The organism is Bacillus sp. FSL E2-8900 (assembly GCF_037966225.1).
Lineage (GTDB): Bacteria > Bacillota > Bacilli > Bacillales > Bacillaceae_G > Bacillus_A > Bacillus_A cereus.
Genome location: NZ_CP150193.1, coordinates 2,338,880 through 2,800,252, shown reverse-complemented (window position 1 = coordinate 2,800,252; position 461,373 = coordinate 2,338,880). Strand labels below are relative to the sequence as shown.

Genomic DNA, 461,373 nt, shown 5'->3' with positions numbered 1-461,373 from the left:
GAATGGAAATGGAACAAATGCCAAACGAAAGGGAGGAAGAAGTAAATGGATTTTGAGAGATATGTAACGAATGAACTAAAAAGAAAAGCAGAGAATCTAGACCCGTCTCCAAATCTAGATAATCAAGTGCAAAACTCTTTTTATAAATACCAACAGTCGAAAATGAAAAGGAAGATTTCTATGAAGAAAAAATTATTGCTTGGATTTGTAGCTACGGCAATTTTAATACCGACCGGTACTTTTGCAGGTACAACATTAATGGATAAAATTGTAGGGACACCAGAAAAAGCAAGACAAGATATGGGAATGACTGAGGATGGTTATAATGGCGTAATGGAACGTATAGAAATTGCTAAAAGTATATTTACAGAAAAGGACTTTGATAAGTATGTAACTTTATTACAGGAATCGTACTATTTTTATAAAAAAGTAAGTGTCGTAGAGAATGGTGAGAGACAATATACAGCAACCAATCGTCTAAATGCTGATGAAGAAATGAGAGATAGAGAGGTAATGGAACAATTACATACATATGAAGAAAGAATAGATCAACATTTTACCTATACATTTGAACAAGCTGAACAAATAACTGGTTTTCCAATCAAGCATCCAACATATATTCCGGTTGGACATCAATTAGTATTGGAAGAGGTAAAAGCTGAAGCAACACTAGGAAAACCTATGCCACTTATTACGATGAGATATGAAAATCAAAATGTAAAAAAACAGCCACATACTTCAGAGGCGGAATTAGGTTTTACAATTCATCAATTAGAAATTGTTGAAGGAGAATATAAAGATTACTTTATTGATAGACCATTTGATAAACCATCTGAAAGAGGACCTAATTTTACTGGAGATATAAAGAAATATAAATTAAATGGCTATGACGTTACATTCGGTGAGTATAAAGAATCGAATGTAAGGGCTATGAAAATAGTTGTGCCAGCAAAAGAAGGAAGAAATGCATATCAAGTGTATATAAATGATAGTATGTTGTCAAAAAAAGAGCTTGAGAACGTTTTACTTTCGATGATTGAATAGTTAATGAAAATAAAGAAAAATGAAAGTAACTAGTTACTTTCATTTTTCTTTTATGATAATATGTTAGTAATCACTTACTTACATATTGAATGGAGGAATAAAGATGGGTAAATTAACAGCGCGAGAAAAAGTTATGGAAGCTGCTACGTTATTGTTTGGTGAAAAAGGATATACAGCGACAACAATTCGTGAAGTAGCAGAAAAAGCAGGGGTAAGCGAGTTAACGATATTTCGTAATTTTAAAAATAAGGAAAATCTTTTTAGGGAGAGCATTATTTTACGGACGACACCAGTTGCATTGTTAGAGGAAATAGAAGAGCAATTTACTGGTGATTTACATAAGGACCTTACGAAAGTAGCAGAAACATATATTCAAACCAATTTACCAAAGCTAAATTATATTTGGGCTGCGTTAATAGAATCAAGACAAAATAGTGAAATGAAAACATTGCTACACGAGTTGAATTCACATTTAGTGAATCACTTAGAAAAATATTTAAAGCAACTTGGTGAGAAGGGACACATTTTCACCTGTAATTACAGTTTGATAGCAAATATGTTTTATGGACAACTGTTTTTATACATTATGAATGTAAGTATATCGGAAGAAGAGATTCAGTTAGAAGAGTATATAGAGACATGTGTAAATTTATTTATGAATGGGATTTTAAATAAATAAAAGGAATAAGGGTGGCAGAAATGAGGAATATATTTGCATTAATAGCTTTAATTGCGGGTTTTTTTATGGCAATTTTAGATTCAAATATTGTGAATATCGCATTACCAGAAATGACAAAGACATTTTATACTTCAATTGATACAATTTCTTGGGTTGCTAATAGTTATAATGTTGCCTTTGTATCGTGTTTATTAATTGCAGCACGTCTGGCGGATCAGTTTGGTCGTAAGAAGCTGTATATTATTGGTTTATTGGGATTTTCTGTTAGTTCGTTTATGTGTGGTATAGCCACTTCTTTTCATACATTAGTGGCTTTTAGGATAATACAAGGAATTTCCGCCGCAGTTATCGTACCAGTTGCTATGCCACTAGGCCTTAATTTAGTACCGAGAGAGAAACAAGGTATGATAGGAGGTATCATGGGAGCTTTTGGGGGATTAGCAGCGGCAATTGGCCCTTCACTTGGAGGTGTTTTAACTGACAAATTAAATTGGAGTTGGGTGTTTTTTATTAATATACCAGTTGGTATTTTATCTTTCATCTTCGTGATTCTTTGTATTAAGGAATCTTATGATCATGCTGCAAGCTCTAAAATAGATTGGGCAGGTATGATTACTTCTGCATCTGCACTATGCTTACTTGTATATGCACTCATACAAGTAAATACAAATCATTTAAGCACGATAAGCTTAATACTTCTTTTTATGCTCTCACTCGTAGGTTTTATATTATTTTTTATCATTGAAAAGAAAAGTAAAAATCCAATGTTGCCATTAAAGTTATTCACAAATAAAGAGTTTTCAATCTCAAATTTTTCTTTATTTTTTGTTGGAATGGGATTAATGAACTTTTTGTTTATACTTACTTTTTATTTTGTCCAAGTAGGAGGTATGTCTGAATTACAGTCAGGTTTAATAATTAGCACGCTAGCGATTGTTTCAATGCTTGTTACAGCAATAGTAACACCAATTGCAGCAAAGCGGGGAAGTTCATTAATAGGTAGTATGGGGCTACTAACATTTATTTTATCATCATATTTATTTAGTCAAATAGACTCAAACTTTACTACATGGGATTATATTTGGCGATTAATAATCGTTGGGATTGGAACTGGTTGCACATTAGCGCCATATACAACAATAGCAGTTTTAAGTGTGCCGATTGAAAAGTCAGGTGTTGCTGCAAGTATATGTAATGTTTCTAGAACAGTTGGAAGTATTGTTGGAGTAGCGATACTGGTGATGTTTCTAAATCATCAGTTGTTAGTTGAAAAAGAGAAAGTAAATAGGGAAGTAGTGACTGCAATTAAAAAAAGTGATTTGTCAAATTTAGAAAGGGAACAAGTATTGCAAGCCATAAATAAAAAACAACAGATATTATTACAAACTGATGGGGAGAGCAAGATTTACAAGCAACTAAAGGAGAAATATAAGCATGGAATTATTCGTAGTTATAATGAAGTATTTCTAATGGGGAGTATTATCTTTTTTATCGCTTTTGCTTTTAATATAGGAAGAGTCATTATAAGTAAAAAGAGAAGTAAAAGAGCAATATCTTATAATCCGTAATGTTATTATGTAAACAAAAGAGTCTTTATACTAAACTGCTAAATAAACAATATAAAATGAATGTTTACTTAGCAGTTTGGAAAAAATTTTAAACAGTTAAAAAAGCGGAATACTTTGCGGAAAGTTAAAAATATTTTTTGGATCATATTTCGCTTTTACTTCCATTAATCGTTCAAAGTTGCAACTGAAGTATGCATCTGGCCAATTTTTAATGGAAAGGTCAGGTGTATTAACGTAGACACCCTTTGTAAAGGGGAGCATTGCCAAGCGGAAATCTTCAACCCATCGAATACTTCCACCAGCACCTTCTGATTGCCCCCAAGTAGCAAATATTGACATGTTTGATAGTGCTTTTCGGTAAAAATAAGCAGTCGCCTCATTTGGCACCTCGGCAACAGCACCGCCTAATCGGTGGAAAAATACGGAGGTGGTGGAAAAGGGTAAGTTAAATCGTAATTTCTATTTGATTACCTTCCGGATCGCCTATTACACTTTCATAATAGCCATCTCCAGTAAAACGTGGTCCATTCAATAAAGGATAACCAGCATCTTTTATCACCTTTGTCAGTTCATTCACACGTTCTTCACTACCGACAGAAAAAGCCGTATGAGCATAGCCAGTTATGTTTAAATTAGGCTTATTTTCAATCCCTTTTTTACGCATAAGTTCAAGTCTTGCTCCAGATTCGAACGTAATAAAATAAGATTCAAATTGTTTCGTTTTATTATGATATAAAGAGTTTGCTTTACCATTAAAGTATTTCATATAAAAATCACGCATACATTCTAAGTCATTTACCCAAATTGCAATATGTTCAATTTTCATAGGTTTCACCAGTCCTATCTGTATCAATTAGGCTTCCACTGTATTAAATTTGCATTTGCATTGCAACAATTTTGCTTCGCTATTAAAGCTAGTTGTTAATTTTTGATTATGTACGTACATACAATATGTAATTAAGTGAATGACCATCATAGTAATTACAGAAAAGGGTGAATGAAGCATATGAATCAATTTGAGCAAATGATGTACGTTGGTGTCATCATGTCTATTGTACTATCCGTAATGATTTTAGGGTCCTTATATTATAATCCTCGACTTTCGTTAACTGATTATCCGAAAGATATTCAAAAAGTAGTTTTTCCAAAATCGATTCATGAAAAAAAGCAAACCATTTATTTTAATATTGTATATAATACTATTCTTTTCGGTACTCCTTTCCTTTCTACATATATACTACATAAGCATGAAAAGTTAATGTATATGGATGCCTATTTACACACTTTTGGTATTTTAATGATTTTCAATTTAGTAGATTTACTTATAATTGATTGGCTAATTTTTTGCTGGATTACTCCAAGGTTTGTTGTGATTCCTAGTACGGAAGGTATGAAAGGATATAAAGATTATAAGTTTCATTTAAGAGGGGCTATTGTCGCTACTCAAATTTTAGCAATCGTAAGTTTATTTTTGGCGGGAATTGCCACAACTATTTAGTGTGAAGAAGGGCATGGAGCTTTTATAAAAGATAAGGAGATTTATAATATATAGAATTAGAAATGAGAATTTGATAGTATTGGAGTAAGGAGTTTTAATAACAGTATATTAAACAATATTAATATACTGTTGCAAATGTTTTGATATTATGTAAAATTATACAATTTTACGGAGGCATTTGATAAAATTCAAAAAAATTTAATGGAGGCTAATATGAAAAAAGTAATTGGCGCAGCAACAGCAACTGTTTTTGGATTGGGAGCGTTTACCACAACTGCTACCGCAGAAACAATCGTAACAGCAGATGTACTTAACGTACGTGAAAAACCGACTACAGAATCAAAAGTGGTCGAAAAAGTAAAGAATGGGCAAGAATTAAAAGTCATAAATACCGAAGATGGCTGGTCAAAAATTGAGTTGAATGGTAAAGAAGTGTTTGTAAGTTCGGAGTTTACAAAAGATGTATATCATGTAACGGCGAATTTGTTAAATGTACGTACTGAAGCAAACACAGATTCAGAAATTCTTGGCAGACTAAAAAAAGATGATGTAATTGAATCAACGCATCAAGTAAAAGACGGATGGTTGCAATTTGAGTATAAAGGAAAAACTGCTTATGCAAACGTTTCTTTCCTATCAAGTACAGCACCAACTGAAAAGAAAACTGAAGAGAAAACGAAGCAAGTAGCGAAAGTACAAAAATCAGTTAAAGAAAAGAAAGAAGTAAAGACGCAGAAAGTAGCAAAAGCGAAAGAAACAACGAAAGCACAAGAAATAGTAAAGCCTAAAGAAGAGGCAAAAGTAGTAAAAGTTAAAGAAGAAGGGAAAGCGCAAGAAATAGTAAAACCTAAAGAAGAAGGGAAAGCGCAAGAAATAGTAAAACCTAAAGAAGAGGCAAAAGTCAAAGAAGAAGTAAAAGTTAAAGAAGAAGAAAAAGCGCAAGAAATAGTAAAGCCTAAAGAAGAGGCAAAAATCAAAGAAGAAGTAAAAGTTAAAGAAGAAGAGAAAGTGCAAGAAATAGCAAAGGCTAAAGAAGAAGAAAAAGCAAAAGCTAAAGAAGAAGAGAAAGCAAGAGAAATAGTAAAAGCTAAAGAAGAAGAGAAAGCAAGAGAAATAGCAAAAGCTAAAGAAGAAGAGAAAGCAAGAGAAATAGCAAAAGCTAAAGAAGAAGAGAAAGCAAGAGAAATAGCAAAAGCTAAAGAAGAAGAGAAAGCAAGAGAAATAGCAAAAGCTAAAGAAGAAGAGAAAGCAAGAGAAATAGCAAAAGCTAAAGAAGAAGAGAAAGCAAGAGAAATAGCAAAGGCTAAAGAAGAAGAGAGAGCGAAAGAAGCATCTAAAAACAACATACAGTCTGCTAAACGTGAATTAACGGTAGTAGCGACAGCGTATACTGCTGATCCAAGTGAAAATGGTACATATGGTGGACGCGTTTTAACTGCGATGGGGCATGATTTAACGGCAAATCCGAATATGAGAATTATCGCAGTTGACCCGAAAGTAATCCCATTAGGATCTAAAGTATGGGTAGAAGGCTATGGAGAAGCGATCGCTGGTGATACTGGAAGTGCAATTAAAGGTAATCGTATTGATGTTTTAATGGGTTCAAAAAGTAAAGCTATAAATTGGGGAAGACAAACTGTTAAAGTGAAAATTTTATAATAACAATAATTATCCAAATAGAAGTCAGTTCTCTTTATTGAGGCTGGCTTTTATTTTTTTAGTAGAAGGATAATAGGATTTTTAAATGACTTATTAATAAACCTGTAATAAAACATAAAAATTGTCTCATGTTTAGAAAAACTATTAAGAATGAGGTAAGGAAGTAGAACAGAAGGTTATTGAGAAGTAGAGAAGAATAGTATGTTGAAAACGAAGGGTTAACGTATAATGAAATATATAAATCGGATCAAATCGTTTACTAAACACTTTCACTCATAATAGTGTAATTAAGTTCAAAGGATAGGTGTATTTCATGAAAGAAGTAAGAGAATATATTGAAACAAAGAAACAAGGTGTATTGGAGTTGCAAATAAAAGAAACGGAAGAAAAGCTAGGTGCTGCTTTCCCAAATCAATATAGGGATCTTATTAAATTAGTTAATAATGCTGAAATAGGGGAATGGATACTATATCCGATTAAAGATAATAGAAATGTAACGAAAACTTGGGATGATATTGTTAGACAAAATATTGACATGAGAGATGAGTCTATACCAGAAAATCTTATCATAATTGGTGACGATGGTTCAGGGGATAAATTGTGCTTTAAAATAAATAATGGAAAAATGGATGATAAAATATATATTTGGTATCACGCGGATGACGAAATGGAAGAAATATCTCCGAGTTTAAAAGAATTTATTATGGAAACTATTCAGGAAGACGATGTTTTTTAGTCTTAATTATTATCATTTTGTGAATCATTCTTATAAAAGGCGAGGATAGAATATGACAATAGAATTATATGGCGCACATTGTAATGAGCGGAAAGGGTATAGAGTAATTGAAGGAAGAGGTTCATATAATCATTACTTTGGCGGTCAAGATTGTAATTTGCCAGTATGTAAGTTATGCGGTGAGAAGATGCATCAAATTCTCTGTTTTGATTTAAAAGATGGGAGACTTGCTGAACTTAAAAGTAATGAACTAAATATTTTACCATTCGTTTCATGCTTGAACTGCGCGATGGTGTGGGAACCGCAATATTTTCAGTTAAGTGATGGAGGTAAAACAGTTCAAATCATAAAGCAGCAAAATACAGAAGAATGGATAATGGAAGAGGAAGATAAGTTACCAGTTTCATTACCAAAAACAACGGTAAAGCTTATAAATATGAAAAATGAAGATATACCTACAGATGAAGATAGTTACTGGGAAGCTTTTGACTTGTTCGGTTCTGAATATGTATGTAGATTATTAGGGGCACCATTATATGCGGATCTTCCAGAGCATTTGGCGTGTCCAACTTGTTCTAAAGAGATGAAGTATGTTGCTACAATTACACAAGATATCGAGGAACGTGAACTTATTTCAGTAGTTGATTTCCAGTTTGGGGAAATGAATATATACTATTATTTATGTAAAGATTGTTCAATTATAAAAACGGAAACACAAAGTACATAACAAGACTAACATATTATATTAGTCTTGTTTTTGTATCGCAACATCATTAAGAATCGCATCAAATATATCTTTTTGCGTAAAGTTATCTGTAAAAATAGTTTCTCTGGCAACCTTAATAGTATCGTGCGGATTATACCATTTTTGTAGGGAATCCTCACCAAATTCATGTCGTTTGTCTCTTGTGTTATGTCGTCTAATAGTTTCCTCTAATGATAAATCAAAGTAATATGCAAATGCATTTTCATCAAAATAACGAATTAATTCTTTTAACATCTCACCATACCTATGACTGTTCAATATACCTTCTAAAATAACAAATTCACATTTTCCTTTTCCGTACTTCGTAATTTCAAATAGTAAATCATGTGATAAATTACCCATTGTGTCGTGTACTCTAAGCATATCTCTACGTACAACATCCTGTGATACTAAAAGTGTTCCTTGTCCGAAATGTTCTTGTAGTTGTTTTGCAATCGTTGTTTTACCACTTGAGGAGTTTCCTCTAAGAATGATTAAAGTGGATGTAAGTATAGGATTAGACATAATGTATTTCCCCCCAACAGCATTAATTATATAGAAAATTTTAACAAATAAAGTGAGGAAAGTGTATAATTAATATGATGGATATTTAAGGAGGGGGTAAGATGGGAGATATATTAAAAAATGCACAACCTATATGGAAACGGACTTGGTTTCGTTATCTAGGGGCATTTTTTATTGTTCAGTTACTGTTTATTTTGTGTGAAATCACTGCGTGGGCGCCAAACTTTAGGCCAGGCGGAGAGTTTTTTAATAGAATATTAAATTCTCAATTTTTCACTGAATGGTTCACACTCTATACAATCCCGCAACTTAACGTATTTACAGCATTTTTTGCGATTACATTACTACCATATGCATTAGTAGGTGCAATGAAAGATGTAACAGCAAGAAAAAATATAAAGAAATAATAGAGGTATAATATGCTTTTTCAAAAAGAAGGTTTATTGATTAGATACGTAATGGAAGATGATGCATCTATCATTTCTAAATGGTTAACGGACCCAGCAGTCCTGCGGTATTACGAAGGACGAGATAATCCGCAATCTGTAGAAAAGGTGCTTGATCATTTTATACATAGTCCAAACAGTAATGAAAAAAGATGTTTAATAGAATTTGATACCATTCCGATTGGTTACATACAAATGTACCCAGTGGATTCAGAGTGGAAAGCGTTATATGGCTATAAAGAATCACAAAATGTATGGGGTATGGACCAATTTATCGGTGAACCAGCCTATTGGGGAAAGGGAATTGGAACAAAACTCGTTCAGGCAGCAATTACATATATTATGGGTGAAATGGGAGCAGAAGCAATTGCAATGGATCCGAAAGTAAATAATGAACGAGCATTAAAGTGTTATGAAAAAAGTGGATTTAAAAAAGTAAAGATTTTAAAGGAACATGAGTTGCATGAGGGGAAATTAGAAGATTGTTGGATGATGGAATATAAACAATAATAATGGCTTATACAAATAAAGGGGGATGTGTGAAATGAAAAAAGCATTAATCGTAATTGATGTGCAAGCGGGTATGTATACAGCTGGAATGCCAGTACATAATGGGGGAAAGTTTTTACAAACATTGCAAGAGCTTATTAGGGAATGTCGTTCAAATGATATTCCAGTTATTTATATCCAACATAACGGTCCTAAAGACCATCCGTTAGAAAAAGGTACGGATGGATGGCGAATCCATGCGGCCATCGCTCCGCAAGAAGGAGATAATATAGTTGAAAAGACGACTCCAGATTCATTCCATAATACAAACTTAAGCGAAGTGTTACAAGAGAAAGGAATTGAACACGTTATTCTTTCGGGAATGCAAACAGAGTATTGTGTAGATACGACAACGCGCAGAGCATGTAGTGAAGGGTATAAAGTAACGTTAGTGAGTGATGCGCATAGTACATTTAATACAGAAGTGTTACGTGCTGAAGATATTGTGAAACATCATAACGCAGTATTGGGAGCGTTTGCGGATGTTGTTGCAGTAAAAGACTTAAAAGTGGCTGCCTCTAAATAAGAGGCAGTTTTTTATTAGAAAAAATAGCGTCAAATATTGTTAGTAATTCGGTATTTTGAAATAATCACTTATATAATTTCACGTACCATAATGAAAAAATACAAAAAAGGAGCACCACATAATTAAAAAGGGCGCTCCTGCATTAAAACGTTACTTTTTCTTATCTTTATCCAATATATTTTGTTCTTCAGCAAACTCTGTACCATATGCAAAGCGGCGATTAATACGAATGTTATCATTGTTGTGCCTTGTATGAGAGTTAGAGAAGCGATGAACGATTACTTCAGATAAAGTGAAGACGATGGCAGAAAGGATACTGCCCCATGCAATTTGCATATAGTTGTCTAATAAAATATTACCGAAAATCCATACGCTTAAATATGTTAATAAGAAATCCGACATAATGGCACCAGTATTGCCAATTCGATTTAAAATAATTTTATCAACGAACATGTAGGATACGATTGTAACAAAGAGACTGAATGAAATAATTTGAACAAACGTTGCAGGGAAAAATAAAGCAAGCCCAATGCTAAATGCGATAATGCACGATATAAACTTGATAAGCACTACTGTGAAATCATTCAAAATTTACACCTCCGATTTATACATAGTTTTTCAATAAATTCTGGAGTTCATACATTGTAACGGATTTATTTACATAAAACTTTTTCATGTTCGGAATTTAGTCTAAATATTATAAAAACAATGAAAAAATGTTATAGTAAAATGAGAGTGTATGACATTTTTAGGTAAGGGGGAATCCAAGATGTGGATTACTTCAGAAGTAGAAATTCCAGATGAGTTAATTGATCACCTTGAGCAAGGAAAGTTAGTGTTATTTGTTGGAGCGGGAGTTTCTATGAAAGGGAAATCAAACTTACCGAATTTTGATGATTTAGTTGATGAAATTGCAAAAACGTTATATGTCGAAAAACGTGAAATAACAGAGCCACATGATTATTATCTTGGCAAAATTGCGAAAACAAAAGATGTACATCAAGTCGCAAGAGATCTCGTTCATATAGAGAAATCAAAACCGAATCCATTGCATTATGCAATTCCAAGGTTATTTCCTTTAGATACAGATATCCGCATTGTAACAACAAATTTTGATCAACATTTTACAACTGCAATTAAAGAAATAAATAGAGATATCAATGTTTATTACGCTCCAGCTTTACCGACTGGGAGAGCTTTTAAAGGTCTTGCTTACATACATGGTAATGTAGAACAGGAGAAAGAGGCTTTAATTTTAACAGATGGTGATTTTGGAAGGGCTTACTTAACGGAAGGGTGGGCGAGAAGGTTTTTAGTTGATCTATTCTCAAATTACACCGTTTTATTCGTTGGATATAGTCATAATGACCCAGTAATGAAATATTTAGCAACTGGTTTACCACCAAGTACAAGACGATTTGCTTTTGTCGCACAAGGAGAAAATACATACCACTGGGAACATTTAGGGATAAGACCAATTGTGTATCCGAATAAGGTGAATAATCATCAATCCCTTGTAAAAGCGGTAAAACGCTGGGCTGAATTAATGGGTGATAATTATATTACGAAAAGAATGCGTATTCGGGATATTGTAACGGTTCCCCCGTCAGTAGAACAGGAACAATTATCATACATAAAGCAATCGATTAAAAAAATTGAAACAGTACGTTACTTTGTGGAATTTGCTCATGATTATGAATGGGTCGAATGGTTAGAAGCAGAAGGTAAATTACAAAATTTGTTTATGCTTACGCCAAACTATAATGAAGTAGATGAATTACTTGCAGAATGGTTAGTGGAACAATTTCTTTTTAGTCATCAGAAAGAATTATTTCAATTAATTTATAAAAACTATTCTAAAATATCACCGTTATTATGGAAAACAATTTGTAACTACTTAAACGAAACGAAGAGTAAGATGGACCCGTTGTTGTTTGCAAGGTGGACACTCCTTTTATTAGAAACAGCTGAAAAAGATAGTAGCTCTATAGAAAAGATTTCTAAGTTACTGCAAAAATGTTCTTTTCCTGAGCATAAAGAAATTGCCTTATTGTTACTAACTTTTATTTTAGACGGAAAACTGAAGTTGAAACGTGTAAGAAAATGGGGAAATGATACGCAAGAATCAATAGAACTCGAGGAATCGAGTCGCTTACCAGTATCTACATTTTCTCATGTGGAGCAAATTTGGAACGAAAAGATGAGGCCATATATCGCTTATTATGCTGTTCCAATTATGATGATTGGATTAGAAAAATTGAGAATGTTGTCGTTAAGACAAACGGCACTGAAAAAAAGAAATAAGGAAAATGTAGAGAAAGAGTTTCATCAAAATGACCTTGCATTTTTAATACGAATTGTAAAAGAGTGTCTAACTTATTTATGCGAAAACAATGAGAAAAAAGCGGATTATTATATTACAGAAATGATAGAAGCAAATAGTGTACTTCAAAAGCGAATTGCAATTGATGCGATGAATAAAAATATTTTTGTTCGTGTAGATGACAAAATGAAATGGTTGTTACATGAAGGACTTCTTTTAGATTTCACTTATAAACACGAAGTTTTTCAACTTTTAAAAAGGCATTATGCACATTGTTTAGAAAAAACAAAAGAAGAAGTCACTCGAACTGTAATAAAGCATCTTACAGAAGAGAGGGTATTTGATGCATGTCTCGTATTAGACTTATTATTCAAGTGTGATTCGAATAGCCCATCTACGGCAAATGGGTATGAGTTAATGAAGCAAAAGCATCCTCATTTTCATTCTGAACGATACAGTGTACAAAAGAAAGAGGATACAGCAGAAAGCATTACTTGTAATGTAACTGCTGACGGATTATTGCAGCTGAAAGATGTTGAAATTATGAAGCAAGTTCAGCAATTTTCGCAAGATGGTGTTTTTGAACAACGCCATTTTTTAGAGATGTTATCAAAAGCATGTAAATTAAACACAGAGTGGAGTATTTCATTTGCATACCAATTAGTAGGAGTGCAAGAAATAAGTAATGAAGTATGGTTTGTTTGTATTAGAGAATGGCGAAATAATCGAGGATTGACGAATGAGCAAATCCAAAAAATTATTCCGCTATTGCAGAAATTTGTTAGAAATACTGCTTTTCATTGGTTAATTAGTAGTTTTCTATATGAAATTAGTAATCGACTAGAAGAGTTAGAAGAGAATAGTATACGTGTTGTAAAACGATTTGCTTTTTCAGTGTTTCCTCAAGTTATGAAGAGTGATACAGACTTTAAGCTTGGGAAACAAGATTTTTATAATGAATCAATTCAGCATCCAGTTGGAAAAATGACGGCTGTATTATTAAAGTTGTTATCATATGATCATTTATACGATCGTAATGTATATGAATATTTATTTTTATTTGAAGAACAAGTAAGAGTTAATTCGGAACGAACAAACTTTATGTTTGCTCGTTTAATAGCAGATATTACATTCCTATATCATATTGAAAAACAATGGTGCCGAAAATATTTGTTACCATATTTAGATTTAAAAAAACAAAATGAGATTACGGAATATGCATGGGCCGGCTTATGTTACACGCAAATAAATCTACCTTTATTTACAGAAATGAAGCGATTTATTAAGTATGCGATAGAACATTTGGAAGTATTACATCCGCATACGAGAGAAGCTTTCTTGAAATGGCTTAGCTTTGTATTTATTAAATGTGTACTATATTGGGAGCAAAAAACAGATTGGTTATACCCGTTACTCATACTAGAAAATGAAGAAAATAAAATTAAGTTTATGCAGTTTTTATGCTATTACGTCAAAACATTAAGTGTAAAAGAACAACAAAAATTTTGGACAGCTTGGCTCAGTGTATTTTTGCGAGAACGACCAAAAATGGGTGAGATAACTGCAAGAGAATATGTAATGCTTTTACGTATTATTTTATACATGGATGAAATATTAGAAAAAGGATTATGTATTATGTCTCGTGCATTTTCAAGTGTACATGGTAAATGTGCAGGTGAGGAAATGAAGCAGTTATTGATTGAAATGCTTCATAAAAAAGAAAGTATGAAAGCGCATAAAGAAATATTTGCAAATGTGTTTTTTATTTTACTACAAACATGTCACGAAGCCGTTTTATTTGAAAAAGAAATCATAAAAATAAAAGAATTATTAGTTCAGTATGAAGTAGAGGAATATGTTTTACATTTACTAGAAAATGAAATAATTCGCATAGGAATTGTAATGGGTGATTTACAAAAAGAATTATAGGACGAAAGTGGAATTTAAAAAAATATATAAAAAGTTGTTGACAGTGTTTTGAAAAGCGTTCTATAATACGAATCATACTTATTCAATTTCAAAAACATTTGAATAAACAAAGTGCAATGAAGAGATCACAGTAGTGGTTAGTCTTACTGTAACAGAGAGCTGGTGGTTGGTGTGAACCAGTACAGGGATAATCATGAATTACAGTCTTGGAGCATCTTTTTCGTAATAAAGATAGTTTGTCTTTATGAGGAAAAAGCGGTCAATTGATCGTTAACAGTGAAGAGAGGTAGACGGAAAGTTAGTCTACAACTAGGGTGGTACCGCGATAAATATCGTCCCTACTGATTTATTCAGTAGGGACTTTTTGTATTTTAGTGGTTCAACTTGAAAATTAAATAGTCATGCATTGAAAGGAAAAGCAGTAGTTGTTGTTTCCCTGTAACAGAGAGCTGGTGGTTGGTGCAAACCAGTACATAAACAAGAGCGAATTACAGTCCTGGAGCATCTTTTTCGTAGTAAAGATAGTATTGTCTTTATGAAGGGAAAGACGGTCAGATGATCGTTAACAATGAAGAGAGGTAGACGAAAGAAGTCTACAACTAGGGTGGTACCGCGATAAATATCGTCCCTACTGATTGGATCAGTAGGGCTTTTTTGTACAAAAAAGTGGGTTTTTAACTAGTAGTTCATGTCTTTGTAAGAATTATCAGTTTAAAATAAGAAGAGGTATCGATTCCACTATGAATTTGTATAATTAGTCAGTTCAGAAAATAGAGAATTTTTTATTCTCTTACTATACTTTTAAAACATTAGAGGAGGATTTCCAAATGGCAAATCATGAATTAGATCAATTACGTAAACAGGTAGATGAAATTAACTTACAACTATTACACCTTTTAAACAAACGTGGTGAAATTGTTCAAAAAATTGGAGAGCAAAAGCAAGTACAAGGTACGAAACGCTTTGATCCAGTACGTGAGCGTGAAGTACTTGATATGATTGCAGAGCATAACGAAGGACCATTCGAAACATCAACAGTTCAACATATTTTCAAAACGATTTTCAAAGCAAGCTTAGAGTTACAAGAAGATGATAACCGTAAAGCGTTACTAGTATCACGTAAAAAGAAACAAGAAAATACAATCGTTGATGTAAAAGGTGAATTGATTGGAAACGGAACACAAACGTTCATCATGGGACCTTGTGCAGTAGAAAGTTTAGAACAAGTTCGTCAAGTAGGGCAAGCGATGAAAGACCAAGGCTTAAAATTAATGCGCGGTGGTGCATTCAAACCGAGAACTTCTCCATATGATTTCCAAGGTTTGGGAGTAGAAGGACTTCAAATTTTACGTCAAGTAGCAGACGAGTTTGACTTAGCAATTATTAGTGAAATTTTAAATCCGAACGATGTTGAAATGGCATTAGACTACGTTGATGTAATTCAAGTTGGTGCACGTAACATGCAAAACTTCGATTTATTACGAGCTGTAGGTAAAGTTAACAAACCAGTATTATTAAAACGTGGATTAGCAGCAACAATTGATGAGTTCATTAACGCAGCGGAATACATCATTGCGCAAGGTAACGATCAAATTATTCTTTGTGAGCGCGGTATCCGCACATACGAAAGAGCAACACGTAACACATTAGACATTTCTGCAGTACCAATTTTAAAGAAAGAAACACATTTACCAGTTATCGTTGATGTAACACATTCAACTGGACGCAGAGATTTATTATTACCAACAGCGAAAGCGGCACTTGCAATTGGCGCAGATGCAGTAATGGCTGAAGTTCATCCAGATCCAGCAGTTGCATTATCAGATTCTGCACAACAAATGGACATTCCAGAATTCCATAGATTCATGGATGAGTTAAAAGGTTTCAAAAATAAATTATCTTAATTCCATATCATATATGCATTGAAGAGGAAACAGTAGTGCTTATCTCACTGTTAAAGAGAGCTGATGGTCGGTGTGAATCAGTACAAAGGTAAGCATGAATTACAGCCTTGGAGCATCTTTCCCGACAACTTTTGGAGGGTAAGACGGTCGAACGATCGTTAAAGAAGAAGAGAGGTAGACGAAAGAAGTCTACAACTAGGGTGGTACCGCGATAAACATCGTCCCTACTGAGCGCTCAGTAGGGACTTTTTTGTACAAAAAAATAGTAAAGGGGCAAGAGAAATGAGATACATTACAGCTGGAGAATCACATGGACCGCAGTTAACAGTTATTTTAGAAGGTGTACCAGCAGGTTTGACACTTACGGCGGAACATATTAATAAAGAATTATTAAGAAGACAAAAAGGTCATGGGCGCGGAAGACGTATGCAAATTGAAACAGATACAGTTGAAATTGTAAGTGGTGTTCGTCACGGGATGACACTTGGATCACCGATTACGTTAATTGTAAAAAATGATGATTTCAAACATTGGACGAAAGTAATGGGTGCAGAGCCAATTTCGGAAAAAGAAAGTAAAGACATGAAACGTACAATTACAAAACCACGTCCCGGACATGCAGATTTAAATGGAGCAATTAAATATGGTCATCGTGATATAAGAAACGTATTAGAGCGGTCATCTGCAAGAGAAACGACAGTTCGTGTAGCTGCTGGTGCAGTTGCAAAACAAATTTTAAGCGAATTAGGCGTGGAAATTGCAGGACATGTTCTTGAAATTGGTGGAGTAAAAGCAAAACATATTTCAAACTTATCAATTGAAGAAATTCAAACAATTACTGAAAACTCACTAGTTCGATGTTTAGATAAAGAAGTAGAGCAAGAAATGATGAATGCGATTGACAACGCAAAAAGTAGTGGAGATTCAATCGGTGGTATTGTGGAAGTCATTGCAGAAGGTATGCCGATTGGCGTCGGTAGTTACGTCCATTACGATCGTAAATTAGATGCAAAACTTGCTGGTGCAATTATGAGTATAAATGCATTTAAAGGTGCTGAAATCGGCGTAGGTTTTGAAGCGGCACGACAACCAGGAAGCAAAGTGCATGATGAAATTCTGTGGGATGAAGAAAAAGGATACACGAGAAGAACGAATAATGCCGGCGGTTTAGAAGGCGGTATGACAACAGGTATGCCAATTATCGTAAGAGGCGTGATGAAGCCAATTCCTACTTTATACAAACCGTTAGCAAGCGTTGATATTGATACGAAAGAAGCATTCCAAGCGAGTATTGAAAGATCTGATAGTTGCGCAGTACCAGCGGCGGGTGTAGTAGCTGAATCTGTTGTGGCATGGGAACTTGCAGATGCACTAGTCGAACAATTCGGAAAAGATCGTATGGAATTATTAAAACAAAACATTATGCAACACAATAACTACGCAAAAGAATTTTAATAAAAAGGTGGGTTTAACGTGCAAGTAAAAGATCAACTATCATCATTACAACCATATAAACCAGGTAAATCACCAGAACAAATGAAAGAAGTGTACGGAGATCATTCGTTTGTGAAATTAGCATCGAATGAAAATCCATTCGGCTGTTCGCCACGTGTTTTAGATGAGTTGCAAAAATCGTGGTTGGAACATGCTTTATATCCTGACGGAGGTGCTACAACGCTCCGTCAAACAATCGCAGATAAGTTACATGTGAAAATGGAACAAGTACTTTGTGGTAGTGGTTTAGATGAAATCATTCAAATAATAAGCCGCGCCGTATTACGAGCGGGAGATAACATTGTAACAGCAGGTGAAACATTCCCACAGTATCGTCATCATGCCATTATAGAAGATTGCGAAGTGAAGGAAGTTGCGTTAAATAACGGTGTATACGACTTAGAAGAAATTTCTTCAGTAGTAGATAACGATACAAAAATTGTATGGATTTGTAACCCGAACAATCCAACAGGCACATATGTGAATGACCGAAAATTGACTCAATTCATTGAAGGTATTAGTGAAAATACGTTAATTGTCATTGATGAAGCGTACTATGAATACGTAACAGCAAAAGATTTCCCAGAGACATTACCGCTTTTAGAAAAACATAAAAATATTCTTGTACTTAGAACATTTTCTAAAGCGTACGGATTAGCTTCTTTCCGCGTTGGATATGCGGTTGGACAGGAAGAGTTAATCGAAAAATTAAATGTCGTTCGTTTGCCATTTAACGTATCTTCATTAGCGCAAAAAGCAGCGACGATTGCTTTTGGTGATGACGAGTTTATTGAAGAAATAGTTCGCGTGAATACAGAAGGATTACAACAATACGAGAGCTTTTGTAGGGAAAATGATATTCCATTTTATCCATCGCAAACAAATTTCATCTTCTTGCCAGTTGAGAATGCTGGAGAGATTTATGAAGCTTGTGCACATGCAGGATTTATTATTCGTCCGTTCCCGAATGGTATCCGTATTACAGTCGGAACAAGGGAGCAAAATGAAGGGGTGATTTCAGTGTTACAACAACACTTTGAAAATAAAAAAAGAAAGTCTCGAGATGAGGAAAATGCGTAAAAAGGTAGTATTAATTGGAACTGGTTTAATCGGAGGCTCTCTCGCATTAGCAATTAAGAAAGAGCACGATATAACGATAACAGGTTATGATATATTTCAAGAACAAGTAGAGCGTGCAAAAGAATTACACGTAGTAGATGAAATAGCAGTTGATTTACAGCATGCATGTGAAGAGGCACATTTAATTGTTTTTGCTTCTCCAGTTGAAGAAACAAAGAAGCTATTACACAAACTTGCGTCATTCCGTTTACGAGAAGATGTTATAGTGACTGATGTTGGTAGTACAAAAGGCACGATTATGAATGAAGCAGAAACTTTATTTTCAAAGGAAGTATCTTTCATTGGTGGACATCCAATGGCAGGTTCTCATAAAACGGGAGTTGAAAGTGCAAAAGCGCATTTATTTGAAAATGCATTTTACATTTTAACACCGATGCATCATGTGCCAAATGAACATGTGGAAGAGTTAAAAGATTGGTTAAAAGGAACGGGATCACATTTCCTTGTTTTAAATACAGAAGAACATGATTATGTAACAGGAATCGTTAGTCATTTCCCGCACCTTATCGCAGCAGGTTTAGTGAAGCAAGTAGAGAAACATGCAGGAGATAATCCGCTCATTCATCAGCTAGCTGCTGGAGGGTTTAAAGACATTACACGTATCGCATCTAGTAGTCCGAAAATGTGGAGTGATATTGTAAAGCAAAATCGTGAGCATTTAATGGTATTATTAAAAGAGTGGATCTCTGAAATGGAAGATTTATATAAAACAGTTTCTACCGGAGATGCATGCGAGATTCAAAACTATTTTGCAGATGCGAAAGAATACCGTGATTCTTTACCAGTAAGAAAGAGAGGGGCAATTCCTGCCTATCACGACTTATACGTCGATGTATTAGATAAGGTGGGGGCATTGGCTCATATTACGAGTATTTTGGCGCGCGAGGAAATTAGTATTACGAACTTGCAAATATTAGAAGCGCGTGAAGGACTGCTTGGGGTATTACGTATTAGCTTCCAAAGGGAAGAAGATCGTATGAAAGCAAAACTAGCGCTTGGAGAAGAAGAATACCAAACTTATGAAACAATTTAAATGAGAAGGTGAAAAACGTGAAAGAAAGAACAATACAACCTGTTAATAACGGATTGAATGGCAATATTACAATCCCAGGTGATAAATCCATTTCACACCGTGCTGTTATGTTCGGTTCTATTGCAGAAGGGAAAACAACAATTAAAGGTTTCTTGCCCGGTGCAGACTGTTTAAGTACGATTTCATGTTTTAAAGAAATGGGAGTAGAAATTACGCAAAACGGTGATGAGGTTACTGTAGTTGGTAAAGGATTAGAAGGTTTACAAGAACCAAAAGCTGTATTAGATGTTGGTAATTCTGGTACAACAATCCGATTAATGTCAGGTATATTAGCTAACACACCATTTTTCTCTTGCGTACAAGGTGATGAATCTATCGCAAAAAGACCGATGAAGCGTGTAACAAACCCATTAAAACAAATGGGCGCAAACATAGACGGCCGAGAAGAAGGAACATTTACACCGTTAACAATACGTGGCGGAGATTTAAAAGCAATTGAATATATTTCTCCTGTTGCAAGTGCACAAGTAAAGTCAGCTATTTTACTTGCAGGTCTTCGTGCAGAAGGTGTAACAGCTGTTACAGAACCACATATTTCACGCGACCATACGGAAAGAATGCTCGAAGCATTTGGTGTTAAAGTAACTCGCGAAGGGAAAACAGTGAAGCTGTCAGGTGGACAAAAATTAACAGCAACAGACATTCAAGTGCCCGGTGACGTATCATCAGCAGCATTTTTCTTAGTAGCAGGTGCAATCATCCCAAATAGTAAACTAGTATTACAAAATGTAGGAATGAATCCAACCCGTACAGGTATTATTGATGTTTTAGAAAAAATGGGTGCTACGTTCACTGTAGACCTAATTAACGAAGGGGCATCAGAACCAGCTGCAAATATTACAATCGAAACATCTTCATTAAAAGGAATTGAAATTGGCGGAGATATTATCCCTAGATTAATCGATGAGATTCCTGTAATCGCATTAGCGGCAACGCAAGCAGAAGGAATTACAGTAATTAAAGATGCACACGAATTAAAAGTAAAAGAAACAAACCGTATTGATACAGTAGTTGCTGAGTTAACGAAACTAGGAGCTCGAATAGAAGCAACTGATGACGGTATGATCATTTACGGAAAATCAGCTCTAAAAGGCAATACAGTAAATAGTTATGGTGATCACCGTATCGGAATGATGCTTGCAATTGCTGGCTGCCTAGCAGAAGGAAAAACAATTATTGAAGATGCAGAAGCAGTAGGTGTATCATATCCTACATTCTTTGACGAACTTCAAAAGTTAGCTAAATAAAAAGGGTGGAAAGCAGATACGTGATGTATCTGCTTTTTTGTTAAAACGTCCTTGTAATTTCACTTACCGAACTATAATAGTGAGAATTATGATACAATTCAAAAAGGGAATGGAGGAGAATTATATGAATGTCATACAATTAAAAGAAGATAAATTCAGAGAAGCATTACGTTTATCAGAATACGCTTTTCAATATAAAGTAGATGAGGAACGATTACAGCAGCAACTTACAAAAATGAAGGAAAGTCATGAAATATACGGCATTATGGAAGGGAAAGACTTAGCTGCAAAACTACACCTCATCCCGTTTCATATTTACATAGGTAAAGAAAAATTTAAAATGGGTGGCGTTGCAGGAGTAGCGACGTATCCAGAGTACAGAAGAAGTGGGTATGTAAAAGAGCTACTTCAACATTCACTTCAAAGAATGAAAAAAGATGGCTATACAGTCTCTATGTTACACCCATTTGCTGTTTCATTTTACCGTAAATACGGCTGGGAACTTTGTGCGAATCTACTCAAATGTCATATAAGTAAGAGCGATTTAGTGATGAAAAAACAAGTAAATGGTACTGTGAAACGTTTTAATAAAGAAAATCATCCAAAAGAAGTCGAGAAGCTCTATGAAGCATTTGCAGAACGTTTTTCATGTATGTTAGTTCGAGAGAAGAACTGGTGGTTACAAGCGGTTTATGATGATTTAACATTAGCGATTTACTATGATGAAAATAAAAAGGCAGCAGGTTACATGTTATACAAAATAGAAAACTATAAAATGACAGTAGAAGAATTTGTAACACTGCATAATGAAGCACGAAATGGTCTATGGAATTTTATTTGCCAGCATGATTCTATGATTAAAGAGCTTGAAATGAAAGTAAGTGAAAACGAACAGTTGTTATATACATTGCAAGAACCACGTGTGAAAACAGAAATAAAACCATATTTTATGGGAAGAATTGTAGATGTAGAGCAGTTCTTAAAACAGTATGAGTTAAACTGGAACAATGTACAACAAGAAGTCATTTTACATATTACAGATTCATTTGCACCGTGGAATAATGTATCGGTGAGACTTGCAAATTATGAAATAGCAATTATAGAAGAACCAATGGATAAAGGGATCAAGCTAGATATAAATGCACTATCCACAATACTGCTTGGATACAAACGCCCATTAGAACTAAATGAATTAGAATTAATTAGCGGAAGCGAAGAGGAAATACGGGCATTTGAGAATGTAGTACCAGTGCGCAAGCCGTTTATTTATGATTTCTTTTAATTTGCATATAAGATGGAGTTGTTTCGAACAAAATTTTGGGATAGCTCCATCTCATCGTATTAATTTTTGTCGGTAAGTTGATATATCCTGAAAATCGCTGATATAATTTTATTCACATACAAGAGAATAGAATCGCAACTATACGTTGTCACGCACTTGACTTTTATTCCCTGTAATTTATAATTAAAAACGGAATGAATTTTCATTCCTGAAAATAGAGGTGGAAAAAATGGCTAAAAACAAACAAGAGGATATTTTTGATGCTGCGATGCAACTTTTTGCAGAGCGTGGTTACGATGGTACGACAATTCCAATGATCGCTGAAAAGGCAAAAGTCGGTGCGGGTACTATTTATCGCTATTTTGAAAATAAAGAGGCACTTGTTAACTCATTATTTTCAAAAAGTATGTTAGAGCTTTCTGAAATAATAAAAACGGATTTTCCTGTTGAAGCAAATATTCGTGAACAGTTTAGTCATACGTACAACCGTTTATTTGAATTTGCGAGAAACAATGTAGATGCTTTTTTATTTACAAATTCTCACTGTGATAGTTATTTTCTTGATGAACAGAGTAAGAAAATATTTGATGATTTTATAGGCTTCTTTATGAATATTATTGAAGATGGAATCGCAAAAGGTTTTCTTCGTCCATTGCCTCCAGTTGCTTTAATTATTATTGTATATCAACCGCTAGAAAAATTAACGAAAGTAATTGCAACAGGGCAATTAGAATACTCGAAAGAGTTAGTAAAAGAATTAGAAGAAAGCTCTTGGAACGCTATTAGAATCATTTGATTCTATAGCTTTATAAGGACAGGAATGAATATTCATTCCTAAATAGATTTAAAAAAATGAGAGTAGGAAAGGATATTTGTGTAACTAAGGGAATGAACATTCATTCCGGAAAGGCTAGTTTAATAGAATTTATAAAATAACGTAATAGAATAATAGGAATGAACGTTCATTCCGTTACTAACGTGAAACTTTCAAAACGGGAGATGATTCAAATGAGCAAGTTAAAAAGTTGGAGAAGTTTATCTTTTCTATTATGGATAGTTATTACTATTACAATGGTCGTAACGATGCCTAATATGGATAAATTAGTGAAGGAAAAAGGGAAAATTACAATCCCTAATACAAAGCAAAGCAGTATTGCTGACAAGATGATGAAAGAGATGGATAAAGAAGGAGTTGAAAAGTATGAAATTATAGCCGTTTTTAATAGTGGCAATAAGGCAGCTTTAACAGATGAACAAAAGAAGGAAATAACAAAAACAATCAACGCCCTGCAAAATGAAAAAGAGCAATTAGGAATTAAGGAAGTTGTTTCACATTTAGACAATAAAGACTTGGAGAAACAATTAGTTTCTAAAGATAATACGACTATTTTAACGCAAATATCGATAGATAAAAAACACGGTGAAATATCAAAGGTTTCAAATAATCTTCATGAAAAAGTGCAAACGAAAGAGGTAAAAACGTATTTAACAGGAAGTGACTTAATAGCGGGTGATTTTCTTAAATCTTCTCAAGAGGGAGTGAAAAAGACAGAAGTTATTTCAATCATTTTCATTCTTGTAGTATTAATCCTCGTATTCCGTTCACCAGTTGTTCCAATTGTTTCTCTTCTTACAGTTGGTATATCGTATTTAGTTTCAATGGGGATTATTGCTCAGCTTGTAGATCAATTTAATTTTCCATTTTCAAACTTTACACAAGTGTTCGTAGTCGTCGTCCTGTTTGGGGTAGGAACAGATTATAATATTTTATTATATACGAGGTTTAAAGAAGAATTAAGTAAACAAGAAAATGCATTTTTAGCTACAAAAGAAACATTTAAATCAGCAGGTAAAACTGTATTATATAGCGGAATTGCGGTGCTAATTGGTTTTGCATCACTTGCGTTGGCAAGTTTTAAATTATATCAATCTACTTCAGCGGTAGCAATTGGTGTCGCAGTTTTATTACTAGTATTAACTACGTTAAATCCGTTTTTTATGGTGCTTTTAGGAAAAGGGATGTTTTATCCCGTTAAAACATTTAAAGGTCATGAAGACAGTCGTCTATGGGGATTCTTTGCGAAAAACTCAGTAGTGAGACCATTTGTAGCTTTAATTATTGTATTCGTGATATCAATTCCTTTCATATTAAAGTATTCTAATACACTTAATTACAACGATTTATTTGAAGTAGACAATAAATATGAGTCGAAAATGGGTATTAACGTAATAGAGGATCATTTTCCGCCTGGTTTCTCTTCACCGAGTACATTAGTCATTCAATCTGATAAAAAGCTGGATGAAGGAACTTCTCTACAAATTGTAGACGAATTAACTGATAAAATTTCGAAAGTTAAAGGTGTGTCAGAAGTATATGCACCAACACGTCCAACTGGTGAGAAGATAAAAGAATTATATTTAAATAAGCAAGCGGGAGAATTGAATACAGGATTAGGAGATGCCGATGGTGGCATAAAGGAAATTAATGATGGATTAACAGATGCGAAAAATAAAATGGGAAGTAATGATTCAAATAGTCTTGCGAATGTTCAAAAATTAATTGATGGAACGAACGAGGCGAAAAACGGGGTATCAGCATTAGGAACAGCTTTACATCAATTATCAAATGGCATAAACGACGGTGCACAAGGAGCACAGCAAATTGAGAGTGGTTTAGCTTCAGTAAACGAAAATATAAATGTTCTATCTAATGCAACGTCGCAGCTGCATGCTGGTTATGCACAGTTAGAAAAAGGTTTAAACTCTTACGATCAATACTTCGGAAGTATTTCTCAAGCGATTGATGGTGCGAAAAAGGGATATGAACAAATTGAAATGTTAATGACCAATTTCGTTCAAACGAAACCAGAATTAGCGAATGATCCAAACATACAACAAACGATAGGAATTGCTAAAGAGGCTCAAAAGAAATTAAGCGTACTTTCAAATGAATTAAATCAATTAGCAACACAGCACAAAACGGCGATGAGTTCATTTAAAGAAGCGAATCAATCGTTACTGAAAGTGGATAACGGCTTAAAAGAAATGAGCAATGGAGTTAATAAGTTACAAAAGGGAGCAGCCGATCTTAAAAATGGATTAAATGAAGGTTCTTCAGGTTCAAAACAAATTGCAAATAAATCAGTTGAGTTACAATCTGGATTAACGAAAATAAACGATGGGCAAGGACAACTTTTAACGGGCCTTAAAGACCTGCAAGAAAAGATGGGGCAATTACAATCCGGTTTATCTAAAAGTACAGAAGGGCTTGGAAAAGTAAGTAATGGCCTGCATGACGCACAAAAATATTTAGGGGAGCTCAATGAATCGAAGAGCTCTGAGAAGTTTTATATTCCAAAAGAAGTGCTAGAGGGAGAGGATTTCCAAAAAGCATTGAACACGTACATGTCACAGGATAGAAAAATTGCTAAAATGACTATCATTTTAGATGTAAATCCGTATTCAAAAGAAGCGATGCCAATTATTCAAGAAATCAATAAAACAATCGATGGCACTGTAAAGGGAACGGAATTACATGATGCGAAAACAGCAATTGGCGGAACAACAGCTAGAAACGTTGATTTAAAAGAAGTAACAGGGCAAGATTTCTTACGTACAGCTACAATTATGTTAATTGGAATTGCGATTGTATTAATCGTAATTACACGCTCATTACTAAACACAATATTTATTATTGGCTCATTACTATTAGCGTACTTCGCATCACTCGGTATAAGCGAACAAATTAGTGCACATGTATTACATGTAGATTCATTAAGCTGGAATGTTCCATTCTTTAGCTTCATTATGATTGTCGCTTTAGGAGTGGATTATAGTATTTTCGTAATGATGCGCTATAACGAGATAGAAGGGGATTCGGTAACGAAAATTGTAACTGCATCTCGTCATATAGGAGGAGTTGTATTATCAGCGGCGCTAATTTTAGGCGGGACATTTGCAGCATTAATTCCATCAGGTGTATTAACACTTATACAAGTTGCATCAGTAGTTGGCGTTGCACTTCTTCTATTAGCTTTAATTGTGATGCCGATATTATTACCGGCGTTAATAGGGTTAACGAGTAAAATGAAGAGTTACAAAGAGAAAATAATAAATACGAAATAAGAAGAGACTGTAGGGAATGATTTCTCTACAGTTTTTTCGGTATATAATATTTCAGATGAAAATGAATCCGATATATTACAGAATGAGCAGTGAAAGGTTATATGAGAAAGAGGTCGATGATATACATACAATAGCTAGGGGAATGGACAAAAACTATCCGATTTCATTGTAGAAAGGTAATCAACCGTTGCTATTCATCCAGCTTCTACTATATAATAGCTATAGTCTACAATAATTGAGTCGTAATATGCGATTTTTTAAGACAATCGGTGAGAAAACGCTGAAATAAGCGGTATTAGTAGGAGGACACAAATGATTACAGTAAGTAACGTTAGTTTGCGTTTCGCGGATCGCAAATTATTTGAAGATGTTAACATAAAATTCACGCCAGGTAACTGCTACGGTTTAATCGGAGCAAACGGTGCTGGTAAATCTACATTCCTAAAGATTTTATCTGGAGAAATTGAACCATCAACAGGTGACATACATATTACGCCAGGTGAGCGTCTAGCAGTATTAAAACAGAACCACTTCGAATATGAAGAGTTCCCAGTATTAGAAACAGTAATTATGGGTCACACGCAACTTTACAAAGTAATGCAAGAGAAAAATGCTATTTACATGAAAGAAGACTTTAGTGATGAAGATGGAATGCGCGCTGCTGAACTTGAAGGTGAGTTCGCTGAGCTTAACGGTTGGGAAGCTGAGTCAGAAGCTGCAATTCTTCTTAAAGGTTTAGGTATTGGTGAAGACCTTCATGATAAGAAATTGTCAGAATTAACTGGGGCAGAGAAAGTAAAAGTATTACTTGCTCAAGCTTTATTCGGTCAACCTGACATTCTATTATTAGATGAGCCTACCAACCACTTGGACTTAAAAGCGATTCAATGGTTAGAAAACTTCTTAATGAACTTTGAAAACACAGTTATCGTAGTATCCCATGACCGTCACTTCTTAAATAAAGTATGTACGCACATGGCTGACCTTGATTTCGGTAAAATTCAACTTTATGTTGGTAACTATGACTTCTGGTATGAGTCAAGCCAATTAGCTTTAAAATTAACACAAGATGCTAATAAGAAAAAAGAAGAGAAAGTAAAAGAGTTACAAAACTTCATTGCACGCTTTAGTTCAAACGCTTCTAAAGCGAAACAAGCAACTTCTCGTAAAAAATTATTAGACAAAATTACATTAGATGATATTAGACCGTCATCACGTCGTTACCCATTCGTTGGCTTCACACCTGAGCGTGAAGTAGGAAATGACTTATTAACTGTTGAAGGTCTGTCTAAAACAATTGATGGTGAAAAAGTGTTAGATAATGTGTACTTCACTTTAAATAAAGGTGATAAAGTTGCATTTATCGGCCGTAACGATATTGCGATGACAACATTATTTAAAATTCTTATGGGTGAAATGGAGCCGGATAGCGGTTCATTCAAATGGGGTGTTACAACCTCTCAATCTTACTTCCCAAGAGATAACTCTAAGTACTTTGAGAACAGTGATTACAACTTAGTTGAATGGTTACGTCAATTCTCTCCACAAGATGAGTCTGAAAGCTTCTTACGTGGTTTCTTAGGCCGTATGTTATTCTCAGGTGAAGAAGTTAAGAAGAACGTTTCTGTATTATCTGGAGGCGAAAAAGTTCGTTGTATGTTATCTAAAATGATGTTAAGTGGTGCGAACGTAATCACACTTGACGATCCAACGAACCACTTAGACCTTGAGTCAATCACAGCATTAAACAACGGTTTAATTGCATTCAAAGGTACAATCTTATTCACATCTCATGACCATCAGTTCGTGCAAACAATTGCAAACCGCATTATCGAAGTAACACCAAACGGTGTAATCGATAAAGAGGCTACTTATGATGAGTTCTTAGAAAATGAGGAACTTCAAAAACAAGTAGATGCAATGTACAAAGGTCAATAATATATAATGAAAAAACTCGCTCTTTTTAGAGCGAGTTTTTTGTCGAGAAAACGTAACATCGCTGGTCGGTCAAATGAATAATTATTCAAATATAATATTAATGAACAGGAGAATTTTTTCATGTATGAAGGGATGTAATGACTTTAAGATTTAAAGAGTTAGTTGAAGAAGGGAAATGTAAGTGGAGTAATATAATCAAATCGTATTATTTTGTCATGTGAAATATGTACCAAATTTGGAGATAGAATAGTTTGCGAATGAGTTTATAAAGGTATATAGTATGGGGTGTCATAATTAGTGGATGAATCTTGGGAGAAAACAGGAAATGTTACAAATTTATTTTGTTAAATAGAAACCAAGGTCAAAATGTCTAGAAAGAAATAGTTGAATAAATACTAGCTTCAAATTATAATTACTAATATTCTTCATATAGTTAAATAAAGATAATCTATTTGAAGAAGAAAATTTGAATAGAGAGACAGACTTATAAAAAAATAAGCCTTGGATGATCAAAAGAGGTGGAGAAATGAAACAGTTCTTATTAAAGAGCAAAAGTGTGTTAAGCAATCATTTTGGATTCTTTCTGTTTGCCGTTATTTTATTGTGGCTCAAAACATATGCAGCTTATGTAACGGAATTCAATTTAGGAATTTCAAACACAATTCAAAAATTCTTGCTGTTTTTTAACCCGCTTAGTTCAGCAGTTCTATTTTTAGGACTTGCATTATTTGCAAAAGGGAAACGATCTTATATTTGGTTAATTATCATTAATTTGTTATTGTCGATTCTTTTATACGCAAACGTAGTATACTATCGCTTTTTCAGTGACTTTATTACGTTCCCGACATTAACACAAACGAATAACTTTGGAGATTTAGGTGGTAGTATTCTTGCGTTGCTACATCTTTATGATCCATTATACTTCTTAGACACGATTATATTAATTGTGTTAGTCGCAACAAAATTTGCAAATCCAAAACCAATTCGTGTTGCGAAGCATAAATTATCTCTAGTATTTGTAGCAGGTATTTTATTATTCAGTGTTAACTTAGGTCTTGCAGAGTCTGACCGTCCTGAATTATTAACAAGAACGTTTGACCGTAATTATATTGTGAAATATTTAGGTGCATACAACTACACAATTTATGATGGAATTCAAAGTGCGAAAGCATCGACAGAACGAGCATTAGCTGATGGCGATAATATGACAGAAGTACGAAATTATTTAACATCAACTTATGCAAGTCCAAACCCTGAGTATTTCGGTAAAGGAAAGGGAATGAACGTAATTTACATTCATTTAGAGTCATTCCAAAACTTCTTAATTGATTACAAATTAAATGGTCAAGAAGTTACACCGTTCTTAAACTCATTTACAAAAGATGCGAATACACTTTATTTTGATAACTTCTTCCATCAAACAGGACAAGGGAAAACATCTGATGCGGAGTTTATGTTAGAGAATTCAATGTTTGGTTTACCGCAAGGTTCTGTCTTTACAACGAAATCTCATAATACGTATCAATCAGCACCAGCTATTTTAGGACAACAAGGATACACATCAGCAGTATTCCACGGTAACTACAAAACATTCTGGAACCGTGACGATATTTATAAATCATTTGGTTTTAATAAATTCTTTGATGCGTCATACTACGATATGAATGAAAAAGATGTAGTAAACTACGGATTAAAAGATAAACCGTTCTTTAATGAATCTATTCCGTTATTACAAACGTTGAAACAACCGTTCTATACGAAGTTTATTACGTTATCGAACCATTTCCCTTATCCAATCGATAAGGCAGAAGCAACGATTGAACCAGCAACAACAGGTGATTCATCAGTAGATACGTACTTCCAAACAGCACGCTATTTAGATGAATCTGTAAAAGGCTTCATCGATTACTTGAAACAATCTGGTTTATATGATAACTCAATTATTGTTATGTACGGAGACCATTACGGTATTTCAGATAATCATAACGCAGCAATGTCAAAAGTAATGGGTAAAGAAATGAACTCATTTGAAAATGCACAGTTACAACGTGTACCATTAATCGTTCGTGTACCAGGAGTGAAAGGTGGCGTACAACATCAATACGGTGGTGAAATTGACGTTCTCCCAACGCTATTACACTTACTAGGTACAGATACAAAAAACTATGTTCAATTCGGTTCTGATTTATTATCACCAGATCATAAACAAGTCGTTGCGTTCCGTAACGGTAACTACGTAAGCCCAACAGTTACTGCACTAAACGGCAAATACTATGATACAACTACTGGAAAACCTGTAGAATTTACAGATGAAATAAAGAAAAATGAACAAATGGTTCAAAACTCACTAAAATACTCTGACCAAGTCGTAAATGGTGACTTATTACGATTCTACACACCGGAAGGATTCACTCCAGTAGATCGTTCGAAGTATAACTATAACAACCGCGATAAAAACAAAACGAAGGTAAAAACGACTCCGGAAGGGGAAGCTAAATAAATAATAAAAGGCGCTATTCATATGAATAGCGCCTTTTATTTGTAAATATACCATCATTATGAGACAGAACCAGCTGTTGCTTTTTGTTTTGCCTTTCCGAAGAAAACTACACCGACGATGATAATAATGATAAATGCCCATTTAACGAAAGGGTTACTTTCGAAAAATCCAGCGAACCATTTCTCATCTACAATCATTTTCGCGGCAGTATAAGCTAAAACGGCTGCTCCGATCGTAATAATGACAGGAAAACGATCCACCCATTTTAAAATCAATGTACTGCCCCATACGACTACTGGAATAGACACTAATAATCCGATGATTACTAAAGAAAAGTTACCATGGGCAGCTCCTGCAACAGCTAGTACATTATCAATGCCCATTAACGCATCAGCAATAATAATGGTTTTAATAGCAGACCAAAATCCTTCTTCGGCTTTAATATCATGATTTTTGCCCTCAGCGATCAGCTTGTAAGCGATCCAAATAAGAAGTACACCACCAATTAGGAGTAATCCAGGTATTTTTAATAACCAAACGACAACTAAGGTAGCGAGAGCTCTAATAGCGATTGCTCCAATGGTTCCCCAAATGATAACTTTCTTTTGTTGGTCTTTCGGTAATCTTCTTGCTGCTAATCCAATTACAATGGCGTTATCTCCGGCTAACACTAAATCGATTACAATAATGGCAAGCAAGGCAGACAAATATTCAGATGAAAGAAAATCCATATACATATCACTCCTTAAGAGTAATATGTGCTAAAGTGTTGATAATATAAAAAATAGGATTGAATTTGTATATTCAATCCATAATTTCTTACTGTATTTTGATATATGTTTTAATTTCGTATAAGTCGCTTTTGTATTCTTTTTTGTTTATCGTTTCGCTTTCTTAATTTTCGATTCATCTTTTTAATGCGGTTTTCTTTTCTATTATCCCAGTTATCACTTCGGATTTTACTAATAGACTTATCTGTCTTAGCACGAAAACGTCTTACTTTTTTCACGAAGGAAAGGGGTATTTTGCCGATAACACCTTGTTTTTCTAACGAATCCTCTTTACCTAGACACCAATCAGGATGAGATAATAAATAGTCGAAATCAAATATTATCCCGTATTCCTTATCCATATATGTATACCATTCATCTAAAGTACACTTATTTTTTGTATGTAAATATGTTGATCCATCAGTCATAGCACAGCACCAATAGTCAAAATAGCTCCATAGTACCCATTCTTTCGGTACATCTAGTGTTAAAATTACCATTTTTGAATTTGTTCTACCCCAAGCCTTATGATTTCGATTTGGGTAATTATTTGCTTCCCAGACCCAAATAGGGTAGTTACCTTCGTAATGAGGCAATCTTGTTTTAGCGACGCGCACCATCCAGTCATATGAATATACATCGTCCGGATCGATGAATTCTTTATTACCTTCTAAATAACCAAGTTTCTTAAATTGTTTCCATGCTTCTTCAGTTTGTACTGTATATACGATCATATGGCACCTACTTATTTAAACTAAATTATAGTATAACATGTGATTTTGAATTTTTATTGATATTAGAGAAGGGGGAGTTTGAGTCGAATATACGAGGAGTAATTCCCAAAATGATAAAAAGACTTGATTCCCAGCTAAAGGAAATCAAGTCTTTTCATTACATACGATTATCATGCCAGAAGTTTAATGGGAAGTGTTCGTTCTCATTATATGCTTCTAATTCATATCCTTTTTCTTTCAGTCCTTTAATAATTCCAGGTACTGCTTTTACTGATTGTGGATGAATATCATGCATAAGGATAACTTCTGTTGGATTTGTAGAATGAGCTAGAACGTTTTCTACAATTTTAGCAGATGCAGCATCAACTTGCATTTTGTTATATTTCCAGTCTAAAGAATCAATTGTCCAATCCCAAACTTTTAAGCCATTTTCTACAACTTTGTTGCGAAGAGCTTCGTTTAATCCTGGCATAGAGCCGTAAGATGGACGAGTTAATACTGGTGATTTACCTAAAACACCAGCGATTAAGCCTTGGTCTTCCTTCATTTCATCTACGTAATGACCTTCAGTGTAAAGTTTCTTGTAGTTATGAGTCATACTGTGCATCCCAACGTAGTGGCCCTCAGCATCTTCGCGTTTTACAAGATCAGGGAAAGCTTTTACGTTTGAACCAATTAGGAAGAATGTTGCTTTTGCATTTTCTTTCTTTAACATATCTAAAAGCTCAGCTGTGTATTTTCCAGGACCGTCATCAAATGTTAAATAAGCGACTTTTCTAACTTGCCCGTTATAATGTTTTGGAGCTTCTTTCGGAGCAAGAGATGTTTGAATCTCACTTACAAGTTGAACAGATTTTGCTTCATCCTCTGTACTAGCTAGAGCAGTATGTACTGATCCAAAAGCTACTTCGTATGTGAATAATACCCCCGCACAAACTAACATAGCCCTTTTTACTAAAGTTGTCATTCGAATTCCATTGTGCATAATTTTCCTTCTCTCTATAAAAGTTCTACTCTACTATATTAGCAATTATAGGTAGGGAAATGCAAAAAAACTTTTTTACAAGTGTAAAAAAGTTTACTCAAAAGTATGCAAGATTTTATATCAATTGCAGTTTTGAAAAATAGGATGAATTTAAACTTTATTATTTAAACTTTCAATCACCAAATCATACTTTCGTATCACTTCGTTTTCGTTCCAATTATTGATTCGAATATTTTTGATTTTTATTAAAATATTGGTAAAGAAACAATTACATGAAAAAAGGAGTGGGAATATGAATAATTATATTTGCACTACATGTGGAGTATAGTATCCCGAAAATGAAGAAGCACCTTCTCGCTGTAAAATTTGTAATGAGGAAAGACAGTATGTTAATCCAATTGGGCAGTCATGGATAACATTAGAAACAATGCAAAATAGCAATTTATACTAAAGTCCTATTGTTTATTAACTAATAGTTCTTTCAACTTAGGAAGCTTACCCTAATGAGGGATGTTAAAGGGAATATAGTAATAAAGCTTTGGAAAATAAAAAGGAGGAGATTTGCATGAAGAATTGGGTTCAATTTAGAATTGCAAGACCAACAGATAGATTTGAAAAAGTGATAAGTTTTTATGAAACAGGATTAGGATTAAAACGTATAGGGGAATTTCACAATCATGAAGGATATGACGGGGTTATGTTTGGGTTACCAGATGAAGAGTATCATTTGGAGTTTACTACACATGTTAATGGAAGTCCATGTCCGGCACCGACAAAAGATAATTTACTAGTTTTTTATATGCCTAATAAAGATGAAATTGAAAAGATAGTAAATCGATTACGTAATATGGGTTATCATGAGGTGGAACCAGAAAACCCATATTGGATAGAGAAAGGAACCACAATAGAGGATCCAGATGGTTGGAGAATTGTGCTTATGAATGCATCTGAATGAAACTATTTTCATATGAAATAGAGTGTAACAAAATGATTTACACATAAATCCCTACAGTGTTTGTAGGGATTTTTATATAAGAAAATCTTATTGAGAGAGTTATTAAAATGTAGAAAGATTTTGGCTAAGAATAAATGTAATAAACATAATTTATGAAGGAGGTATAAAAGTATGATAGTAAACCATTTTAAAGAGTTTTCTAAACATGTTGGAAATACACATCTCATTAAAAGTTCTTTCGTAGTTTATATCTTATTCTACGGAAAATTGATACCATCAAAAAACTGTATGTTTAACATGTATAGTTTTTTGATGGTATAGCTGTGCAATGTTTAAAAATTTCACATACCGTATTTTAAAAATAAATATAGGAAAACCAAAAAGTAATGTAGAATATATCGTACATACATATATACAGTCAACATAAAAGATAAAGAGGTGGGTATATGTTACTTGAGGAAGTAATGCGGCAACTAGAGGAATATGGAACAGAACAAAATCGAAAAACGTATAAAAACCACGGAGCGAAAGAGCCGTTATTTGGAGTTAGTTTTGCGAATTTAAAATTGTTAAAAAAGAAGATAAAAAAAGATCACGATTTAGCAGTTGAATTGTGGGAAACGAAAAATATGGACGCAATGACATTAGCAACTTATATTTTAGACCCGAAAAAAATAACGACAGAACAGCTTAATAGTTGGATTCAGGATGTTGATTATTACTGTTTAATGGATGTTCTTATGACATCTATATGTACTTCGCCAATTGCAATAGAAAGAATGGAAGAGTGGACAAAGTCTAATGATGAATGGATTGGAAGAGCTGGCTGGTCTTTATTAGCAAATATAGCGATTAAAAATAAAACGTTACATGATGATTTCTTCTCTCCGTACTTAGAAGAGATTAAAGAAAATATACATAATGAAAAAAATAGAAAAAAAGAAGCGATGAATAGTGCTTTAATCGCAATAGGAATTCGTAATGAAGACTTAGAGCGACAAGCGATTGAAATTGCAAGTGAAATTGGAAAAATAGAGGTTGATCATGGTGCAACATCATGTAAAACACCAGATGCAGAAAGCTATATAAAAAAAGCGAGAGAAAGAGCTGAAAAAAAGAAAGTGAAATAAGAAAAGAGGATCGGTTATGAAACCAATTGAAGCAGCACAAAACATAATTACATTACAATTTCCGAATTGTGATGTAGCTTTACTCGGCGGAAGCGTTGCACGAGGAGAAGCGACGAAAACATCTGACCTTGACATTGTAATAGTCGATCAAAGTTTAACTTCTTGCTATAGAGAATCTTTCTATAGTAATGGATGGCCTGTTGAGGTGTTTGTTCATAATTTCGAAACATATAAAACCTTTTTCAAAATGGATTGTGATCGAGGGAGACCGTCGTTACCACAATTAGTTTCAGAAGGGATTGCCTTAAAAGGGGAACAGGAAATTGTTGAGAAATTAAAAAAAGAAGCGAATGATTTACTACATAAAGGACCGGCTAAATGGACCGAAGAAACGATTAAGCAGAAGCGATATTTTATTACGGATACTTTAGATGACTTTATTGGTGCAACAAAAAGAGAAGAAGAATTGTTTATCGCTAATTTATTAGCCGATTTAGTACATGAATATGTATTAAGAGTAAATGGTAAGTGGCTTGGGAGTTCAAAATGGTTTATTAGAGTGCTAAAAAGATATGATGAGCAATATGCAAACAAATTTGTAGCCGCTTTTGATCATTTTTATAAAACGGGAGGGAAAAATGAATTAATTCATTTTATAGAAAAGACGTTAGAACAGTATGGTGGAAGAGTGTTCGAAGGATTTTCTATTGGTAAATAAAGAGAGGAGAAAAAAATGAATGTACCATATGTTCAATTAAGAGAATTGACACTAGATGATGTAGAAGATCGCTATCAATGGTCATTAGATAGAGATGTAACAAAGCATTTAGTTGTACCAGATCAATATCCTCCGTTCACTCGTGGAGATACGAGAAACTGGATTGAAGCTTGTATAAGCCGAAAAAATGGTTATGAACAAAGGGCAATCGTTACTGAGACAGGTATACATATTGGATGGGTAGACCTTAAAAATTTTGATAAAACAAATAAAAATGCTGAACTAGGAATTGCGATTGGAAATAAAGACTATTGGGGTAAAGGATTTGGAATGGCAGCTCTAAACAGCATGTTACAAATAGGTTTTTCTCAGTTTGAATTGGAGAAAATTTGGTTACGTGTAGATGAAGATAATACAAAAGCTAAAAAGAGTTATGAAAGTGCCGGATTTGTATGCGAAGGGTTAATGAGAAATGATCGATTGAGACAGGGAAAGTTCATTCATCGCTATCGTTACAGTATATTAAAAGAAGAGTATGAATCAAAAAATAATAACCTATAAAAATATTATGTAAATTAAAAAGGGGAAAATAAAATGATTCGATTACTTACAAAAGCGGATGCAAAAAAATATTGGGAGTTGCGTTTACAAGCACTACAAGTAAATCCAGAAGCATTTATAACGACTTATGAAGAAGCAGTACGTCAAGAAAACCCTCTTGAACGAGTTGCTAGTAATCTTTCATCCAACAGTAGTTTTACATTTGGTGCTTTTAATAATGAAAATCGTTTAGTTGGGGTTGTTACTTTATTAACAGAAGAAAAAGACGCATATAAGCATAAAGGACATATCGTTGCAATGTATGTAGATACTGAAAATCGAAGAAGTGGTCTTGCACGTGATTTAATACGTAAAGCAATTGAAAGGGCAAAAGAGATGAAGCTAGAGCAATTGAATTTAGGGGTTGTGTCAACGAACGAACCAGCCAAACGATTATATGAATCAATGGGATTTAAAACATACGGAATTGAAAAAAGGGCTATAAAAATGAATGGTGTGTATAGTGATGATGAGCATATGGTGTTGTTCTTTTAAGAGAGGAAGTTTTGTATGAAAGATCTCCATTTAGAAAGAAAAATGGACCCTCAAGTAGCGATTTTGTATGCGATGGTTGCTGATACGTTTAATAGATTGCAAAGGTTAGTCGAAGGTACTGAAGAGAACGAACTATCCTATAAAGGGTCTGAAAATAATGAAAATAGTATTGGGCAGTTACTTCAGCATTTAGCAGTTGTTGATTTACATTGGGTGTATCGTTTCAAGGGAGAAGATGTTCCGCCAGCATTTGAAAATAAATATGGTCCTATGTTAAATGAAGTAGGAGAATTACCAAGTTTAAGAAAAAACACATTGCAAGAGTTAATGCAAGATTATGAAGCAGTGCAAAAATTGTTTTATGAAGAATGTATGAAACTAACAGAAACTGATTTAACGCGGGAAGTTTTGTATGAAAAAGGGGAAACCGCGACAATAAGATGGGGAATATGGCATATAGCAGATCATAATCGGTATCATCAAGCCCATATAAGTCGATTGAAGAAATTATACAGAGAATATAAACTACATATTCTTTAATTTTTTAATGAACGAACGCCCCTAAATAATAATTAAAGGAGGCGTTTGTTTTTATTCGTTCGCTTTTCTTCCCAAGCTATCATTAAATTTTTATGATAATCTTTTGGTTTCTCAATAGAAAACCAGTAAATTGAATGTGCAATAGTTGGTAACCATCTTTTATAGCGGATGCGTATATTTTCATGGTGAGTATAGTGGGGCGAGATTAAAGTAGATTTTGACCCTTGAAAATTTTGACATGTAATGGCCTCGATTTCATACCAATGCACTTTATTCCCATGTAAATCTACTACAATTCCTTCATCATCACTAAAGTGAAATGTAAGTTTGAATGTAGATTTTTCATCGCGTATACTAAAATATATGTCATAGAGATAAAAAATTAAATACAAGGGGTTTTACAATGAAAGCAATTGTTATAGGGATACTGGCATCATTTTTCTTTGCCTTTACTTTTGTTTTAAACAGGGCAATGGACTTAGAAGGTGGAAGCTGGATTTGGAGTGCATCATTACGGTATTATTTTATGGTTCCAATGCTATTACTTATTGTTATGTATAGAGGGAACTTAAAGCAACTCTTTCAATATATGAAAAACAATCCGAAAGAATGGTTAGTGTGGAGTATCGTTGGATTTGGTCTCTTTTATGCACCGCTTAGTTTTGCTGGAGCGTTCGGACCAGGTTGGCTCGTTGCATCAACATGGCAAATTACAATCGTTGCAGGGATTTTGTTAACACCATTTTTTGCGGTGGATCCACTACATAAAAAACTTCCGATGAAGGAATTAGTAATGTCGGCCATTATTTTATTCGGTGTCGTTCTCATGCAAGTAGAACATGCTTCTTCATTAGGTATTCGTGAAACCGTTTTATGTGTAGTTCCTGTACTTATTGCAGCATTTGCGTATCCTCTTGGAAATAGAAAAATGATGCAAGTTTGTAAAGGGGAATTAGATGTATTTCAGCGAGTACTCGGTATGACATTAGCAAGTTTACCATTTTGGTTTTTATTATCTGGTTACGAAGTATCAACAGGCGGATTACCGTCAAGTAGCCAAGTTTTTCAATGTTTTATTGTAGCAGTTAGCTCTGGGTTAATCGCGACAGTATTATTTTTCTTTGCAACAGATCTTGTGAAAGATGATCCGCAAAAATTAGCAACAGTGGAAGCGACGCAGTCTGGTGAAGTTTTATTTGCGCTAGTAGGAGAGTTGATCTGGTTATCTGCACCAATTCCATCATCATTATCTTGGATTGGTATGAGTCTCGTTATTATTGGAATGATACTTCATAGTTATGTGGCTGTCGTTGTAAAAAAAGAAGAAAAAATAACGGCGTAATGAGATTAGCTCTTTTTATTAAGAGCTAGTCTTTTTTCATAGAAAGGAATGAAAGTATGAATTTACAGTGTGTTAAACAAATTGAGAAAGATTCAATATTAAATGTGCTACAATATGCCGTCGGTCCAAATGAAATAAGCTTAAAGAAGGCAGTAATATTTTATCAAAGTAATAAAGGGACTTTGTACAAATATGAAGAAAAAGCTTGTCTAGGTATTGAAATAATCGGAGAAACTAAAGCACGCATATGTCATATAGCAGTGGCTCCAGATTATCGTCAAAAAGGAATTGCACTGCAAATGATTAAAGAAGTGGTAAGGATATATCAATTGACTTATATAGAAGCGGAGACAGACGATGGGGCGGTAGAATTTTATAAAAGAATTGGTTTTCAAGTTAAAAGTTTAGGAGAAAAATATCCAGGGATAGAAAGATTTCATTGTTACATGGAAAAATAGTATAAAAATATGCATATGGAGTATAGTTTGAAAAAATAGGATTTACATTTTTCTTCATTTCAAAAAACTCTCGCTCATCATTATCTACGATTTTAATAGAGTTTTGAGGCTTCAGTATAATAATATACATATTTTTGTAGTAATGAATATGATTAAGTTAAAAATTAAGAAAAATATGATAATATATTTATATAAAAGTTTAAATTTACGTGGCTAGTGGGGGAACCAATATGAAAATGAATGAAATAGTAGCAAGTACACAATTTCCAAATACAATCGAAACAATAACAAAAGATTTAAAAGCATTAGGAGTCGAAAAAGGAATGACAATTATCGTTCATTCATCACTAAGTTCTATCGGGTGGATATCTGGTGGTGCCGTTGCTGTAGTAGAAGCATTAATGAAAGTTGTTACGGAAGAAGGAACGATAATAATGCCAACGCAATCTTCGGATTTGTCCGATCCGAAACATTGGTCAAGACCACCTGTACCGGAAGACTGGTGGCAAATTATCCGAGATAACGTCCCAGCATTTGATTCACGTATAACCCCAACAAGGGGAATGGGTGAAATAGTTGAATGTTTTCGTACATATCCGAATGTAGTACGTAGTAATCATCCGTTAGGAAGTTTTGCTGCATGGGGAAAACATGCAGTAGAAATAACAATGAACCATTCGTTATCAATGAGCTTTGGAGAAGAATCTCCATTAAGAAAAATATATGATTTAGACGGGTACGTATTATTAATTGGTGTTGGATATGATTCCAATACGTCTGTTCATTTATCCGAGGTGCGTTCTGGTGCATGTGAGTTAATACAAGTAGGAGCACCTATTATAGAAAACGGTGAAAGAGTGTGGAAAGAGTTTGTTGAAATGGATTACGAATCTGAGAAGTTTGTAGAAATTGGTGTGGAGTTTGAGCGAAAAGGAACTGTAAAAAATGGGAAGATAGGGAATGCAACGTGTCGTCTAATGAAACAGCGTGATATAGTTGACTTTGGAACAGAATGGTTTCGTAAGAAAAATTAGTAAGGGATGGTTACAATGAAGGGGAAAAAGGTATTAATTACGAGCGGTGGTTGTCTAGAAAAATGGGATCAAGTACGCGGGCATACGAATATGGCCAAAGGTACAATCGGAAGGATAATCGCAGAAGAACTTCTAGCTAAAGGGGCACATGTTATATATTTACACGGTTATTTTGCGGAGAAACCGAGTGATATACATAGAGGGTTAGAATTACATCCATTTGAAGGAATCGTTGATTTACAAGATAAAATGAAAAGTATCATATCACATGAAAAGGTTGATGCAGTCATTATGGCAGCAGCTGGATCAGATTGGATTGTAGAGAAAATTTGTGATCAAGATGGTAATGTTCTTAATATGAACGGAAAAATTTCAAGTGATATAGCACCGATTATTCACTTTCAAAAGGCTCCAAAGGTATTAAAACAAATAAAAGAATGGGACCCAGAAACAGTACTTGTTGGTTTTAAACTTGAAAGTGATTTAAATGAAGAAGAACTGTTTGAAAGAGCAAAAAATAGAATGAAAGAAGCAAGGGCGAATGTAATGATTGCGAATTCACCACATTCTTTATATTCGCGCGGGGCTGTGCATTATGTAATTGGACAGGATGGTAAAGGGAAGTTGTGTAATGGGAAAGATGAAACAGCGAAAGAAATTGTCAAAAGCTTAGAGGTATTATGTAATCGTGTCACTGCTTTTTAAAATTAAGTTTTTAGATGAGAATGAATCCGCATAGTATAAGTAAGCGAAACTTTAATTGGTGGGAATTTTACTTTTACACGAATGTGAAGCGTATACCAATCAAGAGCTATACACAGAATAATTGGTGAGGAGTGGATTCTATGGAACATTTATTAAAGCAAGCTATTAAACTTAGAAATGAAAAGAAATATGCGCAGTCTAAAGAGATGCTTATAGGATTAACAAACTTTACAAAGGATGCAGAAGTACTGTATCAGTGTGCGTGGATACATGATGTAATGGGGCTAGAAACAGAAGCAGTTCCGTATTATGAGCAGGCAATCGCAAATGGACTTGATGGCGAATCGCTTTGCGGTGCTTATATTGGTTTAGGAAGTACATATCGTTGTATAGGGGAATATGAAAAGGCAATTACAGTATTAGAAGCTGGGGTGAAAAAATTCCCAGAGAACGCTCCAATGAAAGTATTTTTATCATTAGCAAAATATAACGTAAACGATCACGAATCAGCGATGAAATTATTACTTGAAACTGTCGTGAAAGTAGAGGAAGTAAAAGAATTTGAACGTGCCATTTCATTTTATAAAGACCATTTAAATGAGGTTTTTAAATAAAGGAGTGAACGTATGAAGGTTACACTATCACGAAGGCGAAAAGGTACTTGGATTGGACTCGTCTCTTTAATTATGCTATCAAACTATTTATTGTATGCCCTTCCAATTGTACCAGTTGCGCCGAAAGAAGTTGTGCTTGGGTCATTATTAGATTGCATGTTTGTCATTCCAATCATCACGTATTTCTTCATTATTCGAAAAAGATACTCGTTAACATATATAGTTCCTGTTGTAATAGCTGGTTATATTTTTGCAAGATTTATTATTCCAAGTGACTATTTACAAGCTTTTTCATTCATCTCTTATATTATTGTTGCGGCTGAAATTGCATTTGTAGGTTTAGAATTATTCCTTCTCTATAAAATTGTTAGAGTGCTTCCTAAAATAATAAAAAAATATAAAGAATATAGAAGAGAAAATTATTCCTTTTCTTATGCAATTGATGCAGCGTTTGACGCTACTATGAAAAGAGGTAAGTTAATAGATGTCATTCTAACAGAGTGTAAGTTAATCTATTATGCGTTTTTATCGTGGCGTGAAAAAGTACCAACAGGTAAATCTGTATACTCATATCATAAAAAGACTGGTGCTATAGGTGTGTATATCATGATTATTCACGCAACAGCAATTGAAAGCATTGGTTTTCATTATTTACTACATCAGTGGAATCCAGTAATAGCATGGATTTTACTTATTTTAAATGTATACGCGATGATTTATTTTATAGCTGAAATACAAGCGATGCGCAAAAATCCACTTGTCGTAACAGAAGAACAAGTAATCATTCAAATCGGATTAGGAAAGAAAATTGTTATGCCATTTACACAAATTGATAATATTGCGTTCTACAAGGGTGAATTGCTAACGGCAAAAGAAGGGAGACAGGTATTGGATGCAACTGTTATGGAGTTCATAAAAGAACCTGCTACTTTTGAAATAACATTAAAAGAGCCAGTGAAAGCGCAGTTGTTATACGGCTTTTCTAAAACAGTAAGTCGTGTTTACTTAAATGTTGATGAAGAACGAAAATTTTATGGTGCGGTTAAGGAAAAGTTAAAACATGAGTAATAGTACTGTTAGTTGCATAAAAACAAATGAGCTTCCGTTAGAAGTGAAAAAATATGAAACATGGATAGTGAAAAACTCTTTCTAAATAAGAAGGAGTTTTTATTATGTACTTGTATAAATCATTATATAAAAAACTATATACTTCTTTATTACTACATAAATGGATATAATTGAGGATAGAACTAGCATAAGGGGAAACAAAATAATGAATAAGTTACTTACATCGAAAATTGAAATTATAGAAAGAAAAATCCGGTATAACTCAACAATAGTAGATCACAATTGCTTATTACTTGAAAAGCAATCACAAAGTATCGTTTTATTTCACGAGGTGCAGTATTCATTTACAATGACTGCAAATGATACTAAGTTAATAATCCCAAAAGGGAGTTATACAATCGCATATTACTGGAAAGATCGTCCGTACAATTTATACGTATGGAGAGATATAAAAGGAAAGTATGTAGGTTCCTATTTTAATATCGTAAAAAACACACAAATAAAAGATGAAGTGGTTTCCTTTGAAGATTTAATCATCGATATTATGGTACTTCCAAATGGAGAATACTTCATATTGGATGAGGATGAATTACCAGAACCATTAGGAAATTTCGAAGGTGGTTATGTGAAGAAAGCTCTTTATGGATTAAAAGAAATCATTCAAAAAGAGCTGCCACCAATAGTTTTGGAGACAGCCAGGGTGCAGAGGAAATAAAATTTAATTACATAAATATTTTGAATGGGAATGAGTAGTCTCAAGTTATATGATCTAACTTTTTTAATAAATCTAAGGTTAGTAGCATATCTCTTGAGATTACTCTTTTTTTGTAGAAATTTCGTCGCTTAGTTATTAAATCGATTTTAAATTTATGAAATAATATTGACTGAATCAAGTTCAGTCGTTTATGATTGAATCAGATTCAGTCGTGGTGAAAACATTGTAGGAGATGACGTATGAAAAGAATATCAAAAGAACCAGATGTAAGACGCCAAGAGTTAATGGATATTGGTTTTGAACTATATATGAAAAATGGTATGAAAGGATTTGGCATAAAAGATGTTGTGAATCATGCAGGTGTAGCAACGGGCTTATTTTATTATTACTTCAAGTCTAAAGAGAATTTTGTTGATGAAGTTTTAAATGACTTTATTGTGAAAAATATGGAGTTAATTGAAGAAATACTTATTTCAAATGAACGGTCTGTCATGCAAAAGATGAAAGATTCACTAGATATATTTTGGACATTTATTGAAAAGTTAGCACCCTATAAAAATGTGAGTTCGTTTCAGACGGAACAACATTTTCAACTGGAACAGAAATTATTCGCACGTATGCAACCGTTAATTAGACAAGTAATTGAAGAGGGAGTGAAAACAGGGATTTTTTATACTGATAACTCATTATTAGCTTCTGGGTTTATTTTATACGGTCTTAGCAGTATTGCTCATTCAGAAGTAAAGTTGAACCTAGATACAAAACAAGAAATGGTTAATTTAGTATTAACTACACTACGATACAATCAAAAGGAAGGAGAGAGTATATGAAGATTATTATCGATGGAAATAATATCTCACAAGAGCAACTTATAAAATGGAAAAGAGAACGGATAAAAAAAGTATTATATATATTAGGACATAAAGAGTCTGAAATAAATGATACAGACGTCATGATAAAACAGCTAACGGAAATAAAGTTGCGATATACATACAATGAAATGTACGAAAAGTTGAAATCAAAACTTAGATTAAGTGCAATAGGTATGCGTATCTGTACTCTTTTATCTGGCGATAGACGAAAATTTTCAAAAACTAGTATTTATTTAGACGGGATTACAGCAGAAGAAGCCATACATGGAATTGATAGTTTGATGCTTGAACAATCACGTGAAAATAACAAAGTGAATTTATCTGCTTGTCCTGATCACTATGTACTAAGGCCCTTTGGGGAAAATGAATTAGAGGTTATCGAAACTACTGGTAATTCTCCGTTTCCAGTTCAATTTTTCATTGTTTTTGGTGACGAAACTGGATTGAAAACACCAAGAGATAAATCTTATCAATATCAATCGACAGGTGTTGCACGTATGAAAGATGGTACTACTATTGGTGGAGTTCGACATCAATTTAAAGATACTGATACAGGGATAGAAGTAAGTCTAGTTGTTGAGTTCCCAGCCCTTTGTCCTAATAGTCTAATTAAATCCCATCAAATGCATTTAGCGTGTGAGTTTTCTTATTGGTTACAGTGGATTAAAGATCAGAAAAAATAGTAAGTAAACGATATCGTTAAAATAAACAAAAGTAAAATGTTCAAACAAATCATATGTATGTTTTAATAAAACCTAGTTGACTTATCGGAAATATTTGTATAATATGTACTTAATTCCATAACGTATTGCTGATTGGAGAAACCGAAGGCATTTTATCTATTGATAAAATGCCTTTGGTTTTTTTATTGCATAAATACTGAATCTGTTCATTTATATGAATCATTTCAAGGAGGCGAAGAAGTGACTGTTTCAATTGATGGAGTATCAAAATATTTTTCGAAACAAACTGCTACGGTTCAAGTATTAGAGAATATTAATTTTCAATTAGAAAAAGGGGATTTCGTTACAGTAATTGGTCCGAGTGGTTGCGGAAAAAGTACATTACTAAAAATCATTGCAGGTTTAGACAGCGATTTTGAAGGTGAGATCACTATTGATAGGGAGCGTATAACAAAACCGAGTAAGAAGCAAGGATTTATATTTCAAGAGCATCGATTGTTTCCATGGCTTACAGTGGAAGAAAATATTGCAGCTGATTTGTCGTTAAAAGATAAGTATGTGAAAGATAAGGTGAGAGAATGGGTTGAAATCGTTCGGTTAGATGGCTTTGAAAAATCGTATCCGAAAGAAATTTCAGGCGGGATGTCACAACGTGTTGCGATAGCGAGAGCGTTATTAAGAGATCCAAATGTATTATTACTTGATGAACCTTTTGGAGCGCTGGATGCTTTTACTCGAAGTCATTTACAAGAAGTATTGCTAAATATTTGGGAGCAGAAGAAAACAACAATGATATTCGTTACACATGATATAGACGAAGCGATATATCTTTCAAACCGAATCATCATTATGAGTGCAAAACCAGGGAAAATACATAAAGTGATTGAAAATAATTTGCCTTATCCGCGAAATAAAACTTCTCAATCGTTCCAACAACTTCGAACGAAAGTATTACAGCAGTTTGAATATGGAGGGTTGATTCAAACAAGTATATAGGAAAAGGGTGATTTTATATGTATAAAAAATTTAAAATTCTTTCTTTTGCTTTAGCTATATCAGTATGTTTATTAGGATGTGAAAAAAGTACAGCAAGTAGTAAGAAAGAAGATGTAACAATACAAATTGGTATACAGCAAGGGTTAAGCCCGCTATTACTAGCAAAGAAAAAGGGGTGGTTTGAAGAGGAGTTTAAAAAAGAAGGAGTTAAAGTGAAATGGACAGAGTTCCAAAGTGGACCTCCTTATTTTGAAGCAATCGCATCAAACCGATTAGACTTTGGTGAAGTAGGGAATTCTCCAGTCATTTCAGCGCAAGCAGCAGGTATTGGATTTACCGAAATCGCCAATACAAGTTATGCAAGAAAAGGAACTGGAATTCTCGTTCAAAAAGATAGCAAAATTGCGAGTGTAAAAGAGTTAAAAGGTAAAAAAATTGCAGTAGCAAAAGGAAGTAGTGCCTTTAATTTATTGTATCGAGTACTTGATAAAGAAGGGATTGATGCAAAAGAGGTAAATGTCATTCAATTACAACCAGATGAAGCGCAGCCTGCATTCGAATCAGGATCAGTAGATGCATGGGCGATTTGGGACCCTTTCATATCATTACATACGTTAAATAAAGGTGCGAAGGTGATTGCAGACGGTGAAACATTAAATGTCTCTTCGCCAGAATTTTTAATTACGAGAACAAAATTTGCGAAAGAACATCCAGAATTAGTTGAGAAATTCCTCGAAGTTTATGAGAAAGCACGTGTATGGCAAGATGCTAACTTAGATGAAGCAATAAAAGTATATACTTCTGTAAAAAAGATAGATGCGGAGATCGTAAAAGAAGTGTTTAATCACGACAAACCAATTTTAGTTCCGGTAACGAAGGAAATAATAGCAGAACAACAAAAGACAGCGGATTTTCAATATAAGCTCGGTTCTATAAAGAAAGAAATTAAGGCGGAAAAAGTTGTAGATAATTCTTTCGTAGAAAAAGCATTGAAAGCGAAGTGAAAAGAGGTTTTGTAAAGTGGAAAATACGAAAGCTGTTATGAAACCAGCGAGTATAACGATTGAGAAAAACAGCGTTAAGAATGTGCGAAAGTTAAATGTAAAAGTTTTAGTAAGGGCGATTACTATACCGGTTATTATATTAATAATTTGGCAGTTAGCTGGCGTATTCGGTCTTGTTTCTAAAACAGTTTTACCAACACCATTAGATATTTTTCTAGCTTTCCAAGAGCTTATTAAAACAGGAGAGTTATTCGGCCATTTAAGTATTAGTGTATTCAGGGCTGCGACTGGTTTCTTTATTGGTGGGGGCTTAGGAATCATTTTAGGAACGATTGTTGGATTTTCAACGAGAAGTGAGCAATATTTAGATCCATCTGTGCAAATGTTAAGAACTGTACCTCATCTAGCTGTTGCGCCACTTTTCGTATTATGGTTCGGTTTTGGTGAAACATCGAAAGTGTTATTAATTGCAGATGGTGCATTTTTTCCTTTATACGTGAACGCATTTTTAGGTATTAGAGGTGTGGATTCAAAGTTATTTGATGTTGCGAGAGTGTTAGAGTTTAGTAAAAGAAAACTAATTACGAAACTCATCTTACCATCTGCATTGCCTAACCTTTTACTAGGAGCAAGGTTATCGTTAGGTGTTGCATGGGTGAGTTTAGTAGTAGCAGAACTTATGGGATCTACAGAAGGTATTGGTTATATGATTATGGATGCAAGGCAATTTTCAAATACAGATATCGTATTTGTCGGCATAATTATCTTTGCATTTGTTGGGAAGTTTTCTGACTCTCTAGTACGTTTACTAGAAATGAAGTTTTTAAGATGGCGAGATAATTTTAAAGGTGAGACTGGGAATTAACATATAAATTATTAGGGGTAATTTATATAGAATGTGTTAGTATACGTTTCAAAATAAATAAGGGGTGTGTAAAGGTATGGAATTATTATGGTTTATTCCGGCTTATGGAGATGGTCGATATTTAGGAACGACAAAACGAGGAAGAGCAGCTGAATATGGTTATTATAAGCAAGTTGCTGCGGCAGCTGATTATTTAGGATATACGGGTGTTTTACTTCCAACTGGTCAAGGATGTGAAGACCCTTGGGTGTTAGCTTCAGCTCTTGCTGCTGAAACAGAAAAACTAAAATTTTTAGTAGCAGTGAGGCCAGGACTAATGTCACCTACAGTTGCAGCGAGGATGGCATCTACATTTGATAGAATTTCAGATGGGAGATTGCTTATTAATGTAGTAGCTGGAGGAGATCCAGTTGAACTACAAGGAGATGGATTATATCTTGATCATGATGAAAGATATGAAGCAGCGGATGAATTTTTAAAAGTTTGGAAATCGACATTGCAAGGTAAAACGATCTCTTTAGAAGGAAAACATATTAAAGTTACAGATAGTAAAGTTGTATTCCCACCAGTTCAAACGCCATATCCTCCTATATATTTCGGAGGATCATCAGCTGCTGGAAAAGAAGTAGCAGCTGAACATAGTGATGTATATTTAACGTGGGGAGAGCCGCCAGAGCAAGTGAAAGAGAAAATAGAAGAAGTAAGAAAACTTGCAGAAGAGAAGGGGCGTACAGTACGATTTGGCATTAGATTACACGTAATTGTAAGAGAGACAGAAGAAGAAGCATGGGAAGAGGCCGAACGTTTAATTCAATATGTGGATAATGAAACAATTGAGCTTGCTCAAAAGACATTTGCAAGATATGATTCGGTTGGTCAAAAACGGATGACACATTTAAATAAAGGTACGAGAGAGTCGTTAGAGATAAGCCCTAATTTATGGGCTGGAATCGGACTTGTAAGAGGTGGGGCAGGTACTGCACTTGTAGGCGATCCGCATACAGTAGCAGAAAGGATAAAAGAATATGAATCGTTAGGAATTGATACGTTTGTTTTATCAGGATATCCGCATTTAGAAGAAGCGTATGAAGTGGCAGAATTGTTATTCCCATTATTGAAAGACAAGAAGAAAGAAGAAAATAAAATTGTTGGTGAAATGATTGCTGATGCATATGCATTAAAAAGATAGTGAGAAATAAAGTTTCACTTATTTATTGCTTCATTTTGTTTACTGCCTGTTAATACGGGATAAAAAATCCGCAAGTTATTCGCTTGCGGGTTTTCATCGTAAATTATTAGAAAATATGGTAAAATTAAAGGGTAACTTAAGGTGCGGTTGGTTGTTCAATTATCACTTCTCCGAGTAGGAGGGGGGTGATAATACGTGAGTGAAATAGCGTTGCTACTGCAAGGTGGACTGTTTCTCGTTGCATTGTTAACGTTCGTCGTCGTTTTAATAGACAAGCTCAAAAAATAACAACCCACCTATGCCTATAGAATGTGGGTTGTTTTGTTTGTAAGAAACAAATAGGATAAATGAACAATCCAATCTGCTAAGTTACGTGGACTAGTGTGTAGCCGCACACTAGTCTTTTTTATTTATATACAATTTATAATTGGTTTATGTGATTGTATTGTTCTTTTCATACTCATTATAACACAGTGTCTTTTCATCAAGAAAGGAGACCGTATGTTCTGGTCACTATTATATAGTAGGTGCTTTTTCTTTAAACAGCCCATCCATATACTGTTTTAAACTTTGGACATAAAATTTCTGTGTATTCACATTATTTACACCGACAATGGGTGATGGAAGGTCAAATCTTTTTTCTGATAAATGAACGACAACATCAAAGATGTCAAACAAGCGAATGAAGCAAAACAGACCGTCTTTATCGCTAAGTAAAATAAAGTAATGATTTTCACTACTTGTATTTAGCGTATTCCATAAAGAACTTTTGCTTAAATCACGTACAATGCTTTTTTCTTTTAGTTCCACGAAATCTGCATTTGAGAGAATGGTAGAAATATCAATTGCATCTTGATCTTCAAAGTAGCCATCAACTGCTTGTACAGCGAATGTATAAGCCATTTTTAATATACTCATTTTATATTTACGGTTATCTAATAGTAATTCACGTTGAATAGAACTCGCTACTTTCGTTACACGTTCCTCTTTCCAAATTTCATTATGTAAGGAAATATCGTGCTTTTTACATAGTTTCATAATTAATGCATTAGAATAAAGAATTTCGTCGCTTACTTCGACAACATCAGTCTCAGCAGCCGCAAGTTCCTCACCGTGCTCATTCGTATAGAGTGGGGAATCAATTTGTCTTTTCATTTGTTCAATCTTAAATTGACTCAATTTATGCCTAATTAAAGGACGATCAATATTTGTTGTCATTTGTTCATGACAAGTATCACAAATTGAGTTTGTGAAATAATATCCACATAATATTTCTGGAATGACATATTGTTCACTAAGTTCTTTCGTATCTTTTCTGCAAATGATGCATTGTGTCATTTTTATCACCTTTACCTGCAAATTTGTATGTAATCTCATTGTAGTGTATTTATCGGTATTTTGGAATATTGTAAAGGAAAATATTATGTGAAATTCATACTTATTTTGGTACAATGAAGAGAAGTGCTAGTTTAAAGGAGGCCATTTTTTTGAAATCAAAAGTGCACTTTTGGACATTAGAAGTGCTAATGGTTGTAGGAATCATATTTATTTGCACAAAAATATCATTTTTATTTCAACCGATTGGTATCTTCATATCAACATTATTTTTCCCAATCTTAATCGCGCTTTTTTTATACTTCATATTTAATCCTGTATTAATCTTTTTGGAGAATAAAAAAGTACCTAGAAATTTAGCGATATTGCTGTTATATCTTTTTATCATAACATTAACTGCGGTTGGCGTTGGAGTAGTTGTTCCTACGATTTCACAACAGCTAATGGACTTAGTAAAAAATATGCCAGGCTACATAAAAGAGGGAAAAGTATACATACAAGAATTATCACATCATAGGTTGTTTGAATGGTTATCTACACAAAACTACGTTTCCATTGAAACAATTGAAAAAAATGCGATTGAATACTTAAAAGATATACCAAATACAATTACGTCGAGTGCAACGGCTTTATTTGGTATTATCACGAACGTTGCATTAGTTGTATTTACTGTACCGTTCATTTTATTTTACATGTTTAAAGATGGACATGCCTTTCCAGGAAAAGCGGTAAGTTTATTACCAGAGTCTTACCGTGAAGAGGGGCTTCGTATCATTAAGGAAACGAACGAAACATTATCTGCATATATTCAAGGGCAAGCGCTCGTTTGTATATTTGTAGGTGCGTTTACTTTTATCGGTTATTTAATTATCGATTTACCGTACGCTTTCGTTTTAGGAATTATCGCAGCATTTACAAACATCATTCCTAACTTAGGTCCATTTATCGGGGCAGCACCAGCTGTTATTGTAGGACTGTTCGTATCTCCGATGCAAGCCTTATACGTAATTATTATCGTAACAATTGTACAACAGTTTGAAAGTAATATTATTTCACCACGTATTATGAGCTCGAAATTAAACATCCACCCATTAACAATTATTATCCTAATTTTAGGGGTAGGAAACTTTGCTGGAATCATCGGAATGATTTTAGCAGTACCAGTTTATGCAGTAACAAAAACAGTTGTTTCGAACTTAGTGAGATTGTTTAAGACGAAGAGAAGTAACCGAAAATAGTAAAAACTGAGGAAGATACACCGCTTTTTAAGTGGTGTATCTTTTGTTTATAAATAAATAATTAAAAGTGGGTTGATTTGATTTTATTATATATTTTTTATACATCAAATCCAGTGATAAACTTGTGTGATATAAGCTCTATAAAACTATGTGGAATCCCTCTGAACTATCCAAATCATTTCCTTACAGCGTGCTATCAACATCATAATCGACTCCTTTTAATTCTATATAGTTAAACGATTAAAGGTGAGTGTAGTACTTGCTTCTACGATCTCGAATTTCATCAATAACTTGTTTATATTGTCTTTCTTGTTTTAATTCATTTTGAGATATTGTTTCTTTTTGAATCGTAATCGTTAAAAAGAAAAGGTGAAACTTCATATGTGAATTCCTCCTTTCGAATTGGAATTACAGATGACTACAGTAATGACTTTGTCTTTCTTTTACAGAATTCATAGCCTGATTAATTTGTCGTTCATGAAGCATTTCAGACTCAGAAAGTTTATTTCTTTGAATGGTAATGGTTAAAAAGAATACTTTAAATTTCATAAAATAATTGCCCCTTTATAAATGATTTAGAAAAAACGAGTGTAATAAGAAATTATAGGTGACTACAGTAATGACTTTGTCTTTCTTTTACAGAATCCATAGCCTGATTAATTTGTCGCTCATGAAGCATTTCAGACTCGGAAAATTTATTTTTTTGAATGGTAATGGTTAAAAAGAATACTTTAAATTTCATAAAATAATTACCCCTTTATAAGTGATTTAGAAAAGACGAGTGTAATAAGAAGATTGACGCTCTTTTACTTCGTCCATAATGTTTTGAATGTGTTGTTCACGTAAAATCTCTTTCTGTGAGAGCTTACGTTTTTGAATAGTGATTGTTAAAAAGAATGCTTTAAATTTCATGAATATATTACCCCTTTAAAATATATTTTTAATACATTTGAGTGTAGTATGAACTTTTAATGTCAGTTATTTTATCAGTCAGTTGTTTTAACTGTTGTTTACGATTGATTTCAGTTTCAGATAAAGTATTTTTTTGAAGTGCAGTCGTAAAAAAGAAAATATGAAAAGTCATAAATGAATTCCTCCTTTCGAAAAGGAATTACAGGTGATCACAGTAAAGTGCTTGGCGCTCCTTAACATCATTCATAGCTTTTTCAATTTGCTCATTATGAAGAATTTCATCTTTGGAAATTGTATTTCTTTGAATCGTAATACTTAAAAACAATACGCTAATAGTCATTGAATGTTGCTCCTTTCTTAGAAAAATAATGTAAGAGACTAAAAAATCGCGCAAAAAAACCACAGGAAGATACAGTTCTCCTATGGCTGGGCGTGAAAAAGCCACAGGAAAGTATACGACCTCCTGTGGCGAATTTATGAATTAAATGAAATAAAGTACGATTTTCAATTCTCCATTAGGGTGGTCGAATTCATATTTAATTGTCCAGAAAACACAGGTGCAGTTAACGCTAAAGTTAATGCATGTAATTGTAATTTCATCATTTCCTTCGACCTCCTTTTAGAATTTTTTTCTTACGTTAGTAAGTATATACAATTAATGGATAATTGTAAACATAAAAAATGAAAATTTTTAATTTTGATTAAAATGCGTATATTTAAAAAGGGATTTGAAAGTAAATATTGTAATTAACGAAATATTGATAAAAATGGGGGATGCTAAATGAAATATATGCATCATAACATGATCGTTATGCTAACAATTTTTTTATTCATTGCGGCTTGTTCTAACGGAGAAAGAATAAAAGATATATATGATGTTAGGTCAGATGATTTTAAGAAATATACTGGGACATACGTTGGTAATAATTCAGATGTGGTTGCAATTGTTAATCATTTACCCGGTGGTGGAACAGTTCAAAGTATAAGTTTAGAAAATGAAAATATAAAAGTGAACTATGGTGCAAAAGAAAGTGGGGCTCTTACAGAAGAAATGATTGAGACGTATTGGTTTGATGAGAAGGATACGATGAAGAAGAATTTTTTCTTTAATGCTATATATTTAGTGATTTTAGTGCCAAATGCAAAAAGTTATGAGTTTCAGGTAGATAATAAAAAATTTAAGATAACGAGGGAAGAAATGTTATCAATTTTGCATAGTATATTCGATGATTTTCCAAAAGAAAAAGATATATGGGATAAAAATAAAGTTATAAAGTTCTTTAACGGCAATGAAGAAAAAATTAAAATGCTTGTGGAAGATAAAGATTTTCGGAAATCTTTATTTGCTAAATATCCAGTGAGCCAGTTGAAATAATGGAGGGGAGAAGATGGAGTTAGTATACAAAATTTCTTATCATAGAATGCAGGATTATTATTTACCTAAGTTAGTACAGGCGATTAGGCTCGTTAGTGAAGAAGATTTGTGGAAACAAGAGACCTCTGTTAATTCAATTGGTGGAATCGTACTACATATTTGTGAACATTTACAGAGAAATACAAGGCGTTATAAGGATCCCAATATAGTTTTTGAAAATGGAATTGAAGAATATTTTCCAATAAAACATTTAAGCTTCGAAACTTTGTTAAAAATTGTTGAAGAAACATTTGATGAGTGGGGAAAAGTATATATACAAGTATGGAAAGAAAAAAGGCATATTGATCTTCATAGTTTATTACATTTAGTGGAGCATACAAGTTATCATTTAGGGCAAATAGTAGATCGTACAAAGTCAATAAAGGGACAACAATTTAACTTTTGTCAAAATGGTATAAATGAAAAGAATTTGAGAACAAGAGTTGAAACCTCGAAATTTTAGAAAGAGAGTCATTCGTTTAAGAATGACTCTCTTTTTTGTAAAAGAAATTTATGGAAATAAATATATTTATGTGATATGGTTAATTACATAAGTAATGAACCTAAGAACCTAAGGTGGTGAAATTGTGAAACCTACTCTGGAGCAAAATAAATTAATATACTTACAAATTGCAGAAACGATTGAATCTGATATTTTAAAAGACATATTGCTTGAAGAAGAACAAGTTCCATCGACAAATCAATTTGCGAAGATGTTACAAATAAATCCGGCTACTGCAGCTAAAGGGGTGAATGTATTAGTGGATGAGGGGATTTTATATAAAAAGAGAGGGATCGGAATGTTTGTTGCAAAGGGAGCGAAAGAAGTCGTACTAAAAAAAAGACAAAATGCTTTTATGACTGAATATTTACCTAAAGTGTGGGAAGAAGCGAAAGTACTAGAAATATCAAAAAATGAATTGATGGATATGATTCAAAAGATTACGAAGGAGGGGAAAGAGGGATGATTGCACTTGAAACGAAAGAGATAACGAAAAAATATAAAAAGAAAATAGCTGTAAATGAAGTAACGATTTCATTAGAAGAGCAGAAAATATATGGTTTGCTTGGAAGGAACGGAGCAGGGAAAACGACACTATTAAATTTACTTGCAGGTCAAATTACTTCAAGTAGTGGAAGTGTATCAATATTTGGTGAAAATGTATTTGAAAATAGTAAAGCAATGCAAAATATTTGTTTCGTTAGAGTAAAAGAAGAGTCTCATTTAAGTTATAGAGTAAAAGAAATTTTTAAGATATGTAACATGTTTTATAAAAATTGGGATCAGAAGTTTGCTGAAGAACTGGCGGGTAAATTTCAGCTTAATATAACAGAGAAATACCATAAACTATCTCATGGCATGCAAACAGTTGTAGGAATTATTAAAGGGTTAGCAAGCAGAGCGACAATTACTATTTTTGATGAACCAACTACAGGATTAGACGCAGCACATCGTGAGTTATTTTATAGTTTACTACTAGAAGATTACGGGGAGTATCCCAGAACAATTATATTATCAACACATCTGGTAGAAGAAGTAACCCATGTTATTGAAGAAGTAATTATCATAAAAGAAGGTGCACTTGTTGTTCAATCAACAGTGGAAGATTTATTGCAACAAGGTCATATTATTTCAGGGCAAAAAGGTAAAGTGGAGGAGTTCTTGATTAATAAAAAAGTTATAAATAAAGAAATTTATGGGAATAAAGGTATTGCTGTTATATGGGAAGAGCTTTCTAATGAAGATTGTTACTCTCTTGAAAAAGAAGGTTTAGTAATTGATAGAATTACATTACAAAAACTATTTATTCACATGACTGGTGGTGAAGTGGAATGACGATGTTAATGAAACAATTGAGGTTACATATAAATTTTCATTATAAAGCAATTTTAATATTTTGGATTGTAGCTTTATTAATAAAAGGAGCTTTATATGCTGCTCATTTAAATGAAGCGAAAGTTGGTTATTTACCCGAAATTATCAATAATCCTTCAATTGCAATTATGATTTTTATAGTAGGGAGTGTTTTCATTGTTCAAGATGATGTATTTCGTTTAGCAGTTTCATTTGGTATAACGAGAATACAATATTTTATCGGAGCGATTTGTTATATTGTGTTGCAATCCGCATTGTTTTCATTCCTTCAAATACTGTTTTTACAAGATATAAAATATAACTTAGTAAATGTTAACTTTGGAGAGCAATTAATACAACAGTTTATTTTACAATTTTTATTTTATGTTACGATAGCATGTTTCTTTCAAGTAGTAGTAATTTTTAAGCAAAGATTTCAATGGATTGGTCTCATGATTGGTGGGTCGCTTTTCCTTTCAACAAATAGTGTGCTGTATGGAGAAGTAGGGATAAAAGGATTGTTATTTACAAATGATGTATCTTTAATAGATATCCCTTATTTTATTGTTATTTCAATTGGATTAACAATTCTTTATATCATAACTAGTAGTATATTTATTCGTAAAGTATCATTTGAACGAACAGTTTAAAATAGTGATAGATTATTTTTTTAGGGAGAAGGAAAATATATGGGAGACACGTCCTCACTAATAACCGTCTTTTTATGCATTGCACTACTAATATTTTGGCGTCGTTATCGCTCCATGCATAAGCCAATAAAGGGATCGGGAAAACGTATTTTATGGCCATTACTATTTTTAACACCAGGTATTGTATGGTTTTTAGGTCCCGTACATCCAGCTATATTGCAAGTGATTATAGCGGTATTCATTGGTGTACTTTTTGCTGTGCCGCTTATAGTATTAACAAATTATGAACGAAGAGATGATGGGAATATTTATACGAAAAAAAGTGCAGCTTTTTTAATTACTTTTATTGCACTTGTCGTTTTGAGATACGGTTCAAGAAAATATATTGTTGACTTAGATCAGCAAGCAATAGGTTTATTATTTTATGTTGTTGCAATATCGTATATTTTTCCTTGGAGAATTGCCTGTTATATAAAGTTTAGAAAAGTTTGGCGGGAAAATAATAATCATGCTATATGAAAACTTCTCATTTGAGAAGTTTTTTTATTTTTATAGGTAAGCAAAACAAGTTGTTGAAGGGCAGGCTATCATAGAATATGATACATATTATAATGAGGAAAAGTTGAGGGGATAAAAATGCGTACAATTTTACTTTTTCTAAACAACATGTCCATCGATAAAATAGAGAACATTAGACATAAACATGATCCTTTAGTTGGATTAATTCCACCGCATATAACAATCGTATTCCCATTTGAAAGTTCGATTTCAAATGATGAGCTGAAATTACATATTATAAATGTATCAAAACCGATACAGAATATAGAAATTGAATTTACGAATCAAATTACAAGTGAAAGAGAATATTTGTTTTTACGAGTTGAAAAGGGGAAAGAACAAATAGAGGAACTACATAATATTCTATATACAGGACCTTTATTACAATTTTTGAAAGAAGACATTCCGTACATCCCGCATGTAACAGTCGGAAGAAAAGAAAGTGCCGAATTAGCTGCTGAAGTAGTGAAGGAGATTCCTAGTTTTCATGGGAAGTTAAATTGTTTGATTGATAGAATAAGCGTGGAGCGAATTGGAGAGAACGGGGAATCAATTATTGAATTTGAAGTGCCATTTCTAAAAAGCTGACAAAAGTCAGCTTTTTATTTCGTAGCATGAAGTAATGCACCAATTGCACCGCTATTACCACCATCTTGTAAAAAGATTGGTGTTTTATTTTGATATTCGGTGTAGCTACTAATAATATGTTGAAGTTGTACGTTATTACATAAAGTCGAACCAATATAAATAATATGTTCAATGTTTTTTGTTTCAGCGAATTGAAGGCTTAATGCAGTAACGACTTCACCGACAAGTCCTTGTACAGTAGCTAGTATATCGGAGCTACTATTATTTGATTCTGTAATGGCTGCTTTTCCGAAGTTACTAGCAGTTAAGTTATTATCGATAGGGGAAAGAATACCACCATAAATATCTCCAACCGTAATATCTAGTTCTTTTCTAGATCCTACTTTTGTTAGAGGTATTATATCTTCAAAATGATCTATATTTGTTAACAATTTTGAGAGTCCCATAATAGTCCCACCGCCAACTCCGGTTCCACCAGCGCGAATATATTGTTCATTATAAACATAATGGATAGAAGTACCTGTACCGATATTGGTTAAAATAAAATTGTTTATAGTATGTTGTTCTTCTTTTAATATGAATTGGACACCTGCAAGAGTAGCTTCAAATTCGCTTAGCTCTATTATTTTATATGAACCTGTAAGCAGTTGCTGTAATAGTTTCGATTTACCACCCGTAATACATATTTGTTTTATGCCATTGTTGTTTTTAATCCAATCTATTATTTTATGTTGTTCATGCGAATAAAATTTTTCAAAAGTTAATAGCTTTTTTTTGTTAAAATAAGCTATTTTCGTTAATGTGCCTCCAGCATCGATACCGATAGTACGTTCCATTTTCCTGCTCCTAACTACGTAATATATTTTCCTATTTACTTAATTGGTTGAGAATAGATATTTCCAACTGATATAAGGAACATTTTAATCTGCTTGATATATTAATAGTTTTTCTATAGTTACAATAGGCTGGTCGTTTACAGTTGCAATACCTTTACCAAGAACAAAACCTCGGCGATTGCGCGTTAGCTCATAATGTAAATCAAGTTTATCACCGGAATATGCTTTTCCGTGGAATTCAATTCCATCTAAAGAGGAGAGGAATCCTAGTCCTTCAGAATCACTTGTATGTACAAATGCACTAAGCTGAGCAAGTGCTTCTACAATTAACATATGAGGCATATGTTTGTGACTATCATTTATAAACCATTCGTTATTTGTAATGAGTTTATATCCTGTAACGAATTCATCTTGTTTTACATTTGTTACTTTATCAATCATTAAAAATGGATAACGATGGGGAAGTGTGTCTTTAATATGCATATGAAAGTACCTCCAATTAATAATACCCCTGCTAAAGTTAAGCAGGGGAGTCGGAATTAATTTTTAACTAATTCATTTACTTTTTCAAGAACGAAAATGCCGCTATTTCTAATGTTTTCAACAACTTGTTGCAATACTTCTTTATCTTGAACGAGTGCAATACGTACGAAGCCTTCTCCGTGAGGTCCAAATGCATGACCAGGTGTAACAACGACATTCGCACGATCCATTAATGCATAAGCGAAGTCTAGAGAAGTCCACCCTTGTGGAATTTCTGCCCAGACAAACATACTACCAGCTGGCTTATCGACATTCCAGCCAAATGTTCGGAATCCATCGACTAAAGTATCTCTCCGTTCTTGATAAATATTGCGGTTTTTCTCACAAAATGCAGCGCCATTTCTTAGTGCTGCAGATGCCGCTTTTTGAATTGGTAAAAATACACCGTAATCGGTATTAGATTTAAATTGAGTAAGTGCACGAACAATTTCTTCGTTTCCAATCATATATCCAATACGGCTACCCGCTAAACTATAACTTTTTGACAAAGAATTGATTTCTACACCAACTTCTTTAGCACCAGGTACAGAGAGGAAGCTAATTGGCTTATTACCATCGAAATAAAATTCAGCATAAGCAAAATCATGGACAACGATAATATTATGTTTTTTCGCGAATGCGATTACTTCTTTAAAGAAATCTTCATGAGCCATTGCTGGAACGGGATTCCCTGGGAAGTTTAAAATCATCATCTTTGCTTGATCGGCAATTTCTTTAGGGATGACTTCTAAGTCTGGTAAGAAATCATTCTCTTTCTTTAAAGGCATGTAGTAAGATGTTGCACCAGCCATTTGAATACCTGTTTCATAAGCTGTATATCCTGGATCAGGAACTAATATAATATCACCTGGATTTGCATAAACCATAGGTAAATGAACGAGCCCGTCTTGTGAACCCATTAATAATAAAACTTCTTTATCCGCATTTAATAAAACGTTATGAGTGTTGTTGTAATATTCAGTTACAGCTTCGTGAAATTCTTGAATACCTGATAATGTATACCCGTAGCTCTCTTTCTCACTCGCTGTATGTACCATTGTTTCTCTTACAAAATCAGCGGGCGGCATATCAGGATTTCCGATGCTCAAATCAATCATGTTATGACCTGCTGCAATTTTTTCTTTTTTATAGGCTCCTAATTCACTAAATATAGAAGATTGGAATGCTTTCATTCTAGTTGCTAACGTGTAAGTCATCAAAACCCCTCCTAAAACAGTGCTTTCATTCTGCGTTTTTAATTATTCTGAAAACACATGTTTATATTTTATCATTTTTTTATGAAAATTAAAACGATTGACAAATTTAGAGGAAGGATTAGCCTATTTTGAAAAGTATCGATGTAAATAGCGTAGATGTGTTAATTGAAATGTCTATTATAGGATTCATTTTATATAACTTAAGGTATTTTCTAGTTTTTATTAAGTATATTTCTCATGTTTTGAATGAAAAAGAATACGAAAACAAGGGCTGTTTTTGTGGCCGATTTCTAAAGTGAAATAACGCAGAAAATATTTTCTGCGTCTCCTCTGAAATGTAATCATTTCTTTTTATATGTGCATAATTTTTCGGCTGTCAAAAAGTATACATTTAATGTACCGTCGGCAACTTTTAAAGTTTGGTCCGATGTAAATGAATTACCATAATCAATGTGATATACATTAGAATTTTTGACAAATGAGCCTTTATATAAATCGTCTTTATTCTTTGTTGTCTGCATTTCTACTAAATTTTGCACAATTTCCTCTTTATTTTCTTTTTTGACAACTGTTTCAAATTTATAATATACAGGGCATTCACCTTTTTTATTGTCAACGACTTCCCAAGAACCGTATATATCGTTATTGCTGCATCCACTAAGTAGGATGATTAGTATAGGAATTGTAAGTAGAACCTTTTTCATTTTGTGCTCCTTTCTTTTAAATTTGAATAAACGTGCGAATACGATAGGGATATTATAATAAATAAAGTTTAAATTTTTTTAAAGAATTATTTAATTTCATATAAAAATTTAAGAGAAATTAAATAAGCATGAATCTAGTGTAAAGTCAGATTCATGCTAGTACTATAGCCTATGTTATGTCTTTTTTGAGGATAAATAAAGAGGAAAGCAGAATCACTATTCCATTTAATATATATACGCTTGCGATCATAAAGGCTAACGTACCTGCGCCAAATCCTGCTTTATCGAATATAGAAGCAAATGTTGCGATAGTCAAAAAAATAATGGGAGTCAGTAGTAAAAATATGAAACCTGCCACGATTCTTTTTTTAAAACTATGTCCAGATAAGGAAATGGCTAAAAAGTTTAGGATGCTAAAAAGAGCAATTGCAAAGAGCAGGACAATAAATACTTCGATGCCATCAGACATTTTACCACTCCTTTTATAAAGAGTACTTTTTATAATCTATTCGAAATAAAAGGGGGATACTCCTTTAGGTAATTTCAATAAACGTAATAAATAGGCGTATTATAAAACAAAGAAGTATGGATTCAATATTAGACCCATACTTCTTTGTTTATTTTATAAATTTGCAGATTGCGAATGCTGTTTTTCATAATGTTTCTGCTTAGAAAGGGAAATAGAAATAATCAATAATGAAACGACTCCAAAGATGAGAACCATATATTGTAACCCAATTGTATCTAAGAAGAAGCCTGTGCCAAGTAAGACGATTTGGAACATAACCCTCTCAAACATATTACGGAATGAGAAGAGGCGACCGTGATAACTTTTTTCCACTTTCGTTTGGAAAATCGTCGACATAATAGGGAAGAAGCAGCCAACACTAAACCCAAACAAACCAAATGATGTAAGAGCCATCCATTTTATATCGCTAAAGAACAATGACAGATGTGCAAAAGCAGTACAAACTGCGAAGAAATATAGTAATTTTTCAGGTTTGAAATGATCAGATAGACGTTTAATTACGAAGGCACCTAACATAAATGCGACACCTTCAATTGTATATATGAACCCTTTAATCGTAGGATCATGTTGCATTTCGCTAATGTTAATAACCATTAAATTAAACCCAGCTATAAATAATAGAGGGATGATACTTAATATAAGTGCTGTAAAAGCAATAGGAATTCCTTTTAAAATACGAAATACTTCCATAAAGCTATTATCTTTTGCAGCTTGTTTACTTGGTGTTGTTGATTTCTTGTCTTCGAATTGTAGGAAGAAAGTCGAGAGGAATAATAAGGCGTATGCTGCCATTGAGAAGGCATACATGTACTGTAAACTCATCACAACTAAAAGAATTCCACCTAGTGAAGTGCCTGCAATACGAGCAATTGTACCAACATTCATATGTACACCGTTCATTTGTAATAACTCATGCTCACGTACGATGAGTGGAATTACAGATTGTAATGCAGGGAAATAAAATGCTGCTGAAATTTGAAGAGCAACCATAAATGCGATCATAAATGCGATACTTTCAAATTGAATAGCAAAAAACATGAAAATAACACTTAAAACTCGACCAAACCCAGCGTAAAGAAGAACTTTTTTCTTTTCATACTGATCGATGACACGGCCAGCCATAGGTCCAACTAGAACACCGGCTAATAGTCCGATAAATAATATAACTGATTTCATGAAATCAGAAGGGACATATTTTTGCATAAATTCAAGGTTGCCAAGAATACCAAGCCATAATCCTAGACCTGCAATAAACTCCCCAATTAAAACAATCCAAACGTTTTTATTACGCCACATAACATTAAAACCTCTCCGTCTTTTAAAATGAAAAACTCGTATATAAAACCTCCTTATTTATGTATTCTTTTCATACGAACTTTTTTAGAGTCAGAGTCTATATTACGTGTTTCATAATTGGATTTCAATCTTTTTGATTGGTCAAAAATTTGATGTGTTAATTGATGAAATAAGTGAATCAAAACGTAAAAAAATTATGATTAAAGCTAATAGAAAGTAAGGATACATATAAAAAAGCAAGAACGTATAACTACGCCTCGCTTTTCTCAAGTACAAAATTAAATATTAGATTCACTTAGCAACATTTACGCTCTTGTCCAATAGCTAAAGCGCTAAAAGATAGTGGGCCAACAACTTCTGCGCTTGCACCACTAGTAAGGTTTTCTACAGTTAATGAATATTCGTGTGTTCCACTGCTAACGTTTTGATCTATAGCTTGAAATGTTTGTACGTAGAATTGTTCAGAATCTGTAGATTCAATACCTACTTGCGCATTAAAAATTTCAATGTTATCACGGAAAATTCGGAATAAAACTTGTGAAGTCTCAGTTATACCTTCTACACCAATTGTAGCGATTAATTCTACTCGATTATTACGTGAATCTCTACTTGAAATTCTCAATTTCAAATTTGCTAAAATTGCTTTATTTGGAGAAGCTGGGATTGCAAAAGTTGTTTCACCAGTTTTACTAATAGGTTGAGTAGCTTGGTAATCAATGATATGAGTCATATTCTTCACCTCCTCATATACTAGAATATGAAAATAGTGAAGAATTAGCTTGGACAAATACTAGATTATTTAATAGAGTCAACAACAATTATTGAAAAGAAGAAATTCACATAAAAGCATTAAGAATATATCACAATAAGATGATATGCTTCTTAATGCTTTTTGTAATTAAGCAGAGTATTCTTCTTTACGTACTTCAAAAAATTCATTACGTCGTAAGTAATTATAAATTTTCTCTGAAACCTCTTCTTCTTCAGACACCAAGAAACGATGATCAAAAGCGTAGAAAGATTGACCTTTAATTAATTTTACGTAATACATATTAAACGCCTCCTGACACTAGATTATTACTTGCTTCATATTTATGATGGCCTATATGTCTGCTAAAAATACTTGAAGTTTCAAAGGGGATAAGCAGAGGGATGAAAGAGCTTACAATTCTGTAAGGTTTATGTCACCTTTTTCGATAGTTTACATTCGCTAATTTCTTCTATACTACAAATAAGTTACATAAAATAAGGGGGTAAAAAGATGGATGAAGTAATTGGAGAAGTTGTAGCAGGTATTTGTGAGTTTGTAGTGGAAGTAACAGCGGATGCTATAGGAAATTTAGTTTCCGGAAATGATGAGGAAAAAGAAACATTATAATAATTTGTAAAAGAATAAAGTTGATCGAATTATAAAGGCTGATTTCTAAAGGGGATTCAGCTTTTTTATTTTTTACATTATATTAACTTAATTTGAATATTCATTTGTTATCATATTTAAGAAGCCTATATAAGGAGGTGAATAAACAAATATGTCGAATTCAGGGCCTGATTTATCTGTTTCTCGTTTGATTGTGGTAAATATAGAGGAAAAAGAATATCATTTTATTGTTCGTGAACATCCGATTGTAGGGAAATTTATATCGCTATTTGAAAATGGAAAAGAATATGGTTTAATAGATAAACAAATCGCTAATAAAGATAAATTTATTACATCGGAGCTTACTAAGTTAGATTATTTTAATATAGATGTTTTATATCTTACACCTGGGTGGATATGGATTGGTATGGATCAATTTGGTTTACATGCTCGTGAGGCTACTTATAACGAAGTAGATGTTATTATGAAGTTGAAAGAGGATTTATATTATATAGATATATATAAAGAAATAAAAATGTAGTAAATATTTAGTCAGGTTAGGGGGCAAGTTCCCGTAGCCTTTTTTTGTTTAATGAAATAACGTATAATCATATTATTTTGATTATACGGGAACGTGATGAGAAGTGAGATGAAAAGAGGATTTGAAAATACATGAAGAGAATTGTAATAATTATATGAGTCGTATATGTAAATAACAATAGAAAGAAGATGATAATATGAGTAAAGAAGAGCTTGTGAAAAAACAGTTTGGCAGTAATGCAGATAAATATGTAAATAGTAAAATACATGCTAAAGGACTGGATTTACAATATGTAGTTCAACAAGTTGAGTCTCGTCATAATAATCGTCTTCTTGATGTTGCTACTGGTGGCGGACATGTGGCAAATATGTTAGCACCCATGTTTGAAGAAGTAGTTGCACTTGATTTAACAGAACAGATGTTAGAAAAAGCAAAAGTTTTTATAAAGCAGAATGGGCATGAAAATGTATCTTTTGTAGCAGGAAACGCAGAGGATTTACCATTTGCAGACCATTTTTTTGATACAATCACATGCCGGATTGCAGCCCATCATTTTACGAATCCGGCTCAATTTATTTATGAAGTAAATCGTACATTGAAGGATAATGGATTATTCATCTTAACAGATAATGTTTCGCCAGAAAATAATGAATATGATACATTTTATAATTTTATAGAAAAAAAGCGAGACCCAAGTCATGAACGAGCTCTAAAAAAGACAGAATGGCTTACTTTATTAGAAAAAAACGGTTTGCAAATGCAGTCATGTCTTACTTTTGATAAGAAGTTTGATTTTGACTGGTGGTGTAATATGATGGATGTCCCTTTACAAAAGCGTGAAAAATTAACAGAATGTATGATGAAAGCACCAAACGAAATGAAGGGATATTTTAATATTCAATTTAAAAATAATAAAGTAGAATCGTTCTATACTGAAATGGCTATGTTTATATGTAAAAAAAGTACAACGTTAAAAAGATAAATGTGTTGCAGTCTTTCTGAAGTACGATATACTTAGTACAGAGAAACTGAGAATTGAGGAATAGTTATAATGATTCGTGTACGCATTGAAGGTTCTGAGGAAGAAATGCTTGAATTTATGGGGAAAATGCCAGACATTCCTGGATTTGAAAAGACACATATGAGAGAGCCGAGAAAAGGAAATAACCCGAAATATGATTCAAGTAAAAATGTACTTGCATATTTGTCTTATAAAAAGATTGAAGTCGCCAATAAATAGGCGACTTTTTTAGTTTGCGCTGTTTCACCGCCTTGTCTTTTTCACATAATAATAATAGTAGATTGTGCTTAAGAGGGGTGAGAATAGTTAATAAGAAAATTATCTTTTTTGGAGATTTTGGTATTGATGACGCCGTAGCGTTAATTTATGCAAATAAAACATGTAAATTAGATATTCTAGGTATTGTTGCTGAGTACGGGAATGTATCACGAGATATCGTTACGGAAAATGTTTATTTTTTAGAAAGGTACTATGCTACACAAGTGAAAATTATTGAAGGTGCGAGTAGACCGATGACAGCTGAAGAGCCTTTGTTTTTCCCTGAAATCCACGGGGATCACGGTTTAGGTCCTATTATTCCACCTGAGATGAGAATTTATAAACGAGAAAATTTTTGTGAATTAATCAAATTAATCGAACCTTGTCCAGAAGATATTATAATTGTGGCGACAGGGAGACTAACGACGCTTGCTACGTTATTTTTATTGTATCCAAATATAATGGATCGTATTTGTTCGTATTATATAATGGGCGGCGCTTTCCTATTTCCAGGTAATGTTACACCAGTATCTGAAGCGAATTTTTATGGTGATCCAATTGCAGCAAATATTGTTATGAAATATGCGAAAAACGCTAGCATATACCCGTTAAATGTAACACAGGGCGCGCTTATTACGCCTGAAATGGCCAATATAATAGATAAACAAGGAACTGGACAGGCGAAACTCATTAAACCAATGATTGATTTTTATTATGAGAATTTCTATAAAAAAGAATATCCGGGTATTGGTGGAAGTCCTATACACGATTTACTACCGTTTATCTCGTTTATAAATGACAGTATTTTCGAATATAAAAAATCGGCAGTGTGGATTAGTACGACAAATGATGTGACTAGGGGCCAAAGTGTAGCAGACTTTAGAAAAATAGCTGAGCCAACAAGGTTTGATGATCGGCCGATTCAAAGAATTGCTGTTGGTTTTAACTATGCAGCTTTTAAAGAAGAGTTTATGCGAACAATATTGAAGCCAGATTGTTCTTAATGTGTGTAATAACAAGTCGGATAAATTGTTAGTTCAAAAAAAGGTTTAATCTGTGTGTATTATTCTCAAAAATCTTAAAGTTGAACAACATGAATAACTTATGAAAAATGTCACATAACTAATGGTAAGCAATTGTTTCTAATTATATTTTGATTGGTGAAATGTAAAGGAGGTTATTATATGATTTGGTCTTTAATCGTCGGTGGTATATTAGGATGGCTTGCGAGCTTAATTACTGGAAAGGACGTACCTGGTGGTGTAATTGGTAATATTATTGCTGGTATTATCGGTTCTTGGGTTGGTTCGAAATTACTTGGTAGTTTTGGTCCAGTCATTGGCGGATATGCAATTATTCCAGCTTTAATCGGTGCGATTATTTTAATTTTCATCGTAAGCTTCTTATTACGAGCAATGCGAAAATGAATGTAAGGACTGTTTACATTTGTAAGCAGTCCTTTTTATATGTTATGCTAGTATTATACAATCAGGAGGTGTCAGCATTGAAATCATTTACAGTAAATTTCCATCAAGAAGATAATGCAAAAGCGACAACAGTACATAAATTAAGTGAAGAGGACTTCAATAAAGCAACTGAAAAAGGTACTCGTCATTTATTTGATTTAGATACAAACGTTGGCTTCTTCGTATTCTTTGATGCAGAAGATGCAGAAGGAAATGATCAATACTTAATGTTACAATATGAAGGGGATCATGAAGAACCAACTGCATGCTACGGATTTGATTTAAAACTATACTATCAATTTTTAGCACTATACTTAAACGATCTTGAATTCCAAGGCGAAACAGATGAGGAAGAGGAAGAATACGGTCCAATTCATCATTTAGCGCATTTACTTTATCATATTGTTGAAGATGGTAAATCAATCGAAGTGTAATATACATATTTGAAGCTGCTCTTTTTGGGCAGCTTTTTTATATGACATTGAAATGGTGTACTGTAAGCTAAATAAGGTGAAATTTTAATCAGTGGGGGTTTTGTTCATTCTCACTGATTATCAGCCCTCACCAATTTAGCTTTTACGGGTAGCAGGGCCCCCACCTAACTTCTTTGTTTCCGCTGAATTTTGAGGTGGGGATCTTACTGCCCGGCAAATAGCGAGATAAATTAATAATAGAAATTTATTTATTACTTTCATGTTAGCGTCGTAAAACACCTGTTATAATGATTGTAATTAAATTCTTGGAGGCTAATTCTATGCTTGTAGATGTAAAAGCTTTTATTAAAGCTGCAGGTTTAACATGTATTTCATCATTAAGTGGAGATAACACGTTTGCTTATAATTTTGAAACAGTAAAAAACACTATCGCTACATTTTTTAAGAAGCTAAGATTTACCGTTTAATTTCATTTCAACCAGTAGGAAAAGAGTAATCACTTCCTACTGGTTTTTTTGTTTCAAGGAGCTGTTGTGACAGCATGTTTTAAGTTATAGATAGAGGATATTATCATTGAGAAGAGAAGGTTTAAAGAAGGAGATGAATACGATGATTAACAATATAATTCCAAGTTTTTTAAAATTATGGGAAAGTGACGATTTAGAATTAGAAGTCCTTAATTAATACTATACTTCGCATCCGGTTGATTATCGAAATGAATAAAATACAATAGGGGGTAAAAATGATGAAGGTATATTTGAAAATAGTTATGTTATTTCTTGCTTTTACATGCACATTTGCATTAGCAGCATGTAAAGGGACAGACGAAAAAAAGGAAGCAAATCCAGCCTCGGAAAATCATAAAAATGAACAAAGCAATTCTTCAGAAGAAAAGAAAAATCTTGAAGCAAAACCAAGTAATGAAAAAACAACAAAACCATCAGCTGAGCAAGATTCGAAAGATAGAACACTTAATCAAAAATCAATTAACCACGTTAAAGATTTGTTTGAACTAGCAAAAGAAGGAAAGGTACCTAATGTGCCATTTGGAGCCCATACAGGGGATATTGAAGAAATTGAAAAAGCGTGGGGGAAAGCAAATAAAACCGAATATGCAGGGAATGGAATGTACGCAACTTTTACAAATAAAAATGTTGTTTTCGGATTTAATAAAGGGTCACAAGTTTTTGATGTACGCTCATATCATGCAGAACTAAAATTGATTACATTACAAGAAATTGAAAAAGCATTAGGAAAACCATCTTCAGTTAAAGAGAATGGTGAAGATAAAATATATGTATACAAAGTAAATAACCAGTATGAATTGAAATTTGTCATTCCAAAATGGACTGGTAAGGTCGATCATATTTCCGTATTTTCGCCAGAGGATAGTATTAATAAAATGGCAGGATAAGAAATTAAGTGATTTCAAAAACACCTCACTTTCTTGAAGTGAGGTGTTTTTAGTTGTAAACAAGGAACGTCTCCTGTCATATAAAACATACTTTCATATGCGAAATACTTCACTTTTGTTTTTTAATATTCATCCAATAAGAAATATTGATCTACTGAAAAAGTAGTAACCTATAAATTATGTGTAGGATGGTTCACGATTTTTTTACGTTCCAAACTTTGAACAAATAGCGCTTGAACAATACCTCCAACTAATAAGAAGCTAGCACAAATATAAAACAGTATACTTCCATTTAACTTACTTAATATAACTGCACCAATAATTGGTCCACACGTTCGAGATATATCCCAGTGTATACCGTAAATTGAAAAATATAAACCACGTTTATTATGAGGTGCAATTTCTGAAACGAATCGTAATAAATGGTTTAGAGCAATACTTTCTCCAATGACTAAAAAGAGTAAGGTGAAGAATAACGACAATATCGTCGTTGAATAACTAAAGCCAACTGCAGCTATTGTATAGCAGGCGTAAGAAATAAGGATGATTTTCGCCATAGAAAATCGTTCAGACCATTTTACGAGGAAGATTTGTAGAATGATTTCCAAAATGGCTTTGCATGTTGAAATAAATGCGAGTATGAATACGAGATTAGGAAATACATGTTCTGCAAAAATACGATAATTCGTCTCAGTTTGTGCATAAAAAAAGCTAATAGGAAGTGTAGAAACCATAAGACCGAATATGGCGTAATGTTTAAAAGCAAATTGCTTTGGTGAACTTGCCTCAACTGTTTGTTTCGACTTACTTATAGGTGGAACAGTTTCTGGGAGCTGGGTCCAAACAACAACGGCATATATCGTAAGAGTTACACTTTGCACGATAAATAAATATTCTGGGTGAGTATTATAAAAACTTGCACCGATTAAAGGGCCGACTACGGATCCGATTGCTCCCATCGTTTGTAGGAGAGCAAAAATTTCTGCTTGCTGCTCTTGTTTTGTTAAATCAGCAATTTGTGCACGTTGAGCTGGAATATATAAGGAACGGCCAATACCATTAATGACATATAACAGTGCAAATATAAAAACGGATTGAGCGAAAACGAAACTACCGATTGCAACACCTTGTAGTAATAATCCGAGTAACATAATCTTTTTTCGGCCATATTTATCAGTAATTCCTCCAGCAATAAGTGTAAATAAAATGTCTGAAAGTGGCTGTAATCCGAAAATTAGCATAGTTATTATTACATTGCCGTTTAACATTTTATTGACGTAAATAATCATAATGAGAGCTAACATAGATTCAGTCGTTCGGGTTAATAATTCACCACACAATCTAATAAAAATAGGTTTATTGTAACGAAGTAAGAGATAATTCAATATTAATTCCTCCTTTCTATATTGAAATGATAAGATGAAAGGAGAGTTGGAAAAAGGGTAGAAACTATAGGGAGAATTTTTCACCTTTTAGGGGGAGTATGATGTTTATTTTAGATCAATACATTGAACTATGGATTGCTTATGGAAAAGGAAAAAAAGAGGGAGAACGATTGGAAGTAACAGTGCAAAATATATCTGGTACATTATTTTGTACAGAGCGCAATAGTAAATTAATTATAAAAAAATTAGATGAGTTAAATTGGATTAAGTGGTTTCCAGGTCGCGGCAGAGGAAATCGGTCTAAGTTAATATTTCAAAAGCACCCGATATCTTTAATTTTAGATAGAGGAAAAGAAATAACGAAAAAAGGGGATGTGAAAAGCGGAAGTATATTTGTGGAACGCTATAGCTCACATTTTCCATCGGTAAAGGGAGAATATCATTCCTGGGTGGATTCAATATTTGGTCATAAGGTTGAAATGACATCTGAAGGGAGAAGAGATGTACTCCGGTTGCAAGTACAAATGAATTTAGATATCACATTAGATCCTGTATACGCTACAATGCGCTCAGAATGCCATATGGTAAAACATATATTCGACACACTCGTGTATGTAGAAGGTAATACAAACATTATAGAGCCAAGACTTGCATTTCACTGGGAATATAATGACGCTGAAAAAATATGGACGTTTTACTTACGAAAAGGAGTTCACTTTCATAATGGAAAACAACTTACTGCACATGATGTTATATACTCGTTGAATCGATTTATGAAGCTGGAAAATAATGCACACGCATGGATGTTACAACACGTTGAAAGTATCCGTTCAGTGGATGACTACGTTTTCGAAATTCAATTACATACAGAAAATCGAATGTTTTTACATATGCTAAGTGCAGAACAGTGTTCTATCGTGAATGAAGATGAAGCAGGAGGGCTAATTGGAACCGGGCCTTTTCAATTATATAAAAGTAATGAAAATCTGTTCATTTTAGAAGGACATCCTTTATATTTTCGTGAAAGACCTTTTTTAGATCGTGTTGAGTTGTGGAATGTAGAACAAGGTGTAAGTACATACGATGTTTTAGTAAAGGCGCAGTATAAAGATAAAGAAAAACATAATAAAGAATTGTCCCGGCTTGAGTCGAACGTGACATATATAACATGTAATCTTACGAAAGAAGGACCAATGCAAGATGCGTTATTTCGGAAAGCGTTATATAACATCATTCATGGTTATACAATCGTTCAAGAACTCGGCGGAGAACGTGGAGAAGTGGCAAAAAAACTAATATTAGCAGGTGCAAGCATTGTAGAGATTGAGGAAGATGTAGAAAGTTTAATTAAAAGGAGTACTTATCATAATGAAGTGCTACAACTCTACACATTTACAGGACGAGATCATGTTGAAGATGCACAGTGGATACAAAAAGAGTGTGCGAAATACGGGATTCGTGTAGAAAATAATTTTCTTGATATAGAAGAGCTATTGGAAATAAGTACGATAAAAAAGGCCGATATGATGCATGATAGTGCCACAATTAGTGAACGAATAGAAGATAGTCTATTATATATGTTTCTTACAAAAAATAGTTTTATTCATGGACAAAGCAGCATGGACTTTCATGAAAAGTTGTCTCCTTATTTTAGACAAGAAGAATTAGAGAAAAGAGTTACACTGTTACGCGATATCGAGGATACTTTGTTACGTCAAATTCATGTTATTCCTTTATATCGTAATAAACAAGAGGTAAGTACACATGAAAAAGTTCAAAATATAATGATTAATTCACAAGGTTGGATTGATTTTTATAATATTTGGTTTAAGTCTTGATATATAAGGGCTTTTGCACATTTTCATAAGGTGTGTAAGAGCCTTTTTTGTATGTAGGAATAGGTTTGTTTTACACATTGTTACGCTACTTGTGATAAAAGTCTATTTACAGCGTAACAGTGTTATGTTACATTGTTATCAGGAAGGAGTGTTATACAGTTGAGTACAGATTTAATTTCAAAAAAAGATTTATTAGAACTAACTGGTATTTCATACGGACAGTTATATAGGTGGAAAAGAAAAAATTTAATCCCGGAAGATTGGTTTGTACGAAAATCAACGTTTACAGGTCAAGAGACATTTTTTCCGAAAGAAAAGATATTAGAGCGTATCGATAAAATCCAAACGATGAAAGAGGATTTATCACTTGATGAACTAGCTAACATGTTTTCACCGAGTGTGAGAGAAATTCTTTTAACAAAGGAAGACATTTTATGCAAGGGGATTGCATCAGAACCAGTTTTACAATTTTTCATAGAACAAACGAATAAAACAGCAGAGTTTCAATTTGTAGACATTCTTTATGTGTACATGTTAGAAGAATTACTACAATCAGGAGAGATTAGTTTAGAAGAAGGAAAAATGGTCTTGCAAGTTTTACGTGAAAATTATGAAGCAATGAAACATAAAACTTGTGACTTAATCATTGTCCGAAAGTTAGGGATTTCTACATGTTTATTAGTTTCAAACGTGGACGATTTAATTTTTGAAAAAGGCACCAAAATCGTTTTACGCGAAGCGATTATGAAATATACCGAAGCATTAAAAACTAAATTGTTCTAGTGGAGGAGAAAGTATGCGTACAGATAATTTGATTATAAATGGTTACGGTTCATCGAATGGCGGCGAGTTTCATAAAGTGCAATTAAACGGAAAAGGAACTGTGAATGGAAATGTTGAATGTGAGCAATTTGAATGTAACGGTTACGGTGCAGTTACTGGTGATTTGAAAAGTAGCAGTGCACGAATTAGCGGATCTGGTAAAGTTGATGGTACAGTTCATGCTGAAACGATGCGAATTGATGGAAAAGCAACAATTACGCAAAATGTAAAAGCAAACAGTTTGAAAATTGCAGGAAAAGGTACGATAGGTGGAAATGTCACTGGTGAAGAATTTAAAGTCAATGGTCAAGCTACAATTGACGGTAATTGTGAAGTGGATACTTTTTCTTCAGAAGGACAATTTACAATCGGTGGTTTATTAAGCGCAGATGAAATTAATATAAATATTCACGGTACATGTCGAGCGAAAGAAATTGGTGGTCAAACGATTAAAGTAAGACATAGATCAGGTACATTTAGTAGGTTATTTAAAACAGTGTTTGGCTTGCAGTTAGAAGCTGAACTATTAGAAGGTGACAATATCGATATTGATTATGCTCACATAAGAACGGTAAGAGGAAACAATGTTACAGTAGGAGCAAACTGTGAGATTGAACTGATTGAATATACCGGTGTTCTTACTGTTGATAAAAATGCAAATGTAAAAGAAATTAAGCAGGTTTAACGGAAGGGAGAAATCAGTATGGAACATCCACATAGTCTCACAGTAAATGGTTCTGGTAATTCAGCAGGCGGAGATTATAATAAAGTGAAGATTCGCGGTGAAGGAACAATTACCAATGATATGAGTTGCAATGAGTTTAAAACGTACGGAACGAGTGATGTACACGGTAATGTGAAAGTGAAAAACTATGTCGTGTATGGAGATAACGAAGTACAAGGAAATGTAGATGCGGAATATGTAAAAGTATATGGTAATACACAAATTCATGGTGATGCTCATATTGAAAAAACAAAAGTTAGAGGTATGATAGATATTGAAGGAAAGTTTTCAGGTGATTTCGTAGATGTAAAAGGTGCTTTAAATGTGAAGGGAGATATTGAAGTAGAAGATTTATCATTAACTGGTGGTCTTGAAAGTGATGGATTACTTAATGCTGAAAATATTCAAATCTCACTTCGTTATGAAGGCAGTAAGGTAAGAGAAATTGGTGGTAAAAAGATTACTGTGCGTAAAAAAGCGAGATTTATTCCTTTTACTAATCATGCTGGAAACCTCCAAACTTCGATTGTTGAAGGAGATGATATCTATTTAGAACATACGATTGCTGAAGTTGTAAGAGGCAACAACGTCACAATTGGTCCTGGATGTGAAATTAGTGTTGTAGAATATCATACTAGTTTTAATCAAAAAGGTAATGCAGTCGTAAAAGAACATAAACAAATATAAGTAGTATGAGGGAGAGCAAGAGATATGGTTGAGAAGAATAATAAGCTCGGCTTTGTTGTGGCGGGCTTATTGCTAGGTATTTTAATGGCATCGATGGATAATACCATTGTCGTAACGGCGATGGGAACAATCGTTGGTGACTTAGGAGGCCTCGAAAACTTTGTATGGGTCGTTTCTGCCTATATGGTCGCAGAAATGGCAGGCATGCCGATTTTCGGTAAGCTATCAGATATGTATGGTAGAAAGAGATTCTTTATTTTCGGTTTAATTGTCTTTATGATTGGTTCGGCACTTTGTGGTACTGCTGAAAATATTACACAGTTAGGTATTTATCGTGCCATTCAAGGTATTGGCGGCGGGGCATTAGTGCCAATCGCGTTTACTATCGTTTTTGATATTTTCCCACCTGAAAAACGCGGGAAAATGGGTGGTTTATTCGGAGCGGTATTTGGATTATCTAGTATTTTCGGGCCATTACTTGGCGCATATATTACCGACTACATTAGCTGGCACTGGGTATTTTATATTAACTTACCACTTGGCATTTTAGCACTTATTTTTATTACATTCTTTTATAAAGAATCACGCGTTCATAGGAAGCAAAAGATTGATTGGTTTGGTGCAATTACTTTAGTTGGTGCAGTAGTTTCTTTAATGTTTGCGCTTGAACTAGGCGGACAAAAATATGATTGGGATTCTAGCTTTATTTTAAGCTTATTTGGTGGATTCGCTATTTTAATCATCGCATTCATTTTTATTGAACGAAAAGTAGAAGAACCAATTATTTCATTTGAGATGTTTAAGCAGCGCTTATTCGGAATGAGTACAATTATTGCTTTATGTTACGGTGCTGCATTTATGTCAGCAACTGTGTACATTCCGTTATTTATTCAAGGTGTATACGGTGGTACCGCAACAAACTCAGGATTATTACTTTTACCGATGATGTTAGGATCAGTCGTAACAGCGCAGTTAGGCGGATTTTTAACAACTAAACTTAGCTACCGAAACATTATGATTATTTCTGCGGTTATTATGCTAATTGGACTATTCTTATTAAGCACGTTAACACCAGAAACAAGTCGTGCATTATTAACAGTTTATATGATTATTATCGGATTTGGAGTCGGTTTCTCATTCTCTGTACTAAGTATGGCAGCTATTCACAACTTCGGTATGGAACAGCGCGGGTCTGCGACTTCAACGAGTAACTTCATTCGTTCGTTAGGAATGACACTAGGCATTACAATCTTCGGAATGATCCAAAGAACAGGTTTCCAAGATCAATTAGAAGAAGCATTTAAAGGGATGAGCGGGGGAATGAATACAAACGCTTTAGGGGATTCAAGAGCTATTCTATCAGAATCGGCAAGATCTCAAATCCCTCCGCAAATATTAGATAAGATTATTGACGCTCTTTCTAGTTCAATTGTTCAAACATTCATGTGGGCATTGGTACCAGCTGGATTAGCATTCATATTCATTTTCTTTATGGGAAATGAGCGCATGGTAATTAAGAAACAACAAACGAATAAAAAGAGTGAAACATCAAAAGCATAATGAAAAAGCTCCTTTCTAATTGGAAAGGAGCTTTTTCGTATGTACGGATTTAGATTAGCCTTCGATAATTTCGTATTCTTCGTCTGCTAATAGTAAAATTTGTGTTTTCTTACCTTTGTTTTGAACTTCGATTACATCGTAAGCACCTAAGTCTCTTACTTTGCTTTGAGAAGCGTTAACCATAACTTCAATAGAATCAATTAAGATATCTTCTTCAATGTATGATTCAGGCAATGCCATATCTTCAGTATCTAATACACATGCGTATAGATTTTGTAAGTTTTCAGCAGTTGGGTTTTGTTCCTCAACATCAATGATGTTTTTTACTGCTTCCATATTTTCCTCTTTTGCTTGGTATACTTTAATTTTAGCCATTGTTTTAATCTCCTTTATAACGTAATCGTAGAGGCTACACCTTATTATAACGTTTTTTTCATGAAAGATGAAATTGTTATATGTATTTATAGTAAAAATTATGTGTCCTTACTCAAAAATGGTGTGATTTCCATATAAATGTACGATTAGGTAACGATATTGCTACGTTAACGTTATATTGTCCAAGCTTTTCTTATTTTCTTCTCATATATATGTAGTAGCAATTCTATATAGAGAAGGGATGGAGTGTAAGTGGGGTGTGAACCGAAACGTAATTGTGGGTGTTGCCAAAATAGTATATGTGAGTTTTTACAAAGTCTAGAACCGTATACTAAAGTTGAAAGTATCATAATAGAAGGAAACGAAATTGCTGTATCTTATTTTCTTTCATTTAATAAGAAAACAGGTATCGTATCATTCGTACAAGAAGACAATGAGGTTATATTTGTCGATTGTTCAAAGATTGATGCAATTCGAATAGGGAAAGTATGTAGCTGCAAAACAAAAGTTAAATATATTGAAGAGGACTTTAGCTTGCTAGGAAATGTTTGCCCGCATTGTTTAACAGAGGGGAGTACAATCTTTTTCGATTTTAACAATCCTGAATTAAATGTGTCTTTCCAAGCAACAACAATTAATCCACCTAGATGTACTGAATTTACAGATGATCTCGGGAATGTAGTAAAGCAAATTACTATAGTAGGTGAGGCGAGAGTTTCTAGAGATTTTGTTCAAGTACCTGAACTGGTAGGTTTTCGATTACTTTTATCACATCCAGCTGGAGACCCTTTAAACTACGGATTATTATTTATTAATTTTCCTGATACGATTTTTATTTTTATATTGGCATCAAGCGGATACCTTTCCATTTCGAACTGTTTAAAAATAGAGGGCGGAACTGGTGATGCCGAAATAGAAGAGATGAAAAAAATGATAGAGGATGACGTTAACACGTACAAATCATTTGTTAAATTGACTAAAGTATATAAGAACGGTGAGACGGAATCTTTTATTTATAAAAATGAGTTATAACACATGTATTTAAATGCACCCTCAAACTATTGTTGAGGGTTGTTACATAATTAATTATGTTGGTCCTTCAAACCGTTTGTTAACGGGTAAGAAATATATTTATTGTTGACTTATTTTATATGTTGATCATTTCATAGTTAGTAGATGTTATAATCATTTTATGTTTACTGATATTTTATAAATATTCGAAGTTTTAATTTAATAGTCAATTGCTTTTATGATGAACAGGTGGGTATGTATATGAATACGAATTATGGAGCGCTCATGAAAATGTTAAGAGTAGTTGATTCTAAAGAAGGCGGGAATGTAAATGATATATGAAGCGAATATACATACAAGAAAAAAACTAGTTTCTATGTTTGAGGATTTCAATAACGTTGTTTTACTTTCTTATTTACAAGGGCATATGGGTACTGCTTGGGTAAATGATCTTGAAAATCCAAAAGTAGCACAAGTTACGGTAGGGATTTTTACATTTTACGCTGGAGACCCAAATACGAAAGAAACAGAAGAGTTATTACGTAATATTCCAGAAAGAATTTTAGTTATCGTAAATAGTGAAGAGTGGAAACAACGCTTAGAAACATTCCATGAAAGAAAAATAGATAAGTTTTTACGTTATAAATTCAAACGAAATCCAGAAGTTTTTAATCGTTCAAAATTAAAATCTTTTATATCAGCACTTCCAAAAGAATATGAGTTAAGAAGAATAGACGAGCATATCGCAAATAGCCCTACATTACATAAGATATCTGAAGATTTCACAAGTCAATTTCATTCGGTAGAAGATTATATAAACCGTGGTATAGGTTATAGCATTTTATATAACGGAGAAGTTGTATGCGGTGCATCCTCGTATAGTATTTATAATGATGGGATTGAAATTGAAGTTGCGACTGATCACAATCATAGAAGAGAGGGCTTGGCAACTGTAGTAAGTGCAGCTCTTATATTGGATTGCTTAGAAAATGGAAAGTATCCAAACTGGGACGCAGCGAATACTACATCTGCTAAACTAGCAGAAAAGTTAGGATATGAATTTGATAAGGCATATGATACTTATTTTGTGGATAATAGATGAGTGAAGGAGTTACATACTAAAAAATAAATGCGCCCTAGTACGTAAGTCTAGGGCGCATTTATTAGTTGGTAAATATCTTCATAACAATCATATCATATTTTATCTTTTGAATGTTTGGAATTAAAGATATTTATGTGACTTTTTGAAAAAATAAAAGAGCAGCTAGCAAAAGCCAACTGCTCCTCTCTCAGGAGGAATGGAGAAATACAATCATATTATCTATAGTATTGACGGAACATAGAGTTTTAATCAAAGCCCGATTGGTGAGGGGTTTGATTAAAACTCCCACTGATTAAAGTTTCACTTTATTACATTTACAATTTAAATAGTAGAACGTGTTTATCGTAGTTCTCCAAACACCAATTATATTTTTTTAGAATAATTGGATGGACTGCTTCTGTCGTAGTATCGACTTCAGTATATCCATATTTCTTATAAAAGTTTTCTAATTCCTCAAAAGGAAGACAATATACATTTTGTATTTGTGATTTTTTCGCAGTTTCTACTAAAAATGAAACAAGCTCACCAGCTAATTGAAGCCCTCTAAATTGAGGCAGAATAAAAATCCCGCCCATTTCTAAAGTATCTTCATCTATTTGGACTAATCGGCCAACACCTGCATACTCGTTGTTATATGTAATAATTGCAACTTTATCTCTTTTTAAATCACTTCGTACAAATCCTATTGAGTCATATTGATTATTAACCCATTCTAAATCGTTAGATGTGGCCAATTGAATACTCATATACATCCTCCTTGGAAATACTAGCGCTTTCTTCATTATATAGAACATAACATACTATATCAAAGGAACCTTGAGGTAGCCCATTTGTTTAAGTTATTAGTTAAAAGTGTGGGGTTGCTGGCATTGAAATGATGGCTTCACCAAACATAGGATAATAATCTTGTGAATTTAGTGTTACATAGTCAAAATAAAAATTAGTTCATGCGTTCGGTAATGCACGATGGTTTAAGTGTAGAGAAGATCATAGGGGTATTTTAATTAGTAGCTACTGTATTCATTGAAGTTATTAAGGAAATGTCGTAATCCCTAGCCTTAGTGATACAAATCATATTATGGTTTAGTAAAAAAACTCTTCCTGAAAAAGAGGGGGATTAAAGATAAGAGCACTTCGAAAAGTGCCCTTCAGTAAACGACTACTTATTCTAAAAAGAAAGGATGCAATATATTATATGAAGTTTAGTGTATTTAAGTATGGGTCTTTTATATAAAAGTTTTATTTTGTTCCGAATAAAAAGGCGGTTGTTTCCGCAACCACCTTTCAGTAAAACAAAGCACTTTTTATGAAATAAATTATGGATGGTCCCTAAAAAAGGTTATAGGATATACCCACATTTTTATAACTAAAGTGACGAACTCAGGTTATAAGGAAGGAACAATTATATTGTATGAAATCTATTCTAGAGTAGTCACAAAGAAAGTTGTCTTCTTATTAGAAGGCAGCTTTTTTTATTAGAAAAAGAAGTAGAAGATTAAGTTACTTGTCCAAACAAATTTTAAAAAAATACATAAAATGCTATTAGTTAGTCAATATTTTAATATTGCTAATTTTTAAGACTAAAAGGGGTGATTTTATGTGTGAATGTGAAGTTTGTAGACGAAAGAAAAATCGGGATCCATTAAACCGGGAGTTTGAGCCGAAAAAACGAGTTCATGAGCCAAAAAAAGAGGATTGTGAGCCAAAAAAAGAGGATTGTGAGCCAAAAAAAGAGGATTGTGAGCCAAAAAAAGAAGATTGTGAGCCAAAAAAAGAAGATTGCGAATCATTAAATGATTATTCGTTTAGTAAAAATGCAAATTTTTTAGAGGCAGCTATACAAACAGATGAAATCGATCAAATTTCTGAGGAATATATTGAAATAGTTGATTCAGCAGATGTACAAGTTACTACTACAGATACAAAAGCTGCGCTATCTATCCAAGCGGCATTACAAGCAGCTATCGTAGTTGTAGTAAGTATTTCTATAGCAGATAGTGAAAAGGCAGATAAAATAACACAAGAATTATTTCAAAAATCAGCTATTAAACAAATTAATAGACAAAAAACATTTATTAAAAATTCTAGAAACGTAACCGTAACAACTACTGATACAGATATTGCAGTGAATATTCAAATTCTCCTTCAAATTTTATTAGCTTTATTAGTTAAACTAAACATTTTATAAAGTGTCTATCCTATTGATATTTAGCTATAAGTTTTCACTCTAAGTAAATGTTTTTTGTTGTAATACGTGGTACAAGCTTGGACTTTTTATTATGACTGAATTAATATTCAAGATTAATGGTAAAGCAAGTGTGGAAAACTACAAATAAAGATAAAATACATGATTTAACAGTAATGAAACTTATATTTATGTGAAGTGAAGGAAAGCTGTCTTCTTATTAGAAGTCAGCTTTTGATTTTATTAGCAAAAAGAAGTGAAAATAGAAGATTAAGTTACTTGTCCAAGCAATTTTTATTTCATTACATATAATGCTCGTAGATATTTAAAATTTTTATAGAAAATTGATTGGAGTGAATATTGTAAATGGATGATTTAAACAAATTTTCTTCCTTTAAGTTTGATAAGGATCAAAAGAATATAATTATAGACCTTTTACTCTCAGATATTTTTAATAGGCATGGGATAAATGAAGAAAAATTAAAAAATTTATCACCAGAAAAAAAGCAGCAAATTAAAAGTATTGTTTCTGAAATACAATCACAAGTTAATAATTATTTAGATTGAAAGGGGGTGAACGCATGGACAAAACATGTCATTCAGATGAAAATAAAAAGTGGAGTGCATTAGATTCCTCAAATCCTCATCCATCTTTTAAAAATGCTAGCGTTTCAGAAGCAGCTGCGCAAGAAAGTAAAACGTATCAAATTTCTGAAGAATCTATTACAATTGTAGATTCAGCAGATGTAGAAGTTACTACTACAGATACAAAAGCTGCTTTATCTATTCAAGCAGCATTACAAGCAGCTATCGTGGTTATAATAAGTATTTCTATAGCAGATAGTGAAAAAGCTGACCGTGTAGCACAAGAATTGTTTCAAAAATCATCTATTAAACAAATTAATAAACAAGAAACTGTTATTAGAAATTCTAGAAATGTTACAGTTACGACTACGGATACAGACATAGCAGTAAATGTTCAAATTCTTCTCCAAATTTTATTAGCTTTACTAGTAAAATTAAATATTTTATAAAATGTTTAACTTGTTTTTATCTAGTGATTCTTACAGGTGAATATTCACTGTTTTAATTATAGTACAGGCTATAAATATTTATCATAACTGGACTAATATTCAACATCACCAAAGTATGAATGTAAACAAACAATGTGATGGAAAATAAAGTTTGGTTATTTTATGAAAATGTAAAAGCCATTTCCTTTATTGGATTTGGCTTTTCAATTTTAAACAGTATGAATTTGAAAAGATTATATTAAGATAAAGAATTAAAATATAATGATACAAAATACTTATAAAATTATTCGTGTTTTAGAAAAATAATAAGAAAAAGGTGTTTAAAATAGAATCATTTTCATTAACAGTTCAAGTTTTGAAGAATAGTGCATACAATATAAAGTGTTTTCCTTTCTTCATTTAAGTTTTACGTATATAATTTAAAAGTACTATTTTTATTTTATTATTTTATATTTATAACAGAATAGAGGTTTAAAAATGGGTGTTAAAATCATTACGGATAGTGCGGCGGATTTACCAGTAGAATTGCTGCAAGCATATGATATTGATTTAATTCCACTCCGTGTATATGATGAAGCAGAAACAGAGTATTTAGATGGAGTAACATTAGAGTCAGTTACATTATTGCAAAAAATGAGAGAAGGCGCTGTTTATAGAACGTCATTGCCTTCACTTGAAACGTTCCAAGAAAAATTTGTTTCTTATGCAAAAGAAGGTAATCCTTGTATATATTTAGCTTTTTCATCTGAACTGTCTGGTACATATCAATCATCAGTTGTCATTAAAGAGGAAGTAAAAGAAACATATGCTAACTTAGATTTAGAAATTATTGATACGAAATGTGCTTCGCTTGGTCAAGGTCTTGTCGTTTTAGAAGCTGCTAAAATGGCAAAAGACGGCGCATCAAAAGAAGATATTTTAAAGCGTGTTGATTTTCTAATGAGCCATATGGAACATATCTTCACTGTAGCTGACTTACAGTACTTAGTGAGAGGTGGACGTTTAAGTAAAGTCGCAGGATTTATCGGTGGTTTACTAAACATTAAACCGATCTTAAACGTGGAAGAAGGAAAACTTGTACCACTTGAAAAGGTACGAGGGAAAAAGAAAGTATTAAGCCGTATTGTTGATATTATGGAAGAACGTGGTAAAGACCTTAAAGGTCAAACAATCGGTATGACTCACGGTGACGATTTAGAAACAGCGGAAGCATTAAAATCATTAATTACGGAAAGATTTGGCTGTGAAGTATTTATCGTAAATACAATTGGTGCAGCAATCGGTGCACATACAGGACCTGGCGTTATAACGTTATTTTTCTTAAATGAAGTAGAGTAAAGGATTGATCTTTTGATCAATCCTTTTTTATTTTTTAATCTGTGATAATCGGTCGATATGGTATTGATGAAGATAAAATCTTTGAAGTTTTCCTATATCAAATGCAATCTTGTAGAGGGATTATTTTTTATATGTGTAATGATACTTAATGGTAGAAGAAAAGAGTATAAATAAGAATATATTTATAGGAATTTAAATATTTGAAGATATCAAAATTTTTCCATTTCATATATAATTGTGTGTGGAGAAATATCTGTAACTATTTGTAAAAATAGGAGGCGACTATAAAAATGCAAGAAATTGCTAGATGGGATTTAAATCGCTTGTATTTGAATGAGGATATGCTATTTCCAATTTTGGAGTTGAAAGAGAAATATTTTGTAACAAAAGATGTAGAGGTTCTTTCAAAGCTAATACAAGCTATTGAGAAAACAGAATACTATTTGTACTGTAGATCAGTTGAAGAAAGTGTACCATCTGACCTTACTAAATTGACCGTGAAAGTGAAGGAACTAAAAAATGAATTACAGCAAGTAATAAAACATAATGAAGTGGAAACTTCAGATAATACTAAGTTAATAAAAGATGAGCTTAATGCTTGGGAAAATATGTACATACAATTACGGGATAGGATAGAAATAGAGCACAATAATAAACAATTATCCTTTGGACAAGCAAATACTATTGCAATGAATAGTGATAATGAAAAGGAAAGATTAGAAGTATTCGAGTTACTTACAAGTACTTTACATAAGGAAAAAGAAATCTTTGCTACTGTATTAAATCAAATAGGGAGATTGCGTAATGCAAAGAGTAATGAAATAGAAGATAGAGAGATTTTAACACAATCTTTTCATGCGAATGGCATTTCAGAAACTGTATTATTCCAAATGTGGAATGCGACAGAAGAAAACCTTGATAAATTAGTAAGTGCTTTAAACGTGTATAAGAAAGGAAAAGCTTCAATTACATGGCATGAACTTATGACGGTAAAGGAAAGTAATGAGATCATGATTCCTTTTTCAGTAGCAGTACAAAACGTTTATGATGCATGTAAGAATATTGATCAAGAATTAGCAGAATTTGCACGTAATGCGATAGAAAGTGGATGGATAGATGCTGAACCGAGAGAGAATAAACCACCAGGTGGGTTTTGTGCTCCATTTTTCAGTGAGAAAGAATCGAGAATCTCCATGCGTTATAATGGGAGTATAGATAGTGTAAGAGTGCTCGCTCATGAATTAGGACATGCTTGGCATTTTTATAATATGAGTTTTGAACAATCTACATCTTTTTTAGATGATTATTTGCCGATGAGTACGGCTGAATCAGCATCTATTTTCTTTGAAACGGTACTCTTAAATTATCTAATTGAAACAACGGATAGTAAAGATATGAAAAAGTCATTACTTAGCTGGAAAATAAGAAATAGTTTTAATTATGTAATGGCAATACGAGCATCGTATCAGTTTGAAAAAACATTTTATGAAAAATGTAAAGAGGGTCCATTAAGTGCTGATGAAATTGAGAAATTATCTATAATGGCACAAAAAGAAGCTTATGGAAAAGCTTTAAGTGAATACCAGCCGTTTGTATGGATGAAATATATTCAATTTTATATAGCAGATGTTCCTTTTTACAATTATCCATACACGTTTGGATATTTAGTAAGTTTTAGTTTATTAGAAATAGCTCAAGAAGGTAAAAGTACTTTTCATTCGAAATATAAAGAGTTCTTACGAGAAACAGGAAAGGCTCCAGTAGAGGAGCTTATGAAAAAACATTTTGAAATAGATATAAGAAATTATGAATTTTGGAATAAAGCTTTTATTCAAATTTCTAAAGACATTGATGAATATTTGCAGCTTATATAAGGGGAGAGTATAGTGGATCAACAGTTTATAAAAGGTATACCTTTTTCAACTTTAGAATATGCAAAAGCTATAAGTTTATTAAAAGGTTGGGTACATGAACAACAAGAGAAACCAAGGTTTGTAGTAACTGCAAATCCTGAAATTGTTATGTCTGCAAAGGAAAATACGGAAAAATCAAAGGAATTTAAAAAGATGTTACTATCTGCGGATTTAATAACAGCGGATGGGATTGGTGTCATAATTGGCTCGAAAATATTAAAAGGAAGTTTGAAAGAACGTGTTACTGGGGCGGATTTAACTCACGATTTAATAAAATATTGTAACGACAATGAATATCGTGTCTTTCTTTTTGGAGCTGCGCCAGAAAGTAATAACAAGGCATTAGAAAAATTAAATGAGCAGTTCCCAGGAGCACAATTTAAAGGACAGCATGGATTTGTAAATGGTGAAGAAATAGAGGAAATAAAAATGAAAATTAAGCAGTTCAAGCCGCATTTACTACTCGTAGGACTAGGTTCACCAAAACAAGAAGAGTTCATCTATGAAAACATACAAACATTAAACGTTCCGCTATCTATTGGTATCGGAGGCATGATTGATATAATATCTGGTACTGTAAAAAGAGCACCAAAAATAATGAGGGATACTGGAACTGAATGGCTGTATAGGTTACTCTCACAGCCGAAAAGATTAAAGAGACAACTTGTACTTCCGAAATTTTTATTATCGGTTATGTCTGAGCGGATTAAAGGGATTAATTAATAAAGGGGACTACATACATGAACAGAATCGGCATTATTGGAGCAATGCAAATTGAAATAGATTTACTTTTAGAAAAACTAGTTATACAAGAGGAACAGACAATAGCGGGAATGCCTTTTTATATTGGAGAATTCATGGGAACAGAAGTAATTATTACACGTTCTGGTGTAGGGAAAGTAAATGCAGCTGCATGCGCGCAAACATTAATTCATAAATTTGATGTAGACTCTATCATTAATACGGGCGTTGCTGGTGGATTACATTCAGATGTAAAAGTCGGCGATATAGTTATTTCAACGAATGTTACTCATCATGATGTAAGTAAAACTCAAATGAAAAACTTATTTCCGTTCCAAGAAGAATTTATTGCAAGTAAGGAATTGGTAGAGTTAGCACGTAAAGCTTGTATTAGTAGTAGTTTACAGATTGCAGTTCATGAAGGAAGAATTGTCAGCGGTGAATGTTTTGTTGAAGATTCAAAGTTAAAGGCGAAATTAATAGACGAATACGCACCTCATTGTACAGAAATGGAAGGGGCAGCAATTGGACATGTTGCCTATATAAATGATATACCGTTTCTCATTATAAGATGTATTTCTGACAGCGCAAATGATGAAGCTCAAATTTCTTATGATGACTTCGCGAAAACTGCTGCGAATTATTGCTCAGAAATTATTATTGAGATGCTTAAAAATATATCTGGTAAAACCATAGTCCAAAAGGAGAGATAGGAATGTTACAAGCATTAATTTTTGATATGGATGGTACGTTATTTCAAACAGATAAAATTTTAGAATTATCATTAGATGATACTTTTGATCACTTAAGATCATTACAATTATGGGATACAGTAACACCAATTGATAAATATAGAGAAATTATGGGTGTGCCGTTACCGAAAGTTTGGGAAGCTTTATTACCGGACCATTCTATTGAAATAAGAGAACAAACAGATGCATATTTTTTAGATAGACTTATTGAAAACATAAAAAGCGGAAAAGGCGCTTTATATCCAAATGTAAAAGAAATATTTACATATATAAAAGAAAATAATTGTTCCATTTACATTGCTAGTAATGGTTTGAAAGAATATTTACGAGCAATCGTAACTTATTATGCTTTAGACAAGTGGGTGATTGAAACGTTTAGTATTGAACAAATACAATCGCTAAATAAAGGTAACTTAGTTAAAAGTATTATGAACAAATATGATATAAAAGAGGCAGCGGTAGTTGGTGACCGGCTATCTGATATAAATGCAGCGAAAGACAACGGTTTACTTGCAATTGGGTGTAATTTTGATTTTGCGCAAGAAGATGAACTTGCTCACGCTGATATAGTAATAGATGATTTAATAGAGTTAAAGCGGATACTGCCTGCTGTACAAAGATAAAAAGTTTTTGCATTTTTTCCAAGTCCTATATGTCTTATTTTATGGAGGGAATATGATTAAAAATAATTTTAAAATTAGTAATATTCCTGCGGTTTTATGGGGAGATAAGAGTGATAAAATTTTTATTGCAGTACATGGAAATATGTCAAATAAGGAAGATACAATTATTCAAATATTAGCTGAAGAAGCCAAACAAAAAGGTTATCAAGTATTAAGCTTTGATTTACCTGAGCATGGAGAAAGAAAAGATGATAATACGCCTTGCAAAGTACAGATTTGTGTTAGTGAATTATCTATAATTATGAATTATGCAAAAGAACATTGGAAAGAAATAAACGTGTTTGCATGTAGTATGGGAGCGTATTTTAGCCTTTTAGCTTATCAAAATGATGTGGTAGAAAAGGCATTATTTTTATCACCAGTAGTTAATATGGAACGAATTATCGAAAATATGATGAAATGGTTTAATGTAACACCAGAGCTTTTGCAAAAAGAAATGACTATAGAGACACCTATTGGTCAAAAGTTACATTGGGATTATTTATGCTATGTAAAAGAGCATCCTATTAGTACATGGAATACAGATACATATATTATGTACGGAGCTAAGGATGAGCTGTGCGAATTTGAAACTATTAACTATTTTACAAAAAAACATCGTTGTGAATTAGAAGTTATGGAGACGGGTGAACATTACTTTCATACTGAAGAACAGTTGAAAATATTTGAACAGTGGTTACACAAGCATATCAATTAACAAATTATAATTTAACTTATACCTGCTAGAGAAGAATGGTGAATTTATAAACTGATATTATATTTGAGAGACATTATAAATGTATATGTATTCATTTAAGTAAAAAGGTGCTTTAGTTCAATAAGAATTACACAACTTTAAAGAGCCTTACCACACACTAGATTGTAGCAAGGCTCTTATATTTTCATAATAAAATTAATTAACTGTATTATCGATTTACATATGAAGTGAAGTATATGCATACTATGAATTAAATAAAGTAACAACCATAAAAATGCTCAAAATAAATGATTCTCGAGCATTTTTATGTATTTTCGTACTTAGGGGGAATGGACTTGAAAGATATACATATTCAACAAATAGAAAATTTAATGGAATATGAATTCAGTCATCTCGTTCAAGACAGTGAAGAAGAAGGGTTTAATTTCCTTATAAGACTAATAAATGAATATAAACACAAAGTAAATGTATTCAATAAAACTGGAGAATGTTTATATGGTATTTTCCAAGGGGATATGTTAATCGGAGTTGGAGGTTTAAATAAAGATCCGTACACAAAAGACAATAAGATTGGGCGGTTGAGGAGATTTTATATTTCCAAGGATTATCGGCGTATAGGGTTAGGGAATTTATTATTAAATCAACTATTATGTCATGCGGAAAAGTATTTTGAAGTGATTGTTTTACATGCTGACACGAAGCAAGGGGATGTGTTTTATACTGCAAATGGATTTGTGAAAGGGGGATTATATAAGGGATCAAGTCACTACAAAGTATTATAGAGATTGCTATCCAAACAATAGCTACGGAAAGGTATTTTCGTTGATAAATCGATATATCTTAAAAAATCGCTGATATATATGAAGGTGCGACCCTTATATTAGAAACAACTTTTATAATTTCATTTACCAAATTGTTATTATAAAAAAGAGCACCTTAGCTTTTAAAATTTAGCTTATAAGGTGACTCCTTTTCAGTCAATTACGTTTTAACCTTCATTTGTTTCAATAATAATCCTGGTTTACCTTTTACATAATAAAAATGCGGATTATTTTCATCATCATAAAGCATAATATAAGGCTTTTCTTTTAGTGGGAGTAGTATAAGTACTTCGTCTATTGTAGTGTGTAACCATTGATTAGTAATAGAAACCGGCTTAGATAAAGGGATTTTTATCATATAGCCATCTTTTGGAACGACATTTAAGTTTTTAAATGGACCAGTAATTGATTTAGCGTATTGAACTGCTTCTTTTTGGATTACTGGATCTAAAGATTGTTTTTGAATGACCATTTCTTTTTGACAATCAAATACTTCAATTTGTTGATTTGTATTTGCGAACGCATTTGTTGATAATAGAAATAGAAGAAGAGAAATGACCCCGATTTTTTTTATCATAGTACAACACCTCACCATTACTATCCCCTCAAAAGCTTTAAATATTTTTCTGTCACATTCATGTAACAAAGATGTTGTATGATACAATTGGTTTTTGTTTAAAAGCAATGGAGGAAAAAATATGAAAGTTTTAATTGCAGATGACGAACAAGATATGTTAAGGATTTTAAAAGCTTATTTTGAAAAAGAAGGCTTTGAAGTATTATTAGCGAAAGACGGAGAGGAAGCACTTCAAATATTTTATGATGAAAAAATTGATTTAGCTATTTTGGATTGGATGATGCCGAAACATAGTGGTATTACTGTCTGTCAGGAAATAAAAAAGAATTCAAGCGTAAAAGTATTAATGCTTACGGCGAAAAGTGAAAGTGAAGATGAATTAGCAGCGCTTCAAAGTGGGGCAGATGAGTACGTAAAAAAACCATTTCATCCAGGAGTACTAATTACACGAGCGAAAAAACTTATTCAGCATGATGATATTATTCAAGTACAAGATGTAAAGATAAATTTCGCCAAAAATAAAGTATATAAAAATGATATAGAGTTAGAAATTACAAAAACAGAGCTCGAATTAATAAAATGCTTTTTAAATCATAAAGGAACAATTTTAACTCGTAAAAAATTGCTAGATATTGTCTGGGGATTTGACTATTTTGGAGAAGAGAGAACGGTTGATACACATGTAAGAAGGCTACGTAAAAAAATTGGAGAAAATATTATTAAGACGCATCGTGGGCTGGGTTATAGTTTGGAGGAACAAAGTGAATAAACTTGGGAAAAAGTTATTTTTAAGTATTTCTGCAACTGTTATTCTCATCTTTATGATTTCATTATTATTCATTAACAATCTCTTACCGAACTATAATATTTATAAAACACGTGAAAACTTAAATAAATTTACAACACAAATACAAAATACAACAGTGGAAAATATAGAGGATGTTATTCATACAATTGAAAGTGAAAATAACGTTACAATTGCGTATACGCCAATTAATCAGTCGGAAGATGCTATGAACGACGCGTTACGCATGCAACTTACGAAAAAGAAAGTAACGTTAAATAAGCTTTGGATTACGAAAGACGAAGTTATGAAAGTGAAGACGGAAGGGCAATCGAATAAACTGTACGATCAAGGAAAGGTAAAAGCGAGTTTTTTTGCTAAATATATTGCGAAAGATGATACGATAATTTTAATTGGGACTTCCATTGCGAATTCAAATGAAATTATAAATACGTTAAATACATTTTACTTATATATCCTATGTTTCTCGCTCCTTCTTATTATTTTACTTGTGTGGATACTTTCAAAAATAATAACGACACCACTGAAAGAGTTAAGTGATGTGGCTCAGGATATTTCACATTTGCAGTTTAAAAGAACGAAAGTGAAAACGAATGATGAAATAGGAGAGTTGGCCAATAGTATTAATATCATGAGTGAAAAACTACATGAAGCACATCAAGACTTAACTGATCGTAATGAACATTTAAAACGATTTATGGGTGATGTAACGCATGAATTAAAGACACCGATCGCATTAGTAAAAGCATACTCTATGGGGATTAAAGATGGATTAGATGATGGGACTTATGTAGATACAATTATTAAACAAACAGATCAAATATCAAACTTAATTGAAGAACTATTACGATTTTCTAAACTAGAAAGAGATATTTTACAAAAAGAAGAATTCCCCATTGAACCACTGGTTCAGAGTATATTAGATAAGCATCAGATTGAACTGGATTCGAAAGAAATTAACTTGCAAGTAAATGGTAATGCGGGCGATACAATCGTTTATGCAGATTTAAATAAAATGAGAATGGTGTTTCAAAATTTAATTTCTAATGCGATAAAATATACAGCAAATCAAAACATAATAATTACATTAGAAGATAGAAATAAAAGTATATATTTCCAAATAAAAAATGGCATTCCTACGGATAAAATTAAGGATATCGAGAAAATTTGGGAGCCTTTTTATGTACTAGAATCTTCTCGTAGTAAAGAAAAATCAGGTACAGGATTAGGTTTAGCGATAGTGAAAAGTATTTTAGAAAGGCATGGTTTTGAATATGGAGTTTCCTCTATAGATGGAGAAATTCAATTTTATATAAATGTGAAAAAGGACTAATGAAAATATTAGTCCTTTTTGCAGCTTTAGAGATTAGCGATACAGGATGAATCACCATAATTTTCAAAATTGATGTATTAAATGGAGAATTAGCAAATGTTCTACTTTCATTAAATTCACGTGAAGTTCACAGGAAAACGTTATATTTACATAGTTATATTTGAATTTAATGAAGTGAGGTATTCAGATTTGAAAAGAAAGAAATTAGTAATTGGTAGCATTTTAATGGGTATGACGTTATCTTTATCTGCATGTGGTTCATCAGATAATATTGTAACGACAAAATCAGGAAGCATTTCAGAAAGTGATTTTAACAAAAAATTAAAAGAAAACTACGGTAAACAGAATTTATCTGAAATGGTAGTAGAGAAAGTATTACATGATAAATATAAAGTTACGGATGAAGAGGTAACGAAACAACTAAAAGAATTAAAAGACAAGATGGGCGATAATTTTAATACATATATGGAATCCAATGGTGTGAAAAATGAAGATCAGTTGAAAGAGAAATTAAAGCTTACTTTTGCTTTTGAAAAAGCTATTAAAGCAACCGTAACGGAAAAAGATATTAAAGATCATTATAAGCCAAAGCTTCAAGTTAGCCATATTTTAGTAAAAGATGAAAAGACAGCAAAAGAAATTAAAGAAAAATTAAATAGTGGCGAAGATTTCGCGGCATTGGCTAAACAATATTCAGAGGATCCAGGTTCTAAAGAAAAAGGTGGGGAACTATCTGAATTTGGACCTGGTATGATGGTGAAAGAATTTGAGGATGCTGCGTATAAGTTAGAAGTTGGTCAATTGAGTGAACCTGTTAAATCTTCTTTCGGATATTATATTATTAAGCTAACGGATAAAAAAGAGCTTAAACCGTATGAGGAAGAGAAAGAGAATATTCGTAAAGAATTAGAACAGCAACGTATACAAGATCCTCAATTCCATCAACAAGTTACTAGAGAACTGCTTAAAAATGCAGATATAAAGGTATCTGATAAAGACTTGAAAGATACCTTTAAAGAGTTAGAAAAATAATAAATGGAATGTAAGGCAAGCGATAGAAATATCGGTTGTCTTTTTCTCTATTTATCCCGCTATTTGCCGGGCAGTAAGACCCCACCTCAAAATTAAAGCAAAGAAGTGGCCCTGCTGATCGTAAACGCCCAATTGGTGAGGGCTGATTAAAGTTTCACTTTATAAAGAAGGAGGAAGTGGGAAAATACTTTCATACCTGCATTAAATTTTACTTAATAAGAAATCTTTGAGTTTCTCAACTTTTATATAAAATAAAACTGAATTTTCAGTTATTTTGTTATATAGTAAAAGAGAACGAATAAGGGGAGGGAAGATTTTGAGTAAAAAGAAAATGGCAATTACACTGTCAGCAATGCTATCTGCAACAATTATACCTAGCTTTACTATGGATGTGCATGCAGAGAAGAAGGAAGAGACTAAAAGTACGAAAATTGAATTAGAAAATGGGATGACAAAACCGATTTATTCTCTCGATGAAGCTATTATCGAAAATTTATATGTAGAGACAGAAGTTGATAGTGATCGAGACGGTAAGAAAGACAGAGTATCGATAAAAGTTATGCGTCCAAAGACAGATCCGAATGTGAAAGTTCCTGTTATTTATGAAATGAGTCCATATCGATCTGGATTAAAAGATGTTCCTGTATATAATGTAGATGAAGAATTGTATGCGTATGAAGGAAAACCGTATGGAGCGGTTAATCTTGGTTCGTATGGGAACTATTACGTGCCAAGAGGTTATGCAGTTATTCTAGGCGAAAGTATCGGTACTGGAAAATCAGATGGATGCCCTACAACTGGAGATGAACAAGAGATACTCGGGACAAAATCTGTTATTGATTGGGTAAACGGTCGCGCGAAAGCATTTACAGAACAGGGTGAGGAAGTTCAGGCAAATTGGTCTACAGGAAATGTAGGTATGACTGGAGTTTCCTATAATGGTACTTTACCAAATGCTGTTGCGACTACTGGAGTCGAAGGTTTAAAAACAATTATTCCAATCGCAGCAATTAGTAGTTGGTATGATTATTATCGTGCAAATGGTGCAGTCATTGCTCCAGGCGGATATCAAGGGGAAGATACAGATAATATGGCAGAAGCAGTACTGACAAGGGAAAACCCTGAAGTTTGCGGACAAGTTATAAAAGAGTTAACGGCTGGACAAGACAGAAAAACAGGTAATTATAATGATTTTTGGGATAAACGTAACTATGTAAAAGATGCTAAAAATGTAAAAGCGAGTGTATTTGTTGTTCATGGTTTAAACGATTGGAATGTTAAAACAAAACAGTTCGCGCAATGGTGGGAAGCACTTGGAGAAAATAATGTTCCTCGTAAAATGTGGCTACATCAAGGTGGTCACGGTGGGACATCAAGTAATAACTGGCAGCAAACACAAAATAAATGGTTAGATTATTGGTTGTACGGAATTGAAAATGGAATTATGGATGAACCAATGGTTGATGTGCAAAGAGAAAATAAAACGTGGCAAAAGATAAAAAATTGGCCAGATCCAGCAGCTGCACCTTCAAAAATCCGTATGTATTTAAGCAATAAATTAGTCAATTTGCCACTAAGTATGGGATCGGCTAATAAAGTTTTCTCATTCTTAGATGATGCACAAATAAAATCAAACCAATTAGTAGCAAATCCAGAATTAGAAGTAGCAAATCGATTAGTATATACAATGCCTGTACTGCAAAAAGATACGCGTATAAGTGGTACACCAAAGATTTCAATTACAGGAAATATTGATCGATCTGTATCAAATTTAACAGCATTACTTGTTGACTATGGAGGAGCGAAGCCGGAAATCGTAACGAGAGGCTGGATGGATCCACAAAACGTAAAGAGTATAGAAAATTCAACAGCGATTCAACCGGGCAAAGATTATACATTTACATGGGACATGCAGCCAGATGATTATGTATTTAAAGTGGGGCATCAAATCGGAGTTGTTTTAATTGCAAGTGATTATGATTATACAATTAGACCGAAAGCTGGCACGAAACTTACAGTGAAATTAAGTGAAGTGACATTGCCGATTGTGAAATAAATATTTTTTCTAAAGAGCTTACTAAAGTAAGCTCTTTAGAATGTAGTCTGAATTTTTAATTTTTATATTTCAAATTGGAAGGGTATGTAATACAATATCATTATATTCTATGGAAAGTGAGTGATATATTATGATAGTCAGCTCTTTCGAAATCTCATTAAAATTAGAGGTACAGGAAGATTAGTTGAATTGAAATCTTCCGTACGTAAAAACGGAGGAGAAAATAAATGTTTAGCTTTTATAGTACACTTTGTACGGAACTGTATGATTACACAAAACCAGTCGGTTATTCTTTAAATGGTGATATTGAGTATTACAAAGAACGTTTAAAAGGTTGTAGAGGAAGAATCCTCGAAGCTGCAGTAGGTTCAGGGCGTGTCATCATTCCGCTTCTAGAGGCTGGTTTTAAAGTGGATGGGATAGATTATTCAACTGAAATGCTAGATTCTTGCCGTAAGCGCTGTAAAGAGAGAGGCTTACATCCTAATTTGTATGAAGGAAGCTTGCAACAATTTTCACTTCCGCATAAATATGACGCAATTATCATTCCTACTGGATCTTTTTGTTTAATTGAAAATCGTGTGGATTCTATAAATGCATTGAAATGTTTTTATGAACATCTTAATCCAGATGGACAATTAATCGTAGATATTATGCTTCCGCATGACTGGAAGACTGGAGAAATTCATACATCGACTTTCTCTTTGCCGAGTGGAGACGGAATCACATTAGAAAATAAATCAATTGAAATAGATTGGCTGGACCAAGTTACTGTATCATATTTGAAATATGAAAAGTGGAGTAAAGGACAGTTAGTACAAACAGAACTACAACGCTTTGCGCTGCGCTGGTATGGAATAGAAGAGTTTAAACTTCTTTTAGAAAATATAGGTTTCTCAAACATTACTTGCTCTGCTGAATATGTTTATGAAAAAGAACCGTCAAATGCAAATCAAATGATTACTTTTGAAGCTGTGCGAAAAGAATAGAACTAAAACTATGAATAAAAAATAAGGCAATCGATTAAAAATCGGCTGCCTTATTTTTAATTTTATGTAGTGGTTTATAGAGAAAGATTGGAGGGAAATAAATGAAACTTATATTAATATTTGGCCCACAAGCAGTTGGAAAAATGACAGTGGGGCAAGAATTAGCAACATTAACCGGTTTAAAACTTTTTCATAACCACATGACAATTGATTTAGTAAGTCCAATTTTTGATTACAGTACGAAAGAAGCAAAAAGACTAGTAAGTTTATTTCGTAATGAAATATTTGAAGAAGTATCTAAAAGTGATTTATCTGGAATGATTTTTACGTATATATGGGCATTTGACCTCCAAGCGGATTGGGATTATATACATCATGTAGAAAGTATTTTTGAATCAAAAGGTGGGACAGTGTATTTTGTAGAGCTGGAAGCGGAATTAGATGAAAGATTAGAACGAAATAAAAGCCCGAATAGATTAGAACATAAACCGAAAAAAAGAGATATTGAGTGGTCTGAAAATAATTTGAAAGAAACGATGAAAAAGCATAGATTAAACTCTCTTCATGGTGAAATTGAAAAAGAAGAGTATATAAAAATTAATAACACGTATTTGAGTGCAAAAGAAGTAGCGGAAATGATTAAAGAGAAGTTTCAATTGTGAAATTTTTGAAGTCTATTTCGTTTTCGTTGTCCAAGCATTCTCCTACTAATTACATATACTATTTATGTTAAAGTCGGCTACTATTTTATATAGGGCTGTTATTTTCCTATAAATGCTATTTTAGTGAATTGGGAGGAATCAATTTGGAAAACGTAGAACAAGATAGAATTGAAAATCAAGTGTATTCAAATCGTGTAGTAAGATCAGAATTTGATTCGAATTGGGAAACTTGTATATCAAAGAGTGGTTATGTAATTTATGTAGCAACAAGTAATAATGCTGAAGTAATAGTGCTTCTTGCAGATGGTTCAAGTAAATTATTAATTTTCGAAAAAGGCGGTAAAGTAGTAGTTGGTGGCGGTGGAACAAGTCATTACAGTAAGCCGCATATTGCAAGAAATATTTAAGATAGAACATGTTAATTAAGAAGAAGCTGGAAAACGGTTGTCATTCATGTTTAGGGCATGATAGACGAACCGTTTTTTATTTGTTTATAAATTTAGAAGAACTTCATTGATTACAAATACATCAGGATGAGCAGCGAAATTAGAAGAAAACTTGGCGGGTAATGGTACAAAATATTATGTAGGTTTGCAAGAATCTTATAAGCGATATAAAAAAGCATTTCCTATTTGGGGAAACACTACTTCTATGTTATAGTATAATAGTGTTTTTAGATGGTGCTATTTTAATATATTTATAATTTTGTTATGTATTATTTTTATATTAAATAAGCGTCTAAAGTATTTTTTTATATAAGGAGTAATAATTAGAGAAATGAAAAATATAGACTTTATACTAGAAAGTGATGAGGCATTAAAACCGTCTGAACGATTAGTACTATTATTATTAGAGAAGCATAGAATGCTATATACGAACGATCTATTGGCATTATCAAATTTATCATATAAAACATTAACAGATTCATTAACGGCGCTAGTTTTAAAATCGTATGTGTTAAAGGAAACAGGTAAGGGAAGAAGACAGAATTGCTATAGATTAGTTTGATAAGGCAGCTGTTTTAGAGACTTTTACATATGTTTTTTCAATCGTAAGGTGGAAGTGTGTTTTTTGTTTTCAAACGAAAAATTTACTATAAGAGGGTTTAAGATAGTATCGTTTCATTTTTGTAAATGTAATTATTTCATCATTGAAAATACAAAAAATAAAATAAACAGTATAAAAAAGAAATAAAAAAAACAATCCATTTTAAAAAGGGATTGTTTTTTTATTGGAATAATATTATTTGATATGTTGAAAGCATAAATAGCAGAATAAACATTACCTGTTTTAGTTCATGAAACTGAACAAATATGATGAAAACTATGTGTATAGTTTTTTGCTTGCTTTTTCAGTAACTCTAATGAAATCATGGTCTTCATTGTTTAAAGGCAGTATTTTTAACATTATTGCTTATTCAGCCATTAAGCACAAAAAAGTAATATATATAATATTATTATGTAAACTTAAGATTTTAAAAGGAAAATATAATAATTAATAGAACATGTAGAAGGAGATGCTTAAATATTTTGAAGGATGGGAGATTATTATGGAGCATTTACAATCAATAGCACAAGCTGTTATAAGTGGTAATAAGGAAAAAGTAGTGAAGTTTATAAAGGCGAGTCCAAGTATTGTTAACGAATGTAGTGAAGATGGCTGGACACCACTTCATTTAGCAGCTTATTTTGGACAGAAAGAAATAGCGAGTTTTCTTTTAGAAAGCGGTGCAGATTTACATAGTAGAGCGAAAAACGAAAATGAAAATACACCTTTGCAAGCGGCAATTGCGAACAAGCAAAGTGAACTTGTCGCTTTCTTAATTGAAAAAGGATCAGATGTAAATATTATGCAAAGTGGTGGCTGGACAGGACTCCACGAAGCAGCATTATTAGGAAATGAAGAAATAATTATGTTGCTCCTTAAAAATGGAGCTAATAAGATGATTAAGAAAAATGATGGGAAAACAGCGTATGATATTGCATTAGAAAAAGGATATAATCACCTTTTACATCATTTGAAACAGGAAGTGAACTTATGATGAATAAATGGAGTGTTGGTATATTTTTATTTAATGAAGTAGAAGTGTTAGACTTTGCAGGGCCATTTGAAGTTTTTTCTGTGACTGAGGTGAATGAAGAAAAAACATTTACTGTTTATACAGTTAGCGAGAATGGGGAAATGATTACAGCAAGGAATGGATTGAAGGTACAGCCAGATTATAGTATTGAAAATTTACCACCAGTGGATATTTTAATAATTCCGGGTGGACTAGGTGCTAGAAAATATGAAATGAAAAATGAAATAGTAATAAAATGGATTCGCCAACAAATGAAAGAAGTAAAGCTGATGACTTCAGTTTGTACAGGAGCGCTATTACTGGCGAAAGCAGGTTTACTGGAAGGTTTAAAAGCAACAACACATTGGGCTAGTATTGAAAAGTTTAAAAATGAGTTTCAAAATGTTGAAGTTATAGAAAATGTAAAGTTTGTAGATGAAGGACATATTATAACATCTGCCGGAATTTCAGCTGGAATTAATATGGCATTTCATATTGTGAAAAACTTGTTAGGTGTGCATGTTGCGGAGGACACAGCGAAGCGAATGGAGTATGATATTAGTTTGCCAAATTAAAAAGCCCGGATTGGGCTTTTTATATTGAATGAATATAGTTAAGCTCTTCATCACTCAAAATAGGGCGAACAGATGCATTTGCATTTTCTTGTGCTTGTGTTCCTGTTTTTGCACCAGGAATTACAACACTTACTGCCGGATGAGAGAGTACATAGCGAAGTGCAAGTTGCCCTAGGGTCTGATTTTTATTTGAGAGCAGCCGAAGTTTCTCTACGGTTTGTAAGTCTTCTTGAAACCAAGTTTCATTTGGCCAATCTTTGCGTAAATCTCCATCTGGAAAAATTGTTTTATTTGTGAATTTTCCAGTTAAAATGCCCATTTTTAATGGACCACGAATAACAGCTCCTAGATTTTTCTCTTGTAAGAATGGTAATATATCTTTTTCTGGTTTTCGATTTAATATATTGTAATCAAGTTGTACGATATCAATTTCGTTGTTGTTATTGAAATGATGAATGTATTGTAAATCATGAGTCGAAACACCGACTGCTCTTACTTTGCCATCACGTTTTAATATGTCAAATGCACGTAGAAATGCTTCTGTTTCTCTACGATTATGCCACCAAATATGACAAAAATAAAGATCAATATAATCTGTTTGAAGACGTTGTAAACTTGTTTCGAATACGGCGATGATTTTTTCGGGAGTATCATATACAGGAACTCCATTAGGGTCGTAGTGATGTCCGATTAAACCACCTTTCGTTGATAGGATAATATCATTACGATGTCCTTTAATCGCGGTAGCTACCAACTTTTCACTATGTCCTAAACCATACACATCCGCAGTATCAATAAAATTCACACCACACTCAATTGCTTTTTTTATAGCGGTTATAGATTGTTTATCGTTAACAGGTCCCCATTCATCACCACCGATTGCCCATGCGCCAAAACCTATTTCAGAAACAGTTATTCCAGTTTTACCTAATGTGCGGTAATGCATATTCCCCCTCCTTGTAAGCATGTTATAACATGGATATGTGGGGAAGGAATTTTGTGTGTGAAAAAACTCTTCTACAATAGTAGAAAAAGAATTACAGAAACTACTATTTTATAGCAGCATGTATAAAAAAAATCGGTGTAAATATGGAAATGTCGTCGAATGCTATCTTTAATTGGTTAATTTATGGGATATTTTTGTGAAGGAGTTTATTTTATAAGAATAGAATTTAGTTTAGTAAGAAAACGTGCCGATGGTAGTGAAAAATATGGGTTAGGGGGATTTGAATGAGGAAACTCGAGCGAGTAAATGTTCCTAATATACCAGAGCAATTATCACAACCTAGTGACAAGCGTAGGATAAATAAAAAGAAGTTAAGGCGACTTATTTTAATGGTCCTTTTTATTGCGGCAACTACTCTATATGTTCAATATATTTTAACGAAACAACAAGAAGTAATTGATAAAAAGAAAGATACGATTACGGATCAAAAGAAGCGATTAGTATCTTTAAAGAAAGATAAAGATTCTTTAAAGACTAACATAGAAAATTTAACAGACGATGAGGAAGAAATTTTGAAGTTAGCGAGAAAAGAGTATCAATTTTCTAAGTCAAATGAAACTATATTTGTGATGCCAAAGTAATAAAAACAGTTAGCCATTGAACTGCACCCCCAATTGTTAGACACCGTCTAACAATTGGGGGTGCAGTTTTTTATGTATGAATGTCATGGTACAAGGAACAATCACATATTGTAGAAATGAAGAGTTTAAGCTATTTTCATAAATATGGAATATGCACTAAAATAAATGTTGTTAAAATTCTGTCAATTATATTATAATACAAGGTAAGCGGATACATTTTTTAATCAACGTTGAGTTCCTCGCTCATACGACTATTAAGAAACCCGTTATCCTCGTATAAGAAAGGAAGATAGCTGTGTACGCTTCAAATACAATTTATATCGTAGGGGATGCGAAAGCACCTCAAAATAATCCCATTACTGAAAAGTTTAAAAGCTATTTCGTAGCATTTATACTTGTTAAGGATACAGGGGAAATTGTAGATGCAGACTGCTCAGCGACAATTGCATTAACATCTCAATTTGTTAAATATTTATTTCTACATAAAAATATAAATGACCCGGCGTTAGTAATGGAAGTAAAGAACCGATATTTCGGTTCTTCTCAAAAAGCGTTACTTGTAGCGCTAAAAGATGCACAGAAAAAATATAATCAGATTGCTGCTTTGTCTACTCAATCATAGACAAAATCCAGCCGTAAGAATCATTCTTATGGCTGGATTTTTTTATTTCACATTATCGTCCTACATCAAAAGTGAACGAAAACAAAGTAGAGAGATAGAAGAGTAAATGTCCAATAGGTTTACCTAATAATCCGTGGGTATAAATCTCCGGTGGATTAAAATTTCACTTCATTGGAGAATGAAAGGATGAACAAAATGAAAATTACAGATGTAAAAGTAAATCGTAGACGTGTAAAACTGCATACACCGTTTAAAACCGCGCTTCGTACTGTAACAGAAATTGAAAGTATAGATGTTTATATTCATACAGACGAAGGAGTGATTGGTAAGGGGGCTGCAGCCGCAACGCCAGTTATTACGGGGGATTTCACCAGCGGAATGGAAGAAGCGATTTTAGGACCGATGCGTTCATGTTTAATTGGTCAAAATATCATTCAGTTTCAGCAGTTACTACAGGGCATTCAAATGAGTTGTATTGGAAATTCAAGTGCCAAAGCAGCGGTAGATATCGCTTTATATGATGTATATTGCCAATATCAAAATGTGCCGTTATATGCCTTGTTAGGCGGGAAGAAAGAAATTCATACCGATATTACAGTGAGTGTGGATGAGCCTGTATTAATGGCAAAAGAAGCGAAGAAACATATAGAAAAAGGATTTCAAACATTAAAGATTAAAGTGGGTAAAGAGGCGCATTTAGATTTGGAACGTATTGAGGCAATTCGAAATGTGGTACCAAGAAATACGATATTACGTTTAGATGCGAATCAAGGTTGGAGTCCAAAAGAAGCGGTCTCTATTATTCAAGAAATGGAAAATCGTAATTTAAATATAGAATTTATTGAACAACCAGTACACGCGAAAGATTGGGATGGGTTAAAGTATGTCAAAGATCGTGTGCAAACGCCAATTATGGCCGATGAAAGTATATTTTCAGCAAGTGACGCATTAAAGCTCGTTCAAGGAAGATATGCAGACTTCATTAATATTAAATTAATGAAATGTGGTGGTATACGTGAAGCATGGCGTATTGCAGATATCGCAGAAACAGCTGGTGTGAAGTGTATGGTGGGCAGCATGATGGAATCTTCACTTTCCGTTAGTGCTGTTGCGCATTTAGCGGCAGCGCATCCTAATATTCATTATTTTGATCTTGATGCACCGCTTTGGTTAATGGAAGAGCCAGAAGGAATGACTTATTCTGGATCAAAGGTAAACCTTCAATCGACAGTGAATAGTAAGTCTTAGGAGAAGAGACTAGTAAACTATCTTTTAAGGGGGATAAATATGAAAAAAGTAGGAACTGCATTTTTAACAACTTTATTTATATTTTCATCGTTTACATTGGCAAATGCTGAAGAAAAGAAGGATAATAAAGCATTTATAGATGTATCTGCTGCAACGTTATGGACAGTACCTGATTCATTAAGGCCAATCGATACACCGAGTACAACAAATCCAGTGGATCTATGGAAATGGACGAAATCAATGACACTTGACGAGAAACTATGGTTAACAAATGCAAATAAATTAGAAACACAAGCGTTACTCGGTCAAGAAGTAACTGTTATTGATAAGAAAGGCGAATGGGTGAAGGTATTAGTGCATGGACAGCCAACACCCCGAAATGAAGAAGGTTATCCGGGCTGGATGCCTGAAAAACAATTAACATATAATCAAGAATTTGCAGATAAAACAAATGAACCTTTTGTCTTAATAACCAAACCAACAGCTATTTTATATATAAACCCTTCTGAAAAACATAAATCACTTGAAGTCAGTTATAATACAAGACTGCCGCTATTAAGTGAAGACACAATTTCATACCGTGTATTGTTGCCAAATGGGCAAAAAGCATGGATACGTAAAAATGATGGAACAGTTTACCAATCTCAAACTGATATTCCAACTCCGGCGGCCGATGATTTAATTAACACAGGGAAAATGTTTTTAGGATTACCGTATATATGGGCTGGTACAAGTGGTTTTGGATTTGATTGCTCTGGCTTCACGCATACGATCTATAAATCGCACGGCATTACAATTCCGCGAGATTCTGGACCGCAATCAAGAGCAGGAGTTGCAGTTGATAAAGAAAATCTACAAAAGGGAGATTTAATTTTCTTTGCACATGATCAAGGGAAAGGTAGTGTCCATCACGTCGCAATGTATATTGGTGATGGCAATATGATTCACTCACCAAGAGCTGAAAGATCGGTAGAGATTATACCGCTAAATACACCAGGATATATAGAAGAATACGCTGGTGCTCGTCGTTACTTACCTTGAAAATAGAGGGGGTTTTTAAATGAAAAAAGTTGTTCGTTACTCATTAGTTAGTACTCTATTAGTTTCTTCATTTTTAGTTGGCTGCGCAAAAGAAAAAACTGCAACAAAGCCGAAAGATGAGAAGAAAGTATTACAGTTACTAGAAACGGGTGAAATTCCGTCGTTAAATTCAGGGAAAGTAACAGATGCAGTCTCGTTTAACGTTTTGAATAACGTAATGGAAGGACTATTTCGTCTATCGAAAAATGATGAAGAAATTGAAGCCGGCGCACAAAAATATGAAGTGAGTAAAGATGGAAAGACATATACATTCCAATTGCGTGATGCGAAATGGTCTAACGGAGATCCAGTAACCGCTCATGATTACGTATACGCTTGGAAACAATTGATTAATCCAGATACAGCTTCTCAATATGCATACATTGCGTACGATGTAAAAAATGCTGAGAAAATAAATAAAAAACAACTAGGTCTAGATGAATTAGGAGTAAAAGCGAAGGATGATAAAACATTCGTCGTAGAGCTAGAACATCCTGTACCGTATTTTACGAAATTATTAATTTTACCATCCTTCTATCCAATTAACGAAAAATATGCGAAAGAGCAAGGTGATAAATATGGATTAGAAGCAAATAAAGCGGTATATAATGGACCGTTTACATTATCAGAGTGGAAGCATGAAGCTAGCTTTACAATGAAGAAAAACGATAAGTATTGGGATAAAAAAGAAGTGAAGTTAGATGAAGTAAACTATCAAATTGTAAAAGAAATTTCAACTGCGGTAAATTTATATGAAACAAATAAAGTTGATAGAGCTGTTATTTCTACAGAATTCGTAGATAAATATAAAAATAATAAAGAGTTAAAACAATATACAGATCCAGTTATGTACTTCTTCCGATTTAATGAAAATGTACCGATTCTTAAAAATAAAAATGCACGTCTTGCGCTAAGTACAGTTTTTGATAAGAAGGGACTCGCAGATTCATTTTTAAATGATGGATCGGTTGCAGCAAACTATTACGTACCAAAAGGATTTTTAAAGGGCCCAGATAAGAAAGATTTTAGAAGTACGGCTGGTGAGTTTAATAAGACAAATGTAAAACAGGCGAAGGAATATTGGGAGAAAGCAAAACAAGAGACAGGTACAAATGAAGTGACGTTAGAACTATTAAATTATGACTTGGAAAACTTTAAAAAAGTTGGAGAGTACATTAAAGAGCAGCTTGAGAAAAACTTACCAGGATTAAAAGTGAATGTGAAATTACAACCACATACGCAAAAATTAGCACTTGAGAAGAAGAAAGAATATGAAATGTCGTTATCACGCTGGTTACCAGATTATCCAGATCCAATGACTTACTTAGAAGTATTCCTTTCTGGAAGTAGCGTCAATAATACAGAATATGCAAACCCAGAATATGATGCGTTAATTAAGAAGATTAAAACAGAATTAGGTAATGATGAAAAGGCTCGCTGGAAAGCAATGCAAGATGCTGAAAAAATGCTACTGGATGATGCGGTAATTGCTCCAGTATTCCAGCGCGGATTATCTTACTTACAAAAACCCTATGTGAAAGATTTATATGTACATCAATTTGGTCCAGCTACAAGTTTAAAATGGGCAGATGTACAAAAATAAAGTGATCGAGAAACAGACTTCATGTATGTGATAGTCTGTTTTTCTCATTTAAAGTTAGAAAAATAGTTCATGGTATAATTTATTAGTCTGTAAACAGTATTTGGAGGGGAAATGATGTCTATGTTTGAAGAAGAGAAAGTAATTTATACAAAAAGATTATTTATGAGGAAACCAATTGTAGAAGATATTAATCAGTTTTATAACATATTAAAAAAAGATACTGTTGGCAAATGGTTGGCTAAATCAAGAGGAATGTCGAAGGAAGAAACAAATGATTATATTGGGCAACTTATCTTACATTGGGAACAGTATGACTTCGGGGTATGGTTGTTATTTAATAGTAAAACAGGAAAGCTTTTAGGACATTGTGGTTTAAGAACGGTAGAGGAAACAGGTGAAATAGAAATTATGTATCTCCTTGACCCAGAACATTGGAGGAATGGGTATGCATTAGAAGCAGCAGAGGCTTCCATTAAATATGCAATAGAGACTTTGAATGTAACAAGAATAATTGCTAGAGTTAAAGTAGCAAATGAGAGCTCGAAAAAACTTTTACGAAAGCTCGGGTTTATATATACTCATGAAGTTAATCATAGCGGGCGTTTATTATCATATTTTGAACTTCATACATCATCCAAAGAATTCTAGACATTTCATATGTTTTTTTATTGTTAAAAAATAAAATTATTACTAAAATTCCAGTGTGAAATTTATGTAGAATCTTGTATAATTAACGTGTTTCTATGGAAACATTTTCTTGTGCTATTTATATAGGACTTAATAGAACAAGGAAGGAAATACATACATGTATATAATAGATAAATAGAATGGAACATGTATAGAGAAAAAGGAGAGAAAAGATGACGTGTCAAAAACAAGGGTTACAATTTAATAGCAATAGAAAGAGGAACAGAAGATGAAAATGAAGCATGCTTTTGGTCCTATAATTTTAGCGTGTGTGCTTTTTTTCATTATCATTCTAATCCCATCGAAAAGTTTAGTATCGCTTATTAGTGATAAGAAGGTAGAAGATGCGGCAACTTCTTTACAAAAAGAGAAATTACAAAGTGTTTTCTTACAGCAAAAAATGTTAGAGAATTCACAGTATTTACCGATGTACGGTTCATCAGAATTTTTACGAATGGATGCATATCATCCGTCTAATTATTTCAAAGTAAATCCAGCTGGTTTTACACCGTTTTTAATTGGAACTGGTGGTACACAAAGTTTAGCTCATATTTTAAATATGACATCTACTATGGATGAATTAGAAGGTAAAAAAGTAGTCTTTGTTCTTTCACCACAATGGTTTACAAAGACTGGTGTATCACAAGGGGATTTCACTAATAATTTCTCCAAACAACAAGCATATCATTTTATTTTTAATGATAAGATAAATCCAGAAATGAAGAAGCAAATCGCGAAACGGCTATTAGATTATAAAGTTGTTCAAGAAGATGATATATTAAAAAATTCATTAGAAGGTATTGTATATAATGATACGAAACATAACATAAAAGCAGGTTTAGTTAAACCACTTGCTTATATGCATCGAAATATTTTAGATCATAGAGATATATTTAACTCTTTATTTAAAATCGAACCGATGAAGGAGAAAACAAATATCGGACTTCGTTCAATTTCTTGGGAAGACGCACGTAAACACGCAGAACAAGAAGGGAAAGCTGAGTCTACTACAAATACATTCGGAATTGAAAATCCGTATTATCATAAGAATAATCTGAAGAAAAAACTAAAAGGTTTAAAAAACTTTAGAGCAAATGAAACATATGATGAATCACCAGAATACGATGATTTACAAATTATTTTAGATTTATTTAAAGAGAAAAATGTCAAACCACTCTTTATTTCTGTACCTGTAAATGGACCTTGGTATGATTATACTGGCTTCCCGAAAGAACGCCGTGAAGTGTATTATAAAAAAGTTCGAGAACAGGTTGAGAAAGCAGGATATCCAGTAGTTGATTTCTCTGGTCATGAATATGATAAGTATTTCTTAAAAGATACGATTCATTTGGGCTGGAAAGGTTGGATTTATTTTGATGAAGCAGTGCAGAAATTTAATTCTGAGAAATAAAGTATAGAAATCGGAATGGCTATGAGCCGTTCCGATTTTTTTAGTATAGAGGATTTTGGTGAGGACAATTTGGGAATGCATGTATATCTTGAATCTGTCTATAATCATAATGTTTCATTGCAAACTGGGCTTGATAAAGGTATTCATACACATATAATTGACCATCATGAGCTGAACATAATACACCAGAAGTTCCTTGCCCATTTATGAAGGAAATACCGATAGGGCGTCCGATTAAGTATGGTATTTTTTGCTGCCAATGCATAGGGGAATCAATCCTTTTTGAGATAATATACGAAAGAAATGATTAAATGGTTGCTTATCCATGTAAATGTAGAGGGAAAGGTATTATATAATTCCTGAAGATTAATTCATATATAAATAAAAAACCGCTATAATTCCGAATGAATTTATAGCGGTTTTTATTATATTCTTAAGCGAGATTTTTACGCTTTTTTGTCCATTTTTTTATAACGAAGTATAAAAGTATAAGTACGACGCCACCAATTGCGAATGATTTCACATACGGACCAGCAATATCATTTATATTCTCCCAATTTTCACCTAGTTTTTCACCTAAATAAATGAAAATAATAGACCAAGGGATAATCGCAAGTGCTGTTAATGTAGTGAAACGTAGTAATGGCATTTTTGTAATACCAGCAGGAATTGAAATCGCATGACGCACTACTGGAATGAAGCGTGCTGTAAAAATGACGCCAGTTCCGTAACGATTAAACCAATCTTCTGCAGCATCTATTTGTTTTTTATGTATGAAAATATATTTTCCGTAACGTTCTAATATAGGGCGTCCGCCGTATCGTCCAAGCCAATAAATAAAGATTTGGGCAATAACACCGCCAATTGTACCGAATCCAACTGCGCCTATAAATGAGATACTTCCATTGAATACTAAGTATCCTGCATAAGCAAGGACAATTTCACTTGGGATAATTTCAATCATAAGTCCAAGCATAATGCCCCAATAACCTAATCCTTCAAAAAACGTTAATACTGAATGAATAAAACTACTTAACATTGTTGCACCTTCTAGTTTATGAATTTTTGAGTATAAGAACCTTTTATTTAATTACGTAAAAGGTTCACTATATGTAGATTATACCTTATTTACATAGGGGATTGCTATTTCAATTCTTTTATGTCTCTCATAAGTATTATAGTAAAGTATATAAGCTACGTTTTCATGAAGGGTTAATGAAAAGATTATTAAAAATTTCTCATATATCAATGATAATAGACTGAAAATTAAGTATAATGATATAGGTCTTTCATTTACAAAAATAGGAGGAGAACGTATGTATATTACAGATCCGATTTATAGACCAATCTCTATTCGTGATAGAGATATCCTTCGATTGATAGATACAAAAGCATTTCAAAGGTTGGCGAATATTAAACAACAAGGACATACTTATTTTTTACATGAGAACGCAATACATACGAGGAAAGAACATTCGATAGGCGTATATGTGCTAGTAAATAAAGTGATAGAACATCTTACTGAGATTGGTGACATACATTTATCGAAATATGAACGAAAGCTAGTATCTACTGTAGCCCTTCTACATGATGGTGGACATGGGCCATATTCACATTGTTTTCAGCAAATATCGGGTGAAGATCATAGTGAGTGGACGGTACGAATCATTCAAGAGGACGAAGAAATACGTACGATTTTAAATCAAACACCTAGATTATTAGATGATGTAACGAAAGCTTTAACAGAAGATGGAGTTTTTCCAATTATAGATGAGCTCTTATTTAATTCATTAGGAATGGATCAATTAGATTTTTGGAATAGAGATTTATATTACTCGTCGCTTGAATTAGAAGGTTTACAGATAGAAGGATTGATTGCTAACATGCGCTTAATTGACGGTAAACTTGTTATTGAAGAATCGGGAATCCCCTTCATCGAACAATTAATGAAAATGAAAGAAGGGCTTTACAATAATGGATTTGGCCACCCGTTTGTGATAGGAAAAGACATATTGCTGCAAACAATTTTTAAAATGATAGAGGAGAAAAATCTTTCGTTCTATACTCCCGAACTTCAAAACTTCTTTCATAAAGGAGAGAAGTTAGAAGTAGAAGACTTTCTTCCGTTACAAGATGAAATGATTTTAAATGAAATACAGTGCTTTGCAAAATCAGATGATGTTGAAATAGTATCTTTAATTCAACTTTATGTTTCACCAACTAAAAGTTTATCATTTCAAAAAGGAGTGGAGGGTGATTTTAAAAAGGAAAATAACAATTTAGCGATAATAACTGAGAAAAAGGCGTACAGTTCATATGCAGGTGGTATTTACGTCCATAGTGAGGGGCAGTTAGAGGACATTTTAGAGAAATCAAATTTCATTCAAGAGATAGTAAAATTGCCTAAAAAAGAATATGTCTATTCAATTTGATTTGGTTCGAAAATAAAAAATGAATGAGATGGAAACGTAAATTTAGAGGAGGGAATAAAATACATGAAACATAAAATTGCTGTACTGGCAGATGTACATGGAAATGCAACTGCTTTAAAAGCAGTTATCGAAGATTCTATGAAAGAAGGTGTGACTGATTATTGGTTTTTAGGAGATTTAATTATGCCTGGTCCTGGATCAAATGATTTGTTTGAAATATTAGAAAGTATTAACGTTGATACTTATGTACAAGGAAACTGGGAAGATAGTTTTCTTGACGTTCTTAATAAAAATATTGATATTGATAACGCAACTGATATTTATGTTTCTAGATTAGTTCAGTATCAATGTGAAAACCTGGATGAAAACTATATTAAGCATGTTAAAAATTTACCATTACATATAACAAAACAGGTTAATGATTTATCAATCAGTATTAGTCATAATCTACAAAATAAAAATTACGGAGGAGATTTGTGGCCCACTAATAATCAGGAACAGTTTGATCGGCTATTTGATCGTGATTATGATATTGCGATTTACGCTCATACCCACCATCAATTGTTGCGCTATAGTAGCAATGATCAATTAATTATTAACCCAGGAACAGTTGGACAACCTTTTTACAAGTGGAATAAGCTAAACTCTGACTTGCGTGCTCAGTATGCAATTCTTGAAATTGATGAGGCAGGGATTACTGATGTGAGGTTTAAAAAGGTTTTTTACGATGTAGAAAAGGAATATAAAAATGCCATGAATAAAAATCTTCCTTACATTGATTTATATCGTGAGCTGTTAGAGACAGGAAAAACTCATACGCATGATATTGAATTATTACAAGAAATTAATGACAAATATAATTATAAAGATGAAGTAATTAAGTTTATCGAGAAAATGTGATAGGAATTTAATAGAAAGAAATGAACATTGTTGAATGTTAGGTTAGTAATGTTTTTTACATAATACATAATCAAGAGTTATTTTATAATGAAACTTAGATGTAAAATGATTTTTGTATTTTATATTGATTGAAAACAAGCATCCCCCTGTCCTAGGTATATGACGGGGGGATGCTTGTTTTTTTAAGGCTTCACATCTAAGTTCTGTAAAAATAAAGTTGCTGTTACGTAACGCTTTGCTAACATTTGTACATAAGCGGTATGTACAGAAAGGGTCGCAATAATAATAGCGTTACGAATTGCTTCGCGTTGTTCGTTATTAATTTGATCGAACTTGCTTGCGATTTTATCAGCTTTTTCTTTTACAATGTTTTCAATTGTATGAACGGTATCTGTTGCATTTAATTGTAAGCAATTCCCTTGATTGAGTTCTTCAAATAAAGAAGAGTATGCTACATATAAATGAACAGGATTGATTAAATCATCACTTCGATCAGCTGGGTCATTTACAATAAGGCGTAATAGCTTACGAATGGATTCAAAATCAAGTGCTGTTTTTAAATCTTCGACAATAAATAGTAAGGCTGCTTGTTCAATTGAATATTTTTTCCCTTTTTGAGGAGAGCCAATCATTTCTTTTATATCTCGTTTCACCCAGTTTTGCATAGCAGTTACAGAGAAACTTGTGTTTTCAATCTGATTGCCAAGCGCAACTATTTCATTTAAAGAAAAACCGACATCAGTATCGTCAATTTTAATCAGCTTTTCAAAAATAGGTGAAAGTGCAGTAGTAATAAAAGCTGTAACGCTTTGTCCGCTTTCAATATCTTTTTTATGTGACTTTGCCCAAGCTTCTTGTAAAATACCGAGAGGCTTTTTCGTATTCCATCCTCTTAGTGATAGAAGAAGGGTAGCCATTTCGTTTCGTGTGAGATGAAATGTTTCCATCTTTTCACCTCCAAAATAATAAAAAGTTCTTATGAACTTATAATATGTTTTGTTTCATTTAAAGTCAATTCTGTTTTGCTTAATTTTTCCTTTGTGACCAAACTGTTGAAAGTAAATAATACTTGCATATTTCGACAAAAGTTCATATAATAAGTTCATAAGAACCTTTAAAATGTTCTTAAAAACAAATCTATCATTCTGAATTTACTAGAAAGATAGATTTCACATATATCTATATAAAAGGAGAATGGATATAATATGTTGAAAAAACTTGTAGCAATAATGACAGCATTCATGGTTATCTTTGGGGCTAGCAGCTTTATGTTCGTAGATCATGCAGCAGCGAAAAGTTACAAATCTGGTAAAAAATCATTTACACCAAGTTCAGGTCAAAAGTCAAAAGTTGATTTAAACAAAAAAGACTCAAATGTAAATTCTCAAAAAACGACTCCAGATTCAAAAACGAAAGCAACAAACACGGCACCAAAAAGTAATAAAGGGAGCTTTATGAAAGGTTTATTACTAGGTGGTCTTGGTGGTTTACTAATGGGTAGCTTATTTGCAAATATGGGAGCTCTTGGTTCTGTATTAGCGTTTATGGTAAATATGTTAGTAATGGCTGGTATCGTAATGTTAGCAGTTCGTGCATTTAAATACTTCAAAGACCAACGTAAGAAGAAAGCAGATGAAGTAGCATGGAAACAATAAAAATTTCTGAACAAGAGCTTATAAATGCGCTTTGCGTATATATAGCTGAAAAAAGACAAGTGGGTCCAGAAGAAGTGTTAGTTGAACTCATGTATGATGACGACTACGGTTTCTCTGCGGAAGTAGAGGTAAATGGTCGCCAGCAAATTTTAATTCAAGCAAACTTAATCGAAGCTTTACGCTTATTGCTTGACAGAGAATATAATGTCAATCCATTCGCAGCGAGATTACAACTTGAATTAGATGATGAAGAAGGCATTTACGCATTAGCGAAATTTAATAACTCAGATGACTAGAAAAAAGAGCTGTTGAGAATAATCTCAACAGCTCTTTTTAGTATGTGCATATGTAGAAGAATAATCACGCCAAATTTCATTCATTTTTCGTCTACCGATATCTACCATAGGATTAAACTGAATTGCAGCTTTTTGACGAACAGAGTGAACGTTTTGAATGGCGTGAGATAATTGTTGGTCGACTATATCAGGTTTTTTACTTGCATATTTAGCAATAGATAGACCTGCAACTGTTCCTTGCGTCATCGCAATTTTTCCGCTTTCAATGCCTGTAATATTGCCGGCTACAAATAAACCGGGAAGAGGGGTTTCCATTGCTTCAGAATGGAGAGGAACGTGTCCACCTAATTCTGAAATGTAATGGAAGGGACAACCAGCTACAGCTGCAAGTTCGGCAAGTGGGTATAATCCCCCGGCAATACATACAAAATCTGCTTCGTATATTTTCTCTGTTCCATTAATAACATTTCCTTTAGAGTCAATATTAGCAATACGTACACCTTCAACTTGATCTGTTCCGATAATTTCAAGAGCTGCTTTCCGAAGGTGAAGTGGCGTTCCGTTTATTTTCATTCCGTTGTTTGGATAGAATGTTAATCCAGCTTTTCGAATCCAATCAAATTTCATAAAGTGGCTACCTATTCGCAAGAAAGCAGAAGGAGCGAGGTGAGCTGCATTTAAAAGAGAGTTTAAAACTTCTTCAGGTTCACCAGCTTTTTGACTTAACTCGCTTTTCTCAGGGAGTACAATATGATCCACTGTAATTCCCGCTAATTGCAATTCACTTAAAATGGCGAAAGACAAAATGTTAGCACCAATAATAATTCCTTTTTTTCCAACTTGCACGCGATGAACATTTGTCATAACTTGAGCTGCTCCAATTGACATCACTCCTGGAAGTGTCCAGCCAGGAAGGGGAATAGAATATTCCGCAGCTCCAGTAGCAAGTAGTACGAAAGGTGCTTCTAACGTACCGATATTAGTATGTACAAACCAATTGTTTTCATCTCTATCTAAATTATAGACCGAAACACCGCACCTGATATGTACTGAAAGTGATTCTGCTTCTTCATGAAGTCGCTTCGATTCTTCTATTCCGTTCCACCATTCTCCAGTAGGCTCTTGATGCAACTGTCCTAACAATCTCCCGCCCGGCTTCATAAATTCATCAATAACGAGCACTTTTAGTCCGAAACGAGCACAAGAGATAGAAGCAGATAATCCCGCTGGCCCTGCACCTATAATAATTACATCACTCATCGCTTTTTCACCATCTCTCTCACGATATTCGGATGCTGTTTCCCGCTTTCAACAACCATGTTTTCTTCTACAACAGTTAAGCATGCGCGTACATTTGTTTGATTATTTACTGTCACGCGGCATTCGGAACAGTGCCCGATATTACAATAAATACCTCGCGGTGTTCCGCTATCTTCATGAACTCTTAATGTCCTTATTTCATTTGCTAACAGGGCAGCAGCTATCGTTTCATGTTCATATGCTTCGTATTGATGACCGTTAAATTGAAAGGTAATACGCTCACTACTTTGTAAAGTACCTAAAATAGGGTGATGTGTAATTCTACTCATTTACTTTCACCTACTGATCCAAAAGTAACTGCACGTATTGGTGGTTGATATTTTAACGGTAGTTCATTAAGAGTTACGTCAGGATTCACATTTTCAATCATTCGATCTATCATTATTCTGCATGTGCGACCACCGCAAAATCCCATGCCAGCACGTGTTCTTAATTTTAATTCTCTTGCCGAGCAGTTATATTCAGCAATTGTCGATTGAAGTTGCCCATATGTAACCTCTTCACAACGACAAACGATTAAGTTGTTTTTATTTGTCATGTGTATTCCTCCTCTAGTTCGATTTTCACAAATTATACATGCAAAAATCATGCCAATATAGAGGAGGGAGAGAGGGCTACCTGTAAACGCCTGATCGGTGCATACTGATTCTTTATTGAAGTCCAAGTTTCTTTAAACGGTTATATAAAGTAGCCCTTGTTACACCAAGTTGTTTTGCGCATTCTAATTTATTCCCATTTAAAATTCGTAAAGCCCTTTCAATAACTTTTTTCTCATGCTCATCCATCTCTTCTTGTAAAGAAAGGATTGTATTATTGTTGCTGAGTAATAGGGAATGAGCTGTATGGTTGTCTAAAGTTTCAGTCGTATGAAATGGTAAATATTCTTGTTTTATAATTCCGTCTGTTGCGAATACCACAAGCCGTTCAACAACGTTTCGAAGTTCGCGAATATTACCTGGCCAATTGTAATGAAGCAGTTCATGCATAATGCTTGAAGGTAGGTCACGAATTGGTCTGTTGTAGTTGATTGAAAAATCGTTTAAGAAAGAATAGGTTAATTCAATAATATCCTCGCGTCTTTCGCGCAGCGGTGGAATCTGCAAACTAACTACATTTAAGCGGTAATATAAATCTTCTCGGAAAGTTCCTTTTCTCATTTCTTCTTGTAAATCACGATTTGTAGCAGCGATAATACGGAAATCAATATTAATTTCTTTTTCACCACCAACTCGGTAATACTTTCGCTCTTGCAGTACACGTAACAGTTTTACTTGCATATCAAGTGGCATTTCACCTATTTCATCAAGAAATAAAGTACCGCCTTGCGCGAGTTCAATTTTACCTTTTTTTCCTTTACTATTTGCTCCAGAAAACGCCCCACGCTCGTAACCGAATAATTCACTTTCAAATAACGCTTCTGGAATTGCCCCGCAGTTAATCGAAATGAAAGGCGCCTTCGCTGCCTCACTTGCTTCATGAATTGCTTTCGCAAATACTTCTTTTCCAACTCCGCTTTCCCCAAGTATTAAAACAGTTGATTTCACCGAACAAACTTTTCTAGCTAATTGTATCGTTCTTTGTATAACAGGACTTTTTCCATTCATCGCAAGGAATGGATCGGATTCATCTTTATACTTTGCCACTTCTTGTTCTAAACGGTGCATTTCATGTGACATATTAAATAGTTTTTCATTTAAAGCGACTTGATTTGTAACATCTGTTTCTGAAACGACTGCTCCTATAATTTCATCATTACAATAAACTGGATTTGAATTAATTAATACGAATAAATCGGGACGAGGCTGATGGAACTGAGCGACTATGCTTTTTCCATCATGTAAAGATTGTAAAATTTCCAAGTCTTTATAATCAAAAAAATGAGTAATCGGTTGCCCAATAATTTCATTATGGTTGACTGAAAATATTTTTTCAGCACCATCTGTCCAAGTTCGAACGCATTCTTTACTATCAATGACTGTAACAGAAGAGTCAGTTGTTTGTATTACGGTGTCATAAAATGACTGTAGTTCATTGTAGGACTTATAAAGAAATGGAATCATTTGCTGAGAAGTTATACAGCATATCGGCTCATCGTTTTCGTTAAGGATGATAACAGCTAATTCATAAGAAAAAGCGTCAATTAGTGCAGTGAATGAGTCATCTACATAAATAATGGCGCAATTATATTCATCTGTAGTAGAAGGGAGATAATAAAACCTTTCGTTTACTTGCTTAATGTGATTAAGGCTACATGTATGATCGATTAAAACACGTTCCAAAAACTCTTGTATAGTCGGAAATGAAAATGCCATAATGCCCTCCTGTTATGTATAAAAATTTTGACAGTGATAAAAAAATAATACACCTATTTACTGTAAATTTAAATTATTTTTACAAATAAAAATATTGTTTATGGAAATTGTATATATGAAAAATTGGCACGTCAATTGCATAAAAGAAAGTGAGAGGTTTAGGGAAAGGAGGAGTATATTGTGAGGCACTGCGACGTTTTAATTATAGGTGGTGGAATAATAGGGTGTTCTATCGCTTATTACACTTCAAAATACGGAAGAGACGTAACAATCATTGAAAAAGGGGAATTTGTCAGCGGGACGTCTTCACGGTGTGATGGGAATATTTTGGCCATTGATAAAGACCCAGGATTTGATAGTCAAATGTCTTTAGTAAGTCAAAAATTAGTAACTGATTTAAGTGAAGAATTAGAGCATTCATTTGAATATAGGGCACCAGGAAGTATTCTCGTATGTGAGTCAGACGAAGAGATGGAAGCTGCGCAGCAATGGGTAAATCGGCAAAAAGAAGCTGGATTACCGTTTCGAATGCTTGATAGGCAAGATATAAGGGAAGAGTCGCCTTTTTTTGCTGAGGATTTATTAGGCGGTTTAGAATGTGCGACGGATTCAACTGTGAATCCATATCTCCTTGCTTTCTCGCTTCTGTCAGAGGCACAAAAGTTTGGCGCAAAAGCTTTTAAGCAGACGGAAGTAAAGAGTATGGAAATAGAGACGGATGGTTCATTTGTTGTAGAAACTACGAATGGAACTTTTACAGCACAACAAGTTGTAAATGCAGCCGGTGTGTGGGCTCCTAAGATTGGTCAGATGTTAAATATAAATATACCAATTGAACCGAGAAAAGGGCATATTATTGTAGCTTCAAGGCAACAACACGTAGGATGCCGTAAAGTAATGGAATTCGGTTATTTAATTTCTAAATTTGGCGGAAAACGAAAAGTAGATGCTTTAACTGAAAAATACGGGGTTGCGCTCGTATTTGAGCCTACTGAAAGTCAAAATTTCTTAATTGGTAGTAGTCGTGAATTTGTAGGATTTCATACGAGGATAAATAATGAAGTCATTAAATGTATCGCAAATAGAGCAATTCGCTTTTATCCGAAAATGGCAGATATGATGGTAATTCGTTCTTACGCTGGTTTACGTCCGTGGACAGAAGATCATTTACCGATTATTTCACGAGTGGAACATATTCCGAATTATTTCATTGCCGCTGGACATGAAGGTGATGGGATTAGTCTTGCAGCAGTTACTGGAAAAGTAATTGAAGAGTTATTAAATGAAAAAGAGACAATTATTCCTATTGAACCACTTCGTTTGAGTCGTTTTACAGAAAGGGTGTTAAACAGATGAGGTCACAAAGAGTCTTTACGACGATTGATACACACACAGGTGGGAATCCAACGAGGACATTAATTAGTGGACTTCCAAAGTTGATTGGAGAGACGATGGCAGAGAAGATGTTACATATGAAAAAGGAGTATGATTGGATTCGAAAATTGTTAATGAATGAACCGCGTGGTCATGATGTAATGTCAGGAGCATTATTAACAGACCCGTGTCATCCTGAGGCTGATATAGGTGTTATATACATAGAGACAGGTGGATATTTACCGATGTGTGGTCACGATACAATCGGTGTATGTACAGCGTTAGTTGAATCAGGTTTAATTCCGGTAGTTGAACCGATTACTTCTTTAAAACTAGATACACCGGCTGGCTTAGTGGAAGTAGATATTGCTGTTCAAGATGGAAAAGCAAAAGAAGTATCTTTCTGTAACATACCAGCTTTTTTATTGAAAAATATTACTGTACAAGTGAAAGACATTGGGACTATAGAGGCTGATATTGCGTATGGAGGGAATTTTTATGCCATTATTGATGCGAAGTCAGTAGGCCTAGAATTAATACCAGAAAATGCATCTACAATCATCGATAAGGCGATTCATATAAGAAACACAATTAATGAGAAGTTTGAAATCATTCATCCAGAGTATTCGTTTATTAGAGGATTAACACATGTTGAATTTTATACAGATCCTACTCATGAATGTGCGCATGTGAAAAATACAGTTGTTGTACCACCAGGCGGAATAGATCGATCTCCATGCGGTACAGGAACATCTGCGAAGCTAGCTGTATTATACGCTCAGAAAGAAATCGAAATTGGTGAAGAGTTCATTCATGAGAGTATCGTTGGTTCTTTATTTAAAGGATATGTCATGGATACGACACATGTTGAAAATATTGAAGCTGTCATAACGAAAATTACGGGATCAGCTTGGCTTATGGGTATGCATAGATTTTTTTACAATGAAATGGATCCACTTAAAGAAGGATTTTTGCTAATTCCGCCGATGGAACATGAAACGGAGGATATAAAATGAACATTCAAAAAATGTATACAGCAGTAGACGTACATGTAAATGGCGAGACATTTCGTGTAATGAAAGACGTACCATGCAAATACTACTACAGTTTGGAGCAATTAAATGAACAATTTTCAGGTGAATTAGCAGAAGAGATGAAGCTTTTATTAAATGAACCACGTGGTTTTATCGGTTTGAATGGGTGTATTGTCGTTCCATCTATCCATAATGAAGTGGATGCAGCTGTATTATTTTTTAATCATGAAGGTTCGATTCCGCTTCATTATGGAGGCATTGTTGCAGTAATAACGATGTTACTCGAAAGTGGTTATTTAAAAAAGAGAGAGTCCAATCAATATAAAATTGAAACGTTATGTGGAATATTTTTAGTTCATGCGTATGTAGAGAATGATGAAGTTATATCGGTTTCGTTTGAAAGCAAACTATGCTATATGATTGAGGAAAATTTACAGGTTGGTAATGTAAATTATTCTCTCATACAAGCAGATAAAGTATATGCAGTTGTAGAGAAAGGTTTGTATTCGCCAGAAATTCGCATGGAAAACATTTCTGAATTGAAAAGATGGGGAGAAGCTACACTACAGACTATACAAAAACAGTCGCTAATAAAAAGGCTTATTTTAGTAGATCCTTCGCAAAAAGAAAAGAACCATATAAAATCGATTACATTTCATGAAGATAACTTTATCGTACGTTCGCCAGGTTTTGTTTCTACTATTGTTTCCTATGTTCATGCGTTATTTAAAAATGATTATATGGCGGATAAACCTTTTAAAAATGAAAGTATATTTAATAGTTTTATAACTGTGGAGAAAGTGAAGAAGGAGGAACTAGGATACATTTTCCGTTTTGAAAGTAGAGGATTTATTACAGGGATGCAGACATTTCTATTAGACCCTACGGATCCGTTTCCGGCAGGTTTCTTATTAAAATAAAATGTGATAGGGAGAGATAAATATGCAAAAAATTAAAGGGGCATTTCCAGTATTAATAACACCGATGGATGAATTTCAGGAAATTAATTGGGATGGGGTAAAGCAAAATGTAAATTACTTTATCGAACAAAACGTTGCAGGTATCATCATTAATGGAAGTACAGGAGAATTTGTAAGTTTATCAAAAGAAGAACGATTTAAAATGGTAGCAACCGTGTTGAAAGAAATTGATGGCCGTACTCCAGTTATTGTTGGAACTGCAGCAGAGACGACGAAAGAAACAATTGAATATACGAAACATGCAGAAGCGCACGGAGCGGATTGTGTGTTAATTATAAACTCTTACTATTGTAAACCGAAGGAAGAGGAGATTTATTTTCATTTTAAAGAAATCTCAAACTCTGTAAATATACCAATTATGTTATACAATAATCCATTTACTTCTGGTGTTGATATGAGTACAGAGCTAATGCTCCGTATTGGAAAAGAGTGTGGAAATGTTACACATATTAAAGAATCTAGCGGAGATATTCGAAAAGCGAGAGATTTAGTAAGACAAAGTGAAGGGGCTTTCCAAGTCTTCTGTGGTTCTGAAGATTTAGTTATGGAATCATATTTAGTTGGTGCCTCGGGATGGGTTTCAGTAGCAGGAAATATTGTTCCCGGTCTCGTTACAAAAATGTATGAGCATTTTCAAAATGGTGAATTAGAAAAGGCGTGGGAAATAAACGATGCTATTTTACCACTTTGCGAGTTTCTTGAAGGATCAGGGAAATATGTTCAAATCGTTAAACGTTCTATGGAATTACATGGGCAAGCGGGAGGACCTTCTCGCTATCCAAGACTAGGGTTAACTGTAGAAGAAGATCAAAAGCTTCAAACGATTTTATCAAATATTGCAGCTCATGCAGCTGTTTAAATAAGGAGGAGAACATAATGTTAAAGACAAATATTGAGCTGAAACCAAAAGTGGAAGCGTTTTTAAATGAAGAAATTAAAATGTTTATTAATGGCGAATTTGTTTCTGCTATTGGCGGAAAGACGTTTGAAACGTACAATCCAGCAACAGAAGAGGTTCTAGCAGTCGTATGTGAAGCGCAAGAAGAGGATATTGATGCTGCAGTAAAAGCGGCAAGATCTGCATTTGAATCTGGCCCGTGGGCAGAAATGGCTACTGCTGAAAGAGCGCATCTTATTTATAAATTAGCAGATTTAATTGAAGAGCATAGAGAAGAATTAGCGCAACTAGAAGCTTTAGATAATGGAAAGCCATATCAAGTAGCACTTGATGATGATATTTCAGCGACTGTAGAAAATTATCGTTATTACGCAGGATGGGCTACAAAAATTATTGGGCAAACAATCCCGATTTCAAAAGATTACTTGAATTATACGAGACATGAACCTGTTGGTGTTGTAGGACAAATTATTCCGTGGAATTTTCCGCTTGTTATGTCTTCTTGGAAAATGGGAGCTGCACTGGCGACAGGTTGTACGATTGTATTAAAGCCAGCAGAGCAAACGCCTTTATCTTTACTATATACAGCGAAACTCTTTAAAGAGGCTGGATTTCCAAACGGCGTTGTAAACTTTGTATCAGGCTTTGGTCCTGAAGCAGGGGCTGCAATTGTAAATCATCATGACATTGATAAAGTTGCTTTTACAGGATCTACTGTTACAGGAAAGTATATTATGCGTCAATCTGCAGAAATGATTAAGCATGTAACGTTAGAGCTTGGCGGAAAATCACCAAATATCATTTTAGAAGATGCGGACTTGGAAGAAGCGATAAATGGTGCATTCCAAGGTATTATGTATAATCACGGTCAAAATTGTAGCGCAGGATCACGTGTATTTGTTCATCGTAAACATTATGAAACTGTAGTAGATGCACTTGTGAAAATGGCGAACAACGTAAAACTTGGAGCAGGTATGGAGAAAGGAACGGAAATGGGTCCACTTGTATCTAAGAAACAACAAGAGAGTGTGTTAAATTACATTGAGCAAGGGAAGAAAGAAGGTGCTACAGTTGCGGCTGGTGGCGAACGTGCGCTTGAAAAAGGTTATTTCGTTAAGCCAACTATATTCACAGATGTTACAGACAATATGACAATCGTTAAGGAAGAAATATTTGGACCAGTTGTTGTCGTACTTCCATTTGATTCGACAGAAGAAGTAATTGAACGAGCGAACAACTCATCCTATGGCCTTGCTGCGGGTGTATGGACGCAAAATATCAAAACGGGTCATCAAGTGGCAAATAAATTAAAAGCAGGAACAGTGTGGATTAATGATTATAACTTAGAAAATGCAGCTACACCATTTGGTGGATATAAACAATCTGGTATTGGCCGCGAATTAGGTTCATATGCGCTTGATAATTATACAGAAGTGAAAAGTGTTTGGGTAAATATAAAGTAATAGGGCGTTTTACTGATAAAAATTGAGGGATGAAATAATGAAAGATGCGGACAACTAGAAAGTTTGATAATAGTTGTCCGTTTTTTTTATATACAAAATTGCTTTTCCAAAGAATGATAAGGGGGATTTGGATGGAGAATTTAGTAGAATGGTTAGTAGGGCAAGTGTGGAGTATCGGTTTAGTTGTTTTTGCATTAGGGGCAGGCGTATATTTCACGATTGCAACACGCTTTTTGCAAATCCGTTATTTTAAAGAGATGATTAAACTATTATTTGAAGGAAAGAGTTCAGAGACGGGAATATCATCTTTTCAGGCATTTTGTTTAGCCTTATCAGGAAGAGTTGGAATTGGTAATATTGCAGGGGTAGCGACAGCAATTGCTTTCGGCGGTCCTGGAGCTGTATTTTGGATGTGGGTAATGGCTTTGTTAGGGGCAGCGAGCGCGTTTGTAGAATCAACATTATCTCAAGTATACAAAAGTAAAGTAGGGAATGAATATCGCGGCGGTACTCCATATTTCATTGAGAAAGGTTTGAAAATGAAATGGTTTGCAGTCATTGTAGCAGTAGTTGTAACACTTTCATATGGCGTGTTATTACCAGGTATTCAATCTAGTAGTATCGCAGTTGGATTTGAAAACTCTAATGGTATTAGCAAATATATAACTGGTATATTTTTAGTCATGTTACTAGCAGCAATTATTTTTGGTGGTGTAAAGAGAATTGCTGGCGTTTCTCAAATGCTTGTTCCATTTATGGCAATTGGTTATGTAATTGTTACATGTATCATATTAATTGCGAATGTAACGGAGATTCCAAGTATGTTTGCTTTAATTTTCTCTAGCGCATTTGGTGTAAATGAAATGTTTGGTGGAATTGTTGGTGCAGCTATTGCATGGGGCGTAAAACGCGCTGTATTTTCAAACGTTGCTGGTGTCGGAGAAGCGACGTATAGTTCGGCGGCTGCTGAAGTATCGCATCCCGCAAAACAAGGATTAGTTCAAGCGTTTTCCGTATATATCGATACAATTGTCGTATGTACAGCGACAGCTCTTATGATTTTAATAACAGGTATGTATAATGTTATACCTGAAGGGAAAACCGCCATTGTACAACACATAGGAAATGTGGAAGCTGGTCCAATTTATACACAACAAGCAGTTGAAACTGTGATAACAGGGTTTGGTCCAATATTTATTTCAATTGCGATTTTCTTTTTTGCATTTACAACGTTACTCGCTTATTACTATATCGCTGAAACGACACTTACTTATTTAGATCGTCAACTGAAGTATGGCTGGTTAAAACCAGTTTTAAAATTTGGATTTTTAATTATGGTTTACATCGGTAGCGTTGAATCAGCGTCGCTTTTATGGAATCTTGGAGATTTAGGAATCGGTAGTATGGCATGGTTAAACTTAATCGCAATCTTACTTTTAAGTAAAACCGCATTAAAAGTGTTAAAAGATTATGAAACGCAGAAAAAAGAAGGGAAAGATCCAGTATTTAATCCTAAAAATGTGGGGATTGAAGGATTAACATTTTGGGAAGAAAGAAGTAAAGAGGTTGAAAGAAAAAGTTCTAGAGAAAAAGTTATTGTAGATGATAATTTAAAATTATAACTTAAATTAACTAAAAATTCTTAATTTAAAAGAAGGTATATTGCCTCCATTTCATCACATACTACAATAAGTATGGATAATATGACTGGAGGGAATAAGATGGAACATGAGCAACATAGTTCGATAAATGATATTCTACATCATTATAAAGAAGGTATAGGTAGTTTTACAAATCAAATTCCTGAAATCGCTGAGACATATAATGCGTTCACGCAAGCTTGTTTTCAAGAGGGTTCTTTAACAAAAAGAGAAAAACAACTTATTGCATTAGGAATTAGTTTAGCAACGCAAGATGAGTATTGTACAATTTATCATACAAAAGGTTGTCTTGATCAAGGATGTTCGGATAAAGAGATTCTAGAAGCATGTGGTGTTTCAGCAGCATTTGCTGGCGGAGCTGCGATGAGTCAAGCGGTAACTTTAGTGCAAGAGTGTTTAACAGAATTGAAAAATCAAAAGCATTGAATAAAAAAACGTTTTAAACTTTATGTTTAAAACGTTTTTTATGTGAAATTAAATTTGAGTATAAAAATTATCTAGGATGGGTTCAATTTATGGTTATACAATAATGGGAGAATTTTAAATTTAGTAGGAATGAGAAATAACAACTATTTATTTAATTTTAAGGTTTTGTAAAAAGCTTCAATTGCTTCATATAATCAATGGCTTTTGTTTTATTTTTCTGTTTAGAAACATAATGTGCCTCATTAAAATCTCTATAGTAACTGTTAACTACTTCTTCAGAAAGAGCACCGTCAGAGATAGCTCTTTTAACCGCGCAGTTTGGTTCGTTTGTATGTGAACAGTTAGAAAATTTACATCTCATAGAAATCTTTTTTATATCTTCATATCCAAATTCAAAATTCCCCTCAAGGTTTATCAAGTCAAATCCTATTTTACTAATAAGAAATCCCTCCATTTTTGAAAGAGTCTTTTAGAAACATAAATACAAATTTTATCGTTTTCAATTTGTATTTACTTTAATATTCTATATCTTCATAAATAGATTTTTCTACATCAGGAAGAACTGTGTATATACTCTTACCGATTAAAGCTTCTAATTCTTTCTTAATCGCATAAAACCCTTTCCAATGTAAAGATGTATGAGATGTTGTACCATGACGCAAACCAACAGAAATTAATCTTCTTTCCAGCGTAGTAAAGCCATCCGCATCAGCAAGAGCGTCACAAAGAGTAATTACTTTATTGTATAAGTCGTAGTTACAATGTTCATTTAATATTTCAACTAATCGGCTTCTCATATGGTCAGGAACGAGACTCCATTCTGCTGCGATATCTATATGTTCATTTTTGCATGGGAATGAGTGTGTCACACAAATAACAGCGTTTCCTGTATACCCTAAATCATTCATATACATATAACCATCATAGGAATGAATGACCGATTTGGTAAAACCTTTGTATCTTCCGATATCATGCAAAAGGGCAGCGTTATATGCTATGTCAGCATCTAGCTTGTACCCTTTTTTTATAAGTTCTATAATTATGTTTTCAGTTGCATGAGCAACATGTAGTGAATGTTCAAACCAAGGGCCCGGGTTTTGTTCATATGCCCATTCGAGTAATTCTTTTGCATACGTTCTATCTAATATATATTTCATATCGTTATCCTTTCACAAAAAATCATATCTTAACTATAAATTCCTCTTATTATTTCATTATTCCTTCTTTAAAAATTGTTACAATGAAACAAAAGGGGGAAAAGTAATGCGAAATTTAGTAATTGAAGAAATTAAGAAACTAGAAAATGATATAGAAGAACTTTCGAAACTTTTGAAAATGGTTGTAAATGATGGGGCATCAATTGGTTTTTTGCCTCCACTGGAACAAAAAGATGCAACAAAGTATTGGCAAACAGTATTAGCGCCAGAAGTGATATTGTATGTGGCTAAAATAAACAACGAAGTAGCAGGGAGTATTCAATTACAATTAGTTACTAAGCCTAACGGAATTCATAGAGCTGAGATTTGCAAATTAATGACTCATCCAAACTTTAGACGAAACGGTATTGGACGATCGCTTATGCAAAAAGCAGAGGAACGAGCAAAGCAAGAAAACAGGTCTCTTTTAGTATTAGATACTAGAGAAGGAGATCCTTCCAATAAATTGTACAAATCACTAGACTACCAAGAAGTTGGAACAATACCAGGGTATGCAATTTCTACGAATGGAAAGTTAGATGCTACGGTTATTTATTATAAAAACATTTAAGTTATAATCAAACGGGGAGAGTGCTTAATTATTAGTAAGTGAATAATAAACGACTATTTTAACACCGTCTATATTTTTCTGGCGGTGTTAAAATAGTTAATTATAATCTAATTAACGCACTAAATGAATTTGAGAAAGTTTTTAGAGGGTTCTTTTAGTAATGATTCTCGTCTTATAATAAATGTAGAGAAGATGACTAGCCAACTATAGTTATTTTCGCTTTATTATGGGAAGGGGATGAAAGTATGAAAAAGAATAGTTTACAAAAGATGAAGAAAGTTATTTTAAGTGGTGGCGTATTACTTACGGGATTATTAACATTTGGATTTTCAGAAAAGGCTTCAGCTCATGGATATGTAGAATCACCAGCGAGCCGATCTTATTTATGTAAGCAAGGGGTAAATGTAAATTGTGGACCAATTCAATATGAACCTCAAAGCGTAGAAGGGATAGGTGGATTTCCGCAACTAGGACCTTCTGATGGACAAATTGCAGGGGCTGGTCATTTTCCCGCTTTAGATGTTCAAACTGTAGATAGGTGGAAGAAAGTTACGTTAAATGGCGGGACGAATACATTCAAGTGGAAACTAACGGCTCCTCATAGTACGAAAGAGTGGAAATACTATATTACGAAAAAAGGTTGGAATCCCAATAAACCTTTGACGCGATCAGATTTAGATTTAGTGCCATTCTATGTAAAAAATGACGGTGGAGCTAGACCAGGGACAACAGTAACGCACGAAGCAAATGTACCAACTGACCGTAGTGGATACCATCTTATTTTAGCTGTTTGGGAAATTGCAGACACTGGAAATGCGTTTTATCAAGTTATAGATGTAAACCTTTTGAATAATGGCTTATCCTCAAATTTCGCTTTTAACAATGTAGTGCAAACTCCTACACTATTTTAATTGAAACATACATTTCGATCATCTAATTCATTTTAGATGATTTTTTTTATGAAAATGATGAAAAATATAGAAGAAAGTGCAATTATTTATAAAAAAATATGCTTTAAATATTGTCATATTTGCTTCTTTAAGATATCCTTTTCATGAAGAGGTGGAAAACATGGAAAAAGTACTAGTTTTCGGGCATAAAAACCCAGATACAGATGCAATTTGTTCTGCAATTGCTTATGCAGAATTGAAAAAAGAATTAGGAATGAATGCTGAGCCTGTACGTTTAGGCGAAATCAGCGGTGAAACTCAATTTGCGTTAGACTATTTTAAAGTAGAAGGACCGCGTTTTGTTGAGACAGTAGCAAGCGAAGTGGACAACGTTATTTTAGTTGACCATAACGAGCGTCAACAAAGTGCTAACGATATCGAATCAGTTCGTGTGTTAGAAGTTATTGACCATCACCGTATTGCTAACTTTGAAACAAGCGATCCTATATACTATCGTTGTGAGCCAGTTGGCTGTACAGCTACAATCTTAAACAAAATGTACAAAGAAAATGGCGTAACAATTCGTAAAGAAGTTGCAGGTTTAATGTTATCTGCAATCATTTCAGATTCTTTACTATTCAAATCTCCAACTTGCACAGAACAAGATGTAGCAGCTGCTCGTGAATTAGCGGAAATCGCTGGTGTAGATGCAGATAACTACGGCTTAGAAATGTTAAAAGCTGGTGCTGACTTAAGCGGAAAAACAATGGAGCAATTAATCTCTCTTGATGCTAAAGAATTCCAAATGGGTAATGCGAAAGTTGAAATCGCACAAGTAAACGCTGTTGATACAAACGACGTTCTTGTACACCAAGCGGAACTTGAAAAAGTAATTTCTGCAGTAGTAGAAGAAAAAGGTTTAGACCTATTCTTATTCGTTGTAACTGATATCTTAACTAACGATTCTGTCGGTCTTGCGATCGGTAAAGCAGCAAACGTTGTTGAGAAAGCATACAACGTATCACTAGAAAACAATACAGCTACTTTAAAAGGTGTTGTATCTCGTAAAAAACAAATCGTACCAGTATTAACAGAAGCATTCCAAGCTTAATCGTATTGCGTACAGATGAACAGTAAGGACAAGTAGTCAGATTGGCTATTTGTCCTTTTTTATTTATAATAAGCAGAAATTTTTAACTTTTAAACAGTCGCATTGTGTATGCTTAATGATATGGAAGTATTGAAAAGTAAATTACAGGGGCTTTTTGAAAAAATATTGCATCTGTTTCAAAATTAGAGAGCTGGATTTCGGAGGAACTGCGTTTAAACGCTGAAATACAGATGTTGCGTTTAACTTTTTAGAAGAAAGGATATAAAGTTTTGATTAACGAATTAAAATAAGGATAGCGTTAGCTATCCTTATAATCGTTTATTCGTAAGATTTTTTCTTGTTTATATAAAATGTGATTATCGTAGTAATGAAGAAAATAGGTATCGCATACACTTGCCCAACAAATAACTTCCAGCCGACATAATTATAGCCTTCAGATGCTGGGATGATAACGGAAATAACGCAAACGATAAAATAGACTAATAGTGCAGGAATAATATTTTTCATTTTTATGAACCTCCTTTATTGTTTTTATGAACCTCCTTTATTGTTTTATTAATACATACTTGCATTATAATTTAGTTTCATTATTTTGAAGAAAAAATGAAAAATTTTTTATGGTATTATAATATTTGCAATCAGAGTAATCTATAGTACACATATGGTAAAATGTGTAATTTTAACTTTCAGAATTATTATATAGTATCTCGAGAAAAAAATGTACAAAATAACGAATTTTATTTACCAAAGTAAAGGGAGTAGAAATATATATGAAAAGGCTATGTATAATTCCATGCGGAAAAAAGAAAATTTGGGATAAACATTCAGACTACGGACCGATGGAAGCAAAAGATGTATATATTAGTCCGTTCGGAAAAGCATGTCAGGCGTACGCAACTATGTTTTTCGAAAACTGGGTTATATTATCAGCGAAACATGGATTTTTAAGACCAAGTGATATTGTATTAGAAAACTATGATCTTGCATTTGATTCAAAAAGCGATGAGGTAATAAGTATAGAGCAATTACAAAAACAGATGGTAGATAAAAGTTTACTACAGTTTGACGAAATCGTCTTACTAGCAGGGAAGAAGCATAAAAAAGTAGTGACAAAGTTATATCCAGAAGAAATGATTACATATCCGCTAGAGGGGTGTAAAGGAATTGGGTATATGTTGCAGAGGTTGAAAGAAGCTGTGAAGGAAAGGGAGGAAATATAGGTGTAGTTTCAGTGATTTTAAACTCTATTTATTTAGGGAGCTGAAAAGTAAAATAGAGTTTTTAGGCATCGCCGAAAGGGTGATGCTTTTTTGTTCGTGTCGTCATTCATGTAAAAGTAATTTAGAGAATAAATCATTCGATTTATGAAGCGATAGCTTTTTTATATCGAAAACAAATTGCATCACTTTTAGAAAATATAGGACGTATGGGCACAGTTAAGATTGTAAGTGGGAATAGCAATAAGACAAGTTTTGAATAAGATATTAAGAAAGGAGATGTTGATGAATAATGGCTAGATATAGTTTGCACGGAGGACATAATAGTATTGTTCAAGGTGCTAATTTCGGGAATCGGAAAGAACACGTTCTAGATAGGCAAGTTAAAGATGCCGTGGCGGCTAAGTTAAGAGCCCTAGGACACACGGTTTATGACGATACGGACGAGGTAGGGGCAACTCAATCACAAAATTTAAATAATATCATTCGGAATAGCAATTCCCATGCTGTGGATTTAGTTATTTCTTTTCATCTTAATGCAAGTGATGGAAATGGACAGGGTGTTGAGGTTTTATATTATGATCAGAAAGATTTGGCGGCTAAAATCTCAGCTCAACTAGCAAAAGATATTGGATGGCGTGATCGAGGTGCGAAACAACGTACAGATTTAGCGGTATTAAATGGAACGAAGGCACCGGCTATTCTTATTGAATTAGGGTTTATTGATAATGAATCCGACATGGCAAAATGGAATGTTGATAAAATCGCTAATTCTATTGTATTTGCTCTTACAGGACAAACTGGAGGAGGTGCAGCGGATTTGCTCAAAGTAAAAACTGGTGGTGTAGCATTTAGTAATTTACAAGATTTGGCTCAAGCTATGGTTGATGCGGGTATTGATGGACAAATTGTCGTTCAAAAAGATGGCATTGGTTATGCTATAACGAATGGCTATCCGTCCGGGAATATCGATAAATTTACAGCTTGGTTAGATGCACGTAAATGGTACTATGAGTACGTGAGATAAAACGAAAATTGGTTTGATTAAAAACTAAAAATTGTCTTATTTTTAGTTAACAAGTATATTAAGTAACTATAAAAATATGGACAATTTATATGTAAATTAGTACACAAAACCACCTGTCAGAAAGGTGGTTTTATTTATCAAGCTATTTGCGGGAAGTAAAATTCTTACCTCAAAATTCGGATGAAGCTAAGAAATCAGGTGGGAATTACACTGCTCGTAGCCTCCTACTAATTATCGTTTCACTTTATATAGTTTAGAGTTTTGTAAATCTTTACTTATTAAACCCGTAATAATATTTTGTTTTCTCAATACATAAGCCGAATTTTAAATTATTACCCAATAATATAATACCTCTCATACTATTTATTAGTTGATAATAACAAAAAAACAAGCTTTGAATATAATAATGAAAAAGGAGATGTTAAATAATGGGTTATATTGTAGATATTTCGAAATGGAATGGCGACATTAACTGGGATATCGCAGCACCACAATTAGATTTCGTAATTGCACGTGTGCAAGATGGTTCAAACTATGTAGATCCTTTATATAAAAATTATGTACAAGCAATGAAAGCAAGGAATATTCCGTTTGGTAATTATGCGTTCTGTCGTTTCGTTTCAGTAGAGGATGCACGGATAGAAGCAAGAGACTTTTGGAACCGTGGTGATAAAAATGCAACAGTTTGGGTTGCTGACGTAGAAGTAAGAACAATGAACGATATGAGAGCGGGTGCACAAGCTTTTATTGATGAATTACGCAGATTAGGAGCTAAGAAAGTCGGTTTATATATTGCTCATCATATGTATGCTCCATTTGGAATGGAAAATGTCAATTGTGATTTTGTATGGATTCCTCGTTATGGTGGTAACAAACCGGCGTATCCATGTGATATTTGGCAATACACAGAGACAGGCAATGTGGCTGGTATCGGCAAGTGTGATTTAAATAAGCTGATTGGAAATAAGCCGTTAGCTTGGTTTACAAATCAAATTGTTGAGCCGATAAAAAAACAAGAAGGGGTTGGAATTATAGTGAATAAATATAGCAAAGTAGTTACTTATGAATTTGGTGTAAATTTAATTTCTGACATGATTCAAATGATGGATAAGCTTGGATATACTTCTAAAATAATATCTCGTGGAGATAACCAAGGGCTTGTGTATTTCGAAACAGATTATCGTCAAGGGAACGAACTGGACAAAGCAACTGCTTGGTTAGATATGAAAGGAATTAAATATTTTTATACAAAAGAGTAGTTTGCAAAAATAAGAGCCGTCATGTGACGGTTTTTTATTTTTATGTAATCTTTTAACTCTACTTATAATATGGAGAAAATAGACTAATAAACAAGCCTTTGTATACTTTTAAACATAGAATATGATGAATTCTATTAAGGAGGAAGCAGATTCATGGGAAATACTTGTCATTGTGGGCATTCCCGAAATTGTAATACATTTTGGGATAATTTAATGTTTGGGAGATGTAGATGTAAACGCAATGATTTTCACGAATGTTGTTGCAAAGAGAAACCGAAATGTGAGTGTGAAAAATGTCATTGTAAAACAAAACCGAAATGCCATTGTATTCATGAAGAGGAAGGGTATTAATAATAAAAAAGAGTACGATACGTACTCTTTTTTTGGGTGATTATATTCCATCTTGAACAGATTTCTTTACAATTACCCATGTGTCTTTCTTTTTAACCGTTATAGCTACATTAGTTCCATTAGATTCCTTATAAAAGATATATCCATTGTTTGAGTTTACATATGTTACTGGTTCGCCTATGCAATCTCGCGAGCAGGATTTGTTGACCAGTTCAATTAGGGATAGTTCACTTGGATCGGTTTTGCTTGCTTCTATAACAGCATCAAGGCTTGTTTTTCGATAACCTTGCAAGTTTATATGAAAAAGCTGCTCTATTTCTCCTGTAATGCTAGTGTTCATTACTTCTACTGAATTCTTTTTTTCTTGAAGAAAGCCGTTTTCATAAAGTAATTTTGTATAGCCAATCCATGCTATTAACACTAGCATGAAAAACATACCCGTCATTTTAAGTATTCGAAGTCGTTTGCTTATAATTGTTTCTGAGTATTTCATTCACTCTAATCCTCCAATGTTTTTAATTTAAAATATGCTTGGATACATACTTTTAGAAGAGGATGAAAGTTAATGAGTTTTCAATAAAAAAGAAAACATCCAGAGTTAGATGCTTTCTTTTTTTGTATTTTTGGCTATCTGTTCGTTACTTGTTTCATAAGTGGTCTTATTTCTTTAACTGGTGGTTTCTTATCATAGGCATCAACGTAAGAAAAGTAGTAGTTTAAGTTTCTTAGAAGACCTTTTCCTATTTTTGCACTTAAGAAAGGAAATACTTGTCCGGTATAATCATCGAGAGATTTACAGTAATATTTTTCATCTAAATATATACTGTATTTACATGTTAGTTCTACTAAAGGATTCCCTTCATCATCAAATACTTCTTTAGAATCAATAATATCTATTAGTGCAAATTTTTCATTTAAGTAAACTTTCTTTTTTTTCTCGTGTTTATTTGTAAGTATAAAAACGAGACCAATTGCGTTAATCAAACTATTTCCTCCTATAAAAAACGGATATTAATAAAATATATCGATATAAGCTAAATGTAAAGAGGAGAGGTGAAATATCATAGAGAGAAAACTAAATAAGCCGATTTATGTTTGGAAATCGACTTATTTTTATCAAGTATTACTTAGTAGTAATACCTACTCTGATTAAAGTTTCACTTTATTGAAATACTTGCGGGAATTGTTTTACGATTGCGTTTGTTATCATGTCGGCCATTTCCAATGCTTCTTTTTCAATTTTATCGTAAAGTTTTACTCCTGCTTCATAATCTTTATTTAGGAAGGCAAGTGCTTCTGCTTTCGTTAGTGCTAAATGTTCATAAAACATTTTTCTAAATTCTTCTTTATCTATATATGGGTTGATACTGTTAAGAAATTCAATAATTTCATCACCATTAGCGTACCATTTTTTCTCTATAGCGGCCGCTGCATTTTGATTACCAGCTTTTGCGGCTTTAACAAGATCCGCTGCAATTACTAAGTGATCTTTAATTAATGCACTATATTTTTTCACTGCATCCTCACCGTAAAATGGTTCAAGTGATAGTCCCATATGTGTTGCGTTTTGTAGAAGTCGTCCAACAGTAACGTTAACATCTGGTAAATTAAAGACTATACTTATAATAGCCAATCTCGTCCAAGCGACGTGTTGTTCCCATAAAGAACGCATATACCCTTTTAAAAAATTCTCATTTTTACTAATTCGGTAGTTCCGTACGGATAAATCATAGTTTACATAAGGGTTATGGTAGGGGGAGTAATACGATTGCCAATAAGAATACATAAATAGTAACACTCCTTTGAACATGTATAACTCAAAGTATGATGAAGATTTATTTTTAGTTACGTGTCCTAGATTATTTTTAGGGAATTTGAAATGGAGAAATTAGGTGAATGATGTTGTGGTATATATGAATAAATTGAATATAAAGTAAAAGAGGGTCTGCAAGGGAAGTTGCAGACCCTCAAAAGGGTATTGCCGAGATGTCGGACTCGACTACGTAATGTTATCATAAAATTCTTTTGAAAAAACCTGGTAAATGTGTCCAAATGAAATTAGGACCTTCATACAGTCAAAGGGACCTGCTTCCCGCGGCAGGCCCCAATAACTAGATAATGTCGATGAGCAAAAAACTCATCTGGAGTACTTTTATAGTAACAAGTAAAATGTCTTTTGTGTATTGAGAAAGAAGAATTGCATAATTATATGTGAACAATTTAACTCCCAACAATTCATGATAATCATGAATTGTTGGGAGTTAAATATGGTTATAAAATGGAGAAAAGACTTGGAAGTGAGATCGAGGTACACAGAAGTATGTAATCATGAAAAAGACCTGCTAATATAAGCAGGTCAACTTAAGGGGTTTATCCAACAGATTATTATATATGGTAACAACTGAATTGTAGTAAGTCTATACATTTAATATTGAGAAAAATTTTGTGAATGATATATTTTTTGCGCATATATTAACGTCTAAAAAGTTGAGAAAGAAAATTAAAAAGCTTTTTATAAGAGAATAATGGCTGATACTTATAGTATGATTCATATTTCCACGCATCATTATTAGAGAATTGGAGTTTTTGTGTTTTCGTTTTCGCCGTGATGGAACTCATATTACGATGCTTCATATAGTAACCTCCTGAATTTATATGTATACGATTAGTAGTATTCAAGAAAGGGAAATAAAATGAACGTTTAAATTGAAACTCTTTCTTCTTGTGTACTGGATTTATATTATAAATGTTGTAAAACATATAAAATAATGATGCTAGTTAGTATTAAATAGGTGGAGAAACATAGAATAATGAAAAAACAATAAGCATCTAATCATCCCTTTCAAGTCGCATAAGTGATTGATATAATAGAAATAGATGAAAGATAAAGAAAAGCAGGTGACTCTTTTTTGTTTACTAAAGCACAAGAACTTTTAGCGTCCTACTTTGGTTATTCTTCGTTTCGAAGAGGACAAGATGAAACAATTAAAAACGTATTAGATGGGAAAGATACGGTTTGTATTATGCCAACGGGTGGCGGTAAGTCGATTTGTTATCAAATTCCGGCATTAGTATTTGAAGGAACGACGTTGGTTATATCACCTTTAATATCACTTATGAAGGATCAAGTAGATACATTGGTACAGAATGGCATTTCAGCTACATATATTAATAGTTCTATTTCTATTGCTGAAGCAAATCAGCGAATTCAATTAGCGAAACAAGGACATTACAAATTACTTTATGTCGCGCCTGAGCGTCTTGATTCGATGGAGTTTGTTGACCAACTTATCGATATGAAAATCCCTATGATTGCGATTGATGAAGCACACTGTATTTCACAGTGGGGACATGATTTCCGTCCAAGTTATTTACATATACATCGCATATTAGATTATCTTCCAGAAAAGCCGCTTGTATTAGCATTAACAGCAACAGCAACACCGCAAGTACGTGATGATATTTGTAATACACTTGAAATTAATCAAGAAAATACAATTATGACAACGTTTGAGCGTGAGAACTTATCGTTTTCTGTTATTAAAGGGCAAGATCGAAATGCATATTTGGCGGATTATATTCGTCAAAATCAAAAGGAATCTGGGATTATATATGCAGCTACTAGAAAAGTAGTCGATCAGTTATATGAAGATTTAATGAAGGCAGGAGTTTCTGTATCAAAATATCACGCTGGTATGAGTGATATTGATCGAAATGAGCAACAAGAACTCTTTTTACGAGATGAAGTAAGTGTAATGGTAGCAACATCTGCATTCGGGATGGGTATTGATAAATCGAATATTCGTTACGTAATTCATTATCAGCTTCCAAAAAATATGGAAAGTTACTATCAAGAAGCAGGACGTGCTGGTCGTGACGGATTAGATAGTACATGTATATTGTTATATTCTTCTCAAGATGTACAAGTACAGCGTTTTTTAATTGATCAATCAACTGGAGAATCACGTTTTTCAAATGAACTTGAAAAATTGCAAAATATGACCGATTACTGTCATACAGAACAATGTTTACAATCATTCATTTTGCAATACTTTGGAGAAGAACCGAAAGAAGATTGTGGACGCTGTGGTAATTGTACAGACAATCGCGAGAGCATCGATGTGACAAGGGAATCACAAATGGTTTTATCATGCATGATTAGAACGAACCAACGCTTTGGAAAGCAAATGATAGCGCAAGTATTAACTGGGTCGAAGAATAAGAAAGTTATTGAATTTAATTTTCATACTTTACCAACGTATGGGCTTTTATCGAACCGTAGTGTAAAAGAGGTCAGTGAGTTTATCGAGTTTTTAATTTCAGACGAGTTAATTGCAGTTGAACATGGCACTTATCCGACGTTAAAAGTAACTGAAAAAGGGAAAGAAGTATTACTTGGTAAAGAGAATGTTTTACGAAAAGAACGAGTAGAGACAAGACAAATTGTTCAAGACCATCCTTTATTTGAAGTGCTTCGTGAAGTACGTAAAGAAATTGCACAAGGAGAAGGTGTACCTCCGTTCGTTATTTTCTCTGACCAAACATTAAAAGATATGTGTGTGAAAATGCCGCAAAGTGATTCCGAATTGTTGACGGTAAAAGGTATCGGAGAACACAAACTTGTGAAATATGGTTCGCACTTCTTACAAGCAGTTCAGCATTTTATTGAGGAAAATCCAAATTATGCTGAAACGATTAAGACAGAAGTAGTTTCAGAGCGTAAAAAGTCAGGAAAAGCGTCCGCAAATTCTCATTTAGAAACGTATGAAATGTATAAACAAGGTATTGATTTGAATGAGATTGCAAAAGAACGTAACTTATCAAGACAAACAATCGAAAACCATTTAATTCGCTGCTATGAGGATGGAATGGAAGTAGATTGGCACAGCTTTGTTCCAGCAGAGTATGAATCTCTTATTGAAACTGCCGTTCAAAATGCAGATGGTGGTCTGAAATCTATTAAAGAACAGCTTCCGAATGAAGTGAGTTACTTTATGATTCGTGCTTATTTACAAATAAGAAAGTAGAGGCATATAAAGGGGATAAGAATTTATGTATCATGTTTTCGTTTATGGCACGTTAAGAAGAGGACAAACGAATGCTCATTATATGCTAGGTGCAACATGTATCACAGACAGAGCTTGGACATATGGAAAATTATTTGATACGAACGAAGGATATCCGGCCATGACTTATTCGATTGAAGAACAGGTGTATGGAGAAGTTTATGTAGTAAATGATGAGATATTGTGTAAGTTAGATGAACTAGAAGAATATAGAGGCAATGCGGAGACTGATTTATATGATCGAATCACGCAAACAGTATATGTTGCTGATGGGGAAATTGAGGCATATGTATATATCGCTCAGGATAAAAAGATGTTAAAGAAAGTGATAGACTCTGGTGACTGGCTTATGTATCAAAAAATATAATAAGGTAGTTTTAAAAATTGGAAAGCAGATAATGACGAATTCATTATCTGCTTTTTATTGTGTGAATAATTGTCGTTCTCTTTTTATTCTTATAGTTCTTAGTACGGTTCCAATTCCGAGAAATAAAACAGTAGCAGCGACCCCGCTAGTAGGATTTAACCAAAAATCACTACTGTTTGTAAGAGTAATAATCCCTGTTATTGTAACTAAAACAGTAGGAACAGCATCCTCGATCGCATGCATGATAACACATGGCCAGACGGATTTTGTAAGTCTATATATTTCAACATACATAATTGACCAACAAACCATAAGGATACAGCCAGATAGAAGCATATTTAATCTTGAGATAGATTCAAAATATTCATTTGAAGAGCCTCCTTTACTTTTATTTATCCTACTATTTATGGGCAGTAAAACGCCCATTGATTAAAGTCTTTAATTTTTACAATGTTTTTTAATAGATAAATTACATAGGAGACAAATAGAAAGAAGTATCTTTTACATGCATCACTATACTATATGTGTATGTGTGTGATTTAGATGTTGCATATTCTTTTTAAATTAGAAAGATGAAAAGTAAGTTTTTTCGGAAAATTTAAATGGAAACTATTGACTTTATGATTGGATTTTTAATACAATGATACTTCGACTGAAAAATTAGAACGGACAGGAGGGAATCGTCGAAATGAGCAACATATTTGAAGATGAGTTACAAAAAATGAAGGATACTTTACATACGATGGATGAGCAATTGGATAGGCTTGAAAAAATCCCGGTTTATTATGGAGAAGATTTTAAAGAGCAAATTCTTGAAAGTATGAGGGAGTCTAATAGACAAAACTTACGTATTGGTGTGCAAGAGCCGTACTTTGGAAGGTTAGATTTTCAGGAAGATGGAAAAGAAGAAGTTATGCCGATTTATATCGGAAAAGTAGGGGTTTCGGATATGGACACGATGAAGCCAATCATTATTGATTGGCGAGCGCCTGTCGCAAGTATGTTTTATTCATTTACCGGTGGAGAAGAATTAGCATTTTATCAATCACCAGATGGGTTAGTAGAAGGTGATGTGTATTTAAAACGAAACATTTCCATTCGAAAAAGAGAACTTGAACGTGTTGTTGATACATATGTAAAAGGAAATGAAGATGTATCACATGCCGATGATTTTCTTCTATATCGATTAGGTGAGAATAAAGATAATAAGCTAAAGGATATTGTTTCAACGATTCAATCGGAACAAAATGATATTATTCGAGCGGAAAGAAATTTACCATTACTTATTCAAGGGGTTGCAGGGAGTGGAAAGACAACAATTGCTTTACATCGCCTTGCTTTTTTAATTTATGAATATCGTGAACAACTAGAAGCAGAAAGAATGATCGTATTTGCACCGAATAGTCTGTTTTTAGACTATATTTCGAGTGTACTTCCTGAATTAGGTGTAGGGAATATTAGTCAAACAACGTTTCCAGATTGGGCATTACGTACGTTAGATGATTCAGTGAAACTAAAGCAGACAGAAAAAAAATTGAAAGAAGCATTTTCAATTAATCGTGATGAAAAGAAGGTAATGCTAGGTAAATTAAAGGGTACGTTGGAATTTAAGACGTTTATTGAAGAGAGAATGATCCAATTTGAAAATGAGTTAGTTCCGACAAAAGATTTTGAGGCGTGGGATAGAGCGATTATTCCATTAGAAGATGTTAAAAAATGGATGCAAGTTGAATATAAACATTATCCTTTACAGAAAAGAAGAGAACGATTAGTAGGACGAATGAAGCGCTGGATTGAAATTGAACTTAAAAAATTCGGGGAAACAAACGAGAAAAAATTACTTAAAAAAGAAGCGACTAAGAGACTGAACGCATATATGAAGTTTTGGCCGAAAATGAGTGCTCTTTCACTGTATAGTTCAATAGTAAAAAGTAAAGAAATACTCGAGGTATTACCTGAAGAACTTGTTAAAGAAACAGAAAAGAGTTGTCGTAAAAAAGAAGTGTATGTAGAAGATTTACCAGCTTTAATATACATACATCATCGTATAACAGGGATTGAAATCGGGCAGAAGTTTCATCACGTTGTTATTGATGAAGCGCAAGATTTTTCGCCTTTCCAAGTTTATGTATTAAAAGAAATTACATTAGGTAATTCTTTCACTATATTAGGTGATTTATCGCAAGCGATTTATGATTACCAAGGAATTGAAGATTGGAATGCTTTTAAGGAAGTATTCCAAGAAACCGGTTATTATGAATTGACAAGAAGTTATCGTTCTACAAAAGAAATTATTGAATTTGCAAATGAAATAATTAAAAATGCAGAAATCCCAGTAGGACTCGCAACACCAGTCTTCCGCAGTGGAGAAGATGTGAAAGTAATTCATGCGGAAAATCAATTTACTGAAATTGTGAAGACGGTAAAACATTTGCAAAATGCAGATGTGAAAACAATTGCGGTAATCGGAAGAACAGAAGGTGAATGCCGTGATATATATGTGGAATTAACAAATGCAGGATTAACGGTAAACGTAATTGAAGCAAACCAAAGTAAATATGAAGGTGGTATATCAGTAGTACCTGTCTATTTAGCGAAAGGTTTAGAATTTGATGCGGTGCTTTTAATTGATGTGGATGAAGAACATTACAAAAACACAAAACATGATGCAAAGTTACTATATGTCGGATGTACGAGATCACTTCATGACTTATGGATTTTCCATGGTGGGGAAGCGTCACCTTTAATTAAAGGATTAAAATAAAGTAAAACTATAATCAGTGGGGAGTTTTACTGCAAGCTAATGTGGGATACATATAAAAAGAGGATTTTCTAGTACTGTATGAAGATCCTCTTTTTTATATTGAAATAGTAGACGAATTAATGACTTGAGCTGTTGTTTAAATGATATACGATGCTTTTTTCTAATTCCTTAGTTTGTTCTTTTTCCCATATACGAACAGCATCTACTGGAATTTGTGTATGTTTTAACCAATCTAGAATAAGGTGTAGTTGTTCTTGTATTTGCCCAATGTTTTGCTCCTTTATGTTCTTATTCTGAATTCTATCAATTAATTGCAGCATATAGGGAAGTTTTTCTATACATTCGCCTAAATCCCCGCAATAACCTGACGGTAATTCATGTGTACCAAAATCTAAAGTATTGATGTAATTAGAAACTAGGTATATCATGGCTTCTTGTTCGGTATCACCACCTAATTCAATCGCTTTTCGAAGGGATTTTTCTAAATCGTCTTCTTTATTGCTAGAGTCCATATAAATTCCTATCCATCTAAAAGGTCTTGAATCAAATGGGGTGTTTTCTGTCCATCTATATAGAATGTCAATTAGAAAACTATTTAGTGAGAAAGTTAACACCTCATCTTTTTCGTTTGATGCATCTAAAATAGTAAACAGTGAAATGGCAAACTCCTCTTGATCTTTTGATTCCCATTTCTTTGCATTTGTAATAAATGTCTCTAAATGTTTATAAGCTAATTTTCGAAGTCCCGCTTCGCGATGCTGACAGTAACAAATAAAATCATGCCAATGCTCAGTTGTATTCATATGTATAATAATAGTTTGTAATGCAGTGAGAGGTTTATCCATTATAAGTCCCCAATCTATTAAGCACGTGTTGAAAATTTAGTGTTATTATATCATTACATAAATTAAAGTGGGAAGAATTTAAGGTGGATTTTATTGGTCACGGGATCCAATCGATTGGTAATGTAGCGGTTCTAACAGGACTCATTATTGACTTTGAAGATGAAACGTAAAAAAGTTATTATGTTTATCTGAATATTGAAGGAATACAAGAATTTTATTTATTTAATTTTTAGAAAAAATAGACTACAACATTAATAAATGGTATAATTTCCTTGTTATTGGAATTAAAAAGAAAATATTTGAAGAAAAAGGATAGGGTTGGTTTTAATGGGGGATTCTGATCACAAAGAAACAAAGGCAATATTAAAGTTATGGTTTATTTATATACCACTTGCATTTGGAGAATTTGTCTTTTCGAATATCATAGATTATTTAAAAAAATAAAGATTTTGCATTTGAAAAACAATTAACCTAATTTAATTGTTTTTTTATTTTTCTCTAATAAACCAAACAAAAATAAAGATTTTGAACAAGATGAAGTTTATGAAGGAAGTAACGTTGATTAGGTGCTGAAAACGGTGTGAAATCAACAGTGCCTAAAGAATAAAACAGGAATCATTCAACCATGATAATTTTCCGTTTTATTAGCTTCCTATAGTGAGATGTTATGTTCACATCATATGTATACGATAGTTGTCACTTAATATAGCATTACTGCAACTTCAAAATTAGTAGTTAAGGTTGCTATCTTTTAGAGTGTTATATATATAACTTAGCTAAAAAAGTACAAATCATATAATTTGCGCTTTTCATTATCCGTTTTTCGGTAAAAAATATAGTTTTTGTCACATTAATACTGTACGATACATAGTATAAAACACATACTGTATGACATATAGTAATGGAAATGAGGTGAGTAAATGGATACTTTATTAAACTCGTTAATTACTGAGTTAAGAAGAGGGACATTAACGTTAGCCGTTTTAAGTCAATTAAGAACGCCGCAGTACGGATATTCACTTGTCCAGTTATTGGAGCAATCAGGGATTACAATTGATCAAAGTACTTTATATCCGCTACTTCGCCGATTAGAAAAACAGGAATTAGTGACGAGTAGTTGGGATAAAACGGAGAGTAGACCTCGTAAGTATTATGTTTTAAGTGATTATGGATTAGAAATATTTTTGCAGTTGAAAAAAGAATGGATAAAGGATTCGAAAGAACTTTATAACTTATTAAAGGAGGAAGAGAATGAATTTAATTGATCTCTATATCCAAGAGGTTGCGAAGAGATTACCTGAAAAAAATAGTGAAGATATTACACTTGAACTAAGGTCAACTATAGAGGATATGTTACCTGAAGATTATAGTGAGGAGGATGTAAAGAGCGTTCTCAAAAAATTGGGGAGTCCGGTTTCATTGGCTAATGGTTATTTGGATAGACCGATGCATTTAATTGGACCACGTTATTTTGATGTATATACAACGTTGTTAAAAATGATTATACCAATCGCAGCTGTCATTGCACTCATATCAATGGTTGCAGAAAATTTTATAGGCTATAGTGGTGATCAAGCGATATTAAATGTTATTTTGCAATTGATAGGTAAAGGCATTGGGGAAATTTTTGAAGTGGGCCTCCATGTATTTTTCTGGTTGACACTTGTGTTTGTTATTTTAGAAAGAACAGATAAAGACAAAGGTATCGAGCCGTTGACGACAAGTTTAAAAAAATGGACACCAGATGATTTGAAAAACATCTCGTATATCCCAAAGAAAAAAGCAATCTCGAAGTTTGAAGTTTTTGCAGGTTTAATGTGGACAGCAGTTTGGGCTACACTTTACTTTTATGCGAATCATCTTGTTGGCGTATATAACGGTACGGCAAATGGACTGAAGTTTGTTTCGCCAACTTTTAATCAAGATGTTTTATTGCAGTACTGGCCAATCGTTATAATTATGATCGTTTTTGAAATATGTATATCCCTTTATAAATTGGTGCAGGGACAATGGACTCAAAGATTGGCGATTGGGAATGCTATTCTTCAAATAGCTGGGACGATAGTATTCATTGTAATTGTAGTAAATCCACATGTATTTAACGCAGGGTTTATTACGTATTTGGCAAATGCATTTACTATTTCCCCAGAGGGATTTAAAACGTGGCTCATTGGGGGAGGAATTTTCTTCTACACATTATCTGCTGCAATAAATATATTTGATGGTTTCCGAAAAGCTAGTATTCGTATGTAGATAAAAATCGGAAATTTCGATAAAATAAAACTATTAAAAAGATAGTGAAATAAGATGAACATGATGAAAGGAAGAAAACAATGATAAGGGAAGCAACGAAAAGAGATTTAGCATACATTTTAGATATTTATAACGATGCGATACTTTATACAACAGCTGTATATGCGTATAAACCTGTAACCCTTGAAAATAGAATAGATTGGTATGAACAAAAAAAGGCTGACGGTTATCCCATTTTCGTATACGAATTAGATAATAAAGTAGTAGGATTTGCGACATTTGGACCATTTAGAGCCTGGCCTGCTTATAAATATTCAATTGAGCATTCGGTGTATGTTGATAAGGATTATAGAAAAAATGGGATTGGGACGTCTTTAATGAAAACATTAATCGAAATTGCAAAGGAAAGAGAGTATATGACCTTAATTGCTGGAATTGATGCAGAGAATGAGAAAAGTATTGCCTTGCATCAAAACTATGGATTTGTTCATGCAGGAACAATAAAAAAAGCTGGTTATAAGTTTAATAAATGGCTAGATTTAGCTTTTTATCAGCTGGAACTTAACGGTCCTGAAAATCCTATAGAAGAATAAATATTTTTCGGTAGCAAGAAAAAACTCATGCTACCTTTTTCTTATTTAAATAGCTGATATGAGCTGCCGAAAAGTTTTTTATATTCGATATTGAATTTATTGGTATAATAGGAATGTTTAACGAATTTCCGCTTCTTTATGTGATGGGGGGAAAAGATTTACCGAATCGACGTGAAAATAAAGAGGTAGATGAAGCTTTTGCAGCAGTTTTAAAGTACATATACAAAGAATATAGTGAAAGCATGCTAGGAGTGAGCGATTGAAAAGAAACTTAAAGACTTCAACAATCATTATTTTAATTTTAACGATTATTGTTCTTGAAGTTGGAATCGCACTATATGATCACAATTTGTCATTAGATACAATTTACTTTGCAGCGATCCTTATTTGTATTGTATTGCTTTTTGGCACACGTGTTTCTGAAGAGAAAGAAAGTACATCGAAACGAGGACGAAGAAAAATAGCTGTTATATTTTGGCCATCTATTTTATTGTCTATCGCTTGTTTTGCAGTTATAAGTTACATAAGGGTAGGCTATGTCTCTGTACCAGGGATAATTGGCTTTTCATGCTTTGTTACATATGGTGGATTCGTTTTGATTAGTATTTTAAAGGGGAAAAACAAAATGTAGCTTACTAAGTTGAAAGGAAGCAATGTATATGAAACATATAGAGAACGGTACACGTATTGAAGGAGAATACATTAAAAATAAAGTTATTCAATATAATATGTCCATCTTAACAGATGAAGTAAAACAGCCGATGGAAGAAGTAAGCCTCGTAGTAAAAAATGAAGAAGGAAAAATATTTGGTGGTGTAACAGGTACGATGTATTTTTATCATCTTCATATCGACTTTTTATGGGTTGATAAATCAGTTCGTCATGACGGTTATGGTAGCCAACTTTTACATAAAATTGAAGAAATTGCGAAGGAAAAAGAGTGCAGATTAATATTGCTAGATTCATTTAGTTTTCAAGCGCCAGAATTTTATAAAAAGCACGGTTACAGGGAGTATGGTGTCGTTGAAGATCATCCGAAAGGTCATAGTCAGCACTTTTTTGAAAAGAGATTATAATAGTATTATGTATACTGGTTGATGGGAGAAAGCATATGTACACGTATAAATTGCAACAAGAACAACCAATCTGTGCAGAAAAAATAAAGAAGCTTTATGATTCTGTCGGTTGGTGGCCAGAAAGAAAAGAAGTCGATATTGAAAAAATGTTAAAGAATAGTATAGGCATTGGAGTATGGGAAGAAAATGAATTAGTTGGATTTGCTAGAGTCGTTTCTGATGGTGCTTTTCGAGCATACATTGAAGATGTTGTCGTACATGAGAGTGTAAGAAATAAAGGTATTGGAGAGAAAATGCTTACAATATTACTTCGAGAAATATCTCATATTGATATTGTTAGTCTATTTTGCGGTGAGAAGCTAATAAAGTTTTACGGTGAGCAGCAATTTCAAGCAACGAAGCAAATTGTGATGCATCGTAATCAAACAGGGAAAGAATAAGAGGTGCCAATTAAAATGAATGCAACAAGAGCGTACTGTTTATCGAAAAGAAAAGCGACAGAAGATTCTCCAGATGGCTGGAGTGCAACATGTATGAGGCTTAATAATAAAATATTTGCGATAGTAAATCATGAAGAAGGCGAAAAAGCTGCGATTACATTGAAGTGTGATCCAGAAGTCGCATTAAGAATAAGAGAAGATTATCCAGAAACAATTATTCCAGGGTATCATATGAATAAAAAACATTGGAATACCGTTTATATTCATAAGGGTATAGAGCAGGAGCAAATTAATAAAATGATTGATTGGTCGTATGATCTAGTACTACAATCATTTTCAAAGAAAAAGCAGCAGGAGTTAATGGATTAATATGTATTAGGAGTGTGTGTAATGAAAGATTCGATTAAAGATACGTATGATAAATTAGCGAGTACATATAAAGAAAATCTAGATTTTGCAAATCCATATAACAGTTATTATGAAAGACCGGCGATGATGGAGCTTATTCCAAGGGAACTAGAAGGAAAAAAGATATTAGATGCTGGATGTGCAGCTGGATGGTATACTTCTCAATTCATAGGAAGAGGAGCAAATGTTACAGCAATTGATGTAAGTCCTGAAATGGTAAAAGCAGCAAAAGAAAATATAGGAGAAGAAGCAACGTTCCTTTGTCATGATCTGCAAGAAACATTGCCATTTGAAGATAATACGTATGATGTGATTGTAAGTTCGTTAACTCTTCATTACTTAGAAAATTGGAATCAAGTATTTCAAGAATTTCGTCGTGTATTGAAGCCAGGTGGGGAACTTATTTATTCTATTCATCATCCTTTTATGGATTTCACAAAGTTTCCATGTGAAAATTATTTTGAAAAACAGTTATTAATAGATACTTGGGTTAAACCGAATATTACTATTGAAGTCAAGTTTTTTAGAAGATCATTACAAGACATACTAAATGAAACTACAAATTATTTTGTATTAGAAGAGATAGTAGAACCGAAGGCAATTGAAAAAATGAAAGAAGTAGACGAGAAATCATATTATTATCTAAATACGAATCCACATTTTCTTATCATTAAAGCAACTAATAAATAGCTAGTAAAATAACTTTGTTTTACTAGCTATTTACAGTTTTACATTACATATTAGGGGACTTTAAAATGAATACGAAACGAAATAGAGTAGTATATGCACTATTTACTATAGTTATTATTATTTTAGGTCTTAGCTCAAGAAAGTTTGCTTTTGCACTACCACATCTATTAAATGATTATTTAGGTGATGCTTTATGGGCATTAATGATTTTTACTGGCTTTGGATTTTTGTTTCCTAAAACAGAGACGAAGAAGTTGGCTTTTATTAGTTTAATGTTTTGCTATGGGATTGAAGTGAACCAATTGTATCATGCGAAGTGGATAGATAGCATTCGTGCAACGACTTTAGGCGGACTCGTATTGGGATACGGTTTTTTGTGGAGTGATTTAGTGGCTTATACAATTGGTGTTGGAGTGGGAATACTTTGTGAGTTTATGTTACGGAGGAAATAATCGATTTTAAAAAGGAGCCCTTTATGAAAAAAATAATATTAATTGGTTCTGGCGGTTCAGGAAAATCCACATTAGCAAGGCAGTTAGGAAATAAATTAAATATTAAGGTGCATCATCTTGATGCATTATTTTGGAAACCGAATTGGGAGGGTGTTCCGAGAGAAGAACAAATAGCAGTTCAAAATAACTTAATTAAAGATGAGAAGTGGATTATTGATGGGAATTATGGCGGGACGATGGGTATCAGACTGAATGCAGCTGATACAATTATCTTCCTTGATATGCATAGAACAATTTGTATTTATCGTGCTTTTAAAAGAATTGTAAAATACCGGAATAAAACAAGACCAGATATGGGCGCGGGATGTGAAGAAAGATTTGATTTGCAATTCTTTAAATGGATATGGGAATATCCTAATACTAAACGACCTACAATTTTAAAAGGGTTAGAGCAATTGTCCGAAGAGAAAAAGGTTATTGTTTTAAAATCTCCAAATGAGGTTCGGAAATTTTTAGAGCACATATAATAATAGAATGTGACACAACAATTCTTTTTGGATCTTACCGATTAGTTTAATTAAACTAATCGTTTTTTATTATGAAAAATTTAACGCTTTTTGAAAATTGTATTTTGTAATGAGTATATGACTATAAGTTCATATAAAATGAACGTTTGGAGGAATAGAAAATGACTAATGATTTAATTCAAACAATCGATTCATTAATGGTAAATATTCCAGTTGGAGAGGTAGTATTAAGAGATGATCGAATAAAAAAAGAATGGATAGTGCAAATTCAACCATTTTTTCTTGCAAAGTATGCTGTAACAATGGAACTATATGATGCTATTACAAATAGTACATTAAATAATTTTGATAAAAATCATAAACCAGTTGTCAATATTTCATGGAACGATGCCATTGCGTTTTGTAATGTACTTTCAAAAAAAGCGGGATTAAAAGAATATTATTCTATTAGTGATGGTGGTCAAATTGTGAAATGTAATTTAGATTCGAATGGCTACCGATTACCATCTGAGGCAGAGTGGCAATATGCATGTAAAGCAAGTACAACCGGATATACATACGGGAAACTCCATGATATAGCGTGGTATAATGAAAATTCAAATGGAGAGATTCATGAAGTTGGCCAAAAAGAACCGAATGCATGGGGGCTTTATGATATGCTAGGGAACGTTTGGGAATGGTGTTATGATTTGTATGATGAAACAGTGTACGGATCATACCGCATTTTTCGTGGTGGTAGTTGGGCTGAAACAGCGAGAGGATGCGGCGCTACTTGTCGTCGTCGAAGCCATCCTACATTTCATATAGATGATCTCGGTTTTAGACTTGCTAGGTCAATTTAGTAGGAACATGTTACGAACAGCTAGGAAAAGAGTATGGAGAGAAACCGTACTCTTGCCAACATAGAAACGATTTAACGTAAGGAGTGTTTATTATGGCGCGTGTTTTATTTATTAACGCTGGATCAGAAGGACATATAAATCCAACTTTACAAGTTGTAGAAGAATTGATTTCTCGTGGTGAAGAGGTCGTTTATTTTTCAATAGAAGCTTTCAGGGAGCGGATTGAGAAGACAGGTGCTACTGTACGAACGATTGATGATCAAAAATTTATAAAAGCGTTTCTATCTGGAGGCAGAAATTATTTACAGGAGAGAATAAATGGCCTTCTACATACAGCGGATATTGTCATACCTAGCGTTCTAGAACAAATTGAAGGTGAACATTTTGATTACATAATTCATGATTCTATGTTTGGCTGTGGCCATTTAATTGCTCAAATCCTTAAACTTCCAGCCATAAATTCATGCACATCTTTTGCGCAGGATGAAAAATCCTTTGAGCAAATGTTAGGTCATCTATCAAAAAATATCTCAGTAGAAATTTATGATAAAATACAGAATGATTTTCAAAACTTAACGAAGGGAATTGCTGAAAAATATGGTGTTGAAATAAAATCATCGTATGAAGTTTTCTGTAATCCTGCACCCCTTACTATTGTATATACAATTAAGGAGTTCCAGCCTTTTGGTGATACGTTTGATGAAACATATAAATTTGTAGGACCATCTATCTCTGCACAAATGAAAAACAGAGACGTTGATTTTACTTCAATTGAAGAAAAAAGTCCGATTTATATTTCATTAGGTACTGTTTTTAATGAAGCGATTGACTTTTATAAACTGTGTATGAAGGCCTTTGAGAATAGTGAGCATACAATTGTTATGTCTATTGGTAGTAAAACAAAAATAAGTGATCTAGGCGAAATTCCTAAAAACTTCATTGTGAAAAACTATGTACCCCAAACTGAGCTGCTTACATATACGAAACTATTTATTACACACGGCGGGATGAACAGTGCGCATGAAGGACTGTATAACGGGATTCCGCTCGTTGTAATACCGCAAAGTGCAGATCAGCCAGTAGTCGCAAAGCAAGTGGAGAGTCTTGGAGCAGGAATAAAATTACAAATGCAAGGATTAACTGCGGATCAACTAAGTGAAAGTGTAGAAATGGTATTAAATAATCCGTCATTTAAAGAAGTCGCTTTGAATTTGAAGAAATCTTTCCAAAAATCAGGTGGATATAAGGAAGCTGTTGATGAAATTTTTATATTTGTAGGTCAGTGAAAAAATGAAATTATACATTAGAAAAGCATCTAAATAGGATGCTTTTTATTTAACTTTATAATTCTTATTTTTAATATTTAGTATGGTTAAAACTAAGGCACTGAGAGATATAAGTATAAGAATAAAAGTTAACTAGTTAAATGTATTGTCAATTATGAAGTAAAGATGATAGATAAATATATTCAAATTTTATTTTAAAATGTTAGGACTTAGTTTTACATGTTAGTAATAATTTCACTGTTTCTGCACAACTTCTGCACATACTCAGGTAATTTCTATGTCATGATATATTCATAAAGTGAAATATTTCACAAGAAAAATATAATTTCACTGCGGTGTATGCATAATTAACACATACATCGGTACAAGTTTGTCTCTTGTTATTCTTTTACATCAAAGCCCACATTCCACTACAAAGTATAACAAGAAGGAGACATGAACATGAATAATCGATTTTTAAAACAACTACAAAATATGAAAATGAACAAAAAAAGTTTAGGAGCTGTAGCATTAACAGCTGGAATTATTAGTACGACACTTATTCCTCAAAATGCTTATGCGCACGGTTTTGTTGAAAAGCCTGGTAGCCGATCTGCTTTATGTAGTCCAACTTATGGTGCGCTAAATGTAAACTGTGGAAGTGTTATGTATGAACCACAAAGTTTAGAAGCTCCAAAAGGGTTCCCACAAGGTGGTCCAGTAGATGGACAAATTGCTTCAGCAGGCGGAAAATTTGGTGGTATTTTAGATCAACAAACAGCAAATCGTTGGTTTAAAAATACAATCACTGGTGGGGAAAATACATTTACTTGGAAGTATACTGCGCCTCACTTAACGAGTAAGTGGCATTACTATATTACTAAAAAAGGATGGAATCCAAATAAAGCGCTAACAAGAGCAGATTTTGAACCAATTGGAACAGTACAACATGATGGTTCTGCAGCTTCAAATAATTTAACTCATAAAATCAATGTACCTACTGATCGTAGTGGATATCATGTGATTTTAGCAGTATGGGATGTAGCTGATACAGCAAATGCATTCTATAATGTAATTGATGTTAATCTTATTAATGATGTGAAACCAGACATAGAAGCGCCAAGTATTCCAAATGGACTTCAGACGCAAAAAGTAACAGCGAATAGTGTAGAACTAACATGGAACGCTTCTACGGATAATGTAGGGGTAAAAGGATATCAAATCTTCCGTAACGGAGAGATGATTGATACAGTACTAGGCACTCATTTTATTGATAAGAAATTACAACCAAGTACAGAATACTCTTATACTGTAAAAGCAATTGACGCAGCTGGAAATGTATCGAAAGAAAGTGCAGCGCTTACAGTAAAAACGACAGTTGAGACTCCTGATACAGAAGCACCAACACAACCAAAAGGATTACATAGTATGGGAACGACAGCGTCAAGTGTGGATTTAATGTGGAGTCCATCTGACGATAATATTGGTGTAGACCATTATGATATTTATAGAGAAACAGAAGGGGCAATGAAAAAGATTGCAACATCCAATACAACTTCTTATTTGGATAAAAATCTGCTCGCTAATACTACTTATAAATATGTAGTGAAAGCTGTTGATGTAGCTGGAAATGAATCCGTACAGAGTGATATATTCACAATTACTACAAAAACTGAAAACGCTTCATATGAAGCGTGGGATGCAAAAAAAGCATATAAAAAGGGAGATAGAGTTCTGCACGAAGGAAAAGTATATGAAGCAGTCCAGAGTTATCAAGGAAATGGTGATCCAAACTGGATTTATGCATTATCATTATGGAAAACAGTGTAAGCTTTACTTAGGTATGAACTAAGAGATGATGGGCTTTGATGCAAAAGGGAATCTTGAGAATTCACTTTTCTATTAATAAAAAAAGGTAGTGTATGAATACATAAGATTCATACACTACCTTTTTATTATGATAATACTTTCGTCATAAGTATGTGCGGAATGCCATCTTCCATAAATATATCAGAAGAAGTTTGATAACCTAGTTTTGTATAAAATCCTTCAGCTTGTGTTTGACCGTGTAGTTTCACTTTTGTAACTTGTTTGTTACGAGCAAGTTCTTCTAACGTTTGAATGATGACTTTACCTAATCCGTATGTACGATAATCTTTTAAAATACAAATACGTTCTAATTTTCCGACACCATCAACAAATCGTATACGCCCTGTGCCTACAGGAAGCTCATGATAATAAACTAAAATATGTTTACATTGCTCTCCGATTTCATCGAATGTATCAAATTCATCTGCAAGAGGGACACCTTGTTCTTTTACAAATACTTCTTTTCGAATATGAAAGGCAGTTTCTAAATCAGCAAGTTCTGTTATAAGTTTGGATTGCAAAATGTTCAGTCCTTTCTAGTGTAATCAGTTTACGTTTTCCTAGTATATCATAATAAAGCACTATTAAGAGAAGAAGAACATACTAAAAAGCCAACTTTAAAAAGTTAGCTTTTATTACAATTTCTTTATCCCATTTTTAGTACCAATAATTGCTGTACTCGTCATACTTATAAACAACCCTGTTTCAACTACACCAGTAATCATTTTTAATTGAGTGTGTAAATGGGCAGGATTAGAAATATGATTAGGGAATATACAATCGATAATCATGTTATTGTTATCGGTTATATAGGTTTCATTGTTTTTCAAACGTAATGTGGTTTGACACCCTAAAGACTGAATTTTATTTTCGGTTTGTTTCCATGAAAAAGGGATGATTTCAACAGGTAATGGAAAATTACCTAAATGTGTTACAAATTTCGATTCATCAGCAATGATAATTAGTTTTTTAGAGGAAGAGGCAACGATTTTTTCACGAAGTAATGCACCACCACCGCCTTTTATAAGTTGTAAATTTGAATCAATTTCATCCGCTCCATCAATTGTAAGATCAAGGCTTTGTACGTCGTTTAACGAAATTAGGGGGATATTTAGTTGCTGTGCTAATGCTTCAGTTTCCTTTGATGTCGGTACAGCTTGAAATGATAATCCTTCTTTTACACGTTCACCTAATTTTTGTATTGTCCAATATACAGTAGAACCTGTACCAAGCCCAATTTTCATGCCATCATTTACAAAGTTAGCAGCATATTCGCCAGCGAGCTGTTTTAAATTCATCACTTTACTCCGCCGGGCGTGGCCCAGCATCAAGACCTGAATTTTCAACTGTAAGTACCGGACGAACGACTATATCTTTATGTACACGCATTTGACAAGATAATCGTAAATGATCTTCAATTCCTTTTTCCGTCATTGCATGTTTCTCATTCGCACTCGCTTCACAGAAATCACCTGCTAGTATTTCTACTCTACAAGTTGTACAACGTGCATTCCCGCCGCAACGATGAAGAATGTTGACACCGCTATCTTCAATTGCTAATACTAACTTTGTTCCTTCTTTCACATCAAAAGTTCCCGTACCTTCAATTGTTAATTTTGGCAAATTTGTTCCTCCTCACGTAAAATTGTACATAACATATTTATGACCGCGAATTATTGAACATAAACATTATTTTTTTATATCCCCGTAACTTTTTTTAATGTTGAATCGTTTATTAAGTAAGCGCTGAAAAGGAGTGGTTATTTTGTGCACAAAAGTAACTCATGTTTCAAAGAACCATATCGATATGAATCATTCAAATATAAACTTTTTAATTAAACAATATGGAGAGTTAAAAAGATACTGTACTTTTTTAACGAAAAACAAATGGGATGGGGAAGATCTCGCCCAAGAAACAGTGTGTAAAGTGCTTCAAAAATATAGAAATAAAGATATTTGTATGACACTCGTCTATAAAATAGCAAGAAATCGTTGGTTAGATCAGATGAAGTCTAAGTCTGTTCATGAAAAAATAAGAGGACAAATCACTTTTGAAGAACCACATGAGAACATTGCAGATTTGCATGAAATGGTAGGGAAAGTATTGTCTTCATTAAATGTACAGCAATCCGCAATTTTATTATTAAAAGATGTTTTTCAATATAGTATCGCTGATATTGCTAAAGTGTGTTCTGTATCAGAAGGTGCAGTGAAAGCTTCTTTATTTCGGAGTAGAAATAGGCTGAAAACTGTAAGTGAAGAAGGGATTGAGATAGTCGAATTCACAGAGGATATTGAAGTTGTTGTAACATCTATTCGTGAGGAAAGACCGGAATTATTAACGAAGCTTCTTCCGACAATAGATTTTACTAAGTTACCATCTAAACAGCCAGTCTTATTATTTAATGTGAAAAACCCTTCTTCCTACAGTTATATGCTTTACGCAGCATAACAAGTATTGGAGGGATTTAAAATGAATGCAATTCCATATGTAGTAGAACAAACAAAATTAGGAGAACGTTCCTATGATATATATTCAAGGTTATTGAAAGACCGCATTATTATTATCGGCTCAGAAATTAATGATCAAGTAGCGAGTAGTGTCGTAGCGCAATTATTATTTTTAGAAGCAGAAGATGCAGAAAAAGATATATTCTTATACATCAATAGCCCTGGCGGTTCAACGACAGCAGGTTTTGCAATATTAGATACGATGAATTTAATTAAACCAGATGTGCAAACGCTATGCATGGGCTTTGCGGCATCATTCGGTGCATTGTTATTATTATCAGGAGCAAAAGGAAAACGGTTTGCTCTCCCTAACAGTGAAATTATGATTCATCAGCCGCTTGGTGGTGCACAAGGGCAAGCAACAGAAATTGAAATAACTGCGAAAAGAATATTAAAGTTAAAGCATGATATTAATAAAATGATTGCAGAAAAAACAGGCCAACCGATTGAAAGAGTAGCACATGATACAGAAAGAGATTATTTTATGACTGCAGAAGAAGCGAAGGCATATGGGATTGTAGATGACGTTGTTACGAAAAAATAAGTTAAAAACAGGCTAGAGGATATGCTAACCCTCTAGCCTATTTTTATTAATCTTTTACCCATTCATCAACTAGCGCTTGATTCTTCTTAATCCATTTTCGCGCCGCTTCTTCGGGATCTTTCGTTTTATTTAACTCGACCATTAACGTACCAAGCTGTTCATCGTTCATCTTCCATTTGTCAAAGTATTTTATGATATCCGGATGGTCTTTTTCGAAACCTTTACGAACAGAGTAATAAATGTCATCTTTTTCACCATATACTTTCTTAGGGTCTTTTAAATATTTTAAGTCAAATTCTGAAAAGCCCCAATGCGGATTCCAAAGCGTAACAGCGATTGGCTTCTTTTTCGTATATGCTTTCTTTAGTTCACTCATCATCGCAGCTTCAGAGGATTGGACAAGTTTTAGTTTTATATCATATTCTTTCATTGCTTTATTCGTTAAATTCATAAGACTACTACCGGGTTCGATACCGACAATTTTATTCTCTAGTTCATCTTTATGAGCATTTAAATCTTCGATACTGTTTATGTTTTTCATATAAGAAGGGACGACTAAACCTAGTCCAGTACCTTCGTACCATTTTGATTTTAAGACAATATCATCTTTATAACGATCGTTTAGCGGTTTATCTGTAACTGGTAGCCATACTTCTAAATTCGCATCAACATCACCACGAGCGACACCAGTCCAAATTGCGGCTTTTTCTAAATACATGAGCTCAACTTTGTAGCCTTTTTCTTCTAATAAAACTTTCCACATGTTTGCGGTTGCAATATTTTCTTTCCAACTTGTTACACCAAGTTTAATTTTTCCTTTCGAATTTGCATTTGTTGCATTACATGAAGTGAAAATCATAGTAATAAATAATGCAAGGCATATAAACCAAATTTTCTTTCGCATCGAAAACCTCCTAAGTAACGTTTGCCTTATAAAATAAATGTATAAGTAAGCATTCTTATTATGAACGGAAACGAGAATTTTAAAGAAATCTTATGAATGTCATTTTTATGTAATATTTCTTTGTAAAATCGCAACACTATGTGAATAGATGGGTAGAAAAGGAGTAGTGACATGGATAATACAAAGGTGCGTGTTGAAAACGTAACAAAAGTATTCGGGAAACATCCGCAAAGGGCCCTTTCCTTATTAAAAGAAGGAAAAAGTAAATCGGAAATTTTAAAAGAGACAGGAATGAACGTTGGGGTGAAAAAAGCAACGTTTGAAGTTTACTCTGGAGAGATTTTCGTTATTATGGGTTTGTCTGGTAGCGGGAAATCTACGCTAGTTCGTATGTTAAATCAATTGATTAAACCAACTGCAGGTCATATATACATAGATGGTGAAGACATCGCAACGATGGGAAAAGAAGAGTTACGGAGAGTAAGAAGAACGAAAATGAGTATGGTATTTCAGAAATTCGCTCTATTTCCGCATCGTACAGTTATACAAAATGTTGCATATGGTTTAGAAATACAAGGGGTTCCGGTTGAAGAGCGAGAGAAAAAAGCGTTAGAATCGCTACAGTTAGTAGGACTCGATCATCATAAAGATAATTACCCAAGTCAACTTAGTGGTGGTATGCAACAGCGCGTTGGAATCGCAAGGGCACTAACGAATAATCCAGATGTATTACTAATGGACGAGTCATTCAGTGCATTAGATCCACTTATTCGAAAAGAAATGCAAGATGAATTGTTAGAGTTACAAGATAAAATGGAAAAAACGATTATATTTATTACGCATGATTTAGATGAAGCGCTTCGAATTGGAGATCGTATCGCATTAATGAAAGATGGAGAAATCGTCCAAATTGGAACACCAGAAGAAATTATGATGAGCCCCGCTAATGAATTTGTAGAAAAGTTTGTTGCGGATGTGAATTTAGGAAAAGTAATTACGGCGGAGTCTATTTTAAAACGACCAGAAACTTTATTAATTGATCGTGGACCTCGTGTAGCCCTTCAAATTATGAGGAATGCAGGTGTTTCAACTGTATATGTTGTAAACAAAAAGTATGAGTTTTTAGGTATATTAACTGCGGATGATGCGAGTAAAGCAGTACAAAAACAGTGGCCGATTGCTGATTTATTACTTAATGATATTCCGCATGTGTATTTGGATACTTTACTGGAAGAGACATATGCAAAAATGGCAGAGATGAAATATCCGTTACCAGTAATCGATGAGAAGAAAAGGCTAAGAGGAATTATTAAACGTGAAAGTGTCATTCAAGCTCTTGCAGGAAACATTGAGGAAGAGGTGAAAGACGATGAATAGTATACCGCGGATTCCATTAGGGGAATGGGTCGACTCATTTGTTGCAAGTTTATATGAGCACTTTGAAGGCTTATTCCGAGGATTCTCTTATATTATTGGCGGATTTGTTGATTTACTCACTAATTTTTTAACAATAATACCCGCCATATTGATGATTATTATCTTATGTTTCCTCATTTGGTACACAACGAGGAAATTATCTTTAGTCATTTTTACGCTTATTGGATTATTATTTATTTTGAATATTAACTACTGGGCACAAACGATGCAAACATTGGCACTCGTACTTACGTCTGTTATTATTTCAATTATTGTCGGAATTCCAATTGGTATATTAGCATCTCAAAATGAACGTTTCTCAAAATTTTTAAAACCAACATTAGATTTTATGCAAACAATGCCTGCATTCGTATACCTTATTCCAGCGATTACATTTTTCGGAGTAGGTGTAGTACCTGGAATTATTGCATCAGTAATCTTTGCAATGCCACCGACAATTCGTTTTACTGACTTAGGAATTAGACAAGTTCCAGAAGATTTAATTGAAGCAGCGAATGCGTTTGGATCCACGGCATCACAAAAACTATTTAAAGTACAATTACCACTTGCAACCGGAACGATTATGGCTGGTGTGAACCAAAGCATTATGCTTTCGTTATCGATGGTTGTAACAGCATCACTTGTAGGAGCTCCAGGACTTGGAGTTGATGTATATCGCTCTGTAACACAAGTTAATATCGGAATGGGATTTGAAGCTGGATTAGCTATCGTAGTAATCGCAATTATATTAGATCGAATTACACAAGGGTTCCATACGAAAAGAAAATAATGAATAAAAAACACACTTTTATAATACAAAGTGTGTTTTTTATTGCATCCAGATCACATACGAACGATAACAGAACCTCCAGCTGGTGCACAAACTTGGTTTTTTTGTTGTTCCATTGATTTAATTAATTGATTATTTTCCTCGATTAATGAGATTAATTTAGTTAATTGATTTTCAAGACTTGCAATACGCTGCATCATATATTGTGAATCATGATGCAATGTATTCCTTGCGGGATGAGGGGAATAAACATACTGTTGATTTATATTTGGATTCCAATGAGGATACATTTGAATCGTTCCTCCTTCAATAAATTACGAAGCTTTCTTATAGTAAATGCCTATGTATAATTAATAGTTACTTGAAAATTTTCCAATATAAAAGGAGTATGTACAGAAAATGGAAAATATTATATGTGAAGTTACAGTACATTTTTTGGAAATATTTAAGCGAGATAGTGCGTATATTAATACATTCAAGTAAATGTATGTTATTTAGGGAGAAATGGTGGGAGGAGATGTGATTTTGGCTAAAAATAAAAAAAGAAATGATGCTTTGGCAATAGGTGTCGGTATAGGGGTTGTAATTGGTGTATTTCAAGGGCACTTTACAAATAATTTAGTAATCGGAATTGTAATTGGGATTATAATTGTGATTGCGTTTTTGAAGAAATAATGAGATGTAAATTCATTTCAAAAATTGTTGTATCAAAAGAATGAAAATTCGGAATACGAAACCTGTTTTTCCTTTTTTTGTGATATTATATATGAAAAGGAAGGTGATGGATATGTCAACAAACAATCAAATAGAACAAAACTGTTTCATTTGCAAAAAACATATAGGAAATATTATAGTTCCAGGTGGAGCTATTTACGAAGATGAACTCGTTTACGTTGGACATGTCCACTGGGATAGTGAAGAAACATACCTGGGTTATGTAATGATAGATATAAAAAGACATGTACCTGGCCTTGCTGAACTAACAGATGAAGAAGCGAAAGCGTTCGGACTTATAACAAGTAGAGTAAGTAAAGCGCTAAAAGAAAGCGAAGGTGCAGAGCATATTTACACTTTTGTTTCAGGAAATGGTGTACCACATATGCATATGCACATTATTCCGCGTTATCCGAATACACCAAAAGAGTTTTGGTCACCAACCGAGATAGCGAAATGGACTGGCGCACCATATGGTGACGAAGAGAAAATAAAAAAACTATGTGAAAGAATACGAAAGTATATGGTAAATGAGTATGCATACAACAAATAATACACAATATTCATGGGTTGGAAATATAGAAATGTGTTTAGGAGAAATTTCAGTTAAACAATATGGTGATATTGTACTTGGTAAATATGGCGGGAATAAAAGTGCTGGAGCGAAAAAGAATGAAGATGGTGCATTAGTTTGGTCAAATGGTGAATGGGAATTTGCAGCTATATTAGATGGACATAATAGTGCAGAAAGTGTTGATTTAGTAGTAAATACAATCGAAAAAGAATATGAAAATATAAAAGTAATTTTGAATGAACCAATTAATACAGTGTTTCAATCTGTTGAAAATCATATACTGACAATTTTTCAGGCATCTTCATTTAAGGAAAAGTGCAAAAAAATTAAAGGTGAAACAGCTTGCTTACTATGTGTAAGGAAAGAAAATTATATATGGTGGCTTTCTATCGGTGATTGTTTAGTGTATGTATTTCATGAAGAGTTACATAAGTTAGGACAATATGCATTAAATCAACGTCATTTTTACGAATGGATTGGAAATGTAAACACATTTGATTTACCTGTTCCTTGCTATTCATCAGGTATTCGTGAATTACGTACTGGAAAGAACCGAATTGTAATGGTGACAGATGGAGTATTAGAATGCGGGGAACGCCGATATGAAATACCTGTAAATTTGTATAATGCTATGAACAGAAATGATAAAACACTTAAAGAAAATATTCACAATGTTTTAGAACACGTGCATCATCAGTTGGGACGTGATAGTGCGACAATTATTAGTTGGGACGTAGAAAATAAAAGGAATGCTACGTATCCGAGTGATCAGCCGGAGAAAAGGTAAAGGAGGAAACATCACTGTTTTGGGTTAAAGGAATTTTATTAATAGTATGGATTATATCCTTAGTTGTTTTTGAAAAAGTAGTGAGGAAAAAACTAAATATACCGAAACAAACAGACTGGAATAGTAAATATGTAAACAACTTTCATAAATGGGGCACTAGGGCTCTTATTATTTCTTATATAATTTTTACGATGATATGTGCTACTTTAAATCCCGTTTATATTAGTAATTTACCCATTTTATTTTTAATAACTTTATACTGCTTTCAATCATTTATGGAGTGGAAATTTGATAAAGAATCGAGGGAATATGTCATTTCTTTAGGAACGGTTCCGCTATTAGTAATAACAGGAATTATTCTTAATTTTTTCTTTTATACCTATTGGATTTAATCATATGTGGAATGAATGGGGAGACAAAATGAAAAATCCTAAATTACGTGCTGAAGCAATGATTTTAAATGAAGATCATTCTAAAGTACTTGTACAATGCGATGAAAATGAATCATTTTATCGTTTTCCAGTTGGCTCTATTGAATTTGGTGAAACGTCAAAAGAAGCAATAATTCGAGAGTTAATAGAAGAATACGATTTGAAAGTTGATGTTCAAGAGTTAGCAATTGTAAATGAACACATTTTTGAGTGGGACAACGAAAAAGGTCATCATTGTACATTGATACACTGGGGGACTGTTGAAAAAATCATTACAAATGAAATAAGGCATAAAGAGCATGAGGATATTATATTAATTTGGAAAAGTCTAGAGGAATTACAGGAGAAGCCGACATATCCTGAAGGCATCATAAGTTATTTAGAAGGGGATAACCGTAATATAGTCCAATTTATTTCAAGTAATTAAATGAAATAATAGGAGGGGTGAAAATGGGAGGTTCTACTTTTTGGATTATAACTATTGTTTTTTGTATAGCTGTCTATTTTCTCGATAAGTTTTTAAGAAAAAATTGAATATGCCCAAGGGTGGTTTTTGGGGATATAAAAAACATGTAAATAGTTTACATAAAAAATTGGAAATAGGACTACTTTTTATTTATTTAATAACTAGCTTTATGTTTATCTTTAAATTTGAAAGTATTAATATTGCTTATGTCATTTTTACTTATTTAGGTGGGACGTTAATCTTAAGAGCATTGATGGAATGGAAGTATGATAGAGAGTCGAAAGAATATATATTTTCGGTAATTGGGGTATTCACGTTTATTTTTATGACTTCGATACTATTTTACTTCTTTCCACCTGCTGTATAATAAAAATTTGATAGTACAAATAATGAAATAACTAATAAACAAGAAACCATTTACTACTAAATGGTTTCTTGTTTATTTAAGCATTTATTTTAGTTAATATAGATGTAATGAAATTAGTTTTATCCTCTGCATACTTATGTTTATCAGTAGGATTAGCTTGTGAAAGTTGAATCTTTAACTGTTCATACTGCATGCGTGCAGTTTTATTGTCTATTAAGTAATCACGAAATTGTAATTGTTCTATTAAATATGTATTCCCTTGTTCATACATATGAATTTGATGAGTTCTTGGTTCACCTTTATTAAAATAGTATCTTTCGGGTAATACTTCTTTTCTATATTTATAGTTTAGTAGTTCTAACTTTTTAATACAATGTATACCGTCCGTATAATTTTCTAATTCAATTGCTATATCAATAATTGGCTTTGCACTTAAATATGGAATAGAAGTACTACCAATATGGTGTATCGCTAAAATATGTTCGCCAATTTGTTCCTCAATGAGTTGTTTCTCTTTCATAAACTCAATTTCCCATTCTTCAGTCCACGGCACTAAAAACACTTTCCCATACGGTAAACCTAACATTTAATTAGCATCCCTTTCAAAATAGTTTTCAAAAAGTTTATTACATTTTCTTAAAGCTTCTCAAAACAAGATATTCCCACAATCTCCAAGGAAGAATCTTCTTCGCAAAGATCATAAATTTCACACCTTTACCGATTGGATATCGTAAATTTGTACGCTTAGATTCAGCAATTTCTACAATTTTATTAGCAACATCTATCGGATTACCAAATGTATCACTGCCGCTATTAATATGTTTTTGTATTTTATCCATATACTCTTTGTAAGGAGATGTTGTATCAGATTGGTTTTCAGCGAGTTGTTTCCCAACCTCCCATATGTTTGTGTTATAAGAACCTGGTTCAATTAAAGCAACATCTATTCCAAAAGGTTTTACTTCTAAGCGAAGTGATTCACTCCAGCCTTCTAATGCATATTTTGAAGATACATAAGGAGATAAACCAGGGAATCCAACTTGGCCGCTAATGCTGCTAATATTAATGATTTTTCCACTTCTTTGTTTTCTCATATACGGTAAGACAAGCTGGGTAATTGATATAGCCCCAAATAGGTTCGTTTCAAATTGTTTGCGGTATTCCTCTACTGGAATTTCTTCTACAAAGCCCCCATTTGCATATCCTGCGTTATTAACAAGAAGGTCTACTTTTTGTATTTCTTTTAAAAATAATTGGAAGTTATGTATAGAATTTTGATCGGTTACATCTAATTGTTGAACTTTTATATTTTGCTGTAAGTTAAGTTGAGTAACTTGAGATATTAAGCGCACTTGTTTTTCAAGGTTTCGCATTGTAGCGATAACTAAATAATTTTTTTTTGCGAGTTCGAGTGTAGTTAATAGTCCAAATCCACTTGAGGCTCCTGTAATTATTGCGATTTTTTTATTCATTTTTCGCCAGCTTTCTTTTTCTTTTATCATAACGAGTTATGATAAGAAAATCTATTATTCTTACATTCAGTATGAAATCAATTTGTATGCAAAAAAGGGGATTATAGGGAATGAGCGTATATAGAGTAGTGTATATTAATATGATAATGAAATGAGGGAAGAAAAATGGTCCATGTGAAAGATGTATTAGCAGATCAGTTATTAGCAAATGCGAATGATCCCAGTTGGTATATGCCATTTTCAGATGCAGTTAAGGATTTATCTGAGAGGGAAGCTTTCTGGAAACCGAATGAAGAGTGTAATAGTATAGCCGAAATCGTACAACATTTACTGTATTGGAACTCTACGTGGCAAACTAGGTATAAAGAATCACATGTTAATGCAGTACCCGCTATAGGAGATAATAATAAAAGTTTTATGCTTTCAGATAATCAAACTTTCGATGAATTACGGGAAAAACTACTAGAAAAACTGCTACAATGGCAAACTCTCATAAATGAAGAAAAGGTTGAAAGTGATGTAGTGGGATTTCCTGTTTCTGCAAAATGGTGGGAAGTGTTAGCGAATGTAACAACTCATAATGCATATCATATTGGCCAAATTATTTACATCCGAAAATTACAGCAGAGCTTTGATAATGAATAAGATAATAGTTCTCAAATTAGGTGAACAAAAGTGGACAAAACGAGACATCTGTCTCATTTTGTCCACTTTTTTATTATGAAAGAAAAGAGAAAACCTATTAAATCAAGGATTAGAATTTGGCACGGTACTTGCAATATAAAAGATGATCAAGAAAATAGGAGGGCTGGACATGTTAAAAACAACTGAAAGTAAAGGGAATGAAATTACGAAAGAACAAGCTCGTTGGATGTATGAAAAAATGTTAGAGATTCGTAAGTTTGAAGATAAGGTACATGAATTGTTCGCGCAAGGCGTTTTGCCAGGTTTCGTTCATTTATACGCAGGTGAAGAAGCGGTAGCAGTTGGTGTATGTGCCCACTTAACGGATAGTGACAGTATTACAAGTACACATAGAGGTCATGGACATTGTATCGCAAAAGGTTGTGATTTAAATGGTATGATGGCTGAACTTTTCGGGAAAGCGACAGGATTATGTAAAGGTAAAGGCGGTTCCATGCATATTGCGGATTTAGATAAAGGAATGCTTGGTGCTAATGGCATTGTAGGCGGGGGTTTCCCACTTGCTTGCGGTTCAGCATTGACAGCTAAATATAAAGGAACAAAAGATGTAAGTGTTTGTTTCTTCGGTGACGGAGCAAATAATGAAGGAACATTCCATGAAGGGGTTAATTTAGCGGCGATTTGGAAGTTACCAGTTATTTTTATTGCAGAAAATAACGGTTACGGTGAAGCAACTACATTTGAATATGCTTCAAGTTGTGATTCTATTGCGGATCGTGCAAAAGCTTATAATATTCCAGGCGTTCAAGTAGATGGAAAAGATCTTCTAGCTGTATATAAAGCTGCTGCAGAAGCAGTGGAACGTGCGCGTAATGGTGATGGTCCAACAATTATTGAATGTATGACATATCGTAATTACGGTCATTTTGAAGGTGAAGCGCAAACATATAAAACATCAGAAGAAAAAGAAGAACATTTAAATGAAAAAGATGCGATTGTGAATTTCCGTAAGCATTTAATTCATGAAGGTTTATTAACGGAATCTGAACTTGTTGATATGGAAAAAGCAGTAGATGATGCAGTACAAAGATCCATTGAATTTAGTGAAAATAGTCCATACCCAGACGATGAAGAATTATTAAAAGATGTATACGTTTCTTACAAATAAGAGGAGGGTGAAAAATTATGACTAGAACAGTAAGTATGTCAACTGCAATTAATGAAGCGATGAAAATCTCAATGCGTCGTGATGAAAATGTAATTTTAATAGGTGAAGATGTTGCAGGCGGTGCACAAGTTGATCATCTGCAAGATGATGAAGCTTGGGGTGGTGTTCTTGGTGTTACGAAAGGACTTGTACAAGAGTTTGGCCGAAATCGTATATTGGATACACCAATTTCTGAAGCGGGTTATATGGGAGCTGCGATGGCAGCTGCTGCAACTGGGTTACGTCCGATAGCTGAGTTAATGTTTAATGATTTTATCGGTAGTTGTCTTGACCAAGTATTAAACCAAGGTGCGAAATTCCGTTATATGTTTGGAGGTAAAGCAAAAGTACCCGTTACAGTACGTACGATGCATGGTGCTGGTTTTAGTGCAGCAGCTCAGCATTCACAAAGTTTGTACGCATTATTTACGAGCATACCAGGTATTAAAGTTGTTGTTCCTTCCACGCCGTATGATGCAAAAGGCTTATTATTAGCAGCAATTGAAGATGATGATCCAGTAATCTTCTTTGAAGATAAAACACTTTACAATATGAAAGGTGAAGTGCCGGAAGGGTATTATACAATTCCTTTAGGAAAAGCAGATATTAAACGAGAAGGTTCTGATGTAACAATTGTCGCAATCGGAAAACAAGTTCATACAGCACTTGCAGCTGCAAAGCAATTATCGAAAAAGGGGCTTGAAGTAGAAGTAATTGATCCACGATCTTTATCACCGCTTGATGAAGATACTATTTTATCATCTGTTGAAAAAACAAATCGTCTTATCGTTATTGACGAAGCGAATCCAAGATGTAGTATCGCAACAGATATTGCGGCAATTGTAGCGGATAAAGGTTTTGATTTGTTAGATGCACCTATTAAACGAATTACAGCACCACATACACCTGTTCCGTTCTCACCACCACTTGAAAAGTTGTATTTGCCAACGCCAGAAAAAGTAATGGAAACTGTATCAGAAATGATTGGAGACCAATCTTTATTACATGTGTAATAAAACGATGAGAAGGGAGAGAGACACATGGCTGTAGAAGTTGTAATGCCGAAGTTAGGTATGGCGATGAAAGAAGGTATTATTACGAGCTGGAATATTAAAGCAGGCGATAATGTAGCAAAAGGAGAACTGATTGCTAGTATTAATTCAGAAAAAATTGAAACGGAAATTGAAGCGCCAGCTGATGGTACGGTACTTGATATAGCTGTAAGTGAAGATGAAGGAGTGCCGCCTGGTACTGTAATTTGCTACATCGGTAAACCGAATGAAAAAGTAGAAATGCAGGAAAGCACACATGTTATAGAAGAAAAAACATCTAATATAGAAGTACAAAATGTACAAAATCAAGAACCAAATGGGAAAGAAGTATCGAAGCAAAGAATTAAAATTTCACCTGTAGCGAAGAAAATTGCAAAGTCTGAAAATCTGGATATCAAGGCATTAGTTGGTACAGGTCCTGGCGGAAGGATTACAAAGGCAGATGTATTAAAGGCGCTAGAAGAAAGAGTAGCAAATCCAGAAGTACCTGAACAAGAAGAAAGTACAGTCGTTCCTGTTACTGGTATGAGAAAAGCAATTGCGAGTCGTATGCATGCAAGCTTACAAAATAGTGCGCAATTAACATTAACGATGAAAGTAGATGTTACAGATTTAGTTGCATTACATAAAGACATAGCGGAAGTTGTACAAAAACGATACGAAAACAAACTAACCATTACGGATTTCGTTTCTCGTGCTGTTGTATTAGCGCTTAGAGAGCATAAAGAAATGAACAGCGCTTATATAGATGATGCAATTCATCAATTTGAACATGTGCATTTAGGCATAGCAGTCGCATTAGAAAAAGGATTAGTCGTTCCAGCTATTCGCTTTGCAAATAATTTATCTTTAGTAGAGTTGTCTAAAGAGATTAAGGATATGGCACAAAAGGCGCGAGCAGGTAGCTTAAGTAGTGATGATATGCACGGAACGACATTTACAATTAGTAATTTAGGTAGCTTTGGTATTGAATATTTCACACCTGTATTAAATACACCTGAGACTGGTATTTTAGGTATTGGCGCAATTGAACATGTTCCTGTATATAAAGGGAAAAAATTAAAAAAAGGTAGTATGTTACCTTTAAGTTTAACATTCGATCATCGTGTACTAGACGGTGCACCAGCAGCTGCATTTTTACGCACAATTAAATATTATTTAGAAGAACCTATAACAATTCTTTTATAAAGAGAAGGTGAGAGAATGAGTAAATTAGTTGTAATTGGAGGCGGACCAGCTGGATATGTAGCGGCAATTACCGCGGCTCAAAATGGAAAAGAGGTCACTCTTATTGATGAAGCTGACCTTGGCGGAACGTGTTTAAATGTTGGGTGTATGCCGACGAAATCATTGTTAGAAAGTGCAGAAGTGCATGACATTGTGAGAAAAGCGAATGATTATGGGGTTACGCTTAATACAGGAAGTATATCAATTGATTGGGATCAAATACAGGCAAGGAAATCACAAATCGTAATGCAACTCGTCCAAGGAATACAATATTTAATGAAGAAAAATAAAATTAAAGTTGTAAAAGGAAAAGCGAAATTCGAAACGGATCATCGTGTGCGAGTTGTACAAGGAAATAAAGAAGAAGTAGTGGATGGAGAGAGGTTTATTATCGCAGCTGGTTCCGAACCTACAGAATTACCATTCGCTCCGTTTGATGGAAAATGGATTTTAAATAGTAGCCATGCGATGTCTCTTGAAAGTGTACCATCTTCATTGTTAATCGTTGGCGGTGGTGTAATAGGATGTGAGTTTGCAAGTATTTATAGTCGCCTTGGGACAAAAGTTACGATTGTTGAAATGGCACCGCAATTATTACCAGGTGAAGATGAAGATATCGCACATATTTTAAGAGAGAAATTAGAAAGTGATGGCGTAGAAATATTTACAGGAGCTGCTTTAAAAGGATTAAATAATTATAAGAAGCAAGCTTCATTTGAATATGAAGGTAGTATCCAAGAAGCTAACCCGGAATATGTTCTCATTTCTGTCGGCCGAAAACCACGTGTACAACAATTAGATTTAGAAAAAGCAGGGGTTCAGTTTTCAAATAAAGGGATTGCTGTGAACGAACATATGCAAACGAACGTATCACATATTTACGCAGCTGGTGATGTGATCGGTGGAATTCAGCTTGCTCACGTTGCCTTCCATGAAGGAACGACAGCAGCATTACACGCAAGTGGAGAAGACGTGAAAGTAAATTATCACGCTGTGCCTCGATGTATATACACAGCTCCAGAAATAGCTAGTGTCGGGTTAAGTGAAAAAGGTGCAAGAGAACAATATGGTGATATTCTCATCGGAGAATTTCCTTTTACAGCGAACGGAAAAGCTCTTATTTTAGGAGAACAAGTAGGGAAAGTAAAAGTCATTGTGGAACCTAAATACCAAGAAATTGTAGGGATTTCTATTATCGGTCCTTATGCAACTGAACTTATTGGTCAAGGAACCGTAATGATTCATACAGAAGTTACCGCTGATATAATGAGAGATTATATTGCAGCACATCCAACTTTATCTGAGGCGATTCATGAAGCGTTAATGCAAGCAGTAGGACATGCTGTACATGCTTAAATAGAAATATGATAAACCACTATTCTCTAAATGAAAGAGAGAATAGTGGTTTGAATTTTTATAGAAGAAATTAAATGTCTTATTACTATTTAATTTCAATCGCTGAAGTAATATCGTTCCAATCAGCAGCTAAATTAGCAGTTTTACCGTACCAATCAGCATGTTTAAATAAAACGCCTTTTCCATATCCTTGTGTTGAAGTGTGCTCCCAAAGTGTCGTTGAATAACTTGCAGAAGGTGACGCTGTACTTACAGAAGAAATTCTGTCATTCCAGCTAGATGGTAAGTTTTTAAAGCCGCTACTCCAGTAAATATATTGGCCACCTTTATCTTTATGTTCATAAAAATCAGTACTACCAGCACCGCTACCTAAAGGATTAATTTTATTTTTAATTGCTTTTTTATCCTTTTCAATATACGCATCTAATGTTTCACGACTAGTAAAACCGTAAGCTAGCCAATCTCCATTTTCATTTTGCTCTGGTAATACCATAGTAATTTGGATATTTTTCTTATCCTGATCATTTAATTTTGCAAATGAATTAACATTTTGTTCATCCACTTTTAAATAATCAAATGACTTAATTGTGTTGCTTTTTTCTTCAGCACTTACCGCACCTAGTCCTCCAGTTAATGCAAAACCCGCTACTAATGTTCCTGCTACTAATTTCTTCAACATATAACCATCCCTTTTTGTTTGAATTTTTGTACAGGTGAATCTTGTACAGCTAAAATGTATTATAATTTTATACTTTTGTAAATATTCTGAAGTTTTAGAAATAATAGGCGGAATATTTACAGTTTTACATTTTTTCTTTAGAAAAAATAGTTATTGGAATGATATAATAAGTGGATATATTGTTTTTACTGGATGTAAAGATGTTTTAGGAGAGGTGTCATTGAAATATTTTACAAGAGATTGGTATAAAAAAATGCAAGTTTTAGAATTTGTAAGTTTTATAGAGTCTATAAAAGAATGGTCAGAAATGGATATAAAAAGTTTAAAGGAAGAAATAGAGGAAAGGAAAATAGATTTATTAAAATTCCTTCCTGAATCGATATACTCAATTATACAAAACATCACAACTAATTCAAAATACCCATCTGGTGAACTGAAAAAACGTATGCGAGAGTGGTCAACAGATTATGAGAAAAGAGTGGCACAATTAGATCAATCATACGTAGAATATTTTAATTCCATTGAGAAAAAACTTCCGTCAAACGTCGCTCAGTTACACAAGACATCACTACACGATAGTGTAATTAAAGTAGTAAAGAGAGAATCAGAAGATACTTTGTCTATCGTATTAGATTGCAGTGGTACTTTTAGTGAATTTGATAAACTTGAAGTAACCTTTATAGGAGTAACAAAGTGTTCTATGCCGGAAAACTTTGAAAATGCTTGGTGGTTATATCATGAAATAGCTCTTACTGAAGATGGTTTTGAACTAGGTGTTTTATTTGACTCTCCATTTAGAGAAGTGACGATTTTCGCGGCAGATGTATTACTTGTGAAGAAATAATGTTGTATGGAGTATTACAAACGTTTGACATAATAAAAAAATAAAGTTATTGTAGATACATGAAGTCTACAATAGGAGCTGTATTATGAAATATTCTAAAGCTACAAATTATGCTCTTCATACAATGCTTTTTCTGGCAAAGGCTACACCAAATAAGTTAGTTAGTGTTCACCAATTAGCAGAAATGCAAAATGTTTCACCAACGTACTTGTCTAAAATACTAACTAAGTTGACGAAGGAAGGGATGATACATTCATCATCTGGTCCAAAGGGCGGTTACTCGCTTAGTAAGAATTGGGAAGATATTTCATTTTTAGATATTATACATGCAATTGAAGGTAAAACATCATTGTTTGAATGTTGTTTACATGACAAACCTGGATGTTTAATTAATGAAGTAATGCTTGCAGCAGAAGAGAAAATGGAAGAAGAGTTACGAAATCAAAAAATCGTAGATCTTGCGAAAAAAATAAAAGTGGATTTTTAATCTGCTTTTATTTTTAAATTAATTAAGGATAAAAAGACTCTTCGATATCTTTAATTGTAGTTAGAAAATGATATGAAGAAGGAGAGAAGATGATGACTAAATTTTGGAATGATCGATATAAATCAGATGAATATTTTTACGGGGAAGAACCTAATACATTTATTAAAGAACAAGCATTTCGTTTAGCAAATCACAATAAAGTAATAGCTTTCGCGGAGGGAGAAGGTAGAAATGCTGTATTTCTAGCAAGACAAGGGAACGAAGTAACAGCTATTGATTATTCGGAAGATGGATTAGAGAAGACAAAAAAATTGGCAGAGAAGCATAACGTAAACGTGCATACAAAAAAAGTAGATTTATTAGCTGATAGTTTGCCAGAAAATGAATATGATGCAGCAATTATGGTATTTGGACATTTTCATGATAATTATAAAAAAATGATATTAGGTAAAATGATACAAACGATAAAGCCTGATGGTTTAATTATGTTTGAAGTTTACTCAAAAAAACAAATAAACTATAGTACTGGTGGACCAAAAGATGTTGATATGCTGTATGATCCAATTGATATCCTTACTTGGTGTGAAGAACATAAGGTAATTCATTTCTTTAATGGCGAACAAGAGCGAATTGAAGGGAAAGGGCACACTGGTTTAGCTGATGTTATTCAAGTTGTTATTAGAAAATGAATATAAGTGTTAATGAAAGTTAAATGTATGAATGTAAAAGACCAGTCATGTAAGACTGGTCTTTCTATTTAGATACTAAATTATCAAGCTTCCAATATGTATCTGTTAACGGCGCTGCTTTGCTATCTATGTATAAATACATATTATTTAAATCTTTTGGTGAAGTTTTCATATTAAATTCAATGTCAGTAGTTAAAGAAAATTCAGATGGAATTTTTTTAGCATTTTCATTTTGTATAACTTTACCTTCGTATTTTTCACCCGTTTTGTCATCTTTTATGAAATATTTTATTTCTGAAAGATCTATCGTTTGTCCGTCAACACGAGCGTTATTTATAGTAACGCGAGCTGTGAGACGCCACTCTTTGTCTATTTTTTCGAATTTAGCATTTTCAACAGTTGCTCTATAGTATTCGTTTTTAAATATTTCCCCATAGTGCATTGCATTCTTTTCGAGAGCGCTCTTTTCTTGTTTTGATGTAGTATTGCTATTACATCCTGTTAATATTCCAGTAAATAATAATGCTGTACATGTCGTTTTGATTAATGGTTTCATAGTAATCCCTTTCTGTATTAAAAAGTAAAACATAGGAATAATTTTACATCAATAGGAAGATGAATGGAAGTATTTTTTCGTAATATACAGATATATATTTATTCGGTTGTCAAGTTAACAGGATAGAAAGAGGGAGAAGACTGTATAAAACGGAATAAATAAGAATTGAAAATATTGTAAAATGGAAGAGGCATGCATATAATTAAAATAAAGTTTAAGTTTCTGAATCTTCAATAACGGTGGTGATGACATGTTTACTGAAGAGCGTCGAGAGAAAATTTTAGAGCTACTTAATACAGATGGAAGAGTAATCGCAAAGGATCTTGCGGAAAGATTTGATATGTCTATTGATTCTATAAGAAGAGATTTGTCTATTATGGAAAAGGATGGTTTATTAAAAAGAACGCACGGAGGTGCAATTGAACTTACGCGAGTGAGAAACTTAGCTGCGGAACCAGCTAAACGTTATAGTGATAGCTCAATATATGAGGACACAATTGCAAGAGTTGCGGTATCTTATATACAAGAAGGTGATTCAATTTTTATTGGTGGGGCTTCCGTTCATAATGCGATGCTGAAATATTTACCAGAAGTATCATTTACGGTTATTACGAATTCTATAGAAATAGCTGGTTATCTACGAGAATATAAGAATATTGATACGTATTTAATTGGCGGAAAAGTAAAACCTTCAGGGAATATTACTGATACACTTGCCTCTGAATTGATAAGTAGATTTTCTATTGATCTTTATTTCTCTACAGGTGGAGGCATTTCATTACAAGGTATTAGTACTGCAACACCTGAAGTTGCTTATTTTAGTAAAAGAGTAAGTGAAATTGCTAGAAGAAATATTTGTTTAGTTCCGCATAATAAACTTGGAATAGATTGTTTTATAAGAGGAGAGTCTCTAAAAGAAATTGACATTATTATAACTGACGAAGAGGCTAGTAAAGAAACTGTTCAGGACTTTGAGAAACAAGGTAAACAAGTTGTAATAGCGCCATTATATTCATTTGAAAGGAGTTTAACATGATTGTAAAAGAGCAAGAGTTTTATATAAATGGATTAACTTATACAATTCGTTCTGCAGCTGAGAAAGATGCCGAGCAGTTATCGAAAATTAGAGTTCAGATTGATGGAGAAACTGAAAATATGGATAGAGATGCTGGAGAGGGATTTATAGATGACCTAGGGTTTCAAAAAATAATAAAAACAGATAGTGAAGAGACTAAGAATCTCTTTTTAGTTGCAGAAGTGCACAATCGAATCGTTGGATTTTCAAGATGTGAAGGATCAAATTTTAAGAGATTATCTCATAAAGTGGAGTTTGGCGTTTGCATTTTAAAAGAGTTTTGGGGATATAGAATGGGGAAGAGCCTATTACAACAATCTATTAAATGGGCTGACGAAAATGCAGTGAATAAAATATCTTTACAAGTATTAGAGACAAACGAGAAAGCTATTCATCTTTATAAAAAATTAGGTTTTGAAGTAGAAGGCATTTTGAAAAATGACAAAAGACTATCGGATGGAAAGTATTATAATACGGTAGTGATGGGAAGATTTACCAATACTTTTCATGAAAGAGGTGAAGAAGTATGTTTTACAGAAGGAAGTACTATGTAGTGAAAAATGAATTTATAGAAGTATTTAATGATCATTTCAATAATACGAACTTACCTAATCAATTAAAGCATGGTTCTAGGCTAATAGGACGCTGGATGAAAGATAATAAGAATGGTACGTCTGAAGTATTTGCCATATGGGAATATGATAGTTATGAACAGTATAATGAAATAGAATCGAAAATTAGAAGTGACGAGAGGCATATTAAAGGAATACATGAATGGTATGAAAACCATGGCGGGAAAGAATATGTTTTACAGGAGTACATAGTAGAGATAAAAAATGAAGAGTTAGTATGTACTGTAAAGTAACAGAGGGGTGAGGGATAATAGAAATTAAAACAAAATTATATTTTAGTTTAGCATCCGCTATTTTATTTGCAATAGCCGTGATTGTTTTCTTTATAAATGGTAATCCACAAAAGTGGTTTTGGTTATGTATTTTCTTTGCATCCATTATACAAAATATAGTGCTACTAAAAAAGAATAAAGAAGTGCATTAGGATATTCAAATTATTAACATATTTGTGTCGTATTGCTAGTTGTATTGAAAACGCTTTTATTCAGTTTTATAATAAAAGTATGTTTTATAAATCTCCAAAACAATTAAAAGGGAGATGATACAATGTTAGCTTCACCGTTTTACTTACATACATGGAAAAAGTTTGTTAATGAAGGTGTTCTTGATTCAAATCGCATAAATCAAAGAATTTCAGAATCGTGGCATCGATGTAAACAGGCTAATGTTAATCCTCATATGAATAAAGGTCAGAAAGTTTTGTCTTCTAATATTTTTCGAGAACAAAAGAAAAAGAGTGAAATTTTCCTTGATATAGCATTACCCCAAATACAAAATATGAGAAAAACCATTGATGAACTACAAATGATGGCATTATTAATCGATCCAGATGGTTATGTCCTATCCTTAAGTGGAAATAAACAAACGTTAAAGCGAGCGAAACATATTAATTTTATTGAAGGTGTAAAATGGACGGAAGCAGCTGTGGGGACAAACGCAATAGGAACAGCGCTAGAAATTGAAGAAGCTATTATGATAAGTGGTACTGAACATTACTCCGTGGTATCTCATAGCTGGAGTTGTGCGGCTGCTCCTATTCATAACGATGACGGGAAATTAATTGGTATTCTAGATTTCTCCTGTCCAATTGAATTTTCGCATCCATATATGCTCGGTATGGTAACTTCAATTGCACATGCGATTGAACGTGAATGTAGCATAAGAGTTCATCAAAATGAATTACACTTAATCCATCGTTTTTTAGATGTCATTGATAGTGATGAACAAGTAGTTATTTGTAATCATCGTGATGTTATCGTTTCTGCGAGTAAGAGCGTTCGGGAACGAGTAACTAATTGGTCAAGAATGAAACTTGAAGATTTAGTGCACCATGGATTGGAAACTAAATTAGAGATACCGGTATATAGTAATGAAAGAATGATCGGGAAATGTATGTATTTAAAGGAAAACAAACAAATGAATACATATTCTGCTTTCACATTTATAAAAGGAATTACTTTTCCAGGAGTTACCGGGACAAGTAAAGCATTTCAACACACACTAGAAGAAATTAAGCTTGTTTCACCGACTGATGCTAGTGTGTATGTATGTGGTGAGACAGGAGTAGGAAAGGAATATGTCGCGAGAGCGATTCATGAAAATAGTCCAAGAAAAGACGGACCCTTTATAGCTGTTAACTGCGGTTCTTTGCCTAAAGAATTAATGGAAAGTGAATTGTTTGGTTATGCTGAAGGTGCGTTTACAGGTGCGCGACGTCAAGGATATAAAGGGAAATTTGAACAAGCGAATGGAGGAACACTGTTTTTAGATGAAATTGGCGAAGTACCACCAGAGATGCAAGTAGCCTTATTGCGTGTTTTACAAGAACGCACAATAACTCCAATAGGAAGTTCAAAAGAGGTACCAGTAAATATTCGTATTATTACTGCCACACATAAAGATTTACTAAGGTTAGTAGAAGAAGGGAAATTCCGTCAAGATTTATATTATCGTTTGCACGTTTATCCGTTATATGTTCCATCGTTAATAGAAAGAAAAGAGGATATCCCATATTTTATACAACACTTTTGTGAACGGAAGAATTGGAATGTTGTATTTCCAAAGAGTATATACAATCAATTTTTACAACATACATGGCCCGGAAATATTCGGGAACTAGTAAATGTATTAGAACGTATTTACATTTTGTCGCAAGGACGGGAAATATGCGAAAAGCAAGTCGCTTTTTTGATACAAACAATGACGGGAAATCAACAACAACTTGAGTTACAAGTTGAAAATAAAACAGAACATACATTGAATTTTCGCGAAAAAATACAGCGTGATAGCATGATTGAAGCGTTAGAAAAGACGAACGGAAATGTTTCGTTAGCCGCAAAACTGTTAAATGTTCCTCGAAGTACATTTTATAAACGAATGCAGAAATATAAGCTATAAAGTAGATTTTTGTAATCTACTTTTTCTTTGTGGGCTCATGTTCTGTCGGAATGTGCGCTTACCGGGGAAATAATAGAATTGTTAGAAAATAATTCCCGGAAGGGGGACTTATGTGAAGTATATTGAAATTGGCTTCGGAAATAGGTGGTTCGTTCGAACAGAAACCGAAAATAAAGATGGAACTGAATTTGAAGAACGAGGAATTATAAAACCTATTTATTTTGAGTCACTATATGTACGAATGTGGTTTCGGAAAACGTGTTTAATTTTTGATACGAAAGAAGGATTTAAAAAGATTAAGAAGAAGAGGATTGAATATAAATTTATAGTTGGAATTGTAAGTAGACTGAATAAAGAAAAAGTGTGCTAACATACATAGTTATATTGGCCAGGAAATTCTATTGACTTATATCAAACTCATAAAAAGTAATTTTACTAAATATAAATTGTTAATAAAACCACTAAGGAAACTTAGTGGCTTCTTTTTTTATAGGAAGGATTTTCATATGAATAGGATCTTAACGATTGTACTTGCAATTATTGTAATGAGGTATTCCATTTATAGTTGGAATGATGTTTCGGAACAGAGTATGCTAATTTTACAAACGCTTATAGGGATTATGTTAGTTAGTTTAGGAGTGCAAAATTTTAAAAATAAAGAAAATAAAAGTATGGGCATCGCTTGACTACTCGTTGCGTTATATTTAATTGTTGTATTGTTAGTAAAACATTTTGCATGAATAAGTATTTAAATTATTTATTCATGATTTTCTTATTACGAAAAACATTCTCGCAATAAAAGTTAAAATTCCACTTGTATTTCACTATATAAAATATGGCATAATGATTTAGTTAAATAGAAATGGATAGGGTATTTGAGAGGGGCAGTATAATGAGTTTTGCAATTGAAATAGTAATAAAAGCACCAATGGATATTGTATGTGACTATATAATAGAAGATGAAAAAATAAAAGAATGGAATACGTTTATAATAGAAAATCGCTATCCTTCAAATATGGATAAAGAGAATCCACGTGTAGGAGATAAATATATTACTGTTCAAAAAGTCGGTAAGAAAATATTCGAGGCTGAAGTAGAAATCCTTGAATACGATGCACCGCATATTATTTCACTTGGTAGTGAAATGAAGCAAGGATATTCAGCAATGACTTATATGTTAGAAGAAGATGAGGAAGGTACAGCACTAACATTAATTTCAGAATATGAACCTAGTAATTTTTATTATAAAATGATGTATAAGTTAACAGGCTGGATATCACGAGGTTTAACTATGGAACAAATGGAGCGTCTAGCAGAATGTGTAGAAGCTGCTTATCATAAAGAAGATTAATATTAAAAATATATTAAGGTAAAAGCGTTACTCAATCTCATGAGTAACGCTTTTACTGTTTGAAGATTTTTCATTGAAAATCTCAATAGCTCTTTCATATATTTCTTTATCAACACAAAATCTTTCTGTTATCCAATAATTAAGTTCAGAAGATGTAATGATTTGTTCTCTTTTCTTACCTTGGAAATATTGTTTTAAAACATTATCATTTATAGAAGTCGGAATGCCATCGATATAACCGAAAATCTGAATTTTAGCACTACCATACCCAGTTAATATATTTTTATAGATGTAAAATAACACACCTTCCTTATTGAAGGTGTGCTATTTATATAACCCGGTCGTATACATCTCCGTTAACGTATACACAATTTCCTCTAAGTTAATCTTTTTATCATTTTGCGTAATAGTCCAAAGAAACGATTCATTCATCGCGAACCAACCGCGTGCTACAATCTCTTTATTTAAATTAGGTTGTGCTAATCCACTTTCTTGAGAGTGAGTAATATCCTGTTTAATACTTGTTATAAAACGTTCCCGAATCTCATCCCATTTTTGCCGTATTTCTCTTGATAATCCTATCGCTTCCTCTACAACTTGCAAAATAGCGCGTTCTTCATCTGCTAATTGCAGGAATGCTCTAACTTGATTTTGGATCATTATACGTGCTTCCTCTTTTGTTTGTGGAGAAAAAGAGCGCTCAGCGATATTATAAAAACGATTCATAACATCTTCCATTAAACTAATTAGGAGATCATCTTTGTTTTTGAAGTATACATATGCTGTTCCGTAACCAGTTTCTGCATGTTTAATAATTTGTGTAATTGTCGTTTTTTGAAATCCATTATTTATAAAAATAGTGTAACCAGAGTGTAATAGTTTCTTCTTCGTTTCTAAGGAGCGGTGTTTTCTTGATGAAAGAGTAGAGTTTTTCAAAGAATCACCTCTTTATACTGAAATATCTGAAAATATAACTGTATTGTAAAAGAAGTTCATATATAAAGTCAACTGACATAATATCATTGACGTTGTATCAATTAAGGTGATATATTTCAATTAGTTAGAATAAAAAGAAAATTAAGAGAAGGTGACACCATGTATAAAGAACCATTTCAACCAACTTATGAGTATGCGCTTGAATGTGATAAACATGATGAACTGAAAGATTTTCAAACTGAATTCTATAAAAAAGAAGGTACTATATATTTAGATGGAAACTCATTAGGGCTACTTTCAAAAAGAGCAGAGAAATCATTACTTACGTTGCTAGATTCGTGGAAAGAGTATGGCATTGACGGCTGGACAGAAGGTGAGCACCCGTGGTTTTTCCTTTCAGAGAAATTAGGTAAACTTACAGCCCCTCTTATTGGTGCTTTACCGGAAGAAACTATTGTAACCGGTTCTACAACTACAAATATACACCAAGTTATTGCGACGTTTTACGAACCAAAAGGAATACGTACAAAAATACTTGCGGATGAATTAACTTTCCCATCAGATATTTATGCACTTCAAAGTCAAATTCGTTTAAAAGGATTAGATCCAGAGGAGCATTTAGTAAGAGTGAAAAGCCGAGATGGTAGAACACTTTCTGAAGAAGATATTATCCATGCGATGGAAGATGATATCGCTTTAATTTTATTACCTTCTGTTTTATATAGAAGTGGTCAAATTCTTGATATGAAACGTTTAACAACGGAAGCTCATAAACGCGGCATTCACATTGGATTTGATTTATGCCATTCAATAGGATCTATTCCGCATCATTTCAAAGATTGGGATGTCGATTTTGCTGTTTGGTGCAATTATAAATATTTAAATGCAGGACCGGGTAGTGTTGCAGGCCTTTATGTAAATAGTAAACATTTTAATAGACTGCCAGGATTGTCTGGATGGTTTAGTTCTAGAAAAGATAAACAGTTTGATATGGAGCATACATTAACAGCTGCTGATCATGCAGGTGCTTATCAAATTGGTACACCGCACGTATTAAGTACAGCACCATTAATTGGTTCACTTGAAATTTTTAAAGATGCTGGTATTGAACGTTTACGTGAGAAATCTTTACATATTACGAGATACATGCTGAATTTAATTGGACATGAATTAAAAGATTTCGAATTTACAATTGGAAATCCATTAGAGGATGAAAAACGAGGCGGGCACATTTATTTAGAGCATGCAGAAGCAGCACGTATATGTAAAGCACTAAAAGCAAATGGAGTAATCCCAGATTTTAGAGCGCCAAATGGGGTGAGACTTGCGCCGGTCGCTTTATATAACACATACGAAGAAGTGTGGAAATCTGTACAAATATTAAAGAAAATTATGAAAAATGAAGAGTATAAGCAGTTTGAAAATAAGCGAGAGGTTGTGGCATAAATATGAAAACATCAGAGTGGATTGATATTTCACAACCGCTAAATAATAATATTGCAACGTGGCCAGGAGACACACCGTTCTCGTATGAAGTTTCATGGTCAAAAGAAGAAAGTGGCTCAGTAAATGTCGGAAAGTTAACGATGAGTATTCATACAGGCACTCATATTGATGCACCATTTCATTTTGATAATGATGGAAAGAAAGTATTGGATTTAGATGTTCAAGTTTATGTTGGCCCAGCACGGATTATTGACGTTTCTAATCTTGAAAGCATCGGGAAAAAGGAATTAGAAAGCTTTCATTTAGAAGGTGTAGAACGATTATTATTACGTACATCTTCACATGGAAAAGCTGAAGAATTTCCAGAGGTGATCCCTCATTTACGTGCAGACATAGCGTCGTTTCTTTCAGAGAAAGGTATTCGTTTAATCGGAGTAGATGTACCATCAGTTGATCCGCTAGATGATAAAGAATTAGCAGCGCATCATCAATTATTTAAACATGGAATTCATATTTTAGAAAATGTCGTACTAGATCATGTAGCAGACGGTGATTATGAACTTATTGCATTACCACTTGCATTAACTGATGCAGATGGAAGTCCAGTTCGAGCCGTTATTAGACCAATATAAGTAGAATCATATAAAAGGGGCGTTTGGCTAATATGAAAGAAAATGAAAAAGTAATTATGGAAAAAGGGATTCATACGGATTTTAAAGAGAATATGACGTATGGGGAGTATTTACAATTAGATAGTTTACTATCTTCTCAAAAAAGATTATCGGACCATCATGATGAAATGTTATTTATCGTTATTCACCAAGCAAGTGAGCTTTGGATGAAGCTCATTTTACATGAGCTAAATGCGGCGATTGAATCTATTAAACAAGATAAATTACAACCAGCTTTTAAAATGTTAGCACGTGTATCAAAAATTCAGTCTCAAATTATTCAATCTTGGGATATTCTTGCGACATTAACACCATCAGAATATATTGAGTTTCGTGACTCACTCGGTCAAGCTTCAGGTTTTCAATCGTATCAATATCGTATGATTGAGTATGCACTTGGCTATAAAACGCCACACGCATTAAAAATTTATGAAAAGGATCCAGAATTACATGCACGACTTCATAAAGCGCTACATGCACCAAGTCTATATGATGTCGCGATTCAAGCATTAGTAAAAGAAGGATTCCCTATTCATAAAGATGTGTTAAACCGTGATATTACGCAGCCTTATGAAGAAGATGCAACAGTAGAAGCAGCATGGTTGGAAGTGTATGCGGATGTGAAAAAATATTGGAATTTATATCAGCTTGCTGAAAAATTGATTGATATTGAAGACTGGCTACAACAATGGCGTTTCCGTCATATGAAAACAGTAGAAAGAATTATTGGACATAAAATGGGTACAGGTGGATCCTCCGGTGTTTCTTATTTAAAGCGAGTACTTGATCAACAATTCTTCCCAGAGCTTTGGAATGTTCGTACGAAATTATAAAAATAAACCTGTCAGTTCATTATGGCTGACAGGTTTATTTTTATTTGAGCACAATTATGTTTAAAATGAAGGAACAAGATATAATAAATGGAGTAACTATTTAAATGGAGGTAAAGTTTTTGGATTTCAAGCAACTAGAAAATAAATTCGAAAAGAAAAAAGTGAATACATTTCTTGTTTATCAAAAAGGGGAATTAACAACTGAGTATTATAAAACACCCGAATGTGCAAATAATTTATATAAAATAAATTCGATTACAAAAAGTATCGTATCTTTATTAATTGGTATTGCAATTGATAAGGGCTATATAAATGATATACATACATCAATTACAGAGTGGATTGAAAATGTACCTGGGGAAAAACATGATTTAACGCTATATCACTTATTAACAATGACTACTGGTGAGGGCTGGAAAGAGTTTGGGAATGGAGTAGTATTCCCAAATGACTTTGTAGAATCAGAGAACTGGGTACAGTACATATTAGAGAAGCCAACAATTGAAGAACCTGCTACAAAAATGAATTATAATTCAGGTTCTTCTCATTTACTGAGCTATATTATTCAAGAAGCTACTGGAATGTCGACAGAGCGGTTTGCAAAGAAATATTTATTTGATCCATTAAAAATTAACGAATACGAGTGGCAACAAGATCCGCAGGGTATATATGTAGGTGGCTTCGGTATGAAAATGAAATCTACCGATTTGTTAAAATTAGGAAAATTATGTTTACAAAATGGATATTGGAATGAAAAAGAAATTGTATCAGCGAAATGGTTAGAAGAGTCAAGTAGGGCTCTATTTGAAACATATGAACATGTCGGCGCATATGGGTATCACTGGTGGGTATTACATAACGAAAGATTTCACATACCGTATTGTATATATTTTGCTATGGGATACGGCGGACAATACATCGTTATCATTCCTCAATTAGAAGTAGTAGCTATTATAAGTAGTCATATGCCAAAACGTGGGCTCGTTCCGTTAAAATTATTTATTGAGCATGTACAGGGAAATTCTAATTATATATAAGAAAAGGAGGGAATGTATGAAAGATGAAAAAATTTTATCTTTATTTAGACTATGTTTAAGCCTTCTAGCATTTAGTACAATCATTACGCAATTTATAATACGGGCACAAGTGAAACCGTTCAACCCAGTTAACTTTTTTAGTTTCTTCACTATCGAAAGTAACATTTTAGTTGCATGTATTCTCCTTTTAAGTAGTATCGGAACAGCTACATTTGGTCGCTCAGAACAGTTTGGTATACTTCGTGGTGCAGCAACGGTATACATACTTACGACTGGACTCATTTATTTTTTATTATTAAGAGGGTTAGAAGAATCACTTCAAACGGCAATACCATGGGTAAATACTGTGCTACATTATATCATGCCGATTACAATGCTTTTAGATTGGATTTTAAATCCACCTATTAAGAAAATCACTTGGAAACAAGCTGCAAGTTGGCTTTTATTCCCATTTTTTTACGTTGTATATAGCTTAATACGTGGTCCAATCGTGAATTGGTATCCATATCCGTTTTTAGATCCGAGAATAGGTGGATATGGTAAAGTACTTTTATACAGTATAGGGATAGCAGTTGTAATTGGTGCTATTTGTATATTGGTAAGATTTTTAGGGAATCGAAACTTTAGAAAAGAATTTTAGAAATGCAAGAACCCCCACTGTGTCTGTTTTTAACAGTGGGGGTTTCACTTTATCCAGCTATTTGTCGGGCTGCCCGTAAAAGTCCGATTGGTGAGGGCTGATGATCAGTGGGAGATGAACAAAACCCCCACTGATTAAAGTTTCACTTTATCTACTCGTCTTCTGAAACGACAGCTTTATAAATTTCTCCGTCTTCGTTTCAAATTCTACATCAACAAAAACACCGTATTCTTTTCCGTTCTCACGTAACCACAATTTAAATTTTTCAACAGTTATTTGAACTGTTTTTGGTTTTCTACCTATATGAAGATAGTCAATAATTTCTGCTTTTGGGTATTGTTCTTTCGTCTTTTCTACGGCAAGTTTACCCCATTTGGCATACGGTGGCTGCGCATGAACAATTGATGAGCCTGTATATATATTTGAACATGTTGTTAGGAACAGAATGACGAGTGCGATGTGTTTTAAAGATTTCTTCATGATGAACTCCTTTTATCCTTTTTTTATATTGTTTACATATTTTTTCAACGATATTAGTTTGGATTTTTTTGTCTTCTTTACATAAAAGCGAGGCTTTTACAAAACATAACCAAGAAATCATTTCCGTAATTAAGGAGGGAAAATTATGCGCCAAAAAGCTATTTTTAAAATAGCAGTTTTACTTGCGTTCATAGGACTGTCTTTAATGGTCAGTAGTATACAACTAAAGAATGTAGAAGCTTTTTCTAATCAAGTTATTCAAAGAGGAGCATCTGGCGAAGATGTCATTGAACTGCAATCTCGTTTGAAATATAACGGGTTTTATACGGGAAAAGTGGATGGTGTTTTCGGATGGGGTACATATTGGGCACTTCGGAATTTTCAAGAGAAATTCGGATTACCCGTTGATGGTTTAGCTGGAGCTAAAACGAAGCAAATGCTCGTGAAGGCAACGAAGTATGACAAGTCAACTGCTAATAAAGGGACGACAACAAATAAAGGAAATAGCGGCGGAACTGCACAAGAGAATAAACCACCTCAAAATAAAGGGACAAATGTTCCGAACGGTTATTCTCAAAATGATATTCAGCTGATGGCAAACGCAGTATACGGAGAATCACGCGGTGAACCATATTTAGGACAAGTTGCAGTAGCTGCCGTTATTTTGAATCGTGTTACAAGTGCGTCATTCCCAAATACTGTTTCAGGTGTAATCTTTGAACCTAGAGCATTTACAGCGGTAGCCGATGGACAAATATATTTAACGCCAAATGAAACAGCAAAAAAAGCAGTTTTAGATGCGATTAACGGATGGGATCCAACAGGAAATGCTTTATATTATTTCAATCCAGATACTGCGACTAGTAAATGGATTTGGACTCGTCCACAAATTAAAAAAATCGGTAAACATATTTTCTGTAAATAGAGCGGAGGTGGGACAATGTTACGAGGTATTATCATTGTATTATTAACAGTCGGTGTAGTAGGAACAGGCTATTGGGGCTATAAAGAGCACCAAGAGAAAAATGCAGTTTTAATTCGAGCGGAAAATAGCTATCAACGTGCATTCCATGATTTAGCATACGAAGTCGATTTATTACACGATAAAATTGGCACAACACTTGCAATGAATTCACGATCATCTTTATCACCTGCATTAGCGGATGTATGGCGTTTAACATCTGAAGCTCGCTCGGATGTAGGGCAACTTCCTTTAACATTAATGCCATTTAATAAAACGGAAGAATTTTTAGCGAATATCGGTGATTTCAGTTACCGTGCAGCCATTCGTGATTTAGAAAAAGAGCCGTTAAATGAGCAAGAATATAAAACGCTACAAACTTTATATTCAAATGCAGGAAATATACAAGATGAACTAAGAAAAGTACAACATCTTGTTTTGAAAAATAATTTACGCTGGATGGATGTAGAAATGGCACTTGCATCAAATCGCGATCCAGCAGATAACACAATTATTGATGGATTGAAAACTGTAGAGAAAAACGTAACATCATATTCTTCTACAAACTTCGGACCGACCTTTACAAGTGCGCAAAAAAATAAAAAAGGTGGATTTGAAGCGGAAGGAAAGGCAATTTCTAAAGATGAAGCGGCGAAAATTGCCAAATCATTTTTGAATTTAAAAGGAAATGAAAAAGTAGATGTTGAGAAAAGCGGAAAAGGTGCGAAAGAATCCTTCTATAGTGTGAAAATTAAAGATGAAGCAACGAACAATGAGTTCTATATGGATATTACCGGAAAAGGCGGATATCCAATTTGGGTTATGAATAACCGCGAAATTAAAGAACAGAAAGTTAGTTTAAACGATGCAGGTAGTAAAGGTTTGAAATTTTTAAAGGACCATAAGTTTAATAATATGGAGCTTTATGATAGCTCTCAATATGATAATGTTGGTGTATTTACGTATGTAGTAAATGAAAATGGAGTACGAATTTATCCAGAAGCAATCCAAATGAAAATTGCTTTAGATGATGGTTCTATCGTTGGGTTCTCCGCAAAAGAATACTTAGCGTCACATCAAAAGCGAACAGTTCCATCGGCAAAGCTAACTGCAGCAGAAGCAAGAAAGAAAATCAATCCGGATGTAAAAGTTATGGAAGAACGTAAAGCTTTAGTAGTCAATGATTTGCATAATGAAGTACTTTGCTATGAATTTGTAGGCACTTTAGGAAAAGATACGTACCAAATATTCATTAATGCTAATAGCGGGGCTGAGGAAAAGGTAAAGAAAATGCAAGCTGTTGAAAAAATTTATGATTAAACCTTAATAGTGAAGTGGTGAAAATAATGAAAACTCTAATATATATATTGATGCTTTGCTTCGTTATAACTGGATGCAGTATTGGAAAAAAAGACAATCCAAACGAAAAGCCGGAACAAAAAAATGTTTCAATGAAAAATGTTAATTATACGAATAAATCAAATAAGCCAAATGAAAAAGCAGCAGATCATTTAGCATCTTTAGCAGCAAGTGTGCCAGGTGTGAATGATGCAACAGCGGTCGTTGTTGGAAAATATGCTATTGTAGGTATTGATGTAAAAGCAAAACTTGATCGAACTCGAGTTGAATCAATTAAGTACTCTGTTGCAGAAAGTTTAAAAAATGACCCTGACGGTGCTAATGCAGTCGTTGTAGCAGATGTTGATACGTATGAACGCCTCAAACAAATCGGAAAGCAAATTAAAAAAGGAAAAACAGGTGAAGGTATACTAGATGAATTAGCCGCTATTGTGGGCCGAGTAATGCCACAAGTTCCAAATGATATGATAGAAAATAGAGAAACGAATCCAATTAAAGATAATGATAAACAATTACCAAAAGATGAAGAACAAGAGTTAAGAAAAGAACAGGATGATCAATCAAATAATCATTTGAATAAATGAAATTAGCCTCGTACTTAATTGTACGAGGTTTTTAAATATAATATTAAATATTCAGTTTATTTTTGAGGGAATATATGGTTTAATTATGATGGGAGGGACAACTGTTATGATGAAAAAAAGCGCATGTATATTGTTTAGTTTATGCTTAGGTTTCAGTATGACAGCGTGTGAACAGAGAAAAGAAGTGAAAAACCAAACAGCAACTTCTTCTACTGTGATGGAAAGGCAACAGAAAGAGTCTATCAATATAAATCATTTCTCGAGTATAAATGAAGGAATGACTTATACAGAAGTGAAAGATTTAATTGGTTTTGAAGGAGATTTACTTATAGAAGAAGGGGTAGAGCATTCTACACAAATTAAACAAATTTTTGCTTGGAAAGGGAACGATCCAAATTCATTTGTTGAAATTACCTTTTTAGATGGAAGAGTGCATTCAAAAGCACAGCAAGGTATAAGTTAATAAGCTAAAAAATGGGAGAGTTTAGCATGAACATACACACAGGGGAAATTCAATTAGCTCCGTATAAGGAGAAATATAAAGAAGTTATACAAACATTTACTTTACCAAGTGAACAAGTTCAGTTTACATCAGATCCAAGCGCATTACTGGAGAAAGCAAAAAGTGATCATACAAAAAATGTGATTGTTATTTTAGATCGCAATGGGGTACCGGTGGGTCTTTTCGCATTGGAAACGGGAGATAGAGTAAAGGAGTTCACAGATAATGAGGATGCTTTACTTTTAACTTCATTTTCTATAAATCACAATAGACAAGGGAAGGGATATGCTAAAAAATCACTGTCACTATTACAAGAGTTTGTAAAACGTTATTTTCCAATAAAAAATGAAGTTGTACTTGCTGTGAATGAAAGAAATATTCCTGCACAAAATTTATATGCAAAAGTTGGTTTCCAAGATAAAGGTTTTAGAAGAATGGGACCAATTGGCCAACAAATAATAATGCATTTACCTATAATGAAATAATGAGATAGAAAACTTACTCTTGAATATTCAAGTAGTAGGTTTTTTTATTTTAACAATATATAATATATGTATATAAAATGAAACAGGAATGAAGGATATAAAAAATGAATCAAGATAGAAAATGGAATATCGTTGGAGGAAGAGTGATTAAAACTGGGATTGCAGTTTTTCTTACAGTGTTAGTTTGTGATTTTTTTAATATCCCAACTTGGAGTTATAAAAATGATTTAAAAGATTATAAACCAAATCATTATCATCACCATTTTTCAAGTGAATCTATTATTTTATTTGAGGTATTATCTATTCATGATATGTTAGAAGAATTAAAACAAATATCCGAGAAATATGAGTGGGAAAACCGATTCAATTGATAAGTTCATTTTACTGTGGGGGGGATAATATGACACTTTATATTGCATTACTAAGAGGAATCAATGTCGGTGGCCATAAAGTAATCAAAATGGCTGATTTAAAACGAGTGTTTGAATCAATAGGGTTAAAACAAGTGAAAACATATATACAAAGTGGTAATATTGTGTTCGAATCTGAGGAAGGTATAAACTTTCTAAAGGACCGAATACAATCTGAAATAAAAAAAGAATTTGATTTCGATGTTCCAGTCATGCTAAGAACACATGATGAATTTATAAATATTATTAAACAATGTCCATATGAAGTTCATTCATTGTTAGAAGGAGAAAGTGTTCATATTGCTTTTTTAGCTAATGTACTTTCTGAAGAAGAGAGTAGTCAATTGCTTACATTTAAAAATGAACTTGAAGATTGCTATATAGATGAGAAGGTCGTTTATTTATTTTTCAAAAATAGCATTCGAAATTCTAAATTAATGAACCAGTTTCAGAAGTCACATACACCAGCTACAGTTAGAAATTGGCGGACTGTGAATAAATTAAAAGCAATTGTAGAGAGTATGTAAATATAAAAAGATGAGGTTTTCTACATGTAGAAAACCTCATCTTTTTACTTATATTGTTTTGCAACTATGAGTTCGACAATAGGATAAATAAAGAATGAAGAGCAAATTGCGATGAACAGAGGGAGGTTTTTTACTCCATCTAAATTAGCCCCCATAGAAAATCCTTCGGAGAAGATTAATAAAAGGAACATTACAACTACAAGCACAAAATACGCAATTTTAAAGCTTTTATATGTAATTTGTTGTCCCATCTCATCTTGACTTTCTTCTGACACACCGTGGGGATCTCCCCAAGTAATGTGATTAATTAAATTACTAAGTATTAACGAAATAGCAAAAATCGTACCACCTAAAATAGAACCTTCAGTTATGTATTTATATGTGCCATGTACTAGTATTGCAATTAATGCTAAAACAATGATTATAAAAATAGTTTTTTTAGTATTCAATAAATAATTGCCCCCTCGATTGTAAAAAACTTTTTACAAATATAAGTATAAAATTGGAAAAGTATCATGTCAAATACTTTTTACACGAAATATGTAAGTATGCAATATTTTGGTTTTATGATAAATAAAAAATTACAATACATTTGAATGTAAAAGAATGGGCTCGCATATATTTGGAAGGGATGTCAGATTAATTTAGGGGGTAGTTATGTCTATACTTTTAAAAGCTGGTGCAGATGCAGGAAACAACGGTTTGAAGTTAATGGTGAAAGGGCAAGACCCTATTTTTATTCCGAGTATTTATTCTTTATATATAGGTGAGCCTACAGGACTCTTAGATGAGGTAGATGTTTCATTATCTGAATTAGAAAACCACATTGATGTGACTATAAGTTCGCCATCGTTAATGCTAAATAATGTACGATACATCGTTGGAGAAAAAGTTATTCAAGATCAATTAAAAGGTACTGAGGTAGAGAAGAAATCGAATAAGTCAACGGATGAGTTAATGGTTATTACAATACTATCAGGTTTGGCGGTAAGCGCTATGCGTCAAAGTCCAACTTCTAGCCATATTAATATTCGTTATGATTTATCTGTCGCTCTTCCTATGCAGCTTATTACACAAGAAATAGCTGCTGAAAATGCAAAACGTTATATGGGAAATCATAAGGTTATTTTCCATTATCCGAACGGACGCGATGTGACAATTAATGTTTCAATTGAGTATTGTAAATGCCTGCCTGAGGGCGCTTCTGGTACGTGGGGCATTGTATACGATGAAGAAGGAAATGTTGTGAAACATAAAATAGAATGTGAGCAAAATCAAGTTTCTGAAATTGATTTTGTAGATAAAACTCTACTTTCTTTTGATATTGGTGCAGGGACGACAGAAGAAGTCGTTTCATTAGGGGTGAATTTCCGTCCGCAACTAAGTAAAGGTTTATCTTATGGTGTAAAAGAGACGTTACTACAAATCATTACGAGATGGAACCGGAAGTATCCAACTAAAACGATTGATAGTATTACAGAATTCAATCAAATTTATTTAAATGATAAGCATCCGAGAAATACCTTATTAGTTGAGGAATCACAGCCAGCGCTATTAGGTTTAGCAGCACGTGTTGCAACAGATATTATAAATAAAATTGATGATATGAAAGACGATCCATACGTGTTTATTTATGGCGGGGGTGCAGTAATTATTAAAAACAGTTTAAAAATGATTTTAAAGCAAAAAGGACGACTCAAAAATGTAATCTTTGTAGATAATCCGTTATTTACAAATGCACGAGGATTATTAGTCTATACTTGTTCGCCAAAATATAGAGAGCATAAGCAAAAAGAGTTAGGATTTACAAACTTAACGATAAGTTAGTTGGTGGAAGTATGCGATCTAGGCGATATAAACGTGGTGATCGAGTAAAAATCAATATTCATAAATCGGTATCACCTGAAATGCTTGCGTGGCTGAATAAACAATCAAATCCAACTAATTTCTTCTTTTTTGCTGCGCAGCAACTATTTAAACAAGTTGGAGATATTGACGTTTCAAAAGCTTTACCAAGCAGCCATGTTTTCTCATTATATGTGGAGCCTTCATCCTTATTAAAAGTCGAAGTAAACCCTTTTAAAAACATGACACTAGACACAAATACATCCACCGAAAATGCAAAAAAAAAATTATGGGAATCTGTTGATCAATTAGATTGTCCATTTTTTTAAACATAGAAAAATATACAAAGTCCCCATCACTATACATACGAATACAGTGATGGGTTTTTGTTTGTAACTAGAAGGGGGCACAATTTGTGCCCCCTTCCATTAGTTATTTATCTAAATTTTAGATGTATGTTTAGAAACAGCGTTAATTATGCTTTCCCAGTCATCTGGATGGTTTTCATGGCCTGCCCCTTTAAGGGTTAATAGTACTGAGTTTGGAATTTCATCAATTAGTGCGAGGCCATGTTCAAATGGTAGTGCTGTATCGTCTGTTCCGTGAATAACTAATGTAGGTGCTTGTATGGATTGAAGTACACCTTCATATGCATCATCACCTTGAAGTAAAGCGTGATTAAACATACTTAATAAATTGTTTGCGCGTTCTATTTCTTGTTTTACTTGTTTATAAACTCTATTTTCATCAAATATTCGTTCTGATCCACATAATAGACGAGATCCTGAAACTAAATACTCTGCCACATCATTTTTATTTGCCCAATCTATACTTGTGCCATTTACATGATGTGTTAAAATCCTTTCATCCATTGGAGGTAAATCGCGAGTATTGTCATCAGATCCTATTACACTAGTCGCTAGTAAAGTCAGCGTCAAAATTCTTTCGGGATGTTTTACAGCAGCAATTTGAGCAATCATACCACCTAATGACATACCAAATAGGTGAGCTTTATTAATATGATAAGCATCTAGTACTCCAATTGCATCTTCAGCCATATCTGTTACTGTATAATTGGAAGTTCTAGGTTCATATGTAACAGAGCGTCCAACATCGCGATTATCAAAGCGAATAACAAATTTTCCTGTGTTCGCCAACTGTTCACAAAATTCTTCATCCCAATATATCATTGAACAAGTAGCTCCCATAATTAATAAAATAGCGGGATCATTAGAGTTACCGAAGCTTTCTGTACATATATCAATACCGTTTATTTTAAATATCTTTTCACTCATAAAGTTAGCCCCATTTCTTTTGAATTTAATTAATAATACAGTTTTGAATAATTCTAAGATGTGTGTAAGATTCTTTTTGAAATTCATCCCGCTATTTGCCGGGCAGTAAGAGCCCGATTGGTGAGGAATGATTAAAGTTTCACTTTATAATGCTTTTTGCATAATTACCCCCAAAAATAAGTATATGGTAATTCAAGGCAAAAAATTTTGAGAAATAATTGTATGTTATTAAAATAAACAGCAAGGAGGAGAGGAAATGAAAGCAATCGTTATTGATCGATATGGCAGTGTTGAAGAATTAAAAGAAAGACAAGTTTTAAAACCGGTTGTTAAGAATAATGAGGTATTAATACGTATTTATGCAACATCTGTTAATCCAGTTGATTGGAAAATAAGAAAAGGTGACTTACAAGAGCAGTTACGCTTTTCATTTCCAATCACTTTAGGATTAGATGTAGCTGGAGTTATTGAAGAAGTTGGAGAAGATGTAGAGTGTTTCAATATAGGAGATAAAGTGTTTACGAAACCTGAAAATATAGGAAGCGGCTCTTATGCTGAATTCATTGCAGTACAATTAGATTTAGTATCACATATGCCTAATAATATTAGTTACGAAGAAGCAGCTTCTATTCCTCTTGCAGGACTTACAGCGTGGCAAAGTCTTGTAGATTACGCAAAAATAAAAGAAAATGACCGTGTATTCATTCATGCTGGAGCTGGTGGCGTTGGAAGTTTGGCAATCCAAATCGCAAAATCATTTGGAGCTTTTGTTGCCACGACTGCTAGTAGTAAAAATAAAGAATTTTTACAGTCTTTAGGAGTGGATCTCGTTATTGATTATAAAAAAGATAAATTTGAAGAACTAGTATCAGATTTTGATATTGTGTTAGATACAATAGGTGGCGAAGTGCAAGAAAAAAGTTTTCGAATTATTAAACCTGGTGGTGTTCTAGTTTCCATTGTTCATGAACCACTACAAAAAGTAGAAGGAATAAAATCAGGATTTTTATGGCTAAAACCAAATGGAAAACAATTAGAAGAATTATCAGCTTTAATTGTAAACGGAAAAATCAAACCAATCATAAGTAAAGTGGTGCCATTTAATGAAGCAGGAGTTCAAGAAGCTCATATTTTGAGTGAAGGACAACATGTTAGAGGAAAGATTGTAGTTAAAGTGGAATGATAATAAAGATTACAGCTTATAGAGTAACTAGATTTGAATAACGAAAAAGCTCAACAATAGATAATATCCCATACTATACATTTTCATTTGCGGGTATTATTTATTGTTGGCTAATGTGATATTGCTTCTAACAAATACTTTTTCGTATTGTATCATATAATTTCTCTAATCCAATTTCCATATCTTTCTCGTTTAACATTGAATAGCTAATTCTTAATTGGTTATCATTTGTTTCGTAGTTTAATAGACAAGCTGTTCCTGGTAAAAAAGAGACATCTACTTCATTTGCTTTTTGTAATAAGGTAAAGGGATCTATCGAATCAGGTAGTGTCACCCATAAATTAAAACCTCCATTTGGTATTTCAAAGTGTAGTTCTTTTAATGGCGATAATATATCAATTGTTAAATCACGTCTCATTTGTAAAGCTGTACGTAATTTTTCTAAATGGTTTTTCATACGTTCTGCACGTAAAAACGGTAGAAGTGCCTTTTGTGTTAATAAAGGACTACCGATATCCATTGAACCTTTTACTGCATATAGCCATTCAAAAATAGGACCATCGGCAATAAGTGCTGCAATACGCAGTCCTGGTGCTAACGTTTTACTAAATCCTTTTATATATATTACGTGGCCATCCTTATCAAAACTTTTGATTGGGGGCGGGATTATAGCATCCTCAAAATATATTTCTCCGAAAGAATCATCTTCAATAATAAAAAATTGATATAGCTCCGATAGTTCTATAAGTTCCATTCTTCGTTCTTTACTCATTACTGTACCTGTCGGATTCTGGAAGGTGGGATTCGTATACAATAAAACGGGATTTTTAATTTGACAAATATCATCAATTAAGTCGGAGCGAACTCCATGATTATCAAGAGAAACGGGAATGATTTGAACACCTTTATTGATGAAAATATCAAGCGCAGCACTGTAACATGGACTTTCTACCAATACAATATCTCCAGGTTTTAATAATGTTTGAGCAATTAAATCAATTCCTTGTTGTGCGCCGCTTGTAATTAATAATTGAGATGGGTCTGTCACTAATTTCTGGTGTTCATGTAAGTAATTTGCTATTTCAACTCGCAATTCATAATCGCCTTGAACTGGCCCATAAGTTGCTAACAACATCGGATTTTTATCCAGCAATTTATGCATTTCATCTGCCAAAAATGGATTTGGTAACAGACGAGGATACAGAATTGCTTGTGAAAAATTATAATATTTACGGTGCTTATTCATTGCATATTGAGAACGCATAACATTAATCGTTTTCGTTTGTTGCCATTTATACGGAATTGGTTTGAAATCTTTCTTTACCCGTTTATATATGTAAGCACCTTTTCCTTGTTCGATGCGTATATACCCTTTCGTTTCTAACTGTTTATACGCTTTACGAACTGTTAATACATTGATTTGTAAATCTGTGGCCATACAACGTAAAGAAGGAAGAGATTCACCATGTGAAAGCATACCACTTTGTATTCTGTCAACAATTTGCATATATATTTGCTTGTAATACGGTATGTTTGTTTCTTTACGCAATACAATTTTCATAGGTTCACCTATTTTTCTTTTTAACTTAATTAAAGCGAAAAATATATAGGGAATCAACTACAACTTGAAGTAACTGTTATATGTACCGATACACTGTTATACACCATAGCCTCTATACTCATTCTAAGAGTAAAAAGGAGGAAGCAAAATGGTCATTTTTAATTACATTTTAGTATGTATTATTTTCGGGACAACATTTTTAACGATAAAAATTGGAATTGAAGCAGGGGCGCCACCGTTGTTTTCAGCAGGAATTCGCTTCTTTTTAGCGGGCATAATCCTTATGATTATTTTTAAATTAAAGCGAAAAGAAATTATGCCACATATATTTTCAAAACGCATTATGTATGCTGGATTTTGTTTAACATTTATGACATTCGCAAGTTTATATTGGTCAGAACAATATATTTCTTCGGGATTAGCTGCTGTTCTTTCTGCTACGGGACCAATGATGATTTTATTAATACAAGCAAAGAGGAATAGGGAGAAATTACAAAAGGAACAACTCGTTGCTTTAGTTATTGCACTAATAGGTGTTATATTTGTTTCTTTACCAGGAATGCATCAACAAGTAAGTTTCATATGGAGTATTGCTTGTATTGTTTTAGTTATAGGGGAGTTATTTTACGGAATAGGCTCTATTCGTTCGAAAGAAATACTGTCAGATTTATCAAATGTATCACCATTTCTTATTAACGGTATTCAAATGTTTTATGGAGGGATTTTACTACTAATCGCATCTATTATTGTAGAACAACCAAATGTAACCGTATTAACTTCATGGAGTGTGCAATGGCCTATTTTATATCTCATATTTATCGGATCGATTGGTGGACACGGATTATATTACTGGCTCTTATCAAAAACAAATCCAGTATTTCCATCGACGTGGTTATATGTATCACCATTAATTGCAATAATTGTGGGATATATCATTTTAGGAGAACCTTTAAATCCTACAATGGGAATGGGGGCTTGTCTTATATTGATTGGTGTATTTTTGGCCAATCGTTCAACACTACGGACTTATTTCAAAAAAGGGCGGTTATTAGAGAAGGAGATGTAGTTTAATAAAGCAATAGCCCTGTATATTACAGGACTGATAAAATCAAAAACACAGTTGGAAAAATAACCAACTGTGTTTTTGATAATTAATTCACTTTTTTAATAAAGCCTTTATAATAACGTTTTACAAGCTGGCTTTCTAACGTCTTCATAGTTTCTAGTGCTACACCGACAATGATAAGTAAGCTTGTACCACCAATTTGAGCAGAAGGTGGTAACGTAGCAATTTTCGTGAATACGAGCGGTAATATAGAAATAGCACCTAAGAAAATTGCACCGATAAATGTTAGACGGTATAGAATTTTAGTTACATATTGTTCAGTTGCTTTACCAGGACGAATACCAGGAACATATCCATTTTGCTTTTTCAAATTCTCAGCCATTTGTTCAGGATTTACTTGAATAAATGCGTAGAAGTATGTGAAAGCAACGATAAGACCGACATAAAGTGTCATTCCAATTGGATGTGCGAAATCAAGATTTGCAACTAACCATTTTGATACGCTTGAATCAGGGAAGAGCTGCGCAATTGTACGCGGCGTCATTAAAAATGCAGAAGCAAAGATAACTGGTATAACACCAGCACTATTTACTTTAAGCGGTAAATGAGTGTTTTTTGCTCCTTGATATTGATTGTTTCCTGAAACAGCTTTTGCATATTGGATCGGTATTTTACGTACAGCTTGTTGAATGTAAATAACACCAACAACTATCGCTAAAATTACGAGTCCAATTAAAATAATTTTTATTATGTGCATAAATAGCTGATCGCCAGCATTTTGGAATTGTTGTAAATAAATTTGATTTGCAACATTTGGAATGGCGGCAACGAGACCTGCGAAGATAATCATCGAAATACCATTACCAACTCCGTTAGCGGTAATTTGTTCGCCTAACCAAAGTAAAAATGCAGTACCTGCAGTTAAAACTGTCGCAATAAATAAGTATGTAGTCCAGCTTTGATCTGTTATTAATTGTCCACCTGCTATATTATTAAAGCCATAAGACATTCCGATGGCCTGTATGAATGCGAGAATGATTGTAAAGTATCGAGTGAATTGAGCTGATTTCTTACGGCCCATTTCTCCTTGCTTTGCCCATTCCGAAAATTTAGGTATAACATCCATTTGTAGTAACTGTACTATGATGGAAGCTGTAATATATGGTGTAATACCTACAGCAAAGATTGAGAAGTGTTGCAATGCTCCTCCGCCAAATACGTTTAACATACCTAGAACGTTAGCTTGATCTTGTACTTTTAATACCTCTGCGTTAGTATGAGGAACTGGAATAAACGTGCCAATTCGAAAAACGATTAACATCGCTAGTGTAAAAAGGATTTTCCTTCTTATCTCAGCTACTCTCATGAAATTTGAAATCGTACGAAACATTATGTCGCCTCCTATATTTTTATCAGTAAAAAACTGATTATTATACCCTATGAAGTAACCACAAACCTCCTTCCGCACTAAATTCATTTGACAAATGGATTTTCATACACTTTGTAGTTTTCACGGATATAAAAATATAAGGTGTTATATAAGCGACCTATACACTTCACGTAATCATTCAATACCCATAATATATCGAATAAATTAACAAATGTACATACATACGCATTAAAAATGAATAAATAGGGTCATTTTTTACATTTATTTAATGATAAATTGATAGGACATTATACTGGTAAATGCGCTTCGTATATTCCTTTAATCAATTAAAATCCTCCACCTTTTTATTTTCTTACAATTAATATATCGATTTAAAAAGAATGTAAAATCAAATAAAAGTATGAAAGTACATACTACTTTAGTAGTAATAGTAATCAATTATATTTCAATTCAAATTCATCTCCCGCTGATTAAAGTTTCACTTTATATGATTAGAGAATTCTTTTTATTTAAGAAGGAATAAATGTTAAAGAAAGCTAATTAAACAGTGTACATATTTATAGGGGAGAAGATATAAATGAAAGTTGTTATAAAAAAATTACCACCATTAGAAGTAGCGTATATAAGACGAACTGGTAGCTACTTTGAACCGCAAGATCACTGGGGAAAGTTACTGAATTGGTCAATTGAAAATAAACTGTATCCACCAGAGCAATCATTTATCGGAATATCATTGGATAATCCTGAACTTGTTGCAAGTCATAAGTGCCGGCATGATGCATGTATTACGATTCCTGAAAACTTTGATAAAGAAAAGTATCATACTGTGCAATTTAAAAGATTAGATGGAGGTACATATGGTCTATGCCAGTTCTATGATGAACCTCATAAATTAAGTGAAGCGTATCAATACATGTATGCAGAGTGGCTACCAAATAGTGAGTATGATGCAGATTATGATAGAGATAATTTAGAGTTTTGCTTAAATAATGTTGCTGAAGATCTAGAAGGAAAGTTAAAGGTTGATTTATTTGTGCCAATTAAAAATATATAAAAAACAAATAACTTCATTTGTGGTTTTAAAATGAAATTGGACTAGTAGTGAAAGAAAATCTTTTTTCGAAGATAATATTTCTAGCGTAGAAATTTAAGTATGTAGGCTGCAATGAAAGGAGAATCCACATGGATAAAATTGTAAATGACAAGTTTTATGAAACGAGAAATCAATTAGTTGAGGAAATTACTTTGTTGAGTAATGCTCAATTTAATAGGAAACCAGATAAGGATAAATGGAGTATTGCACAAATTTGTCATCATTTAGTTTTATTAGATGAGAGAGTGATAACAGTTATTTCGTCAGGATTAAAAAAGTTAGATAGTACCCAAAATGAGCGTAAAGAAATTCACACTATTTTATTAGATAGAACGAAAAAGTTTATAGCTCCAGAAATGATTGAACCAAGTATAGAACCATTTGAAGTGCAGCAAATGCTCAATATGCTAAACGAATCAAGAAAAGAATTGATGCGTTTCCTGAGTACAATAGAAGATGAGTCTGTATTAGCGAAAAAATCAGTGATGCATCCAGCTCTTGGAGAATTGCCCCTTGATCAGTGGATAGAACTGATCTATTTGCATGAACAGCGTCATATGTTACAAATCAAAGAGATAAAATTGCTTTGTGAAATTGAAAAGTAAAAATTATTCCCTAGTTATTGATACGTATTATAAACAAGGAAAATGGTTGATTCATATTGATTCAGAAGAAAACAAAAATAGAATGAAATTAGTTGAAAGTAACCAATAAGCTTAAGAAAATATGAAACTATCCGATTTTCTGTATAAGTGTAACCCCGTCTTAAATGAAGAGCGGGGTTATTTTTTTTGAAAGTGTTTTTATTTAGAAGGAAATAAATCAGCAACGAAATTCAAAAAATTAATCATCATAACATATTGTATATGCCCGTTTTAATAAATTGAAATAATGATAAATGATATGTTCTTATTTTGAAAGTACACTTCACACGCTTAAGGAAGGAGTATTCTGTCAGAAAACGATAAAATACAATTCTGTTAGGGGATGTATGCAATTTATTCTCTTTATTTTTGCAACAGAACCACCTTCAAAATTATCTTTTGTAGTTGAAGTTTCCTGAATAATAAGTTACATTTTTATAGTTCAAGCAACTTTATGAAAGTACAAAAAGGGGAGAAATATTATTATTATGCAAAAAATGAAATGGAAGAACTATGTATGTTACTTTGTAATTCTATTACTGCTTGGAACGGCAGTAATAGTCAAACCATCTATCTCTAAGGCTGAGGAATCTGAAGTTAATATTACATTGTTAGGTACTGCAGATATTCATGGTAGATTTATGCCTTGGGATTATGCGCTTGATGGAGCAAATATGAGTGGAAGTTTGACGCAGCTTTATACGGTTATAAAGAAGGTCCGTCAAGAAAATCCAAATACCATATTAGTAGATGCCGGGGATACAATTCAAGGAAACTCAGTAGAATTATTCAACGATAAGCCACAATCGCCAATGATGGTAGCGATGAATACAATGGGGTATGATGCCTGGGCATTTGGAAATCATGAATTCAATTTTGGATTAGATACATTGAAAAAAGTTAGTGAGCAATATAAGGGAAAAACGTTAGCAGGAAATATTTATAAGGAAAATGGAGAGCGCTTTCTTCCTGCATATACAATTGTAGAAAAAGGTGGAATTAAAGTTGGGATTATTGGTATGAATACACCAATGATTAGTGATTTTGAAAAAGGGACAGATCACTTAGATGGTTTAGTGGTGAAAAATCCGGTAGAAGAGACGAAAAAGGCAATTAAGGAATTAGAAGGTAAAGTAGATGTAATGGTAGGAGTTATGCATATGGGATTAGAAAATGAGAATGGTATCCCTGGTACTGGTGTTCAAGATATTGCAAATGCTTGTCCGGAACTAAGCGCTATTTTTGCGGCTCACATGCATAAACTTGTAAAAAAAGAAGTTGTAAATGGCGTAATTATTACAGAGCCAGATAAATATGGAACACATATTTCACGTATTGACCTTACTTTTACAAAGCAAGATGGGAAGTTGGTTTTAAAAGATAAAACTGCTACCGCTATACCTGTAAAAAATGCTGATGGAACAACGATATTATCTGATCCTACACTTGAAGAAACACTAACACCTTTTCACGAATATGCGAGAGGAGATGCAAATGTTGTAGTCGCTCAATTAAAGGGTAGAAATCTTGTTCCTGAAAATGAAATAAAGGGTATTCCAAGTGTTCAGATTCAAGAAACACCTTTATCAGATTTCTTTCATGAAGTCATGCTCTACTACAGTAAAGCAGATGTAGTAGCCCATCAAATTGATAATGATTATGCCCGTTTGGATACAGGTCCTATTAAGAAAAAAGATATTGCGTACAATTACCAATATGCCTTGGGAGAAATTACAGTATATAAGATTTCTGGAAAAGATTTAAAAGACTATATGGAATGGGCAGCAGGATATTTTAACTCATCTCGTGCCGGAGATGTAACCGTTAGCTTTGATAAAACCCGCCGTGCATCTAAATACAGTACGAACGATTTCTTTGGAGGCGTAAAATACGAAATTGACTTAACAAAACCATACGGAAGCAGAATTACAAATTTACGCTCTATTCGTACAAACAAACCAATCAAAATGAGCGATGTTATGACGCTGGGAATGAATGCATATAGAATGGAGGCTCTTCAGGCAAAAGGGGGAGCTTTAGAGGGGCGTAAGTTTGAACAAATTTGGTCATCTAAACAAGAGAATGCATTTGGAGAAACAGGTGGAACCATTCGTAACCTTGCTATTACATATTTAAAAGAGGTAAAGAACGGTGTATACACACCGAAAGTTATGCATAATTGGAAAATTACTGGTGTAGATTTACATTCTTCAGAGCATAAGGCTGTAGTTGATCTTGTGAATAAAGGGATTTTAGAAATTCCAAAAACAGAAGACGGAAAATACACAAATATAGCATCTATAAATACGAAAGATTCAATTACAAAAGAAGAGATTGTAGCACTCTCACAAAAAGCAAATATTAATCCAAATCAGTTTAAGCATATAAAAACAAAAGGTGAATTTTACAAAAAACTTAGTAGGATTACTAAAAAAATATAAATTATAAGGTTTCTTATAGTAATTGTTATTTTAATAGCATTAAACCCACTCTTACAATAGTAAAGAGTGGGTTTTTATGTTGTTATTTAGATATAAGTATACTTTTATTAGAATGAATATAGATAATTAATAACTAACCAATTGGATGAGCGTCTTAGGGAGCTCTTTTTTATTGAAATTAATGCATTTATATGAGTTGTTCTTTAATTGTAGCATCATCCTTAATTTATGTAATTTTGCATAATGTTACATAAATTGTGTATTTTCTCTTTTTTTAGACATTAATAGACAGTATACTTTGTACAAGCTTTCTATTTCAAAAATTATACGAGGTGAAATAATGAAAAACAAAAAGACATTAACTAAGGTAGCATTAACAACAGGATTAGCTTTAACAGCTGTGGCACCATATGGGGTAGGTCATGCAGAGGAAACAGATCAACTACAAGTTCAAATTCAGGAGGAATCGTTCCGTTCGGGTGAACTTACACAGCCGTCACAAAAGGCACCAGAAAATGTAGTAAAGGATGCACTTAAGGAGAAAACAGAACAAGCTCTGTCCCAAAAACAAGTCAATGGAGAAGCAGGAGTAGATTATAAAGTCCTTCAAAAACGTGGTTCGTATGATGGAACTACACTTGTGCGTATGCAGCAAACATACGAAGGAAAAGAAGTATATGGACATCAATTAACTGCACACGTAGATAATAAGGGTGTTATTAAAAGTGTTTCAGGCGATAGCGCGCAAAATTTAAAACAAGAAGAATTGAAAAAAACTATTAATCTATCAAAAGATGAAGCAAAACAATATATTTATACGAAATACGGGAACGATATCAAGTTTATTTCTGAGCCAGAAGTTAAAGAGGTTATTTTTGTTGATGAAAATAATGGACAAGCTAGCAATGCATACCAAGTTACCTTCGAAGCTGCAACACCAAACTATGTTTCTGGTACTTATTTAGTAAATGCACAAAATGGTGATATGTTAAAAAATATGGTAAAAGAATCTAACTTAAAAGCAAGTGAAAAACTAGTTGGAGCCTTAAAGAAAAGTAAACAAAGCAGCCTTACATCATTAACGGGAACAGGAAAAGATGATTTAGGTATTAATCGTTCATTTGGTATCTCTAAACAAAGTAATGGCAAATATGCTCTTGCTGATTATACAAGAGGGCAAGGCATTGAAACATATGATGTGAATTACAGAGATATTACTAAAGAAGAAAGCTATTATCCTGGTACATTAGCGACTAGTACTTCGGCAACATTTAACGACCCAAAAGCGGTAAGTGCTCATTACTTAGCAACAAAAGTATTTGATTTTTATAAAGATAAATACAAGCGTAATAGCTTTGATAATAAAGGACAAAAGGTAGTTTCAGTTGTACACGCTTGGGATTCTGAAGAGACGAATGATCCGAAGAATTGGCAGAATGCATTAAGTGCTAATAATGGAAGTATGCTTGTATATGGTGATCCTATTGTTAAAGCATATGACGTAGCTGGACATGAATTTACACATGCTGTTACTTCTAGCGAATCTAATCTTGAATATTACGGGGAATCTGGTGCGATTAATGAGGCACTATCTGATATTATGGGAACATCTATTGAGAAATACGTAAATAATGGAAACTTTAACTGGACAATGGGAGAACAAACAGGATCTGTTTTCCGTGATATGGAAAACCCAGCTTCTGTTCCATCTTCACTAGGAGTACCTTATCCAGATGATTACAGTGAATTTAACGATTTTAATGGATGGGATCAAGGCGGTGTTCATTTTAATTCAAGTATTATTAATAAAGTTGCGTATCTCATTGCAAAAGGCGGTACTCATAACGGAGTAACTGTTAAAGGAATTGGTGAAGATAAAATGTTTGATATTTTCTATTATGCAAATACTGATGAGTTAAACATGACTTCTAATTTCAAAGAATTGAGATCAGCATGTATTCGAGTGGCAACTAATAAATATGGTGCAAATACAGCTGAAGTTCAAGCAGTTCAAAAGGCATTCGATGCAGCAAAAATTAAGTAATTTAGAAATATAGTTATCATTCATATATTAATACATTATGAAAAACAGCTAATATCATTTTAAGGATATTAGCTGTTTTTTTACTTAGCAATGTATTGTTGGAAATAAACTGACTAAGCAATAATTAGGTGCGTTATCTGTAAGAAGTTGCGACAAATAAATAAGGTTTAAAGTGTGTAAAAACAGAAAATTAATAATATATTGACCTCTTGATAGAAAGTCTATAAAATGAAAGCGATAACAAACGATTGCTTTAAAATGATTTCCCTGACCTTTTAGCATTTACAAATATATGAGGGCATACACAAATCTATTTTTTTAAGCATTAATGCAAACGTTTTCGTATTAAAAGGTCATTGAAATACATACGTGAAAATAGCCAATATGGAGGTGAAGTTAAAGAGATTTCTAGATAAATTTAAGCAGTTTTATTCAGTGAAAGCATAATAAATCGTTAGTAATATTTGAAGAAAGGGTGTATGTGGTGCAAATTACAAAAAGATTAATTAATAAAAAAGTTTTATTACTTACTTTAATCATTATGTTATCATCTGTTTTCTCTTTTCAGAGTGTGAAGGCAGTTTCAAATTTGAAAACAACTGAAATTATCATTCATTACAAAGAAAAGCTTGGAAATACAAAAGACTGGAATCTTTGGTTATGGGGAGAAAATGCAAATGGTACATCTTATGAATTTACTGGTGAAGATGAATTTGGAAAATACGCTAAGATAAAAATAGACGGTGACTATAATCGTGTAGGATTTATAGTTCGAACAAATGAATGGGAAAAAGATGGTGGGGATCTTTGGATTGAAAATATAAAGGACGGTCGTGCTGAAGTATGGATTCTTTCGGGTGATGAAAAAGTATATAACTCTAAGCCTTCATCGGATCTCTCAATTCAAAAAGCAACTATTGATAGTTTCAATGAAATTACTGTAACGACTAATGTCCCGTTTCATATTAAGGAAAAGAAAATTGAAATTGAAGGCATTAAAATTAAAAATATTACTCCTTATGATACAAACAGTGGAGATATTACTAATAAGGTTAAAATAATTACGGAACAGAAAATTGATTTAAAACAAACATACAAAGTTAAAATTGAAAACTTAGCTGATACGAATACTGAAATTGGTAAAGTCATTCGTAGCGAAGAATTTGATAATTTATTTTATTATGGTGGCAACGATTTAGGAAATACATATACTCCGCAACATACAAAGTTCCGTTTATGGGCTCCTACTGCAAGCGAAGCGAAGTTAGTTACATATAAAAACTGGAACGATAAAATAGGTGCTGAAATAAACATGCAACAAGGTGAAAAGGGAACTTGGACAGCAGAACTAAAGGGGAACCAAAAAGGGCTCTTTTATACGTATAAGGTCAAAATTGGTGATAAGTGGACTGAAGCGGTTGATCCATATGTGCGTGCTGCTTCTGTAAATGGGGATAAAGGTGCAGTCGTTAATTTAGAAGAAACAAATCCGAAAAAATGGAAAGCAAACAAAAAGCCAAAATTTAAAAATCCGGAAGATGCTATTATTTATGAGTTACATGTACGCGATCTTTCCATCCAACCTGAAAGTGGTATTAAACAGAAAGGGAAGTATTTAGGTGTAACAGAAAAAGGTACAAAAGGGCCAAAAGGTGTAAAAACAGGACTTGATCATATAAAGGAGCTTGGTGTTACTCACGTTCAGTTTTTACCGATATTTGATTATGCTTCAGTAAATGAAGAGACTTTAAATGAACCGCAATATAACTGGGGATATGATCCTAAAAATTTCAACGTTCCAGAAGGCTCCTATTCTACAAATCCTTATGAGCCAACTGTTCGAATAACTGAATTAAAGCAAATGGTTCAAACACTACATGATAATAATCTTCGAGTAGTGATGGATGTAGTATATAACCATATGTATAACGCTGCTGAATCTAATTTTCATAAGTTAGTTCCAGGTTATTATTATCGTTACAATGAAGATGGAACATTTGCAAATGGAACTGGAGTAGGAAATGATACTGCTTCAGAAAGAAAAATGATGAGGAAATTTATGATAGATTCCGTAACATATTGGGCAAAAGAATACAATTTAGATGGATTCCGTTTTGATTTAATGGGTATTCATGATTATGAAACGATGAATGAAATACGTAAAGCTGTTAATCAAATTGACCCTTCTATTATACTACACGGAGAAGGATGGGATTTAAATACACCTCTTGCAGCTGAGCTGAAAGCAAATCAAAAAAATGCAGAGAAAATGAAAGGGATTGCTCATTTTAACGATAATATACGTGATGGGTTAAAAGGTAGTGTATTTGAGGAAAAAGAAAATGGTTTTATAAATGGAAAGGAAAACATGGAAGATCGTATTAAAAAAGGTATTACGGCAGGTATTGACTACGATACAAATTCGTCTACCTATCAAGATCCAGAGCAGGTGCTAACTTATGTGGAAGCACATGACAATCATACATTATGGGATAAACTTGAGTTAACTAATCCAGGTGACAGCGATGAAGTGCGAACACAAATGCACAAATTGTCTTCTTCGATTTTATTAACATCACAAGGAATTCCATTTTTACATGCAGGGCAAGAGTTTATGCGGACGAAATACGGTGATCATAATAGTTACAAATCTCCAGACTCAATTAACCAGATGGATTGGCTGCGCCGTGCAACGTTTAATAATGAAGTAGATTATATGAAGGGTTTAATAGAATTACGCAAAAAGTACTCAGCTTTTCGAATGACATCTGCAGAGCAAATAAAAACACACGTATCATTTATTGATGCTCCAAAAAATACTGTAGCTTATATAATAGAGGGGAATAAACATGAATACTTTACAGTGGCTCACAATGCAAATAGAGAAGCTGTTGAAATAACACTTCCATCGAAAGGGCCTTGGAAAGTACTAGTAGATGGCAAGCAGGCGGGAAGTAAACTACTTTATGTTGTCCATGACAATAAAATTAAAGTTCCTGCATTAAGTTCATTTGTCTTAAAAACAGAGAAACCGATTAAATAAAAGCGAAGAATGTGGAAATAAATACTGCATTGAGCAAATTTAACAAGGATTGCAAATGAAAAAAGCGAAGTGAAGATTATTCTCACTTCGCTTTTAAAGTTAATGTAATATAATTTCACATACTGTAATTATATTACAATTTAATAAAAGAAATAAGCAATAGATTATTTCTTTTATGACAGTAGGAGGAGAAGATATCTTTGAGTTTATTTATAAAATTACCTGAAATACATTCGTAATTCATATAATGTTTATTATATATTCGAACATATAACGAACTAGATATTCGAGTTGTATTAACTCCTACAAATCGTTTAAAAATAACAAAGGCGTAAAAAGTATATGGAATTAAAATAGAGAAAAGACACCATTCAAGGTGTCTTTTCTCTATTTTGAATATGAAATGTAAGTAACTCGATTGTATGTAATAGTATGTGATATTTTCACACTAACTGATTAAGAAAAATTTAAAACTCTTTTCTTAATCTATTTGTAATAAATTACATCATAAAATTTTATCGATATAATAAATAAAACTTTCTCAACATTATTTGATTTAATAACTATATTCAACCGCTCTCCAATCCATTACAATAATTTCACATTGGAAATACATGAATATTCTCAATGTTACAAATGGTTTATACCTTATAGGATTACTATGGGAAAGGATGTGAAATATCCAAAAAGAAATCATTTTTTATGATGAAATAAAAAATTTTAATGAAGAAAAAGTTATTTCATTATTTTCAAGTTTCGTTAAAGTGCATGTATTTATAATCACTATGAGACAAGGAGCAGAATCCGAAAAAATTTTTGTAAATTAGAAAATTGCATTTCAAAAATAAGTTAAATGTTTATGGAGGGTTATATGAGCGAGAAAATTTATTACTGGTCTCCGATTAAGCATTGGGAGAAGTTGCATAATGAAGTTTTGATAGGGGAAATGAGATTTACAGGTATTCTGTCTGAGTGGTTTCCAGATTTTTATTTTATGGCTCAAAAAGGTGTGAAAATTAGTGAACTAGTAGAGCGCTTTTCGTTAGGAAATGTAGAAGAGACACAAAAAAACATAGAGCTCATGATAAAAAATCGTGTGTTAGTAAGTAATATATTACACCCAAGAGAAGTATTTTCTTCACAAGAAAAGATTTTTTCAAATCCATATAGCAACCAGATTCGCTTTTCTAAAGAAAAGTTAGATAAGTATATGAGTAAACAATTAAATCGCACGCACGTTGCTGCACGGTCGACCGAAATTCAACTTGAAACAACAAATGAGCTACCTACTATAATCAAGGAACGTAGGTCTTGTCGTCAATTTGATATGGAAAAACATATTAGTTTTTCGGAATTTTCCCGATTCTTATCAACTCTAAAACAGGTTAGGGAAGAAAAAATATACTATCATTACGCAAGTGCAGGCGGGCTCTATCCCATTGATATCTTTGTTTATGTAAAACCAAAACGTATAGAGGATATGAAAGCTGGATTTTATTATTATAATCCATCAAAAAATAGTCTTGTGATTGTAAACAACATTGATCAAGTAATCAAAAGTGATCATGAGTTAATTAATCAGGATTTATTTACTCAATCTGCCTTCTCAGTTTATTTGGTTTATAATGCGAACGCTTCCATCCCGAAATACGGTTCAGATGGATATTTATTTGCTTGTATTGAGTCAGGCATTATCACTGCTACCTTAAATATGGTTGCTGAGACATTAAATTTAGGGGTTTGTTCAGTTGGTCATATGAAATTTGAAGATATTCAGCAATTTTTATGTTTGGATAGTCATCAAGTGTTTCTCCATGGGCTTGAAGTTGGCTTGAAAATTAACGAGTAGAAGAAATGAATATTAGGGGGATAAAGATAAAAATGCACATTAAAGATCGAAGTTCGATTCATGAAAATAAAGAAGTAGAAGCGTTTTGGAAGGAGCAATTATCTTCCGAGATTCTCGATTTTTCTGTATTTAAATTTAATAGCGATTACCAACTAAATAAAGAAACACCTTGTGAATACGTTCAAGTCATAGTGAATGTAGAATTTAGTAAAAGTATACAAAAAATAAGTAAGTCTCAAGATTTATTATTATTTAGCTGGTTTCAAGCCGCTTTAAGGGTTTGTTTGGCACATTATACAGATCAAGAAAGAATTACTATTGGTATTCCTATAATTGAAAAGAATCTTGAACAAAGTGAGAATCTTAATAAGTTGATTCCTTTAGGAAGTGAAATCCAGCCGCATCACACCTTTAAACAATTAGTAAATGAGATTGAACAAACGACTTTATTCGGGTATGAAAATCAGGAGTATCCGCTCTCTGAATTATTAGTTAAACACAATTTAACTCCTTTTCAAATTGTAATCGGGATGGAAGGATTACATAATGAAAATTCGCTAGAAGAATACGCAGAGAATAATTTAGCCCTATGGATACGAAGAAAATGGAATGAAATACATAATGAATTTGAATTTCAAATTTCTTGCAAGTCCCGTTCATTCTCTTCTTTGCAACAGTTTGCCAATTCGTATTGTTATGTTTTAAAGCAAGTTTCACAAAATCCGAATTTGGCATTGAAAGATATTTGTATTATTGCAGAAGAAGAAAAAGAGTTGTTAGAAGGATTGAATACTTTTCAAACAGGCATAGACTTGTTTCAATCATTTCAAGATTTGTTTGAAGCGCAAGTATTAAAAACTCCAGATCAAATTGCTGTTGTTTGTAATGATCAATCTTTGACATATAGAGAATTGAATAAGAAAGCGAATCAATTGGCTTCTATTCTTCAAAGTAAAGGTGTTTCAAAAGAAAGTATTATTGGCGTTATGGTAAATCGGTCATTAGAAATGATTATTGGTATGATGGGGATTTTAAAAGCAGGAGCAGCGTATTTACCAATCGACCCTAACTACCCAACTGAACGAATTGAATATATGTTACAAGATAGTCAAGCAAAATATTTACTTAGTAAGCGAACAGAGGAAGTATTGCCACAATTTGCAGGTGAAGTACTGTATCTTGATAAAGAATATCTTTTTCAAGGTGAAGAAAGTAATTTAGTACGAGAACATAATCCTAATGATTTAGCTTATGTTATTTACACATCAGGATCGACAGGAAATCCAAAAGGGGTAATGATAGAACAAAAATCGCTAGTTCATTTTTTAAATGTAATGAGAGAAAAAGTAAAAGCTAATCAATCATTCTTGTTTCTTGCTAGTGTATCTTTTGATATTTCCTTGTTAGAAATATGTCTTCCTTTAACGCAAGGTTCAAAAGTAGTAATTGCTACAGAGGACCAGTTTGCAACAAAAGAATTGGCTCATTTGGTCAAAAAACATAAGGTGGATTTATGGGAATCAACGCCATCGCGAATGGAAGTGATTTTGAGTGATCCAGAAGGGGCGATTTTTCTAAAAGATTTAAAATCTATTTTATTAGCAGGAGAATCATTTTCCATTGATTTGGTTGAAAAAATTCGTTGTATCAGTGAAGCAACAATTTTAAATATTTATGGTCCCACAGAAACAACCATTTGCGCAACAGTAAAAGACTTGAGCACTTCCAAAGAAGTTACGATTGGCAAACCTAACCCGAATTATCATTCCTATATATTGAATAAGTATGGCCAATTAAAACCATTTGGAATTCCCGGTGAACTCTGCATTGCTGGCGTAGCGGTAGCACGAGGGTATCTTGGTAAAAATAAACTGACAGATGAAAAGTTTGTACCGAGTCCTTTTGCGGCAGGGGAAATGATGTATCATACAGGTGATCTCGTTCGTTGGTTGCCTAATGGAGAACTTGAATATTTAGGTAGAATGGATCATCAAGTGAAAATTCGGGGGTATCGGATTGAATTAAGAGAAATCGAAACTCAATTAAGGGAATATCCAGAAATAAACCAGGCTATCGTTGTTGATCAAGTGTATGGAAATAGGAAATTATTAGCTGCCTACTATGTATCGGATAACAAGGTGTCTTTTGATGAAATCAGAAAATATTTAAGTGATAAATTACCTGAGTTTATGATTCCTGAAAAAATGATTCAGGTAGAAGAGATTCCATTGAATCCAAATGGAAAAGTGGATAGAAAAAGATTGTTGGATATAACACAAACGGATTATGTATCAATTCCATACGTTGCTCCGCGCAATGAAATTGAACAAAAATTAGTGCGTGCATGGGAAAAAGTTATGGAGATCGAGGGAATCGGTATTCATGATAATTTTTTTGCATTAAAAGGAGAATCTATTAAAGCACTTCAGGTAATTAATTTATTAAGAAAAGACGGCTTAAAAATAAGTACAACAGATTTTTTTAAGCACCCCACAATCGCTCAACTGAGTTCTTGTGTAAAGCTAGAGCATAAAGAGGAAAACCTTGAAAGTAGACCAACTCATGTTAAAGATTTGTCTAAGCCATTTTCCTTAACAGAAGTTCAGACAGCGTATATGATAGGACGGAATTCACAGTTTGAATTAAGTGGTATTTCCCCTCAAACATATTTTGAATATGAAACAGCTTTGGATATCAATCGTCTTTCAAAAAGTTTTCAAAAGGTAATTCATCGTCATCCAATGTTGCGAGCTGTAATTTTACCAGAGGGAAAACAGCAAATATTACAAAGCGTTCCTGATTACGAGATTGAAATAGTGAGTCTCATAGATTTAGATGATAGGAATCAACATGCTCGCTTACAAGAAGAGCGTTCTCGAATGACTAACCATGTATTCCCTTTGGGGCAATGGCCTTTGTTTGAATTGAAAGCTTTTCTTTTAAAAGAAGACACGTATTTATTATGTTTTCGATACGATGCTTTATTAATGGACGGAGCAAGCATGAACATTGTTGGACAGGATTTGTTGCATTATTATTATAAACCAAATCAAAAATTAGAATCTTTATCTTTTGATTTTCAAGATTATATGTTTATCTATGATGAAATGGAACAAAGCGAAGAATATAAAACAGCAAAAGATTATTGGACAAGTAAGCTTCCTGACTTTCCGTTTGCACCTTCTTTGCTGTTAAAAAAGGATCCAGCAGAGATTGCTACTCCTAAATTCCAATCACTTACAAAAATCCTGGATAATAAAAAATGGACAAAGCTACGAAAGTTAGCACAAGAGAAAGAGGTAACGCCTTCCGCTCTACTTTGTACAATATATGGTGATGTGTTGGCATATTGGAGTAATCAACGTCGATTAGCAATTAACTTGACTGTATTTAACCGTTATCCTGTTCATGATGAAGTAGAACAGATTGTTGGAGATTTCACATCACTTATTTTATTGGATGTTGATGTAAAACCAGAGCAAACTTTCTTTACTAGAGTAAAAGAAACGCAAGCTACTTTATTAGATGGCCTTGAACATCGTCATTACGATGGAGTTAACTTTATTCGAGATTTTACTCGATATCATCAAATGACGCCAAAAGCAGTTATGCCAATCGTTTTCACCTCGATGTTAGCAGGTGCAGGTGCTTTCTCTTGGGAACAACTTGGTTCTCTTCGCTATATTCATGCTCGGACTCCACAAGTGTACTTGGATAATGTAGTAATTGAAAAAAATGGAGAGTTATTAATTAGCTGGAACTATGTTGAAGAGTTGTTTGATGTTGATGTAATAGAAGCAATGTTTTCCCAATTTGTTGACTTATTGGAACAATTGGTGAAACAAAGCGATATAACATCTTTGCAGATGAAAGAATCGGATCAAACTTTAATTAAGCAATACAATGAAACAACAGAAAAAATACCTTCAACTACTCTGTATCAATTATTTACAGACCAAGTAAAACGTACACCGGATGAAGTAGCAGTGGTATTTGAACAAGAATGGTTAACATACTCGGAACTTCATAAACGTTCTAATCAAATTGCCCACTTCTTAAAAGAGCAAGGTATTGGTCTAGGTGACAAAGTGGGTCTTTTAGCAAAAAGGCGAGTTGACACAATTGTTAATATGTTAGGTATTTTAAAATCAGGTGCCGCTTATGTTCCGATTGATCAAGATCATCCTTTAGATCGCCAAACATATATTTTAAAAAATAGCTCATGCAAGCTTTTATTAGAACCTAGTCTTTATGAAGAAAATCATTTGTCATTTTATACAACAGAAGATATACCCGCTATTGCTGGTCCAGAAGATATTGCCTATATTATATACACTTCAGGAAGTACAGGAAAACCAAAAGGAGTAATTATTACTCACCAAGCGGTTACAAATACTATTCAAGACATAAATCAAAAATATGAGGTGAATGAAGATGATCGTATTATTGGTATCTCTTCCATGTGTTTTGACCTATCTGTATACGATATTTTCGGAGCTTTAAGCACAGGTGCAATGTTAGTAATGATTCGTGATCCGAGAGACATGCAAGAATTAATCCGCACTGTCGAACGTAGAGGGATTACAATTTGGAATACAGTGCCTGCAATCATGGATTTGGCATTGGAGCAAGTAGGTTCTCATTTTGAATATCCTTCTTTACGTTTAGTTTTACATAGTGGAGATTGGATTCCGCTTTCTTTACCAGAAAAAATAAAACGACATTTTCCGATTGCAGAAGTAGTCTCACTAGGAGGGGCAACAGAAGCATCGATTTGGTCAATTTATTATCCGGTCAAACAGGTGGAATCACATTGGAATAGTATTCCATACGGGATGCCCTTGGCAAACCAAACGTATTATGTGTTGAACTATGAAAAGAAAATGTGCCCTGTTGGTGTAATTGGAGATTTATATATCGGGGGAGTGGGCCTTGCTAAAGGATATGTAAATGATGAAAAGAAAACAAATGAAGCGTTTGTGTCACATCCTGATTTTGGTCTTATATATAAAACAGGAGATTGTGGAAAAATGCATTCTGAGGGATATATTGAATTTTTAGGCCGCCAAGATTACCAAGTGAAAATTCAGGGATATCGAGTAGAGTTAGAAGAAATCTCTCATTGTCTTCTAACTTATAAACAAGTCGAACATGCTGTCGTAATTGATCAAACAGATGAGAACGGAATAAAATTTTTAGTTGCATATGTGGTAACTGAGCAAAATATTAGTACAACAGAACTACGAAAGCATTTGCGAGATCACTTGCCAGATTATATGATTCCTTCTTATTTTGTTTATTTGGACCAATTACCCCTGACTCCAAACGGGAAATTAGATAGAAAAGCGCTCCCTACTCCGGAGAAACAAAAAAATAAAGTATTTATTGCCCCAAAAACTGAAATGGAAAAAATATTAACTAGTATTTGGCAAGAAGTACTCAAAATAGATCAAGTTGGAGTAAATGATCATTTCTTCGCCTTAGGTGGAGATTCGATAAAAGCGATTCAAGTGTCCGTCAGACTGTATCGACAAGGATTCGAGCTTGAACCAAAAAATATATTTTCATTTCCTATATTAAGGGACATGGTTCAATTTGTTAAAAAGCTAGACCAGTTTTCAAGTTCACAAACAAATGATGTAAACATAATGAACGATAATAAAGCTACATTACTAAATGTTAAAGATAAACAACTTAATCAACATACACTTAACAAAATACAAGAAAAAATGCCGGATATAAAAATAGAACGTATTTACCCGTTAGCACCTTTCCAGGAAGTTATTTATGAGCATGCTACGAATGAACCTGATACAAATGCATATTTTGAACAAACAATTTGGGCACTTGAGGGGGAGCTGGATATTAAACTCTTTATTCAGTGTTTCCAACAATTAGTTGATCGTCATGATTCTTTAAGAACAATAATTGTGCAAGATGAACAAGCAAAACCTTGGCAAGCTGTTCTATATGATGTTCAAATAAATTCAGAAATAAAAAACTTGATTGAGATGACGAAACAAGAACAGCAAGAATTCCTAAAACAGTGGATGAATGAAAATTTAAGTCGAGGATTTAAAAATGATGAACTTATGACACGTCTCTGTATATTCCAACTAGGTAATAACGAGCATAAAGTAATTTGGAGTTCCCATCATCTATTATGTGATGGTTGGAGCGTCAGCATTTTGATAGACGAATTATTCCAGCTCTACGAAACTACAAATGCCGGAACTACGGCGGGGTTACCCATGGTAAAACCTTTTGAAACATTTATAGATTGGACTTTGGCACAAGATCATGAGAAAGCACGTCATTTTTGGCGAGATTATTTATCAGGATACAATCAGAAAATTAGTATTCCTAAAAAGAAAGTCCCATCTAAAAGTGAAGGGTTAAACTTCGCTTTTATGGATTTAACATTAGACAAGGATTTGACTGATCAGTTACAGACATTTGTAACTAAAAATAATATAACTATGAATACGGCATTACTAGCTGTATGGGGAATATTGCTTGGCAAATTCAACGGAACGAGAGAAGTAGTATTGCCTAATCTAGTATCAGTCAGACCTCCCGAAGTAGAAGGAATTGAAAATATGTTCGGTCTGTTCACAAATGTTTTGCCTATCCGATTAGCATGGACAGAAACGCAATCTTTTGTGGACTTCCTGCAAAAGGTACAACTAGAGACATTGAAATGTAATGAGTATGCATACTATTCATTTGTTGATATACAAAAGCAAAGTGAATTAAAAACTGAGTTGACTGACCATCTTTGGGTTTTTGAAAACTATCCAACTAATCCAGCAATCTTTTCTTCAAATGAAAACAGACATTTTGCTATCACGGATTACGAAGTTGTTGATGAGCCACATGTAAAGTATGGAATTATGTGCTTCCCTGAAGAAAGACTTACAATAAAGTTTGGATATGATCAAACGGTATATGAAACAGAGAAAATACAGGAAATATTAAATCACATCCAGGGGTTAATCAACACGATTCTTCAAAATCCAATACAAACAATTTGTGATTACAAATTATAAAAAATGAAAAGGCGAGCAAGAACTCGCCTTTTTAAATAGAATAGGAGTAAATCAAATGACAAAAAAATTACAGTTATCAGCCGAAGAAATGCGTCAGTTAGGATATCAAGCGGTTGACTTAATTGTTGATCATATGAATCATTTAAAAAGTAAACCAGTTTCAGAAACGATTGATAGTAATATTTTTAGAGACAAGCTAATTGAAACGATTCCGGAAAACGGATCTAATCCAAAAGAATTACTTCATTTTCTTAATAACAATGTGTTTAATCAAATTACTCATGTGGATCATCCTCATTTTATGGCTTTTGTGCCAGGTCCTAATAATTATGTTGGTGTATTAGCAGATTTTTTAGCAAGTGGGTTTAATGTATTTCCTACAGCTTGGATAGTAGGTGCAGGTGCCGAACAAATTGAATTAACGACAATTAACTGGTTAAAATCAATGCTAGGATTCCCTGATTCAGCTGAAGGATTATTTGTCAGTGGTGGTTCCATGGCTAATTTGACTGCACTTACTGTAGCGAGACAGGTCAAGCTGAATAATGACATAGAAAATGCGATTGTTTATTTTTCTAACCAAACTCATTTTTCTGTAGATCGAGCACTTAAAGTATTAGGTTTTAAACAGCATCAAATTTGCCGAATTGAGACAGATGAAGACTTAAAAATTTCAGTTAGTACTTTAAGAAAACAAATAAAAGAAGATCGATTAAAAGGGAAAAAACCATTCTGTGTTATTGCTAATGCAGGGACAACGAATTGCGGAGCGGTGGACTCCCTCGATGAATTGGCTGATGTATGTGGTGATGAAGATATATGGCTACACGTGGATGGGGCTTATGGGGCTGCAGCAATTCTCAGTGAAAAAGGAAGGGAGTTATTAAGTGGAATTCATCGTGCCGATTCTTTAACGTTAGACCCGCATAAATGGCTTTTTCAGCCTTATGATGTCGGTTGTGTACTTATTCGAAATAGCCAATATTTAAGTGAAACATTCCGTATGATCCCAGAGTATATTAAGGATACAGAAACTAATATAGAAGAAAAAGTGAATTTTGGGGAGCGTGGAATTGAACTTTCTCGTAGATTTAGAGCATTAAAGGTATGGCTTTCTTTTAAAGCATTCGGAGTTACAGCTTTTCGTGAGGCAATTGATCATGGCATTATGCTAGCTGAACAAGTTGAAGAGTTTTTAAGGAAAGAAAAAGATTGGGAAGTAGTAACACCTGCCCAATTAGGAATTGTTACTTTTCGTTATATTCCATGTGAGCTAACATCTACAGATACAATTCATGAAATAAACAAAAAATTGGTGGAAGAAATTAATCAAAGAGGATTTGCTATGCTAAGTACGACTAAATTAAAAGAAAAAGTAGTAATTCGACTTTGCTCTATCAACCCAAGAACAACAAAAGAAGAAATACTTCAAATCATGATGAACATAAAAGCATTAGCAGAGGAAATAAACACATCGCCTAAACATCTTATATCTGTTTCTCAACCTTGATATATTAGGCGGATTTTACATATTAATAGCCGATTCTTATTTAGAATCGGCTATTATATTTAAATGATAAATACATATATACTATTTATAAGTGTTTCTCTTGTAATGGGATTAAGCCTCAACCTTGGATACTCGTTTGAAACCAGTCTTTATTGCTTGTACTATTTCGTTCACAGCATAAATAGATACATCGGCATTTGGATTTAACCCTTCAAACCAGTGATAGGCATTTGGATATAAATGAAACTCCACATCAACACCAGCTTGTGCTAGTTTGCTTACATAGGTTAATGTTTCGCTGCGGAATGGATCTAATTGACCAACAAATGTGTAAGTATACGGTAAGTCACTATAATCCTCAGCTCGAGAAGGTGCTGCATAGGCAGGGATTTGATCCGTTCCATACATTTCTCCTAAATACATTTTCCAGCCAGCTTCATTTGCCTTTTGGTTCCAAACAAATCCCTCTTTAATTTCATTCGCTGAAGGTGTATCATTTCTGTCATCAATCATTGGATATAGTGGCATTTGTAAACAAATTGAAGGATATTTTCGATCTCGTGCTAATAATGATAATGCTGCTGTTAGTCCACCGCCAGCGCTTACTCCTGCAACCCCAATTCGATTCGAATCAATTTTTAATGACTTTGCATTATCAGCAATCCATTTTAAAGCTGAATAACAATCCTCAATTGGTGCTGGGTAAGGGTGTTCAGGTGCTAAGCGGTAGTCTACAGACACGACCACACAGCTAGCTTCTTTTGCAAACCTCATACAAGTATCATCGTTATCATCTATAGACCCTAAGATATAACCTCCACCATGTATCCATAATAAGACAGGTAAAGATTCATGATTTGATTTTGGACGATAAATTCGTAATGGTAACGGATTATCATCAGGCCCAACAATGACTTTATCTGTTAAAGAAAGAGAGTCATCAACAACGGTAGGTGGTCTCATTTGAGCTATTCCTTCTCTGATTGATTGCAAATTTTCTGGGCGTAAATCGAGATCCGGAAACATCTCTAACCCTTGTAATAATTCTGGATTTACTCTAGTTTTCATTTTAGCACCTCTATTTGTAATTGTTTTCAAATAAATGAAGTGTATTCTATGTAGTTTAATTGTGAAAGAACACCACAATTAAATTGTAAATTGGATATGTTATAACGGTCAACAGAATATTCGGAAATTAAAACCTTTCTCAAGAAGGAGTTTCATGCAATCAATAATACAAGTAGTGGATTTAAGAGCAAAGAGGTTTAATGTCGTTGTAATTATGTACATTAGAAAAATTTCTTTTTGAGTCTAGAAAAGGATTAGATTCTTTTCTAGACTCATGAAGAATTAGGAAAAGCAAAATTTTATAGATGGTTATCTTAAAAATAAACAAAGAGAGAAGAATTAACCAATGTTCTTCTCTCTTTTTCATATGTAATTAGGGTATCCATAACTGTAAATACGGATGGTATAGATTAATGGATGAATAATTTATTTTTAAATTAATAACGTAATACATAAAGATTTTTGTATGTAATATTGCATATACAGGGACCACTGGTGAAAATGCTGAGCAATGTTTTTCCATATGGTAAATTAGTTCCTTAGTTATTTATTTTATTTCATTTTCAATCGTGTAAGGCTTGGGGCTAAGATTTACAAAGGTGACTAGTAAAAAATATAACAATACAAGTATAAGATTTTGTACTTAGTAATCTCGCGATTTAAGGCATGACATTGGATAAGTGTGGGGAGTTCAATCGATTTTGAATAAAATCAATAGTATCAGTTGCAATTTTTTTACGTTTAAGAACGATCCCGGCATGCCCGCATGTATAAATATATCGTGGAGGTCTTTCCCAAGATTCCCACAAGTAGTCTGTATCCTCAGAATGCACATATAGATCATGCTTACCTGAAATTAATAAAATATTTTCTTTTTTTACTTTTGGCAATGCTTGACTCGGTTCAGTGATTTTCCAATAATCTATTAAATCATCATACGTAACACCATGATGTTCCAAGTCTTCTCTAATAAATTTACCTGGAGTTGTATTCCAAATCGAATAAGAAAGTCGATTTGCATAGAAAATGGATGCTAACACATCAATTTCTTCTTCAACAAGAGAGGTTAAGTTAGTAATAAATCCGCCTAAACTAATTCCTATTAGAATCAGGGGCCCCTTTTTATTTGCTTTAATCCATTTAATCAAAGCTCGTAAATCAGCTACCGCTTGTCTAGTTGCTTGTAATGTTCGTTCAATATTTGCACTTACCATATACTCTCCACTGAATAAGGATTGATCGGGTTTTCTTTCAAAATGATAGGGTAGAGTGAAATAATACATATTCCACTTCAGGCTGGTCATATGATCGTGGAATATTTTTTTCACACGTTCGTTAGAATCCATTCTCCAACCGTGAACAAAGATAACATGAGGTGCATTTTCATTTTTATGTAAGAATAATTCCCCAGTTACAGAGTCGTTGCGTGAATCACCGGATTGAACCGAGCTTTTATATTTGAATTGCCCAACCATGTATTCCTTTTCCTGTTTTGAATGCTTAATGTCAAAATGAATATAGGATGGTTTTACTTTATAAAAAGATTCTATGTCCTTTATATTTAATGAAGTGTTAGATAGGGAAGTATACTGAAACGCTACACTTCTTTTTTTGTGTAAATCATATAAGGCGTACCGATCAATGAGTTTTGAAAAAATCAAATTAACCTCCTCCAAAATACATATTGTTTAAAACCTGGACAAAATTTATGTTGTAAATTAATTATAAAATATTCTCTTTTCCTAATAGTAGGTGATAAATTTGTATATCATATTATAAAGCTTGCAATAAAATAAAACTATAAATATATTATACTAAAATCTAAAAAGCAAGTTAATATTCTTATTCATATAAGAGAATATTAACTTGCTTATTTTCGTATTAAAAGATGCACCTTTTAAAGCGACGTGATTTGTATGAGATACAGTAACTATATTAAAATCCCTATTATAGATATCCAAATAGGTTTCTCTATATTTATTGTATAGAAATTACACAGTAAATATTTTTTGTGCTACATATATTAAATTAATCTTAACCTTTATATAAATTTATTAAACGGAATAACTCCTTACCAATATTCAAAAACGACTGCATTTTTGAATTTGTGTTCTAGTTTTTCTGGAACAGGTAAATAACTACACATAAACTCCTTATATCTCTAGTTAAACTACCGATTAGCTCCATATAAACTCTAGATAACCTATATAGAATACAAGTTATCAAGGAGGTAAGAAAAATGAATTTTATGAAACGAGCAATTCTCAGTATGAAAAAAAGGATAGGAACATCATTAATTTTGATGGCAGTTTTTCTGATTGTTACAAATTTGGTTCTTTCAGGTTTCACAATCCAAAATGCATCAAAAAAAGCAGCGGACGCTGCAAGAAAAAAACTTGGTGCAGATGTTACTTTAGGTCTTGATTTCGACAAAATAGGTCAAAAAGCTAAGGAAACTGGAGAAATGCCAAATCCGCCGCAGCTCGATGCAAAAGAAACAGATCAATTAGCGAAGTCCAAGTATGTAAAAGATTATAATTACATAGCTAACACTTTCGGTATTTCTGATGGGCTTAAACTAGTAGGAGCTTCAGAAGGAGAAGAAGAAGGAAAAGGTAAAGTGGGAATGACGGCTGCGCGAGGCGGTTCAAGCTCTGGTACAGAAATAGATATGAATGCTTCTTTTATGATTGAGGGAGTTCGCAAGACTGCATTACAAGAAAGCTTTAAAAACGGAAAAAGTAAAATCATTGATGGAAAACCAATTACAGAGCAAATGAAGGATCAGAATGTAGCTTTAATGGAAAAACGATTAGCGGAATTAAACAATTTGAAAGTAGGAGACAAAGTTAAAGTGCAATCAGGGGATAAGAAGGAAACCCTTGAGGTTGAAATTATCGGTATTTACGAAACAAATGAGCAAGGAATGGGTCAACAGGCTCCTCCTATTATGGATCCAGCTAATAAACTATATATGCCGCATTCAACTATGAAAAAATTAGAAGTAGACCAAGGTATAAGTAGTGTTCAAGTCGTGTATTTCTTGAATGATCCACAATATATTGATGCATTTAAAAAAGAAGCAAAAAAATCTAATATTGATTTTAATTATTATAAATTAGATGCGCATGATTCATTGTACAAGCAAATGATTGGTCCTATCGAAAATATCTCTTCGACTTCTCAAATGATCATTTATATTGTATCGATTGCAGGTGCGATCATTTTAGGATTAATCATTATGCTATCAATTAAAGGGCGTCGTAAAGAAATGGGAATTCTATTGTCTATTGGAGAGAAAAAGTGGAAACTGATGGCGCAATTCGTAGTAGAAGTAGTGTGTGTCGCTATTTTAGCATTTGGATTATCCATAACAACAGGAGCTAAAGTTTCTCAATATATCGGGGATAATTTACTTTCGAATGAAATTGCTACTGCAAGCGAAGAAACAGATACCTCGCAACATGGTACTGTAATGATGGTTGGACCCGGTGGTACTCTACAAAATCAAAAAGAAGATCCAATCGATAAAATTGATGTAAGTGTAACAGGAGAAGATGTAGGAAAAATGGGTGGAATTGGACTAGCTATTGCTATAATAGCAACGCTTCTTCCAGCATTATCTATTCTACGTTTAAACCCAAAACAAATTCTTTTAAAAGATGAATGAGGAGGCTCGATATGGAGACGATTTTACAGTTTAAAAATTTGGATTATTATTATGAAAGTAATGGGAAAAATGTAGCGATACTAGATAATGTTAACTTTTCTTTTCAAAAAGGACATTTCTACACGATTTTAGGGCCATCTGGATCTGGTAAAACCACAACTCTGAGCTTAGGTTGTGGACTGGATGTCCCTAAAAATGGTTATGTACTGTATAATGGCAAAGATATTAGAAAAATTGGTTTGGATCGATACCGTAATCAAAATGTATCTGTAATTTTCCAATCTTATAACTTAATTACCTATATGACCGCTCTTCAAAATGTCTTAACAGCAATGGAAATTACAGGTGTTAAAGTGCAAAATAAAACAGCAAGAGCATTAGAATTATTAGAGAGGGTAGGACTCTCAGAAGCTGAAGCGAAACGAAACGTCCTGCAACTAAGTGGCGGGCAACAACAGCGTGTAGCAATCGCTCGAGCACTATCTTGTAATGTTGATTTACTAATTGCAGATGAGCCGACAGGAAATCTTGACGAGGAAACCGCAATGGATATAATAGAACTGTTTCAAGAACTTGCACATAAAGAGAATAAATGCATTATTGTTGTGACGCACTCACAGGAGGTTGCTAAAAAATCAGATCGTGCAGTGTATTTAAGTAAGAAGAAGTTAGTCATAAATGAAATCTAACATAAACATCGTAGCTGTTTAATTCACATATTTTTCAAAAACTAGACCTTTCAAAAGCTTATATTTGATTTATAATAAAATCAAGCCATAATCAAAATGGTCTCCCTGTACTGAATGTTAAAATAGTTTGTCGTTCCCGTTTTAATAATATTTGAAAAAGAACTTGTAGAATATCCTACAAGTTCTTTTTATTATAATTGGTTACCTATATCATGGGATAATTACACATAAAAAACGGGACATTACCTAGATGTATGATCTAAATGCTGTCCCGTTTCCCTATGTATCTGTATAGTTATTGCAGAATTAAACCTACAATCATAATTAAACTAAATACTATCATCCAACCAAACGCGCAATAGCCAAAAATTCTAATCCATTTAGGTAATTGATTCATGTTAATTTTATTTGTGGGAACTCCTTGCATAGAAAACATCATTTTTTGATCTCTATCTCTATTATTTTGTTGTTCATACATAATATCATCACCTTTCCAGAACTATTGTGTTTATAGTATATCAGCCTAAAGAAAATTATGTACAGAATAAGAGGGGATAACATATATATTATGTGGTGAATTTTATAAATAAAGACATTTAATTGCCATGGTTCTAAGCGCTAATCCGTTATAAATTCTGAAAAAGAGCCCTACATAAATAGGAATCTTTTTCTTCAAATATTAAGTTGCTGGATATACATCAGAACCAAGGTAACGTTCTTTTATAATTTGAAGATGATGAAGCTCATGACCAGCAATGATGTATGCTAATGCACGAACTGTAACTTCAGAATTATTCGCATTTCCTCTTTGTGACCAAGCTTCTTTATCTAAGCTTCTAAGTAAACACAGGGTAGATTGGCGAACAACAATTAAATTCTCAAGAAGATTTTGCATAGATTGCTTATCAAAAGCAGCTCTAAGAACATACATATCATCATTATAGCCTGGAAGTTCTGCTGTCTCGCCTCGAGCGATAGATAGCAATCGATACGCCATAATCCGTTCTGTATCTGCTATATGACCCATTACTTCTTTTATACTCCATTTAGTAGGAGCATACCGGAAAAGTCCCTCACTATCAGAAATTTCCTTTAATAAGAGATTCGTTTCCTTCATTTGTTGTTCTAGAATATGTATGATATTTCCGTCTGATACCAAGTTGGTATACGTTGCATAATAGGAGCTATATTCACTTACTTGTGGTCTTATTTGCATACGAATCATCCTTTATGTTTAATCTTTACATATAGCTTATCATAAAAGAATTCCAAATTAATCTGAAAAATGGAGGCAAATATGCATTTTTCATCCTCCTTTTTAGTTTCATAGATGAAATGCATCTCAAATAAGAGAATCTAATTTGCGCTATGCGGAATTTCGTTTTTTTGCTGTTATAGTAGAAGATAAATATGTAAATTGAATACAGTTTGTCACTACTTATGATAATCGCCATTTAAGAAGCAGCATTTGTCCATTAAGTGAAAAACCTGTTAATAAGTTTATATTTACTACAAAAACAAACAAACTCGTCCTATTTAAAGGAGAGTTTGTTTGTTTTTGTGTTTAGATAATGGAATGCTCATGCGAAATTGTACACTATGTTCCATATTTTTTATTGAATACTTTATATCTAGCGTTTCAAGAATTTGTTTAACAATATATAACCCCAAACCACTTCCTCCAGTATTTCGATTTCTTGATTTTTCAATTCGATAAAATGGTTTGAAAATTTGTTGTAAATCTTCGTCTTTAATATTGACACCTGTATTTATAATTTGCATTTCGATTTGACCTTGTTTCGAATCCTCACTTAACTTTATATAGACTTTTTCATTATGTGGTGAATACATAACCGCATTGTGAATAATATTTTTACATGCTTTTTCTAAAAGAGCACAATCTGTATAAATAGAAAGGTCAGAATCAATTTCTTTTATTATTTCGATGCTTTTTTGAGAAGCAAAAAATTCGAGATCTTTTGTGATTGTACCTATTAACTTTGAAGGATTAACTTCCTCTACTTTTAGTTTGAAGGTGTGTTGTTCTAATTTCGATACGCTTAAAATTTCACGAACTAATTGTTCCATACTTTCAATAATTTGATGATTTTTCTTTAAATATTGATCGCGATTTTGATAAGGGCCAATATTGTAAATCATCCCTTCTAAGTAGCCTTTCATTACAGTAAGAGGGGACTTTAATTCATGTGCTACAATCGCAAAAAACTCTCTGCGTTTTGTTTCTATTTCTCTTTCTTTTTCAATATCATTTTTTAATTGTTCATTTGCTTTTTTTAAATCAAACATAGCTTGTTGTAAGTTAATAGACATGTCATTCAAACTATTAGACAATTCTCCTAACTCATCTGTAGAGCGAACCTCAATTTTTTCGGAGAAATCTAAATTTGCCATCTTTTGTGCACCTTCATTAATATAAATAAGTGGCTTTGTAATAAACCTGGAATAAAAATAAGCACTCCCTATACCAATTACGAGTACAATGATACTAATATAGGGGAGAAAGCGGACTAAAACCTGTGAAGCTTCATCAATCGGTTGAAATGTAGCAAAGACTATAAGCGTTAAACTACCATCTTGGAATTGAATTGGTTTCGTAACGTTATATGAATTGCTAAGGGTACTTGCATTCTCGAATCGTGTTGCTTTAGTAACTACTGTTTTTTGCGTACCACTTTGAATAAAAGAAAACGAAGGAGAGTAAATAATTACTCCTTCTTTATTTTGAAGATAAAGCATCGCATTATTTTTTTTTGCGTATTCATCAAAAAGTGGTATCGCATCTTGAAACGTAAGATTTTTAGACTTATCAATGATTTCGTTTATCCCTGTTTGAAGTTGATCTGTTTTATATTGCTCATAAAATGTAGGGAGAAAGAAGTATAAAGTTAAATAAATCAATACTGCAAAGGATAACAAAATGAGAGATGTAGTCATAAAGAGTTTATAAGTGATTTGCTTCATTTTCATGAGTTTCACAATACTATTCATCAATTTTATAACCAATACCCTTTATTGTTTTAATATAAGGGATAGCTAATTTTTTGCGTAGGTTTTTAATATGTGTATCAATTATTCGTGTTTCTCCAAAATAATCGTAACCCCAAACTTTCTCTACGATATTTTCTCTTGTAAGTACTTTTCTCTCATTTTGAAATAGTAGTTGTAGAATTTCAAACTCTTTTGTCGTTAATATAATTTCAACATCATTTACATAGACTCTATATGCATCCACATCGATACGAACTTCTTTAAATATCAAATGATTATTTACATTTTTATCATAACTTCTTCTAAGTACAGCTTCGACTCGTCTAATCAAAACATGAAATGAAAAGGGTTTTGTTATATAATCATCGATCCCAAGATCGAATCCTTTCATTTGATCTTCTTCTTCTTCCAACGCAGTTAGCATAATAATTGGTACGTTTGACTGACTTCGAATCATTTTAGAAACTTCAAATCCATTAAGATTGGGCATCATGACATCTAGAAGAATTAAATCAAAGGATTGCTTATTAAATTGTGTCATACCCTCTAGTCCATCTGAAGCGACTACCACTGTATACTGCTGTGTCATTAAAAATTGTTTAATTAATTCCTGAATTTCTTGATCGTCCTCAACCACGAGGATATGATAATTTTTCATAATATCACCTCTGGTAGTCATTATAGCCGTACAATCTGGAGTTTATGTGGAGATACAGTGGTAAACTTCATAGGACGTTTACTACCAAAAAGTATTATTAGCTATATTCCTTTTTTATGGAGAAATAATTGCTTAAAAAAACTTATCGTATGAATTGATGTACGATTAATATTTACGAAAAACTAATGTATAATAACGTGAATTGTATGTAGTTTCTTAAAATTATCGAAAATATACTTTTGCTTCTTTACCAAAAGAGGAAAAGGAATTTCAATATAGAAGAAGCTACTGTAATACTAGAGTGTGTGCCAAGAACTATGGATTTCTTTCATCTAGTTTTTATTTAATCGTTAATCACTACATAACAATGTTCTTGCTAAACTAAAAGTTTAAAGGTACAAACTTGGAGAGATTTATATAATGCTAGAAAAGTTGTGAAATGATTTGATGGGTTATAAAGCGATGCTGTTTGATTTAGATGATACATTACTTGATAGGGATAAAGCAGTAGAGGCATTATTTTTAATTGTTTTAGAAAAGTGTTATGAAAATGTAGATGGTGCGGCTAAAAGCAACATGTTACAGAAATTCAAAGAATACGATAAAAGAGAATATGGCATAAGTAATAAAACGACAGTTTTAGAATCATTGTTTGATGAATTCACGCCAAGGTATAGATTGCCACGCAATTACATCCAAGATTTTTGGAATAATAATTTCCCTAGATGTTTTTCAATAGACCTATTCATTTCTTAAATCAAATAAAGAAGCACTGTAAAGTTGGAATTATAACAAATGGCTCAACTCAGAGGCAAAAAGCTAAAATATTTAACACGAATTTAAATAGGTATTTTGAAACAATCATTATTTCTGAAGAAGTGGGATTTAGTAAACCTGATAAACGTATATTCGAACTAGCATTAAATAAGCTAAATGTACAAACGGAAAATACTTTATTTGTTGGGGATGACTTAGAAAAGGATATTGCTGGTCCTCAAAATGCAAATATAAAAGGTGTGTGGTTTAACCCTCAGAAAATCAAGAATACTACCAAAATACAACCATATGCCGAGATTAACACTTTGGATAGTTTGTTAAGTTATGTTACTCCACAATATTTTTATAACAAGTAAAAGTAATTCCATATATATATTCAAAAATATAAAAAAAGAGGAACTATCATTAATTTCATTGACCGTATTAGTAATAAAAAATATATATTTACAACAAAAAATAGAGGCCATTTTAATAGCTGAGGCTAATTTAATCTATGATTAATACGAAGTTTTGTAAAACAATTTTACTTATACTGTGTAAATTATAAAGGGGTGAGACTATGGAAATAAAGAAAGTAGTAATCGATGGAATCAATATTGCGGTCATTAGGAACGATAAGGTATTAATATCGGATGTTCAGTCTGCATTAGATACTATGGCAACAGTTCAATATGAGGTAGATGCGAAACATATTATTATCCATAAATCTTTAATAAGTGAAGATTTCTTTGATCTAAAAACACGGCTTGCGGGCGATATCCTTCAAAAGTTTATAAACTACAAGGTAAAGATTGCTATTGTTGGAGATTTCTCTATGTATACTAGTAAAAGCTTAAAGGATTTTATTTATGAATGTAATAAAGGAAAAGATATTTTTTACTTAGCAACTGAACAACAAGCAATTGAAAAACTAAGTACATTAAAGTAATAATTATATCCTGCTAAATTCCCCCATTTCACTTAGTTCACTTAGTTCATGATTATATACGATATAGAAGAACTGATGTTTGTGGTAAACTAAGAGGTGAATAAAGGGGGAGTTTTCTTGAACAATTTTAATGATACGATCCGAGATTTAAACAATATAGTTTACAAACCTAACAATTTAATGATTACGAATCTAAAAGAAGAAAAGCAAAACGCAGAATATGCAGGATGTTTATTCCACTTAAATAACAAAACCATTCGTTTTAGAAAATCAAAAGTTACTCCTAATAAAATTGGTCAATTTGTTTCTTTTTGGGAGAAAGATGAAAATATGCGAAATAGAGCTTTCTCTTATGAAGCTGCTCCTGATTTATTAGTAATCACTTGTATTGCTGATAACAAACTAGGACAATTTATTTTTCCTAAAGAGATTCTTCTTAAAGAAAAAATATTGAGAACACAAAGTCAAACAGGGAAAATGGCAATGAGAATTTATCCTGTTTGGGATACCACTGTTAGCAATCAAGCTAAAAGGAGCCAAACGTGGCAACTTCACTATTTTGTTGATTTAAGTGATATTAATAATTTGCCTATAGATAAACTATTAAATTTATATTCATAGCTTTTGATTTGCCCCAAAAAGAAGTAATTACAGAAAAGACATTTGTAATGACGCCTTCTATTAATTTACCTCGTGAATCGTAATTTTTGTACCGGTACAGTTAAATGAAATGTACATTGTTACAGTGCCCCTTAAAATTTACAATCAGCATATATTATTTAAACTTATAAATTTTTAAGGGGTGCTAATTATGACAAGTTTACAAAATCAGCTTTTCACAAGATTAAATCTTAAAAAACGTAATGAAGTAACGTTTGAAGAATTACCTACTATACTCTTTTCATTTGCACACACTATACCATTTGAGAATTTAGATGTTATAGCACGAAATACGAATCAAATCTCTCTGGAAAACTTACGAGAGAAAATTTTAACTAGTTCCCGTGGTGGACTTTGCTACGAATTAAATACTCTTTTTTACTATTTCTTAAGAGACTGTGGCTATGATGTACAACTGGCATTAGGTACGGTGTATAAAAACGATATAAATACATGGGCACTTGAGGATGGCCATATAACAATTATTTTAACTTATGATAATGTACAGTATTTAATTGATGTAGGTATAGCTTCGTTAGTACCTCTTGTTCCTGTACCTTTTACTGGCGAGTCGGTTTCTTCAAAAAATGGTTCGTACCGGGTGAGACGGAAAGATACGAGTAAAGGAAATTATGTTTTAGAAAGAATAGATGCTACTGGAGAATGGAAAGTTTGTCATGCTTTTTATAAACATATTATTGATGAGATAGTAGTAAATGATGTTCAAAGAAGAGTGATAGAAGATGAGAAATCTATTTTTAATAAAGGACCAATTGCAGTAAAGTTGACGAACTCTGGCCATATTTCATTAACGAATACAAGTTTAACCGAAATTATTCATGGGGAAAAAACTAAGCGTGAAATTACAGAAGATCAATATAAAGAGTTTTTATATACTTTATTTGCTATTAAGTTATGAATAATAAAGATAGCCGGTTCTTATTCAGAAGCGGCTATCTTTATTATTTTTGGTGTAAATGGTTTTCTTCTAATATGTTTGGGAAACTGCGGTATAGTTAATGTTTCCTTAGCTTCTTCATATGTATGAAAAATTGGTTCTTTTCCATCATCCCCTTGTAAAACTAGCCCTTCATCTCGGATTACATATGGCATAAAACCACCCCATCTAGTAAAGAATTATGTTCTTTTGCAGCAGAATAATACGATTTAAAGTTTGATTTTCTTAATACATATAATACACTAGAACAGTACGAAAAAGTATGTACAATGAATTTTGAATGTAAAGGAAGATTATTATGTCAGTTATTGATAAATTGAAACTTAATAAGTATACAAATATGGTCGTTATTAACGAACCAAGTGATTATGACATTTTTACAGGTAAAGAAACTGCATTCTCAAAAGAACACGATGCTATCTTTATATTTGTAGAAACGCTTGATGAAATGGTGAAACAAACGAATTTTATTATTAGTAATGAAGAATTACTAATTGAAAAAGGTTACCTATTCTTCGCATATCCGAAAAAAGGTAATGCTCGTTATAGTACGTTTATTCACCGTGATGAGATGTTTCCGGCATTAAACGTTGGAGAAGATGGTTATGTGGGAGAAAGCGATATTAAATTTGCACGAATGGTAAGTATGGATGAAGTCTTTACTGTTGTAGGTTTAAAACGTGAAAAGAAAAAAATAACGAAAACATCTGCTATGAGTCAATGTGTTGCCGATTATGCAGATCGAATTAAAGATGTTGAAGCATTATTAGCTAATCATCCGAATGAACTTAAGTTTTATCAAAGTTTAACGCCTGGATACCAAAAAGATTGGGCACGTAATCTTTTTTCTGTGAAACAAGAAAAAACTCGTGAAAAACGTCTAGAGAAAATGATAGAAATCCTTTCACAAGGCTATAAAACAATTGAATTATTCCGTAAGAAGAAAAAATAATGATTAAGGAAGTCACAATGCTGCAACAATTAATTGTGATGAGTACATTGAAAAAGCATTCCTTCCATTATACTAAGGAATGTTCTTATATTTATATAATTAGCAAAAGAGAAAAGGTGTTTGAAATGAAATCGTATATTGTAGTTGGATCTGGAATTTTAGGAGCGTCTACTGCTTATCATCTTGCTAAGACAGGTGCGAATGTTACTATCGTGGATCGCCAACAATTAGGGCAAGCAACTGATGCAGGAGCAGGAATTGTATGTCCATGGTTATCACAGCGTCGTAATAAAGCATGGTATAAAATTGTTAAAGGCGGTGCACGTTACTATTCTTCGTTAATTCAGCAATTAGAAGAAGACGGTGAAACTGACACAGGATATAATCGTGTAGGTGCAATTAGTTTACATACTGACGAGAAAAAGTTAGATCAAATGGAAGAGCGAGCTTATAAACGACGTGAAGATGCCCCGGAGATTGGTGAAATCACTCGCTTATCAGCTGAAGAAACAAAAAAATTATTCCCAGCATTATCAGACGAATATAGTTCTGTTCATATTAGTGGTGCTGCACGAGTAAATGGGAGATTATTACGCAATGCATTAATAAGTGCTGCGAAAAAACATGGTGCAACTTTCATAAAAGGCGATGCTATATTAGTCCGTGAAGGAAATCATATTACGGGAGTTACAGTAAACGATGAAACAATTTTAGCAGAAAAGGTTATTGTAACTGCAGGCGCATGGGCGAATGAAATCTTGAAACCATTAGGAATTAATTTCTTAGTTACATTCCAAAAAGGACAAATTGTTCATCTGCAAATCGAGAATACAGCAACAGAAAATATGCCAGTTGTTATGCCACCGAACGATCAATATATTTTAACGTTTGACAATGGGCATGTCGTAATTGGTGCAACACATGAGAATGATACTGGTTTTGATCATCGTGTAACAGCAGGTGGTTTACATGAAGTATTCCATAAGGCATTAACAGTTGCGCCTGGCTTAGAAAATGCTACAATGCTTGAAACGAGAGTTGGATTCAGACCATTTACACCAGGATTCTTACCTGTTATCGGACCGCTACCTAACTTTGAAGGAATTCTCGTTGCGAATGGATTAGGGGCTTCGGGTTTAACAGCTGGTCCATATCTAGGAGCGGAACTTGCTAAACTAGCGCTCGGAAAAACGATTGAATTAGATTTAAATGATTATGATGTTGCTGGCGCAATTGAATAATATAGGGTACTGCTAACATTTAGGAAAAACCATGCTAAACAAATTCGACAAGAAATAATCAGTTTTTCCTCTGTTAAGAGTAAGCCTGTTTATGAAAAATAAAATTATTTAAAAATAGAGGGCCGACATTATAAACCTGCATTAATAATGTAGAATTGTGATGGCGGCTCTTTATTCATATTGATTTAAAACTTATTTTCGAGAGGAGGTTAAGTAATGAGGGCGTCATATCAAGTATTGATATTTCCTTATATAAAAACTGCCGATTCTATTCAATATGCCATTTTTAACCGAAGTGATTATGGTTATTGGCAAGGAATAGCTGGTGGCGGAGAAGACGGTGAGATTCCTATTGAATCAGCAAAACGGGAAGCGTTTGAAGAGGCTGGTATTACAAGAGAATGTCCATATATACAATTAGATTCTGTGTCTTCACTACCAGTAGAGGATGTAGTTGGAGGATTCCTTTGGGGAGAAGAGGTTTATGTAATAAAAGAATTTTCTTTTGGAGTTAAAGTCCCTATAAAAAACATATCATTATCTAAAGAACACTTTAATTATAAATGGTTATGCTTTGAGGAAGCAGTAACGCTTTTGAAATGGGATAGCAACAAAACAGCATTGTGGGAATTAAACAAAAGACTATTAAAACAATAAAAGTTTTTGCTAACAAAAATAGTTGTGGAAGAAGAATTGAACCATTAACAAACCCTTGCTACACTTCTAAACAATGTTTTATAGATTTGGCATGGGTAATGAACGAACAGAACTTGTACTAAGAAAAGCCCTATACACTTGCCTCTGAAAAAATGAAAATAGTTAGAAATATTTTTATATCGTACGGTTTTTGGCTATGAATAACGGAATAAATATTAAGTATTCAACAGTTCAAATAAAACGAGTTAGCTTTTTATTTTAGGAAGAAAGATGACTCGTTTTATGCTAAAATTCGCTTAGTGTATATTTTCGTTAAAATGTGGGTGGGCCCCCTTTTAGCAAAACCGGAGTGGGAATGATGAGTATAAATAGTTTTGTGGGATTGATAAATAACGAATTATTAAAAGAGGTAAGTATCAGAAGTGAGGATGAATTCGAGCCTGTAGTAGTTAAAGATATTCCTAGACTTTGGAAGTGTTTAGGAACAGGTAATTATGCCGCAGTATTCATGCACAAAGAATACAAAGATTGGGTAGTGAAAGTTTACGTGCGAGAAGGAGAAGGAATTGAAAAAGAGTCAGAAGTATACCGAAGAATCGGAAATCATCCTTCTTATTCAAAGCTTATATATAAAGGAGAAAATTTCATAGTATTGAAACGTTTAAAAGAAATTACCTTATACGATGCTATTCATAAGGGGATTAAAATTCCTAAGCAGGTAATACTTGATATCAATAAGGCTTTAGAGTATGCGAGGGAACAGGGATTAACTCCTTGTGATGTTCACGGGAAAAATGTGATGATGGAAAAAGGAAGGGGATATGTAGTCGATGTATCTGATTTCTTAAAAACAAAAGAAGATAGTAAGTGGAGAGACCTAGAAAAGGCATATTTCACCTTTTATTTTCCTTTCATATATAAATTGCCTTTCCCTATTAAAGTACCGTATTTTATGTTAAACATTGTTAGACGTTCGTATAGAAAATATAAGAAGCTTAAAAAGAAATTCAAATTGTAAAAGGATCACATATGTTCCTGAAAACGAGTTAAATTCACATAAATAACTTTAGAAAAATTTCAAATTTTGTTTAGGGGCTACTCCAAGACCTTAGCTTGCTGGGCATGTGGTGTTACCTCAAAAAATAAAAAGATTAGGAGTGAATCCTAATCTTTTTATTTATACATATTTTTGTTAGTTATATCACTATCAATTCCAAAACGGGATATTTTGAATAAATGAAACCGTCAAAATAAGTGTTGATGCGGAACCAGCAGTTACTAAAGTTACTATTTTTCGTCCATTCTGTTCTTTTGAAGGTTTTATAAGTTCTGTAATTAACACAATCCATATTATGATAGATACTATTGAAATAATATTTATAGACATATGTAACACATCTCTTCGTGTTTTTACATAAATATTTCTTCTTTTATAAAATAAAAGCAATTTAACAAGAAAATATGTAACGCATTAAAAATCAATATTTTCCTGTTAAACCACCTTTTTTAAATAGAAATACGACTGATAAAACGATAACAACAGCCTTCAAACTGCCCCAATATGGATAAATAGCATGATCAGTTAGACTAGCATGCTGAAAAATATTCTCTAAACCGAAAATTCCTATCATGACTGCTAAAAGGAATGAAGCTGATCCATACGTCCCTTTACGATAGAGGGTAAATAAATAGACTGCGAAAATTAGTGGTAAGATGATTTGTAGTACGATTATCATAGTTCGTCCCCCAGATTATTTATAATTATATTATATACAAAATTGTAATAAAAAGGAAGAAAACTTATTTGATACTAACAGAACTACTCTAATCATATTCTTCTATAAAAAAGAAGAAAAAGGGGTGTACAGTTAATTGACAAAAGTTAAAGTTAGTTTACGACCCATTGTTCATAATATAAATTTACCAACTGTATTGAAAACAACGATACTTCCAGGTGAATCGACCGAAAGACTATTTATCGCAACTCAATTAGGAGAGATTTTTTACATAGGGGACGGAGTTATAAAGACATTTTTAGATATTCGTCACCTAATTATTAAATTAGGTACATTTGAAGAAGGTGTTTCTAGTAGCGGTTATGATGAACGCGGATTGCTAGGACTTGCGTTCCATCCACAATTTTATCAAAATGGGTTATTTTATCTTCATTATTCAGTAGCCGGAACTCAAGGACCAGGTGCACTTTCTGAACAATTTAAACCGAATCCTTGTGACCCTAAAACGTTAAATTTGAAGTGGGTTAATAGAAATACGCAATATGATCACATTGATACAGTGGAAGAATGGACTTTACAATCTAATGGTCAAGCTCAAAAGCGACGAACATTACTGAATGTAAGAAGACCATTTTTTAATCATAACGGAGTCAATAGTTTAAACTTTTCACCTGAGACTGGAAAACTTGTTTTTACAAATGGAGATGGTGGATCAGGTTATGATCCATTTAATTTAAGCCAAGATGATTTAGAAATAGCAGGAAAAATAATTGAAATCGATGTAAGTAAAAATACATTTATAAATAACCCTCCTGTAGTTACACGCTTTAATGAACTTCCTTTATCTATACAAGAAACACTTACAGTAATTGCGAAAGGAGTACGTAATATAACCGGCATTTCATTTCAAAGGTTTTATAATCAATATATCAAATACGCCGGAAATGTCGGACAAGATATTGTAGAGTCTATTTTTTCGTTTGTTCAATATAAACCTATACCGGTAACAGAACTTGTTCAAATGCATTTTATGAGGTTAACTCCCAATCAAGATGGGTTTATCAATTTTGGGTGGCGAGGATGGGAAGGGGATTTACCTACTTCTTTTATACGACATTGTTCTGAGAATCAGACTTTGGATGAGAGAACGATGGTTTATTATGATGAAACAATACAAACTTCAGTGAAGCGTATTCTGCCTCTACTTAGTTATTTTCATAAAGATTCTAGAACAGATAAGTTTGGAGGAACTTCACTTACAGGAGTTCAGCCATATATGGGAAATGCAATTCCAAATTTAACAGGTAGCGTTGTTTTTACTGACCTTGCCAAGAAAGGAGAATCCCAGTCTCCAATTAAGGGTGTTTTAGCCTATACTAGAGCAGGTACAGATGGTAAACATGCTGACTTTCATGCTATTGAAACCAATTATGATTTTGGTACGCAACCAGCTTATTATATGAGTTTAGGAACAAATTCGGATCAAACTAAATTATATTTAGGAGTTTACAGTTCTATGAAAGTAACTGATTTTAACAAAGGTACCATTTTTGAAATTATTCCCTGATACGATATACAATCGTAGTTTAATAATCCAAGGAATTTATTTTGTTTCAAAACGCACAATTTATCCCCCTAAAAGTCTTTTATTATATAGTAATTCATAACAAGTAGAAAGCAGCTCATAAACCACTACTGTATGAATAATATAGAAAGTAATGAATGAGGCATCTTTAGGGGGAGATATTGATGAATCGGTTTGTACGTTATTGGTATCAACTGATGATAGAACATGATACGAGTTTTGTTCATAAAAGAAAATTGTCCCTTGCGAATAAGTTAGTACTTACAGCTTTGATGAGTGCATTGGCCACCATGTTTCAAGCAGCTGGGAACTTAGTTCCTGGTATAGGTTTGCTCATTAGTCCATTTTCGACATTACCGATTTTTTTTGCTATTTTCTATTCTATTCGTGAGGGAATACTTTCTTATATTCTTACTATTTTTCTATTATTTATTATTGAGCCCAGTGAACTAATTGTCTTTCCTTTTACTACAGGCTTATTAGGTCTAGCCTTAGGAGTATCTTTTTTAAAATTAAAGAGGAGAATTTGGATTGTTTCCTTTTCAGCAACTTGTCTACTTATTGGTATTATGATCGTTCTCGATGTTTTCCGTTTTCCGGTACTTGGTCCTGCTGTTCATACAACTATGGATATAAAAATTATTTTATCAATATTTATAATGAGTTTTCTATACTGTTGGATTTATGCAGGTTTTTGCAGAATAATGATGAATAGATTATATAAAGTGTTGTATTGACAATGGCATAATGAGGATTGGAGATTGAATTCATGACTAACGTTGCAGTTAGAAGACCGAATTTAAATGATATAGATGAACTATATTTATTTTTCCGTATAGTTATTACGAATACATACAAAAATGAAGGATTGTCACAATTATTAGATGACATAGAAAATGAAATTAACTCAAAAAAGCAGTATTTGAAAAGTGATTTTGATAGTAACGGAGAAAGTCGTTACTTTTTATTAGCAATTGATACAAGTAACGATAAAATCATTGGAACAATCGAAATCGGTCCAGCAAGTACATTGATTAATAGTTGTACAGGTGGTGTACTTAAAAATTTGTATGAAATAGGAACTGTATTCATACTTCCGGAGTATCAGAGAAAGGGAATAGGGAGTTTATTACTACATACAATGTTTCTTACATTACTTAGCAGAGGGATAACAGAATATTGTTTAGATAGTGGATATAAAAATGCGCAAAGTATATGGATGAAAAAGTTTGGAAAACCTAGCTATGTATTGAAAGATTACTGGGGAGAATCCAGTGATCATATGATTTGGAAGAAAAGTTTACATGATACACCTATAATATTTGAATTATAAAATGAAATATGCCTCTGAACATAGCTTTTCTTACTTATGTATGCTATTATTTATCTTTATAATAAAAGAGGACGTGAATGAACTTGATTAAAATTAATATTCCTGAAGCTGATGTTTCAATTACTGAACGTAAACAAGTTATTAAAGGAGACGAGCCAATCATTACTCCAATTAATGGATTTATCGATTTCCACTTGTTCCCTAGAGATAAAGGCGGCATTTTTATGTTTTACAATATTAATGACGAACTTCTTTTCGTAGGTAAAGCTCGTAAAATTAGACAACGTATTAAGAAGCATTTTGAAGATAATGTTTCACCAATTAAAAATCACCGTGATGAAGTATACCGCATTGATGCATGTATCGTAGAAGATCCAACAGAAAGAGAAATTTACGAAACATATATCATTAATGAATACAAAGCGAAATATAACGTTGATAAAGTATTCTACAAATAATCAACATTAATAAAAAGCAATCCTAGCTAATATGCCAGGATTGTTTTTTATTTAGATTTATTCTTCATATCTTTCTCCTTTTTTCAAATGATTAGCAGCAACAAAACAGATTACACCTATAAATATAAGTACAATACCAACCGTTTTATGTTTTCCCTCAAAGAAAGGAATATCTGAAATAACATTTGTCATACATAGTCCTAAAAATACAAGGATAGGGCCCACCCAAAGTAATACATTACCGAATTTTGTGTGCTTCCACATAATAACCCTCCTTAACCCTCTTTACATATATATCCATAAATGAAAAGTAAATTCATAGAGAAATATAGTTTTTTTCATATCGAAAATTTAACCCTCATATATTGGTACAAGCAAAAGAGAAAGGAGACCATCATGAATTGGTTAGAAGCTTTCATACTAGGTATAATTCAAGGTTTAACAGAATTTTTACCAATCAGTAGTACCGGACATCTTTATTTAGGAAGGCATTTGTTCCGATTAGATGAGGCTGGCTTATTTTTAGATACGATGCTGCATATTGGGACTTTACTTGCGGTTTTTATTTATTACAAAAAAGAATTTATATATTTAATTAAAAACCCATTTTCAAAGCTCATGTTATTACTTATCGTTGGGACAATACCCGCAGTTGTAATTGGTTTATTGTTTAAAGATTTCTTTGAAGATATTTCAAAAACAGGAATCACGATCGGTTGGGAGTTTTTAGTGACCGGATTCTTTCTCTACACGGCAGATAAACAAAAGAATGGTCGTAAAAAAATGGATGACATAACATATAAAGACGCATTAATTATCGGTTCATTTCAAGCTGCTGCTATTTTTCCAGCCATTTCCCGTTCTGGAATGACAATTGTCGCTGCATTATGGAGAAAATTAGACCGTGAAACTGCTGCTTACTTTTCTTTTTTACTATCGACACCAGCCATTGTTGGAGCTATCATTTTGCAATTTATAGACGTTTTTCAAGGGAAAGCAGAATCTATTTCTAGTACATCTTTAATTGTCGGAACGTTATCAGCAGCGTTTTTTGGATACATAGCTGTTTCATGGATGATTCAATATTTAAAACGTCACTCCTTAAAAGTATTCGCGTATTACGTATGGGGATTAGGTATTTTAATTTTAATGTTGCAATTTACTGATGTATTTTAAGTATAATGATAAAGAAGTTAATTAGTTTAAGATCCTGTTTCATTCATACAAGGCAGGATCTCTTTTTATTAAGGGGGAAAATATGTTTAATAAGGCTATCGTTATTGGTGGAAGTATGGCAGGAAAGTTTGCAGCAAAAGCATTATCAACTTCTTTTAAAGAAGTAATCATTATAGAAGCTGGTGAAAGATGGGATGGAAAGTCTTCGAGAAAAAGAGTTCCACAAAGTAATCATCCTCACGTGTTATTAAAAGGTGGAGAAAACGCAATTGAAGAATTGTTTCCTAATATTACGAATGAATTAATAGAAGCAGGTAGTATCGTAAATAACTTTACTCGTGATTTGAAATGGCATCAATTCGGTCTATGGAAACAGCCATTCATAGGGGAAGTACATATGATTCAACAAAGTCGTCCTTTGCTAGAATGGCATATTCAAAAACGAATACATCAAATTTCAAATATTACTATTAAATATGAAACATTGGTTAAAGGGTTATTGGTAGATGCAAAGCTTAACAAAGTGTGTGGAGTAAAAGTTAAATATCTAGAGACAAACACACAAGAAGAAGTTCATGCGGATCTTGTAGTTGATGCGAGTGGATTTGGCTCAAAAAGTATAGAGTGGCTACGAGAATACGAAATTGAAGTACAAGAAGAGAAAGTTCGTATTGATTTATTTTACGCAACGAAAATGTTCAAACTTAAAGAAAATGAGAAATTAGACTGTTGCAATGTGCTAATGTCTCCGAGTTTCCCTGATAACCCTTATGGCGTTCTTATTCAAACGATAGAAGATAATCGTTATTTTGTTACTTTCAGTGGATACGCAAACGAGAAAGCACCACAAACAGATGATGAGTTTTATGATTTTGCTGAAAACCTATCAATTTCTAATGTTACAGATTTCTTAAACAAGGCCGAGGGAATTACTGATATAAAGACATACAAAATTCCTTATCAAGTACGCCGGCGATTTGATTTAGTGAATAATGTACCAGAAGGATTATTAGTTGTTGGAGATGCGCAATGTCGTTTTGATCCCGTTTTCGGCCAAGGCGTATCAGTTGCTGCTATGGAGGCTCACCAATTGCAATTACTTTTGCAAGATAGAAAACAACTTGATAAAACATTTACACAACAATTTTATAAAAAGGCAGCTACTATAATAGAAACCCCTTGGGATATGACAACAACAGAAATATCACGTCACCCGCAACTAAAGAGAGAATTAACTACAAAACAAAAATTTCAGCTATGGTATACGAAACAAATATATCGACTATCTGCAAGTAATTCTGATGTTTATATTCGGTTAGTACGAGTGATGAACTTAATTCGTAATCCATTTCATCTTTTTCATCCGAAAGTGTTACTATCTATATTACTTAATCGAAAGAAATAGCAGGAATATAATTGATTAAAAAAGAATGTATAACAGTTAGTAAATCAAGAAGGAGAATACGGGATGGAAATATACATAGAGCAACTAAAGGAACAAGATGCTAAGGATTTATTTATGTTTGAACTTACGAATAAATCTTTTTTTGAAACAATGGTACCAAATCGTGGCTCAAAATATTTTGAATTTGAATATTTCCAAAAACTACTAGACGATTTATTAATAGAACAAGCGGATGGAGATTCTTATTTTTATTTAATTCGTAATGAAGAAAAAGAAATTGTAGGGCGAATTAATTTAGTAGATATAGATACGGAAACTCGAATTAGTTCCCTCGGGTATCGGGTCGGAGAAAAATTTACTAAAAAAGGAGTTGCAACAGCAGCCGTAAAATTAATTTTAGATGTAGCGAAAAATAATGAAATTACTGAAGTTCATGCTAAAACAACGACTAATAATCTCGCATCACAAATTGTACTAGAAAAAAGCGGATTTTCTTCTTATCAAAATGAATCAGATATAACATCTGTAGAATTACATGGAGAACATGTGAAGTTTGTACACTATATTTGGAGAAATACTTCGCGCTTATAATAAGGAGGACTTATTCATGAATGATTTACGTTATCCAATTGGCCAATTTACATACAAACGTCCTATAACTGAAGAAATGATTGATACATGGATTCAAGAAATTGAAGATTTACCTAATGAACTAACAAAGGCAATTAAAGATTTAGATCAGAAGCAGTTAGATACACCATATCGCGTTGGAGGGTGGACTGTCCGTCAAGTTGTTCATCACGTTGTTGATAGCCATATGAATAGCTACATACGCTTCAAATTAGCACTTACAGAAAAGAATCCAACTATTAAACCGTATAAAGAAGAGAAGTGGGCAGAGTTACCCGATTCAAAATTACCGGTAGATGTTTCACTAGTAATGCTAGATTCATTACATAAAAGATGGGTTAACCTTTTATATTCTCTAGAAATTGAAGATTTAGAAAAGACATTTAACCATCCTGAAACTGGTGAAACAGAACTTGCTGTTGCAATAGGACTATATGCATGGCATGGTCGTCACCATACCGCTCATATTACTTCTTTAAGAAAGCGTCTAAATTGGTAACATGGAGATTATATTAGAAAAGGTGACAGAAACTGATGCAGAAGTTATATTTCAAATGCAAATAGACTCATTTAGCTCTTTATTACATAAATATAAAGACTATGAAACAAATCCAGCAAATGAAACTATTGAAAAAACTATTTTTAGAATAAATAATCCCAGCAGTAATTTTTATAAGGTGATAATAGATTCGAAACTTGTTGGAGCAATATGTATATCCGCAAAAGAACTACCTTATAAATTTTGGATTAATCCAATGTTTATTCATCCAATCTATCAAGGGAGAGGAATTGCTCAGAAGGTACTTATTTTAATTGAAGAAATGTTTCCAGAAGCACGAAGTTTTGAACTTGCTACGATTTTAGAAGAAGAAAGAAATTGTTTTCTATACGAGAAAATGGGGTATAAAAGAACAGAAGTAATAAAGAAATTAAATGATAAAACTACACTTGTTTATTACAAAAAAGAAAGGTAAAGCATTTAAAATACGCTTTACCTTTTTATGTTATTTCAGATTAAATATACAAAAATAATGTATGTTCTTCCAAAATACTCGGGTTAGTAATTTTGAAAATGAATAAAGATACAAAAACCACTACTTTGTCGTAAAGGTTACTAGCGCTTTTTGAATGCTTAAAATACTATCGTCACCTTTAAATTCTTTCGTAATTGGTTCCTCCATACTAGACACCCAAATTTTAAGTTCTGCATCTAAATCAAAATGCCCAGCCGTTTCGATGCTATATTGTGTAATACTTTTATAAGGAATAGAATGGTATTCTGTTTTTTTGCCAGTTACTCCTTGTTTATCTACTAATATAAGACGACGATTTGTAAATACGATTAGATCACGAATTAATTTATAAGCATGCTCTACTTTTTCATCGTCTAGCATAATCTTCTCTAAATCACGTTCTACACTTTCAGAACTCGTATTTGATGCATTTCCTAAAATACCGCTAAATAAACCCATATTAAATTCCTCCTTTAATATATGTGGAATGAATTACTTATATTGTAACATGTTACTCACAAAGATATTATGACATTACTTTAGTAGTTTCTGGTTATTGTTGTAATTAGTTTATATAACCTCATCTTAAAATCTTATGCTAATATGAAATTAAGAAAAAAGAAGCAGAGGGATATAGCATGAAGAATATTGGTTTAGTATTAGAGGGCGGAGGAATGAAAGGTTTATATACTGCAGGTGTACTCGAATATTTCATGGAAAAGAACTTATTCTTTCCATATGTAGTCGGCGTATCAGCTGGAGCCTGTATGGGAGCAACCTATTTGTCACGTCAAAAAGGTAGAAATAAGAAAGTAAATACAGAGCTAGTATCAGATTACAGGTATATATCTTATCGAAACTTAATTCGAAAACGTGAATTATTCGGAATGGATTTTTTATTTGATGAAGTACCTAATAAAATTGTACCATTTGATTTTCAAACTTTCTTAAACTGTAATGAACAGTTTGTTATAGGGACAACTGATTGCGAATCAGGACAAGCCATTTATTATAATAAAGCAGAACACGGAAATGATATTTTAAAAATTATTCGTGCATCTAGCTCTGTGCCGTTTATAGCACCTGCTGTAGAATATAATAATCGAAAATTATTAGATGGAGGGATTATAGACCCTATACCTGTTTTGAAAGCCCAAAAGGATGGTTATGAAAAGAACGTTGTAATTATGACAAAGCCAGAAGGATATGAGAAGCAGCGAAATAAATTTTCAGGCCTGGCTAAAATTTTATATAGAAAATATCCGAAAATCGCAGAGAATTTAGTAGACCATTATCGTTTTTATAATGAGACGATATCTTATATGAATCGAGAAGAACAAAAAGATAATTTTTATGTAATTCAACCAAGTGTACAGCTTCCTATAAGCGGAATAGAAAGAAATAAGGAAAAGCTCGTTAATCTATATAATCTTGGGTATATCGATGCTCAATATCATTATGAAAACTTATTAAATTGGATAGAGAAATAAAGGGGTGGAAAGTTGAAGTTAGGAAAACGAATTATTTTTAAGGAATTGCAGAAAATGCATAGTCCACTTCATAAACCGTTTCCTTATCGTGCTACAGCAAAATTGCAGCGAGATTTAAAAAGTAAATTTACCGAAGATGACTGTATAAACGCTGATTTTAATCATTATTGGATGCATACAGCAGCTACTTTAAATTCTGTACTAAATGGAAACGAACAGAACATTACGTTTCAACAAATAAAGTGGTTAAGAAAATCGTTTTTCGAGTGGTTTCCGCAATATCGTTTTCTAGAAACAGAAATTGTGAATTATCCCATTTTGTATAGAGATTTCATAAGTTATGAGAAGACCAGAAAGCTATTACTTTATTACCTTACTGAATAAAAGCGAAAACGTACAGGTTACATTACTTGTACGTTTTTTTGTTCATAAAACATTCAATATTAACAACTAGTTTATATAGGAATTCTAATGAGAAGAAAGAAGTACATATAATAGAATGATACAGGGGAGGAGAGAGGAATAGCTGTTTTACTTTAAGTTATTGTCCAACTCGAATACAGTTAGTTATTTATGTTAAAATATTTCGAGTGAAATCAAGCTTTTAAGGATTTCATTAAACATTAAACAAAACAAGTTAGCAACGTAGAAGGGATAACATTAACATGAAAAACGTATCAAATATAGATAAAGTAGAATCAATAAAATCTTTACAGTCAACAATTAGTAAACTTGAAAATGCCTTATCACAGATGACTCAAAAAGGATCAAATACTACTTTAGTGAAAAAAAGACTCAAAGCAGCTAGTATCGGCTTAGCTATGTTAGAAAGTGTTTGGAAGCAAGAAACTCATCATTATACTCAGGAAGATTTAGCAGAAGCTCGTAATGTTCTAATTGGTTTGCTTCCATCAATTGAAAAGATTTACGTTAAGTCAAAGCTTGGGAGTCCTCAAAGAACGCTTTTAGAAAGAAGAATAAAATCATTAGAACTTTCTATTCAGGCAATTGATTATTTTTCTAATAAATAACTTCGCTAAACAAATAACTTACGACTACTTTTATATAGGGATTCTAATGAAAAAAACTACATATAGAATAAATACTACAAAGGAGAAAGAGAGGTGACTACAATAATCAGTCCTAAGTTAGAGAAGCTTAAAAATCAATTAAAGAATGGAAACAAAAAAGCTCTTTATACTTTTTTGCATGAAATCAAGTCAAATCACACGCCACTAATAGAACAATGCCCTGCAGATAATCAGTATAAACTTATAACGTATATATGGTTAGGCGATCAAAATACTGAAAATGTTTATGTATTCGGTAGTTTTCCTGGTTGGGATCTGTCTGTAAATCAATTACAACGATTGTTACAGACAGATATTTGGTATGTAACGTTTAGGACGGATAAGAGTTTTATTTCAACGTACTATTTTTCAGTAAACGATGTTTTCGAAAATGATTGGATAAAGCGTAGTGAACAGTACGAAATAGACCAATTTAATCGAAATACATTTGGAGAAGGTACCAATAAAGCGTCTGTGTTAAACATAGGAATGGAGGTGCAATATAGCAGTCGTTTTCCTTCAAATGATTATCCATCCGGAAAGATTGAAACATATTCTTTTTATAGTTCGATTTTAAATAACACACGCAAAATTCATATTTATACGCCTCATGATTATTCTCACACTTCACATATTCAAGAACTTCTCATTGTATTTGATGGGAATTCATTCATTAATGACCTTTCAATCACAAAAACACTTAATTATTTAATTTACGAAAAAGAAATCCCATCGTGTATTGCTGTTACTATAGATCCTGTTGATCGATTAGAAGAGCTAACTTATAACGATAAAATGAATACATTTTTAACAAAGGAATTACTTCCGTGGATTCAATCTAAGTATCACGTTTATCAAGAAAGGAATCATACAACAATTGCTGGTTTCAGTCTTGGTGGCTTAGCAGCTTTTTATGCAGCACTTCAAAATCCACATATTTTCGGAAATGTGTTGTCAATGTCTGGATCCGTACATTGGAAAAAGGACGATTATGAAAATGCAATTCCTTGGATTGAAAATCAAATTTCATTAATAGATTCTAATGCAACTCACCTCAATACTTACATAGCAGTAGGTGAACTTGAAAACGAACCTCTTTTAACGGCTAATAGACGGCTATATAAAGCTTTAGAAGAAATGAAACACCAAAACCACTTACGAAGAGTTTCAAGGCGGACATGATAGCGTATGGTGGCGAGAAAAGCTATTCGATGGGTTAAGGGCATTAGAAAATAAAAAGGAGAGAGAATCTATGAATCAAGAAGAACTAGATAAAAAACTAAAAAAGCAAGAGATTTTAGTAAAAGATGAGAAAGTTTGGTCCTATACGTATGAAGATCATATTAGTTCTATCGTTAAAGAAGCAGAAAAGAAAGGGTCTTTTGATCATTTGCCTGGTAAAGGGAAACCTCTTAATCTTGATAAAGATCTTTCGTACAATCCTGAAAAGCAACTTTATAGAACTTTAGCAAATAATCATGTTTTACCTAGGTGGATTGAGCTTTCAAAAGAAATTGACGATTTAAAAGAAAAGCTAAAAGAAAATACAAATACTGCAGAAACAGCGGATTTAATTCGAACTATTAATAAAAAGGTATTAGAACATAATCTACTTTGTCCACCAAGCGCGCAAAAAATGAGGGTGAAAATGGATTTTTAACGATTTTCAATTGAGCTATCGCTTACTATATAATTAAGTTAGGCATTTTCAATTCATTACTAAAGGGAGGCAAATGTAGTGAAGAATACGTATCAACTTCAAATTCCGAAAGAACTAGAACAGTATCGTAGTATTTTAGAAGAAAGTGTGAAACCGTATGTTAAAGTGTCTGGAACGCAAGCAGAGACAACGCTTTTTGAAAGTAAGTTTGGTGGATATCCGTATTTACCTATAGATCAAGAGCATCCTAAAGACTCAAACGGACAACCTATGATGCTACTTGCGCAGTTAAACCTTGAAGAAATACCAAATATTGAACATATGCCTCAACATGGAATGTTACAGTTTTTCATAAGTGCTGAAGAAGATCTTTTTGGAGCAGATTTTGATCATCCAACAGTCCAAAAAGACTTTCGAATTATTTATCATTCTACAATTATAGAAGATTTAAATAAGGTTATTACTGATTTTAGTTATTTAAACACTTTAGATTTAGAGAATTTTATCATACCCGAAGCAGCAAAACTAAAGTTTGAGTTGGCATATCAACCAGTAACACCAAGAGATTATCGATTTGAAATGATTTTTAGTGATAACATTGATTGGGAAGAAATTGTTGATGAAGAAAATAATACAGAATTAGGCGAACTGTATGATGATTTATGTAAGGATCAAGGACATAAAATTGGTGGTTATCCATTTTTCACACAGACAGATCCAAGGGAATGGGAAGAAAAATACCAGCAACATGACATATTATTGCTGCAAATCGATACAGACGATTCATTAAATATTATGTGGGGCGATTCTGGGGTTGCTAATTTCTTTATACGTAAGGAAGATTTGTTAAATCTAGATTTTTCCAATGTCATTTACAATTGGGATTGTTACTAGAAGATATAAATAAAATAATAGCAAACAAAAAATCTTCCTGAAGGTGAGGAGGATTTTTTTATGTTAAAAATAAGCGTTATGTTAACTAGGATAAAAAACAATGAGTGTAATGAAAGTCAAGTCTAAATAACAGAAATAACAACAAATAATGTAAAGTTGTAAAACATGTGCAAATAGCAATAAATTCATTAAGTAAAACATAAAATAAAATTACTAATTTATATTTTGTATAGAAATAATTTTTCTGTATAAAAATTTCTTGCCAATCAAAAATGTTTTTAATTCGTTAAATCTTAAGCGATTATTGATTAAGATTTGCTGTGATGAATTTATAACAAATAAAAACGATAAAAACTGAAGAAATTTGTTTAGATAAGATTTCATGTGAATCTCACTAAAAATCTCTGTTTCGTCTCATTAAGTATAGTTTACTTGGTTTTTGATACCTGATATTACTTTGTTTCTATAACTGCCTATAATATATATTATGTCTACTAGAAAAAAGTAATAAACTTATTATAGGTTAGTTTCATTTGGTATACTTCCCTTTTCTTTATTTATTAGTGAATAGTTCGTTGATGCAGGATTAGCGTAAATAATCATTAATAAAACATAATAAAAAGCAACTTGCTTTGAATTTGACTAAACTATATTTATAATTTGTTTGCTTTAGCAATTACTTTGATTTCAATTAATAATTCATCGTGAATTTTAATTTTATAATTGAACTTGTTTGTGAATTATTCGATTATCATTACAATTATTCTTTTTCTTGAAAAATATTGTATTTACGCTTTAAATGTAAACCTTTATCTTTATAAATCCACCGTGAAAATTTATTAACATTATTTTTACCACTTAGGTAAATACGATATTGTTTTTCTTTGTCAACAAAACTTAATTGGAATTTATTATTCTCAAGGATATCTTTAAAAGAATTCATAAAATTATATGATCCACCAACAAAACTAACAAAGTATTTGTGAGAGTTAACATGACCATCCCCATCAAAATACCCACGAACAAAATGATGCAAATATTCTTCTGGTACAAAAGGAAATTCGATGTTAAATGATTTACATGGCATAATTCCGTGTATGTTCATAAGGTCGTCTTTTATTGTTTTGCTATTAATATTTAGCATATATACGCCTGTTTTTTTGTTTTGATAAAGTGGCTGGTTTGTTTTTAGTTCTTTTTTTATATCTTCTAAAATATAACTTTCTTTTTGAGATATACTGACACATTGATTTTCTTTCTGTATAACACCATCTGCTGCTATAAACCCTAAAATATAAGCCATATTGTTTGACCACGTTTTAAAATAATCTTCTGTTATGTCATACTTTCTCTTCCAACTCCCTATAGCGCGTCTTGGTACGTTATTGTCTGATAAAACCATACGAATATACCTTGCAGACACATTAGCGAGCATGGCGATTTCTGAGGTGCTCTTCCCTTCAGTATACAAATGCATGATTTCAGATTTTGATAGTTTACATTTTGATTTCTTTTTTCGCTCTATGTGCACTTACATCCTCTCCTTCCTTTCTTTTATTAGAGACATATTTTCTTCTATAACATACAACGAAACGTATGTTCTTTGTTGCGTATAAGAAGGAATTCACTAAATAAAAACAATTTACATGTACTTAATATTTGTTTTAGCTGCCACTGTGCAATTTGTACTTTATAGATACAAATAATGAATTTGACGAATTTATGAAATACAAGGCAATTTAGATGAAAGGTAAAATAATATAGTTTAAACTACAAATAGCCACAATAACAACATACGTAAATTGTTAATCGTAAAAAGGAGAACGAATGAATAAGAAATATACAAATCAAATTCATACTGATATGAGTTTTAAACCGAAAGATATTATAAGTTTAATGACGGATTACTTTAAAATAAAATCAAAGCTGCGTCCTATAAAGGATTTGCCTATCGTTTTATCAAATAAAGATAATGAATCGTTAGAGAGTGTTACATGGTTTGGCCATTCTGCTTCTCTTTTGAAAATAGAAGGTAAAAAACTATTATTAGACCCTATGTTTGGAGATGCCTCTTCCCCATTTCCTTTGTTTAATAGTAAACGCTATAGTGGTACTTTTTCTTTAGAACGTGATGACCTTCAAGAAATTGATGCGATTATCATTTCTCATAATCACTATGATCATTTGAATTACAAAAGTATTATGCAGTTAAAAGATCGCGCAAAGCACTTTTATGTTCCAACTGGAGTTGCACAATATCTTATTAAATGGGGTGTTTCGCCTAGTAAAATTATTGAACATAATTGGTGGGACGAAATTACATTTGATAATATTAAGTTAGTTTGTGCTCCTGCAAGGCATTTCTCTGGACGAAGTATGACAGATAGAGATTGTTCATTATGGTGTTCATGGCTTATCCTTGGTCAAAAGACTAAAATTTTCTTTAGTGGCGATAGCGGTTATGCCCCTCACTTTAAGGAAATTGGTGATAAATATGGTCCATTCGATCTTACATTGATGGAATGCGGACAATATGATCCGAGGTGGTCTGCGATTCATATGTTGCCTGAAGAAACTGTACAAGCTCATATTGATGTACAAGGAGAATTACTTCTTCCGATTCATTGGGGTGCTTTTACATTAGCATTACACGAATGGAGTGACCCGATAGAACGTGTTACGAAAGAAGCTAACCGTTTAGGAGTTAAAATTACAACGCCTCAAATTGGTGAATCTATTACGTTAAAATCTACAAATTATCCTTCATCCGCTTGGTGGAAGGAAATTTAATTTTAAAATATAAAAAGAGCGAATCCTCTTATAAAGAATTCGCTCTTTTTTTTGTATTTAAACTTATTTCACAATATTGGATTTCCCACTATCTAAAACTCTATTTGCTGGTACACTGGACATTTCAACCACTGTATTCATACTCTTATCAGTCAGTTCAATGAGTTCGTTTTCATGTTTTATTTTATTTAAATCCCACACCATCCCATGAAATTCATTATGTTGACCACTTACCTGTATAATGCTTTTTGTTTTATTTGAAGGCTGTATTTGAAGGTTTGTAAATTGATTCCCACTAATTTCATTTGGCGTAGTTACTTGACTATCCATATAAATCATATTTACACAGTCTTCTAAAGAAAAGTTCATAAAACGATTGGCATTTATCCAAGCTTGTCCGGTGCTCGGTTTTTTCGCTACTAATTTCAGTCCAGTTTCCATTCCTACAACTTTAATATTTTCGAAGTTAACAAACGAAATTTCATTTTCTTTTCCAGCAGAGTATAAAGAAATTCCGGTACCTTTATTCGTTTCCGTCCAATTGATAATATTTATATCTTTTATTTGTGTTTTGTTCCAAGTGTTATAATATTTATTTTTACCGTCTAAATAAATAACTTCAGAGTTAAATTTAGGATCGTCAATAGTTATATACGCTCCTTCAATGGATGCGTTTTTCTCTAGTTCTAAAACTCTAAAGTTTCCCTCAACTACAAATTGGGATCCGTAACCAAATAATAATTTCACACCTTTTTTAACAATGATTGGTGACGTGATTTTATACTTTTTATCATCAAGCAATACAGTTTTAATTTTACTAGACTCTGCTTTATTAATAGCAGATTGTATTTTTATTGAATCATTTTCCCCTTTAAAGTTTTCTACATACAAGTTAGTACTTTTAGCTGCATAGTCTTTTTTGTTGTATTGATAAAAAGCAAAAATAATTAAAACTATACCAATGAGTAAAACAATTATTTTCTTCATCGTACTCACCCCATATCGATTAATCTATGGCTTTTATATTCAGGTTATTATTATTTTGCTTTGTATTTCAGATTACCATTGCTGCTTTGTCTATTAATCCCTTCCTCTATCCTTAATAAGCTCTTACTGGCGATATAAGATGTACTGCTGCAGATTGCTCTCCTGCTTCAATCAATATCGGTCGCATAGAACCTCCAAAACTTAAAGTAATCGTTTCTTCTTTTATTGCTCTTAAAGCATCAACCATAAAACGCCCATCGAAAGATATATTTAATTGTTTTTCACCTTGAATCGCATCTATTTGTTGCGTTTCGGATATTTGCCCAATTTGAGAAGCATTTGAAGAAATTTTAATTGTAGATTCGTTTATGATTTCTAAGTTAACATTGTTATTGGCCCATTCACTTGCTAATAAACTTGATCGGTCTACACCTTGTAATATCTTTTTTCTATCTATGTTAATAATCGTTTTAAAGTCGTTCGGAATAAGATTAGAAATATTAGGATATTTCCCTTCGATTAGTCTTGAATATAATGTAGTTGTTCCGAGCGTAAATATAATATGACTCTCTGAAAGATAGATATATACGAATTCTGAATTGCTGTTCATTAATTTTAGAAGTTCACTAATGGTTGCGCTTGGTACAATACAATTTGCTTTTACATCTGAGGAAAGCAATGTTTCACGTATCGCTAGTCTATGTGAGTCAGTTGCAGCACAAATTAACTTATTATTAGATAACTCTATATGCACCCCAGTAAGAACAGGTCTAGATTCATTTTTCGCTACCGCAAAGACTGTTTGTTTAAATACTTCAATCAATTGCTCTGTCTCTACTTTGATTTCTGCATGATTGTCTATAAGCGGTACATTCGGAAACTCATCTGCAGGAAATCCATTTAAACTTAATGTGATTTCTTCTGATTGTATCGTAATTAATTGCTCATTCTTACTTTTTATTGCTATATCACTTGGCATTTTCTTTATTATTTCAATGAAATACTTTGCAGGTACAACAATAGTTCCTGCCTTTAAAATAGTTGCAATCTTTTCGTCTTCAATTGAAACAGGAATGAATTTTTCGATAAAAATATTCGAGTTACTTGCGATTAAAGTAATTCCAGATTGATCTGCAGTTATTTTTATACCAGATAATATAGGAATTAAAGATTTTGTTGATATTGCTTTACTTACTTCTGAAAGTGCTTGAGTGAATTGTTTGTGATTAACGATAAACTCCATGTTTTCCCCGCCTTACATGAGATAATATTTTTATGAAGATTGATGAACGATTGTTCCGTTAAAAAAATAAGGTACTGTTTCTTTCTTTTGTAATAAATCTAGTAAATGTTCTGGTATGCGTAAATATGGAGCTGCTATATGTAATTCCATCCAAGTAATCTCTTCAATTTCTTTTGGCCTTGATATATATGTCTCTCCGCCAATTATTTCACCTAGAAAATTAAAGAAAATTGCATGATGATCTCTTTCCTCGAAAAAGGCTTCGCTGATAGAACAAATCCCTTTTACGTTTATATGTAACCCTGTTTCTTCTTTTATTTCTCGAATTACTGCTTCTTCCAATGTTTCTCCTAATTTAACTGCGCCACCTGGTAATGTATAATAAGAACCATTTTCCCCTTTGTTTTTTACCATTAAAATCTTTTCATTAGTTTTATCGTACAAAATCGCGTATGTAACATTAACTTTTTTCATATGTACCTCCTCTATTTTTAATAAAAGGAATTTTCTGTCTTCTATTCATTCTACCATTAACTCCTTTTAATATATATAAGTTAGTTAAGTCTTGCCTTTACCACTATTGGTGGAGTTAATAAGAATAGGCTACTGATATAAAAAAAGAACGTACCTTAGGAAGATTATCCAAAGTACGTTCTTGCAGTTTTAGTATAAAAATTGATTCAATTAATACTGAAATTAATAATAACCTCGCCCTTATTGCATTTGTATTTAAAATACTAACGTTAACAAATTCTATATACTTTTTAACCGTTTTTCTAAATAATAATGATTATGTCCTTTCGGATGATCTTCACTTACTCCAATTACTTTATATCCATGTTTCTTATAAAAATCAGGTGCTTGGAAACTAAAAGTATCTAAATTAATTAACCTACACCCTTTTTCAATTGCAAATTCTTCAATAAGCTTTATTAACTTGCTTCCGTAACCTTCATGCCTATATTCTTCAGAAACCCATAGAAAGTCAACGTGTACATGGTGCCAAAAAGTTATTGCTGTTACCCCACCTACTATTTCTTCTTTTTCATTTCTTACTATGAAACTAACCTTTTCTGAAGGTGTTTTTTCTTCATCTGCAAGATATTTTTGATTGTATTCAATTACTTTCTCTCTTATGTAATCACTATCTTCTTGTACCCACTGCTGTACTATTTTCATTTTAAGTGTCACGCTCCTTTTTACTTATCTATTCAATTTTATAATGAAATTGTCCTGTCTTTAATAAGTTCGTAAAGAAGCAAAGTTAATGGAATAAAAAAGAGCCCTAACATGAGGACTCTTTTTAAAATTAAGCTACTTTCCGATGTAAATGTTTTAGTTCCTTTTTCTTTTCTACATTTGGTGGACGGATTAATATTGAAATAATGAAGGAAATAACACTTAAAATACCGATTATAATGAAAGTTGGTTGAAATCCCCCAAGTATCGCTCCAATAAATGATCCTGCAAGCGCACCAAATCCAAAACCTTGGTAGACAATCCCGTAATTTGTACTATGGTTTTTTAATCCAAAAAAATCTCCGACAATAGCTGGGAATATAGTTATATTACCGCCGAAGCAAAAGGCGACACTTGCTACACAAGCAAAATAGATTCCGTAATTTAGCGGAATAAAACTTAAAGTAAAGACTGACAAACCTATAATAATAAACGTTGCAGAGACAATTTTCATTCGGCCGATTTTATCTGATAACGTCCCAAGAATGATTCTACCTACTGTATTAAAGATCGCAATCATAGCAACGGCGTTTGCAGCGGTTGCTGCGCTAAGTCCAACAAGTTGTACGCCGATATCTTTTACCATACTGATTAAATACAAACCACCCATACACGAGGTGAATAACATAAAAAATAGCAGATATACTTGTTTCGTTCGCATCATTTCACGCGGAGTATAGTCATTGTGTAATGTTTCAGTTACAGCATTACTTACAATTGCCTCACGTAAGAAGAACGATCCGATTAACACTAAAAGTAACACGATAATACCCCAATATAAAAATGCTTGTGATACACCAAGGTTATCGATAAGATTTCCGTTTATATATCTAAAGATTAAGCTGCCCATTCCATACGCTGATACAGATATACCTGAAATAAGCCCTTTCCGATTTGGAAACCATTTAATTAAATTAGATAGTGATGTAATATAAGCTGTTCCATCCGCATAACCAACAACGACACCAGCTAATAAATATAATAGTGGTAAAGAAGAAACTTGTGAACTAAGTATTAAGCCGAGTCCTAAAACAATTCCTGCAGTAGCAATAAGTTTTCGAAGTCCTAATTTTTTCTGCAACTTGGCTGCAAATAAAGTTGAGAATGATAAAGAAAAACTTGTTATGGAGAAAGTTATCGCTACTGAATTAAGATTCCATCCAAACTTACTTACAAGGGGTTGATTAAATAAACTCCATGTATAAATTGTTCCAAGGCCAATTTGAACAATGATTGTACCTAGAACAATTAGTAACGGATTTATAGAAATTTGTTTCATACTAACTGTCCCCTTCTTTTATCTTGACATGAATTTTCACAGTTAGTATATCCATCATAAATTGCAAGATACTGTACGGAAAATGGTAATTAAGTTCATATACACAAAAAGACACTTCATAAAGAAGTGCCTTTTGCAGGTTATATCAGATGTTTCTAAAGAAAGTTTTGTTAAGATAAGCCATTTTCAAATGCTTATGTATATATGTTATCAAATAATTTCTTATATGTGATGAGACTTAAGACGTATTTTTCATTCATCATATAGTCGGATGAAAAATTAATATTCGATTTCATCAAAATCTTTCGGTTGCGGTACAGTTTGCATATTAGCTGCATCTTTAGGATCGCTATAAATCGCATTTTGCTCTGTATTTACATCTTTTATATTTTGTTTTTTATTTTTGTTCACTTTATCTTTCACTTTCAATCACTCCTTTTTGTTATAGGAGTAATTATGCCCTATTACCGTTACTAAATGTATCAGCGACTAAATTACTAAATTCACGTAAATAATATAAGTAATTATCACCGCCGTAGTTATATCTTTTGTTATACATTTTTGCAACAACTACATTATATTCAGGTATTACTAAAATGGTCGGTCCAGTAATCCCTAATATTTGATAAGCCCCTTTTGGAACACGTTCACCAAGTTCGCTTAATCGCGCAGGCTCATTTTGGATGAACCAAAACAATCCATTTTGTGGTAGCTCTTTGTTTATATATGTTGGACTCTGCAAACTCGTAGCGATTTTTATAACTTCTTTTCGAACAATTTGTTTATCATCTATCCTACCTTGATTTAAATGAAGATTGCCCCACTGCGCAAATTCTCTAGCTGTGACAAACAAATTTTTTTCAGTACCGTCATCTACCGTACCAATTTCACTAATTGCGTCTTCATTTGGATTATTAACAACGTCAACTAAATTTTCATCTCGCTGAACTCTCCAACCTGTTTCTTGAAAATTAGCAGGCTTAAACACACGCTCCTTTAACAATTCAGGAAAACTTTTGTTATATAGCTGATAAATAAGACGTGTCATCATTCTTACATTAATATCTCTATACGCCCATGATTGTCCCGGTTCAAATTCACGAAAAATTGTCCTGTCGTTCGTTTCTTCTAATCCGTGCGAATGTGTTACTAAATGTCTTATCGTCGTTTTACTAAGCAATGCAGGATCAAAGTCTTTAAAATATTTTATCGCTTCATCATCAATAGAGTTTATTTTTCCCTCATAAAGCGCATACGCTATCATTAATCCTAAATAACTTTTTCTAGCAGAAGCAACGTTAAATTGTGAAGATTCTGTTACTTTCTTGCTTGTAGATGTATTTGAGTGATAACCACTATAATGCTCTAGTACGATTTTATTATCTTTTATAATACAAAGTGCTGTAGCAGAACTATGATTTTTTTCTTTTATATCCTCTACCCAAGAAATCAACTTATCATATGTATACAAATAAATCCCCCTTAATACACATCAAAATTACAGCATGAAAGAAAAGTGCAAAATAATTTTCACACCTTTCTTTCATGTAAAATAGCTTTGATGTTCTATACTTAAATGATCCACCAGTTCCAGCAATTAAAGCAACTGAAACATCCTGCGCATCCTATACATCCACCGCAACGACCTGCACAACCACCACATCTACCGCCACATCCACCGCAACGTCCACCGCAACCGCCACATCCGCCGCAACGACGTGCATCGTCTTGAATGTAATAGTATGGATATTGACTTTGTTGTTGATCCCAATACACAACATTGCCAGTTTGATAATCATTAAGGTTTAATGATTGTAGTTCTTGTTGAAACTGATTCATTATGAAACCCTCCATTTATAAATGTAAATTCCGTCCAAATATTAAAGTTAATAAATTCTTTTAAACAAAGTAGAAACAAGACTATAGACTAAATGCGTACATCAACAAAATATGAACTTACACTAGGTGATGTACCTTGTTTTTTAGCCTATTTTCTTTATATTCATTCGATGGACGTATTTACTATAAATAAAGTGATTTAAAAATTACTAATCCAACAATTTAGGAGTTCATCATTTAACTTACTTTCTAGTAATTCCTTTACTAAAGGCATTGGCATGATTTCATAATGATTTAAGGCTTCTTTATTATAAGCTATCCAGTGAAATGCTAAATGAGACTCGCTAGATTTCGGTGTTAAGTCCGTATGTAAATCTTGTGACTCTACTTCAAAAATGTGGTTAATTTCATGATGAAGAACTTTTTTATCTTGCCATTGATTTTCTATGACGCCTAAAAATTGTTGTATACTACAGTTTACTCCAAGTTCTTCTCTTAACTCTCTTTTTAATGCATTCTCTGCTGATTCTCCAATTTCAACATGGCCACCAGGTAAAAAATAATGATGGCCGATATATTCAGCAACTAATAATTTTTCATCTTTTATCATGACTGCTCGTACAATATGATGAAATTTACTTTTCAATTGATATTCCTCCTAGTTATTTAATGTATAGTTTCTCAAAATAGTCATTTAGTATTGGTATAATATAAATCATAGGTGTTTCATACGGATGAATATCATTAATAACTTCAAGAGCATCTTTTACAAGTTCTCGTTTACACTTTATTTCAACTTTACATTCTTATCCTTCGCATATTTGACCAATTTCTCCATTAAAAGGAGATGCCTCTTCTAAAGGTCTCCAATATCCTTTCACTGAACTATAGGAAAGACAATGGTCATATTCGCCCGTTTTACATGCTCCAGTTTTATTTAATTCATCCCTTAATGTTTCAATATATTCTTCAGGAATGAACACTTCAATTTTCACTTCAGTAAATTGCATATTTCATTTCACACCTTTACTTCTTAATAGTTAAACAAATAAACGGTATACTTGCTCACCATCATACTCCTGTCCTAATGATATGAAACCATATCGTTCATATAATTTCTTTGCAGAGAGATTATCTTTATGTACGGTTAATCTTATTTCTTTACACGATTTAAAAGTATTTTTTATTATATTAATACTTTCTTGTAATGCTGCTTTTCCATAACCATTACCTTGTTGCGATTGATCAATAATAAATCCGTTAATCCAATACATATCCGATGTCTCTATTACAACAGCATGCATAACAAAACCAACCATAAGGTCACCATCGTATATAGCGAATGGTATGTACTCTACATTGTCACCATCTGGTTTTATATATACTTTAGCAAGTGAAACTGCTACAGCGGGGACAAATTTTCTTTGATCTTCTTTAACTTGTAACTTTAATGCATCTTCCCAATTGTCTCTCGTAACAACCTTTAACTGGACATTCAATATTGTAAGCTCCCTTATATAGAGGATGTATGTTTATATTCAACGTAGTGAAATACTTCCCTTTTTCGACAACAACTTATAACATGATTTTTATAAAATCTTGAATGAATTTTTGTTCATCTATTTCTAGTGCTATATGGGCTCCATCAGATATAGAGCTAGGGCGAAAATCAGCAAATGTTTGTCCTTTCGTATCTCCGTATGTATCTACATTTACTGTACGATGCACAAATTCAAAAAAACTTGGATTTACTAATCCGCTTATTGCAACCACATCATGTAGCAAAGGTCCTTCCATAGATGGATTAAGTTTTTGGTATGCGGATAGGTAGTAGTCATACATTGGTTTCATTATCATATGAAATGGATTCTTTGCATTAGCTTGAATATAGTTAAATACATTTGGTGTTAACACAGCTTTGTTTGTTACATTTAAAGGGAATATGAATAAATTCTTTGCTTGATGGAAAACAATTTTACTTGCTATCGGATCTCCATACACGTTTGCCTCTGCTAATGGCGTAACGTTTCCTACTTCTAAAAAAACACCACCCATGAAATAGATTCCTTTTACATTTAGCATTAAATCATTCCATAAATTAAAAGCAATTGCTAACGAGGTAGATCTTCCTACATCAACAATCGTTAAATCTTTTCCGTACTTTATAAGAATCGCAGCAATACTGCCGAAATTATATATTGGAATAGATAATATATTTTCTGGAACATGGATGGGCCCTAATCCTTCTGCTCCGTGAATTTCAGGATAGTACGTAGTGATTTCTTCTGTAAGTGGTTTTGTTGCACCACTAATGACAGGAATGTCTTGTCTATTTGCTAACTGTAAAATATACGCTGCATTATGTGCAGCATGTATATGCTCAACATTTCCGTATCCGGTTACAATACCGACAATTTCAATTTCGGGATGCAGTAAACCATACATAATGGCAAATGAGTCATCAATACCTGGGTCTCCGAAAAATAATACTTTTTCCAAGAAATACTCTCCCTTCATAAAAACATAGAGTCATCAATAACTATGTATATGAAAAAAGCAAGTATATCTATGCGAATTTTAGAATGGATAATGTTTTACAAAACATTAAAAAGGAACTAGCGAATGCTAATTCCTTTCTTCAGTAACCATTCTCAAATTTAATTAATTATCGTATCCTTCATAAATTGCATCATTTATTAGATTTTGTGTTTTTTTATCATCAGGTACAGGCTTCCACCAATTTCCTGTAATAAATAACATAGTTAATAAATTATAACTATCACTAAAATAACTTTCTTTCTTATTCTTCATCCAATCCCAACCGCTATTTACCCACTTTTGATTATTGCTACTCGTTATACTTGCAGCAATAAACGGTGAAACAAATACAGCAGTTGAATAACTACCAATATTGGATCCGTTTAATTGATAACCATCCACAATTTTAGAAGGATTTCCATTCGTTTTATTTTGAATCCATGAAGAGACTTTATCAGAAATGACTTTACTTCTTTTCTCGCCGTACATCGCATAGTCCATTACAATTCTCAATGGTACCCGACTAGCATTGTAATAATATGCATTTGTATATTCTGACTCATCTAAGAAGTCTTTAGGTGCGGGTTGTGGTGGGTTTTTTACAACGAAATCTGAAATAAGTCCTGTATTTGGAGAGTACTTATTACTAAATTGCGTATAAACATCGTACAAATTATTAATAACAGTAAGCCAAGTTTTATCACCTGTAAATTCATAAAATGCTCTAAGGTGTGACATCATCCAATCAGATGGTCTCGTATCAAGTGAACTTTTAGAATCCCAATCTCCTAAATTTAGTCGGTTATTATTTGTAACATTACTAGCTTTAATACCTTTTGTAATCATGTCTTGTGCTTCTTTCAAATAATTAACTGTTCCATTAGATCCCCACTGCTTATGAGCAAGAAGAAGAGAATACGCAATATCTAAATCTCCATCAGTAGCAGAATCAAAATGACCTTGTGCTTTTTTACTATCTGCGACAACCCATCCCATTAAATTAGGATTTTGAGAGCTTTTAAAAGTTCTTGCTGTTTTAAATAAACCGTCATAGATTTTTTGAGCATTCGAATCATAACCAGCCATTAATACTGTAATTATCATCCCATACCCTTGACCTTCTGAAGTTCCAAGTGGCTTAAACCCATCAGCATCACCTGTAATCTCTCCTTTTACATAATAACCACCAGGTAAAGAAGATAAATCATTTTTCAAATATTTCTTTTTCCAATTATCGTAGTAACTTCTTACAGAAGCATTTAAACTTTCCTGTGTAACATGATTCGGTTTTATAACACCTGCATAATTAACTTGCTGGGGAAATGGTTTCATCTCCTTTGCAGCAGCTACTTGTTGATTAACTACGGGAATAGAATTTTGTATTGAATTGTCCGTTACACTTGCTGCGAAACTAGAATTAGAAAAACTAGCTAGTCCGATTCCTACAATAGAAATACATGTGAAAATTTTTCTTTTTCCATTCATTATGTTGTCAGCTCCTTTTAAAATGCTTACTACATAAAATGTAACATACAATATTTAACTGAAATACAAAATATTATATTTATCAACATAAGAAAGAAACTATATAAAAAAGTATCATAAAATTATTATTGAATTACATTATACGGATTGATTATTTGCTAAATTCCTATGTTTTTCTTTTCTTAATACCGGTATATGAGCAATCACAATTCCAAGTATAGTAATCCCTCCGCCAATTATCGAAACTAAAGTTGGCACTTCTCCTAACCATATCCAAGCAATGAAACACGCAGTTATTGGCGTTAAATATAGAGAACTTGTTGCTTCAGAAGCACCAGCACGAGATATAATATAGGCCAATGCAATATACGGGAGTACTGTTGGAAAGACACCTAAATATATAACGCTCAAGTTAACTTCAAGAGGAGCTGCTAGTATTTCTTGATAAACTCCGGGTAAGAAAATAAGCATACATACAGTACTAGACAAAATTGTATATATGGTAAATGGTAAGAAGCCGTATTTTTTTAAGTAAGATGTTTGGAAAACGAAAAATAGACTTTCTGAAATCGCCGCTAATAATATAAATAATCCCCCGCTATTCAATTGAATAGCATCGCCCTGGCTAAATGAAATTAAGGCAATTCCTGTAAAACTAATTACACCACCAAGCCAACCATTTAATTTCATTTTGTCATTCAAAAAAACAGAAGCAAGAATTGCCGTCACTATTGGGGTGACTGAAATAATTAAACTTGCAGATCCAGCATTTACTGTTTTTTCGCCGTAATTTAATGCGATGTGATAAATAGTAAACCCTAAAGCACCAAATATAAAAATTGCTGGGATATCCTTTAAATCCGGTAGTCGTAGTTTGTATATAAATGAAAATAACAAAAGTATAAATGAAGCGATTAATAAGCGTAGTAAAGTAAGGTGTTCAGGCGTATAAGATTCAAGCCCCATACGAATTGCTGGAAAAGCAGTTCCCCATATAAGAATTGTAAAAGCGTGAGCACATATAATGCGTAAATCCCATTTTTTATTATGCATATTTTCTCTCCTTCCCTAAAAAACCAACCATTTTTAAATTACCAATTATTTCTTTTCATCATATTTAATAGTTGATACAATGTCTTCAACCAGTTATTTATCGGAAAAACCAACCACTTTGAATCTTTTAAATAAACGAAGGAGTTTTTTATATGACAACCGATAAAAAAGTGCCCAAATATCGGCAGATAATAGACTATATGAAAGAAAAAATTGAAAACGGAGAATGGCCAATTGGAAGTAAAATCCCTAGTCAGCGGCAGTTAGCAAAATTATTTCATGTAAATCGAAGTACTGTAATAAATGCGCTAGATGAACTTATGGCAGATGGTTTAATTCAAGGACAAATCGGAGCAGGAACAATTGTAACAAATAATACATGGTCATTATTAGCAACTAATCCCCCGCCCGATTGGAGTGAATATGTAAAGGCCGGTATTCATAAACCAAGTAAGTTAATGGTGCGAGAAATAAATGAAGCAGAAGCAAATAAAACGCTTATCCATCTTAGTAAAGGTGAACTTGCACCTCATCTTTTTCCGCTCGAAACTATGCAATCTATAATTAAAAACGTCAGTGAGGAATTAGATTATTTCGGATACGAAGAACAAAAAGGTTTTTATCCGTTACGGGAAGCAATAAGTAAATACGTAAAATCATTTGGAATACATGCATCACCGGGTTCTATATTAATAGTCTCGGGTGCACTCCAAGCATTACAATTAATATCAATTGGTCTTTTACATAGAAAATCAACTGTTTTACTTGAACAACCTTCTTACTTATATTCACTTCATGTTTTTCAATCAGCAAATATAAATTTATCCGGTATATCAATGGATCATCACGGTATTTTACCTAACGACTTATTAAAGCGAATTAAATATAGTCAAAAGAATAATATTTTATATTCAATCCCTTGTTTTCAAAATCCAACGGGGATATTGATGTCCAAAGAGCGAAGAAAAGAAATATTAAAAATATGTGAAAAAGAGCAATTGCCTATCATCGAGGATGATATTTACCGAGAGTTATGGCTTGATGAATCACCTCCAGCTCCTTTAAAGTCGATGGATAAACATGGACATGTATTATATATTGGTAGTCTCTCTAAAACACTTAGCCCAGGACTTAGAATTGGATGGATAATCGGACCAGAACCTGTTATTGATAGATTGTCAGATATAAAAATGCAAACAGACTATGGATCCAGCTCTTTATCTCAAAGAGTAGCTGCTGAATGGATAAATGAAGGTTTTTATGAAGCACATGTAGCAAACGTAAGAATGCACCTGAAAGAACGAAGACAAATAATGATACGAGCTTTAAATAAATATTGTGCAGATATTGCATCATGGGATATTCCTAGTGGTGGATTTTTTATATGGCTAAAGGTTGTACATAACATTCCGATGAAAAAACTATTTTCAGAGGCACTATCAAAAGGAATTCTTTTAAATCCGGGACGTATTTATGAAGAAGAATCAGATCAGTACATTCGTTTATCATATGGATATGCTACTCCAGAACAAATGACTAACGGAATTAAATTGCTCAGTGAATTAATTCGGAAGTTAACGGCATAAAAAAAATCCTCTTTTGTTTTTGGAGGATTTTTTTATGTATCTTATTTACCACAATTTCATTTCCTGCCCTAATAAAATAAGTTCTTCATAAGGATCTCCGTCAATATTTAATACTTGAGCAAAAGCAGGTTCTGTTTTTAAACCTTGTTCCTTTAAGTGAATAACTTCTTCCCTTATATGGGGATGCTGCATTAATAACATGTGCTCCACTATCATATGTCTATATGCATTTTGATTACGCACTGGCTTAGGTTGAGCAAATAATTCAAATTCAAAACCTTCGAATTCAAAATTCACCTTTATCGATTCAGTACCTTTAATTTTTTTCTTTTTAATGTTGAACCCTCCATAAGAACCATATAAAGATCTCATTTCCTGCTCAAAAACATCAAAGTTATATACTTCCATTACAATATCTAAGTCAGATTGAGGAGTATCAATTCTTATCGGGATTGTCCCGCAAAGAACGGGATTATATAAAGCTAATCTTCCATTATGTTTAGGCTATTCAAAACATCATATATTTTTTGTTGCTTGTCATTGCCCGATTGTAAATATGTAATAGATGTAAACATAGAAGTCTCTCCTTCATTTAACATAATAATCAGCTCACTAAATTTGAGAAAATAGTTCAATCATTGGATTTTGTTCTAGGAGTACCTTTATTTCAATATATTAAGCCGAACTAACTATATTTTTCAACTTTTCTCCTATACTGCAATACTATAAAAATAAAAAAGGAGGAATTATTATGAGCATTTTTAACATTCTTTTAACCGTACACATCCTATTTGGAACAATATGCTTAATCACTGGTATTGTAGCGATGGTTGCCCAAAAGAAGAAAGGAAAACATACCGAATGGGGCGAAATATATCATGCATCCTATGTTGTCATTACCCTTACGGCAATACTATTATCCATTATCAACTGGGATAAAATTGCATATTTATTTTATGTAGCAATCTTCTCTTATTCATTTGCGATTTATGGATACCTTGCACGAAAAAAACGTTGGAAAAATTGGCTCCATCACCACATTAGAGGTATGTTAGGTTCTTATATAGGGGCAGTCACCGCACTTTTAGTAAATGTCGGCATCCATATTCCTATTATAAATTTACTTCCGCCAATATGGTTTTGGTTTTTACCCACCTTAATTGGTATCCCCCTCGTAGCCAGTGTATCAAAAAAATATAAAAAGCGTAGTTGAAATTAATTACATTTTGATTACTTTCTGATTATTAGAATGAAAAATTATACTCTATGTATCACGAATGATATCATGAGTGCTCGCCCTATGAATATTTAAAATAAAATGCCGCCCAACAGGACGGCTCTTATTTTTACTTTACAAACGTAACATATTCACCAGAAACCCATTGATTTCCACCAACATTATACCAACCATCTTTATATCCAAATGATTGATATTTTTCACCTTGATACACGTTTTTCACAATGCCGTAATTTGTTCCTGGGCCGGTACGAACACGCAATAACATCAGCGATTATAGTAACTACACCTACACCCTCGTTTGATGATTGTGAAGGTGTTGGTACATTTCCTCCCGTATAACGAATATATGATGGATCGTTATAAATCCACTGATCGCCACCGAGATTTAACCAGCCATTTGATTGTCCAAATACTTTGTAGGACTCTCCTTTCCCTAATTGACGAATAACGCCATATCCAGTACCAGGTCCTTTTCGTAAATTTACATTACTACCGTTAATATAAGCAATCCCTACACTATCATTCGACGGGGGAGGAGTCACTACGTTTTGAGCACCTTTTCCAAAAGTATCCGTTCCATATCCTTTGTAGTTATATTGCAAATGCGGGCTATCCACAAATCCTTTCCAGTCACCGCCCCATTCAAAGCCAATTTGTTTAGCATAACGAATTGCTGATGCCCACGGTTCTTTATTATAGCCATTCCAATCTTCTGTACCATTCGACTGAATTGGAACAAAATCTAATGCCTGTCCTACTAAGTGATATGAGCGCATCGTTTGTGATGCTCCTTTACGAACATATTCACGTTGTTGCTCGACCGTACGGATTGTTTCATAAATTAATACTTCAATTCCATTGTCGATACAGTACTGATACCACTTAAAAGCTGCAGCTTTCGTATTATCCGCTAATTTATTCAGATTACTTACATTTCTATTGTGGTATTTCAATATGCAACATCTCCTTTTCTATTATCCTATGCAAAACTCGTCTCATGGGTTGTACATATACCTAGAACGATCCGAAGTACAAATACATAAGAAGCCAATTCATCTAAATAGATTTACATTTCTAGCTTCAAACTTTGTAAACTGAAATCGAAGCAATAAAAAAACCGCAACCCAGGTCTTCTAGTTGCGGTTTTTGGTATTTTCTTTTTATATGCAACATGCCACCTTGCATTATTAATCCTAATATATAGGTTGTGTAAATTTTCCCTTTATGAATAACACTTCTTATTCATGACTTTTCAAATCCAATATTGAATGTAAACGATCCGGATAATTAGTAAACATCCCGTCGACTCCCCATGAAAGTAACTTTTTCATATCTTTTTCATTATCTACTGTAAATGGATGAACTTCTAATCCGTTTTTCTTTATTTTATTTACATAATCTGAATCAATATATTTGTAATTCATACCAAGACCTATGCAGTACGTTTTATACTTTTCTATCTCTAATTCTGTTAATTGAACTGCTTTTTTATAAGGTAATAATTGTACTAAAGATATATTACTATTTAAGCTATGAATCTTTTGCAGACTTTCTTCACTAAACGATTGAATAATAACTTTATCCTGTATTTCATAGTGATTAATAATTTCTAATAATTTTTCTTCCATTCCTGGATATTCATTAGGTGATTTTGTTTCAATATAATAGTTTGCGTTATGCCCAAACGTTTCAATAATTTCTGTTAATGTTGGGACTTTAGCATTTTCAAATTCTTTCTTTGCTAAGTTCGGATATTTTTCGTTGAAAAAAGAATCTGCATTTAGTTGCTTTATTTCTTCTAATGTATGCTCTTTCACTAGCCCAGTACCATTTGTTGTACGGTTTAAGGTTTCGTCATGCATTGCCACTAAATGCCCATCTTTTGTCATTTGGAGATCAATTTCTATATAATCTCCATTCATTTGTTGGCCTAATCGATATGCTGCTATTGTATGTTCAGGCGCGAACGCAGAAGCACCTCTATGTGCGATATTTTTTATATGATTTGATTGATTCATAGCTTTAGTATACTTATGTTCATTAATTTTCTGAAAAACAAAGATACTTATTATTATAAAGGCACAAATTATTGTAACGAGATATATCTTTTTCATAACGATTTATAAGCTCCTATATAAAGACAATTTAACTTGAATGATTTACTCAATTACATGTCGATTTTCCAATACAGTCATTTTGCCGATAGCTTGAAATCCCGATTTTTTATAAATATTGATTCCATCGGTTGAAGCTTGTAATACACAATACGTATTTTTAAATTTTTGTGCTTCTTGCAGAAGGAAATTGAACATAGTAGATCCGAATCCTCGTCCTCTCATTTCTTCTTTCGTTGCGATGTCATAAATACCAATACTATCTTTTGAACATATCAATGAACCAACAGTTACGATTTCACCTTCATAAAATCCTAAAAATAGTTTCATATTCTCACTGTTCCATAAATCAAGATTAGAAATTTGATTATAGAATGCTTGTACATGTATAGCTTCTTCTGATGTGCCGAATAGATTAGCTAACGTTTCTCCAAATTTTTTTATTAGTCCAGGTGAAGATGCTTGTTGAATTGTAAAACTTACTGGCATGTGTATTGTTGGAGAAATTGTTTTTAAGTCTGCTACCATCGCAATATTTTGCTCCGCTTCTTTTAAACCGATTTTATTTAACTCGCTTTTTATATCCCGCTCTTGCTCCTCATCCCATAACCAAACACTCATTGGAAATTTCTTTTGATTATAGTATTCTACCTCCTTATATAATTTCTCGACCCCTTCCGTTAAATTATTGTTCAGTAGAGTGATGATATTGAATGTATCGGCAGGTAATCCGCAATCAACAGCAATATAATCTTTCGTTTCTTTTATACTCATTCCGGGCACAAATTGCGCAACATATGAAGTTTTAAATGCAAAGTTATCTATTAGTAATTGTTTATAATTCATCAATAGTTCTCCTTTTCATAAAAAGTAATACTCGAATCTCTCTATATTAAATATAACATATTAGAAATTTACCTTTTTTTATAAAAAGTACCTCTTTAAACTGTGCTCTATAGTTTAAAATAATTAAAAATGATATAACGTTGTCGGAATGAAAAAAGTGGTATATAATAAATATTAACATTACTAGTAATTATTTTAGGTATTCCTAGAATAAAGGAGCGATACATATGAAAATTACTATTTATTTCGGAAGTCATGAAGATCAAGATGTTCGTACTATGGACTGTCATTTAGATGTAGAAGATACAGAAGAGATTGTTTCTGTATCATAATATAAATAGTTAGGGTAAACCCTATTCCCTACAGCGTTTAAGGCACCTTTTATAAGGTGTCTTTTTTGTTATATTTTCATCAAAAACCCTTTACTTTATAGCGTTTTAATAGTAAAATATAATTATACGAACAAACGTTCTTTTTTATTTTAAACGTACATGAAGGGATGATTTTAACAATGGCTCCATTAAAGCGCAGAGGAAGAAAAAAGCAAGCACCTATTATTTCAAATACAGGCTTTATCGGCTCTGTCTTTATTGATACATTGGAGTTACAAAAGAAATCCTATTATTTCGCTCGTAAAAAACTTCAAATTGTTCATCACGTATTAGATGGTCTCTCTGGAGCAACAAGCGCTTTGTTTAAAGAACATAACATTTCAGCATACATGTCATGTGTATATTTACATAAACAAAAGAAAATTGGCTTTGTTCTTTCAACGAAACCATTTGAACAAAGTGATGGCGTTGCTTATTTTGTAAATTATTTAATCGAAAAGAATTTTTACGGCGGCCATGACGAAGATGTAGAATATCAAGAAGTATTTAATACAGGTTTTATCGGTGTAGTATTCGCTGATTTATCTAGTATAGATCGCTTTAATTTCGAGTTTGAAATGGGTATGTTAACGAAATTAATGAAAGATATGATTATTCCGGTTAAAGAACTCTTTTTACGCCACAATGTACCGGCATACATTTCCACTTCTCATTTAGAAGAACAAAACAAATTAGGTTTCGTTCTATCTGTCAAACCATATGATGAACGTGCAGAAGCAGATTTATATTTTGAAGCGTATTTAAAAGAGCGCGGGTTATTTATTGGTGATGAAGAAGATGATATGGATAAGATTGTTATTAGAAAAACAGCTGAATTACGATAGAAAAGCGCAGGATGCTGATCCTGCGCTTTTTATAATTTATGAAACTGATTTACCAAATAAACGGTATTAATTTTTTTGTTTTCTGTTTATAGACTGTAAATTGTTCTTCATACTTTTTCTGTAAGTAACCATCAGATTTTGGAATATATTCAAAAACGAATACAAAGAACAGGCCTAGAGGTATAAATAAACTATAAATATTGCTAGCGATAAATGCTAAACCTAACACCCAAAGGCAATCCCCCAGATAATTAATATGAATCGCATATTTAAATAAACCACCTGTATATAGCTTACCTTGATTTACAGGATTGTCTTTAAAGGATTTTCTAAGTAGCTCTGAAACTGTGTTTAACATACTTCCTCCTAAAAACAATATCCAACCTATTGTAAGTAATATTAAATTAGGATCCTGATTACTAGTAATCATTAAGATTGGAAAACCTAAATAATAAATTCCAAAAGCAATACTGTTCATAATGGCTTCTTGCCATGAAATCCCTCTAGGCAACCATATAAACATCATAGCCGTTAATCGTAAAGCGGTGATAATTAAAGCTATAAACAGCCCTATTGAAATGCCTGGTTTGAAATAAGTAATGAAAAGTAAGTAATACGCAATGATTAGATAGATAATCTCAGTAACTAAAATTAATATTTTTTCTTTTATTGTTGGCCGGTTTATACCATACATTGTGATACGCTCCTTCCTTTATTCATTTTATAGGAAAATAAACTTCTATGATATTATTCTCCTCCTGTGTGCTATAAGGATTCGTTTTATAAACTTCAAACGGAGCTCCATTCAGTTTATAGTTATTTTCTTCAATCCAAACGTGTAGCTTTGTATGAATAAAAGGTAATTCTTCGTAAGAACCAATAAGCGTAGCCATTGCGCAAAGACCGGGATTAAACACTTTTGTTTTATTTGTGGCTTCTGCAAGGGGAATCGCAATTTCCACATCATAATTTTCAGGTACATATTCTGAACTATGGAAAATAGCAAGTGGTTTTGCAATAGGTAATAAATTTTCAAATGAAATTTTACTAAACAACTCATTAAAGTGTGTTAGGAAATCAACGGTATTAATTTGTTTTCGCTGAGATGATATATTATAGGTTAAGTGATTTACAAGATTAATCTCAATATGATTTAAGTAACCTATGATACTTTCCTCTTCATCTAATTGTTGAATATCACGCTTTAATTTTTTTAATAAAGAAGAATAATATGTTATCTGCTGTGTTAGATTTTCTTGTTTGGTTTTCATTTTAGAGTTAAGCAATTCAGTTTTCTCCCGATTTTCTAAAATATCCTTAATTTCTTCCAGCGAAAATAAATAAGTTTTTAATCGTGTAATCAATAAAGCTATTTCTAATTGGAAAATATCATAGTAGCGATATCCATTCTTAGGGTCTATGAAAGCTGGTTTTAAAAGCCCAATTTCATCATAATAGCGCAGCGTCTTCATTGTAAGATGAGATATTTTTGAAAACTCTCCAATTGAAAGCATAACACTCACCTCCTGTAATTAATTATTTTAAATATACTGCTTCCTGTAAGGGGAAGGTCAATCAACAAAGTTAAATTTTCTTATTGTATTTAGAACGATATTCATCCCCCTCAACCTACAATTTTAAAGTAGTCTCCAAAACGAATATGTAATCTTTTCAAAATTGTTCATGGGAAATCAGCCGATTTTTTCATTTTATAGTATTTGCATTTCTTATCTTGAAAAATGTAGCAGTATCCATTATATAAATAATCTAAGATCTACTAAGCGCTATAATCTTTCGAATGAACTTCTAATATGAAACAATTCGATGAAACTTTAATTACTATTAAATATAAGATTCCCCCTACAATTGTAATCATGTAGGCTGGAATATAATTTAATAATAGACCGGATAGCGCCATTGCTATAGGAAGCATCATTTTACTTATACTTAATCCAATGCTGAGAACCCTCCCTCTATATTCATCAGGAATCTCTTTTTGCATGAAATAAGCTATAGGTATATCAATAAGCACTATAATTAGTCCTAAAAAGAACATAACAACACAATAGGTAATAACGTATACAAAATCATTTACCTCAAAACTTTTGAATAAAACTGGAATTCCTGAAATAATCATAAAAACCGCCAACATAAAGCTTAACTTTTTCAAAAGATAAGCGTAAGAAAAACGATCGGTTATCTTTTTTACTAAAATCGCACCAATTATCATGCCTACTGGAAAAGTCCCTTGAATCATACCAAATTGTTTAGAACCAAGATCGAGAACTGTATTAATAATGTATGGCAATGGAACAGTTACAGCAAACCCTAAGAAGAAATTAAGTGAAATTAAAATACTGAACGTATTTTTTAAGCTTTTCCGCTCCGTTAAGTAAGAGTATCCCTCCTTTATATCTTCAATAAAATTAATTTTTCTAATTGAACATTCCTCATTTATGTTTTGCTCAAACAATTTAAAGTTAATAAATAATATGGAAATAGCCGAAAGGATAAATGAAATACCGTTTATAATTATAAAAATTTTAATATCAAAGACTGCAAAAACAATACCACCTAACATAGGACCTAGAATTAAAGATATAGAATCGATAATTTTATTTATAGAGTTAATACTCATTAGCCTCTCTTTGGAGACGATATTTGGTTTTGCAGCTTCTAATCCTATTCCAAAAAATGTTGTAAATACCGTTATAAGAAAGGTAGTAGCATAAATGGTGAATAAGTCTAATCCATAATTACTGCTAAATATATAAACAGTAATTAATAAGCTTCCACTTAGTAAATCCATACAAATGACCAATTTCTTTTTATCAACTTTATCTGCAATTACACCAGCAAATGGATTCATAACAATCATCGGAATAGTTCCTAAAATAAGCGTAATGGCAAAATTTAATGCTGATCCGGTTATATGTAAAACATATAATCCTAATGCAAAACTATAAATAGAGCTACCAAATATTGATACTGTTTTCCCGAATGAATAGAGACACATATTTCTTAGTTCTTGGTTTCTTTTTTTATTTTCTATATGTAATCGTAAACTTCCCATCACTTTTCCCCCTACCTAACTTTGTGTTACGTACATTGTAAGTTCTTGGGTCAACCCAATAGCAATATGTACTATTTGAAAAGTTTTAAGGGGAAATAAATAAAAGATGGGGTTAACCCCATCTTTTTCCGAAAAATGAATATGTATAAATTTCTTCTCCTTGAACAAAGAAATCCTCGTACCTTCCCCCTCGTATCAAATAATTTGAAGTACTTTCATCAATAGATTGAAACTGTAAATTTTCGATTTCTTTTGTTACTTTTGCAGATGTAAAATTCTCTCTGAGTCTAGGTGCAATTTGGCTATTTATGCTGAATTTATTAAATAAAATAAATGAACTTAATAAATAACAATTGTGTTTAAAAAGGGAATTTAATTCACACAATAAGAACTCCTCATATTCAAAACTATAATTACTTGTACCTGATTGATCGATTACAATATCAACAGAATTATTCTGAATAGGTATGTTTAGAAAGTCGGCACAGATAAATACAATATTTCTTTTCACATTTCTTCTCTCAATTACATCTTTTAAAAGTAAAAGTTTATTCAAATCTCGATCAACAGCAATATATAAACACTCTTCCGGTAGTTCTTCATAAATATTTCGTAAAAAGAACCCAATACCAGACCCTAAATCAAGTAGTATTTTTTCATTTAAATCTAATTGCATTAGTTTCTTTTTCGCCCATTCTCCTCCTCTTTGAACATTTTCCAAAAAAGCAGTATCCGTTTCATGGATATAATCTGAAATAGAATCTTCAAGTGATTTCCTCTTATACACCTCAAATAATTTTCCAGCTGTTAAAACTCCGGAAGTAATCGCGTATTCTTCACCACAATTACAAAGTAATTTCCCCTCAACAATTTGATTTTTATTAATAATGCCATCTTCAAGAATTAAATTTCCGTTACACTTAACACATTTAAATAAATGAAGTACTTTTAAATCTACCCCTAAAATTGAACTCGAAATTTCAGTTTCTATAGATAAATTATTTAACGTTTTCTTTAATTTATCTTTTCGTTCCTTTAAGGTTTTTATCTCTTGTTCAATCTTTTCATATTTTACTTTAAATAAAGATTGATAAAAAATATCCTTTTCATAGTCTAAGGATTTCCCTAAATTTTTATAAAGAAACAGTTCTTTAATTTCATTCAAGCTAAACCCTATCCATTTGTACTCTAATATAAGTTCTATATCCTTTTGACAATACTCGTCAAAAAAATAGTGACTTCCTTTTTTCTCAGGAATAACGAGTCCGAGATCCATATAATGTCTAATCGTATCTACACTTACATTATTTACTTCTGCAAACTTACTGATTTTCATCCTAATCACTACCATTTATATATTTGTTTATACATACTTCTTTATTATTTTAAAAAATCCTTTCATCTCCCTATATAAAATTGTTTATATTATGAAAAAGATGTAATTAATTTTAGAGTTCCGCCACATATCCATCAAGCTAAGCTTATTTAAATTTAGCTACTCTTTTTAATCTTGAATTTTAAAAAAGAGTAGCAGGTAGTACGGTTATGTCTATATATCTAAAAAACTTAAAATTAAACTATGAGTTCATGGATAAATTAAAAACTGCGGCGTAAGTACTACAGTTTCTTCCTTCTTCATTGAGTTGAAATATGTAAAGTTACGTACTTTAACTGTAGCGGACTTGTACTACGCGTTCATATTAATTTTATAGACGTTTAAGGATTTTGTTTTATGGTAAGTATTTTTGCTGTGAAATCAGGATTGTAAATATAGATGAACGTGATTCAAATCAAAAAAAGGTACTCCTAGAAGTACCTTTTTTACTATTCTATATGTGCGAACGCTTTCAAGATTATTGGATATAAATTGATGTACGCATTGTATTAAATGGTGAATTTATAGATGTCTTTTGGTACTCAAACGTTCCTTGTTGGTGTCCAGAAGCATCCCATTTATAATACCAGCCAACGATTGGTCTTCCGCCAATTATAGTGGAATCAATACTTTTTACATTAGAACCATTCATTTTAGCAAATGGGTTTTGGCCATAGCCCATTTCTTTCGTTGTAATATATAAATATTTTCCCCCGTGGTTACGCGATGTGCTGAAGCTGTTCTGATTAATTGTTTCTACCCCGCCTAGCTCAGACTCTACTTGTACGACGTTTAGTGAAGTAAGTGGTGCTGCTGGTCCAGCTGAAGCTTCTGTTGCCATTCCTAATCCGACGAACGCTGTAATTGCTAACGATGAAATCCCTAGTGCTGCTTTTTTAAACATAAAAAACATCCCCTTCCATCTATTGTTTTCTCTTTCATTTTCAATATAATCCTAATAACCTTATATGTAAATAGATTGTAGCTGTATAAATATTAGTGCGAATATTCTATTATATATTTCTACAATTCTATTACTCAATATGAATGATTTACAGTGCAAAACGAAATACACACATGTCAAGTTTGTAGTGTTGACATAAAAATTGTAAACTGGCTTATGCCTCGTATTTATCATATTTTATATCCAATATTCCTAAGCTTCTGTATTCTAGAATGTTTTTACTACAACTATTCATTTTTTCTTTGCAGGAACAACTGTGATAACATCTCCTTTATCATTTAAAGTCAGAGAATGTAGAAATTATAGCTAGCTATTGATATGCTACCTACTACGTACTGGAGCGCAACCTATCTGATAGGTGAATGATTCATGTGAAAAAGGAAACGCTACCAGTTCTATAGCACCTCCTTTTTATTTAATAAGTTAGACAGAAAGAATAGAAATAATGTTTTTCCTGTTTCACTATCCTTTTGTTTGTAAATGAACTGAGTTTTGAAAAACTATCCTATATAGTATGAATCGGGTATAGACATTAAATAATAGAATAGGGCACCTATTACTCCACAAGTAAAAATAGTAAATCCCATATTTCTTATGCCTTTAATTTTTGACCACAATCCAATAAATCCTGCTATTAACCCACTTAAAGAGAATAGTGAAAAGTTGGAAACGGGTGTAAGAAGAAATTCCGCATTAATCCCTGTCCCCCAACAAACAATAGGTAACACGACAAGGGTAAGACAAAGTAATCCCATTACACTTACAAGTAATTTAAGATATTTGATACCTGCAATAATTAAATAGATTCCACCTATAAATCCACATAACCAGTAAATTGGCATAAAGTAAATCCAAAGAAAATGCAAGATGATCATATGTAATTTCCTCCTATTTATTTTCGCTCATTGTAGTTCTGGTTATTTGATGTTCTGAATTCGTTGCTAATTTATTAAGTTGATTTAGCGTTTCTTCTAAATCAAACGAATTGAACCAGCGGTAATCCTGTCTGTCTAGAATACGATAATGCTGACTAATTAGATTTTGTTGTAAGCGAAAGTTCCCTTTTTCTTGAATCTGCTTCCACCAGACTTTTCCTCCCAATGTTTTTTCTTTGAAGTTGTTAGTGCTATTGTGGGCCATTGTTTCGATTACTACTAATGGATCATCCCCAAGAGTATTCTGTAAAACTTCACTATCTCTAAACAATGCACAAATAGCAACAGTGTTGGTCCAACCTGCATTCGTTCTCCCTTTCTCAATTTGAACAAGCGTTTTTTTTGATATGCCGAGAACTTCAGCCATTTTATCTTGTGTATATCTTTTTTCAGTGCGTATTAACTTTATTTTCATTGAAATAAGTTCAATTGCATGCTCCTTATTCACTTTACTTCCCCCTCAAAAGTAACTAATGTGTTATTTAGTGTAATTTTACACTTTAATCAATTCGTTTTCAACTCAATCCTCCTTAAACCTTGTAAGAAATAATTGGATAAGTCATAAAAAAGGCATTCCACAGTTATATATGAGAAGGTAACTCGACCATCGATTTCTAACCTCGATGGAGATATGTCGAGATCACATTTCATTTTAATTAAATAAAAAACCCGTGAATAATTCACGGGTTTTACTTTAATAACTAATTGCTATTGTACCTTCACCTGCATGAACCGCAAATGAAATTGGTAATGGATATAATTTGAAATCCATTTCAGGGAATGCTTGTCTAATATCTGCAATCCATTCTTCGGCTCCATCTTTATCATTAGCATGGAACATATGAAGTACTTTGGGTAATTCTTTTTCAAGTTCATTTTTAATATATTCTCGACATTTTTGGATTTTACGAACTTTCTTTTCAAGTAAAAGCTCTCCACCTTTTACTTCTAATATTAAGTTAACACTTAATAAACTTCCAAGTAAAAATTGAATGCCCTTTACACGCCCACTTGCATAAAGGCCTTTTAAACTTTTCGGGAATACGTGGAAAGGTCTTCTTTTTTCCTCTACTAATGTTTTGTGTATATCTTGTAAAGTCATACCATCATTGTATAACGATTTCGCTTTTCTAATTAGTTCATCCATTGGATAACTTGTTGTTTCACTGTCTAATACCGTTAATGGAAAACCTGCCATTTCTGCAGCTAACTTCATATTTTGATAGGTTCCACTTACTTTTCCGCTAATAGCAACTGCAAATCCTTCTTCATATTCTTCTTTGCATTTCGAAAATAACTCTACCATTTCCCCTATGTTAGGCTGTGATGTAGTGACAGTTTTACCTTCGTTCAAAGCATTATAAACGCGCTCACGCACACCTTCTTCACAATCTTTGTACGACACACCATCAATAATAACTTCAATTGGGATAACAAAGTTATCTCCTTCTGTTTTAAAACTCGCAGTTGTACTATCAGTAATCCAAGCAACACGATTCATGTTGTTCCTCCCTTAATTCAATTCCTCTTTTCTAATTTTTCTATATATTTATGTTATGAAAAGAGAATATCCCTGTAATAGTAACAGGACTTTATTGTTTTGGCTATAGTAGATGCATATTAAATGTGACTATTTCTTGTCTATTTCACAAATAAAAAAGAAAATCAAGGAATTTGCTCGATTTTCTTCTTATCATATACTATTTAAAAGTTTCATTATCTAAAATTACTACATAATCATTCGTTAATCGTCCAGCTTCTTTTGTATAACTAACAAGCCTTTGTATATTATCACAGCAAATTTTTGCTCCCCATACGAGTAACGGTACGCCAATAAAATCAATATGGAACCTTCTAGAAAACAGCCCACCGAAAGTCATCGGTAAAGGCACTGTTGGTGATGTATTAGAAAATATAATCTTTTCATGGCTTTGATAATGTTTTTGCAAGATTTCTCCTAAATGCTTCATCGCAGGTACAACAACTTTTGATGCGCCGCATCCAATCGTATATACAGGATGACCATGTTCATCGATTCCATGAAAAATAATTTTTCCCATATCTTCTGTTTTCAATTTATTAAAGTAATCTACATTCAAAATTTCTTCTTTCGTTAACTTACGATCCGTTGGTAGTTTATTTAAATGATACGCTGCAGCTAGTGAGGTAGTATGTGTTCCACCAAAATCTGTGTAAATGTATATCATATTATCATCCCTTGTTGTAAAAGTTCAATGTTAATTAGTATTACCGTTCTTAGCAATGTTAAACAAGGGATGTTATTTGTCCCATATGAATAATGGACTGGATTGTTACAAAGCACAACAAAGCCGAAATGAGGCAAATACGGTTTATTTTCACTTTTCGTTCTTTACTTTGCATCAAAACAATAATAAGAACAACAAGTAAAATATCCATTTAGAATCCTCCTATAAACTTGTTTATCTTTAAAGCTTATATTCTCCCCTTCTCATCAGCCTTAAGCATTATTTATAAAAATAAAAAGACGTACTTTTTACTCGTACGCCTTTAATAACTCGTTTAAACTCCTATTTATCAACTAATTCCATACCTTTAGAATTAGTTTTACCCAACACTCGAATGTTAAATTTATTAATGGCTTTTAAAAAGATATTATAAATACAATATCCAAAAATAGAACCTAGAACATTACAGATCACATCATCAATATCAGTAATACGTCCCACTCCACTAAATAACGACTCAATTAATTGTAGCAATTCAATACTAGCTGATATAGAAAATCCTAATAAAATTGTATTTTTGAATTTCTTATATTTATCCCATAGGATAGGTGCTAAAAATCCTAAAGGCATTAATAATAAAATATTCCCGCCTACATTTCTTACAATTAGACCAATCATAAATAGGGCATCTCCATCATAAGCACTACCAATTTGATTGATGTCTTTAATAATTGATGCAAATGGTATTATATTGACCGAGCGATTCAGATTTTCAATATTAGAAGGAAAACCGATTGGTAAAGGGAATAAAGTTACTGCAACAACCATACAAATGTAGACCACGAATAAAAAACTTACTAGTTCTTTCCACCAAATCACATATTTTTTATTTTTGGTACCAATTAATATTCCACGTACAATTAAATAACAAATAACCCCTAAAATAATAAACAAACTACCGTTGATCATATACAAATTGTTAACACATCCTTTCATATGAAGTAATAATTAAAATTTACAACTATATAGTAATGTTTTTTTATTTAAAAATCCATATATTTATATATAATTGTGCGGAATTACAAAAAAACCTTATTAAATGAATATAGGGTTCCTCGTTAACTAAAATATTTTTCAAAACAGAAACAAGCATGAACCCGTTTAAATTATTTTCGTATCTCTTCTTTTATATCCATATAATTAAAAAGCTCTTTCTATTTCTGTCATTAATTTTTCGGGTCCTGCCCCTTTATTCGATGGAATAACTAAAGTGATTCCTAATTCTGGATATATGGCCGAGCGAAAACTGACGCCTGGATCATATCCCATTACATGATATTTGAATACCTTGTTTTCTCGTGTTTCAATCCATATTCCATATCCGTAAGACTGTTTATCATTTACATGAATGTGGGGAGTTAAAAGTAACTTTGTATATTCCTTTCCTAAAATTTCATTATTAAATAGTGCCGCCCAAAATTTCAACATGTCTGGTGCAGTAACATATGCACCTCCATCAGCTCCTCCTTTTATTGGTATAGAGTAGACGTTTGTTCTCCAATTTTGGTTGGTTTCGTCCTTTATATATCCTAGAGCTGTATGTCTTGGTAATCTATCTAACGAAAAATAGCCAGAATCATTCATACCAATCGAATTAAAAATGTTTGTTTCTATATACTCCGTGAATTTAAGTCCCGTCTGTTCTTCTATTATTAATCCAAGTATAATAAAACCTGCGTTGTTGTAGTGAAACTTATTTCCAGGTGCAAACATCATATTATTGTTTTGAAATAATGGTAAAAAGTCTTTTACGCTCTTTAATAGATACATAGGTGTTTGTTTCCAAAGGTCTTCGAAGTTATCCATAATACTTTCATCAAAATAATCTGGTATACCAGCACTATGCGTTAGTAGTTGATGTATTGTAATATCTTCATCGAAGTTTGGAAATTTTATCTCTAGACAATCTTTTAATTTTGTATGAAAAGAAATAACACCTTTTTCAACAAGTTGACAGATGCCAATTGCAGTGAAGATTTTACATCCTGAGGCAATGCCAAATCTTGTTTGTATCGTATTGTTTATACATTCACTTTGGTTTGCGTAACCCAATGCTGTTTCATAGACTAAATCTTTTTCTTTTTTTACTAAAACTACTCCAGAGAAATCTATTTTCTTTTGTATTTCTTTTACAATTTTATCAATTTCATCTTTTGTTTTTATCACGACAACCACCCTTATCTTTCGGTATTGTTCTTTCCTCTTATTAATTTTTCCATATAAAGAGGAAAGAACCCTCTTATTAAATACGATAAATTGTTAATGAGAACACAAAGTTCATTTCGAAGTTATCCCGCTATTTATGAGCAGTAAGACCCCCATCTCAAAATTCAGTAGAAGCAAAGAAATGAGGTGGGGGCCCTGCTGCCCGTAAAAGCCCGATTGGTGAGGGCTAATAATCAGCGGAGGATGCCCCCCCTGATTAAAGTTTCACTTTATTGATTCAGTAGAATACAACTTAGATTGTGATGGGAATAAAGTAAACACACACAAGACGATAGTAATAAATAACATGATCAATGAACCTACAATAACTACAAGTTGTATAGAAATGAACTGAGTCGCAACACCAGATAATATTGTAATAAAGATTGTTACTAACGCAATAACAAGTCCATATATACTCCCGATCCGTCCCATTATATGAACGGGAACGTTATTTTGGTAAAATGTATAAAATCCTGTATTTGCATATGCCATAGAGAAAGATAAAATAAAGAATCCAATAGCAGCTATTAAAAATACATTTGAAAAAGCATAAATTATATAACCAATTGCGATGAATAATGATCCTATTCCAATTAGAAATGAAGGTGCTAATTTCTTTGATAAAATTGTATTTGTTATGGCACCTAAAATAAATCCTGCACCAGCTATACTAACTAGAAAACCGTATTCACTATCTGTTAGTAGTAATACCTCTTTCGCAAACGATAGTTCAAGTGAATCAGTAGCAGTTGCTAATACGAACATACTTTGAAATAAGAAATACACACATACGACATACACATGTTTTCTACTAAAATTTATAACAGTGTTCCAATCTTTTTTAATACTGTAAGTGATAATGTATTACTAGTTGTATCCGAATCTTCTTTCTTATCAAGATTCGGTAAAAGTAATGTAATGAATCCTGATAAGAGAAATGCTATAGCATTCATATATATAGCAAACTCTGGTGTACCTGCAATTAATAATCCCCCCGCTACTGCTGGTCCAATTAATGATGCACCAGATCCTATTAAAGTACGTAATGAGTTGAAACGTTGTCTTTGCTCTACTGGAATTAATTTCGTCATATACGTCATAGCAGTTGGCTCATAAATTGCACTGGCCATACTTATAAAGAATACGAATACATAAACAATCCAAAGTGACGGAAGTAAAGGTAAAATAGCGATAAATAACGCACGATATATATCGAGGTGAATCATTAATTTCCGTTTATTTAAACGATCAATCATACTCCCAGACCAAGCGTTTGTAAATAAAGTGGCTAATGGTTTTATTACATATAAAGTAGCAACAGCTAAGGCTGAGCCACCCATATTATAGACAAGTACATTCAGTGCTATTAAGTAAATCCATGCCCCTAAATTCGCAATACCAACTCCGGACAATAGTAATAAAGGATATTTCCAATCTTTAAGTAAATTTTTCATTTTTGGCCCCCGCTTTCAAAATTGTTTTACAACAATAAAAAATCCCACCCCCAAGACTTTTAATCTTAGGGACGAGATTTATCATCGCGGTGCCACCCTAGTTTGTTAATATGTCACCATACTAACCTTATCAGGTACTGCATTCTAATTCATGCTTATACCATAGCTCTATAACGGGAGCTCCCGTCACACCATCCCCTAATAATAGGTTCCGATGTGCTGCTCAGAGGCTTGGTTCAATAAAGAATTTTTACTCCTTTTCAGCTACATGGAGCTCTCTGTGAAAAATTCATTTTATTTACTCTTCTCTTCACTGCATTTATTTTTTCCATATTATCACATATAAATTTAACTGTAAATAAACAATAATCAGATATTTAATAACGTGTCACTGTTAGTTCTTTTATTTATTATTTTTTCTAAAAATTACGGTGCGTGAAATTACTCGCAACTCTAAAGAAAGAGCTATTTGCATATAGCTCTTTCCAAATGCCTGGATTAATTCGTATTCGCCTCTGTTAACGGTTGTAACGGCGGTTCTAATTCTAGTTCTAGTGTATCTCCTTCTTGTAAATCTTGTCCTTTTTCAATACTTTGACTCGTTACATAACCCGTACCAGAAGTTTTCAAATCTAATTTCAAAAGTTTAGAGAAATGCATAACATCACGCATGGACCACCCTTTTACATTTGGCATTTGTGCGTTATTCCCTAATAAAAATATACGATCACCTTCACTCATTACCTCGCCAGACTGTGGATATTGTTTTATTATTTTTCCTTCTCCTAAAATTACCGGCTGTAGCTTCTCTTTTTCTACACTTTTCTCTATTGTATCCATCGATTGATTTACATAATTTTGTACTTTTAATTGAGATTGTTTCGCTGCATCAGCTATTTGTTTTTCTGTATACGGTTTCACCTTTAAATATTCAAGGCTGTTTTTTATAACAGGTTTAAATATTTCAGCAAGAGGCTGAGCTCCATACTCATCTCCTTTTAACTTTGGCTGCTTAATAGCTAAGTATACGATTAACTCCGGATCGTCAATTGGAGCCATTCCTAAAAAGGAGAAAATGTAATTCTCTTTCCCTTCCATATATCGGCCATTTTCAGGATTCGGGATTTGTGCTGTTCCTGTCTTACCTCCAATTGGATAACCATCCACTTTATACATTGTACCAGTTCCTTTTGAAGATGTTATAACACGCTCCATTAAGCTTCTAACCTTGTCCGCTGTTTCTTTTTTTATCGGATTCCCAATTTCTTTCGGTTGATTTTCCATAATAACTTCTTTGTTTGTTGGATTTACAACTTTATCAACGATATATGGTTGCATCATTTTCCCGTCATTTGCTATAGCAGTAGCCGCTTGGATTAATTGAATCGGAGTTACTGTAGAACCTTGACCGAAAGAAGTTGTAACCTGTTGAATTTGTGTATTTAATAATAAAGTATTTTTCCTTTCTCCAGGTAAATCTATCCCTGTTTTTTGATTGAATCCAAATTTATTCATATATTGCTTAAATTTATTTGGTTTCAGTAACTGATCTTCTAAAATAGAAAAAGCTACGTTTGATGACCTTTCAAATCCTTCATCAAATGTAATTGATCCCCATCCAAATCCACCATTATGGTCTTTTATATCAGATGAACCAACGGAATATTTTCCAGATTGAAAATATTCTTTTCCGTTATATACACCTTCATTAATGGCAGCTGCTAACGTAAAAACTTTCATAGTTGAACCTGGTTCATATGCATTTGCAATCGGGTCATTTAAAAAGTATTCGATATCACCTACATTAGGATTGTAACTAGGTTTACTAGACATCGCTAAAACCTTTCCTGTTTTTGGATCAGCAATAATGCCAATTAACATAGAAGGATCATAATGTTCTTGCGCTTTGTTCATCGCTTCTTCTAAAAAACTATTAATTTGTTTATCAAGCGTTAAATATACGTTATTCCCATTTTTAGCAGGTTCTACTTTACCTATATCATTTGTAAGCGGAATTCCCCTTCGTGTACCCACATATTCTATATTTCCGTTTGTAGAGTGCAAATATTTATCCAAACTCTTTTCAAGCCCAAACTTCCCTTCCGTATTCCCTTTATCATCTGGTCTAGCAAAACCAAGTATATAGGATGCAAAGTCTTCATTCGGATACACTCTTGCTTTTTCCGACATAAAAGATACACCTGGTATTTTTAAATCATTAATTTTTTCCTTCTTTTCCCTAGATAAGTTCCGACCAATTTTCCCAATTTCAACTTGCGTACGCCCTTCATGAAAGTTTTTTAATACTTCTTCTTTATCAATTTCAAGCGCATCGGCTAATTGTTGTGCGGTTTCATCTTTATTTTTCACTTTATCTTTTCCTTTTAAATTCACAACAACTCGATACGTTGTAGAATCTTGTACTAACACCTTTCCGGTTTGATCATAGATAGTGCCACGATTCGCTTCTAAAACACCTTTTTTATTATGTTGTTCATTCGCGAGATCCTTTACATTCACATTATGCACGACTCCTACTGCCTGAATATAGAATATACGCAAAATCATAATAAGAAACAAAACAATAAAAGCAATCATCATATATCGAGCGCCTTTATTCGTTTGGAGTTTTTGCATACTTATCTCCTCTCTTTTGGAATGGATTCGTACGAAGATCCGTTTTAAAATTTGTAGTTTTTGTTTACGATACTATATGTTTCGAAGTTTTCTTTTTAATTCCTTTAAAACAATGCAAAACTAACTGTTGTTATTTTGTGTTATTATTTTATATATTTAAAATACGGTGCGTGAAATTTCAGAATATTAATTAGTACAACTTGATTACAGAGCACTCTAAACTCTTTTCGTATTTCCTATAAAAAAATTCCCCTCTGGATGTCCAAAGGGGAACTTTTTATAGGAAAATTATGCGATATGGTTATATTTCGCTAAGAAAGGAATTCGTCTCGCTACTAATGCATACATTTTGAATACAAGTTTCGCTATTGGTTCAAACATACGTGTACTTTGCATTACTAAAGCACTCGTAATAAGTGTTAAGAATGCTGCACCAAGTATATCTAAAGGATAATGAACACCTACGTACATACGTGATATACCGACTAGTACTGCCCATAATAGCGCGATATATTTCAGTTTTTCTCCTCTAAGAATAAATACGAAGGCGATTGAAAATACAAGTACAGAATGATCACTAACGAATGATGAATCTGCTGCATGTGGTACTAATTGATGTACATCATGTGATACGAACGGACGCGGATGGTAATATACCGCGTGTATAAGAACATTTACTACTAATGCAATAATAACCGAAAGCGTCGTATATAAAACTGTATATTGTTTTCTAATTGCCTTTTCTTTCTTTCCATTATTAAACCATAAGATAAACATAAATAGAACGGCTACGTATGCAGCGCTATTTGTAATAGCAATCATTAACGTATCTAATAGTTTGGATGAATCAGCAAAATTATTAAACCACTGAAATACTGTGTAATTCATTAAACTCTCTCCTTACATACAAGTGTTCTTGATTTACACAGTATACAATACCATTATGAAAATAGGCTTAAACTTTTTTCATCTAATTCTCATTTTACTATTACTCATGTGACAATTATTAAACAAATTTTATACGCTATTTATGTATAAAGCCGGTAAGCCTTTATAATAAGGCGGTTCGTATTTTTTTCATATTTGAAATACATAACATGTTCATTTAAATATACTAATTGCAAAATCATATTTTTTAATTCATTTGAAGTACAATATTTCCAAATTGTTCTCCATGTTCCATACGGCTAAGTGCTCGAATTGCCTCTTCTAACGAGTAAACTTTATCAATAATTGGTTTAATTTGATGTTTTTCTATAAACTTTATCATCTCATTAAATTCCTCACGGCTACCCATGGATGTTCCCATAATATCAATTTGATTGTAAAATAGCGCGCGTAATGGTAATTCAATTTTATCTCCTGAGCTTGCACCAAAATTCACGATTGTTCCGTTTGGTTTTAATACATCAAAATATTTCAAAAAAGTTGCTGGACCTATACTATCTATTATTAAATCTACTTTTTCACCTTGTAAGCTCTCTTCCCAATTTCCAGAACTATGAAAAGAAATATCTGCACCATATTTTGCAGCAAGTTTCCTTTTATTCTCTACCCTTGAAGTAACACTCACTTTAGCGCCAATTGCTTTCGCGAATAACATGGCAAATGTAGCAACACCACCGCCTATTCCCGGAATTAAAACGTGTTCACCGCACTTCAATCTCCCTTTTGTAAAAAGCGCTCTATATGCAGTTAATGCAGATAAAGATAAAACACCTGATTCTTCCCAAGTAAGATATGACGGCTTTTCTACTACATTTTCAGCTGGTACAATTACATATTCAGCAAACGTTCCATCTTTCGGCCCACCTAGTACTTCCGGTAACTCCGGTACTTCAGTAGCATGTTCCCATCCAATACTAGGATTAATAATAACTTCTGTATGTAGTGTAATATTTGAAACTCCTTCTCCTATTTCTGTAACAATTCCTGAGCCATCTGAACCTATTACTAATGGTAGATCCATTTCTTTTCTATTGTTTATAATAAATAAATCCCTATGATTCAACCCTGCAGCTTTTAACTTTATTTTCACTTCACCTGCATTAGGACTTATCTCAGGTGAAAATTTATATTCTAACCCCTCTAATCCTTTTTCATATTGATGTACAATAGCTTTCATTGCTTAATTCCCCCTTAATATTTCCAATGTACTAGAAATATCAAAATAAATAAAATAGTTTGCCTCCAATAATTAGAAATTATATATTTTGTTATGAAAAAAAACCTCTCCCTATAAAAAGTATAGGAAGAGGTTTCAAAACTAGTTAGATAAGAATCTATAAATTTATTGAATTCTAGCCAATTCTAATATTTTTCGAATAAACGGCGCTTTTGCCTTTGTATATGAAACACGATCAAAAGCATATGTAATAGCAAGCCTCTCTTTTAATTCTCTATATTCTTTACGTGCCCATTCATGGCTTATTAGAAAGTCACGAAATAAAATATTGTTTCTCCACTCATCACTATTATAAATATAAATATGCAAATGATGAGTACCCGCTCTCCATTTTCCCTTTCTAAAAAAACGCCAATTCGTTGCATCTTTTGGAACATACTCATATCCAATTTCCGATAGAACTGCAATCCACTTTTCAGTTATTTGCAATTCTGTTACGCCAATCATCATATCAATAAGAGGTTTAGCTCCTAATCCTTCTACTGCTGTGCTTCCTATATGTTCAACAGCAATTATTTCTTGTCCTAACAAGGAACAGAATTTCTCTTTTTCTTTTATATACTCTTCAACCCATTCTTTTTGATACGGTTTAATAACAATTTGTTGATCCATTGTATTCACCTCTCTATAAATATTTATCATTATATTTATAAAATTTTATATTATTAGCATAGGATTTCCATAAAATATGTCGAATAGTGGAATGTACAACTTAATTATATTAAATGTGAGGTAATCTATGAAAGATAATTCCGTGGAAATTCAGTTAAATAACGTAACATTCCAATTAAAAGAATATCATAATTTTGATTGGCTTATTAAATTAGGGACCGTATTTGCAGTTTTTGACCAACAAGATTCAGGTAATATAAGTTTTGGTGTAGAAAAAGATGGGCATAAGAAATTTATCAAATACGCAGGAGCACAAACAATTGCATATGAAGGAACAACGGGTGATGCTATTGAAAGGCTAAAAAATTCAGTTACTATCTATGAAGATTTAAAGCATAAATCGCTCATAAGATTAATTGATCATTTTCCAGTTCAATCTGGATATGTATTAATTTTCGATTGGTTTGATGGTGAGTGTCTTCATTCGCATTGGCGTTTCCCATCTCCTGAAAAATATAAAAATCCAAACTCACCATTTTATAAATTTAGACATTTATCTGCTATAGAACGAATTCATTCCTTACATTCCATTTTTTCTTTCCATACTTATATAGAAAAGAAAAACTATGTAGCATTAGATTTTTATGACGGTAGTATTTTATATAATTTTAATACAAACGAGACTAAAATTTGTGATATAGATTTATACAGTAAGAAACCTTACATAAATAAAATGGGTCGGCTATGGGGTTCCTCCCGTTTTATGTCACCAGAGGAATTTGAACTAAACGCAACAATTGATGAAAGAACAAATGTATTTAATATGGGAGCAATGGCTTTCTCACTTTTAGGCGGTGAAAAAGATCGTTCCTTTATAAAATGGGAAGCAAGTAAGGAATTATATGAGGTAGCGTATCGTGCTGTAAGTGACAATCGAGCAGAACGGTATGCATCAGTTATAGAATTCTACGAAGCGTGGTTAAAAGCAGCTAACGCAGAAAAGATATAACCCTAAATTATTAAAAGAAATATAGAGTTTATACTATACTTGTTTTGTTTTCTTTGCTATTGCAAACTTCAAAAAAGCTGCAAGTAGGAGGAGGAGCGGTATGCCCTGAATAAAGAGAAATCCTCCAAAAAAATCAAGCTTAGTACTATATGGAGAGTCTGTTGCCATCACACCTATAAATAAAGCCATTGGACTTGTGAGTAGATTTATCCCTAAACAGATCATTATCAATGATAGATTTTTAGCCTTAATTTTTGATGAACCAGACAAAAAAATAAGAATATCGCAGTACCAAATATAAGAAACAGTTTTACATAAAAACTTACCATAATATCCCTCCATGAATCTAATTGTACCATTAGCAAGGACAAACTTGATTAAATAGGATATTTATGTAAGTCAGATATAGTGTCTCTTTATCAGTGGCAAGAAAAAAGTGGATCCCTACTCTCTCACAAGGAATCCACTCTTTCTATTTCTACAACTCTATTTTTATACGTTCCTCTTCTTGTCCTTACGCGAACTGCCATCACTAGATCATTAACATAATTATCTTTAGCGGAAGTTAAAGGTTTTTATTTTTGTCCTCTAGTTTTCTAGCCGGACTATATTCTATTTTCAAGCCCATTTCTATCCCCCATGAATAAAACTCAACGTTCTGTTTATACTACAACTACATCTAGAGACACATCACTGTTTAGAGCGGCTAAGTTTTGTTAGCTGCTCTTTTGTGTTTTACACAAATAAAATCAATAACTCAGCTTATTAATATCTATGTAGCTAGATTATTACCTCTGTATCGAGCAGTTAGGCTGGGCTAACTGCTCTTTTATTTATGGTAAAATGAAACTTTTTAACATAATTACTTTTGTATAACATTTCCAATCTCGCTTACACTATAACTATAACTTTAAGTTACACATCTATTACTTATAGGGCCTAATTTTCTTTTGTGTAACAATTGGTTAACTCATAAAGTTAACCAATTTGTTGTGTTAAATATTTTTTATTTCTCAATACTTAATACCTGGAATTAATTCTCATTTATTGGTACTAAACTATTGACATTGATTTTCCTCATATGCAATTTTTGAAAAGGCCTTTTCTCTCACATCAAGCTCTTTTATTTATTAAAAAAAGATTATTTTATATAGATTACTATAAGCATCCATAAAGCCAAAGCACCAATGATAGCGAGTATTATACGTGTAGATAGTATCCTTACTTCAAAGTCTGTTTTTTTGGAAGGTTCAGGATATGCAATTATGTAAATTCCCTTTAATAATGCAAACCATGCAATAACCGTTAGGAATCCCTTCCAGTTGAATACCCATACATTATGTAGAATTACAGTACCTAATCCTAGGAAAATCGATAGAAAACCATACATAATACCAAACCCTCTGTCTTCAACCACTAATTTTTTCAAGTCACGTAGCACCGATGGACGGACGAAAAGTATTCCCGATACGATAACCGTCATCCATCCCCAGAACAGCCCTAAAAAAGTACTAGTTTCCATTATTATTTCACTCCCCTCAATTATATTTATATTTCAGATATTCCTTCCTTTAGAACAATTCCAGCACTTTTATGTGTAGGTTAAAGTCTGCTCTTTTTTAATACAAACATTCCGTATTCAATGCCCATACTTAATCACACCATTTCTCTACAAAATGAAATTTTTATTAATCTTCCTCATCTCCGTAACAGTTATATAATTCCTAGCATTCTTCCGACTTGCTATTCTACTTTGATCCACTGGTCTTGTATAAAAACGAACTGTCGCAGGAAGTACGCCCATATAATTAGCGCATTTCTGTATAGTTCCGATACATAACAATGATTCACGTTTATAAACGACGTACTCCTTTAAGTTCATTTCTAAGTCCCCTTTTCTAATAAAATAGCGTTTTTGTTTAGTTTCACTCTAAAAGTAAAATTTTCATTTTTTCATTCAATCAAGTTCATAAAATATTCTTTTCCCCCTATAAAATAATGATTAGGTGTCCCACGCGCATTTTATCCACTGGAAATAATACCTTTCACGTACTTACGTATTAGAGACTTCATTTCTGCTTCTTCTGCAATAGCAATTTTGTTCACTTTTTTGATACATTTATGAAACATTCACATGTTATCTTCAATATGTTCTATTCTTTTTGAAAAACCATGTGAGAATACCAAACTAAGAAGCCCTAGAGCCCTAACTCTAGGGCTTCTTGTTTTTAAATAAGGATTTTGCTAAAAAACTGCACATTTATTAAGAACATACATAAAATATAATGTGGTATTCTTTTTCAATATTAATATTTATCCGAGAGCGCCTTGAATGGCGCTCTTTAATTTCCAAATAACATTTTCATGTAATTACGAGAGCGGATTTTATTATGATGTACAAGCACTACTTCACTTTATTAAATAGACTATATAAATATCTAAAAGAAGGGAGCTTTTAATTCATATGGCTGATTACTTCTATAAAGATGGTAAAAAATATTATAAAAACCAATCGCATTCCAACAATCAAAAAAACAACTGTTTTATTGAAACTCATACGATAGCTGGTTCTGCAGAAAATGCAAATGGAAATATACCTGTGTCTGTTTTCCTTGAAACCACCGCTCCACAAACTGTATTTGAGGATTTTACAAACAATCATAATAAAACATTAATTCAGTTATTCGTTGTTGGTATGAGTGCACCCGTTCAAGTAACTATTCTAACAAGAAGATCTAGCGTACCAATTACTACTATATTACAACCTGTTCAAACAAAAATATTTCAAGTTGAAGATTTTCAAAGTCTTACTTTTACAAAGCAGGAAGGTTCTACTAGTGTAGTTAGTTTATTTGTTCAAAAAACATTTTGTATATGCTGTAATGATAATAACGATTTATGTAATGAATATTACCAAGAATGTAATTGATAGATTAAATCACCAGAAGAATCCTTTATATAAAGGGTTCTTTTCCTTTCACTCCCCTCATTTCCCCATTTTTTATTAAAATAACTATTTTATTATGTTTCCTAACTTACAGTAATGTCCTTAAAAAACATTCATATATATTTATCAGATGCACTTTTAAATCCCAGAGTATCAAATGCTTTTAAAAGTTAACTGACCAACAATATTCAACTTCTCTTTAAAAATAACTTAGATACAAAAAAGCTACGTTTTATATAGGATAAAAAATTATCTTACGCAAAGGAGCTTGATTATTTGTGAATTACCAAAATGATAATAACCCTAACATTCACAAACCTTGCACTTGTCCATCCCCCACGGCTAACAGTTTAAATGTTGTTCAAACTACCCCATCAATAGTCTCTGTAAATTCTGCGATTCCACTAGATACCGTGGTAAATTCTAATGGTATGGCAATCTCATTCACACCACCAACAACTGTTTTACTTGAAGGTGGAAGAACCTATTTGGCAATCTATGAAGTGCAAGTTATCATTCAACCAGGAGGTAATTCGGCAGGTATCACTATGTATCTTAATAATAATCCAATCATTGGCTCTGGTACTTCTCTGGGATATACTGCAGGATTCACTTCTGTATCAGCACCCGCTATTTTCACTACACCTTTAGGTATAACAAGTACTCTTACTGTTAATGTAGGACCATATTCTAATACATTAAATACATTGGGCTTAACTCTTGCTGTTGTAGCATTAACATAATAAAATGTAAAACTCTCTAAAATGATTTTATTTATCCCTTAACTGTCTATTGGGCTAGCCTCTAAGAACTCCACATAACTACATATAGAAAAAGAACATTATTTGGTTCCATAGTACTAGGTGACTCGGCTAGCACAATTGCTGAGTCACCTATTTATCTATAATAAAATAAAGCTTTTGTTTAATTTATTACTTGTTCTTTTTTATGCATTATTCTATTACAATCCATTTTCATGTTATAATTACCAACAGTACATATTTTAATAGGCACAACAAATTCCTATTATTTCTAAATGGATTAACAAATAAAAATACGTGTAAAAGAATTCAGTGTTTTACTGAATTCTTTTTATGGATCTTTCAAAATCTTTTACATCTTCCTTCATTCCTTCTTTTTAATAAACTTCAAATTTTATTACAATAACGCTTTTTTAAAATACAATCGCTTGCCTATAAACTTTGTAACCTTCATTTTCTTTCCTATGATTACAACATCCTCCTAACAACCAAGTATTGGTTATATATCCCATATGAACACCTCTATTTTATTGGCATATACTTTGAAGGAAAAAACATTTCACATTAAACATATACCTACAAACTCAGTTGCTAATAATTTACCAAAAATTACTTAATATTCAATTTTTAAAAGGAGGTATTTATGAGATATAATCGAAAATCAAATTCCAAAAATACGTGTGATAAATTTCAGCAACCCTGTTTTATTTCTATATCCCCTTGTGATCAAAGTAATTGCTGTACACCTGTTTTTTTCTCGAATGCTCAACAACAAGAATTATTGCAAATAATAAATCAATTAAATCAAGCCATCCTTTCTTTTTTCACAACACCAAATCCAACAACTATACAAATACTCCAATCAGCATTACAGGCATTAAATGATTTATTAATAGCAGTACAACCAAATACACCAAATAGAAATTTAGTTATAAGAACTATAAATCAATTAATTAATTCTTTACCTACCGCATCTCTCACTCAAATCTCAGCATTATTCCAATTTCTATTCCAAAGCTTGTCTTCACTTATAAGTTGTTCAAATATATTGGACCCCTTATTACAGCAAACATTCAACTTAATTTTACAAGGAATCTTAAATAGTTCGCTATTAAGTAACATCGGAACACCGGGGCCGACTGGAGCCACTGGACCTAGAGGATTTCCTGGACCTAGAGGCGCTCAGGGTTCTCAAGGTGTGCAAGGAATTCAGGGGCCTGAAGGACCAGAAGGACCTGAAGGACCTCAAGGTGTGCCAGGGATTCAGGGACCGGAAGGGCCTGAAGGGACTCAAGGACCTCAAGGTGTACAAGGAATTCAGGGGCCTGAAGGACCTGAAGGACCGGAAGGACCTCAAGGTGTACAAGGGATTCAAGGACCACCTGGACCACCTGGGCCTACTGGTTCAGGGACCGGAATGGGAATTCCTGGACCACCGGGACCTACTGGGCCTCAGGGTATCCAAGGGATTCAAGGACCGGAAGGACCGGAAGGGCCCACTGGACCTCAGGGTGTACAAGGAATTCAAGGACCGGAAGGACCGGAAGGAGCCACTGGACTTCAGGGTGTGCCAGGAATTCAAGGGCCGGAAGGACCACCAGGAGCCACTGGACCTCAAGGTGTGCAAGGAATCCAAGGGCCGGAAGGACCACCGGGACCTACCGGAGATTGTGATTGTCCACCGGGACCTACTGGACCGACCGGACCTACTGGGCCAACCGGACCTGCATGTAATTTCCTAGTATATGCTACAAATGCAGGACTCATAGATGACCCTACAAATGATACAGTATCTGTAATTAACACCGGAACAAATATAGTAGTTGATACAATTACTGTAGGTAATGCACCACTTGAAGTAACGGTTTCACCAAATGGAGCTCGTGCCTATGTTACTAATATTTTTTCTGATACCGTTTCCGTTATTGATACTGCTACGAATACTGTTATCGCTACCATTCCCGTTGGAACTGATCCAATCGGTGTAGCTGTTTCTCCAGATAACACAACTGTTTATGTTGGAAATCATGGTAATAATACTGTTTCTGTTATTAATGCAGCTACCAATGCAGTTATCACTACCATTCCTGTTGGCCTCGCTCCACAAGGAATCACTGTTTCACCAAATGGGACCTTTGCATATGTTGCAAACGAATTAAGCAACACAATTTCTGTTATTAATACTGCTACCAATGCAGTTATCGCTACCATTCCTGTCGGTATTCGTCCTAGAATAATCGTCTTCACACTAGATGGTACTCGTGCTTATGTCACAAATCAAAACAGCAATACTGTTTCTGTTATTAACACCGCTACCAATGCAGTTATTAATACAATTAACGTAGGTACCGAACCTGTTGGTATAGATATTACACCGGGTGGAAATCTTATTTACGTTGTAAATAAAGTTAGCAATAATGTATCTGTAATAAATGTGGCGACAAATACTGTGATTGATACAATTTCTGTTGGTTTATCCCCTGATCAAGTAACTATCATACCTGATGGCACTCGAGCATATGTTACAAATCAAGCTAGTAATACTGTTTCCGTTATTGATATTGCTACGAATACTGTTATCACTAATGTCCCAGTAGGTGTCGCTCCAACCGGAATAGCTACTGGAACTATTTGTGAATAAAATAAAGAAGTGAAAGCCACAGATAGTTTTTATTAAAATTGATAGTATGTGATATTCTTTCTTTAACTACGTTCAAACAACCAGGATAAACCTTTATATTCTGTTAATATTCTTTTCTGTTTTGTCTTACAGAACCTGCCGAGCCGCTAGCTGTTGTTAGCTGCTCTCTTTCTATAAAACCCAAATTAAATACCAATAATTTTACTGAAATTGATTTTTTTGGAATCACATGATAATATTTACCTATAAAATCATTACCCTTATACAAAGAGCTATGAGCCTTTCCACTCATGACTCTTTTTTTACGATTTTCACTTCACATCTACGCGATTTTGACTAGCTTCTCGACTAAATCCGTCTGGGTATCTTTCTAAAAATAATCATTTTATCTTTTCAGTAAACTTAGTATCTACATGATCAACCTTACCGTTTATCTAAACCGCGACTTGCTCATCAAATCCGCTCATTGGTGGATTGACTACTGTTACATTTTCGTCCTAAACTATTAAAAGTTTGTTGCTACTAACATCAATTTCTACTTTTTTCATATGTCCATCTACCTTTTACTACCACATGTACTCAACAACATCAGTTTTAAAAGCCACTTCCCAAATAAACTCTTACTGGAATTACTACACGACCTAGCTCGTCCACTTTTCTTGAAACACCTGTTTTTTCATACCTTACTTTCCTTTAGTATTTTTATATTTATTTAGAATCTCATGCAAACGTTTCTTATTACCAATCAGTTCTGCTTATCAAGATTTAGATTTAATTAATTGTAATAAATCAGGTGGGGGGTTATGCAGAAATGCTTTCAGGGAAAAGTTTTATAAGGAAATAAAAAATGCAGCAGTGAAAAAATTAAAACTCGTAATTTAAGACATCCACACGCAACTATACTATTGAAACAAGGAGTTAATCCTAAAATTATCAGTGAGAGATTAGGTCATACAGACATTTCATTAACTCTTAGGATTTATTCTCATGTTTTACCGAACATGCAGGAAGAAGGAGTAAAAAATTTTAGTAAAAGTATCTTTGGATAGCTAACGTTTGAGAAATGTTTGCATTTTATAACAAAAAGCCAAACTAATCTTGTATTAACAAGGTTTATTCACCTTAACATATGTTATTATGTATAATACATATGTTAAGTAAATTCAGAATAACGAGGCAAATATTATGGACTTTGTTTATATTAATCAAAACGTATTAAATAATCTTCTATACATTTTATGTAGTATATTTGTTTTTTATTTCATATATGATAGCCGGCACTATTTAAAGAAATATAAAATACTACTGATTACCCTTTGTTCTAGTATCCCGCTTATTTTATGTATGCGATACCCTATCTATATAGATGAAAGTTGTATTCATGATTTAAGACAAATTCCGGTCATAATAGGTACGCTTTATGGTGGATTCCCTGTCGGTATCATATTGTTTACAATTTTATTAATTACGAGATTTTTATTTTATGGCTTTAACATGCTGACAGTTGTTGTTTACGGAATAATGTTCATCGTTACAGCACTCGCATCTTCAAAATTTAATACATATAATAGAAAACTTAAAGTAGCTTTTTCCATGTTTTTAACCTTTTTCCTAGCAATATTTACAACTTTAATTGTATTAACCTTATCAGATTTTGAAGTGAATAATTTGTATATTATTTATTTCATGGTATTACCGACTACTTTAATGTTATTTATTGTTTATATAAATGAAGTTATTAAAGATGCTGTATTAATGCGCTCAAAATTAATTAAAATGGAAAAAATGGAGATTGTTAGCCAACTCGCTGCAAGTATATCGCACGAAGTAAGGAATCCCTTAACGGTTGTAAAAGGATTTACACAGCTTTTAAAAACACAAAATTTAACTACTGAATCAAGAGACGAATATATTAAACATATACTTGAAGAGTTAAATCGTGCCCAAGAAATTATCGATGATTACTTAACGTTTGCCAAACCTGCTCCAGAAAAACTAGATCAAATTTCAGTAAAACAAGAGTTAAATCGAGTTATTAATATGATATTGCCATTGTGTAATATGAATACGATACATATTACACAGGATTTTTCTGAGGCAACCATTGTTGGTAATAAACAGCACTTTCAACAATGTTTTTTAAACTTAATCAAAAACAGTATTGAAGCAATGCCTAATGGTGGTACCTTAAATATTTCCTCATCTATCAATAATAGTAAAGTTGAAATACGAATTGAAGATAGCGGAGTTGGAATGTCACAGGAGCAAATACATCGATTCGGTGAACCGTATTTTAGTACAAAAACAAAAGGAACCGGTTTAGGTACAATGGTTGCTGTTAAGATTATTGAGACGATGCATGGAAGTTTAAAAATCCGAAGTATCGTTAGTAAAGGAACGACTTTAACGATTACGTTCCCGAAATATAATAAGAATACGCATTTAGACAAATAAAAAAGGAGCATAGTTGCTCCTTTTTTATTTGTTTCGATACATAAGTATCTTCAATGTTTTTTTAGTTTACATTTGTGAAGACTAATTAAAAATTAGTATCCTCCGCCCCAGCAGCTGCATCCTACAATTATTAATAGAATGAATAACACAACTAGTAAAGCGAAACCTCCACCAAAACCACAAGAACCACCGTAACTCATATTTTCTCCTCCTTTTGGTTTGAAAACTAATAGGTAGTTGATCATTTTAACTGGTTCGTATTATACATTATGTATATATCCCTTTTTTGAGCATGTCTACATAAAAATAAGTAAAAGCACTCGTTTAAAGAGTGCTTTAAAATGGATACCAAAAGTTTTGAAATACGTTTAATTTTAAATATACCGCAACAATAAATATGAAAATACCGGCAAATAAAGCAAGGAAATCTTCACGTTTCGCCTTACTTGTATAAAACCATGTACGTTTATCCTTCTTTCCAAATCCTCTTAAATCCATTGCATTTGAAACTGTATCTATTCTTTCTAGAGAATGAATGATTAGTGGCCAGAAAATTAAAACACGGTTCTTCATACGAACCCATAAACTTGCTTCTCCTTTTTCAAAAGCCACTCCTCTCGCTTCTTGCGCGTGTTTAATAATTTTATACTCAGACTGGATGTCAGGAATATAACGTAGTGCAATATTTATTGCATATGTAATCTTATAATGAATACCAAGTTTACTTAAGCTACTTACAAATTCGCTTGGATCTGTCGTGTAAATAAAAAGAAGTGTAAATGGTAATAACGTAAAATACTTTAATGAAAGTGTAGCTGCATAAAATAATGTTTCATATGTAATCGTTGCATATCCAACATGTAAAAACGCGGTATATGATTCAGTTAATTCAGATCCATGAGTTGGTGTAATAAATAAAATCATGACAGAGTTTAATAAACTAAATGTAAATATGACACTAAAAACAATTAAAATTTTACGAAATGGAATTTTAGCAATGCTGAGTCCGATACACCCAATAATAAATAATATTAGCAACACCCGAAAATCAAAAAACAAAAAAGTAAGCGTCATACAAAAAATAAATAAAAACAATTTCACTACCCCATCCATACGATGAAAATATGTACTATGCACCTTCCTCCCTCCTATTACTGTCTAAATAAAGCTCCATAAATTTTTCTGGACATGCAATCCCACTAAATTTAACAAGCTTGGTTAAAGAACTCTCTCTTAAGTTGGTTCTTTGTAACGTTTCTTGATTGCCTAATACATCAAACACTGTATTATCCGCAATAATTTTCCCTTCATGTAGAACTACTGCACGGTCTGTATATTCTAGCGCGAGATTCATATCGTGAGTGATAAAAACAAATGAAATTCCCTTTTTAGCTAGGTTTTTAATAAACGACATAAATTGTTTATAATGATAATAATCTTGTCCCGCTGTCGGTTCATCTAATATGATAAGCTTAGGATTTGTTGTTAATACAGATGCGATTGTTAGTCTCTTTTTTTGCCCATAGCTTAGTGCTTGAATTGGCCAATTACGAAATGGATATAAACCACAAATTTTTAAAATCCCTTCTACTTTATTCTTAATTTCTTCCTTAGAAAAATTATGTAATGTTAATGTAAATGAAACTTCTTCAAAAACAGTAGACTGTGTAATCATATGATTTGGATTTTGCATCACGTAAGATATGATTTCCCCACGTTTACGAATAGACCAAGAACTAATATCTTCACCTTTTAACGAAATTTTCCCATTTTTCATTTTGTTTATACCTATAAGACTATGAGCTAATGTTGATTTCCCTGCTCCATTATGTCCTAACAGTGCCACAATTTCTCCTTCATATATTAAAAGGTTTACATTTTCTAATACTTTTTGTTTATTAGGGTATGAAAATGATAAATTCTCCACTTTAAGTAATTCCTTGTTTTTAGCATTCCTTTCTAATATGACTTGTTTCTCCATCCACTCTTTTATAACGTTGCTTACCTTTTCTTTTTGAAGGTTTTCCATTGGATATATTACGTCATTATTACGATCAAAATGCAATCTCTTTAATGCTTCGATGTAAATAGGCTCTCTTAAGCCAATACGTGGTAATATATTTGACGCTAAGATTTCTTTTGGTGTTCCCATCGCAATGACTTTACCTTCATCAATTAATATAACTTTGTCTAAATCCAGTTTTAAAATTTCTTCTATCCTATGTTCGATAATAACAATCGTTTTATTATACTGCTCATGTATATCTTTCATAAGTTCTATCGTATGTATGGCGCTTAGTGGATCTAAGTTCGCTAATGGTTCATCGAACAATAATATATCCGCATTTGTTGTTAATAAACCAGCAAGAGAAACTGTTTGCTTTTGACCTCCTGATAATTCATGTGGACTTTGTTTATGAAACGTATGCATCTTCACCTTTCTTAATGAGTCCGAAACAATCTTTTTCATGTTATCTTGCTTTACACATTCATTTTCTAAATAAAAAGCTACATCTTCTTCTACTGTCAGACCAATAAATTGAGCATCTTGATCTTGTAAAATTGTTCCTACCTGTTTACTTTGTTCAAAAATACTTCCTTCCCTTGGGTCTTTACCGGCAATTAAAACGTTACCTGTGCTATTCCCTTCGTAAGAAAATGGGATTAGCCCATTTATACAATGAGCTAATGTCGACTTTCCTGAACCACTTCGTCCAGCAATTAATACTTTTTCCCCAGGGTATATATGAAAGGTAATATCACTTAAAGTAGGCTGCGCAGCATGCCCATATTGAAAGGTGAATTGTTCAAACGAAATAATTGGTTGCATGTTAACATCCCTACTTTTCAATTTTTAAATGTGTATGTTTCTTATTGGATTTCGCCAAACCAATTGTAAGTGGCAATCCAAGTACTAAGAAAACGATGACATCGGAAATTGTTGCTCCTAATACTTGTATAACAATTTTGTCAAATGGTTCTCCCATCACAATAATATCGAATGCCCCAGCAAATATAATAGCAATGACAATACCAACTAGCCCAGTAATTGCTAAATAAGAAATATCTCCCTTGTTAAACGACCCGTTTTTCACACTAAAACCAACTCTTTTTTGAATAAGCCCCATTGAAAAACCAATAATACCTGAACTAATAACCCATCCCCACCAAATACCCCAGCCAGCAATCGTATCTGTTACGGTATGACCGATAAGTCCGATTAACAGTCCTGCCACTGGACCAAATAATGCTCCAAAAACAGTTAATATAGCTAATGCTGGTTTAATAAATGTATTCGGTGCAATAGAAAATCCCCAAAGTCCTAATATCCCGTATAATGCTGCTCCAATACCGATTGCTACTACTAACTTTGTTGATAATTTATTCATGACAATTCCCCTCTCATATTAGTCAACTTTTATTACTCTATATTTAATTTAAAAATGAATTATGCATCGACACTCCCTTTCTATACAACAAAAAAATGACCTCTTACATAAGAGGTCATTTTCTTTCACTTTCAAGAATCCTCTTATCTTTCAAAAAACACATCGTGTCCTCTGCGGAATTAGCACCTTCCTATAAAATTGCATAGGGGTTGCTGAGGTTTCTTAGGGCCGTTCCCTCCACCTCTCTGGATAAGTATTAATTTGTAATTCGTATTATGGCACTAAAGAATGTAAATTTCAACACTTTTCTTACTATTTTCATTTTTTATTAAATAGCGCATTTAAATCATTGTATTCTTATCGGAATTGTGAAATAATGAATTCAAAATCGTTTCGGGAGGAATGCATTATGAAAGTTATTGGTTTGATTGGAGGATTAAGTTGGGAATCTACATCATTATACTATAAACATATTAATACACTTACACTCTCTCAATACGATCAAAATGCGAAGCTAATTTTATATAGTATGGACTTTGGTGAAGTAACTACTTTATTACAAAACTATCAATATGAAGAAGTGAAAAATGAACTAGTTAAAGTTGCAAAGAAAGTTGAAAAATCTGGGGCTGAATGTTTATTAATGTGTTCAAATACTGTACATCTATTTGCCGAGGAGGTAGAACAAGCAATATCTATCCCGCTTCTTCACATTGGTGATGTAAGTGCTAAAGAAATGGTAGAACAGAATATAAAACGTATCGGACTATTAGGAACAAAACAAACGATGGAGCAAGATTTCTATAAATCACGATTAGCGAAATATAACATTGAGACAATTATCCCAAATGACGAGGAAAGAACTTTTATCCACCATGTCATATTAGATGAATTAAGTAGAGGGATCATTTCAGAAACATCTAAAAAAAGGTTATTACAAATTACAAAATCATTAATTCAAAACGGCGCTGAAGGTATATTATTAGGCTGCACTGAAATACCTTTACTCATCTCCCAAAATGATCTTACTGTTCCCGTTTTTGATACTGCTTTTTTACATGCAAATACTGCTGTACAATTTGCTGGATAAGAATACACAAGCATAAAGGTGAGAACCTCTATGCTTGTATACAGTTACGACTATTTATCCCGCTATTTGCAGGCAGTAAAGCCCCACCAATTAAAGTTTTACTTTATTTAAAAGAGATTCAATAACTGCAATGGCTTCTTTTGAACCACCACATTCTAAAAAGCTATCATTAAGTTTTCTTATACCATGTTTATACTTTTCATTTGAAAGTACATCTGTTACGGCCTCTTTTAAAGAGTACACATTAACATGTTCTTTCAATAGTCTATGTGCTGCTTCCAGTTCAGTTAATCTTTGCGCTATCATAGGCTGATCTTTATCATGCGGTATTATTACAAATGGGACATTATAATGAATGGCATCGTGTACGCTATTCATACCGCCATGTGTAATAAAAACATCTGCTTCATTTAATATTTCTGATTGAGGTACGTATGGAGCAATTATAAAATTATCTGGCGTTTGCTTTATTTTTGAAATATCATTTCTATCACCAATTGCCATTACAACTATCCCATCAAAATCTGAAAAAGTATCAATACAAGTATTAAAGAATGGTTCGAGTCCTTCAAGCAGTGTTCCCATTGAAATGTAAATAACTTTCTTTTCTTTAAGTGATTCCAGTGGAAATTTTATATTTGTTTTACGCTTTGAAATACTCGGTCCAATAAAAATGTTATTTTCTCCGAACGATTCGCTATTAGGTTGGAAATAACGACTTGTGTATACGAGACAAACATCACCTTTATTATTCATAAATTGAAGATTATTCTTTGGTTTTACTCCAAATTTATGTTCCATCTGATTTAGTAATTTTTCAGAGATTTCCTCTGGTTGGAATGGCATATCTGCATTTGGATGAAAAGGTAATGTCTTCAAAAATTCTGGCGGAATTAAAAATATAGGCGAGGACACTACACCTGGAACTTGTAAATACTCCTTTACTAACTCTCCTGCGCCAAATATATCATACATTACGAAATCAAAATTTATACTTTCACATAATTGTTTCGTAATTTCTAATATATATAAAGAAGTCTGAACATGCATATGAAAGAAAGCATTTAACCCAGATGAGGTTTCAGCATCAATAGAAATCTCTTTTAATAGATCCGGATGAGTATGTACAGTAGCTCCTAAATCTTCAATTCTATCCTTAAAGTTTGCCGTTGTAATATAATGTACGTTATCCCCTCGTTCAGTAAAGGCTTTTACTAAATTTAATGTAGGGTTTACATGTCCCTCTGCTGGAAAATTAACCACTAAAATATTTAGCACTTATTCCTCACTCCTTACATTTCATTGTTTTAATTAAGCATACTGTTATTTGTACAAGTAATCTTCCCTTAATAGTCCTAATATGCTTGCTACATTATATTGATAAATAATTTTCAGTCATCAACATAAAAAAAAGCATCTACCTATGTAGATGCCTAACCGTGATAAGGAGTGTTCTGTGAGGTTAGAACAAGCGTTTCTGCTTGTCCTATGCTATCAATATATGATTTATTTTATAAAATGTGAATCGTTAATAGAATTATTTTATCCATTTTATATGATTAAATGGATAAAATACCATTTCTACTTTACCTATTATATTTGATTCATCAATAAGTCCAAGTGTATTCCTACTATCTTTACTATGATTACGATTATCACCTAACACAAATAATTTATGCGTAGGAACTTTTATTTCTCTAAAATTTGAAAAACGATTGGATACTTGTGACATATCTAAATGTATATACGACTCATCACGCTTTTTACCGTTAATAAATACCTCATCCTCTTTTAGAGGTATGTTATCCCCCGATAATCCAATAATTCGTTTCACATAGTAAGTAGGCTCGTCTTCTTTTTTTATAATGACAACATCTCCATGATGAAAAGACGATAAACAGACGTTTACCTTATTAACAAGTATATAATCTTTTTCATTCAAAGTAGGTTGCATCGAAATTCCTTCTACCATACAAAATAAAAAGGACTTATTAATAAAAATAACCCCTATTATAATGAATATGTAGCTACATATGTTCCTCAATATTTTAGAATAAACAGCTTCATATATACCTCATTTCTAATCTATTCCCAGATAAAAACGCCTCTAGTTTACAGGAATGCTAGAGACGTTTCGTACATTTTACTTCTCTTTAGAGACATCTGTTTTTGGCGCTTCACCAGTTAATCGCTTATTTTTCAAATCAAAATAAGCATCTAAAACTTCTTTTCCAATATCGGAGTTAATGCCCGATTTATCATTTTCAACCCACGGTACTACAACAGAAAATGCTACTTCTGGATCATCATATGGCGCATATCCAGCTAATGTTAAGTTATAACATTCTCTACGATCGCCTTTCGCATTTCGCCCAATTTCATTTTCTCCACCATATACAGTTTGTGCGGTCCCTGTTTTACCAGCTGGTTTATATGGTGCTTTTTGGAACGCTCTTACTCCCGTTCCATCTCCTTCTTGAAATACTTTTCTAAATCCTTCTTTTACTTGATTAATATATTCTTGTTTCATATCGATTCTATTTAAAACAACGGGTTCTATTGATTGTACTACTTTACCAACCTCATCTTTTTGAACGGTTTGTTCTCTAATCTCTTGAACAATTTGTGGCTTCATTCGATACCCCCCATTTGCGATAGTAGAAATATATTGTGCAAGCTGAAGTGGTGTATACGTATCATATTGTCCAATAGAATAATCTAATAAGAAACCAGGCTGATTATCTTTTCTTCCAATTTGCCCTGCAGTTTCATTTGGTAAATCAATACCAGTTTGTACACCTAGTCCAAATTGCCTGAAATAATACCTCATTTTATCAAAATATTCTTGTTTAATATCTAGTGAACTATTTTTCACATAACCCACGCCAGCAATTTTTAATGCTATATTAAACATATAAACGTTTGAAGAAACTTGTAACGCTCTTAGATCGTCTATATCACCAAAATTTTTCCAAGACTTCTTTTCCTTAGTTCCTTTAAATTTCATAGGTGCATCATAAAAATGTGTTCCAGGAGTTATTGCATTTGTTTCAAACCCTGTTAACACTGTCGCACCTTTAACCGTTGATCCAAGCTCATATGAACTTGTCAGCGTGCCTAAAGCATAATCTTCAACTTCCATTTTCCCGTCTTTTTCTACAAGCCTTTTCCCAGCCATCGATAATACTTGGCCATTTTTCGGATTCATCATTACTACGAAAGCACGGTCTAACATTGATTCTGATCCTTTATATTGTTTTAATATTTTTTCTATGCTCTCCTCTATTTTTTTTTGCAATTCCATATCTATTGTTAAAGTTAAATTTTTACCGCTTTTCCCTTCCGAAACCGTTTCCGTTCTAATAGTATTTCCTTGTTTATCAGCAATGCTTCTTACTTCTTTTTTTGTACCATGAAGTACATCTTCGTATTGCTGTTCGATATAACTTTTGCCAACTCTATCATTTCGGCTATAATCACGCACTAAATAATAATCTAATCGTTCACGTGGCAATCCTTCATCAGCATTTGAAACGTTACCAAGGACAGAACGGAATAATCCATCATTTACATAGATTCTCTCCCAATCAACTGATGCGTCTACCCCTGGAAGGTTCGCTAAATTTTCACTAATCACCGCATATTCCTGTTCACTAACGTCCTTTTTAATAATTTGAGGTGCCATTTGAAAACCTGAGGTCATTTTACTTTTAATAGCTAACACTTCTATATCTTTAGCCGTTAGTTCTTGAAGATTTTTTTCTGTAACGCGCTTCCTTTTTAAATCTTCTATTTTTTTGTCTAGCTCTTTTCCGGTAATATCTTTATCTCGGAACTTATCTATTTCTTTTTTTGATACTAAGTCTTGAGTAAGTTCTGGATTTAATTGCATCCAAAAGTCTTTCTTATCAGTCTCCGTTAACTTGTCTATATCTTCTTGCGGCATTTCAATAATGTCTGCAAGTTGTCTTGCTGATTTTAATATTTCTTCTTGCTTTACACCTTTCACCTTTGTATATGTAATCGTACGTAAAGACTTATTATCAACTACTGGATTTCCTTCACGATCAAATATTTTCCCACGTGGTACAGAAAGACCAACGGTTGCATTTTCTCTCTTCTCTACTTCATTTTTATATGTTTCTCCATCAAAAATTTGCACTTTCCCTAACTGAATAATAATGCCAGAAAATAATAAAAATACACAAAGGAATAAAATATTTAACCGGAGAGGTACTACTCTACCACTTTTCTTCTCTTGCTTTTTCACCTTGTCATAATCTCCTCCTTACAATATTTCAAATAATAATCACATTTCTATATTAAAAGTAATGTACAATTTCTATACATTGCTTTGTACAAATATCAATATAATGTTTAAAACTTAATAGAAATTAAAACAAAGGTAAAGAAAAGGTAAAGTTTACTAAATTAAATATAAAAAATACCCAATAACAAAAAGCTTAGTTTTCACTAATCGCTTTGTTATTGGGTATTAATTGATTTAAGAATTACTACTAGTGCGTATTGCTATACATTTGTCGTCACAATTAGAAAGAGATTGTTTACTTAGTACTTTCGGTAAGTAAATAGTTACTGTTGTCCCGACACCAACCTCGCTCATGATACTAATTGTCCCTTGATGACTTTCAATAATTTTATAACTTAACATTAATCCAATACCAGTCCCTTTTTCTTTCGTACTATAAAAAGGTTCACCTAATCTCTTAATTCTTTCTTCAGGTATTCCTATTCCTTCATCTATTACATGAATGATGACACCATCATCATTTATTTCTTTTATGTGAATTGAAATTCCCCCACCATTTGGCATAGCTTCGATTGAATTTTGCAAAATATTAATAAATACTTGTTTCAATTGATTTTCTGAGCATTCAATAACTATATCTTTGTCATCCGTAAATAGTTCAACTTGAATATTTGTCATAATTGCTTTTGTATTCATTAACGATACGACATTTTTAAAAATTTGATAAATATTTTTCTTTTCTGTATTTATCTCATCTGTTTTAGCAATTGCCAGAAATTCTTGCAGGATTGCTTCTATCCTTTCAATTTCAGAGAGCATAAGATCAAAATATTTTTCTTGATCTTCTTTATTAATTTGAAATAACTGTATAAAACCTTTAATTACAGTTAAAGGATTTCTTACTTCATGAGCCACGCCAGCTGCTAATTGACCAATTGCTGCAAGCGTATCTGATTTATTTAGCAATTCTTCTGTCTTTTTTCGCTCTGTAATGTCGCGTACAATAATCATAATTTTATCATGTAATAATGGTAAGCACCTAGCCTCAAAGAAATCAATACTTCCATTAAGTGTGAGTGGATATTCTACAATTACATTCGTTCCTTTTTCCTTCACTTGATTAATAGCTTCCTGAAACTGCTGTGCTACTGAAGATGGTAATACTTCGTAAAACTTTTTTCCCATAAAAGCTTCTGCGGGTACGTAAAACTTTGTAGGAGATCCTGCCTTGTAATCTATAATTGTGCCATCATCTTCTGTTAAAAAACATAAATCTGGTAAAGCTTTAAAAATTAATTCCAGTTCAGATGTTTGTTGTTTTAACTGCTCTTCTATCGCTTTTAAATGTGTAATATCTACACCAACAGCCCAATAACTATATCCTGTTACAGGAAACTGTTCTGATATATTCGACCACATTATTGTTTTGATTTCACCATTTTTACATGTTAAGTGCATTTCCCAATCTCTGAAATTTTTTCCACAAGTTAAAAATTTCTTTTGTATTTGATGGCGATAATTATGATCAGGATACAATAATTGCAGTGCATTGGGATTTCCAATTATTTCTTCAGCGGTATAACCCGTTACAATTTCGCATTCTCGATTCCACAAAACAAAATCTCCATTATAATCAAGCGCATCGACCATAACAGGCATGTTTTGTAAAATCGTATGTAGTTCCTCCTCTTTCTGAGAAAGCAACGTTGTATTTTTACTTTGAAATACTTTTATTGCGCTATCTAAAATTAAACTTGAGAGCATTTCAAAGTATTTTTGACAACTGAAAATTTCACTTTTTTTGGACCATACAACAAAAGATCCTAAATGTTGATTGTATAAGAAAATGGGGATTTCAATCTTTGGAAGTTTACTCTTTTTTATCTCATTCATTCCGAATGAAAAAACACATTCTTTTTCAGCATCAAGAAGTTGATGTGATATATTAGTTAATTTATAAAATTGTTCTGCCATGGTTTCTATTGTACTCACATCAATAAGTTCCATTAGCCGCGAATTCATTCCTTTTTCACCTCAATATGTAAAATTAATACAAATCTAAAATTCATACTTCTCCATTATACGAAGAAAGCTAGTGTAGGTATATAGCTGTAGAATAATTATTCGAACAAATTTTATTTTTCAATTAAAATAAGAAAAGAATATATATACTGAATATACCTTTAATTAGTATATATTTCGTTGATTCCTCACTTATTGTCTAGTAACTTGAATTCCTCCTTACATTCACTGAATTTTCACTTGAGAGTCATACACGTTACTAATAGCGGTATAAACATGCAATAAGTATAAAGTTCATAAAATATTCACAATTTTTATGAAAAATATAAACATTTATTCCAATATATTCTATATAATAAAATGTAATAAGGCTTCTATGAATCTCATAGAATACCTTACCCCTAATAAAAAAGAAAAAAGAATCCATTTGGATTCTTTTTTCTTTTTTAATTACATTACATATTTATATAAAGCATGTGCCACACCATGTTCTTCATTTGATAACGTTTCGTATTTACACATTGCTTTTATTTCTTCTACTGCATTCCCCATTGCAATTGATATGTTCGCTTTTTCCATCATAGAAACATCGTTTAGCCCATCACCTATCGCTACAGTGTTTTCAACCGGAATATTAAGATGTTCTGCTAAAGTATATAATCCATTCCCTTTTTGAGCATCTCGATGATTAATCTCTAAATTGTGCCAATATGAAGATGTAATTGCTAAATCTGTATTATGAAGAAATGTTTCTTTTAGTTTTTTTAATTTCTCAATTTCATAAGAAAATGGTAATAGTTTATGCACATGTATATCTGTTTCTACAATTGGTTTACAACTTTCCGCACTATGAAACGCTGTATGCTCAAGATATAATGCTGCGATTGTTTCTAACTCTTTCAAGTCGAAATTTTCTTTTGAATTCTTCACATGCTCAATTTCATTACGTACACTCTCTACTCCATAATCCGGTACATACACACCTTTATCAGTATAGAGCTGATAATATAAACCATTCTCTTCAAGATATTCTACAATTTCAAGTGCCTGCATATTTTGAATTGGATATCTCTTCATCATTTTTTTATCTTTATATATAAGAGCACCATTTTCCGCAATGATTGGACACTCTAAATCAACTTCTAACAATAATCGCTCAATGTCAACAATAGAACGTCCTGTACAAATTGCTACAACATGGCCAGCTTCTTGACATGTTCGAATTGCTTCTGCATTTTCTTTACTTATCATTTTATTCCCCGAAAGAAGAGTTCCATCTAAATCAATTGCAATTAATTTCATTATTTCTTCACCACTTTCTATAAATACACGAGTTCTAATTAATTATTAGGTATCGTTTTCATACAATCCTCGTGAGGTACTTCTTATTTATAATTTATGAAAAGCGTTTCAGGTCAAGAAATAATTAAAAATAAAATCCAAAGCTTTTCTTTTTAAAAAAGCTTTGGATTTTAAACTATGAATTATAACTAATGTATTTCGTCTCACACATGTACACATTTTTTTCTTCAGTTGGGATATATACTTTAAACTTTTCTAACCGTTTTCCATAGACATGAATCGTAATAACGCTTTCATTTTTGCTAATTTCAAGAATATGACAATCCGCTGGTGGAATTACTTTATCTGTTTCTCCTTCTCCCAAATAAAGATTTCCTATATGTGTTAAATAAACAAGTGAATTTCCAAGTTGTTTCGTTTGTATAAAGTTCTGCACCATAATCCTTCCTGAAAAAACGCCTTCTACTCCCCATGTGCCGTCATGATCATGTAAAGGTGTAGATTGTCCATCTTTCCATACGAGAGCTAGTACTTCAAAACGTTTGAGCGGATCTTCATACAATAAATGTCGTGCATATTGAGTCAAATTGGCCTTCTGTTTATCTAACGGAAGCCATGTTTTCTTTTCTAAAAGTTCTTCTAGTAACTTTTCAATGCCACACACTATTTCTTCTTCAAATAAACCGTTTTCCATAAGATCTGTAACACCTTTAATAAACTTTTGAAATGATTTACTTCCATTACAAGTCAACATAAGAATCCTCCTCTACGTTTTATACAATTCCATATTAAGGTAATTACCGGAAACTCACAATTGAGAAACAAAAAACAAGATGCAAATGTATGCACCTTGTTAAGATTTTTATTTAGCTTTCAAACGAATAGGTAAGTATTTTAATGTTTGTTCATTTTCCAATATACATTTTTCTAAACAGAAAGATGGAGATAGCTCTATTTTTTCAAAAGTATTTATAAAGGTAGTTAATGCAATCTCAGCCTCTAAACGTGCAAGTGGTGCTCCTAAGCAAAAGTGAGGACCTTTCCCAAAGGTTAAATGCTTTTCATTTCCTGTTCGATGTACATTAAATTGAGAGGCTTGTGAAAATTTTTTCTCGTCTAAATTCGCTGCACTAACCCACGCAACAATCATCTGATCCTTTTTCATTAAAGAACCAAATATATTTGTATCCTCTGTAATCCTCCGGGCTAATGTAACAGGAAAGCGATAGCGTAATACTTCCTCAATCGCTTTTGAAATTAAGTTAGGTTCTTTTCTTAACTCTTCATAAATTCCAGGTGAATCTACTAAAAAGCAATAAAAGCTATTAATAATTAAATTTGTAGTGGTTTCATTCCCAGCTGCTAGTAAACCTAATGAAAAGGTTACAATTTCTTCATCGGTTAATCTTTCGCCTTCATATTCAGCTCGAATTAAATCAGAAATGATATCATCGGTTAAATGATATCTCTTTTCCTGAACAATCGGTAGAAGGTATGCTTTGAATTCATTTAATGCTATCCCTTTCTCAGTATCCAGATCATTAAACTTTTCTTTACTATACGGCATAAATAAAATATCAGACCATTCTTTAATTTTTTTACGATCTGTTGTTGGGACTCCTAATAAATCAGAAATAACGGTAACAGGTAAAGGTGCAGCAAACTGTTCAACGATATTAACTTCACTACATTTTTCGATATGTTGTACAAGTTCATCTGCGATAGCCTGTATTCGAGGTTTCCACTGTTCTAAACTTCTTGGAGTAAATGCCTTAGAAACAATGGAACGTACATTGCGATGTTCTGGTGGATCTGTAGAGTTTATATTTATTCTAGTTTCTAAAGGAGGGATTGAGAATTGTCTGCGCTCCCTTCTACTTGAAAATAAGCGATAATCTGATAAAACACGATTTACATCATCATATAAAAAAACATTCCATACATCCTGCTCTTCATCATAATGAACTGGGTGATTATCCCTCATCAAACGATACCATTCATATGGATTCCATAATTCTTCTTTTGTTTTCAGCTTTGAAATTTCATGAACTAAAATAACATTTTCAGGTGAAGCCATAGTTCTTTCCTCCCTTTTCTTTTACAATAAAAGTGATAGGTCGGCAGTTCAAAGTTGTATAAACTATCATATGTTATTTTAACATATACTAAAGGGGATTTTTCATTAGAGAACTTGAGAAATATATAAGGGGGATTTTTATGTACGTTGATATTTTACTACTAGCAGAATTAACGACCGGACCAAAACATGGATATGAAATCAAAAAAAATGTTCAAAATCGTTTAGGTGAGAATTTTGAATTAAATCACAACATGCTTTACCCTGCCCTTCGGCGCTTTGAAAATATGGGTGCTATAACGAAAAAAATACATAAACAAGTTGGAAAACCAAACCGAAATATGTACGATATAACAGAAACAGGAGAAGAAATTTTTTCTGAAATGTTACGAGAGTTTCCCGAAAAACTTGCGACAAATAATGCAGAATTTCTTGTTCGTATCGCGCTATTTGAAAAACTTGAATATGAAGCTAGAAAAGAGATTTTGACTGTACGTCAAAACGTACTACATAGTCAACTTACCGCTATTCAGTCTCTAGAGGTTACCTCAGCCTTTATTACTGAAGTCATTGAATTTAGTAAATCACGAATTGAACATGAATTGAGTTGGATTACATTACTTATGAAGAAAATATGAAAAAATAACAAAAAAGCTAAAATTAATGAATGAAAATGATATTTATTATCAATACTATCATTAATAAAAGGGCAACCACGATTTGGCTACCCTTAAAGAATTTACACTTCTGGATCAAATGTTTTGCAATCTGTTTCTTCCGTTGTAGATGCATGTTTACCTTTATGACTTACTACGTAAATTGCCTCTGCACTACATTTATTACCGTTCGCCCAAAATTTACAGTTGTTTACTTCACATAAAACGTCTTGTGCCATAGTATCACACCTCCTTGTTCTATTATCATTAACAAAATTCGGAGGTATGATACTATTTGTCATCCATTTTTCATTCCCTTTTTAGCTTTCTTAATGGTTCAATATCTCCGCGTACAATAGCATCAATATTTCCAGTTATTTTTTCAATATCAAAATGCCACCATTGAATTTGCAATAATTCTTGAATTATTTCATTTGAAAATCTCTCTTTTATTTTATTTGCAGGGTTTCCACCAACAATTGTATATGGTGCGATGTCTCTAGTCACAACAGATTTAGCTGCAATGATTGCACCATCCCCTATTTTTATTCCGGGCATAATTGTTGTATCCATACCAATCCAAACGTCATTTCCTATAACTGTATCACCTTTATAAGGTAAATCAGACAAACTAGGTGTATACTTCTCCCACCCATTTCCAAATATATTAAATGAATATGCCGAAAATCCATCCATCCGATGATTGGCTCCGTTCATAATAAAGTTAACTCCAGATGCAATACAACAAAACTTTCCAATAATAAGGCGATCTCCAAGAAATTCATAATGATGTAATACTCGATCTTCAAATGTTTCTCCATCTTTCGCATCATAATAAGAATAGTCACCAACAAGTATATTAGGTTTTGTTATTATATTTTTTATAAATTGAACGTTTTGATTTCCTTCAATAGGGTATTTAACATTTGGATTAGGATTCATTTTGTACGGCACTTCCTTTACCACTTATTTCACTTTCTACCGCTATTACTGGCTTTAAATTGTATATAGGTAAAATAAACAATAATCCAATTATAAAAAGTAAAGCCGTCCCTTCATACATCATACTTAATGAAAACATCTCTTTTAATGAGCCAGCTATACTCATCGTTACTACCATTGAACCGGTAAAAAGCGGACTTAAAATACCATTTACACGACCTATAAAATCGGTATCGCTATTTTGAATAATAAGTGTATTTATACCAATTTGGATACAAGGAAGAGCTAAACCACTAAAAAGCTGCGCTGTAAGTGTCACCCATAAATTTGTAGAATATCCTATAATGCCAATACCAATTGCTTGACCAAGCATACCGATAATTAACATCTTTTGCGGAGCAACATTTTTCGCAAATACCATTGCTAATGCTCCGCCAACAATCATTCCCGCACCATTTACTGTTAGTAGCCACTGTAAACTCTCTTTTGATAATCCTAACTGCTCAGTCACAATAAATATACCTAATGGCTGAATTAATCCTATACCTAGTCCTGCAGCCATAAAACAAAGCCCTAGCAAAGTTAATGCTTTTTTCTTTTTGACATACTTAATACCATCCTTCATCTCTTGCAACAGAGTGATATCCTTCTTTTCTACGTCGTTTTCAAGATCTTTCGGAAGAAATAACAATACAACTGCCGCAAGTAAAAACGAGATACCTGTTATGATGATTGAAATATAAATTCCAAAACTATGAAAGATAAATGTCCCTAGTATTGGTCCTAATACCATAAATATTGCAAATATCGTTTGATATATAGACATTGCTAATTGAATTTGTTCTGTTGATAAATGTTGTTTAAACAATTTCATTCCAGATGGTTGTGAAAACTGTGAAAGGATTGCAGAGATGAGTGTCACAAAAAACACAATTTTCCACGTTCCAAACATAAGCGTAATTAATACAGCGAATACTGAAATGGAACTTAACGTTTCACACCATATCATTGTCTTCTTTGGCTTCCACCTATCAGCAAAAGTACCGCCAATAAATGAAAAAATAAAAATTGGAGCGAATTCAGCAACTGAAATCATCGAAATAGCAAAAGCATCACCTTTTGTCATTTCCATTACATATAGTAATACCGCAAAGTTTCGAACCCATATTCCTATTTGTAAAAATAATGCTGATGCTAAAATCCCTTGAACAAACCGATTTTTTAATACTTGTGATGCCCCATTGTTTTGTTTCGTTACTACATTTGTCGACATAAAAAAGCCTCCTATTTCATGTTCTGAACAGGAGGCAGCACAAATCATATAAAAAGACTATATATTCGCAGAGCGAAATACATCCCTTTTCTATAAATGTACAGACTAACCCTATTCAGAAGAATATTTCGTTTTTTAACGAAGATCTCTTACAAATAGAATTAGTTGATCATTGGGATGTTTTCACCCTTCCGTTTCGAATTTAAATAACACATACATACTCTATGTAAATCATTTTCGATGTATGCATGTCTCCTTTTAACTATTCTAGAAAGTTAAAGGTAATTCCTCTAAAGAACGCATTAAATAGTTACCTTGCCATTTAATTTCTTCACGATTCCCTTTTATTTGTAGTTCAGGCATTCGATTAAACAAAGTAGTAATAGCAATCTTTGCTTCTAACCTCGCAAGTGGAGCTCCTAAGCAGAAATGACTACCATGACCAAAGGCAATGTGACGGTTGTTCTCCCGTGTAATATCAAATATTTCTGGATTTTCAAATACTGTTTCATCACGGTTCGCTGAAGCCAATGCAATAATAACCATATCTCCTTTCTGTATTGTTTGATGGTGAATTTGAAAAGGTTCCGCTGCCCATCTTGCAGTTGTAACCTCAACTGGAGAATAATAACGCAATCCTTCCTCAATAGCCGAATCAATTAGTTTTGGATTATCTTTTAATAACTGTAATTGATTTGGATTTTCAAGAAGTGCTAATACCGTATTTGTAATTAAATTCACTGTCGTCTCATGTCCTGCGACAATTAATAGCATTATCATTGAATATAGTTCCCGAGCGCTAAGTTTATGCCCTTCACTCTCTGCAAGTATTAAAGCACTCACCAAGTCTTCTTTTGGCTCTTTTCTTTTAATATCAACTAAATATTGAAGATATGTAATAAACTCAGATAGTTGTTTTTCGATCTCTTTTATTTCTTCAGGTGTTTCTGGTGATGCAATAACAGCATGAGACCAAATTCTAAATTTCGCTTGATCTTCTTTTGGAATACCGAGCATCTCACTTATTACAATAATTGGTAACGGAAACGAATAATCATCCACAAGATTTAATGTACCTTTTCGCTCTATATTACTTATCAAATCATCTGCTATTCTCTGAATTCTTCCGTCTAATTGTGCAATCATCTTCGGTGTAAAAGCTTTTTGAACTAAAGATCGTAAACGACTGTGGTTAGGTGGATCTGAATTTAGCATATGTGTTGTTAAGTGGTCACTATTATCAACGGAAAGATACATGTTCTTTATATCTTGAGAAAACACATTTGTCCAATCTTTTTTTAAACGATTATCTTTTAAAAGTGGCAGAGCATCTTCATATCTAGTAATGAGCCATTCTTTACCGATTTCAACTTGGTTTACAAATAATATAGGTTGTTTTTTTCGCGATTCTTTATAAATTTCATACGCATCTTCTTTAAACTGAGCTGAAGCTAAATTAATGCCATCCTCTATGCTTAACCCAACTTTGTTTTTCATTGACATTGTATTCCCTCACTCTCATTTGTTTTTGAAAACCAACCAACATATGCATTATACTCTAATAAAAACGTGAAAATTGTAAATTTTTAATCAAAATCTTACTTCGTATATTGAAAAATAAAAAAGTGAGAGAGTACAATCGTTTTACTCTCCCACCTCTCTTTATGCGAAGCACATAAAATTACTAATTTGTTGATAGCGATAACTTACTTTACGACGACGACCACCTTGCCAAGTGTAACCTGATACTCCGTTTCTTCTCACTTCAGTCGGAAAGAACCATAAATCCCTTCCAAAAGGTCCAGGACGATGTAAACGTAAATAGCCCCATCTTCCTAAACAGTTACACATCCATGATTTCATATTGCCTGGTTGTGCTGGAGAAGCAAATGTAGACGGTAACGATGGCGCTTGTGACGGTGGTGGTGACGTTGGAGCATCCTCCGCATCATCTGGTCTGTAATCTTCTTGTTCAATATCTCTCACTTCATTTGTAGGTTCATACCCGTAGTCATGTGGATTATAATACATCGCTTGATCATATGGATAATTTTGTTGGTTATACATATTAACAAATCACCTTCTTTTCATTCATTACCTTTATCATTCATATGTGATATGCCCTCTCTGGGAAGCTTATGTATAGCCCAAATTCAACTTAAAAAACTCGTATTATTAAAAATACGAGTTTTTTAAAAATAGAATATTTTTATCATCTCCTTAACTTCACACTATAAAAACGCATTTCATCTAACGAACCTTCAAATTCAAATACTTCTTGTTTAATTAATTGTTTCAAGCGATATTCTAAGAAAGTATCTCCAACCAATTGTTCAACAAGACCAAGTGCTTCACCAATTACTCTAGGAGCTTTGAGGAACTCTCGATCAGCACCCACACTTTTCGCGCATTCAATTATAAATTGATCAAAATAATCTTCCTGTACAGAATGCACTTCATTTTCTTTCCACACTCTTAAACATTCTATGCTTTCCGATAATCTATTCCACTCATGTTCAAACTTCATGCGCTTCTCTTCAGTTAAATAAGGTAACTTTATAAAACTTTTTTGGAATAGAGCTAAACTTTCAGGTGGTAATTCTCCCGTTCCACGAATATCATACTCTTGTTTTAATATTTCTCTGCTTGCTTCAGACGTATTAATTATTCGAATGTTTTTCTTATCCTTTAATTGTGCTATTATAAAACTTAGACCTACATGTTCATGTGCATTATCAGCCCTCCAAATTGTAATAGGCGTTTCAACAGGAATAGTATGTAGTTCTTCTATAGTTGCTATAAATCTTAATAAATATTCTTCTTCAAAATAACTATCATATGCAGTTAAGTTATTTATTAACCACTTCTGTCTTGCTAGTTGCCCCTCATTCGTATGCAACTTATATATCGGTCCAATTGAAAAGAATTCCGAAAAAGCAACAACACTCTCTTCAAATAATTCTTCTTGACTTAACATATATTTCAAGCAACCAGCCGTTGAATCATCAAAAGCAATATGTACGTGCGTACTTTCTTTTACATTCCTTTTATAAGTAGGATTACTTGTTAATTGTTTCGGAATATCCATCAAATTTTTAATTGTATCTTCACTATAGTTTTCTTTTAATAAGTTTAACTGTATGAGAATACTTTGAAGTAAACCTTTAGCCTCATCTTCGTACATATCCTCTACAGCATTTTTAATTTTATCTATCACACAAATCCCTCTATTCATTTCAAAAATAACGTAGATTATAGTGTATCATTTTAGTATAGTTCTTTAAAGTCAAATTCAGATTACTACAGCAATCTGGATTTTCAACAAAAGCTCTCCTTATATTTTTGAATTGCTAAATATTTTTACTTTGAAAATCCTTGTATCTAAATGTATAATTATATAAAAACAAAAATATAGGAGCTATATTTATGGATAAAGTACTTACAAATTATAAACATTACTTAAAAAATTGGAGATTTATATTTATTTGCATACTACCTGCTATTGCCTTATTCGTTACTTTCGATGTCATCTTTGAACTACTGTTTCATCAAAATTTCTACTTATCTAACTTAATTTCTGCTATCATATTATTTTTAATATTTATTAACGTTAAAGATAAATTTAAAATTAAAGGCTAAAAAACACTATTTCAAAATAGACCTTTATTATTGCATCCTACTATAAAATAAGGCTCATAGTAGATTTTCATAAAAAAATAAGAGCACCCTGCAATTGGCTGCTCTTATGTGATTAGAGGTTTTTTCTGAGTATTAAGTAGGACACGAAGATCTTGTCCTACTACATAATATATGCTTGTACTTATTATTTCGTGCATGTATTAAGCACCATGTTCAGGTACTTAATATATGCATAGTCATTGCTAAAAAATATACTCAAATATTCACTGTACAATTTCATATTTATAAATTAAAAAACATCCTCAATGGATGTTTTTTATCTAACGATTTTAAGCTTCCATAAACTTAGCCGGTACACCAATTTTTTCAACTACAGAAGATATATTAGTAGGATTAATCATTACATTTTCAATACATACTAATTTATTTTCTAATATCCCATTCTCTGTAGTAATAAGTTCTTCAAACCGATCTAAAGTCATTGAGAATTTATGTTCACTTCCACCATTCATACTAACTTTTACATACTTCATAGTGTCACCGCCTTTCATAATAATTTACCTTTCGACAAGAAGGCGCTTACATCCTTTTTATTTACTCTTAGATTTCTCACGTTTACATATATTTTGAGAACGGAAACTACTATTATTCACTCACAAAATTATTGCTAATAAAAAAGATAAAGATAAAAATGCACAAAGTGGAATATATAAACCGGTATCCATTCTTGCAAAGTGCGTATCTTTTTGGCGTTTAAAGATACCAAAATAGTTAAATTCACCAATTACTCTAATAGAAAAGACGATCATACAAATCCAGGAACCGACTTGAATAATAACATTAGGAACTGCAAAATGAACAATATTTGCTTGTTGCAACAAAATTATTGCTGCCATACTTAATAATAATGCAATGAACAATGTCATTCCGGCGCGAGGTGTAAACGCCTTTTCCCCTGATTTAGTTGGAATAACACTATTTGTCCCCCAATTACCTCCGAAAGCCCAATATACATGTAAAAAGCTAACTAAGAATAATATACAAGCAGATATATATGTAATGATAAGCATTTTATCCTCCCCTTATTTCATTTTGGTTCCTACCTATAAAATATGCTGTTCCCCTCCGCAATAGCAACCTTCATTTCATTACATAAAAAAACCGTAATGATTTATCAATATTAAGATAAGTCATTACGGGGTTATTAAACTTCATTATGCATTATACCTATTTCTTCGGCGTTCCATCCTTGTTTGACCTTGAACTGCATTTTCTTTGTATGGATCTATTTGCTCTGTCATTTCATATGTTGCAACTGGTTCATCGTACTTATACTCATGGTTCTTTTCTGCCATTTTACTTTTAGATTCTTTCCCACCAAACTTAAATAGTTTCATCTTTAATTTCGGCAATCTTGGAAGTCTAATCTTAATTGATAATCTTTTGCGTTTCTTTTTTGGTCCAAGTAGATTTATATTTTCTTTATTATTATCTTTCTCTTTGCGGTGAATGAACATCGCAAGTAATCCTCCTACTACAAGTCCTCCAATTAATAGTAATATATATACATAATGGCTTGTCATTAAACTCGTTATGCGTTCAAGTATGACTAACGACTGTACTTCTTTTATATCCCATAGTAAAGCGGCCCATAATGAGAATAAGCCCAAAGTAAGTCCATATGTACGAAAACGGAATAAACATGGAATTAACGCGACACATGCAGCAATTTTTGCATTTGTTATGATTGAACTTGTTGAAATATCCTGATGCCAAATAACTAACAGTAATGTTATAAATGGCGCATACGCTATCCAGCTGCATATACGTGAATACATCTTTTTAGCAAAATAACTACCGAAACTAGTAAAAAATAAAAGCCCTCCAATATATATAGATTGTTCTAGAGGGATTTGCTTTGTAAGTCCTGCAATTGGAAAGAGGCCGCTCAATAGCATTAAGAGCACATCTAATTTCTTCACAATTCCCCATTCCTTTCAAATTTTTTCAATTAATAAAAATCTTTTTCCATATGATATAGTTTTTGTATTTCTAAAAAACATATTAATCCTGTCTGCACATAAAGTAAATATGTAAACGAAAAGATACTTGACAAAGGATATCCTTATTTACATAAAAAAATGACAAATCCTGATCGATATAACGAGCAGGATTTGTTTACTAGTATTTAAAGTAGAGTAATTGAATCTTTCTTTTCTACCTTTACTACATCTACATCCAATTCATCATCAAATTCTTTAAACTCTCTTGCATCTATGTCAGTAATATAAGTCTTCATTACTTTTTCCATATGTACGGAATATGTCATGTGTACATTCTTTTTCGAAAGCATACTAGAATTACAGCACATGTAATGTATCATTTTAGCGATATAATCCCTTTCTACAGGTTTTACACCCAATGGTAAAATTTCAAGTATATATCGCTGAAAAATCCCACTACAATTAAGTGAATATTCACCAGTGCTATAATACATCCCTTTTTGATCTGCATATAAGCCAATGCTATCTAGACCATCATCCCGCTCTATTACACCGTAACTTGGTACATCAAAACCTGTATTTATTCTAATAATATTTAAATTTGGAACCTTTAAGACCTCTGGAACAATATCAGGTAAAATATCTATATTAATTTCTTTATTTTGTAACTCTTTTATCCAATATTTTCTCAAATTTGCATCTACAATGAAGTAAACTTGTTCATTTTGTTCTTTTGCATATTGTACAATTTCCACTAATGTTTCGAAAACATATTGTTTAAAAAGAGCCCCCATATCATTTCTCTTTGATGGTTGTGGTAAAAATGCATTATGTTTATTTATATTTAATAATACGTAATCAATCGTTTGCCACTCTGTACTCCCATATAATTTATATAAAATTTCTTTTCCTTTTATTTTTGAAAAAATAGGTAAGAAATCGAATTTCGATATTCGTTCAATTGATAAACTAACATATGTACAAGGTAAATTTATCTTATTCCAACTACGCTTCAAAAATCCTTTTTGTTCTAATAGACTAAAAACACTATTTACAATTGTTTTACGAGATACATTTTGTCCTATAAATAAATTAATAAATGTTGAAATACGGTTTGTTCTTGCAAATCCCTCTCTAATGATTTGTTTTGGATCAATTTTTTCGCGTCCATCACAATTTTTCATTGCGATTAATGCTAATGTCGCATCACTGCGCTCACCCGCGGTAGCATAGACAGCTTTCTTAACATCATCTACAAGATTTGTTTTATATTTTTGGCAATATTGCATTTTATATGGATTTTGTAACACCTTTTCAATATTGTATCTCACAATCTTTAATAACACCGGAAAATCTGTATTCAATACATAAGAATTTTCACCAACTTTAGTCAAAACAATTTTGCTATCAAGTAATGCTTGTTCTATTTCCAGCGCTATATTTTCAGACCAAACTTCTAATGTTAATGTCTCTAATCCTTTTGGTGCAAATAAAGGAAATAATTCATTTTTGTTATTTGTTGCTACCTTTTTACATTCTGGAAGTATTGTGAAATAAGAGAATTTACGCTGAAATTCTTTAAATAAATACTCTCTTTCCTTTACTGTTATACCCGGTTCTATTTTAGTACCTCGAACTTTATAAATTCTCTCATTGTATGGAAATAACACCCTTTTATTTTCCCCTACAATATAATCTTTCGGATATTGGAGAATATGGTCTAAATCCACCTCTCCCCCTATTTGAAAATCATCTTTTAAATTTCTAAATATCTTAATCCATTTCATGCCGGTTGTAGCTTGTTGTATTTTTAGTTTTACAAACCGTATTTTTTTATTATTTGACGCAAACTCTGAGGTAGAAATCAATATCATGCCTCGTTTTCGTCTTAAAAGTAAAGGAATATCTGGATGATTATATTCTTGATAAAATCTCCGAATTCCTATTGAAATATTTAATAATGGAGCGTTCTCACCACCGCGGGTTATGCATTCGAATCGATATACATAGGAGAAAAAATCTTGTGTTTTTTCATCTTTTATCGGCCCAGACATCGCCTCACAAATATTTTGTGATCTAAGAGGGGAAAAATAGATTTCTTCTTCATTTGTATTTTCTAAATATATAGGACGCTCACAAAAAATATGTGAGATTAAAGCGGGCACCCACTTAGAATACGTTTCATTATCATGTAGTACTGGCAAATTAGAAATCAAATCGGATTGCCATTCATATTTTGGTGGTTCTACTAATCTATTTGGTTTCCAATCATGAATAATCTCATACCAACTTTGAAAAATATAATCGAGCTGCTCTTGTCTAATAGGTTCTTTCGATACAATCCATGGTGTATTTTCATTTAATACGTACGGGTTATGCTGAATAAACAATATATCCGAAAACATATCATACAATCTTTCATTCAAACGTTTCAACTTACTCGTTAATAAAAATGTCTTATAATGTATCTCTACGATGTCCAGCCATTCAATAGGAAAGTATATAAATGATACCTTTTCATTTAAAAGGGGTTCTACTATATTTTCAAATGTTAGCAGCCTTAATTTTTTCATAAAATGATTCCTTCCTTTCTTCAGTTGTCTTGATTATCAAAAAGCTAGAACAATAGTTACTTAATCTAATCCATTTAAACCAAGTATTTAAAAGAAACGTAAAAACTGTTTATCTACATAAACTATTATCAAACCGACTCTTTTAAAAATTCAAAGTAATTATCATGTATAACACCTCTATAATATTTGTATTTCAATACATTCGAATTATACATTACACATAATGCATTGTACTTATCATTTACAATAACTTTACAAAAAAACCAAAAAAGAACACCTTAATTCGGTGCCCTTTTTACAAATATCAACCTTTATGTAATTGAACATATAGATAACAGTAATCCCCCAAATGAAATTGCTCCTAGTAAACCTACTACAACTCCTGTTAAACAAATACAATCAGCAAGACAAATAGAAGACTGCGATAATGGAACGAATGACCTACTTGTACCCGAACCATATTGTTTTATCTTCTCATAATTCATATCTAACATTAAATGTAGACATGTTACACCCTCCTCAATAGTATGTAGAGATTCTTTTTCTAATCGCTCCAATAATTTACTATCAAAAGCAACTGCTAGAGGGTACTGCTTATCCGATTTCATATTTTGATAAATTAGTTGCAAACGAGATAATATATTATTTTTCTTCTTTTCAGATGTTACTGTACATTTCATATTATTAAATTCATTTAATAACAGTGATAATTCATCTCTTTTTCCGTATAAATCTTTAGCTATTTTTCTCTTTAGTTTATACGAATGGAAAATAGATTTTAGTTCAACCATATTCATACACTTCCTAATTACATAGTATTTACCCTATTATTTTGTAGATAAACAGTACTTTTTAATCTTATTTAAAATACACTTAAGCAACTTATTTTACTATCGATTAACATTACATTAACCTTACACGGTTGTAATAAAATCATTAGCTAGAAGGAAGCAATGCCCAAACTAGACAGATATTTAATGATAAAACCATAAGAAAAAAACAATGATTAGATTTTAAATCTAGTCATTGCTTTATCCATCACATCTTGATTACATCTATATATCTTATTGTTACTTTTTCACTTGAATGATTGAATATATCCATTAATAATGGCTATATTCTTTGTCGGCACGTACATATAACTAATGTTTTTTAATTGCTAAAGTGAAACTTTAATCAGCTCTCACCAATCGGGCTTTTATGGGCAGTCCGCCACCTAACTTCTCTTTGCTCTCGCTGAATTTTTTTTGGGATGTTACTGCCCGCAACTAGCAAGATAGATGTTATCAATATTCATACGTTACAATAGTACCGGTAGTATCAGTAAAACCATCAAAACAGTTAGAGCAACCACCACAGCCGCCACAACCGCCACAGCCTCCGCAACCAAAACAACCGAAGCAACCAATACAACGGAAGCCACCACAACGGAAGCCGCCACAACGACCTCCACCACAACCGCCACAACGACCACAACCGCCACAGCGACGAGCAGCATCTTCAATATAGTAATATGGATATTGGTTTTGCTGGTCCCAATAGACAATATTTCCAGACCGGTAATCATTAAGGCTTAACGCTTGTAGTTCTTGTTGAAACTGATTCATTTTCATAACCTCCGTTTATAAAATACAACCTCATCGATACTTCCCTATATTCCTGTTCGTTACATCTAAGTAGAAATAGCGCTATAAACTAAGTTCAATACGTACACCAACAAAGTATGACTTATCACTAGATGATGCACCTTGTTCATATACCTATTTTTACTATGGGCTCATTTTTATAAAGTGAAACTTTAATCAGTGGGGTTTTGTTCATCCCCTACCTAACTTCTTTGCTTCCGCTGAATTTTGAGGTGGGGGGCTTACTGCCCGGCAAATAGCGGGATAAATAAAAATTAAAAAATATGAATTCTAGCGTCATATCTTCATACTTACTAAGTTCAATTAATTTCTCAATAATTATGATGCCATATCCTATATATTTCCGTCTGCTGCTTAGATTTTTCTGTACTGTAAATGGCTTTCGCTATAACACCTCCAAGTGACCGGTTTCTATGACGGATAAGAAATTCCAACAAAAAAAGCCCTAATTAGGGCTTTTCATTCTATTTCTCCAGTAAAACTCTCTATGAAATTCCTAATAGAAAAAAGACACACTTAGATTGATGCGTCTTTTTGTGATGCCTCTTTTGTGAAATCATATAAAGCAATTGCGCCTAAAAGAACAAGTATCCCTTGAGGAACATCTAGCAAAATGGTTTTCCAAATTTCTGGAATTATCCATTTAATATCTGCTGCTGTTTCAAGATATGTTTGGAAATAGCTGATTGTAAAATTAATTATCCCTAAAAATACAAATAACGATAAACCAAATCGAATTAATTTCTTATTTGTAAACATATAACACCTCTCAAAATTCATTGGATATTCCTGCTTTTGCTTCTTTATATTTCCATATCTCTATATCTGATTTTAACACATAAAGAGCTCAAAAAAAAATACGATATGCATATTTGCATATCGTATTAACAACACTCCATGATAATTTAGAAATTCCTGCAAAGAAAAAACAACTCCGTTACAGCTAACAGCTCGGGTTTCTTTTCTTATTTAACTTCATACCACCAACATTTACGTTCTTTGATTGTAAAATAAATGTGACAGAAGTTTATCCAGTTAATGCGTAGACAAGTAAATGAGCTAAATTATCGATATTCTATTTCGCCATATCCGTAGCACTAATGACTTTACGCAAATTTGACAAGAAAAAATATATAGATAGGTATGATCCATACCTATCTATAACATTACTTCTATTCTTTATCCAATTACGTCTTTTACGTCTGTATCCACTGGCCACTTTTCTAATGTATAAGCCATTTCCCAAAATGAATATTCATATTGACTGCTAATAATAAAATGCTGTTTCATACGTTTGCGGTCTGCCTCTGTTACTTTTTCAGCGATAGTATCTAAACGTGTAATTTGCTCTTCAACTAGCGTACGGAACCAATCAGATCCATAAGCAGAAATCCATTCGTTATAAATTTGCTCTTCCGGCTGGCACTCTTTTAAGCGTTCGCCAATTTCATAATACAACCAATAGCAAGGTAAAATTGCTGCAATGATATCGCCTAAATGTCCTTCGTACGCAGCACGATACATATGTGAAGTATATGCGTATGCAGTTGGAGCAGGGATAAAATTATCTTTTTCTTCTTTCGTTATCCCTAATTTCTTCGCAAAATTCTCATGTAATGATAATTCCGCCTCATATGTATTTTGGGCATGGTGTGCCATACGAGCTGTCGTTTCTAATTCAAGAGCTTTTGCAGCTCCTAATGTTTGTACTCTAGCAAAATGACTCAAATAATATGAATCTTGAAGCACATAATAGCGAAAACTAGCTAAATCTAACGTTCCTTCACCAAGTTTTTTTACAAAAGGATGGTTAAAACTCGCTTCCCAAATTGAATCTACTTCTTTACGTAATGATTGTGAAAAAGTCATTTAAATCCCTCCAATAATGTATAAAATATAAGTATTTATCCACAATTATTAAAGCTGTAAAATAAAAAAACTTTCTTTACAGGCGTAAAGAAAGTGAAATCGACAGTATTTATTTACTCATTAAATAGCAACGTCTTTCCCACTTCCCTACGCTGGCATTAACCAGATCAGGTACTAAGAGTCTCAAAATCACATTTGATCTCAGCCTATAAAAGGCCCCCCTAGTGGATAAATATTTTGTTTTTATAATGTATTCATCATAGCATACTTCGTGAAACTGTCAAAAAAATTCGTTATATAATTCCCTTAAAACCCTTCTTCTTTTCTAACTTTTAATGATGTTTCAATAATCATATCTAATAGTTTGCTATAACTAATCCCCGCTGCTTCTGCACTTTTTGGCAATAAACTTGATTGTGTCATCCCTGGTAATGTATTAATTTCCATTACATATGGAATTCCGTCCTTCACCATCATATCAACTCTTGCATAAACACTACATTTTAATGCTTTATAACAAGCAAGTGACGCTTTATTTACACGTTCCTTAATTTCTGCTGGAAGTTCGATAACTTCCTCAACTGTACTAGTATCATCATATTTTGCATTGTAGTCAAAGAATTCGGCTGCATGTCGAATTGAAACTATAGGTAACTGTTTTCCATCCAGAATTGAACATGTAATTTCATCACCTTTTATATACTTTTCAATTACTACTTCAGAATCCCATTCGAATACAGTTTCTAGCATTGAGATCAATTCATTTTTATTATAAACGATTTTCACTCCGACACTCGATCCGCCAGAGTTTGGTTTTACTACTAATGGAAATCCTAACTTATCTAACTCATCAAGATTTAGATCCTCCATTTTTGTAAGTTCAATCCAATCTGGTGTTTCTACACCTTCATAACGTAAAATCTTTTTCGAAATATTTTTATCCATACATATACTGCTAGATAACATATTACTTCCGCTATAAGGAATCCCTAAACTCTCCAGTGTTCCTTGAACTGTCCCATCTTCTCCGTATTTTCCGTGTAATGCGAGCAACGCAAAGTCAATGTCTTTCGCTTTTTCAACTAAATCTATTTTTTCATTTAATGGAATTGGAACTATTTCATACTTATTTTTATCTAAATGAGCAATCATTTCATTCCCCGTCATAATTGAAACTTGTTTTTCAGACGATACCCCACCCATAATAACACCGATTTTCATTTTCTCAACTCCAAATTTCATTTTTTAATGTATCACCAATTATTTTAATTCCCCGAACTATTTCTTCTTCTTTCAAGCGCGAAAAACCTAATCGGAAAGTGTTCGCTCCTTCTCCATCAGAGTAAAAAACATCTCCAGGTGAAAACGTAACGCCTTTCTCATAACACTTTTGTAAAAGTGTGCGGGCATTCATATGCTCTTCTAGTTCTATAAATAAATGAAGTCCACCATCTCCAGTCATTCTTTTAAAAGGAATGTACTGGTCACATGCCCCGACAGCTAACTCATATTTTTTCTTATAAACAGATCTTGCCTTTTTTAAATATTTCTCAAAATATCCCTCATGTAAATATTGAAACAGAACAGCTTGATCTAACGTAGATGTGTGGATCGTTCTTGCTCTTTTTACGCTTTCTAAATAATGAATCAGCTCTTTATCTGCAATAATCCAGCCTACACGTAAACCAGGGAAAAGTACCTTTGAAAAGCTACTAATATAAATCACATTATTGCCAGCTCCAGCAAAAGTTAATAATGGGGCTAAATGTGAACCTGAATAACGTAATTCTTCATTAAATCCGTCCTCTATAATAGGAACCTTGTATTTTGAGAATAACCTCATCAATTCCGTTCTTTTCTCTGAACTCGTAACAATACCGGTTGGATTATGATAAGAAGGAATTAAATAAGCAAAATCAAAATCTTTTTCACGCAAACTTTTTTCAACTTCATTCGTATCAATACCATCCTCATGCATATCAATCCCATGAACTTCAAGTCCATGTAAACGGAAAAGCTTAAGTGCAGCGTGGTGAGTTGGATTCTCACAAATGACACGCCCGGATTTTTTTGATAAAGAAGAGAGTACAATATCCAATCCTTCTGTAAATCCATTTGTAATTAGAATATCTTTATTCGAAATGCCTACACCTTTCATTTCCATGTAATGAAGTAAATAATTCATTAACGGTCTATATCCCTTTGCATATCCGTAGTTCAATACGATGTCTCCTTCAATGGACATACGAGTAAGAAAAGCTCTTTTGAAATTTTCAACATCAAATAGCTTCTCATCCGGGGCTATACTATTAAAAACAATCATTCCCTTTTCCCAACGAACACCATGTTTCATTAAATCTAATTCATCCGCTAATGCGGTCACTGTATTAAGTTTCTTTTTCCAATCTATTTCAACAGACGAAGTGTTAGATATATCCACCTTCGCAACAAAGTTCCCTTTTCCTTTAACTGCATAAATGAGTCCTTCTTGCTCTAAATCTGCATAAGCAGCGAGTACAGTGTTTCTACTCACACTTAGTAATTCACTTAGTTCCCTTGTTGATGGGATTTTTTGATCCCCGAGCAAATGCCCTTTCATAATCATCTTCTTCAAATAATCTTTCAACTGAATATAAACGGGACGATCTTTAACAACTTTAAAATCCTTAAACAATTCCTTACCCCCTGCAATCATTTTTGCATATTTATTTCATTCTCAAAAGGTCCACGACATATGTATTTTTTATAAAGGGCGGTACGGTCTTACAAATCTTTTCGATATAAGTTAATTACATCTTTTAAAGCTGCAGCTGCAGCGCCTCGTGGATTAGAAGCCCCACCAATTGTAGTAACTTGTCCCATCGTATCTGTAAAGAACGTAATTCCTTTTTCGGTCCCATTTACTTTTGCTAACGGATGATCTTTTTCTATTTCGCACGGTTCAACATTTAAATTGACATTGCCACCCTCATCCTTATATGCTGATGCTATTAATTTAATAATTTTATGTTGTTCCTTAGCATTTCTAAATTGCTGTTTTGTAACGTGCTCGATTCCTTTTATATGTATATCAGTAAGTGTTTTCTCTGTTTCCATTAAGCTGTTTGTCAAAAGTAACAATTTACACGCACTATCTGAACCACTTATATCTAATATAGGGTTCGTCTCAGCAATTCCTTTATTTTGTGCTTCTTTCAGTGCTTCTTCAAATGTCATATCTTCCTCATACATTTTCGTAAGAATATAATTAGTTGTTCCATTTAATATTCCTTCTATTTTTTCAATACTGCAACCGGCTAAACTAAATTGTCCGATATCTAGTGTCGGTAGTGCAGCGGCTGTTGCACCGCTATATCGAATTCGTATATTTGCGCCTTTTGCTGCTTCATTTATTTCTCTCCAGTTTGTAACGAGCGCACCTTTAGAAATTGCTACTATATCCATCTGTTTCTCAATCGCTTGTTTCATATATTGTTTCCCTGGATTTCCATCTTTAAGATTTGTAACTGTTGATTCTACCAATACAGTACCACTTATGCTAGTTGTTGCACGTTCCTTCGGATGATACTCTAAATATTTTTCAATTGCAGCGGTACCGCCACCATACATCAATAAATGATGAAGTGATAAGCCGTCTTCATTATGTATTGCAATATTTCTCCCTAATACGCCACTTACAACTAATTGAATCCCATATGTTTCATATATATATGAATATTTTTCATTTAATAATTTTATAAACTCTCTGCCTACTGTTCCGTATCCTGATAATACAACTTGAATTTTCATAATATCCCCCCATATTTTTCTACCAAATCCCTCTTTCAATATAATATAAAGCGCTCTCGAATTCCATCGAGAGCGCTTTATTATTACCTATTTCGGTAAACGTGATAGCTTTTCAGCAATTGTTCTATAAAACTCTTGAATGCTAGAAAAACCTAATGAGTCTGAAACACTTAATCCTACCATATCGAGATGATCCCAATTCGCTTTCGTTTCGATATGATTCCATTTTCCAATCTGTAATGACCCATTATTATTTACAGCAACATTAGAAGATGGTGCAATCATAGAATTCGTATTTACTACACCATCATTTTGCCACCAAGAAGTATCAACTAACGGACGGTTTTCTTCATATCTCGCATAAGAACCTAAGAAAAATGCATTCCCCATCAACACTTTATTCATCGTTATATGAGGCAAATGTAAACCTGTTATAGGTGCTGCTTGTGATGCATGTCCACTATAGGATAAATAATACACATCTGGTTGCGTCTTTACCCAATTATTTAACTCCTTTGCACCATCTGTACTTAAGTCCCATTGACTTATATCTTTTGTATTTTTCCAAAGTGAACTATTTAGAATACGATTACTATATTCGAAAAAGGACTCTCCAGCATTCTTCTTTATACCCCATTGATCCAATTTAAAATCATATAATGATAAATTATTGTTTCCTCCAAAGCTTGCAGCTGTAATGAGTAAATCTTTAACGAACGGCAGTAGAAGACTACCATCCGCAAGTGTTGTACCGTTGTGAGGGGTTGCTAATGTTGTAACACTATGAACGTATGATTTTCCGCCTTCAAATAGTGGTGATATTTTGGTGTCTGGGTGATTTTTCACATAATTCTTTTCTTCAAAACTACCTTCTTTTAATAGCTGTACTAATGTTCTAATCGTTTGTCCACCCATGCTATGTCCAACTAAATGAACTTTATTTGTTTCACTCCAATTCGGCGCAAAACCACTATAAGTTCTGCCAAAACGATTATGTCCATGTTTCTCAGCATGGACTGCACCATAGTCTACTGTCCCACCGCTAATTTGTGCATACAATTCACATGCACGATCCCAGTTACTAGAAACAGGTCCAACAGCTGCGGTATGTACCGTATAACCATTTCGTTTCAAATCTTCCTGTATATCATGAACACCACCCCAATATTTTACGCCAAGCATTTCTTCTCTACCCCATCCAGCAAATCCATTCACCAATATGATAGGATAATTATTTTGTTGCCTCTCTTCAGCGTATGATATTTTCGCTGCGAATGAACATACGGTCACTAATGCAAAAAAACATATTTTTAAAAATAACTTCCCCATACTTTCTCCCCCTAATAAAACGTTTACATTTTTCTTTTCGAAAAAATAACAGAATAATTTAACAACTTAAACATAATGTAAAGTATTTTATATACGTTGTATATATAGAAAACATATACAAATGTTGATAAATATTAATTCAAGTAAATATTTACTTTTTACAATACAACTTGTAAATCTATTTATTTAGATTTATAATTAGATATAGTTTCCTCATGTTAAAAAGATTTAAAAACCATAAGAAAACTAATCTCATTGCTTGAAAAGGAGGAAAAATCATGCAAATCGGATCAAATATTCATACATTGTCTCAACCTACTAAAATAACTCCATCTAATCTTGAGCATAATACTATCTCTTCTACTAAACTTGAAAGTAAGAAAATAAATGATCCTATCAAGTTTGATATTCGTTTATCTGAAAAAGAAATGAAACAGCCTGAGCATAAATTTAATGAATTAGATTTATGGAAGATGTTAAAGGATAAAGGTGTTCCCTTATGGATCATCCTTGAAATGCTACAAAAGGCTCGTAAAGAAAAAGAAGCCCAAAATAATTCAGTTCAAAATTCAAATGGGATTGAGGAAACAAACGAGACTCGATTAAATGAAGTAATGTAAAGCATAATAATTGATTTGTCTATAAACTAAAAAGAGTTCGAAGCTGATGAAATTTTTATCAACTCCGAACTCTTTTTTAAGGTTTTTCGCCAATCGTTACAAATTGAAAAGATACTTCTCCTTCCAAACCTTTAATTAGCTTTTTTACTTTGACATTTTCATTAACCATTGTATTATCTGTCGACATTTTAGGTCTTTCATCACCTAGAGATTTCTTTAATTGAAGAAGGTGCATTTTCGTTTCATTTGCTTTTATTTCCTTATATACGCTATTTTTTGCTACAATCACATACGATTGCGTTGGATATTTACGAGTGTTTCCTATCCAAGTGTCACTATCGTATGTAACAGGAATCTCATTTCCTTCTATTTTAATACTTTTCATATTCTTTTCGTCTTCATTTGTAAACAATAGTGATCCTTCTTTTGGGAATTTTGGTAACGTATCTAAAATATAATTGGAGCCATTACCTCGTTTATGAAAAATTTTTTCTTTAATCAGTGCTAGTGCTGTAGATTCATTTAAAATTAATACATGTCCATTTCCAACTTCACCTTTTTTCACAGAAAACACTTCATTTTCTTTCGTAATTTCCTTATAACGATTAATAATTGGTGAAATATTATTTTCATCTCCAATAATTAATACACCGTTTGCAGGAAATGAGTTATCCTTTTTAGAGCATGAACTAAAGCTTATTAAAAGTATTATAGTTAACATAAAAATAGTTAAAGTTCTTTTCATCACGGTTCCTTTCATAATTCATATCATTTTTTACATGCTTTTCTGGAATTTTATTAGTTGATATCCTTTATTGCTCCATAGTCTTATAAAGCTTTTGTAGGTAACGCCAACGAGTAATAAAGAAATATAAAACTTGTATACATATAAATGAAATTAAAATAAAAATCGAGCTATTTAAAATAGAAAAACTAACTAATTGTTGCAGTGCCGTATACGCTACTACAGTATGAATCACCGCAACAGCAATCGGTAAGAAGAACATTAATAATAACTGTCTCGTTACAACTTTTTTTAACTCTTGTTTACTTAATCCCATTTTCGAAATCATTTTATATTGTTGTTGATCACGGTCCAAATCAGTGTATAATCGGAAATAAATAAAACTAGCAGCAAATGTAAAGAAAACGATTCCGACTAAAACACTTGCCATAAGTAATAAACCATTCTTTTGCTTTGCCTCCAACAAGTTTAATGTTAAAGCTTCAAAGTAGAAATCACTGTCTCTAAGATCTTTATCGAATATACTTTTTAATTGATTTGAAATCTCTTTCGTTCTTATCCAATCATCTACAACAAATCCGTAAGTACGATGTTGAATATCTTCATCCTCTGGATTACTCGTCAGAGGAATTTCATCATACACATGATCTTGAACAGCAATATAAATACTACTAGAATCATGTGGTAAAACTAAATTCTCTACAGTTTTCTTCACACGAAATGTCTTTGTCCAATCTCCTTGAATGACTTCAATATTTTTTTTGTAGTCACCATTTTTAAATTCTTGCTTTTGTGACACCCTCCCAGGGATTAGTAAAATTTCATCTTCTTTTTCAATCGTTTCATGTTGGTACCCGAGTGCTCTCGTAAGTTCGTTATATTCACTTAATTTCAATACATTTACGTTACTTTCTGTAAATTTACTTGAAGATGAAGCCATTCGATACGGAATATTTGCATCCAAGAGATGTTTTTTTATAATAGAGAGATGTTTATCTACCAATTTGTTGTTTTCAGAGCTTTCATACAGAAATGTATATGGGTTTGTCATCCACACTAAATTTCTATTACCAATAGCAGCTGTTGTACCAATAGCTGTAAATGCAACTGCTGAAATAATAGATACAATAAAAAACATCGTTGCATTATCTTTCATACGGTAAATTAATTCAGAAAACGTTAATATATTTGTTCTTTTTAAAAAGAAAGATTCTCTCCTTTTAGCAAGATGTAATATATAAACGCTACACTGTGTATATAAAAAGTACGTTCCTATAATTACTAGTAAGACACCCATTCCAAGTGTAGTAAAACTGGAACTTGAAATAAAGCGAAATACTGAGAAATATCCATATCCTATACTAATTAAAGAAAGCAGTGATAATAAAATTGAAGATTTCGGTTCAGGTTTTGGTTTTTCCTCTGCTCGAATAAGTTCGACAAGTTCCGTTATTTTTACCATTTTAAATGTAAATAGTGAAACAATGAAAAATAAGAAAAGAAAAGTGATAACTGTTAATAATACAGCCTTCACTGGTGTATAAAAAGGCAAACCATTATTAATCATTAATACACTTGCGCTTATCAATAAAACTAGTTTAGAAAATATGAGTCCAATGAAAATCCCTATACAAATTGAACCAAGTCCAATCAACATATTTTCAATTAATAATAATTTCTTAAACTGTCTCATTGACATACCTTGCATCATTAATATGCCAAATTCTTTCTTACGAGTTTTTAAAAATGAACTAACTGAATATAAAATAAAGAAAAATGAAAATACAAAAATCAAACCTTGCGAAATTGTAAATCCCATCGTACCATATGCACTCATTGTTGCACTTGTTGATTTTAATTCCCCTTGTAAATCAGGATGAAATAATAAAAGAGCATACGTAAAGAAAACCATAATAGAAAATGTACTACTTAAAAAATGGGCAGCATATGTACGCTTATTACGAAAAATATTATTAAATGCGAACTGACGAAAAGTCATGCCTTTTCCCTCCTAACAAAGAAAGAACATCCATAATCTTTTGATAAAAGGCTTGTCTGCTTTCACCACAATAAATTTCGTTATATAGTTGACCATCTTTAATAAAGATTACTCGGCTGCAAAAGCTCGCTGCATACGGATCATGTGTAACTAACATCATCGTTGCTTTTTCTTCTTTATTAAGAGTATCAAGCATCTCCATTACATCATTTGAAGATTTAGAGTCCAAGTTCCCTGTTGGTTCATCTGCAAGTAATAATTGCGGCTTATGAACGATCGCACGAGCGATTGCTGTTCTTTGAGCTTGTCCCCCTGATATTTCAAATGTTCTTTTATTCAAGATATCTGTAATATTTAACTTCTCTGCAATCTCTTCCAATCGCTTGTTCATTTCTTGCACGGAAACACCATCTAAAGTCATCGGCAATACGATGTTTTCTTTTACAGTAAGTGTGCTAAGAAGATTAAATGATTGAAAAACAAATCCTAATTGTTTTCTGCGGAATAACGCTAAATCTTCTGATGATAATTGGAAAGGATTTGTGCCATTTATTAAAATTTCTCCCGATGATGGAGAATCAATAGTAGATACCATATTTAATAACGTTGTTTTTCCACTACCAGATGGCCCCATAATCCCTACAAATTCACCTTCTTGAATTGATAAATCAATATCAACTAATGCTTTATAAGGTACTTTCCCTTTATATACTTTACTAATACTTTTTGCATGTAAAATTTCCATGTATATTCTCCCTTCATTTGCACGTCTCATAACAGAGTGTAAATGAATTGTCTTACAGCTCATATTGATTCGTCTTTCATTTATCTTACACGCTTGTAAGATTTCTAAAAAAACTGATAATAAAACTTTTTTTAAACTGAAATTAACGCATAACTATCTTATAATAATTGTATAGTAGCAGGAAATACAAAGTATATGAAACCTTTATTATATAAATGAGAAAAGACCGATTGCTTTATCGGTCTTTTACTACCCAACGTTATATTTTTATCCACTCAGATTTTCTCAATATATAATGATTATATATTTGATTTTCTATCCTCTGTTGGCTCTTATAAATAAACCCACATTTTTCAATAACTTTATTTGATGCTACATTGTTAATTAAAGCAATTGCGTTAAGGACATTTAAATTTGTTTCTTTAAACAAAAAGTCAATTAAACCTTTAGTCGCTTTTGTAGCATAGCCATGATTTTGATGTTCATTTGAGATAGCATACATTATCTCTCTGTTTGGTGAAGAGAGTTCTTCTTTCATACCTGTGCAGCACCATCCAATAAATTCATTTGTGGTTTTCTTAAATATTCCTAGTCTTAATATGTGATCATCTATGTTAGTCGTAGTTCTCACTGCATGAAGAAACGCTCTATTTTCTGGTATTTCATAATTTACAACCCAATTAACCCTTTGTTCTTTTGTTGATTTCCAGTCTGGTAAAAACTTTTCTATTTCTGGTTGATTGGATATGTTATAAATACTCTCTGCATCTTTAGTGGAAAACTCTTGTAAGTAAATTTCACCACAATCTAGCCTAAATAACTTAGCGGAATTTTCTATTTCCATGACCATCCCCCATTGCCATCAACCTAAGCTTTTGAGATACCCCCATACCGAAATTTTCACCTTTTTACAGTTATTTATGAGAATTCAGCTCATTTTTTCGTTTTCGGGAACAATCAATTTCTTAAGTTGATGGGTATGTGATAATGCATCCATTTGAACAAATTTTCCTTTTCCATACCGATCACACACCTTTTGTAGAGTAATAGTATCAGCATATCCCAGTTTAAGAAGCTGATTACGAAATATTTAAAATTTTTTCGCGAGAATCCTCCGAAATGTAATACGGACTTTAAATATTTTCATTTATAATTCTCTATTTGTCTATACTTTTCATATCGCTGTTGTATAAGCTCTTCCGAGGATAATAGTATCAATTTTTTCAGAGATGATTCGATTACAGATTCAATCACTTTTGCCTGTGATTTTATATCATTTTGTGCTCCACCTTTAATTTCAGGAATGATTTCATCAATAATTCCTAAATGTTTTAAATCTTTTGCTGAAATTTTCATATGTTCAGCAGCTTCTGGAGCATACTTAGCGTCCTTCCATAGGATAGATGCTGCTCCTTCTGGCGAAATTACCGAGTACCATGAATACTCTAACATATGGATATGGTTACCGACACTAATGCCAAGAGCTCCACCACTTGATGCCTCTCCAATTACAATACAAACAATTGGCACTTTAAGTGTAGCCATTTCAAATAGATTTCGAGCTATCGCTTCAGAAATTCCACGTTCTTCAGACCCTTTCCCTGGATAGGCGCCTATTGTATCAATAAATGTAATAATAGGGCGATTAAATTTATCAGCTTGTTTCATAAGTCTTAGCGCTTTTCTATAACCTTCTGGATGTGCCATTCCAAAATTTCTTTCTATATTTTCCTTTGTATTTCTACCTCTTTGATGACCAATAACCGTAACGGGCATCCCTTTAAATTTTGCAATACCACCTATCATTGCTTTATCATCACCATATAATCGATCACCATGAAGTTCGAGAAAGTTTGTAAACAATAAAGGTATATAGTCCAATGTCGTGGGCCGGTTACGTAGCCTTGCAATTTGAACTCGTTGAAAAGGTGTAATATTAGAATGAATTTTATCTTGCATTTTATTTAAACGTTTTTCTAATACATGAATTTCTGGCGATAAATCTACATTATTTTCTTTCATAATTTTCTTTAATTCATCAAATTTCTCTTTTAATTCAATAATAGGACGTTCAAAATCCAAACTCATTTTACCCTCCAAATGTTATGATTTACCTCACTCTAATCAAAAGACTTAGAAATAGAATCAATAAATAATTCAAAACCATCCACAACTATTTTTTGTTCTGATTCTGATAAATTATTGAGAATACTTTGATAAAATGTAATGGATTGCTCTCTTAAGCAATTAACAGTTATGTGACCTTTTTCTGTGAGGTGCAGAAAAAGTTCTCTTCTATTTTTTTCATTTACTTCACGATAAATAAGCCCCATTTTTACCAACTTATCTACCAATCTACTTACAGTTGAAGTCTCTAATCTAAGTTTATTGGATAGTTGCCAAACAGTTAATTTTTCCACCTCTAGTTCCTCTAACGCCATCATTTGAGAAGTTGGTAAAGGTTTTTCAAATGGCCCATTGGGCAAATTTTGAGATTCAAAAACCCCAGTTATTATAATCATTTTCTTAATATCTGTTCTTAGTTTTAAGGCATCTTCTCTTTTCAAATAGGTCACCCTCCTACAACTAATGTATCATACATCAATTGTATTATACATGAATATATTTTTTTCACAAGCTTAACGTAAGCCAATATTACAATAATGGTACGTTAAAAAAGCAAACGGAATACATCCAGCTTGATATGACACAAATGCTGTCTGGTCTAATCCCTGGTGAAACGATGGAAATCCCCGAGGCATACATTGGTCAAAATCAGAAACTTCCAGCACGTGTTATTATCCATCGTTTAACCGATGATCAAACGCAAATACGTCTGAAAAACCAAGAAATACGTTAAAAGAAGAAAGGCATTGTCATGAAGGATAAAAGTAAACGTTTAATGAGCATGCATGAATGTATATATCACGAACACGTCGCTAGAAGAAGTACCGACGAACTACGTGCATTCATTATATTCACTTCGTTGGCAGATTGAAATTTTGTTTAAAACGCGGAAGTCATTCTTTGAAATTGATGAATGTAAAAATATAAAAAGAGAACACCTAGAGTGTCATTTATATGGGCAACTCATAGGCATTCTCCTTTGTTCTTCTACAATGTTTCAAATGCGACAGTTTCTGCTTGAAAAGAAAAAGCAGGAACTGAGTGAATACAAAGCGATTTATATGATTAAAGATTACTTTCCTTTACTGTTTCAAGCGATAGCGGTTGGCACAGAAGAACTTTTAAAAATTCTGCATCGCCTTTATCAACTGCTCAAAAAGAACGGTCGTAAATGTCATAGACATAAGAATATGACCGTCTTTGATATTCTAGGGATTGTGTATAACACGACGGTGAAGCATAGACAAGCTGCCTAGCGAAAAATCACTTTTTAATAGGCTTCTTTAGCATGCCTACTTTTTTATCACTTACTAGTTTTGAAACAAGAAGCATTTCGTATCTAGTAATTTACTTGATTAGCTTGATGGGAATGTAACCATCCCCCTTAATCACGCTTACAAATACATTATAGTGCCTTAATCTGCTTCGTAAGTTCCATAAACCGTTCATCCAGTGCTTTATATTCTTTGTCGTTAGAAGTTAAAAAGCTTAATTTCCCTAATACTTCTTGTCTCTCTGTTTCTAACGTTAAACGTAGCTCTTCAATATCATCTCTTGTTTTCGTAGGTTCTTCTAGCTGCTTTTGTATCGTATTGTTTGAAAACACGAGTTTTGTGTTAGTTGTTTTCTCCAAAAAATATCGATCGTGAGATACAATTACTAATGTTCCGTTATACTCAGCTAATGTATTTTCAAGTTGTTCACGTGAAGGTAGATCCAAGTGATTCGTCGGTTCGTCTAAAATGAGTACATCTTTTTCATCTAAAATATAAGCCATTAGCTTACATTTTACTCTTTCTCCCATACTCATATGCTCAATCGGCTCTTTCCATTGAGAAGCTTGGAACCCTAAATGTTTCATTAAATTTTGGACTTTTCCTCTTTCTTCAAACGTCTCTTTAAAAAATAAATTTTCTGGTGTTTTATCAAGCGGTAAATCAAAAACTTCTTGTGTTAAATAGCCGATGTTCGCAGATGGTGAAATCCATATTTCTCCTTCAGCAGTTTCCGTTCCCATAATCATCTTCAGTAATGTTGTTTTCCCACTACCGTTTGGTCCAACAATCGCAACTTTCTCACCGTGCTGAATTGTAAAATTAACGTTTTCAAATAATACTTTCCCATGAAAGTCTTTTTTTAATTGCTTCACTTCTAAAAAACGTTTTCCTACTTTTTTGTTCGCTTGAATAGAAAACTCAACTGAATACTCTTCTTTCACACGTTCTACTTTCGCTTTCTCCAGCTCTTTTTCAAGTCGTTTTCGTTTTGACTTCACTTGTGCATCCATTCGCTTCGCTTTTACACGATAGAATTCTTTCACACCTTCTTGTTTTGTAGACTGCGCGTGTGCCTTTTGTGACCATGAACTCAATTCTTTTATATGTGTTTCTACTTGTTCTATCTTTTTTTGCTGCTTTTCATATTCACGCTGCTGCGACTTTCTTTTTTTCTCACGTGCTTTCATGTAGCTCGTATAATTACCACTATGCTCAATTAATTTTTTGTCCTCAATTGACCATATTTTTGTTGCGACAACATCTAAAAAATATCGATCATGCGATACAACGATAACTGTACCTTTCATGTTTTTTATTTGTTTAATGAGAAATCCCGTACTGATCTCATCTAAATGATTTGTCGGTTCGTCTAATATTAAGACATTAGGATTTTCAGCAAATCCTTTTGCTAATCGAATTTTCAGCTTTTCACCACCACTTAAAGTATGAAAATCGTTCGTTGGCACGCCCCATTTCGCAAGAAGTTCTGCTTCTTTTGCAATTACATCATTACTAATAAAAGATTCTATTTCTTGCTCAACATATGCTGTTGTCATATTCATTTGCATCCATTCAACAGTACCTTTTGAAGGTTCAATCTTCCCATTTATTAATTGAAGTAACGTTGATTTACCAGCACCATTTTTACCGATTAATCCGATAACATCCCCTTGTTTTACTGTCACATTCATTTTCTCTAACAACATATTTTCTTTTATTTCAACATAAACATCATTTAATTTTAATAGTTCTTTCATAAATACCGATCCCTTTCATTAAGGGAGAATAAAAAATCCTCCCAAATAAATTTGGCAGGATTAGTCATTACATTATTTATACCCAAATAAGCTATTGCGCAATATAAATAGCAATACCGTTGTATGGAAATTGGGCAGACTAATCCTATTTTTTAGAAATTGAAATTTATTGAATTTCAACATTTAAAAATAAGATTAGTTAATCATCGTCCACCCATCATTCCTTTCCGTCGTTAATAACCATATTGTACCATACTAGTACTGTATGAGTAAATGCAATTATATGTGCTGTTAAAAAGATTGCTTTCTTTTAGGTTTATTTATCATTCCTTAACTTCATGTTGAATAAGCACAAGTTACATTGATTGTAATACGTCTTTTAGATTTCCCCAGTAGTAAACTTCTAAGCACTCTCTATTATATAAAGTGAAACTTTAATCAGTGGGGGGGTTCTTCACCCCCACTGATTATTAGTTGAACCAATCGGACTTTAATGGGCAGCCCGACCCCCACCTAATTTCTTTGCTTTCGCTGAATTTTGAGGTGGGGGTCTTACTGCCCATTAAAGCGGGATAAATTTTGTATAAAAACAAAATGTTATTCATTATCCAATAACAACTTATTGTTTTTCGATAAATTTTTATTGATTATTCCCTTGTAATAAGCTATTATATCTTTACAGAAAATATTAATGTAAGGATTGAATTTATGGACAGGACATTAAAAATCACAAAGTTAAATATGTTTTTAAGGATTTTTCTCGTCCCGATTATAGTAGGGATAATTGTTGGTATACTAACTAAATTGGGGCAAGGTATACTTCCTGGACATTGGAATTCATTAGCTAATCTAGGAAGCGTTTGGTTAGTTCCATCCTTTTTTGTGGCTAGCTTTAGTTATTCTAAGCGTACAGCTATACTTTCTGGTATCCTTGCACTACTCGGTATGGTATTAGGCTACTATGGTTATGCAATAGTTATTAAAAATGTAGCTCACTCTATTTATTTTATATCCGTATGGATTGTATGTGCATGTATAGGAGGAACTATCTTTGGAGTTGCAGGTTTTCTATGGAAAGATACTACGGATCCACTTCATAAATTCGGAAGCGCGCTTATTAGTGGCGTTTTTGTAACGGATGGACTTCACATTCTTTTAAATTTTGAAGACTATAGTCACATGTTACCTGTTGGATATACCGAAGTCATAGTCGGGATTATCTTGATTCTTGTATTAGAACGCTCTAATGCTAATCGAATTTCTTCTTTCTTAATGATGGTTCCTATCACTATTTTAGGATTAATTGGATATAAATTATTAAGTTTGTTTACTTAATTAAAATTCATGAAGCTAGCTCTTTCAAAGGGCGAGCTTTTTTCTTACAAAAAACTATTTAAATATTAATAAATTATTAAAAACCTCTCATTTAACAGCCTTATTTATTATTGTGTCATTACACATACTTACACGACCTTTTATTAGGATCATACCAGTCTTTTATATCATTTTATTTAATCCATATAAAGTAAGGCTAAAAAACTTATTTCAAAAGTTCTTTAGCCTGAGTCATTTTTACACATTTAAAATTTAATACGTACAACGGTACCTTTACCAACTTCTGAATGGATTTCTACACTATGTCCTAATTGCTTCGTAATTTCATGTACGAGATATAGCCCCATTCCAGTTGATTCTTTAAAATCTCTACCATTTTCTCCTGTAAAGAAAGGTTTAAACACTCTTGGTAAATCTTGCTTCGGTATTCCTACACCATTATCAGAAATTTCAAGTATAACATTATTACCTTCCTTACAAGCTTTCACTTTAATCTTCTCTCTACTACCAGATGAATATTTAATCGCATTCGATAGTATTTGTCCAATTAAAAATTGTAACCATTTCGCATCACTTTCTACTGTAATGTCCTTATCAATTTCAAGCTCTGGATATACAAAATTCCGGATAAAGAACCGTTTATGCTCATGTACCGAATCATTCACTATTTTATATAGTTGTACTCTTTCTACATAAAAATCTTGTGTAAATGCTTCTAAACGTGCGACATACAGAGCCATTTCTAATCCCTTTTTTAATCGATCAGTTTCCTCATTTATACTTTCAAAACGTGAATCTACTTCATCCTGTGTAATTAATTCTATTACAGATAAAGGTGTTTTCATTTGATGAATCCACTGATTCATAAAGGTTAAATGGTCATTATTTTTTCTCTCTTGCATTTGCAGCTGATTTTGATAATGTCGATATTGCACCTCAAGTAGTTCTTGAAGAGCAGCCGATACAGCTGCAAAATCAGATTTTTGAACAGATTCATCCAAAGATTGCATCGGGTTTGCTAAGCGCTCATAAAAAGAACGATGTGTAAAATAACGAAACACTAAATAACTTCCCATAAAGAAAACACCTAGAAACATTGCATATAACGCCGTTGTAATATGATTATGCCCATCAAACCAATATACGAGAAATATAGCTAGTAGTTGAATTATAGTAAAGCAAATAAGTGGTATATGATCACGTATAAACAACCTTATCATTTTTCTATGCCAGTATCCCAAGTAATATGCAATCTATATCCAACACTACGAATCGTTTCAATCGCACCTTCTATATGTAACGTTTGTAACTTTTTACGCACACGTGTTGTATTTACACTTAATGTATTATCATCAACATAAGATTCGCTATCCCATAATTTATTTAACAACACTTCCCTACTCACAACACGCGGATAATTTTTCATTAATGTCTCTAATAAAATAGCTTCGTTTCTCGTTATATCAATCTCTTCGTTTCTAAGTTTCAATACAAGTCTTTCAGGATATAAACAAAGGCCTTGTTGCTCAATCATTCGCTCTTCTAGTTTCGGTGCATAATCTCCATATGCACGTCTTAAATGACTACGAATTTTCGCCACTACAACTTCATAATGAAAAGGCTTCGGAATAAAATCATCGCCACCGTTTTCTAACGCCATAACTTGATCCATCGTACCTTCACGAGCCGAAATGAATAGTATCGGACATGTAGAAACACCACGAATTTGACGACACCAAAAGTAACCATCAAAACTCGGTAAATTAATATCTAATAAAACTAACTCTGGTTGTTCATCTAAAAAAATGTCTAATACATTTTGAAAGTCCGATACAATAACTCCTTGATAACCATATTTCGCAACATATGTTGATAATAGTTCTGCAATTTTCATATCGTCTTCTACAATCATAATTTTGACCATTATTGAACTCCTTTTTAATCCACAATCTCAAATATACTTATATAAAATAAATACTACCTCTTTTCACAAAATCCGTAAATTAAAAAAAGGATGCTTTTATACAAAAGTATCCTTTTTCGTCCCTTATCTATTTAATATGAAATTTACTAAAAGTAAATCCTAGTTTCTCCACATAATCCATCCCTAATTCCATACGCGCCGTTTTCAACGGATCCACAACTTGGCAAACTTTTAAATTACCTGCTGCCGATAATAAAAGAGTTGCATCAGCTTTAGACACTGCTAATTCTTCATGTAAAAATGTTACCATATTATGTACAGCACGACTTGCTGCATCATCTAACAATTTCTCTGAAGCAATCGTCATCATTTTTCCTTTTTGAATAGCCATTGGTAACGGCCATTTCTTTTCTTTTATAATTTGAACTGTCACCGTTACCTCACCAGCAACCTCTACACCACTAACACCAATTTCACCATCACCCATCGCTGCGTGTAAATCACCTAACGCTAATAGTGCTCCTGGGACATTAACTGGTAGTAGTAATGTTGTTCCTTCTTTAATCTCTTTACAGTCCATATTCCCGCCGTGATCATGCGGTGTGCCACATGAAATGCTCTCTTCTTTCGGTGCAGTACCAATTACCCCAATCATTGGATTAATCGGGATTTGTAGTTCACTTGAAAACAAAACATGTTCATTATGTATTGGGACAATTTTCACTGTATTTTCATTTAACTCATCACCTATTACACCAAGGTTTGCACCTGTAGTCAAAACGCCCTGCTCTGCAATTTTAATCTTTTCAATTGTTACGGCTAATATATCGCCAGGTTCTGCTCCTTTAACATATACAGGTCCAGTGGCTGGATTAATTCGGTTCCAATCTAATTCTTGAAACACAACATCTTCAGAATCGATTTGATTTTCAAAGCAATCATATGTTTCAAATACAAGACTGCTCCCAATTTCCACTTCCATACAAGGCTTATTTTCTGGTGACATTGAGTAAATAATATGGTCTTTATGAATTCGATACATAATACCTCTCCCTTTTATATTTATCTACTATTACTAATTAGCTCTTTTTATACAAGCTCCTCTTAAAATTAAATGTTATTTTTATGTAAAAAAGCACGCAGATTGTTTTATAACATACACTCTTTACTATAACAGAAAGGTGGTATCACTATGCCCCTTATTCCATACAACGAAAGTGATGTTGATTTACTAGCTCGATTAATTCGTGCTGAAGCTGAAGGCGAAGGTCGCCAAGGTGAGGAGTTAGTTGGATGCGTTGTAGTAAACCGTGTATTTTGTGATTGCTTAGATTTTAAACAACTCCGTACCGTACGAGACGCTGTATATCAAAGCCCCGGCGGATTTGAAGCAGTACAATATGGATATTTTTATCAACGCGCTCGTGAATCAGAAAAAGAAATCGCACGAAAAGTTTTACAAGGTCAATGGCGCTGGCCTGCACGATGGGCTCTTTGGTATTTCCGTCCAGTCGGAGCTTGTCCACCTGAATGGTATAATCAGCCATTTGTAGGACAGTTTAAAAGCCATTGTTTTTATGAGCCAAGTGGTGATGAATGTCCGAAAATGTATTCACGATAGTAAAAAAGAAAACACCGAAAGTACCTGCTTTTATATATACTTTCGGTGTTTTCTTTTTATTCAAGTAATCTAATAGTAAGATAAAATATTTAACTCCTATAACATTTTATTAATCGAATATTCAACATGTACTGAAGTTTCTTAGACTAATAGAAACCAAATGGTATATAAGAGATTATCACTAAATAACAACTTTTAGTTTTAATGTATATATTTGTTTATAAAAAAATGATAAACTAATTTACGCATTGGAAAAATTTTATAATGATAAAAAGGGGATCACTATGAAATTACTACGTTTATTTCTCATTCTAACTCTTGTTGTATTATTAAGCGCATGTGGTAATACAGCAGTAAAAGTCACCAAGGTTCAAAAAAACGGCGAAACAACTTTAAACATTGGCTCCCTGAAAGGGTATTACGATGTACAAACGATCAAAACTGAACAAGGAAATGTACAATTTCCTTTTGATGCAACCGTTGAAGAGGGTACAATTTTATTACAAATCACTAAAGACGATAAGGTCATTTACGAAGAAGAAGTCACTTCTCAAAAAGAAGGTTTACTTTCTTTTGAAGCACCAAAATCTGGATCTTATAATTTAATTGTACGCGTAAAGAACGAAAAAGAAAAAGCAAAAGGTATACAAATACATACAAAACTATAAAAAAAACGGCAAGCGAATTCTAGCTTGCCGTTTTTATTTCTAACTCAATTTTCATAATATATACTTATCGATTAAACGAATTGTTTTGTGTATACTTCATCTTTATTTACATTCTATATTTAGACATTATTCTTAAAAAATCTTCTAAAATAAAAATTAAGTTATGATTTCCGGAATTTTAGTTTAATTACCTAAAAAAATTCTTTATCGCTTCTAATTGAATTTTATGACTACACTCATCACAACAATATACCCCGTTTGGTTTCTCTTTAAATCGCTTATATTTTTCACTGCCTTCGTAAACACGAAATATATTCTTACAAGAAAAGCAAACAATCTCATAAAACATCATATGCATTTTCCTCTCCTTGTTTATACACTTTTTTAATCACTTGTGAGAAGGTCATTTTTCTACAGTATAAATTTTAATATCCTTTGACTGAAAGGTTTACCTCTATTCTTATCGAATTATATTAATATCTTATAACGCGAGGTGAACATCTTGTTCAGTAATATAGAATTAGTTTTAGATGCTAAAGCAAGTTTAGCTGAAGGACCATGTTGGGATGGAAAAAAGCAACTTTTAGGGTTGATATTATAGAGAGAAAATTATGCATATACAATCCTACCGCTAATACGAACCGAGTAATTGCTCTCAATCAACAAATTGGCTGTGTTGTTCCATATTTAGAGGATGTACTACTCTTAGCTATGGAAAAAGGCTTTTATTCTATTAATGTAAATACCGAGAAACTGACACATATTTTTGACCCTGAACCACATTTAATAGAAAATCGTTTCAATGATGGAAAATGTGATCCAGCTGGTCGTTTCTGGGCAGGTTCTACAGATACATACGGTATGAATGCTGCAGGTTCCTTGTATTGTTTACATCATAATTTAAGTGTAGAGAAAAAAGTTTCACATGTAAATACATCAAATGGAATTGCTTGGTCACCTGATCATACATACTTTTACTTTATAGATACACCTACTAAAAAAGTGGTTCGCTATCAATATAATATACGTACTGGAGAAATTCATAATCCAAGTGATGTAATCATTTTCTCTGAAAATGATGGTCTACCTGATGGTATGACAATTGACGAAGAAGGTTGTTTATGGATTGCACATTGGGGAGGTTCAAAAATAACTAGATGGAATCCATCTACTGGAGAACAAATATTAAATATTCCAATTCCAGCTTTATATGTAACATCATGTACATTTGGAGGACCTAATTTAACAGATTTATATGTTACAACAGCCAGAACAAGAATGACGGATGACGAATTAAAAGAGTATCCACATGCTGGTGGTATTTTTCGAATTCAAACAAATATAAAAGGTTGTCCTACATATGAATTTTGCAATAAAAATATTGGAGTTGAAACAATGTGAACCGTATCGATTACATAAGACAAGAAGAAAAGAAATATCACGACCTTTGCTATGAACAATATAAACTATTTGAAATTGGCTCTTGGCTGTACAAACCGGTTAAAACAGTTATGGACTTGATGGATCACTTTGAAGGACAAAACAATTTGCAAGTACTTGATCTTAGCTCTGGCGTTGGGAGAAATAGCATTCCAATTGCAAAAAAATAAAAAATACTAGCGGCACTGTTACATGTGTTGATTTACTTAATTCCGCTTTAACAAAACTACAAATTTATAGCAAAGAACATGATGTATTCGAGGTTATAAAAACAGAAGAAGCAGCAATTGAAAACTATCATATTGACTCTAACGCTTATGATTATATCGTTGCAGTATCAAGTTTAGAACATGTCAAATCAGAAGAAGATTTTAAAAACGTGCTTCATTCTATGAAAAAAGGGACAAAAAACGGCGGTATTAATTGTTTGATTATTAACTCTAACATACAAGAAATTGATTTAAAAACGAATGAAGAATTAGAAGCTTTAATTGAAATTAATCTCCCAACCGAAGAAATAATACGTCTATTAAAAAGCATTTATAAAGGATGGAAAGAAGTAAAAGTTGAAATAAAAGAATTAGCTTATAATATAGTTCGTAATGAAAGACACATTCAATTAAAAACAAATGCTATAACGTTTGTAGTTCAAAAATAATCGTATAATAAAGATATGATTATTTCTCTCAGATTTATTTTTATTGCACGAAATTTGCAACTATAAATATTTATGAAACAAAAAATAAAAGAGCACTTGTTTCCGCAAGTGCTCTTTTTGGGGATTTTGAGATATCCTATTAAAGAAAGTTAAGGTTACTTAAAGTTAATAGGTACTTCTATTATATGCTTGTCCTTTTTATTTGTGCATAATCAATATATAAACATCTTTAATCATTCTTAATAACTTTTAATTATAGTTCTCTCTTACATTTTATCGTAACAAAATTGATTGAAGGTTTATTTACCACGTTCTTATTTGGTTCATCAATTTCCGAAACTTGTACTAATCCATATTGATTAAAATCTCGTTTTATAGATTCAGAATCATAGAAGAACATTTTTACGCCTTCCATTATTTCATAATAGTCTTGCTCCAGCTGTTTTCCTTTTCCGTACATTGGGGCTTTTTGAGAAACAGTTGTAAAAACCATATATCCGCCTGATTTTAACTGATTATAACAATCTTCAATAAATTTCTCTCTTTCCTGTTCATTCAACAAATGAAGAAGTGCATGACTAAATATCCCATCATACAGTTCGTTATTAAAAGGCATCTCATTTACCGAACCGTGATAGATACTAATATCTTCTAGTCCATTTTGCTTTGCTAAATCAATGGCTGTTTTTGAAATTTCAATACCTGTTACATTTATACCATTATCGATAAAAACCTTTGCATTTCTTCCATATCCAATACCCGGAATTAATATGTCTTTAACGTTCTTTTCAAGAAAAAAATCTTTTGTCAAAATTGCAGATTCTGTAGATTCAAATCCCCACATCGTTTGTTTTTCGATAAAACTTGATTCCCAAAATTCCATTATGTATCTATCTCCTTATTTTCAATCCATTTTTAGTATCACATTAAAAACTTATAAATTTTAACGCTGCGTCTACCTATGCCAAATTAATTTTTTACCACATTCACTATAAGTCCATTGAATATAGCACAATTATAAGCCTATATCTATTATAATGATTGGTTTAAAATCCACCCTATTTTATTAATCCTTACGCTTGTAGAAAAATAAAAAAGCCAATACTTCCGTTATAGTATTGGCTTTTTCTCACGAGAAATTATCTTTTTATATTGTACCGATCTAATACTTTTTCTAACATTTCTAAAGTTATTGGTTGTGCTTCTTTTATTAATTGATAACCAATACGACCATTCGGTTCCGCTGTAACTTGCTGTAAACTCTTTACATCATGGATTCCTTTTTCTCTTAATTGCATATATAGTTGTTGCTCCGACATTTTTGCCTGCATCAAATTCTCTTTTACAATCTCTCCGTTTTCAACAATTATAATGCTACTTCCATTTAGAAATTGTTCCACCTTCCTTGATTTCAATTCAAAGAAATGAATGATAAGTAGTATGCTTGCAAATATGATAGCCGCAAATATAGATGGGACTACTTTTCTACTTAATACAGGTTCCACAATAATACGGCCGATTGATACAACTATAATGATTTCAGCTCTTGTCATTTGGCTGACAGATGCACTACCTGTCATTTTTAAAACAATTATTCCAGTAAAAGTTAATATAATACTTTCCAAAATTATATTCATAATAACCCAATCCTTTAATGGTGTATTTTACTATCATTCCCATTAAAGTTGTGTTTTACTTACCTATTAAGTTGTTAAACCCTTCAGACCATGATGGAAATAAAGGTATCCAACCATACTCTTTACGCGCCTTATTATTGGAAGCTCCTCTTTCCCAACTATCTTTCCCATCTTGAACTTTAGGCTTAGGTGCCCCTATCGCTGCTGCATATATTGGTAACCATTCTTTACTAGTTGCTGGATAATTATCTACAATATTTACGATTCCTGAAGGCCAATTAAGGGCTAGCATAGTAGCTCTTGCAGCATCTTCGACATGTATAAACGAGATTATCCCATCTGATGCAATAATCTCATTATTACGAACTTGATTTGCTATTAATCCGTTTTCCGCATACCATGTTCCTGGTCCGTATAATGTGCCATAACGAAGTATTACCGATTCAGGTAACTCAGTAACAGCTTCTTCTAATTTCAATATGCCATTAACAGTGACTTGTCGAGGCATGGAAGCAGTAATATGTAGTGAATCTTTTTCAGTCGCAAATGTATCCCCTGGTTCATACGCCCATGAAATACTTTGAGCGATTATTTTCTGTACCCCTACATTTTTAGCTGCATCGACAAGGTTACGAGTGCCTTTTGTTCTAATTTTTGCATTATCCTCAAAATCCCATGAAGATAATGACGTTAATTGATGAATAACTACATCGGGATTTGTTTCTTCTAATACAGAAAATACAGCCTTTCTATTAAATACATCAGCTATTACTGGTATGGCACCAACCTTTTTCATTGCTCCTACTTGCGAAGTATTACGGATCATCGCAAAAACTGTATGCCCATTTTTTATTAACATTGGCAATAAAGAACGTCCTATTACACCCGTTGCACCTGCTACAAATATTTTCATATATGTTCCTCCTCATTTAGTAATCATAAATGTGACGAAACATTTGTAAGGTATGTGACAAATATTTGCTCATTTTTTTCGTTATTCATATGAAACCTATACTTTTAATGTTTTAATTATCCCTAAACTCAATTCATCAAAGCATTGTATGAGTGAAGTATAATGTATTTCATGTTGAAAGATCTCTTCTATAAATGGTGTTTTTCCTATTTCTTCAAAAAACCAATCTGCATGCTTTTGATAATCGTATCCATCACTTGATCCAATGATTTGCAATTCTTTCTGATAAAAGTTAGCAGTTAATGTTAGTTCTTCTATATTACCATCAGATAATATACATATTTTACCATTAATTTTAAGAGCTTTTTGCAAAGTATGGAACCCACTATTTGTAGCAGAACATTCGAAACCATAATTATATGTTTCTATTATTTTCTCTTCTGAATCATATATGTTTTTCGGACCAAACTTCTTTGCAAAATCTCTTCTATTTTTATTAGGCTCAACAACATCCACGTGCTCAATGCCTACATAGTATTTTAAGAAATAACAAGCGAACAAACCAATAACTCCCATTCCAGTTATAAGTACTTTTTCATCATGTCGCGGGTTTAGTTTCAATACTCCTTTAGCAGCATCACATGAAAGAATGGATAATAAAGCAACTTTAGGTTGTATAGAACTAGGCACTCGAATTACTTTATGTACCTTAACTATCCCTATCGTTTCATGTCCATAAAAAGAAACTACTTTATCACCTACGTTTACATGTGTTACTTGATTACCAACTTGAATTACTTCACCATAACTTTCATATCCAGTTTTTCTTGGATAAAAAGGATGCGGATCTGTAACATCGGATCCATTATACTGTGGTAACTCGGCCCCAATGCTTATCGATCCTGCGATTGTTTTAACGATAATTTCATCGTCCTGTATGTCCTTAATTTCATTTGTTTCCCACTCAAGTTGTTTAGGCCCTTTTACAATTAACTTATATTGTTCCATTTATATCCTCTCTTTTTATAAAGATGTTATAAGTAATATTGTTATCCATCTAGATTTCGACTAAATTTATTTACCTAATAGATGATAAATTACCCTTGCCCACGTTTATACCTTTAATGCTCCTGTACCTTTCTGTTCAGCGTCTAATACTTTAAGATTACTATTCTGATAACATTTTAAGAAAAGTTGTTGCCGCCCAAATGAAATACGCAAGTTGCGTCACGATATACATCGTAATTTCAAAACCTGTAAGCTTTCTTTCCCTTTTTATTTTCTTTAAATATTTATAAAAACAAAATGAACATAAGATCAGTAAAACAATAGACATTTGATATAGATTATCCACTAAAAGAACTGCCATTTATTTCATCACCTTTCCAATAGAAAGCGGGCTATAGTTCAAGCATGCTACGAAAAAGGAATTAATTACCATGTGGTCCAGAGCAAATATTACCCAATTAAAACCAGTCACCTTTTTGAATTTATTCAATACAATGTTATGTAATCGACTACACACGATATAATAGGAGATTACTTTCTTTCACTGCAAATGCTTAGGAGGAAGTTGTACATGCAATTGATTCATAACATAAGAAAGGCATTTAATAACCTATGTAACTACGATACGTTCAATTTAATACACACTATTCAATCATTAAATATTTCACTTCATAAAATAGCTCCTTTTATTACTTCACCAGTTAATCTTGAATACGGAAGGAACGTTATCTATCAGTCTGAATTTGTAGAGATTTTAGTATTAAATTTCCCCAGCAAAGCAAAGACCTTTGTGCACGATCATGGAATACCTGTAGGATGTATACTAATAGTCAATGGTACGTTACAAAATATAACGTACGAAAATAATAGCGAGCGGATTGAAGAGTTTACAGAGGGAAATATTTTCACAGTAAAAAAAGATACTGTGCATAAAATGTATAATGCTACAGATTCAGCAGTAATAACTTTCCACGTATATTCCCCACCATTAAAAGATGTCCAAATATATGAATAGTCTTTAGAAGGAGGAAATATGCAAAATTTGAAAGATTACTATATAAAGAGCTTACAAGATGGTCGTAACGTTTGGCTCTATGGTCAAAAAGTAGATGTAACTACAGACAAACATTTTGCAGGAACATTAAGTACCATTTCTAATTTATTTACATTGTTTGATGATCCAATACGAAGAGATTCTGTTGGATATGTTAGTCCAAAAACGAAAGAATTTGTTCATACAGCCTTTTTAGTTCCGAATTCCTATAACGAATTATTAATGAGGAGAACCGCTTTTGAAACGTGGAGTTATGCTACAGACGGTGTAATGAGTAGACTATCTGATTACGCAAGATCGAGACTTACTGGCTGGTACGTATCAAAATATTTTTATAAAAAATTCGATGCACAGTTTCCAGATAAAATTACATCTTATTATGAAGAAGCGAGAGATAATCACTTATTCTTAAGCGTAGTTCAACGTGATCCACAAATAAATCGATCTACAGAATCAATGTTGAATACAAACGACTTAGGATTACTAAGAGTTACGAAAAAAACTTCTGATGGAATTTATTTAAGTGGTGCTAAAATGATTGGTACTGCTTCTCCTTATTCAAATGATTTATTAATCTATCCATTAGCAAAACTGACTGATACTCAAAAAGATTTAGCTCACTTTCTCATTGTGGCAGCCAATTCCCCTGGATTACATATGGTTTGTAGAGAACCATTTGCGAATACACATTCAATTACAGTTGATTCCCCTCTTAGCTCACAGTACGATGAAATGGATGCACTATTAATCTTTGATAATGTATTTGTACCATGGGAACGTGTCTTACTGTATAACAACCCTGAAGCTTTATGGGCAATAAAGTCAGATGTAGCTTCTAGTAGTTTAGCTTATCACCAAGCAATTGTACGATTAATAGTAAAGCTAGAATTTATAACTGCAATTGCTTGTGAAATTGCTGAAGCGATCGGTGCTACTACTTATTTGCATGTTCAAGAGAAGCTTGGGGAATTAATTATGCAAATCGACACAATTCGCGCACTTTTAATTGCTGCTGAAGTTGAAGGTACTACAAATGAAACGAAAACTTATTTGCCGAATTTTAAATATATCGAAACTGCAAGGAATCTTGGTTCCAAATATTATCCCCGTGCAATAGAAATTTTACAATTAATTGGAGCAGGTGGGTTCATTCAACTTCCTTCGAGCTCAAATGACTTCCAGAGTCCTATAGCTGATTTATTGAAAAAGTACTTTAAAGGAACGAATATAGATGCCGAACAACGCACAAAATTATTTAAGTTGGCCTGGGATATCATTGGAAGTCCATTAGGATCTAGACACGAATTGTATGAAAGATTTTATGCCGGAGATCCAATACGAAATACAGCTACGCAATATGTAAATTATGATAAAAATCATTTTAAAAAGATGCTAAGTAAATATTTACATTAATGAAAAAGAGCACTCTTTTCTAAGAGCGCTCTTAAAAAACATATAGTTATTCAGTTACATATATAGTTGCTCCGTCCACAACTGCTACTTTTCTCTGTAATGGTTTCATTTTATTCACCTTTAGTTTTCTTCTTATACATGATCCTTATCATATTTTCTCGTATAGGCTTCCCCATTCTGAGTAACTAATTTTAATGCAATTTCACCACAAACTCCATGTGGTATTTCAAATTCACCTTGTGCATTTGAAATACTACGCATCTTACTTTCAATTGAATCTTCATAAATTTTCACATTAGTTATAGGTTCGTTATTTTGATCTACAATAATACCTCTTGAATACTTTGCAACTGCTATGCATTGATTCTCTTTTTTATATTTAGCCACAACCATTACACCAACTACTATAGCGCTACATACAAACAAGAGAATGATTTTTCGCCTCAAAACCAAACAAACCTCCTAATTCAAATTATTCTTTTCTAAACTGAAAATTAAACTGTCTTAATTGCTTGATTTCCCCAATTACTTTACGAATACCTTCTTCAATCTTATCTTCTTTTACATTCGAAACATTTAACTTTAACAGTTTTTCTTTAGGGAAATTCCTCATATAATTCTTATCAATAGTATCGACACTTATTTGCATGTCACCTAATTTTTGTATAAGTGTTTCTGTAACTATGTTTTTCTGCATTTCTAAACAGGTGTGTATTCCAAATGTGTTTTGTCTATTATATGTAAATAATGATGGATCTTCATTTTGCACTTTTTCTAATGTTTCTGCTAGTTTTATTGATCTATTATAGTAGGAAGAATTAATTTTACTTTTATGACGTTCAAACATACCGCTCTTTATATAAATTTCTAAAGCCGCTTGAGAAATCATCGGACTATCAATATCTAGTATCTTTTTGTATGTATAGAACGCATTTGCAATGGATGGTGAAATGACCGCAACTCCAACCCGTAAACCTGGAAAAATAATCTTCGAATAACTTTTCAAATATATGACATGACTACAATTATCCAAGCTATATAATGGATCTGCTTTTGAATCAGTTTCTAAATCTGCTAAATAATCATCTTCCACTATAAATACATTGTATTTCTTAGCCAATAGTGTGATTTTTTCTTTCTCATCTTTAGAATAAGACGTTCCAAGCGGATGATGATATCTCGGTATCGTATAGAAGAATTTTATTTTTCCGGTTTGAAATATTTGCTCCAATTCATTCAAATCAATACCTTCATTCGTACGTTTAATACCGATTACAGGAACTTTATTTATTTCTAGATAATCAATATATAGATGATATGTTGGTTGTTCAATTAATACAGTTTCATTTCCATTCGGAAATGGTATAGAAGTTAATATAGCAAGTGCCTGCTGAACACCTGATGTTATAAAAATATTTTCTTCTTTTGTAAAGACTTGATAATTTGCTAGTTGTTTTTGAATAACTGGTATTAAAGATGGTAAGCCTTTTGGCGTTCCATATACAAACAAATCATTTTTATACGTATCAATAGCCTTATTAATACAATGTTGAAAATCTAAATACGGAAAAACATCTGGATCTGGTGCTGAGGAGGCAAAATCAATTATCTCGTTATTTTCTATAGTACTCTCTGATTTTTTAACAACGTAGTATCCACTTTGAGGGACAGAATATATAATGTGACGCTTTTCTAATTCATGAAGAGCACGTATAACTGTTGCCTTATTACATTCATATTGCGTAACGAGTGACCGTATAGACGGTAATTTCTTTCCTTCTCTTATTTCTCCATTTTGAATCATATTTTCTATGTCGTTTGAAATATGTAAATACTTATACATCTTACACCTCCTTCAGTAATTCTATATTTAATTATATCGATTTTTCATTCATATAGCATTCATTCCTCAATTAGTTAATTTTCCGATCATCTATATCGTAAATCCCAATAGCATATGAATCATTTTCAATCCATTTCTTTACTTCTTCTGTTTTAAGTACCCCTTCAACTTCTTTTTCTATTTTCTGTCCAAGTTCTCTCGCCCCTACTTCATCATCACTAATCTTAGTTTTTATATCAATGGTAACAGGTTGATTCTTTTTATAATTTATTTGCTGAATACTAAATCCTTCATATCCATTCTTTCTCAATACGTCATCAAATATCTGTCCGAAAACTAACTGCCATCTTTGTTCTGCATTTACAATCTCCTTGTTTCTTTGAGATATATTTACTTTATAGGACATAATGCCTTGAATTTGCAATCTTTTATTAATTTCTTTTTTTATTTCGTTAGCATTTTCGCTATCAGCAATCTCTAAATCTACTATTCTTGCTTTTTCATCCCATATAGCAGCACTAAAAAAAGATTCCTCCTTTACCGCTACTGTAGCAATATCCATCACTATAGAATCTTCACTTTTAGCATCTTCAATCTCATTCTCACAGGCACATAATAAAGCAAATGGAATTAAAAATACAAGTACCTTTGTTCCCTTTCTCATGTAGCACCCCTCCACACATTTTCATTTACGATAAACTTTTTACTTTGACATATAAATACCTTCTATAATTATTAAATTTAACATTATTTCACATTTTCCCCACTTAACAAGGGAATTACAATTAATAAATAGAATATCTCTATGAATAAATAAAAAGTGAGGGATATATAATGCAACGTGTAAATACGATTGATATTAGTAATGTACTACAATTGGAAAAAACTCTTTCGACTTTATTAAATAAGATGATTTCTTCAAAACTAGACCTTGAAAATTGGTTAAAAGAGCAGTCAAAAGTAATTTGGGAAATCGAAGAACAATTAAGATCACATTACATCGCCTTTCAATGTAATACGGATGATGAAGGAATAAAGGATACTTTTGAACATGATCAACAATTTGTAAAGCCACTTTTAAAGCGGTACCAAAATTTATTGGATAATAAATATTTAGAGTCACCTTTTCGAATGGAATTAGATTCTAACGTATATGGTTTGTTAGATGCAAAAATAAAAAATGCTCAAAAGTTATTTTGTGAGGAAAATATCGAATTAGAAATACAGGAAGACAAATTAGTCACAGAGTACTTTGAAATCACTGGAGGATTAAGTGGAATTTGGGACGGAGAAGAAAAAACGATAACAGAATTACAATCCTATTTACAAGATTCGAATCGTGACATCCGTAAAAAGGCAAAAACTATTATTTCTGAACAATTTTTATCTGTTGAAAAAGAACTCCAAAACATATTAAATCAATTAATTGAAATTCGCCATCAAAAAGCAAAAAATATTCAACTAGAGAATTATCGCGATTATATGTTCAAAAAATACGAGCGTTTTGATTATTCAGCGAAAGATTGCTATGAACTAGCCGAATCCATACGTAAATATGTTGTGCCTCTTAAAGATAAAATAATGCTAGAGAAAAAAGAAAAACTGCAAGTTGATACGCTTCGCCCGTGGGATGTATCAGCTGTAACTCCAGATCAAAAAGTACTTAAACCTATTGCAAATGAAAATGATTTAATTGAAAAGAGCACTCATATCTTTAATAAACTAGATGTTGAATTTTCAGCACTATTAAACCGAATGTATAAACACAATTGTCTTGATTTAACAAGCCGCAAAGGAAAAGCAGCTGGTGGCTTTTGTGAGTACTTACCAGCTTCACAATTATCTTATATTTTTATGAACTTAAATTATACACAAGATGATATTATCACTTTTATACATGAAATAGGTCATAGTATTCATAACGAACTCATAAAACCATTAAAATTACGACAGTATATAGAAATTCCAGCTGAAACAGCTGAACTAGCCAGTATGACAATGGAGTTATTCTCGCTTAATTATTGGGATACCTTCTATACAGACAAAAAAGATTTAAAACAAGCAAAAATTAACTTCTTTAAAGATGTTATTTCATATTTACCTATTATGCTTATTGTAGATCAATTTCAACACTGGCTGTATGAAAATCCAATTCATACTTCTGAAGAAAGAAATGAAAAATACTTACAACTTCAAAAACATTATCAATCTAGCGTCATACATATTGATGGCTACGAAAACTGGATAGCAACGAGTTGGTTACCTGTACTCCATATTTTTGAAGTACCATTTTATTATATTGAATACGCGATTGCCCAACTTGGGGCATTACAAATGTATAAACAATATAAAGAGGATCCTAAGCAAGCGCTAGAAAATTATAAAAAGGCATTATCACTAGGAAGCTCGCAATCTATAAAAGAAGTATATGATGCAGCCGGTATTCGTTTTGATTTCTCTGGTGAAACCATTAAAGAACTAATGCTATTTGTAGAAAAAGAATTAGAATTACTTGAGCAATTATAAGAAGAAAACTACACCTATATTTTAGGTGTAGTTTTCTTCTTCATTTTATTAATCAGTTCTATGTACTGAGTATCACCATATCCGATTGTTGGAAAAAGATAAAACAACTTTGTTAATAATTCTTGATTTGATAAACCTTTATTTTTAGAGATGAATTTCATTACGATATTATCTTCTTTTAGCATTTCTAAATATAAATCTATAGCTTGATACATTACAGGTGGTACTTTATGATAAGTCTTTTTATGGTTTACTAATACTTCATTGTATATAGTAGAATAATCCCCCAATTCAAGTTCAATTTGATTTACTTTAAATTCATCCTCCCTGAAACTATTTAAGTATACTTTCCCTTCATAGCACGACTGCTCAAGGTATGAAAGTAAAGTAAGTAGATTCATTTGGCAAAACATATCTTCACCGAACCATAAAACAATACATTTATACTTTTTCGCAAATAGATTTTCTAACGGATCTATAACCTTTTTTATATAACTTTCTACTGAACTGTTATGTCCTTTCGCTCTTGTTTTAATAAACTCTTCATTAAAAACTTGAGTAGTAGCCGAGTTCACACACATTGCCTCATTAAATGGGGCATAATCAGAATCACCCATTAGCTTTTCGTTTTTAAATTCTTCATACATAACTTGACCATTTAATATGTTAAGTACCTCTTTATCAAATAGCTCACATTTCCTATTTCGTAACTGCTCAACCTCTATTTTTCTAGAAATATTCATATTAAACGCCCCTTCTTTATTTAAATTTAGTTTAACAAATGATTGAATAGGCATTTTGTTAAGTTGATATTCTCTTGGATTAATTCCAAAAACATTTTTACATATTCGATTTAGCCGTTCCTATTTATAGTGCGATAGAATATTCATTTGCTGGAAATGGGAATATCGTTGACTATGAGTATTCTATTACAAAAGCACTATTTGAAGGCTACCAAGAGGAAAATGAACTACCAAAAGAGATGATAGACAAGTTTCCATTATTTATTAAATTAAAGGAGATTTTTGAATATAGCTTTTTCATTATTTCCCCTGCGTTTATAACGCTTCTTTAATGATGTTTATAATGTTTTGTTTCGTTTGACTTAAATAATTGTTATTTTTAGTAGAAATTAATATACCAATCAGGATTTTAGAATTAAAGTTCTTAATCTTAAAAGATAGTATTTCTTCATTCAAAATTGTACCTTTCGGGATAATTCCTATCGCATTTTCAAAAAGCATTTCTGGAATGAGGTTTAAAGCACTACAATTGTAAATTCTTTTAAAAGATAAATTGTTTTCCGCCAAGAAAGAACTTACAGATTGATAGGAATAACAATTACTTTCTCCTACAATAACTGGATAATCTATAATATCAAATGCTTCAACGAATTCTTTTTGTAACAAAGGATGCTTGGGATTATTCACTACAAATTCAATCTGTTCATCACATATTGGGATAAATTTTACCTTTGATTTATTTTCATTATTTCCGCACACCGCAAAATCAATCTTATTATGTTCTATCATTTCTGATAAAAGTGCTGTATTTCCCACTACAAAATCACAATGTATATATGGTTTTTCAGCATTTAAAAACTTTAATATTATCGGTATTAACCTTTTAGCAACGGATTCTAATAGGCCTATTCTCAAACTTCCTTTCTCTTCATTACTAATACGTTGTGCTTGAGTTATAGAATATTCCCAATGTGTTAATAAGTTTTCTACTTCCTCTGCAAAAAGTTTTCCTTCTTCTGTTAATCTTGCATCCCATCCTCTTTCAAATAACAGAAAACCAATTTCATTTTCCAGCTTTTTCATATGTGTTGTTACTGTTGATTGTGCATAGTTTAATTTTTTAGCAGCTTGTGAAAACGTACCTTCTTCAATAATTTTTTTAAATGTAAGTAACTCTTTTATTTCCATTTCATACACCAACTTCATCGATTTTATTGATAATCAGTTAATATATTTTCAATTATACAAATGGAAATATTAGAAGTAAAATGAAATAAAAAGGAAAGGAGTCATCTACTATGCCATTTGTCACTGTTTATCATCCTGAAAAATTATCCGATAATAAGTTATTAAAAAATGTAAGCAATCAAATTCACCATTCGTTAATTGAACATTTCAATATTCCTGAAAATGATTATTTTCAAATGTTTTTACCTTATCCTTCTCATCAATTTTTTTATAATTCATCTTATCTTTTAAAAGGTTCGTTAAAACGATCCAATAATATGATTTATATTTCTATTACATGTGGACCTGGAAGAACAATTAATCAAAAAAAAGATTTATATAAAGCTATAGCCACTAGTACGGCTAATATTTTACAAATCTCTACTGCTGATGTTTTCATTACACTACACGAGACACCTATGGAGAATTGGTCATTTGGTCAAGGAATAGCTCAAATGTTAAATCAACATAATAACTAGATTTTAATTTTCCTTAAAACAAAATAAACTTACCGCTTTCTATAACTATATAGAAAGCGGTAAGTTTATTTTACTAGGAATATCGGAATGAAACTCTGATGTATGCACAATTGAAAATGTATATCCTTGCTCAATAAATGATACTTCATTACGTTTACATTCAAATGATACACTATTTTTCTTAAAGTTATTTTGGATTCGCTGTAAAAATGCGACGTCTGGTGTTCCGAAAGAAACGTGTACTTTCGGTGATAGAGCTTTCATCGCGATTGGAATCCAAGGTCGCTGCCACCAAGTCGCGACGATATATGCAGTGCCACCTATAACAAAGTTAAAAATATCCCCATCTTCCATCGTTTTCATATTTAGATTTGATTTTAACCATTCCGTAAAAACAGGTACACTTTTAACAGGAAGACCAATTTCCCTTACGTATAAAATGTTTAAAGGTGAGTGTGGTACTAATACATCCTCTTTAACATAACTATGTGCGATAATTTCGAGTAGATTTCCATCTCCGTCTTTAAAGTATAAATTGAATAGACCATTCTCTTCACCAATTACATTTCCATTTTGCCATTTTACAATGAGTAATCCAGAGTCCTTTAACCATTTTGCTGTTTCATGGAATTTTGAATATGGGATTTCAAAAGCAAAATGTGCAGGTGCGATTGGTTCATACACTTCTTGAAAACTAATTGTTGTATAAGGTGTTACTTCAAATTGAATGAAGGATGCTGTTTCTTTTTTTATTGGAAAAGATAATATGTCCCTATAAACTTGTTTTACCCCTTCTATGGAAACCGTTTGTAATTTTATATCTAATATATGTGTAATCACGTTACATTCCCCCTTGTTTCTTATTATCTATTCGTATTGTATTACACTTATAAATAGATAAAATCAAACGGAAGGATGGATTTTTCATGTAGAAACTACAACTTTAGTATGAATATGTTAGCTCCAATTATTTTTTATTTCTGCTATAACAATTTCTGGTTTATCCCAGTGCAACATGTGTGTAGTATCAGGAATTACTTTTACTATACTGTCCGTTTTCTCTTTAAAAACATTTACTGTCTTATCTCTATAATCCGCCCAAACTTGTGGGACTGTAGCTCGAAGTAATACAATATTAGCCGGTAGCTTCTCATATATATCTATAGTTTCATCTTTATGCATACCTCTTATTATATTACTAGCTGTATTTCCCCTGGCATGCCACCATACTTTATTATCCATTTCGATCCCTAGATCCTTTACAGCAACTTCTAACAATGAAGACCACCTAGTATAAGCTGCTTTTTCACTTTTGAAAAATTCGTCCCAATTATTAAAAACGTATTCATCAAAGTCTTTTTCATAATAAGCCATTTCATCTTCCAACGTTTCTTCTTTAAGCCTTTTTGTTTGATATCCACCATCAATAAGAATACTTCCTTGTACTTTTTCTGGATGATTTAACAAATAAAATAACGCTACAAAACTTCCCCATGAATGTGATAGAAAATAGAAGTATTCGATTCTCAATTCATTTATTATTTCATTTAACCAATTTGCTAAATTGTGCATCTCATAATCTTCTGTTCTTTCAAATGGGGGTGTTTTACCATGTCCAGGTGCATCAACGGAGATAAATCTATACTCTTCTTTTAATTCCTCAGCAATTTCTATAAAACTTAAACTCGTACTACCTAATCCATGTAAACAAAAGATAACGGGCTTGTCATTATTCCCCCATTCAGTAATATGTACATTTATTTTTTCATTGCTAATATAGTAACGTTTCAAAACATTTATCCTCCATATTTTGATTTTTTAATTTACACTTTATTTATTTCTATTATTTTCAAGTATTTCCTGTATTCTTTTCCACACAAAAAGCTGCTTTTCTTTAAATGAAAAGCAGCTTTTACACTAAAATATATTATAATTTAACAGCAATAATCATAAATCTTTTTGAATTCGTACGAATCCCTTTTTCAAAACTATACGTATCAATGAACTTTTGTAAAATAGTAAAATCCTCTTCCTGTTCTCCGAATCTAGGAATAATAGGGGTATGTTTTAATAAGAAAATGAGATCTTCAGGCGTACTGTAATAATCAGTAACATCATATTCGCGTACTTGCACGAGATCAAATCCTGCACTAATAAGTTCATTCATATACTTTTCTTTTAAAGTACCATCCCGTTCACCTAAGCATTGCCCTCTACCAAATGCTTCTTTCAGGTTTAATTTATCATTCTCACTTACTTGTTGTGTTAAGAAAAAGGCACCCTTTTTCATTACTTTCGCTAACTCAGATGCCAGAAACGGGGCATGACAACTTGAAGCAATATCAAAATGTGCATGTGGAAATGTTAAAGCTTCAGAACCCATTTGAAGAAACTCAACATTTTGTACACCTGATTTTTTCAAGTTAGAATGTGCCGTTGCAATCATGCCGTTAGAATTATCAATTCCAATCAACAATTTAGCTGATGATGCTATGTTAAGTACATTTTCTCCTCCCCCTGTACCAACATCAAGTAAAATATGTGATGGTTTACACCTTTCTTTTACCTCACTATAAAAGTCCCATGTATCTCCTACAGTTTCACATTTTATTTTACTAAAATCCCATCCATTTAATCTTCCTACTTTATCATAGAAGCTTTTATACTCTAATTCGTTCATCTTATTACTTCCCCTTTGTAAAAATAAATTAAATATGTATAATAACCTACGACACTCCTTAATTATATATTATAAAATGCAAATTATTAAAACAACATTTCACTTCGTACTACATTAAGTTTACATAACAATTTTATAGTTTATCTTTAACTATATGTTCTAAATGTCCTCTTCCCCAACTACACATACTATTCAAAACAGTACTGACTGTTTTTCCATGCTCAGTTAAGCTATATTCTACTTTAGGTGGTATTTCTTGATAAATTTCGCGTTTTATTAGTTGATCTTGCTCTAATTCACGTAATTGCTTTGCTAACGTCCCTTGAGATATATCTGGTATTAATCTCTTTAATTCACCAAAACGTTTCGTTCCATCTGTTAGCAAAATAAACAAAATGAGTGGCTTCCATTTCCCACCGATTATTTGTAATGTTGCTATTACCCCTTTTAACTTCGGTTCTTGTAAATCCATTTTTCTCACCTCTCCTCAGATATCATAAAGTGAAACTTTAATCAGTGGGGGTTTTGTTCATCCCACACTGATTATTAGTTGAACCAATCGGGCTTTTACGGGCAGTTGATCTCTTACCTAACTTCCTTGCATTTTCCTAACTTTGAGGTGAGAGTTTTACTGCCCGTTAATGCGGGATAAACCGTATTTAGAAATTTTTCGTATCACTTATCCGCATAAATAGCAATTAGTACGAAATTTGCGACTATGTACATATAAAGTGCGTACTTTTCACTTGCTCCCTTTTAGCGAATAATAAAAGCATAGCACAGTTAGTTATATTCTAAATTTTTTATTAAAGGAGTGGCTAAAATATGTCTATTACTACATTAAAAAATAGCCGTATTGTTATCATTGGCGGGAGTTCTGGTATTGGATTAACAACAGCAACACAAGCAATTAAACAAGGCGCACATGTTATTATTGCCGGACGCTCGGAAGAAAAATTAAAAGTTGCTCGAGAAGTAATAAATAACAATCATCTTCAAACTTATATATTGGATAATCAAAATAAAGAGCAATTACAAAATTTTTTCAAGATAGTTGGGAACTTTGATCATTTATTCACACCGGGAGCCTCTTACACACTTGGACCGATTACCTCTACAGAGGAAATTGCTGAAAGTAGCTTCATCGGAAAGTTTTGGCCTCAATATTATGCCGTAAAATATGCAATTCCTTTTCTTTCAAAATCTGGATCAATCGTGTTAATGTCCGGTGCATTTAGTCAAAGACCACTTAAAGGCGCACCTGCTTATGGCGCTTGCAATGGTGCTATTGAAAGTTTAGGGAAAGCTTTAGCTGTTGAATTAGCTCCTTTAAGAGTTAATGTTGTTTCTCCTGGAACAATACAAAGAGAAAATGAACAAAATGAACATAGACTAGTTGCTTATGAAGCTTATAAATCTCTTTCACTTGTACAACGAGCTGGATATAATGATGAAATTGCACATACTGTCCTATATTTAATGCAAAATAGTTTTACTACGGGTAATGTATTATTTCCTGATGGAGGGTACACATACCATTAAATTATTTAAGAGAAAAGCCCCTTATTCCGGTGGATTTTGTTGCTAATGTAAACATTGCTGAAATTTCCAAAAAGATGGTTGCATTTCTTTATTACCAACAGGTTGGTTTTTAGAAGATTCATTAAAGGAATCCATTATAATCCGCTCATTTTGTACATTTGCAAATTCAATCGTGCTAGTAGTTGACGAATCAAATCAAGAAGTAATTTATCTTGATATTTATGGATAAGTTTATAAAGAAAAAAGGCATATAAATAATGCCTTTTTTCTTTATCTTCATTTAACTGGATAACAAACTTCTGTAACCCACTTATTAGGATCGGATTCCATCGCTGGGCTCACATGATAAATATTAAACATCGGGCCTGCTAATTTGTAACCCTCTGTCTCAATCCATTTTGCCGCAGCCTCATTTACAGCTGTCATCTGTTCATAACTTCCATTAACTGTTATAGAAGCTACATTAGTCGATTCCATATTTTTAAATGTAACGTCTTTTGTATTTTCGTGCTTACCTAGAATACTTAGCTGTATTTCTATATCTACATCATTTTCTTTGTATTCACGATCATGGAAAACCGCAATACTATAACTCGGTTGGGCAATACTAATATTTTTCATTTGAATTTCTTGCATTAATACACTCCATAAATCACCTTCGCAATTATACGATGGAATAATCTTTCTAACACTAGCTACAGTTCTTTCTGGAATTTCTTTTATTGAAACATGATAATTCATCTCAACAACATCCTCTCTCATCGTTTTCATTGAGTCTTCGAGGAGACGTAATTGTTTTTGGAGGTTATTCATGTCTTCTTTAATTTGAGCACTACGATTTAAAAATTTCTCTTTTATGGTATCTATATTATCGCATTCTATTATTTCTTTGATGGTAGCAATATTAAACCCCATAGCTTTTAACGTTTGAATTTGATTTACTTTTTTTAATTGGTCTGCTGAATAAAATCGATATCCACTCTGCTCATCGACTTTTACTGGTTGTAGTAATTCCACTTTATCGTAGTGTCTCAACATTCGTATACTAATGGAAGATAGTTTTGAAAAATCCCCTATTTTAAACATGATTTCCTCCTATAAGTTACATCTACTTTGAAGCTCAACTTTATCTTAAACAATGACATTGTGTGAGGGTCAACTATTTTTAACGATTTAAATAACAATTTAACATGTTATATTTATATAATTAAAAACCTATATTCCTGTTTTTATGACTACTGCAATTGACAATCCATCACTAGTTATTTTTCTCAAGACATTCATAAACCGCCATCATATCTCGTTTATCCAACTCACGTATGCGATTGAAAATGGGTATTTGTCCAACAGCTTCTGTTAATAAGCTTTCATTCACAACATCACTTACTTTTCCAGTTAACCACGTTTGTACATCCACGCCCTCGACAACTTCTTTTAACCCTTCGTCATTAATACCACTTGCATTACAAGTTACACATGGAATTGTTAGTTTAAAGACACCATCATGTAAATTATCTTCGGTTATCACTTTCTTACCTTTACAAAATGGACATGGATTACTTTTTTTAATTTTATTAATTTGGGTAACTAATTTTTTGTATCCAAACGCTTCGTATACATACGTAAGTTTTTTATATTTACCATTTGTGAAATACTTATCTATAATGGTTTCTCTCGTTTCATAAACATTAGGGAAATCACAAACAGTTACCTGATTATTAACACTAATGGATTCGATATTTCCTTTTATTTCGCTCCAGAATGGTAAGACATTTTGTAACACCATTTCATAGTTTGAAAAGCTTGCTTGTTCTAATTCAAACATTTTCAATGCAACTTGTGCTTTTCTTGGCAATAAAGAAACATCTTCCGTCAATACCATATCGCCACCAACAATAGACTTCAATTTAACAAGTGCCGGTAAATCACCAACTATTTTCAATACTTTATTAATAGGCTGATTGATTATTTCACGAATATCTACGTTACCAAATTTAAGTGGTTTATGATGATTTAAAACCGTCCCCTCACAAATTGGACATTTCATCATTTTTTTTGAACTCTTAATTTCTTCTTTAATAGGTGCTTTTGAAATAACAATATATCCACCAATAATTGTATTAAACCCTACCCATGTTCTGCGTGTCTTTCCTTTTTTATCATAAAATGATTTTTCAAAATATCCGTACCAAAACGTATGCTTTTCTTCTTCTGACATATCATTATAGCTCTTTGACAAATCGTGACCAAGCTCATTTTTTATTTCTTCGAATAGAAATTCTATTTTTTCATGCTGATAAAATTTTAATACCTTCATGATTTCTTGATCGAATAGCCCATCCCAAAATGGAACACTTTTATCTTGAATGGCAATATCTTTATCAAAAACTTCAATTTGAAGACGTCCAGAACAAGATGGACAATGATTGTCCTGTGAATAGAAATCAAAACTTCTCGTATCTTTATTAATTGGATGAGCAGCTACAATATGATTAATTAATCCACCAATCTCATATAAGAAACTATATTGACTATATAAATGTCTTTCAAGATCAATAGCAATAACAGGTGCGATTGTATCAGATTCATATTCACCATAAATTAACCTAGCCATTGATGATAAACTTTTTAAAATACCGCCCTTATAAACATTTTCGGCATTTTTAAAATAGTTAATATGATTTTCTTCTAAATAGTGAACTCCTTTTTTCTGCTTAAGCATTGAAGAGATATTTATTTTCTCTGTGCTATTCACATTACTTTTTTGACGATAGTAATCCTCATGTTTAACAACATCCAAATGCTCTACAGATTCATTCTGCCTTTTTCCAAAATCAACTATATAATCAGAGCTTTCTAACATGTAACGATTATGCTCAATCATAATGATAGAAACTGATTCATCTTGCAGAATACCTCTAATACTATCGATAAATTGATTTAAAATATTTTGTGATAAACCTTTTGAAGGCTCATCAAAAATGAATAATGTATGTGGATTTCTAGTGTTTGCAAATAATTCCGAAACTAAATGAACACATTGAAACTCACCTGTCGATAATGTTTGTGTTTTTCTCTCTAATGTTGAATAGCCAAGCCCTAATTTAATTAGTAAGCTCAAACGTTTATAAGCGATATCTTCATTTGGAAGTTCATCAATAATATCCTCAATCGAGCGCTCAAAAATATCATCAATGTCTTCACTATACTTTGTGAGTTTCTTTTTAATATCTAGGAAAGTTGCTACAGTTGATCGACTTGTAATTGATTGATTTCGGTCTTGTCCTACCATAACTAATTTATCTTTTGGATATCGTTTTAAAAAATCTGTAGCTAGACATTCGTTGACAAGTGTAGATTTCCCACATCCCGATTCTCCTGTAACCGTTACAAGCCTGTTTTTAGGAATTTGAAACTCCGCCATTTGGATATTACGGCAATATAAATCATAGAATGTATAATATTCTGTTGGTATTTCTTTATTTCGCTCCCACAGTATTGACTTTGGTCTTGGTGATTCTTTCACAATTTTCCCGCCATATTTTCCGCTACCAGGTCCAAAGAACAATTGCTCATCAGTTGTATCTAGTACCGTATCTGAATGATCAATAAGCCAAATTTGATTTTTACACCCTAATCGTTTAATCTCTTCTAAAATTTGTAATAATGTTTCATGATCAAGTCCAACTGAAATCTCATCAATAATAATTACAGCATTTTCACTTACTGCCATGAATTCAGCCAAATAAAGTCGTGTTAACTCTCCACCTGACAACGTACCCATAATTCGATTTAATGTTAAATAACCAATGTTCATATTAATAATATTTTGCAGTATATGCTGTTTTTCCTCACTAATATTTAATTGTTTTGCTAGTGAAAGAATAGATTCAACACTTAAATCATTAATATTTGAGATTGAATGTGGCTTTTCCAACAAATCAATTTCATATTGTTCAATTTCTTCACTATAACGTTTTCCCTTACATTTTTTACACTCAACATTTTTTGTAGTACCACGGCCTTTACAACCAGTACACCAGCCTAATTGATTATTAAATGAAAAGACCTCTGGAGAAAGATTAAATACTTCAGCAAGTTTTTCCCGAACCTCTGTAAAAACACCAGTATGAGTACCAATCGTTGAACGCGGATTAGACGAAATCGATGATTTTCCTAGAAAAAGTACTAATGGCATTTCTTCCATCTTAATAGCACTAAAATTTGTTTCCATAATGTTAGGAAATAAATATTGATATTCAGCCTTTGGTAATAAAGAAACTAATCGTTTTTTTGACTCTTCACCAATTGTTTGGCAAAAAGTTGTTTTACCCGATCCAGATAACCCAGCAATTCCAAACGATTTATTAAACGGTATAGTTGCATCTAATTTATTTATGTTATTAGCAATTAATTGATTTACTTTCATATTAACCTCTATTCTTATTTATTCACAAAAGCATTTTTAAAATATAATAATTACATAATGAATATTACCTATTATACAATTATCCTCTCACTTCATGAATCTTATCCTTGTATATTTCAAACCATTGTTGCCATTCATCTTTAGAAAATTCTTTCTCTTCTCCTTCTAAAACAGAAGAAAAAAGATTTAAACAAATATGCCAACCAGCTAAATCCCTCGGTGTATGATCTGTTAATTCATGAATGTACTCTTTAAGGAATAAAAGAGTACCATTTTCCTCTTTATGTATTTCAAATCGGACACGATCTTTATCCCAAGTAAATTCAAGTACTGAGTTTACTTGACATTCTAAAATATCAATGTTTATGAATGAACCGTTCATCATGTCGAACTTTATTATTCCACCCGTTTTAAGGCTTTCAATCTGTAAATTGGACATCCATTTTTTCAGCTTACTGTTTTCTGTTAATACAGACCAAACTTCTTCTGCCGTATATGGAAATTGGCGTTCAAATTTCACAATATATCCATCATTTAGTTTCCCAATTTCAGCTATCATTTTGATTGCCCCCTTATATAGAATATATGTTCTCATTTCATTTTACACGAATATAAATATAAAATAAATATTTATGTCAACGAAGTGTTAATTTAAAGTGAATGACGCTGAGAAAAACTTAAATATTTTCTAAATCGAGTTATATAGTATTGAAAATTAAATATAGATTTACGTACAAATAAAAAAGCCGCATTTGCGACTTATGAAATCATAGGATTAACTCCTGTTTTGTTGAATGATTAACGCTTAATCGCATCGACAATTAGCGATGGAAAACCAAGTTTATCGCCTTTATTTCTAGAATCATACCTTTTCGAACGGAAAATAACACCGTCGTTTGCATCCCATTCGTTGTAATAAAACCGACCATTTTCATCACAATATTCAAGTAAAACTACCTCGAATCCAGCAGTTTCAAACATTTTCGTTAATGTTATATAATTATGAACGATTTTATGACTTGCTGCTGGATGATCTTTCGGACCGGGTCCCCCTATTTGAACTATATTTTGATATGCCTCATCCTGAAAGAATGCATCAGGGACTCCGCACCGAATATGACCAAATGGTTTTAAAAATTCATAACAAATTTCAGCTGCTCTTACACCTTCTTCAAAAGTAAGGTGTTCCCATACATGCTCAGCTAAAATAGCTGAAATAGAGTTGTATTCAAATCTTCCTTCCCACGTAGCTTTGTAAGTTAAGTTCATCTTCTTGCGTTTGAATCCAACCTGGATTATTATTAAACACTCCAGCTCCGACAACTACTTTAATTTCGTCTTGTTTTATCGCCACCATGTTTACCTCTTAAATATTTTAATTCATTAATATATTCTATGTTTACTATTATCCTTCCTCCTTCAAAATTTAGTAACATGAGTCCAGTACAATACCGAACTCATGTCCTAAAAACTCTCTAACGCAGCGATCTGTCTAACTCTATAAAATTAGTTCATAATATACGATTTTTCTTACAGAAATATAGCACAGCAAACATTAGCATAATACCAATTACGTAAAAAATTGTTGTTCCGCTCCCACCAGTATTAGGAATTACCCAATTATTCTTCGCATTTTTCACTGTTATTTTTTGTGTCTTTACTGCTTCTGTAATTTCTATTTCTATTGGATCCCTAAGTAACATATATCCGTTTGGCGCTTTTATTTCTTTTATCGTATATTTTCCAAGTACTAATTGACTGGAAATCACCTTTCCTTTTTCATCCGTTGTTAATCTAGCCACTTCTTTACCCTCTTTATCTAAGACTTGAAATATAGCGCCTTGTAGTTTTAAATTGATATCCTTATCATCAACTTTCTCAATTTCAAATTGTCCAGTCGGATCTGGTAATTTCTTATTTCCTATTTTAATTTCTACTACTGCATCTTTTTCTACTTTTACAGTTATTTTTTCTTTTAATAATTCGTAACCTTTAGGTGCTTCTACTTCCACTAAGGTATAGTTTCCTATTGGTAAGTCTTTTGATATTACTTCTCCTTCTTCATTTGTTACTAGTTCTCCAACTATTTTTCCTTTTGAATCTTCTATATGAAACTTTGCCCCTGCTAGTTTTTTATTTTTATCACTTATGTCTACTTTCACAAGCTTTATTTTCCCCATTGGATCTGGCAATTTCTTATTTCCTATTTTAATTTCTACTACTGCATCTTTTTCTACTTTTACAGCTATTTTTTCTTTTAATAATTCATAGTCTTTTGGCGCTTCTATTTCTACAAGGGTATAGTTTCCTTTTGGTAAGTCTTTTGATATCGCTTCTCCTTCTTTATTTGTTACTAGTTCTCCAACTATTTTTCCTTTTGAATCTTCTATATGAAACTTTGCTCCCTCCAATTTTTTATTATCATTATTACTATCAACTTTTTTTATTTTTACTTTTCCAGTACTAGGCTTGTTCCAATGTTGCCAGTTAAATTTGAAATTGTGAAATTCAAATCCACCAGTTTGTTGTACCGCGCCGACAAATGCTTGTCCATTAATCGAGCCGCCTTTTGTTTCTAATACAGCATTTGGGGCAAACACACTCCCAACGACACCATATCCCTCTGTTGTAATTTTTTTCGCATTTGGAAAAACCCAAATCACTTTCCCGTATAGCTCAGTAAACGGGGAATTAGGAGAATATGGTTGTGATGTAGGAATTATATCTGTAGCCCTTCCAATATTGTTCGTGTCATATAGAATAGACCCATTTTTAAATGTAACCTCTGTTGCATCCGAATGCATAACAATAAAATCTTTGTCCTTAGCATTTGGTAAAAATACATCCCTTATATCTAAATTAATTTTCCCTGTCAATTCTGATGAAACATAAATATTAGGATTGTTTATATCTTTTCCGATTCCATGACTCATATTTGGAATTGGGGTATTTGTTTTATATTGACCTGTATTTTTACTGACTTGGTTCACTATATTGCGAAATTCATTAAATTTCGCGTCAATTTCTAGTTTTTCTTTATAAACGATACGATCATAAGAGGATTGTATGATGCGATCTGGATCACTCTCTTTTGTCATTACTACTATTCCGTTTTGAATGATAAAAGATTCTTCTCTTGATTTCTTAAATTTTCCAGACAATAACAAGGACGGATATCCCTCATCAACCCATTTTTCACCTACTATATTAGATGTTCCCGCTGCAGCACCTACAATTGTATACCCCGATGCATCCATATCACCTTGAACTGCAATTGCTCCTTCAATGTCGCCACCTATTGCTTTATGGTTACCAAAGACAACAGCATTATAGCGCGATATATCACCTAGACCTTCTAAGTTTGTCGTGGATCCATATACTTCTTTTGGTACATATATGACAAAACTTACACTTAACATTAACAAAACAATAAAATGAATACTTACCAGCTTTAATCGTAGCCTCAATTCCTTTGTTCCCACCTTTACCGTATTTTTTCTATAGTCGAATAAAATGACATATTCACCAATGAGGATTTACTTCATCCTTTCTATACTTTCTATACTTTCTTTACTTATCTCTGAATTTCCGGTCCCACTTCCCATTAATGCAGGATAAATAAATACATTCTATCGAGTTAACCTTTTCTTATAAATTACGACTAGAAACACACATAACAATAGGATTGGAACTATTACAGTCCACTTATTAAACATAAATATCTCTGTACTCACTTTTTGTTTTTCTTTCTCGTTTAACTCCACACGCACACCTCGAACTAGCAACCTATTGGTGTTTACTCCATAAGGCGTACACGTAATTAAAGTTGTATAATCTTTATTTTCTACAATTTGTAGATCGTCCGTTTCGTGTGGTAACACTACTTTAATTTGATCTACTTTATAAGCAAGAACTTTGTCTAAAGAATGAATATAAAAAAGATCTCCTTCACTCAACTTATCTAAATCTGTAAATAATTTTGCTGATGGTAAACCACGATGCCCTGTTAAAATAGTGTGCGTATTTTCTCCACCTATCGGGAGCGAAGAAAAATCTAAATGACCTATCCCGCGGCTCAATACTTCCTCAGATGTCCCTTGATAGATTGGCAGTTTTATATTAATTTTCGATATTTCAATATACCCCATTACATCTCCTAAATTTAACGCATCAGCATATGCTTGATGATTACTTTTTTTTTCAGAAAATGGATCAGTAAATGTTTTCGTGGAAGTGTGAACTTGTTTATTATATTCGGCTGCTTCTTTTTCCCTACGTTCAACTTCTTTCTTTTGTAGCGCTTTGATCTTCTTATCGTAAGAGCTAATCTCAGAATAATGTGCACGAGTCGCCAACCAATTACTAATAGTAGGATATAAAAAAACACCTAATCCAAATAAAAAAATACCTCCCAAAACAAGATTTCGTTTCATATTTCCACCTCTGTATATGCTTAAATATCGAAAAGAGGGAAGCATTTTGCTTCTCCCCTTTTCCCATAGTTACATGTTCCTAAAATCTTAATTATTAGCAAACTTTTTTCTAAAGAAAACAAATGCCGCTGTAACCATTAACGTAAGGCCTATTACAGTAAAAAGAGTCGTTCCTATGCCACCCGTTACCGGAAGAACCCATCCACTTTTATTATTTTCAATCGTTAATTTAACCGTTTGATTATTTTCACTAATCTTTACATCAATGGGATCTTTTAATAATTGATAAGAAGCTTTTGTACCATCTTCTTTTGTATATGTTGGTGCTTTCGTTTCAAAAATTTGATAGTCTCCATATGGAATGTTAGACCATTTAATAACACCATTTTCATCTGATACACCTGTTACTTCTTTTCCTGCTACAACAACTATTTTTCCATTTTTATCTTTAAGTACAAACTCTGCACCTTTTAATTTATTCTTATTAGCACCATCAATTTTTGTTAACTCAATTATTCCAGTTGTCGGAACAACAACTACAGGTTTAGATTCCTTTTCTCCAATTACATCATTTTTATTTGTAAAATCAATTTTTGCTGTATTTAAAATTTCCGAACCAGATGGTACTCCTTCTTTTACTTGAGATTTAATTTGCAAATGAAATTCGTTTTTACCATCTAATTTTGTGAAATCTTTTACTGTAGCTGTTACTTTTTGACCTTCTATAGCTACCTCTACAATGCTTGCATTTACTTCTGCTCCATCAATTTTCACGATTGGCTTTCCTTGAATCACTAAACGATTATCCAAAGTATCTGTTACCACATATTTTTTGTATTCCTTAATGTCTTCTGGAATTAATGTTTTAATATCATAATTATAATTAGTTAACGGATTGATTGGTAACGCTTCCAATTTTCCGTTAATCTTTTTATCAATTATTGGTTCTTCATAGTTTTTCACTTCTAATTTAACTACTGTACCAGAAGTAATAGTTCCATCTTCATTAATTGTTCCGGAGTTCTTAACAAAAAACTCACGTTTAGTTGGATCTATTACATAGCCTTTCGGAGCTTTTGTTTCTTGGAAATAGTATTCTCCATACACCAATCCTTGCACGCGAATATGACCATTAGCATCTGTTACTAACTCTTTTTTCACTTCTATACCGTCTTTTTTAAATAAAGAGAATACTGCACCTGCTAATGCTTTTTCATTTACACCAGTTTTTATTAAATCCACTGCACCACGTTTAACCTCATTTTTAGGATACATGTGAACATCATAGTTTAGCACCTTACCCTCTTTATTCGTTAATGGGATATCCACTGTATACGTATTGGGATTTAGATTAACATGTGGAGGTCCTGCCACTTCTTTCACCTCATAACGTCCTAGCGGAAGATCTTTTAATACAGCTTGTCCGTTATCATCTGTTACTACTTGATTTGGAGTTGCTCCCATTACAGGTTTCACATCTTCTTTCACGATTTTCCCATCGTTTGAAATTTTTTCAAAAGAAGCAACCCTTTTCACTTCAAACGTTACACCTTTTAATGGTTTCGCATCTTTTGGCACCTCTTGATTTGCAGAACCTTCACCTTCTAGTCCCTGCGCTCCATCTTTTTCTTGTTCATACTTATGAATCGTTAAAGTACCTTTAGATGGTGAATCTGCCTTTACTAATACACTAGACCATGTAGAAAATGTTAAGAATAACACTAAAAGCACACTAAATATTTTTTTCATTTCTCTTATCCCCTTTACTACTTCTATCATTTTAAAAATTTCTTTATTACTATTACCTTCTTAAAAGCAATAGTGTGCCAAGTATCAGATTTAAACGAATAACATAAAACATAGTCGTCCAACAATCCATTGTTTACAATCACTTATTCACTTTTCTTATCTTCTATTATTACGTTGTCTCTCCACATGATATATGTAATTTTCTCCCCTAAATTACACTTATATCCCTATTTCAAGAATCATTACATTTGTTACATAATAGCTTTCACTGCTAATTTTGACTAGTCACTTACTGTCAATCTATTCATTTCTCACTTCCTATCCCTATTTAAAATCCAATCTTAATCATTTTTTAATACATATAAGTAATAACCAACAAATAAGTGTGACGATTCATATTTTACGCTACTGTCCAAAACTATTACCTGTATATTCAAATAATATGTGCTGTTCATGTTAAATTATGGTATTATTCTTAGAAGTTTATAACTTTTATTTATATTTTTTATTAATAAAGGTTTTCCGTTTCTACTTATGAAAAAAGGAATATATGTTTATTTAACTATTACGCATTACTGTAAGGAGGAAGAATATGACTAAAAAGCTCAGTCTAGTTGAGATAGAGTACATTTGCAATATGTTTTTCCAATCTTTTGAAATTCCAGTTTGTTTTTTAGATTGTAACAAAAATATTCTTTTAGAATTCACATCAAAAAATGATTCACACTTGTTGTATACATCAAAAATAGAACAGTTACATGTGCTTTTTCAGAGAAATGATACATATAATTCCCCCATCTTCAGAACTCACGAACATCTAGGGCACTTTATTTTAATTCACATAAAGAGCGATTATATGGTGAACGGTACTGTTATTATCGGGCCCTTGGCACATGTAAATTTTTCTACAAGTAAAGCGGATAGTAAACTTAATTTTATTCCAAATTATAAAAGAACAAGAGACCATTATTTTTCATTGTCAGTCAAAGATCAAAATTTCTTTGTAAATATAGCAATATTGTTCTATAACATTCTCTATAAAAAAAATTCAGATGTAAGCACATTTTCAAATAACAGTGACTCACTTCATATAAGTCATAGCAGAATCTTAAACGAAGATGTATATATTTCAATGCAAAAAGACGAATCCATTTATCATAATTTATATATAGAGCAGCAACTACTTGGTTCTATAGAAAACGGGGATAAAGAAACCGTACTCAAATATTATTACGAATTCCAACAAGAGACTCTTTCATCTTTATCTTCATTCCATCAATTAAGACGTCATAAAAACATTTGTATTTCATCCATCACGCTCGCTACTAGATATGCGATAAAAGGGGGACTTCCATCTGGGATTGCTTACAAAATTTATGATTTATATATTCAAAGAACAGAAGATTTAAAAGACAAAGAATCTGTTTGGGATTTATTAAAAAATGCTTTTTGTACCTTTGCAGACCGTGTAAAGGCACAAAAAACACAGCAACATTCACAGACTATTGCTATTTGCAAAAACTACATTTTTAAAAACATTTACAATCCAATATCTGTTAAACAACTTGCTAAATTTGCAAATGTGAATTCAGATTATTTATCTATATTATTTAAAAAAGAAGTCGGTATTTCATTAATTGAGTACATTCAACGTGAACGAATCGAAGAAGCAAAGAAATTATTAACTTTCACCACCTATCCTTTATCAGACATATGCGCTTCGCTTAATTTTAGCGATCAAAGTTATTTTACTAAAATTTTTAAAAAATTCACCAATGAAACACCTGGTAAATATCGAAAATCTCATGTTGTCATTTAGAGTGACACTTCCATTAAAGCAAAGTGTTTTCAGTAACTTATCAATGGCAAATTAGAAGTACTCCTATATTCATGAGCTATAGGATTTATGCTATTTTCAAATCAAAAAACACGTTACTATTCTCATTAAAATAAAAGAATAGTAACGTGTTTTATATGTAATATAGTTCTGTAGACAGAATAGTATCCAACTGCAAATTTTTATAAAAGCCAAATGTACCGCTTAACTATTAAAATCTTAATAAGTAAAAAATCCATATTTCGTTTTATTTACTTTCTACTTTATTTCTTTTGAATACTGAACTCTTTTCTTCAAACGAATAATCCCTACTATTATTTTTGTATCTTTCTAAATTTGCGAACAAAAGTGAGTACTGTGCCTGTAATAATCATCAATATGCCGATTGCTGCACTGTTAGTTGTACTTACACCCGTCTTTGGAAGCTCCTTATATGTATATTCTTTTTTATCGCTATTATTGTTATTTGTCTTATTAGTAAGGCCATTAGCTTTGCTAGTTTCTTTATCTTTCACTAATACTTTTTGTATTGTATTTACCTCATTACCCATGGAATCTCTAACACTATATATTATTTCATAAGTACCAGCTTTAGTTGTATCTATAGTTCCTTCATACGCTACTTTAGAAGTAAGGTCACCGTCCTCTTTATCAGTAGCTGATACCCCTACCAATGGATCAAATTGAACACCCTCAGTAATTGAAGTTGTAGCAGGTACTTTTAGTATTGGTTTATCATTTTTAACTTCTTCTCTAACTTTGACCGTTACAGTTTGCTTCGCCGTTACTTCATGACCTTTAGAATCTGTAACCGTGTACGTTAATACGTAAGTACCGGCTTTAGTTGTATCTACTTCACCATCAACTTTGATTTTAGAAGTGAGATCACCGTCTTCTTTATCGATAGCTAATACTTCTGCCATTGGAACAAATGAATCTCCTACATGAATTGTCGCTCCAACAGGCACTGTTAATTTAGGTTCTAAATCTGATGTTTCTCCATTTCCCTCTACAATTACAGTCTGTCTAGCCGTTGTATTTCTCCCTTGGGAATCAACGACCAAGTATTCCACAATGTATGTACCTGGTTTTGAAGTATCTACATCGCCTTTATGCTTTACTTTATTTGTTAAATCACCCTCTTCTTTATCAACAGCTTTTACATTTCTCATTGGATCAAACGTATCACCTACACGTAGTGTAATCGTAAACGGTACAGTTAACTCTGGAGCTTGGTTTTCTGCTGTTTTTTCGTTTTCTTTCACCGTTCCTGTAATTTTTGCCGCATCAAAAGCATTTTGGACTGCTTGAACTTCAATTGAGTTCGCTCCATATTTATTAGTTGCCACTTTAAGGCATGCCAATTTCAATTCAGAGAAATTAGAAGTCATATTTAATTCATCAGTATTTGCATAATAGAAAATATCAAACATTCTATCTTCACCAATACCATTTACATTTACACCGTTATGAGTACCACCTTGTGCAATTAAATACGCAACTTTATTAATAATACTTGAGTTAAAATGAACGCCTCCATAATCCTCTCCATTTAAATCATTATATTTACTATAATCATCAGGATACGGTAGTCCTTCTGAAAAATTAATTGCAGTTGGATTTTTCATATTACGAAAAGTCGATCCAGTTTGTTCTCCTATTGTCCAGTTAAATTCCCCATTATTTATGTATTTCTCTATAGCCGTTCCCATAATATCCGATAATGCCTCGTTAATTGCCCCAGATTCTCCTGAAAATTCAAGGTTAGATTCACTTGATGTAACTGCATGTGTAAATTCATGACCCGCTATATCGAATGCTTTTACCATAGGATCTCCATATAAAAGCATACTAATGTTATTAATATTAGTACTAAATGCATTCTCCCAATTTTCAGGATCATTTGCTCCTCCAGAATCCCATGCATGTACAACTGAAACTACTTTTTTTCCTTTATTATCAAAACTATTACGCTTATATTTTTCTTTATAAAAATCGTATACCTTTGTTGCTAAGAAATGAGCGCTTACCGCCTTTGGATCATTAAATGTTGTTGAAACACTAGTTGCTAGTATACCAGGATAATAACTTTCTTCATTTGTAATATCTCTATAATTTACATCATATGTCTCAATTCCTTGTCCTCTTGTGTAATCAGCAAGTGCATAATTCCCACTGGTCTGTTTAGAAATACCAAATGTACGAGTTACGCCTAAATCATCTTTTCCTGTTCCAGTTAATGATGTGAAATTGCTAGTTTTATTTTCCTTAACGGATTCAACATACTCTTCACTTATTTTCAAACTTGATTCTTGTACCATATCTTTTAACATTTCACCATTATGAGCATTCACTAAATAAGTTCCAGATACATAATTTGGTGTTGTAGCAGCAAATGTAACTTGATATGCATTGCTAGCCTGCCCATGATTTTCATCAACAAAAATAACTGCCTTAACTTCTGGCTCAGAAATAAATTTAGTATCGTTTCCGTACTTTTTATAAATATATTGTTTTGCTTCTTCTTTTGATAAATTAATAGGTTTCTTTAAATCTTCTTGTGTTAAATTTTGTGCGCTAGCTCCTGAAATGCTTTTAATAATACCTTTTTTATCTACGTGAGCAGTCAACTGGTGGCCATATACTTCTTTTCCTTCATATATTTGTTGCATGCGCACAAGTGTAGTTCCATCATAAGAACCACGTTTTTGAAGAACCTTGTAATCTACTCCTGTTTCTGCACTAACTTGTTTTGGAGACAAAGAATGCTCCGTATTTTCCTTAAGTGCATCTTTCACTACATTCTCTGGTGCCTTTTTTGATGGTTGTGTCAGATCACCTGTACGGAACGAATCCTCTTGAATTTCAACTTGCATTTGACCAGGTTCCTCTGCATGACCTACTCCATATGGTGTTACACTTGTTAAAACGAATCCTGTTGTTAATGCAACTATAGCTATTTCTTTTTTATTTCCCATGATATTTACCTCGTATAAATTTCTATTATTTATATGAAACTGCTAAAATGTATACAATCTATTCCTAACATAAAAAGATGACTTTTGTAATCTACAAAAGCCACCTCTTCAATATGTAATATCCCTAAAATGTTTTTAATACATAATTTCTATACAAACAGAAAAAAGCATTCATTAACGAGCATTTTGCAATACTTTTATTAGGTCATTTATATTTTCAACTTTCTGCTGAAACTGATCAAGTCTGCTATGTAACAATGAAGGATTTTTATCTTCAGTTGAAATAACTTGTTTTAATTCGTTTTCTAATTTATCATACATATCAAAGAAATTATCAAATTCTACACTTACAAGCTCTTCATTTTCGCGATAGAATCTTTTTGCTTCTATATAAGTCATATATGATTTATTTAAAAATCCTAATGAAATTAAATATTTAGAAGTGTTTTCTTGATAAATAGCAATATCACACGCTATTTTAATATCAGAATAAGTCTTTTGAACGAGACAATGCAATTCAAAAATCTTAAACTTTAATCCATTATTCATTTCATCCCCTCCCATCGTATCTATTCTACATAAAATTAGAATATTATACAAAGAAAATTATTAGCATGAAATTGACAATTTAAAAAATAACTTAAGGATACATAAAATCCCTCTCATTATAAATTATAGTTGCGGAGCATTTACCAACATAACAGCAAAATAAAAAGCGAAAAGAATAAATCTTTCCGCTCTTAGAGTAATAAATACATTTCATATTGTGCTAAAGAATTCTTTTCAAATCCACATTTCTTAAGAAAACCTTCCAGTAAATTATTGTTAGGAAACCCAATTGATAAACTTGATAAATTTAATTCTTCTCTTGCTACTTGTAATAATTTCATCCCAACACCAATATTTCTATAATCTTTGTCTACGAAAATAAAACTAATTTTACCTTGTTTATTTACACATAGAGAGCCTTTTAAGTCATTATCGACATATGCACCATAAAATAAATTATTTGTTTTTTTGATATAATCAATATCATTTTGCCAATTTATATGGAAGTTTAACCATTTCTGAATTTCATCTTTAAAAGTTGGAAATTCTAATTGTTTTACTTCAATATCCTTACAATCTTTATTCATTATTTTAGTCAAATCATTTAAATTATAATAAGAAAGATCGTACACTTTTTCATAGCCCAACTTATTATAAAAATGAATCGCTCGGTCGTTTCCTACAATGACTTCGAGAAAAAGTTGCTTACATCCATGTTGAATCGCCTCTTCTTTATGCAGTTCAAATAATTTTTGACTTACACCAATACCGCGGTAATTAGGATGAACCGCTAATGTTCCACAGCGCATAGTCTTTATACTTTCATAATCCTTTATACCACCTAGTATTACGCCAACAGGTTTGCCTTCTTCTAAAGCGAGAAAAGAATGTTCTAGCAAATTACCTTCTGGTCCCAAAAAACGTTGTATAAAATCCTCTTTTGAAACCTCCATCTTAATAATGTAATCTGAAAATCCATCTTTAAAAGCTTCATATACTAAATCAATATTTACTTCACTACACCTTTTATATTGAATCATATAAAATTGCCCTCCAACTGCTTATATTAAACTCAACGTGTACCCATATAATATATTCCATCTATTATAAATTTCAGCTCTTAATTTGAAATGAGCGGACATTTCCCTACATATAACTCACTATTGATTTGTTTTATAACAAACTATCTATTATTTACTACATTAACCTCATAAACACGTAAAAAAGCAATTAAATGCTCACATGCTCTTTCACATGCTAGCATTTTAAAGATTTTTTGTTCTTCTTTCGTTTTATCATTTGCTTGATCTGAAGCAGCTTTTAAACAGAGAAATGGTTTTTTATTTATTTGGCATACATAGGCGAAAGCTGCTACTTCTTGATCAACTGCCAATGCTCCATATACGGTATGGAGTAAATATCTCATTTCTGAACTACGAATACGTTGATCTCCTGATAAAAATGTACCGAAATGTATCGGATCATACGATCGTATTTTTTTTATTCTTCTTACAAGTGATTTTGTTGTTTCAATAGGTGCTGTTCTACCGTTATATAAATTAAAAACATCTTCTCCTGAACCAGCAGCAGTAACATCATGTTGTATTGCGTTTAGTGCGACTACAATATGACCGTTTTTCACCTTGTTTGATAAACTTCCGCATATTCCTGTCATAAACAACTCATCTGGCTGAAACTCACTAATTAACAATTGTACACAACTAGCGCAGCTTACTTTACCGACACCAGTAACAACTGATATAATTTCCAGCTCATTAATAGTATGAAAATGAAATTCCCAAGCTGCTCTTTTTTCAACACGTTCACTTGGATAATGTTGATGCAAATACGTCAGTTCTGGTTCCCATGCAGAGACAATTGCAATACGTTTCATTACACGCTTCACTTCCCCTATTGTCATTTAAATGAGTTATCTATACTTTCTCATTCATAATCTAGAATCCATTCTTTATATTTCTTATATAAATCTCGTATTATTTCTTTATTCTTCCCAATTACTTCACTTCCTCTATTATCATACATAAACATGACAATATCTTTCGTTGCATTTATGAGAAATACATTTGGATAAGAAATTTCTTTTTTTCGTCCAAATCGAGGATACAGAGCAGAGAAATCCTCATAATTAGCAGCTTGTATAAGCAATTTATACTTAATATCTTCCGCAAGACATTTTAAAGAAAATTGATATGTACAATATAAATCTGCTTCTTCATCTTCAAATAGAAACGGTAACGTTTCTTGTCTTATATGAAATCTTAAATCTCTTTTCTTAATATATTTATTGTATACATTTATTTTCTGTGGAGTTTTTATGTTTTCCTTTTTAAATCTATAAACATTTGTCACTACAAACACTACATCTTCTTTTGAAAATATGTCTTCAAATAAGAATTTATTATATGTATATAGTTGAGAAAAGTATTCCATATTTAAATCGTCGGTTCCTTCTACAATTTGATATTTATCTTTTCCAAAATCAAAATGTAAATGATTTTCCCACTAAGAATATAAGTAGGGTACTAATGTAACTCCTGGAAATGTTTGATTCACATATTCTTTTAATTGCATTTCCTTGTCCTTTCTACTGTACAATTCCTTTTAAATCCCAGTATGCTTGTTCTAGCCATGGATGTATAACTTTCAATGTATCTTTCCTTTCCCACAAATATGAAATATATACAAAAGCTGCTTTTTCCAAAGATTTTTCCAATCCTTTTTTTATTTCTATTAAATATGGTGGTGTCCCTTTTTGATCCCATTCTATTTTATCTGCAACAAATAATACTAAATCCATCTTCGTTGCATGTTTACACAACGTTGTGTGGCAACAAATTGCATTTAAAATCTCTTCATCTTCTACTTTAAATATTTCTTTTGCGATTACTCTCGATAGTTTTTGATGAATGATCATAGGAAACTTTCTTTCTGCTTCCACTATTTCTACACCAAATTCTTCAGCAACTGCAATCCGCTCCTCGTTCGGAAAAATGCCACTAATATCATGTAAATATCCTGCAATTGCTGCTTTTTCTTTATCTACGTGAAACTTTTCTGCAATCTTTTTTGCCTCATTTGCCACACGAATTGAATGTTTATATGTAAACTCTTTATTATATTTTAGTAGAAAAGCTTTAATATCATTTTCTATTTTTCCAGTTGGAGTAAATGAATATATATCATTACATAACATAGAAAATCCCCCTTATAACTAACTTTCATTATAATGTAGAATCTAAATATCCTCGTTATTTTATATTCGTTATTAATCTTTTTACTCCTTTTTAATACGTTACATGAAATTTTATACAGAATCATCGCTACAAGTACATAAATGTTTGATATTATAGTAATGTTGATGATTTGTAAGGAAAGGAACTACACAATGAATAAAAACATATTAATTATTGATGATGATAAAGAAATTGTTGAATTACTTGCTGTTTATTTGCGAAATGAAGGCTATAACATTTATAAAGCTTATGATGGCGATGAAGCATTGCAAAAGGTTTCTACATATGAAGTTGACCTTATGATTTTGGATATTATGATGCCAAAACGAAACGGATTAGAAGTTTGTCAGGAAGTGCGTGAAAATAATACTGTACCAATTCTAATGCTTAGTGCAAAAGCAGAAGATATGGATAAAATATTAGGTCTTATGACAGGTGCCGATGATTATATGATCAAGCCATTCAATCCATTAGAATTAGTAGCAAGAGTGAAAGCTTTATTACGAAGATCCTCTTTCCAAAACGCTACTTCGCAAAAGAATGAAGATGGTATTATTCGTATTCGCTCTGTTGAAATACACAAACATAATCATACTGTTAAAGTAAATGGAGAGTATATTAAATTAACCTCTATTGAGTTCGATATTTTATATTTACTTGCAAGTAATACAGGAAGAGTATTTAGTTCAGAAGAAATTTTCGAACGCGTTTGGAATGAAGATGGTTACGGTTCAAATAAGACTGTAATGGTTCATATTAGCAACTTACGGGATAAACTTGAAACAGTAATAAATGGAGAAAAATTTATTCACACTGTTTGGGGAGTTGGCTATAAAATTGAGAAATGAAGCATTTGATATATTAAAAGATATCCCTAAATGGAAACTTATTTTTTGGCTCTTATTAGCTATCACACTCACGCCTATTACTGAGTTAATTATTTATCGCCTCGTTACGAGTGTAATTGAGAGTTCACTTACTCTAACTGAACTTGGTAAAGAATTCATTCGAATTTTTGGTTATGAAAAGTATAAAGGGATTAAAGAATCGTTATGGATGATGATTGTATCTTATTTGTTTTTATTTTCTATTTTTTCATCCTATCTTTACATTTTTTATCGTCACGAGAAAAAACTTTATTATGAAACTTGTATTAAAAAAATGATAGAAGAAATTCGTTATATTGCAAATGGAAACTTCAATCATAAAGTTTCTATTGTAAATCATAATTATCTGGAAGAGTTAGCAATCGGGGTCAATGAAATTGTTGAACAATTAAAAGTCTCAATTGATGAAGAAAGACAAGCGGAACAAGCAAAAAGTGAGCTTATTACAAATGTATCACATGACTTACGCACTCCCCTTACTTCTATAGTTGGATACGTAAATTTAATCCATCATGATAATTATAGAGATGAAGTAGAATTGCGATACTATATTCAAGTCATTTACGATAAAGTCACTCGTCTTAATGCATTAATGAATGACCTGTTCGAATATACACGTGTTCAAAATAAAGAGTTAAGCTTGTATTCTGTCCCTATTGACATAGTAGAGTTACTTGGGCAATTAACTGTTCAATTCCGTATACAATTTCAAGAAGCAAATATAGAATGTCGACCTTCTTTCCCATCTCAAAAGCTCATGGTATTAGCTGATGGTGAAAAATTAGTGCGTGTGTTTGAAAATCTTATTATAAACGCTATCGCTTATGGAAGCGAAGGTCGCTATATTGACCTTACTGCTTATGAAAGCAATAATATGATTACAATTGATATAACAAATTACGGACAACCTATTCCTAGTACGGATTTACCTCATATTTTTGAGCGTTTTTATCGCGTTGAGAAATCTCGCTCTACAAACACTGGTGGATCTGGACTTGGATTAGCTATTGCAAAAAGTATAGTCGAATTGCATAAAGGAACAATTGAAGTATATAGTGATGATGAAAAAACAACATTCACTGTAAAACTACTCCCATACAAATGTTAATATTATAAATAAAAAGTTCAATTTCTTATCATATAAGAAATTGAACTTTTTCCATTAATACCCAAAATTTAATAATCCTTTATAATTCTTTAGAAATTCTTTACCTTTTCTTTCTTCCTAATTAAGCATTCCTTTTTACAATACTAGTATTGATGTCATAATAGGAGGATCGCTTATGCAATTCTTAAAGAAATTCGCTATTTTATTATTATCTTTTTTTATTACCGCACTTATCGTTTTATATTTTTATCTTTATGTAAATGGTCCGATTATTCAAGCTAAATCAGCTATTTTAATAAATGCTAATTCAGGTGAAATTGTTTATAAAAAAAATGAAGAAACTCCGGTACAATCAGCTGCTTTATCTAAATTAATGACAGAATATATCGTATTGGAGCAACTAAATGATAGAAAAATACAGTTAGATGACTTCGTACAAATAAGTAACGAAGTTTTCCGAGTAGAAACAAGCCCTATACAAGTAACATCGAATGATAAAACAACGGTTCGTGATTTACTTCATGCATTGCTACTGGCAGGGAATAATCGTTCTGCACTCGCCCTAGCAGAACACATTGCTGGAAATGAAGATAACTTTACAGTATTAATGAATAAAAAAGCAAAAGAACTAAAGTTATTACAACCATCTCCATTTCTAAACTCTACTGGAATTAATAATAATACAAATAAACAATCAACTACAACAGCGATAGACGCAGCTAAACTAGCAGCACGATTAGTAAAAGATTTTCCAGATGTATTGAATATTACGAAACTAACCTCTTACCAATTTACCTTCAAAGATTCCCAGGTTTTCAATACGAATAAAATGATATATTCCCTTAATGAAAACATTAAACTTCAAGGTGTTGATGGCTTACAAACTAGTTTTTCAACTAACGGTAATTATAGTTTTGTCAGTACAGTAAAACTTGGAGATACTAGACTAATTTCAGTAATATTAGATGCAGATGAAGAAAACATTTCATTTATTGAAACAAAAAAGTTGCTCCAGTATGGTTTTGATCCTTCCTCGTACTCTGCACTCCAAGCTTTTAAAGACGCCCTTACATCTTGGACAATATTGCTTCAGTTTAAAAATTTAATTATACAAACTATAATGATTTTTTTAATCATTACCACCTTAATGTTTTTACATATACGTCAGAAAAAATCCGAGGATTTCAATTAAGAAATCTTCTTATATATATAAAACCGACTTGCGCTTGAGATGCAAGTCGGTTTTTAATTCTATCATCCTCTTCCAAGCAAATTTGCTGAAACTGGTTGCAAGTTTAACTCTCTCGCCCATATAGATAGCTGACCAATATGATAAATTTCATATCCCATTACATGTCTTAAAACTTATGTTTTTTGAGGCATACATCCATCTCTGTTTCCTTTCGTTGTGTTCGTTTGTTTAGTTTAAATGGGTTAATCTATTAATTCTATTAAATCCAACAATTGAACTATTACACTTTAAAGTTCTACTCATATACTATAGTAGATTACTAGAAAGGAGGCTTAACTATGGATAGTTGTGTTGTATTTGTAAACGGACAACCTTTTTTAGTTCTTTCAGTAGCTGGTATTGAAATTGCTAGATTAGAGATTTCCCTTCAAGTAGCATTAGCTCTAAGAGTGCTTGGGATACCAATCTGTGATTAATTACCAAATTAAAAGAAAAAGCGGGCATTAGCCCTCTTTTTCTATTTTTTTCTCATCTTTTTTTAACAACTAACAAAATTTTAATTTTTATATTGTAATGAAAATCCGAAAAATCAATCCATTTTATTCAATAAAAAAGATCAACACCCATACCTCATTATCCGTTTCTAAAAAATTAGAATTCGATTAATTACAAGAAAATTTAAATATACGAACGTTACATAAAATACTTGTTAGAATAGCTGTCCTTCACACTATTTATTTCGCCGACGTTATATAATCAAAGCACCAATGATTAACTTTTTATACGGCTTATTTTAAGTGTGCTAGCATTCTAGGCTAGATGATCATGACTGCAAAAAAACTTCAAGTTCTCGTTTATATAAATCAGATAACGCTTTCACTTTTTGAATCGATTGATAATCTTTAAATTGCGGTTCTCTATCTTCTTCTTGAAAAGCACTAATCCAACTATACTCTACATCTACAATATGAAATAATGTTTCTAAAATACCCCCAGTTTGCAAAGTAAATCTTCCTCTGAAAGTTGTTCACACCACTTAAACCAATCATCTCTTACTTGCCAATTATATTGAAATAAAGTGTACACATTTATCTCTCTTACTTCAATTATCCACCTAACAGCATCTGTTATACATTTAACCATTGACAATCACTTCTCTTCGGCCAAGTTCCTCTACAGCGTGATTAATTATTTCACTTACAGATAAAGAACCATCCAATATGATATCTGAATTCGGCTTAACAGTATGAATTGCCTCTAAATAAGCTTTTCTCGCATATGCCATGTAATGTTCCAAATCATTATGTATTTCATCTATTGTACCTTCCTTAAAATCTCGCAAAATCCTTCTAGCCATCGCAATATCTAAAGGCGTATCAATAAATATAGTTACATCAATGAATTTTCGCATCTCACTATTTAAGTATGCAAAAGGATAATCTACAATAATATAGTCTAAGGTATTATTTTGTATAAGTTGCTCAATATCATGAATTAATGGTGTTAATACCCACTCGTCGTAATTCGCCCCATCATCAATCCATTTACAAATATCAGCAGGATAGTTATCAAATGTATAACTATCAAAATATAGAGCTTTTGAGTTTTTAAACTTATGCTTTAATCTTTCTGTAATTGTAGTTTTACCTCCCCCCGAAACAGCTGCAATTGAAATTATTTTTGTTTTATTATCCACTATACCCACCAAGCCCCTTTGTTAACATAATATAATTATAAGTTACTATCGTTGCTACTTCTTCCATTCATATTCTAACATACTCATTTCCCATAAATTCCAATACGTTTCTCCTACTCTTTTTGACTCTCTTAATAAGCCTTCTTTTACAAACCCTATTTTTTCGTAACATGAAATGGCCGATGTATTAAAATCATACACACCAAGAGTTACTCTATGTAGTTTTAATTCGTCAAAAGCAATATGAAGTACTGCTTTCATCATATGTTTTCCTATAGAACGTCCTCTCATCTTCGTATTACCAACTAATACTTTTCCAATTCTAGCGGACTTATTAATATTATCTATTTGCCCAAGCGAAATATGACCAATAACGTCTGAAGTCTCTTCATCTACCACTTTGAAAGCGAGTGTATTTGCACTTTCTATATACTTCTCTAATTGCTGTTCGTCTAAAGGGAATGTGAATGCATTTCCTGACCATTGTATTAGAAATTCTTCGGAATTAATCCAATTTATTAATTGTTTAAAATCAGATTTCTTAAAACTTTCTAGTTTAATCACTTCCTTGCTCCTTTCGTACATCATGCTTTATAACCTCAAACTTATTTCTATATAAAGAATATATTCTCCTTTTATATGAAATTAAAATAAAGCCATTCATGTGAATGGCTTTACAAAAAAGCAGCATAATTATGCTTTGTTTGCTACATCAATACCATTAAAATCAAAGTCAGCAGTAACCGTTGTAACAGGTGGGAAAATTGCTTCAATTTTACAAATGGAAATAATTACTCCAACCGATCCAGGAATAGCCGCAAGCCTAACTACATCACAACTTACAGACGAAACAGTACCTACATAAGTACGTCCCTCTGTATTAATTTGAACTGTTCGATTAATTAATTTCTTAAGTTCATCTCTAATTCCTTGTACACAAGAATTATCACATTTCTCATGCTGTTCTTTTTTACACTCTTCGAATACTTCCCAACAATCATCTTGTTTACATGTACACTTCTTTTTACAATTATTAAATCGAGAACCCAATACCTCACCCCCTAATCCTTTCTATTAGTAAAGTATGTCCACTAGCTTAAAAGGGTACGAGGCAAACACATAAAAAGAAAAAAACAAACAATTGTACCAAACTTTCTTTTCATTATTCATTATAAAAACAGACTTCTCCTAATTAAAAGCTTTTTAATGAGCGGCCGTGAATTTAGTCCTACTCCATTTAATGTTTAGACACCACTTTCTAAAACAAACCTTTTTTCTTTTAAATAAGACGCCCCTTAAAAACACACTAGATTTCCCCATTAACTCACATATACATAGACTTTATTTGTGGATTTCCCATTTTTCATTGTGAAATATACATTTAAAAAGCGTACTCGAAAATAAGATATTATTTGTAATCAGAACATTTTCTTCAACAAGTGTTTATTGAAAAATACCATAACTAGTAGTAGTTCTCTCCACTTTCTCTTAAAAATTAGCATAGTTTGTATGAATTCTATATCGAGTAGAAGACTCTCTATCATATAAAGATAAAATAGTAGGTTAATAAACAAGCCATTTTTTTATTAAAACATAGAATAATATGAACACTATTGAAAGGAGGTAGAAATAAATGTCCTGGAAAAATGATTGCTGGAGTTCTCAGAAAAAGCATTGCTGTGATGATTGGTGGAAATCTAAAGAAAAGCATCATTGTGATGATGATTGGAGTTCTCAGAAAAAGCATTGTAATGATGATTGGTGGAAATCTAAAGAAAAGTGTCATTGTGATGACGATTGGAGTTCTCAGGAAAAACATTGTAATGATGATTGGTGGAAATCTAAAGAAAAGTGTCATCGTGATGATAATTGGAGTTCTAAACGAAATAAGTGTCGTTGTAAATGTTTCTTTATTTGTTGCCATTGTAAAAGAAAAAATTGGTAATATTTTTAATGTCAACGTAAAGGAAAGAATATGTCTTTTGGAACCAATCGGGCTTTTCCGGAAAGTTGATCCCTCACCTACTTCCTTGCTTTTGCTGAATTTTTAGATGGGGGCATTACTGCCCGGCAAATACTAGAATGTAATATATAAAAAGCTGACTGCTTATAGTCAGCTTTTTATATATTAACACGTAAAGGTTTAAACAGACATATAAGCAGTCACGCTTTGTCATCACCTTGTTGTTGTAAATTAGTATTTCTCCATTGAATAGACATTCCATAATATCGTATTTTGATTAAAACTAAAAAACATACTTAACACTAATAGTAAAATTTTTCTTCTTCATCAAATTCACTTCTTTTCTTTTTATAAACATAAAAAAAAGGATCTCTATTTATATAGAGATCCTTTCTAACTTTATAATTTACTAGACTGTAACCCCTGAATAAACGGAACTACTTCAGGATTTACAAGCGATGATAAATCACCTAATTCTTTTCCTAAGTAAGCTGCTTTAATAACACGGCGCATTACTTTAGAATTACGTGTTTTCGGTAAATCTTCTACAACGTGGATGTCTTTAGGACACAACGCTTTTCCAATATGAGAGTTTACTAAACTCATTAATTCTTTCTTTAATTCCCCTGTGAATGTTACATGGTCTCTTAACACTACAAAACAATGACAAACTTCACCTTTTACTTCGTCAGGTACACCAATTGCAGCAGCTTCGATTACATCGTTATGTTTCACAAGAATAGATTCATATTCAGCAGGTCCAATACGTTTACCTGCAATATTTAACGTATCGTCTGAACGCCCTGTGATGATATATTGTTCACCATCGTAAATGACCCAGTCACCGTGGACCCATTTATTTTCAAAACGCGACCAATATGTGTTTACGTAACGTTCATCATCTTCCCAGAAGCTTTTCGTCATACCTACCCAAGGTTTCTCTAAGCATAATTCTCCGACTTCATCTCGAATTGGTTTACCTTGATCATCCAGTACGACAGCTGCCATTCCTGGTAAAGATGCGTTAAAACTAATCGGTGCTATTGGCTTAATAAGAACATTACCGAAAATCCCACCAGAGATTTCAGTTCCACCTGAGTAGTTACAGATTGGGACATTTCCTTTTCCAACTGTTTCAAACAGCCACATCCATGGATCAGGATTCCAAGGTTCTCCTGTTGATGCGAATACTTCCAAACTCTTTAAAGAATGTTTATTGACATACTCATCACCTTTTGCCATCAATGCTCGGATTAACGTTGGCGAAATACCTAGATGAGTAATCTCATATTTATCAACTGTCTCCCATAACCGGTCTGCTTCTGGGAAGTCTGGAACACCTTCGTACATAACCATCGTTGCTCCATTAATGAGTGAACCGAATAATAGAAACGGCCCCATCATCCAGCCCATATCAGTTACCCATAATACACGATCACCTTGTTTAATATTCATTCCAAATCCTGCATCAAAAGCTGCTTTCAAAGGAAATCCTGCATGCGTGTGTACTGTTCCTTTCGGCTTACCAGTCGTTCCTGATGTATAAATGAGCATTAATGGATCATCACTTTGCATTTCCTCGGCATGTATGAATGGTTTTTCTTTTTCTAGCGTACTCCACGAAAAGTCATAGTTATGTGGTGTAAAATCATTTCCTGCATGACGAACGATAACAACTTTTTCAACAGTTGGGCAATGTTCACAAGCTTTATCTACTTCATCTTTTAAAGAAACAATTTTACCGCGGCGTGAAAATCCATCTGCGGTAATAATCATTTTTGAACCTGCCGCTTGCACACGTGTCATGACTGCATCAGACGCAAAGCCTGAGAATATTGGTGAAATAATTGCTCCGATTTTCATTACAGCTAGCATCGCAACAACTGTTTCTGGAATCATCGGCATATAAATTGTTACACGATCACCTTTCTCAATACCCGCGTGTTTCAAACCATTTGCAACACGGCTTACCCAGTTGTCAAGCTCTTCATATGTAAATGATTTTGAAGTTCCATTTTCCCCTTCGTACTGAAGTGCTGGCTGTATTCTCGTCTCTTCATCCGCAAGCCAGCGAGATAAAGCTGATTCTACAACGTTACATGTTCCGCCATTATACCACTGTGCAAACGGTGTACCATTTTCTAAGTCTAACACTTCTGTATAAGGTTTCATCCATTGATAGCCTACTACTTTTTCTGCCTCTCCCCAAAACCAAGCTGTTTCCTCAATAGATTTATTATAAAAAGTTTCATAGTCTTCATATCCCAATGATTTCATCCAACCATATAAACGTGTTTTTTCCTTGTACTCTTCTGTTGGAAACCAAACTGCTTGTTTCAATGTTTTCCCCTCCTTAACTTTTTGAGCAAGAAAGCCCTAAATAGGGCTTTTAAACTGGATATACAGGATGTTTACGATCTGTGAATACTTGATATTTACTCATATACATTTCGAAACGTCCTTTTAACTCTTCACGTAAATTGTTTGGATGAACAATACCATCAATCACCATCTCTGATGCTAAATGATAAATATCAATATCTTTCTTATACTCTTCACGTTTTTCAGCAATGAAGCTAGCACGCTCTTCTTCTGGTAAAGCTGCAATTTTATTTGCATATACAGCATTAACCGCAGCTTCTGGACCCATTACCGCAATAGAGGCTGTCGGTAATGCCAGACAGCAATCTGGTTCAAATGCTGGACCTGCCATCGCATATAAACCAGCGCCATATGCTTTACGAACAACGATAGAAATCTTCGGTACAGTTGCTTCACTCATTGCAGAAATCATTTTTGCACCGTGGCGAATAATACCGGCACGCTCTACTTTTGTACCAATCATAAATCCTGGTACATCCGCAAGGAATAATAATGGAATATGATATGCATCGCATAAATTAATAAACTTAGCAGCTTTATCAGCTGAATCGTGGAATAATACGCCGCCCTTCATACGCGGCTGATTTGCAATAATACCAACTGGCTTACCATCAATACGTGCTAAGCCTGTAATTAGCTCTTGAGCAAATAATTTTTTCACTTCATAGAATGAACCTTCATCAATAACTCTATTAATGAGATCTTTCATATTGAAAGGAGCATTTTGATTTTCTGGAATGATTTGTTCTAACGTTTTATCGAATTGTTTCGGTTCTTGAGGTGTAACCAATGGAGTCTTTTCTAAGTAGTTGTTTGGAAAATATGAAATGTATTGTCTTGCTTGTGTAATCGCATCTTCTTCTGTCTTACATAAAACATCTCCGCATCCTGATACAGAGCAATGCATACGAGCTCCGCCCATCTCTTCTAAAGTTACCTTCTCACCGATAACCATCTCAGCCATACGAGGAGATCCTAAATACATAGATGCATTTCCTTCTACCATCATTACAACGTCGCAAAAGGCTGGAATATAGGCACCACCAGCTGCAGAAGGTCCAAATAATAAGCATACTTGAGGAACTTTACCTGATAATTTCACTTGATTATAGAAGATTCTTCCTGCACCACGGCGCCCTGGGAACATTTCTACTTGATCTGTAATACGCGCTCCAGCAGAGTCGACTAAATAAAATAACGGAACACGTAGTTTTTCAGCTGTTTCTTGAATACGTAAAATCTTTTCAACTGTGCGTGATCCCCATGATCCAGCTTTTACAGTAGAATCATTGGCCATTACACATGCAGTACGACCATGTATTTTACCCGTTGCCGTTACAACGCCGTCCGCAGGTAAGCCTGTTTGTTCACAGTTAGCAAATAATGCATCTTCTACATATTCGCCATTATCAAATAGAAGCGCTAAACGATCTCGAACAAATAATTTTCCTTTTGCTTTATTTTGTTCATGATACTTTGGTGCGCCGCCTTGTTTAATCGTTTCAACTCGTTCTTCAAATGAATTAGATTGTTGTTTTTGATCTAACATATTTACTCCCCCTTATACGTTGGTGTGCGTTTTTCCTTGAATGCTTGTAATCCTTCTAATCTATCTTTCGTATGGATTACACCTTCATACGCTTGTTTTTCCATTTGTAATCCGGTATGTAAATCAACTTGAATACCATTTGAAATTGCCTCTTTTGCTAATCGAACAGCAATAGGTCCATTACTAGCAATTTTCTCTGCTATTTCAATCGCTTTCTCTTCAAGTAAATTAGCTGGTACAACAAATTCTACTAAACCATATTCTTTTGCTTCTTGCGCTGAAATACGTCTACCTGTATAAATTAATTCTTTTGCTCTACCAACACCAATTAATCTCGGTAAGCGCTGTGTACCACCCGCTCCTGGTATAATTGCAAGTGTCGTTTCAGTAAGACCAAGACTTGCAGATTCAGCAGCAATTCTAAAATCACAAGCTAAACTTAATTCCGTACCACCACCAAGTGCGATTCCATTTATAGCAGCAATAACTGGCTGTGGTAATTGTTCAACCATCTCCATAGTCGTGCGAATCATACTAACAGCATGGCGAACTTGTTCCTCATTCATACCAGCACGTTCTTTTAAATCAGCACCAGCACAAAATGCTTTTTCACCAGCACCTGTTAGAATAACTACACGCGTATTGGACTCTTCACTTATTTGAGTTAATATGTTTTGTAACTCTTCTAATAACGCTAAAGATAATGAGTTTGCTTGTCTTTCACGATATAACGAAATCTTTACAACGTGAGGTGTTACATAATCAACTGAAATGTTTTGTAATTGTAGCATCTTCTCACCTACTTATCGTTTTATGTTGAAGCGCTCTATACACATGACTCGGTAATTGGATATTTAGCTTACTTTGAATAAATTGACTAGCTCGCAATAACTTTTCTTCGTCTATATTCGTTTGAACTCCTAATTTATGGAGCATATGTACTAGGTCATCAGTAGCAACATTACCTGATGCTCCTGGTGCATAAGGGCAGCCCCCGAGTCCACCACAAGAACTATCAAATGTTGTAATACCGTATTCTAATGATTTAACTACATTTGCTAGAGCCATTCCATACGTATTATGAAAATGCATGGCAAACTGCGAAGCATCATACTTCTTTAATAGATGTTCTAATACTTGTTCTACTTGTAATGGATTCGCTACACCGATTGTATCCCCAAGAGAAACTTCATAAATGCCGTATGAAAATAGTTGATTACATAATTCGTCAACTGCTGTGACACTTATATCCCCTTCATAAGGACATCCAAATACAGTAGAAACATAGCCTCTTACCTTTTTCCCTTCGAATAATGCCTGTTTTGTTATATCTGCGATTACAACTAACGCTTCTTTAATCGATTTATTAATATTACTTTTATTATGAGATTCACTTGCTGATAAAAAAACATTCACCTCATCTACATTTTGCAAAAAAGCTCGTTCCAAACCATTTTGATTCGGAACAAGCGCAGCATATGTAACATTTGGATCCCTTTTCAGCTCAGAAAATACATCATTTGCATCTGCTAATGCAGGGACCCATTTTGGGTGAACGAATGAGGAAACTTCAACATACGACAATCCTGCTTCTGTAAGTAGTTGAATCCATTTTACTTTATCTTTTGTGCCAACAATCTTTTTTTCATTTTGTAAGCCATCACGTGGCCCGACTTCTTTAATGACAGCAAAATTAGGTAGTTTCAATTCGCTTCCCCCTATATCTCCCTATTCAATTTCTAATAATACATCTCCTTCATTTACAAAATCGCCTTCTTGCACATTAATTTTCATAACTGTGCCAGCTTCTTCTGAAATGATTGGAATTTCCATTTTCATAGATTCTAAAATGACGACATCCTGCTCTTCCTCTACTGTATCTCCTACTCCTACAACAATCTTCCAAACGTTTCCTGCCATCGATGCGTATACTTTCGTCATCATTTTTCCCCCTTAATATTGTTAAATCTTATTTTTTAACGAGTTGTTTCGTTACAAAACCCGTTGTATAAATACCCTCTTTGAACACTTCGTCTTCCAAAACTTGCAGTAGCATTGGCGTGTTCGTTTTAATACCTTCTACTTTTAATTCTTCTAGAGCATCATGTAATTTCGAAATTGCTTCTTCACGAGTCTCGCCATGTGCAATGACTTTCGCAATCATTGGATCATAGAAAGGTGTAATCGTTACATGATTTTCTAAGAAGTGATCAATCCGTACATTTGACGGTAATGTTAAATCTGTAATTTTCCCAGGTGATGGGAAGAATGTTTTCGGATCCTCTGCATAAATACGAGCTTCAATGGCATGACCACTACGTTTTACATCATCCTGAGTAAATGATAGTTTCTCTCCACTTGCGATAAGGAGTTGCTGTTCTACAAGGTCTAATCCCGTAATTTCTTCTGTCACTGGATGCTCTACTTGTAATCTCGTATTCATTTCTAAGAAATAGAAATTTTTCTGATCATCTACAAGAAACTCAACTGTACCTGCATTTGTATAGCCAAGTGCTTTGGCAGCTTGTACAGCAACTTCACCCATCGCCTTTCGTGTACCTTCATCTAAAAATGGTGAAGGTGCTTCTTCGATTACTTTTTGATTTCGGCGCTGTACCGAACATTCACGCTCCCATAAATACACTGTGTTACCATGTGTATCTGCTAAAAGCTGAATTTCAATATGATGCGCATCTGCTATATATCGCTCTAAATACATTTCTCCGTTACCGAAGAAGTTTTGCGCTCTTGTTTTATTACTTTCAAACGCTTTGGTGAGCGTTTGCTCAGTTTCCATCAACTGCATACCAATGCCTCCGCCGCCTGCGGATGCCTTAAGCATTAATGGATAACCAATTTGTTTTGCAATTTCAATTGCTTCTTCAGCAGTTTCAATATTTGTAGTAATACCTGGGACTACTGGGACATCTGCTGCTTGCATTGCGATACGTGATTCGATTTTACTTCCCATCTTCGTAATGATTTCTTCTGAAGGACCGATAAATACGATTCCTTCTTCTTTGCAGCGAACCGGAAAAGACGGATTCTCTGATAATAAACCATAACCCGGATGAATTGCTTCTGCATTTGTCTTCTTAGCTATTTCAATAATTTTTTCAAGGTTTAAATAGCTTTCTTGGACACGCGGTCCACCTACTAAGTAAGCTTCATTTGCCATTTTCACATGAAGGGCATTTTCATCTGCTTCAGAATAAATAGCAACAGTGCGAATACCAAGTTTTTGACAAGTTTTCATAATACGAACAGCGATTTCCCCGCGATTCGCAATTAATATTTTTTGAAACATAGTGATTCCTCCCTTTTATCTACATCCTAAATGTCTAGCAATTACGAGACGTTGAATTTCAGAAGTTCCTTCACCAATTTCTAATAGTTTCGCATCACGAATATGTCGTTCAACTTCATATTCACGCATATAACCATATCCACCATGAATCTGTACTGCTTGATTCGCAATACGGCTTGCTGCTTCCGATGCAAATAGTTTTGCCATTGCCGCTTCTTTGCCGAAAGGTTTATCGTTATCTTTTAACCAAGCTGCTTTATGTACTAAATTGCGTGCTAGCTCTACTTCAGTCGCCATATCAGCTAATTTAAATTGAATCGCTTGGAAATTAGAGATTGACTTTCCAAATTGTTGACGTTCTTTCGCATATTGTAATGCACGTTCAAAGGCTGATTGCGCAATACCAACTGCCAATGCAGCGATTGAAATACGCCCTCCATCAAGTGTATATAAAAATTGTTTAAAGCCTTTATTTACATCACCAAGAATATTTTCTTTCGGTACACGAACACCATCAAGTACGATTTCACAAGTATTAGAAGCGCGAACACCCATCTTATCGTAAGGACTTGAAATCGTTAATCCTTCACTCGTAGTAGGCACGATAAATGCAGAAATACGTTTTCTACCATTCTCTTCAATACCGTTGACAGCGGTTACAATAATTGTATTTGCATACTCTGCGTTTGTAATCCAACACTTCTCACCACTGATTACATACTCATCACCATCTAATACCGCTTTCGTTTGAGTACCACCTGCATCTGATCCAGCATTCGGCTCCGTTAATCCGAAGGCACCTAATGTTTTACCTGACGCCATTGGAACTAAATACTTTTGTTTTTGTTCTTCTGTACCGAAATAATAAATTGGAGAAGCACCTAATGAAATTGTTGCAGCATAGCTTAAACCGGTGCCACCACAAGCGCGACCAATTTCTTCAACTGCTAACGCATACGATACCGTATCGCCACCTGAACCTCCATACTCTTCTGGGAATGGGATGCCTAATAATCCTAGTTCGCCCATTTTTTGAAATGTTTCATATGGAAACTCTGCAGTTTTGTCATAATATACAGCTTTCGGTGCGATTTCCTTTTCAGCAAAGTCACGTACCATTTCTTTAATCATTTGTTTTTCGCGAGTTAGAGTAAATTCCATTCCGCTACACACCCCTTATCGAATATTGAGTTTCGACAGCGTGCGAGTTTCTACTACAAACATAACAACTTAAAAGACAAGAATATTAGTTAGACAATTGCTACAATTCTGTCATAACTTAATTTTAAAACAGATTCTGTACTAATGCACAAAAAAATTCCTACATTGTTCTACAACAACATAGGAGATTTTGTGTCGAATTATGTAATTTATTGTTTAATAATCTCTACCTTTTCCCGAATCAGAAATTTCTACTAATGCTTCAGGGTATGGTTCGAAATACGTTTGTCTTAATAAATACTTTTCATCAAATCGAATAGCCCATGATTTTAATATTGTAAGTAAACTACTAAGTGGTATTTTCTTTTCTGCATACTTTTGTAACAGTTCTATAAAATGATCTTTTTCTTGTTTTTTTAACTTTGTTTTAAAATATCCAAAAATGTGCTCGCATACATTTACATTCGATGTATAACGGGGCGCACGCATAAATAATTCATATAAAGTCTTCTCATAGTTTTCAAATACCACTTCAATCTTTTCATTTTTTTGATTTGCAATTATACGACCTAATTCCTTTTGTTTCACCTGATTATATGCCATAAATAAATATTTATTGTCCGACTGAAACGATACAAGTTCTTTCATATTTTTATTGTGTTTAATCATTTTGTAATATGCGATTGTAAATAACCTTGTAAAGAAATGCTCTCTAATAATAAAATTCGACAATCTACCTTCCTCTTCAATAGGAAGATGCGAAAAATTTTTTACTACTGCTCCGCCGAATAAGCCAGCTCCTTTTCCCTTTGCTGGCGCTTTTTCAAAACCAGAATAAATTTTCACATCACGCGTACCACAACTTGGTGAACGATTCTTTAAAATAAAACCATCCACATCCGGTATCGTTTGTAAAAAGTCATTTGAAAACTGCTCCATTTTTTCAGTTACATCTTCTCGTGTCGACGGTTGCACAAGTCTATTCTCACCATTTTCTTCTACAATTCGTATCGTTTCACGAGGAGTTCCCAATCCAATCTCCACTTCTGGACAAACAGGTATAAATGTAACAAATGGCTGCAAATTTCGTATTGTTACATCTGGAATCATCTCTCCATTATAACGACAAGCATCAAATTCTAAACATTTACTTACGACGATTGTAGGTTTTGCAAATTGTCGCATCTCATTACCTCCTTAGTGCTAGTCCGTATACTATAAATTGTACTAAGATTAACATTTTAAGCAAAGTTTGATTCCTTTATTTTTATGAGAAATATATATCCAATGATATATTAACAATCATTCAACTCTATTTTCAATAAATGTGCGCCCTATTATACTGCTTTAGATATTGTGAAATGAATAATACACAGATGCTTCGGAGAAATTAATGATTAAGAAAGGAGAGAATTGTTATGAAAAAGAAATTATCATCTATTTTAAGTGTTTTAGCACTCTCTATTATGTTTTTAGGTACATCTGCGCAAGCTGAATACGATGGAAATAATATGAATAGAGTGAATAACACTGATATTTCAACTCGAGTAAATGACAATAATTTAGACAGAGTTAATAATGATGTAAGAACTCGAAATGTAAATACAACAAATGATTTAAATGATAATCGTGATAGAAATAATAATTGGGCTTGGCTTGGTTTATTAGGACTAGCAGGATTATTAGGTCTTAGAAGAAGAGACAAAGAAACACACTGATTTAGAATGTTTTTAATAAACAAGTACTTATTTATCAAAAATATATAACGAAAATAAATCGCCTTTTTAAAGGCGATTTATTTTTACTTAAAAAGTAATGTATGTAATTCACACTTCGACGATTAAATTCGTGGAGTTAATCCATACAATATAAATTGAATCGTATTTTCAATTTCTGCTTCATCATTCCATTTTTCTTCAGGCAATAATAAAAATCGTGTTAATAATAAACCTAATACAGCTGATAAAGTAAGACGTAGTACGGAAGATGGTGGTATCTCAATAATCTCTCCTTCTTCTTGAAATTTCACAATCAACTTTTTGAAATGTGAAAACAGTTCTGTTTCTACTAATTGCTGTATTTCATTTTTCAGTTCTGATTGAAATGGTACTTCTTGAATTAATATTTTTATCATAGGAAAGTGTTTTTGAGCAAATTTAAATCTATTATGAATTACAACCCTTAAAAGTCCTTCATACGATTCATACTCTGATTTAAATATTTCTTTTGCAAAGGTTTGTACGAAAAATGGTGCAGCGAACTTAGTTAAAGTTGGCATTACGACCGCTAGTAATAAATCTTTTTTCGTCTTATAGTAGCGGAAGATGGTTCCTTCCGCTACACCAGCACGCTTTGCAATTTCACTTGTTGAAGTTGAAGCGTATCCTTTTTCTCCAAACATATCAACAGCCGCCTCTAATATTCGCATTTGACGTTCATTTCGTTTATCCGTATTAGTTGCAGCTATTAATTCCTCCAGCCAATCTTTCTGCATTTATAAAGCTCCTTTTTGTCATTATTATATTTTACGATGTTTCTTTAAAGCAAATACATTTCCTACTGCAAATAATAGTGAAAAAAGTAATAATACAGTAAGATCTAATGCAATCTCTGTAAACCCTTGATTCCGAATCATCACTTGTCTCATTGCGTCAGCGCCGTATGTGAGTGGAAATACTTTCCCTAACATTTGTAGCCACTTATTCATAGATTCCATTGGAAACAATCCAGAAAAGAAGATTTGTGGCACAATAACAAGCGGTATAAATTGAATCATTTGAAATTCATTATTTGCGTATGCCGATAAAAACGTACCTAATGTTAGTGCAGTTAAAGAGAGCATACATGTAATAAGTAACGTTAGCCATATGGAGCCAGCTACGTATAAATCTAAAATATAAACGGAAAAACTTACGATAATAATGGATTGTATAAAGGCAAAGATTCCAAAACCAATAATATACCCTGCGACTATTTCCCATCTTCTTACTGGGGTGGATAATAACCTTTCTAGCGTACCACTTAAACGTTCTCTTACGAAAGATACACCTGATAATATAAATACAAAGAAAAATGTAAAGAAACCAATTAATACAGGACCAAGCCCATCAAACATCGTAAAGTCTTTAGAGCCATGTAAATAATTTACTTCAGGTTTCATAATCGATACATCATTCTTCTCTGTGCTATTTTGCAATACTTGAAGTACAGCACGATTTTTTGACGAATCACTACCTTCCAACAGAAGTTTCATTTTTCCATTCTCTATTCGAAATACTGCATCTACCTTTTGTTTTTCCAACTCAGAAATCGCCTTTTCCTTACTGTATTCATAAATTGACGCTTCTTGATTTTTCATCACTTTTACTATTTGAGCGGGCATATCAACAACAGCAATTTGCGGTATATAGTCTTTCTGTGTAAACACTAGTGACAAAAGCCAAAGTAATAACATCGGTGCTCCAAACATCATTGCTAACGAACGCTTATCTCGAAAAAATTGACGAATAATACGTATGATTACACCAGTAACTCTCATGATGGCACCACCTCTTCTAGCAAAAAGACATCTTCAATCCGTCCAGATGACACGCGTTTTTTCAATTCTTCAGTTGTTCCAACCGCAACTAGTTTCCCTTCTCTAATTAACCCTAGACGCTCACAAAATTCAGCTTCATCCATAATGTGCGTCGTTACAATAATCGTTGTACCTTTCTTTTTAAGATCATAAAATTTTTCCCAAATCGTTTTTCTAAGAAGTGGATCTATCCCCACTGTAGGCTCATCTAAAATTAATATTTCTGGTTCGTGAAGGAGTGCTATTGCTAATGATAAGCGTTTTTTCATTCCACCTGAAAATTGTTGTACTTGCTTTTTCATATACTGTGACAATTGTACAAGTTCAAAAACCTCTGCAATTCTTGTCTTTTTACGTTTTCCCTTTAGTCCATACATCGTTGCTATAAAATCTGCATTTTCATATGCTGACAATTCTTCGTATAATGCATCCGCCTGAGCCATATAACCAATTCTTTTCATTTCATTTAAATTAGGCATATTAGTATTATTAACAAGCACTTCACCTTTCGTTGCCTCATTAATACCTGCAATCATTTTAATGAGCGTTGTTTTCCCCGAACCAGAAGGTCCAACAAAACCAAAAATTTCTGCTTTTTCAACTTGCAATGAAAGATTGTGTAACACTTCTTTTTTTCCAAAACTTTTTGATACAGTCCGTAAAATAATTGAAGGTTGTTGCACGTTTCATCCTCCTTTTCCAATAAAATGAGTGAGTACTCACTTTTATTTTACTCTTGCTTAATTATATGTCAAACTTCGTTGATTAGTATGTATGTTCAATCACCGATATGAAACAATGAAACAGAGTCGACATTAGAATTTCATTTCCTAAAGTCGACTCTGTTTCATTTAAACTATAAATTTCACTTTACGTTTTTAAATTCATATACTTCCGAATTCTAGCAACGTCTAAAGAATATTCAATAACTAATTGCTGTAACGGTAAAATAACTGTGTCAGGATATAAATGTGCATATTGTAATGTTTCTGCATATTTTTCTAACCTTTTTTCTAAATACTTTATTATTTGATCAGGATGACTTACTAATAAACATTTACAATAATAATGGATTTGTTCCTCAATCGCCGTGTATTCTTCAATTTCATATTCTTTATGCATGTGTACACCCCTTTAAGTTTTTTATATGAATTACTTATCACAATTTTCACTCGACAAATTTTAAGTTTTTTGATTATTTACACTATAACAAACACTGAGGGTCAAATTTTGTTACTTTATGTAACGTAGAAAATTTTTAACAAAATTGTAATGTTTACTCCTGCAAAATACAGAAAGCCCCTTTACTCATTTTTGTATAAAAAAAATCGTACAGTTTAATTTAGCTGCACGACTACAATTTCTGGCCTATTCAAAATCCTTTGCGGAATGATACTATTTCCTAATCCTCTACTCACTACCATTGATGTATTTTGTTCTACATATAAACCCGCTGTATATTTAGGTAAAACACCTTGATTTGGCGCAACTAATCCTCCGATAAATGGCAATCTAACTTGCCCTCCATGAGCATGTCCCGATAAAACCAAATCCAACCTCTCATTCGTATATTCCTTTATAAATTCAGGCCGATGGGATAATAATACATTATATTTATCTGGTTGCATTTCAATTTTCGCTTTTTTAATTTCATCTATTATAATATTTCCTTCATCACGGTTTCCAGTAACAAACTCTGGATCATCAATACCTAGCAAGTTTATTTCTTGCTCACCCTTTCGAATGCCTACATGTTCATTCCTTAAAACATTGACATCATATTTCTTCAACTCTTTTTCTAAATTGTTATACTTTCCAGACCATTGTTCATGGTTTCCTGTCACAAAATATACAGGATATTTCTTTACAATTTCTCGTATTAATTGCATACTAACTTCTGCATCGTATGATTTACTGTCAATTAAATCACCCGTAATCGCAATAATATCTGGGTCTATACTTTTTATTTTTTGAATTAGCACATCTTGATTATCGCCAAATTTTTTATTGTGTAAGTCTGAAATTTGTAGAATTTTATACCCTTTAAAAGAGGATGGTATTTTACTAGAGGTTATTTTAACCTCAGTTATACTTATTAAATTGTTCTGTAAATATAAAAAGATTGTAAAACCTACTAATATACAAATAATCATTACAATTCTATTAATCTTCTTTTTCATATTTTCTCCTTTACATTCTCATCAAAAACTTCTATATGCTAACTGAATTAAATTATACTTTCTTGAAATTTATTTAAATTAATAAAATAATACAGTACATGAAATTTCATATGAGATATGTCATATATATTCGTTATATTTTTACTTTTACCTTTTTAATAATAAGAATACAAAAACGACTCTTATCACACGAAAAGAGTCGTTTTCTAACTTTATACTTTTAATACTTTCATGTTAAAAATGCGAAAACTAAAATACTATTACCTAAGAGCCTTAACTATAACTTTAGTTGCCTCTGCAATGAGTTGATTATCATAAGTTGCCTCTTTCTCATCTTTACTAGATAAAATTGCGATGATAATTGGTGCTCTATTTGGAGGCCAAACGATAGCAATATCATTTCTTGTCCCGTAACTGCCAGCACCTGATTTATCTCCAACTACCCAGTCAGTTGGTACGCCTGCACGAATAAGTTTGTCTCCTGTAGCATTTCCTTTCATCCACTCTGTAAGAATTTTACGTTTTTCAGCAGGAAGTGCATTTCCGACCGTAAAAGCTTTAAGATTCGTAGCAATAGCTTTCGCTGTACTAGTGTCACGAATGTCTCCTGGAATAGCTTCGTTTAATTCTGTTTCAAAGCGATCAGACATAGTAATCCGATCCCCCATATGCCTAAGCGCTTTTTCATATCCTTTAGGTCCTCCTATTTTATTAAATAAAATGTTCCCTGCAGTATTATCACTTGAACGAACAGCTGCCTCAGCAATTTCTCCTAGTTTCATTCCAGTATCTACATGTTTCTCTGTAACAGGTGAATAATCCACTAAGTCTTCTTTCGTATAGGTGATTACTTCATTTAATGTATCAATTGAGTTTTGCTGTAGTAATACTCCTGCGGCTAAAGCCTTGTAAGTTGATGCGAAGGCAAATCTTTCGTTAGGTCGATAAGAGATTGTTTGATTTGTACCAGTATCAATCGCATATACACCTAATCGAGCATCAAATTTTTTCTCCAGTTGAGAGAACTCTTTATGCGTTGCCTGATTTTTATGTTTCACTTGTCCAGTCTTTTCTTTCGCTTCAACTTGCAATGCCCCTCCTGTAAAAGCTTCTAGGCTTGTAATACTTAAACCTAATATACCAACGCATATTCCTATTTTTAGCATCCTCTTTTTTTTCAAAATCATCATTCCTTCCAAATTTTTAGCACCTTTTTATACGTACACATAATAGACAATCACCGAACCAAATTTGTTCCACAAACTGAAAAAAATTTATAGCTAGTATGAGAATTATTAACAAAATAAGAGATAGTAGCTATGATCGCCGCTATCTCTTATTTCATATTTCATTTTTTCTTATAAATGGCTTTATATAAACAGGTTCTCTTCCCTGAGAAAAGTATTCTAATTTTGCTTAGAACTACCTGTACTAGTAGATTCAGCATGTATACGTTGCTGTTTCAAATCAAAGTATACATCTAAAACTTCCTTTCCAATTATAGAATTAATTCCATTTTTATCATCATGAAGCCATGGAACTACTACGGAAAATGCTACTTCCGGATTATCATATGGAGCATATCCAACTAACGTTAAGTTGTAACATTCCATACGTTCTCCTTTTGCATTTCTGCCAATCGGGTCATCTCCACCATATACAGTTTGGGCTGTTCCTGTCTTTCCTGCTGGTTTATATGGCGCGTTTTTGAAATATTTCACGCCAGTTCCATCACCTTCTTGGAATACCCATCTAAACCCTTCTTTTATCCGATCAATATGTTCTTTCTTCATATCAATTCGATTTAATACGACAGGCTCTATGGAACGTATAACTTTGCCAACCTCTTCTTTTATTGATTGTTCTCGTATTTCTTGTACAATTTGAGGTTGCATTCTATAACCACCATTCGCAATCGTTGAAATATATTGCGCTAATTGCAACGGCGTATACGTATCATACTGACCGATAGAAAAATCTAGTAAAAACCCAGGTTGACTATCTACTTTTCTCGTTTGTCCAATTATTTCATTCGGTAAATCAATACCTGTTGGGACGCCTAAACCAAATTGCTTGAAATAATAGCGCATCGTATCAAATGCTCCTTGTTTAATATCCAATGAGCCATTTGGTACGTAATTGACTCCCGCAATTTTTAATGCTGTCTGGAACATGTATACATTCGAAGATACTTGTAAAGCCCGTAAATCATTAATATTACCAAATCCGGATACATTCCACGATTTCTTAGCTTGTGTACCTTTAAATTTCATCGGCGCGTCATAAAATTGATCTCCTGGATGTATTACCCCTGTCTCATATCCAGTTAATAAAGTAGCACCTTTTACAGCTGACCCTAGCTCATACGAAGTTGTCATGTTTCCTAATGCCAAATCCTCAACCTCTATTTTCCCTTCTTTTTCTACAATCTTTTTGCCTGCCATTGATAAAATTTGTCCGTTATTTGGATTTGTCATGACAACAAAAGCTCGATCGAGCAGTGGCTCTGAACTCTTAAAAGCTCTCAAGTTTTTCTCTATACTTTCTTCAACTTTCTTTTGTAATTCCATATCAATCGTTAATGTTAAACTATTACCACTTTTTCCTTTAGAGATTATTTCTGAGCTAACAATGTTTCCTGATTTATCAGTAATATTTTTCACTTCTTCTTTTGTCCCGTGTAATACATCTTCATATCGCTGTTCAATATAACTTTTTCCAACACGATCATTACGGTTATATCCACGTACTAAATAAGAATCTAAATTTTCTTTCGGTAATCCTTCTTCACTACTCGTAATATTTCCTAATACAGAACGAAATAAATTACCGTTTACATAATTACGTTCCCAATCAACAGTTGCATCTACTCCTGGAAAATTCGCAAGATTTTCGCTTATCCGCGCATACTCTTCATCTGTTACATCTTTTTTAATGATTTGTGGTGTTAGTTGATAACCTGAACTCATTTTACTTTTAATAGCTAACACCTTTAAATCTTCTGCTGTTAATTCTGCTAATTCTACCTCTGTAACACGACCTCTTCTTAAGTCTTCTATTTTTTTATCTAACTCTTTTCCCTCTATACCCTTTTCTTTAAACTTTTCTATATCTTTCTTAGTAATCTTTGTCTCCGCACGTTTCGAATTCAACTGCATCCAAAAATCTTTTTTATCGATATCTGTTAATTTATTTATATCTTGTTTGGGCATTTCAAGTACTTTCGCCAAGTCTTTTGCTGTTTTTAAAATATCTTCATTCGTAATCCCCTTTACCCTTGTATACGTAATTGTGCGAAGAGATTTATTATTAACGACTGTTTTCCCTTCTCGATCTAAAATTTGTCCACGCGGAACTGGAATACTAGTTATTGCATTTTGACTACTTTCTACTTGGTTCTTATAAGCCTCTCCCTCAACGATTTGTACTTTTCCTAGCTGCATAATAATAGCTGAGAATAGTACAAATATACAAAGGAACATTATATTTAATCGAATAGATATATATGTCTTCTGCTTCTTGCCTTTTTGTTCTTTCATAAATCCTCCATTTAATCCTTTCAGGAATTGCTTTAAATACTAAAAGCATTCCTTCTATATTAGATACCGATAATCGGTTATAAATATCGCCTCAATTTTTAGCTTAATCCTTGTAAGCATCCATTCCTTTTCGTTTAGCTACGGAATTAATAACTCTCCCTTCCTGTTTTCTCTCTATTTTTTTGCTGCTTGCATTAGAAGTGCTAAACTGTATAATGACTCTTATTAAACTTACATATAAACGTGCTAGTAATTTTTCATGCTAATTATTCCTTTCTTCATGCTGTAATACTTAATAGACAACCTAAACAATACAGTTGTTCCACATTTACAAAAAAAATAATTAAATATAAGATGAAGTAGGCTACATAAGGGAGGGTTATATGTTACATACAAAAAGATGGAGATTATTTGCGGTTCTTTCTATTGTAGGTTTGATTTTACTAATTTTATTAAAAATCAACTTCATTTCAATTACTATCGCAACTTCTTCAGCTGAAAGAGGAAAGATTTTTGATCAAAATGGTGCAATACTAGCTACAAATAAGAAAGTTAAGTCTCTATATTGCACTTCTAATGATGAAAAGCTATCGAAACAAGATACATCAAGCACATTAGCTTTTTTCAATCAATTTTCAAGCGAGTTTCAACATGATATTTCTACAGAGAACATAAAATCTCAATTACAACAATCTTGTAAAAAGCAGACTATGAATGGTATACCGTTATACTCTGACATAACTGAGAATGAACTTGCATTTATAAACAAAAACAAACCCAATAATGTAATAATTAAAGATGAATGGATTCGATATTATCCTAAACACGAAATTGGTTCACAGGTAATTGGGTATGTAGAAAATGCCCTTAATTCAAAGCATATGGCTGTTGGAAAAAGCGGGATTGAGCTGCAATATGAAAATGACTTAAAAGGAAAACCAGGTAAAACTCTTATTTTTAAATTGAAAAATAAAAAGTTCTTATGGAACATTCAAAAAGTACAAAAAGGAAAAGATGTACGGCTAGCTTTAGACTCTGAGTTGCAGCAAAAGGCAGAAGAAGCATTAAGATCGCAAATTAAGAAAACACCTGATGCTAAAGCTGGTTATGCTGTAGTGAGCGATGCAAAAACTGGCGCGATTTTAACTATGGTCAACTCGGCAGTTTTTGATCCAAATATATTAAATACACATGTATCTTCTCGAAAAGAAAATATTAAATCTCTTTCGCAAAATAAAGCGATTCAAAAATTAAAGTATGGTGAATCTTATGTAAATATGGCTTCTACTATAAAACCACTTACTATTTTAATTGGATTAAACGAAAAACTTTTTCAACCCGAAGATACTTATTTAGATAAAGGTACTTTTCAGTATGATAATCAAAATAACATTACGAATGCACCTGGAACACCAACAGGTGAGATTACACCGAGGCAGGCTATCATTAATTCATCTAACACATTTATGACAGCAAAAGTAGCTCTGCCCTTATTCAACCAAAATAATGGAAATATAGAAAAAGTGGCACATATATGGACAGATTATTTAATGCAATTCGGCCTACGTTCTAAAACCGGGATTGATTTGCCCTTTGAAGAAGACGGACAATATGAATTCCATCCATCTAATAAATTTGAAAATGGGATTTCTGCTTTATTAAATGCCTCTTGGGGAGGAAATGAAGTGCATACTCCTCTTCAACTCGCTCAATATGCAGCAACATTGGCAAGTAAAGGTGATAAATATAAACCTCAAATCGTAAGTGCGATTATTGGTCAAGATGGTAAGGAAACAAAAAAGTTTAAACCCATTTTAGAAAGTTCAAATCGTTACCCGATGAACTTTTGGAGTGTCGTGCAAGGTGGAATGAGTCAAAATATAGAGGAAATTAAAAAGTTGCCCTTTGACGTCGCAGGTAAAACAGGTATTACAGGTTTTCCAAATGAGCAAGAAAGAATGATAAATCATTCTCTTTTCATTGCATATGCTCCTACTGAAGATCCACAAATTGCTATTTCTGTCGTTATTCCTGGTAGTAATTCCGAAAAAAACATTGCCGCTCTCGTTACATCAGAAATTTTAGAGTACTGGAATACTCTTCAAAAAGAGAATAAAAACAAAGAGGAAGGTTCATTAAAGTGAACCTTCCTCTTTTACCATATAGAATCTATATTTATTATTTTCCATATACCTTCATTATTCTTTTCGAACATAAATGAATATTTAATATCAGTTAAAACGTACTCTTTCTGTACATATCCAGTATTACCGTTAATTGTCGATATTTTTATATATCCATCATTCTGCACTTTTTCTGGAATCCAAGCTTTTACCATTTCATTAGATACTTCATATAAAACTTGTGATTCTCGCTTTGGTTCTGCTAAAATTTTTGTTTTATTTCCAGTAACAGTTGCATATATAAAATGTGCTTGCTTTCGTTGGTTACTTTCCGTCAATCCACTTGGTACTTTATATATTTGCTTTGTATCATTTGCAAACTCTCCCCCCATTGTAAGGGCGACTTGCAACTCATGAAAAATATCTTCATCAAACTTCAGTTCATCCTTCTTATAACTCTTCCCTTTAAATAGAACTTCATCATTTAACGCTTTGTACAGGTCATTTTCATTTTTTGAGTTCGTACTTTGATATAGTTCATTCATAAATTGTTTTAATGATGGATCTTGAGCAGACTCATCTTTTGTTTTAGGCTTAATTTGTGTACTACTTTGTACTGGTGATTTATTATCATCAAGCCAAGGTTGTTGAACAATGAAAAATAACATTGTACAAACTAAAACAACTACAATAGGTAATGCTTTTTTACGAAATGGTCTTTTATGTTTTACAAAATCCACTTCATTATTTTCGTATATAGACTGCTTTATTTTAGAAATAAATTCTTCTTCATCTTTACGATTCTCCATTGGGCCTTTTTTTATTTTTCTATACCAGTCAGGATTTTGTTTATTGTTCATCACTACTACCCTCCCCTATTAATTTTGAAACCTTACTTCTCGCTCTACTTAATCTCGATTTTACAGTTCCAATGGATACTCCTAACGTTTCAGCCATTTCTTCATAAGATAATTCATATTTTGCATCCAATATGATTATTTCACGGTGCTTTTTAGGTAGCTTTAATACAACTTTCCACACATCATTCATTTCTTCTTGCTTAAAAAATTCTTGTTCTGCCGACTGGGATTGCTTATCGTCACTAAAAAAACCTATTAAAGATATTCTTTTAAAATAAGATGATTTCAAATAGTTTATTGCCGTATTTCTTGTGATTTTTAATATCCACGTTTTAATAGATGACTCCTTTCGAAATGAATTCCAATTTTTAAATACCTTTATAAATACATCTTGCGTAATATCATCTGATAAGTGTGGATCTTTCGTAATAATAAATGAATAATTCCATACATCTTGCCAATAGTCTTTTATAACATCGTCCAGCTCATCATGATTATACTTTTCAATAAACGTCTGTTCCATTTCCACACCTCAAACTTATTTGAATAAACGTAAAACTACCCTCACTTTTATTATGGTTTCAATATATAGACAAGATACAAGTTTCATTTGTTCCATTGTTTATCTTTTTTCACGCAGAATAATACTACTAAAAAACAAGTAAAGCATACAATGATAAAATTCTACTCATGAAAATCTGTTTTTTGAATTTAACGTAACACTCCACTTGTCCATTTCAACTTGCTATACTCTTTCTATTTACCATTAGCAATGCCAACTTTTCAGAAATGAAAATTAAGATAAGGTATTAACTTTCTAGAGTCGCAGCAAAAAAGCATTCTCGATTAGAAAGAATGCTTTTTTGAAATTTAATTGCTCTATATTCCCCCCAATTTATACCTTTGAGTTAAGCAAACATGTAATAAATGTAGTCAAAAAATTCACCTTATAATTAAGTATTAATTCTGAAATACATGTTTTACTTTTTCACCTGGAACGTTACTTCCTCCTCTTCCTTTTACATCTTCAATCATCATGGTAACAATCATGTCTGGCGCATTTGCATCGAAAGCTGCGAACCATCCCAGTTCTTTTCCTTCTGCTTCTTTCGACTCTTTCAGTTCTGCTGTACCAGTTTTACCAGCAAGCGTAACACCATCAACCTTTGCAATTCTCCCTGCGCCATCAGGGTCATTAATGACTTTGATTAATGCACTCTTTAATATGTCTTGATTCTTTTTAGAAACCACATTTTCTTTCCAATTCCCCGCTACTTTTGCTTCTTTTAAAAGATGTGGCGACGGAATATTCCCTTCATTCACAATCGGTGCATATGTTAATGCTAAATGAAGTGGTGTCATTAATACTTGTCCTTGTCCATAGCCTGTGTCTGCTAGTTGGATATCGTTTCTTATCCCATCTCTTGCAATGATTGAAATAGGAAATTCGTATTCGATTGGTAATTTTTCATGAAAACCGTATTTCTTCAGTTCATTTACATACTGATCTTTTCCTATTTTCAAAGCTTGTTGAGCAAAATAAATATTATCAGAGTACTTCATTGCCTTATCAAAATCAATTGGACTTGCATCCTTCACACGCGTTACATAGTAATTTCCCCAAGATGAATCTTTTGTCCACTTCAATCCTTGAATTTTAAATTCTTCCTTCGGATTTATTGTGTTTGTTTCCAAACCAATTGCACCTGTGATCGTTTTAAATACGGAACCTGGTACAATTGCTTGTGTAAAGCGATTCGTCATTGGTAGTTTCGAGTCGTTACTCCATGCTTCTCGTTGGGCTTTCGATGCTCCTCTAACTATTATATTTGGATTATAAGCAGGGCTACTTACAAGTGCGATTGTTTCACCTGTTTTAGGATTAATCGCTGCACTAGACCCTGCTTCAGTTTTCATCTCATTAAAGATTTTTTCTTGAATTGCAGCATCAATTGTTAACGTAACATTTTCTCCTTCTTTTGCTTCTTTTTTTGCTACGTTTTTAATCTCTTTCCCATTCTCATCTTCTATAAATACGCGTCCACCCTTTTCACCACGCAATTTATTTTCTAACACTTTCTCTAAACCGGTCTTACCTACTAAATCATCTGCTTGATAACCTTGTTTTTGAAGTGATTTTAACTCCTCCGCATTCACCTTTCCTATATATCCAGTTAAGTGTGCCGCTGCTTCACCTAATGGATACGTACGAATATTTACTGGACGAGATGAAACTCCTTCTAATTCAATATAATCATTCTGTCTGGTTCCCTCTTTTAAAATACCAATTGGTACAAAGGAGTCTGGTTTTATCCATTTCGCTGTGAGCTTTTGTTCAACCTCTTCTGTAGACATATCAAGTAATTGTGCTACTATTTCTTTCGTTTGCACTGCTGTTTCGCCTAGTTTCTCTGGAATAATTCCAACCTCAGTTGCTTTACCATTCGTTGCAAGCCCTTTTCCATTTCGATCATATATTTCCCCGCGTTTTCCTTGCTCTATTTGCATACGTACTTTGTAATCTTTTTTCATACCTGGGAAGATGAAGTCTGGTGTCCAATCTATTTTCCAAGACTCTTTATCTTTCACAAGTTTTGTTTCATGGATGAATGAAACTGGTCCTACATCCGTATCCATCTTAACTTCAAAAAGAAAAACCTCTTTATCTTTCGTATTCTCTCCTTTCATTTTAACTTTTAAATTATTAGCTCCAATCCCCTCATAGATTTTTTGATATTTTTCTGTGAGTTCTTTTTTAGAAATCGATTTTTTGGCATGATCTGATAAATGATCATACATATTTGCAAACTTTTTATCATTCCATAAATTAATATATTCTTCAAATGCTTGTTTTGGCGGTTCGTTTTTATTACATCCTACCAACATAACTGCGAAACAAATGAAAAACAGCATCCATAATTTTTTCAATTCAATCTTCTCCCTTAATTAAAAATCATTATTCCTTTCTTAATTTATTAAATAAAAAATGTTTCAACGCTTAATAGACATTGTAAGTAATGACATTGTTCCATATTTACAAAAAAATTAATATCTATGTTCATTTTAATACAAAAAAGCAGGCATAAATATATGCCTGCCTTCCGTTCCCAAAATCAATTACACCTAAAACAACTTGTGGTTAACCAAATCCAGATACTCTTCTACACCCTGTTTTTTACTTTTCTAAAATAATTCCCGCTATTTTATTAGCATATTTTTTAGAGTCAAATCCATCATAGTTACTTAGTACTACAACAGTCAAATATTCTTTTGGAAACCGCATGAAGTATGAACGATAACCTGCCCAGCTACCTGAATGTTCCAAGTATCGACAGTTAAAATCTTCTGCAAGCCTTAGCCCAAAAGCATAATCTTCATTGTCAATAATTGTTTCCCCAGTTGGAGAAATTTCCGGACCTATTTCGCTCATTCTTTTAACAAGTTCTTTTCCGCCAACGGTACCTGTAGTTAAATTTTCTCCCCACTTTACCAGGTCTTCGACTGTTGCATGAACTGCCCCATCACCTGTATGTTCCCAAGGGCTTTCATAGACCATATATGCTCCTTGTTCATTCTTTGAATACGCCCTAGCAATTGATATAGTAGTTGGGTAGCAATCTACAATTGTTGTGTCTTTCATATTTAAAGAATCAAAAATACGTTCTTTTGCAAACTGACGTAAAGACTTGCCGCTTACCTTCTCTACCACTAGTGACAATAAAAAATATCCTGTATTGCTATACTCAAATTTTGTGCCAACAGGGAACCCTGCAATTTGATGATTTTTAAGGTGCTTTAGCGATTCTTCCACAGTTAATATATCAGTAAATTTAATATTTTCTGCTTGAGCCAATTCCATATAATCAACTAGTCCACCAGTGTGATGAATTAGATGTCTCAATGTTACAGGTTCAGCATATGCACCTATAGAAGGGACAAATTTTACAATTGAATCATCTAAACTCAATTTCCTCTCTTGTTCTAAGAGTAATATAGAAAACGCTGTAAATTGTTTAGAAACTGAGGCGATATTAAAAACGCTCTTTGTGGTTATCGGTAGATTTTCCTCTATAGAAGCTAAGCCAACTGCACCTTTATACGTTACTCCGCTATCAAAACTAGCAATATATGCAAAGCCAGGAGCTTTTGGTGAAAACTTTTTTAATAATTGTTTAATCAATGTATGCGTCTTTTCATTATATGTATTATTCACCTTAATCACATCCCCTTCTCTTTGAATGGTTAGGAATACAATAAAAAATACTATATATATAAAATGTCAAATTCTCCTTTCAAAATTTAAACTTTTTAATGCATTATGCCAAGTACTAAAGGAAAGCAAAAATTATTAAAGAAATTAATAGTCTACCTTAGGATTGCTCTTAACAGGTTAAAAGCTTTTACAAACAAATTTTAGCAAATAATGTCTTCCCCCCTCTTTTTTTATGACAGTTTTTTGATTGGAATGAAAGCCAATAGAATTAATTATTGAAATATACAAAAAATCTTAATATAAACAATATTTTACAGCACTACTTCTATAACGTAAATATTCATTTTACTTTATTTTCCACATAACAAAATATTCTACTTGAGAAATTATTGTTCCGTGGAAATTTTTTCTTTTTCACCAAATGGAAGAAGAATCCTGACTGTTAGCGCTTTTCGTATTACTCAAACCTGATAACAAGCATGCGTTCTCCGTCAAGTGTACTTCAGCAAAAGTACTAAATCCTGGAGTGTCACCTGTATGCCTCCCAATCGGAACACAGGTTGGAAGCTTAGTTTCATCCTTATAAATAAAAAAATAGGGGGAGCCTATCGTGACAGACTCCTCCTAAAATACAACTCTCGTATACATATCGGAAATGAATTTATTTTACTAATAGTGAATATTCACCATTTTTATCATCAAATTTATACACATTCAGATAATATTTCCCTGGTTTCGCTACGAATTTTCCCTTTATAGTATTTCCTTCATCTTCACCACAAGCTACGTAATTTTGCATGTCTGATTCATGATAAAGTACCCATGTCATCCCAATATTTTGTTCATTTACCACAGAAATCTCTACTTCTTTTGGATCTGTAACATTAAACGTATAAACATCTGTTTGATCAGGAGTAATCAGATTTCCTTTTACAAGCGTATTAAACGGGAGTACCTTCTCCTCTTCATAAGATTCACCTGTTTGCGGATCTTGTTTTACAGTAACTTTTGTTTGTTCTTTGCTTTCTTTTCCTCTACTATCTTTTACTGTTAGTTCCACAGTGTATGTTCCTTTTTCTCCATATACATGGGTAGGATTTGCTTCTGTACTTGTAGTACCATCTCCAAAGTTCCATAGATAAGAAATAACTTTTCCATTTTCACTTTTTGTACCATCGCTATGAAATTGAATCTCTTCATTTACTATCCCGCTGTATGGTCCATTCATATTTACTATAGTAGTCGTTTTTTCTTTTTCCTCTGTCGCAACACCATGAAAAACAATATCATATTCAAACTGGTTAGCTGCATTCACACGATAGTTTACGAAATAGGCTGTAACTGTTTTATAACCACTCCAACCTTTTTGGGATAACTGCTCTAAAGTTTGGTTTACTTGTTTACTCATCGCTTTCCAATCTTCAGACTCACCTTTTGATGTACCACCTATGTACTTGCCTTCCACGGTAAATGTATTAAAGAATTGCGACTCATATTTTGTAATTTTGGCACTTTTTATATTTGCTACATCCACAATTTCGTTTTTCACTTCAGCTAGCGGCTTTGGTGCGTGTTGAATTAAATAATCATTTGTTACTTGCGGTACATTATATTTATCTTGATTATCAATCAACTGCTGCATATACGCTTGATATTCTGCATTCAATTGTGTATTGTTGCTCAATGATTCACGATATGAGTCATAATTTTTCACATCGTTTGTACGGATTAAATCTTGAAGCTTATCAAATGTTTCAAATTGATGATTATACAAATATGACTGTAGTGCAAAGGAATACTTATAAAAGTCCCATGATCCATATTTTGAGAACAAAGTCTGCTTTGCTGTATAACGGCTTGCTGTATAACGGCTTGCTGGATTAGATGATAAGCCACTTATCATACTTTTACGCGGAACAACATTATTTGTACGTGTAGATCCTGCAAAAAATTCTGCATTCCCTTCTTGAAACCAAGTTAATCGTTCATTTTGATACATTTCTCCGCTTCCAAATAAACCAGGAACCTCATATCTTCCTTGTAAATAGTGAGTGAATTCATGACGGAACAACTCTTCTAAACTATAAATACTCTGCTTTGGCGTACGCTCATATGTAAAGAAAGTCCCCTTCTCTTCAATATAAATTCCACCGTTGTTTGTTTCATATCCATATAATTGTCTATTTAATTGATATTCATCTGGATTATTATAAATTACTATTGTTAGTACATCATCAGCATTACCTGGTTCTAGTGCTTTATCATTTCCAATTACACGGTGATATTGTGCTTTTACTTCCTTGGCTGCCCAATATAATCTCTTAATTTTTTCTTCTGTTACTTTATCTCCCGTCTTAAAGACAATAGATCCGTCATCAAATGTATATGTTTTAGGTAAGTATTGTTGTTTCCCTTCTTCACGTATTTTCTGTAAATCTACTGCATTTCCACTATAATCTTTTCCACCATAGTTTGTTTTCATTTGTTCTACTGCTACAAAATAAGCTCCACTTAAACGAGGATACAAGTTCATCGCTTGTGTAATAACTTCCAATCCTTTGTTTGGATTACTATGAAATTTCCCTAAACGTCCTGCATAATAAATGCCATTATTAATTAACCAACTATTTTCATTTGTTATATTCCCCACGAGAGCAATTCTACTAACCTCATTTATAAAGTTATCAATCTTTCCATACCACATTGTTTCATTAGGTTTCTTATTCGTATCCTGTAAATAAGACTGTATATCATAATCAATTCCTTTTACAATTTCATATACAGCTTGTCCTTTTGCATAATTACTTACATACGTAGAAAGGTTATCATTATAGTGTTTTAAAATATTTACCGCATACTGCACTGTTTCAGTATCACTAGAAGCATTACTAATTAATTTTCCATACGCAGCTATTACCCTATCTTGCTCGGCTGTACCTAATGCAAAGTTGGGATTTCTTGCAATTGCTTTTAATGCTGGTAAACATTTGTCATGGAAGCTTCTCTCTTTTAAGTAACTTAATTCATTATTATAATATCCCACATAAAAAGCAGAACGTAGTACTTCAACAAATGTTTCAATGCCCTTTGAGTCCTCTTTAGTAAACGATTTTCCTCGTTGTCCTAATTCATTAATGATAACGTTCATGCGTTCTTTATTCTGATAAAATGCTTTCGTATCTTGATTAAATTGAAATAAATCAGTAATTTGATTCCAAGAAATTTTTGAGAGTGTGTCAATGAGTTCGTTATCAGGCATTTTATTCAGTTCTGCCAGAGAGTAGCTTTGCTTTAATTGAATTTCATCACGTTTCATAACCAGAGTAGGACGTTGTGAAAAATCGCCTACTTTTAAACGCTCTTCAAAAGTCAATGTTTCGTCAGTTTTTGTAACATGTACGATTTCATCTTTTGAAGTTTCTGTCCCAATTGGTTTTATCTGTAAGATATTATAGGGTACTTTTTCTTCTGCTGATACCTGTGTTTGAATACTTCCAAATGATAATGCCACCGTACTAATCCCAATCATCATTTGAGTAAATTTTAAATTCTTATTCATAATGTTTCCTCCAATTATATATTCCATCAAAGAATATAACATTTTACATACAGTAATTATTTAAATATGTAATATTTAATATTACATTACTTGTATTTATAGATAATATAATTCAAGGAGTAACATTATTAAATTACTTTCTTCTTCCCATCCTTTCATATGAATTATTTAATTTTTTTATTTTTTATTTACATATTCGTTATACGAATCCAATATCTCTAGTAAGGTCTCGTTAGATATTTGGAGATAATAGTTATAATTCATCAAATAAAATATACCTAATCGCATATCTATATAGTGAGATACTACCTCATGTTTGTATACAAACAATTCACGATTTGCATACTGTATTAAGAGCCCTCCTATGACATAGAAATCTTAGTCACTTACTCTAAAAAATTAAAAAATCCACACCCACCAATACCTCTGTAGATGTGGATTTTTAACTTTATTTAGAAATGTAAAATGTTTAAAAATTCTATCTATGTAATTTATAAACTTACAAATTATAACGTAACTAATCCTATTCAACACATACATATGGCACTAGCAGTTTTTAATTTTTTATCATCTAAAAAAAGAATTATGTACTTTTATACCGATACATTCTAAATAATGGCACTTACAATTATTTAAGGATGTGAAATACCAGTGGGTATAACTCCAAATACTTTTTAGTAATTTCATGAATCGGGAAATTGAATCAGTTGTCGATTCATTTTTAAATAAGGGATATTTTATAATGTAGGATTATGTATTAATGAAGAAATAATTCTGTTTACAAGATCATCTGTTATCCACTCTGTTTGCATATCGTCGGAGTCACTTTGATTCATCGAATCAATAAACTTTTTAAATTTCGGAAATAAGACTATGGAGGTAATCCAATAAATAGCATGGCTTGTCGAAAAGAAATGAAAAACTCCTTGTTCTTTCCCTTCCAATAAGATTTCTTTTAATTGTCCAAAATTCCCAATAATATATGGTTTTATTTTTTCTAATTGTGAACTTTCTTTGATAATTGCCTCATATGCAAGCGTTCCAATTTCAGGATGTTGTTTTATATGTGCAATAAAGAAAGTTAAATATTGTCTTAGAGCAGTTTTAGGATTATGCTGCGTTTCTTCAAGAAAATTTGGTAGTTTTTTTGCAAAACCATATTTTTTAAATACCTCTAAGTAAAGGTTCTCTTTTCCGTTAAAATAATACGAAGCCATAGCAACATTCACCTTTGCTTCTTTTGCAATTTCTTGGATACTTGTACCATCATATCCACTCTCTCCAAATTTTTTCTTAGCCGCTTCTAAAATATTTTCAATTGTTTGTTCGCGAGATTTTCCCATTCTCTACACCTCATATTAAAATTAATGAATTTCAAAAAAATATTATGTGCTTTATATCACAACTTTTCCATAAGATTTAATTATATATTTCGAATAATAATTTAACAAATAATTGAATATTAAGCACTCCTTATAAAACCCTTTTCTCCCCACTAATAAAAAAAGGCTGGAGACTATCTATTTCAATAGTTAATCTCTAGCCTTTTACTGGAATAATTAAAAGTTAAAGGATATTGGATTTTTTAATCTCAATTATTTATTTTACCACTTGTACAGATGCTGGTTTCCACCCCTGATTCTCTACCCAATCAATATTAACCTTATATTTTTTATTATTTTGTTTATCTCGTACATTACCGTAGGCTTTATTATTACCATTATTTCCAATAAAATCGAAAATCAATTGGCTCTCTGGAACATCAACAGCATAAGAGATTGCTTTTTTCATCTCACTCCAATCTACTGTTCCTTCTTTAAATTTCATTTCAGGTTTTGCTCCTTGCTCTGTACCAATTGGCTTCCATGAAGGATTAGTTTGAAGATCCTTTTCTTGAGATACCGTTTTTTCTTCCTCTTTATTTTCATTTCCGTTCGTTTTTACCAATTTTTCTACTTTTTGTTTCCCTTCTAACTGTGCTGCTTCTTTATCTTCGCTTTTCTTTTCTTCTATCTTTGCTATTTCTTTATCTTCAGTTTTCTTCTCTTCTATCTTTGCTGTTTCTTTATCTTCGGTTTTCTTCTCTTCTATCTTTGCTGTCTCTTTATCTTCAGTTTTCTTCTCTTCTATCTTTGCTGTTTCTTTATCTTCAGTTTTCTTCTCTTCTATCTTTGCTGTTTCTTTATCTTCAGTTTTCTTCTCTTCTATCTTTGTTACTTTCTTTTCTTGAGCAATTGCTTTCGTTGATGTATTAGAAGGGGTAAACAATTGGTATGTCACTATACCAACTGTCACTAATACCAAAGTAAATGCAATATTAAAAATTGCCTTTTGACGACGATTCTGTTGTTTTTCCTGAAATCTGCTTACTTGTCCCATTCTTCAAACCTCCGTGTTTACTTTCTCCTCTACTCTTTATGTATTATCCCTAAAATTCTTAATATTTTTATTAAACAATAGAAATAAACTACACTTTCCATACAGGATTTCATATCATAATAAAATTTGTGTTTTTTCAAGCATCTGACATATGTTATTCAAAATAGTTTAATACATTAAAAATTGATAAGCTTCTGCACTTAAGAAACCTTCAATTTTATTCAAAGGTGATTCCAATTACGTCCACATTAGATCTCCTGTAGAAAGCTTTTTAACAATTAAGCCTCTTCTTCCCTTATTTATAATTTTTAAATTAAATTTCCCTCTATAGTATAATAAAGATGTTTCGTTTTCTAATGGGGTATGTCGTAAAATCAAAAGAGATTTTATCTCTTTCACCTTCTTTTCAGAGTAAATTTCACCACTAGGAAATTCTATTATTCCTAATGTAATCTTTAATTCGCTCTCCTCAAAAGTCCACTCTTTATTAAGTTCTCTTATCCTTTGTATAAAGCTTCTTTTGGTTTGTCCTATATAGAGCAATGTTACATTCTTAGCATATACTCTAGAGATTGCAAATAGCCCCTTCTTAGAAGCTTCTTCCCTATTATAAAAGTCATTTATACTATACATGCCATACCACTTAATATGTACTGTTTCTATGAATCTCACCTCATTTTTAGACAATATTATAATTTCTGAATGTTCGAATTATTATGGGTACATATGCTTGATTACTTGAATTATAAATTGTGCTTTTCAATAATACATTTTATTATTACTAATTTCAATAATGAAGAAAAAATACAATATTATAGTTTAATTACAAAGCTGTATAAAAAACAAAGTGATATCGTGCCACATATTTTCTTTTTTTACAATATCAAACTATCGCGAACAAAATTTAGAAAGTTATGGAATAAAAATAGAGATGTTTTTGCAACTCATTGATTTTTTACCAAACACGTATAAAAACCAATAATATGAAAATAAACGACTGGCTAAAAGTTTACTTTCAATAAAATAAAAAAAGAACCTGCAAATTTGCAGATTCTCCTGATAATGATTTATATAAGTAAGACTCGAAAATATAATACAATGATTCAAAAATAAGTTCAAGTAAATCCAAAGAACCTGCTGGAGTTCGGGTTCTTTCAGAAGTGATGATGTTTTCTCGGATTTGCAAAGTGAGAAAATACAAGAATATAATACATCGAGATTTAGAGAATTTCAATACTTAAATTAGAGGTTATTTTAATATGATGTAACATTAGCATTTTGAAGGAATAGCAATGAATACCTTATACATTTCCAGTCTACATAACGCTTTATTATCAGTAGAAAGAAAAAGTAAATCCCTACTTTCACAAGAAATCCGCCTTTTTACTCTATTCATTTTTTGATACATTCCCATCCACGGTTTTAGGGTTCTCTTTTGTACTGTGTTAGCCGAAAAATTTTATAAATCATAATTCGTTTTTCCTCCACCTGTTTCACCCTTTCTACACCCTAGTTTTACAAAATAAGAGGTCATCAAAACTTATATTTATTACTTTCTGTTATCTCCTCTCTCTTGTTCTATGCATAGTCTATTTGAATTTTTATTAGCTACTAAAAAAATTTACAGGACGATTAAATAAAGCCAAGTGCATTGCACTCGGCTTTATGTTATGGTCGATTAAACATTTTTACTTCAGACGTATTAAACTGATGTAGATAGTCTTTAGTAGAAGTATAGCCTGAATTCATGAGTGTTTTCTTTTCTTCTTCTGTGATATCGAAATTAAATGACGGCGTAAAGAATGTATTGATAAATACAGTGCGGGCAGCATCTTCTTTGGTTGTTTTTCCACTCTCATGACCTTTGATCATCGTTTGAGACAAATTCCATGCAAAATGAATAAGAGAATGGCCAATATGATGTTCTGTTGAAGTTGCGATATGTTTTAACATGGCAACCTCGGCCTGAGATTCTAAACGGAAACCTAGTGTTTCTTTGTTGTAGACAATTTCATCTGTAGGATCAAAGAAAGATGCATTGTATTTCGTGTGTAAGCTTCTTAGTGTAGAATGATCCTCCATATTGCTTATCAGTTTATTAACCTCGTCAATCGTATCTGTGGTCGTGAAGTGTTCTTCCTTATTCACAAAACTTTTCCGATCAAATAAACGAATTGGGTAGTTATCGAGTACACCTCCGTCTACATAATAATCTTTATCCCATTCCACAGATTTAAAAAAGAATGGGATGGACATCGAAATCCGCACAGCAACTACTAACGGGACATCAGGTGTCGTTTCGCGAGAAAACGTACGAAGCTCGTGTGTAGAAACGTTCGTTCCTTGGAAAAACACGTCTTTTCCTGTTTTGTCATACAACTGCTGAAAAGTTGTGTCCTTACTCCCTGTCCACTTTTCAACAATCTTTCCTACCCACTCAGTGAAGAAATCCCCTTTATAGATACCAAAACCATCAAAAAATAAACGAATGTTATCTTGTACAATCGAAAAATCATCATCTTTAAACGCTTTGAAATTCATGTCTTTGTGGATTTTTACAAGATCTGCGAATGGAATAGAAAGACCTAAAAGTAATGCAGTAATCGCTCCTGCTGAAGTACCCCCAAATCGTTGTATTTCTGGTAAAATCCCTTCTTCATTTAGTGCACGGATGGCACCTATATAAGCGCTTCCCTTTACCCCGCCACCTTCAAATACTAAGTTATGAAATGGATATGCCATTATATACCTCCAATAGAGAAATTTTCGATCTGTTATAGTATCGGAATTATATTGAAATATATTCCAAATCTTATTAAAAAGGTTTCATGCCCTCCGATACGTATGGCCAAATTATCTTTATTTAATGGATGAATTGTTTGAAAGAGAAGGAATTTGCTTGGAATGGTAATTTAGTAGGATAGGAAACAGGAAGCGGAGCGCATCTTTGGATACACTGACTAATATCCCCTTTTGAAATTGTATATAACGTAACTTCTTTTCCAATGCATCCTCCTAGTAAAATCACGAGTAAGAAATCAAGGAACAACCTACATTTCATAAAGTCCTCACTCTCTTTAACATGCAATCCAGTAAAATAATTTTTTCAAATACGTAGAAATATGGTTTAACCAGTAATCAATGATCAGATCTTCTTAACTTAAGTAAACCTAAATCTATTTGTCTCCATACAGAAAGAGATAAATAGTTTTGTTCCTATTCATGAAATAGTACAATATATGCAAAATTACATATCTAATTAATTGCTTTTAATGTTATATTTTAATAGCGATGAATGCTATTATTTCATAAGTTGTCAACAAGCGTTATGTATGTATGAGAAAAAGGAAGGAGCTAAATAGGCCCCTTCCTTTTTCTACTAATTAACTAAATTACTCTCTGGTAAAAATTTAAATAGTAATGCTCATTTACACGCGTCTCATTATGCATTAAACATGCTAACTTAGCTTGCTGTCGGAAAAAATAAAAACGATAGCATTAAGTTATTAAGAGACAAAAATTCATCAACACGAAGACAGATTTGTCTTGGCTAGATAAATTTGGTGATAAATACAGGAAGTAACTCTTACGATTCAATGATTCTTTTTCCTGCCTTCTACCCTTGCCACCTCTGTTTCATGACTTGTAAATAGAGATCTTCAAACTCGTTAAAATGGACGCGAAAAACACCTAATGTATCGATATAAGCAGAAATCACATCTTTTTCATTAAAATGGATACCTTCCTGTGCTAAGTCATAGCTATCATTAAGGCTGTATAAATCAAAATATTCTTCTTCCCAATACAGGCCTCTATTTACTAGTAATCGAGTAGAGCAAGTAATAGCTTGTTTAATATTCCATTTCTGAGCTACTAACTTTTCATTTAAGACTGAAAGAAGGATGTTTACCGAGGGGTTTTCATCAACTATGCGGCTATATGACAGTAAAGCCGATTCTATATATATCAGCTTTGCTTTAGACATTAAAGATATCTCCATAATTTCATATGGCGGGTGATCATTTGCTTCAATCAACCTATCGCACCATGAAATAACCTCCTCTCTATTCCAAAGTCCGCAGCCTAGTCCTAATGCATACAAGTGGGCTAAAGTTTGATAAGATTTCAATATGTTTCACCTTCAATTTAACTGTATAGTGGTATTGCATTCATTTTGGAAATAATCACGCTTAGTAATAAATATAATAAGCTGCCCAAACGGACAGCTTATTTGCATTAAAAACGCTACACATGAACTTTTGCTTTTTTTCGACGCACAAGCCACCAAACTAAAGATAGCAGTACTAGGGGAAACGGAAATATCTGAATAAACAAAAATACTTCCCAAAAATCGTGCATCGTACTACCAGGGGAATCTGTTGCCATCCCGCCAATAAAAAAAGACAATGGAATGACAAGTATATTTATACCTAAGCTAATCATTAGGAATGATAGATTCTTCTTCCAGATTACTGGTAATGCAGCCGCGATTAATAAAACCAATGCAGTACCCAGTATAAGAAACAGTGCTCCAAATAAAAATACAAAGTATAAAATAGCATTGATTAAAGGTTCCACAATAGCCCTCCTAAGGATTCATTCTATAGAAACACTCATGTTATTTAGAAAGTCAGGATGCTATACCTCTTAGTTGTCTTTCAATTTCTTCATCGCTATAGTCTTCATTTATCTGCTTAGAATACTTAATCTACTTGCTTATATTCTGGACTGCGTTAGGACATATGTTTCTCTTGTACAACCAGCTGGCAAGAAACCCACACTTATCCCTGCTAATACGGTACCTTTAAAGGCTCTGTTCATATTCATTTGCCCCTTTTATCTTTTCGTATTTTTTCTCCATCCATAGACAGTCCATTATGAACGTTTTCATTATAAGTATTGTCTGCTGTTACTGTTTTACTTTCCTTACTATCTGTTTCGGCCCTGATTCTTCTCATTTACCGTTTCAGTATTACGCTTCAATCCGCATTATCATCACATAAAAAGGACATACCTATTCATATATACTCCTTTATTATTTTATATTGAAATAAATAATGGTTCAAAGTTATTTTGTGAAAATTATACAAAAATTAATAATTCATCGATTACCCAACAATAGATAATATGGATAAAGAAAAAATACTAGAGAATATCACATTGTAGTAGTCTCTAGTATCTTTTCATAGTATTTTAGCGGCTATGCAATACGGAGGGATAAAAAAGGACCTCTTACGGAAAGATAAGAGGTCATCAATAAGATAAAAATGTTGTATTTGAAACACGCGAGTTTCTAATTCACATCATAACACAATATATTCATATATTCAATATATACATTTAAGATAAGGAATATTACATCCTTGAAGATTACGGTAAACCAGGAGATAGTGCTGAAAATGAACCTACTTTGCGCAACATTTTCCAAAAAAAGTATGCGGATGTCGCACCTGCTAAGACATTTTGAATAATCTTTGCAGCTGCTACATCAACGGGTAATTTATTGTATTTCCAATCTAGAGAATCAATTGTACAATCCCATACTTTTAAAACTAGTGAAATAGATCTTTTTAATTACATACTTAATTTATTTTTTAATGTCCAATATTTTTCTCCATTAGCTTCAAAAGAGAATTCTACCCATCCATTCGGATCTTCACGATAAATAAAGATGGTTGTTCCAGGAGTTACTGTACCAACTTTATTCTCCTCGACAGCTACATCTGGTCTACTTTTAATTTTTAAATTAAATGGATAAGGTACCTGATAGTAAGTAGCTGATGATACAACATTTGAGCTTGAACCGTCTGCATACATTTTATATGGAATTTCATTAGATAACGCGTCGACATCTAATGTTTCAGGATTCTTTGGTAATTTTTTTGCATATGTATAGTCTTCTACACGAAACGGTTTAATACGTTCCATAATACCCGCAATTTTCTTAGCCCAGCCTTTATCTGATGCATATTTCACGTTCATGCCAGTTAATGTTGACCCGTTATAATACATACCACTTTCTTCTAAATATCTTTCTCGTACATAATTAGCATTATAAGCAATACTATCGCCGTAGCTTGGTAAATATTTCGCATATTTAAACGGATCTCCATCATATGCACGTAGACCGAATAAATTATGTTTTTGATATGCGATTTCTGATTTTCCGTATCCAGATTCTAAAATCGCATGCGCTGCTAAATAATGAGCACTCACGCCATATTGATTTTGCGCATTGATAAAATCTTGTCCATGTCCAACTAAGGGACTATCTGAATGATATTTTGCAATAAAACTATCAATCTCTTGAGCTGTAATTTTCGAAGCCACTGTTAAATTTAAATCTTCATATGAGGTAGCAGTAATAACCTCTTTTTCATCGTTTAAATTTTGTTGTAACATATCTGTTTTTGCAGTAAGTTGAGCAGCTTCAGCACGTGTTATAAATCTATTTGGTTGCCAACCGTTCTCGGTACCATTAGAAATTTTTAAATCTATTAAAATATTGGCATGTTTTTCTCCCCAATGCCCTTTTAAATCTTCAAATCTAACCTGCTCGTTATGATTTGCTGTGCTTTGTAGTTTATATGCATTTACTAGCATGGTAGCCATAGCAGCACGAGTTACTTTTCCGGATGGATTAAAGATTCCATTCCCTTCACCTTTAACAATACCAGCTTTTTCAGCAGCAGCAATATAAGGAGTAGCCCAGTGGTTTTGTGAATCTGTAAAAGATGGTTTTGCATTAGGATCAATTTTTATACCTAAAACTTTTGTCATAATTTTTGTAGCCGAAGCTCTGTCTAAAGAGTCATTTGAACCAAAAGTTCCATCTGGATAACCATTTAATACCTGTTTATCAACTAAATAGTTAACTGATTTATCAGCCCATGTAGGAACATCAGGGAATTTATGAGTATCTGCTAAAATATTAGAAGAATAGGATAATATAGCTCCTGCAAGGATACCTGTTGCAATTAATTTGTGCTTCATTAAAATAAACACCTCTACCATTGTATTTATCAAATTGAGATTTTCTATTTTTATATTTACATGTTTGTAATAATAATAAAATCGTATTATCACGCATTCAATTTGATGTAACGAGTATAGTTACTTATATACACAAGTGTCAATGAATTTCTTTTACAAAAATACATAATATTTACATGATTTTATAATTGACTTATGTATAAATTTTGTAAAGGACCTTTTGATAGATTTTACCTGAAGAAATCTCTTTAGTTGTTAATTTGCCAATCTTTCTCGTTTACTATTAATCAATTAAAAAAAGAATTTTTTGTTTGAAAATCTTAAGTTGATGGATGTGTGAACGTACCGCTACTAAAATTCTTGCTTTTAATTTATTATTACTGTATTATATTTACGTATCAATATAAGGATTATGGTATATAAAAAGGAATCAAATCTATAAGTAAGATTTAAATCCTTTTCCAATTCAAAAAGATTTTGCCAAAATCTAATATAATTTATGCTTATCTTTTTAGTATGTATCTAGTAAAAACATATTTTTTATCCATAGAATTCTGTTTTCAATGATATGAATTAGTGTTCTAAACAAGGAATCCTACAAAGTGATCTGAAAAACCTGAGAGATATTGTATGTAGTTTGCTCATCTCCAGGTACTACAATAAAGAGCCTTACCTCTCTAGGCAAGACTCTACTAGTTTAGTTGTATACTATTTACATGATAACTAAGAAACAGAAAACATATAACACCAAATAACAGCACCCTATTACTCCTCCTACAGCTAATACCTGTTTAACCCAACTCTTAAATTTTTGATTACTGTAAATCGCTTGCACTCTTTCCATATTTCCTCCTATTAAAGAGAACCCTTAAAGACTCTCACCTCGCTATAGTACCATTAAAAAATGAATAATAGAGATCTAATGTATAAATATGCAATATTGCATACGGAAATGTATTGTTATTATTGTAAGCGCTTACTATAATAAGGTTATAAAGATTTATTACATTTTAATACGAAAAAGAGGAGAGAATAATATGGAAATCGCAATGGCAGTTTTAAAATTTATAGGTGGAGCAATCCCATTAATTCAAGAACTTCTAAAAGCATTTATGTAAATTCACTATTTAGCAATTATTCATAAAAATTATCATACAAATGATCTGTATATCAAAAATGAATTGGTTGACAGATCATTTACGTAATCAAGGTTCCTTTAACATGACTAAGGGGCCTTTTTAAAATTTTTAAATAATTAAGGTTACGTCACATCACCCTCAAGTTAGCAAAATAAAATGAAACTTTAACTTGATGGTGATGGGGTAACAGTTGTGATTTAGAGATAAGATCAGATTATACAAAGTTTTGCACGTCAGCGATACCGGAAATAAACTTCACCTTTAGTAGCAAGAATCTCCAATAAAGATAGCCAACTTGCCTATTTAGGAATAGGAGTTTCAATTTAAATGATGCGTTCCAAGGCACTACTCTTCTTCTAAAATAGCGTAATAATATTCATCCCACCATTCATTCCCATGTGGTATACACTTCCTGAAATAGCCTTCTCTTCTCATTCCAATCTTCTCCATTACTCGATATGATGGGGTATTTTTTGGCTGACATGTAGCTATAATCCTATGTAATTTCATTTCCTTAAAGCCATATTTCAATGTAGCTTGTGCTGCTTCAGAAGCATATCCTTTATTGAAATATTTAGGATTGAACACCCAGCCAATCTCATATGTATGCTCACCAAAATATTTATGAAAAACTATATGACCAATCAGAATATCTTTATCAATTAATACTACAGGAAAGTTTTTAGCGTTTTCACCAATGTTTTCATTCACAAAGTTTCTTGTATTTTCTTCAGTAAAAACCCCTTCAGGTATGTATTTCATAACATTGATATCTGATGTATACTCATGAACAGCTTGCCAATCTTTGAACTCAAATTTTCGTATTAATAATCTTTCTGTTTTTATAAACATTTACTTTTCCCCCTCAAAAAATTGCAACTATATTTAAACTCCACTTTTAAGGTGAAAATACGGGCCAAACAAACTATCTTACAGCTTGACTTTAGAAACTTTAGGGATAATGCTTTGACAAATATATTATATAACAAATATTAACATCCACGGGATTTGTTTTTGAAAATTATGTTAATTAAGAAAGAAAGTAGTTTTTTCTTAGATATTATTGTTAATAACTGATGGTATCATTATATTTCATTCTGCAACTTATTTAGAAAAGCTATGTACATTTCGAAGAAGTTCTTCAATAAGTTTTGTTTTTTCATTTACCTTTGTGGCATATGTGAAATCACCATAACAATATGGATACCTAAAATTATTTTTATTTCCACCACAAGTATACATCGCTGGATTTTGATCAACTTTCATCTTAGAAAATTTTTTGGCCGAATCCTCCGAGTGTTGTTTAACTTCTTGACTAGCAATAAAATCAATATACCCTGGTCCCATATTATAACTTTGAATAATTGTATCCATGCTAACATCCTTGTCCGTTCCATATTTGTACATTTTAGCAAAGTGCTTTACCCCCTGTTCAATGCTCAAGCTTGTCTCTTGAATTTCATTTGGCTTTAATCCAAGTGATTCAGATGACTGCATAGGATCGTTTCCCTCACCTCTACTCTCTTGATACATAATTCCTAATAAAATTGGTGTTTTCTCTCCTAAATTATATTTTTCTAATTCTTTTTTTAAGGTAGACTCATATTGCAATACACGTTTTTCGGTGGCTTGCGCTTTATTTTGTTGAATATTGGTTTTATGATTAAAATATAGCATTCCAAGTATTGTTCCTAAGCCTAAAATACTAATAAGGAACACTTTTATAATTTGTTTTTTACTTGTATCCTTCATATATTCCTCCTCGTATAAGAAATTCAATTTTTCAAAGGTAATTGGTTATATACAAACTATGTAATGAACATCTATCTCCCGCCCTTTTTAGACTCATATATCAATACTTTAAGGTTTCAAGTTTAATATAAAAATTTAAAGATAAGGTAAAGATAAGATAAAGATAAAATAAAGGGTATTTTTAGCGTACTTTAAAAGATATTGCTACAAAGGGATATATGGGACAACTTGTTGATATGAATGGATTTAGTGATAATTGAAAGGTTATTGTACAAGTTATTAATTATGGAGACATCATTCCAGAAGATTTAATCCATCTTTTCAATATGCTTTATATAAAAACCACAACATAACATATAATAAAAAACGGCGAACCCTCCACCTAGGAGAATCCACCATCACAAATAACTGATTATTTCACACCTAGTTTTTTTGCTTTCTTAGGGATCCCGTCTTCCAGCACTTCCTCTCAAGCTGTTACACCTGGAATATGATGTGATTGCATTTGAAACAGGGCTTTGGGAAGCAGCAGCTGTTCAGCAAAATTTTGATAACTCAACCGCTACAGAAGCGATGAAACAATCCTTATACTCTGTATGGAAAACTGAGGAACTTGAACAATTATTTACCTATATGAAAGAACAAAAAGAAAAAGGAAAGCCACTCACATTAGCTGGTTTTGATATGAATTTGTTTTATAAATCTTCATTCCGCTCTTATGCAAAAGAATGGTTGCAAAAAGTAAATCCTGAAGTAAAGAGTGAATTTGATACAGCAGTGTCAGAGTTGATTGAACTGGATAGGTATTACAATAAAAATAAAACATATTTCAAAAATGATATTAGACTTTACGAAGATGCAGCAATACAATTATGTTGGCCCAAATATGATGGATTATCTTCCACAGCGTATCAAAGACCAAATGGACACAATTGGTGTATTTGCGTATAGTGGAAGCAGTTGGGATGATGTTAATGAAGATGTTATTCCTGTACATAATGAACATGAAGAACCAAGCGTTGAAAAAATCATCAGCCCGGTAGGAAGTCCCCATGTTTTCGTTAACTTAAAAGGAGAAAGTAACCGACCAGAAACTTCATGGATGTTTACTCCTACTGCAGCAAGTTATTGGGGAAATAAATTAAAAGAAGAAATCATGATTCCGACAGAACAATATGATGGCATTCTCTGGTTAGAAAAAATATCACCTTCTGTACTGAAGTGAAAAATAAGAGCCTCCAATAAAGTAATGGAGGCTCTTTTCAATTAAGTTAGAATTTGAGGCAAAGACGCTAAGAAAGTCTTTATACTGCTTAATGTTTATTTGTACTCTATAACCATTATTTTGAACAATTTACCATTCCCCTTCAACTTGTACATATGGTCCTATAATCAATTTCCGCCTTTACAAAGAGTCCTGCGGTGTTCATCATGATAAACAGTTAACAAGAATAGCGAAGCAACGGCCTTGGAAATATGAAAATCCGCAAGGACTCGGAAACAATATATTTGGAATGTCTAATAATTCAATTTCATGAAAAGAATGACGGAATCTCGCAGCAATTGCAAATGCCATCACATCCACTCCCAGCTATACGTAAAGCACAATTAGTATATCAATAAGATCTATGTTTCGTGCAGAAATCGCCTTTTTCTCTCCAGACTTATCTACAAGAATAAAAAAGGAAACACAAGATATGTTCCCTTTTCACTATTTGTTTTCTACAATTTTAATTCCAATGTTTCTAGATGCAGAATAGATCCGATCCCTGGCAGGTAGACATCTTCCTCCTTCAGCAGGGATAAGGAAATTTCCGTTTCTACTAGTGACGGAAGATTGCGCACGCCAAATAATAATACTTTTCCCCCTATTGCCCAAATGACGCGGGGTATGCATGGAAATCGTAAGGTTGTTTATGTATGTAATTGTTCCTGTTCTTAAACATTTTAGGGTATCTATTTTTATTATATTTTGCTTTTTTAGTATCTCTTATTTTTATTGTTTGATTGTTATGACTGGCACTTGCTCGGTTTCGGAAATTTCACTGTAACCATAATAAAGTAGAAAAAACAATAAAATAATTGTCCAAATAAATATAAACACTTTGTAACTATACTTCATATGAAAAACCTCATTTTCCCTATATAAGTGAATGTACATACATCCTATAAATCCGATTACATAAATTATCAGATATCTTAGTAGTAGAGAATCATTAAGTATTAGCAATTGTTATTCATAAACATATCCAAGAAATCTTCAAAAAATATCATCTAGACATTTCATAAAAATGCACAGATAATATTTTTACGTTTAGCTAAGTAATGCTTATTATGTAATAAATCTTTATCTCTATTTCACCTTAATGTTTATATGTACAAGAGTCTGTGTAGCAACTAGGCTGTACTTTAAATATGTACTAAATTGTGTGTGGGAAAGGAAGCACATTTTATTTAAAGTTGTTACTTTAAACCCTTTAATTAGTTGGTAGTCTTCTTCATTCAGACAGAAAGGAAATTTAAAGTGTGCACGTATTTTCAACTCAGACTCTTTACTACACACACTCCTATACACATAAAACATCTATACCTTTCGTAACATTAAGGAAACAAAAAGGAAATGACATAGAAATGATTATAATATTTCGTAACAATCTTGTAACACAAATGTAACACAATACATTTAATCGTACAATACTTTTTTAGCTAATTATCAACAAAGCATTGTTAATGTCGTTCAAATTTAATAATGTTCCCATAGAGTAATACATATTGTTTGTGAAGTGTTTTTTCAAAATATAACGAAACCTACCATGACGGAGGAATGTTAATTCCATTTAAGAATAAATGGATTAATACCTTTCTAGCTTTTGTATCCCAATCATAGTATAGAGAGGATTATGGTTATCCAATAAATGTATGTGACCATATACAAGCTAAGCCTTTTAAATAATTACTGTAACTAAAAAAACAAGTAATTATACTTGTTTTTTTAGTTTACTTTCCAATATCGCAACAGTTTTATGTGCTCTCTTTTCCTGTCTACATTATTGGATGCATACCTTACTAAAGATAGCTTCTTTTTTTATGATTCTATTGAAGTAATTAATTGCTGACGTTCTTTATCTCTATAAATTTTCATTTCATGTTTAAACTCGTAATTTCCTACTTCAAATCTAGCCCATTCCTTACTTGTCCAATATACTACATCTACATTTTCTCTTAAGATTGCAAAACACACATCCACTAATTCATCTTCGTAAAATGGAGCTTCTTTTGCTAATTCAAAAGCAAGCACTTTTGGATCCTTAGTTTTAATTTGAAGTTCCCTAGAGGTTTGCCCTAAATACTGCCATTGCGATGGTATTGATTGAACTTGGGCATCTCCCCTATCTTGAAACTGTGATGGAGAATCATTTGTTGAAGCAAATGTAGGTTTACTTACTCCTATTGCTGTTCCTAAAACAATAGAACCAATAATAAGTTTTTTAATCATTTTTTCAGCCCCTTTAATAATTTTGGATATGCTTCATTTTTATACCACGTTCACAGTCATGTAAATGAAGATAATTTGACATAATTATGCACCTTAAATTTACTAAAAACAAAATTGTTGGTTAAGGTAAACTTTTTTGTCGTAAGTATACACTTTTTGTATAAAAATTAGTTTTTAAAATATTTGCATACTTATTGATAAAGCTTCCTGCCATTCCTTATTCGAAGCCAATTTATCTCTACCTACTCACTTCGCATTCCTTGAAGAAGGAACCTTCTTGACTAAAATGATAAAAAAGTTGGGGATTTCCCCAACTTTTTTATACGTTTATTGTCTAATTAATCCTGTAGATGTAACCCGATATGTTCCTGTTTTCCATTCTCAAGGTTAGTTAAAGTCGTGCGTGTTTTTTCCTTTGCTGCTTCCCCTTCTATATGAGTAAATTCTATATAATCTCCCTCTTTTACAGGTACTGTTTGGGTTTCAGCATTTTGTTGTCTATTTCCCATAATTTCCTTATTGTACATAACGCTACCAGATGAGTTCTGGACTTTAATACTTGCATATGTGCTATTGAAATAAGAATGCGGTACACCAGCTTCTAACATTAGCTTTAAAACTTAGATATATTTAATATTTTTTTCACTACTATTATTAATCAAATTATAGTATTTTGTATTAAAATCGTATGATTTAGGACTAAATATAGTGTGAAAATTTCATAAATATGTAGTTTTAGATATTTATGATGAAAGACACACTAAATAACTTAATTGATCACACTATTTGACTCAGAATTGTTTACCAGAAAAACGTTATGTAAACTTTTTATTTGTCAATTAGACAAAATAGTTTATTTGCTGGTACCTTATCATTAGCTAGAAAGAGCCTACTAAAAAAACGTAGATTCCTCTAACGTTAACACCTGCCCAATCCCAGCGTTGTTTACAAGGATATCAAATGTAGTATCACCTATATATTTTTGAAGAGATTGACCATCATTGCATACAATTTATTAATGTCATTAAAAGTACTTAAGTCTGCACTAATCGCAAACGCGGAACCGCCATCTTGTTTAATTTGATCCACTACACTTTCTGCTTCTTCTTTTCTTTTACTATAGTGAACAACGACTAACGCACCAGCCTGTGCCAAATGTAAGGCAATACTTCGGCCTATCCCTCTACTAGCCCCTGTTACTAATGCAATTTTCCCCTTCAATTTATTCATCTCATCATCCCCTTGTTTAAAAAATTCTACTTAGTTATATCACAAGATACCCTTTGAAATGTTGCTCACTAATTTGATATCCATAAAACCAAAAGGCCCACTCATAATTATAAGAGTCGGCCTTTTTACTTCACATATTGCATCCCTAACTGTTATGTACTTTGTATTAAGTATAATAAAGAATCTAGATGGTATTATAGGTAAGCTTAAACTAAAGTCAATTCATATACATTTTGCTTAGAGTTTCTGCATTTAAACCGTTCGTTTAGGCTTCTATGCATATATTCAATAAAATTTCAGCAATGCCTGTATTTTTCATCATTAATATTTTTGTTTCTTAGGCATGAGCATACTTTGAAAAATCCTAAAAACTAGTCGATAATCTTTTAGAATCTAACTTTCCTATAATACTCTTTGCTATTTCTTCAATATTTTCATTTAGAAAGAAATGATTACCTTCAAAAGAATGAAAAGTACACGTTTTACTTGTGTATCGTTCCCATTTTATTACTTGATCATATGTAGTAAATTCATCATTTTCCCCATTAAATATAAGAAAATCAATATCACATGGTTGTGTATTTTTGTCATGAATATACGTCTCAACGATTTTAAAATCTGCTCTTAGAATAGGGAGAAAGATCTCCATTAATTCTTCTGATTGCAGTACCCCAGATGGTGTACCTCCCATTGCAATAACTTCTCTTTTAAATTGTTCGTTAGAAAGATTATGTCGGATATTTTTTATTTTACTATTTGGATGATTTCTACCGGATAAAACAAGAAATTTAGGCAATACGCTTTTAGAATCTTGTATTTTTCTAGCTACTTCATAGGCAATCAAACTTCCCATACTATGCCCAAATAAAATATATGGCGAATCATCTATCTGCATAACGATATTATTATAGACATCATTTACCGCTTCTTCCATACTTCCGTACAAATTTTCTTCAATTCTATATCCTCTACCAGCTAACTCTATCGGCACTATCTCAATATATGGATTAAAGTAATTTTTCCATTTTGCGTAACTAAACGCAGATCCCCCAGCATGTGGAAAACAAAAAAGTTTAGTCTTCTGCATTGATTTTCTCCTTACTTTCAAATTTGTATATATTTTGGCAAATTGTATAAATGTCTTTAATTATTATCTCTTGTGGAAATTCATCTCTTGTTGCACAAACAGATAACTTATAATTTGGATCAATGTTATATTGTTTAAAGTAAAAGTTTTTAGGTATATTCTTGTATGAAATTAAAGTTCGTGACTCTTTTTTTATAGAGAATGAATTTAACGGGATATAAAGTCCTTTTCCAATCGTTTTGATATAACTTTCTTTTAATGTCCATAAATCATAAAAATAATTAATTTGTTCATCAGAATTCATATTAGATATATCATAAAATTCATCCGCTGAAAAAAATTCTTTTGCTAATTTAAGCGCCTCTATCTCTGAAATCTTTTCTATATCAATACCCACATTAAAATTAGCAGTAGTACAAACCACCCATTCTCCTGAATGTGACAGATTAAAATGAAAGTCAGAAAAATTTTCAACAAAAGGTTTTCCATACTCATTATATTTAAATCTAATTTCTTCATTATTAATTTTATACTTTTGGCAGATTAGAGATCGGATTAGTAAATCCCCTATCAGGGTCCTATTAACGTCGCATGAGTTTAATAAACGCTTCATTCGTTCTTTCTTCTCATTTGAAACCAAGTTACTAAGTTGCTTAAACAAATGACTTTCAATATTCTTTGGTATTTTCACAGCTTGAATGTGTATGATAAATCACTTCCTTTTTTAAAAGATGGCTTCATATATGTGCGTTACATAAATTCAAATTAACTTTATTAAATTGCAAATACAATAGAAAAGGTGCATATTTACATATCAATGAAAATATGCACCTTTCCTCAGTAATATCATCAGGCATTCGCTTCTATTACAAAGATTTCTATGTCTCTACCAATTACTTTTTACATTATCCTCTTAAAAAGTAATACTCTTGATATATTCATTATTGCCTACACTTTATTTGCAGTTATTGGGCTGCCCTTTTCGTTCATAGCGTTGCATCTTTTGCACTCTCTACTTTTCAGTTAATGAAAGGGATGTTTCTTTTATCCCTTCAAATTCATTTAATAGGTACTTAGCTATCTTTTCAACTGCGGGGAAGTCTACTATTTCCTCATGTGATCCAGGGACAGAATACTTATTTACTCTTCCTTTTAATAAAGGTCCCCAATCTGTAAACAACTCTTTTCCTTCCTCAGCACTAAAATAGAGAACTTCTCCAGAGTATGATATTAAATCATGATCTGCCATTATGTTCAGGCATTTCCTATGAGCATTGATAACTTGCTTCAAATTCATAAGATCTGCATCAGGCGGGAGTACTCCTTCCATAATTAATCGCTCTACAAGCATATCTTGTTCATGGAAGAGGCCTTCCCCCTGCTCAGTAAAACCTCTAGAAATGAAATGCTCATATATATATGAGAGCATATCCTCCGTTGTTTTATAGTCCTGCTCTGAAGGCACTTTAGTATCCATTAGTATCAACAACTCAACTTCCTCACCTTGATTCTTTAGTACAGTTGCGATTTTATAAGCAATCGCACCGCCTAAAGACCATCCTCCAAGACGATATGGACCTTCTGGCTGAACACGTTTGATTTCTTCAATGTAAAGTTGAATTACTTCCGGCAAGGTCAATTCATCAATTTCTCCCTTTTCTATAAGAGGATTCTGTAAACCATAAAATGAACAATGGTTCTTAAGTAATCTTGCTAGTTGAATGTAACAGAATACATTCCCCATAAACGGATGAACACAGAAGAAAGGGCTTTTTTCTGATTCTTGTAGTGGAACTAGCGCTGCTACTGATTTGGTCATATCATGCTTATCACGAATAAGGCATGCGATTCCTTCCAATGTTGGGTTCTTAATCAATGTTGAAACCTTAATCTCTTTTCCAAACTTCTCCCTAATTTTTGAAACTAATTTAATTACAAGGAGAGAGTGTCCTCCTCTATTAAAGAAATCATCATTTACATAGACATCTTCTATCTGTAACACATCCTGCCAGATTTTAATCAACTGATATTCAATTTCATTCCTTGGAATGATTGGTGTAGAGAAGTTATTTTCTCTATGAATAGTTAAATTGTTCAATGCCTTTCGATCAACTTTGCCATTCGTTGTAAGAGGAATCTCGTCTACCTTAATAAAGTGTGCGGGAACCATATAATTTGGTACTTGTGTCTTGAGATACTCACGCCACTCATGCATACTACCATCTCCAACTACATAAGCAACCAATCTCTGCTCTCCTAATTTATCCTCTGTTACCAAAACTACTGCTTCTTTTACCAGTGGATGCCTCTCTATACTCGCTTCAATCTCTTCAAGCTCAATACGAAAGCCCCTAATTTTTACTTGATTATCAATTCTTCTCAAGTAATCTAAATTACCATCAGGTAAATAACGAACCAAATCTCCCGTACGATATAAACGCTCTTCTTCATTAAATGGATGACGGATGAATCGCTCTGCTGTTAATTCTGGGCGATTCAAGTATCCTCTCGCTATACCTGCACCCCCAATGTATAGCTCACCTGTTACACCAACTGGAACAGGTAACAAATTTTTATCCAATACATAAGTTTGAACGTTCGGCAACGGACGTCCAATTGTTACTCTCTTACTATCTTTTTTGATATGATAGCATGTTGCATCAACCGTACATTCTGTAGGACCGTATACGTTATAAAAATCAATTTTTTCGGTCTCTACTAGCTGTTCCCATAATGACGGCATGATTGCTTCACCACCGACTAATATCTTAATTGGTACATGAACATCAGCACTTATTTCTAGCAATCCTCCATCTATTAGTAATTGAAGTAATGAAGGTGTCATATCAAACATTTCCAATTTATTCTCCCTAATATAGGACACAAATTGTTCTGGATTAGTGCGAACTTCACTTGGAATAATATATAAACTTGAACCATAAAGCAGCATTTGTAATTGCTGAATAGATACATCAAAGGCAATTGATGCATTCAAACCAACGCGCATATTACTAGGTATCTCATGTGAGAAAACTTCTTTTTGTAAACCATATGATAGGTTTATTACAGAATGATGCTGTACTAAAGCCCCCTTTGGATTCCCTGTCGAACCAGAAGTGTAGATAACATACGCTAAGTTTTCCCCTGTTACCTCACATATTGGTGAAAGTTTGCTTTCTTGAGAAAGCATCGCTTGGTCCCTATCTAGGCAAACTGTCTTAATGTCTTTAGGTATCCAGCCTAGTAATACTTCATTTGTAACTAACACTTTAATTCCTGTGTCTTCTAAAATATATTGTAGGCGGCTTTCCGGATTCGATGGATCTAATGGAACATAGGCTGCTCCAGCCTTCCAAATTCCCATGAGACCAACAACCATCTCAACTGAACGCTCAAAGCAAAGGCCAACTAATGACTCTGTCCCAATTCCACATTTCTGTAAATGATGGGCTAATTGATTAGCTCTTTCATTCAGCTCTCGATATGTTAGTTGCTGTTTTTCATCTACCACTGCCAACGCGTCAGGCGTACGATTTACTTGCTCTTCGAATAGTTGATGGATTGCATTCTCACGTGGATAGGATATAGTATTATTATTCCATTCTTCCAATAGCTTTCTTTGTTCAGCTTCCGTAATATATACTAGCTCTGATAGATTTTGATCAATGTTTTTGAGCATTTGCATTAACACTTTGTGTAAATGACCCAGCATTCGTTCAATGGTTACTCTATTAAACTTACTACGGTCATACATTAACTTTAACGATAACTGGATTCCTGGAACTACAGCTAACCCTAATGGGTAGTGGGTTTGTTCTACCCCTTCCAATTCACCAATTTCCAGATTTTCTGAAGACTCCTCTTTCACTGGATAATTTTCAAACACATATAAACTATTGAACAGCGGTATTCCTCTAGGAACTTCACTCCACCCCTGAATCTCTGTCAAAGAAGCATACTCATATTGTCTTCTTTCTATCTCTTCCTCTTGTATCTTCTGCAACCAATCTATTAATTTTATATCATCCACCAATTGAATTCGCGTCGGTGACGTTGTAATGAAAGGACCTACGATGTTTTCAACATCAATAATCTCCGTAGAACGCCCTGAGCTTGTTACACCAAAAACAATGTCATTTTCTCCACTATATCGGCTCATGAGATATGCCCATGCACCTTGAATTACTGTACTCAAAGTAAGTTTATTGCGTTTCGCCCATCCTTGTAACGCTTGAGTCTGCTCTTCTGATAAATACGTAACCTTCTCTGTGTAACCTTTTTCTTCCTCTTTACTTTCTAAGCCCAGCAAAGTTGGCGCAGTAAAACCTTTTAGCTTCTCTCTCCAGAATTGTTCCGCCTGCTCCTTATCTTGCTCTCTTAACCATTGGATATATTTCTTATATGGTGAGGACTTAGGTAACTTCACAGCTTCTCCATTCATTCTCTTCTGATAGACTGTAAGTAATTCATTAAATACTAATGGTAAACTCCATCCATCCAGTAAAATATGGTGATGGGTCCAAACAATCCGATATTCTTCCTCACCTTCTTGAATGACTGTTACCCGCATCAATGGTGCTTCATCAAATTGGAAGGCTTGTTTTCGATCTAATGCCAAAAAGACTTTTCTTTTTTCCTCTATCTCTTCACTTGTCATTGTACGCCAGTCTTCTTTGTTCACTTTAAATGGGATATTTTCATACACCACTTGTACAGGTTCTTCAATTTCGTCCCATACAAATGCTGTACGAAAAATTTCATGCCGCTGAATTACAGATTTCCACGCCTGCTCAAATGTAGGAATATTCATTTTTCCTCGAATCATAAAACTCAATTGCACTATATACGGTGCAACATGTTCATCCCCTTGGTCATGCAATGTGTGGAAAATCATACCTTCTTGCAAAGGTGATAGTGGATATAAATCAGTAATCTGATTGTTCTTTCCGCGATGCATTTTGTTTAGTACATTTGTCAAACCTTCTTGGCTAAGATTAGCCATTGCAAAATCCGAAATGGTCAGTGCAGATTCTCTATCTGAAAATTGAATCAATGCACTCAGTTGATATAGCATATTCTGTGCAATACTTTGAATCGTTGATTTGGCAAATTGTCCAACATTGTATACCCAAGTGAACTGAAGTTTTCCATCCGTTACAACCCCAATTACATCAATTACATGCGATCGCTTGGAACCGGCTGCATGATCTAAACGCTTAAATTCGTTCTCCGGAATAAACATTGCATCGCTAGAAAACATTTGGTCAAATTGTCCAAGATAGTTAAAACTAATAGACGGTGTATATTGGGAGCTTAATTGCTCACACATTGTTGCGTTCATGTAACGCAACACCCCATAATCAACACCCTTATTAGGAATTTTGCGAACTTGTTCTTTAACTGCTTTTAATGCTTCAATTGGCGTATTAGCACTAGTAACATTTAAATGAACTGGGTAAATACTTGTAAACCATCCCACAGTTCTCGATAAATCAACATCTTCAATAATCTCTTCTCGACCATGTCCCTCTAAATCTACGCTCAATATCGGCTGCCCCATACATGCTGCCGTAGCTTGTACTAATGCTGCTAATAATACTTCATTGATTTGGACACGGTGAGTGCTTAAAGTCTCTTGCAATAACATACGGGTCTCATTCTCATTTAACACCACAGTAATTTCCTCAGTTACTGCGCTTACTGGATTACTTATAGTACCATCTACCGGCAATTTAACTACGTCTTGTTCAGCCTGCTCCTCCCAGTAATGTAGCACTTCTTTTGATAGTCCAGTTTCAGCGTAATGATGTAATTTCTCCGACCATTCTTTAAAAGATGTACTCTTCATAGGTAATTGAATTTTCTGCCCTTGGACTACTTGCGTATATGCTGTTTGCAAATCTTCCAATAAAATTCGCCAAGAAACACCATCCACGGCTAAATGATGAATTGTCCAAAATAATCGGCCAGCGTGCTCACCTTCATCAAAATACACCATTCTCATTAGCGGACCATCATGTAAATTCAAACTTTCTTGTGCAACATTAATCTCTTTTTGAATAACCTGATGCCAATCAGCTTCCGGCACTTCGTCTAATGAAATGACAGTAAGCATCAATTGTTCTTCTATTCCTTCATTCCACTGTTTCCAAACCCCATTAGGCAAACGTTCATATCTTAAACGCAGAGCATCATGATGAAGTAGAAGGTTACCTGCCGCCTTTTCCAGTGATCCTATGTCCAATTTCTCTTTCGTTCTAAAGAACATGGATTGATTCCAATGATGTGGGTTAGGATGATTTTGTGCAAAAAACCTTTGCTGAATAGGTGTAAGTATCGTCTCTCCAGTTATAATTCCCTGTTCAGCTTGTACACCTTGTTCTTCTTTGACTACTTGCGCCAACTCAGCAATCGTTTGGTGTTCAAATATTTGTTTTGGTGTCAATTGTAAACCAACTTGCTTCGCGCGCGAGACAATCTGAATGCTAAGAATTGAATCTCCACCAATTTCAAAGAAGTTATCATTCATACCAATACGTTTTGAACCTAGCACACGTTCCCAAATGATAGAAAGCTTATGTTCACGTTCATTTCTTGGGGCCACGTATCCTTCTTTTGTTCCTTGATAATCTGGTATAGGTAACGATTTCCGATCAACCTTTCCATTTATGGTTAGCGGTAATTCTTTCATTTCGACAAAGTAGGAAGGTATCATATGGATTGGCAGTTTTGTTTTAAGATAATCTCGCCATTCTTCTAAACTGCCTTCGCCCACTACATAAGCTACCAGCCTCTTATCTCCCGACTGATTTTCCCTAACCATTACAACTGCCTCTTTTACTAAGTAATGCTCCTGTAAGGTCGACTCAATCTCTCCAAGTTCAATTCGAAATCCTCTAATCTTCACTTGATTATCCATTCTTCCTAAGTAGGCTATATTACCATCAGGAAGATATCTCACAAGATCACCTGTTCTATATAACCTCTCGCCTTCTTTGAATGGATGAGAAATAAATCGTTCGGATGTTAACTCTGGACGATTCAAGTACCCCCTTGCTAGACCTGCTCCTCCGATATAAAGTTCCCCCATCACACCAACTGGAACTGGCAACCTATTTCTATCTAATACATAAGTTTGGATGTTAGGCAATGGACGCCCAATTGTTACTCTCTTACTATCTTTTTTAATATGATAGCATGTTGCATCAACCGTACATTCTGTAGGACCATATACATTATAAAACTGTATTTTATCAGTCTCTACTAGCTGTTCCCATAATGACGGCATAATCGCTTCGCCGCCAACCAATACCTTACTTGGAACATGAACACCATCGTACGTTTCTAACAATCCGGCATCTATAAGTAATTGAAGCATTGAAGGCGTTATATCAAAGATTGCTAACTTGTTCTCCCTAATATAAGCTACAAACTGTTCCGGATCACTTCGTACTTCATTCGGAATAATATACAAACTTGAACCATAAAGCAGCATTTGTAATTGCTGAATAGATGCATCAAAGGCAATTGACGCATTTAAACCGACATGCATGTTAGATGGTATCTCATGTTCGAAAACCTCTTTTTGTAAACCATGCGACAAGTTTAGTACAGAATGATGCTGTATCAAGACACCCTTTGGATTCCCCGTCGATCCCGAAGTATAGATAACATACGCTAGGTTTTCTCCTGTTACTTCACATTTTGGTGAAAAAATGCTTTCTTTTGAAATCATTGCCTGATCCCTATCTAGACAAACTGCCTTGACTTCTTTGGGTATCCAACCTTCCAATGACTCATTCGTAACTAATACTTGAATTTCAGTGTCCTCCAAAATATATCGTAGGCGACTTTCTGGATATGATGGGTCCAATGGAACATATGCTGCTCCAGCCTTCCAGATCCCCATAATACTAACAATCATCTCAACTGAACGCTCAAAGCAAATTCCAACTAATGATTCAGTCCCAATCCCACATTGCTGAAGATAGTGGGCCAATTGATTAGCTTTTTCATTCAGCTCTCGATATGTTAACTGCTGTTTTTCATCTACCACTGCTACCGCATCAGGTGTACGATTTACTTGCTCTTCAAACAGCTGATGAATCGTACTTTCCTGTGGATATGCTACAGCACCATTATTCCACTCTTCCAACTGTTTTTGCTGTAATCCTGATAATATAGGCAACTTAGCTAATGATTTATCAGGATTCTCCACGATTACATTCAACCAGTTCCCAAAATGTTCAGCCATGGATTCAATAGTTAAGCTGTCAAATAAATCAGTTCTATAAACAAAAGTAAGTAATAAACCCTCTTCCACTTCTGCAGCAGTTAAACTTAAATCAAACTTAGCGATCGGAGCATTACTTTCCATTACTTCTATATTTCTTCCATGTAGTTCTGGTAGCTTCTGTCCCGTATTTTGCAAAGTAAACATGGTTTGGAAAATCGGAGAATGACTTGTATTTCGTTCAGGTTGGATAACCTCTACAATTTTCTCAAACGGAACATCTTGATACTCATACGCCTTCAATGCTTTTATCCGTACTTGAGATAACAACTCTTGAAATGCCGGTGCATTACTTAAATCAGCTCGATAAACCAAGGTGTTGACAAAGAAACCAATTAGCCCCTCAATTTCTCGATAATTTCGATTTGCAATTGGGCTGCCGACAATAATATCCGTTTGTCCCGTATAACGAGCAAGGAAACTTTGATACGATGCCAATAAGGTCATGAAAAGTGTGGCCCCTTCTTGACGACTTAGTTCGTTTAATTTATCCAGTAATGAGCGTGACAACAAAACATTATGAGTTAATCCATGGTGGGTTTGCACTGGCGGACGCGGACGATCCATTGGCAACATTAAGACTGGTAACTCACCAGATAATTCTTCCTTCCAATATGCAAGTTGTTGATATAGTACTTCATCTTTCAACCAGTCTCTTTGCCACTGAGCAAAATCGGCATATTGAACTGGTAGTGGTTCCAGCTCTGCTTGTTTTTCACCAATCGCATTCTCATAAAATGCCATCCATTCTTGAAGCAAGATTTCCATCGACCACCCATCCGAGATAATATGATGCATATTACACAGAAGAATCCATTCTTCTTCTGAAATTCTTATGAGTTTCCCACGGAATAATGGCCCTTGTTCTAAATCAAATGGAGATTCGACTTCAGTTTGAATCCATTGCTCCAACTTTCTTTCTCGCTCCTCTAATGAAAGCTTAGTTAAGTCCATTTGTAGAAGCGGACGGAAAACGTACGGTTGAATCTGCTGCACAGGATGGCCATCCTCTTCATAAAATACAGTCCGCAAAGATTCATGACGCTCTATCAACTGATTCCATCCCAACTCCAATGCCTCAGGTAACCAATTCCCTGTAAGCCGGCATACCATCGGCATATTATAAAGTGCACTATTAGGTGTAAATTGATCAATAAACCATAAGCGCTGTTGGGCATAAGACAGTGGAATATTTCCCCCTCGTTCCATCGGCATCAATGGTGGAATTTCTCGTTTTTCGCTCCCCTTACGTAACTGATCCATTCGTTTCGCTAATGCCTCGATCGTTGAATATTCGAACAGTTCACGTACTGGCAATTTGATTTGAAAGACTTCCTGTAAGCGTGAGACCACTTGTGTAGCAAGTAGAGAGTGACCACCGAGCTCAAAGAAAGAATCCTGAACATCAATGTCTCTTATTCCTAGCACTTGACTCCACACTGAAGCAATAAGTTCTTCCAGCGGAGTTCTTGGGTATACAGTATTTTCAGCGAATTGTTCACTAAGTATAGGCAATGCCTTCAAATCAAGTTTTCCATTCGGTGTAAGTGGTAAAAATTCCATCTCAATAAAGTTTGTTGGAACCATGTAATTAGGTAAATGTGTTTGTAGATGTTCTCGCCATTCATGGACACTTCCTTCACCAACTACATAAGCTACTAATCTCTTATCACCTTGATTATCCTCTCGCACCAATACAACAGCTTCTTTCACAGAAGAATGCGCCTGCAAAACAGCTTCTATTTCTCCCAATTCAATCCGGAAACCACGAATTTTCACTTGGTCATCTATACGTCCATGGAACTGGAGATTACCATCAGAAAGATAACTTGCTTTGTCTCCTGTATAATAGAGACGTTCTCCTGACTTGAAAGGATGTGGAATAAATTTTTCCTTTGTAAGATCCGGACGATTAGCATATCCACGTGCAAGACTCTTCCCTCCGATATAGAGATCTCCAATTACACCAATTGGTACTAGCTGAAGATGAGAATCTAACACATAAACTTCTGTATTCGCAATCGGTCGACCAATCGATGGCGTACCTGTTGTCACTCCTACAGGTACATAACAATCTGTGGTAACAACGGTATTCTCCGATGGACCATACTGATTAATTACCGCAAAAGGAATATCGTTAGATGGATACTGCGTTAATTGATCCCCACCAGTAATGATAAAACGAAGATCCGTTTTATCTGGCCAAGATAATTTCAAGAGTCTTTCCAGAATAGGCGTAGGTGCAAAGCTAGCTGTTATTCGTGAATCAATGAGCCAGTCCCTTAGTGCTTCTGGATTAATTCTCAGTTCCTCTGTTGACAAGTAGAGTGCTGCGCCAGCAGTTAGATACGGCCAGATCTCCTGGACAGCCGAATCAAAAGCAACCCCTGCAATTTGAGTCGCACGATCCTCTGCTGAAATATGATAAACTTCCTGATGCCAAGAAACCATATTCATTAATGAGCGATATTCAACCATTACACCCTTCGGTTTTCCTGTAGAACCAGAGGTATAAACAATATAGGCTAAGTTCTCTGGATTTATTTGACGCGTAGGTGCGATTACGCTTTCCACCGTTAATTCTTCTAACCTCACCATTTCGACGTGTGCGAAATGTCCTTCTTGTCCTTCCGCCGTCACTACAAATTGAATTCCTGCATCTTCAATCATGTATTCTAACCTTGATTTTGGATACAACGGATCTAAAACGACATAAGCTCCACCAGCTTTTAAAATGCCTAGTAAACTTACCATCAGCTCAGCTGATCTCGGAAGATAAACCCCTACCACTGACTCTGGGGCTACTCCCTTTCGCTGTAAAACATTTGCCAACTGATTTGCTTGTGTATCCAATTCACCATAAGTCCACTGTTTTGTTTGATCAACTATCGCAATCGCATCAGGACGCCTTGCTACTTGCTCCTCAAATTTGTCGCAAATAAGACCCTGATGAGACATTTCCATTACAGTGTCATTCCATGTTTCTAATAACAAAGTACGCTCGGTTTCTGATAGCATGCTCAGGTCATGCAACGGATTTTGTGGGCGATGAGAAACTTCATGTAGCCATTTCTCAAAGTGTCCTGCCATCCGTTCAATAGTAGTAGCATTGAATAAATCCTTATTGTACTCAAAAGTAAAAAGTAATCCCTCTTCCGTCTCAACTGCCATTACACTTAAATCAAACTTTGCAATTGGACTATGGCTTTCTATCATTTCAATACTTCTACTAGATAACACCGGTAACTCTTGTTTCATATTTTGCAAGATGAACATAGTCTGGAAGATTGGCGAATGACTTGTACTTCGCTCCGGTTGCACAACTTCTACAATTTTTTCAAATGGAATATCTTGATATTCATACGCCTTCAATGCCTTTTGACGAACCTGATACAGTACATCTTGAAATGTCGGTCTACCACTCAAATTAGCTCGATAAACCAGCGTGTTAACGAAGAAACCAATTAGTCCTTCAATTTCTCTATAATTCCGATTCGCAATTGGGCTTCCGACCAGAATATCTTCTTGTCCCGTATAACGAGATAGAAAACTTTGATATGCAGCTAAAAGCGTCATGAAGAGCGTAGCCCCTTCTTTTCGACTAAGTTCATTCAATTTATCATGTAGCGTGCTTGGCAGAACCATAGTGTATGTCGACCCGTGATAAGTTTGTATTGCGGGACGCGGGCGATCCACAGGAAGTTGGAGTACAGGAAGCTCCCCAGACAATTCTTCCCTCCAATATTGGAGTTGTTGATCAAGCACCTCCTCCTTTAGCCATCCTTTTTGCCACTGAGCAAAGTCGGCATATTGAACCGGTAATGGTTCAAGTTCCGCTACCTTTCCATCCGTTGCTTTCTCATAAAATGCCATCCATTCTTCAAGTAGGATTCCCATTGACCATCCATCTGAAATGATATGATGTAGAGTACAAAGGAGTATCCATTCTTCCTCTCCCACGTGCAAAATACTTGTCCTGATTAATGGACCCTCTGTTAAATCAAACGGCACTTCTGTTTCTTGTTGAATTAAACGTTTAACTTCTTCTTCTTGATCTTCAGAAGAAAGCATAGTTAAATCCGTTTTCGGAATTGATTGAAAAGCATACGGTTCAATTTGCTGTACGGGTTGACCATTCACTTCTTGAAAGACCGTCCGCAGTGATTCATGACGTTCTATTAGTTGATTCCATCCCGTTTCCAATGCTTCAAGTAGCCAATTCCCTGTAAGACGGCATACCATTGGCATATTGTAAAGGGCACTATTAGGTGTAAATTGATCAATGAACCATAAGCGTTGTTGGGCATAAGATAGTGGGATAGCTTCTCCTCGTTTCATTGGTATTAGCGGCGGAATCTCTCGTTTTTTATCTCCTTTACGTAACTGATCTAATCGCTTTGCCAGTGACTCCACCGTTGTATATTCAAATAGTTCACGTACTGGTAATTCAATTTGAAAAATTTCCTGTAAACGTGACACTACTTGAGTAGCTAGTAGTGAATGACCACCGATTTCAAAAAAAGAATCCTGAACACTAATATTTTTTATTCCTAACACTTGACTCCAAACGGAAACGATAAGCTCCTCCACTGGTGTTCGTGATGAAGTAATATCTTCACTTATGAACTGTTCTTCTAATTCCAGTAAGGCTTTCCGATTCACCTTACCATTTGGAGTGAGTGGCATACCTTCAATTTTGAAAAAGTATGCCGGAACCATATAATGTGGCAGTTGCTTCTTGAGATATTCACGCCACTCTCCAGTATCCCCTTCACCCACTACATAAGCTACTAACTGCTTATCTCCTGGTCGATCTTCCTTCACCAACACGACTGCCTCTTTTACAGATGAGTGATCATGTAAAGCTGCTTCAATTTCTCCCAATTCAATTCGGAATCCTCTAATTTTAACTTGGTTATCTATTCTTCCAATATATTCTAAGTTACGATCATTCATATATCTCACCAAGTCACCCGTTCGATATAATCGTTCCCCGTCCTTAAAAGGATGCGGAATAAAACGTTCAGTAGTTAAATCCGGTCGATTGAAGTAGCCACGTGCCAATCCTACTCCTCCAAGGTAAAGTTCCCCTGCCACACCAATCGGGACCACTTGTTGATATTGATCTAGCACATACAACTCTGTATTATCAATCGGACGACCAATCGGAATAAGCATTGCTTCTTTTTCTAAATCACAATCATAATAAGTCACATCCACAGTTGCTTCAGTAGGACCATACAAGTTAATTAACTTTGTTTGCTGAACATTGTAAAAGATCCCCTTAAACCGGCGAACCTGCTCAGTGTTTAACGCTTCTCCACTAGTAAAAACTTGAATTAAAGACGATACATCCCTTTTCGAATTATATAGTTCCATATAATCTAAAAAAGTAGATAACATCGACGGAACAAAGTGCATGGTGGACACACGATATCGTTCAATATACTCCTCAATCACCGCAGGATCTTTCTCTCCTCCTGGTGGAAGTAAACAAACACGTGCTCCTACAAATGACCACCAAAATAATTCCCAGACAGAAACATCAAATGAGAACGGTGTCTTTTGTAGGATTGTATCCTCCTCGGACAATGGGTATTTTTTCTGCATCCACTGTAGACGGTTGATAACGGAATGATGTTCAATCATTACCCCCTTTGGATTTCCCGTCGAACCCGAAGTGTATATGATATAGGCTAAGTTATTTGCTGTTACTCCACTTACCGGAGCTAAATTACTCTCTTTAGAAATCATCACTTGATCCCGGTCTAAACAAATTGCTTGAATATCTTTAGGTAACCAGTCCTGTAGTGTTTCTTTTGTTAACAGCACTTGAATTTGTGAATTCTCCAAAATATATCTCAGGCGGTTTTCGGGATAACTTGGGTCCAGTGGGACATAAGCCCCACCTGCCTTCAAAATCCCAAAGAGACCGATAATCATATCAGGAGAACGTTCAATACATATACCAACCAATGATTCAGGTCCGATACCTCGTTTTTGTAGAAAATGTGCCAATTGATTCGATTTTTCATTAAGTTCTTGATACGTTAGCTTTCCCCCCTCATAAACTACCGCCACTGCATCAGGTGTCCGTGCAACTTGCTGCTCAAATAGCTCATGAATCATACAATCATGACCATAAACTACGTCCGTATCATTCCATTCTTCTAGGAGTTGTTTTTGCTCAGTATCCGATAACATTGACAGCTTTGTATATGATTCATCTGGATGATATGTGATTTCATTTAGCCAGTTCTCAAAATGTCCTGCCATACGTGCAATGGTACTACTATCAAATAAATCCGTGTTGTATTCAAATGAGACGAATAGACCTTCTTCCACTTCATAGGCAGTTAAGCTCAAATCAAATTTAGCAATAGACATATTACTTTCTACCATTTCAATACTTCTATCAGGCAAATCTAGTCGTTCTTGTTTTATATTCTGTAGCGTAAACATGGTCTGAAATATAGGGGAATGACTCATGCTTCGTTCAGGTTGCACAGCTTCTACCACTTTTTCAAATGGGATATCTTGATATTCGTAAGCTTTTAACGCCTTTTTCTTTGTTTGGTTCAAAATCTCCCGAAAAGTAGGGGTGCCACTCAAATCTGATCGATAAACCAACGTATTAACAAAGAAACCAATTAATCCTTCTACTCCCTTATGGTTCCGATTTGCAATCGGGCTACCAACTAGAATATCTTTTTGTCCCGTATAACGAGCAAGAAAGCTCTGGTATGCGGCCATTAAAGTCATAAATAAAGTAGATCCTTCTTGTCGACTTATATCCTTCAATTGACTGAGCAATTTATAAGGAAAAATCACATGATGCGCAGCCCCAGAGTAAGTCTGCTTAACCGGTCGAGGTCGATCCACTGGCAGTTGTAAGATAGGAAGCTCACCAGACAATTCTTCCTGCCAATACGTAAGCTGACGATTTAGCACATCACCTTGCAACCACCCCTTTTGCCACTTCGCAAAGTCTGCATATTGAATAGATAATGAACTTAATTTAGCAGGATTTCCGCCCGTTTCTTCTTCATAGAAAGCAAGGAATTCATTTATGAATATACCAATGGACCAAGCATCAGAAATAATATGATGCATCGTACACAGTAATAACCATTCATCCTTCTCTAATTGAACAAGCTGATTACGAATTAAAGGACCATTCATTAAATCAAATGGTTCTTGCGCTTCTCTCGCAATTAAACTATTTACCTCTTTTTCTTTTACTTCTAGAGGAAGTTGAGAGTAATCCCTTACAGGTAATGCTCTAGGAAGGAATTCGACAATTTGTTGCACAGGCTGTTCTCCTATTTCTCTAAAAACAGTTCGTAATGATTCATGACGTTCAATGAGTCGATTGAATCCCTTCTCTAATGCTTCAGGTATCCAATTTCCTTTTAGATGCCATACTGTTGGAATATTATATAAAGAACTGTTTGGGTTAAATCTGTCCATAAACCACAAACGTTGTTGTGCATAAGACAACGGGAGTGCTTCTTTATTCTCCTTTTTTTGCATTTGCTTCTGAAGCCATGCTCTCTTCTCAGGAGAAAGTGAACTCAGCTTTGCAAGTAAATCACTTCTCATTTTTTTACCCCTTCCTCAATCAAATTACTCTCAAATATCCCTTGTGCTTCTTCCTCTGATAACTCTTCTAATTGCTTAAGCAGTTCCAGTAATTCTTCATCATTACTCACTTCTGCTTCTTTTTGAATATAATCTTGAAGGCTTATATTCTCCTTACTATCATTCTGCATTTCTTGATTTTTGTTATCGAGCAATTGATCAATCTGTTCTGCCAATTGCTGCACCGTATGAAACATAAATAAATCATGCAATGGTATCTCGATTCCAAAAGCCTCTTTAAGATTGGAAACAGCTTGCGTAGCAAGTAATGAATGTCCACCAATTTCAAAAAACGAATCCTGAATTCCGATGTTTTCCATGCCTAAAACTTCATGCCATATCGAAACAATTGTTTTTTCTGTAGACGTACGAGGAGCAATATAACAACTCGCTATCTCCTGCTTCTCTGGTGCTGGTAAAGCCTTCCTATCAATTTTTCCATTAGGAGTGAGTGGAAATGCATTTAATCCAACAAAATAGGATGGAATCATATAATTTGGTAGTTGGTCCTTGAGATAATCACGCCACTTTTGAGAATCACCGTCTCCTACAACATAGGCAATCAAACGTGGATCGCCAGGATAATCTTCGCGCACCATCACAATAGCTTCGTTAACTAATGTATGCTTTTGTAATACCGCTTCGATTTCTCCTAGTTCAATCCGGAACCCACGAATTTTCACCTGATGATCAATTCGTCCAACATACTCCAAATTTCCATCCGGCAAATACCTTACTAGATCTCCAGTCCGGTATACTCGCTCGTCTTCTTTAAACGGATGCGGTATAAATCGATTTTTCGTTAAGTCAGGGCGTTTTAAATATCCACGTGCTAACCCTGATCCACCAATGTACAACTCACCAACTACACCAATTGGAACCATTTTTTGTTCAGCACTCAATACATATACTTCTGTATTGAAGATTGGTTTACCAATTGGTGGTACCCTATGCATGACACCCTTTTCTAATTCCATATACGTGGAATACGTAGTATCTTCAGACGGTCCATATAAGTTGAACACCTTCTCAATCGTACTTCTCTCGTATAAATCTTGAACAAGCGGATATGGTAACGGTTCTCCAGCCAAATTTATTACCTTTACTGAAGAAGGAATTGTTTTTGCTCGAACCAGTTCCTTTGCTGCCGATGGCACAGTATTAACCAAAGTCACACCTTTGGTAGACAACTTGTCTAGATGTAGAGCATTTTCAGCGACAATCACCTTACCACCCATCGTTAAGGGAACAAATACTTCAAAAACGGATAAATCAAAAGATAGTGAAGTTGAAGCTAATACTCCCGCTAATTCCTTTCGAGAATACGTATGATGCGCCCAATGAATCATTGTTACTGTATTCCTGTGCTCAATCATTACTCCCTTTGGATTTCCCGTGGAACCTGAAGTATAGATAATATAGGCTAAGTTATCACCCGTCACTTCACTCGTGCATACCGTAGTAACTTCTTGTTCTATTTCTGCTCGATTACGATCAATACAAATGACGTTAACGAATGTAGGTATAACCATTTTTTGTTGTAACTTTTCCTGTGTCACCAGTACCTTTATTTGAGCATCTTCTAAAATGTACTGCAGTCGACTTTCCGGATACGCTGGATCAATTGGGACATATGCTCCTCCCGCCTTCATAATTCCTAAGAGACCGACAATCATCTCGGATGAACGTGTAACGCAAATCCCAACCAATGTTTCGCATGTTACACCATTTTTTTGTAAATAATGTGCCAACTGATTCGAGCGTTCGTCCAACTCTCGATATGTTAGTTCTTCATCTTCGCACACTACTGCAATTGCTTCTGGTGTTTTTTTCACTTGTTCTTCAAACATTGTATGAGTCGTACTATCTTCTATATCTATAACGGCTGATTCATTCCATTCCTCTAGTAGTTGCTTATATTCCACTTTCGATAACATATTCAATTCTGATAATAAACATTTTGGATAAGAGGCAATTTGATTTAACCAATGTTCAAAATGATTTACCATACGTTTAATGGTTGTATCATTAAACAAATCAGTATTATATTCAAAGGTTAGTGATAATCCTTCTTCCGTCTCAGAAGCAAATAAACTCAAATCAAATTTGGCAACAGAAACATGGCTTTCCATGAGTTCCATTTGTCTTTCAGATAGATGAAGAAACTCTTGTTTCGTATTCTGTAAAGTAAACATAGTTTGGAATATTGGTGAATGACTTGTATTCCGTTCAGGTTTTACGGATTCTACCACTTTCTCAAATGGGATGTCCTGATACTCGTATGCTTTTAGTGCTTTTTTTCTTACCTGCCACAAAAGTTCTTGGAACGTCGGATTTCCACTGAAATCAGCCCGATAAACTAACGTATTTGCAAAGAATCCTATTAATCCCTCAATCTCTTTCACATTTCGATTAGCGATTGGGCTTCCAACTATAATGTCGTCCTGTCCTGTATAACGAGAAAGGAAGCTTTGATACGCTGCCATCAATGTCATAAATAAAGTGCATCCTTCTTGCAAACTTAAATCTTTGAGCTTTTCCTGTAAGAAATTCGCCACTATTAAGGACTGACTTGCACCACGATGGGTTTGAACTGCAGGTCGAGGACGATCCATCGGTAATTGTAAAACCGGTAGTTCCCCAGATAATTCTTCCTTCCAATATTGAAGATGCTGATTCAAACTCTCCTCTTTTTGCCATTCCTTCTGCCACATAACAAAATCTGCATATTGGATAGATAACTCCTTCAATTCCACTGGTTTTCCGGTTAGTGCTCCTTCATAAAAAGCCATCCATTCTTCAAGTAAGATTCCCATTGACCATCCATCTGAAATAATATGATGCATCGTACAAATGAGAACCCATTCTTCCCTGTCCACTTTCAATATTCGTGTTCGAATCAGAGGACCTTGTCCAAAATGAAATGGTTCCTCCGCCTCGTTTTGAATAAGGCGTTTCATTTCTCTTTCCCTATCTTCCAAAGAAAGATCTGTTAGATTCGTTTGAGGAATATGCCTGAACACATGAGATTGAACTTGTTGAAAAGGTTCACCCTCTTGTTCTAGAATTGTCGTCCTTAATGATTCATGACGCTCCAACAATCGATTCCATCCGACCTCCAATGCTTCAATTGACCATTCACCTGTTAAGCGACACGCTGCATGGATATTGTACATAGCACTATTTGGCATTAATTGATCAATAAACCATAGACGTTTCTGCGCATAGGAAAGTGGGATAACTTCTTCTCGTTTCATAGGTACAAGGGGCGCAACCTCTCGTTTTTTATCTTCTTTTCGTAACTGATCCACTCGTTTCGCCAATGCTTCCACTGTATCGTGCTTGAAAAGTTCACGTAATGGAATTTTAATTTGGAACAGTTCTTGCAATCGAGAGACAATTTGAGTAGCAAGTAGTGAGTGCCCACCACGTTCAAAGAAGGAATCTTGAATACCAATATTTTCTGTTCCTAACACTTGGCTCCAAACCGAGGCAATAAGCTCTTCCGATGGCGTCCGAGGTAGCACATTTAAATCTTCAATAGCTTGCTCATCAGGTGCTGGCAAGGCCTTTCGGTCAATTTTCCCATTTGGAGTAAGCGGGAAGTGTTCTAACTCTATAAAGTGCGCTGGAATCATATGAGTCGGTAATTGTTTTTGTAAATACTCTCTCCACTCCTCGGTATTTCCATCGCTTATTACATATGCAACCAATCGTTGATCACCTGGACGATCTTCTCTAACTAATACGACAGCCTCTTTAATAAACGAACATTTTTCTAAAGTCGCTTCAATTTCTCCTAATTCAATCCTAAAACCACGCATTTTGACTTGGTGGTCCATTCTACCTATAAATTCTAAATTTCCATCAGTTAAATATCTTACTGAATCTCCTGTTCGATATAGTCGTTCCCCAAATCGATATGGATGCGAAACGAATTTTTCAGCAGTAAGATTCGGACGATTTAAGTATCCACGTGCTAAACCAGCACCACCAATATATAACTCACCCTCAATTCCTATTGATTGCAAGCGTTGATTTTGGTCTAATACATATAATTGCGTGTTCTGTATTGGCTGTCCAATAGAAACAAATTCTTGATTAGGCTGAATATCAAATGCATTCACATAAATAGTGGCTTCAGTTGGTCCATAAAAGTTGGTTAATTTCACTTGTCCACTATAATTCCATTTCTGTTGAAATCGTCTAACCAACCCTGAACTTAGTTCTTCTCCACCAGAAAATACATGGCGTACGGATGAACAATTCATGTTCAATTCAATATGATTGAAGTGGTCTAAAAAAACAGATAACATCGAAGGTACAAATTGAACTATAGTAACCTGATGTTGTTTAATCACTTCAGCTATAATAGAAGGATCTTTTTCTCCACCTGGAGGTAGGAAAGATACACTTGCACCAACGTGAATGCCCCAAAACAATTCCCAAACAGAGACATCAAATGAGAATGGCGTTTTCTGCAAGACCACATCCTTTTCAGAAAGCGGATATTTATGTTGCATCCATTCTAGATAATTAATTACTGAATGATGCTCAATCATTACTCCCTTTGGATTCCCTGTAGATCCTGAAGTATACATAACATACGCTAAATTTTCTCCTGTTACACCACTTATACATGGGGTTGATTCTTCTTTTTCAATTGCAGTATAATCTTTATTCATACAAATCGTTTCTATTTTTTCAGATACAAACAAATTTTTAGAATTTTCTTCCGTCACTAGTACTTCGATTCCAGCATCCTCTAATATATATCGAAGTCGACTCTCTGGATAAGTAGGGTCAAGTGGAACATACGCTGCTCCTGATTTTAGAATACCTAATAACGCTATCATCATTTGTAATGAACGTTCCATATATACCCCAACTAGAGACTCTGGTCCTACACCATGCTTTTGTAGATAATGAGCTAGCTGATTTGCACGCTTCTCCAACTCTTTATAGGTAATTTGTTCATTTTCGTAACTAGCCGCGATTGCTTCCGGTGTTTTTTTAACTTGCTCCTCAAACATCGTATGAATCATGCCTTTAGCCGAATAATTAAATTGAGTATGATTCCATTCCTCTAGTAACTGTATCTGTTCTTCTTCTGTTAAATGAGTAATTTCAAATAGTTTTGAATCTAGGCTCTTCGTCATCTGAATTAATATTTGCAATAAGTGATTCTGAATCAGATTTATTGTTTCTTCATTAAAATAGCTTCGATCATACATCAACTTTAAAGTAATTTTCTTACCGGGCATTACAATGAGTGTTAAAGGATAATTTGTTTGTTCCGTGCTTGTAACATCTAGTAATCTTAAATCATCATTTCTCTCACCTTGAATTGGATAATTTTCAAACACATACAAGGTATGGAATAAGGAGCTATTTCGCGGAACCTCACTCCAGCCTTGAATATCTATCAACGAATTATACTCATACTGTCTTCGTTCCATTTCTTTCATTTGTATTTTACGAAGCCAATCTACTACTGATGTATTATCCGTTAATCGAATTCTGGTAGGTAATGTGTTAATAAATAGCCCCACCATATTCTCTGCTCCCATTAAATCAGTAGGACGTCCAGCGCTAGTTACGCCAAATACGACGTCACTGTCACCGCTATACCTACTCATCAAATAAGCCCATGCACCTTGTACTAACGTATTCAACGTTAATCGACTATTTCGTACCCACTCTTGTAACTTCTCAGTAAGTTTCTCAGATACTTGATAAACACACTCTCCATAGCCCTTCTCTTGTCCTTGATCCTTTCTTTCCATTGCTAATGGAGTAGGTGCATAGAACCCTTTTAATTCTTCTTTCCAAAATTCCTCTGCTTGACTTTGATCTTGTTTATTTATCCACTGGATATATTTTTTATAAGGAAGAGATTTAGGGAAATTCAACAATTCTCCCTTTATCATCTTGAGATAAACTTCCATCACTTCACTAAAGACCAATGACACACTCCATCCATCTAGCAAAATATGATGATGTGTCCAAATAATTCTCGTTTCCTCTTTTGCTTCTTTAATCGCAGTGACTCTCATCAATGGTGCTTCATCCAATAAAAATCCTTTTCTACGATCTACATTCAAAAACTGTTGTAGTTTCTTCACCCTTTCCTCATGTGGATAGGTGCTCCAATCCTCTTGATGAATAGTAAAAGGAAGACGTTGGTAAACCGCTTGTAGTGGCTTTTCTACTTCCTCCCATACAAATACTGAACGTAAAACCTCATGTCGATTAATAACATATTCCCAAGCCTTTTCAAAAGTATCAACATCCAATTGCCCCCCGAGCAAGAAACCTACTTGTACAATATAGGAAAAAGAATGTTCATCATCTTGATCGTATAAAGTATGAAACAGTATTCCTTTTTGCAAAGGTGATAAACCATATATATCAATAACGTCTCCCATTTTTACACCCTCTTCTTTGTTAATTTAAGTAATACTTTGCTTAAGCTTTCTTCCGTAAGATCCTCTGCATCAGCAAAATCTGATACCGTAAAAGCAGACTCTGTTGTTGGTTTATTTATAAGTTGACGGAGATGCCTTAACATACCATCTGCTATCACTTGAATTTTTAATTTAGAAAACTGTTCCCTACTATACATCCAAATAAAATGTAACTTTTCATCTTTCACCATTCCGATAACTTCAATTAGATGAGATGGTTTGGAATCTGGAGCATGATCTAAAAATGTAAATCCTGTCTCTTGCATAAACAAAGAGTCCCTTGAAAACACCTGATCAAATTGGCCCAAATAGTTAAAGCTTATTGAAGGCTTTTGCTGATAAAACGGAAGTAATCCTTTATTCAAGTAACGTAAAATACCATAGTCAACTCCGCGATTTGGAATTCGACGTAATTGTTCTTTGACAGCCTTTAACCCTTCAATAGGTGTTTGAGTTCCTTGAAAATTGAGATGAACGGGATAAATACTCGTGAACCAGCCCACTGTCCTTGATGAATCAATACCTTCAATCATCTCTTCTCTTCCGTGTCCTTCTAGATGAATAGAAACGGTTTGCTGATTTGTACAATCGACGATAGCTTGTCCTAATGCCGTTAATAGTACCTCATCAATCCTTGTCTTATGAGTGACTAGAACTTCGTGTAACAATGTTTGTGTTTCTTCTATTCCTAAAGTCCTCGTCACTTGATCAATCGATTCTTCTGTCGTTTCTTGTATTGGATAGTCCATTGGAATTTTCATCGTTTCTTTTTCTACTTGTTCATTCCAATAATCCTTTACTTCTTTTGAAATACCCGAATCACTGTATGTCTGGAGTCGTTCAGACCACTCTTTAAAAGATGTACTTTTCGCAGGTAAGCGAACTTCTTGACCTTGTTTCATCTGGTTATATACCACCTGTAAATCTTCCAATAGAATCCTCCATGACACTCCATCTACTACTAAATGATGAATCACCCAGAATATTCGATCATTTCTAGTCAAGTTATCTTCAAAGTACACTACTCTCATTAACGGACCATTAACTAAATTGAAACTAGCTTGATTAATGTTCATCTCTTCTTGTATTATTTTATTCCACTCTTTTTCATTAACTTGATTACGTTTTACAACATGGAGTACTGACAGCTCATCAGTCCCTTCATTTCTCTGCCTCCACGTTCCGTTTGGTAACTGTTCGTACCGGAAACGTAAAGCATCATGATGTTTCAGTAAATTTAATATCGCTCCCTCTAGTAATTTCACATTCAATCTTTCTTTTACTCTTAAAAGCATTGATTGATTCCAATGCTCTGTATGTGGATGTTCTTGCTCGAAGAACCAGCACTGAATTGGAGTAAGAGGCACATCACCTATCACAATTCCCTGCTCCGCTTGTACTCCCTGCGTTTCTATAGCCACTTGTGCCAGCTCAGCGATAGTTGGGCATTCAAACATTTGCTTTGGAGTAAGTTTTAACCCCACTTGACTTGCTTGAGATATGATTTGAATACTGAGAATCGAGTCGCCACCAATTTCAAAGAAATTATCATAGATTCCCACCTTTTTAACACCTAATACTCTCTTCCAAATGGTAGTTAGTATCTGTTCGTTACTATTCCGAGGGCCAACACATTCACTATTAATCTGCGTTTCCTCCGGCATAGGTAAGGCCTCACGATCAACTTTACCGTTAGCTGTAAGTGGAATAGCTTCCATCGCCACAAATCCCGAAGGAACCATATAACTTGGTAGTTTCGCTTTAAGATACTCTCTCCACGCATCTACATTTCCATCTCCATCTCCTACAACATATGCTACTAATCGTTTATCGCCTGGCTGATCTTCTCTTACAATTACAACTGCCTCTTTTACATATGCATATGTATGTAAAGTAGACTCAATTTCCCCAATCTCAATTCGGAAACCACGTATTTTAACCTGATGATCAATTCTTCCACGATAATCTAGATTCCCATCTGGCAAATACCTCGCTAAGTCTCCTGTCCGGTATAATCTTGCTTTCAGATCACTACTAAATGGATGAGATATAAAACGCTCTGCTGTTAATTCAGGTCTATTTAAATACCCACGTGCAAGCCCTGCCCCGCCAATATAAAGTTCACCATCGACACCTATAGGAACAGGTTGTTGATAAGCGTCTAGTATATACACTTCTAAATCGGGAATCCGCTTTCCAATATTACTTCTTGAAGCATGCTGCACATCATCTAGAGTAATTGGATAATATGTAACATGAACTGTAGTTTCTGTAATTCCATACATATTAATTAACTGTGGATTTTTCTCCCCATACCTTTTAAACCACGGTAACAAGCTAGTAGGTTCTAACGCTTCTCCGCCAAATATGACATAACGCAGCTGCAAATTTTTATTCTTATCTTCTTGTTCACACACTCGTATTAATTGTCGAAATGCGGAAGGTGTCTGATTTAGAACTGTGACTTCTTCCTCCACCAATAATTGATAAAAATCCTTAGGTGATCGACTAATCCAGTACGGAACAACAACTAATTTTCCACCATATAATAATGCTCCCCAAATTTCCCATACTGAGAAATCAAATGCATAAGAATGAAAAAGCGTCCAAGTATCTTTTTCATTAAACTGATACCAACAATCCGTCGATTTAAATAACCGAATGACATTGTGATGCTCTATCATAACGCCCTTTGGATTTCCCGTTGATCCCGAAGTATAGATTACATATGCCAGATTTTGGGGACCGACACTAGAAACCGGCAAAGTCTTACTTTCTTTCCCCATCTCATCTTGATCACGATCCAGGCAAATCGACTCAACATTTTCTGGTAACCAGTTCAATTCTTTTAAACTTTCTTGCGTTACGAATAACTGAATGCTAGCATCTTCTAAAATATATTGAAGTCGTTGCTCTGGATATGTTGGATCAAGTGGGACATAAGCCCCACCAGCCTTCAAAATCCCTAAAATACCTACAATCATCTCGTGGGAACGTTCAACGCACAGTCCAACTAAAGTATCAGGTCCTACTCCTTTTTTCTGCAGATAATGAGCTAACTGGTTTGCACGTTCATTAAGCTCCTTATAAGTAATTTTTTCTTTTTCATACGTAACTGCAATAGCATTTGGATAAATCATCGCTTGCCGTTCGAACATTTCATGAATAGTTACTTGAGGCGGGACATCCAGTTTAGGATTGTTGAACTCAACTAAACTTTTTCTTTTATCTTCCTCAGAAATGATTTCTATTTCAGCCACCTTCTGCTTTGGGTTTTCAAAAGTGTTTTCCATTATCGCTAACATCACGTTAAAAAACTGTTTTATCTCTTCCTTAGAAAATAGCTCCTCACGATAATCAATATGTACATGTAAAGAGTCTATATCAATTAGATTTTCAATATGCACTGCAAAATCTTGTACTTCTTCACGGTTTGGAATCCATAGTGAGTCACCACTTTCATCACGATCCCTATAATCAATCGTAGTTCCGAAAAGTCTCACATTACTGTTATTCTCTTTATTAATCCGCTTTAATAACAAATCAAATGGATATTTCTGATGTCTTAATGATTTACTTTGTTTTCTGGACACCCTACTAATAAATGAAAGTACTTCTTCTTCTGGATCAATATCCATTCTTAAAGGAACTGTACTCACCATCATTCCAATCAATTTTCGTTCCATTTTAGTCATACGGTTGCCGTAAGCCATTCCTAAACCAATATTAAGCGATGAGGTCCACCGATACATGGACAACGAGAAAGCAGCAACAAAAAGGGTGTATAAACTAAATTTGTAATCTTCAGAAAATTTTTCTGTCTTTCTCTTCAAATGCTCCGTTAATATAAACGTCTCACGTGATGCTTTGGTACTAACTTGGTACGTATTATAAGGCTTCAATCCAGTCGCAGATGGCAGTGTTTTAAATTCCTCTAACCAGAATTTTTGATCTTTTTGAAAGCGACTACTATTCAAGTATGTTTGTTCATTGGTCAGAAATTGAACATATGAATTTTTAATTTCGCCTTCTTCATTCTCGTTATGCATGTCATAATAATATTTTGCAATCTGCTCAGTAAATATTTGAATTGATAAACCATCCATAATAATATGATGAACATTTCCAAAGACTGCACATTCATTATCGTTTAATTTTATTAAAGCGAAATAGTATAAATTCGAATTAAATAATGTAAACGTTTCTTTTGTTTTCTGCTCAATCCATTCCTCAAGCAAATTTGTATTCTCCACATTACTGAAATCAAAAAACTCAAATTCTTGTTCTTCATGTTTAGTAAAATATTGTTTCGGTTCCTGATGCCCATTTTCTTTTAACCTAATGCACAGACCGTCATTTTCGCTGATAACGCGATTCAC

At 33.1% G+C, this 461,373-nt stretch carries 434 protein-coding genes, 26 pseudogenes, 2 riboswitches and 4 other annotated features (2 of these 466 only partly in view); of the genes and pseudogenes, 238 read left to right on the top strand and 222 right to left on the bottom strand.

Annotation, left to right across the window (positions count from 1 at the left end):
* From NST90_RS14395 to NST90_RS14380, 4 genes are all read left to right on the top strand, one after another.
* Positions 1-56 carry the 3' portion of a sigma-70 family RNA polymerase sigma factor gene (locus NST90_RS14395; RefSeq protein WP_044307007.1) on the top strand. 523 nt of this gene lie to the left of the window's left edge, so only the last 56 of its 579 coding nucleotides appear in the window; its start codon lies beyond the left edge, outside the window; the stop codon is at positions 54-56.
* Positions 46-1,044: a hypothetical protein gene (locus NST90_RS14390; protein WP_044307008.1), complete on the top strand. Its 999-nt coding sequence runs from the start codon at positions 46-48 to the stop codon at positions 1,042-1,044. Before NST90_RS14395 ends, NST90_RS14390 begins: the two co-directional genes overlap by 11 nt.
* A 103-nt stretch (positions 1,045-1,147) precedes the next feature.
* A complete protein-coding gene (locus NST90_RS14385; protein WP_044307009.1) occupies positions 1,148-1,723 on the top strand; it encodes a TetR/AcrR family transcriptional regulator in 576 nt (191 codons plus the stop codon).
* 20 nt (positions 1,724-1,743) lie between these two features.
* Positions 1,744-3,291 (top strand): MFS transporter, encoded by a 1,548-nt coding sequence (locus NST90_RS14380; RefSeq protein ID WP_044307010.1) that lies wholly within the window; start codon positions 1,744-1,746, stop codon positions 3,289-3,291.
* 96 nt (positions 3,292-3,387) lie between these two features.
* Here the strand turns inward: NST90_RS14380 and NST90_RS14375 are convergent, their stop codons facing one another.
* On the bottom strand, positions 3,388-3,678 hold the full coding sequence (locus tag NST90_RS14375) for a BBE domain-containing protein (protein WP_044307011.1): 291 nt from the start codon (positions 3,676-3,678) through the stop codon (positions 3,388-3,390).
* Between the two features lie 58 nt (positions 3,679-3,736).
* Complete coding sequence (locus tag NST90_RS14370) at positions 3,737-4,117, bottom strand: VOC family protein (RefSeq protein WP_046392827.1); 381 nt, start codon at positions 4,115-4,117, stop codon at positions 3,737-3,739.
* 180 nt (positions 4,118-4,297) lie between these two features.
* On the opposite strand from NST90_RS14370, the gene NST90_RS14365 reads away from it, so the two are divergent.
* The 4 genes from NST90_RS14365 to NST90_RS14350 all read left to right on the top strand — a co-directional run bounded on the left by NST90_RS14365 (position 4,298) and on the right by NST90_RS14350 (position 7,911).
* The gene (locus NST90_RS14365) at positions 4,298-4,789 is read left to right on the top strand and encodes a hypothetical protein (RefSeq protein ID WP_001071243.1); all 492 of its coding nucleotides are present in this window, start codon (positions 4,298-4,300) and stop codon (positions 4,787-4,789) included.
* A gap of 213 nt (positions 4,790-5,002) precedes the next feature.
* Complete coding sequence (gene entB, locus NST90_RS14360; protein WP_309307147.1) at positions 5,003-6,448, top strand: cell wall-binding protein EntB; 1,446 nt, start codon at positions 5,003-5,005, stop codon at positions 6,446-6,448.
* Positions 6,449-6,761: 313 nt separating this feature from the next.
* Positions 6,762-7,184, top strand: a complete 423-nt coding sequence (locus NST90_RS14355) for an SMI1/KNR4 family protein (RefSeq protein ID WP_000665935.1) — start codon at positions 6,762-6,764, stop codon at positions 7,182-7,184.
* Between the two features lie 52 nt (positions 7,185-7,236).
* Complete coding sequence (locus tag NST90_RS14350; RefSeq protein ID WP_000151352.1) at positions 7,237-7,911, top strand: hypothetical protein; 675 nt, start codon at positions 7,237-7,239, stop codon at positions 7,909-7,911.
* Positions 7,912-7,929: 18 nt separating this feature from the next.
* Here NST90_RS14350 and NST90_RS14345 read toward each other — a convergent pair whose 3' ends face one another.
* Positions 7,930-8,454, bottom strand: coding sequence for a kinase (locus tag NST90_RS14345; RefSeq protein WP_046392825.1), 525 nt, complete (start codon positions 8,452-8,454; stop codon positions 7,930-7,932).
* 101 nt (positions 8,455-8,555) lie between these two features.
* On the opposite strand from NST90_RS14345, the gene NST90_RS14340 reads away from it, so the two are divergent.
* From NST90_RS14340 to NST90_RS14330, 3 genes are read left to right on the top strand one after another with little or no spacing between them, the layout of a single operon-like run.
* Entirely contained in the window at positions 8,556-8,861 is a 306-nt protein-coding gene (locus NST90_RS14340; RefSeq protein WP_000502340.1) for a YfzA family protein, read from the top strand.
* Between the two features lie 12 nt (positions 8,862-8,873).
* Positions 8,874-9,410 (top strand): GNAT family N-acetyltransferase, encoded by a 537-nt coding sequence (locus NST90_RS14335; RefSeq protein ID WP_046392824.1) that lies wholly within the window; start codon positions 8,874-8,876, stop codon positions 9,408-9,410.
* A gap of 34 nt (positions 9,411-9,444) precedes the next feature.
* The gene (locus NST90_RS14330; RefSeq protein WP_000709539.1) at positions 9,445-9,975 is read left to right on the top strand and encodes a cysteine hydrolase family protein; all 531 of its coding nucleotides are present in this window, start codon (positions 9,445-9,447) and stop codon (positions 9,973-9,975) included.
* A 150-nt stretch (positions 9,976-10,125) separates the two neighbouring features.
* On the opposite strand, the gene NST90_RS14325 is transcribed toward NST90_RS14330, so the two are convergent.
* On the bottom strand, positions 10,126-10,563 hold the full coding sequence (locus NST90_RS14325; protein WP_000997702.1) for a YndM family protein: 438 nt from the start codon (positions 10,561-10,563) through the stop codon (positions 10,126-10,128).
* A gap of 181 nt (positions 10,564-10,744) precedes the next feature.
* Here NST90_RS14325 and NST90_RS14320 point away from each other — a divergent pair, with 181 nt between their 5' ends.
* From NST90_RS14320 to NST90_RS14270, 11 genes are all read left to right on the top strand, one after another.
* A complete protein-coding gene (locus NST90_RS14320) occupies positions 10,745-14,227 on the top strand; it encodes a DUF4020 domain-containing protein (RefSeq protein ID WP_000265213.1) in 3,483 nt (1,160 codons plus the stop codon).
* A gap of 107 nt (positions 14,228-14,334) precedes the next feature.
* Positions 14,335-14,570, top strand: a binding site (T-box leader).
* 54 nt (positions 14,571-14,624) lie between these two features.
* Positions 14,625-14,860: a binding site (T-box leader), on the top strand.
* 194 nt (positions 14,861-15,054) lie between these two features.
* Positions 15,055-16,131, top strand: a complete 1,077-nt coding sequence (locus NST90_RS14315; RefSeq protein ID WP_001273575.1) for a bifunctional 3-deoxy-7-phosphoheptulonate synthase/chorismate mutase — start codon at positions 15,055-15,057, stop codon at positions 16,129-16,131.
* Between the two features lie 9 nt (positions 16,132-16,140).
* Positions 16,141-16,360 (top strand) — a binding site (T-box leader).
* Positions 16,361-16,413: 53 nt separating this feature from the next.
* The gene (gene aroC, locus NST90_RS14310; protein ID WP_046392823.1) at positions 16,414-17,586 is read left to right on the top strand and encodes a chorismate synthase; all 1,173 of its coding nucleotides are present in this window, start codon (positions 16,414-16,416) and stop codon (positions 17,584-17,586) included.
* 18 nt (positions 17,587-17,604) lie between these two features.
* Positions 17,605-18,705 carry a histidinol-phosphate transaminase gene (gene hisC / locus NST90_RS14305; protein ID WP_283748158.1) on the top strand — a complete coding sequence of 367 codons (1,101 nt, stop codon included), beginning with the start codon at positions 17,605-17,607 and terminating at the stop codon, positions 18,703-18,705.
* Positions 18,698-19,798, top strand: a complete 1,101-nt coding sequence (gene tyrA / locus NST90_RS14300; RefSeq protein WP_001228124.1) for a prephenate dehydrogenase — start codon at positions 18,698-18,700, stop codon at positions 19,796-19,798. The genes hisC and tyrA overlap by 8 nt, the downstream gene beginning before the upstream one ends.
* Before the next feature lie 17 nt (positions 19,799-19,815).
* Positions 19,816-21,105 carry a 3-phosphoshikimate 1-carboxyvinyltransferase gene (gene aroA, locus NST90_RS14295; protein WP_000664630.1) on the top strand — a complete coding sequence of 430 codons (1,290 nt, stop codon included), beginning with the start codon at positions 19,816-19,818 and terminating at the stop codon, positions 21,103-21,105.
* Between the two features lie 124 nt (positions 21,106-21,229).
* Complete coding sequence (locus NST90_RS14290) at positions 21,230-22,387, top strand: GNAT family N-acetyltransferase (RefSeq protein ID WP_001100927.1); 1,158 nt, start codon at positions 21,230-21,232, stop codon at positions 22,385-22,387.
* A gap of 229 nt (positions 22,388-22,616) precedes the next feature.
* Entirely contained in the window at positions 22,617-23,183 is a 567-nt protein-coding gene (locus NST90_RS14285; protein WP_001107299.1) for a TetR/AcrR family transcriptional regulator, read from the top strand.
* Between the two features lie 212 nt (positions 23,184-23,395).
* The gene (locus NST90_RS14280) at positions 23,396-26,512 is read left to right on the top strand and encodes an MMPL family transporter (RefSeq protein WP_025709545.1); all 3,117 of its coding nucleotides are present in this window, start codon (positions 23,396-23,398) and stop codon (positions 26,510-26,512) included.
* Between the two features lie 312 nt (positions 26,513-26,824).
* Complete coding sequence (locus NST90_RS14275) at positions 26,825-28,450, top strand: ATP-binding cassette domain-containing protein (protein ID WP_000633864.1); 1,626 nt, start codon at positions 26,825-26,827, stop codon at positions 28,448-28,450.
* Between the two features lie 526 nt (positions 28,451-28,976).
* Positions 28,977-30,950, top strand: a complete 1,974-nt coding sequence (locus NST90_RS14270; RefSeq protein WP_000808770.1) for an LTA synthase family protein — start codon at positions 28,977-28,979, stop codon at positions 30,948-30,950.
* Between the two features lie 56 nt (positions 30,951-31,006).
* Here the strand turns inward: NST90_RS14270 and NST90_RS14265 are convergent, their stop codons facing one another.
* The 3 genes from NST90_RS14265 to NST90_RS14255 all read right to left on the bottom strand — a co-directional run bounded on the left by NST90_RS14265 (position 31,007) and on the right by NST90_RS14255 (position 33,439).
* Entirely contained in the window at positions 31,007-31,681 is a 675-nt protein-coding gene (locus NST90_RS14265) for a TerC family protein (RefSeq protein ID WP_000346955.1), read from the bottom strand.
* Positions 31,682-31,791: 110 nt separating this feature from the next.
* Positions 31,792-32,454: a DUF3841 domain-containing protein gene (locus NST90_RS14260; RefSeq protein ID WP_000637704.1), complete on the bottom strand. Its 663-nt coding sequence runs from the start codon at positions 32,452-32,454 to the stop codon at positions 31,792-31,794.
* A 157-nt stretch (positions 32,455-32,611) separates the two neighbouring features.
* Entirely contained in the window at positions 32,612-33,439 is an 828-nt protein-coding gene (locus NST90_RS14255) for a peptidoglycan-N-acetylglucosamine deacetylase (RefSeq protein WP_000551451.1), read from the bottom strand.
* Between the two features lie 565 nt (positions 33,440-34,004).
* Here NST90_RS14255 and NST90_RS14250 point away from each other — a divergent pair.
* From NST90_RS14250 to NST90_RS14155, 20 genes are all read left to right on the top strand, one after another.
* Complete coding sequence (locus NST90_RS14250) at positions 34,005-34,394, top strand: VOC family protein (RefSeq protein WP_000800679.1); 390 nt, start codon at positions 34,005-34,007, stop codon at positions 34,392-34,394.
* A gap of 446 nt (positions 34,395-34,840) precedes the next feature.
* Complete coding sequence (locus NST90_RS14245) at positions 34,841-35,524, top strand: DNA alkylation repair protein (RefSeq protein WP_000923471.1); 684 nt, start codon at positions 34,841-34,843, stop codon at positions 35,522-35,524.
* A 16-nt stretch (positions 35,525-35,540) separates the two neighbouring features.
* Positions 35,541-36,242, top strand: a complete 702-nt coding sequence (locus NST90_RS14240; RefSeq protein WP_000802424.1) for a nucleotidyltransferase domain-containing protein — start codon at positions 35,541-35,543, stop codon at positions 36,240-36,242.
* A 15-nt stretch (positions 36,243-36,257) separates the two neighbouring features.
* On the top strand, positions 36,258-36,803 hold the full coding sequence (locus tag NST90_RS14235) for a GNAT family protein (RefSeq protein ID WP_001102498.1): 546 nt from the start codon (positions 36,258-36,260) through the stop codon (positions 36,801-36,803).
* 33 nt (positions 36,804-36,836) lie between these two features.
* Positions 36,837-37,337: a GNAT family N-acetyltransferase gene (locus NST90_RS14230; RefSeq protein ID WP_000620314.1), complete on the top strand. Its 501-nt coding sequence runs from the start codon at positions 36,837-36,839 to the stop codon at positions 37,335-37,337.
* Positions 37,338-37,352: 15 nt separating this feature from the next.
* Positions 37,353-37,877 carry a DinB family protein gene (locus NST90_RS14225; protein WP_000653843.1) on the top strand — a complete coding sequence of 175 codons (525 nt, stop codon included), beginning with the start codon at positions 37,353-37,355 and terminating at the stop codon, positions 37,875-37,877.
* Positions 37,878-38,280: 403 nt separating this feature from the next.
* On the top strand, positions 38,281-39,219 hold the full coding sequence (locus tag NST90_RS14220; RefSeq protein WP_000644585.1) for a multidrug resistance efflux transporter family protein: 939 nt from the start codon (positions 38,281-38,283) through the stop codon (positions 39,217-39,219).
* Positions 39,220-39,275: 56 nt separating this feature from the next.
* Complete coding sequence (locus NST90_RS14215; RefSeq protein ID WP_001053115.1) at positions 39,276-39,677, top strand: GNAT family N-acetyltransferase; 402 nt, start codon at positions 39,276-39,278, stop codon at positions 39,675-39,677.
* A gap of 230 nt (positions 39,678-39,907) precedes the next feature.
* A complete protein-coding gene (locus NST90_RS14210) occupies positions 39,908-40,711 on the top strand; it encodes an AAC(3) family N-acetyltransferase (protein WP_000783346.1) in 804 nt (267 codons plus the stop codon).
* Between the two features lie 15 nt (positions 40,712-40,726).
* A complete protein-coding gene (locus NST90_RS14205) occupies positions 40,727-41,416 on the top strand; it encodes a phosphopantothenoylcysteine decarboxylase (protein ID WP_000676721.1) in 690 nt (229 codons plus the stop codon).
* A gap of 140 nt (positions 41,417-41,556) precedes the next feature.
* The gene (locus NST90_RS14200) at positions 41,557-42,030 is read left to right on the top strand and encodes a tetratricopeptide repeat protein (RefSeq protein ID WP_000400636.1); all 474 of its coding nucleotides are present in this window, start codon (positions 41,557-41,559) and stop codon (positions 42,028-42,030) included.
* Positions 42,031-42,042: 12 nt separating this feature from the next.
* A complete protein-coding gene (locus NST90_RS14195; RefSeq protein ID WP_000869235.1) occupies positions 42,043-43,098 on the top strand; it encodes a hypothetical protein in 1,056 nt (351 codons plus the stop codon).
* 205 nt (positions 43,099-43,303) lie between these two features.
* Entirely contained in the window at positions 43,304-43,813 is a 510-nt protein-coding gene (locus NST90_RS14190; RefSeq protein ID WP_283748159.1) for a DUF402 domain-containing protein, read from the top strand.
* A 239-nt stretch (positions 43,814-44,052) separates the two neighbouring features.
* A complete protein-coding gene (locus tag NST90_RS14185) occupies positions 44,053-44,643 on the top strand; it encodes a TetR/AcrR family transcriptional regulator (protein ID WP_000822633.1) in 591 nt (196 codons plus the stop codon).
* Positions 44,640-45,368 (top strand): hypothetical protein, encoded by a 729-nt coding sequence (locus NST90_RS14180; protein WP_000691333.1) that lies wholly within the window; start codon positions 44,640-44,642, stop codon positions 45,366-45,368. The genes NST90_RS14185 and NST90_RS14180 overlap by 4 nt, the downstream gene beginning before the upstream one ends.
* Before the next feature lie 240 nt (positions 45,369-45,608).
* Positions 45,609-46,364 (top strand): ABC transporter ATP-binding protein, encoded by a 756-nt coding sequence (locus tag NST90_RS14175; RefSeq protein WP_000218587.1) that lies wholly within the window; start codon positions 45,609-45,611, stop codon positions 46,362-46,364.
* Between the two features lie 17 nt (positions 46,365-46,381).
* Positions 46,382-47,368 carry an aliphatic sulfonate ABC transporter substrate-binding protein gene (locus NST90_RS14170; protein ID WP_000276912.1) on the top strand — a complete coding sequence of 329 codons (987 nt, stop codon included), beginning with the start codon at positions 46,382-46,384 and terminating at the stop codon, positions 47,366-47,368.
* Positions 47,369-47,384: 16 nt separating this feature from the next.
* Positions 47,385-48,233 (top strand): ABC transporter permease, encoded by an 849-nt coding sequence (locus tag NST90_RS14165; protein ID WP_025709540.1) that lies wholly within the window; start codon positions 47,385-47,387, stop codon positions 48,231-48,233.
* Between the two features lie 76 nt (positions 48,234-48,309).
* Entirely contained in the window at positions 48,310-49,422 is a 1,113-nt protein-coding gene (gene ssuD, locus NST90_RS14160; protein WP_000422248.1) for an FMNH2-dependent alkanesulfonate monooxygenase, read from the top strand.
* 195 nt (positions 49,423-49,617) lie between these two features.
* Positions 49,618-49,710: a putative holin-like toxin gene (locus tag NST90_RS14155; protein ID WP_001289320.1), complete on the top strand. Its 93-nt coding sequence runs from the start codon at positions 49,618-49,620 to the stop codon at positions 49,708-49,710.
* Positions 49,711-49,938: 228 nt separating this feature from the next.
* On the opposite strand, the gene NST90_RS14150 is transcribed toward NST90_RS14155, so the two are convergent.
* The gene (locus NST90_RS14150) at positions 49,939-50,760 is read right to left on the bottom strand and encodes an HNH endonuclease (protein ID WP_000189709.1); all 822 of its coding nucleotides are present in this window, start codon (positions 50,758-50,760) and stop codon (positions 49,939-49,941) included.
* 149 nt (positions 50,761-50,909) lie between these two features.
* Here NST90_RS14150 and NST90_RS14145 point away from each other — a divergent pair, with 149 nt between their 5' ends.
* Positions 50,910-51,995, top strand: coding sequence for an AI-2E family transporter (locus tag NST90_RS14145; RefSeq protein WP_000837892.1), 1,086 nt, complete (start codon positions 50,910-50,912; stop codon positions 51,993-51,995).
* Positions 51,996-52,235: 240 nt separating this feature from the next.
* Here NST90_RS14145 and NST90_RS14140 read toward each other — a convergent pair whose 3' ends face one another.
* Genes NST90_RS14140 through NST90_RS14115 form a run of 6 tightly spaced genes read right to left on the bottom strand, consistent with a single transcriptional unit; the run spans position 52,236 to position 53,247 of the window.
* Positions 52,236-52,376 (bottom strand): YrzI family small protein, encoded by a 141-nt coding sequence (locus NST90_RS14140; RefSeq protein WP_000668497.1) that lies wholly within the window; start codon positions 52,374-52,376, stop codon positions 52,236-52,238.
* A 27-nt stretch (positions 52,377-52,403) separates the two neighbouring features.
* Complete coding sequence (locus tag NST90_RS14135) at positions 52,404-52,544, bottom strand: YrzI family small protein (RefSeq protein WP_000669817.1); 141 nt, start codon at positions 52,542-52,544, stop codon at positions 52,404-52,406.
* A gap of 52 nt (positions 52,545-52,596) precedes the next feature.
* Positions 52,597-52,737 (bottom strand): YrzI family small protein, encoded by a 141-nt coding sequence (locus NST90_RS14130; RefSeq protein ID WP_000669805.1) that lies wholly within the window; start codon positions 52,735-52,737, stop codon positions 52,597-52,599.
* 26 nt (positions 52,738-52,763) lie between these two features.
* The gene (locus NST90_RS14125) at positions 52,764-52,907 is read right to left on the bottom strand and encodes a YrzI family small protein (RefSeq protein ID WP_000668963.1); all 144 of its coding nucleotides are present in this window, start codon (positions 52,905-52,907) and stop codon (positions 52,764-52,766) included.
* 28 nt (positions 52,908-52,935) lie between these two features.
* Positions 52,936-53,079 (bottom strand): YrzI family small protein, encoded by a 144-nt coding sequence (locus NST90_RS14120; RefSeq protein WP_000142708.1) that lies wholly within the window; start codon positions 53,077-53,079, stop codon positions 52,936-52,938.
* 27 nt (positions 53,080-53,106) lie between these two features.
* On the bottom strand, positions 53,107-53,247 hold the full coding sequence (locus NST90_RS14115; protein ID WP_000156193.1) for a YrzI family small protein: 141 nt from the start codon (positions 53,245-53,247) through the stop codon (positions 53,107-53,109).
* A gap of 441 nt (positions 53,248-53,688) precedes the next feature.
* Between NST90_RS14115 and NST90_RS14110 the strand changes: the two genes are divergently transcribed.
* From NST90_RS14110 to NST90_RS14080, 7 genes are all read left to right on the top strand, one after another.
* Positions 53,689-54,282 (top strand): DUF4825 domain-containing protein, encoded by a 594-nt coding sequence (locus NST90_RS14110; RefSeq protein ID WP_046392821.1) that lies wholly within the window; start codon positions 53,689-53,691, stop codon positions 54,280-54,282.
* 13 nt (positions 54,283-54,295) lie between these two features.
* Positions 54,296-54,784 carry a hypothetical protein gene (locus NST90_RS14105; protein ID WP_000424646.1) on the top strand — a complete coding sequence of 163 codons (489 nt, stop codon included), beginning with the start codon at positions 54,296-54,298 and terminating at the stop codon, positions 54,782-54,784.
* Positions 54,785-54,908: 124 nt separating this feature from the next.
* Positions 54,909-55,289, top strand: a complete 381-nt coding sequence (locus NST90_RS14100) for a GntR family transcriptional regulator (protein ID WP_000805190.1) — start codon at positions 54,909-54,911, stop codon at positions 55,287-55,289.
* Entirely contained in the window at positions 55,286-56,158 is an 873-nt protein-coding gene (locus NST90_RS14095) for an ABC transporter ATP-binding protein (RefSeq protein WP_000560928.1), read from the top strand. The genes NST90_RS14100 and NST90_RS14095 overlap by 4 nt, the downstream gene beginning before the upstream one ends.
* Positions 56,155-56,826 carry a DUF4052 domain-containing protein gene (locus NST90_RS14090; RefSeq protein WP_044306581.1) on the top strand — a complete coding sequence of 224 codons (672 nt, stop codon included), beginning with the start codon at positions 56,155-56,157 and terminating at the stop codon, positions 56,824-56,826. The genes NST90_RS14095 and NST90_RS14090 overlap by 4 nt, the downstream gene beginning before the upstream one ends.
* Before the next feature lie 39 nt (positions 56,827-56,865).
* The gene (locus tag NST90_RS14085) at positions 56,866-57,345 is read left to right on the top strand and encodes a cytochrome c biogenesis protein CcdC (protein ID WP_000502964.1); all 480 of its coding nucleotides are present in this window, start codon (positions 56,866-56,868) and stop codon (positions 57,343-57,345) included.
* Positions 57,346-57,462: 117 nt separating this feature from the next.
* Entirely contained in the window at positions 57,463-57,972 is a 510-nt protein-coding gene (locus NST90_RS14080) for a 2'-5' RNA ligase family protein (RefSeq protein ID WP_001259210.1), read from the top strand.
* Positions 57,973-57,986: 14 nt separating this feature from the next.
* On the opposite strand, the gene coaW is transcribed toward NST90_RS14080, so the two are convergent.
* The 8 genes from coaW to NST90_RS14040 form a co-directional block, all read right to left on the bottom strand.
* Positions 57,987-58,808, bottom strand: coding sequence for a type II pantothenate kinase (coaW, locus tag NST90_RS14075; RefSeq protein WP_000442501.1), 822 nt, complete (start codon positions 58,806-58,808; stop codon positions 57,987-57,989).
* An 84-nt stretch (positions 58,809-58,892) separates the two neighbouring features.
* The gene (locus tag NST90_RS14070; protein ID WP_000547648.1) at positions 58,893-59,291 is read right to left on the bottom strand and encodes a 3-hydroxyacyl-ACP dehydratase FabZ family protein; all 399 of its coding nucleotides are present in this window, start codon (positions 59,289-59,291) and stop codon (positions 58,893-58,895) included.
* Positions 59,292-59,347: 56 nt separating this feature from the next.
* Positions 59,348-60,547 carry an LL-diaminopimelate aminotransferase gene (locus NST90_RS14065; protein WP_000222701.1) on the bottom strand — a complete coding sequence of 400 codons (1,200 nt, stop codon included), beginning with the start codon at positions 60,545-60,547 and terminating at the stop codon, positions 59,348-59,350.
* A 341-nt stretch (positions 60,548-60,888) separates the two neighbouring features.
* Positions 60,889-61,251, bottom strand: coding sequence for a hypothetical protein (locus NST90_RS14060; protein WP_000757017.1), 363 nt, complete (start codon positions 61,249-61,251; stop codon positions 60,889-60,891).
* A 169-nt stretch (positions 61,252-61,420) separates the two neighbouring features.
* Positions 61,421-61,720: a hypothetical protein gene (locus tag NST90_RS14055; RefSeq protein ID WP_001279462.1), complete on the bottom strand. Its 300-nt coding sequence runs from the start codon at positions 61,718-61,720 to the stop codon at positions 61,421-61,423.
* Between the two features lie 153 nt (positions 61,721-61,873).
* Positions 61,874-63,076 carry an MFS transporter gene (locus NST90_RS14050; RefSeq protein ID WP_000269261.1) on the bottom strand — a complete coding sequence of 401 codons (1,203 nt, stop codon included), beginning with the start codon at positions 63,074-63,076 and terminating at the stop codon, positions 61,874-61,876.
* Between the two features lie 295 nt (positions 63,077-63,371).
* Positions 63,372-63,806, bottom strand: a complete 435-nt coding sequence (gene exsC, locus NST90_RS14045; protein WP_000148797.1) for an exosporium protein ExsC — start codon at positions 63,804-63,806, stop codon at positions 63,372-63,374.
* 168 nt (positions 63,807-63,974) lie between these two features.
* The gene (locus tag NST90_RS14040) at positions 63,975-64,127 is read right to left on the bottom strand and encodes a YqbF domain-containing protein (protein ID WP_000291905.1); all 153 of its coding nucleotides are present in this window, start codon (positions 64,125-64,127) and stop codon (positions 63,975-63,977) included.
* Positions 64,128-64,605: 478 nt separating this feature from the next.
* On the opposite strand from NST90_RS14040, the gene NST90_RS14035 reads away from it, so the two are divergent.
* The 8 genes from NST90_RS14035 to NST90_RS14000 all read left to right on the top strand — a co-directional run bounded on the left by NST90_RS14035 (position 64,606) and on the right by NST90_RS14000 (position 69,567).
* The gene (locus tag NST90_RS14035) at positions 64,606-64,974 is read left to right on the top strand and encodes a hypothetical protein (protein WP_046392820.1); all 369 of its coding nucleotides are present in this window, start codon (positions 64,606-64,608) and stop codon (positions 64,972-64,974) included.
* Between the two features lie 196 nt (positions 64,975-65,170).
* The gene (locus tag NST90_RS14030; RefSeq protein ID WP_000031301.1) at positions 65,171-65,956 is read left to right on the top strand and encodes a class I SAM-dependent methyltransferase; all 786 of its coding nucleotides are present in this window, start codon (positions 65,171-65,173) and stop codon (positions 65,954-65,956) included.
* A 69-nt stretch (positions 65,957-66,025) separates the two neighbouring features.
* Positions 66,026-66,214, top strand: coding sequence for a DUF3970 family protein (locus NST90_RS14025; protein ID WP_000621873.1), 189 nt, complete (start codon positions 66,026-66,028; stop codon positions 66,212-66,214).
* Positions 66,215-66,291: 77 nt separating this feature from the next.
* Positions 66,292-67,257: a nucleoside hydrolase gene (locus NST90_RS14020; protein ID WP_025709532.1), complete on the top strand. Its 966-nt coding sequence runs from the start codon at positions 66,292-66,294 to the stop codon at positions 67,255-67,257.
* A 180-nt stretch (positions 67,258-67,437) separates the two neighbouring features.
* Positions 67,438-67,680, top strand: coding sequence for a GlsB/YeaQ/YmgE family stress response membrane protein (locus NST90_RS14015; protein WP_000638306.1), 243 nt, complete (start codon positions 67,438-67,440; stop codon positions 67,678-67,680).
* A 77-nt stretch (positions 67,681-67,757) separates the two neighbouring features.
* On the top strand, positions 67,758-68,153 hold the full coding sequence (locus NST90_RS14010; protein ID WP_000834883.1) for a hypothetical protein: 396 nt from the start codon (positions 67,758-67,760) through the stop codon (positions 68,151-68,153).
* 320 nt (positions 68,154-68,473) lie between these two features.
* Positions 68,474-68,620, top strand: coding sequence for a hypothetical protein (locus NST90_RS14005; protein WP_000959548.1), 147 nt, complete (start codon positions 68,474-68,476; stop codon positions 68,618-68,620).
* Between the two features lie 275 nt (positions 68,621-68,895).
* Positions 68,896-69,567, top strand: coding sequence for a YjgB family protein (locus NST90_RS14000; protein ID WP_025709530.1), 672 nt, complete (start codon positions 68,896-68,898; stop codon positions 69,565-69,567).
* 170 nt (positions 69,568-69,737) lie between these two features.
* On the opposite strand, the gene NST90_RS13995 is transcribed toward NST90_RS14000, so the two are convergent.
* A complete protein-coding gene (locus NST90_RS13995) occupies positions 69,738-70,952 on the bottom strand; it encodes an MFS transporter (RefSeq protein ID WP_025709528.1) in 1,215 nt (404 codons plus the stop codon).
* Positions 70,953-71,053: 101 nt separating this feature from the next.
* Here NST90_RS13995 and NST90_RS13990 point away from each other — a divergent pair, with 101 nt between their 5' ends.
* From NST90_RS13990 to NST90_RS13970, 5 genes are all read left to right on the top strand, one after another.
* The gene (locus tag NST90_RS13990; protein WP_025709526.1) at positions 71,054-72,790 is read left to right on the top strand and encodes an SgrR family transcriptional regulator; all 1,737 of its coding nucleotides are present in this window, start codon (positions 71,054-71,056) and stop codon (positions 72,788-72,790) included.
* Positions 72,791-72,949: 159 nt separating this feature from the next.
* Positions 72,950-73,573 carry a YhbD family protein gene (locus tag NST90_RS13985; protein ID WP_000102240.1) on the top strand — a complete coding sequence of 208 codons (624 nt, stop codon included), beginning with the start codon at positions 72,950-72,952 and terminating at the stop codon, positions 73,571-73,573.
* A gap of 13 nt (positions 73,574-73,586) precedes the next feature.
* Positions 73,587-74,297 carry a polymer-forming cytoskeletal protein gene (locus tag NST90_RS13980; protein ID WP_001258384.1) on the top strand — a complete coding sequence of 237 codons (711 nt, stop codon included), beginning with the start codon at positions 73,587-73,589 and terminating at the stop codon, positions 74,295-74,297.
* Between the two features lie 18 nt (positions 74,298-74,315).
* The gene (locus NST90_RS13975) at positions 74,316-75,023 is read left to right on the top strand and encodes a polymer-forming cytoskeletal protein (RefSeq protein ID WP_000400902.1); all 708 of its coding nucleotides are present in this window, start codon (positions 74,316-74,318) and stop codon (positions 75,021-75,023) included.
* 24 nt (positions 75,024-75,047) lie between these two features.
* Positions 75,048-76,583, top strand: coding sequence for an MDR family MFS transporter (locus NST90_RS13970; RefSeq protein ID WP_000229616.1), 1,536 nt, complete (start codon positions 75,048-75,050; stop codon positions 76,581-76,583).
* Positions 76,584-76,637: 54 nt separating this feature from the next.
* On the opposite strand, the gene NST90_RS13965 is transcribed toward NST90_RS13970, so the two are convergent.
* Positions 76,638-76,958, bottom strand: a complete 321-nt coding sequence (locus NST90_RS13965) for a hypothetical protein (RefSeq protein WP_001062733.1) — start codon at positions 76,956-76,958, stop codon at positions 76,638-76,640.
* Positions 76,959-77,210: 252 nt separating this feature from the next.
* Between NST90_RS13965 and NST90_RS13960 the strand changes: the two genes are divergently transcribed.
* Complete coding sequence (locus NST90_RS13960; protein ID WP_000501712.1) at positions 77,211-77,990, top strand: BC_2878 family exosporium-associated protein; 780 nt, start codon at positions 77,211-77,213, stop codon at positions 77,988-77,990.
* A gap of 310 nt (positions 77,991-78,300) precedes the next feature.
* Positions 78,301-79,071 carry a GNAT family N-acetyltransferase gene (locus NST90_RS13955; RefSeq protein WP_000638727.1) on the top strand — a complete coding sequence of 257 codons (771 nt, stop codon included), beginning with the start codon at positions 78,301-78,303 and terminating at the stop codon, positions 79,069-79,071.
* A gap of 314 nt (positions 79,072-79,385) precedes the next feature.
* Here NST90_RS13955 and NST90_RS13950 read toward each other — a convergent pair whose 3' ends face one another.
* Positions 79,386-79,817, bottom strand: coding sequence for a GNAT family N-acetyltransferase (locus tag NST90_RS13950; protein ID WP_000027163.1), 432 nt, complete (start codon positions 79,815-79,817; stop codon positions 79,386-79,388).
* Positions 79,818-80,668: 851 nt separating this feature from the next.
* Here NST90_RS13950 and NST90_RS13945 point away from each other — a divergent pair.
* The 10 genes from NST90_RS13945 to NST90_RS13900 all read left to right on the top strand — a co-directional run bounded on the left by NST90_RS13945 (position 80,669) and on the right by NST90_RS13900 (position 89,196).
* Positions 80,669-81,259: a spore coat protein gene (locus NST90_RS13945; RefSeq protein WP_000333024.1), complete on the top strand. Its 591-nt coding sequence runs from the start codon at positions 80,669-80,671 to the stop codon at positions 81,257-81,259.
* 363 nt (positions 81,260-81,622) lie between these two features.
* Positions 81,623-81,823: a spore coat protein W gene (locus NST90_RS13940; RefSeq protein ID WP_000342253.1), complete on the top strand. Its 201-nt coding sequence runs from the start codon at positions 81,623-81,625 to the stop codon at positions 81,821-81,823.
* A 14-nt stretch (positions 81,824-81,837) separates the two neighbouring features.
* Positions 81,838-82,290 (top strand): spore coat protein, encoded by a 453-nt coding sequence (locus NST90_RS13935; RefSeq protein WP_000361676.1) that lies wholly within the window; start codon positions 81,838-81,840, stop codon positions 82,288-82,290.
* A 477-nt stretch (positions 82,291-82,767) separates the two neighbouring features.
* Positions 82,768-83,628, top strand: a complete 861-nt coding sequence (locus NST90_RS13930) for a DegV family protein (RefSeq protein WP_000538278.1) — start codon at positions 82,768-82,770, stop codon at positions 83,626-83,628.
* Between the two features lie 290 nt (positions 83,629-83,918).
* A complete protein-coding gene (locus NST90_RS13925) occupies positions 83,919-85,502 on the top strand; it encodes a M3 family metallopeptidase (RefSeq protein WP_046392819.1) in 1,584 nt (527 codons plus the stop codon).
* A 12-nt stretch (positions 85,503-85,514) separates the two neighbouring features.
* Entirely contained in the window at positions 85,515-86,264 is a 750-nt protein-coding gene (locus NST90_RS13920; RefSeq protein WP_046392818.1) for a WecB/TagA/CpsF family glycosyltransferase, read from the top strand.
* Positions 86,265-86,281: 17 nt separating this feature from the next.
* Positions 86,282-86,995 (top strand): 5'-methylthioadenosine/adenosylhomocysteine nucleosidase, encoded by a 714-nt coding sequence (locus NST90_RS13915; RefSeq protein WP_001079723.1) that lies wholly within the window; start codon positions 86,282-86,284, stop codon positions 86,993-86,995.
* 2 nt (positions 86,996-86,997) lie between these two features.
* Positions 86,998-87,657: an HAD hydrolase-like protein gene (locus tag NST90_RS13910; protein ID WP_283748160.1), complete on the top strand. Its 660-nt coding sequence runs from the start codon at positions 86,998-87,000 to the stop codon at positions 87,655-87,657.
* Positions 87,658-87,709: 52 nt separating this feature from the next.
* A complete protein-coding gene (locus NST90_RS13905; RefSeq protein ID WP_046392817.1) occupies positions 87,710-88,414 on the top strand; it encodes an alpha/beta hydrolase in 705 nt (234 codons plus the stop codon).
* Between the two features lie 287 nt (positions 88,415-88,701).
* Positions 88,702-89,196: a GNAT family N-acetyltransferase gene (locus NST90_RS13900; protein WP_141557666.1), complete on the top strand. Its 495-nt coding sequence runs from the start codon at positions 88,702-88,704 to the stop codon at positions 89,194-89,196.
* Between the two features lie 199 nt (positions 89,197-89,395).
* Here the strand turns inward: NST90_RS13900 and NST90_RS13895 are convergent, their stop codons facing one another.
* Complete coding sequence (locus NST90_RS13895; RefSeq protein ID WP_000591772.1) at positions 89,396-89,812, bottom strand: hypothetical protein; 417 nt, start codon at positions 89,810-89,812, stop codon at positions 89,396-89,398.
* A 121-nt stretch (positions 89,813-89,933) separates the two neighbouring features.
* On the opposite strand from NST90_RS13895, the gene NST90_RS13890 reads away from it, so the two are divergent.
* The 10 genes from NST90_RS13890 to NST90_RS13845 all read left to right on the top strand — a co-directional run bounded on the left by NST90_RS13890 (position 89,934) and on the right by NST90_RS13845 (position 99,323).
* A complete protein-coding gene (locus NST90_RS13890) occupies positions 89,934-90,581 on the top strand; it encodes a response regulator transcription factor (RefSeq protein WP_000865979.1) in 648 nt (215 codons plus the stop codon).
* Positions 90,574-91,950 carry a HAMP domain-containing sensor histidine kinase gene (locus NST90_RS13885; RefSeq protein ID WP_046392815.1) on the top strand — a complete coding sequence of 459 codons (1,377 nt, stop codon included), beginning with the start codon at positions 90,574-90,576 and terminating at the stop codon, positions 91,948-91,950. The genes NST90_RS13890 and NST90_RS13885 overlap by 8 nt, the downstream gene beginning before the upstream one ends.
* Positions 91,951-92,139: 189 nt before the next feature.
* Positions 92,140-92,982, top strand: coding sequence for a peptidylprolyl isomerase PrsA (locus tag NST90_RS13880; protein WP_283748161.1), 843 nt, complete (start codon positions 92,140-92,142; stop codon positions 92,980-92,982).
* A gap of 316 nt (positions 92,983-93,298) precedes the next feature.
* Positions 93,299-95,038: a Xaa-Pro dipeptidyl-peptidase gene (locus NST90_RS13875; RefSeq protein ID WP_046392814.1), complete on the top strand. Its 1,740-nt coding sequence runs from the start codon at positions 93,299-93,301 to the stop codon at positions 95,036-95,038.
* A gap of 227 nt (positions 95,039-95,265) precedes the next feature.
* Positions 95,266-96,027, top strand: coding sequence for a class I SAM-dependent methyltransferase (locus NST90_RS13870; protein WP_046392813.1), 762 nt, complete (start codon positions 95,266-95,268; stop codon positions 96,025-96,027).
* Positions 96,028-96,128: 101 nt separating this feature from the next.
* A complete protein-coding gene (locus NST90_RS13865) occupies positions 96,129-96,689 on the top strand; it encodes an AAA family ATPase (protein ID WP_000767062.1) in 561 nt (186 codons plus the stop codon).
* A 143-nt stretch (positions 96,690-96,832) separates the two neighbouring features.
* The gene (locus tag NST90_RS13860; protein WP_000432429.1) at positions 96,833-97,096 is read left to right on the top strand and encodes a hypothetical protein; all 264 of its coding nucleotides are present in this window, start codon (positions 96,833-96,835) and stop codon (positions 97,094-97,096) included.
* A gap of 370 nt (positions 97,097-97,466) precedes the next feature.
* Positions 97,467-97,697, top strand: coding sequence for a hypothetical protein (locus NST90_RS13855; protein ID WP_000789031.1), 231 nt, complete (start codon positions 97,467-97,469; stop codon positions 97,695-97,697).
* A gap of 541 nt (positions 97,698-98,238) precedes the next feature.
* Entirely contained in the window at positions 98,239-98,730 is a 492-nt protein-coding gene (locus NST90_RS13850) for an ankyrin repeat domain-containing protein (RefSeq protein WP_000400684.1), read from the top strand.
* Positions 98,727-99,323 carry a DJ-1/PfpI family protein gene (locus NST90_RS13845; protein WP_000981435.1) on the top strand — a complete coding sequence of 199 codons (597 nt, stop codon included), beginning with the start codon at positions 98,727-98,729 and terminating at the stop codon, positions 99,321-99,323. Before NST90_RS13850 ends, NST90_RS13845 begins: the two co-directional genes overlap by 4 nt.
* Positions 99,324-99,342: 19 nt before the next feature.
* Here the strand turns inward: NST90_RS13845 and NST90_RS13840 are convergent, their stop codons facing one another.
* The gene (locus NST90_RS13840; protein WP_000559359.1) at positions 99,343-100,269 is read right to left on the bottom strand and encodes an aldo/keto reductase; all 927 of its coding nucleotides are present in this window, start codon (positions 100,267-100,269) and stop codon (positions 99,343-99,345) included.
* Positions 100,270-100,553: 284 nt separating this feature from the next.
* On the opposite strand from NST90_RS13840, the gene NST90_RS13835 reads away from it, so the two are divergent.
* The 7 genes from NST90_RS13835 to dltD all read left to right on the top strand — a co-directional run bounded on the left by NST90_RS13835 (position 100,554) and on the right by dltD (position 107,561).
* Positions 100,554-100,910, top strand: a complete 357-nt coding sequence (locus tag NST90_RS13835) for a septum formation initiator family protein (RefSeq protein WP_001228372.1) — start codon at positions 100,554-100,556, stop codon at positions 100,908-100,910.
* A gap of 295 nt (positions 100,911-101,205) precedes the next feature.
* A complete protein-coding gene (locus tag NST90_RS13830) occupies positions 101,206-101,532 on the top strand; it encodes a DUF3870 domain-containing protein (protein ID WP_000271312.1) in 327 nt (108 codons plus the stop codon).
* Positions 101,533-101,718: 186 nt separating this feature from the next.
* Positions 101,719-102,780: a dipeptide epimerase gene (locus NST90_RS13825; protein ID WP_001038458.1), complete on the top strand. Its 1,062-nt coding sequence runs from the start codon at positions 101,719-101,721 to the stop codon at positions 102,778-102,780.
* A gap of 39 nt (positions 102,781-102,819) precedes the next feature.
* On the top strand, positions 102,820-103,821 hold the full coding sequence (locus NST90_RS13820; RefSeq protein WP_046392812.1) for a C40 family peptidase: 1,002 nt from the start codon (positions 102,820-102,822) through the stop codon (positions 103,819-103,821).
* 19 nt (positions 103,822-103,840) lie between these two features.
* Positions 103,841-105,463 carry a peptide ABC transporter substrate-binding protein gene (locus NST90_RS13815; protein ID WP_046392811.1) on the top strand — a complete coding sequence of 541 codons (1,623 nt, stop codon included), beginning with the start codon at positions 103,841-103,843 and terminating at the stop codon, positions 105,461-105,463.
* Positions 105,464-105,577: 114 nt separating this feature from the next.
* A complete protein-coding gene (locus NST90_RS13810; RefSeq protein WP_063264127.1) occupies positions 105,578-106,111 on the top strand; it encodes a GNAT family N-acetyltransferase in 534 nt (177 codons plus the stop codon).
* Positions 106,112-106,379: 268 nt separating this feature from the next.
* Positions 106,380-107,561 carry a D-alanyl-lipoteichoic acid biosynthesis protein DltD gene (gene dltD / locus NST90_RS13805; RefSeq protein ID WP_000782308.1) on the top strand — a complete coding sequence of 394 codons (1,182 nt, stop codon included), beginning with the start codon at positions 106,380-106,382 and terminating at the stop codon, positions 107,559-107,561.
* A gap of 40 nt (positions 107,562-107,601) precedes the next feature.
* Here the strand turns inward: dltD and NST90_RS13800 are convergent, their stop codons facing one another.
* Positions 107,602-107,826, bottom strand: coding sequence for a hypothetical protein (locus NST90_RS13800; RefSeq protein ID WP_000558689.1), 225 nt, complete (start codon positions 107,824-107,826; stop codon positions 107,602-107,604).
* Between the two features lie 168 nt (positions 107,827-107,994).
* Complete coding sequence (locus tag NST90_RS13795; RefSeq protein ID WP_025709498.1) at positions 107,995-108,600, bottom strand: DedA family protein; 606 nt, start codon at positions 108,598-108,600, stop codon at positions 107,995-107,997.
* A gap of 277 nt (positions 108,601-108,877) precedes the next feature.
* Here NST90_RS13795 and NST90_RS13790 point away from each other — a divergent pair, with 277 nt between their 5' ends.
* Positions 108,878-109,993, top strand: a complete 1,116-nt coding sequence (locus tag NST90_RS13790; RefSeq protein WP_046392810.1) for an HD domain-containing protein — start codon at positions 108,878-108,880, stop codon at positions 109,991-109,993.
* 63 nt (positions 109,994-110,056) lie between these two features.
* The gene (locus tag NST90_RS13785) at positions 110,057-110,893 is read left to right on the top strand and encodes a metallophosphoesterase family protein (protein ID WP_025709494.1); all 837 of its coding nucleotides are present in this window, start codon (positions 110,057-110,059) and stop codon (positions 110,891-110,893) included.
* A gap of 182 nt (positions 110,894-111,075) precedes the next feature.
* On the opposite strand, the gene NST90_RS13780 is transcribed toward NST90_RS13785, so the two are convergent.
* Positions 111,076-111,840: a DUF1836 domain-containing protein gene (locus NST90_RS13780; RefSeq protein ID WP_000447231.1), complete on the bottom strand. Its 765-nt coding sequence runs from the start codon at positions 111,838-111,840 to the stop codon at positions 111,076-111,078.
* 258 nt (positions 111,841-112,098) lie between these two features.
* Between NST90_RS13780 and NST90_RS13775 the strand changes: the two genes are divergently transcribed.
* Both NST90_RS13775 and NST90_RS13770 read left to right on the top strand, forming a co-directional pair.
* The gene (locus NST90_RS13775; RefSeq protein ID WP_025709492.1) at positions 112,099-112,548 is read left to right on the top strand and encodes a hypothetical protein; all 450 of its coding nucleotides are present in this window, start codon (positions 112,099-112,101) and stop codon (positions 112,546-112,548) included.
* Positions 112,536-112,844 (top strand): YxcD family protein, encoded by a 309-nt coding sequence (locus NST90_RS13770; RefSeq protein WP_000447758.1) that lies wholly within the window; start codon positions 112,536-112,538, stop codon positions 112,842-112,844. The genes NST90_RS13775 and NST90_RS13770 overlap by 13 nt, the downstream gene beginning before the upstream one ends.
* 24 nt (positions 112,845-112,868) lie before the next feature.
* Here the strand turns inward: NST90_RS13770 and NST90_RS13765 are convergent, their stop codons facing one another.
* From NST90_RS13765 to NST90_RS13750, 4 genes are all read right to left on the bottom strand, one after another.
* Positions 112,869-114,104 (bottom strand): NAD(P)/FAD-dependent oxidoreductase, encoded by a 1,236-nt coding sequence (locus NST90_RS13765; RefSeq protein WP_001286091.1) that lies wholly within the window; start codon positions 114,102-114,104, stop codon positions 112,869-112,871.
* Complete coding sequence (locus NST90_RS13760) at positions 114,101-114,433, bottom strand: (2Fe-2S)-binding protein (protein WP_000087063.1); 333 nt, start codon at positions 114,431-114,433, stop codon at positions 114,101-114,103. The genes NST90_RS13765 and NST90_RS13760 overlap by 4 nt, the downstream gene beginning before the upstream one ends.
* A complete protein-coding gene (locus tag NST90_RS13755; RefSeq protein ID WP_000182620.1) occupies positions 114,430-114,702 on the bottom strand; it encodes a (2Fe-2S)-binding protein in 273 nt (90 codons plus the stop codon). Before NST90_RS13755 ends, NST90_RS13760 begins: the two co-directional genes overlap by 4 nt.
* Positions 114,703-114,814: 112 nt before the next feature.
* Entirely contained in the window at positions 114,815-116,476 is a 1,662-nt protein-coding gene (locus NST90_RS13750; protein ID WP_000885731.1) for a sigma 54-interacting transcriptional regulator, read from the bottom strand.
* A 180-nt stretch (positions 116,477-116,656) separates the two neighbouring features.
* On the opposite strand from NST90_RS13750, the gene NST90_RS13745 reads away from it, so the two are divergent.
* The 7 genes from NST90_RS13745 to NST90_RS13715 all read left to right on the top strand — a co-directional run bounded on the left by NST90_RS13745 (position 116,657) and on the right by NST90_RS13715 (position 124,312).
* Positions 116,657-117,832 (top strand): FAD-dependent oxidoreductase, encoded by a 1,176-nt coding sequence (locus NST90_RS13745; protein ID WP_001215265.1) that lies wholly within the window; start codon positions 116,657-116,659, stop codon positions 117,830-117,832.
* The gene (locus NST90_RS13740) at positions 117,829-118,866 is read left to right on the top strand and encodes a proline racemase family protein (RefSeq protein ID WP_046392809.1); all 1,038 of its coding nucleotides are present in this window, start codon (positions 117,829-117,831) and stop codon (positions 118,864-118,866) included. The genes NST90_RS13745 and NST90_RS13740 overlap by 4 nt, the downstream gene beginning before the upstream one ends.
* Positions 118,863-119,804 carry a proline racemase family protein gene (locus tag NST90_RS13735; RefSeq protein WP_046392808.1) on the top strand — a complete coding sequence of 314 codons (942 nt, stop codon included), beginning with the start codon at positions 118,863-118,865 and terminating at the stop codon, positions 119,802-119,804. The genes NST90_RS13740 and NST90_RS13735 overlap by 4 nt, the downstream gene beginning before the upstream one ends.
* 22 nt (positions 119,805-119,826) lie before the next feature.
* Entirely contained in the window at positions 119,827-120,723 is an 897-nt protein-coding gene (gene dapA / locus NST90_RS13730) for a 4-hydroxy-tetrahydrodipicolinate synthase (RefSeq protein WP_046392807.1), read from the top strand.
* A 17-nt stretch (positions 120,724-120,740) separates the two neighbouring features.
* Complete coding sequence (locus NST90_RS13725; RefSeq protein ID WP_339200159.1) at positions 120,741-122,225, top strand: aldehyde dehydrogenase family protein; 1,485 nt, start codon at positions 120,741-120,743, stop codon at positions 122,223-122,225.
* A 131-nt stretch (positions 122,226-122,356) separates the two neighbouring features.
* Complete coding sequence (locus NST90_RS13720) at positions 122,357-123,847, top strand: alanine/glycine:cation symporter family protein (RefSeq protein WP_046392806.1); 1,491 nt, start codon at positions 122,357-122,359, stop codon at positions 123,845-123,847.
* Positions 123,848-123,919: 72 nt separating this feature from the next.
* Positions 123,920-124,312, top strand: coding sequence for a carboxymuconolactone decarboxylase family protein (locus NST90_RS13715; protein ID WP_002005224.1), 393 nt, complete (start codon positions 123,920-123,922; stop codon positions 124,310-124,312).
* Positions 124,313-124,469: 157 nt separating this feature from the next.
* Here the strand turns inward: NST90_RS13715 and NST90_RS13710 are convergent, their stop codons facing one another.
* Together NST90_RS13710 and NST90_RS13705 are read right to left on the bottom strand one after the other, a co-directional pair.
* Positions 124,470-124,766: a hypothetical protein gene (locus tag NST90_RS13710; protein WP_000398281.1), complete on the bottom strand. Its 297-nt coding sequence runs from the start codon at positions 124,764-124,766 to the stop codon at positions 124,470-124,472.
* Between the two features lie 61 nt (positions 124,767-124,827).
* Positions 124,828-125,469: an HD domain-containing protein gene (locus NST90_RS13705; RefSeq protein WP_000874109.1), complete on the bottom strand. Its 642-nt coding sequence runs from the start codon at positions 125,467-125,469 to the stop codon at positions 124,828-124,830.
* A gap of 106 nt (positions 125,470-125,575) precedes the next feature.
* Between NST90_RS13705 and NST90_RS13700 the strand changes: the two genes are divergently transcribed.
* From NST90_RS13700 to ppaC, 3 genes are all read left to right on the top strand, one after another.
* Positions 125,576-126,079, top strand: a complete 504-nt coding sequence (locus tag NST90_RS13700) for a GNAT family N-acetyltransferase (protein WP_001245252.1) — start codon at positions 125,576-125,578, stop codon at positions 126,077-126,079.
* 245 nt (positions 126,080-126,324) lie between these two features.
* Positions 126,325-126,990, top strand: coding sequence for a lytic polysaccharide monooxygenase (locus tag NST90_RS13695; RefSeq protein ID WP_000742280.1), 666 nt, complete (start codon positions 126,325-126,327; stop codon positions 126,988-126,990).
* Between the two features lie 160 nt (positions 126,991-127,150).
* Entirely contained in the window at positions 127,151-128,080 is a 930-nt protein-coding gene (gene ppaC, locus NST90_RS13690) for a manganese-dependent inorganic pyrophosphatase (RefSeq protein ID WP_000416865.1), read from the top strand.
* Between the two features lie 318 nt (positions 128,081-128,398).
* Here the strand turns inward: ppaC and NST90_RS13685 are convergent, their stop codons facing one another.
* Positions 128,399-128,587, bottom strand: a complete 189-nt coding sequence (locus NST90_RS13685; RefSeq protein ID WP_000789486.1) for a DUF4017 family protein — start codon at positions 128,585-128,587, stop codon at positions 128,399-128,401.
* Positions 128,588-128,850: 263 nt separating this feature from the next.
* Here NST90_RS13685 and NST90_RS13680 point away from each other — a divergent pair, with 263 nt between their 5' ends.
* The 4 genes from NST90_RS13680 (at position 128,851) to NST90_RS13665 (ending at position 131,974) form a co-directional block, all read left to right on the top strand.
* A complete protein-coding gene (locus NST90_RS13680; protein WP_000824873.1) occupies positions 128,851-129,300 on the top strand; it encodes a DUF6884 domain-containing protein in 450 nt (149 codons plus the stop codon).
* A 289-nt stretch (positions 129,301-129,589) separates the two neighbouring features.
* Entirely contained in the window at positions 129,590-130,324 is a 735-nt protein-coding gene (locus NST90_RS13675; RefSeq protein WP_000135278.1) for an N-acetylmuramoyl-L-alanine amidase, read from the top strand.
* A 428-nt stretch (positions 130,325-130,752) separates the two neighbouring features.
* The gene (locus tag NST90_RS13670; protein WP_000540614.1) at positions 130,753-131,583 is read left to right on the top strand and encodes a GH25 family lysozyme; all 831 of its coding nucleotides are present in this window, start codon (positions 130,753-130,755) and stop codon (positions 131,581-131,583) included.
* Positions 131,584-131,800: 217 nt separating this feature from the next.
* Complete coding sequence (locus NST90_RS13665; RefSeq protein ID WP_000503004.1) at positions 131,801-131,974, top strand: hypothetical protein; 174 nt, start codon at positions 131,801-131,803, stop codon at positions 131,972-131,974.
* Here NST90_RS13665 and NST90_RS13660 read toward each other — a convergent pair whose 3' ends face one another.
* From NST90_RS13660 to NST90_RS13645, 4 genes are all read right to left on the bottom strand, one after another.
* Positions 131,975-132,427 carry a hypothetical protein gene (locus NST90_RS13660; protein ID WP_000877572.1) on the bottom strand — a complete coding sequence of 151 codons (453 nt, stop codon included), beginning with the start codon at positions 132,425-132,427 and terminating at the stop codon, positions 131,975-131,977.
* Between the two features lie 134 nt (positions 132,428-132,561).
* Positions 132,562-132,918 carry a hypothetical protein gene (locus NST90_RS13655; RefSeq protein ID WP_000606231.1) on the bottom strand — a complete coding sequence of 119 codons (357 nt, stop codon included), beginning with the start codon at positions 132,916-132,918 and terminating at the stop codon, positions 132,562-132,564.
* A gap of 178 nt (positions 132,919-133,096) precedes the next feature.
* A complete protein-coding gene (locus NST90_RS13650; protein ID WP_000287728.1) occupies positions 133,097-133,720 on the bottom strand; it encodes a hypothetical protein in 624 nt (207 codons plus the stop codon).
* 686 nt (positions 133,721-134,406) lie between these two features.
* Positions 134,407-134,568, bottom strand: coding sequence for a hypothetical protein (locus NST90_RS13645; protein WP_000682743.1), 162 nt, complete (start codon positions 134,566-134,568; stop codon positions 134,407-134,409).
* Between the two features lie 275 nt (positions 134,569-134,843).
* Here NST90_RS13645 and recQ point away from each other — a divergent pair, with 275 nt between their 5' ends.
* Positions 134,844-136,961 carry a DNA helicase RecQ gene (gene recQ, locus NST90_RS13640; protein ID WP_025709485.1) on the top strand — a complete coding sequence of 706 codons (2,118 nt, stop codon included), beginning with the start codon at positions 134,844-134,846 and terminating at the stop codon, positions 136,959-136,961.
* Between the two features lie 25 nt (positions 136,962-136,986).
* Positions 136,987-137,367 (top strand): gamma-glutamylcyclotransferase family protein, encoded by a 381-nt coding sequence (locus tag NST90_RS13635; RefSeq protein WP_006920961.1) that lies wholly within the window; start codon positions 136,987-136,989, stop codon positions 137,365-137,367.
* Positions 137,368-137,421: 54 nt separating this feature from the next.
* On the opposite strand, the pseudogene NST90_RS13630 reads toward NST90_RS13635, so the two are convergent.
* A pseudogene (locus NST90_RS13630) lies at positions 137,422-137,736 on the bottom strand (CPBP family intramembrane glutamate endopeptidase); the annotation flags it as partial.
* A gap of 319 nt (positions 137,737-138,055) precedes the next feature.
* Here NST90_RS13630 and NST90_RS13625 point away from each other — a divergent pair.
* On the top strand, positions 138,056-140,131 hold the full coding sequence (locus tag NST90_RS13625) for a UvrD-helicase domain-containing protein (RefSeq protein ID WP_046392805.1): 2,076 nt from the start codon (positions 138,056-138,058) through the stop codon (positions 140,129-140,131).
* A 116-nt stretch (positions 140,132-140,247) separates the two neighbouring features.
* Here NST90_RS13625 and NST90_RS13620 read toward each other — a convergent pair whose 3' ends face one another.
* Positions 140,248-140,976 carry a hypothetical protein gene (locus NST90_RS13620; RefSeq protein ID WP_025709483.1) on the bottom strand — a complete coding sequence of 243 codons (729 nt, stop codon included), beginning with the start codon at positions 140,974-140,976 and terminating at the stop codon, positions 140,248-140,250.
* Between the two features lie 920 nt (positions 140,977-141,896).
* Between NST90_RS13620 and NST90_RS13615 the strand changes: the two genes are divergently transcribed.
* The 14 genes from NST90_RS13615 (at position 141,897) to NST90_RS13550 (ending at position 151,352) form a co-directional block, all read left to right on the top strand.
* Positions 141,897-142,241, top strand: coding sequence for a PadR family transcriptional regulator (locus tag NST90_RS13615; RefSeq protein WP_000380294.1), 345 nt, complete (start codon positions 141,897-141,899; stop codon positions 142,239-142,241).
* The gene (locus tag NST90_RS13610) at positions 142,228-143,229 is read left to right on the top strand and encodes a hypothetical protein (protein WP_025709481.1); all 1,002 of its coding nucleotides are present in this window, start codon (positions 142,228-142,230) and stop codon (positions 143,227-143,229) included. Before NST90_RS13615 ends, NST90_RS13610 begins: the two co-directional genes overlap by 14 nt.
* An 80-nt stretch (positions 143,230-143,309) precedes the next feature.
* Positions 143,310-143,822, top strand: coding sequence for a GNAT family N-acetyltransferase (locus tag NST90_RS13605; RefSeq protein WP_025709479.1), 513 nt, complete (start codon positions 143,310-143,312; stop codon positions 143,820-143,822).
* A gap of 113 nt (positions 143,823-143,935) precedes the next feature.
* A complete protein-coding gene (locus NST90_RS13600; RefSeq protein WP_000481402.1) occupies positions 143,936-144,085 on the top strand; it encodes a hypothetical protein in 150 nt (49 codons plus the stop codon).
* On the top strand, positions 144,082-144,453 hold the full coding sequence (locus NST90_RS13595; protein WP_025709477.1) for a hypothetical protein: 372 nt from the start codon (positions 144,082-144,084) through the stop codon (positions 144,451-144,453). The genes NST90_RS13600 and NST90_RS13595 overlap by 4 nt, the downstream gene beginning before the upstream one ends.
* 28 nt (positions 144,454-144,481) lie before the next feature.
* Complete coding sequence (locus tag NST90_RS13590; protein ID WP_000680416.1) at positions 144,482-144,898, top strand: GNAT family N-acetyltransferase; 417 nt, start codon at positions 144,482-144,484, stop codon at positions 144,896-144,898.
* A gap of 35 nt (positions 144,899-144,933) precedes the next feature.
* Positions 144,934-145,338 (top strand): GNAT family N-acetyltransferase, encoded by a 405-nt coding sequence (locus tag NST90_RS13585; RefSeq protein WP_025709475.1) that lies wholly within the window; start codon positions 144,934-144,936, stop codon positions 145,336-145,338.
* A 15-nt stretch (positions 145,339-145,353) separates the two neighbouring features.
* Positions 145,354-145,707, top strand: coding sequence for an MmcQ/YjbR family DNA-binding protein (locus tag NST90_RS13580; RefSeq protein WP_000994622.1), 354 nt, complete (start codon positions 145,354-145,356; stop codon positions 145,705-145,707).
* Between the two features lie 21 nt (positions 145,708-145,728).
* Positions 145,729-146,436, top strand: coding sequence for a class I SAM-dependent methyltransferase (locus NST90_RS13575; RefSeq protein WP_025709473.1), 708 nt, complete (start codon positions 145,729-145,731; stop codon positions 146,434-146,436).
* Between the two features lie 65 nt (positions 146,437-146,501).
* Positions 146,502-146,888, top strand: a complete 387-nt coding sequence (locus NST90_RS13570; RefSeq protein ID WP_025709472.1) for a DUF2809 domain-containing protein — start codon at positions 146,502-146,504, stop codon at positions 146,886-146,888.
* Positions 146,889-146,911: 23 nt separating this feature from the next.
* Entirely contained in the window at positions 146,912-147,415 is a 504-nt protein-coding gene (locus NST90_RS13565; RefSeq protein WP_016122657.1) for a DNA topology modulation protein, read from the top strand.
* Positions 147,416-147,576: 161 nt separating this feature from the next.
* Positions 147,577-148,257, top strand: coding sequence for an SUMF1/EgtB/PvdO family nonheme iron enzyme (locus tag NST90_RS13560; RefSeq protein WP_025709470.1), 681 nt, complete (start codon positions 147,577-147,579; stop codon positions 148,255-148,257).
* A 92-nt stretch (positions 148,258-148,349) separates the two neighbouring features.
* The gene (locus NST90_RS13555; protein WP_016122656.1) at positions 148,350-149,543 is read left to right on the top strand and encodes a macrolide family glycosyltransferase; all 1,194 of its coding nucleotides are present in this window, start codon (positions 148,350-148,352) and stop codon (positions 149,541-149,543) included.
* Between the two features lie 441 nt (positions 149,544-149,984).
* On the top strand, positions 149,985-151,352 hold the full coding sequence (locus tag NST90_RS13550; RefSeq protein ID WP_001065145.1) for a lytic polysaccharide monooxygenase: 1,368 nt from the start codon (positions 149,985-149,987) through the stop codon (positions 151,350-151,352).
* Positions 151,353-151,477: 125 nt separating this feature from the next.
* Here the strand turns inward: NST90_RS13550 and NST90_RS13545 are convergent, their stop codons facing one another.
* From NST90_RS13545 to NST90_RS13535, 3 genes are all read right to left on the bottom strand, one after another.
* Positions 151,478-151,912: a GNAT family N-acetyltransferase gene (locus NST90_RS13545; RefSeq protein ID WP_001190865.1), complete on the bottom strand. Its 435-nt coding sequence runs from the start codon at positions 151,910-151,912 to the stop codon at positions 151,478-151,480.
* Positions 151,913-152,026: 114 nt separating this feature from the next.
* Positions 152,027-152,689, bottom strand: a complete 663-nt coding sequence (rpiA, locus tag NST90_RS13540) for a ribose 5-phosphate isomerase A (RefSeq protein WP_025709469.1) — start codon at positions 152,687-152,689, stop codon at positions 152,027-152,029.
* 4 nt (positions 152,690-152,693) lie between these two features.
* Entirely contained in the window at positions 152,694-153,014 is a 321-nt protein-coding gene (locus NST90_RS13535; protein WP_001125395.1) for a 2Fe-2S iron-sulfur cluster-binding protein, read from the bottom strand.
* 142 nt (positions 153,015-153,156) lie between these two features.
* Between NST90_RS13535 and NST90_RS13530 the strand changes: the two genes are divergently transcribed.
* Together NST90_RS13530 and clpP are read left to right on the top strand one after the other, a co-directional pair.
* Entirely contained in the window at positions 153,157-153,843 is a 687-nt protein-coding gene (locus NST90_RS13530) for an RNA polymerase subunit sigma-70 (protein ID WP_030025885.1), read from the top strand.
* A 21-nt stretch (positions 153,844-153,864) separates the two neighbouring features.
* Positions 153,865-154,446: an ATP-dependent Clp endopeptidase proteolytic subunit ClpP gene (clpP, locus tag NST90_RS13525; protein ID WP_000991610.1), complete on the top strand. Its 582-nt coding sequence runs from the start codon at positions 153,865-153,867 to the stop codon at positions 154,444-154,446.
* Between the two features lie 46 nt (positions 154,447-154,492).
* Here the strand turns inward: clpP and NST90_RS13520 are convergent, their stop codons facing one another.
* Positions 154,493-155,350, bottom strand: a complete 858-nt coding sequence (locus NST90_RS13520; RefSeq protein ID WP_001227620.1) for a glycine betaine ABC transporter substrate-binding protein — start codon at positions 155,348-155,350, stop codon at positions 154,493-154,495.
* A 171-nt stretch (positions 155,351-155,521) separates the two neighbouring features.
* On the opposite strand from NST90_RS13520, the gene NST90_RS13515 reads away from it, so the two are divergent.
* Positions 155,522-156,727, top strand: a complete 1,206-nt coding sequence (locus NST90_RS13515) for a glycine betaine/L-proline ABC transporter ATP-binding protein (protein ID WP_000370606.1) — start codon at positions 155,522-155,524, stop codon at positions 156,725-156,727.
* On the top strand, positions 156,720-157,556 hold the full coding sequence (locus NST90_RS13510; RefSeq protein WP_001084760.1) for a proline/glycine betaine ABC transporter permease: 837 nt from the start codon (positions 156,720-156,722) through the stop codon (positions 157,554-157,556). Before NST90_RS13515 ends, NST90_RS13510 begins: the two co-directional genes overlap by 8 nt.
* 53 nt (positions 157,557-157,609) lie before the next feature.
* Here NST90_RS13510 and NST90_RS13505 read toward each other — a convergent pair whose 3' ends face one another.
* On the bottom strand, positions 157,610-157,846 hold the full coding sequence (locus NST90_RS13505; RefSeq protein WP_000283222.1) for a hypothetical protein: 237 nt from the start codon (positions 157,844-157,846) through the stop codon (positions 157,610-157,612).
* A 217-nt stretch (positions 157,847-158,063) separates the two neighbouring features.
* On the opposite strand from NST90_RS13505, the gene NST90_RS13500 reads away from it, so the two are divergent.
* The 6 genes and pseudogenes from NST90_RS13500 (at position 158,064) to NST90_RS13475 (ending at position 160,895) form a co-directional block, all read left to right on the top strand.
* Complete coding sequence (locus tag NST90_RS13500; RefSeq protein WP_002196584.1) at positions 158,064-158,231, top strand: hypothetical protein; 168 nt, start codon at positions 158,064-158,066, stop codon at positions 158,229-158,231.
* Between the two features lie 91 nt (positions 158,232-158,322).
* Entirely contained in the window at positions 158,323-158,823 is a 501-nt protein-coding gene (locus tag NST90_RS13495) for an HIT family protein (RefSeq protein ID WP_002005170.1), read from the top strand.
* A complete protein-coding gene (locus NST90_RS13490) occupies positions 158,807-159,631 on the top strand; it encodes a PP2C family serine/threonine-protein phosphatase (RefSeq protein WP_000557603.1) in 825 nt (274 codons plus the stop codon). The genes NST90_RS13495 and NST90_RS13490 overlap by 17 nt, the downstream gene beginning before the upstream one ends.
* A 53-nt stretch (positions 159,632-159,684) precedes the next feature.
* Positions 159,685-160,023 (top strand): DUF4181 domain-containing protein, encoded by a 339-nt coding sequence (locus NST90_RS13485; protein WP_074628857.1) that lies wholly within the window; start codon positions 159,685-159,687, stop codon positions 160,021-160,023.
* 28 nt (positions 160,024-160,051) lie between these two features.
* The gene (locus tag NST90_RS13480; protein ID WP_046392804.1) at positions 160,052-160,489 is read left to right on the top strand and encodes an NUDIX domain-containing protein; all 438 of its coding nucleotides are present in this window, start codon (positions 160,052-160,054) and stop codon (positions 160,487-160,489) included.
* A 23-nt stretch (positions 160,490-160,512) separates the two neighbouring features.
* Positions 160,513-160,895: pseudogene (locus tag NST90_RS13475) on the top strand (DUF4181 domain-containing protein).
* 76 nt (positions 160,896-160,971) lie between these two features.
* Here NST90_RS13475 and NST90_RS13470 read toward each other — a convergent pair.
* Both NST90_RS13470 and NST90_RS13465 read right to left on the bottom strand, forming a co-directional pair.
* Complete coding sequence (locus NST90_RS13470; protein ID WP_000901213.1) at positions 160,972-161,481, bottom strand: GrpB family protein; 510 nt, start codon at positions 161,479-161,481, stop codon at positions 160,972-160,974.
* 40 nt (positions 161,482-161,521) lie between these two features.
* On the bottom strand, positions 161,522-162,367 hold the full coding sequence (locus NST90_RS13465; protein ID WP_048535453.1) for an oxidoreductase: 846 nt from the start codon (positions 162,365-162,367) through the stop codon (positions 161,522-161,524).
* Between the two features lie 165 nt (positions 162,368-162,532).
* Here NST90_RS13465 and NST90_RS13460 point away from each other — a divergent pair, with 165 nt between their 5' ends.
* The 5 genes from NST90_RS13460 to lpdA all read left to right on the top strand — a co-directional run bounded on the left by NST90_RS13460 (position 162,533) and on the right by lpdA (position 167,854).
* The gene (locus NST90_RS13460) at positions 162,533-163,012 is read left to right on the top strand and encodes a DinB family protein (RefSeq protein WP_006924308.1); all 480 of its coding nucleotides are present in this window, start codon (positions 162,533-162,535) and stop codon (positions 163,010-163,012) included.
* A gap of 169 nt (positions 163,013-163,181) precedes the next feature.
* A complete protein-coding gene (gene acoA / locus NST90_RS13455; protein ID WP_000921275.1) occupies positions 163,182-164,180 on the top strand; it encodes an acetoin:2,6-dichlorophenolindophenol oxidoreductase subunit alpha in 999 nt (332 codons plus the stop codon).
* 17 nt (positions 164,181-164,197) lie between these two features.
* A complete protein-coding gene (acoB, locus tag NST90_RS13450; RefSeq protein ID WP_098528874.1) occupies positions 164,198-165,232 on the top strand; it encodes an acetoin:2,6-dichlorophenolindophenol oxidoreductase subunit beta in 1,035 nt (344 codons plus the stop codon).
* Between the two features lie 27 nt (positions 165,233-165,259).
* On the top strand, positions 165,260-166,459 hold the full coding sequence (locus tag NST90_RS13445) for a dihydrolipoamide acetyltransferase family protein (RefSeq protein ID WP_000257765.1): 1,200 nt from the start codon (positions 165,260-165,262) through the stop codon (positions 166,457-166,459).
* 15 nt (positions 166,460-166,474) lie between these two features.
* Positions 166,475-167,854 (top strand): dihydrolipoyl dehydrogenase, encoded by a 1,380-nt coding sequence (lpdA, locus tag NST90_RS13440; RefSeq protein ID WP_000041211.1) that lies wholly within the window; start codon positions 166,475-166,477, stop codon positions 167,852-167,854.
* An 85-nt stretch (positions 167,855-167,939) separates the two neighbouring features.
* On the opposite strand, the gene NST90_RS13435 is transcribed toward lpdA, so the two are convergent.
* Complete coding sequence (locus NST90_RS13435; RefSeq protein WP_000914430.1) at positions 167,940-168,533, bottom strand: hypothetical protein; 594 nt, start codon at positions 168,531-168,533, stop codon at positions 167,940-167,942.
* A gap of 220 nt (positions 168,534-168,753) precedes the next feature.
* Here NST90_RS13435 and NST90_RS13430 point away from each other — a divergent pair, with 220 nt between their 5' ends.
* The 3 genes from NST90_RS13430 (at position 168,754) to NST90_RS13420 (ending at position 170,553) form a co-directional block, all read left to right on the top strand.
* Positions 168,754-169,377, top strand: coding sequence for a DUF4085 domain-containing protein (locus NST90_RS13430; protein ID WP_000873444.1), 624 nt, complete (start codon positions 168,754-168,756; stop codon positions 169,375-169,377).
* Between the two features lie 85 nt (positions 169,378-169,462).
* A complete protein-coding gene (locus NST90_RS13425) occupies positions 169,463-169,864 on the top strand; it encodes an Rrf2 family transcriptional regulator (protein WP_000877650.1) in 402 nt (133 codons plus the stop codon).
* Positions 169,865-169,953: 89 nt separating this feature from the next.
* Positions 169,954-170,553, top strand: coding sequence for a class I SAM-dependent methyltransferase (locus tag NST90_RS13420; RefSeq protein ID WP_065703915.1), 600 nt, complete (start codon positions 169,954-169,956; stop codon positions 170,551-170,553).
* A 64-nt stretch (positions 170,554-170,617) separates the two neighbouring features.
* Here the strand turns inward: NST90_RS13420 and NST90_RS13415 are convergent, their stop codons facing one another.
* Entirely contained in the window at positions 170,618-171,109 is a 492-nt protein-coding gene (locus NST90_RS13415) for a hypothetical protein (RefSeq protein ID WP_000803253.1), read from the bottom strand.
* Positions 171,110-171,359: 250 nt separating this feature from the next.
* Between NST90_RS13415 and NST90_RS13410 the strand changes: the two genes are divergently transcribed.
* From NST90_RS13410 to NST90_RS13380, 7 genes are all read left to right on the top strand, one after another.
* On the top strand, positions 171,360-172,145 hold the full coding sequence (locus NST90_RS13410) for a DeoR/GlpR family DNA-binding transcription regulator (RefSeq protein WP_006924315.1): 786 nt from the start codon (positions 171,360-171,362) through the stop codon (positions 172,143-172,145).
* Complete coding sequence (locus NST90_RS13405) at positions 172,142-172,738, top strand: GNAT family N-acetyltransferase (protein WP_000635682.1); 597 nt, start codon at positions 172,142-172,144, stop codon at positions 172,736-172,738. The genes NST90_RS13410 and NST90_RS13405 overlap by 4 nt, the downstream gene beginning before the upstream one ends.
* The gene (locus tag NST90_RS13400) at positions 172,711-173,049 is read left to right on the top strand and encodes an NIPSNAP family protein (RefSeq protein WP_000499991.1); all 339 of its coding nucleotides are present in this window, start codon (positions 172,711-172,713) and stop codon (positions 173,047-173,049) included. The genes NST90_RS13405 and NST90_RS13400 overlap by 28 nt, the downstream gene beginning before the upstream one ends.
* A 313-nt stretch (positions 173,050-173,362) precedes the next feature.
* Positions 173,363-175,213: a sigma-54-dependent Fis family transcriptional regulator gene (locus tag NST90_RS13395; protein WP_000881435.1), complete on the top strand. Its 1,851-nt coding sequence runs from the start codon at positions 173,363-173,365 to the stop codon at positions 175,211-175,213.
* A 112-nt stretch (positions 175,214-175,325) separates the two neighbouring features.
* Entirely contained in the window at positions 175,326-175,583 is a 258-nt protein-coding gene (locus tag NST90_RS13390) for a DUF3977 family protein (protein WP_000873828.1), read from the top strand.
* 136 nt (positions 175,584-175,719) lie between these two features.
* Complete coding sequence (locus NST90_RS13385) at positions 175,720-175,899, top strand: DUF3953 domain-containing protein (protein WP_001079917.1); 180 nt, start codon at positions 175,720-175,722, stop codon at positions 175,897-175,899.
* A gap of 206 nt (positions 175,900-176,105) precedes the next feature.
* A complete protein-coding gene (locus tag NST90_RS13380; RefSeq protein ID WP_000006415.1) occupies positions 176,106-176,564 on the top strand; it encodes an SRPBCC family protein in 459 nt (152 codons plus the stop codon).
* Between the two features lie 27 nt (positions 176,565-176,591).
* Here the strand turns inward: NST90_RS13380 and NST90_RS13375 are convergent.
* Together NST90_RS13375 and NST90_RS13370 are read right to left on the bottom strand one after the other, a co-directional pair.
* Positions 176,592-176,819, bottom strand: a pseudogene (locus NST90_RS13375) (hypothetical protein); the annotation flags it as partial.
* A gap of 69 nt (positions 176,820-176,888) precedes the next feature.
* Positions 176,889-177,500 carry a TetR/AcrR family transcriptional regulator gene (locus tag NST90_RS13370; protein WP_049108036.1) on the bottom strand — a complete coding sequence of 204 codons (612 nt, stop codon included), beginning with the start codon at positions 177,498-177,500 and terminating at the stop codon, positions 176,889-176,891.
* 159 nt (positions 177,501-177,659) lie between these two features.
* Here NST90_RS13370 and kynU point away from each other — a divergent pair, with 159 nt between their 5' ends.
* The 5 genes from kynU to NST90_RS13345 all read left to right on the top strand — a co-directional run bounded on the left by kynU (position 177,660) and on the right by NST90_RS13345 (position 182,127).
* The gene (gene kynU, locus NST90_RS13365) at positions 177,660-178,946 is read left to right on the top strand and encodes a kynureninase (RefSeq protein ID WP_000276298.1); all 1,287 of its coding nucleotides are present in this window, start codon (positions 177,660-177,662) and stop codon (positions 178,944-178,946) included.
* A 2-nt stretch (positions 178,947-178,948) separates the two neighbouring features.
* On the top strand, positions 178,949-179,578 hold the full coding sequence (kynB, locus tag NST90_RS13360; RefSeq protein ID WP_000858074.1) for an arylformamidase: 630 nt from the start codon (positions 178,949-178,951) through the stop codon (positions 179,576-179,578).
* Between the two features lie 32 nt (positions 179,579-179,610).
* On the top strand, positions 179,611-180,450 hold the full coding sequence (kynA, locus tag NST90_RS13355; RefSeq protein WP_000661957.1) for a tryptophan 2,3-dioxygenase: 840 nt from the start codon (positions 179,611-179,613) through the stop codon (positions 180,448-180,450).
* Between the two features lie 119 nt (positions 180,451-180,569).
* On the top strand, positions 180,570-181,487 hold the full coding sequence (locus NST90_RS13350; RefSeq protein ID WP_242266091.1) for a serine hydrolase: 918 nt from the start codon (positions 180,570-180,572) through the stop codon (positions 181,485-181,487).
* Positions 181,488-181,503: 16 nt separating this feature from the next.
* A complete protein-coding gene (locus NST90_RS13345; protein ID WP_000650958.1) occupies positions 181,504-182,127 on the top strand; it encodes a Pr6Pr family membrane protein in 624 nt (207 codons plus the stop codon).
* Between the two features lie 147 nt (positions 182,128-182,274).
* Here the strand turns inward: NST90_RS13345 and NST90_RS13340 are convergent, their stop codons facing one another.
* Positions 182,275-182,607, bottom strand: coding sequence for a DUF3889 domain-containing protein (locus tag NST90_RS13340; protein WP_000749105.1), 333 nt, complete (start codon positions 182,605-182,607; stop codon positions 182,275-182,277).
* A gap of 145 nt (positions 182,608-182,752) precedes the next feature.
* Here NST90_RS13340 and sleB point away from each other — a divergent pair, with 145 nt between their 5' ends.
* The 7 genes from sleB (at position 182,753) to NST90_RS13305 (ending at position 187,435) form a co-directional block, all read left to right on the top strand.
* Positions 182,753-183,532 (top strand): spore cortex-lytic enzyme, encoded by a 780-nt coding sequence (gene sleB, locus NST90_RS13335; protein WP_001249053.1) that lies wholly within the window; start codon positions 182,753-182,755, stop codon positions 183,530-183,532.
* A 15-nt stretch (positions 183,533-183,547) separates the two neighbouring features.
* Positions 183,548-184,888: a germination protein YpeB gene (gene ypeB, locus NST90_RS13330; RefSeq protein WP_000943727.1), complete on the top strand. Its 1,341-nt coding sequence runs from the start codon at positions 183,548-183,550 to the stop codon at positions 184,886-184,888.
* Positions 184,889-184,914: 26 nt separating this feature from the next.
* On the top strand, positions 184,915-185,511 hold the full coding sequence (locus NST90_RS13325; protein ID WP_000854053.1) for a YhcN/YlaJ family sporulation lipoprotein: 597 nt from the start codon (positions 184,915-184,917) through the stop codon (positions 185,509-185,511).
* Between the two features lie 106 nt (positions 185,512-185,617).
* Positions 185,618-185,974 (top strand): hypothetical protein, encoded by a 357-nt coding sequence (locus tag NST90_RS13320; protein ID WP_000976446.1) that lies wholly within the window; start codon positions 185,618-185,620, stop codon positions 185,972-185,974.
* 11 nt (positions 185,975-185,985) lie between these two features.
* Positions 185,986-186,498, top strand: a complete 513-nt coding sequence (locus NST90_RS13315) for a GNAT family N-acetyltransferase (protein WP_116269174.1) — start codon at positions 185,986-185,988, stop codon at positions 186,496-186,498.
* Between the two features lie 104 nt (positions 186,499-186,602).
* Entirely contained in the window at positions 186,603-186,869 is a 267-nt protein-coding gene (locus tag NST90_RS13310) for an aromatic acid exporter family protein (protein WP_001070830.1), read from the top strand.
* A gap of 29 nt (positions 186,870-186,898) precedes the next feature.
* Positions 186,899-187,435: a DUF1697 domain-containing protein gene (locus NST90_RS13305; RefSeq protein WP_000177388.1), complete on the top strand. Its 537-nt coding sequence runs from the start codon at positions 186,899-186,901 to the stop codon at positions 187,433-187,435.
* A gap of 44 nt (positions 187,436-187,479) precedes the next feature.
* On the opposite strand, the gene NST90_RS13300 is transcribed toward NST90_RS13305, so the two are convergent.
* Positions 187,480-187,884, bottom strand: a complete 405-nt coding sequence (locus NST90_RS13300; protein WP_001093141.1) for a hypothetical protein — start codon at positions 187,882-187,884, stop codon at positions 187,480-187,482.
* Between the two features lie 208 nt (positions 187,885-188,092).
* Between NST90_RS13300 and NST90_RS13295 the strand changes: the two genes are divergently transcribed.
* Positions 188,093-189,262, top strand: a complete 1,170-nt coding sequence (locus NST90_RS13295; RefSeq protein WP_000025622.1) for a ParM/StbA family protein — start codon at positions 188,093-188,095, stop codon at positions 189,260-189,262.
* Positions 189,263-189,273: 11 nt separating this feature from the next.
* The gene (locus tag NST90_RS13290) at positions 189,274-189,609 is read left to right on the top strand and encodes a hypothetical protein (RefSeq protein WP_001257760.1); all 336 of its coding nucleotides are present in this window, start codon (positions 189,274-189,276) and stop codon (positions 189,607-189,609) included.
* Positions 189,610-189,720: 111 nt separating this feature from the next.
* Here the strand turns inward: NST90_RS13290 and NST90_RS13285 are convergent, their stop codons facing one another.
* The gene (locus NST90_RS13285) at positions 189,721-190,575 is read right to left on the bottom strand and encodes an alpha/beta hydrolase (protein WP_001290788.1); all 855 of its coding nucleotides are present in this window, start codon (positions 190,573-190,575) and stop codon (positions 189,721-189,723) included.
* A 256-nt stretch (positions 190,576-190,831) separates the two neighbouring features.
* On the opposite strand from NST90_RS13285, the gene NST90_RS13280 reads away from it, so the two are divergent.
* On the top strand, positions 190,832-191,758 hold the full coding sequence (locus NST90_RS13280) for an NADP-dependent oxidoreductase (RefSeq protein ID WP_000644581.1): 927 nt from the start codon (positions 190,832-190,834) through the stop codon (positions 191,756-191,758).
* Positions 191,759-191,885: 127 nt separating this feature from the next.
* On the opposite strand, the gene NST90_RS13275 is transcribed toward NST90_RS13280, so the two are convergent.
* Complete coding sequence (locus tag NST90_RS13275; RefSeq protein WP_061113122.1) at positions 191,886-193,319, bottom strand: PLP-dependent aminotransferase family protein; 1,434 nt, start codon at positions 193,317-193,319, stop codon at positions 191,886-191,888.
* Between the two features lie 148 nt (positions 193,320-193,467).
* Between NST90_RS13275 and NST90_RS13270 the strand changes: the two genes are divergently transcribed.
* The gene (locus tag NST90_RS13270) at positions 193,468-194,385 is read left to right on the top strand and encodes an EamA family transporter (protein ID WP_000234337.1); all 918 of its coding nucleotides are present in this window, start codon (positions 193,468-193,470) and stop codon (positions 194,383-194,385) included.
* An 85-nt stretch (positions 194,386-194,470) separates the two neighbouring features.
* Here NST90_RS13270 and secY read toward each other — a convergent pair whose 3' ends face one another.
* Entirely contained in the window at positions 194,471-195,775 is a 1,305-nt protein-coding gene (secY, locus tag NST90_RS13265) for a preprotein translocase subunit SecY (RefSeq protein WP_339200158.1), read from the bottom strand.
* Between the two features lie 577 nt (positions 195,776-196,352).
* Between secY and NST90_RS13260 the strand changes: the two genes are divergently transcribed.
* From NST90_RS13260 to NST90_RS13225, 8 genes are all read left to right on the top strand, one after another.
* Positions 196,353-196,829, top strand: coding sequence for a GyrI-like domain-containing protein (locus tag NST90_RS13260; protein ID WP_000869607.1), 477 nt, complete (start codon positions 196,353-196,355; stop codon positions 196,827-196,829).
* Between the two features lie 128 nt (positions 196,830-196,957).
* Positions 196,958-197,473: a DinB family protein gene (locus tag NST90_RS13255; RefSeq protein WP_046392786.1), complete on the top strand. Its 516-nt coding sequence runs from the start codon at positions 196,958-196,960 to the stop codon at positions 197,471-197,473.
* 527 nt (positions 197,474-198,000) lie between these two features.
* Positions 198,001-199,953 carry a 5'-nucleotidase C-terminal domain-containing protein gene (locus NST90_RS13250; protein ID WP_088867800.1) on the top strand — a complete coding sequence of 651 codons (1,953 nt, stop codon included), beginning with the start codon at positions 198,001-198,003 and terminating at the stop codon, positions 199,951-199,953.
* Positions 199,954-200,293: 340 nt separating this feature from the next.
* Positions 200,294-201,997: a M4 family metallopeptidase gene (locus NST90_RS13245; protein ID WP_000791448.1), complete on the top strand. Its 1,704-nt coding sequence runs from the start codon at positions 200,294-200,296 to the stop codon at positions 201,995-201,997.
* 484 nt (positions 201,998-202,481) lie between these two features.
* Entirely contained in the window at positions 202,482-205,040 is a 2,559-nt protein-coding gene (gene pulA, locus NST90_RS13240; RefSeq protein WP_046392784.1) for a type I pullulanase, read from the top strand.
* A gap of 871 nt (positions 205,041-205,911) precedes the next feature.
* Positions 205,912-206,889, top strand: coding sequence for a SagB/ThcOx family dehydrogenase (locus tag NST90_RS13235; protein ID WP_001290967.1), 978 nt, complete (start codon positions 205,912-205,914; stop codon positions 206,887-206,889).
* Between the two features lie 32 nt (positions 206,890-206,921).
* Entirely contained in the window at positions 206,922-213,938 is a 7,017-nt protein-coding gene (locus NST90_RS13230) for a non-ribosomal peptide synthetase (RefSeq protein ID WP_242316508.1), read from the top strand.
* A 55-nt stretch (positions 213,939-213,993) separates the two neighbouring features.
* On the top strand, positions 213,994-215,448 hold the full coding sequence (locus NST90_RS13225) for an aminotransferase class I/II-fold pyridoxal phosphate-dependent enzyme (protein WP_000162820.1): 1,455 nt from the start codon (positions 213,994-213,996) through the stop codon (positions 215,446-215,448).
* Positions 215,449-215,559: 111 nt separating this feature from the next.
* On the opposite strand, the gene NST90_RS13220 is transcribed toward NST90_RS13225, so the two are convergent.
* A complete protein-coding gene (locus NST90_RS13220; protein ID WP_046392782.1) occupies positions 215,560-216,516 on the bottom strand; it encodes an alpha/beta hydrolase in 957 nt (318 codons plus the stop codon).
* Between the two features lie 659 nt (positions 216,517-217,175).
* Positions 217,176-218,177 (bottom strand): alpha/beta hydrolase family protein, encoded by a 1,002-nt coding sequence (locus NST90_RS13215; RefSeq protein WP_000577718.1) that lies wholly within the window; start codon positions 218,175-218,177, stop codon positions 217,176-217,178.
* Between the two features lie 578 nt (positions 218,178-218,755).
* On the opposite strand from NST90_RS13215, the gene NST90_RS13210 reads away from it, so the two are divergent.
* Both NST90_RS13210 and NST90_RS13205 read left to right on the top strand, forming a co-directional pair.
* Positions 218,756-220,186 carry an ABC transporter permease gene (locus tag NST90_RS13210; protein WP_046392781.1) on the top strand — a complete coding sequence of 477 codons (1,431 nt, stop codon included), beginning with the start codon at positions 218,756-218,758 and terminating at the stop codon, positions 220,184-220,186.
* A gap of 11 nt (positions 220,187-220,197) precedes the next feature.
* A complete protein-coding gene (locus NST90_RS13205) occupies positions 220,198-220,875 on the top strand; it encodes an ABC transporter ATP-binding protein (RefSeq protein ID WP_000447851.1) in 678 nt (225 codons plus the stop codon).
* A 295-nt stretch (positions 220,876-221,170) separates the two neighbouring features.
* On the opposite strand, the gene NST90_RS13200 is transcribed toward NST90_RS13205, so the two are convergent.
* The 4 genes from NST90_RS13200 to NST90_RS13185 form a co-directional block, all read right to left on the bottom strand.
* Entirely contained in the window at positions 221,171-221,353 is a 183-nt protein-coding gene (locus NST90_RS13200; protein ID WP_000273238.1) for a hypothetical protein, read from the bottom strand.
* Positions 221,354-221,554: 201 nt separating this feature from the next.
* The gene (locus tag NST90_RS13195) at positions 221,555-222,091 is read right to left on the bottom strand and encodes a DinB family protein (RefSeq protein WP_046392780.1); all 537 of its coding nucleotides are present in this window, start codon (positions 222,089-222,091) and stop codon (positions 221,555-221,557) included.
* 320 nt (positions 222,092-222,411) lie between these two features.
* A complete protein-coding gene (locus tag NST90_RS13190; RefSeq protein ID WP_002024224.1) occupies positions 222,412-223,863 on the bottom strand; it encodes a HAMP domain-containing sensor histidine kinase in 1,452 nt (483 codons plus the stop codon).
* A 13-nt stretch (positions 223,864-223,876) separates the two neighbouring features.
* Complete coding sequence (locus NST90_RS13185; protein WP_000800739.1) at positions 223,877-224,542, bottom strand: response regulator transcription factor; 666 nt, start codon at positions 224,540-224,542, stop codon at positions 223,877-223,879.
* 447 nt (positions 224,543-224,989) lie between these two features.
* Between NST90_RS13185 and NST90_RS13180 the strand changes: the two are divergent.
* The 4 genes and pseudogenes from NST90_RS13180 (at position 224,990) to NST90_RS13165 (ending at position 227,826) form a co-directional block, all read left to right on the top strand.
* Positions 224,990-225,675: pseudogene (locus NST90_RS13180) on the top strand (HAD-IA family hydrolase).
* A 203-nt stretch (positions 225,676-225,878) separates the two neighbouring features.
* Positions 225,879-226,247 (top strand): DUF4180 domain-containing protein, encoded by a 369-nt coding sequence (locus NST90_RS13175; protein WP_000403462.1) that lies wholly within the window; start codon positions 225,879-225,881, stop codon positions 226,245-226,247.
* A gap of 117 nt (positions 226,248-226,364) precedes the next feature.
* On the top strand, positions 226,365-226,868 hold the full coding sequence (locus NST90_RS13170) for a mep operon protein MepB (RefSeq protein ID WP_001058767.1): 504 nt from the start codon (positions 226,365-226,367) through the stop codon (positions 226,866-226,868).
* A gap of 190 nt (positions 226,869-227,058) precedes the next feature.
* Positions 227,059-227,826: an arylamine N-acetyltransferase gene (locus NST90_RS13165; RefSeq protein ID WP_046392779.1), complete on the top strand. Its 768-nt coding sequence runs from the start codon at positions 227,059-227,061 to the stop codon at positions 227,824-227,826.
* A 20-nt stretch (positions 227,827-227,846) separates the two neighbouring features.
* Here NST90_RS13165 and NST90_RS13160 read toward each other — a convergent pair whose 3' ends face one another.
* On the bottom strand, positions 227,847-228,020 hold the full coding sequence (locus tag NST90_RS13160) for a hypothetical protein (RefSeq protein WP_162840094.1): 174 nt from the start codon (positions 228,018-228,020) through the stop codon (positions 227,847-227,849).
* A gap of 143 nt (positions 228,021-228,163) precedes the next feature.
* Here NST90_RS13160 and NST90_RS13155 point away from each other — a divergent pair, with 143 nt between their 5' ends.
* The 4 genes from NST90_RS13155 (at position 228,164) to NST90_RS13140 (ending at position 231,733) form a co-directional block, all read left to right on the top strand.
* Positions 228,164-228,817 carry a YdeI/OmpD-associated family protein gene (locus tag NST90_RS13155; RefSeq protein WP_046392778.1) on the top strand — a complete coding sequence of 218 codons (654 nt, stop codon included), beginning with the start codon at positions 228,164-228,166 and terminating at the stop codon, positions 228,815-228,817.
* A gap of 125 nt (positions 228,818-228,942) precedes the next feature.
* Complete coding sequence (locus NST90_RS13150; RefSeq protein ID WP_000844396.1) at positions 228,943-230,058, top strand: FAD-binding oxidoreductase; 1,116 nt, start codon at positions 228,943-228,945, stop codon at positions 230,056-230,058.
* A 216-nt stretch (positions 230,059-230,274) separates the two neighbouring features.
* Positions 230,275-230,715: an NUDIX pyrophosphatase gene (locus NST90_RS13145; protein WP_001202788.1), complete on the top strand. Its 441-nt coding sequence runs from the start codon at positions 230,275-230,277 to the stop codon at positions 230,713-230,715.
* A gap of 355 nt (positions 230,716-231,070) precedes the next feature.
* Positions 231,071-231,733: a serine/threonine protein kinase gene (locus NST90_RS13140; RefSeq protein WP_006929730.1), complete on the top strand. Its 663-nt coding sequence runs from the start codon at positions 231,071-231,073 to the stop codon at positions 231,731-231,733.
* 189 nt (positions 231,734-231,922) lie between these two features.
* Here the strand turns inward: NST90_RS13140 and NST90_RS13135 are convergent, their stop codons facing one another.
* Both NST90_RS13135 and NST90_RS13130 read right to left on the bottom strand, forming a co-directional pair.
* Positions 231,923-232,102 (bottom strand): hypothetical protein, encoded by a 180-nt coding sequence (locus NST90_RS13135; protein WP_000026325.1) that lies wholly within the window; start codon positions 232,100-232,102, stop codon positions 231,923-231,925.
* Positions 232,103-232,193: 91 nt separating this feature from the next.
* On the bottom strand, positions 232,194-232,451 hold the full coding sequence (locus tag NST90_RS13130) for a hypothetical protein (RefSeq protein ID WP_000587704.1): 258 nt from the start codon (positions 232,449-232,451) through the stop codon (positions 232,194-232,196).
* A gap of 136 nt (positions 232,452-232,587) precedes the next feature.
* Here NST90_RS13130 and NST90_RS13125 point away from each other — a divergent pair, with 136 nt between their 5' ends.
* The 4 genes from NST90_RS13125 to NST90_RS13110 all read left to right on the top strand — a co-directional run bounded on the left by NST90_RS13125 (position 232,588) and on the right by NST90_RS13110 (position 235,827).
* Positions 232,588-234,018, top strand: a complete 1,431-nt coding sequence (locus tag NST90_RS13125; protein WP_046392777.1) for a PQQ-dependent sugar dehydrogenase — start codon at positions 232,588-232,590, stop codon at positions 234,016-234,018.
* A 182-nt stretch (positions 234,019-234,200) separates the two neighbouring features.
* Positions 234,201-234,773 (top strand): hypothetical protein, encoded by a 573-nt coding sequence (locus tag NST90_RS13120; RefSeq protein ID WP_001079232.1) that lies wholly within the window; start codon positions 234,201-234,203, stop codon positions 234,771-234,773.
* Positions 234,774-234,805: 32 nt separating this feature from the next.
* Entirely contained in the window at positions 234,806-235,369 is a 564-nt protein-coding gene (locus NST90_RS13115; RefSeq protein ID WP_006929726.1) for a GNAT family N-acetyltransferase, read from the top strand.
* A gap of 77 nt (positions 235,370-235,446) precedes the next feature.
* Positions 235,447-235,827: a nucleotide excision repair endonuclease gene (locus NST90_RS13110; RefSeq protein ID WP_001048941.1), complete on the top strand. Its 381-nt coding sequence runs from the start codon at positions 235,447-235,449 to the stop codon at positions 235,825-235,827.
* Between the two features lie 57 nt (positions 235,828-235,884).
* On the opposite strand, the gene NST90_RS13105 is transcribed toward NST90_RS13110, so the two are convergent.
* Positions 235,885-236,091: a hypothetical protein gene (locus NST90_RS13105; protein ID WP_000265477.1), complete on the bottom strand. Its 207-nt coding sequence runs from the start codon at positions 236,089-236,091 to the stop codon at positions 235,885-235,887.
* Between the two features lie 132 nt (positions 236,092-236,223).
* Between NST90_RS13105 and NST90_RS13100 the strand changes: the two genes are divergently transcribed.
* From NST90_RS13100 to NST90_RS13080, 5 genes are all read left to right on the top strand, one after another.
* Positions 236,224-237,003 (top strand): undecaprenyl-diphosphate phosphatase, encoded by a 780-nt coding sequence (locus NST90_RS13100; protein ID WP_001104303.1) that lies wholly within the window; start codon positions 236,224-236,226, stop codon positions 237,001-237,003.
* 82 nt (positions 237,004-237,085) lie between these two features.
* Positions 237,086-238,408 carry an FAD/NAD(P)-binding protein gene (locus NST90_RS13095; protein ID WP_000482056.1) on the top strand — a complete coding sequence of 441 codons (1,323 nt, stop codon included), beginning with the start codon at positions 237,086-237,088 and terminating at the stop codon, positions 238,406-238,408.
* 63 nt (positions 238,409-238,471) lie between these two features.
* Positions 238,472-238,999, top strand: coding sequence for a GNAT family N-acetyltransferase (locus NST90_RS13090; protein WP_016122611.1), 528 nt, complete (start codon positions 238,472-238,474; stop codon positions 238,997-238,999).
* 16 nt (positions 239,000-239,015) lie between these two features.
* Entirely contained in the window at positions 239,016-239,537 is a 522-nt protein-coding gene (locus NST90_RS13085; protein WP_006929720.1) for a YfiT family bacillithiol transferase, read from the top strand.
* Between the two features lies 1 nt (position 239,538).
* Positions 239,539-240,012 (top strand): GNAT family N-acetyltransferase, encoded by a 474-nt coding sequence (locus NST90_RS13080; protein WP_283748163.1) that lies wholly within the window; start codon positions 239,539-239,541, stop codon positions 240,010-240,012.
* 120 nt (positions 240,013-240,132) lie between these two features.
* Here the strand turns inward: NST90_RS13080 and NST90_RS13075 are convergent, their stop codons facing one another.
* Complete coding sequence (locus NST90_RS13075) at positions 240,133-240,510, bottom strand: PH domain-containing protein (protein ID WP_000522476.1); 378 nt, start codon at positions 240,508-240,510, stop codon at positions 240,133-240,135.
* Positions 240,511-240,689: 179 nt separating this feature from the next.
* On the opposite strand from NST90_RS13075, the gene NST90_RS13070 reads away from it, so the two are divergent.
* The 6 genes from NST90_RS13070 to NST90_RS13045 all read left to right on the top strand — a co-directional run bounded on the left by NST90_RS13070 (position 240,690) and on the right by NST90_RS13045 (position 245,165).
* The gene (locus NST90_RS13070; RefSeq protein ID WP_016122609.1) at positions 240,690-241,541 is read left to right on the top strand and encodes a patatin family protein; all 852 of its coding nucleotides are present in this window, start codon (positions 240,690-240,692) and stop codon (positions 241,539-241,541) included.
* A 12-nt stretch (positions 241,542-241,553) separates the two neighbouring features.
* Entirely contained in the window at positions 241,554-241,925 is a 372-nt protein-coding gene (locus NST90_RS13065) for a YxiJ-like family protein (protein ID WP_000765936.1), read from the top strand.
* 281 nt (positions 241,926-242,206) lie between these two features.
* Entirely contained in the window at positions 242,207-242,572 is a 366-nt protein-coding gene (locus NST90_RS13060; protein ID WP_000800305.1) for a hypothetical protein, read from the top strand.
* Between the two features lie 93 nt (positions 242,573-242,665).
* Positions 242,666-243,793: an alpha/beta hydrolase-fold protein gene (locus NST90_RS13055; RefSeq protein ID WP_006929712.1), complete on the top strand. Its 1,128-nt coding sequence runs from the start codon at positions 242,666-242,668 to the stop codon at positions 243,791-243,793.
* 70 nt (positions 243,794-243,863) lie between these two features.
* A complete protein-coding gene (locus tag NST90_RS13050) occupies positions 243,864-244,271 on the top strand; it encodes a DUF1992 domain-containing protein (protein ID WP_006929710.1) in 408 nt (135 codons plus the stop codon).
* Between the two features lie 78 nt (positions 244,272-244,349).
* Positions 244,350-245,165, top strand: coding sequence for a YwqG family protein (locus NST90_RS13045; protein WP_006929708.1), 816 nt, complete (start codon positions 244,350-244,352; stop codon positions 245,163-245,165).
* A 760-nt stretch (positions 245,166-245,925) separates the two neighbouring features.
* On the opposite strand, the gene NST90_RS13040 is transcribed toward NST90_RS13045, so the two are convergent.
* Positions 245,926-246,696, bottom strand: coding sequence for an LAGLIDADG family homing endonuclease (locus NST90_RS13040; protein WP_000546826.1), 771 nt, complete (start codon positions 246,694-246,696; stop codon positions 245,926-245,928).
* Positions 246,697-246,992: 296 nt separating this feature from the next.
* Here NST90_RS13040 and NST90_RS13035 point away from each other — a divergent pair, with 296 nt between their 5' ends.
* Positions 246,993-247,955 carry an MBL fold metallo-hydrolase gene (locus NST90_RS13035; RefSeq protein ID WP_046392774.1) on the top strand — a complete coding sequence of 321 codons (963 nt, stop codon included), beginning with the start codon at positions 246,993-246,995 and terminating at the stop codon, positions 247,953-247,955.
* A 63-nt stretch (positions 247,956-248,018) separates the two neighbouring features.
* Here NST90_RS13035 and NST90_RS13030 read toward each other — a convergent pair whose 3' ends face one another.
* From NST90_RS13030 to NST90_RS12965, 14 genes and pseudogenes are all read right to left on the bottom strand, one after another.
* Positions 248,019-248,942: a hypothetical protein gene (locus NST90_RS13030; protein WP_044306484.1), complete on the bottom strand. Its 924-nt coding sequence runs from the start codon at positions 248,940-248,942 to the stop codon at positions 248,019-248,021.
* Positions 248,943-249,054: 112 nt separating this feature from the next.
* Complete coding sequence (dnaN, locus tag NST90_RS13025) at positions 249,055-250,185, bottom strand: DNA polymerase III subunit beta (RefSeq protein WP_000394489.1); 1,131 nt, start codon at positions 250,183-250,185, stop codon at positions 249,055-249,057.
* 30 nt (positions 250,186-250,215) lie between these two features.
* A complete protein-coding gene (locus NST90_RS13020) occupies positions 250,216-250,659 on the bottom strand; it encodes an NUDIX hydrolase (protein ID WP_046392773.1) in 444 nt (147 codons plus the stop codon).
* Between the two features lie 279 nt (positions 250,660-250,938).
* Complete coding sequence (locus tag NST90_RS13015; protein ID WP_000706906.1) at positions 250,939-251,364, bottom strand: GNAT family N-acetyltransferase; 426 nt, start codon at positions 251,362-251,364, stop codon at positions 250,939-250,941.
* A 130-nt stretch (positions 251,365-251,494) separates the two neighbouring features.
* Positions 251,495-252,703, bottom strand: a complete 1,209-nt coding sequence (locus NST90_RS13010; RefSeq protein ID WP_046392772.1) for an OFA family MFS transporter — start codon at positions 252,701-252,703, stop codon at positions 251,495-251,497.
* 279 nt (positions 252,704-252,982) lie between these two features.
* Complete coding sequence (locus NST90_RS13005; RefSeq protein WP_000653680.1) at positions 252,983-253,126, bottom strand: hypothetical protein; 144 nt, start codon at positions 253,124-253,126, stop codon at positions 252,983-252,985.
* Between the two features lie 31 nt (positions 253,127-253,157).
* Complete coding sequence (locus NST90_RS13000; RefSeq protein ID WP_046392771.1) at positions 253,158-254,174, bottom strand: serine hydrolase domain-containing protein; 1,017 nt, start codon at positions 254,172-254,174, stop codon at positions 253,158-253,160.
* 101 nt (positions 254,175-254,275) lie between these two features.
* Positions 254,276-254,542, bottom strand: a complete 267-nt coding sequence (locus tag NST90_RS12995) for a heterocycloanthracin/sonorensin family bacteriocin (protein ID WP_001071389.1) — start codon at positions 254,540-254,542, stop codon at positions 254,276-254,278.
* 199 nt (positions 254,543-254,741) lie between these two features.
* Positions 254,742-255,188, bottom strand: coding sequence for an NUDIX domain-containing protein (locus NST90_RS12990; protein WP_025709396.1), 447 nt, complete (start codon positions 255,186-255,188; stop codon positions 254,742-254,744).
* 16 nt (positions 255,189-255,204) lie between these two features.
* A pseudogene (gene cutA / locus NST90_RS12985) lies at positions 255,205-255,552 on the bottom strand (divalent cation tolerance protein CutA).
* 30 nt (positions 255,553-255,582) lie between these two features.
* Positions 255,583-256,041 carry a GNAT family N-acetyltransferase gene (locus tag NST90_RS12980; RefSeq protein ID WP_046392770.1) on the bottom strand — a complete coding sequence of 153 codons (459 nt, stop codon included), beginning with the start codon at positions 256,039-256,041 and terminating at the stop codon, positions 255,583-255,585.
* Between the two features lie 76 nt (positions 256,042-256,117).
* Positions 256,118-257,041 carry a nucleoside hydrolase gene (locus tag NST90_RS12975; protein ID WP_025709391.1) on the bottom strand — a complete coding sequence of 308 codons (924 nt, stop codon included), beginning with the start codon at positions 257,039-257,041 and terminating at the stop codon, positions 256,118-256,120.
* Between the two features lie 162 nt (positions 257,042-257,203).
* Positions 257,204-258,565, bottom strand: a complete 1,362-nt coding sequence (locus NST90_RS12970; RefSeq protein ID WP_001013592.1) for a glycosyl hydrolase family 8 — start codon at positions 258,563-258,565, stop codon at positions 257,204-257,206.
* Positions 258,566-258,703: 138 nt separating this feature from the next.
* Positions 258,704-259,618 carry a DMT family transporter gene (locus tag NST90_RS12965; RefSeq protein WP_025709387.1) on the bottom strand — a complete coding sequence of 305 codons (915 nt, stop codon included), beginning with the start codon at positions 259,616-259,618 and terminating at the stop codon, positions 258,704-258,706.
* Between the two features lie 152 nt (positions 259,619-259,770).
* Here NST90_RS12965 and NST90_RS12960 point away from each other — a divergent pair, with 152 nt between their 5' ends.
* Positions 259,771-261,204 carry a PLP-dependent aminotransferase family protein gene (locus NST90_RS12960; protein WP_000205599.1) on the top strand — a complete coding sequence of 478 codons (1,434 nt, stop codon included), beginning with the start codon at positions 259,771-259,773 and terminating at the stop codon, positions 261,202-261,204.
* A gap of 45 nt (positions 261,205-261,249) precedes the next feature.
* Here NST90_RS12960 and NST90_RS12955 read toward each other — a convergent pair.
* Positions 261,250-261,779 (bottom strand): annotated as a pseudogene (locus NST90_RS12955) (DUF4269 domain-containing protein).
* A 176-nt stretch (positions 261,780-261,955) separates the two neighbouring features.
* On the opposite strand from NST90_RS12955, the gene NST90_RS12950 reads away from it, so the two are divergent.
* Positions 261,956-262,417, top strand: coding sequence for a hypothetical protein (locus NST90_RS12950; protein WP_006929674.1), 462 nt, complete (start codon positions 261,956-261,958; stop codon positions 262,415-262,417).
* A 133-nt stretch (positions 262,418-262,550) separates the two neighbouring features.
* Here the strand turns inward: NST90_RS12950 and NST90_RS12945 are convergent.
* The 3 genes and pseudogenes from NST90_RS12945 to NST90_RS12935 form a co-directional block, all read right to left on the bottom strand.
* A pseudogene (locus NST90_RS12945) lies at positions 262,551-263,397 on the bottom strand (M15 family metallopeptidase).
* Positions 263,398-263,682: 285 nt separating this feature from the next.
* The gene (locus NST90_RS12940; RefSeq protein WP_046392769.1) at positions 263,683-264,558 is read right to left on the bottom strand and encodes a glycerophosphodiester phosphodiesterase; all 876 of its coding nucleotides are present in this window, start codon (positions 264,556-264,558) and stop codon (positions 263,683-263,685) included.
* A gap of 45 nt (positions 264,559-264,603) precedes the next feature.
* Positions 264,604-265,404, bottom strand: a complete 801-nt coding sequence (locus NST90_RS12935; RefSeq protein WP_001107062.1) for a GNAT family N-acetyltransferase — start codon at positions 265,402-265,404, stop codon at positions 264,604-264,606.
* A gap of 511 nt (positions 265,405-265,915) precedes the next feature.
* On the opposite strand from NST90_RS12935, the gene NST90_RS12930 reads away from it, so the two are divergent.
* The gene (locus tag NST90_RS12930) at positions 265,916-266,620 is read left to right on the top strand and encodes a hypothetical protein (protein ID WP_025709380.1); all 705 of its coding nucleotides are present in this window, start codon (positions 265,916-265,918) and stop codon (positions 266,618-266,620) included.
* 49 nt (positions 266,621-266,669) lie between these two features.
* Here the strand turns inward: NST90_RS12930 and NST90_RS12925 are convergent, their stop codons facing one another.
* From NST90_RS12925 to NST90_RS12845, 17 genes and pseudogenes are all read right to left on the bottom strand, one after another.
* Positions 266,670-267,314 (bottom strand): DUF1295 domain-containing protein, encoded by a 645-nt coding sequence (locus NST90_RS12925; protein WP_000274257.1) that lies wholly within the window; start codon positions 267,312-267,314, stop codon positions 266,670-266,672.
* A 22-nt stretch (positions 267,315-267,336) separates the two neighbouring features.
* Entirely contained in the window at positions 267,337-268,134 is a 798-nt protein-coding gene (locus NST90_RS12920) for a MerR family transcriptional regulator (RefSeq protein WP_000948769.1), read from the bottom strand.
* Positions 268,135-268,397: 263 nt separating this feature from the next.
* Entirely contained in the window at positions 268,398-269,693 is a 1,296-nt protein-coding gene (locus NST90_RS12915) for an MFS transporter (protein ID WP_046392768.1), read from the bottom strand.
* 112 nt (positions 269,694-269,805) lie between these two features.
* Positions 269,806-271,029, bottom strand: a complete 1,224-nt coding sequence (locus NST90_RS12910) for a MerR family transcriptional regulator (RefSeq protein ID WP_025709376.1) — start codon at positions 271,027-271,029, stop codon at positions 269,806-269,808.
* A 517-nt stretch (positions 271,030-271,546) separates the two neighbouring features.
* A complete protein-coding gene (locus tag NST90_RS12905) occupies positions 271,547-271,972 on the bottom strand; it encodes a DUF4879 domain-containing protein (RefSeq protein ID WP_000472917.1) in 426 nt (141 codons plus the stop codon).
* Between the two features lie 560 nt (positions 271,973-272,532).
* Entirely contained in the window at positions 272,533-272,907 is a 375-nt protein-coding gene (locus NST90_RS12900; protein ID WP_000584709.1) for a hypothetical protein, read from the bottom strand.
* 13 nt (positions 272,908-272,920) lie between these two features.
* A complete protein-coding gene (locus NST90_RS12895; protein ID WP_001031006.1) occupies positions 272,921-273,415 on the bottom strand; it encodes a helix-turn-helix domain-containing protein in 495 nt (164 codons plus the stop codon).
* Positions 273,416-273,661: 246 nt separating this feature from the next.
* Entirely contained in the window at positions 273,662-274,468 is an 807-nt protein-coding gene (locus tag NST90_RS12890) for a DegV family protein (protein ID WP_025709375.1), read from the bottom strand.
* A 199-nt stretch (positions 274,469-274,667) separates the two neighbouring features.
* Positions 274,668-275,174, bottom strand: coding sequence for a DUF3189 family protein (locus tag NST90_RS12885; protein WP_000639421.1), 507 nt, complete (start codon positions 275,172-275,174; stop codon positions 274,668-274,670).
* 2 nt (positions 275,175-275,176) lie between these two features.
* Positions 275,177-275,385, bottom strand: a pseudogene (locus NST90_RS12880) (DUF1453 domain-containing protein); the annotation flags it as partial.
* Between the two features lie 131 nt (positions 275,386-275,516).
* Complete coding sequence (locus tag NST90_RS12875; RefSeq protein ID WP_000281844.1) at positions 275,517-276,149, bottom strand: VanZ family protein; 633 nt, start codon at positions 276,147-276,149, stop codon at positions 275,517-275,519.
* 225 nt (positions 276,150-276,374) lie between these two features.
* A complete protein-coding gene (locus NST90_RS12870) occupies positions 276,375-277,400 on the bottom strand; it encodes a serine hydrolase (protein ID WP_006929662.1) in 1,026 nt (341 codons plus the stop codon).
* 264 nt (positions 277,401-277,664) lie between these two features.
* A pseudogene (locus NST90_RS12865) lies at positions 277,665-278,896 on the bottom strand (MFS transporter).
* A gap of 64 nt (positions 278,897-278,960) precedes the next feature.
* Positions 278,961-279,219: a binding site (T-box leader), on the bottom strand.
* Between the two features lie 175 nt (positions 279,220-279,394).
* Positions 279,395-281,533: a penicillin-binding protein gene (locus NST90_RS12860; protein ID WP_001170943.1), complete on the bottom strand. Its 2,139-nt coding sequence runs from the start codon at positions 281,531-281,533 to the stop codon at positions 279,395-279,397.
* 288 nt (positions 281,534-281,821) lie between these two features.
* Positions 281,822-282,421 (bottom strand): undecaprenyl-diphosphatase, encoded by a 600-nt coding sequence (locus NST90_RS12855; protein WP_001110128.1) that lies wholly within the window; start codon positions 282,419-282,421, stop codon positions 281,822-281,824.
* Positions 282,422-282,668: 247 nt separating this feature from the next.
* A complete protein-coding gene (locus NST90_RS12850) occupies positions 282,669-283,658 on the bottom strand; it encodes a zinc-binding dehydrogenase (protein ID WP_016122591.1) in 990 nt (329 codons plus the stop codon).
* 165 nt (positions 283,659-283,823) lie between these two features.
* Positions 283,824-284,330 (bottom strand): GrpB family protein, encoded by a 507-nt coding sequence (locus tag NST90_RS12845; protein WP_044306488.1) that lies wholly within the window; start codon positions 284,328-284,330, stop codon positions 283,824-283,826.
* A 127-nt stretch (positions 284,331-284,457) separates the two neighbouring features.
* On the opposite strand from NST90_RS12845, the gene NST90_RS12840 reads away from it, so the two are divergent.
* Positions 284,458-285,339 carry a protein kinase gene (locus NST90_RS12840; protein WP_000654539.1) on the top strand — a complete coding sequence of 294 codons (882 nt, stop codon included), beginning with the start codon at positions 284,458-284,460 and terminating at the stop codon, positions 285,337-285,339.
* A gap of 33 nt (positions 285,340-285,372) precedes the next feature.
* On the opposite strand, the pseudogene NST90_RS12835 reads toward NST90_RS12840, so the two are convergent.
* From NST90_RS12835 to NST90_RS12825, 3 genes and pseudogenes are all read right to left on the bottom strand, one after another.
* Positions 285,373-285,668, bottom strand: a pseudogene (locus NST90_RS12835) (hypothetical protein).
* Positions 285,669-286,480: 812 nt separating this feature from the next.
* Positions 286,481-286,861 carry a hypothetical protein gene (locus NST90_RS12830; protein WP_046392766.1) on the bottom strand — a complete coding sequence of 127 codons (381 nt, stop codon included), beginning with the start codon at positions 286,859-286,861 and terminating at the stop codon, positions 286,481-286,483.
* A gap of 147 nt (positions 286,862-287,008) precedes the next feature.
* Complete coding sequence (locus tag NST90_RS12825) at positions 287,009-287,221, bottom strand: hypothetical protein (RefSeq protein ID WP_046392765.1); 213 nt, start codon at positions 287,219-287,221, stop codon at positions 287,009-287,011.
* Positions 287,222-287,803: 582 nt separating this feature from the next.
* Here NST90_RS12825 and NST90_RS12820 point away from each other — a divergent pair.
* The 3 genes from NST90_RS12820 to NST90_RS12810 all read left to right on the top strand — a co-directional run bounded on the left by NST90_RS12820 (position 287,804) and on the right by NST90_RS12810 (position 291,688).
* On the top strand, positions 287,804-288,268 hold the full coding sequence (locus NST90_RS12820; RefSeq protein WP_046392764.1) for a hypothetical protein: 465 nt from the start codon (positions 287,804-287,806) through the stop codon (positions 288,266-288,268).
* Between the two features lie 296 nt (positions 288,269-288,564).
* Entirely contained in the window at positions 288,565-289,029 is a 465-nt protein-coding gene (locus NST90_RS12815; RefSeq protein WP_046392763.1) for a hypothetical protein, read from the top strand.
* 661 nt (positions 289,030-289,690) lie between these two features.
* On the top strand, positions 289,691-291,688 hold the full coding sequence (locus NST90_RS12810) for a beta-propeller fold lactonase family protein (protein ID WP_063264114.1): 1,998 nt from the start codon (positions 289,691-289,693) through the stop codon (positions 291,686-291,688).
* Positions 291,689-292,122: 434 nt separating this feature from the next.
* Here NST90_RS12810 and NST90_RS12805 read toward each other — a convergent pair.
* Positions 292,123-292,236, bottom strand: a pseudogene (locus NST90_RS12805) (DUF3954 domain-containing protein).
* A gap of 202 nt (positions 292,237-292,438) precedes the next feature.
* On the opposite strand from NST90_RS12805, the pseudogene NST90_RS12800 reads away from it, so the two are divergent.
* Both NST90_RS12800 and NST90_RS12795 read left to right on the top strand, forming a co-directional pair.
* Positions 292,439-292,737: pseudogene (locus NST90_RS12800) on the top strand (tyrosine-type recombinase/integrase); the annotation flags it as partial.
* Positions 292,738-292,873: 136 nt separating this feature from the next.
* Positions 292,874-294,142, top strand: coding sequence for a LytS/YhcK type 5TM receptor domain-containing protein (locus NST90_RS12795; RefSeq protein ID WP_046392761.1), 1,269 nt, complete (start codon positions 292,874-292,876; stop codon positions 294,140-294,142).
* A 92-nt stretch (positions 294,143-294,234) separates the two neighbouring features.
* On the opposite strand, the gene NST90_RS12790 is transcribed toward NST90_RS12795, so the two are convergent.
* The 4 genes from NST90_RS12790 to NST90_RS12775 form a co-directional block, all read right to left on the bottom strand.
* On the bottom strand, positions 294,235-294,342 hold the full coding sequence (locus tag NST90_RS12790) for a YjcZ family sporulation protein (RefSeq protein WP_000120182.1): 108 nt from the start codon (positions 294,340-294,342) through the stop codon (positions 294,235-294,237).
* A 136-nt stretch (positions 294,343-294,478) separates the two neighbouring features.
* The gene (locus NST90_RS12785) at positions 294,479-295,279 is read right to left on the bottom strand and encodes an energy-coupling factor transporter transmembrane component T (protein ID WP_000556373.1); all 801 of its coding nucleotides are present in this window, start codon (positions 295,277-295,279) and stop codon (positions 294,479-294,481) included.
* A complete protein-coding gene (locus NST90_RS12780) occupies positions 295,272-296,972 on the bottom strand; it encodes an ABC transporter ATP-binding protein (RefSeq protein WP_044307534.1) in 1,701 nt (566 codons plus the stop codon). Before NST90_RS12780 ends, NST90_RS12785 begins: the two co-directional genes overlap by 8 nt.
* 10 nt (positions 296,973-296,982) lie before the next feature.
* Positions 296,983-297,531: an ECF-type riboflavin transporter substrate-binding protein gene (locus NST90_RS12775; RefSeq protein WP_001038210.1), complete on the bottom strand. Its 549-nt coding sequence runs from the start codon at positions 297,529-297,531 to the stop codon at positions 296,983-296,985.
* Between the two features lie 140 nt (positions 297,532-297,671).
* Positions 297,672-297,787, bottom strand: a riboswitch (SAM riboswitch).
* Between the two features lie 153 nt (positions 297,788-297,940).
* Here NST90_RS12775 and NST90_RS12770 point away from each other — a divergent pair.
* The gene (locus NST90_RS12770) at positions 297,941-298,621 is read left to right on the top strand and encodes an aspartate/glutamate racemase family protein (protein WP_044307535.1); all 681 of its coding nucleotides are present in this window, start codon (positions 297,941-297,943) and stop codon (positions 298,619-298,621) included.
* Between the two features lie 90 nt (positions 298,622-298,711).
* Here the strand turns inward: NST90_RS12770 and NST90_RS12765 are convergent, their stop codons facing one another.
* The 7 genes from NST90_RS12765 to NST90_RS12735 form a co-directional block, all read right to left on the bottom strand.
* On the bottom strand, positions 298,712-299,899 hold the full coding sequence (locus NST90_RS12765) for a macrolide family glycosyltransferase (RefSeq protein ID WP_000932145.1): 1,188 nt from the start codon (positions 299,897-299,899) through the stop codon (positions 298,712-298,714).
* A 259-nt stretch (positions 299,900-300,158) separates the two neighbouring features.
* Positions 300,159-300,668, bottom strand: a complete 510-nt coding sequence (lepB, locus tag NST90_RS12760) for a signal peptidase I (protein WP_046392760.1) — start codon at positions 300,666-300,668, stop codon at positions 300,159-300,161.
* 96 nt (positions 300,669-300,764) lie between these two features.
* Positions 300,765-302,891, bottom strand: coding sequence for a penicillin-binding protein 2 (locus tag NST90_RS12755; protein ID WP_044307537.1), 2,127 nt, complete (start codon positions 302,889-302,891; stop codon positions 300,765-300,767).
* Between the two features lie 234 nt (positions 302,892-303,125).
* A complete protein-coding gene (locus tag NST90_RS12750) occupies positions 303,126-304,913 on the bottom strand; it encodes a PAS domain-containing sensor histidine kinase (protein WP_016122581.1) in 1,788 nt (595 codons plus the stop codon).
* A gap of 450 nt (positions 304,914-305,363) precedes the next feature.
* Positions 305,364-306,215, bottom strand: a complete 852-nt coding sequence (locus tag NST90_RS12745) for a Cof-type HAD-IIB family hydrolase (RefSeq protein ID WP_000766385.1) — start codon at positions 306,213-306,215, stop codon at positions 305,364-305,366.
* Between the two features lie 175 nt (positions 306,216-306,390).
* Entirely contained in the window at positions 306,391-306,969 is a 579-nt protein-coding gene (locus tag NST90_RS12740; protein WP_000954432.1) for a cysteine dioxygenase family protein, read from the bottom strand.
* 108 nt (positions 306,970-307,077) lie between these two features.
* Positions 307,078-308,292 carry a cytochrome P450 gene (locus NST90_RS12735; RefSeq protein ID WP_016122580.1) on the bottom strand — a complete coding sequence of 405 codons (1,215 nt, stop codon included), beginning with the start codon at positions 308,290-308,292 and terminating at the stop codon, positions 307,078-307,080.
* Positions 308,293-308,432: 140 nt separating this feature from the next.
* On the opposite strand from NST90_RS12735, the gene NST90_RS12730 reads away from it, so the two are divergent.
* Positions 308,433-308,930, top strand: coding sequence for a PadR family transcriptional regulator (locus tag NST90_RS12730; RefSeq protein ID WP_044307539.1), 498 nt, complete (start codon positions 308,433-308,435; stop codon positions 308,928-308,930).
* A 101-nt stretch (positions 308,931-309,031) separates the two neighbouring features.
* On the opposite strand, the gene NST90_RS12725 is transcribed toward NST90_RS12730, so the two are convergent.
* From NST90_RS12725 to NST90_RS12700, 6 genes are all read right to left on the bottom strand, one after another.
* A complete protein-coding gene (locus NST90_RS12725; protein WP_000046095.1) occupies positions 309,032-309,187 on the bottom strand; it encodes a DUF1540 domain-containing protein in 156 nt (51 codons plus the stop codon).
* Between the two features lie 70 nt (positions 309,188-309,257).
* Positions 309,258-309,890, bottom strand: a complete 633-nt coding sequence (locus NST90_RS12720; protein ID WP_339201555.1) for a Vat family streptogramin A O-acetyltransferase — start codon at positions 309,888-309,890, stop codon at positions 309,258-309,260.
* A complete protein-coding gene (locus NST90_RS12715) occupies positions 309,880-311,163 on the bottom strand; it encodes an MFS transporter (RefSeq protein WP_000106383.1) in 1,284 nt (427 codons plus the stop codon). The genes NST90_RS12720 and NST90_RS12715 overlap by 11 nt, the downstream gene beginning before the upstream one ends.
* Positions 311,164-311,430: 267 nt before the next feature.
* Positions 311,431-312,666 (bottom strand): cytochrome P450, encoded by a 1,236-nt coding sequence (locus NST90_RS12710; protein ID WP_046392757.1) that lies wholly within the window; start codon positions 312,664-312,666, stop codon positions 311,431-311,433.
* Between the two features lie 159 nt (positions 312,667-312,825).
* A complete protein-coding gene (locus NST90_RS12705) occupies positions 312,826-313,230 on the bottom strand; it encodes a hypothetical protein (RefSeq protein ID WP_000282680.1) in 405 nt (134 codons plus the stop codon).
* Positions 313,231-313,375: 145 nt separating this feature from the next.
* The gene (locus NST90_RS12700) at positions 313,376-314,380 is read right to left on the bottom strand and encodes a DUF1835 domain-containing protein (RefSeq protein WP_025710280.1); all 1,005 of its coding nucleotides are present in this window, start codon (positions 314,378-314,380) and stop codon (positions 313,376-313,378) included.
* 209 nt (positions 314,381-314,589) lie between these two features.
* On the opposite strand from NST90_RS12700, the gene NST90_RS12695 reads away from it, so the two are divergent.
* On the top strand, positions 314,590-314,802 hold the full coding sequence (locus tag NST90_RS12695; RefSeq protein WP_000362067.1) for a hypothetical protein: 213 nt from the start codon (positions 314,590-314,592) through the stop codon (positions 314,800-314,802).
* Between the two features lie 329 nt (positions 314,803-315,131).
* Here the strand turns inward: NST90_RS12695 and NST90_RS12690 are convergent, their stop codons facing one another.
* The 13 genes and pseudogenes from NST90_RS12690 to NST90_RS12630 form a co-directional block, all read right to left on the bottom strand.
* Positions 315,132-315,335 (bottom strand): hypothetical protein, encoded by a 204-nt coding sequence (locus tag NST90_RS12690; RefSeq protein WP_000878369.1) that lies wholly within the window; start codon positions 315,333-315,335, stop codon positions 315,132-315,134.
* A gap of 120 nt (positions 315,336-315,455) precedes the next feature.
* On the bottom strand, positions 315,456-315,872 hold the full coding sequence (locus tag NST90_RS12685; RefSeq protein WP_000905571.1) for a DUF3995 domain-containing protein: 417 nt from the start codon (positions 315,870-315,872) through the stop codon (positions 315,456-315,458).
* 144 nt (positions 315,873-316,016) lie between these two features.
* The gene (locus NST90_RS12680; RefSeq protein WP_044307542.1) at positions 316,017-316,784 is read right to left on the bottom strand and encodes a DUF3959 family protein; all 768 of its coding nucleotides are present in this window, start codon (positions 316,782-316,784) and stop codon (positions 316,017-316,019) included.
* A gap of 206 nt (positions 316,785-316,990) precedes the next feature.
* Positions 316,991-319,378, bottom strand: a complete 2,388-nt coding sequence (locus NST90_RS12675; RefSeq protein WP_283748165.1) for an RNaseH domain-containing protein — start codon at positions 319,376-319,378, stop codon at positions 316,991-316,993.
* Between the two features lie 311 nt (positions 319,379-319,689).
* Positions 319,690-320,175, bottom strand: a complete 486-nt coding sequence (locus NST90_RS12670) for a hypothetical protein (protein ID WP_002024190.1) — start codon at positions 320,173-320,175, stop codon at positions 319,690-319,692.
* Positions 320,176-320,384: 209 nt separating this feature from the next.
* Positions 320,385-320,488 (bottom strand): annotated as a pseudogene (locus tag NST90_RS12665) (site-specific integrase); the annotation flags it as partial.
* Positions 320,489-320,664: 176 nt separating this feature from the next.
* On the bottom strand, positions 320,665-320,985 hold the full coding sequence (locus tag NST90_RS12660) for a heterocycloanthracin/sonorensin family bacteriocin (protein ID WP_001071364.1): 321 nt from the start codon (positions 320,983-320,985) through the stop codon (positions 320,665-320,667).
* A 555-nt stretch (positions 320,986-321,540) separates the two neighbouring features.
* Positions 321,541-321,804 (bottom strand): DUF3937 family protein, encoded by a 264-nt coding sequence (locus NST90_RS12655; protein WP_016122577.1) that lies wholly within the window; start codon positions 321,802-321,804, stop codon positions 321,541-321,543.
* Positions 321,805-322,203: 399 nt separating this feature from the next.
* On the bottom strand, positions 322,204-322,893 hold the full coding sequence (gene tenA / locus NST90_RS12650) for a thiaminase II (RefSeq protein ID WP_000144513.1): 690 nt from the start codon (positions 322,891-322,893) through the stop codon (positions 322,204-322,206).
* Between the two features lie 127 nt (positions 322,894-323,020).
* Positions 323,021-323,126: riboswitch (TPP riboswitch) on the bottom strand.
* Between the two features lie 73 nt (positions 323,127-323,199).
* Positions 323,200-324,114: a D-alanine--D-alanine ligase gene (locus tag NST90_RS12645; RefSeq protein WP_046393158.1), complete on the bottom strand. Its 915-nt coding sequence runs from the start codon at positions 324,112-324,114 to the stop codon at positions 323,200-323,202.
* Between the two features lie 4 nt (positions 324,115-324,118).
* On the bottom strand, positions 324,119-325,567 hold the full coding sequence (locus tag NST90_RS12640) for a PLP-dependent aminotransferase family protein (protein WP_046392718.1): 1,449 nt from the start codon (positions 325,565-325,567) through the stop codon (positions 324,119-324,121).
* 89 nt (positions 325,568-325,656) lie between these two features.
* Positions 325,657-326,682, bottom strand: a complete 1,026-nt coding sequence (locus NST90_RS12635) for a homoserine dehydrogenase (RefSeq protein WP_046392717.1) — start codon at positions 326,680-326,682, stop codon at positions 325,657-325,659.
* A gap of 87 nt (positions 326,683-326,769) precedes the next feature.
* Entirely contained in the window at positions 326,770-328,011 is a 1,242-nt protein-coding gene (locus NST90_RS12630; RefSeq protein ID WP_046392716.1) for a lipase, read from the bottom strand.
* A 278-nt stretch (positions 328,012-328,289) separates the two neighbouring features.
* Here NST90_RS12630 and NST90_RS12625 point away from each other — a divergent pair, with 278 nt between their 5' ends.
* Entirely contained in the window at positions 328,290-328,631 is a 342-nt protein-coding gene (locus NST90_RS12625) for a DUF3914 domain-containing protein (RefSeq protein WP_001165493.1), read from the top strand.
* A gap of 76 nt (positions 328,632-328,707) precedes the next feature.
* Here the strand turns inward: NST90_RS12625 and NST90_RS12620 are convergent, their stop codons facing one another.
* The 6 genes from NST90_RS12620 to NST90_RS12595 form a co-directional block, all read right to left on the bottom strand.
* A complete protein-coding gene (locus NST90_RS12620) occupies positions 328,708-329,376 on the bottom strand; it encodes a lipoprotein BA_5634 family protein (RefSeq protein WP_000831682.1) in 669 nt (222 codons plus the stop codon).
* A gap of 67 nt (positions 329,377-329,443) precedes the next feature.
* Complete coding sequence (locus NST90_RS12615; protein ID WP_048558494.1) at positions 329,444-331,375, bottom strand: ABC transporter permease; 1,932 nt, start codon at positions 331,373-331,375, stop codon at positions 329,444-329,446.
* The gene (locus NST90_RS12610) at positions 331,350-332,120 is read right to left on the bottom strand and encodes an ABC transporter ATP-binding protein (RefSeq protein ID WP_000404282.1); all 771 of its coding nucleotides are present in this window, start codon (positions 332,118-332,120) and stop codon (positions 331,350-331,352) included. Before NST90_RS12610 ends, NST90_RS12615 begins: the two co-directional genes overlap by 26 nt.
* Before the next feature lie 259 nt (positions 332,121-332,379).
* Positions 332,380-332,964, bottom strand: a complete 585-nt coding sequence (locus NST90_RS12605) for a GNAT family N-acetyltransferase (RefSeq protein WP_046392714.1) — start codon at positions 332,962-332,964, stop codon at positions 332,380-332,382.
* A 299-nt stretch (positions 332,965-333,263) separates the two neighbouring features.
* Positions 333,264-334,208 carry an acetyl-CoA carboxylase carboxyltransferase subunit alpha gene (locus NST90_RS12600; protein ID WP_000050722.1) on the bottom strand — a complete coding sequence of 315 codons (945 nt, stop codon included), beginning with the start codon at positions 334,206-334,208 and terminating at the stop codon, positions 333,264-333,266.
* Between the two features lie 32 nt (positions 334,209-334,240).
* The gene (locus tag NST90_RS12595) at positions 334,241-334,687 is read right to left on the bottom strand and encodes a MarR family transcriptional regulator (RefSeq protein WP_046392712.1); all 447 of its coding nucleotides are present in this window, start codon (positions 334,685-334,687) and stop codon (positions 334,241-334,243) included.
* Positions 334,688-334,770: 83 nt separating this feature from the next.
* Here NST90_RS12595 and NST90_RS12590 point away from each other — a divergent pair.
* Positions 334,771-335,503 (top strand): annotated as a pseudogene (locus NST90_RS12590) (transposase); the annotation flags it as partial.
* A 149-nt stretch (positions 335,504-335,652) separates the two neighbouring features.
* Here the strand turns inward: NST90_RS12590 and abc-f are convergent.
* Positions 335,653-337,281, bottom strand: coding sequence for an ABC-F type ribosomal protection protein (gene abc-f / locus NST90_RS12585; RefSeq protein ID WP_016122570.1), 1,629 nt, complete (start codon positions 337,279-337,281; stop codon positions 335,653-335,655).
* A 708-nt stretch (positions 337,282-337,989) separates the two neighbouring features.
* On the opposite strand from abc-f, the gene NST90_RS12580 reads away from it, so the two are divergent.
* A complete protein-coding gene (locus NST90_RS12580) occupies positions 337,990-338,616 on the top strand; it encodes a DUF6518 family protein (RefSeq protein ID WP_000376271.1) in 627 nt (208 codons plus the stop codon).
* Positions 338,617-338,861: 245 nt separating this feature from the next.
* Here NST90_RS12580 and NST90_RS12575 read toward each other — a convergent pair whose 3' ends face one another.
* From NST90_RS12575 to NST90_RS12565, 3 genes are all read right to left on the bottom strand, one after another.
* Positions 338,862-339,836, bottom strand: a complete 975-nt coding sequence (locus NST90_RS12575) for a sensor histidine kinase (RefSeq protein ID WP_033692331.1) — start codon at positions 339,834-339,836, stop codon at positions 338,862-338,864.
* Positions 339,833-340,540 carry a response regulator transcription factor gene (locus NST90_RS12570; RefSeq protein ID WP_000239007.1) on the bottom strand — a complete coding sequence of 236 codons (708 nt, stop codon included), beginning with the start codon at positions 340,538-340,540 and terminating at the stop codon, positions 339,833-339,835. The genes NST90_RS12575 and NST90_RS12570 overlap by 4 nt, the downstream gene beginning before the upstream one ends.
* 127 nt (positions 340,541-340,667) lie before the next feature.
* A complete protein-coding gene (locus NST90_RS12565; RefSeq protein ID WP_000285661.1) occupies positions 340,668-341,582 on the bottom strand; it encodes an acetamidase/formamidase family protein in 915 nt (304 codons plus the stop codon).
* Between the two features lie 150 nt (positions 341,583-341,732).
* Between NST90_RS12565 and NST90_RS12560 the strand changes: the two genes are divergently transcribed.
* On the top strand, positions 341,733-342,161 hold the full coding sequence (locus NST90_RS12560) for a cell wall hydrolase (RefSeq protein ID WP_001128402.1): 429 nt from the start codon (positions 341,733-341,735) through the stop codon (positions 342,159-342,161).
* Between the two features lie 284 nt (positions 342,162-342,445).
* Entirely contained in the window at positions 342,446-342,829 is a 384-nt protein-coding gene (locus NST90_RS12555; protein WP_000771814.1) for a hypothetical protein, read from the top strand.
* Positions 342,830-343,016: 187 nt separating this feature from the next.
* Here NST90_RS12555 and NST90_RS12550 read toward each other — a convergent pair whose 3' ends face one another.
* Positions 343,017-343,187, bottom strand: coding sequence for a DUF2197 domain-containing protein (locus NST90_RS12550; protein ID WP_000551048.1), 171 nt, complete (start codon positions 343,185-343,187; stop codon positions 343,017-343,019).
* Positions 343,188-343,331: 144 nt separating this feature from the next.
* Here NST90_RS12550 and NST90_RS12545 point away from each other — a divergent pair.
* Together NST90_RS12545 and NST90_RS12540 are read left to right on the top strand one after the other, a co-directional pair.
* Positions 343,332-344,230: pseudogene (locus NST90_RS12545) on the top strand (SMP-30/gluconolactonase/LRE family protein).
* Positions 344,227-344,927: pseudogene (locus tag NST90_RS12540) on the top strand (class I SAM-dependent methyltransferase). The pseudogenes NST90_RS12545 and NST90_RS12540 overlap by 4 nt, the downstream one beginning before the upstream one ends.
* A 253-nt stretch (positions 344,928-345,180) precedes the next feature.
* On the opposite strand, the gene NST90_RS12535 reads toward NST90_RS12540, so the two are convergent.
* From NST90_RS12535 to NST90_RS12515, 5 genes are all read right to left on the bottom strand, one after another.
* Entirely contained in the window at positions 345,181-345,810 is a 630-nt protein-coding gene (locus NST90_RS12535) for a class I SAM-dependent methyltransferase (RefSeq protein WP_283748166.1), read from the bottom strand.
* 256 nt (positions 345,811-346,066) lie between these two features.
* Entirely contained in the window at positions 346,067-346,564 is a 498-nt protein-coding gene (locus NST90_RS12530; RefSeq protein ID WP_001021411.1) for a YetF domain-containing protein, read from the bottom strand.
* 55 nt (positions 346,565-346,619) lie between these two features.
* Positions 346,620-347,477: an NAD(P)-dependent oxidoreductase gene (locus NST90_RS12525; protein WP_000689438.1), complete on the bottom strand. Its 858-nt coding sequence runs from the start codon at positions 347,475-347,477 to the stop codon at positions 346,620-346,622.
* Between the two features lie 96 nt (positions 347,478-347,573).
* Entirely contained in the window at positions 347,574-348,485 is a 912-nt protein-coding gene (locus NST90_RS12520; protein WP_000438851.1) for a zinc-binding alcohol dehydrogenase, read from the bottom strand.
* Between the two features lie 160 nt (positions 348,486-348,645).
* On the bottom strand, positions 348,646-348,846 hold the full coding sequence (locus tag NST90_RS12515; protein WP_000279688.1) for a hypothetical protein: 201 nt from the start codon (positions 348,844-348,846) through the stop codon (positions 348,646-348,648).
* Positions 348,847-349,056: 210 nt separating this feature from the next.
* On the opposite strand from NST90_RS12515, the gene NST90_RS12510 reads away from it, so the two are divergent.
* Positions 349,057-349,500 (top strand): cysteine dioxygenase family protein, encoded by a 444-nt coding sequence (locus NST90_RS12510; RefSeq protein WP_046392710.1) that lies wholly within the window; start codon positions 349,057-349,059, stop codon positions 349,498-349,500.
* Positions 349,501-349,518: 18 nt separating this feature from the next.
* On the top strand, positions 349,519-350,952 hold the full coding sequence (locus NST90_RS12505; protein ID WP_001180383.1) for a 4-hydroxyphenylacetate 3-hydroxylase N-terminal domain-containing protein: 1,434 nt from the start codon (positions 349,519-349,521) through the stop codon (positions 350,950-350,952).
* A gap of 132 nt (positions 350,953-351,084) precedes the next feature.
* On the opposite strand, the gene NST90_RS12500 is transcribed toward NST90_RS12505, so the two are convergent.
* From NST90_RS12500 to NST90_RS12490, 3 genes are all read right to left on the bottom strand, one after another.
* Positions 351,085-351,399 carry a hypothetical protein gene (locus NST90_RS12500; protein ID WP_025709572.1) on the bottom strand — a complete coding sequence of 105 codons (315 nt, stop codon included), beginning with the start codon at positions 351,397-351,399 and terminating at the stop codon, positions 351,085-351,087.
* A gap of 25 nt (positions 351,400-351,424) precedes the next feature.
* The gene (locus NST90_RS12495) at positions 351,425-352,795 is read right to left on the bottom strand and encodes a PLP-dependent aminotransferase family protein (RefSeq protein ID WP_046392709.1); all 1,371 of its coding nucleotides are present in this window, start codon (positions 352,793-352,795) and stop codon (positions 351,425-351,427) included.
* Between the two features lie 70 nt (positions 352,796-352,865).
* Positions 352,866-353,459: a DUF4030 domain-containing protein gene (locus tag NST90_RS12490; protein WP_025709573.1), complete on the bottom strand. Its 594-nt coding sequence runs from the start codon at positions 353,457-353,459 to the stop codon at positions 352,866-352,868.
* A 170-nt stretch (positions 353,460-353,629) separates the two neighbouring features.
* Between NST90_RS12490 and NST90_RS12485 the strand changes: the two genes are divergently transcribed.
* On the top strand, positions 353,630-355,321 hold the full coding sequence (locus NST90_RS12485) for a M3 family oligoendopeptidase (RefSeq protein ID WP_001190037.1): 1,692 nt from the start codon (positions 353,630-353,632) through the stop codon (positions 355,319-355,321).
* A gap of 14 nt (positions 355,322-355,335) precedes the next feature.
* Here NST90_RS12485 and NST90_RS12480 read toward each other — a convergent pair whose 3' ends face one another.
* Positions 355,336-356,169 (bottom strand): AraC family transcriptional regulator, encoded by an 834-nt coding sequence (locus tag NST90_RS12480; protein WP_232288597.1) that lies wholly within the window; start codon positions 356,167-356,169, stop codon positions 355,336-355,338.
* Here NST90_RS12480 and NST90_RS12475 point away from each other — a divergent pair.
* Positions 356,148-356,357, top strand: a pseudogene (locus NST90_RS12475) (aminoglycoside phosphotransferase); the annotation flags it as partial. The gene NST90_RS12480 and the pseudogene NST90_RS12475 sit on opposite strands and share 22 nt — an antisense overlap.
* Before the next feature lie 22 nt (positions 356,358-356,379).
* Here NST90_RS12475 and NST90_RS12470 read toward each other — a convergent pair.
* Positions 356,380-357,252 carry a LysR family transcriptional regulator gene (locus NST90_RS12470; protein WP_000403094.1) on the bottom strand — a complete coding sequence of 291 codons (873 nt, stop codon included), beginning with the start codon at positions 357,250-357,252 and terminating at the stop codon, positions 356,380-356,382.
* 110 nt (positions 357,253-357,362) lie between these two features.
* Here NST90_RS12470 and NST90_RS12465 point away from each other — a divergent pair, with 110 nt between their 5' ends.
* On the top strand, positions 357,363-357,770 hold the full coding sequence (locus tag NST90_RS12465) for a tautomerase family protein (protein ID WP_001117407.1): 408 nt from the start codon (positions 357,363-357,365) through the stop codon (positions 357,768-357,770).
* 45 nt (positions 357,771-357,815) lie between these two features.
* On the opposite strand, the gene NST90_RS12460 is transcribed toward NST90_RS12465, so the two are convergent.
* From NST90_RS12460 to NST90_RS12445, 4 genes are all read right to left on the bottom strand, one after another.
* Entirely contained in the window at positions 357,816-358,610 is a 795-nt protein-coding gene (locus tag NST90_RS12460; RefSeq protein ID WP_000627903.1) for a hypothetical protein, read from the bottom strand.
* A 117-nt stretch (positions 358,611-358,727) separates the two neighbouring features.
* Positions 358,728-359,561: an alpha/beta hydrolase gene (locus tag NST90_RS12455; RefSeq protein WP_000833444.1), complete on the bottom strand. Its 834-nt coding sequence runs from the start codon at positions 359,559-359,561 to the stop codon at positions 358,728-358,730.
* A gap of 136 nt (positions 359,562-359,697) precedes the next feature.
* A complete protein-coding gene (locus NST90_RS12450; RefSeq protein WP_001003872.1) occupies positions 359,698-360,450 on the bottom strand; it encodes a class I SAM-dependent methyltransferase in 753 nt (250 codons plus the stop codon).
* A 133-nt stretch (positions 360,451-360,583) separates the two neighbouring features.
* Complete coding sequence (locus NST90_RS12445) at positions 360,584-360,922, bottom strand: winged helix-turn-helix transcriptional regulator (protein WP_000365530.1); 339 nt, start codon at positions 360,920-360,922, stop codon at positions 360,584-360,586.
* A 353-nt stretch (positions 360,923-361,275) separates the two neighbouring features.
* On the opposite strand from NST90_RS12445, the gene NST90_RS12440 reads away from it, so the two are divergent.
* Complete coding sequence (locus NST90_RS12440; protein WP_044306957.1) at positions 361,276-361,992, top strand: SDR family oxidoreductase; 717 nt, start codon at positions 361,276-361,278, stop codon at positions 361,990-361,992.
* Positions 361,993-362,268: 276 nt separating this feature from the next.
* Here NST90_RS12440 and NST90_RS12435 read toward each other — a convergent pair whose 3' ends face one another.
* From NST90_RS12435 to NST90_RS12405, 7 genes and pseudogenes are all read right to left on the bottom strand, one after another.
* Entirely contained in the window at positions 362,269-363,078 is an 810-nt protein-coding gene (locus NST90_RS12435) for a MerR family transcriptional regulator (RefSeq protein ID WP_044306958.1), read from the bottom strand.
* Between the two features lie 172 nt (positions 363,079-363,250).
* Complete coding sequence (locus NST90_RS12430) at positions 363,251-366,421, bottom strand: ATP-binding cassette domain-containing protein (RefSeq protein WP_283748890.1); 3,171 nt, start codon at positions 366,419-366,421, stop codon at positions 363,251-363,253.
* A gap of 79 nt (positions 366,422-366,500) precedes the next feature.
* A complete protein-coding gene (locus NST90_RS12425) occupies positions 366,501-366,980 on the bottom strand; it encodes an SRPBCC family protein (RefSeq protein ID WP_000559840.1) in 480 nt (159 codons plus the stop codon).
* A gap of 239 nt (positions 366,981-367,219) precedes the next feature.
* Positions 367,220-367,778: pseudogene (locus NST90_RS12420) on the bottom strand (SAM-dependent methyltransferase).
* A gap of 154 nt (positions 367,779-367,932) precedes the next feature.
* On the bottom strand, positions 367,933-369,888 hold the full coding sequence (locus tag NST90_RS12415) for a SpaA isopeptide-forming pilin-related protein (RefSeq protein ID WP_046392708.1): 1,956 nt from the start codon (positions 369,886-369,888) through the stop codon (positions 367,933-367,935).
* A 162-nt stretch (positions 369,889-370,050) separates the two neighbouring features.
* Entirely contained in the window at positions 370,051-370,854 is an 804-nt protein-coding gene (locus tag NST90_RS12410; protein WP_078385459.1) for a class C sortase, read from the bottom strand.
* Between the two features lie 87 nt (positions 370,855-370,941).
* Positions 370,942-372,603, bottom strand: a complete 1,662-nt coding sequence (locus NST90_RS12405; protein ID WP_080339931.1) for an LPXTG cell wall anchor domain-containing protein — start codon at positions 372,601-372,603, stop codon at positions 370,942-370,944.
* A 592-nt stretch (positions 372,604-373,195) separates the two neighbouring features.
* Here NST90_RS12405 and NST90_RS12400 point away from each other — a divergent pair.
* On the top strand, positions 373,196-374,422 hold the full coding sequence (locus tag NST90_RS12400) for a helix-turn-helix domain-containing protein (protein ID WP_025709581.1): 1,227 nt from the start codon (positions 373,196-373,198) through the stop codon (positions 374,420-374,422).
* A 332-nt stretch (positions 374,423-374,754) separates the two neighbouring features.
* Here the strand turns inward: NST90_RS12400 and NST90_RS12395 are convergent, their stop codons facing one another.
* The 6 genes and pseudogenes from NST90_RS12395 to yqeK form a co-directional block, all read right to left on the bottom strand.
* The gene (locus NST90_RS12395; RefSeq protein WP_046392707.1) at positions 374,755-377,418 is read right to left on the bottom strand and encodes a M4 family metallopeptidase; all 2,664 of its coding nucleotides are present in this window, start codon (positions 377,416-377,418) and stop codon (positions 374,755-374,757) included.
* A gap of 174 nt (positions 377,419-377,592) precedes the next feature.
* The gene (locus NST90_RS12390; RefSeq protein WP_001059022.1) at positions 377,593-377,967 is read right to left on the bottom strand and encodes a hypothetical protein; all 375 of its coding nucleotides are present in this window, start codon (positions 377,965-377,967) and stop codon (positions 377,593-377,595) included.
* A gap of 191 nt (positions 377,968-378,158) precedes the next feature.
* The gene (locus NST90_RS12385) at positions 378,159-379,007 is read right to left on the bottom strand and encodes a GNAT family N-acetyltransferase (protein ID WP_025709583.1); all 849 of its coding nucleotides are present in this window, start codon (positions 379,005-379,007) and stop codon (positions 378,159-378,161) included.
* A gap of 143 nt (positions 379,008-379,150) precedes the next feature.
* Positions 379,151-379,888, bottom strand: coding sequence for a 5'-methylthioadenosine/S-adenosylhomocysteine nucleosidase (mtnN, locus tag NST90_RS12380; RefSeq protein WP_001987381.1), 738 nt, complete (start codon positions 379,886-379,888; stop codon positions 379,151-379,153).
* A gap of 23 nt (positions 379,889-379,911) precedes the next feature.
* Positions 379,912-380,559 (bottom strand): annotated as a pseudogene (locus NST90_RS12375) (DUF3885 domain-containing protein).
* Between the two features lie 13 nt (positions 380,560-380,572).
* Positions 380,573-381,181: a bis(5'-nucleosyl)-tetraphosphatase (symmetrical) YqeK gene (gene yqeK / locus NST90_RS12370; protein ID WP_283748168.1), complete on the bottom strand. Its 609-nt coding sequence runs from the start codon at positions 381,179-381,181 to the stop codon at positions 380,573-380,575.
* A gap of 192 nt (positions 381,182-381,373) precedes the next feature.
* Between yqeK and NST90_RS12365 the strand changes: the two genes are divergently transcribed.
* From NST90_RS12365 to NST90_RS12355, 3 genes are all read left to right on the top strand, one after another.
* Positions 381,374-382,069: a response regulator transcription factor gene (locus NST90_RS12365; protein ID WP_001038807.1), complete on the top strand. Its 696-nt coding sequence runs from the start codon at positions 381,374-381,376 to the stop codon at positions 382,067-382,069.
* The gene (locus NST90_RS12360) at positions 382,059-383,216 is read left to right on the top strand and encodes a HAMP domain-containing sensor histidine kinase (RefSeq protein WP_001243309.1); all 1,158 of its coding nucleotides are present in this window, start codon (positions 382,059-382,061) and stop codon (positions 383,214-383,216) included. The genes NST90_RS12365 and NST90_RS12360 overlap by 11 nt, the downstream gene beginning before the upstream one ends.
* Before the next feature lie 175 nt (positions 383,217-383,391).
* Positions 383,392-384,408, top strand: coding sequence for a serine hydrolase (locus NST90_RS12355; RefSeq protein WP_046392706.1), 1,017 nt, complete (start codon positions 383,392-383,394; stop codon positions 384,406-384,408).
* A 62-nt stretch (positions 384,409-384,470) separates the two neighbouring features.
* Here NST90_RS12355 and NST90_RS12350 read toward each other — a convergent pair.
* Positions 384,471-384,581, bottom strand: a pseudogene (locus tag NST90_RS12350) (damage-inducible protein DinB); the annotation flags it as partial.
* A 165-nt stretch (positions 384,582-384,746) separates the two neighbouring features.
* Here NST90_RS12350 and NST90_RS12345 point away from each other — a divergent pair.
* Positions 384,747-384,884, top strand: a complete 138-nt coding sequence (locus NST90_RS12345; RefSeq protein ID WP_000376554.1) for a DUF3956 domain-containing protein — start codon at positions 384,747-384,749, stop codon at positions 384,882-384,884.
* A 350-nt stretch (positions 384,885-385,234) separates the two neighbouring features.
* Here NST90_RS12345 and NST90_RS12340 read toward each other — a convergent pair.
* The 4 genes and pseudogenes from NST90_RS12340 to NST90_RS12325 all read right to left on the bottom strand — a co-directional run.
* Positions 385,235-385,494: pseudogene (locus NST90_RS12340) on the bottom strand (DinB family protein); the annotation flags it as partial.
* Positions 385,495-385,543: 49 nt separating this feature from the next.
* The gene (locus NST90_RS12335) at positions 385,544-386,104 is read right to left on the bottom strand and encodes an AAA family ATPase (RefSeq protein WP_046393155.1); all 561 of its coding nucleotides are present in this window, start codon (positions 386,102-386,104) and stop codon (positions 385,544-385,546) included.
* A gap of 54 nt (positions 386,105-386,158) precedes the next feature.
* Positions 386,159-386,692 (bottom strand): GNAT family protein, encoded by a 534-nt coding sequence (locus NST90_RS12330; RefSeq protein ID WP_000990082.1) that lies wholly within the window; start codon positions 386,690-386,692, stop codon positions 386,159-386,161.
* A gap of 105 nt (positions 386,693-386,797) precedes the next feature.
* Positions 386,798-387,154, bottom strand: coding sequence for a hypothetical protein (locus tag NST90_RS12325; RefSeq protein ID WP_000535577.1), 357 nt, complete (start codon positions 387,152-387,154; stop codon positions 386,798-386,800).
* A gap of 563 nt (positions 387,155-387,717) precedes the next feature.
* Between NST90_RS12325 and NST90_RS12320 the strand changes: the two genes are divergently transcribed.
* On the top strand, positions 387,718-388,155 hold the full coding sequence (locus NST90_RS12320) for a hypothetical protein (RefSeq protein ID WP_172459103.1): 438 nt from the start codon (positions 387,718-387,720) through the stop codon (positions 388,153-388,155).
* A gap of 311 nt (positions 388,156-388,466) precedes the next feature.
* Here NST90_RS12320 and NST90_RS12315 read toward each other — a convergent pair whose 3' ends face one another.
* The 8 genes from NST90_RS12315 to NST90_RS12280 all read right to left on the bottom strand — a co-directional run bounded on the left by NST90_RS12315 (position 388,467) and on the right by NST90_RS12280 (position 397,651).
* Positions 388,467-390,407: an AMP-binding protein gene (locus NST90_RS12315; protein WP_025709590.1), complete on the bottom strand. Its 1,941-nt coding sequence runs from the start codon at positions 390,405-390,407 to the stop codon at positions 388,467-388,469.
* A gap of 49 nt (positions 390,408-390,456) precedes the next feature.
* Entirely contained in the window at positions 390,457-391,998 is a 1,542-nt protein-coding gene (locus tag NST90_RS12310; protein ID WP_000886744.1) for an acyl-CoA carboxylase subunit beta, read from the bottom strand.
* Positions 391,999-392,000: 2 nt separating this feature from the next.
* Complete coding sequence (locus NST90_RS12305) at positions 392,001-392,789, bottom strand: enoyl-CoA hydratase (RefSeq protein WP_000939818.1); 789 nt, start codon at positions 392,787-392,789, stop codon at positions 392,001-392,003.
* A 4-nt stretch (positions 392,790-392,793) separates the two neighbouring features.
* Positions 392,794-393,705 (bottom strand): hydroxymethylglutaryl-CoA lyase, encoded by a 912-nt coding sequence (gene mvaB / locus NST90_RS12300; RefSeq protein ID WP_006928511.1) that lies wholly within the window; start codon positions 393,703-393,705, stop codon positions 392,794-392,796.
* Between the two features lie 21 nt (positions 393,706-393,726).
* Positions 393,727-393,942, bottom strand: a complete 216-nt coding sequence (locus tag NST90_RS12295) for an acetyl-CoA carboxylase biotin carboxyl carrier protein subunit (protein ID WP_001987345.1) — start codon at positions 393,940-393,942, stop codon at positions 393,727-393,729.
* 25 nt (positions 393,943-393,967) lie between these two features.
* Entirely contained in the window at positions 393,968-395,305 is a 1,338-nt protein-coding gene (locus tag NST90_RS12290) for an acetyl-CoA carboxylase biotin carboxylase subunit (protein ID WP_000486742.1), read from the bottom strand.
* 15 nt (positions 395,306-395,320) lie between these two features.
* Entirely contained in the window at positions 395,321-396,466 is a 1,146-nt protein-coding gene (locus tag NST90_RS12285) for an acyl-CoA dehydrogenase (RefSeq protein WP_000397279.1), read from the bottom strand.
* 216 nt (positions 396,467-396,682) lie between these two features.
* On the bottom strand, positions 396,683-397,651 hold the full coding sequence (locus NST90_RS12280; RefSeq protein ID WP_001248640.1) for a DUF523 and DUF1722 domain-containing protein: 969 nt from the start codon (positions 397,649-397,651) through the stop codon (positions 396,683-396,685).
* Between the two features lie 233 nt (positions 397,652-397,884).
* Here NST90_RS12280 and NST90_RS12275 point away from each other — a divergent pair, with 233 nt between their 5' ends.
* Positions 397,885-398,184, top strand: coding sequence for a WGxxGxxG family protein (locus tag NST90_RS12275; RefSeq protein WP_046392705.1), 300 nt, complete (start codon positions 397,885-397,887; stop codon positions 398,182-398,184).
* 122 nt (positions 398,185-398,306) lie between these two features.
* On the opposite strand, the gene NST90_RS12270 is transcribed toward NST90_RS12275, so the two are convergent.
* The 7 genes from NST90_RS12270 to NST90_RS12240 form a co-directional block, all read right to left on the bottom strand.
* Positions 398,307-398,960, bottom strand: coding sequence for a TetR/AcrR family transcriptional regulator (locus NST90_RS12270; RefSeq protein WP_046392704.1), 654 nt, complete (start codon positions 398,958-398,960; stop codon positions 398,307-398,309).
* 24 nt (positions 398,961-398,984) lie between these two features.
* On the bottom strand, positions 398,985-400,004 hold the full coding sequence (locus NST90_RS12265; RefSeq protein WP_046392703.1) for an ABC transporter permease: 1,020 nt from the start codon (positions 400,002-400,004) through the stop codon (positions 398,985-398,987).
* The gene (locus NST90_RS12260; protein ID WP_001187071.1) at positions 400,001-400,726 is read right to left on the bottom strand and encodes an ABC transporter ATP-binding protein; all 726 of its coding nucleotides are present in this window, start codon (positions 400,724-400,726) and stop codon (positions 400,001-400,003) included. The genes NST90_RS12265 and NST90_RS12260 overlap by 4 nt, the downstream gene beginning before the upstream one ends.
* 187 nt (positions 400,727-400,913) lie before the next feature.
* Complete coding sequence (locus tag NST90_RS12255; protein WP_000548621.1) at positions 400,914-401,165, bottom strand: hypothetical protein; 252 nt, start codon at positions 401,163-401,165, stop codon at positions 400,914-400,916.
* A 215-nt stretch (positions 401,166-401,380) separates the two neighbouring features.
* The gene (locus NST90_RS12250) at positions 401,381-402,223 is read right to left on the bottom strand and encodes a metallophosphoesterase (RefSeq protein ID WP_000727189.1); all 843 of its coding nucleotides are present in this window, start codon (positions 402,221-402,223) and stop codon (positions 401,381-401,383) included.
* A 260-nt stretch (positions 402,224-402,483) separates the two neighbouring features.
* Positions 402,484-403,410, bottom strand: coding sequence for a class A beta-lactamase Bla1 (bla, locus tag NST90_RS12245; protein WP_046393154.1), 927 nt, complete (start codon positions 403,408-403,410; stop codon positions 402,484-402,486).
* A 219-nt stretch (positions 403,411-403,629) separates the two neighbouring features.
* Positions 403,630-405,762 carry a penicillin-binding protein 2 gene (locus NST90_RS12240; RefSeq protein WP_025709595.1) on the bottom strand — a complete coding sequence of 711 codons (2,133 nt, stop codon included), beginning with the start codon at positions 405,760-405,762 and terminating at the stop codon, positions 403,630-403,632.
* Between the two features lie 383 nt (positions 405,763-406,145).
* Between NST90_RS12240 and NST90_RS12235 the strand changes: the two genes are divergently transcribed.
* On the top strand, positions 406,146-407,906 hold the full coding sequence (locus NST90_RS12235; protein WP_025709596.1) for a penicillin-binding protein 2: 1,761 nt from the start codon (positions 406,146-406,148) through the stop codon (positions 407,904-407,906).
* Between the two features lie 11 nt (positions 407,907-407,917).
* Here NST90_RS12235 and NST90_RS12230 read toward each other — a convergent pair whose 3' ends face one another.
* From NST90_RS12230 to NST90_RS12170, 13 genes and pseudogenes are all read right to left on the bottom strand, one after another.
* Positions 407,918-408,745: an SH3 domain-containing protein gene (locus NST90_RS12230; RefSeq protein ID WP_025709597.1), complete on the bottom strand. Its 828-nt coding sequence runs from the start codon at positions 408,743-408,745 to the stop codon at positions 407,918-407,920.
* The gene (locus NST90_RS12225; protein WP_000438340.1) at positions 408,735-409,268 is read right to left on the bottom strand and encodes a sigma-70 family RNA polymerase sigma factor; all 534 of its coding nucleotides are present in this window, start codon (positions 409,266-409,268) and stop codon (positions 408,735-408,737) included. Before NST90_RS12225 ends, NST90_RS12230 begins: the two co-directional genes overlap by 11 nt.
* A 437-nt stretch (positions 409,269-409,705) precedes the next feature.
* The gene (locus tag NST90_RS12220) at positions 409,706-411,673 is read right to left on the bottom strand and encodes a penicillin-binding transpeptidase domain-containing protein (protein WP_025709598.1); all 1,968 of its coding nucleotides are present in this window, start codon (positions 411,671-411,673) and stop codon (positions 409,706-409,708) included.
* Between the two features lie 247 nt (positions 411,674-411,920).
* Positions 411,921-412,958, bottom strand: coding sequence for a serine hydrolase domain-containing protein (locus NST90_RS12215; RefSeq protein ID WP_025709599.1), 1,038 nt, complete (start codon positions 412,956-412,958; stop codon positions 411,921-411,923).
* Between the two features lie 661 nt (positions 412,959-413,619).
* On the bottom strand, positions 413,620-416,517 hold the full coding sequence (colA, locus tag NST90_RS12210) for a collagenase ColA (RefSeq protein ID WP_283748169.1): 2,898 nt from the start codon (positions 416,515-416,517) through the stop codon (positions 413,620-413,622).
* Between the two features lie 737 nt (positions 416,518-417,254).
* Positions 417,255-417,860, bottom strand: coding sequence for a TetR/AcrR family transcriptional regulator (locus NST90_RS12205; protein WP_000520479.1), 606 nt, complete (start codon positions 417,858-417,860; stop codon positions 417,255-417,257).
* A 256-nt stretch (positions 417,861-418,116) separates the two neighbouring features.
* Positions 418,117-418,896 carry a YrrS family protein gene (locus NST90_RS12200; RefSeq protein WP_000532037.1) on the bottom strand — a complete coding sequence of 260 codons (780 nt, stop codon included), beginning with the start codon at positions 418,894-418,896 and terminating at the stop codon, positions 418,117-418,119.
* A 237-nt stretch (positions 418,897-419,133) separates the two neighbouring features.
* Positions 419,134-419,568, bottom strand: a complete 435-nt coding sequence (locus tag NST90_RS12195; protein ID WP_025709602.1) for a hypothetical protein — start codon at positions 419,566-419,568, stop codon at positions 419,134-419,136.
* A 996-nt stretch (positions 419,569-420,564) separates the two neighbouring features.
* Complete coding sequence (locus NST90_RS12190) at positions 420,565-421,638, bottom strand: patatin-like phospholipase family protein (protein ID WP_046392701.1); 1,074 nt, start codon at positions 421,636-421,638, stop codon at positions 420,565-420,567.
* Positions 421,639-422,512: 874 nt separating this feature from the next.
* Positions 422,513-423,025, bottom strand: coding sequence for a hypothetical protein (locus NST90_RS12185; RefSeq protein ID WP_025709604.1), 513 nt, complete (start codon positions 423,023-423,025; stop codon positions 422,513-422,515).
* 116 nt (positions 423,026-423,141) lie between these two features.
* Positions 423,142-423,474, bottom strand: a complete 333-nt coding sequence (locus NST90_RS12180) for a hypothetical protein (protein ID WP_000433518.1) — start codon at positions 423,472-423,474, stop codon at positions 423,142-423,144.
* A gap of 858 nt (positions 423,475-424,332) precedes the next feature.
* A pseudogene (locus NST90_RS12175) lies at positions 424,333-424,446 on the bottom strand (polysaccharide deacetylase); the annotation flags it as partial.
* A gap of 24 nt (positions 424,447-424,470) precedes the next feature.
* The gene (locus NST90_RS12170) at positions 424,471-425,889 is read right to left on the bottom strand and encodes an S-layer homology domain-containing protein (RefSeq protein WP_000680975.1); all 1,419 of its coding nucleotides are present in this window, start codon (positions 425,887-425,889) and stop codon (positions 424,471-424,473) included.
* A 932-nt stretch (positions 425,890-426,821) separates the two neighbouring features.
* Between NST90_RS12170 and NST90_RS12165 the strand changes: the two genes are divergently transcribed.
* Positions 426,822-427,007 carry a hypothetical protein gene (locus tag NST90_RS12165; RefSeq protein ID WP_001987408.1) on the top strand — a complete coding sequence of 62 codons (186 nt, stop codon included), beginning with the start codon at positions 426,822-426,824 and terminating at the stop codon, positions 427,005-427,007.
* 366 nt (positions 427,008-427,373) lie between these two features.
* Here the strand turns inward: NST90_RS12165 and NST90_RS12160 are convergent, their stop codons facing one another.
* Complete coding sequence (locus NST90_RS12160) at positions 427,374-427,880, bottom strand: GNAT family protein (protein WP_000470145.1); 507 nt, start codon at positions 427,878-427,880, stop codon at positions 427,374-427,376.
* 252 nt (positions 427,881-428,132) lie between these two features.
* Complete coding sequence (locus tag NST90_RS12155) at positions 428,133-428,780, bottom strand: lysozyme family protein (protein WP_000655733.1); 648 nt, start codon at positions 428,778-428,780, stop codon at positions 428,133-428,135.
* A 212-nt stretch (positions 428,781-428,992) separates the two neighbouring features.
* Here NST90_RS12155 and NST90_RS12150 point away from each other — a divergent pair.
* Both NST90_RS12150 and NST90_RS12145 read left to right on the top strand, forming a co-directional pair.
* A pseudogene (locus tag NST90_RS12150) lies at positions 428,993-429,115 on the top strand (vancomycin resistance histidine kinase VanS); the annotation flags it as partial.
* 133 nt (positions 429,116-429,248) lie between these two features.
* Positions 429,249-430,005, top strand: a pseudogene (locus NST90_RS12145) (erythromycin esterase family protein); the annotation flags it as partial.
* Positions 430,006-430,209: 204 nt separating this feature from the next.
* Here NST90_RS12145 and NST90_RS12140 read toward each other — a convergent pair.
* The 9 genes and pseudogenes from NST90_RS12140 to NST90_RS12100 form a co-directional block, all read right to left on the bottom strand.
* Positions 430,210-430,356, bottom strand: a complete 147-nt coding sequence (locus tag NST90_RS12140; protein WP_006929300.1) for a hypothetical protein — start codon at positions 430,354-430,356, stop codon at positions 430,210-430,212.
* Positions 430,357-431,865: 1,509 nt separating this feature from the next.
* Positions 431,866-432,276, bottom strand: a complete 411-nt coding sequence (locus tag NST90_RS12135; protein WP_006929303.1) for a hypothetical protein — start codon at positions 432,274-432,276, stop codon at positions 431,866-431,868.
* A gap of 327 nt (positions 432,277-432,603) precedes the next feature.
* Positions 432,604-432,893, bottom strand: a pseudogene (locus NST90_RS12130) (putative mucin/carbohydrate-binding domain-containing protein); the annotation flags it as partial.
* Positions 432,894-433,177: 284 nt separating this feature from the next.
* Positions 433,178-433,506: pseudogene (locus tag NST90_RS12125) on the bottom strand (SDR family NAD(P)-dependent oxidoreductase); the annotation flags it as partial.
* Between the two features lie 364 nt (positions 433,507-433,870).
* A complete protein-coding gene (locus NST90_RS12120; protein ID WP_006918054.1) occupies positions 433,871-434,593 on the bottom strand; it encodes a thioesterase domain-containing protein in 723 nt (240 codons plus the stop codon).
* Positions 434,580-435,206 (bottom strand): 4'-phosphopantetheinyl transferase superfamily protein, encoded by a 627-nt coding sequence (locus NST90_RS12115; RefSeq protein WP_172804187.1) that lies wholly within the window; start codon positions 435,204-435,206, stop codon positions 434,580-434,582. The genes NST90_RS12120 and NST90_RS12115 overlap by 14 nt, the downstream gene beginning before the upstream one ends.
* A 399-nt stretch (positions 435,207-435,605) precedes the next feature.
* Positions 435,606-450,488, bottom strand: a complete 14,883-nt coding sequence (locus tag NST90_RS12110) for a non-ribosomal peptide synthetase (RefSeq protein ID WP_283748170.1) — start codon at positions 450,486-450,488, stop codon at positions 435,606-435,608.
* Entirely contained in the window at positions 450,485-456,955 is a 6,471-nt protein-coding gene (locus NST90_RS12105; protein ID WP_046392697.1) for a non-ribosomal peptide synthetase, read from the bottom strand. The genes NST90_RS12110 and NST90_RS12105 overlap by 4 nt, the downstream gene beginning before the upstream one ends.
* A gap of 2 nt (positions 456,956-456,957) precedes the next feature.
* Positions 456,958-461,373: the 3' portion of a non-ribosomal peptide synthetase gene (locus tag NST90_RS12100; RefSeq protein WP_046392696.1), read on the bottom strand. 147 nt of this gene lie beyond the right edge of the window; the window shows 4,416 of its 4,563 coding nt (coding positions 148-4,563); the start codon falls outside the window, past its right edge; its stop codon occupies positions 456,958-456,960.

Excerpts from the sequence above, each read along its gene's own strand:
- NST90_RS14390 (WP_044307008.1), top strand. The coding sequence starts at position 46 with ATGGATTTTGAGAGATATGTAACGAATGAACTAAAAAGAAAAGCAGAG.
- NST90_RS14385 (WP_044307009.1), top strand. The coding sequence starts at position 1,148 with ATGGGTAAATTAACAGCGCGAGAAAAAGTTATGGAAGCTGCTACGTTA.
- NST90_RS14380 (WP_044307010.1), top strand. The coding sequence starts at position 1,744 with ATGAGGAATATATTTGCATTAATAGCTTTAATTGCGGGTTTTTTTATG.
- NST90_RS14370 (WP_046392827.1), bottom strand. The coding sequence starts at position 4,117 with ATGAAAATTGAACATATTGCAATTTGGGTAAATGACTTAGAATGTATG.
- NST90_RS14365 (WP_001071243.1), top strand. The coding sequence starts at position 4,298 with ATGAATCAATTTGAGCAAATGATGTACGTTGGTGTCATCATGTCTATT.
- entB (WP_309307147.1), top strand. The coding sequence starts at position 5,003 with ATGAAAAAAGTAATTGGCGCAGCAACAGCAACTGTTTTTGGATTGGGA.
- NST90_RS14355 (WP_000665935.1), top strand. The coding sequence starts at position 6,762 with ATGAAAGAAGTAAGAGAATATATTGAAACAAAGAAACAAGGTGTATTG.
- NST90_RS14350 (WP_000151352.1), top strand. The coding sequence starts at position 7,237 with ATGACAATAGAATTATATGGCGCACATTGTAATGAGCGGAAAGGGTAT.
- NST90_RS14345 (WP_046392825.1), bottom strand. The coding sequence starts at position 8,454 with ATGTCTAATCCTATACTTACATCCACTTTAATCATTCTTAGAGGAAAC.
- NST90_RS14340 (WP_000502340.1), top strand. The coding sequence starts at position 8,556 with ATGGGAGATATATTAAAAAATGCACAACCTATATGGAAACGGACTTGG.
- NST90_RS14335 (WP_046392824.1), top strand. The coding sequence starts at position 8,874 with ATGCTTTTTCAAAAAGAAGGTTTATTGATTAGATACGTAATGGAAGAT.
- NST90_RS14330 (WP_000709539.1), top strand. The coding sequence starts at position 9,445 with ATGAAAAAAGCATTAATCGTAATTGATGTGCAAGCGGGTATGTATACA.
- NST90_RS14320 (WP_000265213.1), top strand. The coding sequence starts at position 10,745 with ATGTGGATTACTTCAGAAGTAGAAATTCCAGATGAGTTAATTGATCAC.
- NST90_RS14315 (WP_001273575.1), top strand. The coding sequence starts at position 15,055 with ATGGCAAATCATGAATTAGATCAATTACGTAAACAGGTAGATGAAATT.
- aroC (WP_046392823.1), top strand. The coding sequence starts at position 16,414 with ATGAGATACATTACAGCTGGAGAATCACATGGACCGCAGTTAACAGTT.
- tyrA (WP_001228124.1), top strand. The coding sequence starts at position 18,698 with ATGCGTAAAAAGGTAGTATTAATTGGAACTGGTTTAATCGGAGGCTCT.
- NST90_RS14290 (WP_001100927.1), top strand. The coding sequence starts at position 21,230 with ATGAATGTCATACAATTAAAAGAAGATAAATTCAGAGAAGCATTACGT.
- NST90_RS14285 (WP_001107299.1), top strand. The coding sequence starts at position 22,617 with ATGGCTAAAAACAAACAAGAGGATATTTTTGATGCTGCGATGCAACTT.
- NST90_RS14280 (WP_025709545.1), top strand. The coding sequence starts at position 23,396 with ATGAGCAAGTTAAAAAGTTGGAGAAGTTTATCTTTTCTATTATGGATA.
- NST90_RS14275 (WP_000633864.1), top strand. The coding sequence starts at position 26,825 with ATGATTACAGTAAGTAACGTTAGTTTGCGTTTCGCGGATCGCAAATTA.
- NST90_RS14270 (WP_000808770.1), top strand. The coding sequence starts at position 28,977 with ATGAAACAGTTCTTATTAAAGAGCAAAAGTGTGTTAAGCAATCATTTT.
- NST90_RS14265 (WP_000346955.1), bottom strand. The coding sequence starts at position 31,681 with ATGGATTTTCTTTCATCTGAATATTTGTCTGCCTTGCTTGCCATTATT.
- NST90_RS14260 (WP_000637704.1), bottom strand. The coding sequence starts at position 32,454 with ATGATCGTATATACAGTACAAACTGAAGAAGCATGGAAACAATTTAAG.
- NST90_RS14255 (WP_000551451.1), bottom strand. The coding sequence starts at position 33,439 with ATGCACAATGGAATTCGAATGACAACTTTAGTAAAAAGGGCTATGTTA.
- NST90_RS14250 (WP_000800679.1), top strand. The coding sequence starts at position 34,005 with ATGAAGAATTGGGTTCAATTTAGAATTGCAAGACCAACAGATAGATTT.
- NST90_RS14245 (WP_000923471.1), top strand. The coding sequence starts at position 34,841 with ATGTTACTTGAGGAAGTAATGCGGCAACTAGAGGAATATGGAACAGAA.
- NST90_RS14240 (WP_000802424.1), top strand. The coding sequence starts at position 35,541 with ATGAAACCAATTGAAGCAGCACAAAACATAATTACATTACAATTTCCG.
- NST90_RS14235 (WP_001102498.1), top strand. The coding sequence starts at position 36,258 with ATGAATGTACCATATGTTCAATTAAGAGAATTGACACTAGATGATGTA.
- NST90_RS14230 (WP_000620314.1), top strand. The coding sequence starts at position 36,837 with ATGATTCGATTACTTACAAAAGCGGATGCAAAAAAATATTGGGAGTTG.
- NST90_RS14225 (WP_000653843.1), top strand. The coding sequence starts at position 37,353 with ATGAAAGATCTCCATTTAGAAAGAAAAATGGACCCTCAAGTAGCGATT.
- NST90_RS14220 (WP_000644585.1), top strand. The coding sequence starts at position 38,281 with ATGAAAGCAATTGTTATAGGGATACTGGCATCATTTTTCTTTGCCTTT.
- NST90_RS14215 (WP_001053115.1), top strand. The coding sequence starts at position 39,276 with ATGAATTTACAGTGTGTTAAACAAATTGAGAAAGATTCAATATTAAAT.
- NST90_RS14210 (WP_000783346.1), top strand. The coding sequence starts at position 39,908 with ATGAAAATGAATGAAATAGTAGCAAGTACACAATTTCCAAATACAATC.
- NST90_RS14205 (WP_000676721.1), top strand. The coding sequence starts at position 40,727 with ATGAAGGGGAAAAAGGTATTAATTACGAGCGGTGGTTGTCTAGAAAAA.
- NST90_RS14200 (WP_000400636.1), top strand. The coding sequence starts at position 41,557 with ATGGAACATTTATTAAAGCAAGCTATTAAACTTAGAAATGAAAAGAAA.
- NST90_RS14195 (WP_000869235.1), top strand. The coding sequence starts at position 42,043 with ATGAAGGTTACACTATCACGAAGGCGAAAAGGTACTTGGATTGGACTC.
- NST90_RS14190 (WP_283748159.1), top strand. The coding sequence starts at position 43,304 with ATGAATAAGTTACTTACATCGAAAATTGAAATTATAGAAAGAAAAATC.
- NST90_RS14185 (WP_000822633.1), top strand. The coding sequence starts at position 44,053 with ATGAAAAGAATATCAAAAGAACCAGATGTAAGACGCCAAGAGTTAATG.
- NST90_RS14180 (WP_000691333.1), top strand. The coding sequence starts at position 44,640 with ATGAAGATTATTATCGATGGAAATAATATCTCACAAGAGCAACTTATA.
- NST90_RS14170 (WP_000276912.1), top strand. The coding sequence starts at position 46,382 with ATGTATAAAAAATTTAAAATTCTTTCTTTTGCTTTAGCTATATCAGTA.
- ssuD (WP_000422248.1), top strand. The coding sequence starts at position 48,310 with ATGGAATTATTATGGTTTATTCCGGCTTATGGAGATGGTCGATATTTA.
- NST90_RS14150 (WP_000189709.1), bottom strand. The coding sequence starts at position 50,760 with ATGACACAATGCATCATTTGCAGAAAAGATACGAAAGAACTTAGTGAA.
- NST90_RS14140 (WP_000668497.1), bottom strand. The coding sequence starts at position 52,376 with ATGAAGTTTCACCTTTTCTTTTTAACGATTACGATTCAAAAAGAAACA.
- NST90_RS14135 (WP_000669817.1), bottom strand. The coding sequence starts at position 52,544 with ATGAAATTTAAAGTATTCTTTTTAACCATTACCATTCAAAGAAATAAA.
- NST90_RS14130 (WP_000669805.1), bottom strand. The coding sequence starts at position 52,737 with ATGAAATTTAAAGTATTCTTTTTAACCATTACCATTCAAAAAAATAAA.
- NST90_RS14125 (WP_000668963.1), bottom strand. The coding sequence starts at position 52,907 with ATGAAATTTAAAGCATTCTTTTTAACAATCACTATTCAAAAACGTAAG.
- NST90_RS14120 (WP_000142708.1), bottom strand. The coding sequence starts at position 53,079 with ATGACTTTTCATATTTTCTTTTTTACGACTGCACTTCAAAAAAATACT.
- NST90_RS14115 (WP_000156193.1), bottom strand. The coding sequence starts at position 53,247 with ATGACTATTAGCGTATTGTTTTTAAGTATTACGATTCAAAGAAATACA.
- NST90_RS14110 (WP_046392821.1), top strand. The coding sequence starts at position 53,689 with ATGAAATATATGCATCATAACATGATCGTTATGCTAACAATTTTTTTA.
- NST90_RS14105 (WP_000424646.1), top strand. The coding sequence starts at position 54,296 with ATGGAGTTAGTATACAAAATTTCTTATCATAGAATGCAGGATTATTAT.
- NST90_RS14095 (WP_000560928.1), top strand. The coding sequence starts at position 55,286 with ATGATTGCACTTGAAACGAAAGAGATAACGAAAAAATATAAAAAGAAA.
- NST90_RS14090 (WP_044306581.1), top strand. The coding sequence starts at position 56,155 with ATGACGATGTTAATGAAACAATTGAGGTTACATATAAATTTTCATTAT.
- NST90_RS14085 (WP_000502964.1), top strand. The coding sequence starts at position 56,866 with ATGGGAGACACGTCCTCACTAATAACCGTCTTTTTATGCATTGCACTA.
- NST90_RS14080 (WP_001259210.1), top strand. The coding sequence starts at position 57,463 with ATGCGTACAATTTTACTTTTTCTAAACAACATGTCCATCGATAAAATA.
- coaW (WP_000442501.1), bottom strand. The coding sequence starts at position 58,808 with ATGGAACGTACTATCGGTATCGATGCTGGAGGCACATTAACGAAAATA.
- NST90_RS14070 (WP_000547648.1), bottom strand. The coding sequence starts at position 59,291 with ATGCATATTAAAGACACACTTCCCCATCGTTATCCATTTTTAATGATT.
- NST90_RS14065 (WP_000222701.1), bottom strand. The coding sequence starts at position 60,547 with ATGACTTACACGTTAGCAACTAGAATGAAAGCATTCCAATCTTCTATA.
- NST90_RS14060 (WP_000757017.1), bottom strand. The coding sequence starts at position 61,251 with ATGAAAAAGGTTCTACTTACAATTCCTATACTAATCATCCTACTTAGT.
- NST90_RS14055 (WP_001279462.1), bottom strand. The coding sequence starts at position 61,720 with ATGTCTGATGGCATCGAAGTATTTATTGTCCTGCTCTTTGCAATTGCT.
- NST90_RS14050 (WP_000269261.1), bottom strand. The coding sequence starts at position 63,076 with ATGTGGCGTAATAAAAACGTTTGGATTGTTTTAATTGGGGAGTTTATT.
- exsC (WP_000148797.1), bottom strand. The coding sequence starts at position 63,806 with ATGACTCATATCATTGATTACCAAGCTACTCAACCTATTAGTAAAACT.
- NST90_RS14040 (WP_000291905.1), bottom strand. The coding sequence starts at position 64,127 with ATGTATTACGTAAAATTAATTAAAGGTCAATCTTTCTACGCTTTTGAT.
- NST90_RS14035 (WP_046392820.1), top strand. The coding sequence starts at position 64,606 with ATGTCGAATTCAGGGCCTGATTTATCTGTTTCTCGTTTGATTGTGGTA.
- NST90_RS14030 (WP_000031301.1), top strand. The coding sequence starts at position 65,171 with ATGAGTAAAGAAGAGCTTGTGAAAAAACAGTTTGGCAGTAATGCAGAT.
- NST90_RS14025 (WP_000621873.1), top strand. The coding sequence starts at position 66,026 with ATGATTCGTGTACGCATTGAAGGTTCTGAGGAAGAAATGCTTGAATTT.
- NST90_RS14015 (WP_000638306.1), top strand. The coding sequence starts at position 67,438 with ATGATTTGGTCTTTAATCGTCGGTGGTATATTAGGATGGCTTGCGAGC.
- NST90_RS14005 (WP_000959548.1), top strand. The coding sequence starts at position 68,474 with ATGCTTGTAGATGTAAAAGCTTTTATTAAAGCTGCAGGTTTAACATGT.
- NST90_RS14000 (WP_025709530.1), top strand. The coding sequence starts at position 68,896 with ATGATGAAGGTATATTTGAAAATAGTTATGTTATTTCTTGCTTTTACA.
- NST90_RS13990 (WP_025709526.1), top strand. The coding sequence starts at position 71,054 with ATGTTTATTTTAGATCAATACATTGAACTATGGATTGCTTATGGAAAA.
- NST90_RS13980 (WP_001258384.1), top strand. The coding sequence starts at position 73,587 with ATGCGTACAGATAATTTGATTATAAATGGTTACGGTTCATCGAATGGC.
- NST90_RS13975 (WP_000400902.1), top strand. The coding sequence starts at position 74,316 with ATGGAACATCCACATAGTCTCACAGTAAATGGTTCTGGTAATTCAGCA.
- NST90_RS13970 (WP_000229616.1), top strand. The coding sequence starts at position 75,048 with ATGGTTGAGAAGAATAATAAGCTCGGCTTTGTTGTGGCGGGCTTATTG.
- NST90_RS13965 (WP_001062733.1), bottom strand. The coding sequence starts at position 76,958 with ATGGCTAAAATTAAAGTATACCAAGCAAAAGAGGAAAATATGGAAGCA.
- NST90_RS13955 (WP_000638727.1), top strand. The coding sequence starts at position 78,301 with ATGATATATGAAGCGAATATACATACAAGAAAAAAACTAGTTTCTATG.
- NST90_RS13950 (WP_000027163.1), bottom strand. The coding sequence starts at position 79,817 with ATGAGTATTCAATTGGCCACATCTAACGATTTAGAATGGGTTAATAAT.
- NST90_RS13945 (WP_000333024.1), top strand. The coding sequence starts at position 80,669 with ATGTGTGAATGTGAAGTTTGTAGACGAAAGAAAAATCGGGATCCATTA.
- NST90_RS13940 (WP_000342253.1), top strand. The coding sequence starts at position 81,623 with ATGGATGATTTAAACAAATTTTCTTCCTTTAAGTTTGATAAGGATCAA.
- NST90_RS13935 (WP_000361676.1), top strand. The coding sequence starts at position 81,838 with ATGGACAAAACATGTCATTCAGATGAAAATAAAAAGTGGAGTGCATTA.
- NST90_RS13930 (WP_000538278.1), top strand. The coding sequence starts at position 82,768 with ATGGGTGTTAAAATCATTACGGATAGTGCGGCGGATTTACCAGTAGAA.
- NST90_RS13925 (WP_046392819.1), top strand. The coding sequence starts at position 83,919 with ATGCAAGAAATTGCTAGATGGGATTTAAATCGCTTGTATTTGAATGAG.
- NST90_RS13915 (WP_001079723.1), top strand. The coding sequence starts at position 86,282 with ATGAACAGAATCGGCATTATTGGAGCAATGCAAATTGAAATAGATTTA.
- NST90_RS13910 (WP_283748160.1), top strand. The coding sequence starts at position 86,998 with ATGTTACAAGCATTAATTTTTGATATGGATGGTACGTTATTTCAAACA.
- NST90_RS13905 (WP_046392817.1), top strand. The coding sequence starts at position 87,710 with ATGATTAAAAATAATTTTAAAATTAGTAATATTCCTGCGGTTTTATGG.
- NST90_RS13900 (WP_141557666.1), top strand. The coding sequence starts at position 88,702 with ATGATTCTCGAGCATTTTTATGTATTTTCGTACTTAGGGGGAATGGAC.
- NST90_RS13895 (WP_000591772.1), bottom strand. The coding sequence starts at position 89,812 with ATGATAAAAAAAATCGGGGTCATTTCTCTTCTTCTATTTCTATTATCA.
- NST90_RS13890 (WP_000865979.1), top strand. The coding sequence starts at position 89,934 with ATGAAAGTTTTAATTGCAGATGACGAACAAGATATGTTAAGGATTTTA.
- NST90_RS13870 (WP_046392813.1), top strand. The coding sequence starts at position 95,266 with ATGTTTAGCTTTTATAGTACACTTTGTACGGAACTGTATGATTACACA.
- NST90_RS13865 (WP_000767062.1), top strand. The coding sequence starts at position 96,129 with ATGAAACTTATATTAATATTTGGCCCACAAGCAGTTGGAAAAATGACA.
- NST90_RS13855 (WP_000789031.1), top strand. The coding sequence starts at position 97,467 with ATGAAAAATATAGACTTTATACTAGAAAGTGATGAGGCATTAAAACCG.
- NST90_RS13850 (WP_000400684.1), top strand. The coding sequence starts at position 98,239 with ATGGAGCATTTACAATCAATAGCACAAGCTGTTATAAGTGGTAATAAG.
- NST90_RS13845 (WP_000981435.1), top strand. The coding sequence starts at position 98,727 with ATGATGAATAAATGGAGTGTTGGTATATTTTTATTTAATGAAGTAGAA.
- NST90_RS13840 (WP_000559359.1), bottom strand. The coding sequence starts at position 100,269 with ATGCATTACCGCACATTAGGTAAAACTGGAATAACTGTTTCTGAAATA.
- NST90_RS13835 (WP_001228372.1), top strand. The coding sequence starts at position 100,554 with ATGAGGAAACTCGAGCGAGTAAATGTTCCTAATATACCAGAGCAATTA.
- NST90_RS13825 (WP_001038458.1), top strand. The coding sequence starts at position 101,719 with ATGAACAAAATGAAAATTACAGATGTAAAAGTAAATCGTAGACGTGTA.
- NST90_RS13820 (WP_046392812.1), top strand. The coding sequence starts at position 102,820 with ATGAAAAAAGTAGGAACTGCATTTTTAACAACTTTATTTATATTTTCA.
- NST90_RS13815 (WP_046392811.1), top strand. The coding sequence starts at position 103,841 with ATGAAAAAAGTTGTTCGTTACTCATTAGTTAGTACTCTATTAGTTTCT.
- NST90_RS13810 (WP_063264127.1), top strand. The coding sequence starts at position 105,578 with ATGTCTATGTTTGAAGAAGAGAAAGTAATTTATACAAAAAGATTATTT.
- dltD (WP_000782308.1), top strand. The coding sequence starts at position 106,380 with ATGAAAATGAAGCATGCTTTTGGTCCTATAATTTTAGCGTGTGTGCTT.
- NST90_RS13800 (WP_000558689.1), bottom strand. The coding sequence starts at position 107,826 with ATGCATTGGCAGCAAAAAATACCATACTTAATCGGACGCCCTATCGGT.
- NST90_RS13795 (WP_025709498.1), bottom strand. The coding sequence starts at position 108,600 with ATGTTAAGTAGTTTTATTCATTCAGTATTAACGTTTTTTGAAGGATTA.
- NST90_RS13790 (WP_046392810.1), top strand. The coding sequence starts at position 108,878 with ATGTATATTACAGATCCGATTTATAGACCAATCTCTATTCGTGATAGA.
- NST90_RS13785 (WP_025709494.1), top strand. The coding sequence starts at position 110,057 with ATGAAACATAAAATTGCTGTACTGGCAGATGTACATGGAAATGCAACT.
- NST90_RS13780 (WP_000447231.1), bottom strand. The coding sequence starts at position 111,840 with ATGGAAACATTTCATCTCACACGAAACGAAATGGCTACCCTTCTTCTA.
- NST90_RS13775 (WP_025709492.1), top strand. The coding sequence starts at position 112,099 with ATGTTGAAAAAACTTGTAGCAATAATGACAGCATTCATGGTTATCTTT.
- NST90_RS13770 (WP_000447758.1), top strand. The coding sequence starts at position 112,536 with ATGGAAACAATAAAAATTTCTGAACAAGAGCTTATAAATGCGCTTTGC.
- NST90_RS13765 (WP_001286091.1), bottom strand. The coding sequence starts at position 114,104 with ATGAGTGATGTAATTATTATAGGTGCAGGGCCAGCGGGATTATCTGCT.
- NST90_RS13760 (WP_000087063.1), bottom strand. The coding sequence starts at position 114,433 with ATGAGTAGAATTACACATCACCCTATTTTAGGTACTTTACAAAGTAGT.
- NST90_RS13755 (WP_000182620.1), bottom strand. The coding sequence starts at position 114,702 with ATGACAAATAAAAACAACTTAATCGTTTGTCGTTGTGAAGAGGTTACA.
- NST90_RS13750 (WP_000885731.1), bottom strand. The coding sequence starts at position 116,476 with ATGGCATTTTCATTTCCGACTATACAAGAGTTTTTGGAACGTGTTTTA.
- NST90_RS13740 (WP_046392809.1), top strand. The coding sequence starts at position 117,829 with ATGAGGTCACAAAGAGTCTTTACGACGATTGATACACACACAGGTGGG.
- NST90_RS13735 (WP_046392808.1), top strand. The coding sequence starts at position 118,863 with ATGAACATTCAAAAAATGTATACAGCAGTAGACGTACATGTAAATGGC.
- dapA (WP_046392807.1), top strand. The coding sequence starts at position 119,827 with ATGCAAAAAATTAAAGGGGCATTTCCAGTATTAATAACACCGATGGAT.
- NST90_RS13725 (WP_339200159.1), top strand. The coding sequence starts at position 120,741 with ATGTTAAAGACAAATATTGAGCTGAAACCAAAAGTGGAAGCGTTTTTA.
- NST90_RS13720 (WP_046392806.1), top strand. The coding sequence starts at position 122,357 with ATGGAGAATTTAGTAGAATGGTTAGTAGGGCAAGTGTGGAGTATCGGT.
- NST90_RS13715 (WP_002005224.1), top strand. The coding sequence starts at position 123,920 with ATGGATAATATGACTGGAGGGAATAAGATGGAACATGAGCAACATAGT.
- NST90_RS13710 (WP_000398281.1), bottom strand. The coding sequence starts at position 124,766 with ATGGAGGGATTTCTTATTAGTAAAATAGGATTTGACTTGATAAACCTT.
- NST90_RS13705 (WP_000874109.1), bottom strand. The coding sequence starts at position 125,469 with ATGAAATATATATTAGATAGAACGTATGCAAAAGAATTACTCGAATGG.
- NST90_RS13700 (WP_001245252.1), top strand. The coding sequence starts at position 125,576 with ATGCGAAATTTAGTAATTGAAGAAATTAAGAAACTAGAAAATGATATA.
- NST90_RS13695 (WP_000742280.1), top strand. The coding sequence starts at position 126,325 with ATGAAAAAGAATAGTTTACAAAAGATGAAGAAAGTTATTTTAAGTGGT.
- ppaC (WP_000416865.1), top strand. The coding sequence starts at position 127,151 with ATGGAAAAAGTACTAGTTTTCGGGCATAAAAACCCAGATACAGATGCA.
- NST90_RS13685 (WP_000789486.1), bottom strand. The coding sequence starts at position 128,587 with ATGAAAAATATTATTCCTGCACTATTAGTCTATTTTATCGTTTGCGTT.
- NST90_RS13680 (WP_000824873.1), top strand. The coding sequence starts at position 128,851 with ATGAAAAGGCTATGTATAATTCCATGCGGAAAAAAGAAAATTTGGGAT.
- NST90_RS13675 (WP_000135278.1), top strand. The coding sequence starts at position 129,590 with ATGGCTAGATATAGTTTGCACGGAGGACATAATAGTATTGTTCAAGGT.
- NST90_RS13670 (WP_000540614.1), top strand. The coding sequence starts at position 130,753 with ATGGGTTATATTGTAGATATTTCGAAATGGAATGGCGACATTAACTGG.
- NST90_RS13660 (WP_000877572.1), bottom strand. The coding sequence starts at position 132,427 with ATGAAATACTCAGAAACAATTATAAGCAAACGACTTCGAATACTTAAA.
- NST90_RS13650 (WP_000287728.1), bottom strand. The coding sequence starts at position 133,720 with ATGTATTCTTATTGGCAATCGTATTACTCCCCCTACCATAACCCTTAT.
- NST90_RS13645 (WP_000682743.1), bottom strand. The coding sequence starts at position 134,568 with ATGAAGCATCGTAATATGAGTTCCATCACGGCGAAAACGAAAACACAA.
- NST90_RS13635 (WP_006920961.1), top strand. The coding sequence starts at position 136,987 with ATGTATCATGTTTTCGTTTATGGCACGTTAAGAAGAGGACAAACGAAT.
- NST90_RS13625 (WP_046392805.1), top strand. The coding sequence starts at position 138,056 with ATGAGCAACATATTTGAAGATGAGTTACAAAAAATGAAGGATACTTTA.
- NST90_RS13620 (WP_025709483.1), bottom strand. The coding sequence starts at position 140,976 with ATGGATAAACCTCTCACTGCATTACAAACTATTATTATACATATGAAT.
- NST90_RS13615 (WP_000380294.1), top strand. The coding sequence starts at position 141,897 with ATGGATACTTTATTAAACTCGTTAATTACTGAGTTAAGAAGAGGGACA.
- NST90_RS13610 (WP_025709481.1), top strand. The coding sequence starts at position 142,228 with ATGAATTTAATTGATCTCTATATCCAAGAGGTTGCGAAGAGATTACCT.
- NST90_RS13605 (WP_025709479.1), top strand. The coding sequence starts at position 143,310 with ATGATAAGGGAAGCAACGAAAAGAGATTTAGCATACATTTTAGATATT.
- NST90_RS13600 (WP_000481402.1), top strand. The coding sequence starts at position 143,936 with ATGTTTAACGAATTTCCGCTTCTTTATGTGATGGGGGGAAAAGATTTA.
- NST90_RS13590 (WP_000680416.1), top strand. The coding sequence starts at position 144,482 with ATGAAACATATAGAGAACGGTACACGTATTGAAGGAGAATACATTAAA.
- NST90_RS13585 (WP_025709475.1), top strand. The coding sequence starts at position 144,934 with ATGTACACGTATAAATTGCAACAAGAACAACCAATCTGTGCAGAAAAA.
- NST90_RS13580 (WP_000994622.1), top strand. The coding sequence starts at position 145,354 with ATGAATGCAACAAGAGCGTACTGTTTATCGAAAAGAAAAGCGACAGAA.
- NST90_RS13575 (WP_025709473.1), top strand. The coding sequence starts at position 145,729 with ATGAAAGATTCGATTAAAGATACGTATGATAAATTAGCGAGTACATAT.
- NST90_RS13570 (WP_025709472.1), top strand. The coding sequence starts at position 146,502 with ATGAATACGAAACGAAATAGAGTAGTATATGCACTATTTACTATAGTT.
- NST90_RS13565 (WP_016122657.1), top strand. The coding sequence starts at position 146,912 with ATGAAAAAAATAATATTAATTGGTTCTGGCGGTTCAGGAAAATCCACA.
- NST90_RS13560 (WP_025709470.1), top strand. The coding sequence starts at position 147,577 with ATGACTAATGATTTAATTCAAACAATCGATTCATTAATGGTAAATATT.
- NST90_RS13555 (WP_016122656.1), top strand. The coding sequence starts at position 148,350 with ATGGCGCGTGTTTTATTTATTAACGCTGGATCAGAAGGACATATAAAT.
- NST90_RS13550 (WP_001065145.1), top strand. The coding sequence starts at position 149,985 with ATGAATAATCGATTTTTAAAACAACTACAAAATATGAAAATGAACAAA.
- rpiA (WP_025709469.1), bottom strand. The coding sequence starts at position 152,689 with ATGAATTTAAAACAGCTCGCTGGCGAATATGCTGCTAACTTTGTAAAT.
- clpP (WP_000991610.1), top strand. The coding sequence starts at position 153,865 with ATGAATGCAATTCCATATGTAGTAGAACAAACAAAATTAGGAGAACGT.
- NST90_RS13520 (WP_001227620.1), bottom strand. The coding sequence starts at position 155,350 with ATGCGAAAGAAAATTTGGTTTATATGCCTTGCATTATTTATTACTATG.
- NST90_RS13515 (WP_000370606.1), top strand. The coding sequence starts at position 155,522 with ATGGATAATACAAAGGTGCGTGTTGAAAACGTAACAAAAGTATTCGGG.
- NST90_RS13510 (WP_001084760.1), top strand. The coding sequence starts at position 156,720 with ATGAATAGTATACCGCGGATTCCATTAGGGGAATGGGTCGACTCATTT.
- NST90_RS13505 (WP_000283222.1), bottom strand. The coding sequence starts at position 157,846 with ATGTATCCTCATTGGAATCCAAATATAAATCAACAGTATGTTTATTCC.
- NST90_RS13495 (WP_002005170.1), top strand. The coding sequence starts at position 158,323 with ATGAAAAGGAAGGTGATGGATATGTCAACAAACAATCAAATAGAACAA.
- NST90_RS13490 (WP_000557603.1), top strand. The coding sequence starts at position 158,807 with ATGCATACAACAAATAATACACAATATTCATGGGTTGGAAATATAGAA.
- NST90_RS13480 (WP_046392804.1), top strand. The coding sequence starts at position 160,052 with ATGAAAAATCCTAAATTACGTGCTGAAGCAATGATTTTAAATGAAGAT.
- NST90_RS13470 (WP_000901213.1), bottom strand. The coding sequence starts at position 161,481 with ATGTTAGGTTTACCGTATGGGAAAGTGTTTTTAGTGCCGTGGACTGAA.
- NST90_RS13465 (WP_048535453.1), bottom strand. The coding sequence starts at position 162,367 with ATGAATAAAAAAATCGCAATAATTACAGGAGCCTCAAGTGGATTTGGA.
- NST90_RS13460 (WP_006924308.1), top strand. The coding sequence starts at position 162,533 with ATGGTCCATGTGAAAGATGTATTAGCAGATCAGTTATTAGCAAATGCG.
- acoA (WP_000921275.1), top strand. The coding sequence starts at position 163,182 with ATGTTAAAAACAACTGAAAGTAAAGGGAATGAAATTACGAAAGAACAA.
- acoB (WP_098528874.1), top strand. The coding sequence starts at position 164,198 with ATGACTAGAACAGTAAGTATGTCAACTGCAATTAATGAAGCGATGAAA.
- NST90_RS13445 (WP_000257765.1), top strand. The coding sequence starts at position 165,260 with ATGGCTGTAGAAGTTGTAATGCCGAAGTTAGGTATGGCGATGAAAGAA.
- lpdA (WP_000041211.1), top strand. The coding sequence starts at position 166,475 with ATGAGTAAATTAGTTGTAATTGGAGGCGGACCAGCTGGATATGTAGCG.
- NST90_RS13435 (WP_000914430.1), bottom strand. The coding sequence starts at position 168,533 with ATGTTGAAGAAATTAGTAGCAGGAACATTAGTAGCGGGTTTTGCATTA.
- NST90_RS13425 (WP_000877650.1), top strand. The coding sequence starts at position 169,463 with ATGAAATATTCTAAAGCTACAAATTATGCTCTTCATACAATGCTTTTT.
- NST90_RS13420 (WP_065703915.1), top strand. The coding sequence starts at position 169,954 with ATGATGACTAAATTTTGGAATGATCGATATAAATCAGATGAATATTTT.
- NST90_RS13415 (WP_000803253.1), bottom strand. The coding sequence starts at position 171,109 with ATGAAACCATTAATCAAAACGACATGTACAGCATTATTATTTACTGGA.
- NST90_RS13410 (WP_006924315.1), top strand. The coding sequence starts at position 171,360 with ATGTTTACTGAAGAGCGTCGAGAGAAAATTTTAGAGCTACTTAATACA.
- NST90_RS13405 (WP_000635682.1), top strand. The coding sequence starts at position 172,142 with ATGATTGTAAAAGAGCAAGAGTTTTATATAAATGGATTAACTTATACA.
- NST90_RS13400 (WP_000499991.1), top strand. The coding sequence starts at position 172,711 with ATGTTTTACAGAAGGAAGTACTATGTAGTGAAAAATGAATTTATAGAA.
- NST90_RS13395 (WP_000881435.1), top strand. The coding sequence starts at position 173,363 with ATGTTAGCTTCACCGTTTTACTTACATACATGGAAAAAGTTTGTTAAT.
- NST90_RS13385 (WP_001079917.1), top strand. The coding sequence starts at position 175,720 with ATGAATAGGATCTTAACGATTGTACTTGCAATTATTGTAATGAGGTAT.
- NST90_RS13380 (WP_000006415.1), top strand. The coding sequence starts at position 176,106 with ATGAGTTTTGCAATTGAAATAGTAATAAAAGCACCAATGGATATTGTA.
- kynU (WP_000276298.1), top strand. The coding sequence starts at position 177,660 with ATGTATAAAGAACCATTTCAACCAACTTATGAGTATGCGCTTGAATGT.
- kynB (WP_000858074.1), top strand. The coding sequence starts at position 178,949 with ATGAAAACATCAGAGTGGATTGATATTTCACAACCGCTAAATAATAAT.
- kynA (WP_000661957.1), top strand. The coding sequence starts at position 179,611 with ATGAAAGAAAATGAAAAAGTAATTATGGAAAAAGGGATTCATACGGAT.
- NST90_RS13345 (WP_000650958.1), top strand. The coding sequence starts at position 181,504 with ATGAAAGATGAAAAAATTTTATCTTTATTTAGACTATGTTTAAGCCTT.
- NST90_RS13340 (WP_000749105.1), bottom strand. The coding sequence starts at position 182,607 with ATGAAGAAATCTTTAAAACACATCGCACTCGTCATTCTGTTCCTAACA.
- sleB (WP_001249053.1), top strand. The coding sequence starts at position 182,753 with ATGCGCCAAAAAGCTATTTTTAAAATAGCAGTTTTACTTGCGTTCATA.
- ypeB (WP_000943727.1), top strand. The coding sequence starts at position 183,548 with ATGTTACGAGGTATTATCATTGTATTATTAACAGTCGGTGTAGTAGGA.
- NST90_RS13325 (WP_000854053.1), top strand. The coding sequence starts at position 184,915 with ATGAAAACTCTAATATATATATTGATGCTTTGCTTCGTTATAACTGGA.
- NST90_RS13320 (WP_000976446.1), top strand. The coding sequence starts at position 185,618 with ATGATGAAAAAAAGCGCATGTATATTGTTTAGTTTATGCTTAGGTTTC.
- NST90_RS13315 (WP_116269174.1), top strand. The coding sequence starts at position 185,986 with ATGGGAGAGTTTAGCATGAACATACACACAGGGGAAATTCAATTAGCT.
- NST90_RS13310 (WP_001070830.1), top strand. The coding sequence starts at position 186,603 with ATGAATCAAGATAGAAAATGGAATATCGTTGGAGGAAGAGTGATTAAA.
- NST90_RS13305 (WP_000177388.1), top strand. The coding sequence starts at position 186,899 with ATGACACTTTATATTGCATTACTAAGAGGAATCAATGTCGGTGGCCAT.
- NST90_RS13295 (WP_000025622.1), top strand. The coding sequence starts at position 188,093 with ATGTCTATACTTTTAAAAGCTGGTGCAGATGCAGGAAACAACGGTTTG.
- NST90_RS13290 (WP_001257760.1), top strand. The coding sequence starts at position 189,274 with ATGCGATCTAGGCGATATAAACGTGGTGATCGAGTAAAAATCAATATT.
- NST90_RS13285 (WP_001290788.1), bottom strand. The coding sequence starts at position 190,575 with ATGAGTGAAAAGATATTTAAAATAAACGGTATTGATATATGTACAGAA.
- NST90_RS13280 (WP_000644581.1), top strand. The coding sequence starts at position 190,832 with ATGAAAGCAATCGTTATTGATCGATATGGCAGTGTTGAAGAATTAAAA.
- NST90_RS13275 (WP_061113122.1), bottom strand. The coding sequence starts at position 193,319 with ATGAAAATTGTATTGCGTAAAGAAACAAACATACCGTATTACAAGCAA.
- NST90_RS13270 (WP_000234337.1), top strand. The coding sequence starts at position 193,468 with ATGGTCATTTTTAATTACATTTTAGTATGTATTATTTTCGGGACAACA.
- secY (WP_339200158.1), bottom strand. The coding sequence starts at position 195,775 with ATGTTTCGTACGATTTCAAATTTCATGAGAGTAGCTGAGATAAGAAGG.
- NST90_RS13260 (WP_000869607.1), top strand. The coding sequence starts at position 196,353 with ATGAAAGTTGTTATAAAAAAATTACCACCATTAGAAGTAGCGTATATA.
- NST90_RS13255 (WP_046392786.1), top strand. The coding sequence starts at position 196,958 with ATGGATAAAATTGTAAATGACAAGTTTTATGAAACGAGAAATCAATTA.
- NST90_RS13250 (WP_088867800.1), top strand. The coding sequence starts at position 198,001 with ATGCAAAAAATGAAATGGAAGAACTATGTATGTTACTTTGTAATTCTA.
- NST90_RS13245 (WP_000791448.1), top strand. The coding sequence starts at position 200,294 with ATGAAAAACAAAAAGACATTAACTAAGGTAGCATTAACAACAGGATTA.
- NST90_RS13235 (WP_001290967.1), top strand. The coding sequence starts at position 205,912 with ATGAGCGAGAAAATTTATTACTGGTCTCCGATTAAGCATTGGGAGAAG.
- NST90_RS13230 (WP_242316508.1), top strand. The coding sequence starts at position 206,922 with ATGCACATTAAAGATCGAAGTTCGATTCATGAAAATAAAGAAGTAGAA.
- NST90_RS13225 (WP_000162820.1), top strand. The coding sequence starts at position 213,994 with ATGACAAAAAAATTACAGTTATCAGCCGAAGAAATGCGTCAGTTAGGA.
- NST90_RS13220 (WP_046392782.1), bottom strand. The coding sequence starts at position 216,516 with ATGAAAACTAGAGTAAATCCAGAATTATTACAAGGGTTAGAGATGTTT.
- NST90_RS13210 (WP_046392781.1), top strand. The coding sequence starts at position 218,756 with ATGAATTTTATGAAACGAGCAATTCTCAGTATGAAAAAAAGGATAGGA.
- NST90_RS13205 (WP_000447851.1), top strand. The coding sequence starts at position 220,198 with ATGGAGACGATTTTACAGTTTAAAAATTTGGATTATTATTATGAAAGT.
- NST90_RS13200 (WP_000273238.1), bottom strand. The coding sequence starts at position 221,353 with ATGTATGAACAACAAAATAATAGAGATAGAGATCAAAAAATGATGTTT.
- NST90_RS13195 (WP_046392780.1), bottom strand. The coding sequence starts at position 222,091 with ATGCAAATAAGACCACAAGTAAGTGAATATAGCTCCTATTATGCAACG.
- NST90_RS13190 (WP_002024224.1), bottom strand. The coding sequence starts at position 223,863 with ATGAAAATGAAGCAAATCACTTATAAACTCTTTATGACTACATCTCTC.
- NST90_RS13185 (WP_000800739.1), bottom strand. The coding sequence starts at position 224,542 with ATGAAAAATTATCATATCCTCGTGGTTGAGGACGATCAAGAAATTCAG.
- NST90_RS13175 (WP_000403462.1), top strand. The coding sequence starts at position 225,879 with ATGGAAATAAAGAAAGTAGTAATCGATGGAATCAATATTGCGGTCATT.
- NST90_RS13165 (WP_046392779.1), top strand. The coding sequence starts at position 227,059 with ATGACAAGTTTACAAAATCAGCTTTTCACAAGATTAAATCTTAAAAAA.
- NST90_RS13160 (WP_162840094.1), bottom strand. The coding sequence starts at position 228,020 with ATGCCATATGTAATCCGAGATGAAGGGCTAGTTTTACAAGGGGATGAT.
- NST90_RS13155 (WP_046392778.1), top strand. The coding sequence starts at position 228,164 with ATGTCAGTTATTGATAAATTGAAACTTAATAAGTATACAAATATGGTC.
- NST90_RS13150 (WP_000844396.1), top strand. The coding sequence starts at position 228,943 with ATGAAATCGTATATTGTAGTTGGATCTGGAATTTTAGGAGCGTCTACT.
- NST90_RS13145 (WP_001202788.1), top strand. The coding sequence starts at position 230,275 with ATGAGGGCGTCATATCAAGTATTGATATTTCCTTATATAAAAACTGCC.
- NST90_RS13140 (WP_006929730.1), top strand. The coding sequence starts at position 231,071 with ATGATGAGTATAAATAGTTTTGTGGGATTGATAAATAACGAATTATTA.
- NST90_RS13135 (WP_000026325.1), bottom strand. The coding sequence starts at position 232,102 with ATGTCTATAAATATTATTTCAATAGTATCTATCATAATATGGATTGTG.
- NST90_RS13130 (WP_000587704.1), bottom strand. The coding sequence starts at position 232,451 with ATGATAATCGTACTACAAATCATCTTACCACTAATTTTCGCAGTCTAT.
- NST90_RS13120 (WP_001079232.1), top strand. The coding sequence starts at position 234,201 with ATGAATCGGTTTGTACGTTATTGGTATCAACTGATGATAGAACATGAT.
- NST90_RS13115 (WP_006929726.1), top strand. The coding sequence starts at position 234,806 with ATGACTAACGTTGCAGTTAGAAGACCGAATTTAAATGATATAGATGAA.
- NST90_RS13110 (WP_001048941.1), top strand. The coding sequence starts at position 235,447 with ATGAACTTGATTAAAATTAATATTCCTGAAGCTGATGTTTCAATTACT.
- NST90_RS13105 (WP_000265477.1), bottom strand. The coding sequence starts at position 236,091 with ATGTGGAAGCACACAAAATTCGGTAATGTATTACTTTGGGTGGGCCCT.
- NST90_RS13100 (WP_001104303.1), top strand. The coding sequence starts at position 236,224 with ATGAATTGGTTAGAAGCTTTCATACTAGGTATAATTCAAGGTTTAACA.
- NST90_RS13095 (WP_000482056.1), top strand. The coding sequence starts at position 237,086 with ATGTTTAATAAGGCTATCGTTATTGGTGGAAGTATGGCAGGAAAGTTT.
- NST90_RS13090 (WP_016122611.1), top strand. The coding sequence starts at position 238,472 with ATGGAAATATACATAGAGCAACTAAAGGAACAAGATGCTAAGGATTTA.
- NST90_RS13085 (WP_006929720.1), top strand. The coding sequence starts at position 239,016 with ATGAATGATTTACGTTATCCAATTGGCCAATTTACATACAAACGTCCT.
- NST90_RS13080 (WP_283748163.1), top strand. The coding sequence starts at position 239,539 with ATGGAGATTATATTAGAAAAGGTGACAGAAACTGATGCAGAAGTTATA.
- NST90_RS13075 (WP_000522476.1), bottom strand. The coding sequence starts at position 240,510 with ATGGGTTTATTTAGCGGTATTTTAGGAAATGCATCAAATACGAGTTCT.
- NST90_RS13070 (WP_016122609.1), top strand. The coding sequence starts at position 240,690 with ATGAAGAATATTGGTTTAGTATTAGAGGGCGGAGGAATGAAAGGTTTA.
- NST90_RS13060 (WP_000800305.1), top strand. The coding sequence starts at position 242,207 with ATGAAAAACGTATCAAATATAGATAAAGTAGAATCAATAAAATCTTTA.
- NST90_RS13050 (WP_006929710.1), top strand. The coding sequence starts at position 243,864 with ATGAATCAAGAAGAACTAGATAAAAAACTAAAAAAGCAAGAGATTTTA.
- NST90_RS13035 (WP_046392774.1), top strand. The coding sequence starts at position 246,993 with ATGAATAAGAAATATACAAATCAAATTCATACTGATATGAGTTTTAAA.
- NST90_RS13030 (WP_044306484.1), bottom strand. The coding sequence starts at position 248,942 with ATGAAGAAAATAATTGTTTTACTCATTGGTATAGTTTTAATTATTTTT.
- dnaN (WP_000394489.1), bottom strand. The coding sequence starts at position 250,185 with ATGGAGTTTATCGTTAATCACAAACAATTCACTCAAGCACTTTCAGAA.
- NST90_RS13020 (WP_046392773.1), bottom strand. The coding sequence starts at position 250,659 with ATGAAAAAAGTTAATGTTACATACGCGATTTTGTACGATAAAACTAAT.
- NST90_RS13015 (WP_000706906.1), bottom strand. The coding sequence starts at position 251,364 with ATGAAAATAGTACAGCAGTGGGTACAAGAAGATAGTGATTACATAAGA.
- NST90_RS13010 (WP_046392772.1), bottom strand. The coding sequence starts at position 252,703 with ATGAAACAAATTTCTATAAATCCGTTACTAATTGTTCTAGGTACAATC.
- NST90_RS12995 (WP_001071389.1), bottom strand. The coding sequence starts at position 254,542 with ATGAATCAGTTTCAACAAGAACTACAATCATTAAACCTTAATGATTAT.
- NST90_RS12970 (WP_001013592.1), bottom strand. The coding sequence starts at position 258,565 with ATGAATGGAAAAAGAAAAATTTTCACATGTATTTCTATTGTAGGAATC.
- NST90_RS12965 (WP_025709387.1), bottom strand. The coding sequence starts at position 259,618 with ATGCATAATAAAAAATGGGATTTACGCATTATATGTGCTCACGCTTTT.
- NST90_RS12960 (WP_000205599.1), top strand. The coding sequence starts at position 259,771 with ATGACAACCGATAAAAAAGTGCCCAAATATCGGCAGATAATAGACTAT.
- NST90_RS12950 (WP_006929674.1), top strand. The coding sequence starts at position 261,956 with ATGAGCATTTTTAACATTCTTTTAACCGTACACATCCTATTTGGAACA.
- NST90_RS12940 (WP_046392769.1), bottom strand. The coding sequence starts at position 264,558 with ATGAAAAAGATATATCTCGTTACAATAATTTGTGCCTTTATAATAATA.
- NST90_RS12935 (WP_001107062.1), bottom strand. The coding sequence starts at position 265,404 with ATGAATTATAAACAATTACTAATAGATAACTTTGCATTTAAAACTTCA.
- NST90_RS12930 (WP_025709380.1), top strand. The coding sequence starts at position 265,916 with ATGGCTCCATTAAAGCGCAGAGGAAGAAAAAAGCAAGCACCTATTATT.
- NST90_RS12925 (WP_000274257.1), bottom strand. The coding sequence starts at position 267,314 with ATGTATGGTATAAACCGGCCAACAATAAAAGAAAAAATATTAATTTTA.
- NST90_RS12920 (WP_000948769.1), bottom strand. The coding sequence starts at position 268,134 with ATGCTTTCAATTGGAGAGTTTTCAAAAATATCTCATCTTACAATGAAG.
- NST90_RS12915 (WP_046392768.1), bottom strand. The coding sequence starts at position 269,693 with ATGGGAAGTTTACGATTACATATAGAAAATAAAAAAAGAAACCAAGAA.
- NST90_RS12910 (WP_025709376.1), bottom strand. The coding sequence starts at position 271,029 with ATGAAAATCAGTAAGTTTGCAGAAGTAAATAATGTAAGTGTAGATACG.
- NST90_RS12905 (WP_000472917.1), bottom strand. The coding sequence starts at position 271,972 with ATGTTTAAAAAAGCAGCACTAGGGATTTCATCGTTAGCAATTACAGCG.
- NST90_RS12900 (WP_000584709.1), bottom strand. The coding sequence starts at position 272,907 with ATGATCATCTTGCATTTTCTTTGGATTTACTTTATGCCAATTTACTGG.
- NST90_RS12890 (WP_025709375.1), bottom strand. The coding sequence starts at position 274,468 with ATGAATCGTGTTGCTTGGATTACTGATAGTACAACTGCGAGTTTTAAA.
- NST90_RS12885 (WP_000639421.1), bottom strand. The coding sequence starts at position 275,174 with ATGATATACATTTACACAGATTTTGGTGGAACACATACTACCTCACTA.
- NST90_RS12860 (WP_001170943.1), bottom strand. The coding sequence starts at position 281,533 with ATGCAAAAACTCCAAACGAATAAAGGCGCTCGATATATGATGATTGCT.
- NST90_RS12855 (WP_001110128.1), bottom strand. The coding sequence starts at position 282,421 with ATGAATTACACAGTATTTCAGTGGTTTAATAATTTTGCTGATTCATCC.
- NST90_RS12850 (WP_016122591.1), bottom strand. The coding sequence starts at position 283,658 with ATGAAAGCTATTGTACATCAATATGAAAAAGGATTAGAGGGGTTAGAA.
- NST90_RS12845 (WP_044306488.1), bottom strand. The coding sequence starts at position 284,330 with ATGGATCAACAAATTGTTATTAAACCGTATCAAAAAGAATGGGTTGAA.
- NST90_RS12840 (WP_000654539.1), top strand. The coding sequence starts at position 284,458 with ATGAAAGATAATTCCGTGGAAATTCAGTTAAATAACGTAACATTCCAA.
- NST90_RS12830 (WP_046392766.1), bottom strand. The coding sequence starts at position 286,861 with ATGGAAACTAGTACTTTTTTAGGGCTGTTCTGGGGATGGATGACGGTT.
- NST90_RS12825 (WP_046392765.1), bottom strand. The coding sequence starts at position 287,221 with ATGAACTTAAAGGAGTACGTCGTTTATAAACGTGAATCATTGTTATGT.
- NST90_RS12820 (WP_046392764.1), top strand. The coding sequence starts at position 287,804 with ATGGCTGATTACTTCTATAAAGATGGTAAAAAATATTATAAAAACCAA.
- NST90_RS12810 (WP_063264114.1), top strand. The coding sequence starts at position 289,691 with ATGAGATATAATCGAAAATCAAATTCCAAAAATACGTGTGATAAATTT.
- NST90_RS12795 (WP_046392761.1), top strand. The coding sequence starts at position 292,874 with ATGGACTTTGTTTATATTAATCAAAACGTATTAAATAATCTTCTATAC.
- NST90_RS12790 (WP_000120182.1), bottom strand. The coding sequence starts at position 294,342 with ATGAGTTACGGTGGTTCTTGTGGTTTTGGTGGAGGTTTCGCTTTACTA.
- NST90_RS12780 (WP_044307534.1), bottom strand. The coding sequence starts at position 296,972 with ATGCAACCAATTATTTCGTTTGAACAATTCACCTTTCAATATGGGCAT.
- NST90_RS12775 (WP_001038210.1), bottom strand. The coding sequence starts at position 297,531 with ATGAATAAATTATCAACAAAGTTAGTAGTAGCAATCGGTATTGGAGCA.
- NST90_RS12770 (WP_044307535.1), top strand. The coding sequence starts at position 297,941 with ATGAAAGTTATTGGTTTGATTGGAGGATTAAGTTGGGAATCTACATCA.
- NST90_RS12750 (WP_016122581.1), bottom strand. The coding sequence starts at position 304,913 with ATGAATTCGCGGCTAATGGAACTTATTGATGTGAGTACAATAGAAACC.
- NST90_RS12745 (WP_000766385.1), bottom strand. The coding sequence starts at position 306,215 with ATGAAATTAATTGCAATTGATTTAGATGGAACTCTTCTTTCGGGGAAT.
- NST90_RS12740 (WP_000954432.1), bottom strand. The coding sequence starts at position 306,969 with ATGTTGACTTGTAATGGAAGTAAATCATTTCAAAAGTTTATTAAAGGT.
- NST90_RS12735 (WP_016122580.1), bottom strand. The coding sequence starts at position 308,292 with ATGGCTTCACCTGAAAATGTTATTTTAGTTCATGAAATTTCAAAGCTG.
- NST90_RS12730 (WP_044307539.1), top strand. The coding sequence starts at position 308,433 with ATGTACGTTGATATTTTACTACTAGCAGAATTAACGACCGGACCAAAA.
- NST90_RS12725 (WP_000046095.1), bottom strand. The coding sequence starts at position 309,187 with ATGGCACAAGACGTTTTATGTGAAGTAAACAACTGTAAATTTTGGGCG.
- NST90_RS12720 (WP_339201555.1), bottom strand. The coding sequence starts at position 309,890 with ATGAATCCTAATCCAAATGTTAAATACCCTATTGAAGGAAATCAAAAC.
- NST90_RS12715 (WP_000106383.1), bottom strand. The coding sequence starts at position 311,163 with ATGTCGACAAATGTAGTAACGAAACAAAACAATGGGGCATCACAAGTA.
- NST90_RS12710 (WP_046392757.1), bottom strand. The coding sequence starts at position 312,666 with ATGTCAATGAAAAACAAAGTTGGGTTAAGCATAGAGGATGGCATTAAT.
- NST90_RS12705 (WP_000282680.1), bottom strand. The coding sequence starts at position 313,230 with ATGTATAACCAACAAAATTATCCATATGATCAAGCGATGTATTATAAT.
- NST90_RS12695 (WP_000362067.1), top strand. The coding sequence starts at position 314,590 with ATGGATAAAGTACTTACAAATTATAAACATTACTTAAAAAATTGGAGA.
- NST90_RS12690 (WP_000878369.1), bottom strand. The coding sequence starts at position 315,335 with ATGAAGTATGTAAAAGTTAGTATGAATGGTGGAAGTGAACATAAATTC.
- NST90_RS12685 (WP_000905571.1), bottom strand. The coding sequence starts at position 315,872 with ATGCTTATCATTACATATATATCTGCTTGTATATTATTCTTAGTTAGC.
- NST90_RS12675 (WP_283748165.1), bottom strand. The coding sequence starts at position 319,378 with ATGAAAAAATTAAGGCTGCTAACATTTGAAAATATAGTAGAACCCCTT.
- NST90_RS12670 (WP_002024190.1), bottom strand. The coding sequence starts at position 320,175 with ATGAATATGGTTGAACTAAAATCTATTTTCCATTCGTATAAACTAAAG.
- NST90_RS12660 (WP_001071364.1), bottom strand. The coding sequence starts at position 320,985 with ATGAATCAGTTTCAACAAGAACTACAAGCGTTAAGCCTTAATGATTAC.
- NST90_RS12655 (WP_016122577.1), bottom strand. The coding sequence starts at position 321,804 with ATGAATTTTGAGAGGTGTTATATGTTTACAAATAAGAAATTAATTCGA.
- tenA (WP_000144513.1), bottom strand. The coding sequence starts at position 322,893 with ATGACTTTTTCACAATCATTACGTAAAGAAGTAGATTCAATTTGGGAA.
- NST90_RS12645 (WP_046393158.1), bottom strand. The coding sequence starts at position 324,114 with ATGAAAATCGGTGTTATTATGGGTGGGGTATCGTCTGAAAAACAAGTT.
- NST90_RS12635 (WP_046392717.1), bottom strand. The coding sequence starts at position 326,682 with ATGAAAATTCAAGTTGTATTATCAGGATACGGAACAGTAGGCAGAGAG.
- NST90_RS12630 (WP_046392716.1), bottom strand. The coding sequence starts at position 328,011 with ATGGGGAAGTTATTTTTAAAAATATGTTTTTTTGCATTAGTGACCGTA.
- NST90_RS12625 (WP_001165493.1), top strand. The coding sequence starts at position 328,290 with ATGCAAATCGGATCAAATATTCATACATTGTCTCAACCTACTAAAATA.
- NST90_RS12620 (WP_000831682.1), bottom strand. The coding sequence starts at position 329,376 with ATGAAAAGAACTTTAACTATTTTTATGTTAACTATAATACTTTTAATA.
- NST90_RS12615 (WP_048558494.1), bottom strand. The coding sequence starts at position 331,375 with ATGACTTTTCGTCAGTTCGCATTTAATAATATTTTTCGTAATAAGCGT.
- NST90_RS12610 (WP_000404282.1), bottom strand. The coding sequence starts at position 332,120 with ATGGAAATTTTACATGCAAAAAGTATTAGTAAAGTATATAAAGGGAAA.
- NST90_RS12605 (WP_046392714.1), bottom strand. The coding sequence starts at position 332,964 with ATGGAAATAGAAAATTCCGCTAAGTTATTTAGGCTAGATTGTGGTGAA.
- NST90_RS12600 (WP_000050722.1), bottom strand. The coding sequence starts at position 334,208 with ATGAGTTTGGATTTTGAACGTCCTATTATTGAATTAAAAGAGAAATTT.
- abc-f (WP_016122570.1), bottom strand. The coding sequence starts at position 337,281 with ATGAAAGAACTATTAAAATTAAATGATGTTTATGTTGAAATAAAAGAA.
- NST90_RS12580 (WP_000376271.1), top strand. The coding sequence starts at position 337,990 with ATGGACAGGACATTAAAAATCACAAAGTTAAATATGTTTTTAAGGATT.
- NST90_RS12575 (WP_033692331.1), bottom strand. The coding sequence starts at position 339,836 with ATGATAAGGTTGTTTATACGTGATCATATACCACTTATTTGCTTTACT.
- NST90_RS12570 (WP_000239007.1), bottom strand. The coding sequence starts at position 340,540 with ATGGTCAAAATTATGATTGTAGAAGACGATATGAAAATTGCAGAACTA.
- NST90_RS12565 (WP_000285661.1), bottom strand. The coding sequence starts at position 341,582 with ATGTATCGAATTCATAAAGACCATATTATTTACTCAATGTCACCAGAA.
- NST90_RS12560 (WP_001128402.1), top strand. The coding sequence starts at position 341,733 with ATGCCCCTTATTCCATACAACGAAAGTGATGTTGATTTACTAGCTCGA.
- NST90_RS12555 (WP_000771814.1), top strand. The coding sequence starts at position 342,446 with ATGAAATTACTACGTTTATTTCTCATTCTAACTCTTGTTGTATTATTA.
- NST90_RS12550 (WP_000551048.1), bottom strand. The coding sequence starts at position 343,187 with ATGCATATGATGTTTTATGAGATTGTTTGCTTTTCTTGTAAGAATATA.
- NST90_RS12535 (WP_283748166.1), bottom strand. The coding sequence starts at position 345,810 with ATGGAATTTTGGGAATCAAGTTTTATCGAAAAACAAACGATGTGGGGA.
- NST90_RS12530 (WP_001021411.1), bottom strand. The coding sequence starts at position 346,564 with ATGAATATAATTTTGGAAAGTATTATATTAACTTTTACTGGAATAATT.
- NST90_RS12525 (WP_000689438.1), bottom strand. The coding sequence starts at position 347,477 with ATGAAAATATTTGTAGCAGGTGCAACGGGTGTAATAGGACGTTCTTTA.
- NST90_RS12520 (WP_000438851.1), bottom strand. The coding sequence starts at position 348,485 with ATGGAACAATATAAGTTAATTGTAAAAGGGCCTAAACAACTTGAGTGG.
- NST90_RS12515 (WP_000279688.1), bottom strand. The coding sequence starts at position 348,846 with ATGGCAGTTCTTTTAGTGGATAATCTATATCAAATGTCTATTGTTTTA.
- NST90_RS12510 (WP_046392710.1), top strand. The coding sequence starts at position 349,057 with ATGCAATTGATTCATAACATAAGAAAGGCATTTAATAACCTATGTAAC.
- NST90_RS12505 (WP_001180383.1), top strand. The coding sequence starts at position 349,519 with ATGCAAAATTTGAAAGATTACTATATAAAGAGCTTACAAGATGGTCGT.
- NST90_RS12495 (WP_046392709.1), bottom strand. The coding sequence starts at position 352,795 with ATGTATAAGTATTTACATATTTCAAACGACATAGAAAATATGATTCAA.
- NST90_RS12490 (WP_025709573.1), bottom strand. The coding sequence starts at position 353,459 with ATGAGAAAGGGAACAAAGGTACTTGTATTTTTAATTCCATTTGCTTTA.
- NST90_RS12485 (WP_001190037.1), top strand. The coding sequence starts at position 353,630 with ATGCAACGTGTAAATACGATTGATATTAGTAATGTACTACAATTGGAA.
- NST90_RS12470 (WP_000403094.1), bottom strand. The coding sequence starts at position 357,252 with ATGGAAATAAAAGAGTTACTTACATTTAAAAAAATTATTGAAGAAGGT.
- NST90_RS12465 (WP_001117407.1), top strand. The coding sequence starts at position 357,363 with ATGCCATTTGTCACTGTTTATCATCCTGAAAAATTATCCGATAATAAG.
- NST90_RS12450 (WP_001003872.1), bottom strand. The coding sequence starts at position 360,450 with ATGAACGAATTAGAGTATAAAAGCTTCTATGATAAAGTAGGAAGATTA.
- NST90_RS12445 (WP_000365530.1), bottom strand. The coding sequence starts at position 360,922 with ATGGATTTACAAGAACCGAAGTTAAAAGGGGTAATAGCAACATTACAA.
- NST90_RS12440 (WP_044306957.1), top strand. The coding sequence starts at position 361,276 with ATGTCTATTACTACATTAAAAAATAGCCGTATTGTTATCATTGGCGGG.
- NST90_RS12435 (WP_044306958.1), bottom strand. The coding sequence starts at position 363,078 with ATGTTTAAAATAGGGGATTTTTCAAAACTATCTTCCATTAGTATACGA.
- NST90_RS12430 (WP_283748890.1), bottom strand. The coding sequence starts at position 366,421 with ATGAAAGTAAATCAATTAATTGCTAATAACATAAATAAATTAGATGCA.
- NST90_RS12425 (WP_000559840.1), bottom strand. The coding sequence starts at position 366,980 with ATGATAGCTGAAATTGGGAAACTAAATGATGGATATATTGTGAAATTT.
- NST90_RS12410 (WP_078385459.1), bottom strand. The coding sequence starts at position 370,854 with ATGAAACGAAATCTTGTTTTGGGAGGTATTTTTTTATTTGGATTAGGT.
- NST90_RS12405 (WP_080339931.1), bottom strand. The coding sequence starts at position 372,603 with ATGAAAAAAATATTTAGTGTGCTTTTAGTGTTATTCTTAACATTTTCT.
- NST90_RS12400 (WP_025709581.1), top strand. The coding sequence starts at position 373,196 with ATGACTAAAAAGCTCAGTCTAGTTGAGATAGAGTACATTTGCAATATG.
- NST90_RS12395 (WP_046392707.1), bottom strand. The coding sequence starts at position 377,418 with ATGGGAAATAAAAAAGAAATAGCTATAGTTGCATTAACAACAGGATTC.
- NST90_RS12390 (WP_001059022.1), bottom strand. The coding sequence starts at position 377,967 with ATGAATAATGGATTAAAGTTTAAGATTTTTGAATTGCATTGTCTCGTT.
- NST90_RS12385 (WP_025709583.1), bottom strand. The coding sequence starts at position 379,007 with ATGATTCAATATAAAAGGTGTAGTGAAGTAAATATTGATTTAGTATAT.
- mtnN (WP_001987381.1), bottom strand. The coding sequence starts at position 379,888 with ATGACAATAGGGGAAGTGAAGCGTGTAATGAAACGTATTGCAATTGTC.
- yqeK (WP_283748168.1), bottom strand. The coding sequence starts at position 381,181 with ATGTTATGTAATGATATATATTCATTTACTCCAACTGGAAAAATAGAA.
- NST90_RS12365 (WP_001038807.1), top strand. The coding sequence starts at position 381,374 with ATGAATAAAAACATATTAATTATTGATGATGATAAAGAAATTGTTGAA.
- NST90_RS12355 (WP_046392706.1), top strand. The coding sequence starts at position 383,392 with ATGCAATTCTTAAAGAAATTCGCTATTTTATTATTATCTTTTTTTATT.
- NST90_RS12345 (WP_000376554.1), top strand. The coding sequence starts at position 384,747 with ATGGATAGTTGTGTTGTATTTGTAAACGGACAACCTTTTTTAGTTCTT.
- NST90_RS12330 (WP_000990082.1), bottom strand. The coding sequence starts at position 386,692 with ATGATGTACGAAAGGAGCAAGGAAGTGATTAAACTAGAAAGTTTTAAG.
- NST90_RS12310 (WP_000886744.1), bottom strand. The coding sequence starts at position 391,998 with ATGTTAGATCAAAAACAACAATCTAATTCATTTGAAGAACGAGTTGAA.
- NST90_RS12305 (WP_000939818.1), bottom strand. The coding sequence starts at position 392,789 with ATGCTACAATTACAAAACATTTCAGTTGATTATGTAACACCTCACGTT.
- NST90_RS12295 (WP_001987345.1), bottom strand. The coding sequence starts at position 393,942 with ATGATGACGAAAGTATACGCATCGATGGCAGGAAACGTTTGGAAGATT.
- NST90_RS12290 (WP_000486742.1), bottom strand. The coding sequence starts at position 395,305 with ATGTTTCAAAAAATATTAATTGCGAATCGCGGGGAAATCGCTGTTCGT.
- NST90_RS12285 (WP_000397279.1), bottom strand. The coding sequence starts at position 396,466 with ATGGAATTTACTCTAACTCGCGAAAAACAAATGATTAAAGAAATGGTA.
- NST90_RS12280 (WP_001248640.1), bottom strand. The coding sequence starts at position 397,651 with ATGCGACAATTTGCAAAACCTACAATCGTCGTAAGTAAATGTTTAGAA.
- NST90_RS12275 (WP_046392705.1), top strand. The coding sequence starts at position 397,885 with ATGAAAAAGAAATTATCATCTATTTTAAGTGTTTTAGCACTCTCTATT.
- NST90_RS12270 (WP_046392704.1), bottom strand. The coding sequence starts at position 398,960 with ATGCAGAAAGATTGGCTGGAGGAATTAATAGCTGCAACTAATACGGAT.
- NST90_RS12265 (WP_046392703.1), bottom strand. The coding sequence starts at position 400,004 with ATGAGAGTTACTGGTGTAATCATACGTATTATTCGTCAATTTTTTCGA.
- NST90_RS12255 (WP_000548621.1), bottom strand. The coding sequence starts at position 401,165 with ATGCATAAAGAATATGAAATTGAAGAATACACGGCGATTGAGGAACAA.
- NST90_RS12250 (WP_000727189.1), bottom strand. The coding sequence starts at position 402,223 with ATGAAAAAGAAGATTAATAGAATTGTAATGATTATTTGTATATTAGTA.
- bla (WP_046393154.1), bottom strand. The coding sequence starts at position 403,410 with ATGATTTTGAAAAAAAAGAGGATGCTAAAAATAGGAATATGCGTTGGT.
- NST90_RS12240 (WP_025709595.1), bottom strand. The coding sequence starts at position 405,762 with ATGAAAGAACAAAAAGGCAAGAAGCAGAAGACATATATATCTATTCGA.
- NST90_RS12235 (WP_025709596.1), top strand. The coding sequence starts at position 406,146 with ATGTTACATACAAAAAGATGGAGATTATTTGCGGTTCTTTCTATTGTA.
- NST90_RS12230 (WP_025709597.1), bottom strand. The coding sequence starts at position 408,745 with ATGAACAATAAACAAAATCCTGACTGGTATAGAAAAATAAAAAAAGGC.
- NST90_RS12225 (WP_000438340.1), bottom strand. The coding sequence starts at position 409,268 with ATGGAACAGACGTTTATTGAAAAGTATAATCATGATGAGCTGGACGAT.
- colA (WP_283748169.1), bottom strand. The coding sequence starts at position 416,517 with ATGAATAAGAATTTAAAATTTACTCAAATGATGATTGGGATTAGTACG.
- NST90_RS12205 (WP_000520479.1), bottom strand. The coding sequence starts at position 417,860 with ATGGGAAAATCTCGCGAACAAACAATTGAAAATATTTTAGAAGCGGCT.
- NST90_RS12200 (WP_000532037.1), bottom strand. The coding sequence starts at position 418,896 with ATGGGACAAGTAAGCAGATTTCAGGAAAAACAACAGAATCGTCGTCAA.
- NST90_RS12190 (WP_046392701.1), bottom strand. The coding sequence starts at position 421,638 with ATGGCATATCCATTTCATAACTTAGTATTTGAAGGTGGCGGGGTAAAG.
- NST90_RS12170 (WP_000680975.1), bottom strand. The coding sequence starts at position 425,889 with ATGAAGCACAAATTAATTGCAACAGGTATCCTTGCAGGAGCTATATTA.
- NST90_RS12165 (WP_001987408.1), top strand. The coding sequence starts at position 426,822 with ATGCAATATTGCATACGGAAATGTATTGTTATTATTGTAAGCGCTTAC.
- NST90_RS12160 (WP_000470145.1), bottom strand. The coding sequence starts at position 427,880 with ATGTTTATAAAAACAGAAAGATTATTAATACGAAAATTTGAGTTCAAA.
- NST90_RS12155 (WP_000655733.1), bottom strand. The coding sequence starts at position 428,780 with ATGAAGGATACAAGTAAAAAACAAATTATAAAAGTGTTCCTTATTAGT.
- NST90_RS12140 (WP_006929300.1), bottom strand. The coding sequence starts at position 430,356 with ATGGCATTTGCAATTGCTGCGAGATTCCGTCATTCTTTTCATGAAATT.
- NST90_RS12135 (WP_006929303.1), bottom strand. The coding sequence starts at position 432,276 with ATGATTAAAAAACTTATTATTGGTTCTATTGTTTTAGGAACAGCAATA.
- NST90_RS12120 (WP_006918054.1), bottom strand. The coding sequence starts at position 434,593 with ATGCAGAAGACTAAACTTTTTTGTTTTCCACATGCTGGGGGATCTGCG.
- NST90_RS12115 (WP_172804187.1), bottom strand. The coding sequence starts at position 435,206 with ATGAAGCGTTTATTAAACTCATGCGACGTTAATAGGACCCTGATAGGG.
- NST90_RS12110 (WP_283748170.1), bottom strand. The coding sequence starts at position 450,488 with ATGAGAAGTGATTTACTTGCAAAGCTGAGTTCACTTTCTCCTGAGAAG.
- NST90_RS12105 (WP_046392697.1), bottom strand. The coding sequence starts at position 456,955 with ATGGGAGACGTTATTGATATATATGGTTTATCACCTTTGCAAAAAGGA.